Here is a 461,373-nt window from a genome sequence, read left to right on the forward strand (position 1 = left end):
CGCGGAACCATTGGAAGTAGTGCGCGTAGCACAATCCGCGCCGCTCGGCGCCTGCGGAGTGGGGGCCGCCCAGCCAGTACCGCTCGCTGTTGCATGCGTCGACGGCGCAGGGGTCCGCCGCCTGGCGGCGGCGGTCTCCGGCCGGTTCGACCACCTGCCACGTCGGCTGACACCACGGCCCGTCGGGTACCCGTAGCGGCGAACGGCGGCCTCTGCGCGTGGAGTCAGGGTGGGAATCAATGTTTCTCATGGCCTGCCTCGCGCTGCGGTGGCGCCCACACCAGCTGCTCGGTGCGGCGCAATCGGTCTGCCAGATCGTCGCTGGCGAGGTGGATGTAGACGTCGGCGCTGGCGGCGTGCGACTGGCCAAGCCGGGCAGCGATCTCAGCCGACGTCCATCCGGCCTTGGCCAGCGCAGTTGCGTGGGTATGGCGCAGCATGTGTGGGTGCAGCCCGTCAAGGCCCGCTACGGAGCCGATGTGCTCGATGATCTGGTAGGCGTTCGAGTACGACAGCGGCCCGCCGACCGGGGGCCGGGACAGGTTGACGAACACGTAATCGCTGTCCAGGTCGGAGATCTCACTGAGGAGGTAAGCGGCGTACAGGTCGAAGAACCGGCGGGGCGCGGCCACCGCGAATTGCGCTCGCTGCTTTGACAGCGCCCCGTTGGCGTTGTCCTCCCGGCGGCACACCTGCACTCGCTTGCGCATCGGGTCCAGGTCGGCGTGCCGTAGGCCTAACGCCTGCCCGACCCGCAGGCCCAGGTCATAGAGCGCGGAGAGCAGCAGCCGGTCGCGGTGGGTCGACGCCGCCGCCAGCAACGTCGCGAAGTCGGCCTCGAAGTCGATCAGCTGCACGGTCTCTGCCGGCTGCTTGCCCGGCCGGGTCAACCGGGAGACCGCGCTGGGGTGGCGTTGCTCGATGTGGGCCAGGAAGCTGTGTGCCCGGCGCGGGAGCCGCGACGGGTTGCGGGTCAACACCAGATCCTGCGGTCCGCGGCCTTCGACGCGGTGGAACTCGTAGAACTCGCGCACGGCCGCGCTCACCGCTTTGACCGTTCCCGGCGCCCGGCTACCGGACCGGGTCGGCAGCGGGGGCAAACCGGCCGACAGCGCCCCCACGAAATCACACAGTGCGTCGAATACTACGGCGTCCCAGTCGATTCCGCGTGCGCCCAGCCACCGGTAGAACAAGCTCAGGTGGCGCGCATACGAGCGGACGGTGTTCTGCGACCGGCCGATCGCACGCAGCCAGTGCAGGAACTGCTCGACCTCCCCGACCGGTAGGCCTGAAGCGTCTACGACCGTCCACGACGCCCGTCCGTGGATGGTCACCGGTGCCGCCTTCACTCGGCATCCCGGGTTTCCTCGGGGCGCCGGGGCCGCACCTGGATGTCGGGCCGCAGGTCTTCCTGCGGTTGGCGGGCCGGCATCGGCGCGGCTGCGGCGGTGTCGGCAGGAAGTGCCCCGGGCAGCCACTTCATGTCGCGCTTGCGCCACGTCGCGTATTGGGCCTGCACCTTGGCCATCGGAACCTCGAAGCGGTCCCAGTCGACGCCCGGCGCGCTGACCCAGATCCGGCGGATATGGGTGTCGGTGACGATGTCGTAGTCCCAGGTCAGCTCGCAATGGGTGGGATCGCCGATCAGGCCCAGGGTCGCCGAATCCTGGGTGAAGAACGCGGTCCGCCGCGGGGTGGTCGGTTCCATCTCGTTGTGGTGGATCATCATGTGCGTCTTGCCGCGGCTGTTGATCTCGGGCCAGCGGTAGGGCTTGACGACCGTGTGTCCGGGTGGATGCATGCCGCGGGTGCTCAGCCACACATCGGTGCCCGCCGCGACGGCGGCCGCAACATATGTGCCGCGCCCGAGCCCTTGCATCACGGTTCGCAGATGTGCGGAGTGCCGGGCCGACAAGGCGTTCCAGTCATCGACGGCGGCCAGCAGCATCGCCCCCACCCCGACCGCCACCTGGTTGAGCAGCCGTCGGGCCTCCTTGCGGGAGACCGGACGGTCGGGTGTGTTGGGTTGATCCATCGGAGCTGTCACGACCCCGCCTTTCAGCCGAAAACCTTGCATAGAATCGTGCGGACCGGGGTAAAGTTTGAGGCCGGAAGACACGCCGATCGCATACGGAGCAGCCGGTCTGCAGGCGTCACGGGCTGGAGTTGCGCTATCGTCACACCAGCCACACACGCCCCACGTCCGTTAGTGGGCGTGAACTGGGAAAACGCAGATCAAACGGTGTTTCTGCGCGAATTCGCGGCGGCGGCGGGCTAGTGTCGAAAGACAGCACCGAGACGGTTGGGGAGGCGATCTGTGACGGCACCGGACCCGTACGACGACGCGGCGAACAGCGTGATGGTGCAGTTGACCCGGTTGTCGCGTGGGTGGTCGAAAAAGCGCCTGGCCGACGAGGCCGGGGTGTCGGCCTCGCACGTCAGCAGGGTCGAGGCGGGGCTGCTGCCCCTGGCAGGGAAGGCCTTGCTCGACTACGCGCAGGCCATGGAATGCCGCCCGGAAGCGCTGTGCGTGCCCTTCACCCGGTCCCCGGCCCAGGGCAGCCACTTCCGGGCCAACCTGAGTGCGGCCGAGTGGAAGCGTGACCGCGTGTGGGCGCGCGCGAATCTTGTCGCGATGCGGATCGGCCGCCTGGTGTCCCGCGCCGACATCAACCCCAAGCTTGCGCTTCCCGATCTCGACCCGGCCGACTACGCCTCCGAGCTCGGAGAGATCACCGTCGCCCAGGTTCTGCGCCGCCTGTGGCGCGTCGCCGGCCCGATCCGCTCGATGACCGAATTGCTCGAAGCCGCAGGGGTGTTCGTTGTGGTCGATGGTTTCCTCGACGACGAGATCGACGCGGTGACCCTGCGAGCAAGCGAGTATCACCCGCACCTGGTGTACGTCAACGCGGCCCGGCCGCCCGACCGCATGCGGATGACGCTGGCCCACGAACTCGGCCACCTGGTCATGGATGCGATGACGCTGGTCAGCCCCGCCGAGGCCGAGCGGCGGGCCAACAGTTTCGCCGCCGAGTTCCTCGCCCCCATCGCCGACATCGGCTTTGACTTGGACCGCGTGTCAGTGCGGGCCGTGCATGAACTCGATGAGCTGCGCCTCACCTGGGGTGTGAGCGCGTCGTCGCTGGTCGTGCGGGCCCGCGAGCGAGGTGTGCTCTCCGACTACCAGTACCGCTCGATGTTCCGGCTGCTCAACGAGACCGGCCGCATGTATGGCCCCCGCCCCGGCGTGGCCGAGGAGATGCCCCGTCTCGTCGGCGACGTACTCGGCCAACTCGCGGCCGGCGGCTACACCGCCAGTGAACTCGACGACATTACGCTGCTCACCGGCGCGCAACGCGGCGCGCTCTTCGGCGTAAGCGACAGGCCCGGCGCCCGGCACCTCACGATGGTCTAAACACCGGGCGCGATCGTGGGCTGGAATCGCACCCCGGTCCGCGACGAGCAGTGGAAAGCGCCGGTCCACTGGACCAAGCAGGGGCAAGCCCTTGAGCAGGACCACGCCGCAGGCGGCCGCCGATGCCGTGTGGTGAACGACAGTGGTGGTGCGCTCGGACGGGTCGTCCTGCGGCGCAGATACCTGCGTATCTACGCCGAACTGCGGTGGCAGACCAACAACAAAGAATGCAGCACGTACCTCTGCCAGGTATCAGGCAAGAGCCGAAGCGCAAACCTGGCGGCCGCCTGGCGGCGAGCGCACAGTCTCGGCCTGACCGCTGCCGGCCGTGACGCAAAGGCGTGATAAGTCATCGGCAAACACCACACCTTGCTGACCTCCTCGCCTGGCTGGTTACGCGATGGATGATGCCGGTGGTCAACGCGATATCGCGGAGGCGGCTACTTCGGCCACCGGATCATGGTCCCGGCCTGGCTGTGCCAGTGGTTTGGTGCGCCCGGCCCGGACACCGTTGGCGATGACGACGATTTCGGCGAGTTCGTGCACCGCGACGACCGCGGCCAGGCCGAGCACACCGGTGAGGGCGAGCGGGATGAGCACTGCGATCAATCCCAGTGAGAGGCCGACGTTTTGGAGCATGATGCGCCGGGCTCGCCGCGCGTGGGCCAGGGCCTGGGTGAGGTGGCGCAGGTCTTCACCCATGAGGGCGACGTCGGCGGTTTCGATGGCCACGTCGGTGCCCATCGCACCCATCGCGATCCCCAAATCGGCGGTGGCCAGAGCGGGGGCGTCATTGACGCCATCACCGACCATGGCCGTCGAGGAGCGTTGGCGCAGTTGACCGATCAGCGCCGCCTTGTCTTCGGGCCGCAGATCGGCATGCACCGTATCGATCCCCACCTGGCGGGCCAGGGCTTGGGCGGTCGCTTGGTTGTCGCCGGTGAGCATGGCGACCTGATAGCCGCCGCGGCGCAGGTGTTCGACGACCTGGGCGGCTTCGGGCCGCAGTTCGTCGCGCACCGCGACCGCCCCAATGACCTGACCGTTGTCTTCGACCAGCACGGCGGTGGCGCCGGCGGCCTGCATGGCCGCGACGTGTTCGGACAAGGGTCCGGGGTCGAGCCAGCCGGGGCGCCCGAGCCGTAGCCGGTGGCCGTCACGGTGGCCGAGCAGTCCGGCCCCGGTCACCGCCTCCACATCCTCAGCTGGTTGGACCGGCCCCTCGGTGGCGGCGAGAATCGCTGCAGCCAGCGGGTGTTCGCTGCGGGCCTCCAACGCCGCCGCCACATCTAACACGTGGTCGCGGCTGTTGCCGTTGGTGGTGGCGACGTCGATGACGGTGGGCTGGTTGGCGGTCAGGGTGCCGGTCTTGTCTAGCGCGACGGTGCGCACCGCGCCGAGGGCTTCCAGCGCGGCGCCGCCTTTGACGAGGACGCCGAGCTTGGAGGCGGCGCCGATCGCGGCGACGACGGTGACCGGCACCGAGATGGCCAGCGCGCACGGGGAGGCGGCCACCAGCACGACCAGGGCACGTTCAATCCACACCAGCGGATCACCCAACACGGAACCGATGGCGGCGATCAGCGCGGCCGCGACCATGATCGCCGGAACAAGCGGTTTGGCGATGCGGTCGGCCAGGCGCTGGCTGGCGCCCTTGCGGGACTGCTCAGCCTCCACGATCGCCACGATGCGGGCCAACGAGTTATCAGCAGCGCTGGAGGTGACCTCGACTTCGAGCACCCCGGTGCCGTTGATCGATCCGGCGAACACATCACTGCCGGGTCCGGCCTCCACCGGAACGGATTCGCCGGTGATGGCCGAGACATCCAGTGCGGTGCGCCCCGAGGTGATGGTGCCGTCGGTCGCGACCCGTTCGCCGGGCTTGACCAGCATCCGGTCACCGACCCGCAACTCCGCTGGCGGGATGGTGATTTCGGCGCCGTCGCGCAGGACGGTGGCCTCGTCGGGCACCAGCGCCAACAACGCGCGCAGTCCCCGGCGGGTCCGGGCCAGTGAGTATTCTTCGAGGCCCTCGCTGATGGAGAACAGGAACGCCAGCATGGCGGCTTCGCCGACCTCGCCGAGGATCACCGCGCCGATGGCAGCGATCGTCATCAGCGTGCCGACCCCGATCTTGCCTTGCGCTAACCGGCGCAGCGTCGAGGGTACGAACGTGTAGGCCCCGATCGCCAACGCCAGCGCATACAGGCCGATTTCGACCACATGGGGGCCGCCGGACCAGCCGACCGCATAGCCGGCCAGCAGCACCACCCCCGCGGCTGCGGCCGCGCGTAGTTCGGTGATCTCCCAGAGCCGTTCGGGTTCCTGCTCGCCTTCGTTGCGGTCGTCGCTGCCGCAGCCGCACGCCTCGCTCATCGCGCTACCTTCCGTTCAGTCGGGTGGCCGTAGTTGGGGCACAAGGCGACGGCGTTGCCGGTCGCCTCCAACACCGCCTCGGCCTCGCGAAACATGTCCAGCAGTTCCGGCCGGGCCAGCCGATACACCGAGGCGCGGCCCTGGGGCCGGAAATCCACCAGCCCACAGTCGCGCAGGCACGCCAGATGCGACGACACCGTCGATTGCGCCAATCCCAACTCACCGGTCAGATCCACCACCCGAGCCTCACCACCAGCTAGGCGGCGGGCGATCGCCAACCGGGTGGGATCGGACAGACTGTGAAACAACGCCACCGCCCCCGCCAACTCGTCGCGCGATGCACTCGGCGGCGCAGCACCCATACTTTTCATCGACATATCGCGATGATAGCCTACAACCTAGATTGATCGGAATTAGTCGATGACAGCGCTTGCGATTGATGAAGGCTGAGGTGGCGCGGTGAAGCTCAACACCATCGAACGGGCAGCGATGAACAACCCGATTCGGGCTGCCCATCAACACCATCGGGAAGCCGCATGGTTTCGCCGCCTCGCCGGTGGCGACCTCACCGGCCAGGACGTACTCGAGACCGGCTGCGGACGAGGTGTCGGCTCCGAAGTCATCCTCGACCGGCTCCAGGCCCGCCACGTCACCGCATTCGACCTCGACGACACCATGGTCGAGCTCGCCCGCAAACGCCTCCATCACAGGCCCGTATCCCTGTCAGTCGGCGATGTCTGCGACATCCATCAGCCGACCGCCAGCCACGACACCGTCGTTGACTTCGGCATCATCCACCACGTCCCGCACTGGCAGCTGGCCGTCGCCGAGATCGCCCGAGTGTTGCGCCCCGGTGGGCTGCTGTTGTTCGAGGAAGTTCCACGCCGCATGCTCGACACCTGGGCGTTCCGCACATTCACCGTGCACCCACGCGAAAACCGCTTCGAGTCAGACGAATTCGCCGCTGAACTGGCCCGCCACGGCCTGCACGGCACCGCCCGCATCGAACACCACCTTCGCGGGCTCCTCTTCATCGGGGCCGCCCGAAAGATCTGACCTGCCACCCCCGCGACCACGAAAGCCGACCACGATGTCCGCGATGTACGCCATCATCGCCTTGCTCCTCGTCGCGGCTTTCTGGCTGCTCGACGGCTACGTGCGAGCCCGTATTCAACGCCATCGCACCGGCGACAGCGGCATCCGCATCCCTCGCACACCCAAACAGTGGTGGGCCCGAGGAACCCTGGCCTCCGGCATGCTGCTGCCCGGCATCGCCGCCCCCATCGCCGAACTGCTGGGCCTGCAGCCAGTGCCACTGTTGGACCACGGGCCCAGCCGCGTCGCCGGCATCATGCTCGCCGCACTGGGCGTGTTCGCCGCGTTCGGCGCCCAACGCGCAATGGGATCTTCGTGGCGCACCACTGTCGACCCCACCGAACGCCCGCCACTGGTCACCACCGGCATTTTCGCGATCGTGCGCAACCCCATCTACACGTCGATCAACGTCATGGTTATCGGACTAACCTTTGCGGTTCCCAACGGTATTGCACTCGCCGGCGTCGTGATGATCATCATCGGTAGTCAACTGCAGGTCCGCCTGATCGAAGAGCCCTACCTCACCGCCACCCACGGCCAGGCCTACCGCGACTACTGTGAGGCTGTCGACCGGTTCCTGCCCGGCATCGGGCGGATCAGACGGGCGTAGTGTCACCGCCGGCCGTACCGACCAAAGGTGGAGCCACGGGGAATCGAACCCCGATTTGAGCCTTGCAAAGGCCCCGTTCTACCGTTGAACTATGGCCCCGTCATGGATATGACCGTGGCGGTATCACCGCTGGTCACACCCACTTTCATCTACCTCTCCTAGAGATAAGAATCGATCCCACCAAGGCCGCCTTCTATGCGAACCCGGCCTTGTACGCCAGTGCCGTCGGCGGAATCGCCGGATTCTTGCTGCTCACCTCCGCGCTGCATCGTGGATCGGTGACCACAGCGGTGGCGGGAATGGTGGTCGGTGAAACCGTCTTGCCGGCCATCATCGGCGTGGTTTGGCTCGGCGACCAAACTCGAGAAGGTCTCGGATGGATGGTGGCCGCGGGTTTGGGGATTGCGGTGGCGGCAACGCTGGTGTTGGCCCGGTTCGGCGAAACACCCAGTCCGGAAACGGTTTAGGTCTCGGATGAGTCGCATTCTGGATGTGGCCGTCGCGGGTGGCCCGTATGCGCTGGCCGCGGGGCCGGACGGCGCAATGTGGGTGACGCTGGTGCACAGCGGCGAGATCGCCCGTGTGACCGGCGACGGGGGCCTCGACGTGTATCCCGTTGCGCCGGAGAGCAAGCCGTCGATCATCACTGCGGGACCCGACGGCGCACTGTGGTTCACCCGTAACGGTGACGATCGGATCGGGCGGATTACCACCGGTGGTGATCTCTCTGAATTCGAATTGCGCGGTGGCAGTGCACCATTCGGCCTCGTTGCGGGACCCGATGGGGCGCTGTGGTTCACCGCGATGACGTCCGGAGTGGTGGGCCGGATCGGTGTCGACGGGGTGGTCACCGACGTGGCGTTCCCGGGCGGCACACCGTCGATGATCACCGCCGGCCCGGACGGCGCGCTGTGGTTAACGCTCAACGGGGCCAATGCGATCGGCAGGCTGGAGCCGTCGGGCGGTGTGACGCTGCGCGACGTGCCGACACCGCGCGCCGGTCCCGTCGGCATCGCTGCCACCCACGACGACGCCGTGTGGTTCACCGAGATCCGGGCCGGCAAGCTCGGCCGTATCCCGATCGACGACGCCATCCAGGAACTGGAGTTGCCGGGCAAACCGCATGCGGTGATCGCCAATCCAACCGGTGGCGTGTGGGTGAGCCTGTGGGGTTCCGACCAGATCGCGGGGGTGACCGCTGATGGTGACATGTCGTTGATCGACCTGCCTGCCGGCAGCGAGCCGCACGGCCTGGCGATCGGACCGGACGGTGCGTTGTGGGCGGCGCTGGAGGCGGGGTATGTGATGCGGTTGCCGACGGTCTGAGGGCCCTCACGACTAATCTCGTAGCGGTGACCATGGGCCAGGGTTTTGACACCATTCCCGCCGCGGAGATCCGGCGCGACGACAACATCGAATTCCCGGTGGGCAACTCGGATGTGAAATGGCACTTCGACGAGAACAGGGCATCGAGGCCGCCGTGCGACCAGCCCGGAGTCCAGTGGTTTGTCGAGACGCTGGGGGAGCCCATGCTCGGTAGCCCGTTGGGTGATCTGTACACGTTCACCGTGAAGGAAGTCGGGGGAGCCGGCGCCGACGTCGAAGTCAAGGTCAGGGGCCATGTGCCCGTTCGGCGCTACCGGCGACAGTAGAGCTAGGTTGGCGTGCACGGCCGCGGCTCGCGCCGCATCGTCAACGCGTCGACGCCGTTGTAGTACCCCGGACGGACGCCCACCTGGTCGAATCCCACGTCGCGGTACAGCGCGATAGCCGCTTCGTTGTCCCAGCGAACTTCCAGATACACCGCGCCGCCCCCGGCGAACGTCAGCAGCTCGTCCAATAGGCGGCGGCCGACGCCGCGCCCTTGGAATGCGGGGTCCACGCCGATATTGCGCACCTCGTAGAACGACACACCGGTAAAACCCGTGGAACCCAAACACGCGATTCCGCCGTAGCCGATCAGCGTCCCGCCCGTGCGCGCGCTGACGAAAAGACTGTCCGCACTGGCCAGTTCGCGGGCGAAGACGGCCGCCGACCACGGCTGTTCACCGGCGAATAAAACGGCGTCCAACTCGGCGCATCTGTCGACGTCGGCCGGTACCAGTGCACCGATCACCACCGGCTCCATGGGCTCGGTCATCGGCTCGCGACGGCCGGACGTCGAGAGCTTGGGATCGAGATCAACGACTTCAACACGCCTTCTTGTCGTCGGCAGCTTGCTTCTCGAAGTAGAGCACACGGTCATGGAGGCGGTCATGCGCCTTTGTTCTGACGTGGATGCGCTTCGTCCAGATCGCGATGAGCGGGGTGGAGATTGCGGACGGAAACGGCGCGAACGGGTTCGCGATCAACGTCGTCGGTTCGTTGGTCGACGGTGGGTGCCCCCGGCAGGATTCGAACCTGCGGCCTTCTGCTCCGGAGGCAGACGCTCTATCCCCTGAGCTACGGGGGCGCACTAGCGGAACGCTGCGCCATTGGGCCCCGCCAGAGTAGCGCATCCCGGTGACCACCCGAGCACCGGTAATGGATTCGGGGCGCGGGCACCCCAGCCAATAGGATGGACGCTCGTGACCCCCGCCGACCTCGCTGAGCTGCTCAAAACCACCGCGACCGCGGTGCTTGCAGAGCACGACCTCGACGTGTCCGCACTGCCGCCGACGGTCACCGTGGAGCGTCCGCGTAATCCTGATCACGGCGATTATGCGTCCAACTTGGCCCTGCAACTGGCCAAGAAGGTCGGCGCCAACCCTCGTGAGCTGGCCGGATGGCTCGCCGAAGCGCTGGCGCAGGCCGATGGCATCGCCTCGGCCGAGGTGGCCGGCCCTGGCTTCATCAACCTGCGCCTCGAGGCCTCGGCGCAGGCCAAGATCGTCAACGACGTCATCGACGCAGGCGACCAATTCGGCCACTCCCACGTCCTCGACAACCAAAAAGTCAACCTGGAATTCGTCTCGGCGAACCCGACCGGACCCATCCACATCGGCGGCACCCGCTGGGCCGCCGTCGGCGACGCGCTGGGCCGGCTGCTCACCACCCAGGGCGCTGAGGTGGTCCGTGAGTACTACTTCAACGACCACGGCGCGCAGATCGACCGGTTCGCGAACTCGCTGGTTGCCGCGGCCAAGGGTGAGCCCGCACCGGCGGACGGCTACGCGGGCACCTACATCAACGACATCGCCGCTCAGGTCCTGCAGAAGGCACCCGAGGCGCTGAGCCTGCCCGACGCCGAGATGCACGAGACGTTCCGTCAGATCGGCGTCGACCTGATGTTCGCCCACATCAAGGAATCGCTGCACGAGTTCGGCACCGACTTCGACGTCTACACCCACGAAGACTCGATGCACACCAGCGGCCGGGTGGAGCAGGCCATCGCGAAACTCCGCGATACCGGCAACATCTACGAGAAGGACGGCGCAACCTGGTTGCGCACCAGCGCTTTCGGTGACGACAAAGATCGCGTCGTGATCAAGAGCGACGGCATCCCGGCCTACATCGCCGGTGATCTCGCCTATTACCTGGACAAGCGGCAACGCGGGTTCGACCTGTGCATCTACATGCTCGGCGCCGACCACCACGGCTACATCGCGCGCCTGAAGGCCGCCGCGGCCGCCTTCGGCGAGGACCCGGCCACCGTCGAGGTGCTGATCGGGCAGATGGTCAACCTGGTCCGCGATGGCCAACCGGTGAAAATGAGCAAGCGGGCGGGCACCGTCATCACCCTCGACGACCTGGTCGAGGCCATCGGCGTCGACGCCGCCCGGTACAGCCTCATCCGCTCCTCGGTGGACACCCCGATCGACATCGATCTGGCCCTGTGGTCCTCGGCGTCCAACGAAAACCCGGTCTATTACGTGCAATACGCGCACGCCCGGCTTTCCGCGCTGGCGCGCAACGCTGCCGAACTGGGCCTCATCCCGGACACGGCGCACTTGGAACTGCTGAGCCACGACAAAGAGGGCACGCTGCTGCGCACCATCGGCGAATTCCCGCGGGTCCTCAAGACCGCGGCCGCATTGCGCGAACCGCACCGCATCTGCCGCTACCTGGAAGATCTCGCCGGCGACTACCACCGGTTCTACGACGCCTGCCGGATCCTGCCGCAGGGCGACGAAGAACCCACCGACCTGAACACCGCGCGGCTGGCGCTGTGCCAGGCCACCCGCCAGGTCGTCGCCAACGGACTGGCCATCCTCGGAGTCAGCGCCCCGGAGAGAATGTGAACGTCCACCCCGCCGGACCCCGGCACGCCGAGGAGACCCGGCCGGCCAACAGCCCGCCGCGCCCGCAGTCGCCCGAAGAGCTGTTGCGCCTGGCACCGAATGTGTGGCCGCGCAACACCGTTCGCGGCGACGACGGGATTGTCCAGATCGCCGGTGTCAAGCTGACCGACCTTGCTCGGGAGTACGGCACTCCACTGTTCGTCATCGACGAAGCCGACTTCCGGTCCCGCTGCCGGGAGACGGCCGCGGCCTTCGGCGGCGGCGCCAACGTCCACTACGCCGCAAAAGCGTTCCTGTGCACCGAGATCGCCCGGTGGATCGAGCAGGAAGGCCTGTCGCTTGACGTGTGCTCGGGCGGCGAGCTGGCCGTCGCGCTGAACGCGGATTTCCCGCCGGAACGAATCACCCTGCACGGCAACAACAAATCCGTGGCCGAGCTGACCGCGGCGGTGAAAGCCGGCGTCGGCCATGTCGTTCTGGACTCGTTGATCGAGATCGAGCGGCTCGACGCGATCGCCGGCGAGGCCGGAATCGTCCAGGATGTGCTGGTCCGGCTCACCGTCGGCGTGGAGGCGCACACCCACGAATTCATCTCCACCGCACACGAAGACCAGAAGTTCGGGCTCTCGGTGGCCAGCGGCGCGGCCATGGCCGCGGTGCGGCAGGTGTTCGCCGCCGACAACCTGCGGCTGGTCGGGCTGCACAGCCACATCGGGTCGCAGATCTTCGATGTCGCCGGCTTCGAAATCGCCGCACACCGGGTCATCGGGTTGCTGCGCGACATCGTCGCCGAATTTGGCGTCGACAAGACCGCGCAGGTGTCGACAGTGGATCTCGGTGGCGGCCTGGGGATCTCGTACCTTGCACCGGACGACCCGCCACCGATCGCCGAGCTGGCGGAGAAGCTGAGCGCCATTGTCCGCAACGAATCGGCGGCCGTGGGCCTGCCCACGCCGAGGCTGGTGGTCGAACCCGGACGTGCCATCGCCGGGCCGGGCACCATCACGCTCTACGAAGTCGGCACCATCAAGGACGTCGACGTGAGTGCGACCGCCAACCGGCGTTACGTCAGCGTCGACGGCGGCATGAGCGACAACATCCGCACCGCCCTGTATGACGCCCAGTACGACGTCCGCCTGGTTTCGCGGCTCAGCGATGCACCTGCCACCCAGGCCCGGCTGGTCGGAAAGCACTGCGAAACCGGCGACATCCTGGTGCGCGACGCGTGGGTGCCCGACGACGTCGGGCCCGGTGACCTGGTCGCCACGGCCGCGACCGGCGCCTACTGCTATTCCCTGTCGAGTCGTTACAACATGATCTGCCGCCCGGCGGTGGTCGCGGTGAAAGCGGGGGAGTCCCGCTTGATCCTGCGCCGCGAGACGGTCGACGATCTGCTGAGTCTGGAAGTGAGGTGAACCGTGCCCGGTAACGACAAGGACGTAAAGGCCGTCGGCGTGGCGGTACTTGGGTTGGGCGTGGTCGGCAGCGAAGTCGTACGCATCATCAACGAAAGTGCCGACGATCTGGCAGGCCGCATCGGCGCCCCGTTGGTATTGCGTGGCGTCGGAGTGCGCCGCCTGGGCGGCGACCGGGGCGTGCCGCTCGAACTGCTCACCGACGACATCGAGGAACTCGCCTGCCGCGACGACGTCGACATCGTCGTGGAAGTGATGGGTCCCGTCGAACCCGCCCGCAAGGCGATCCTGACCGCTCTCGCACACGGCAAGTCCGTCGTGACGGCGAACAAGGCGCTGATGTCCGTCGCCAGTGGCGAACTCGCCGCGGTCGCCGAAAGAGAGGCCGTCGACCTGTATTTCGAGGCGGCGGTCGCCGGAGCGATCCCCGTCATCCGGCCGCTGACCCAGTCGCTGGCCGGCGACACGGTGTTGCGGGTGGCCGGCATCGTCAACGGCACCACCAACTACATCCTGTCCGAAATGGGCAGCACCGGAGCCGATTACCAGCAGGCACTGGCCGACGCGAGTGCCCTCGGATACGCCGAGGCCGACCCCACCGCCGACGTCGAGGGATACGACGCCGCGGCCAAGGCGGCGATCCTGGCGTCCATTGCCTTCCACACCCGCGTCACCGCCGACGACGTCTACCGCGAGGGCATCACCAAGATCACCCCGGAAGACTTCGAGTCGGCCAAGTCGCTGGGCTGCACCATCAAATTGCTCTCCATCTGCGAGCGCATCACCACTGACGAAGGGCAGCAGCGGGTTTCAGCCCGCGTCTATCCCGCGTTGGTGCCTCTGACGCATCCGCTCGCGTCGGTCAACGGTGCCTTCAACGCCGTCGTCGTCGAGGCCGAGGCAGCCGGGCGGCTGATGTTTTACGGCCAGGGCGCCGGCGGTGCGCCCACCGCGTCGGCCGTCACCGGCGACCTGGTGATGGCCGCGCGCAACCGGGTGCTCGGCAGCCGGGGCCCGCGTGAGTCCCGCTACGCTCGCCTTCCCGTGGCCCCCATGGGATTCATCGAAACCCGGTACTACGTCAGCATGAACGTCGCGGACAAGCCCGGCGTGTTGTCCGCGGTGGCAGCCGAATTCGGCAAGCGCGAGGTGAGCATCGCCGAGGTGCGCCAGGAAGGCGTCGTCGACGAGGGCGGTCAACGGGTGGGTGCCCGGATCGTGGTGGTCACCCACCGGGCCACCGACGCCGCGCTGTCGGAGACCGTTGACGCACTGGCTGACCTGGACGTGGTGCAGAGCGTCGAAAGCGTGCTGCGACTGGAAGGGACCGACGAATGAGCGCCCCACGAACGGCGATTCACCAGCCCTGGCCGGGCCTGATCGCGGCCTACCGGGACCGGCTGCCGGTGGGCGACGACTGGACCCCGGTCACCCTGCTCGAAGGCGGTACCCCGCTGATCCCGGCACCGCGGCTGTCCGAGAAGACCGGCTGCACAGTCCATCTCAAGGTCGAGGGCCTCAACCCCACCGGCTCCTTCAAGGACCGGGGCATGACGATGGCCGTCACCGACGCACTAGCCCGCGGCCAGAAAGCGGTGTTGTGCGCGTCGACCGGAAACACCTCGGCATCGGCCGCCGCGTACGCCGCGCGTGCCGGCATCACCTGCGCGGTGTTGATCCCGACCGGCAAGATCGCCATGGGCAAGCTGGCGCAGGCTGTCATGCACGGCGCCAAGATCATCCAGATCGACGGCAACTTCGACGACTGCCTGGAACTGGCCCGCAAGATGACCAACGACTTCCCGACGATCTCTCTGGTCAACTCGGTGAACCCGGTCCGCATCGAGGGGCAGAAGACGGCCGCCTTCGAGATCGTCGACGCGCTGGGGACGGCGCCCGACATTCACGCGCTGCCGGTGGGCAATGCCGGCAACATCACCGCGTACTGGCGCGGCTACACCGAGTACCACCGCGACGGCATCATCGACAAGCTGCCCCGGATGCTGGGCACCCAGGCGGCCGGCGCCGCGCCGCTGGTGCACGGTGAACCGGTGGCCAACCCGGAGACCATCGCCACCGCCATCCGCATCGGCGCCCCGGCGTCGTGGACCTCGGCGGTCGAGGCGCAGCAGCAGTCCAACGGACGTTTCCTGGCCGCCACCGACGAGGAGATCCTGGCCGCGTACCACCTGGTGGCCAGCACCGAAGGCGTCTTCGTCGAGCCGGCGTCGGCGGCGAGCATCGCCGGCCTGCTCAAGTCCGTCGAGGACGGCTGGGTGGAGCGCGGCTCGACGGTGGTGTGCACCGTCACCGGTAACGGCCTCAAGGATCCCGACACCGCGCTCAAGGACATGCCGCACGTGTCTCCGCTGCCGGTGGACCCGGTCCTCGTCGTAGAGCAGCTGGGGTTGGGCTAGTGGAAACCGGTTCGGCGGGCTCGGTTCTGCCCGCGGGGCTGGTGGCCAGCGCGACGGTGTCGGCTTCCAGCGCCAATCTGGGCCCGGGTTTCGACAGCCTGGGTCTGGCGTTGCAGCTGTGCGACGAGATCGTGGTCGAGACAACGGATTCCGGGCTGGTGGTCACGGTCGAAGGCGAAGGGGCCGGCCAGGTTCCGTTGGGGCCCGAGCATCTCGTGGTCCGCGCCATCCAGCGTGGCCTGCAGGCCGCCGGCGTGTGCGCGGCCGGGTTGACGGTGCGCTGCCGCAACGACATCCCGCATTCCCGTGGCCTGGGGTCCTCAGCCGCGGCCGTGGTGAGTGGCCTGGCCGTGGTGAACGGCCTTGTGGCTCAAACGGATTCGGCTCCGCTCAGTGAAACCCAGCTGATCCAGCTGGCATCTGAGTTCGAAGGGCACCCCGACAACGCGTCGGCTGCCGTGTTGGGTGGCGCCGTGGTTTCCTGGGCCGACCGCACCAGCGGCCGGCCGGACTACTCCGCAGTGCCGCTGCGTCTTCATCCCGACATCCACCTGTTCGCTGCGATTCCCGAGGAACGCTCATCGACGGCGGAGACCCGGGTGTTGTTGCCCGCCCAGGTCAGCCACGAGGATGCGCGGTTCAACATCAGCCGCGTCGCGTTGCTGGTGGTGGCGCTGACCCAGCGGCCGGATCTGCTCATGGCCGCCACCGAAGATGTGCTCCACCAACCACAACGTGCATCGGCTATGCCGTCGTCCGCGGAATATTTGCGGCTGCTGCGGCGTCATAAGATTGCGGCAACGCTATCCGGGGCTGGTCCTTCGCTGATCGCGCTGGGCACCGAGCCGGAGTTGCCTGCTGAAGTGGTCGAGTACGGAACCGCGAATGGATTCATGATCAGGAAGATGGCGGTGGGCGACGGAGTTCGCTGGAAACCAGGCGTAACCGTCGCAGGTTGATCCACAGCGTGGCGGGCGGGTTTGCTTGCTTCCGGCCAGGAAGCGGGCTATCCTCGGACCCGTCCAGCAATTGCAGCATCTGCTCTGCACAAACTGCCTTGACGCTGAGACAACCACCAATTCTTCTCGTGAACGCGGTTCGCTGTTCGATCACCGTTTCAGAGTCGATTATTGGGCGCACTCAGCAATTTGCCTGAATGCTTGACCTGATGCAGGAATCCCCGCTTGACCTGATCAGCGGGGCAAGAAAGGAAATCCGTGACTGATACGGACCTCATCACGGCTGGCGAAAGCACCGACGCCGACAAGGTGTCGCACTCCGTGAACTCAGACGCTTCCGATGTCTCGGACGTCAAATCCAATGCGCCGTCCACTTCGCTGGCGACCATGGTGCTGCCCGAACTGCGCGCACTGGCCAATCGGGCTGGCGTGAAGGGGACGTCGGGCATGCGTAAGAGCGAGCTGATCGCCGCCATCCAGCAGAGCACGGGACAGGCGAACGGCAAGTCCTCCGGTGCCGGCGAGTCGGTGCAGGAATCGGCCAAAGCCGATGCGCCGGCCCAGAATGACACCGCTGCCCAGACCCCGACCGCGCAGGTGACCGCCCCCGAGGCGCCGCCCGCGGAGGTGCCGGACGCTGCCGAGCCGCCCCGCCGGGAACGCCGCGGCGCGTCCCGCCAGGCCGGATCGGCCGGCGGCAACAAGAGTGAGAACTCCGAGGACGCCGGCAAAGAACCGGCCCGCGACAAAGGCGACGCCGACAAAGAGCCCGCCCGCGACAAAGGCGAGCGCGGTCAGAACGAGCGTGGTCAGAACGAGCGCGGCCAGGGCGAGCGTGGTCAGAACGAGCGCGGCCAGGGCGAGCGCGGCCAGAACGAGCGCGGCCAGGGCGAGCGGGGCCAGAAAGACGCCAAGAACGACGAGCGCTCCGCCGACTCGGGCAACGATCAGAGCGGTGACCAGCAGCGCGGCGGAGGCGGCGCCGACGACGACGGCGATGGACGGCAGGGCCGGCGGGGACGCCGCTTCCGTGACCGCCGCCGGCGCGGCGAGCGCACCGGCGAGGCCGGGGAATCCGAACTGCGTGAGGACGACGTCGTTCAACCGGTCGCCGGAATTCTCGACGTCCTGGACAACTACGCGTTCGTTCGCACCTCCGGTTACCTGGCCGGACCGCACGACGTCTACGTGTCGATGAACATGGTGCGCAAGAACGGCCTGCGCCGCGGTGACGCGGTGACCGGCGCGGTACGCGTGCCCAAGGACGGCGAACAGCCCAACCAGCGGCAGAAGTTCAACCCGCTGGTGCGCCTGGACAGCATCAACGGCGGATCGATCGAGGACGCCAAGAAGCGGCCCGAGTTCAGCAAGCTGACGCCGTTGTACCCGAACCAGCGATTGCGTCTGGAGACCACGCCCGATCGCCTTACCACGCGGGTCATCGACCTGATCATGCCGATCGGCAAGGGGCAGCGTGCGCTGATCGTGTCGCCGCCCAAGGCCGGTAAGACGACCATCCTGCAGGACATCGCCAACGCGATCACCCGCAACAACCCCGAGTGCCACCTCATGGTCGTGCTCGTCGACGAACGGCCCGAGGAAGTCACCGACATGACCCGCTCGGTGAAGGGCGAGGTCATCGCCTCGACGTTCGACCGGCCGCCGTCAGACCACACCTCGGTCGCCGAACTGGCCATCGAGCGCGCCAAGCGCCTGGTGGAGCAGGGCAAGGACGTTGTGGTGCTGCTGGACTCGATCACCCGCCTGGGCCGCGCGTACAACAACGCGTCGCCCGCCTCGGGCCGGATCCTGTCCGGTGGTGTCGACTCCACCGCGCTGTACCCGCCGAAGCGATTCCTGGGCGCGGCCCGCAACATCGAAGAGGGCGGCTCGCTGACCATCATCGCGACCGCGATGGTCGAGACCGGATCCACCGGTGACACCGTGATCTTCGAGGAGTTCAAGGGCACCGGTAACGCCGAGCTCAAGCTGGACCGCAAGATCTCCGAACGCCGGGTTTTCCCCGCGGTCGACGTCAACCCGTCGGGCACCCGCAAGGACGAACTGCTGCTCTCCCCGGACGAGTTCGGCATCGTGCACAAGCTGCGCCGGGTGCTGTCGGGTCTGGACTCCCACCAGGCCATCGACCTGCTGATGTCGCAGCTGCGCAAGACGAAGACCAACTACGAGTTCCTGGTGCAGGTGTCCAAGACGACACCTGGCAACATGGACAACGACTAGGTCGGTTCGGCAGCTATCTCGGCGAGCAGCGCCGCCACCACGCCGAAGGCGAAGTACAGCGGTACCAACCACGGCGCGACGCCGAGCAGGCCGTCGTTGCCGTGGGTGTAGCGGAACACGTCGACGGCCACCAGGGCGGCTTCGGCCGCGGGACCGACGACTGCGGCCGCTACCCCGCATACGATCGCGGCGCGATCGCCGAGCACCGACCAGGTGATCGCTGCCATCGTGCTGATCAGCACCGTTGTCACGAACACCGGCGCCGTGTGCGCCAACGCGGTGAAGGCGTAGGCGCCGACGACAGCAGCGACCCCGCCGAATCCCTGGCGTGCGGTCACGGAGGTGCGCGCCGTCCCGAGGTGTAACCGCAGCTCGGCCGACAGGATGGTGGCCATGCCGACGAGGACGGGAAACCAGATCGGGCTCGTCCAGACGAACGGCACCCGATGCGCCGCGGGCAGGTACTCGAGAGTCGCGGTGACGACATGACCGTGGTCGCCGATGAGGCCGGCGACGGCCCCGATGGCGAACAGGCCGGCGATGGTGGGCAGCCGCAGTTTCATCAGCTTCTCTTACGTCACGCCGGCGGCTGTTGGCAACGGTTGACGGTGGATCGGATGGCACAGGCCCGGGCGAGTGCGGCGGGCGTCCCGTGCGGAGCAGCGGGAATATGGACACCCACCCCGGCGTTTAGGCTGGCAGCGGTTGACCTGGCATAATCGACGGTCGATCACTCGGAACCACTTCAGGTTCACGAAGCTCGTGTTGGGCCGCCGGACCGATCAGGGTTCCGAGTGGCAGACGATGAAGAGGACAGCATGAAAACTGACATCCATCCCGCGTACGAAGAGACCACCGTGGTCTGCGGTTGCGGGAACTCCTTCACCACCCGCAGCACCAAGCCCGGTGGCCGGATCGTGGCCGAGGTCTGCTCGCAGTGCCACCCCTTCTACACCGGCAAGCAGAAGATCCTCGACAGCGGCGGCCGGGTCGCGCGCTTCGAGAAGCGCTACGGCAAGCGCAACGCGGACAAAGCCGCGGCCGACAAATAGCTGCCTTTCCGACGCCCGAACTGTGCGATCTGCACAGGCCGGGCGTCGGTTCGCGTTCGGGGCAGAGCAGTCAGTAGGGAGGTGACCATGAGCCAGCCGGTGCAGACGATTGACGTCCTGCTCGCCGAGCACGCGGCACTCGAGCAGGCGCTGGCCGATCCCGACCTGCACAGCAAGCCCGACGAAGCGCGCAAAGCGGGGCGCCGCTTCGCGCGGCTGGCACCGATCGTCGCGACCCACCGCAAACTGGTGTCGGCGCGCGAAGACCTGGAGACTGCACGCGAACTGGCCGCCGACGACTCCTCGTTCGCCGACGAGGTCATTGAATTGGAGGCACGCGTCGCCGAGCTGGACACCCAGCTCACCGACATGCTGGCGCCTCGTGACCCGCATGACGCCGACGACATCGTGCTCGAGGTGAAATCCGGTGAAGGGGGCGAGGAGTCGGCCCTGTTCGCCGCCGACCTGGCCAGGATGTACATCCGCTACGCCGAGCGGCACGGCTGGACAGTGACGGTGCTGGGCGAGACCACCTCGGATCTGGGCGGCTACAAGGACGCGACACTGGCCATCGCGAGCAAGGGCGACAGCGCCGACGGGGTGTGGTCGCGGATGAAGTTCGAGGGCGGCGTGCACCGCGTGCAGCGGGTACCGGTGACCGAGTCGCAGGGACGCGTGCACACGTCGGCTGCCGGCGTGCTGGTCTACCCCGAGCCTGAAGAAGTCGGCGAGGTGCAGATCGACGAGTCTGACCTGCGGATCGACGTCTACCGATCCTCGGGTAAAGGCGGGCAGGGCGTGAACACCACCGACTCGGCGGTCCGGATCACCCACCTGCCCACCGGGATCGTCGTCACCTGCCAGAACGAACGCTCGCAGCTACAGAACAAGACCCGTGCGCTGCAGGTGCTCGCCGCGCGCCTGCAGGTGCTGGCCGAGGAGCAGGCACTCGCCGACGCCTCGGCGGACCGCGCCAGCCAGATCCGCACCGTCGACCGCAGCGAACGCATCCGGACGTACAACTTCCCCGAGAACCGCATCACCGACCACCGGATCGGTTTCAAGTCGCACAACCTCGACCAGGTTCTCGACGGGGACCTGGACGCGTTGTTCGATGCGTTGAGCGAAGCCGACAAGCAGGCTCGGCTACAACAGGCGACGTGAGCCCCCTCCTGCAGGCGATCGACTCCGCTGCGGCGCAACTGGCCGACGCGGGAATCGACTCCGCGCGCTGGGACGCCGAAGAGTTGGCCGCCCATCTGGCCGGCACCGACCGCGGCCGGCTGCGCTTCCTGGAGACACCGGACGACGACTTCTTCGGACGCTTCCGCCACGCCGTGCGCGAGCGCTCCCGGCGAGTCCCGCTGCAGCACCTCATCGGGACGGTCGGCTTCGGGCCCGTGCTGCTGCACGTCGGTCCGGGCGTTTTCATCCCGCGTCCCGAGACCGAATCGATGTTGGAATGGGCTGCGGCGCAATCACTTCCGGCGCAGCCGATGATCGTCGACGCGTGCACCGGCTCCGGCGCCCTGGCCGTTGCGCTGTCGCGGCGGTGGCCTGACGCCCGGGTCATCGGGATCGACGACTCCCAGACGGCCCTGGACTACGCCCGCCGTAACGCCGAGGGCACCGGCGTGGAACTGGTGTGCGCCGACATCGCGACGGACGGTCTGTTGTCCGAACTCGACGGCCGGGTGGACCTGCTGGTCTCGAACCCGCCCTACGTTCCCGACGATGCCGTACTGGAACCCGAAGTGTCCCAACATGATCCGTCACACGCTGTGTTCGGCGGCCCGGATGGCATGGCGGTGATACCGGCCGTCGCCGCGCGCGCCGCGAGGTGGCTGCGCCCCGGCGGCCTGTTCGCCGTCGAGCATGACGACACCACATCGGCGCTGACCGTGGCGTGCCTTGCCGAGACTGGACTTTTCCACCACGTCGAAGCCCGCAACGATCTGGCCGGACGCCCGAGGTTCGTGACGGCACAGAGGCTCGAAGGGGGAGTGGCGCTGGATGGCTGAGGTTTTCGACTGCGCTGACCCCGACCGGCGGGCACGCGGAATCACCGCCGCGGTGGGGGCGCTCAAGGCCGGCCGGCTGGTCGTGATGCCCACCGACACCGTCTACGGGCTCGGGGCCGACGCCTTCGACCGCAGCGCGGTTGATGCGCTGCTGGCGGCCAAGGGCCGCGGTCGCGACATGCCGGTGGGCGTGCTCGTCGGCTCGTGGCACACCATCGAGGGCCTGGTCTACGGCATGCCGGACGGGGCGCGCGACCTGGTCCGGGCGTTCTGGCCGGGCGCACTGAGCCTGGTTGTGTTGCAGGCGCCGTCGCTGCAATGGGATCTCGGCGACGCGCACGGCACCGTGATGCTGCGGATGCCGTTGCATCCGGTTGCCATCGAATTGCTGCGTGAGGTGGGCCCGATGGCGGTCTCCAGCGCCAACGTCTCCGGCCAGCCCGCCGCTGTCGACGCCGCGGAGGCGCGGCGCCAACTCGGCGACCGCGTCGACGTCTATCTCGATGGCGGACCTGCCGCGCAACAAGCCGCCTCCACGATCGTGGACCTGAGCGGAAGCACCCCGCGCATCCTGCGGGAGGGGCCCGTCAGCACCGCTCGCGTGGCCGAGGTGCTGGGCGTCGACGCAGCCACCCTGCTTGAACCGGCCCCTCCGTCGTCGAACGTGAACTGACAGCGAAAATCCGGCACGAATCTCACCGTGAGTTCACGCTCGGCGACCGAAGGCGGCTCAACGCGGCTCAAGGCGGCCGGTTACGACCAAACGGGGCGACCACGGGGACGACCAAACGGGACGACCGAAGGCGAGCGCTCTCAGGTTGGTGAAGTACGGTCTCGACGTGTCCAGCGATGTGGCCAGCCTTGCCGGTGGTTTGCTCGCTCTGTCCGACCGCAGCGCCGGAGTTCCGCTGCGTGAGCTCGCTCTGGTCGGCCTGACTGCCGCCATCATCACCTATTTCGCGACCGGTCCGGTGCGCGTGCTCGCCACCCGCCTCGGTGCCGTCGCCTACCCCCGCGAGCGCGACGTGCACGTGACGCCGACGCCCCGGATGGGCGGCCTGGCGATGTTCCTCGGCGTGGGCTCGGCTGTCTTCCTGGCCTCGCAACTGCCGGCACTCACCCGGGGCTTCGTCTATTCCACCGGCATGCCGGCCGTGCTGGTCGCCGGCGCGGTGATCATGGGCATCGGTCTGATCGACGACCGGTGGGGTCTGGACGCGCTGACCAAGTTCGCCGGCCAGATCACCGCCGCCAGCGTGCTCGTCACCATGGGAGTGGCCTGGAGCGTGCTGTACATCCCGGTGGGCGGCGTGGGGACCATCGTGCTGGACCAGGCCTCGTCGATCCTGCTGACGCTGGCCCTGACCGTTTCGATCGTCAACGCGATGAACTTCGTCGACGGCCTGGACGGGCTGGCGGCCGGGCTCGGGCTCATCACTGCCCTGGCCATCTGCATGTTCTCGGTGGGTCTGCTGCGCGACCACGGCGGCGACGTGCTCTACTACCCGCCCGCGGTCATCTCGGTGGTTCTTGCGGGTGCCTGCCTGGGCTTCCTGCCGCACAACTTCCACCGGGCCCGCATTTTCATGGGCGACTCCGGATCCATGCTGATCGGCCTGATGCTGGCCGCGGCCTCGACCACCGCCGCCGGCCCGATCTCGCAGAACGCCTACGGCGCTCGCGACGTGTTTGCTCTGCTGTCACCGTTCCTGTTGGTGGTGGCCGTCATGTTCGTGCCGATGCTGGACCTTTTGCTGGCGATCGTGCGGCGCACGCGCGCCGGACGCAGTGCCTTCACGCCCGACAAAATGCACCTGCATCACCGGCTGCTGCAGATCGGCCACTCCCATCGCCGGGTGGTGCTGCTCATCTATTTGTGGGTCGGGATCGTCGCCTTCGGCGCCGCGAGCACGATCTTTTTCGACCCCCGCCACACCGCGGCGGTGATGCTCGGAGCAATCGCCGTCGCGGGCGTCGCGACGGTGATTCCGCTGCTGCGCCGCCGCGACGACTACTACGACGATCAGTAGTAGATCGGGCTTCCGTGTGGTACGGTGCTGGTAGAACCCCGAAATAAACCTCGCGGGTTGCCGGTTCCCCGGCCCGTCGGATGGGTTTCCGGTGCCGCCGGCGCTAGACCGACACAGGGAGCTACCCCTTGGGTAAATCCAGCGTGACCCTTGCGATACGCTCGGCGGGCCACGGATCAGTCGATCGCGTGGTTTCCGCTCCACCAACCTTGGATTGAGGTGCTGCAGTGACGACACCAGCGCAGGACGCGCCGTTGGTGTTTCCCGCTGTTGCGTTCCGTCCCGTACGGCTGTTCCTCATCAGCTTGGGAGTGACGGCGGTGGCGACCCTGGTCGCCGGCTACGCCGGTCATCCGGTGGTCGGGGCGTTCTTTGGTATCGGTTTGCTGCTGGGTTTGCTCAACGCGCTTATGGTGCGGCGCTCGGTGGAGTCGATCACCGCGCGCGATCACCCGCTGAAGCGGTCGATGGCCATCAATTCGGCCTCCCGCGTCGCGATCATCACCATCCTGGCGCTGATCATCGCCTTCGTATTCCGGCCCGAAGGTTTGGGCGTGGTGTTCGGCCTGGCACTCTTCCAGGTGCTACTGGTGGCATCGACCGCGCTGCCGGTCTGGAAGAAGCTGCGGACCGGCGAGGCCGACGGCCCGCTCGAGGGCCAAGCGGGTGCACAAGAGGGTGCAGTAGTGACTGGATCAGAAGGCACGGAAGGGAGGAGCGCCGGCGATGACTGAGTCGATCCTGGCCGCTCAGATCGAGGTCGGCGAGCACCACACCGCCACCTGGTTTGGTCTGACAGTCAACACCGACACCATACTGTCGACGGCGATTGCCGCGCTGATCGTGATCGCGCTGGCGTTCTACCTGAAGTCCAAGGTCACGTCGACCGACGTGCCCGGCGGTGTGCAGCTGTTCTTCGAGGCGATCACCATCCAGATGCGCAGCCAGGTCGAGTCCGCCATCGGCATGCGGATCGCGCCGTTCGTGCTGCCGCTCGCAGTGACCATCTTCGTATTCATCCTGATCTCCAACTGGCTGTCGGTGCTGCCGCTGCAGTACACCGACAAAGAAGGCAAGACCACCGAGTTGCTCTCGTCGGCTGCGGCTGACATCAACTACGTGCTGGCGCTGGCCCTGTTCGTCTTCGTCTGCTACCACGCGGCCGGCATCTGGCGCCGCGGCATCGTCGGGCACCCGATCAAGGTGCTCAAGGGCCACGTGGCGATCCTGGCCCCGATCAACGTCGTCGAGGAACTGGCCAAGCCGATTTCGTTGTCGCTGCGACTCTTTGGCAACATCTTCGCCGGCGGCATCCTGGTCGCGCTGATCGCGCTCTTCCCGCCGTACGTGATGTGGCTGCCGAACGCGATCTGGAAGTCGTTCGACCTTTTCGTCGGCGCCATCCAGGCCTTCATCTTCGCGCTGTTGACGATCCTTTACTTCAGCCAGGCGATGGAACTAGAAGAGGACCACCACTAAAAAAATCCTGGTAAACCGCTACCAGAGTTATCAAGGAGGATAAAAATGGACCCCACTATCGCAGCCGGCGCCCTCATCGGCGGTGGACTGATCATGGCCGGTGGCGCCATCGGTGCCGGTATCGGTGACGGTGTTGCCGGTAACGCGCTGATCTCCGGTGTCGCCCGTCAGCCTGAGGCACAGGGACGTCTGTTCACCCCGTTCTTCATCACGGTCGGTCTGGTCGAAGCCGCGTACTTCATCAACCTGGCGTTCATGGCGCTATTCGTCTTCGCCACGCCCGTCAAGTAATTCGCTGTGATGGGTGACCCGACCTCTCTTGCTTCGGCTGTGAGTTTCGCAGCAGAGGAAGGCGGCCAAAGCAACTTCCTCATCCCGAACGGCACCTTCTTCTTCGTGCTGGCCATCTTCTTGGTGGTGCTCGGAGTGATCGGCACTTTCGTGGTGCCGCCGATCCTGAAGGTGCTCAAGGAACGCGACGCCATGGTCGCCAAGACCCAGGCCGACAGCAAGAAGGCGGCCGAGCAGTTCGCCGCCGCCGAAGCCGACTACGAGAAGGCCTTGAAAGAAGCCCGTGTCGAAGCGGGCGCCTTCCGCGACAACGCGCGGACAGAGGGTCGCAAGGTCATCGACGACGCGCGGGCGGACGCCGAGCAGCAGGTCGCAGAAATGCTGGCCCAGGCCAACGAGCAATTGAAGCGGGAGCGCGACGCCGTGGAACTTGATCTGCGTGCCAACGTCGGCACCATCTCGGCGACCCTGGCCTCTCGGGTGCTCGGCGTCGAAGTCAGCCCATCGACCTCAGAAGCGACTTCGAAAGCGACGAGGTAGCCACTACATGTCGACATTTATCGGACAGCTGATCGGGTTCGCGGCCATCGTGCTGCTGGTCTGGCGGTATGTCGTTCCGCCGGTCCGGCGGCTGATGACCGCCCGCCAGGAGACTGTGCGCCAGCAGTTGGAAGACTCGGCGAAGGCCGCCAAGCGCCTCACCGAGTCGACCACGGCGCACAGCAAGGCCGTGCAGGCTGCGAAGGAAGAGGCTGCGCAGCTTGTCGAAGAGGCCAAGTCCGACTCGGAGCGCATCGAGGAACAGATGCGGGCCCAGGCCGAGAGCGAGGCGGAACGCATCAAGGCCCAGGGAGCCCGTCAGACCGAACTGCTGCGGGCGCAGCTGACCCGCCAGCTCCGGCTGGAGCTCGGTCACGAATCGGTGCGCCAGGCAAGCGATTTGGTGCGCAGCTACGTGGCCGACGCCCAGCAGCAGGCATCGACGGTCGATCGTTTCCTCGATGAACTCGACGACATGGCGCCCGAACCGGTCGAGGTCGAGTACCCGGTGCTGGCCAGGATGCGTTCGGCCAGCCGGCGCGCGGTGAGCAATCTGGTGGACCGATTCAACTCGCTCGCCGAAGATCTCGACAACAAGGGCTTGACCACTCTGTCCGACGAACTGGTGTCGGTGGCCAAGATCTTGAACCAGGAGGTCGTGGTCACCCGGTACCTCACCGTTCCGGCTGAAGACGCGTCACCCCGGGTCAAACTGATCGAGCGGCTGCTCGAGGGCAAAGTCGGTGACCCTACCCTCGACGTGCTGCGGACCGCGGTGTCCGAGCGCTGGTCGGCGAACGGAGACCTGGTCGACGCCATCGAGCACGTCTCGCGCCAGGCGCTGCTCGCGGTCGCCGAGAAGGACGGCAGCGTCGACGAAGTCGAAGACCAGTTGTTCCGGTTCTCCCGCATCCTCGACGCACAGCCGCGGCTCGGGATTCTGCTCGGTGACTACACGACCGACGCGGACCGGCGAGTCGGGTTGCTGCGCAAGGTACTCGAGAGCTCGGGCAGCGACGTGAACCCGGTTTCGCTCGCGCTGCTGTCCCAGACGGTCGAGCTGCTGCGGGGTGTGCCGGCCGAAGAAGCCGTACTGCTGCTCGCCCAGGTGGCGGTAGCCCGCCGCGGCGAAGTGGTGGCGCAGGTCAGTGCTGCCGCAGAACTCAGCGACACCCAGCGCACCCGGCTGAGTGAGGTGCTCAGCCGCATTTACGGCCACCCGGTGGCGGTCCAGCTCCAGGTCGATTCCGACCTGCTTGGCGGTCTGCTCATCTCGGTGGGCGACGAGGTGATCGACGGCACGCTCAAGTCCCGGTTGGCCGCTGCCGAAGCCCAGTTGCCTGACTGATTCAAAGCCCGACGGAAACCCGACCTAGTCAACACAACGAAGTAGGAAGACGAAAAGCCATGGCCGAGTTGACAATCTCCGCTGATGCCATCCAGAGCGCCATCGAAGAATACGTAGAGTCCTTCACCGCCGACACCTCGCGCGAGGAAGTCGGCACCGTGGTGGATGCCGGAGACGGTATCGCGCACGTCGAAGGGTTGCCGTCCGTGATGACCCAGGAACTGTTGGAGTTCCCCGGTGGAGTCCTCGGCGTCGCCCTGAACCTCGACGAGCACAGCGTCGGCGCCGTTATCCTCGGTGACTTCGAGAAGATCGAAGAGGGCCAGCAGGTCAAGCGGACCGGTGACGTGCTGTCGGTGCCGGTCGGCGATGCCTTCCTGGGTCGTGTGGTCAACCCCCTCGGTCAGCCGATCGACGGTGGCGGCGACATCGAGACCGACACCCGCCGTGCGCTGGAACTGCAGGCTCCGTCGGTGGTCGAGCGGCAGAGTGTGAAAGAGCCGCTGCAGACCGGCATCAAGGCCATCGACGCCATGACCCCGATCGGGCGTGGCCAGCGGCAGCTGATCATCGGTGACCGCAAGACGGGCAAGACCGCCGTCTGTGTCGACACCATCCTGAACCAGCGGCAGAACTGGGAGACCGGCGACGAGAAGAAGCAGGTCCGCTGCGTCTACGTCGCAATCGGCCAGAAGGGCACCACCATCGCTTCGGTCCGGCGCGCGCTGGACGAAGGCGGCGCGATGGACTACACCACTATCGTCGCGGCACCCGCTTCCGATTCGGCTGGCTTCAAATGGCTTGCGCCCTACACGGGTTCGGCCATCGCCCAGCACTGGATGTACGAGGGCAAGCACGTTCTGATCGTCTTCGACGACTTGACCAAGCAGGCCGAGGCCTACCGCGCGATCTCGCTGCTGCTGCGCCGTCCGCCGGGCCGCGAGGCCTACCCGGGCGACGTGTTCTACCTGCACTCGCGGCTCCTCGAGCGTTGCGCCAAGCTGTCCGACGAGCTCGGGGGCGGTTCGCTGACCGGTCTGCCGATCATCGAGACCAAGGCCAATGACATCTCGGCCTACATCCCCACCAACGTCATCTCGATCACCGACGGACAGTGCTTCCTGGAGAGCGACCTGTTCAACCAGGGTGTCCGGCCGGCCATCAACGTCGGTGTGTCGGTGTCCCGAGTCGGTGGTGCCGCCCAGATCAAGGCGATGAAAGAGGTGGCGGGCTCGCTGCGTCTGGACCTGTCGCAGTACCGCGAGCTGGAATCCTTCGCCGCGTTCGCGTCCGACCTGGACGAGACGTCGAAGAAGCAGCTGGCGCGTGGTGAGCGGTTGGTCGAGTTGCTCAAGCAGCCGCAGTTCGCCCCGTTGCCCGTTGAGGAGCAGGTGGTTTCGATCTTCCTGGGCACCGGCGGTCACCTCGACTCGGTGCCGGTGGAGGACGTCAAGCGCTTCGAAGCCGAGCTGCTCGACCACATGCGAGCCTCCGAGGAGAAGTTCCTCGAAGGCATCCGCAGCAGCGGCAAGCTCGGTGAGGAAGACGAGGAAAAGCTCACCGAGATCATCAACAAGTTCAAGAAGGGCTTCGCGGCCAGCTCTGGCGAGTCGGTGGTTCCTGACGAGCACGTCGAGGCGATGGACGAAGAGGAACTCGGCAAGGAGTCGGTGAAGGTCAAGAAGGAGAAGCCCAAAAAGGACTCCAAGAAGGACAAGAAGTAGCTAACAATGGCTGCCACACTTCGCGAACTACGCGGACGAATTAAGTCGGCGGGGTCGATCAAGAAGATCACCAAGGCCCAGGAGCTCATCGCCACATCGCGCATCGGAAAGGCGCAGGCGCGGCTGGAATCGGCCCGCCCCTACGCCTTTCAGATCACGTCGATGCTCACCACGCTGTCCGCCGAGGCCGCACTGGACCACCCGCTGCTCGTCGAGCGGGAGAACCCCAGGCGGGCCGGTGTGTTGGTGGTGTCGTCCGACCGCGGTCTGTGCGGCGCCTACAACTCGAGCATCTTCCGTCGCTCCGAGGAACTCTTTTCGCTGCTGCGGGAAGAGGGCAAGGACCCGGTGTTGTACACGGTGGGTCGAAAAGCCTTGAACTACTTCTCGTTCCGCAACTGGGACATCAAGGAGTCGTGGACCGGCTTCTCCGAGCAGCCCCAGGTGGAGAACGCCTCGGAGATCGCCGAGACCCTGGTTGAGGCGTTCATGGCCGGCACCGGCGACGACGAGGACGAGGAGGGGCAGGGCGTCGACGAACTGCACATCGTCTTCTCCGAGTTCAAGTCGATGATGTCGCAGACCGCTGTCGCCCACCGCATTGCGCCGTTGGTGGTGGAGTACGTCGAAGAAGACACCGGCCCGCACACGCTGTACTCGTTCGAGCCGGACGCGACGACGCTGTTCGAGGCGCTGCTGCCGCGGTACCTGACCACCCGGGTCTATGCGGCCCTGCTCGAATCGGCGGCTTCGGAACTCGCGTCGCGCCAGCGCGCCATGAAATCGGCGACGGACAACGCCGACGACCTCATCAAGGACCTGACGTTGCAAGCCAACCGCGAGCGGCAGGCCCAGATCACCCAAGAGATCAGCGAAATCGTCGGTGGCGCAAACGCGCTCGCCGACGCCTCCAAGTAAGCCCACGAGGAAGCGAAAGAATATGACTGCTGTAGACGAGAAGACTGACAAGAAGTCGGGCTCCGACACCAACGGGCGCGTGGTTCGGATCACCGGCCCCGTCGTCGACGTCGAGTTTCCGCGGGGCTCCATTCCAGAATTGTTCAACGCGCTGCACGCCGACATCCCGTTCGAATCGCTGAAGAAGACGCTGACGCTGGAGGTGGCGCAGCACCTCGGTGACAACCTGGTGCGCACCATTTCGCTGCAGCCCACCGACGGCCTGGTGCGCGGGACCGAGGTCACCGACACGGGAGCCTCGATCTCGGTGCCGGTGGGCGAGCAGGTCAAGGGCCACGTCTTCAACGCACTGGGCTACTGCCTGGACGACCCAGGCTACGGAGAAGACTTCGACCACTGGTCGATTCACCGGAAGCCGCCGAAATTCGAAGACCTCGAGCCTCGCACCGAGATGCTCGAAACCGGCCTCAAGGTCGTCGACCTGCTGACTCCCTACGTGCGTGGCGGCAAGATCGCCCTGTTCGGTGGTGCCGGCGTGGGCAAGACCGTGCTCATCCAGGAGATGATCAACCGTATCGCCCGGAACTTCGGTGGTACCTCGGTGTTCGCCGGCGTGGGGGAGCGCACCCGTGAGGGCAACGACCTGTGGGTCGAGCTCAAGGAAGCAGACGTGCTCAAGGACACCGCTCTGGTGTTCGGTCAGATGGACGAGCCGCCCGGCACCCGTATGCGGGTCGCACTGTCCGCGCTGACCATGGCCGAGTGGTTCCGCGACGAAGCCGGCCAGGACGTGCTGCTGTTCATCGACAACATCTTCCGGTTCACCCAGGCCGGCTCGGAGGTGTCGACCCTGCTCGGTCGTATGCCGTCCGCCGTGGGTTACCAGCCGACGCTGGCCGACGAGATGGGTGAACTGCAGGAGCGCATCACCTCGACCCGTGGCCGGTCCATCACCTCGATGCAGGCCGTCTACGTGCCCGCCGACGACTACACCGACCCGGCGCCGGCCACCACGTTCGCCCACCTGGACGCCACCACCGAGCTTTCCCGGTCGGTGTTCTCCAAGGGCATCTTCCCCGCGGTGGACCCGCTGGCATCGAGCTCGACCATCCTCGACCCCAGCGTCGTGGGCGACGAGCACTACCGGGTGGCGCAGGAAGTCATCCGAATCCTGCAGCGCTACAAGGACCTTCAGGACATCATCGCGATTCTCGGTATCGACGAGCTGTCCGAGGAGGACAAGCAGCTGGTCAACCGGGCGCGCCGCATCGAGCGGTTCCTGTCGCAGAACATGATGGCGGCCGAGCAGTTCACCGGCCAGCCGGGTTCGACGGTTCCGGTCAAGGAGACCATCGAGGCGTTCGACCGGCTCGCCAAGGGCGACTTCGACCACGTGCCTGAGCAGGCGTTCTTCCTCATCGGTGGCCTCGACGACTTGGCCAAGAAGGCCGAGACCTTCGACGTCAAGCTATGACTTCAGCTATGAGAAAGACTCCGGGTCTGACCGGGAAAGATACGAAGGTGGTGTGGCATGGCTGAATTGAACGTTCAGATCGTGGCCGTCGACCGGGAGATCTGGTCGGGCGAGGCGACGTTCCTCTTCACCCGCACCACCGCGGGAGAGATTGGCATCCTGCCCCACCACATCCCGCTGGTCGCCCAGCTGGTCGACGACGCGATGGTTCGTGTCGAACGCGAAGGCAAGGACGATTTGCGGATCGCGGTCGACGGTGGCTTCCTCACCGTGACCGAAGAGGGCGTCAGCGTTCTCGCCGAGTCTGCGGAGTTTGAGAAGGACATCGACGAGAGCGCTGCCCGGCAGGATTCCGAATCGGACGACCCCCAGGTCGCGGCCCGAGGGCGTGCCAGGTTGCGCGCCGTCGGCGCGCTCGACTGATTCCGACGATGAGCGCGCCCATGGTCGGCATGGTCGCGCTCGTCGTCCTGCTGGGAGCGGCCGTTCTCGCTCTGAGTTTCCGGCTGTGGAAGCTGCGCCGGGGCGGTACTGCTGCGATCATGCGGGATATCCCCGCAGTCGGCGGGCACGGCTGGCGCCACGGTGTGATTCGTTACCGCGGCGGTGAAGCGGCGTATTACCGGCTGTCGAGCTTGCGGTTGTGGCCGGACCGCCGGCTGAGCCGGCGCGGGGTGGAGGTTGTGGCCAGGCGTGCGCCGCGCGGCGACGAATTCGACATCATGACCGAGGAAATCGTGGTGCTGGAGCTGCGCGACACCACCCAGGAACGGCGCCTGGGATACGAGATCGCTCTGGACAGAGGCGCTTTGACGGCGTTCATGTCGTGGCTGGAGTCACGGCCCTCGCCGCGCGCTCGCCGCCGCAGCGTGTGACGGGGATTGCGGCGCACCTCTCACTCGCGAGAAGACGTAAAGTCCTCCATTCCGGGCCGGAATGAAGGGACTTTACGTCTGCTCGCCCTCCCTGGCGCCGCCGCCCGGTCGCCACAGCACGTCGCCGTCGGGATTGGCCACCCGCGACAGGATGAACAAGAGGTCCGAGAGCCGGTTGAGGTACTTCGCGGGCAGGGCACTGACGTCGGCGTGCGTATCGACCGCGGCCCAAGCCGCCCGCTCGGCCCGGCGCACCACCGTGCGGGCCACGTGCAGCAGCGCCGACAGCGGCGAACCACCAGGTAGCACAAAGGAATTCAGCGCCGGCAGGCCTTCGTTGTAGGTATCACACCAACCCTCGAGCCGATCGATGTAGGCCTGTGTGATGCGCAGCGGAGGATGCTCGGGGTTCTCCACCACCGGTGTCGAGAGGTCCGCACCGGCGTCGAACAGGTCGTTCTGAATCTGCCGCAACACGTCCGCGATCTGCTCCGTCGGAGCACCTAGCGCGACCGCCACCCCGATCGCCGAGTTGGCCTCGTCACAATCCGCATAGGCCACCAATCGCGGGTCGGTCTTGGCCACTCGTGAGAAATCGCTCAATCCCGTCGTGCCGTCGTCGCCGGTCCGGGTATAAATGCGGGTCAGATGGACTGCCATGGGCGAAACGGTACCTGGGTCGGGTCACTCCAATGCGGGTCGGCTGACTGACAATGCGATAGCGCTTCACTAGACTGACCCGGGTGGCGGAGCGATTCATGGTGACTGGTGGCAACCGGTTGTCAGGCGAAGTCGCAGTTGGGGGCGCCAAAAACAGCGTGCTGAAGCTCATGGCCGCGACGTTGCTGGCCGAAGGCACCAGCACCATCACGAACTGCCCGGACATTCTCGACGTGCCGTTGATGGCAGAAGTGCTGCGCGGCCTGGGCGCGACCGTCGAGCTGGACGGCGACGTGGCCCGCATCACCTCGCCGGATGAACCCAAGTACGACGCGGACTTCGCGGCAGTGCGACAGTTCCGGGCTTCTGTGTGTGTACTCGGCCCGCTGGTCGGCCGGTGCAAGAAGGCCAGAGTCGCGCTTCCGGGCGGCGATGCGATCGGATCCCGCCCCCTGGACATGCACCAAGCGGGCCTGCGGCAGCTGGGTGCACAGTGCAATATCGAGCACGGCTGCGTCGTCGCCGAGGCAGAAACCTTGCGCGGGGCCGAGATTCAGCTCGAGTTCCCGTCCGTAGGTGCCACCGAGAACATCTTGATGGCCGCGGTGGTCGCCGAAGGCGTCACGATCATTCACAACGCCGCACGCGAACCTGACGTCGTCGACCTGTGCACGATGCTCAACCAGATGGGCGCCCAGATCGAAGGCGCCGGCTCGCCGACGATGACCATTACCGGCGTGCCGCGACTGCATCCGACCGAGCACCGCGTCATCGGGGATCGAATTGTCGCCGCGACCTGGGGGATCGCCGCGGCGATGACCCGCGGGGACATCACGGTGACGGGAATAGATCCGTCCCACCTGCAGTTGGTGCTGCACAAGCTCCACGACGCGGGTGCCACCGTCACCCAGACCGACGACAGCTTCCGGGTGGTTCAGTACGAACGCCCGAAGGCGGTCAACGTCGCGACGCTGCCGTTCCCGGGTTTCCCAACGGACTTGCAGCCCATGGCAATTGCGCTGGCTTCGATCGCCGACGGCACCTCGATGATCACCGAGAACGTGTTCGAAGCGCGTTTCCGGTTCGTCGAGGAGATGATCCGGTTGGGTGCGGACGCCCGCACCGACGGACACCACGCCGTGGTGCGCGGGCTGCCGCAGTTGTCGAGCGCTCCGGTGTGGTGTTCGGACATTCGGGCCGGAGCCGGCTTGGTGCTCGCGGGTCTGGTCGCAGACGGAGAAACCGAGGTCCACGACGTTTTTCACATCGATCGGGGCTACCCGTTGTTCGTCGAGAACCTGGCGATTTTGGGAGCGGAGATCGAGCGGGTACAGTAACCCGAGTCAACGCCCCGAGGCGTGATCATCTCCCAAAGAAGATCAAAACCAGGGGTTGACAACCAAGCCAGATCAGTACTAAGCTGGCAGGGTTGCCCGAAAGCGAGCCTCTCCCGAGAAGTTCACGATCGAGTTGACACCCCGGCCGGAGAAATATTAAGCTGGCAGGGTTGCCCCAAAACAGGGCAAAACAGTGCAAGAAGTGTTGTTTGAGAACTCAATAGTGTGTTTGGTGAATTGTTTGTTGTTGTTTTTTTGACTGCACCTAGCACTCCCCGTGTGTGGGTGTAGTCGCAAATCATTGATGCCAGTTTTGGTGTCTTTTTGTTAGATCAGATTTTCTCTGATTGTAAATTCACCTCGTTATCGAGGGGTTTTTGTTTGGAGAGTTTGATTCTGGCTCAGGACGAACGCTGGCGGCGTGCTTAACACATGCAAGTCGAACGGTAAGGCCCTTCGGGGTACACGAGTGGCGAACGGGTGAGTAACACGTGGGTAATCTGCCCTGCACATCGGGATAAGCCTGGGAAACTGGGTCTAATACCGGATAGGACCACAGAACACATGTCCTGTGGTGGAAAGCTTTTGCGGTGTGGGATGGGCCCGCGGCCTATCAGCTTGTTGGTGGGGTGATGGCCTACCAAGGCGACGACGGGTAGCCGGCCTGAGAGGGTGTCCGGCCACACTGGGACTGAGATACGGCCCAGACTCCTACGGGAGGCAGCAGTGGGGAATATTGCACAATGGGCGAAAGCCTGATGCAGCGACGCCGCGTGGGGGATGACGGCCTTCGGGTTGTAAACCTCTTTCACCATCGACGAAGGTCCGGGTTTTCTCGGATTGACGGTAGGTGGAGAAGAAGCACCGGCCAACTACGTGCCAGCAGCCGCGGTAATACGTAGGGTGCGAGCGTTGTCCGGAATTACTGGGCGTAAAGAGCTCGTAGGTGGTTTGTCGCGTTGTTCGTGAAATCTCACGGCTTAACTGTGAGCGTGCGGGCGATACGGGCAGACTTGAGTACTGCAGGGGAGACTGGAATTCCTGGTGTAGCGGTGGAATGCGCAGATATCAGGAGGAACACCGGTGGCGAAGGCGGGTCTCTGGGCAGTAACTGACGCTGAGGAGCGAAAGCGTGGGGAGCGAACAGGATTAGATACCCTGGTAGTCCACGCCGTAAACGGTGGGTACTAGGTGTGGGTTTCCTTCCTTGGGATCCGTGCCGTAGCTAACGCATTAAGTACCCCGCCTGGGGAGTACGGCCGCAAGGCTAAAACTCAAAGAAATTGACGGGGGCCCGCACAAGCGGCGGAGCATGTGGATTAATTCGATGCAACGCGAAGAACCTTACCTGGGTTTGACATGCACAGGACGCCGGCAGAGATGTCGGTTCCCTTGTGGCCTGTGTGCAGGTGGTGCATGGCTGTCGTCAGCTCGTGTCGTGAGATGTTGGGTTAAGTCCCGCAACGAGCGCAACCCTTGTCTCATGTTGCCAGCGGGTAATGCCGGGGACTCGTGAGAGACTGCCGGGGTCAACTCGGAGGAAGGTGGGGATGACGTCAAGTCATCATGCCCCTTATGTCCAGGGCTTCACACATGCTACAATGGCCGGTACAAAGGGCTGCGATGCCGCGAGGTTAAGCGAATCCTTTTAAAGCCGGTCTCAGTTCGGATCGGGGTCTGCAACTCGACCCCGTGAAGTCGGAGTCGCTAGTAATCGCAGATCAGCAACGCTGCGGTGAATACGTTCCCGGGCCTTGTACACACCGCCCGTCACGTCATGAAAGTCGGTAACACCCGAAGCCAGTGGCCTAACCCTTTGGGAGGGAGCTGTCGAAGGTGGGATCGGCGATTGGGACGAAGTCGTAACAAGGTAGCCGTACCGGAAGGTGCGGCTGGATCACCTCCTTTCTAAGGAGCACCACGAAGAGCACTCCAATTGGTGGAGTGCGAGCCGTGAGGGGTCATCGTCTGTAGTGGACGAAGACCGGGTGCACGACAACAAGCTAAGCCAGACACACTATTGGGTCCTGAGGCAACACCCTCGGGTGCTGTCCCTCCATCTTGGTGGTGGGGTGTGGTGTTTGAGAACTGGATAGTGGTTGCGAGCATCAAAATGTATGCGTTGCCGTTCGCGGCAACGTGTTCTTTTTGTGCAATTTTATTCTTTGGTTTTTGTAGTGTTTGTAAGTGTCTAAGGGCGCATGGTGGATGCCTTGGCATCGAGAGCCGATGAAGGACGTGGGAGGCTGCGATATGCCTCGGGGAGCTGTCAACCGAGCGTTGATCCGAGGATTTCCGAATGGGGAAACCCAGCACGAGTGATGTCGTGTTACCCGTATCTGAATATATAGGGTGCGGGAGGTAACGCGGGGAAGTGAAACATCTCAGTACCCGTAGGAAGAGAAAACAATTGTGATTCCGCTAGTAGTGGCGAGCGAACGCGGAAAAGGCTAAACCGCATGCATGTGATACCGGGTAGGGGTTGTGTGTGCGGGGTTGTGGGAATGATCTTCTCAGCTCTACCTGGCTGGGAGGCAGTAAAAAAGTGTCGTAGTTAGCGGAAGTGGTCTGGGACGGCCTGCCGCAGACGGTGAGAGCCCGGTACGCGAAAACTCGACACCTGCCTTGATCAACCTCCCGAGTAGCAGCGAGCCCGTGGAATTTGCTGTGAATCTGCCGGGACCACCCGGTAAGCCTAAATACTTCTCGATGACCGATAGCGGATTAGTACCGTGAGGGAATGGTGAAAAGTACCCCGGGAGGGGAGTGAAAGAGTACCTGAAACCGTGCGCCTACAATCCGTCAGAGCCTCCTCGTGGGGTGATGGCGTGCCTTTTGAAGAATGAGCCTGCGAGTCAGGGACATGTCGCGAGGTTAACCCGTGTGGGGTAGCCGCAGCGAAAGCGAGTCTGAATAGGGCGTATCCCCGTAAGGGGTGTAGTGGCATGTTCTGGACCCGAAGCGGAGTGATCTACCCATGGCCAGGGTGAAGCGCGGGTAAGACCGCGTGGAGGCCCGAACCCACTTAGGTTGAAGACTGAGGGGATGAGCTGTGGGTAGGGGTGAAAGGCCAATCAAACTCCGTGATAGCTGGTTCTCCCCGAAATGCATTTAGGTGCAGCGTTGCGTGGTTCACCACGGAGGTAGAGCTACTGGATGGCCGATGGGCCCTACTAGGTTACTGACGTCAGCCAAACTCCGAATGCCGTGGTGTAAAGCGTGGCAGTGAGACGGCGGGGGATAAGCTCCGTACGTCGAAAGGGAAACAGCCCAGATCGCCGGCTAAGGCCCCAAAGCGTGTGCTAAGTGGAAAAGGATGTGCAGTCGCAGAGACAACCAGGAGGTTGGCTTAGAAGCAGCCACCCTTGAAAGAGTGCGTAATAGCTCACTGGTCAAGTGATTGTGCGCCGATAATGTAGCGGGGCTCAAGCACACCGCCGAAGCCGCGGCACATCTACGTAAGTAGGTGTGGGTAGGGGAGCGTCCCTCATTCAGCGAAGCCGTCGGGTAACCGTAGGTGGAGGATGGGGGAGTGAGAATGCAGGCATGAGTAGCGAATAGGCAAGTGAGAACCTTGCCCGCCGAAAGACCAAGGGTTCCTGGGCCAGGCCAGTCCGCCCAGGGTGAGTCGGGACCTAAGGCGAGGCCGACAGGCGTAGTCGATGGACAACGGGTTGATATTCCCGTACCCGTGTGTGCGCGCCCGTGATGAATCAATTGTGCTAACCACCCAAATGGTCGCTGATCAATCCCTTCGGGGTGCGACGGTGACCGGCTGCGTGGGACCCCGGTTGGTAGTAGTCAAGCGATGGGGTGACGCAGGAAGGTAGCCGTACCAGTCAGTGGTAATACTGGGGCAAGCCCGTAGGGAGAGCGATAGGCAAATCCGTCGCTCATTAAATCCTGAGAGGTGACGCATAGCCGATTGAGGCGAATTCGGTGATCCTCTGCTGCCAAGAAAAGCCTCTAGCGAGTTCACACACGGCCCGTACCCCAAACCAACACAGGTGGTCAGGTAGAGAATACCAAGGCGTACGAGATAACTATGGTTAAGGAACTCGGCAAAATACCCCCGTAACTTCGGGAGAAGGGGGGCCGGCACATCGTGAACACCTTTTCGGTGGGAGCGGAAGCCGGTCGCAGAAACCAGTGAGAAGCGACTGTTTACTAAAAACACAGGTCCGTGCGAAGTCGCAAGACGATGTATACGGACTGACGCCTGCCCGGTGCTGGAAGGTTAAGAGGACCCGTTAACTCGCAAGGGTGAAGCGGAGAATTTAAGCCCCAGTAAACGGCGGTGGTAACTATAACCATCCTAAGGTAGCGAAATTCCTTGTCGGGTAAGTTCCGACCTGCACGAATGGCGTAACGACTTCTCAACTGTCTCAACCATAGACTCGGCGAAATTGCACTACGAGTAAAGATGCTCGTTACGCGCGGCAGGACGAGAAGACCCCGGGACCTTCACTATAGCTTGGTATTGTTGTTCGGTACGGTTTGTGTAGGATAGGTGGGAGACTGTGAAACCTCGACGCCAGTTGAGGTGGAGTCGTTGTTGAAATACCACTCTGATCGTATTGGACACCTAACGTCGAACCGTATATCCGGTTCACGGACAGTGCCTGGTGGGTAGTTTAACTGGGGCGGTTGCCTCCTAAAATGTAACGGAGGCGCCCAAAGGTTCCCTCAACCTGGACGGCAATCAGGTGTTGAGTGTAAATGCACAAGGGAGCTTGACTGCGAGACCTACAAGTCAAGCAGGGACGAAAGTCGGGATTAGTGATCCGGCACCTCTGAGTGGAAGGGGTGTCGCTCAACGGATAAAAGGTACCCCGGGGATAACAGGCTGATCTTCCCCAAGAGTCCATATCGACGGGATGGTTTGGCACCTCGATGTCGGCTCGTCGCATCCTGGGGCTGGAGCAGGTCCCAAGGGTTGGGCTGTTCGCCCATTAAAGCGGCACGCGAGCTGGGTTTAGAACGTCGTGAGACAGTTCGGTCTCTATCCGCCGCGCGCGTCAGAAACTTGAGGAAACCTGTCCCTAGTACGAGAGGACCGGGACGGACGAACCTCTAGTGCACCAGTTGTTCCACCAGGAGCACCGCTGGATAGCTACGTTCGGACAGGATAACCGCTGAAAGCATCTAAGCGGGAAACCTTCTCCAAGATCAGGTTTCTCACCCTCTAGGAGGGATAAGGCCCCCAGCAGAACACTGGATTGATAGGCCAGACCTGGAAGCTCAGTAATGAGTGCAGGGAACTGGCACTAACCGGCCGAAAACTTACCAACACAACCAATCGCAACCACTATCTCGTCAGGACGAATCTGGTAAAACAGACTTGTCGCGACACCACACCCCCCACCAACACAAATTTAAATAGAGTTACGGCGGCCACAGCGACAGGGAAACGCCCGGTCCCATCCCGAACCCGGAAGCTAAGCCTGTCAGCGCCGATGATACTGCCCTTTTCGGGTGGAAAAGTAGGACACCGCCGAACATACACAAAAACACCCCCATTCATTTGGGGGTGTTTTTGCATTCTAAGAGACGCGCTATCATGCGCGAGTAGCCGCAAAAGCCCCCGATTCGACATCGAAAAGGGGGCTTTTGCGTCGGCTCGCGCGGGGATTAGTCGAACAGCGTGAGGTCGGCCGGCGCCCGCCGCTTCTCCAAAGTGAGCAGCGTTTGTTTGCGATCCAGTCCGCCGCCGTAACCCGTCAATTTTCCGGCTGCCCCGATGACGCGGTGACACGGCACGATAATGGCGATGGGGTTGTGCCCGTTGGCCAATCCGACAGCACGCGCAGCGCCGGGCGCACCGATCTGTTCGGCGATCTGTCCATAAGACCGGGTTTCGCCATAAGGAATGGTGAGCAGCGCCTCCCATACCCGCCGCTGAAACTCCGTACCACGCAGGTCCAGCGGCACATCGAAATCGCACAACTCGCCGGCGAAATATGCGTCGAGTTGGTGCACCGCCTCGGAGAATCCGCTGTCGTCCGGAGTCCAGTCCGCGCGGCTGGGTTCATAGGTCTGGTCGACCATCCGTAGATTGGTCAACACTCCGTCGCGGCCGGCCAGGGTGAGCGGACCGATCGGGCTGTCGATCGTGCGAAAGCGAATCATGCGACCTCCTTGGGTGGCCAATGGTTAACCGGATGCTCGAGGGTGGACCACAAATGTTGGGTGGCATAGGAACGCCATGGCCGCCAGCGGGCGCTGTGCTCCAGCAACGTGCGTTCGTGCTTCGGCAAGCCCAGCTGCTCGGCAGCCAGCTTCAGCCCCAGGTCACTGGCCGGGAACGCATCGGGATCACCCAACCCGCGCATGGCGATCACCTCCGCCGTCCAGGGCCCGATTCCCGGCAATTCCAGCAGCTGGCTGCGTGCCCGCGTCCAATCGCATCCGGGATCCAAGGTGACGCTGCCGGTCGCGAGAGCGTCCACAAGCCCGCTCACCGTGCGCTGACGTGACTTGGGGACGGCCAGGTGGACCGGATCGATGTCGGCCAGTTGCTCGACGGAGGGGAACGTGTGGGTCAAGGTACCCGCGGCGTCCTCCACCGGCTGCCCGTAGGCGGCGACGAGCCGGCCGGCGTGGGTGCGGGCGGCCTTGGTCGATACCTGCTGACCCAATACCGCCCGCACGGCCAATTCGGCTTCGTCGACGGTCCGGGGTATCCGCTGACCCGGCGACTTGCGGACGACAGGACCCAGTTCCGGATCGGCGCCGAGCGCCTCCACGACGGCTTCGGGATCTGCGTCGAGATCGAGCAGCCGTCGACACCGGGCGGTCGCGGCGGCGAGGTCCCGGAAATCGTCGAGTACCAGCAGACACCGCACGTGGTCCGGCGCCGGCGTCAGCGACACCACACCGTTGCCGCAGGCGAGCCGCAGAGTGCGCCGATAAGTGCTGTCGCGCACCTCTTCACATCCGGGCACCGCAGTGGCAGCCAGGTGTCCGAAGACACCTTCGTAGGCGAACGGCGTCCGGACCGGCAACCGCAGCGACAGCACGCCGGCTGACGTGGCGGTACCGAAGCGCGCCGCGGCACGCTTGCGCAACTCCGACGGCGTGTTGTCACACACCAGCCGAACGGTGTCGTTGAACTGCCGAATGCTGGAGAACCCGGCGGCGAACGCCACGTCGCCGAACGGCAGATCGGTGGTCTCGATCAACACCCGGGCGGCCTGCATCCGCTGCGCGCGGGCCAGCGCGAGCGGACCCGCTCCGACCTCGGCTTGCAGCAACCGCTCCAGCTGGCGGGTGGTGTAGCCCAGGTGGGCGGCCAGTCCTGTCACACCTTCGCGGTCCACCGTGCCGTCGGCGATGAGTCGCATGGCCCGCGCAACGACGTCACCGCGCATGTTCCATTCCGGAGAACCCGGAGACGCGTCCGGACGGCACCGCTTGCAAGCCCGGAAACCCGCACGCTGGGCGGCCGCGGCCGTCGGCAGGAATCGCACGTTGCGTGCGAACGGCGGCCGTACCGGACAACTGGGCCGGCAATAAATTCGGGTGGTCAGGACTGCGATGACGAACCAGCCGTCGAACCGGGCGTCCTTGGCCTGGACCGCCCGGTAGCAGCGTTCGAAATCCTCATGCACGCTTCCACAGTTACACCCCTGGGGCGACAAGACTGGCGGAAAACCGACATCAATGTCTGGCTGGGCGTCGGCGGCCGGAATCAGCGGCGTGGCGTCGCCGGTTCCACCGGAGACGCCAACTTGGTGCGCTGATCGTGTCCACGGAGCTTCACGCTCTTACCCAGCGTCCACCGCTGGGCCTCTTCCTCGCCGGCGCCCTCCAGGGTCTGCTCGGTGGTCAGCAGCTTTCCGGGACGAGACTTCGCCAGTTCGCACAGTCGGGCCGCCTCGTTGACGGGCTCACCGATGACCGTGTACTCGAAGCGCTCTTTGGCACCCACGTTGCCGGCGACCACCGTTCCGGCCGCCACCCCGATACCGGCCTGTAGTTCGGTCATCTCGTCGGCCAGCCGGTCGGCGATGGCCCGCGCACACGCCAGGGCCTCGTCCTCGGGAGAGTCCAGATGGTTGGGTGCGCCGAAGATGGCCAGCGACGCGTCACCCTCGAACTTGTTGACCAGCCCGTGGTGACGGTCGACCTCCTCGACGACGATCGTGAAGAACTGGTTGAGCAGATGAACGACTTCCACGGGTGGACGACTGGTCACCAGCTTGGTCGAGCCGATGACGTCGATGAAGACAACGGCGACGTGGCGTTCCTCCCCGCCGAGCTTGGGTCGCTCGCGTTCGGCCGCGAGTGCCACGTCGCGTCCGACGTGTCGGCCGAACAGGTCCCGGACGCGCTCGCGTTCGCGCAGCCCGTCGACCATGGCGTTGAAACCCCGCTGCAATTCCCCGAGTTCGGTGCCGTCGAACACCACCAGGTCGCCGCGGAGGTCGCCTTGCTCCACGCGCTTGAGCGCGGCGCGCACCACCCGCACCGGTGTCGCCGTCAGCCAGGCGAAAATCCACAACAGGATGAACCCGAAGATCAGGGTGGCCGCCGAGATGATCAACACCCCGACCGCGAACTGGGTCTGCGTGAGGTTCTGCAGCGTCATCTCGAAGAACGCCATCAGCCCGATGCCCACGACCGGCACCCCGGAACCGAGCAGCCACACCATCATGGTCCGGCCCATGATTCCCGGGGCCAGTCGCCGCGGCGGCGGCCCGGCCTCCAGCGCCTGGGCGGCGACGGGTCGCAGGGCGAACTCGGTGAGCAGGTAGCTGCCGGTGGAGACGAGCAGGCCGCAGAAGCTCACCGCGACCAGAAAGCGGGGGATGAACATGGTGTTCGCGACGCCGTAGAGGATGGTCGTCAGCACCGTGCCGATGCCCCACAGAATGAGGTGGCCGACCGCGACGCGCCACGGCGCCATGAAGGTGTTGCGCTCGTCCCGGTCGGTCGGCTTGCGTTCCTCGATCGCCCAGCGCAGCGCTTCGACCGTTCCGCGGGTGATTGTGTAGGCGCCGACGACGAGCGCGGCAACGATGTACGCCGGAACCGCGATGAACGACATCCAGAGCGGGGCGTCGTCGAACACGCTGGGCACCGGCACCGCCACCGTCACCAGCAGAACCGCGACGGCGATACCGATCAGGTTCGCGGCGACGATGAGGACCGTCATGATGACCTGGATGCGGACCCGACGACGGTGCTGGTCTTCAGAGACCCGCCCGAGCAGCCAGGAACCGTATGCGGGAGTGTCCGGCAGTCGACCGCTCTGTCGGGTCACCTTCTCGAGGACCCGGCCCAGACGCTGCGCGACGCTTTTCCTGGGGGCCGTGTTGGGCGACATGGTGAGGTCAGCCTAATTCTTGCGTGGCGATCCCGATGACGCCGGGCCCGCTCCGGCACCGTCGGTGCCGATTGAGCAGGACGGGCCGGGATTAACGAATCAGCAGCCGGTTCTTTGCGCCGGCTGTACTGGCGAGGCCAGCCGGGTGGGCTGGTCGTATCCGCGAAGCACCACCGACTCGCCCAAACGCCAACGGGCAGACTCGTTTTCGTCAGCTCCACGCACGGCGTCCGAAGATGCCAGTAGATATCCGGGGTACTTCTTGGCCAGGGTGCACAACCGCGCGGCCTCGTTCACCGGCCCGCCGATCACGGTGTACTCGAAACGCTCGTTGGCGCCCACATTGCCCGCAACGACCTGGCCTGCGGCCACCCCGATTCCGGCTTTGAGTTCTGGAATTTCGTTCACCAGTCGGTCGGCGATAGAACGCGCGGCGGCGAGCGCTGAATTTTCGGCGCAAGCGAGGTGGTTGGGGGCTCCGAAGATGGCCAGTGACGCGTCGCCCGCGAACTTGTTCACCAGTCCCTGGAAAGCATTGATCTGCTCCACGATGATGGCGAAGAACCTGTTGAGCAGCGCGACGGTCTCGGCGGGAGGCTGGCTGGTGACCAGCTTGGTGGAGTCGATGATGTCGATGAACACCACCGCGACGTGACGCTCCTCGCCGCCGAGCTTCGGCAGTTCCCGTTCGGCCGCGGCCGCCACCTCCCGGCCGACGTACCGGCCGAACAGGTCGCGCACACTTTCACGTTGACGCAGACCGTCGACCATGTTGTTGAATCCGCGCTGCAGTTCACCCAATTCGGTCCCGTCGAAGACCACCATGTCACTGTGCAGATCACCCTGCTCGACGCGTTTGAGAGCCGCACGCACCACCCGCACCGGCGTGGCCGTCAGCCAGGCCAACACCCACATGAGGACGAATCCGAAGAGGAGCGTCGGTGCCGTCACGAGGATCACCCACCTGACAAACTGGGCGCCGGTGATATCGCGCAAGGTCAGATCGAGGATCGCCAACAGCGACACGCTGACCGTGGGAACCGCGGCCGTGATGAGCCAGCCGGTCATCGTCCTGCTCATGATTCCCGAGGCCAGCCGGCGCGGCGGCGGTCCCGCCTCCAGTGCGCGGGCGGCCACCGGGCGCAGCGCGAACTCAGCGAACAGGTAGCAGCCGGTGGCGACACCGAGGCCGGATATGCCTGTCGCGAAAAGCATTCGGGGGATCAGCAACGAGTTGTAAATCCCGTAGACGTAGGTCAGCAGGGCTGTCCAGATTCCCCAGAAGACGAGGTGGAAAACGGCGAGTCGCCACGGAATCAGTAGCGTGTTCCGCTGATCGCGAAGGGTGGGTGTGTCTCCTTGAATCGCCCACCGCAGTGATCGCACAATCCGTGAGGTAAGCCAGATACCGCCCACAGCGAGGCTGGCCGCTAGGTAGAACGGTCCTACGAGAAACTCGATCCAGGGCTGGATCTTGGTTCTGGCGGGCGGCACCGGCACCGACACAATCAGTGTCAGCATTACGCCGACTCCGATGAGGTTCGCAACCGCGACGACAAGAGTCAGCATTGCCTGCAAGCGGATGCGTGTCGTGTGCTCACTGTCCGACCGCTTACCCAACAGCCAGGAGCCATACGATGTCGTTTCGGGTGGGGGGATGCCGTAACGCGTCACGGTCCCGAGCGCGTTGGTCAGGCGCTGGGCAGCGTTATCCCTCGCTGTCATGGTGGCGGAGCCTAGCCGGGTTGACACGTTTTTGGGTAGAGCGAGCGGGAAATGATTCAGCAGGGATGCACCAGCTGAATGGGCTCATCATGGCTGCGCCGCGTCACCGTCTCGCCTAAATCCCCAAGGCGACTTTCGGTTTCGTTTGCGCTCTGTACTGTCGCCGAGTTCGTCAACTGTATCTGGGTAGTGCGACGTCGCCAGTGAGCAGAACCGGGCTGCTTGGTGGACCGGCCGCAGATCACCGTGTATTCGGATCGCTCATGGGCGCCGACGTTGCCTGCCACGATCTCCCGCGAGGGATCACCTTCGAACTTGTTGTCCAGCCCGCAGTTTCGGTCGACCTCGTCGACCACGATCGCGAACATGCGAACCTGCCGGCAGGCCTGATCTTCCGAGACGTGCCCGAGCACCCATGAACGTAGGCGGGAATGTTCGGCCGGGCACCTTGACGGGTCAGCTTTTCCAGGAAGTGGCCAGGCGCTTCGGGGTACGCGTTGCTGGGACCTCTTCGTTCGACATGGCGGCGTCAGCCTAATTCGCGAGACAGCGATTGCGGCCGGGTCGGGTGAAGGAGATGAGCCAGCTGCGTTGGCTGGTCGTGGCCACGAAGGGTCACCGTTCCGCCGGGCGACCATAAAGCGCGCTCGTCTTCGCCTGCGCTGTGCAGCATTTCGAAGCTCGCCAGCAACCTGTCGTCGTGGGACTTCGCCAGCTCGCACAGTCGGGCCGCCTCGTTGACGGGCTCCCCGATAACCGTGTACTCGAAGCGCTCTTTGGCACCCACGTTGCCGGCCACGACGGTTCCGGCCGCCACGCCGATGCCGGCCTGGCACTCCGACATCTCGGTGGCCATCCGATGGGCGATCGCTCGTGCGGTGGCCAGTGCGGCGTCCTCGGGGCAATCCAGATGATTCGGGGCGCCGAAAATCGCCAGCGATGCGTCACCCTCGAACTTGTTGACCAGCCCCTGGCGGCAGTCCACCTCCTCGACGACGATCGTGAAGAATTTGTTGAGCACATCGACGACGTCCACCGGTGGCCGGCTGCGGACCAGCTTGGTGGACCCGACGATGTCGATGAACACCACGGCGACGTGGCGTTCCTCGCCGCCGAGCTTGGGCCGCTCCCGCTCCGCGGCGGCGGCGACTTCGCGGCCGACATGTCTGCCGAACAGGTCGCGGATCCGCTCGCGCTCGCGCAGCCCGTCGACCATGGCGTTGAAACCCCGTTGCAATTCCCCGATTTCGGTTCCGTCGAAGACGACCAGTTCGCCGTCCAGGTCGCCCTCCTCGACACGTTTGAGCGCCGCGCGCACCACTCGGACGGGCGTCACGGTCAGCCACGACATGATCCACATGACGATGTATCCGAAGACCAGCGTGGCCAGCGAGATGATCAGTACCGCGATTTCCAACTGGGTCTCGGTCAGGTCCCCGACCACCAGCGATATCACCGATATCAGGGCGTTGCCGGCCAGCGGCACACCGGAGCCGACCAGCCAGACGTTCATTGTCCGGGTCATCATGCCGGGGTTGAACCGTCTCAGCGTGCGGCCTGCCTCCAGTGCCTGCGCCGCCAGCGGCCGCAACGCGAACTCCGTTGCCAGGTAGCTGTTGGTTGCGACCAGAGCGCCGCAGATCGCGACCGTCAGAAAGACGATCGAGAAGAACACGCGGTCGATGGTCCCGTAGAGCGCACCCAGCGACGCGGCCGCGATATTCCAGAGAATGAAGTGGACGACTGCTACCCGGAACGGGGCCACCAGCGTCTTTCGCCCGTCGGCCGTGGTGGGCTCACGTTCCTCGACCGCCCACCGGCTGGATTCGGTGAGAATCCGTGCGGTGAGCCACACGGTAGCGCCGAGCATCGCGCACATCGGCGCCAATCCGAAAGTGAGCCAACGGGATCCGTCGATATAGATGTTGGGTGCCGGAAACGCGAGGCACAGGATCAGCACGACGAATCCGACGCCGGTCAGATTCGCCAGCAAGCTGTAGAGGCAGGCGATCAGCTTGATGCGCCGGCGCCGGCGGGACTGAGATTCGGTGACCTGGCCCAGCAACCAGGTGCCATACGCCTCCTTGGCCGACCGCCGCTCACCCCGCGGGGCTACCCGCTCGACGAACCGGCCCCAGAGCGACGGGCCCTTATCGGGAGTGCGCGTGGTCGACATGGTGGCGACAGCCTAGTTCTTCGTTTGCGGGATAGGTCACATTTCGTCGGGGTGGCCGGGCACTCTCGCGGCTGACCGCGCGGGCACGCTCGCGACCCACCTCCCGGGCACGTTTTAAGGTGGTCGGGTGCGTCTCGTCATCGCCCAGTGCACCGTCGACTACGTTGGCCGTCTCACCGCGCATCTCCCGTCCGCGCGCCGGCTGCTGTTGTTCAAGGCGGACGGTTCGGTCAGCGTGCATGCAGACGACCGCGCGTACAAGCCACTGAACTGGATGAGCCCGCCGTGCTGGCTGACCGAAGAGCCGGGCCCGGTGTGGGTGGTCGAGAACAAGACCGGTGAACAGTTGCGCATCACCGTCGAGGCCGTCGAGCACGACTCCAGCCACGATCTGGGCGTCGACCCTGGGCTGGTCAAGGACGGCGTCGAAGCGCACTTGCAGGCGCTGCTCGCCGAACACGTCGGCCTGCTGGGCGAGGGCTACACGTTGGTCCGCCGGGAGTACATGACCGCCATCGGACCGGTCGACCTGCTGTGCCGGGACGAGAAGGGCGGCTCGGTGGCTGTGGAGATCAAGCGGCGTGGCGAGATCGACGGTGTCGAGCAGCTCACCCGTTATCTGGAACTGCTGAACCGCGACACCGTTCTTGCGCCCGTCAAGGGCGTGTTCGCCGCCCAGCAGATCAAGCCGCAAGCCCGCACGCTGGCTACTGACCGTGGAATCCGTTGTCTGACACTGGATTACGACAAGATGCGCGGAATGGACAGCGACGAGTACCGGTTGTTCTGAGATGGCTCGGCGTCGCAGACCGCCACCCCGGCAGCCCTTGCGGCTACCGGCGCGGGTCGAGACCGGAGCCGACGGCTACGAGTACGAGGTTCGCCCGATTCCCGCGGCGCGCGCCGTCAAGACCTACCGGTGCCCCGGCTGCGACCACGAAATCCGCTCCGGCACTTCCCATGTGGTGGTATGGCCGGTAGGGGCGGCAGCGGCCGTGGACGACCGCAGGCACTGGCACACGCCGTGTTGGACCAATCGGGCCACTCGCGGTCCTACCCGCAAATGGTCCTGAAGAAAAGCTAGTGCGCCGCGGGCTCGACCAGCTCGATCAGGACTCCGCCGGCGTCCTTGGGGTGGATGAAGTTGATGCGCGAGTTCGCGGTGCCGCGGCGGGGCTTCTCGTACACCAGCCGCACACCCTGGGAGCGCAGCTGCTCGCACATGGCATCCAGGTCCCTGATCCGGCAGGCCAGCTGCTGAATGCCCGGTCCGCGCTTGTCGATGAACTTCGCGATCACCGAAGTCTCGTCGAGCGGCGCCATCAGCTGGATCTGGGCGCTGGTACCCGGGACGGCTAGCATTGCTTCGCGAATGCCCTGGTCATCGTTGATTTCTTCGTGCACCAGGATCATGCCGAGGTGGTCGTTGTACCACTCGATCGCGGCGTCAAGATCGGCGACTGCGATGCCGACGTGATCGAGTCCTGTCACCAGTGACGTAGCCAGAGTAGGACGGGCGTCAACTTGATCGGTCGTCATTACATAACGGTAACCTCATCAGAAAGAATCCGCTTCTCCGGGTTGGCCCGATCAGCCGTTCCCGTGCCGTTTAGGAGGTTTCATGACGACGTCGGTGATCGTTGCTGGGGCTCGGACGCCCATCGGCAAACTGATGGGTTCACTCAAGGACTTCAGTGCCAGCGACCTCGGTGCCATCGCGATCAAGGCCGCGCTGGAAAAGGCCAACGTGCCGGCATCGCTGGTCGAGTACGTGATCATGGGGCAGGTGCTCACCGCTGGTGCCGGGCAGATGCCGGCGCGTCAGTCGGCCGTGGGCGCCGGCATCGGCTGGGACGTCCCGGCCCTGACCATCAACAAGATGTGCCTGTCCGGAATCGACTCCATCGCCCTGGCTGACCAGCTGATTCGCGCCGGTGAGTTCGACGTGGTGGTCGCCGGCGGCCAGGAGTCGATGACCAAGGCGCCGCACCTGCTGATGGACAGCAGGGCCGGCTACAAGTACGGCGACGTCACGGTGCTCGACCACATGGCCTACGACGGCCTGCACGACGTGTTCACCGACCAGCCCATGGGCGCGCTGACCGAACAGCGCAACGACGTCGACAAGTTCACCCGCCAGCAACAGGACGAGTACGCGGCGCAGTCGCACCAAAAGGCCGCTGCCGCATGGAAAGACGGCGTGTTCGCCGACGAGGTGGTCCCAGTGCAGATCCCGCAGCGCAAGGGCGATCCGCTGCAGTTCAGCGAGGATGAAGGCATCCGGGCCAACACCACCGCCGACTCGCTGGCCGGGCTCAAACCCGCGTTCCGCAAGGACGGCACCATTACGGCTGGTTCGGCATCGCAGATCTCCGACGGTGCGGCCGCGGTCGTGGTCATGAACAAGGAGAAGGCTCAGGAGCTCGGATTGACCTGGCTGGTCGAGATCGGCGCACACGGCGTGGTGGCCGGGCCGGATTCCACGCTGCAGTCCCAGCCCGCCAACGCCATCAAGAAGGCCATCGCCCGCGAGGGCATCTCGGTCGACCAGCTTGACGTGGTGGAGATCAACGAGGCCTTTGCGGCAGTGGCTCTGGCCTCGACCAAGGAACTCGGCGTCAACCCGGACATCGTCAACGTCAACGGCGGTGCGATTGCCGTCGGGCACCCCATTGGAATGTCGGGAGCACGCATCACGCTGCACGTTGCGCTGGAATTGGCGCGTCGTGGATCGGGCTACGGTGTCGCGGCGCTGTGTGGCGCCGGCGGGCAGGGTGACGCACTGATTCTGCGGGCCGGGTAACCGGCCCGCCCGGCTGGCGAGTTTGCTGGCATGGCGCCGTGGCGGATACTGTCGGCATTACTGTGAGATTGGTCATAGCTCCGGCCCGAGGGCGTGCGAAGCCGAATTCCGGCTACTTTTCTTCCGCGCAGGAGGTCGCCGCGAGCAGGTCCTGACGGCGTGACAGACTTGAGACCGTGACACGTCCCCGACCCTCGATCGGGCCTGCGTTGGCCGGTGCGGTCGACCTGTCCGGTCTCAAGCAACGCGCACAGCAGAAGGCCAGTGCGCCTCCGGGCGGCTCCGGTGGCCCGGGTGGTACTGGTGGCTACGGCGGTCCCGGCGGCTCCGGTGGTCCCGGCATCATTCAGGTCACCGAGGCCAATTTCGAGGACGAGGTCATCAACCGGTCCGACGAGATCCCGGTCGTGGTGCTGCTGTGGTCGCCCCGCAGCGAGGTGTGCGTCGACCTGCTCGAGACGCTCGCCGGCCTGGCCGCCGACGACAACGGCACGTGGGCGCTGGCCGCGGCCAACGTCGACGCCGCGCCCGGCATAGCCCGGATCTTCGGCGTGCAGGCGGTCCCGACCGTAGTGGCTCTGGCGGCGGCGCAACCGGTTTCCAGCTTCCAGGGGCCGCAGCCGGCTGATCAGTTGCGGCGCTGGATCGACTCGCTGCTCGACGCCACGGCCGGGAAGCTCCGGGGCGGCTCCGGCTCCGGGCAGCCCGAAGAAGTCGATCCGGTGGTCGCGCAGGCGCGTCAGGAACTCGAGGCCGGCGACTTCGACGCGGCCAAACGGTCCTATGAGGCGGTCCTGGAGTCCGACCCCGGCAGCGTGGAAGCCAAGGGGGCCATCCGCCAGATCGGATTCCTCAGCCGCGCGACCGCGCATCCGCCCGAGTCGGTTGCGACGGCCGATGCGGCCCCCGACGACATCGATGCGGCCTTCGCCGCCGCCGACGTCCAGATCCTCAGCCAGGATGTCACCGGCGCCTTCGACCGTCTGATCGGATTGATCCGCCGGACGTCGGGCGATGACCGCAGCAGGGTGCGCACCCGGCTCATCGAGCTGTTCGAACTCTTCGACCCGGCCGACCCCGAAGTGGTCGCCGGCCGCCGCAACCTGGCCAACGCGCTGTACTGACAGGTTTTCCGCGAGCAGGCACAAAATCGCCCTGGAACGCGCGTTCCAGGGCGATTTTGTGTCTGCTCGCCAAGGGGGAGCCGGGCCTAGGCGGGTTCGAGCCAGATCGCGGACAGCGGTGGCAACACCAGCACCGCTGACGCGGGGCGACCGTGCCACGGGTCGTCGGTGGCGTCGACGCCTCCGAGGTTGCCGATTCCCGAACCGTTGTAGACCGTCGCGTCGGTGTTGAGCACCTCGCGCCAGCGGCCGGCCTGGGGCAGGCCCAGGCGGTAGTTGCCGTGTTCAGCTCCGGCGAAGTTGAACACACACGCCAGCACCGAGCCGTCGCTGCCGTAGCGCAGGAAGCTCAGCACGTTGTTGCCCGAGTCGTTGGCGTCGATCCACGAATAGCCCTCGGGTGTCGTGTCCCTGCTCCACAGTGCGGGGTGACTCGAGTAGATCCCGTTGATGTCCCGGACCAGGCGCAGCACGCCGTTAGAGAAACCCTGCTCATCGAGCTGCCACCAGTCCAGGCCGCGTTCCTCTGACCACTCGGCGCGCTGGCCGAACTCCTGGCCCATGAACAGCAACTGCTTACCGGGGTGAGCCCACTGGTAGGCGAGCAGGCTGCGCAGCCCGGCCGCTTTGGCGTGGTTGTCGCCGGGCATCCGCCCCCACAACGTGCCCTTGCCGTGCACCACCTCGTCGTGGCTGAGCGGCAGCACGTAGTTCTCGCTGAACGCATACAGCATCGAGAAGGTCATCTCGTGGTGGTGGTAGGTGCGATAGATCGGGTCGCGGCTGAAGTAGTCGAGCGTGTCGTGCATCCAGCCCATGTTCCACTTCATCGAAAAGCCCAGCCCGCCAAGGCTGGTCGGCCGGGTGACGCCCGGCCACGACGTCGACTCCTCGGCGATGGTGACGATACCGGGCGCGGCCTTGTGCGCGGTGGCGTTCATCTCCTGCAGGAACTGCACCGCCTCCAGGTTCTCCCGACCGCCATAGATGTTCGGCGTCCAACCCCCCTCGGGGCGCGAGTAATCCAGATACAACATCGACGCGACCGCATCGACCCGCAGGCCGTCCATGTGGAACTCCTGTAGCCAGTACAGGGCATTGGCCACCAGGAAGTTCCGTACTTCCGGACGTCCGAAGTCGAAAACGTAGGTACCCCAGTCCAATTGCTCGCCGCGCTTGGGGTCGGAGTGTTCGTAGAGCGGGGTTCCGTCGAAGCGCCCCAGTGCCCATGCGTCTTTCGGGAAGTGCGCCGGCACCCAGTCAACGATGACGCCGATGCCGGCCTGGTGCAGAGCGTCGACCAGCGTCCGGAATTCATCCGGAGTGCCGAAGCGGGACGAGGGTGCGTAGTACGACGTCACCTGGTATCCCCAGGACCCGCCGAAAGGATGCTCGGCGACGGGCAACAGTTCGACGTGGGTGAACCCTTGTTCGACAACGTATTCGGTTAGCTGCTCGGCGAGCTCTCGATACCCGAGTCCGGGACGCCACGAGCCGAGGTGCACTTCGTAGGTGCTCATCGGCTCGAAAACCGGGTTGCGCTGGGCGCGCTGCTGCAGCCATTCCTGGTCGTTCCAGGTGTACTCGCTCACCGTCACGCGCGACGCGGTCTGCGGCGGCACCTCGGTGCCGAACGCGAACGGGTCGGCACGATCGGTGACGGCGCCGTCGGCGCCGTGCACCCGGAACTTGTACAGGCCGTCGATCGGAAAGTCGGGCCAGAACAGCTCCCAGACGCCGGAGGAACCCAGCGTCCGCATCGGGGCGTCGGTACCGGTCCAGCCGTTGAACTCGCCGATCAGGCTGACGCCCTTGGCATTCGGTGCCCACACCGCGAACGACACGCCGCTGACCGTGCCGTCGGGCGTGGTGAACGAACGGGGATGGGCGCCCAGCACCTCCCAGAGGCGTTCGTGGCGTCCCTCGGCGAACAGGTGCAGGTCGACCTCGCCCAGGGTGGGCAGGAACCGGTAGGCGTCGGCCACCGTGTGCGGTTCGGACCCGTCATAGGTCACCTCGAGCCGGTAGTCGACGAGGTCGGCGAACGGCAGGGCGACGGCGAACACCCCAGAATCGATGTGCTCCAAGGGCGCTCTGTCTTCGCCGACGAGGGCGACGACGCTGGCCGCGTGCGGACGGAACGCCCGGATGACGGTGTGGTCGCCGTATTCGTGCGCGCCCAGAATGCCGTGTGGGTTGTGATTAGTACCTGCTATCAGGCTGGCCAGTTCGGCGGGATCGGGCGCCAGATGCGTTGTGGCGAGTTCATCGGTGTGATTCACTTGCCCTCACCTCCTGCGTAGCAGCGTGATTCGGGATTCTTCGGGTACGAGCGGCATGTTGATGACGTGGGCGACGGCGCGCCCCGGGTCGATGCGGATGTAATTGGATTGCCCCCATTGGTATTCCTCGCCGGTGATCTCGTCGCGCACCCAGAAGCGCTCGTAGGGCTCCATGCCCAGTGCTGCCATGTCCAGGTGCAGAATCGCTTCTTCGGGCCCGAATGCGTTCAGCGTCACCACCACCAGCACGCAGTCGCCGGTTTCCGCGTCGAACTTGCTGTAAGCCAGCAGCGCGTCGTTGTCCACCGTGTGGAAGTGGATGGTGCGCAGCTGCTGCAGAGCCGGGTGCAGCCGCCGAATCTCGTTGAGCCGGGCGATGAACGGCTCCAACGACCGGCCTTCGGCCAGCGCGCCGGCGAAGTCGCGGGGCCGCAATTCGTACTTTTCCGAGTCGAGGTATTCCTCGCTGCCTTCGCGCACCGCGCGGTGCTCGAAGAGCTCGTAGCCGGAGTACACCCCCCACGCCGGGCTCATCGTTGCCGCCAGCACCGCGCGGATGGCGAACATGCCCGGACCGTTGTGCTGCAGCACCTCGTGCAGGATGTCCGGGGTGTTGACGAACAGATTCGGCGTCCGGAAGTCGGCGAGCTTGGCGATGTCGTTGCCGAACTCGGTGAGCTCCCACTTCGCCGTGCGCCAGGTGAAGTAGCTGTAGGACTGCGTGAAGCCCAGCTTGGCCAGCCCGTACTGGCGGGCCGGCGGGGTGAACGCTTCGGACAGGAACAGCACATCAGGGTCGACGGCCTTCACCTGGCCGATCAGCCAGGCCCAGAAGTCCGGTGGCTTGGTGTGCGGGTTGTCCACCCGAAACACCTTGACCCCGTGCTGAATCCAGTGACGCACCACCCGCAGCACCTCGTTGTAGAGCCCGGCGGGATCGTTGTCGAAGTTGAGCGGATAGATGTCCTGGTATTTCTTCGGCGGGTTCTCCGCGTAGGCGATGGTGCCGTCGGGCAGTTCGGTGAACCACTGGCGGTGGTCCCGGGCCCACGGGTGGTCCGGGGCGCACTGCAGCGCCAGGTCCAGCGCCACCTCCATGCCTAATTCTCTTGTAGCCGAGACGAAGTCGTCGAAGTCGTCGATCGTGCCCAGCGCCGGGTGGACGGCGTCGTGGCCGCCCTCGTCGCTGCCGATGGCCCAGGGCGATCCCACGTCGCCCGCGGCGGCGGTCGGATTGTTGTTGCGCCCCTTGCGGTGCACCTTGCCGATCGGGTGGATCGGCGGCAGGTAAACCACATCGAATCCCATATCGGCGATCCGGGGCAGCGCCGCCGCGGCAGTGGCGAACGTACCGTGCACCGGGCGGCCTTCGGCGTCCCAGCCGCCGGTGGAGCGGGGGAACATCTCATACCACGACCCGAAACGAGCCAGGGTCCGGTCCACCCAGATGCCGTACTGCTGGCCACGGGTGACCAACTCGCGCAACGGGAACTGGTCGAGCAGGTCCTCGACGTCGGGTGCCAGTGCCAACGCGGTGCGGGTCAACGGATCACCGGGCTTGCGCAGAGCCGCGGCGGCATCGAGCAGCGGGTTCCGCTGTTGGCGCGGGACGCCGGTGGCGGCGCGTTCGAACAGTGCGGCGCCCACCAGCAGATCGTTGGAGAGTTCCTTTTCGCCCTGGCCCGCATCGAGTTTGGCGACCAGTCCGTGGCGCCAGGAATGAATCGGGTCACCCCATCCGTCTACCCGGAAAGTCCACAATCCCACCCTGTCCGGCGCGAATTGTCCGTGGAACACGTAGGGCTCCAGGCCCATCGTCATCGGAAACTGCCGCGGTTTGACCTTCTCGGCGACTTCGACGCCCCCAGTCTCCTGCTCGGCGGCGGCTTGCACGGCTTTCATCCCGCGCGCGTCGGCGACGTGGGGGTAGCGGCTGCCGAGGTAGCGCACGACCAGGGTCGCCGCCACCGCCTCGTGCCCCTCGCGCCACACCGCCGCGCTGACCGGAATCACCTCACCGACCACCGCCTTGGCAGGATACGTACCACACGAGACCACGGGCTGAACGTCGTCGATCTCGATACGACCGGGCACCCAATCACTCCATTCGATTTCCCGGCTCTTCGGCGGCCCGTCGTTGCGCCGCGTCGTCGCCGGGGCGTTCCGGATTCGTCACCCCAGGCGGCCGCACGGTCGTCGTTGAGGTGTTATTCGTCAGCTCGATGTCTGTCGCCTCTTTGCGCCCCATACCCACCCTAGTGTCCTGCTACACCGGCGGGTGCTGAAGCACACTCGGCACGTGCAGGCCACGGAACGCTGCACGCAGCGAAAACCGCACTAAGGTTGAGATGCGTGAAAGCCCTCCGCCGCTTTACCGTCCGCGCCCACCTTCCTGACCGCCTGGCTGCGCTCGACCAGCTGTCGACCAACCTGCGCTGGTCGTGGGAGAAACCCACGCAGGACCTGTTCGCGAGCATCGACCCGGACCTGTGGTTCAAATGCGGCAAGGACCCGGTTGCGGTGCTGGGCGCCGTCAAGCCTGCGCGGCTCGACGAGTTGGCGTCCGACGAGGATTTCCTGCGTAGGCTCGACGAACTCGCAGCCGACTTGAACGACTATCTGACCCGTCCGCTCTGGTATCAGCAACAGGAAGCGGCCGGGGTCGTGATGCCCACCGGGATCGCCTATTTCTCGATGGAATTCGGCGTCGCGGAAGTGCTGCCGAATTATTCCGGTGGCCTCGGGATCCTGGCCGGTGATCATCTGAAGTCGGCCTCGGATCTGGGGTTGCCGCTGATCGCGGTCGGCCTGTATTACCGCTCCGGCTACTTCCGGCAGTCCCTGACCGCCGACGGTTGGCAGCAGGAGACCTACCCGTCGCTGGACCCGCAGGGATTGCCATTGCGGTTGCTGACCGACGCCACCGGTGACCCGGTGCTGGTCGAATTGGCGTTGCCGGATTCCGCGCGGCTGCGGGCGCGGGTGTGGGTGGCGCAGGTCGGCCGGGTGCCGCTGCTGCTGCTGGATTCCGATGTGCCGGAGAACGAGCATGATCTGCGCAGCGTCACCGACCGTCTGTACGGCGGCGATCAGGAACACCGCATCAAGCAGGAGATTCTGGCCGGCATCGGCGGGGTGCGGGCGATCCGTGCGTTCACTGCGATCGAGGGTCGCCCGGCCCCCGAGGTGTTCCACATGAATGAGGGCCACGCCGGCTTCCTCGGTGCCGAACGCATCCGCGAGCTGGTCACCGAGGCGGGACTCGACTACGACACCGCTGTGACGGTGGTGCGGTCCAGCACGGTATTCACCACACACACCCCGGTCCCGGCCGGCATCGACCGGTTCCCGGTGGAGATGGTGCAGCGGTACTTCGACGACGAAGGCGACAGCGTGACCACGCTCCTGCCGGGCGTACCGACACAGCGGATCCTCGCCCTGGGCGCCGAGGAGGATCCTGCGAAGTTCAACATGGCCCACATGGGGCTGCGCTTGGCGCAGCGGGCCAACGGGGTGTCGTTGTTGCACGGCGAGGTGAGCCGGGAGATGTTCAATGAACTCTGGCCTGGCTTCGACCCCGCCGAGGTGCCGATCGGGTCGATCACCAACGGCGTGCACGCGCGTACCTGGGCTGCGCCCCAGTGGCTGCAACTGGGCCGCGAGCTGGCGGGGTCCGACTCGTTCAGCGAGCCCGCCGTGTGGTTGCGGCTGCAGCAGGTCGACCCGGGGCATCTGTGGTGGATCCGGTCCCAGCTGCGCGAGCTGCTGGTCGAGGACGTTCGGGCGCGGCTGCGGCAGTCGTGGCTTGAGCGGGGCGCATCTGAAGCCGAGTTAGGTTGGATCGCAAAGGCATTCGATCCCAATGTGCTGACGGTCGGGTTCGCCCGGCGAGTCCCGACGTACAAGCGGCTTACCCTGATGCTGCGCGACCCGAGCCGGCTGGAGCGCCTGCTGCTGGACGAGGAACGCCCGATTCAGCTGATAGTCGCCGGCAAGTCGCACCCCGCCGACGACGGCGGCAAGGCGCTGATCCAGCAGGTGGTGCGGTTCGCCGACCGGCCGGAGGTGCGGCACCGGATCGCGTTTCTGCCGAACTACGACATGTCGATGGCGCGGTTGCTGTACTGGGGCTGCGACGTGTGGCTGAACAACCCACTGCGGCCGCTGGAGGCCTGCGGCACGTCGGGCATGAAAAGCGCCCTCAACGGCGGCCTGAACCTGTCGATCCGCGACGGCTGGTGGGATGAGTGGTACGACGGCGAAAACGGTTGGGAGATACCGTCCGCCGACGGTGTCGCCGATGAGGACCGGCGTGACGACCTGGAGGCCACCGCGCTCTACAACCTGCTGGAGCAGGCGGTGGCCCCGAAGTTTTACGAACGCGACGAGCATGGGGTGCCGCCGCGCTGGATCGAGATGGTGCGACACACCCTGCAGACATTGGGCCCCAAGGTGCTGGCCTCCCGGATGGTCACCGACTACGTCGAGCGTTACTACACCCCGGCGGCCCAGTCGCGACGCAGCACCATCGCGGACGCGTTCGAGCCGGCTCGTGAGTTGACGGCATACCGGCGGCGGGCCGAGGAGGCGTGGCCCCGGATCGTCGTCACCGATGTCGACAGCACCGGACTGCCCGACACACCGCTGCTCGGGTCGAAACTGACGTTGACCGCGACCGTCCAGTTAGCGGGGCTGGCGCCTGATGAGGTGACGGTGCAGGCGGTGCTGGGCCGGGTCGACAGCGGCGACGAGCTGCTCGACCCGCTGACCGTGGAGATGACGTACACCGGCAGCGCCGAGGGTGGCAACCAGGTCTTCTCCACGACGACGCCGCTGCCTCTGGCCGGGGCGCTGGGTTACACGGTGCGGGTGCTGCCGCGTCACCCGATGCTGGCCGCCAGCAGCGAGCTGGGCCTGGTCACATTGGCCTGAGTCTCCACCGCGAGCAGACGCGAAATCGCACTCTAATCACGGGCGGGTTCACGCGGTCGTCGCAACACTCTCGATTTGAGAGGTTGCGGCGACCGTGTCGTTTTCCAAGGACTGTGTTCGGCTTGGTGATTTGTTAGCAAAGTTGGTGGATGCCGGTGTGCCCGTGAAGGAGGCCGCCGCCCAGTTGGGTGTCTCGCGGGGTCGTGGGTATGCGATTTTGGCGGCCTTGGGCCGGCCCGTGGGTTCCCCGCGCCCGGATGTTAGTGGTGTGGATATCAGCCGGGTCGTGGCGGTCTTCGAGGCTACGGGTTCAGTCAATGCGGCGGCGAAGGCGGTCGGTGTGTCGCACAGTACTGCCCGGCGGATGCTGGTGGAGCTTGGCTTGGTCAGCCAGCAGCGGCGGCCGTTCGGTAAGCCGGTGGCCCGGGCCCGGTTCTTTGAGTTGCTTGAGCAGGGCTGGTCGGTCGGCCGGGCGGCGCGCGAGGTCGGGGTCCACGTAGGCACGGCCCGGAATTGGCGCGACGGTATCGTGCGGGTCGCCGACACGCGGGTGCGCCGAGACGGCACGGTCATCCAGTACCGCGCCGCCGGGCGCTACACACAGGTGGTGAACACCGACAAAGTGGCCGTGGCGGCGATCAGTGAGCGCTACCTGTCGTTATCGGATCGGTTGGCCATCGCCGACGGGTTGGTCAACGGATGGACCTTGACCGCGATCGGCGCCCGGATCGGCAAGCACAAGTCAACGGTCTCGCGTGAGGTCGCCGCGCGCAGTGTGCAGGGGGTGTATCTGCCCTATCACGCTGATCGGGCCGCCCACGCCGCTCGGAGCCGGCCTAAAGCAGCCAAACTGGTGATCAACCAGAAGCTGCGCCAGGCGGTGGAGCAGGGGCTGTCCCAACGGTGGTCTCCCGAAGAGATCTCTTACCGCCTGGTCAAGGACTTCCCCGACGATGAAAGCATGCGGGTGAGCACGGAAACGATCTACCAGGCCCTGTACTTTCAAGCCCGAGGTGGCCTCAAACGTGAACTCACACAGGCACTTCGCAGTGGACGCACAATACGCAAACCCCGTCGCCGCCCTGATCAGCGCACCCAACGGTTTATCGATCCGATGATCATGATCAGTGATCGCCCCGCCGAAATCGCCGACCGCGCGGTACCTGGGCACTGGGAAGGCGACTTGATCATGGGACAAGCCAACAAGACCGCGATCGCCACCCTGGTCGAACGCGCCACCCGTTACACACTTCTGGTGCCTCTACCCAACGGCCACCACGCCGAAGCCGTCCGTGATGGCCTGATCGCCACGATCGCATCGCTGCCAGCTCATCTGCGCGGCTCACTGACCTGGGATCAGGGATCGAAAATGGCAGGACATAAACAGTTCTCCATGGCCACCGACATGGCCGTCTACTTCTGCGATCCCGCCAGCCCCTGGCAGCGCGGCACCAACGAGAACACCAACGGCCTTTTGCGCCAATACTTCCCCAAGGGAACCGACCTAAGTGTCTATGGCCCCGAAGACCTCGAACACGTCGCCCAGCAACTCAACGGACGCCCACGCAAAACACTCGACTGGGATACCCCAGCCGAGCGCCTGCGTGATCTACTACTGGCCAACTAACCAGCAGTGTTGCAACGACTCCTAGAAACCGCCACGGAGAGTCGTGCGATTTCGCGTCTGTTCGCGCCAAGCGAGTCAGCGCGGCGGCGGGGATTCGCGCAAACGCGTCAGCGCGGCGCGGACCTGCTGGGCGTTGGTGGTCTGCCAGAACGGCGGCAGCGACGCGCGCAGGTAGTCGCCGTAGCGTGCCGTCACCATGCGCGAGTCCAGCACCGCGACCACACCGCGGTCAGAGACCCGGCGCAGCAGCCGGCCCGAACCCTGCGCCAGCAACAGCGCCGCATGACTGGCCGCCACCGCCATGAATCCGTTGCCGCCGCGGGCGGCCACCGCGCGCTGGCGCGCGCTCAGCAGTGGGTCGTCGGGGCGGGGGAACGGGATGCGATCGATCAGCACCAGGGACAGCGACGGACCCGGGACGTCGACGCCCTGCCACAGTGACAACGTCCCGAACAGCGATGTCTCGGGGTCCTCGGCGAATTGCTCGACCAGTGCCGAGGTGCTGTCGTCGCCCTGACACAAAACGGGGGTGGCCAGCCGCTCACGCATGGCCTCGGCGGCGGCCCGCGCCGCGCGCATCGACGAGAAGAGCCCCAGTGTGCGACCGCCCGCGGCGGTGATCAACTCCGCGATCTCGTTGAGTTGTTCGGCCGAGCCGGTGCCGTCCCGACCGGGCGGCGGCAGATGCGCGGCGACGTAAAGGATCCCCGACTTGGCGTGACTGAACGGCGATCCCACATCGATACCCCGCCACGTCGTGTCTGCCTCGGTGAGGCCCCAGGCCTGCGCCATCGCGTCGAAAGCGCCGCCGACCGTGAGGGTCGCCGATGTCAGCACGGTCGTGGCACGCGAGAACACTTTCTCGGCCAGCAGGCCGGACACCGACAGGGGCGCCACGCGCAGCACCGCGCGTGGCGAACCGCGGATCTCCTCGTGATCCAGCCAGACGATGTCCGTGCGATCGGGGATGGCCGGACCGAACGAATCGAGCATCCGCGCCGCCGTATCGGAGATCTCGATCAATGCCGACGCCGCTTCCGCGCGTGCCGCCGCCGCCCGCGCGTCGCTGGTGCTCTCGATCGCCGACCGGGCCGCATTGGCGGCGTCGCGCAACGCGGCCAGGTACGTCGCCAGCTCGTCGTCGAGGTGGTCGATACGGCCCGGCGCGGCGTCGTGGATCGCCGAGGAGAAGGTGGTCGAGGCTGCCTCCAGGCGATCGACCAGTTCCGGGCCGACCAGTCGGGCGACGCGGCGTGCGGCCACCCCCAGGGTCGCCGACGTCAGCTCGGCCGTGGCCACCGAGGTCACCCGGTCGGTCAGCTCGTGCGCTTCGTCGACCACCAGCAAGGAGTGTTCCGGCAGCACCGCGGAGTCCGATACGGCATCGATCGCCAGTAGCGCATGGTTGGTGACGACGACATCGGCGGTTCCGGCCCGCGCCCGTGCGCGCTCGGAGAAACACTCCGCGCCGAACGAGCAGCGCGCCACCCCGATGCATTCCCGCGCCGAAACGCTGACCTGCGACCAGGACCGGTCCGGTACACCGGGCTTCAGGTCGTCACGGTCACCGGAGTCCGTTTCGGCCGACCACTCGGTCAGCCGTTGCACGTCGCGGCCCAGCGCCGTGACTGCCATCGGGTTGAACAGTTCCTCCTGTGGCCGGTCGTCGGTGTCCTCCCCGGCGCTGCCGTTATGAATCTTGTTCAGGCACAGATAGTTTCGCCGGCCCTTCAACAGCGCGAAGGTCGGTGGCCGGGGCAGCGCGCCGGCCAGTGAATCGGCCAGCCGGGGCAGGTCGCGGTCGACGAGCTGGCGCTGCAACGCGATCGTGGCGGTCGACACGACCACGGGTGCGTCGTCCTCGATTGCCCGGACGATGGAAGGCACCAGGTACGCCAACGACTTTCCGGTGCCGGTGCCGGCCTGCACAACCAGGTGCTCGCCGGTGTCGAAGGCGCGCGCCACCTCGGTGGCCATCTCCACCTGACCGCTGCGCTCGCTGCCGCCGAGCGCCGATACCGCGATCGCCAGCAACGCCGGGACGGACTCGGTCATCGGTTCAGGCCGGAATGGTTCGCGTCGGGATCGCCGGATCGCCGGGCGACAGGGCCAGTCCCTCCCACGGCAGGCTGCGCTGCCCGGCGGCGACCAAGTTCCGCGCCACTGTCAAATCACTGTCCATCAGGACCTCGCCGCCGTGAACCAGCGCCGTGGTCAGGACACGGTGCGGCTCGCTGACCGACGGCGCGCGCCCGAACGGATGCACGACCTCCTCGGTGATCGTGCCCGTCGGCCGCGACAACCGCAGCGCCGCTTTGCGGCCGCCGTGCGACTCCTTCTGGCTGCTGCGCTTCTGCACCGCGATGCCGTCCACCTCCACCAGCTTGTAGACCATGCTCGCCGTCGGCGCACCCGAGCCGGTGACCAGGGAGGTGCCCACCCCGTAACTGTCCACCGGAGCGGCGAGCAAGCCCGCGATGGCGAACTCGTCGAGATCGCTGGACAGCACGATGCGGGTCTTCGAGGCACCCAGCTCATCGAGTTGGGCACGCACCTGGTGGGCCAGCACCGCCAGGTCGCCGGAGTCGATCCGGACGGCACCCAGCTCCGTACCGCCAGCGGCCACGGCGTTGGCCACCCCGGTGGTGACGTCGTACGTGTCGACCAGCAGGGTGGTATCCGGCCCCAGTGCCGCGACCTGCGCGCGGAATGCCGCCAACTCGTCGGGGCCCTGATCGGTGGTGTGCAGCATGGTGAACGCGTGCGCGGCGGTTCCCACCGACGGCACACCGTATCGACGCTGCGCCTCAAGGTTGGATGATCCGGCGAATCCTGCGATGTAGGCGGCCCGCGCGGATGCGACCGCCGCCTGCTCATGGGTGCGCCGCGAACCCATTTCGATCACGGGGCGGTCGCCGGCCGCGCTGACCATGCGCGCGGCCGCCGACGCGATCGCGGTGTCGTGGTTGAAGATCGACAGGATCAGGGTTTCCAGCAGCACGCATTCGGCGAAGCTGCCGTGCACCGTCAACACCGGGGAGTACGGGAAGTACAGCTCGCCCTCGGCGTACCCGTCGATGTCCCCGCGGAAGCGGAAGTCCCGCAGATACTCCACCGTGTCGGCGTCGAGGAACTCCGACAGCAACGCACAGGCGTCGCCGTCGAACCTGAACTGCGGCAAGGTCTCCAGCAGCCGGCCGGTTCCGGCGACCACCCCGTAGCGCCGGCCCGCCGGAAGCCGCCGCGCGAACACTTCCCAGCTGGTGCGCCGGTGCGCGGTACCGTCGCGCAGGGCCGCGGCCAGCATGGTCAACTCGTATTTGTCGGTCAGCAGCCCAGCAAGTACCGAGTCGTTCACATCGCAAAGGTATCGGCTGGCTGCAATACCGGCCTGGCTCGGTATCCTTACGCCATGGTTGTAGCGATCGCGCCGGCCAAGCCGGGCAGCACCGGGCAACGAGAATCCGCTCCGGTCGAAGCTACGACGAGTCCATGGGTGACCATCGTCTGGGACGACCCGGTCAACTTGATGACCTACGTGACGTATGTCTTCCAGAAGTTGTTCGGGTACAGCGAACCGCACGCCACCAAGCTGATGCTGCAGGTGCACAACGAAGGAAAGGCCGTGGTGTCGTCAGGCAGTCGGGAGTCCATGGAGGTCGACGTGTCCAAGCTCCATGCCGCCGGGTTGTGGGCGACCATGCAGCAGGACCGCTGAGTTCTGATAGTGCGCAAATGGAAGCGCGTCGAAACCCGCAACGGACCTCGTTTCCGGTCGTCGCTGGCCCCGCACGAGGCGGCTCTGCTGCAGAACCTGGTGAGTGCGATGGCCGGCCTGCTCGACGAGCGGCAGGCCACGTCGCCGGCTGACGAACTCGAAGAGATCACCGGTATCAAGACCGGACATTCCGAGCGTCCGGCGGACGCGACACTCGGGCGCCTGCTACCGGACTTCTATCGCAACGACGACGGCGATCCACTGACTCTGGAGGCCTCCGAAGCCCTGAACTCGGCGCTGCGCAGTCTGCACGAGCCGGAGATCATCGAGGCCAAACGGGTTGCGGCGCAACAGTTGCTGGATACGTTGCCGGTCAACGGCGGCAGGTTCGAGCTGACCGAGGAGAGCGCCAACGCCTGGATTTCGGCCGTCAACGATCTGCGGCTGACGTTGGGCGTCATGCTCGAGATCGGGCCGCAAGGCCCGGAGCGGTTGCCCGCCGACCACCCGCTGGCCGCCCACTTCGACGTCTATCAGTGGCTGACGGTGTTGCAGGAGTATCTGGTGCTGGTGCTGATGGGGCCACGATGACCCCTGTAATAGGCAAGACGGTCAGATGAACTCCATCACCGACGTCGGTGGAATCCGCGTCGGCCATCACCATCGGCTGGACCCCGACGCGTCCCTCGGGGGCGGGTGGGCCTGCGGCGTCACCGTGGTGCTGCCGCCCCCGGGCACGGTGGGCGCCGTGGACTGCCGCGGCGGTGCGCCGGGAACGCGAGAGACCGACCTGCTCGACCCCGTCAACAGCGTGCGCTACGTCGACGCGGTGCTGCTGGCCGGCGGCAGTGCGTTCGGGCTCGCCGCCGCCGACGGCGTCATGCGCTGGCTGGAGGAACGTCAGCGCGGCGTGGCCATGGGTGACGGCGTGGTGCCGATCGTCCCGGGGGCGGTGATCTTCGATCTTCCGGTCGGAGCCTGGGATTGCCGGCCGACGGCCGAGTTCGGCTACGCCGCATGCGTGGCGGCCGACGGCTCCGGCGACGCGGCGCCAGTCGCCGTCGGGACGGTCGGCGCCGGCGTCGGGGCGCGCGTCGGAGTGCTGAAAGGGGGCGTCGGGACCGCGTCGGTCACGCTTCCCTCCGGCATCACCGTCGGGGCGCTGGCCGTGGTGAACGCGGCCGGCGAAGCCGTCGACCCAGCGACCGGCCTGCCGTGGATGGCGGAGTTGACCGACCAGTTCGCGCTGACGCCACCGCCGTCCGAGCAGATCGCGGCGCTGGCGCAGTTACCGTCCCCGTTGAGCGAGCTGAATACCACGATCGCCGTGGTCGCCACGGATGCGGCGCTCAGCCCCGCGGGGTGCCGTCGCGTCGCGATCGCCGCCCACGACGGTCTGGCCCGGACGCTGCGGCCCGCTCACACCCCCCTGGACGGCGACACCGTCTTCGCCCTGGCGACCGGCGCCGTCGAGGTGCCACCGTCCGCCAAGACCCCGGCCGCGCTGTCGCCGGAGACCGGTCTGCTCACCACGGTGGGCGCGGCCGCCTCTGACTGCCTGGCCCGGGCGGTGCTCGACGGAGTCATCGCCGCGGAATCGGTGGCCGCGATACCGGCGTACCGCGACGTGCTGCCGGGTGCGTTCCGGCAATGAAGGCATCGCGGTGCTGGTGATCCGTGCCGATCTCGTCGACGCGATGGTCGCCCATGCCCGCCGGGACCACCCCGACGAAGCCTGCGGTGTACTGGCCGGTCCGGACGGCTCGGACCGTCCGGAGCGACACATTCCCATGGTCAACGCGGAACGGTCGCCGACGTTCTACCGATTCGATTCCGGCCAGCAACTCGAGGTGTGGCAGGCCATGGAGCGCGCGAATGAGGGCCCCGTCGTCATCTACCACTCCCACCCCGGCAGCGACGCGTATCCGAGTCGCACGGATATCGACCTGGCGGCCGAACCCGGCGCGCACTATGTGGTGGTGTCCACCCGAGACCCGCACCGGCACGAACTGCGCAGCTACCGCATTGTCAACGGTGTCGTCAGCGAGGAACCTGTTGACATCGTCGAGCAGTACTGAGCCCACGCGACAGAAAGGCCAGCATGACCGTCACCGTCTCCATTCCGACCATCCTGCGACCCCACACCGGTGGCGAGAAGCGCGTCTCGGCCAGTGGCGACACGCTGGGTGCCGTCATCACAGACCTGGAAGCCAACTACGCGGGCATCTCGGATCGGCTCATCGATAACGGCCGCCTGCACCGCTTCGTGAACATCTACGTCAACGACGAGGATGTGCGCTTCTCCGGCGGTCTGGACACCGCCGTCGCGGACGGCGACTCGGTCACCATCCTGCCTGCGGTCGCGGGCGGTCAAGGCGAGGTCTACCGGTAGCCTGGACCTTTGGCCCCGGGCGATGAGGAGGATCGGCGCATGAACAAACCGGCGCCGGCGAACCAGTCGAACAAGAAGCCGGGCTGGGTGATCGGCGCGACGACGATCATCACCTTCGTCGCCCTGCTCTATGTCGTTGAGCTGATCGATCAACTCAGCGGTGGGCGGCTGGACCGCAACGGCATCCGGCCGCTGACCACCGACGGCCTGTGGGGGATCGTCTTCGCCCCGGTCTTGCACGCGAACTGGCAGCATCTGATCGCCAACACGGTGCCGATGCTGGTGCTGGGCTTCCTGATGACACTGGCCGGACTGTCCCGGTTCGTGTGGGCCACCGCGATCATCTGGATCCTGGGTGGCTTCGGGACCTGGCTGATCGGCAACGTCGGCAGCAGCTGCGGCCCGACCGACCACATCGGCGCATCGGGGCTGATCTTCGGCTGGCTTGCCTTCTTGCTGGTATTCGGCATCTTCGTGCGCAAAGTGTGGGACATCATCATCGGCCTGGTCGTGCTGTTCGTCTACGGCGGTGTGCTGCTCGGCGCCCTGCCCGTCCTGGGCGTGTGCGGTGGCGTGTCCTGGCAGGGCCACTTGTGCGGCGCGATCGCCGGCGTGGTGGCGGCCTATCTGTTGTCGGCTCCCGAACGCAAGGCCCGCGAGCGGAAGAGGGCCCCGGGCGCACCGCACCTGAAGACATGAGTGCGCCCCTGGCTCCCATCGGAGTCTTCGATTCCGGTGTCGGAGGACTCACGGTCGCGCGGGCGATCATCGACCAGTTGCCCGACGAGGACATCATCTACGTCGGCGACACCGGCAACGGGCCGTACGGACCGCTGCCCATCCCGGAGATCCGTGCCCACGCGCTGGCCATCGGAGACGATCTGGTCAGCCGCGGCGTCAAGGCATTGGTGATTGCGTGCAACTCCGCCTCCGCCGCCTGCCTGCGGGATGCGCGGGAACGGTACGACGTGCCCGTCGTCGAAGTGATCCTGCCGGCGGTGCGCCGCGCGGTGGCCGCCACCCGCAACGGCCGCATCGGGGTGATCGGCACGCGGGCGACGATCAACTCCCACGCCTACCAGGATGCGTTCGCCGCCGCGCGCGACACCGAGATCACCGCGGTGGCCTGCCCCCGGTTCGTCGACTTCGTCGAGCGCGGCGTCACCAGTGGTCGGCAGGTGCTGGGTCTGGCCGAGGGTTATCTGGAACCGCTGCAGCGCGCCGAGGTCGACACGCTGGTGTTGGGGTGCACGCACTACCCGCTGCTGTCCGGACTGATCCAACTCGTGATGGGGGAGGACGTCACTCTGGTCTCCAGCGCCGAGGAGACCGCCAAGCAAGTGCTGCGCGTACTCACCGAACGCGACTTGTTGCGTCCGCACGAGGGACCGCCGGCCACGCGGGTCTTCGAGGCGACCGGTGACCTCGAGGCGTTCACCAAACTCGCCTCCCGATTCCTCGGGCCCGCGGTGGTGGGGGTCGAACCCGCCCGACAGGCTCCCGTCTCGTGAAAAAGCCGACGATTCTGATGGCCCAATGCGGCGATGTTTTCCCCATCGTGCTAACTGGCATGGCACAGTGGTGTCCGTGCGACTAACCGTGCTCGGATGCTCCGGCAGCGTCGTGGGTCCGGACTCGCCCGCGTCGGGTTATCTACTCCGGGCACCGGACACTCCGCCGCTTGTCATCGACTTCGGCGGGGGGGTGTTGGGCGCACTGCAAAGACATGCCGACCCGGGTTCGGTCCACGTGTTGCTGTCGCATCTGCACGCCGACCACTGCCTGGATGTGCCCGGTCTTTTCGTGTGGCGGCGGTATCACCCGACCGCCAAACCCAACGGCAAGGCGTTGCTGTACGGGCCGAGCGACACGTGGTCGCGGCTGGGGGCGGCGTCGTCCCCTTACGGTGGCGAAATCGACGATTGCTCGGACATCTTCGACGTTCGCCACTGGGTGGACGGCGAGGCGGTCGACATCGGCGCCCTGAGCGTGCTGCCGCGGGTCGTCGCGCACCCCACCGAATCGTTCGGCCTGCGTTTCACCGACCCGAGCGGGGCCTCACTGGTGTACAGCGGGGACACCGGGGAATGCGACCAACTCGTCGAACTGGCCCGCGGCGCCGATGTGTTCCTGTGCGAGGCCTCCTGGACGCACTCGCCGAAAAATCCGCCCGCCCTTCATCTGTCGGGCACCGAAGCCGGTCGGGCCGCGGCTGCGGCCGGCGTGCGGGAGTTGCTGCTGACGCACATCCCGCCTTGGACCTCTCGCGAGGATGTCATCAGCGAGGCCAAGGCCGAGTTCGACGGGCCCGTGCACGCGGTGGTGCCCGGCGAGACGATCGAAGTCCGGCGCGCCGGCTGAGAGTGCCACCGAGTGTGCCGTGACCGCGCGATTTTCGACCTATCGCCGCGGTGAGCGCGCACCGAAAGCAGTGCCCGCACACTCAGTGCCGTCCGAGCGCACCAGAGGCCCGGCGATAGGGTGGACCTTGTGTCCAAACGAGAAGACGGCCGCCTCGACGACGAGCTTCGCCCGGTAACCATCACCCGCGGATTCACCGACCACCCGGCGGGTTCGGTGCTGATCGAATTCGGCGGCACGAAGGTCATGTGCACCGCCAGCGTCACCGAGGGGGTGCCGCGCTGGCGCAAGGGATCGGGCTTGGGCTGGCTCACCGCGGAGTACGCGATGTTGCCGTCCGCCACCCACACCCGCTCGGACCGGGAATCCGTCAAGGGCCGCGTTGGCGGACGTACGCAGGAGATCAGCCGATTGGTCGGCCGGTCACTGCGGGCGTGCATCGACCTGGGCGCACTGGGCGAGAACACCATCGCTGTCGACTGCGACGTGCTGCAGGCCGACGGCGGGACCCGGACGGCGGCGATCACCGGTGCCTATGTGGCGCTGGCCGACGCCGTCACCTACCTGTCGGCGGCCGGCAAGCTCTCCGACCCGCGCCCGCTGTCCTGCGCGATCGCCGCGGTGAGCGTCGGTGTGGTCGACGGCCGGGTCCGCGTCGATCTGCCCTACGAGGAGGACTCGCGCGCCGAGGTCGACATGAACGTTGTCGCGACCGACACTGGCACGCTGGTCGAAGTGCAGGGCACCGGCGAGGGCGCGACCTTCCCGCGCTCGACCCTGGACAAACTGCTCGACATGGCGCTGGGCGCATGCGACAAGCTATTCGCCGCCCAGCGCGAGGCGTTGGCGCTGCCGTACTCCGGCGTGCTGCCCGAGGGGCCGAAGGCATCGAAAGCGTTCGGAAGCTGAGCATGCCGGACGGTGCTGACCCGTCCTCCGCAAGCGGGCGGTGCCCCCAGCGCCCGGCTCCGCCGGGCTTGCGGCTGCTGGTGGCCAGCCGCAACCGCAAGAAGCTGGCCGAGTTGCAGCGGGTGCTCGACGGCGCCGGATTGTCCGGGGTGACGCTGGTTTCGCTGGATGATGTGCCGCCCTTCGACGAGGCACCGGAAACCGGTGCGACGTTTGAAGACAACGCGCTGGCCAAGGCGCGCGACGCGTTCGCCGCGACCGGCCTGCCGAGTGTCGCCGACGACTCCGGATTGGAAGTCGCCGCGCTGAACGGGATGCCCGGCGTGCTGTCCGCACGCTGGTCGGGCAGTCACGGCGACGACGGCGCCAACACCGCGCTGCTGCTGGCACAGATGCGCGACGTTCCCGACGAGCGGCGCGGCGCTGCATTCGTCTCGGCCTGCGCGCTGGTCGCTGATGGACAGGCGGCCGTCGTCCGCGGCGAGTGGCCCGGCACCATCGCGCACGAGCCGTGCGGTGACGGGGGCTTCGGCTACGACCCGGTGTTTCTGCCCGCTGACGGAGATGGCCGCACTGCTGCGCAACTCAGCGCGGCAGAGAAAGACGCGGTGTCACACCGTGGTCGCGCGCTGGCCCTGCTGCTGCCGGCGCTGCGGACCCTGTAGCTCAGACCCCTCAGACCGCGAAGTTGGCCTTGACCTCTTTGGTCTGCCGGTGCTCGACGATGATCCCGAGCAGCGGAATGGTGCCGGCGAGCAGCACGCCGATGGTCTTACCGATCGGCCACCGAACTTTGATCGCAAGGTTGAACGCAGCCAGCACATAGACGAAATACACCCAGCCGTGTACGACTTCGATCCACCGGACCTCGCGGTGGTACACCAGGTGCGAAACGACCTCGCCGCACAAGACGATCAGCCAGATACCGGTCGTCCACGCCATCACCCGGTAAGCCAACAACGCGGAGCGGATCTTGTCGGCGGGGAACGCCGAAGCGCTGCGTTCGGGCGTCTCAGGTGTGCTCATGCGGTCGTCCTTTTCTGCTGTTCAGCATCGTCTTTGGCCAGTTCGGCCAGGTAGGCGTTGTATTCGCGTAGGGCGGGATCGTCAGGCTGTTGGGGTGCGGGCTTCGGTCGCTCGGGAAGCAGCCCGGGAGGAATCTCGGTGACGGTGTCCCGAGGGGCCGGCGGCGCCTCTTCGTAGCGGACGAATTTGCGGTACGCATAGATGCAGAACGCGGCGAACATCGGCCATTGCAGGGCGTAGCCGAGGTTCTGGTAGGTCCCCGACACCGACTGAAACCGGGTCCACTGCCACCAGCCCAGCGCCAGGCAGCCGCAGGCAGCGAAGATAACGAGCGCGATGGCTGCGGGCCGTCTGCGCCTCGTGCGGACCGGGGTGGACACCCTACGACGGTACCGCGTGAGAGTTTTCGGCCACGAATTCGTCGAGCGGGCCGCGTTGACGCCGAGCGTGAACCGGGGGCGAAATTCTTGCAGAATTTTCGCACTGGGTTCACGCTCGGCGTGCGCGTGGCGGCCTGGTCGAAATCCGGAGCGGTACGATCGACCGACGCAGCGGGCGTGATGAAATTGGCAGACATGCCGGCTTTAGGTGCCGGTGCTCTTAGAGCGTGTGGGTTCGAGTCCCTCCGCCCGCACTCGTAACTGCTAAGCGGTTCGCTCATTTCAGCGAACGAGTGTTTATTGAAAGCCCAGATCGGGAAGTTGGCTACTTGCCGTGCTTCAACCGTTTCACGGAACCTTCCGACACCCCCGGGACGAACTATGGCTTCGACACTTCGCAGTGTCCTGCAATGGAGTAAAGCGCCTGCAGAAGGCGTGTCAACAGCGTCAACGCCGTGGGCGAACGTGGCACGCGGGCTCGCTGCCCGGGCGACCACGCCCCTGCTCCCCGACGACTACCTGAAGTTCCTCAACCCGCTCTGGTCGGCGCGCGAGCTGCGGGGCCTGATTGTCGGTGTACAACCGGAAACCGAAGACTCGGCGACCGTGACGATCAAGCCAGGGTGGGGGTTCTCCGGTGATTACCAGGCCGGTCAATACGTGGGCATCGGTCTGCGCATCGACGGTCGCTGGCACTGGCGGTCGTACTCGCTGACCTCGGTTCCCCGCCGGGACAACAAGCACATCACCATCACGGTGAAGGCCACGCCCGAAGGTTTCCTGTCCACGCACCTGGTGGACGGCGTCAAACCCGGCACCATCGTGCGACTGGCGGCTCCCAAGGGGGATTTCGCGCTGCCCGAGCCGCCGCCGGAGAAGATCCTCTTCATCACCGCCGGTAGCGGCATCACGCCGGTGATGGCCATGTTGCGAACCTTTCAGTCGCGCCGACAGCAGGCGGACATCGTCCACATTCATTCAGCGCCGAGTGAATCGGACGTGATATTCCACGACGAGTTGCGCGAACTCGAGAGATCCCAGCCTGGTTACCGGCTGCATCTGCAACTCACCGGAACTCAGGGTCATCTGAATTTGGACGAGCTGGCCGACATCGCAGCCGACTGGAAAGAACGCCCCGCCTGGGTCTGCGGTCCCTCCGCGCTGCTGGATGACGCCGAGAAGCTCTACGAGAAAGCCGATCTCGGAGATCAGCTGCACATGGAGCGCTTCACGATCGCCGCTACCGACAAAGGTGGCGAAGGTGGGACGGTCACCTTCTCGGTCTCGGACAAGACGGTCGAAATCGACGGCGCCACATCGCTTTTGGACGCAGGAGAACAGGTAGGCATTCAGATGCCCTTCGGTTGCCGTATGGGGATCTGCCAAACCTGTGTACTGCCGCTGGAATCGGGGCATGTCCGCGACTTCCGGTCAGGAACCGAACACCGGGAAGGCGACCGCATCCAGACCTGCATCTCCACCGCCTCCGGCGACTGCACGCTCAAGATCTGACTCAATCTTCCGAGGAATAGAGGAACAATGGCCATCACCGATATCAAGGAATACGCCCACCTGACCGCCGAGGACGTCGAGCAGCTTGCGCAGGAGCTGGACGCGATCCGTGCCGAAGTGGAAGAGTCCCGCGGCGAACGCGACGCGCGGTACATCCGACGCTCTATTCAACTGCAGCGCGCGCTGGCCGCCGGCGGCCGAATCGCGTTGTTCGCCAGCCGAAACAAGTTCGCGTGGCTGGCCGGAACCGGAATGCTCGGAATGGCAAAGATTATCGAGAACATGGAGCTCGGCCACAACATCATCCATGGGCAATGGGACTGGATGAATGACCCCGAAATCCATTCCACCGAATGGGAGTGGGACACCACCTGCCCGAGCGTGCAATGGAAGCACTCCCACAACTTCGTCCACCACAAGTACACCAACGTCGTCGACCTGGACGCCGACGTCGGCTACGGAATCATGCGGGTCACTCGTGACGAGCCTTGGGAGCCTTACTATCTGGGCAACCCGATCTACAACATCCTGCTCGGCACACTGTTCGAGTGGGGCGTCGCGCTGCACCACATCGAGTCGAAGAAGCTCCGCAAGAAGGAGAAGACCTGGGCCGAGGCGCGCAAGGACCTCCGAGTGATCGGCACGAAGGTCGCCAAGCAGGCCGGCAAAGATTATCTGGTGTTCCCGGCGCTGGCCGGGCGCAACTGGAAGCAGACCATGAAGGCCAATGTCGTGGCCAACCTGATCCGCAACTACTGGTCGTACATGGTCATCTTCTGCGGCCACTTCCCGGACGGCGCAGAGAAGTTCACCAAGGAGGAGTTCGAGAACGAGACGCAGGGAGAGTGGTACCTGCGCCAGATGCTGGGATCGGCGAACTTCAATGCCGGACCGGTGATGGCGTTCGTCAGCGGCAACCTGTGCTATCAGATCGAGCACCACTTGTTCCCGGACCTGCCCAGCAACCGGTATGCGGAGATTTCGGTACGCGTGCGCGAGCTGTGCGAGAAATACGATCTGCCCTACACGACGGGATCCCTTGGCCGCCAATACTTTCAGTCGTTCTGGACGATTCTGAAGCTCGCGTTGCCGGATAGCATGCTCAAGGCGACTTCCGATGACGCGCCGGAGACGCGTTCGGAGTTGAAATTTCGCGTACGCGCCGGCCTGAAGGAGAGCTTCGTTGATCCCGAGACAGGCCGGCGCCGCGGTTTGCGCACCGCTTTGCGCGAGTTGCGTTCCGCGGCGGCCTAACTTGTGCCGCGACCGGTCCGCTGCTGCAATTCCTCGATCACCTGGGATGCCTGCGCTTTGGTCAGGTCGTCGGGAACATCCGCGCCGGCCTCCTGGGCCAAGGTCTGCACATAACTGCGCTGGGGACCGGTCATCGGTTCATCGCCGGTCACCCAGTCCGCAGGGTCCTTCTCCGGGTTCTCCTGGGGGGCCTGCACTGCTTCGTTGTTGCTCATGTCTGTCACCTCCGCACCCCGGATAGCCATCGCACAAACTTTCGAAACCTGCCGCCGGCGGTCAGTCGATACGATCACAGGAACGTGTGCGCAATCCGCCCTGAACCCGACGGGAGATCCTGTGTCCATTGCACAACGCGAACGAGCCGCGCTGGTGGAGACCATCCGTGCTGTGGGGCCCGAGGCGCCCACCCTGTGTGAGGGGTGGACAACCCGCGACCTGGCGGCACACCTGGTGATCAGGGAATACCGGTTGGACGCCGCCCCGGGCATCCTCATACCGTTCTTCGCCGGGCACACCGAAAAGGTGCAGACCGAGGTCGCCGAGCACACGGGCTGGGACGAACTGGTGGGCAAGGTCGCGTCCGGCCCGCCGGCTTATTCTCCCTTCAAGGCGCTGGACCCGGTGATCAACGTTGCCGAGATGTTCATTCACCACGAGGACGTTCGTCGTGCCGGCGCGAGTTGGGAGCCCCGCAATCTCGAACCCGGCCTGAAAAACCGGCTCGCCCGGACTGTTCCCTTGATGGGGCGCCTCACGCTGGCGAAGGTTCCCGGGCGGGTCGCGTTACGGACCACCGAGGGCAAGACATTGCTGACCGCGGGCAACGGACCGGCCGTCACGGTCACGGGTGAACCCGAGGAACTGCTGCTGTTTGCGGTCGGCCGGGCCGCCCGGGTCGACTTCGAGGGCGACGAATCAGCGGTGCGGGCCGTCCGGGAGGCTCCCAAGGGGTTCTAGCGCGGAGTACGGAAGCCGATGCCGTATGCCTTACAGTCTCCTAGGTAGTTCGTAACCTGGCTGGAGGCGTGTGGTGAGTGCCCTGTTGTCAATCCCGCGGTACCCCACAGATGTGACGCCGGAGTGGCTGTCGACGGTGCTCAGCGCGCGGGGAACCTCCGTCGAGGTCGCCGACGCCGAGGTGGTGGCGATCGGCACCGGACAAACCGGGGCCACCTACCGGGTAACGGCCACGTACCGGTCGGACCCCGCAGGGTTGCCGCAGACGTTCGTCATCAAGTTGCCGGCTCAGGATGACGCCGTGCGGGATCGGGTGGTGTTCGGCTACCGCAGCGAGTGCTCGTTCTACAACTCCGTGGCCGACCGGGTGCGGGTCCCCGTGCCCGAGTGTTTCTACTGTGAGATCACCGACGACGCAATGGAATACGCGCTGTTGCTGGCTGATCAGGCACCCGCGGTGCAGGGCGACCAGATCGTGGGTTGCGGTGAGCGGGAGGCACGCCTGTCGGTGACCGCGCTGGCCGGCCTGCACGGACCCACCTGGTGTGACCCGAGATGGCTGGATCTGCCCGGCATCGCTTTCGGGCGCCCCGACGAGGAGTCGGCCAAGGGGCTCGGTGACGTGGCGCAGATGAGCGCGGACATCACGCTGGACAAGCTCGGTGACCGGATGACCGAGCAGGACCGTGAGACTTTCCGCGACACAATGCGTCTGGTGACACCATGGTTACTTGCCGAGCACGACCGGTATGCGCTGCTGCACGGTGACTACCGTCTGGACAACCTGTTGTTTGACCCCGGCCGCACCCGGGTTTGCGTGGTCGACTGGCAGACGCTCGGGATCGGACTTCCGGCGCGAGATCTCGCGTACTTCACGGCCACCAGCCTCGACTCGCAATTGCGGCCGGTCATCGAGCAAAGCCTGGTCGATGACTATCACCTGGCGCTGCTCGGCCACGGCGTCTCCGGCTACGACCGCGACGCCTGCTGGCGTGACTATCGGCTGGGAGTCGTTCAAGCACCGTTGATTTCAGCTCTGGGATTCGCATTCGCCTCGTCGACCGACCGCGGCGACGACATGGTGCTGACCATGCTCACCCGGGGGTGTCAGGCGATTCGCGACCTGGGGACGCTGGACCTGATCGGTTGATCAGGACGGGCGCTTCGCGAGGGGCGCGACCATCTGCACTACCTGCTTGCGGTCAAGCACCACCGTCGACCCATCGGGCAGCCCCAGGATCCGGTCCGTCGCAACGCCATACAGTTTCAGCCGCTTGACCGCGTCATCGATGGCCCGGCGGCGAGTCCTCGTGTCCGGTGCGTCCATGATGCGAATGACGTGCGTGTCCATGCTGGCAGCGAACCCCTGAATCATGTCACCGACACCCTCGGGATCAAAGGTGTCGAACACGCCCTGCTGCACCCCGTCGGTGATGAGTTCGGTCAGAACCGGACGGAACAGGTCCTCCCAGATTGCGACGATTCTCTGGAACAGCGGCCGGTTCTGCGGTGTCAGCAGTGATCTCATCGCCGCGATCTGTTCCGGGGCTCCCATGGCCATCTTGACCTGGTAGCTCGCCGCGAGTCCGGCATTGAGCCGTTCCAGCGCATTGGTGCCCGGCTGGGTGAACACCGGACGCAACGCCTCGAACGCTTCCTCGGCACTGCGCCGGGCGAGCGCTTCGACCAGTGCCTCCTTCGACGGAAAGTAGTGATAGAAGGCGCCTTTGGACGTGCCTGCGGTGGCGAGTAGATCGTTCAGGCTGACGTTCTCGTAGCCGCGTTCGAGAAACAGGGCCAGTGCCTGGTCGAGCACTTCGGCCTGTCGGACGCTTCGCTGCTTGACGACGCGTGGCATCGTGGTGGCGGATCAGTCGGACTTCTTCGCCCAGCCGACGTAGGCGAGATACAGACCGCACACTGCGAGCAGCCCGAATCCGATCCGCACCAGGGTGATGGCGGAACCCGAGGGTCGGGTGGAGGCTTCGGCGGCGTCGATGATCAACTGCGGCATGGCGAGCAACGCGAAACCCCGCAACAGCAGAAACCAGCCGAACAGGGAGATGATCACCGCGGCGAGGCTGCGCCAATACTGATGGAACGCAACGATGAACAGCCCGCAGAAGAACAGCAGGGCGCCCGTCGCCCATGGCCACATGGGGTCTTTGGCGAAAGTCGACAAGAGGCCGTCGAGTTCGGCGGCCCTGATGGCCACGATGGCTGGGACCACGGCGATGAACGGTCCGAGCACGCGCGCAAAGGAGCGGGTGCGCTGGCTACTGTCGGTCAGGTTCGCGAGGCTGTTCATTGTGATCACTGCTGTCCCCATGCTGATAACCGCGGCCGGTCTAAAAGTGGAAACGATTCTCCGGTGAGGACAAGCGGCCGTTACCGCTGTGCCGCCTTGACCAGGTTGGACCCGATGATCAGTTGCTGAATCTCGCTGGTGCCCTCATAGAGTCGCAGCAGCCGTACGTCCCGATAGATGCGCTCCACCGGGACGCCGCGCATGTAGCCACTGCCGCCGTGCACCTGCACCGCGAGATCGGCCACCTTGCCGGCCATTTCGGTGCAGAACAGCTTGGCCGCCGACGGCGCGATGCGCCGATCCGAGTTGTCCACCCACTGACGGGCGGTGTCGCGGACCAGGGCGCGTCCGGCCAGCACCCCGGTCTGCTGCTCGGCCAGCATCGCCTGCACCAGCTGGAAGCTGCCGATCGGCGTGCCGCCCTGGGTGGCGGTCGCGGCGTAGGCCACGGATTCGTCGAGGGCGCGTTGGGCCGCACCCACCGCAATGGCGGCGATGTGGACCCGTCCCCGTGCCAGCGAGATCATGGCCGCGCGGTAGCCGATGTCTTCATTGCCGCCGATCAGCGCGGTGTCGTCGACGCGGACGTCGGTGAAGCTGACGTCAGAGGTCCAGGCGCCCTCCTGGCCCATCTTGGCGTCCTTCACGCCCACCTCCACGCCGGGCGCGTCGGCCGGAACCAGGAAGACGGCGATTCCGGGGCCCTGGTCGTCGGCGGGCCTGGTCCGGGCGAAGACGATGAACAGGTCGGCGACGGGCGCGTTGGTGATGAAGCGTTTCTGCCCGTTGATCACCCAGTCTTGGCCGTCGCGAACCGCTTTCGTTTTCAACCCGGCCGGGTTGGATCCGGCTCCGGGTTCGGTCAGCGCGAAGGAGGCCACCGTGTCGCCGGATGCGATCGACTCCAGCCAGCGGCCCTTCTGCTCGTCGGTACCGAAGCCGACCAGGACCTGCCCGGCGATGCCGTTGTTGGTGCCGAACATCGAGCGCAGCGCCAGCGACGTATACCCCAGCTCCATCGCCATCTCGACGTCCTGGACCAGGTTCAGGCCGAGGCCGCCAAATTCCTGCGGGATCGCATAGCCGAACAGGCCCATCTTCTTGGCCTGGTCACGCAGATCATCGGGCACCCGGTCGTCATCGAGGATCTCCTGTTCGCGCGGGACGACGGCGGTCCGGATGAAGTGGCGGGTCTGCGCCAGGATCTCCTGAAAATCCTCGTCGGGGACCTCGGCGACCTCTGAAGTCATGGTGAGGAGCTCCTTCCGGGCCGGTTGGCAACGCTGGCTATATCATATATGAAATACGATATAGCGAGATTCGGGCCCGGCTGCGGGCATGACGAAGGGGTGCGTGATTCAGGTGTCGTTGCTGGACGGTCAAACCGCGGTGGTCACGGGGGCAGCGCAAGGACTCGGGTTCGCGATTGCCGAGCGATTCGTCGCCGAGGGTGCCCGCGTGGTCCTCGGTGACGTGAATCTGGAAGCCACCGAGGCGGCGGCCCAGAAGCTCGGCGGCGACGACGTCGCGGTGGCCGTGCGCTGTGATGTCACCAAAGCCGATGAGGTGCAAGCACTTCTGGACACCGCCGTCGAGCGGTTCGGCGGCTTGGACATCATGGTCAACAATGCCGGGATCACCCGTGATGCGACCATGCGCAAGATGACCGAAGAGCAGTTCGACCAGGTCATCAACGTGCACCTGAAGGGCACCTGGAACGGCACCCGGCTGGCTGCCGCGATCATGCGGGAAAACAAGCGCGGGGCCATCATCAACATGTCGTCGGTGTCGGGCAAGGTCGGGATGATCGGCCAGACCAACTACTCGGCTGCCAAGGCCGGCATCGTCGGGATGACCAAAGCCGCCGCCAAAGAGCTTGCCTACCTGGGTGTCCGGGTGAACGCAATTGCCCCCGGGTTGATCCGCTCGGCGATGACCGAGGCCATGCCGCAGCGCATCTGGGACTCCAAGGTCGCCGAGGTTCCGATGGGCCGCGCGGGTGAACCCAGCGAGGTGGCCAGTGTCGCTCTGTTCCTGGCCTCGGACCTGTCGTCGTACATGACCGGCACCGTCATGGAGATCACCGGGGGCCGACACCTGTGACCAGTGGCGCGAGGCAGGGGACCTCTCGGCGGGAGGCGGTGATCTGCGAGCCCGTCCGGACACCGATCGGACGCTACGGCGGAATGTTGAAGTCGCTGAGCGCGGTTGACCTCGGGGTCGCGGTGCTCGAAGGTCTGCTGCAGCGCACCGGCGTTGCCCCCGACGCCGTCGAGGATGTCATCCTCGGCCACTGCTATCCCAGTAGCGAGGCACCCGCCATCGGACGGGTGGTGGCCTTGGACGCAGGCCTGCCCGTGACGGTACCGGGAATGCAGGTCGACAGGCGGTGCGGCTCGGGCCTGCAGGCGGTGATCCAGGCGTGCCTGCAGGTCGGCTCCGGCGACAACGACCTGGTGATCGCCGGTGGCTGCGAAAGCATGAGCAACGTAGCTTTCTACTCAACCGATATGCGCTGGGGCGCAGCGCGTTCCGGCGTCCGCGTGCATGACGGGCTGGCCCGCGGACGCACCACCGCCGGTGGCCGTCATTATCCGGTGCCCGGTGGCATGTTGGAGACGGCCGAGAATCTGCGCCGCCAGTACGGCATCTCGCGCCGCGAACAGGACGAGCTCGCGGTGCGGTCACACCAGCGCGCCGTCGCGGCACAGCAGAACGGCATCCTTACCGACGAGATCATTCCGGTCACGGTGAGCACCCGTCAGGGCGAAGAGGTCATCGACACCGACGAGCACCCGCGCGCCGACACCACCGTTGAGTCACTCAGCACACTGAAACCAGTTCTCGTCAAACAGGATCCCGAGTCCACCGTCACGGCGGGCAACGCCAGCGGGCAGAACGACGCCGCATCGATGTGCGTGGTCACCACCCCCGAGAAGGCGGCCGAGCTTGGCCTGAGCCCATTGGTGCGGCTGGTGTCATGGGGCCAGGCCGGGGTGGCGCCCCAGATCATGGGCATCGGCCCGGTGCCGGCCACCGAGGTCGCGCTGGCCAAGGCCGGCCTGCGGCTGAACGACATCGACCTCATCGAACTGAACGAAGCCTTTGCCGCCCAGGCTCTCGCGGTGATGCGGGAATGGAAGTTCGGCGCCGGCGACCAGGACCGGACCAATGTGCACGGCTCCGGAATCTCGCTGGGACATCCGGTCGGGGCCACCGGCGGACGGATGCTGGCCACCCTGGCGCGCGAACTGCACCGCCGCCAGGCGCGCTATGGGCTGGAGACCATGTGCATCGGCGGCGGCCAAGGGCTGGCAGCCGTTTTCGAGAGGGTGACATGAGCCGTCCCGCGCCGCCGCTGGTCGGCATCACCGTCGTCGAGGTGTCCAGCTTCGTCGCCGCGCCGCTGTGCGGCATGACACTGAACCAATTGGGCGCGAACGTCATTCGCATCGACCCGATCGGCGGCGCCGCGGACGTGCAGCGCTGGCCGCTGGCCGACGACGGCACCTCGATCTACTGGACCGGGCTGAACAAAGGAAAGCGCTCGGTCACCGTCGATCTGCGCTCGGACCAGGGCCGGGAGCTGGTCCAGCGCCTGGTCGTGGAGTCCGACGGAATTGTCGTCACCAACGCCGCGGGAATGACGTGGCTGGGGTATGACGCCCTGGCGGCCCAGCGTCCCGACGTGATACATGTGCAGCTGCTCGGCCGAAGGGACGGGTCCACCGGGGTGGACTACACCGTGAACGCTGCTGTGGGTTTCCCCCTCGTCACCGGTCCGGCCGAGCACGCCGGCCCGATCAACCATGTATTGCCAGCCTGGGACGTCAGCTGCGGTCTGTACGCCGCGCTCGCCGTGGTGTCGGCGGTACACCGCCGGAACCAATCCGGCGAGGGCGCCCGCGTCAGCATCGCGCTCGAGGATGTCGCGCTGGCCACCGCAGGCAACCTCGGCCTGCTGACCGAACCCCAGGTGCTCGGGACCCAGCGGCCTCGGGTGGGCAACTCCATCTTCGGCCAGTACGGTCAGGACTTCGTCAGCCGGGACGGAGCCAGGTTCATGGTTGTCCTGTTGACTCGACGCCATTTTCGTGACCTGGTGGAGGTGACCGGCACCGGTGCGGCCGTAGCCGCATTGGCCGAGGCGCTGCACGTGGACTTCGGGTCCGAGGGAGACCGCTACCGGTACCGCGACGTGCTCTCGGGCCTGTTCGCCACCTGGTTCGCCGACCACGATGCCGAGCAGATCAGCGCGGCGCTGGCCGCCACCACGGTGCTGCACGAAAGGTACCGCACCTTCGCCGAGGTCGCCGCCGATTCGAAAGTGACTGCCAATCCGCTCTTCTCCCGAATGCACCAGCCGGGGGTCGGTGACTATCTGGTCCCGGCGATGCCGGCCGCGTTCGACGGCGTGCACCCCGCCAGTGCACCCGCGCCGGCGCTCGGCGCGGACACCACCGGCGTGCTGGCGGAGTACCTGGGTTTGACCGCCGACGACATCGCTCGGCTCGCCGACGCCAAAACCATTGCAGGCTGAGAGGAATTCGCCGCATGACCAAGCTCGCCCAGACCCTCGGTCTCACCGACATCCAGACCGAAATCGTGGCAACGGTGCGCCAATTCGTGGACAAGGAAGTCATTCCCAACGCCCAGGAACTCGAGCACGGCGACACCTATCCCCAGACGATCGTCGACGGCTTGCGCGACATGGGACTGTTCGGCCTGATGATCCCCGAGGAGTACGGCGGCCTGGGGGAGTCTCTGTTGACCTACGCGCTGTGCGTCGAAGAGCTGGCCCGCGGCTGGATGAGCGTATCGGGTGTGCTGAACACCCATTTCATCGTTGCCTACATGCTGCGCCAGCACGGCACCGACGAGCAGAAGCAACGATTTCTGCCGCGGATGGCCACCGGCGAAACCCGCGGCGCCTTCTCGATGTCAGAGCCGGAACTGGGTTCGGACGTGGCCGCGATCCGCACCCGCGCCACCCGCAACTCCGACGGCACGTACACCATCGACGGCCAGAAGATGTGGCTGACCAACGGGGGTAGCTCGACGCTGGTCGCCGTCCTGGTGCGCACCGACGAAGGAGCGGACAAGCCGCACCGCAACCTGACGGCGTTCCTCGTCGAGAAGCCAACGGGCTTCGGCGAAGTGGTGCCCGGCCTGATCATCCCGGGCAAGATCGACAAGCTCGGATACAAGGGCATCGACACCACCGAGCTCATCTTCGACGGCTACGGCGCGAGCGCTGACGACATCCTGGGCGGGAAGCCGGGGCAGGGCTTCTTCCAGATGATGGACGGCATCGAAGTCGGCCGGGTCAATGTGTCGGCCCGCGCCTGTGGGATCGCGCTGCGCGCCTTCGAACTGGCCGTCCGCTACGCCCAGCAACGGCAGACGTTCGGCAAGCCGATCGCCGACCACCAGGCCATCGCGTTCCAACTGGCCGAGATGGCCACGAAAGTCGAAGCGGCTCATCTGATGATGGTCAATGCCGCCCGGCTGAAGGACTCCGGGGAACGTAACGACGTGGCCGCGGGAATGGCGAAATATCTGGCCAGCGAGTTCTGCTCGGAGGTCACCCAGCAGAGCTTCCGTATCCACGGGGGGTACGGCTACTCAAAGGAATACGAGATCGAACGGCTGATGCGGGATGCGCCGTTCCTGCTCATCGGAGAAGGCACCAGCGAGATCCAGAAGTCCATCATCAGCAAGCGCCTGCTCGACGAGTACCGGGTGTGACGCCATGACGGTTCCCGACTTCGGCGCGCGTCCGCAGCTGTCCGAGGATGTCGCGAGCTTCGTCCGCAAGCGGATCTTCGAGGGCACCTACGCCGCCGGCCAGTACGTGCGGCTGGACCAGCTGGCCATGGAATTGGGCATCAGTGTCACGCCGGTGCGCGAGGCGCTGTTCGCGTTGCGGGCGGAAGGCCTTGTCGCCCAACAGCCCCGCCGCGGTTTCGTGGTGCTGCCGCTGACCCAGCGTGACCTTGCCGATGTTGCCAACGTTCAGGCCCACGTCGGCGGGGAACTCGCGGCGCGCGCCGCGCTGAACATCACCGACGATCAGTTGCGTGAACTCGAAGATATCCAGAACCAGCTCGAAGCCGCCTACGCTGCCGACGACGACGAGCGCACGGTGCGGCTGAACCACGAGTTCCACCGCGCCATCAACATCGCCGCGGACTCGGCGAAACTGGCCCAGCTGATGTCGCAGATCACCCGCTACGCACCCGAGTCGGTGTTCCCGATGATCGAGCACTGGCCCGACCAGGCCGTAAAGGACCATCGGCGGGTGCTCGACGCGCTGGGCAGGCACGACGAGCAGCAGGCCCGTGCTGCCATGTCAGAACACCTGGCCGCCAGCGCGATTCCGCTGATCGACCACCTCATCGAACGGGGCGTGGTGGTGCGGGGCGAACACTGACAGCCTTGTCCTCGCGTGGCGGCAGGACATACGCTGCCGGTACGGGTCGCAGGACAGGGGACGTCAATGCGCGTATTGCACACCACCGCGGTGCTCATGACCTGCGTGTCAGCGGTCGCGCTGGCGCCGCCGGCCGGTGCCGAACCATTGGATCCCATCCCGGGCAACGGTGTGTTCGTGGTCGGAACCGACATCGCGCCCGGTCTCTACCGCACGGCAGGCTCGGCATCGACGTTCGGGGTGTGGATCAACAACGTGCCGACCCAGGACTCGATGTGCGCGTGGTTCACCTACAGCACGCCCGACGCCAACAAGGAGCATGTGCTGCAGACGAACATCTCCGTGGGCCCGATGTTCGCCAACATCAACACCTCGGTCAAGGCGTTCGAGTCGCAGAATTGTCAACCTTGGACGCGGGTGCCCTGAGCTTTCAACAGCTCACGTAGCCGGGGGATATCGACCTTACCGGTACCGCCCCGGGGCACGTCGTCATCGGAGTCCACCAGCAGCCACACCGTCGGTATCTTGAACGCGCTCAGCACTTCTCGCGCAGCATCGCGCAACTGGCGGGCGTCGAGACCAGCGCCGAGCACTGCGGCCCCCACCTGGCCGTCCACGTCGGTGACGAAGGCATTCTGGACGCCCTCGACGCTGCGCAGCGCCCGTTCGACTTCGGCTGGATAGACGGTGGCGCCGCTGACCTTGAACATGTCGTCGGATCTGCCGTGGTAGTAGAGGAATCCGTCTGTGTCGAGCCGGCCCAGGTCACCGGTGGGGTAGTAGCCGTCGGCGGTGAACACGTCTTCCCGGCTGCGCCGGCAGATCCCGCGCAGCATGTGCGGTCCCCGGAGCTCGATCATGCCAACGGTCCCGGCTGCGACCGGCTGACCTGAGTCCACATCGACGATGCGAATCTCGACGCCGGGAAATGGTTTTCCGCAACTACCCCACGCCGGTACGGGCAGGTCAGTGTCGGCGGGGTAGCCGCAGTACGGTCCGAATGCCTCGGTCATGCCGAACAACGTCGCCCGCGCGCCGGCCGGCGCACGTTGCTCGACGGGCAACAGTGCCTCCAGGCTGCCCGGCCTGAGCGCGGAGAGGTCGACATCGGCCCGGTCCGGGTGCCGCGCCAGCGCTTCGGCCTGGTCGGGCCAGCCCCTAAACAATGTCACACGCTCGCGCTCCAATAGCCGCAGCGTGGTCGCCGGCTCCGGCCGTTGCTCGGTCACCAGGGTGGCGCCGGCCAGCAGAGCGGACAGGATTCCGCTGCCGAAGCCGCCTACCCAGAAGAACGGCATCGGCAGATACAGGCGGCTGTCCGGGGTGATGCAGCGGGCCGCTAAGCCGGAGCGCACCGCGCCCAAAGCACTGCCATGCGAATGGATGACGCCCTTGGGCGCGCCGCTGCTGCCCGAGGTGAAGATGATGACGAGCGGGTCAGCCGGGGTTACCGTCCCGGCCATGGCGTCGACGATCCGGCGGGCCGGTCCGTTCGCGGTGACATGCTGCAGCCCCTGCATCGGCCAGACGCGTTGTAGCGCGGGAAGTTCGGTATGCGGCACCGAACTGATGGCGTCGAGGTATCGATGCCCGCGGAACTCCTCGACGCTTACCAGGACCTGCACGGCGGCCGCCCGGAGCTGGGTGATGAGTTCGGCGGGCTGCAAGAGCGTGCTCAGCGGCACCAGCACCGCGCCGATGCGGGTCACCGCGACGGCGACCTGCACCCAGCGGGTGCAGTTGGGCATGATCAATCCGACGCGGGTGCCTTTGCGCACCCCGGCCGCGATCAGTACCGCCGCCAGCTCGCCGGTGGTGACGTCGATGTCGCGATAACTAAGGGCACCGGCGGGATCGACGACCATGGTTTTGGTGTCGTGCGCGGCGGCCTGCAACCGCACCAGCTGATCGATGGTGTCAGCCATCGAAGAGCTTCTTCAGTTGCCGCACATCGACTTTGCCGCTGGACAGCAGCGGTACCTCGGCGCGGGACACGGCAAGGTAGCGCCGCGGAATCTTGTAGGCGGACAGTTCCGTTCTCAGGCGCTGACGCAGCGCCGCCTCGTCGAAGTCGTGCACTCCGTCGGGTAGGACGACGACCGCGGCGACCACCTGCCCGCGCGCCGGATCCGGTAGCCCCGCCACGTGCGCCGTGACGCCGACGCGGGCCATCGCCTTCTCCACCTCGGCGGCAGAGACATTGGCGCCGGCCGTCTTGATCATCCCGCCCAATCGGCCGGCGAAGTACATGTACCCGTCATCGTCGGCGCGGACCAGATCGCCCGTGTGAAACCAGCCGTCGACGTCGAAGCACTCTTCGCGGCTGCGTTTGTAATAGCCCTGCATGACATACGGCCCCCGGATGCACAATTCGCCCACGTCGCCACGTCGCACCACAGTGCCGTCGTCCGGATCGACGATAAGCGTCTGGAACCCCGGCGCGGGCTTTCCATACGAGCCGCGGCGGCGTTCGGGTTGATCCGATTCGTCGCCGCTGATCAACACGACGCTTCCGGCCTCGGTCATGCCCAGCATGTTGTGCCGCAGCTCCGGATCGGCCGGGCGGGCCTGCGGTGCCATGATCGGATACAGGTTCCCGCGGCGCAGCGACGACAGGTCGCGCTGCGGGTAACTCGGATGGTCAGTCAGGTATGCCACCCCTGCGACGAAACCATTTGTCATAGTCGGTTTTTCGCGTTCTATCAGGTCCAGCACGGCACCGGCGTCGGTCGAGGTCGAGCACACCAACGTCGAGCCGGCCACCAGCGTCGCCAGCAGGGCGAACGCGAACCCGCCGATCCAGAAAAACGGCGAATTGCAGAACAGCGTGTCTTGCGCGGTCAGCCCACGAATGGCATTGAGGTTTCGCTGGTGTCCGATCATCGCGGCCTGGGTGTGCACCACCCCCTTGGGGGCGCTGGTCGAGCCGGACGTGTAGACGACGGCCAGCACGTCAGCGCCCACGACGTCGTCCTCCATTGCGCGCAAACGGGTTTCGTCGACGAGGCCGCCGAGCTGGCCGGCCCGCTCGACGCCGGTGACGTAGCGCAACAGGGGGAGTTCGGCGACGAACAGTTCGCCCTCGCACGGCGCCTCGCCGAGGGCTTCGGTCAGGCGCTGCTGGTAGTCGTGGGTGCGGAACGAGCTGATGCTCAACAAGATTGACACATCCGCGTGCAACAGTTGTGCCCGCAATTCGCGCCCGGTGACGAAGGTGGAGAACGGCACCACCACCGCGCCGATGCGGGCGGCCGCCAGCATCCCGACTGCGAAGTTGGCGCTGTTGGGGTAGAGCAGGCCCACATGGGTGCCCTTGCCCGCTCCCAGCGCGATCAGGGCGCGGGCCAGGCGTGCCGAGCGCTGCTCGGCGTCGGTGTAGCTGATGCGGTCGGCGTCGCAGACCAGCATCGGGTGGCCGCCGCGCGACTGAGCCTGCTGTCGCAGCAGCTCCGCGATAGTGGTGGGCTCAGCGTGCATGGGCTCGCTGGAAGAACTCGCGGACCGCACCGAGGTCCGTCTTGCCGGACGGTGTGCGGGGGATGGCGTCGACGACGGCGATGTCGGCCGGAATTTCGTATCGGGCCAGGCGCTTCCGCAGGAAGTCCACCAATTCGCCGGCGGTGGCGGGTGCCCGCAATTCGACCATCGCCACTGGCGTTTCACCGAGCCGGTCATCGGCGCGGGCGACGACGGCCGCCCCGGCCACCGCCGGGTGGCTTTCCAGCGCGTTGCGCACGTCATCGGGCATCACCTTGAACCCGCCGCGGATGATGGCTTGGTCGGCCCGGCCCATGATCCAGAGAAATCCGTCCGCATCGATACGCGCCACGTCCGTGGTCTGCAACCACTGCGCCGAACCGTGTTGCGCGGGTTTGACTTCCAGGCAGCCCACCTGATCTGGTCCCAGCACAGTGCCGGCCTCGTCCACCACCCGCAATTGGGTTCCGGGGTTGGCCCGGCCCACGCTGCCGCGCTTGGCCGCCCAGTGCCGCTCATGGTCGGCCAGCGTCCAGCCCGCGACGCCGCCACCGAATTCCGTTGCCGCATAGGACGTGAGAACGGGGATGCCGTACCTGGTGGTGAAGGCATCGGCGTCCTCGGGTGACAGTGGGGCCGTGCCGCAGGTCACGGTGCGGATACCGGCCAGGTCCTCTCGGGTCAGGTCCGAGTGCAACACCGTGCGCAGGGCAGCAGGCACCAGCGACACAGTCCGGGGCCGGTGCCTTCGGACCGCCGCGGCCCAGTCGTTCAGCTCGAAGCGCTCCAGCAGGACGAACGGGCGCGCGTCGGCAACACACTGCAGCACCCGGAACACACCACCGATGTGAACCAGCGGTGAGTTGACGATTGCGACGCCGCGGCGTACCCCGGCAGGCGGGGGCGCGGTGCGGTAGTCCGGGCCCATCACGGTATGTGCGAGCGTGTCGTAGCTCAGGTCGATGCGTTTGGGTGGGCCGGTGGTGCCGCTGGTCAGCATCCGCACCGCGACGCCCGAGCACGCATCCATCGGTTCCGGTGCTTCGCCGGTCCCGTCGTACAGGCCGGCCAGGGAAACGGTTGCCGTGCCGGAATTCTCGGGGACCAGGGCGTCCAGATCGTCGGGCTCGCCCAGTACGACGGGCAGCCCCAGCGCGGCGATGTCTGCGCGGGTGCGCTCGTCTCCGCGGGACGGGTTGATCGTCACCACGGTGGCGCCGCGCATCAGGACACCCAGGAGGGCTGCCACCTGTTCGGGCCGGTTGCGCAACAGTATCCCGGCGTCGCCGCCCTTCACCGATGCACCAACCCGCCGGGCCGCGCTGCCGATCTGCGCCCAGGAGATCCACCGACGGTCGTACTCGATGGCCCCCGCATCGGGTCGCAGGTCCAGCACCTCGGCGATTCGCTTGCTGAGCGGATGCACGGCCACTAGCGGATCTGTGGCTTTCGCTGCTCACTGTCCCGGGCCGCGACTTCGGCCATGCCGATCGGGTTGCCCAGCCGGGTGTAGATCAGGCCCTGCTCCATCGCGGCGCGATACGGCTTGTCGAGTGACTCCCAGATCGCTTTCACGGTGCCCTGGGTGGCCGACGGCGGCTTGGCGGCGATGGCCGCCGCGATCTCGTGCGCCCGCGGCCACAACCGTTCGGAGTCAACCACTTCCGATACCAGCCCGATACGCAGGGCGGTGTCGGCGCTGATGCGTTCGTCGTTGCCGAGCAACGCCATCCGCAGCGTCTCCCCGAGTCCGATCCGGCGCATCAGTCCGATCGGCTCGAGCGCGCACACCAGGCCCGCCGAGACGTGGGAGTCGAAAAACGTTGCGTCCGAGGAACAGATGACAACGTCGGACTCGTTCACGAAGTAGAAGGCGCCGGCGGTGCACATCCCCTGGACGGCGCACACCACGGGTTTCCACATCTTCTGCCACTTGGGGCTCAGGTACTCACCGGGATCTTCGTGATTCCAGATGTTGTCGGGCTGACCGTAGGGTGTCTTGACATCCAGCCCGGCGCTGAAGGCCCGGGTGCCCGCCGCGCGCAACACCACCGCGTGCACCGAATCGTCGAGTTTGACGATGCGCCAGGCTTCGGCCATCTCCAGGCACATGGTGCGGTTGAACGCGTTCAGGTGCGCGGGCCGATTGAGCGTGATGGTCGCGACATGGCCGCCCGCATCGACCTCGAGCAGGATCGTCTCGAAACTCATCAGCGGCACTGCCAATCCGGTGTGCGCTTCTCGACAAAGGCCCGGGGGCCCTCCTGCGCGTCGGCGGTGCGCAGTACCCGCTCGCGGAACGTCTCGGCCAGTATCTCGGCCTCGTGCAGCGGCACGTTGAGGCCCTTGAGGATGGCGAGGCGGGTTCCGCGGACGGCCAGCGGAGCGTTGGAGTTGACGATGTCGGCGATTTCGCGCGCGCGGTCCAGCAGACGGTCGTGCTCGACGATCTCGCTGATCAGCCCGAGCTGATAGGCCCGTTGCGCGTCCATCCGTTCGTGCTTGCCCATCAACGCCATTCGCAGCGCGATCGAGCGGGGCAGCACCCGGGACACCCGCACCATCTCGCGTCCGGCCACCAGTCCGATGCTGACGTGCGGATCGAAGAAGGTCGCCCGCTCGGAGGCGATGACGATGTCCGAGGTGGTCACCCAGTCCATGCCCGCGCCGCAGCACAAGCCGTTGACCGCGGTCACCACGGGCTTGGCCGTACTGCGAAACGGCGGTGTCCCTTCCTGCGGCGCCTCCCACTGGTCGTAGGTGGACAGGTAGGGGCGTTCGTAGATCACCTTGCCGTCTTCGGGAATGGCTGTGACATCGGCTCCGGTGCAGAACGCGCGACCGGTACCGGTCACGATGGTCAGCCAGACCCGATCATCGTTCTCGGCCTCATCGTAGGCCGCCCGCAGCTCGGTGATCATGTGCGGGCTCAGGGCGTTCAGCGCCTCCGGACGGTTCAGCGTGATGGTGGCCGTGTGTCCGTCGACTTCGTAGGTGATGTTGTCGAACGCAGGCATGGCCGCTTCCCTTCTCAGCATTTCGGGCGCCACTCAACGGCCCCGGTATTCCGGCCTGCGCCGGTGTCGGAAGGCTTCCAGGCCCTCTTTGAAATCGGCAGTGCGACAGGATAATTCCAGATTGAACAGCTCCTGCGTCATCGACTGGCTCAGCGTCGCCTGCGCGGCGTGGTTCAAGGCCTGTTTGGCCAGTCCGATGGCGACAGTCGGGCCGCCGGCGAGGCGGTCCAGCAGCGCTTCGACGATGTCGTCGAGTTCTGCCGGGGCGACCGCTTCGTGAATCAAGCCCCAGTCGGCCGCGTCCGGTGCGCAGATTTTATCACCCAGCAGCAGCATTCGGCGGGCGCGCGCGAGTCCGATCAACCGGGGGACCAGCCAGGAGGAGCCCGAGTCTGGGCTGAATCCACGGTCCACGAACGGTTCCCAGAACGTGGCGTCGGAGGCGGCGATGGTGAAGTCGGCGGCCAGTGCAAGATTGCAGCCCATGCCGACGGCCCAGCCGCGCACGCTGCAGACCACCGGTAACTGGATCGTGTGGACAAGTTCTATGACGCGGTGGGCGGCATGGGGCACTCTGCGGACCAGCGCGCCGGTGCGCGGACGTTCGGCGCCGGGGTCGTTGGTGGCCACCCAGTCGGCGCCCGAACAGAAGTCGTGCCCGGCTGCGCGGATGTGGATCGCTCGCAACGAGTCGTCGGTGGAGGCGTCGGTGAGCAACTCGACGAACTGCCCGATCATGAACGGCGTCAGCGAATTACGCGATGCCGGGCGGTCGATGACGATTCGCAGCACGGGCCCGTCCCGCGAGGCGAGGACCGTGCCTTCGGCGGCGGCGCCGCCGGCGTCGTGGCTCACCGTTGCATCCGGCCCTTCCGCCCAGCGCCCGGTCTATACGGTTACCCATACAGTAGGCGATACGATTGCTACGGTGTATAAGTTAGCAAGGAAACCCTACCGGCGAAAACATTGCCGTGGGAACGGCCGGAAAACCGGACGACCCGGGAAGCGTTGAGGCAGCATGACCGAGGGCACAGGCGGGACAGTTCCCGGTGGCGCCGCGTTTGGTGAAGCGCCGCTTGCCCAGACCGTTGCCGTCGCCGGAGCCATCCGGCGGCTCACCTCAGTGCTGCTGTCCCTGGAACAGCCGCACCCCACGGTGGAGGCGATGGTCGGCCAATTCGCCGACTGGGAACGCGAACTGGCCGCAGCGGCGCCGCGCGATCCGGCGCCCCGCATCGGATCCGACAGCGACGACGAGCGCCGGGTGTATCTCGATCACGCAACCGACATCGGTGCCTACAACCCGTGCTTTCCGGAGTATTCGTTTGACCGGCTCGATGACGGCAACGGTGCTGGAACCGTCAGATTTCCGTTGGTCTACGAAGGGCCGCCCGGTTTGGTGCACGGCGGATTTCTCGGTGTCTTCTTCGACTGCGTCGTGCAGCACCACAACTGCGTCACCGGATTGTCAGGCAAGACACGATCCTTGACGGTCACCTTCCGCCGGCCGACGCCGGTCTTGACCGACCTGCGTTTCGACATCACGCGATCACCGGTCGAGCGAGCCGTCGTCTCCACGGCCCGGCTGCTGCGCGACGACGAGGTGCTGTGCACCGGCGAGGTGAACACCGCGGCATCGCGACCCGATCAGCTTTCCACCACCCAATTCGGCAGACGCCGAAAGGAGTCCGGCTCATGACCGCCGCGGACACTGCTGACGCACGGATCCTCTTCGACGTCGACCATGGCCGGCGCATCGCCACGATCACGCTGAACAACCCCGAGCGACGCAACACCTACGACCCCGCCATGCGGGACGCCATGGCACGGTGTCTGGATCAGGTTGCCGAGGACGACGACCTCACCGTCGTCCTGTTGCGTGGTGCAGGTGGCACATTCAGCACCGGTGCGGACATGAACAACGCTTACGGCTGGTACGGCGAGTCGGCGGGTGCGGAGGGACAGGCGGCCAGGCGGCCGAGCCAGCGCCGCCGACTCACAGTGGACCGCAAGTCATTTGGCTTCTACCACAATCTGATGGGCTTCCCGAAGGTCACGGTGGGAGAGATTGCCGGTTACGCTCTCGGCGGCGGGTTCGAGCTGGCGCTGATGACCGATATCTCGGTGATCGCCCGCGATACGAAGATCGGCATGCCGGCGACCCGCTTCCTCGGACCGGCGCTGGGCAGTCTGCACATGTTCTTTCACCGGCTGGGCCCGGTGTTGGCCCGCCGTCTTCTGCTCACCGGCGACATCATTGCCGCCGCCGAGGTTGCGCATCTCGGAATCTTTACCGAGACATGCGATTCGGAGTCAGTGACGGCCCGTGCCCGGTATTGGGCTGAGAAGGCGGCAAAGATGCCGGCCGACGGTGTCGTCATCGCCAAGGAAGCCTTCCGGCTGGTGGAACAGAGTCAGGCTTACCAGGGCGAGGAAGTCGCCAGTTATCTGTTCCACGCGTTCGGCACCAACCTGCAGTTCGCGCCGGGTGAGTTCAACTTCGTCAAAACCCGTGCGGAGCACGGCACCAAAGAGGCGTTCCGGTTGCGCGATCAACACTTTCACGTTCCGGAACCCGAGGAATGAGAGCCTTTCAGCGCGCGGCCGGAGACTTGGCGCGGGTGCGACGTGGCGCAGATTTGGCGGCTTTCGACGAGGACTTGCCCGCCTCGATCAATTGACCCGCGTGATCGAGGATGCATTCGAGCCCATACTCGAAGTTGTTTTCGTCCGGAGCGGCGATGCGGTGTCCCTTGCCGGTGACCTGAGCGATCAGCGGCGTGGTCTGCGGGTCCACGGCCACCGCTTCCTCGATGGAGCGCGTGCCGTCCTCTGATGACTGGTTTTTCTCGTGCAGCCGGTGCAGCACTACGGATCCGCGGACGTGCAGCGATATCGCGGAGTAGGTGTCGAAGGCGTCCTCGGGCGACAGCCCCGCCTCGACCAGATTGGCGATGGCCTTCTCCATTTCCTGGGCGCCGACCCGGGCTGCCTTCGGGCTCAGCGCCGCCCGGATCAGAATCAGGTCGCACAGGATCGGGTTGCCCATGAACGTCTTCCGCATCAGACGCGCATGGTTGCGCAGCGTCTCGCGCCAGTCCTTGGCTTCGACGTAGGGAGTCGCGAACACGTATTTGCTCAAGGCGCGGTCCGTCATGGCGTTGAGCAGATCGTCCTTCTTCCGGAAGTACCAGTAGATGCTGGTGACACCGACGCCGAGGTGCTTACCGAGCAGCGGCATGCTCAGATTGTCGATCGAAACCTGTTCTGCCAGTTCAAAAGCGCCACTGATGATGTCATCGGGATTGATGGACCCGCGTTCGCGCCGCTGCCGCTTCTCCGCAGTCGCCTGCTTTGCCACTCCCGGATACCTCCACTAAAATCCACCCCGCGTGCGGGTTCTCTGTCTGCTACTGTAATACCTATCGTAGGCTTTTTGATATAGATCGCCGGGCGGGCGGACGTGACGGTGATGGAGCCATCGAATGAGCCACAGGCTAGGCCATCGAGCCGGGCCGGGCGAATGCCGGCGCTTTCCGCCGCTATCGGGAGGGCAGGCGATGGCGACGGCGAGTGAAGCACGGTCCTGGGCGCGTGGCGCCCTGCGCGGCATCGGCGACTCGTTGTACACGCCATTCTGCGGCACTGACGGCGACGACATCGACTGGGATGCGTACCGGACGCTGGTGCGCTACTGCGTCGGCGATCTCGGGCACCCGATGCTGTGGTGTACCAGTGGCCTCGCCGAGTTCTGGGCCTTGACTCTGGATGAACGAAAACGCCTGCTGGAAGTGGCGATCGAAGAGGGGCGACGGGCGAATCCCGGTGTCGTCGTCCAGGCCTGTACCGCGGCCACGAGTGCCAAGGATTGCCTGGATCTGACGCTGCACGCTCAGCAGGTGGGGGCCGACATCGCCTATATCCAGACGCCGATGATGGAAGCACACGGTGGCGAGGGCGTGCTGCGCTTCTTTTCCTACATCGCGGCGCGCACGGATATCGCTCTGGGCATGTTCAATTCGCCGTCATCGGGTTACGTGCTGACGGCGTCCGAAAGTGCCCGGATCTATCACGAAATCCCGGCGGTATGCGCCACCAAGGAGGGCGCCTTCCGCCCGGATAGCAGCCGCCGGCTGCACGACCTTGCGCCCGGTCTGGTGCTCTGGGAGTGCGACCGCACGGTCTACCGGGCCGGATGGCTGCGTGCCGGCATCGTCTGTCCTGCGCAGTTGGGCACCGCCGGCTATCTCTTCGAAACGCCGCAGCGCCGGTTGTTCTCCGAGTACTGGGACCTGGTGATGGCGGACAAGTTGCTCGAGGCGATGGACTACGGCCGGGAGTCGGGTCTGGACCAGTTCGATCTGGACCTCGGCTCGTGGTGGACCTGCTATCCCGGACGTCCGGACTACTTCACCCACTGGGGCGGTGCGTTCAAATATGCGGCATCACTACTGGGGCTGCCGATCGGGTCGTATCCGCATTCGCGCCCGCCCCAGGCGCATCTGCCTGCTGAGGCCAAGTCACAGATCGAGGCCGCCTACCGCCGGCTGGGACTCATCAGCTGACGCGAAAAACATTGCACCCCATTGCATGCCAAAGGCCCGGTCATGTGACCGGGCCTTCCGCATGTTTGACGGCTGCTTACTGGTGAGCCTCTTGGCGGGCCTCCTGGACCTTGGCCTCGCCACGGGCGGCTTCGGCCTGAGCCTCGTACTTGGCGGCGTCACGCTGAGCCTCGGCCTTGTCCTGCTGAGCCTTGCCCTCGTTCACCAGGTCGTCGCGGCCGGCGACCGTGCCGATGACCTCTTTGGCCTTGCCCTTGACGTCCTCGACGACACCCTTGATGGCCTCGGCCGGACCGCTGTTCTCGTTCGCCATGTCGCTCTCCTTTTCGTTTGTTGTCGCTGCAAAGGCTTTTCCCAAATCGAGGGTCAGCGCAAACGAGATGGAGATGTGTCGCTCGTCACGGCGGCAGCCGGCGGCGCCGACGGGGTCGTGGCGGCGGCAGCGGTCCGGGCACCCGCGGTGAGCCGACGGCGGGCCCAGAGCGCGACCGTGACGACCCCGCCGATCACCGACAGCCAGAACAACAGCTGAGTCAGCATCCACGCCAGCTGGGCGCGCAACGCCAATCCGCGCGCCTGCCCTACGCGATGAGCAACTGCTTTTGTGGTGTTCATGGAGTCCTCCCATAGGCCGTGTGTTCTGGCGTAAGCCAGCTATCGATAACCCGGACGCCGGCCTGTCCAAACCCGTCGGATTACCGCCCGGGCATGGTGGGCATACCCGTGCGGATGACTGCGACGCCAATCGTCGCTGTCGAAAGGACTGAAAATGCTCACTCTGGGTGTCATCGGCTGGATCGTGATCGGCGGCCTGGCCGGGTGGATCGGCAGCAAGATCATGAAGACCGACGGGCAGATGGGCCTGGTACTGAACATCGTGGTCGGCATCGTCGGAGGACTGCTGGGCGGTTTCCTGCTGCGCGGCTTCGGTGTCGATGTCGCCGGGGGCGGACTGATGTTCTCGTTCCTCACCTGTCTGCTCGGGGCGGTGATCCTGCTCGGGATCGTCAAGCTCGTCACGGGCCGCCGCGTGTCCCGGTAGTTCGCCGAACATCCTGCTCACAACGACTCGAGGCGCCTGTCGCCCCGCGCGGAATGAAGTACCGATAGGTATACGGTATGGGTGAACATTTCACCGCCATCCCGCGAGGAGTGACTCATGAGCGCAGACGACGCGGAACACGCGGTGCTGTACGAGGCCACGTCAGACGGCGTCGCGATTGTCACGCTCAATCGTCCGGATCGGCTCAACGCGTGGGGCCCCGATATGGCCGGCCCGTTCTACGACGCGGTGGATCGCGCCGAGCGGGACCCGGCGGTCAGGGTGATCGTGGTAACCGGGCGTGGGCGCGCCTTCTGTGCCGGCGCACACCTCGGTGCGCCTGGATCAGCCGGCCGCGTCGGTGAATCGCTGGAAAGCGCGGGCGGCAAGTCCGTCGCGGAGCTGGTAGGTGAGCGGCCCCCGCATTTCGTGACCGAGCTGCGTAAGCCCGTCATCGCGGCCATCAACGGACCCTGCGTCGGCATCGGGCTGACCCAGGCGCTGATGTGCGATGTCCGATTCGCCGCGGCCGGCGCCAAATTCGGCGCCGTGTTCGCGCGCCGCGGCCTGGTTGCCGAGTTCGGTATCTCCTGGATCCTGCCGCGACTAACCGGTTGGGGTGTCGCGCTGGATCTGCTGTTGAGCGGCCGCACGTTCCTGGCCGACGAGGCGCTTCGGCTGGGTCTGGTGAAGGAAGTCGTACCGCCTGAGGACCTCATGACGCGGGTGATGCAGTACGCCGGGGACATCGCCTAATACTGTTCTCCGACAGCGATGGCGGTGATCAAGCGGCAGGCCTATGGCGACGCCTCGCGCGACATCGTCACCGCGACAGCGGATGCCGAGGCGTTGATGTGGGAGGCCCTGCCTCGGCCCGATGTCCGCGAAGGGATCGTCAGTTTCCTGCAAAAGCGGCCGCCGCAATTTCCTTCGCTCACCGACGGGTAGTCGACGCCGAGCGCACCTTAGCTGCGCGGCCGATAGCTGCGTAACGCATTTCACCCGCAGTCGCTGTGGCCTCACCTTGCCCGATGCCATACCCGGTAGGGTATATTCACCAGGGAGCGACGCCGGACGAAGGAGGCAGATATGAGGGCACGGGCGTTTGTGTGTGCGACGGAAGGCCATCGAAACGAAGGCCAAACGACCCTTTCGGCCACTCGGGCCCGGCGCGAGACTCAGTAAAGGCAAGGCCGAAAGACCAGGGGAACCATCATGCTCACCTTTCTCAAGCGAGCCTGGATACCGCTTGTCGTCGTGGTCGCCGTTGCCCTCGGCGGCATCGCGGTGCAGCGACTGCGTGGCGTCTTCGGCTCCGACAAGCTGTTCTCGACCACCGGCAGTGCCGCGGAGACGATCGTGCCCTTCAACCCAAAGACCGTGACCTACGAAGTATTTGGGCCCAGTGACACCACAGGAAGCCTGAGCTATCTGAACAAGGACGCCCAGGCTGAGGAGGCCAGGTTCAGCAGCCTGCCCTGGACGTACACGATCTCGACGACCAATCCGGCCGTCATCGCCAACGTCGTGGCGCAGGGGGACAGCGACCGAATCGGTTGCCGCATCACCGTCAACGGCGATGTCCGGGATGAGCAGTCAGCGACCGGTCATCACGCCCAAACCTTCTGTCTGGTGAAAGCCGCATGAAAACTGACACTGACACCCGCCCGCGCTTCATGCGATTCGTCCGGGCTTTCGCCATTCCGATCATCCTGTTGTGGTTCCTTTTGACCCTTGCCGTCAATCTCCTTGTGCCACCGATTGAATCGGTGGCCCGTACCCATGCGGTGACGATGTCCCCGCAGGACGCACCGGCCATGATCGCCGCCAAGCGCATCGGCGCGACGTTCCACGAATCTGACTCCGACAGCATCGTCATGGTCGTCCTGGAGAGCAAGAAAGACCTCGGTGACCAGGCGCACGCCTACTACGACGGTCTGGTCAAGAAGCTGGCCGCGGACACCAAACACGTTCAGCACGTGCAGAATCTGTGGGGCGACCGCATCACCGCGGCCGGGTCGCAGAGCGGGGACGGCAAGGCCGCCTACGTCCAGATCAATGTGGCCGGCAACCAGGGCAGCACGCTGGGCAACGAGTCCGTTGACGCCGTCCGCAAGATCGTCGATGAGTCGAAGCCGCCCCCGGACATCAAGACATACGTCACCGGTCCGGCGGCGCTGACCACGGACATGAATGAAGCCGCCGACAAGAGCATGTTCAAGATGATGGGCGTGACCGGTGTGGTCATCATGATCATGCTTTTCATCGTCTACCGTTCCGTCGTCACCGTGCTACTGGTTCTGGTGATGGTCGGCTTCGAAATGGGCACGGCCCGAGGCGTCGTCGCGATTCTGGGCAACTACGACCTGCTGGGCTTCTCCACGTTCGTGGTGGCTATGCTCTCGTCATTGGCGATCGCGGCCGGGACGGACTACGCAATCTTCCTGATCGGGCGCTACCAGGAGGCGCGGCAAGCCGGGCAAGACCGGGAAACCGCCTACTACACGATGTTTCGCGGTACCTATCACGTCATTCTGGGCTCCGGGCTGACGATCGCCGGCGCATCCTTCTGTCTGCACTTTGCGCGGTTGTCCTACTTCAAGGCTCTCGGCATCCCGTCGGCAGTGGGATTGCTCGTGGTGATCGCCGGTGCATTGACCGCGGCGCCGGCCGTCGTCGCGGTCGCGACCCGATTCGGACTGCTCGATCCCAAGCGGATGATCAAGACGCGGGGATGGCGCCGGATGGGGACGGCAACCGTTCGCTGGCCCGGGCCGATTTTCGTCGCATCACTGCTCATCGCCCTCGTCGGCCTGCTCGTGGTGCCGACCATGTCGATCAGCTACAACGACCGCTACTACATCCCGTCCGGTCTGCCGTCGAACGTCGGATACAACGCCGCGGAAAAGCATTTCAGCGCGGCCCGGCTCAACCCCGACATCCTGATGATCGAGGGTGATCACGATATGCGGAACTCGAGCGACATGATCATCCTGGACCGGATCGCCAAGGACATCTTCCGGACCCCCGGAATCGCCCGGGTGCAGAGCATCACCAGGCCGCTGGGCGGACCGATCGAGCACAGTTCGATTCCCTTCCAGGTCAGCATGCAGTCGCTGCCGATCCAGCAGAACCTGCAGTTCATGAAGGACCGGATGGCCGACATGCTCACGATGAGCGACGATCTCGGCGTCATGATCGCCTCGATGCAGCGCATGCAGGGGCTGGTGAACCAGATGAGCGGCACGACGCACCACATGGTCGGCGACATGGGCACGATGAAGGCCACCCTGGACGAGATGAGGGACCATCTCGCCGACTTCGACGATTTCGCCAGGCCGTTCCGCAGTTATTTGTATTGGGAACAGCACTGTTTCAACATTCCAGCCTGCTGGGCGGCGAAATCGGTGTTCGAGGCGATCGACGGTGTGGACAAGTTCAGCGAGGACATGACCACCCTGCTGGGCGACATGCACAACATCGACGCCCTGCTGCCCAGGATGGCCGCCGAATTTCCTCCGATCATCGCGGTGGCACAGTCGATGCAGGGCACGCTGCTCACGCTGCACAGCAGCTTCTCCGGGCTGGTCACTCAGATGTCACGGATGACCGACACCGCAAGCGCGATGGGCCAGGCCTTCGACTCGTCCAAGGCCGACGACTACTTCTATCTGCCGCCCGAGGCATTCGACAACCCGGACTTCCAGCGGGGCCTGAAGCTGTTCTTGTCGCCCGACGGGAAAGCGGCGCGGTTCATCATCACCCACGACACCGACCCGGCGACGCCCAAAGGCATCGCGGCCGTCAAACCCGAGCTCAACGCCGCGCACGAAGCGGTGAAGGGCACGCCGCTGGCCAATGCCAAGTTCTACCTCACCGGCACCGCCGCGGTGTACAACGATATCCAGACCGGCTCCCAGTTCGACCTGCTGATCGTCGGAATAGCCGCTCTGACATTGATATTCGTCGTGATGGTGGTGATCACACGGGCCCTGGTCGCCTCGCTGGTGATCGTCGGCACGGTGCTGCTGTCGCTGGGCGCCGCGTTCGGGCTGTCCGTCCTGGTGTGGCAGCACATCCTCGGTCTGGAGCTCAACTGGATCGCACCGGTGTTCGGCCTGATCATCCTGCTGGCAGTCGGCTCCGACTACAACCTGTTGCTGGTCTCCCGATTCCAGGAGGAGATCGGCGCGGGTCTGCGGACCGGGATCATCCGCTCGATGGGTGAAACGGGCGGCGTCGTCACCGCCGCGGGCCTGGTGTTCGCGTTCACCATGATGTCCATGGCTGCCAGCGACCTGAGTTCCATCGGCCAGGCCGGCACCACAATCGGGCTCGGCCTGTTGTTCGACACGTTGATCGTGCGCTCCCTGATGACACCGTCGATCGCCGCTCTGCTCGGCAGGTGGTTCTGGTGGCCGCTCAAGGTGCGGCCCCGCCCCGCCAGCTACATGCTGCGGCCCTTCGGTCCGCGCCGGCTGGTGCGCTCGCTGCTGTTGGGCGAAGAAGCCGATGCGCCCCGGCCGGCAGAACGCCGCGAGGAGAAGGTGGGGGCCGGCGTCTGACGGGGCGAAACCCTCAGACGCCGCGAAAGACGCCGCTACCGGAGTCAGGCAAGCGACTCCAAAGTCAGTGGGCGCGAATGATCCTCATCATTCTCAGATTGATGCGGGCGAAACGCCACAATTGCACGAAGGGGTTTCGGCGCCTGCGCAGTGTCGAATCGGTAGGAAGCGGGGCATCGGCAATGCGTTCGGCGGTCAGCACATTGACCTCCGAGTCCATGTCTTTCACGGGAGCACCTTTCACTCGGGGATCAGCCACCAGAACGGCCGTGCCTTCGCCTTGTAAATGAACAGGTAGTGCAACAATGCCTTGATCCAATGTCCTGCCAGGCCGAGTTCGCCTGAGGTGCCGGCGATGTCGCGCCCCGTCTGCGGATACTTGGCCGGATCGGGCACGACGGGGAACATGGTCATCGCAGCCGCTGATCCCTCGCGTAATCCGGTGCCTGCCGATGCGACGCATGCGGCGCCCATACTCGCCATCGAGGCGCGGTGCGCGGGAGCCGCGGCCCCGTTGTCGATACGATCCCGAATCGTTGCGGCCACCGTCTTGGCCATCACACCCGATGGCATGCCGGTGCGCGGCGGGCTGGGAGTGATGACGGTACCGTTGCGGCTCTTCCGCGGCTTCGAGATCGGGTGTGGCGGCGCGAAAGCGATCCCCGGCGCAAATATGTTGGGATAGGCCGTTGACTCGTAGGTGTGCGGCCAGTCCTCGGCGCTCCACTCGTCAAAAGGCTTGCCGGAGTAGTCGGCGTCCACTTTCAGGAAGCCGGACGGAGCGAACAGCAACGACGTGATGTCGTTGCCCTCTCTGTCATAGGCGGCCAGGCTGGCGCCCCTGAAAGGGGGCAGCAGCATGGCGAAGTCGAAGTCCAGGTCATGCTCTGTGCCGTCGAGCTGCTCATATCGCAGCTTGCCGTCCATCACCTCGTGCACGGCTGCCTGGGTGATCGCCTTGACACCGCGCTCACGGAACAACGACTCGGTCCATAGGCGGCTGGACTGCACAAAGCCCTTCTCGACGAAGCTCATGCCGCCCACGCCGAAGTCGCCAAGCTCGTATTCGTTTGTCAAATAGACGATTTCGGCCAGGTCGCGAACCCCGGCGGTACGCAGGGTGTGTTCTACATTGAAGGCGTATTCGAACGCTGCGCCCTCGCACGTGCAGGTGCCGTGCCCGACTCCGATGACCAGGCGTTGCTGATGGCCGGCCTTCAGTTTGGCGATGACCTCATCGAGGGCCTTCGCCGCCTCAGTGGCGTGGGCCGCGGTACAGACTGAATAAGAATGTCCCTGCGGTCCAAGACCAGGGGTTGCCGCGAAATTAAGCTGGGGCCCGGTGGCGTTGACGAGATAGTCGTAGGTGAGATTGCCGATCTCGCCCTGGCGCGCCCGGTCGGTATAGGTGAAGTCCACCGATGGCATCGACTGCTCGCCCTTGCCCTCTGGATAGATCGCCGTCGCGAGACCTTGATGAAAGACGATTCCCTTGCGCCGATAGATCGGCTGCAGGGGGATGAGCACCTTTGAGGCATCCATCCTGCCGACCCCAACCCAGATGTTCGACGGGATCCAGTTCCAATCGGCATTCGGGGAGATTACGACGACTTCGTGCTTGCGGTTCAGCCATCGGCGGAGATGCAGCGCGGCAGTGTGTCCCGCGATGCCGGCGCCGAGGATGAGGACTCGTGCCATATTTCGCTCCCTCTCTGCAAAGACCCCCAACGCTCAGCGGGCGTGGACGCTCGTTGAGAGTATACCCCGTAGGGTAGACGAACGGCGACCCCCGGCGAGCGGCCTATTGCCAGAGTGGCCCGTGTTGGTGCGGCGTTCCTAGGGTCGAATGACCTTTATCGGCGGAACTCGGGCGCGCCCCGCACGACGTCGCTGTGCGGGAATACCCCTCGGGGTATAACGGTTTCAGTAGGTACGAGCGGCCTGGCTGTTCCAGGATCCCCTGGACCGGCTCGCTGCCAGAGATAAGGAAGAGCAATGACCGTCAAATCCCTCACCGCCACCGACTTCGAGGCAACGATCGTCGACAATTCGATTGTGCTGGTTGACTTCTGGGCCCCGTGGTGCGGACCGTGTCGTGCGTTCGCGCCGGTGTTCGAGCGGTCCGCGCAGAAGCACGCCGACGTCGTGCACGCCAAGGTCGACACTGACGCCGAGCGTGAGCTGGCCGGCACGGTCGGTATCCGGTCGGTGCCCACCATCATGGCGTTCCGGGATGGGATCCTCGTTTACAGCCAGGCCGGGGCGATGCCGCCCGCCGTCCTGGAGGACTTGATCACCAAGGTCCGGGGCCTGGATATGGACGCGGTGCGCGCCAAGATCGCACAGCGTAAGGCCGGGGCGAACGCATAATCGGCCGGGTCAGGCAATGGCGCCGGCGTCTTTGAGGGCGGCGATGCGGTCCCAGTCCATCCCGATCTCCATAAGGACGATTTCGGTGTGCTCGGAGGCTTGTGGTGCCCGGGTGGTTTGCAGCGGCTCGTGGTTGAACTGAACCGGTCCGCGTACCACTTTGAATGGCGCTCCGCCGCTGGCCACTTCGACCTCTGAGATCATGTCGTTGGCGAGCGCCTGCTCGTCCTGGGCCAGGTCGAGCAGGCTCTGGAACGGCGCCCACTGACCCTTCATGGTCTTCAGGTGCTGTCGCCAGTACGCGAACGGTTTGGCGGCGAACGCGTCGGCGATGAGCTTGCCGGCCGCATCGGCATTCTGTATCAGGGGCAGCACTTCGGAGAAGCGAGGATCGTTGGCCGCCTCCGGAATTCCGAGATGCTCGAAGGTATCCCGGATCAGCCCGGTCGGGCTGATGATGCAGAGGTTGATGGTGCCGCCGTCGGAGGTCAGGTAGTTGCCCATGAACGGGTTGACCGAGGGGGCGAGAGATCCGGGCATGGGTGTGCGCATCACCTCTCCGGCCTCCATGCCCTGGGTGACGCTCGCACCTGCCGCCCACCACGCGGTGCTCAGCAATGACACGTCGAGCTCGACAGCTTCGCCGGTGCGTTCCCGGTGCAGCAGTGCCGCCGAGATGCCCCCGGCGATGAACATCCCCCCGATGGAGTCGCCGAACGCCGGAATGCCTTGCCCCAGCGCGCCACCCAGTTCCGCGGGGGTCAGGGCGTAGCCCACGCCGCTGCGGGTCCAGAAGGCCGTGCCGTCATACCCGCCGGTGTGCCGTTCGGGCCCCTTGTCGCCATACGCCGACCCGCGCGCGTAGATGATGCCGGGATTCGCCGCGCGGATGTGCTCCACGTCGAACTTGTTCTTCTGGCGCTGCGCGGGAAGGTAGTTGGTGAGAAAGACGTCGGAAACCTTGGCTAATTCGTAGAGCACTTCCTGACCGCCCGGTGTGGCCACGTCGATACCGACGCTGCGTTTGCCGCGGTTGGGGTGCTCCATCAGGGGATGGCGGTCCGGGTTGATCTGGATGCCGCCCATATTGAGGAAGCCACGCTGGGTGTCTCCGCGCAGGGGGTGTTCGACCTTGATGACGTCGGCTCCCCAGTCGGCGAGGATCGCTCCCGCCGCCGGGACGAAGGTGAACTGCGCGACCTCGAGGACCCGAATGCCCTCCATCACCCTGATCATCGGCGGACCTCTTTCCCTGGGCGGCGTCGAACGTGAGACCTACTGTAGTCAGTACGGTATAGGGCTACGCATTCCCGGGCTGTCGCTGCGCCGCGCAGGCGTCCGTGAAGTGATCTCCGAGAGGCGTCTGATCAGGCATTCTTCTGACTTCCGACGGTCTCGGCGGTCATTGCAGAAAGCAGTACCGATAGGTATACAGTATGTACTGGGCGGCCGCGCGTCGGCGGGTCACGCAGCTTACTGGGGAAGGACGTCCACGATGGCAACGCTGGGCTACCAGGCGATCGACGTCGACAATCACTACTACGAACCGATCGACTCGTTCACCCGCCACCTGCCGAAGGAGTTCAAGCGACGCGGCGTGCAGATGCTGCGGGACGGCAAACGAACCTGGGCGGTGATCGGCGAACGCATCAACCAGTTCATCCCCAACCCGACCTTCGACCCGATCATCGAACCGGGCTGCCTGGACTTGCTGTTCCGCGGCGAGATTCCCGACGGCGTCGACCCGGCCTCGCTGATGAAGGTCGACCGGCTGGAAAACCATCCGGAGTATCAGAATCGCGAGGCCCGGGTGCGCGTGATGGACACCCAGAATCTCGAGACGGTCTTCATGTTGCCGACCTTCGCCTGTGGCGTCGAGGAAGCCCTCAAAGGCGACATCGACGCCACCATGGCCTCGGTGCACGCATTCAACCAATGGCTGGACGAGGACTGGGGATTCGATCGTCCCGATCACCGCATCATCTCCGCGCCGATCATCTCCCTGGCCGACCCCGAGATGGCCATCCAGGAGGTCGAATTCGTGCTCGGCCGAGGTGCCAAGATGGTGCTGGTCCGGCCGGCTCCGGTGCCTGGCCGAGTCAAGCCCCGCTCGCTCGGGGACCCGGTGCATGACCCGGTCTGGGCCCGGCTGGCCGAGGCCGGCGTTCCCGTCGGGTTCCACCTCAGCGACAGCGGCTATCTGGCCATCAACGCGCTGTGGGGCGGCAAGGCCACCTTCGAGGGATTCGGTAAGAAGGACCCGCTCGACCAGGTGCTGCTGGACGACCGCGCGATCCACGACACGATGGCCTCGATGATCGTGCACCAGGTCTTCACCCGGCACCCCACGCTGAAGGTCGCGAGCATCGAGAATGGCTCGTACTTCGTCTACCGGCTGATCAAGCGGCTGAAGAAGGCGGCCAACACCGCGCCGTACCACTTCAAGGCCGACCCGGTTGAGCAGCTGAGGAACAATGTCTGGATCGCGCCGTACTACGAGGACGACGTGAAGCTGCTCGCCGAGACGATCGGCGTGGACAAGATTCTGTTCGGCTCGGACTGGCCACACGGAGAGGGCCTGGCCGATCCCATGTCGTTCACCGCCGACATCCCGCAGTTTCCCGAGTTCAGTACCGAGGACACCCGGAAAGTGATGCGCGACAACGCCCTTGATCTGCTGGGCGCGAGCGTCACGGTGTAACACGCACGATGAGCGAATGGACCATCGGAGCGGTACTGGATGCGGTCGCCGACGCCGTGCCTGATCGGCTGATGACCGTCTGCGGCACCCGGCGAAGCACATTCGCCGAATCCGCCGACCGAACCCGCCGAGTAGCCAACTACCTGGCCGGCAACGGTTTCGGCGCGCACGCCGAACGTGCTGCGCTGGGCAACTGGGAATGCGGGCAAGACCGGGTCGCGCTGGTCATGCACAACGACCTCTACCCCGACATGGTCATCGCCTGCCTGAAAGCGCGGGTGGTACCGGTCAACGTCAACCACTACTACACCCCACGCGAAGTGGCCGACCTGCTGGCCTACGTCAGGCCGCGCGGCGTCATCTACCACCGATCTCTCGGTGCGAAGTTCGCCGATGTGCTGCCCGGCGCAGACCTGCTGCTGTCGATCGACGACGGCCGCAATGCCCCCCAGCTCGCCGGCGCGGTATCACTCGAAGACGCGCTGGCACAGGGCGATTCCGACCACACCAGCACACCGTCACCGGACGACCTGCTGATGATCTGCACCGGCGGTACCACCGGCCGGCCCAAAGGGGTGTTGTGGCGGCAGGCGGACATGTACGTCGCGTCGATGAATGGAGACGACCACGAGGGCGTGGCCGAGATTCACCAGCGGGCGCGACGGGCCGGCGCGCCCTGGTTTGCGGTGTCCCCGCTGATGCACGCCGCGGGTATGTGGACCGCCTTCTCGGCCATCCTGTCCGGGCAGACGGCCGTCCTGTACGACACCCGCCAGAAGTTCGATCCCGCCGCGGTGCTCGAGATCGCCGAACGCGAGAAGGTCGGCCTGATGACCATGGTGGGCGATGCCTACGCGGCGCCGCTGGTGGAGGAGCTCGGCCGGCGCAGCTACGACCTGTCGGCCCTGTTCGCGATCGGCACCGGCGGGGCGGCCACCAACGTCAAACATCAACAAGCGCTGTTGAAGTATCTCCCGCACATCACGCTGATCAACGGATACGGCTCGTCCGAAACGGGAAACATGGGTTTCGGGCACAGCCGCCAGGGTGCTCAAACCGACACCTTCACGATCCGGACCGGTGGCCTGGTGCTGTCGGAGGATTACCGGCGCTTCCTCGAGCCGGGCGAACCGCAGATCGGCTGGGTGGCCCGCACCGGCCGTATCCCGTTGGGCTACTTCGCCGACGAGGCCGCGACCGCAAAGACATTCCCGGTCGTCGACGGGCAGCGGGTGGTGATTTCAGGCGACCGTGCTTCGCTGGAGGCCGACGGCACGTTGCGGTTGTTCGGCCGGGATTCGCTGGTGATCAACACTGGCGGCGAGAAGGTGTTCGTCGAGGAGGTCGAGGAGGTGCTGCGAGCACACCCGGCCGTCGCCGATGCCTTGGTAGTGGGCCGCGCCAGCCAGCGGTGGGGACAGGAAGTGGTCGCGCTGGTCGAGCCCCGGGATGTGGGCGAGCTGGACACGGCCGCGCTGCAAACGCACTGCGCCGCCGAGTTGGCGGGGTTCAAAGTTCCCAAGATGTTTCTCGTGGTAGATCGCATCCGTCGGCTCGGTAACGGCAAGGCCGATTACCGATGGGCCACCTGCCACGCCGAAAACTCAAGCACCGCAAGGACATCCCGCCAATGACGCCACCTGACCCACGGCCGGTGATCGACTGTCTCGTCAATGTGCACTTCGGTGAAACCGAAGCCCAGCCCGAGTTCATGAACAGGGTGCGCGACGACTACTTCAAAGGTCCGCAGTCGATGTTCGACCCCGTCGACCTCGGCGCGTTGCTCGATGAGATGGACGAACACGGGGTGCGCAAGGCCATTCTGATGGACAACCTTGCCAAACCCTCGGTCACCGCACGCAAGTTCACCGAAGAGCGGCCGGATCGATTCGCTCTCGCGATGGGCGGGATGAACCTGCTGCGTCCGGTCAAGTCGTTGCGGGAGTTGACCGCCGTGGCAGCCGACCTACCGGTGGCCTACGCGGTGGTGGGCCCCAGCTTCTGGGCCGACGGCCAGTATCCGCCCAGTGATGCGGTGTACTACCCGCTGTACGCCAAGTGCGCCGAGATCGAACTGCCGTTGTGCGTCAACACGGGTCTGCCCGGACCGCCCATCCCCGGCGAAGTGCAGAACCCGATTCACCTGGACCGGGTGTGTGTGCGTTTTCCGGAGCTGAAGCTGTGCATGATCCACGGCGCCGACCCGTGGTGGGACATTGCGATACGGATGCTGATCAAATACCGCAACCTGCGGCTGATGACCTCGGCGTGGTCACCGAAGCGGTTGCCGGACAGCCTAATTCACTACATGCGCACCCGCGGTCCCGACAAGGTCATCTTCGCCTCCGACTGGCCGGTACTGCGCCAGCACCGCGTCGTGCCCGAGGCCAAAGCGCTGGACCTGCCGGTCGAGGTCCTCGACAACTACCTTCACAACAACGCCAACGAGTTCTTCTTCGGCGCCGGAAAGGATCAGGAGCGGTAACGAATGGATCGCTACGAATTACGCCGGATCGACTACAGCCTGACCGAGGATCACAAGGCCCTGCAATCGGCCTACCGAGAGCTGCTGGACACCCATTGCCCCATCGAGACCGTCTGGGCCGCACAGGAGACGGGATTCGACAAGAGCCTCTGGGAGCGGTTGTGCGCGATGGGCGCCAGCTCGATGGCGGTAGGGGAGCACGCGGGCGGTGACGGGGCGACCCTGGTGGATCTGGCATTGGTCGCCGAGGAACTGGGGCGGGCACTGGCACCCGTGCCGTGGATCGATCACGTCTGCGCGGCGCGCCTCGCCGAACGGCTCGGTGCGGTGACATCGGACGCGGTCGACGGCAACCGCATTCTCGGCCTGGATATCGCCCCGGAACCCGCGACCGGCCGGCGTCTTGTCCCGTCCGCCGCGGTTGCCGATGGTGTGATCGTGCGTGCCGGTGACGACATCCTGCTGCTGAGTTTCGCCACCCGCCCCGAGCGGGTGCCCAATCTCGGCCAACTGCCGATGGCCTGGGTGGATCCCGATACTGCCGATTCGCGCACGGTTCTGGGTACAGGCCCGCAGGCCGTCGCCGCGTACCGTCGTGCCGTCGAGGAATGGCGGGTGCTGACCGCCGCAGCACTGACCGGTCTGGTCGAGCAGACGATGACGATCGCGGCCGAGTTCGCCAAGACGCGTTACACCCTGGGAGTGCCCATCTCGACGCTGCAGGCGATTTCGCATCCGCTGGCCAACATGGCGATCGCCGTCCAGGGCGGCCGCAACCTGGCGCGGCGCGCCGCATGGTTTCTCGACAACGAGCCCGACGAGCGGCCCGAATTGCCCGGGTGCGCATTCGTGTTCATGGCCGAAGAAGCGCCCAAAGCGGCGACCATGGCGGTGCACATCCAGGGCGGTCTCGGGGTATCGGTGGAAGCCGCCGCGACGGCGTATCTGGTCCGGGCCCGGGGGTGGGCGCTGGCCGGAGGCGACCCCGGTCTGACGGCAAAACAGGTGGGGCGCATGGTTGCCGAGCGGGAAAGCGTGTAATCGCAATGGATTTCAGCCTTGTTGCACTCAACGACGATGACCGGGCCTTTCTCGCCGAGACCCGTGCGTTCCTCGCCGAACACGTCACCGACGAGGTTCGCCGGCGTGACCGGGAAACCGGCGACAACTTCGACGAGGGCGTGCATTTGGCCTTCGGCGGGGCCGGATATCTGGAGAAAGAGTGGACGCCGTTGTCCGCAGGCGGCTTCACCCGGGTGCGCCGTCGCATCTGGGAGTTGGAGAAGCGGCGCGTGCATACCCCGTGGGTGACCTGGGGCACCACGGCGATGGTGGCGCGCGCCGTCGCCGCCTTCGGCAAACCCGAACTCGTCGAGGAGGTGATGCCGAAGGTGTTCACCGGCGAGGTGCGCATGTGCCTGGGCTACACCGAACCTGAGGGCGGCTCGGACATTGCAACGTGCAAGACCCGCGCCGTGCGCGACGGCGATCAATGGGTGATAAACGGCTCCAAGATGTTCACCACCGGCGCCCACAACTGTCAGTATGTCTTCCTCATCACCAACACCGACCCCGGTGCGCGAAAGCACAAGAGTCTGACCATGTTTCTGGTCCCCCTCGACCTGCCCGGCATCGAGATCCAGGGCATCCGCACCGTCGACGGCGACCGGACCAACATCGTGTACTACAGCGATGTCCGGGTCGACGAGAAGTATCTGCTCGGCGAGGTCAACGGGGGGTGGACGGTATTGCGGGGACCTCTGGACGCCGAGCACGGTGCCGTCGCCGCGGCGCCGGACGGGTTGCAGGACGTGGCGATCATGCAGCATCAGACCGGGTTCATGTCCGCGGCCCTCGATGCCGTGGCAGCCCGGGTGGGACAGCCGGATGCGAGCGGGGTACCACCGATCGACGACGGGTCGGTCGCATATCGGCTGGGGCGCAGCGCGGCTCGGTTGGAGGCGGCGCTGTCGACGCCGAGCATTTTCGGCCGGGTCGCTCAGGCGCAGACCATGCGCGACATCGGGCCGGACCTGATGGATGTCGCCGGCCCGGCGTCGGTGCTGCCCATCGAGACCGACGGTGCCGCCGACAATGGGACCTCGGAATACCTGTACCGCTTTGCTCCACTGGCCGGGATCTACGGCGGCACGCTGGAGGTGTTCCGCAACATGATCGCCCAGCACGTGCTGGGCCTCGGCAAGCCGGCCTACTCAGCACCCGTGGGTTAGGTATGCCAAGTGGGGCTCTGCCCGGACTCCCACTTCGCTTCCAGCGACTTCGTGATGGTGGTGCCGCTTGCCAGGTTGACCCGGAACCGGGTGCGATACGCGTTCTGAGGCAGAATCATTCGCCTCCGCCCCGGGTGCGGCGCAGCCGGCGCCCGCGCCTGATGTCTTTGCGCGCGGCGGCTTCTTTCTTCGCCAGGGCACGAGTGTCTTTGGGCGGCAACTGCAATTCGTGTTCGGCCTCGATCCCGGCCTGCAGCTGCCGTCCCCGTTCGAGTTCGGCGTCGAGTTCAGCACCGAACAACAGCGCGAGATTGGTGATCCACAGCCACAGCAGGAATACGATCACGCCGCTCAGCGCGCCGTACGTCTTGTCGTAACTTCCGAAATGGCTGACGTAGAAACCGAATCCGACTGACGCGGCGGCCCAGACCACAATCGCCACCCCGGCCCCGACGCTGATCCAGCGAAACCTGGGCTGTCGGACGTTGGGTGTTGCGTAGTAGAGGATCGCCACCACGAGCGTGACGATCGCCAGTATGGCCGGCCACTTCGCGATCGACCAGGCTGTCTGGGCGGCGCTGCCCAAGCCGAACGCGCTGCCGACCGCCCCGGTGACCGGGCCGCTGATCACCAGCATGAAGGCCACCGCCGCAGCCAGCACCAGGCCGGCGAACGTCAGTCCCAACTGCAGCGGACGCAGCTTCCATATCGGGCGGCCCTCGCCGATCTCGTACACGCGGTTCATCGCGCGCCCGAAGGCGCCGACATATCCCGACGCCGACCACAGCGCCGCCAGCGCGCTGAACACCAGTGCCAGACCGGCCGAGGGGTTGTCGACCACCTGCGCAATGGGCTGGCGCAGCATGTCCACCGCCGACGCGGGCGCCACACCGGCGACCATTTCGAGCAAGGCGTCGGTGGTACGGCGCCCTTGACCGACCACGCCGAGCAACGAAACCAGCACCAGGAGCGCCGGAAACAGCGAGAGCACCGCGTAGTAGGTGAGTCCGGCGGCGAGGTCGAGACATTGATCCTTGCTGAACTCGTACGCGGTCTTGCGCAGCACGAACAACCACGACGCCCTGGTGAGGTCGTCCGGGGAATCGGGTTTACGCGGGTCGTCGGGATCGGGCGCGCAATTGCGCTCGTCATCGGCGTCGTGTCGGGCCATACTCTCCGGTTCCCGCCGACGCGCCGGTCCACACCCGGCGCGGGCAATTGACGCGCGCCGTCCCAAGAATCGCCCAAGAATCCTCCAAGGCCACCTTCGCAAGATTGAGGTCAGGCCACCGCTGACGCGGCGGCGAAGGGGAGGGATATCGATGTCCACCGACGTCACGCGAGTAAGCCGAGCCGGCGATCCCGTGAAGGGCCGGTTGCTCGGCTATTGCGCGGCATTGGCGTTCAATGCGGGTCTGGTGAACGCTGTGGCGCTCATGATCTTGGCGGTGCCGGTCGGCAACCTCACCGGGGTGACCACTCAGCTCGGCATGGACACCGCCAACCCGTGGCGTTACGAGAGCCACGTGTTGCTCGCGATCCTGTCGGGGTTCCTGGTGGGCTCGGCAGTTGCTGGCGCGTTGCTGTCCTCCGACCGGGCCACGCTGGGCGCGCGTCATGCCACGGTGCTGACGATGCAGGCGACACTGCTGTTACTGGCCGCCGCCGGAGTGGAAGCAACCGCGATGGACACGGGAATACAGGCCATGTTGGCGGCAACGGCCCTCGGTCTGCAAAACGGCCTCACCTCGAGCTTCCGCGGAATGGCCGTGCGCACCACGCATTTCACCGGCACCATCACCGACCTCGGGCTGATGATCGGGCGCAGCCGCACGCACGGCATCGACAGGTGGAAGGCCGCGATTCTGGGCGTCACGCTGTTGCTGTTCCTGGGTGGCGGCGTGGCAGGGATTCTGGCCGGCGCGCGATTCGGCGGGTACGCGCTGCTGATACCCGCCGCGATCTGCCTGACGCTGGGTACCGCGTACCTAGTGCAGAACCGCTACAGCGGCGCTGCGATCACGGAGGGCGCACCGCAGCCCGCAGGAGGAAACTAGGCAACATGGCTCGCTCACAGGGGTAAATTTCCCACCCTTTCGGCAGGTAACCCGCCGGATTCCCGGCGAGCAGCCGCAAACTCGCACGCGAGTGCGGGTTTCGGTGCGAGTTTGTGTCTGCTCGGCTTCCGGCGGGCACTTGTTTTCTATACTGTAAGAGTTACCGGACGCACCTCAGGTTGCCGGAGCAGGCGGAAGACGAGGAGTTCATGACCGCTGCCACGGTGGTTTTCGACCCGTTCTCCGAAGACTTCTTCACCAGTCCCTACCAGACGTACCGCCGGATGCGCGACGAAGCGCCCGTCTACTACAGCCGGCAGTACGACTTCTACGCGCTGACCCGCCACGAAGACGTCGCCGCGGCATTCAAGGACTACCAGACCTATTCGTCGGCATACGGCGTGGACCTCGCTCAGGTGCGCACGGGGCACGTGACCGAGCACGGCTCGATCATTGCGATGGACCCACCCGCGCACCGCCGCATGCGCGGTCTGCTCAACAAGGTGTTCACGCCGCGGGCCATCCAGGCGTTGCGGCCGCTGGTGACTCGGGTGGTCGACACGTATCTGGCCGCGGTGGATCCGGCTCACTTCGACTTCGTCCAGGATTTCTCGGCGCTCTTTCCGGTCGACGTGATGACCACGTTGCAGGGAGTGCCGGAGCGGGACCGGCAGCAGATCCGACTGTGGATCGACGATCTCTTGCACCGCGGTCCGGGTGAGGTCGAGATGGGCGAGAGCGGGCAGAAGTCCGCCGTCGACATGGCCGTCTACTACTACCGGCTCACCAAAGAGCGTCGCGAAAAACTGGGCGACGATCTGTTGAGCAGGCTGATCGTGGCAGAGATCGAACGCGACAACGGCGAGACGGGCCACCTGACGAACATCGAGATCACAGAATTCGCAACGTTATTGGGAGGTGCCGGGGCCGAGACCGTCACCAAGCTGATCGGCAACGCCGCCGTGGTGTTCGCGAAGTTTCCGGACCAGTGGCAGAAGTTGCTCGACGATCGCTCCAAGATCCCACTCGCGGTGGAGGAACTGCTGCGTTACGAGGCACCAGCACAGTACAACGTCCGGCGTTCAACCCGCGACGTCATGCTGCACGGCGTGACCATCCCGGCCGGCAAACCGGTCTTCCTGGTGGGTGCCTCGGCCAACCGGGATCCGTTGGCGTGGAAGGATCCCGACACATTCGAGATCGATCGCGACCGCACCCAGGCGCAGAACCTCGGGCTCGGCTACGGCATCCACAGCTGCCTCGGCGCTGCCCTGGCGCGGCTGGAGAGCACGATCGCCCTGGACCGGATGCTCGACTTCATGCCGCGCTACGAGGTGGACTGGTCAGGGTGCCGGCGCGTCAACATGCAGAACGTGGCCGGCTGGAGCCACGTACCGGTCCGGGTCCTGGATTAGCCGTCGCGGCGCCAGACCAGGGTGCTGTGTATGGCGCCCTGGTCCGTGGTCTGGCGGGCCGACAGTGTCAACCGGTCATCCTCGACCCGCGCGTGCCGAATCTGCGGCTCTAGCAACAGTTCCGGCATCGTCGCGATGATGACGTGGTGGGTGACGGTTGCTGCCGCTTCGTCGACCTCGAATCGCCCTCCGTAGGAGACGAATTCGCCGGTGCCCGGCGTCAGCTGCGCGGACATGTGGCCATCGGTGGTGTACAGGATGAGGCCGGAGGGATGCTCGCCGAACGGGTACCGGACGGGACCGGTGCCGTCACGGCGCGAGACGAAGGACTCCAGCAGCCAGCCGCCCGGCAGCGCCTGTCGCAGAGTCATGGATTCAGTGCCTGCTCGCGCGCCCACCGGTAGTCGGCCTTGCCCGAGGGGCTGCGCTCGATCACGCTGCGGAACACGACCGCTTTGGGCAACTTGTACCGAGCCAGTGACTGGCCGGCGTGGGCCACCAGTTCCTGAGCCTCGACGCTGGCTCCTTCGGCCAGGGCGACGACCGCGACCACCTCCTGGCCCCACCGCTCGCTCGGGCGGCCGGCGACCACCACGTCGGCGACCGCCGGGTGCGAGGCGATCGCGGTCTCGACCTCCTCGGCGAAGATCTTCTCGCCGCCGGAGTTGATGGTGACCGAGTCCCGTCCCAGTAACTCGATGTGGCCGCCCTCGTGATGGCGGGCGCGATCGCCGGGGACGGCGTAGCGCACACCGTCGATCACCGGGAAGGTCGCAGCCGTCTTCGCGGCATCGCCCTTGTAACCCAACGGCACATAACCTCGCTGGGCCAGCCAGCCGATGCCGTCGTGGCCTGGTGCGAGGAGCGTCGAAAAGTCCTCGGCCGCAACGAAAGTGTCCGGTCCGGCGGTAAATGTGCCGGTCGACACCGCGCCCGAGGTGGACATGTGGTGCATCTGGGCACCGGTCTCAGAGGACCCGACGCCGTCGACGATCATGGCGTTGGGCAGCGCGTCGATCAGGCGCTGCTTGACGTAGGGCGTCAGCAGGGCGCCGCCGTTGGCGACGACGAACAGCGACGACACGTCGGCGATCCCCTTCTCGATCGCGGCGACCAACGGGCGGGCGATTGCGTCACCGACCACCGACACCACGGCCACGCGCTCGCGCTCGATGGTGCGCACCACGTCGTCGGCATCCAGATGGTCGACCACCGTGGGGAACACGATCGTCTGCCCGGTCGTCACGGCCATCATCACGGTCCACTGCGCGGCGCCGTGGATCAGCGGCGGCAACACCATGACCTTGGTGCCGGGACCGGCGCTCACCCGCGTCACGATCTCCTCGACAGAAGTCACGAACTGTCCGGTCATCAGGTCGCGGCCGCCGAAGGAGGTCATGAAGATGTCGTGCTGGCGCCACAGCACGCCCTTCGGCATTCCGGTGGTGCCGCCCGTGTAGAGCACGTACAGGTCATCGGGCGAGTGCTGCACCGGCGGTGGGTCGGCGGGCTCCGCCACGATGCTCTCGTAATCGACTGCCCCGTCCAGCAGTTCGTTGCCCGAGTCATCGGCGATCTGGATCAGCACCCGCAGATTCGGCAGATCGGGCAGCACCTCGGCCACCTGCGGAGCGAAGGCCGCGTGGTAGAGCAACGCGGTCGCCCCGGAGTCCGCCAGCAGGTACTGCAGCTCCTTCTTGACGTAGCGGTAGTTGACGTTGAACGGAGCGACCCGCGCCGCGAAGCTGCCGAATAGCGCCTCGACGAACTCGTTGCCGTTGTAGGCGTACAGGCCCAGCAGGTCCTGGCCGGCCTCGTGGCCGGGGAGCTCGGAGCGTTCGGTGTGGCAGCCCAGGCCGCGCGAGTGCAGGTAGGCGGCCAGCCGGTTGGACCGTTCGACGATCTGGGCGTAGGTGAAGCGCTTGTCGCCCTGGACCACCAGTTCGCGGTCGGGAATAGCGGCGGCAATGGCCGCCGCGACAGCGGGCACAGTGAATTCAGGCACGTGAGTCCTTCCTGCCGAGCAGTCGCAGAATCGCACACGCGGGCCCCGACGGGTGCGATTTTGTGTCTGCTCGCGCCGTTACGGTTGGTGGGGGAGCAGGCGGACCATCAGGCCGGTGGCCTCGGTGAGTACCGCACCATCGGAGCTTGTCATGCTGGCGGTGATGAACACCTTCCGGCCCTCGATTCGGTCGATGTGCCCATGCGCGGTCAGCGGTTCGTCGATCGGGGTGACCTTGCGGTAGTCGACGTGCAGGTAGGCCGTCCGGGTCGGACGGATGTCGGCACCGGTGACCACCATGCCGAACAGCCAGTCGTAGAACAGCGGGATCATGCCGCCGTGCACCGCGTGGTTCCCGCCCACATGGGACTGGGTGAAGTGTCCCTGCATGACGACTTCGTCGGAGCCCATCGTGGTCAGCGTCCACGGTGGCATCAGCGGATGGCCCAGGCCCGGGATTTCCAGGACGCGGCCGGCCGGCACCTCGATCTCGGGCACGCGATGGGATTCCAGTACGGCACAGGCGCTTTCGAGATGATCGCTGGCGGCGTCCCACGCCGCGGCGTCGGGTTTGGTCGACACCGTCAGGTCCTGCAGCCGGCGCAGGGCGGTGATGTAGCGCTCCAGCCCCGGCGGCGCCTCGAGGGGCCGGACATCGGGGAAACCACCCCGGATCTCGCTGGTCGTGTCTGTCATGGTGTCCCTTCAGCCCAGGCCTCGAGCAACGTGTCGGTGGTGGTGATGGTGGCGAGCAGCGACAGCGAATTGGCGATGACCGCGTCGGCGTAGTCGGCAGGGATGCCGGCGACGGCGTCGCGCGGTACCACGACCCGGTAGGCCGCGTTCACCGCGTCCATCACCAGGTTGGGGATCGCGATATTGAGCGAGACGCCTACTGCCACAATGGTGGTCACACCCAGGTTGCGCAGCACCGCGTCCAGATCGGTACCGCCCATCGGCCCGACACCGTGCCACCGGCTCAGCGTCAGATCGGTTGGCTCAGGACCTAATTCGGGCAGCAGAGCGGCACCAGGTGTGCCGGGCGCGAGGTCGACGGTACCGCCGCTCATCGCGAAGATCCTGGCGTTGTGATTGGAGCCGAGTCCGTCCGGTCGCCGCCGCACCAGACAGTGCACGACGTGCGCTCCGGCGGCGCGGGCGGCGGGCAGCAGTCGCACGATGTTGGGCAAAGCGACGCGGCGGGCCTCGGCCGCCAGCAAGGGCAGTCCGGCATCGGGGCCGATCACCGCGCCCTGGCACTCCTGGGTGACGACGGCGGTGTGCCCGGGTGCCACCAGCTGGGCGAGCGCGGGCTTCATGCGGACGCGTTCATCGTGCCGCGAGGTGGCACGTCGTAGAACTGCTGAGCCCACTTGCGCAGTGCCATATACCCTTTCGCATCGGTCTTGGAGAGCGCCGGATGCTCGACGTACTTCTGGTAGCGCCAGATCTCCAGATCGTCGAACACGGTGGACAGGAACTGCTTCTCGATCAGCTCGCGCAGCTTGCCCTGCGGCACCTCGCCGGTGTCGCCCGGGGTCCGCGGCCACCAGATGGAATAGAACAGGTCCGAGCATTCGTCGTCCACCGGCGTGCAGGTGAAGATCAGGCGATGATTCTGGGCACCCTCGAACACGCTGATCGCTCCGCCGAGGCCGAACAGGTGGCTGTGGAAACGTAGCGCGAGATCGTCGGGGTTGTCGCTGCGGGCGTCGGGCCAGCCGGCGACGAACCGCCATTCGTGTTCGGCGATCGTCCAGTCCAGCACCCGCGGTGTCACCGAGGCGTGGTGCACGTACTCGAAATGAGCGCTGTCTGGTGCGTTCTCCGCCACGATCTGGGGGTGCACCGGTTCGCGCTCGGCGCGCCGGGAGAACTCCGGGTACGCCCGGTAGTAGGCGGCCGGGTCCGTCTCGAACTGCGGGAACTTGCCGAAGATGTCCGGCATCGTCCATTGCGGGTCGCCGCCGAGCGGGTGGTGCCACAGGAAGACGCAGTCGTACTGCTCGGTGACCGGATAGGTCCGCAGCGTCAGCGCCTTGTTGGGGCGGTCCGGTTGGTAGGGGATGTAGCGGTTGGTGCCGTCGGGTCCCCAGCGCCAGCCGTGGAAGGGGCATTGCACGCAGTCGCCGACCACCGTGCCGCCGTGGCCGAGGTGTGCGCCGAGGTGCTTGCAGTGCGCTTCGAGCACGTGCAGTTCGCCGGACTCGTCGCGGTAGGCAACCAGGTCTTCGCCGAAGTAGTGCAGCGGCCGGACTTCGCCGGCCGGAAACTCCGGCGACCAGCCGATCATGAACCAACCGGTGACCTTCCAGGTGAACGGAACCTGCAAGCCGGACACCTCCCGCCGTCTGATACTAAATTCGTTACAGTATAGATTTCAGCACGTTGGCTCTACTCATCCGGTGTCGCGAGGAGCGAGATGACTGAAGCGGTTGCCGGTACCGAGGCGTCGACCGGCGCCGACGTCCTGGTGATCGGCGCGGGCTTCTCCGGGCTGTACATGCTGTACCGCCTGCGTCAGCTAGGCCTGCGCGCGCGTGGGCTGGAAGCGGCCGAAAACGTTGGTGGCACTTGGTTGTTCAACCGCTACCCGGGCGCGCGCTGCGACATCGAAAGCATCGAATACTCCTACAGTTTCTCCGAGGAGATCCAGCAGGACTGGGTGTGGACGGAATCGATGCCCGCCCAGCCCGAGATCGAGGCGTACCTGAACTTCGTCGCCGACCGCCTCGACTTGCGTCGCGATATCACGTTCAACACCAGGGTCGTCGCCATGACCTTCGACGAGCACATGGCGATGTGGCAGGTGTGCACCGAGGCGGGCGAGACGATCACGGCGCCGTTTGTCGTCGCCGCGACCGGCATCCTGTCCGTCCCGCTGGAGCCCGACATTGCCGGCATGGCGTCATTCGTCGGAACGTCGCTGTACACCAGCCGCTGGCCGCGTGACGGCGTCGATCTGGCCGGCCGGCGCGTCGGCGTCATCGGCACCGGCTCAACCGGAGTGCAACTCATCCCGGTGGTGGCCCGGGAGGCGCAGCAGCTGTTGGTGTTTCAACGGTCGGCGCCCTACACCCTGCCCTGGCAGGTGCACCGGTTCGAACCGGGTGAACTGGACGCGATGAAGGCCCGCTACGGCGAGATCCGGGCGGCGCAACGGGCTCACCCGATCGGCGCGGCCCGCCTCAGTGCCTTCTCGGTGCTGCTGGAGATGCTGGGCAGTCCGCCCCTGAAAGCGGCCACCCGGGAGGAGCAACTGCGCGCTATCGACGACAAAGGCGTGCTCGGCGCGCTGAACTGGGGCGACGTCTTCTTCGACATTGAGGCCAACCGGATGGCCGCACGGCTTTACGGCGAGGCGGTGGCCCGCATCGTGCGGGACCCGCAGACGGCCGCGGCGCTGGTGCCCGCACATCCCTTCGCCTGCAAGCGCCCCATCATCGACCAGGGCTACTACGAAACGTTCAACCGGGACAACGTCACCCTCGTCGACCTGCGCGCAGACCCGATCGATACGGTGACTCCGGCCGGGATCCGCGCCGGCGGACGCGAGTACGAACTTGACGTGCTGATCTACGCCACCGGCTTCGATGCCATGACCGGAGCGCTGAGCCGCATCGACATTCAGGGTCGCGACGGCGTGCAGCTGAGCCGATTCTGGGCGGACGCCGGCCCGTTGTCCTACCTCGGCCTGGCGATTGCCGGATTTCCGAACCTGTTCATGATCCAGGGACCGGGCAGCCCCAGCGCGGCGACGAACTTCGTTGCGGCGCTTGAACAGCACGTCGAGTGGATCGGCGACTGCATCGCCTACCTGCGCGCCAACGGTGTGCGCTGCATCGAGGCGCAAGAGAGTGCGCAACAGGACTGGATCGAGCACACCACGGCGCTGGTGGCGCCGACCGTGCTTGTTCACCCGTCCTGCAACTCCTGGTACAACGGGGGCAATGTGCCCGGCAAGAGGCGGATGTACATGGGCTATACCGGCGGAATTCCCGAATACCGGCGGCGCTGCGACGAAATCGCGGCGAGCGGCTATACCGGTTTCAAGCTGAGGTAGGTGATTGGTATGTCGTGGGCACAGCGTGGGCTGGGTATCACCCGAGAACTGGGGATGGTGCTGCCGCGGACGGTGGCCGGCTTCAACGAGTCGACCCGGTCGGAGCCCTCGGCCCCGCGGGGTGTCCGCCAGTTCGGCGAAGTATTCCTCGATGAGCTTGTGCTGACCGGGTTTTCGGTGCTGGGGGGCAGCGCGCCGCGCAGCATCCGATCGCTGGACGCCTGCGCGGCCGCAGCTGAGGAGTTGTCGGCGCTGGGCATCGACGGCGCGCACGCCGAACCGGCTGCGCTGCGGGTGCGGGCGATCAAGCGGCGCAAGATCGCCGGACTGGCCTATGAGCGCTTGTCTTTCGAGCATGATCCGGCGCTGCCGCAGACTTTGACCGACGAGGGATTCGGCGGCCCGTCGCGGGCCGCGGTGCATCTGTGCCGGCACCGCGATGGTCCGCGGCCGTGGCTGATCTGGATTCACGGGGCCGGCCAGGGCGGGGCCGAAGACATGCTGATGTCGCGCATCGACCGGATTCACCACGGCCTGGGGTTCAATGTCGCGATGCCTATCCAGCCCGGCCACGGCAGCCGGAAGGGCTACTGGCCGAGTTATCCGGACATGGACCCGCTGGGCAACGTCGCCGGCATGATGCGGTCGGTGTCGGAGATCCGGGCGGTGGTGCGCTGGGCCCGGCGGCAAGCCACCGCGGTTGTGGTTGCCGGGGTTTCGATGGGCAGTCCGGTTGCCGCGCTGGTGTCGCACCTCGAGCGGGAGGTGGACGCCGTGGCGCTGTATACGCCCATCCTGGGGCTCAACGCGATGATCGCGCGACACCTCGGGCGCTCGGGGTCGTCACACCGCGAGTACCGGAGGTTGCTGCAGTCCGAGGTGGTCTCCCGGCTCACCACCGTCATCGATCCGCTGATGGCCGACCCGGCACCCCCGCCGCAGCGCCGGCTGATTGTCGCCGCGCGCCACGACCGGATGGCGATGCTGGAGCCGGCGCTGGTGTTGCAGGACAAGTGGGGCGGTCAACTGCACTGGTACGGCGGCGGCCACGTCAGCCATGTCTTCTCCCGCCGCGTGCAGGCCATCTCCGAGCGGTTCCTGCGCGAGGTTAGAGACGACATGTCGCTGCGGACGGCCGATTGATGGGGGCAGTGCGCACCGCGCGCGAGGTGGTGGAGCTTTACAACCTGGTGGTGTGGAACGAGCAGGACCTGCAACTCGCCGACGAGTTGTTCGCCGACAACGTCATTCGGCACGGGGTGGGTGCGGCTCAGACCCTGACCCACGCCCAGGCGGTGCAACGCGTCGCCGACATGTGGCAGGTGTGCGAGTCGCTGCACTTCGACCTGAATATCGTGGTTGCGGGCGACGACGGCGAGCACGTCGCCATCGTCTATGACTCGACGGTCATGGCCGACGGCGGCGTCACCAACGTGGCCAGCATCGAGGTGTTCCGCGTGGTCGACGGCCGGATCACCGAGGTCTGGAATTGCGGCTATCAGCAAGGGGTTTGGAAGTGAGTGAACGGGTGCTCGACGAACTGGGCTACTACCTGCTGGCGGGGGCGGGCGGTGAGGGACCCGCAACGCTGATGGACGAGGCACGTCGTGGTGAGGAGCTCGGCTTCGGCACCGCCTTCATCTCCGAACGCTGGAACGTCAAGGAGGCCTCCTCGCTGGTAGGAGCGGCGTGCGCGGTGACCAGCCGCATGCAAATTGCCACTGCCGCAACGAATCACAACACGCGTCATCCGCTGATCACCGGTTCCTGGGCCACCACCATGCACCGGCTGTCCGGTGGACGATTCACCCTGGGCATCGGTCGCGGTATCGCCGCGATCTACGGGGCGTTCGGCATTCCGGCGGTGACCACGGCGCAGATGGAGGACTGGGCGCAGGTCATGCGCCGGCTGTGGCACGGCGAGGTGATCTTCAATCACGATGGGCCGATGGGTAAGTACCCCATCCTGTTTCTGGACCGCGACTTCGACGAGGACATCAGGTTGGCGCTGGTGGCGTTCGGTCCCAAGACGCTGGCGCTAGGCGGGCGGGCGTTCGACGACGTCATTCTGCACACCTACTTCACGCCGGAGACGCTGCAGCGCTGTGTTGCCACGGTGAAGTCCGCGGCGGAGAAAGCGGGCCGGGACCCGGACAGCGTGCGGGTGTGGTCGTGCTTCGCCACCGTCGGGGATCACCTGCCCGAGCCGCTGCGGCTGAAGAAGACCGTTGCCCGGCTGGCCACCTATCTGCAGGGGTACGGCGATCTGATGGTCAAGACCAACAACTGGGATCCTGCTGTGCTGCAACGGTTCCGGGAAGATTCGGTGGTCACCTCGATCGCGGGTGGGATCGACCACAAGGCGACGCCGGAGCAGATCGAGCACATCGCCACGCTAATCCCCGAAGAATGGCTGGAACCGTCGGCGACGGGGTCGGCTGAGCAGTGCGCCGACCGGATTCGGCGCGAGTTCGACTACGGCGCCGACGCGGTGATTCTGCACGGCGCCACACCCGACGAGCTCGAACCCGTGGTCGCGGCCTACCGCACCTAGCCTCGCGAGCAGACGCAAACTCGCGCTGCAGCGCGCTGCAGCGTGCGAGTTTGCGTCTGCTCGCGCAATGGAACGTCAGGGGCGATCACGGCGCAGGGGCATGGCCTGACCTCCGGGTGTGATGGCAGAGGTTCGGGTATGACACCGGTCACACGAGGAATACCCCTACGGGTATGGGTATTACTCTGGGTGTTAGCAGCAATTGACCCATTGCCTGACGGCCTCAATTCACAGCGATTCGCAGGATGAGGCCGCGGCGCTGGGTCGTCGAGTGAAGGAACGAACTCATGACCACACATATTCAGGAGGTTGTCCTCAGCACGTCGGCAGCAGTGCCGTTACCGCGCAAAAAGACCACGTCGTCACCTCGTTGGTTAGTCGACAAATCCCGGGTCATCGGCGCGTCGATGCGCCGCATCTTCCTGGCGCCCAAAGAGGCAGCACTCCCGGCGCGCAAGAAGAGCAAGCCGGAGCGCTACGCGTACCTTGAGCGCTCGTTGTTGGCCCGTGAGATTCACCGGCTGTGAGTTCGAGTCGCTGAGAATTGATCCCGTTGCGGCGGAGTTGATGTGAATAAGCCCGCCGGTTTTACCAGGAGCGTAGTCAGGGCAAGATCACGGTGCGGGTCACCGGCTCCGCGACCGCCTGCCGGGCGGACAGCGCGCGTTGCAGCGAGGCCAGCAGCGCATCGCGGGTCTCCCGCGGATCGATCAGTTCGTCGAAACCGAACCCTTCAGCCGAGCGGAAGGATGCCTGCAGCTCGGCGTCGCGCAGTTTGGCGGTCAGGTCCTCACCGGCGTGGGAGGCGCGGCTGAGCGCCGCCGCACTCATGGCGCCCATCGTCGCTCCCGGATAGGCGAACGTGGCGGACTGGTGGTCGAAGCCGAGCAGCGACATCACCATGGAGCCGAAGCCGTAAGCCTTGCGCAAGGTCAGGTGCAACTTGATCGTCGTCGCGGCGGTCTGCGCGGCGAACATCCGCCCGCCGCTGCGCAGGACACCGCTGCGCTCGGAGCGGCTGCCGGGCAGCATCCCCGGATTGTCGGCCAGGAACACGATGGGCAGATGGAATGAATCGGCGACCAAAATGAAATGCGCGGCTTTGTCCGCGGCACTGGCGTCGATCGAACCGGCCAGCACCTGCGGCTGATTGGCGACGACGGCGACGGGATGCCCGCCCAGGTGCGCCAGCGCGCAGATGATCGCCCTGCCGAACGACGGTTGCACCTCGAACCAGTCGGGGCGGTCGAAGACCACGTCGAGCACCGCGCGCATGTCATAGACGCGACGATTGTCCCGGGAGACGATGTTCAACAACTCCGGGGTGGGCCGCGGTGCCGTCGTTTCGTCGGCGGGCAGGCCGGGCGGATAGGACCAGGCGCTTGCCGGAAAATAGGACAAATAACGGCGGATTTCGTCGAGCACCGTCTCGTCGTCCTCGGCGACGTTGTGGATCACCCCGCTGGGCAGTGCGACGTCCGGGCCGCCCAGGTCCTCCTTCGAAATGTCCTCTCCTGTGGACTCTTTCACCACCGGCGGGCCGGCGGTGAAGATGGTGCCGTGCCGGCTCATGATCCGGAAATCACACACCGGAGCCACCAGGGCGCCGTGCCCGGCCGAGGGACCCAGCACCGCGGCCACCGTCGGCACCCGCCCCGAACACTGCGTCTGGGCGAGCAGGTCGGTGGGGGTGCGGCCGTAATGCCCACCGGTGGGCCGAAATCCCGCGCCGTCGAGCAGCATCACCAGTGGGACGCGGTCGCGCACCGCAAGCTCGGCGATCCGGTACCGCTTGGAATTGCCGCCGGGCCCGATGCTTCCGGCCAGCGTGGTGAAGTCCTCGGCGCCGACCATGACAGGTTTGCCATGAACCAGGCCCGAACCCGTGACGATCGCGTCGGCGGCGACGTCACCGCCGACCAGGGTGCCGATTTCCCGGAACGTGCCGGCGTCCAGGAGCCGCTCGATGCGGGCCCGCGCGTCCAGTTTGCCTTTGCCGCGGTGCTTGTCGAGGCGCTCCTGCCCACCCATGCCGCGCGAGTGCCGGCGGCGGCGGTCGAGGTCGTCGAGCGTCTCCTGCCAGTCCTGGGAGTTGGCCATGCCTTGGTCCTCACTCGCTACCGGGCGGTCGGTTCCTGATGACGTGCTCACTGTAGCGCCGCGCTGACGTTGACCCTACCGAATTGCTTACTGTAGCTTTCCCACTATGGTGCGTGGGGGCCTCAAGATCGACGGTGGCATACCCAACAGGCTGGACCGAGTGGTCGAGGCGGCCGGCGCTCTGGAACAGCAGGGCTTCGACGGCGGCTGGACCGCCGAAACCAGCCACGACCCGTTCCTGCCGCTTTTGCTGGCAGCCGAACACACCTGTCGCATCGATCTCGGCACCAACATCGCGGTGGCCTTCGCCCGCAACCCCATGACCGTCGCCAACCTCGGGTGGGACCTGCAGGAGTACTCGCAGGGCCGGTTCATCATCGGGCTGGGCACCCAGATTCAGGCTCACATCGAGAAGCGCTTCAGCATGACGTGGAGCCACCCTGCCCGCCGGATGCGCGAGTTCGTCGAAGCGCTGCACGCGATCTGGTCGGCCTGGAAGGACGGCACCAAGCTCCGGTTCGAGGGTGACTTCTACACGCACAAGATCATGACGCCGATGTTCACGCCGGAGCCGAACCCGTACCCGCCGCCGAAGATTTTTCTCGCGGCGGTCGGTGAGGCGATGACCGAGATGTGCGGTGAGGTGGCCGACGGCCATCTCGGTCACCCGATGGTGTCCAAGCGCTATCTCACCGACGTGACCTTGCCCATCCTGCAACGCGGTCTCGAACGGGCGGGCCGGGACCGCAGCGCCTTCGAGGTGTCGGCGGAGGTGATGGTCGCCACCGGCACCAACGAGGACGAGCTGAAAGCCGCCATGGCGGCCACCCGAAAACAGATCGCGTTCTACGGGTCCACCCCGGCGTACCGCAAGGTGCTCGAACTGCACGGCTGGGGCGACCTGCACGAGGAACTGCACCGCCTCTCCAAAGAAGGCGAGTGGGATGCTATGGGGTCACTGATCGACGACGAGATCCTCGGCACCTTCGCCGTGGTCGGCCCGGCCGACGACGTCAGCGCTGCGCTGCGCTCCAGGTGCGACGGAGTGGCCGACCGGGTGCTGCCCATCTTCTATGCCGCTTCGCCGGACTGTGTTCAGCGGGCGCTCAAGGACTTTCGCCGATGAGTGCGCCGACCATGGACGAGGCCGCCAGGTTGCTGGCGGATCCGCAGGCCTACACCGATGAAGGGCGGCTGCACGCGGCGCTCACCCATCTGCGTGCCAGCGCGCCGGTGTGCCGCGTCGACGTACCCGGTTACCGGCCGTTCTGGGCGATCACCAAGTACGCCGACGTGATGGATATCGAGCGCAACAACGGGCTGTTCACCAACTGGCCGCGGCCGGTACTGGCGACCATCGAAGGCGACGAGTTGCAGGCGGCCTCGGGGGTGCGCACGCTGATCCATCTGGACGATCCGCAGCACCGGGTGGTGCGTGCCATCGGCTCGGACTGGTTCCGGCCCAAAGCGATGCGTGCGCTGAAGATTCGCGTCGACGAACTGGCCAGGATCTACGTCGACAAGATGAGAGCAGTCGGTCCGCAGTGCGACTTCGTGCAAGAGGTGGCGGTGAACTTCCCGCTCTACGTGATCATGTCGCTGCTCGGTATCCCCGAGGCCGACTTCCCCCGCATGCTCAAGCTGACCCAGGAACTGTTCGGCAGCGACGACAGCGAATACAAGCGCGGCACCACGGCCGAGGACCAGTTGCCCGCGCTGCTGGACATGTTCGGTTATTTCAACGGAGTGACCGCTGCCCGCCGCGAGCACCCGACCGAAGATCTCGCATCCGCGATCGCCAACGCCCGCATCGACGGGGAGCCGCTGTCGGATATCGAAACGGTGTCCTACTACCTGATTGTCGCCACCGCCGGACATGATACGACCAGCGCCACCATCTCCGGTGGGCTGCACGCGCTGCTGGAAAACCCGGACCAGCTCCGGCGGCTGCAGGACGACCCCGCCCTGATGCCGCGCGCCACCGAGGAGATGATCCGCTGGGTCACTCCGGTCCGGCATTTCATGCGTACCGCTGCCGCCGACACTGAGGTGCGCGGAGTCCCGATCGCGGCCGGCGAATCGGTGCTGCTGTCCTACGTGTCGGCCAACCGCGACGAGGACGTATTCGACGATCCGTTCCGCTTCGATGTCGGGCGCGAGCCCAACAAGCACGTGGCTTTCGGCTACGGAGTGCATTTCTGCATGGGAGCGGCGCTCGCCCGAATGGAGGTCGGCAGTTTCTTCGCCGAGCTGCTGCCCCGGCTGACATCCATCGAGCTGGCCGGTGATCCGGAACTGGTCGCCGCGACGTTCGTCGGGGGTCTCAAGCACCTGCCCGTGCGGTATTCGCTGTCCTAGGATGCGATCGATATGACGCCCAAGACGATTGTCATCACCGGTGCCAGTGACGGCATCGGTGCCGCGGCCGCTCGGCAACTCACCCGCGGCGGTGCGAAGGTGGTCGTGGTGGGCCGCTCGCAGCGCAAGACGACTGCGGTGGCAGAAGAGCTGGGCGCGGACTACTACGTGGCCGATTTCGCCGACCTGTCCCAGGTGCGGGCGCTGGCGGACAAGATCCGCTCGGAGTATCCGCGCATCGACGTGCTGGCCAACAACGCAGGCGGTATGTGCCGGGAACCCGAGATGACCGCCGACGGGCTGGAGAAGACGTATCAGGTCAACTATCTGGCGCCCTTCCTGCTCACCACAGAGCTGCTGGACACGCTCGTCGACTCGCGTGCGACCGTCGTCAACACCACCAGCTCGTCGCAGCGGTTGCTACCCAAGGTCACGATCACCGATTTCGAGCACACCGCGCGGCGCCGGCCCGGCATCGCCTATGCACTGACCAAACTGGCAATCGTGTTGTTCACCAAGGAATTACACCGCCGCTATCGGGAAATATCGGCGGCGACTTTTCATCCGGGCTACGTCAACTCCAACTTCGGTGAAGCCTCGGGCTCGCGGTTGCTGCACTTCATGAAGAACTACGTCCCGGTGACGGCCCGGTTCACCGCCACCGCGGACGAGGGGGCCGAACAACTGGTCTGGCTGGCCTCTGCTACCCCCGGGGTCGACTGGCAACCGGGCGAGTACTACTCGCGGCACAAAGTCTCGAAGGCCAACCGCGCGGCCTACGATCCCGTGCTGGCCGGCGAACTCTGGGATCGCACGGTTGCCGCACTGGCGCGGACCTAGCCGGGGTCGCTGTCCGGCCTGCTGCCGGCGCGGTAATACTGGATGCGCTACCGGAAGGGGACTTCGTGCTGGGTGTTCATCACGCCGCCATCTGTACCGCCGATGTCGGACGCTCGCTGCGGTTCTGGCGGGACGGACTCGGATTGACGGAACTGTTCGACCACACCTTCACCGGTGACTGGCCGGAACTGTTCGGCGCCGAGACCGATCAGTTGAGATCGATCTTTCTCGGGGACCCGCAGGCACCGGACGGCGGGATCGTCGAGTTGGTGGAGTTGTCCGGGGCCGACGAGACGCCGCGCGAATACTCCGGCCCCAGGCACGGGTTCTTTCTCCTCTCGCTGCAGCGCGAGGTGGATGCGACGCTGGCCACGCTGGCGGACCTGGGCTTCACCGACGGCGTCCGTCAGATCACCATGCCCGCCCCGGCGGGCAAGACGGTTCCGATGGCGGTGATCACCGCCCCGGACGGCGTGCTGGTCGAACTGATCGGACCCGCGGCATGAGCGCCTCGACTGCGCTGGTGACCGGTGGTGGCTCCGGGATCGGCCGCCAGGCCGCCGAGATGCTGCGCGATGCCGGCCACGACGTCGTCGTCTGGGATGTGGCAAATGGCGACATCGCCTGCGACATCAGCGATCTGGACTCCGTGACGGCGGCCATGGAGCAGACCGTCCGCGAGCACGGAGTGCCCACCCGGGTGGTGGCCTCGGCGGGTATCGGCTCGTCCGGTCTGTTGCTGGCCATCGATCCCGCCGAGTGGCAGCGGGTATTGGCCGTCAATCTGACCGGCACCTTCTACACGATCCGGGCGGCCGCCCAGGCCATGGTCGACGCCGAACAGGAAGGCTCGATCGTCGTCGTCTCGAGCATCAGCGGCACGGTCGCGGACCGGGACATGGGTGCCTACTGCGTGTCCAAGGCGGGCCTGGACATGCTGGTGAAGGTCGCGGCGGTCGAGTGGGGTGTGCACGGTATCCGGGTGAACGCCGTCGGTCCCGGTGTCACCCGGACCCCGATGCTGCCCGACGCCGAGAAGTGGCCCGCCTGGGTCGAGGGCATGTCCAAGCGGACCGCGCTGCGCCGGCTGGGCGAGCCCGGCGACGTGGCGCAGGCCATTGTGGGTGTGCTCGAAATGTCCTGGGTGACAGGCCAAGTGCTGCACGCCGACGGCGGATTGTCGCTACACAGCCCGATCGACGCCTACGGCCAGGTCGAGAAGCTGATGCGGCTCAAGAAGCTGCAGGAGCTCCACAAAGCCAAGCAGAAAGCCAGCGAGGCCTAGCGTCGAGAGTGAACCTCACGACGCAGTACCGGCGTGTCGCGTCGCCCAATTCACAGTCGGCGGGAACCGAGTTTACGACAGCCCGTAATCGATTACGCCCCTGACGATTTCACCGTTCAGCAGGTCGGCGTAGGCCTGGTTGATGTCGTCCAGGCGGTAGCGCCTGGTGATCATCTCGTCGAGTTGGAGCTGCCCGGTCTGGTAGAGCCGGGCCAGCCGGGAGATGTCGGCCTTGCCGTTGCACGAGCCGAAGATGGTGCCCGCCAACGTCTTGTTCATCAGGATGAAGTCCTGCAGGTTGATGTTGACCGAATGTGTCAGTTGCGACGTCATACCGGTCAGGACGCAGGTGCCGCCCTTGCGGGTCAGCGCCACCGCGTCGCGAACGTCGTCGGCGGTGATCAGGGACGGTGAGACCACCACCGAGTCGGCCATCACCCCGTGGGTGAGGCCGCGCACCAGATCGGTGGCCTCGGCCACCGATGCGACGCTGTGGGTGGCGCCGAACTGCAGGGCCGACTTCTGTTTGAACTCCACCGGGTCGACAGCGATGATCTGCGCCGCCCCGTTGATCCGGGCGCCCTGGATGGCGCCGGTGCCGATGCCGCCGGCCCCGATGACCACGACGGTGTCACCGCCGCGCACCCCGGCCCGGTTGGCGGCCGAACCGTACCCGGTCGGAATCGCGCAGGACAGCAGGGCACTGGGCACCAGCGGCAGCTCGCGTTCGATCTTGATCAGCGAATTCACCGATACCACAGTGTGTTTCGCGAAAGCGCCGACCTTCGCCAAATGGCCCAGCGGCTTGCCGTCGGCGGTGTGGTGCCGGAAGGTGCCGTCGGTCGGCATGCCCGGGATCATGGTGCCCATGCCGGTGTCGCAGAGGTACTCCATGCCGGTGGCGCACCAACGGCACTGGCCGCAGACGGCGACGAACGACATCACCACGTGATCGCCCACCGCGAAATCGGTGACGTCGGGCCCGACTTCGCGCACGATGCCCGATCCCTCATGGCCGCCGATCATCGGGAACATGGTCGGCAATCCCATGGCTTTCATCACCTCGTTGGGCGCCGACATGTCGCCCTTGAGGATGTGGTCGTCGGAATGGCACAGCCCCGCTGCGGCCATCTCGACCAGGGCCTCGCCGGCCCGCGGCGCGTCGAGTTCGAAGTCTTCCACCGACCACGGTCCGCCGATGCCGTGCAGGATCGCCGCGCGGCTCTTCATGAGGCGGGGCTGAAGGTGACGGGCAGTTTGTTGGGGGAGCGGAAGACGAGCCCGACGATCTTGGACTCCTCGCCGGTGCCGTCGTCTGCCACGAACTTCAGATCTTTCACCCTGTCGAACAAGCTGTTGAGCATCACCCGCGTCTCCAGCCGGGCCAGGTGCATGCCCAGACACATGTGAATGCCGCCGGCGAAGGCGATGTGGGCCTGACGCGGGCGGCGGATGTCGAAAGTATTCGGGTCGGTCCACCGGGTTTCGTCGCGGTTGGCCGAGCCCATGCACATGTCGATCTGCGCGCCGGCCGGAATCGTCTTGCCGCCCAGTTCGATTTCCCGGGTGGTGGTGCGCATGACCATGGTGAGCGGGGTTTCGTAACGCAGGCCCTCTTCCATCGCCACCGGGATCAGCGAGCGGTCCCGGTAGACCATCTCCAGCTGTTCGGGGTTGGTCAGCAGGGCGTACAACAGGTTCCCCGACGACCGATAGGTGGTTTCCAGTCCGGCTGGCAACAACAGGCGCAGGAACGCGATGATGGCCTCGTCGGTCAGCTTCTCCCCGTCGATCTCGGCGGCCACCAGATCGCCGATGATGTCGTTGGTGAGCTTGCGGCGACGCTGTTCGACCTGGTTGAGGAAGTAACCGTGCAACTCGCCCGCCGCGGTCAGGCCGGCCATGATGTCGGACGAGATCGAAATCAGATCCAGCGACAGACGACGGAACATATCGAGGTCTTCGCGCGGCAGACCGAGCAGTTCGGAGATGATCCGGGTGGGGAACTCGAACGTCAGCGCCTTCACCAGATCGGCGTGGCCGTCGGCCTTGATCTCGTCGATCAGTTGGTCACAGACCGGCCCGATCACCGAGGGTTCCCAGCGTTCCAGCGCCGTGGCCCGAAACGCCTTGGCCACCAGGCTGCGATGGTCATGGTGCTCTTTGCCGCCCATCGCCAGGATGGTGTGTCCCATCACCAGGCCGATGGTCTCGTCGTACTTCGCCGAGGTGAAGGTGGCGTCGTCACGGAAGCCCTGGAACACATCGTCGTATCCGAACAGCACCCATTCATCGCTGGGGCGCAATTCCTCCGGAACCTGCTCGGTGTCCATCAGGCCGCCATGCCACACCGGGTCGGTACGGCGCATGTACTCGAAGAAGGGGTACGGACTGTTCTCGCCGGTGAAATCGAGCGCGACCGGCGCGCCCTCTTGATTGGTGCTGAGCGTCACCAGCGCTCCTCCCTGAGCAACCGAGTTTGCCCGTGGACACGCGGGCCGGAAAGCGGAATGTCGCTATCATAATATAAATAGCAACCTAGACGACAACGGCTGGCCCCCACGAGCGAAGGCGGTGACACCCCGATGCCACAACGCCGATTCGTGTGCACGCTCGAGGACCTGCCGCCCGGGGCGATGAAGTTGGTCGACATAGGGAAATTCGGGGTCGGTGTGTACAACGTGCGCGGCGCGCTGTACGCGATCGTGAATTACTGCTCGCACGAGGGCGCTCCGCTGTGCCTCGGCCTGCTGGGCGGCACCAACGAGCCGGCACCCGAGGAGCCGGGCGGGGTGCGTCGGGTGCGGGACGGCCAGATCGTCCGATGCCCTTGGCACAACTGGGAATTCGACATCACCACCGGGCGCAATGTAGCCGATCCGGCTCGGCGCGTCCGGACGTATCCGGTGGATGTCGCCGATGGGGAAGTGTTCGTGACCGCATGATCGGCCCAGTCGTCGACGCCAACGTCCAGCCGCATTTCCGCTACAACGCCGAAATCCGGCGTTATCTCCCTGCCGCCCACCAGCTGCGCTCCATCCCCGACGTCGAACAGCAGTGGTACCAAGCGCCCGGCGGCGACCACCGCGCCGACCTCTACGGCGACGGATACCCGGGTTCGGATCCCGAGATCGTCAGCCGGCATCTGTTCGACGAGGGCCCCCCGGAATCGCGGGCAAGCTACGCCATCCTGAACCCGCTGACCCGCGGCAACATCGCCGACTACCTGCTGAACAGCCGTATCTGCGCCGCGGTCAACGACTGGCTGCTGGACCGGTGGCTCGAACCCGACACCACCGACCGTTTCAGGGGCACCATCCGGGTCAATCCCGAAGACCCCAAGGGTGCGGTCGCCGAGATCGAGCGCCTCGCCGGCCATCCCAAGCTGGTGCAGGTCGGCGTGCCGATGCAGTCGCGCGAGCCGTTCGGCAAGCCGATGTTCGAACCCATCTGGGAGGCCGCGGCCGCCCATGGTCTGCCGGTGGCGGTGCACATCAACGGCGGCAACGGCGTCGACCATCCGCCGACGTTCGCCGGGCATGCCCACACCTATCCGGGTTACGCGTCGTTCATGCCCCTGAACTACTTCGTGCACCTGGCCACCCTGATTGTCGAGGGGATGTTCGGCCGGCACCCCGGACTGAAGTTCGTGTTCGCCGACGGCGGCTACGACATCCTCACACCGCTGATGTGGCGACTGGACACCTTCTGGCTGTCGATGCGCGATCAGACGCCGTGGGTGGACCGGTATCCGAGCGAATACCTGCCCGGCCATGTCCGGTTCTGTTCCTCGGCGCTGGACGGATCTCCGACGGCCGGGCACGCGGCCCGCTGGATGGACTTCTCCGGCAAGGCGGATCTGGTGATGTACGGGTCGGGTTATCCGCACTGGTCGACGACGCAGGCCGCCGACGCGGCCGCCGGTCTCAGTGCCGAGCAACGCCGAAAAGTGTTGTGGCAAAACGCCAGCGATCTGTATGGCTTGACGGTGAGTGAAGGAAGCGCGTTATGACGATCGTGGAACGGTCCGAGCAGGACACAACGCAGGATGTCGCGGTCACCGTCGTCGACACCGATGTGCACCCGTTGCCCGTCTCCGCCGAGGTGCTCAAGTCCTACGCGCCCGCCGAGTGGGTGGACAAGATCTGGCCGACCGGCAACGCGGTGACGCCCGTGCCGCACTTTTATGACACCCCCGATTCGTACAAGACGATGTCGATGCGACTGGACGCCGCCCCGCCGGGCGGTGGATTCGCCGGCAGCGACCCTGACTACGCCGCCAAGCAACTGCTTCTCGACGCGGGCGTCAGCATCGCGTCGCTGGAGCCGATGTGCGACGCGCAGTTACCCCAGGCCGAGCACGTGCTGAAGTCGACCTACAACGACTGGCTGGCCGACGTCTGGCTGGACAAACACAACTGGCACGGCCGGTGGCGCGGCTCGATCAGTGTCAGCGCGCAGACGCCCGAGCAGGCGGCACGTGAGGTCGAGCGGTGGGCGGGACATCCCTACATGCATCAGGTGCTGATGACGCCGCAGACTCGCGGAATACCCTTCGGCAACCAGCATTTCGACCCGCTCTATGCCGCGGCGGCGCGCAACGGGCTGCCGGTGGCCACCCACCTGATGGGGCAGACGCCGTTCGAGCTGATTCCGATCTACCCGGTCGGCAACCCCGCGCACTGGCATGACTTCTTCGCGTCCTGGCCGCTGCTCTATGTCTCACATCTGATGAGCCTGGTGTTCGACGGCGCATTCGACCGCCATCCCGATCTGCGGGTGGTGTTCATCGAGGGCGGCTTCACCTGGGCGATGCCGGTGATGACGCGCATGGACCGGATCTGGGAGGCGCGCCGCGGCGATCTGCCGCACGTGCGCCGACGTCCCTCGGAGTACGTGCGCGAGCACGTGCGGTTCACCACCCAACCGCTGGAAGACGCCGACACCGTGCAGTTCCGCGAGTATCTGGAAATGATGGATCTCGGTGACAACCTGATGTTCTCCACCGACTACCCGCACTGGAGCTACGACTCCCCGATGTATGCGATCAACCGGTTCCCCCGCGACCAGCGGGAGCGGATCATGCGCGGCAACGCGACGGCGCTCTACGGTCTGCCCGGCACCGTCAAGGCCCTGCCCGGCGAGCGCGTCGACGGCGGTACGGTTCTCGATTAGCCGTTGACCGTCGAGCCGGAAGGCCAGAGGGCATGACACAAACGAATCTCACGCGGCCGCAGGGACTGGGCCGTATCGACCCTGAACTCCGAGACGCCGCCGCCGCACTGGGCACGGTCGAGTTCAGCGCCGACACGTTGCCGGCCGAGCGGGAACGTGCCGACCGGGCCGCCGCCGAACGCGCGTCCGCGGTCGACACCACCGGCGTCACCGTCGAATCGCGGACGATTCCCGGCCCGGACGGCGGCGAACTGAACGTGCGGCTCTACCGTGGCGCCACCGCCACGGGCGTGCCGCTGCTGATCTACGCCCACGGTGGCGCGTTCGTCACCGGCAACCTGGACACCGACCATGCGCACTGTGTGGAGCTGGCCCGGGACGCCGATTGTCTGCTGGTGTCGGTCGACTACCGGCTCGCTCCGGAGCACCCCTGCCCGGCCGCCCTCGACGATGTCGAGGCGGCGCTGTGGTGGGCGATTGGGCATGCGTCCGAACTCGACATCGACGCCGGGCGCCTGGCCGTGATGGGCCGCGACGCCGGCGGCGCGCTGGTCGCCGGAGTCGCCCAGCGCGTGTTCGATGCGGAGGGGCCCAGGATCGCCGTGCAGATCCTGCATCAGCCGATGCTCGACTCCGACGCGACGCCCTCGCGGCGGGAATTCCAGCGCACACCCGGGCTCAACGGTCCGGCGGTCAGCCGGGCGTGGGGGCACTACCTCGGGCACGCCACCGCCACCGGACAGCTGGTGCCCGCACACCGCGCCAACCTGGAGGGGCTCCCGCCGGCGTTCGTCAGCTGCTCCGACGTCGACCCGTGCCGCGACGAAGCCATCGACTACGCCAACCGGCTGTTGCATGCCTACGTCCCCGCCAGCCTGCACGTCATCGCCGCAACGTTCCATGGGTTCGACTCTGTGGTGCCCGATTGGGTTGTCTCGCAGGAGAACCGGGCGCTGCACGCCCAGACGCTGCGCCGCGCGTTCGCGGTCTGATCACGCGCGCCGAGCGTGAACACAGGGCGGAATTCGGGCGCCGTATCTCGCCCTCGGTTCACGCTCGGCGGAAGGGGTCGGGCTAAACCGGCGTGAACTTGGTGATCAGCCACTTCCCGTCGACCAGAGCCAGATTCACCAGTGCGCTGCTCGCCGCCATCGACGGTTCCGGATTGTCCTTGCTGGTCGTGCTCTGGTCCACGAAGACCAGCACCACCGCGGAGTCCGGGTGCAACTCCTGCACCGCGGCGCGCATGACGTGGGCCGAGGTCTTCAGCGACTTCTGTTTGGCCGCCGGCGCGACGATCTGCTGCGTGAACTGGTCGTAGTACGACAGGAAGTCGCCGGTCAAATGCGAGCGGGCCGAGGCGAAGTCTTTGTCGAGGGTGTCCGGCGCATAGGACAGCAATGCGACCGTTCCGTCCGAGGCCGCGCTGACCGCCGCACGCCCCACGCTGGGGCTGGTCCGCTGGTCGGGCCGGTGATAGTGGGCGTACAGCCATGCCGTCACGCCACCGGAGATCAGCACCAGCACGATCAGCAGCACCGGAATGGGCCTGACGGTGATCTTGCGGCTCCAGATGTCGCGCCGCCAGTTCGGCTTGCGCTGCGCGGGCTCGGCGTCCTCGGCGGCGTGAACCTCGGGTTCGTCTTCGACGTCGGCGTCCTCGTCGACGGCTTCGGCGACGTCTGCGTCGGAATAGTGGTCTGAGTAGTTGTCGGGATGGTCGTCGGAGTAGGTGTCCAACTCGTCGTCGCGATCCTCGCCGAGGGTGTCGATCACCGTGGTTTCGGTGTCGTCGGCGGGGTGCTTGGTGGCGTTCGATTCGCGTTCGTCATCGCTCACGGCACGAACTCAACTTTCGACATCTTGTACTGTCCGTCCTCTTCGGTCACGGTCACGCGCAAGCGCCACGCGCGGGGCTCGTCCTTGGCCCCTGCGGAATTGGTGACGCGGGAGGTCGCCGACACCAGCACCTGCGCCGTGCGCCCGTCCATGGATTCGATCGCTGCCGCGTTGACCGTGCCCTCGGTGACCACCTTGGACTGCTCGACCACCTTGGTGAAGTCGGCCGCGCGCTGCTGGAAGTCGTCGCGGAACTCGCCGGTGGAACTGTCGATGACGCGCTGGACGTCGTCTTTGGCCTTTTTGAAGTCCAGCGAGGTCATGTTGACGACGCCCTTCTTGGCGCCGGCGATGAAAGCCGCCGCCTTCTGCTCGCGATCGGTGGCCTGGTGGTGTTCCCACACGAAGTAGCCACTGAGGCCGCTGAATCCCAGGATCAGCAATACCGCGACCACCTTGGCGATCGTCGAAAGTCCCGGGAACCGCACCGCGCCGCGCATGCGTTCCCGCCGGGACGGCTTCGCCGCTGCCTCGGGTTCGGCCTCGCTGTAGTTCTCCGACTCGTCATAGCCTTCCGGCTCTTCGTATTCGTCGGCGTCTTCGTACTCGTCGGACTCGTCGTACTCGTCGTCGTCGTAGTCCTCGTACTCGTAGTCCTCTTCGTCTTCGTCGTCATCATCGGCAGCGGCAAGCGCTTCCCGGCGTAACCGGGCGGCGCGAGCCTTGGCGCGTGCCGCCGCGGCCAGCGCCTCGGCCTCGGCGGCCTCAGCCTCGGCCTCCGCGGCCAGCGCCAGCACGTCGGCCTTCGACGGCACCGCGTCGTCGTCTCTGTCAGCCATTACGGCCACCGCTCGTCATTATCGACTGAACTCCGGTATCTCTTACGGTATCGCCCATTGGTAACATCGGAGTCGCCAGCGAACTCCGACGAGGACCGATCAGGCGGATGATTAATCACCCAATCTTTTCCCCCAGCTTCCTTCGCGACGGCGAAGGAATGCCAAGGAATGTCCGGTCGGCATCATGACCGCTGTCGACTCTCCCGAAAAGATACTCTTCACCACCACCAGCCAAGCCTTTCTGTCGAAAGAAGCGTCGCTGCGTCACGTCCGCGAACTGCATGCCGCGGGCGCATCGTGGGATCCGGCGTGGTGGCGGCGCGCCGCCGAGCTCGGCTGGACCGGGCTGCTGGTTCCCGAGGAATTGGGCGGCGGCAGTGTCTCCGGTGACGGGGTGGCGGACCTGGCCGGGGTCGCCGAGTTGCTGGGCAAGACGGTGGCCCCCGGACCGCTGTATCCGGTCAGCACCGTGCTCGCCGGACTGGTGGACTGCGCCGACCGGGACACCCACGCGGAATTGATCGATGCGCTCATCTCGGGGGAGACGGTGGCGTCGTGGGCGGTGTCGGAGCCGCGGCGGAGCTGGGCCCCGCAGCAGCCCACGGTGACCGCGACCGCGGTCGAATCCGGGTACCGCATTGACGGCACCAAAGACCGGGTGGAGGCCGGCGCGCAGAGCGCGGTGCTGTTGGTGGTGGCACGCTGCGCCGACGGGGTGCGCCAATTCCTGGTCCCGACGGACGCGCCGGGGGTACGGATCACCCCTGTGCAGTCGGTCGACCTGGTCAAGCAGTACGCACGGGTGGAGTTCGACGGTGCGGTGGCGTCAGCGGTGGTCGGCACCGCCGCCGAGACGGCCGGGCTGATCGACCGGCAGAGTCAGATCGCGCAGGTGTTGCAGTGTGCCGAGTCAGTCGGCATCTTGCAGACCGTTTTCGATTTCACCGTCCAGTGGGCCCTGGACCGGCACAGCTTCGGCCGGCCCCTGGCGTCGTATCAGGCGCTCAAACACGGTTTCGCCGATATGAAGCTGTGGCTGGAGGCGTGCCGCGCGACCACGGCGGCCGCGGTCGCCGATGTCGCGGCCCGGGCGCCGGACGCCGGCTTGTCGGCCAGCGTCGCCAAGTCCTATGTCGGCGAGGTCGGCGGGGAGATCGTGCAGCGGTGCGTGCAGATGCACGGCGGCATCGGGGTCACCTGGGAACACGACCTGCATCTGTATCTGCGGCGAATCACGTTGTACCGCTCCATGTTCGGCACGCCCGAGGAGCATAATCTCCGGGTCTACCAGGCGGGTGTGAAATGAGTTCCACCGAGACCGTCGCCGAGTTCGCCGCCCGTGCGCGGTCCTGGCTGGCCAAGAACATGCCCCGCATCGACCCCGAGTCCCCACCGGCCGTGCCGCGGGATGCCGAACAGTCCTGGCAGCGGGCGCGCGAACTGCAAAAGCGGCTCTACGAAGGCGGATTCGCGGGCATCTGCTTTCCGCGGGAGTACGGCGGCCTCGGGCTGGACTACGAGTACCAGCGGGCTTTCGACGTCGAGTCGCTCAATTACGAGATGCCGCTGATCCTCAACGTGCCGACGTTCACCATCTGCTGCGCCACCCTGCTGGACACCGGTAGTGAGGAGCAGAAGAAGCAGCACATCGCCGCGGCGCTGCGCGGTGACGAGGTGCTGGTGCAGCTGCTTTCCGAACCCAGCGGCGGCTCGGATCTGGCCGGGGTGATCACGCGTGCCGAACGCCACGGCGACCGCTGGGTGATCAACGGCGCCAAGACCTGGAGCACCAGCGCCTTCGCCGCCGACTACGGTCTGTGCCTGGCCCGCACCGATTGGGACGTGCCCAAGCACGACGGGCTGACCATGTTCCTGGTGCCGATCAACCACCCCGGCATCACGTTGCGGCGCATCACGCAGGTCAGTGGCGGCGCCGAGTTCTGCGAGGAATTCCTCGACGGGGTGGACGTCGGCGACGACGCCGTGGTCGGTGAGGTGAATAAGGGCTGGGCGGTCGCGTCACGGCAGCTCTATCACGAACGGCGCGCCGTCGGGCAGGGCTCGGAGTTCGCCAGCGGCTCGGGCAGCGAGGGCGGGCACACGACACCGGTGGACTATGCCGATCTGTTGGCACGCACCGGTCAGTCCGACAGCGAGCGTGCGCAGGAGATGGCCGGGCGCGCGCTGGTGCATCGGGCGGTCGCCGAGCAACTGATCAGCCACGTCTACCGCAGTGTCCGCGACGGCTCACTGCCGCCGGCCGGCGGAACATTGATCAGGCTTTTCCACGCCGAGACGGTGATGCTGGAGATGGACACCGCTCTGGCGCTCGCCGGTGCCGCCGGTGTGGTGGGGGAGGTGGGCGAAGGGCTGCAATCGGGGCTTCGGTACCTCTCGCGCCAGTCGGTGGCCATCGGTGGTGGCACCACGGAGATGGCGCGCAACGTCATCGGCGAGCGGGTGCTGAACTTCCCGCGGGAATTCGCCGCGGATCGCGGGGTGCCGTTCAATCAGGTGCGGCACGGCAGGACGCGGTAGCCGCCGGCTCAGTCCTCGACCAGGATGTCTTCGGATTCCCCGCTGCTGACCGGGATTTGAACCAGCGACAAGACGTGGTGGGCAGGGCTCCCCGGGGGCGCCACCAGTACGCAGTCGCCGCCCTGCTTGCGCGCCCGCTCCCGCGCCGCGGCCAAGGCGCTGACGCCCGCTGACCCGAGGTGCGTGACTGCGCTCAGGTCGATCGTCAAAGACGCTATGCCCGAACGACTTTCGACTGCAAGCTGACGATCCAGGGTGGACGCGGTGTTGGAGTCCACCTCGCCGCGCACGATGATCCGGCCACCGTCGGCGACCAGTGAGACGAACTCGCTGTCGATCTCGCGCGGATGGGTGACCCGGCTGGGCACCGGGTCGCTGACGAAGTTCACCGGCCGGGTGAGCCGGTGGGTCAGCGTTGCGGTCGTGCCGTCGAGGCTGTGCGTGACATGCGATTCGGTCACCAGCGCCTCGGCCATCGCCAGGCCGCGGCCGCGCCCTTTCTCGCCTTCGCGATGGTCCTTCCATTCGCCGCGGTCGATCACCGAGGCTCGCAACCGGCCGTCGCCGCCCAGCGACGCCTCAACGATCAGGCCGTCGGGAACATCGGCGCCGTAACCGTGTTCGACCGCGTTCTCGACGAATTCCGAGATCGCGTGCACCACATCGGAGATGTCCGCGGAATCGGCCCCGATCTCGGAGAGCCATTCCCGCAGCTTGCCGCGGATGCCCCGGGCGGCGTGGATCGTGGCATCCGACATGATGTACAACGGCGGTGTCGGCGTCCGGCGCTGCACCGCGAGCAATGTGACGTCGTCGCTGTAACCCGTTGAACGCAAAAGCAATTCAAGCGTTTCCGAGCAGAGCCGGTCGATGGGGCGAGCGGGCGAGTCGAGGATGAAGCCCCGGGTGCCGGCGGCGACACTGCCGGCCAGGTCGGCGAATTCGGCGGTGCTGGCCACCAGCGGGCGGCCCGGGCGCTCGATCAGGCCGTCGCTGTACAGCAGCACAGCGTCGCCGACGTCGAGGGTCTCGGTGCGCACCGGAAAGCCTGTGCCACTGCCCAGCGGCCCACCGCCCGACGGTTGCACGTACCGCGCGCTGGCATCGCCCGCGACGATCAGCGGGGGCGGGTGCCCGGCCGTGCAGTATTGGAATTCACCCGTCGCCAGGTCCAGCGAGCCGACGCAGACGGTGGCCGACTTGGCCCCCGGCACGTGCTCGTGGAAGGCGTCGAGCGCCTCGAGCGCTTCGCCGATCGGACGGCCCGCGGTGAGCTGCATCCGCAGTGCGGTGCGCAGCTGCGACATCACCGCCGCGGCCTCGACGCCATGGCCTACAACGTCACCGACGACGACCACCAGCCGGTCACCGAGGGCCAGCGCGTCGAACCAGTCTCCGCCCGCTGCAGTGTCTTCGGCTGCGACGAGGTACTCGGCCGCGATGTCGGCCCCGGGAACCACCGGAACGGAGGGGGCCAGCAGTGTCTGCTGCATGAGGATCGCCGAATCGCGGACGTTGCGGTAGCGCTGCGAGAGCTCCTCCACCCGGGCCTCGGCTGCCAGCCGTGCCTGCACGCGTGCGGTGACATCGTCGAAGACCAGTTGCACGCCCTCGATGGATCCGTCGGGCCCGCGCCGGGGCGTGACGAGGAAGTCGAAAAAACGCTCCTCGAGTCCGGAACCCTGCAGGTCGACCTGGAGGCGCCACTCGGATCCCGATTGAGACTCACCGGTGCGATAAACCCGGTCGAACATGTCGTAGATCTGCTGGTTCTCCAGCTCGGGATAGACCTCTTTGGCCGTCTTCCCCACCGTGTTCAGCTCTGGATTGAAGGCGCGGAAAGCCGCATTGACCGCGATGAAGCGGTGGTCAGGCCCGTGCAGGCCAACCACCATGGCCGGGATGTTCTCGAAGATGCGCCGCACGTCTTCAGCGGCGCCCACGGTGTTATCCCAGTCCTTTTCGGCCGACATATGGCCGTACCTCCCGCGGACCGATGTAGCAAACTAGTCGGGTGCGCTGACGACAGCGTCAAGCAACAACAACCAGACTAGCAATGCGCAGGACATCCACCACGCACCAAAATTTTTGAGCAGCGGGCGTGCCGCTCAAGCTAAGCCGCGGCGAGCGCCGATTCGGTCGTGGGGTGAACGGGCAACACGTGGCCGAAGGCGCAGGCTTCCACGATGCGGGCAATGCCGGGGTTGCTACTGACCAGCCGCAATGTGACACCGCGTCGGCGGCACCGCTCGGCTTCGTCGGCGAGCACGGCGAACGCGCAGGCGCCCATGAAGTCCAGGCCCGCGACATCCACGATCAGCGGTCCGGGCCGGACGGCAACCGCGGACGCTTCCGACAGCAGTCCCCGCCAGGTGTGCTCGTTGGCGGCGTCGACTTCGCCGCCGGCGCGGATGACCACGGCCGAGCCGCTGCGCACCGTGGTGGCCCGCAGCGTGCTGTCCGGTTCACCCAGCTCCAGCGACAACCGGTCGCTCAACGGCACCGGAATGGAGAAAGAGTCGGATGGACCCAGGTTCATCGTGCACCCCCATTGAGGGCCGCGCGGAAAAATCCCCCCGATGGAATGTCCACTGCGCGCCCGTAAGACGAACTGATGCCTTGTGTATAGCAGAAACTGTTGCCCGATTAGGGCGAATGGCGAGATCGGTAGCAGCCCGATAGACCCGGCTGTCTACCGACCCGCGGGCAGTCAGGCGGAGACCGGTTTTTTGGCCGGGGCCGACACCTTCATCAGCTTCATCAGGTTGCCGCCCATGATCTTGGCGACGTCGGCCTCGTCGAAATCGGTGAGCTCGTCGACGAAGGAGATGGGGTCCTTGAGGCCTTCGGGGTGCGGCCAGTCCGAGCCGAACAACACCCGGTCGGTACCCACCATCTTTACGATCTCGGTGAACCTGTCCTCCCAGAACGGAGTGATGTACACGCAGCGCTTGAAGGCTTCGACCGGGTCTTCGCTGAACGACTGCGGCATCTTCTTGTAGACGCCCTTGAGGCCTTTGAACAGGTCCGGCACCCAGTCGGCGCCGTTCTCGATGGACAGGATCCGCAGCTCCGGGTTGCGGGACAACGCACCGTGGCACACCAGAGCGCCCATCGCATCCAGGATGGGCCGGTGGCCCATGGCGAAACTGCGGAAGGCGGTGGGCTTGAACGGCAGGAACTCGTCGCCGGGCTCCCACACGTTCGCGAACTCGGAGTAACCGCTGTCCGAGGCGTGCATCGAGACCGGGATCTCGGCCTTGATGCAGGCCTGCCAGAACGGGTCGAATTCCTCGAGGCCGAACGACCGGCTGCCTTTGTAGCCGGGCACCGGGGCCGGCCGGACCAGCACGGTGCGGGCGCCGCGATCCAGGCACCACTGCAGTTCTTCCAGAGCGCGGTCGACGATGGGCAGGGTGATCACCGGGGTGGCGAAGATGCGGTCCTGGTAGTTGAACGACCACTGCTCATACATCCACTGGTTGAGCGCGTGGATGACATCGTGGGTCATCTCCGGGTCGTCCTTCATCCGCTCCTCGACCAGGCTGGCCAGGGTCGGGAACATCAGCGCGTAGTCGATGCCGAGCTCGTCCATGACCTCCAGTCGCGCACCCGGTTCCCGGAAGGCGGGAATCGCCTTCATCGGCTCGCCGAGTATCTCGCGGTAGCTCTTACCCTGCGCGCCGTTGCGGAAGTAGTCCTCCTGCGCGCCCGGGCGGGCCACTACCTCGAACGTCGGATTGGGGATGTACTCACTGATGTGGCCACGCACCACGATCTTGGTGCGGCCGCGTACCTGCACGTAGTCGATGACGCGCTTGCGGTTCTCCGGCAGGAACTTGGTCAGCGCCTCCTGCGGCTCGTACATGTGGTTGTCAGCGTCGAAGACGGGGAAGGGAAGTTCGCGGGACGGCATGGCGATCTCCTGTAGAAGTCTTGATCTCTCTGGGTGGTAATGACGTTACCACTTTTCGCGAGGGATGATGCTGGGGGTCAGCTTTGGGTGGAGCCGCCGGCCGGGTCCGGACTGCCCACGATGGCGAAATTCACTGTCGCCGTAGCCGCCAGCTCGCTGTCGCTGTCGCCGTAGATGTCGATCTGCATGACCAGCGACCGGCGGCCGGCCCGCAGCACTTTCGGGACTGCCAGGGCCGAGCCCTGCCTGATCGGCCGCAGATAGCGGATGACGAGATCGGAGGTCGTCATCGCGGTGCCCGGTTGCAGGTACTGCAGACCGAGCTGACCGCCCGCCACGTCGGCCAGGGTGGCGATCAGGCCGCCCTGTAACGCACCCGAAGTGTTCACCACCTGAGGGCTGACCGGCATGGTCATCGCGAAGCCGTCGTCATGAAAACTGGCCGGGCGCAGGCCAATCTGGGCGAACAGTTCGGCCAGGGTGGGATCTGGCGTCTCGTCACCCGTCTCGCGGATGCCGAGCGCGCGGCTGCAGAAGTCGTACAGTTGGCCGGAATCGATCGGCGTCCCGTTCAATTCGGTTCCGAGCCAATGCAATCGAAGCGCGCCGACCATGGTCTGCATGACGATCGCGGCGGCGGCGCCGACGTCCAGGCCCGGGTTGAAGACGCCCTCGGTGATGCCCTGGCCGATGATGTCGCGCATCAGGCGGTGCAGGGGCGAGAGGACCCTGGCGTATTCGCGGGGCCGGGTCTCGGCCAGGTTCTGGTTGTACAGGCTCAGCGCCCGGTTCAAGCTGTCCTGCGTCGTCGACTCCGGTTGGGCGCCGACGCGGTCGATGATCAGCTTCAGCGCCGCGGTGCTGTCCAGGCCCGCGGTCTCGGCACGCCAGGTCTGCGCCGCCTGGGCCATCGTCCGCTCGAAGAGCGCCAGCAGCAGTTCGTCCTTGCTGGAGAAGTGTTGGTAGAAGGCGCGCAGCGACGTCTTGGAGCGGGCGACGACTTCCTGCACGGTGAAATCGGTGCGCCCGGTCTCGCCGAGGATTTCGACCGCGGTCTTGATGAAGCGGTCGGCGCGGGTGACTTCGGCTTCGTCGACGGGTCCGGTCATCGGTGGTCTCCTCTTCGGGCAACGTGGCGCACGCTGTGAGAATGAGGTTACCGTGCGGCGGTTCGATTAGGGTCGAGCCGTGAACGTCGGCACCGCTGGTGGGGGAGCGGTCGATCATCGTCGCCTGGTGGAGCAGGCGGTTGCCTTGGTGCTCGGCGAAGCACCGCCGGGCTGGACGCGCCTGAATATCGCGTTCGACGCGGCGTCATCGGAGGTGACGGCAGTTGCGGATGGAGGGGCGGACGGGGGGGCGGTGCCGCTGGCGGTGCCATCCCAGGCGGTCGAAGCGCTAAGTGAATACCACCGCGAGGCTGTTTCCAGTGGGTCGTTGTGGCGGCGCCTGTCGATCGACTGCGGGTCAGACGGAACGCTGTCGATGCGCAAAGATGCGGCCACGCCGGGTGTTTCGCGCAGGTGGCCGCAGCGCGTGCTGGCGGCGATCACGCTGGCGTGCCTGGTGGCTGCCGCCGTGGTGTTCGCCGTTGGTTGGCGGCGGTCAGAGCCACCGCGCATCGGCGTGCTCGCCGTGCCGCCCCCGCCGCGTGCCAAGGCGGCGTTCGCGGTGCTCGAGCAGTGGTATGCCGCCGAAGACCAGGGCGACGCCGCACTGATGCGTCAATTGGCATGCGCTCATCCCACGCAGTCGCTCGTCGACTGGATCAACACGATCGCGTATTACGGGCAGGACCAGGGCCTGATCTTTCCCGATGCGTTGACCCAATTCCGAGACAACGGTTCGACTGTCTGGGTGAAAGTGGCGGTGCGGATCAGGCCGATCGACGACCGGATGAAGCGCGAAGTCGAGGAGGCGCAGACCCGCGGCGGCTTCTTCTTCGAGACCGTGACCCTCGCCGACGAAGGCGGCGCGCTCAAGGTGTGCGATGGACAGCGCTGAATCGGATAGGTCCCGGCACCGGGCGCGAATCATGTTGTGGCTCTGCTCTTTCGCGGCCGCATCCTCGATCGCGCTGTTGGTGGTCGCGGTCGTCGGTCGAGACCCTGGCGACGGGCCGACGTTGCGGCCTAGAGAGGTCGGCGACTCGATGAGTCAAGCGCAGGCTTACGAGGCTGCCGATTCCACGGTGCGGGCGTGGGTACGCGAACGCAATGCACGAAACCTGGCGAACCTCGAGGCGCTGACCTGTCTGGACAACGAGGGCACCGTGACTGCCGAGGTCGATGCGGTCCGGAAGAAGAAGCCGGTCGGCAAGCCGATGCATGTGGTCTCCACTGGGGCGCTCGGCCGCCACGATTCGCTGTGGACCTTGAGCACGCACTTCGACAACGACGTCAGCGTTCAGTTCGTGTTGGGGGTGCGCGGCGGCCAGTTGCAGGTCTGCCCGATCGCTTCGGCCCCGGTGCCGTGACTAGCGTGATTGGCGTGATGCTTTCGAAGGAAGGGTGGTGACGGTGCCGGGTTCGTCGTTGCCGCCGGACGGTTTTCGGTGGGTTGAGCAGCCGCCGTCACCGCAGCGTCGCGCGCGGCGATTCTGGTGGATCGGCGCGGCGGTTTTCCTCGTGATTGCGGTTGTCGCCGCAGGAGTTGTCGTGGTGCTGCGCCGTCACGCGCCAAGTCAGGGCGCCGACGCACCCGCCGGACGCCCACCCATCGGGACACCGCAGGACCTGCTCGTGTCGTTTCCGTTGAATCGTCAACCGGTGCCGGGTTGGCAGGTCAGCGGCGCGGATATCGGATTGCCGCCCGGCGTCAAGGTTGGCGACCTGTTCTCCCGCAACGGCACCAAGGCCTACTTCATCACCCTGGAGGGCTGCGAGAAGTCCTGCCACAATCCGACCGGTTGGCTGTACGGTCTTGAAACAACCACTGGTGCAAGGCTTTTTCCGCCGCTGGCGCTGCCGGGTTTCTTCGGAACCAACTCGGACTGTCATAGCAATGGTCCAGCGGTGGCCCTCTGCACGAGCCGCACCGAAGGGCAGGAAGCTCATCTCCCACCACCGGGAGCATGGGTGATCGACCTCGATCGCGGCGCCCTGACGTATCACGGATCAAACACTCTCAATCCCAAGATCATTGGCAGCGGAATTGAACTCGAGTCGGTGGGCTACCACGACGGCCCGGCCTACCTGGTAGCCGCTCACCGCGGAGAGGGCCTGCACGGTGTCGGCGCACACGCCGAGTTGACCTGGTTCCTGCCCGGCAGCGGGGAGATCCAGGATCCGGGAGCCTGGAATCCCGACATTCCGCCACTGACCCTCGCCGTGCAACCGTTGAAGTCTCCCGGCGATAACCGGGGAGATCGGGTCTTCTCGGTAGTCGACGGCAAAGACCTGACCCCCTCACCGACTTCGGGCACGCGACTGGAGGAGGCCGTCGTATACAACGGCGGGTTTGCCTATCAGGTGGACGCGGGCACGCGGATGTATGACACCGCCGGCCGTGAAGTCGGCCGGCAGGAGCCCGAGCGCAGTTACCCACAGCAGAACGCCGCGATGCTCACACTCGCGGTCGGAAGCAACTTCCAGATTTACGATGCGACAGGCAAACTTGTCGCAACGATCCCGTCGCGCGGTCTCGCTGCCGATTTCGAAATTATCGGCACCAAGGTGTACATCAGGACCGCGGGCAGTGGTGACGGCATGGAATCTGCCTGGCAGCAATGGGACCTGCGCACCGCAGCGCCCGGTGCCACCTGCACCATGGCCCTGTGGCCCGACTACGCCGGCTCCGACGGCACCGTCGTGGTCACCCGAAGCCGTGCCGACGATGTGTCCCACTACGTGGCCATCGACACCACCAATTGCCAAGCGCTATGGGATATTCCCGGCAAGGTCTGGATCCACAAGATAGGCACGGGCCTGATAGAAGTGGACCATGACCGGGACACGGTCTCCTCGCTGCGGGAACCCCCGAAGTAGCCCACTTCACCGACGTGACTCGCGCAGCTCGGCTATGTCCTCGGCGACGTGCTGAAGTTAGAGAAACCCCCACTTCGCGACCCGCCGCCACAATCGACCAGTCCCGCGCTCGCAATTCCATGAAACGTTCACGCCTGGCCGACTGCGGCCGACGGCGCGCTCTCTACACGACGCGACGACGACAACACAACCTCCAGAACCTGGTGAAATGTTGCGGCAGGCCTCCAAAAACCACCATTGTTAAATTTGTGCAGCACGAGCAGGTCAAGATCTTTCTCGGGATCGACGTTTCCGCAATCTTTGCCAATGATCGGTTTCGCATCGTGGCCTTGCGCAGGAGCTGATCGCCCAGCGCAAATTCGGCTCGGGACGCTGCGGTATTGGTGGCCAACGTAATCGTGGTCAGCGTCGACGCTGCTGCGCTTGGCGCTGTGCGCTCAATCTAGCCCCCTACACCGGCCGAGTCGTGAAGCTCAGAATCCCGGTAGTGGCACCTTCGGGCCGGTCAATCCCTTGCTGCCAATAGCACCGCCGCTGCCAGCTCCGCCACTGCTTCCTGCGGGACTGCCTGGTCCGCCGAGCCCACCAGCCGCGCCGGCACCGCCGGTCCCGCCGGTGCCACCGGCGCCCGGGGTGGCCCCATAGAGCGACGTGCCGCCGGTACCGCCTCTGCCGCCGACCCCGCCGGCTCCGCCGCGTCCGCCGGCACCGCCGGGTGCCGCCGCACCCATGGGTCCGGCCGGACCGTTGGGGCCGCCCGAGCCCCCGGCTCCGGGGAGCCCGGCAGCACCGCCCATTCCGCCGGCACCACCGGCGCCACTGTTTCCGCCGGCTCCGCCGGTACCGCCAATGCCGGTCAGCGTAGCGCCGCCGCCGGTGCCGCCCGTGCCACCGATCCCTCCAGTGCCACCGACACCCCCGACACCGCCGGCGCCCGCGGCGCCGCCATGGCCGTACATGCCACCGGCCCCGCCGTTGCCGCCCGCGCCACCAACGCCGCCGACACCGCCCGATGCGCCATCTCCACCGTCACCTCCGTCGCCCCCAAAGGTGCCAACCGAACCACTGGGTCCGCCCATACCGCCACTGGCTCCGTTGGCGCCCACACCGCCGGCACCGCCCGCACCGCCGATGCCGCCTGCGCCGCCATTGCCCCCCATCGACCCGCCGTGTCCCCCATTTCCGCCCACCCCGCCGGCGCTCCCTGAGCCACCGATGCTTCGGGCACCAGCGGCGTCACCACCGGCACCGCCGTCACCGCCAGCCGCACCTGCCCCGCCGGCACCACCCCGGCCGCCAGCGGCGCCGATACCGCCATCACCGCCGTCGCCGCCGTTGCCACCGCCGATAGCGCCGATTCCGGCGCCACCGCTCCCGCCCGCACCGCCAGGCGCACCGGTACCCCCGTCACCACCATTGCCGCCGGCACCGCCGGGCTGCCCGGCGAGGGCGTTGCCGCCTCGGCCGCCGGCACCGCCCGCCTGCCCGGTAATGCCGTCAGCTCCGATGCCCCCCGGCAGGCTGGGTCCACCGGAACTGCCCGCCGCGGCGGGCTGTGTGACGGACTGCGTCGGATTAACGCCTGCGGTGCCAGGCGCACCGGCGCCACCGGCGCCTCCTGCCCCACCGTTGCCGAGCGTCGCAACGTTGCCGCCGTGGCCCCCGGCGCCGCCTCCGATGCCGCCGCGTCCGCCCGCGCCGCCGTTTCCGAAGGTGGCGTCGCCACCGCGCCCGCCGGCTTGACCGGGCAGCCCGTCACCGCCGCGACCGCCGTTGCCGCTCAGCCACCCACCCGGCTTGCCGGGTCGGCCGGGAGCGCCGTCTACGCCGTTGCCCACCAGCGGGCGTCCGGTCAGTGCCAGTGATTGCGCGTTCGCCGCGGCGCTCACCGCTTGGGCGGGGGCAAGCAAGTTCTGCGCCGCGGCGTTCACCGCGCCGAGCGGGTTCGCCGCTGCGGCGGTGTTCGCGGACTCGGCGAGCTGATACAGCCCGGCGTTGGCGAGCAGGGTGCGTGCAAACTGTTCGTGAAAAGCGTTGGCCTGCGCGCTGAGCCGTTGATAAGCCCGCGCATGACCCTGCAGAATCGCCGAGGCCATCGTCGAAACTTTATCGGCTGCCGGAGCCAACATTCGAGTTGTGTTGGCCGCCGCGGCGGCATTGGCCTCCGCTATTGTCGAGCCGACTCGGGCTAGGTCAGTGGCAGCCGCCGCGAGTGCTTCCGGGCCAGTGAGTACGTACGACATGGCACTTTCCTTCCATAGAGTGAAAACTCGAATGCGAGTTCTATGCGGGGCAGCCAAGCAGTGAGCGAGGCGGCCGGCATCGTCTGATGACGGCATTCACGAGCCCGCCGACGTGGCCGTTCTGTTAGAAATCGCCGGTGCGGGCGACACCGGACAGCAGATTGCCCAGATTGAGTAAGCCGGAGATGGCGGTGCCGACGTTTTGGTAGCCCGAGCCGCCGAAGAAGCCAGTTGGGTTGACGTTGAAGATCCCGGAGAGGCTTGACCCGCGGTTGCCGAAGCCGGAGTTGCCGCCGGTGCCGGTGTTGAAGAATCCTGACGAGGGTGTGGTGCTGGTGGTTCCGAAGCCCGGTGCGGGCGGCAGGTCGAAGCTGGCGATGGTGGTGCCCGGCAAGGTGATGCTTGGGATGCTCAGGCTCGGCAGGGTGAAGCCGGACAGCGCGAACGGCGGGATTTTCAGGCCCGGAAAAATGAAGGTGTCGAGGCGAATTGGGTCGAGATTGAGTCCGGGGAGGGTGAAAGTGCTTAGCCCGATGGAGGGAATCGTGGTGCTAGGCAGAGTGATGCGCGGCAGGCCGAAGCTGTCTACACCGATTGGGTCGATGGTGAACGCCGCGGTGGTCACTCCGGGGATGGTGAAGGCACCCACGCGGATCGGGGGAATGCTGATGTCGGGCAGCGTGATTGGTGGCAGGCCGAAGCGGTCCACGCCGATTGGGTCGATGGTGAACGCCGCGGTGGTCACTCCGGGGATGGTGAAGGCACCCACGCGGATCGGGGGAATGCTGATGTCGGGCAGCGTGATTGGTGGCAGGCCGAAGCGGTCCACGACGATTGGGTCGATGGTGAACGGCGCGGTGCTGATGCCGGGGATGGTGAAGCCGTCCAGCTGGATGGGGTTGATGTTGAGTCCTGGAATGGTGAAGCTGTTTAGCCCGATGGCCGGGATCTGGATCTCTGGCGTGGTGATTGGTGGCAGGGCGAAGCGGTCTACGCCGATTGGGTCGATGGTGAACGGCGCGGTGCTGATGCCGGGGATGGTGAAGCCGTCCAGCTGGATGGGGTTGATGTTGAGTCCTGGAATGGTGAAGCTGTTTAGCCCGATGGCCGGGATCTGGATCTCTGGCGTGGTGATTGGTGGCAGGGCGAAGCGGTCTACGCCGATTGGGTCGATGGTGAACGGCGCGGTGCTGATGCCGGGGATGGTGAAGCCGTCCAGCTGGATGGGGTTGATGTTGAGTCCTGGAATGGTGAAGCTGTTTAGCCCGATGGCCGGGATCTGGATCTCTGGCGTGGTGATTGGTGGCAGGGCAAAGCGGTCCACGCCGATTGGGTCGATGGTGAACGCCGCGGTGCTGATGCCGGGGATGGTGAAGCCGTCCAGCTGGATGGGGTTGATGTTGAGTCCTGGAATGGTGAAGCTATTTAGCCCGATGGCCGGGATCTGGATCTCTGGCGTGGTGATTGGTGGCAGGGCGAAGCGGTCCACGCCGATTGGGTCGATGGTGAACGCCGCGGTGCTGATGCCCGGGATGGTGAAGGCGCCGAGCGTAATGGGAGGAATTTTCGTGTCCGGCAGGGTGATTGGTGGAAGACCGAAAGTGTCAATCCCAATCGGGTTGATCGAAAATGACCCTATTTTGACACTCGGTACTTCAAATCCAGGAGTATCGATCCTCGTGAGGTGGAAGAAAGCTTCTCCGTTAAACGGATCTACAATAGCGGTACCAGGAATGAAGTTCACGCCCTTCAAGGCAAAAACGTTGCTGTTCCATGTCACATAAAAGTCTGGTCTGAGATCAAAACCGCCGATGTAAATGCGCGGCGTATTGATTTCCGGCACCACGATCTTGGGCATCGAAAATCCGCCCAAGGCTGCGGAATCAATTTTGAAGCCGGGGATTGTGATCTCGGGCATGGCGATTCCAGGGACACTAATCGTGGGCAGGTTCACGGCGGGGATGCCGAGTTTGGGCAGCGGGAAGCCGCCCACCCCGATGCTGTTGAGGGTGAAGCTGGGCACGGTCAGCGCGGGCAGGTTGAGGGCCGGCACCGTGATGTCCGGGGTGACGATCCTGGGCAGCTCTAGATCGGGCAGGGTAATGGTGGGCAGGTTTAGTGCGGGGATGCCGAGTTTGGGCAGCGGGAAGCCGCCCACCCCGATGCTGTTGAGGGTGAAGCTGGGCACGGTCAGCGCGGGCAGGTTGAGGGCCGGCACCGTGATGTCCGGGGTGACGATCCTGGGCAGCTCTAGATCGGGCAGGGTGATGGTGGGCAGGTTTAGTGCGGGGATGCCGAGTTTGGGCAGCGGGAAGCCGCCCACCCCGATGCTGTTGAGGGTGAAGCTGGGCACGGTCAGCGCGGGCAGGTTGAGGGCCGGCACCGTGATGTCCGGGGTGACGATCCTGGGCAGCTCTAGATCGGGCAGGGTGATGGTGGGCAGGTTTAGTGCGGGGATGCCGAGTTTGGGCAGCGGGAAGCCGCCCACCCCGATGCTGTTGAGGGTGAAGCTGGGCACGGTCAGCGCGGGCAGGTTGAGGGCCGGCACCGTGATGTCCGGGGTGACGATCCTGGGCAGCTCTAGATCGGGCAGGGTGATGGTGGGCAGGTTTAGTGCGGGGATGCCGAGTTTGGGCAGCGGGAAGCCGCCCACCCCGACGCTGTTGACGGTGAAACCGGGCACCGAGAGGGCCGGCAGCTCCAGACCCGGCACCGTGATCGGCGGGGTGGTTATCGCCGGAACACCCAGCCTCGGCAGGATAAAACCACCCACCCCGGCACTGTCGAGGGTGAAACCCGGCACCGATAAGGCCGGCAGCTGTAGACCCGGCACCGTGATCGAGGGGGCCGTTATCGGCGGAATGCTCAGCCTCGGCAGGGTAAAGCCACTCACCCCGGCACTGTCGAGGGTGAAAACTGGCACTGATAAGGCCGGCAGATCCAGACCGGGCACGGTGATCGCCGGCGTCACGGCCCTGGGCAGATCAAAGCCCGGGATGGTCAGGTCCCCGGTGGTGATAGCGGGCAAGGTCAGCGCTGGAATCTCGATGCTGGGGGTGTTGATTGGAGGCAACGTCAGATCGGGCGTGGTTATAGCAAAGCGCAGCCCACCTTGTCCGGTGCCTCGGAACGCAACGCCGTTGTTCATGTCACCGGTGTTGAACAGGCCGGTGTTGATGTCGCCAGAGTTGAAATACCCGGTGTTGATGTTGCCACTGTTGAAGCTGCCGGTGTTGACGTCGCCGGAATTGAAGTTGCCGGTATTGAAGCTGCCGGCATTGAAGTTTCCGGTGTTGGCATCTCCGAGGTTCAAGAAGCCGGAGTTGAAAGATCCGGGGTTAAGCACGCCGGTGTTAAAGTCTCCGGCGTTACCGATACCGAAGTTACCCAAGCCAGAGTTGAAGAATCCTAAGTTGCCCGAGCCGGTGTTTCCGATTCCCACATTCCCGGTACCCGAATTGAACAAACCCACATTACCAGTGCCCGAGTTGAACAAGTCAAGACGGCCGAAACCCAAAGTCATCGAGCCGAAACCGATCTGACCGTTGCCGGTCAGACCGAAACCGAAGTTGTTACTGCCAGTGTTGCCGAAGCCGAAATTGCTAACGCCGGTGTTTGCCAATCCGATGTTGAGGCTGCCCAGGTTCGCCAAACCCGTATTGCCGCTGCCGACATTTCCGAGGCCAAGATTGCTGGTTCCTAAATTAGCGCCACCTACATTGCCGGCACCCAAACTCAGCGGCGTTGCCTGCACCAAAGCGCCCGGCGCACCAGCCATGGCCTGCAGCGACTGAGCAAAGGGCGTCAATGCCGCCGCAACCGCGGAAGCACCCGCGTGATAGGCGGCCATAGCAGACACGTCCTGGGCCCACATCGCCTCGTATGCCGCTTCAACCGATGCGATCACCGGTGCGTTCTGCCCAAACACGTTGGACATGACTAGGGATAGCAAGTCGCTACGATTGGCCGCTACCGCAAGTGGTTGCACCACCGCTGCCCGGACAGATTCGAACTGAGCCGCCAGCGCGCCAGCCTGAGTAGCCGCTTGCTGCGCCCCGCTCGCCGAGGCCGACAGCCAGGCCGAATAAGGGGCCGCGGTCGCCGCCATCGCGGCCGACGATGGTCCCTGCCACGCCGCGCCGATCAGGTCTGTCGTGATCGCCCGAAACGACTCACCAGCGGAGTCCAATTCTTCCGCGAGTCCGGCCCAAGCGGCCGCTGCCGCCCGCAACGGCTCGGAACCGGCTCCGCCGAGTACGAGCGCTGACGTGATCTCCGGGGGCAACACCGTAAAACTCATCGCGACCTTCTCTCGTTTAGGCGCTCCCACGGGCGGCAGCACACACGGCGGTTGGGGAACCGCGGTTACCCCGGTCGGCTTGTACCGAATGGATCCCCGCGGTGAAACAGTTCACAACAACCGGGGTCCAGTCCCACAAGCGCTTGCCGAATCACCTTGACTGTCATAAACGTGCTGGTCAACGACGTTGGAGTAAGTTGAAACGGCATGCTGAGGCGGATGAGGTGAGTTTGTCTCAGCGCGGAAATGTGACCTGCGACGATATTGCGAAAAGGTGTTAGCTTCGTCTCAACCTAAGAAATCGACCCGCTACAGGACGGAAGCAAGCAGTGCCTGCTGACGATTGGCTCGTGGGCGGCGAACGCCGCGCAGCGGCAGTCCAGCGCATCTACGACACCGCCGCCGAACTAATCGCCCACGACGGGCTAGACGGACTCGACATTGACAAGCTGTCGATCAAAGTTCACTGCTCCCGCGCCACCATCTACCGCTACGTCGGCGGCAAAGCCGAAATCCGCAACGCAGTCGTGCAGCGGACGGCCGAACGCATTGTCGCCTCCGTACGCTCGGCAGTCGCGCCGCTGAGCGGATCAGAGCGACTCGTCGAGTCGATCCTGTTGACCCTGCAACAGATCCGGTCCGACCCGTTGTGCGCGCTGATGGTGAGCTCCATCCGGGGCGGCACCCATCAAGTGGTCTGGCTTGCCGAGTCGGCGCTCACGGCACAATTCGCAACCGAACTGGCCGGGATTGCAGACGGCGATCCGCTGGCGCCCAGATGGGTCATACGTGTCGTGCTGTCGCTGATGTATTGGCCTGCCGAGAACGACGCGGCCGAACGACGGATCGTGCAGAATTTTGTGGCCCCAGCGTTCGAACAACGCCATTAGACGAGTAATCTACGTTTGTTCGGCGAGTGTGCACTTACTGCGCCATGTGTGCACTGGCTGTGACGACGCGGCGAATGGATTTTCGGTTTGTTTGCAATAGTAATTTCTGGTGGGCTTGACAGTAACCGGTCGAGGACTTACGCGAGGCTGTCACACTCGTAGTCGGAAGCAAACTTCCAGATTTGCGATGCGATAGGCAAACTTGTCGCAACGATCCCATCGCGCGGTCTCGCTGCCGATTTCGAAACAATCGGCGCCAAGGTGTACATCAGGACCGCGGGCAGTGGTGACGGCATGGAATCTGCCTGGCAGCAATGGGACCTGCGCACCGCAGCGCCCGGTGCCACCTGCACCATGGCCCTGGGTCCTGACTATGCCGGCTCCGATGGGACGGTCGTAGTCACCCGAAGCCGTGCCGGCGATGTGTCCCACTACGTGGCCATCGACACCACCAATTGCCAGGCGCTATGGGAGGTTCCCGGCAAGGTCTGGATCCACAAGATAGGCACGGGCCTGATAGAAGTGGACCATGACCGGGACACGGTCACTTCGCTGCTTGAACCCTGAGTGATATCAGGGGACGAGCGCAACGTACTTCTTGAGACTTATCGGACCGGGGGCGAATTGGTGCCGATGTCGTCCGTGCTTCACGGCCCGGTGCTTGCGCAGGCACCGCCGAGGCCGAACAGGCGCGGTGCCCGCTCCGATAGAGTCAGATCGTGAACGTCGGCGCCGCTGGTGGGGGAGCGGCTGATGACCGTCATCTGGTCGAGGATGCTGTCACGGTGATTCTGGGCGAGGCGCCGCCCGGATGGAAGCACCTGCGTGTCGAATTTGACGCGGGGTCGTCCACGGTCACGGCTACGGTGACGGCGGACGCTGGACCGACGCACTTGGCCGCGTCCCCCGAAGCCGTTGCGGCGCTGCACGAATACCACCGTCAGTCCTCGGCAAGCGGGTCTACGTGGCGGTGGCTGTGGATCGATTGCGCATCCGACGGCACGCTCTCGACTCGCACAGATGCGTCCACGCCGACAGGTTCGCGCCCTTGGCCGCAGCGCGTGCTGGCGGCACTCACGCTGGGGTGTCTGTCCGCCGCCGCGGTGGTGTTCGCTGTGGGATGGCGGTGGTCTCCGCCGCCGCGGGCGTCGATGATCGCGGTGCCCGCCCCTTCGCCCCATGAGGCGACGGTGTTTGAGGTGCTCAAGCGCTGGTATGAGGCGGAGGATCGCGGTGACGGCGCGGCCATGCGCGCGCTGGCGTGCGTCCACCCCGGCAAGAATGTCGAGGCCGAGATCAGAGGCGTTGAGCAGAACGGGAACACCGACAGCCTCACCTACCCGGAAGCGATCACCAGCTTCCGCGACGAGGGCGCGCATGTCTGGGCCACGGTCGCCATGCGTGTGCACCCACTGAGCGACCGGGAGCGGCACGCGGTCGAAGAGAACCTGAAGCTAGGTGGTTTTTTCATAGATTCGTACACGTTCGTGCAGGAAAGCGGTGGCTGGAAACTGTGCGACGCGGACACGCCGCCTCTGACATGGTGACGGGCTGCTCGGGGTGGCGATGAGGAGCGCGAACGGGACGCGGGACCGCCGGCGCGATCGGGTCTGGATCGTTATCTGGGCGGTTGCAGCGGTGGCGTCGTCAGCACTGTTAGTAGTCGCCGTCCTGGGTCGTGCGCACGGCGGGCCGACCCTACGACCGATGGCCGCGAGTGAATCGATGTCCGATGATGAGGCCCGCGCGGTCGCCGCCAACACCGCGCGGGTGTGGATGCGAGAGCGCAACGAACGTCACCTGGCTAACCTGGAAGCGCTGTCGTGCAGCGAAACTCACGATGGGGCGCTGGCGCGCGAGATTGGCTTCGTCCGAAATGGCGAACCGTTTGAGAAGTTCGAACTGTCCGCCGTCGCGAGATTCACCCGCGACGGACCGGTCTGGACACTCGACGTCTTCCACGCCGAAGGCGGCGGCGAGATGTTCACCTTTCAGGTTCGACACGGCGAACTCCTGGTGTGCCAAGCAGATTCGGCTCCGATTCCGTAGTGCCCGCGTCTCATCAATCCCGCGATTGCCGCAGCACGGCGACGTCGTCGGCGATCAGCTGATCGATCCGTTGCCTGAGATCCTGACGGGTCACCGGCTTGGCGCAGCTGTAGTCGGGGACGTAGGCGTAGTCTCCGTCGTCAACCAGGCGTACGAAGACCACCGCATTTCGCTCTTGGTCGACGCCCCATTCCCGGGCCGGAAGCCGATGACTTTGCACCGTCGCGTAGGCCCTCACCTCGGCACTGGACACCGTGACTGGTGACGCGGCGGCCCAGGGCTGATCGGCGCGGCTTCCGCCGGCCACTTCAAGGAATGTCTGCGGCACATATTCGGAAATTACGACAGCCGGTCGGGCACCTGGTCGGGTCATGTACACCGATCCCGCGATCGCCGGGCCCAGGTCGTACGGCGACAGGGTGAAGATATCGACGACATCGTCTGTCCCTTGCAGCGCCAGAAACCCGAGTTGGCCTGTCCGGTGGGCGAGCATCCGCTGCGCGGGGGTATCGGCGGCGTAGTACTGCACGCGACATTCCACCCTGAGGTCAGCTTCGGCCAGGCTCGCGAACCACTTTTTGAAGACCACCAGATCCCCGTGGTTGAACCGGTCCGGAATGGACCTGGCGTGGGCTGCGTACTCGTCGAAGTAGGTGAAGCGGTTCGGCAGCGTTGGAATCAACGGGAAGGGCAGGAATTCACGCCCCAGGTACTCGTTGATGATAGCGAGATCTTGAATATCGATGCGGCCGAGCCGCTTCAAATCGACTGTGTCCGTCTGCATTACGTCGCGTATGCCCTTTCGGCGCGGATTTCCTGACGCTACGTCTCGGGATCGGGTGAGACCTTTCGCGGTTCGTCGCCGATCACTGAGTTGACGGCGTCGGCTTCACCGATCACCTCCTCGCCGTTCTTGGTCAGCCGTAGCGCCTTGCCCGCTTTGTGTGTTTTGTCACCGGCGGCGCCACGATGACCTGCCGCCGGGGCACCGGCCGCTCCGGGTGCCCCGCTGCCACTCACTCCGGCGCGAGAGGCCGGAGTCGGGGTGCCCGCAACATTCGGCGACGACGCCAACTTCGCCGGAGTCTTGGCGACCACCGGTTCCCGCCCGACACCACCGCGCCCACCCCCTCCGCCGCCCGTCTTCGCGGCACCCTGCAAGCCTTTCGGACCGAGTCCCAGCACACCCTCGGGAAGCCCGGCCCCGTTGGGGGCGCCGCTGAGCGCACCCAGCGCCTTCTGGGCCGCGTCGGCGCCCTGCCCCGCGGCCTTCTGCGCCTGTTCGCCGGCCTGTTTGGCGGCGTCGGCGGCACCGTTGGCGGCGTCTGTCGGAATCTGAGGCGGCGACGCCGCCTTCGCTTGATCGGGCTGCGCCCGGTCCGGCGTCGCGAGGTTTGCCATGCTCCCGGTGTTGAGTCCGCCCCGGGGTAGTCCGACCGGTCCGCCGCCCGGACTACCCGGCGATCCACCGCCTCCACCACTTCCCACCGACCCCGGTAAGCCCACGCTGGGTAGGGCGCTCGTGATGCTGGGATGACTCTGCGCGATCGTGTCGATCGGCGGACGGTACTGAGCCATGATCGGGCCTACCAACGCATTCAGCTGATTGAGGGTCTCTTTGTTGGTCGGGTCTTGCGGGTCCTGGATGGCCTGTCTGTACAGCTCCCAGTTCCTCGCGAAGTTGTCCTTGGTGGTCTGCAGATCGTTGAAGAATGCGTCGATGAGCGTCTCCATGGTGCGCGCATGATTGCTCAGATCATCGAGCACGCCGAATGATCGCTCCAGGTTTGCCCGGAGTGCGTTTCCGAATTGACCCTCGATTCCACTGTTGATGGTGGAGAGCGCCTTTTTCAGGCGCCCGCGCAGACCGTCGATGGTCGCATTCCAGCCGGTGTTTCCGGGTCCGTGTTCGGTTACGTCCTGGACGGCCTTGTAACCGTCGACATACGTCGGGATGGGATCGAAGGGAACCGCTTCGGCGGTTTTGTTCTTGTGGCCCAGCATTCCCCGGAATTGGTCCAGTTGATTCTGCGGCGCATTGATGGTCCGGTCGACAGGTGTTCCGGGCGCCGGGCCGGGAATGATTGGAGGCGCCCCCGGGGGTGCGCCCGGCGGAGGCAGATTGGGCGCGCCTTTCGGTGCGCCGGCGAGTTGCCCGCTTGGGCTGAACGCGCCACTCGGGGCCAATTGTCGAAGCGTGGCGAACAGCTCGTTTGGCGCCTCCTGCTGCAGCCCGTGAGGCTGGCTCAGTGCGTCGTTGAAATTGTCAACGATTGCATTCGTACCCGGGAGCGGGACGTGTCGTGGGTCCCAGTCCGGGTAGGCCTTGCGGATCGCGTCGACGGCGGCCAGCAGGTCTTCGTAGGTAGCCATGAATCGGCGGCTCGGGTCGCGTGCCTGCTAGCCCGCGGGTGTGTCTAGAGCCAGAAAGTTCTTGCGGGCAGCATCGGTGGTGGCCTCGACCGCGTTGAGATATCTGTTGAACTCGTGCAGCGCGGTGATGAACTCGCGGACATCGTCCTGAAGATGTCCGCGCGTCGCCACAGCCGACTCGAACGTTCCGACGCTTGCAGCTGAAAGCCAGTCGTGCAGGCCGCTGGCTCCGGCAAGCTGACTCTTCAGGTCATCCTTGGCCCTGCCGACCTCACCCAGAAATGCGTTCACCAGCGCGTCGTTCAGGTAGAGCTGATCGGCGTTGGCCGATCCGAATCTGGTCATCTCCCTGGTCAGGTCTCCAAGACCGCGATCGTCCTGCCCCATACGTCCTCCCTCGTCCAACCGCCTGATTCAGACCTGTTGGGCGCCTCCGACCAACTGGCCGCCGCTGGTTTGCGGCCACGTGTACGCGGATCCCGGCACTCGGTCTTCTCAGCCTAAGGGATCGCCAACGGCAATTAACCGGCAAATCCGAGCCGTTGCCGGGTGGCGGCGTGGTGTGGTTAGCCTGACCGTGGTGTCGTTGACGGGGCGGGAGGTGTCGGGTGTCGGGTGCGGGTGCACCGCCGGGAGGGTATCGCTGGGTCGACTCATCCGGATCGAGCGGTCCGGTGGCACAGCGCCGTCGCCGTCGGTGGTGGGTTGGCGCCGCCGTCGTTGTGGCCTTGCTGATTGTCGTGGTCGCGTGGTGGATGTGGCGCCCCGGGACTGGAGAGGGCCACGGCGGGCAGGCAATGGCCGGGCCGTCTGCGCCGCCACTCGGCACCCCGAAAGAGCTGCTGATCGGGTTCCCGTTGAACCGTCCGCTGACAACGGTCTGGCAGTCCAAAGCCGCCGAACTGGGGTTGCCGGCCGATGCGCCGCTGGGCGATCTGTTCGCCAGCACAGGGGACAAGGCGTACTTCCTGTCCCAGTTCGTGGATCTGCACTGTTCGGGTCGGTGCCGGCCGCAGGCAGCCTGGGTGTACGGCGTCGACACCCGAACGGGCGCCCGGTTGTTCAATCCCGTGCAGTTACCGAACTACCAGTTCGCGGTGACGTGTTTCGGCAACGGGCCGACGACGGCCGTGTGTCTGAAGGCTGACCCGCCGCTGACGGCGTGGGTGATCGATCTGGACCACGGCAAGCTGACCTTCACCGGACCCACCGATGTTGCTTACAGCGCATACGCGGGACAACCCGAGGCTCATCCGGTCGGCACCAGCGTCGGGCAGAGTCGCCTGGTCTCGACCGTCCGGGGCAAAGGTGTCTACGGCATGGGTTCGCACACCGAACGCACGTGGTTCGTCCCCGGAAACGGCTTCCTGTCGCCGGGCGACAATGAGGTGGCCGACGATATACCGGCGACCCCGATCGCCGTCTCGACGGGCGGCGGCAATGATTCCGACCGGGTGTTCTCGGTCATCGACGGCACCGACCTGACTCCCGCGCCTCCGGCGGGAGCCGCCTTGAGCCGGGCCGTCGTGTACAACGGCGGTTTCGCCTACGCGTACCAGAACCCTGGCACCCGGGCCACCGGCGTGCGGTTCTACGACACCAAGGGCACGTTCATCAGTGATCGCCCATTCGGTACGTCGTTCGTGAAGTTGCTGAACAACCCGGCCATGCCGATCGTCGCAGCCGATGGCACCTTTCAGGTCTACACCGCCGACGGCAGACAACTCAGCCAGTTCGCCGCCCCGGAGGTCGCCCCGGATCTGCGCACCATCGGCACCAAGCTCTACGTGAACATCGGCGAGCCGAGTCAAAAGCGTTGGCAACAATTCGATTTGATGACCGGGCAACCCGGGCCAACCTGCACAGGCTGGCAACTCAAGGGCACGGGTCCTTCCGGTGGTGGCACGTACGTCGCCTCCGACGGCGCGAACATCCTGACCGAGACCGAGGAACTCTCCGGACAATTCGAGGTCACCGACGCCGCCACGTGTCAGGTCCTGTGGCAAACCCCCGCCGACGCCAAACTGCAGATCTGGAAAGTCGGAACCGGGCTCCTGCAGATCGAAAAAGGCAGCAATGTCATGACGTGGCTGCGCCCACCGGCCTGACCGCGCGTCGCCCGGCTAGAGATTTTTGATCCACTGCCCGACGCCACCGATGATGCCGAACCAGGCCGCGGCGCCGAGCGCAAGTGCAACGAGCGGGTAGTAGAACGTCAATCCAGAAGCCTGACAAGCCAATACGATCGCAGCGAAGTACAGGCCGATGACCACGACCGGTGGTAGGGCAATCGCCGCGAGGATCAGGTTATGGTGGGTGCGCGGCGATCGCCGATCTGCTGAATCGCCGAACATGAACCACGTCGGTGCGGTGCCGACGACGAAGATCACGCCAGGCAGCAGCAGGACGAACCCGACGACCGTCAAGGTGGTGTCCAGCCCGGGGCTCATGAAGTGGTGAGTCCGGCGAGGCTGAGCTGGTTGAATGCTGCATCGAGATCGGCGTCGGCGACATTGGAGAACACCGCGGCGAGGTGCCGCCGGGTGGCGCTGTGCCCGGCCGCCGCATGCAACAGTTCGTGACAGGCGTTCTGGGTATCGGGGCCGGTGAAATCGAGCATCGCCATGACGGTTTCTTGCGGGGTCCATATCGGGGGCAGCGGGGCGTCGAGTTCGTCGAAGGTGTCGGCGGCGCCGCGGTACCACTGCCGGTCGAAGTGCCAGTAGCAGAAGCTGAGTAGTCCGTTCTGGTTGCGGGTGTTCAACACCGAGTCGTTGACCCAGGCCGGGGCCCCGGCATAAAGATCGGGCAGTGGTCGACGGTTCTCGTACGCATCGGCCAGCAGTCGGGAATCCCACCGTCCACCGGAAAGCACCGCACGGTCTCCGGGCAGTACGTACAACGTCGACCCGCTGCGCGCATCGGACTCATACCAGGCCAGGCCGGGGAAGATGCGTGGTCCCCAGGCAGAGCGCGCCCCGACATGGACAGCGGCCAAAACCGCCCACCGTGTCCAGGTGTCCTGCAACGGTTCGATGTCGTCGGTCTTGGTGGCGATTCGCCCGGCGGTCTCATCGGCGGCAGCGGCCTCGGCCGCTTGTTGCGGTGTACGTCCCTGCGCGGTCGGCCCGGCGAGATAGCCCGCGAGCCATACGGGCAACCTGGGCCGTGGGAAGGCGGCGATGTCGTCGCGGTAGTTCTGCGCGGGCTGCAACTGGTCCGCGGGGAACGGTTCGTCACCGTAGTCGTAGCTCACCGACATTCGGCCCTGACTGGTGACGGTCATGATCAACCGCCACCATGGCCCCGCCGACATCCGGGCAGTGAATTCCCTTTGGCGACGCACCATTTCGACGATCGGCTCTGGTATCCGGCTGGGCTGGACGCCATCGGGGGTGGTGAACTCCAATTGGGCGACACCGGCACGCACGGTCAGCGCGAATGCCGCACGGTATTGCTGCCAGCCCGGCGGGCCCAGGTAGGCCAGTTCCTGCGCGACCGGATCCAGCATCGTCGAGGCTTGAGCGCGAATCTGTTCGTCACGGCGGGCCACGTCCGGGTCACCCGGCGCGTCGTCGACGATGGTGAATCCGCTTGCCAAAGAGGATCCTCCGGCGTCTTCGAATGCCTGGGCAACCCCTGCCAGGAACCCCCGCTCGCCGTCTTCGGCGAACAGGGGCCGTCCGGCCGGATCTTCGAAGGACCGCATTATCTCGTCGGCAGAGGCCTTCAGATACAGCCACAGCGGCGCCAGTTCCCATGTCCCCGAAAAGGCATCGCCAGAACTGATGGCGACCACACCGCCCGCGGGATCGACCAACCCGCGACACTGTCGACCGTCGAATTCGACGTCGGCGAGCGTGAACCCGTCACCGATGTCGTCGGCGGACGCCGGTAACCGCACATCGGGTAAACCCCGGATACCTCTCCATGTCGATCCGAACACGCCGAAGAAGTACTTCTCGATGACGTCCAATGTCCGTGCGGCGAGGACAAAGTACTCCGCGCTCATGCGATCGGACTCCGTGACGGTGAACCACCCGTCCGAACGTAATCCGACGAAGTAGCGCACCTCGCCGCCGCTGTTGTAGAAGATCGCGCGACCGTCGTCGGTGACCGGTCCCGGCGTCAGCGTGTAACCGGCCAACCGCGCCCATCGTTGCAACGTGGAGGAGATCTCGATGTCGTGTCCCATCACAGCCAGCCTCTCTTCAGTAGTCCGGCGGCGGGGTTGGTCAGGGTCTGAACCTTCTGGACGCGGCCGTTGCTGTCGAAAATGAGGACCTGCAGTCCGCCGCCCGGTTGTCCGAGTCCTGGGGCGATCTCCGATATCTCGATCTCCCAACCGGGAGGCAGGTACTCCAAGGTGTAATCAAACAACGGATCGCGCAAGGATTTGACGTGCAACGCCCGCTCTTCCCAACTTGCCCGCTCACCGTTCGGCGCCAGCCCCAGGTACTTGCCGTCTTCTCCGCCGATCCGATCGAAGTGGCGGCCGTAGTCCGCGAAGAACTGGTCGATGTCGGTGTACCGGATTCTGGTCCCCGGCACGGCGCCGTCGTTGCCGGGGAAGTTGTTCCACTCCTGCCCGTTCGGGCCTAGCGTGTTGAAGCGTTCCGCGTATTCGGCTTGCGTATAGGCATTTCCGTCTTGGTCGCGGCCAAACGGTGCGGTGGGATCGGCGATCAGGCTCGCGACGGCCGGGGTCGTTTGGCCCGGGTCGACGGGGTTGCCCGGATAATCCCAGTGCCGCGGCAGCGGTTCACCGTAGTGCGGATCGATGTTGTCGGTGTCCGCGACGCGGTGCCACCCGGGACCCGACGGTTCGGCCGAGTGCACGGGATCCGGGGTACCGGACAGCCAATGAGGGTCCCAGAATTGGCGTCGCAACGAGTCGAGGTCGCCGGTGTCATGCTCCAATGGACGGCTCATGGCCGGTTCGTGGGTGCGCCATCCCGGTATCACCCGGGGTCGATCGTCGACGAAGCGGTGCGCCTCGGTGTGTACCTGGTCGGACTCGCCCGCGGCGATACGGCCGAAATTGGCGAGCGACTCGCTGCGCGCACCGGATCGCGGGTCGAATGCGTAGTACGCGCTGTGGGTGGCGGCGGTGCCAACCAGATCGTCCATATGGCGCGGGAACTCGGCGTTGATGCGGTGCGCCCCGAATCCGCGCATCGCCGGGTCCATCCCGAGCCCAATACCGAAGAATCGTCCGGCGGAGCCGGCTGTGCGTCCGCCGAGCATTGTCACCGGGTCACGCGAGGACGACGCGACGAACACATTGTCGCCGATCCCGAACGCGCTTGCGTGGCGCAGCGGTCCGGCGCCCGGTGAACCGAGCAGTGTGACAGTGCGGACGTCGTCGGCCATCCGGCCGCCGTGCCCTGCGTGACTCGTGGTGGTCGACCCGTAGGAATGACCGAACACGTGGTTGTCGGCGAAGTGGCTGCCACCACCGCCATCACGCGCGGCGTTGAAAGCCGAGATGTCGTTGTGCAGGATGGCGCCGCCTTCTCGCGCCAGGCCCGGGAACATGACACGGAAAGATGCCCGGCCGCTGGGTGCGTCGTAACCGATCCACGCGATGGAGGAAGCCTTGCTGCCTGGTTTCGCCGCCTGGATCGAATCCAGATGATTCAGTGCGTTTCTCAGGTTCCCTGCAAGCTTGCCGATGTCGTTCCCGAGCCCCGGCACATGCCAGGACACCGATTCCGCACGATAGGGATCGTGGCCGACGCTGACCACCATCCGGCCGTCACCGTGGAAAGCGTGCGGGTCGAAGGCCAGAATGTGCACCTCGCCGCCAAGGCGCGCGGCCTGCTCCCGCGCCTCGTCAAGTGCTCTGCGAATCTCGTTGTAGCGCTTGAGCTCTGCTTTCTCACCGCGGCTGAGGTGCTCGCCCGATTCTATGCGCGCCTGCAATCGGTGTTGCAGACGAGTGAGTTCGTGCTCGCTGGCGGCCGTCCTGGCCCACGCCGGAATCCCTTCGGCGTTGCCGATTTCGCGAGGGTAGGCGTCGACCAGTGCGCGCTGTTCCTCGCCACTGAGTTCGCGCCACCACGTCGCGTTGTCCCTGGCTCGCTGATCGCCGAACACATTGTCGGTCGGGTGATGCTGGATCTCGCTGGGGTGGACCGGCGGAATGCGGTTCCACAGAGCCTGATTCGCGATCTCCGCCGCGTGCGCGGTATCCGCGTGCGAGGCAACGTAACGCCCGCGATCGGCGGCTTCGATGTCGTCGGCCGCATCAGCGGGTTCAGGCGGCACCGACCCGTCGGTCAGAACTCCGTCGTGGTCTCCGCGGGCCAGACCCCGTGATTCTGCCGGCTCATCCACTCCGCGTGCGACGTCGCCACGTTCGACAGGGTGTCCGGGGGCTCGCTCAGGAGCGTGTGTTTGTTGATGGTCAGCGGGTGTTCCCGGGTGGGTTCGGGCGGGTCGTTCAGAGACACCGCGGTCATCTGATACGTGATGGTCTCGGGGTCCTCCCGCAGGCGCCGGATGGCGATCCTCCACTGGTACGGATAGATCTGGCCCCCCGTCGGTGGGCGGCCGGTGCGCCTGGCTTCCAGGTAGTCCTCGGCCACCATGTTGGTCGACCAACTCGGATATTCCGTGACGACTCCGGTCTGCGAATCGATCACGAGTTTCGTCGAACCCACTGCCGGTCCGGTGGGGTTCTCCTGCGGCAGGATCGGCGAACCCACCCAGCCCATCTCGAACGGGACCACCCGGAAAGTGCTCCCGGGGAAGATCCGCGCCAGGTAGGCCAGTGCTTGCTGCTGGGTGTCCAGTTCCACCATGGTGGGCTCCTTGCTGGGGTGGTATCGGCCCGAAGTGATCCGGCGTGACGGGCGTGAACCACAGTGAAGCCGAATCGTCGACCAACCATGACGGCGGATGGTCTGATGTGAGGCTTCGTTGCGGATCCCACCACACGGGTCCGGCGGCGTCGCGCGGGTAGACGATGACCGTCGCATGAGCGCCGTCGGTTATCGGTGCACCGTATCTGTTGAACATCGGCCTGCCGTTGGCGTCCATGGCGTGCCACTCGTTGATCACCAGCGCCGAAGCGCCCGGACCCATCTGCTTGATCTGCTGGTGTAATGCGTCGAACCGCTCGGGCACTGAGAGTTTCAGGTCTGCCGGGCGCAGGCCCTCGCCGAGCCAGGCCTTCGCTCGTGAGAATCCGCTGGCCTCGCCGCTCGCGGAGTCGATCCTGCCGCCGGGCAACCTGTCGAGGAATCGTGGAGCGGAGACGGTCGGGTGCCCGTAGAACGATGCCAATGCGGCCAGCGCGCAGTCGGTGCAGTTGTTTCTCCGCCCGGGGACACTCGGTCCACCGTCGTTGACGAGGCTCCCGTACGGATTTGTGCGGGGGTCGGCCCAAGTGGTGTATCCCCCGGCGGGGTCTTCGCAAGCCTGGCGAACCGCTGCCTGATGGGCAGGGTCCTCGACCGGGCGGAGTTCGTGCGGTCCGTAGATCCGGTGGTTCGCTGGGTTGTCGAAGCCGGTGGCGTCGGTTGGTCCGTGGTCCTGCGCGTGCACGGCACCGGATGGATCGTCGGGGTCGCGCCGGGAGCCCGCGGGTTCACGAAGCGAAGCGTGCTGGCCGCCGGTCTTTTCCGCGCCGTGTGCCGGTTCGGGTGACACGGGGGAAATGACGCCGAGCGGTGCGGCGTCGGTGTCGTGCGCTGTGTCCGGATTCGACGGCTGTTGCGAATCATCATGTCCGGCAGTATCTTTGCGATGCGTCGACGACGCTTCCGGGTGGCCGGCGCGTTCGGCGTGTGGGTGCCTGCCGGGCCGGCCGTCGTGGCCGGTCGGCCGTGCGCGGTCGGTCGCTTCGGTAGCGCCCGCCCGTTCGGTTTCGGGATGGCGGTCGATGCGTCCGGTGCCGTCGCGGGACGGTTGAGCGTCTCGCGGTGACTGAGCGTCGCGGGCGGGTGCGGCGTCTCGTGACGGCTGCCCGTCGCGGGCGGGCTGGTCCTCGCGCTGCGGTATCCCGTCGCGGCGGGTGTCGCGGGCGGGTTGAACCTCGCGTGGCGGCGGGGCGTCATGCGGCGGCGGCGCGGGATCGCGTGGCGATGTCAGCAGGTCGCGGGACGGCGGGACATCTCGGGGCGGCGGGACATCTCGGGGCGGCGGGACATCTCGGGGTGGCGGGTCACGCGGTGGGACGCCTTCTCGCGGAACAGATTCGGCGTCGCGCATCGGATGTGTCGACGGTTCGGTGCCAGGGGACGCCCGCATCGCGTCGGCGCCCGCTGCAGACGCGGCGGCGTCCGCCACGCCGGCTCGCGCAGACGGGACGTGCGGAGTGCCTGACGACGGCGACGCATGACTCGCCGGGGGTGCGCCGGTGTGGGCGGCTGCCGGGGCGTTCGCGACAGGTGACGCGGCAGACGGCGGCGAACCCGCCGCGTCGGTGACGCTGGGGTGGCTACCGGTCGGTGGCGCGGAGGTATGGGGTGTGGTGGCGGTGTCGGGCCCGGCAATGCCGACGGGTGCCATAGTGGCGACATCGTGCCCGCGGCTCTCGAGGTTCAGCGGCACATCGACATTGCCGGCCGGGGTGGCGACGTCCCCGGGGGAGCGGCCGGCGACGGTCGGGCCGGCGTCAACCGGTGGCGTTTGTGAATGTTGTTCGGCAGGAAGAGGTTCCACTGTCAACGAACCGGTCCGATCGCCTGCCAGGGCGGTGGTCTCCGGACCGCCGCCGGCGTGCCCACCCGGACTGCGCACGCCGTCGACCGCGCCGAAAACGGCACCGGCGCCGAGGGCATCGCCGAGGTTGAGATGCCCCGTCATGGCCTGTTGAGCCGCCAGGGCGCCACCGGCGTTGCCGACGAACGAAGCACCGAAATTCTTGGCACGGTTGCCCAGTGCCGAACCTGCGTCGAAATCGTGCGCGCCCTTGAGGATCGGGCCCATCACCGCCCCGGAGATCGCGCCGGATTCCACGTCGTCCCAGAACGAGCGGGAATCGAACTCGTGCCGGTTGCCTTGCAGCGCCTGCTGGCCCTGAATGCCGGCGTTGAGCGCTCCGGACATGAGCGCGTTTGCGGCCGCGCCCTCGAGCGCGCGCAGCGCAACCTGGGCGATCACCCGTGCCACGGCTTCGGAAGCCACTTTCGAGACGGCGGCGCGAATGACCTGAGATATCGCAGCTTCGGCCAGTGCCACCGCCCCGGCGATCTCTGCCGGCGCCGTCCAGTTGATCCACGCGGTCGCGATCAACGCCGTGACTGCGGCTGCCAGTGCCACGAGGTTCGCGATGAACATTTCCTTCGCGAACTCGATCTCGGTCGCCACGCCGTCGACCGCATCCGCCAATTGGCGCAACTGCCCGGCGATCTGGTCGACTGACGACGCGAACGGTCTGAGTCGTTCGTCCAGCTTGTTGTGAATCTCGCCGGAAGTGAATCCGGACAGCGTGGTTTGGGTCGCGGAATCCAGCTCGTCTTTGAGACCTTCCAACTGCTCGGCGAAATGGCGCCACCGATCACGCTGCCGCCGGCACGCGGTCTCGTCTCCCTCGGGAAAAGGCTCGCCGATCATGTCGCCGACCCATCGCAGCCAGCCGGGAAGTTCAATACCCACGAATCACGCGTCCACCTGCAGTCGCGTCAGCCTTACTCGAGGCGGCGGCTGCCAGCGTGTCACGGCAATACGTCCCGGCGAATCGCGGCGCGGCTAGCCGGCGACGCCGCCGTCCTGCGCGAGGATGGCATTGGCGGTCTCGGTGAGTACGGGTGCGACGCTTCCGACCGCCTTCTTGAGATCGTCGGCGTGCCCGATCACCGTCGACCGATCCGGGTCGAACTTTGCAGCGAAACTCGAACCGATTTTGTCTTGCGACCAGGGCGAGTCCCCGGCGAGTTCTGCGCGCAAACCGTCCACCAGGGAGCCGACTTCGTTCGCCAGTGCGTCGAACTTCTTGATTCCCGCTCGCGCTGTGCCCTCGTCGTATTCGAATTGTTCTGCCATCGTTCTCGCCTCTCCTGGCCTCTCCTCACCCGCTCGGCGCCCGGCTCTGCCGAATCAGTCCGTGTCGCGAATGGCCGGCCACCGGTCCTGCGCTTCGGGCTCGCGCTCGCCGGGTGGGCGACGGAGTTCGTCGGCGACCGCGCGTCGTTCCCGCGAGCCCGGCGCCGACAGCGGCACCTGCGGTTGCAGCGCCTTGAACTCGTCGATCTGATTGATCGGCTGGACCCCGAACTGAGCCACCTGCTGCCAGAGTGCAGCCTGGTATTCGTCGGTTCTGGCCCGCATCGCGGCCGCAGCCGCTTGCGTGGCCTGCACGACGGCGGCACCTGCCTCGGCGCTGGTTGCCCCGCCGAACAGTCGCTCGTCGAACTCGACCTGAACGACGACACCCTGCGCATTCACCCAGACGTGCGCCAGGTCGTCCTTCGACCAGCCGTCGGCGGTTTCGATCGCCATCCGCTGGGCGGATTGTGCGGCCGCGCCGGTGAACTGTTGCAGATTGGACAGCAGGCTTTCGACGTCGAGTCCGTCGGGCTTGACCCCCCGGAACAGGTCGTCGAGACCGCTCACGAATTCCCCCATAACAATCAGCGTGGGCTGTGCGGTTAGTTTACGGTGCCGCCGCCGGACAAAAGCGCACGAATTCTGCCGGTGTCAATTGCGCGAACCGCGGGGGCGCCCGCGCCGGCGCGGGCGGACGTGATAGCCGCCGCGTTCCGCCAGGGCCCGCAACCGGCGCAGCGCAAAGTCGCGCGCCCGCCCCGATTCGGGGATCACGACTCCCGCCCACAAACCCTCGACGCCGGTGACTTGATACGCCTCGCTGGCGCACAGCCACCGTCGCGGGCACGCCAGGCAGAGCGCCTTGGCATCCTCGTCGGGTTCAGTGGTCGTCCACCGCTCGGGCTCACTGGTGCACGCCGGGACGTACTCGTTGAGCGGTGTGGACAACGGAATTGCCGCAGCAGTCATCGCTTTCCTCCCAGTTCGGGCGCGCAAGCGCCGTCGATGCCACGACATAACCACAAATCTAGCATCAGCGCAACATCTAAAACGTAGCAGCTACGACTTAAAGTCAATCTTGCCTCTGTTAGACATATGTACTACAACAGAGCTGTGGCACTTGTCTTGTCCGGATTATGACCTGGCGGGCACGCTTCGCGGACGAAAACGACATAGAAGCCGGTCAACGGATTTTCGAGCGGGTCGTGTCGGCTGTAAGCCCGTAGCGGGAAAGATGTAGCATCTACAAACGTAGTGCCGGAGGAAGGCTGTACGAGACGTGCCCGAGACGTCGGGGTCCGAGCCGGGGGAGAAGTGCAGTGACATCTGACCAGGCGGTGTACAAGTGGCCACCCGCGCTGGTGGTGCGGCTCGGCGACGAGGTCCATACGCTGGACCCGCGGTCGGGTATCGCCATCATCGGCCGGGACAACTCCGCCACCGTCCGGCTTTCCGACGACCGGATATCCCGCTGGCACGTGCGTCTGGAACCGCACCGCGAGGGTTGGCAGGCGATCGACACCAGCACCAACGGCATGTTCGTGGACGGCGTGCGGCGCAGTTCGGTGCTGGTCTCCGGCGCGACGACCCTGCACCTGGCCAATCCGGAGGGCTTCCCGGTCACGTTGACCCCGGAGGCCGACGACGTCACCGGCGTGATCGACCTGCCCGAGCCGGACGAGGACGAGTGGTGGGATGCCGACCTCGACCCCGGCGTGGCGCGTGCCGGACAGGCCGTGGCCGCGCGCCGAAACGAGCTCGAGATCACCCAGCGCGGCCTGGCCAAGGACAAGATCATCAATGCCGGCACGCTGATCGCCTTCGAAAAGGGACGCAGTTGGCCGCGGCGCGGCACGCTGGCCAAGCTCGAGAAAGCGCTGCAGTGGTCCCCGGGCACCATCGCCCGCATCCGCAGCGGATCTGCCGTCATCCCCCTGCCGGGACCCGCCACGGCACCGGCCGAAATGCCAGGCGCCACCGAGGAGGCGACCGAGGCGCTTACCGACACCGTTCGGGCGCCGCTGATGGCCGAGGCCGTCGAACTGGCGATGCACACCATCAGCACGGCCACCTCGGAGCTGCCCGAGCCGGCAGACCCGGCGTTCACCCCGAAGGTCACCAAGATCCTCGCTGACCTGCGCAAACTTGAGAATGTGGCGGCCAGTGCGGCCCGCAACGCGAAAGGCACTCCCTCGGTGGTGCTGGCGTTGAGCACCGTGCGCCGCACCTACAACGACGTGATGGCCAAGGCGGCGCAGTCGCCGAACGCAACCCTGGGGCAGCGGTTGTACGAGGCTCGCCACCGTGCCGAACTCAGCGTCGACGAGGCCGCCGCCGCGGCGGGTCTGCCGACTGATGTTCTGGCCGACGCCGAGGCCGAGCGCCCCATTCCCGGCGACGTCGCCGCCGCGATCACGACGCTGATTGGGCAGCTTTCGGTCAGTTAGACGTTCGGTACTCCGGCTGCTCGCCGGCAATCTGCTGGGCGGGTGCCGCTGAGTGCCCGACGTTGGGCAGGCTCGGCGTCGGGGGGACCGCCTGTCGGGCGGACTCCTGCGTCGGCTGGGAATGCGCGACGAATTCGTCGTAACTCGCACCCTGGGGCGCGCTGGCCCGCCTGGGTTCCGGGCCCGATACCTGGTGCACTTGCTGAGCCTGTGCCGTGCCGCTTTCGTATGCGACGTCGGGCTCGTCGCCGTCCGCATACTCGCCGTAGTACTGCGCCGCGGCTTGCGCATATTGCTCGGCGTACGCCGCGTACCAGGCCTGCTGTTCGTCGGCTGCGTTCGGCTGCGTCAGCAGGGCTCCGACGGCGGCACCGGCCTGTAAACCGTTGAGCACCAACACCACCCACATGGCCCACCCGGGTTGAACCCCCTCCGGGAGCACCGCGACACGCGACAGTGCGTCGAGGAATCCGGCGGCCGCCAGCACGGCGACGACCTTGCCGGTGGGTGTCTGGCGGGGCAGAAGACCGAACCCGGCGAGCAGGCCGGCCAGCACGGCGAACCGCACGTCCCAGTCGATTCCGAAGCCGTTGAGCATCGGCCCGAAACTCACCAGGTAGGAACATAACGCCAACACCACGACGGCCCAGCACAATTGGCGGTGCGAGACCTTGCCGCCGGTCTGCGGCTCGGGCGACCACGTGGGGTAGCCGTGGTGATCGTGGGTCTGCTCGGCCGGGTAATAACCCTGGCTGCCGGGGTAGGCCATGCTTACTCCTTCAAAGAGGGTCAGTCTTCCGCGGCGAACGACGCTTTTAGGTAGCGCATCTCTTCGTCGGTGGCGACCATGGTGACCACTGATGATCCGGTACGGGTGCTCACTTTGACGGTATCGGTGTCGGTGCTGAGCGATTCCAGAGCGACGTCGGCGTTGGCGGTCACCGGGGTGTGGGGTGGGACCACCACGATCGCGGTCACCCCCACCCGCACGGATTGCTCTGCGACTCCGTCGAACATCTCCACCGAGTAGTTGCGATCGGCGCCGGCCTGCATGGACCCGCGGTTGAAGTCCGACACCCACAACAGATCGTGGTCGTCCACCTCGTCAACCATGGTGCGCCACTTCGTCGGACGCCGACTGTGCACCAGCACGTGTGCGCCCAGCGCGAGCGACCGTAGCACCACCTGTTGCGCCAGGTGCAGGGTGCCGGCGATCTCCACCCGCCGGATCTGCGGCCCGAACAGTGACAGCGCCACGGCGCGGCCGTGATCGTCAGCGCCGATTACCTGCCCGCAGCCTGAAGCCGGTACGTGCAGGTGCGCGAAGTCGCGGTCCGGGGCACCCGCGCTGGTCGCCGAAAGGCTGGAATACGACCACTTTTCGATCGGCCGGGGCGGCGGAGGGACCGGCAGGCTGGCGGCCAGGGCGGAGTACTGCTGGCCGCGTAGGTGGGTCAGGCCGCGCAGGTGAATGCGGGCGCGGCCGTGCGTGTCAAACCGGGCCAGGCCCCGGACCTGGATCGGCCCGCGCGGATCATCGCGGCGCAGTGACAGCGACATGGTGGTCGAGTAGCTGGGGATGGTCCACAGCAGGCCGAGGCCGGCCGTGGTGAGCATGCGCGGCTTGATCGCGAAGCTGCGTAACCGGAACCGGCCTTCGCGGCAGGTGCGCCAGGTCTCCTCGACGGTGGTCAGATCCACGCCGTCGGTCAGTTGGTTGGTGGCCTGACCGATTTCGCCGGCGGTCAGCACGCGGGTCCGCAGGCCGCCCTCGGTGAGCCTGTTGGCGACCCGGCGGGTGGCGGTGGTGGCGGCACGGATGATGCCGTCGCGGCCGCCGCCGCGCCGCCGCACCGCGGCCGCGCACCGGGAGGGGTCGAGCCGGACGGCGATCCACACGTTGCGCTGCGCGATGGCCGGCAGCGGACCCAGGACCGCGTCGTACACCGCGGCCACCTGGCTGTGCCCCTGCGACCGCGCGCCCTGGCTGATCACGTCGATCGAATCCAGGGTGATGTCGAACTGCCGGAGGCAGTCCACCAGAGCCTGCACCGGCACCGTCTCCCCGGATACCGTCATGCCCGGCTCCATGATCGTCATCGCCTGCGGATTCTCTTCGATCTGCAGCAGCGACATCAATGTGCTTCCGTCCCAACGGAACCCGATCAGGGCACCATCGGCCATCGGCACGTCGAAGGGCTCGGCCGGCGCCGTCTTCGTGGACCGCTTGCGGCGCTGCCACCAGAACCCGGTTCGCAGCGCGATCAGGCGCGGCAGCGTCGTGCCCCGCAACCGGACCACCAGGATCAGGGCCAGTACGAATCCGGCGAGGCTGCCCTGCCAACCGGGGAAGCCGAGCAGCGGTGCCGTCACCGTCCCGGCGGCGACAATCAGCTGCAGGACCAGCAGGTCAGGCAGGGGCAGCAGCCGCGCGGCGCCAATGTCGGTCGTCGACCGCAGTTCGTTGTGTTCCGGGGGCGCGCCCCGACTCGGGGGCGACGCCGCTCCGGGAGCGGGACGACGCGGCACAGTCGGATCTTATCCAGAGCGGCAGGGGAAAATTCGCGCGCATTTGCCGGTTGACGCTGTTATACGCTACCGAGGCTCGGTGCTTGCCCGACGCTGATGGGGGTGTGTGTATGCCCGCGCAAGTGACTACGCGCGCGCAGGTCAACGGCTATCGGTTCTTGATCCGCCGGCTGGAACATGCGCTGATTCGCGCGGATTCCCGGATGATCCACGACCCGATGCGCGGCCAGATCCGGTCGCTGTTGGTCGGCCTGGTGATCGCCGTCCTGATCACGGGCGCGGCCGGGGTGCTGGCCTTCTTCAAGCCCTCGCCCAACATCGGCAACGCGCAGATCCTGCTCAGTACGTCCAACGGCGGCCTCTATGTCCGCATCGGTGACCGTTTGCATCCGGTACTCAACCTCGCGTCCGCGCGCCTGATCACCGGGAAGCCCGACGCCCCGAAGTCGGTCAGCGACAAATGGCTCAACCAGCTGGCGCGCGGGCCCATGGTGGGAATCATCGGCGCTCCCAACAGCATTCACGGTGGCGCGGACATGGGCACGTCGGCGTGGACGGCGTGTGACTCGGTGCAGACTCCGGACGTCGCCAAGAGCGTCGGCGTCGCCAGCGTGCAGACGACGGTGATCGCCGGGGATCTCACGCTGGGCGAGGACATCCGCAGGGCGTCACCGGCACAGATGCTGCTGGTCCGCTCCGGGGACACCGCTTATCTGATCTTCGACGGTGTGCGGGCGATGATTGACACCAATGACCCGGTCGTGGTGAACGCCTTGCACCTGCAGAACGCCCAGATCCGCCCCATCTCCGGCGCACTGCTCAACGCCTTCGCGCTGGTGCCGCCCATCCGGCCGGTGACGATTCCGGGCGCCGGCAGTGCGATTCCCGGGCTGCCCGCCGGATATCCGGTGGGCTCGATCGTCAAGACAGTGGATTCCCGCGGTGAGCAGCTCTACGTCGTGCTGTCCGACGGACTGCAGCCGGTGTCATCGGCCGCCGCCGACATCATCCGGTACAGCAACCCCAGCGAGGCCGCCTCGCAGGGCGCGCGCGAAGTTCCGCCTTCTCTGCTCAGTCGTGTCCCCGTCGTGCATTCGTTGGCAATCGACCACTACCCGAGCGTGTCGCCGCAGATCGTCAACGTCGAGCCCGACCGGGTGGTGTGCATGGCATGGGAGCGGGCGAACTCCGCCGCGCGAGCGACCGTCGGCTTGCTGGTCGGTCATCGGTTGCCCATTCCGGACGACGCCCAGCCCGTCGGATTGGCCACCGGTGACGGCAACGGACCCGGCGTCGACGCGGCATATGTCAAGCCCGGCACCGGCGAATACGTACAGGCGACCGGTGCCGAGGCGGACAGCCGCGCCCTGGGGCAACTGTTCTACGTCTCCGACGCCGGGGTGCGCTATCACATCAAGGACCTGCCGACGGCGGCCGCGCTCGGTGTCACCGGGGTCCACGACCCCCGGGTCGACGCCGACGTTCCCCAGTTGGCGCCCTGGCCGGTGGTGTCCCTGTTGCCGGCCGGTCCCGATCTGTCCCAGGAGGCGGCGTTGGTCGCCCACGACGGGATGGGCGCCGACCCGCGCGGCTCGAAGGTGGAACCGCCGAAGTCCTGAGGGGCTCTACAACCGCAGCTCGCGGAACACCGCGTAGAGCCGCACGATCCAGAAACACAGCGGGAATACCAGCACGATCGCGAGGTATTCCAGGATCTCCACCTGGCGGCGCATCACCGGTGAGAACTCCAGCCGCGGCGCGATGACACCGCAGCCGACCATCAACACCATCAGCGCCACCAGCGCGAGGGTGGCGTAGAACTCCCAGCCGTCGAGGACCGCCGCCGTCTTGAGGATGCACAGCAGCGCAATGGTCATCCCGGCGGCGATCAGCGTCGCGGACTGCACCAGATCGTGGTGGCTGCGTCCGCGCAGGCACAGCACCGTTGCCACTGCGGTCGCGAATACCGTTCCTTGCCAATAGAATCCGTCGCTCAGGTCGAGAGCCAGGTAGCAGCCTGCGGTCGCTGTGACCGCGGCCGCGGCCAGGATGCCGGTCAGGTACTGGCTGGCCCGCCGGACCCGCACGATCATGCCTTCCTCAGTCGGGATCACCTGCTTGCCGACGGCGTTGACGCCTTCGACGGTGGTGCCGCCCTGCGTCTCGATGTCGTCCAGCGGCTCACCGGCCGTCGGCACCCGCGGTACCGGAAGCTTGGCCAGCAGGATGGTCACCCGGGGCGACAGGTAGACGACGATCACCGACACCGTCGCCAGCACCGCGCCGACGGCCCGCGGCGACGGGTCCCACAGCAGGTCGGCCACACCCGCTGCGCCGCCGATGACGGCCAGTGAGATCACCGCGGTGTGCAGCGCGCGTCCGCGGCCCGTGATCAGCAACACCAGCAGCGACGCGAGCCCCGTCAGGCCGAACGCCATGGGTAGTGACTTGGTGCCGAAGCCGTCAGGAACCACGTACAGCGCGCCGCCGAACAACAGCGGTGTGGCCACCGCGGCCGTCCACTCCGAGCGCCGGGCGCCTGCCGAACGGTGGGCGATCACGCACGCCACGATCACCGCCAGGACGCCGACACCGAGCGCGGTCGCCGGCACGTAGAACCGGGCGGCGTGGCGTGGCAGCAGGAAAGCCGCGGTGAGAGTTGCTGCCAGTCCGACACCGAAGCAGGTGATCAGGCGAGCGTCGCGGTTCAGCCAGCTCAGGGTGGGATTCTGCGGCGGGCCGGCCTCGTCTTCGACATCGTCGAACAGCATCGGGCGGGCCGGCTGATCCAGCTCCCGGATGACCAGCAGCTCGCCGTCGTAGACGTTGGCCTCGCTCAATGAGCGGCCGGGGTCGATCGGGTCGTCACCGAGACGGGCCAGCGTCCATTTGCCCTCGGTGGTGTCGAACATGAGGTCCTCACCGCGGGGGTGCGCAGCCAGTTGCTCGTTGGCGATGTCGATGACGTCGTCGATGAAGCCCGCGATGCTGGTGTTGGACGGTAAGCCGACGTCAAGCCGCAAATCGCCGACCACGAGGGTGGCGCGACTGAGCGTGGGCTCGGCCTCGGATTCTGCGTCTAATTCCGACAGCGACGGCGGTAGAGTCATCGCTGTCGGCCTCCCGCGGGTTGTGTCATTTGCTGGTGACATTACCTAGGCGCCGAGGGCCAAATCTGAGCCAATTTTGGAGTTTCGGGGAATTTGGGGTGATTTCAGGGTGAGGCGGCGTTGAGTACGCAGGGTTTCGTGCGCCGCCTGCGGGTTTCGCCGCCGCGGATGCCGGGCGGCGAGGTGAACCTGCAACCGCCCCCGGAGGTGCCGCGGGTCATTCCCGGGAACCTCTTGATGAGGCTGTTGCCCTTCGTGATGATCGTCGCCGTCATCGGGATGATCGCGCTGATGGTGACCGTCGGGGGCCGGGACCTGATGAAGAACCCGATGTTCCTGATCTTCCCGATGATGATGGTCATGTCGATGGCCGGCATGTTCATCGGTGGTGGTGGCCGCTCGGGGAAGGCCGCCGCCGAACTCAACGAGGAGCGCAAGGACTACTTCAGCTACCTGGCCAATCTGCGTGACGACGCCGATATGACCGGCGCGGGTCAGCGGGCGGCGCTGGAGTGGAGCCACCCCGATCCGCGCGCACTGTCCGACGTGGTGGGCACCCGCCGGATGTGGGAACGCCGCACCACCGACAACGACTTCTGCCATGTCCGGGTAGGCATCGGCACCCACCGGCTGGCCACCCGGCTGCTGGCGCCGGAGACGGGTCCGCCCGAGGATCTCGAGCCGGTGTCCACGGTCGCGTTGCGCCGCTTCGTCAAGACGCACTCAGTGGTGCACGCGCTGCCGACCGCGGTGTCCCTGCGCGCGTTTCCGGCCATCACCTTCGAGGGCGACCGCAAGCTGGCGCGCCAGTTGGTGCGGTCGATGATCTTGGAGCTGTGCGCATTTCACGGGCCCGACCACGTGCAGGTCGCGGTGGTGACGGCGAACCCGGACGGCGAGAACTGGAGCTGGGTCAAGTGGTTGCCGCATGCCCAGCACGCCACCGCCCGTGACGGCATGGGTTCGATGCGATTGCTTTTCCCCGGTCTGGAGCTGCTGGAGCGCTCGCTGGCAACGGATTTGGGGGAGCGGGGGCGCTTCAGCCGCAACGCCGAGCCAACCAAGGGCCTCAAGCACCTCGTGGTGGTGATCGACGACGGCTACATCACCGGAACGGAGCGGCTGGTCACCGACGCCGGCCTGGACAGTGTCACGCTGCTGGACCTCAATGGCGCCGACGCCCCCGCCAACCGGCGCGGGTTGCAACTCGTGGTCGAAGGAGATGACGTCGGTGCGCGCACCGCGGTCGGAGTCGAACGGTTCGCCACGCCCGACACGATCACTGTCGCCGAAGCCGAGGCGACGGCCCGCCGCATCGGCCGCTACCGGCTGGCCAGTGCCGCGCACATCGTGAACCTGGAGGCCGACGCACGGGCCACCGACCCGGGGCTGATGGCCCTGCTGAAGATCCCCGATGCCGCCGAGATCGTTCCCGAGCAAGTCTGGCGCAAGCGGTCTCCCCGTGAGCGGTTACGCGTGCCGATCGGCTACACGCCCAACGGCCAGCCGCTGGAACTGGATATCAAGGAGTCCGCGGAATCCGGCATGGGCCCGCACGGCCTGTGCATCGGCGCCACCGGTTCGGGGAAGTCGGAATTTCTGCGCACGCTGGTCCTGTCCATGGTCACCTCGCACTCGCCTGAGGTGCTGAACATGGTGCTGGTCGACTTCAAGGGTGGCGCAACGTTTCTCGGATTGGAGGGGGTGCCGCATATCGCGGCGATCATTACCAACCTGGAGGACGAGCTGATCCTGGTCGACCGCATGCGCGACGCACTGGCCGGTGAGTTGAACCGCCGCCAGGAGCTGTTGCGGGCGGCCGGCAACTTTCCCAACGTCAACGAATACGAGCGCGCCCGGGCCAACGGCGCCGAGCTCGATCCGCTGCCGGCGCTGTTCGTAATCGTCGACGAGTTCTCCGAACTGCTCTCGCAGAAACCGGATTTCGCCGAGCTTTTCGTGATGATCGGCCGACTGGGCCGGTCCCTGCACGTCCACCTGCTGCTCGCATCGCAGCGCCTCGAGGAAGGCAAGCTGCGCGGGCTGGATTCCCACCTGTCCTACCGGATCGGGCTCAAGACCTTCTCGGCCGGGGAGTCGCGCAGCGTCCTCGGCGTGCCGGACGCCTACCACCTGCCCAGCGTCCCCGGGTCGGCGTTCCTGAAATGCGATGCCTCCGAACCGGTTCGGTTCAACACCTGCTACGTCTCCGGTGAGTACGTCCGGCCACGCCGGGCGCAGTCCGGCCGCGGCAGGCAATTGGGCGCGCTGGCACCCAAGCTGTTCACCGCGACGCCGGTCAAGAAGGATGCGGTGCCGGCGGCCCCGGTGGTCGAGCCTGATGCACCCAGCATCTCGTCGTCCCCGGTGCGGACGACTCTGCTCGACGTCGTGGTATCGCGGCTGCGAGGCCACGGCCGCCCGGCCCACGAGGTGTGGCTGCCGCCGCTGGACGAAAGCCCCGCGGTGAATCAGCTCCTCCCCGATGCGAACTGGTCCGCCCCGGAGAACCTCGACGGACGGCTGTGGCTACCGATGGGGGTCGTGGACCGGCCCTACGATCAGCGTCGCGACGTGTTGATGGTCGACCTGTCCGGCGCCCAAGGCAACGTGGCGGTGGTCGGTGGGCCGCAGTCGGGTAAGTCGACGGCGTTGCGCACCTTGATCATGTCGGCCGCGGCCACCCACACGCCCGAGCAGGTGCAGTTCTTCTGCCTGGATTTCGGTGGCGGCACGCTGACGAGCCTGGTCAACTTGCCGCACGTGGGCGGGGTCGCCGGCCGGATGGACGCCGACGGGATCCGGCGGACCGTGGCCGAAGTGGCTGGGGTGTTGCGTGCCCGCGAGGTGCGGTTCCGCGATTTGGGCATCGAGTCGATGCGCGACTTCCGCCAGCGCAAAGCGCACCTGGCGACGCTGCCGCCCGAGGTGGCGGCACGGGATCCGTTGAGCCAGGACAAGTTCGGTGACCTCTTCCTGGTGATCGACGGCTGGGCATCGATCCGCAGCGACTTCGAGATGCTGGAGCCGACGCTCAACTCGCTTGCTGTCCAGGGTCTTTCGTACGGCATCCACCTGGTGATCTCGGCGACGCGCTGGATGGAGATGCGTGCTGCCGTCAAGGACATGCTCGGCACCCGCATCGAGCTGAAGCTGGGTGATGCACTCGACAGCGACGTGGGCCGCAGGTTCAACGAGCTGATCCCGGTCGGCCGGCCGGGCCGGGGGATGAGTCACGAACGGCTGCACATCCTGATCGCACTGCCACGCCTGGACTCCAGTTCGGGGGTCGAGGATCTGCCCGACGGAGTGTCGGCCGCGGTCAAGGCGATGCGGGCGCACTACGGCAAACGGCAGGCGCCGCGCGTGCGGATGCTGCCGCACAAGGTGGACCGTGCGGCGGTGGTCCGGGTGGCAGGATCGGCCCGAATGCTCGGCAAGGCCCGCTTCGCCATCGGCATCAACGAGGCCGAATTGATGCCCGTCGTACTCGACTTCGACGCGCAACCGCATCTGGTCGTGTTCGGGGAAGCGGAATGCGGCAAGACCGGACTGCTGCGCAACATCGCCACCGGCGTGATGGAGAACGCGAGCCCGGAGCAGTGCAAGATCGTGCTCGTCGACTACCGCCGCTCGATGCTCGGCGTCGTCGCGAACGACTATCTGGGCGGCTACGCCACCGCGTCCCAGTCCTGCACGGAACTGATGGGCGCCCTGGCCGAGACGTTGCGGGAGCGGATCCCGCCCAGCGACATCACCCAGCAGCAACTCAAGGAGCGATCGTGGTGGTCGGGTCCGGACATCTTCGTGATGGTCGACGACTACGACCTCGTGGCGACGGGATCCATCAGCAGCCCGTTGAGCCCGCTGGTCGAATTCCTGCCGCAGGCGCGTGACATCGGTCTGCGCATCGTCGTCGCCAGGCGGATCGGCGGAGCCGGACGCGCGATGATGGACCCCTTCGTCGGCCGGCTCAAGGATCTGTCCTGTAACGCTCTGGTGATGAGCGGAACCAAGGACGAAGGGGCGCTGTTCGGCTACAAAGCCAGCGAAATGCCGCCCGGTCGCGGAATGTTGATCTCTCGCACCGCCAAGAGCGGAGTGATCCAGCTCTCCAGAATGGTCGACCTGTGACCGGCGTCAGCGAACTGAGGCGAATCCGGGTGGTCTCGGCCGCACCCGATCACATCCGCGTGTCGGTTTTCGGAGGTCGGACGCAGCTGGATATCGCACTGCCACTTGATGTTCCGGTGTCCGGTTTCGTCCCCGAAGTGGCGCGCCTGATCAGTTCCCGCGACGCAGAAGAGGACTCGAAGGATGAGTGCCGGACGTTCTGGGTGCTCAGCCGTTTCCACAGCGCTGCCGAGCTGCGACCCGAGCAGACGCTGCGTGATGCCGGGGTGGTCAGCGGGGAGCTGCTGCGGCTTACGCCGCGACGGGCGCTGACGCCGCCCAGCCTCTACGACGATGTGGTGGACGCGGTCGGCCGCTTGAACAAATCCGCCTATGCCGCTTGGGATTCGGTGTCGGCGCGCTGGATGGCGTTTGCCGGGGTGCATCTCGCCGCGTTGGCGATCGTGTACTGCCTGATCGGTGGGGTCGGCGCGCCGAATCATTACGTGATCGTCGCCCTGGCCGCAGCGGCCGTCTTGGCGTTGGTCGGCGGGGCGACGATGGCGCACCGTTTCTACGGCCTGGACAGTGTCGCCGCGGCGCTGGGGTGGGCGGCGATCCCGATCACGGCCGGAATTGCCTTCGCGTTGCTGGGCCACTACGGCAGTTTCGGGGGCTACGTCGGGCTGGCCGGCGCCTGCGGGTCGGTGCTGGCGTTGTGCGTGCTGTACGACCGGGTGATCGGAACCGGGCACTGGGCGTATCTGGCCAGCGCGCTGACGTTCGGGATGGTGGGCATCGCGCTGGTGGCTCGGGCCCTGCACGCACGAGCCGACATCGTGTCGGTGACCGCCGCAGTGGCGGCGACACTCGGATGTCTGGTGGTGCGGCGGTTGACGTCGCGGCTGGGGCGATTCAAGACCCCTACGGTCACTGTCGAAACCAACCGCGAGGACTGGGATTTCGAGAACCCATTCGATCAGTCGGCCTTGACGGCCAAGCGCGACGACGACTCGGGTGCGGCGATGCCGACCGCGGAAACCGTATGGAACCGTGCGAAATCGGCCGCCGTCATTCGCGCCGGGCTGCTGACCGGGTTGGCTGCCGCCGCAGTGGTTCACGTGACTCTGCTGCTCCGTAGCGGCAGTGTCGCGGACTGGTCGGTGTTTACCCTGGCGCTGTCGGTTGCCGCGGTGCTGGCGTTGCGGAGCCGGACATTCGACAGCTGGTTCGAACGTGCGTCGGTGGCGACGCCTGCCGTGGTGATTCTGGTGGTCACCTGTGTCGCGGCGCAGAACGGGCCCATGCCCATGCCGTTGGTGTCGCTGGGCGTGCTGCTCGCCGTGGCGGTGGGTGCCGCGTGCGCCGGCCTGATGATGCCGAGTGGAGGCGTGCCGCACCGAGTGGCCACGCTGCTGTCCTATGCGGAGTACCTGGCGGTCGGTTCGCTGATCCCGTTGGCGCTCTGGGTGGTGGGTGTCTACCAGCGCCTAGGCCTCTGATGAGGCGGGTCGGCGCAGTGCTGGCCGCGGTCATGCTGACGGCGCTGCTGGATCCCGCGCCGGCGTCGGCGATCCAACCACCGGTCGTCGAACCCGGACCGCCGCCCAACGGGCCGCTGGGTCCCCCCGAGCCGACCGACCTCAAAGCGATCTGTGGAGTCCCGACCGGGGTACTGCCGCAAACCGACTTCAGTCTGCAGACCAGCGCCGAAGCCATGCTCAACTACACCGCTGCCTGGCGCTTCTCCCGCGGCGCGGGGCAGAAGGTGGCGGTGATCGACACCGGCGTCAATCGGCACCCGCGGCTGCCGCTGCTGGAGGGCGGCGGCGACTATGTGTCCAACACCGACGGTCTGCAGGACTGTGACGCCCACGGAACCTTGGTGGCGGGGCTGATCGCCGCTGCACCCAGCCCGGCCGACGGCTTCGCCGGGGTGGCACCCGAGGCGACGATCCTCTCGATCCGGCAGAACAGCACCGTGTACGGCGTCAAAGAAGGCGGGTCCGGCCAGGCCAATGACCCGAACGCCACGTCGCCCGGTTATGGGAACACCGTGACGCTGGCGTATGCCATCACCCGCGCGGTCAGCCTGGGCGCCACCGTCATCAACCTGTCCGAGGTGGCCTGCAGCCCGGTCGGCGGCGGTCTGGACGACGCCCAACTCGGGCGCGCGGTGCGCTACGCCTACGAACGCAACGTGGTGGTGGTGGCCGCGGCGGGCAACTTCAACAATCAGGGCCTGTGCAAGGTCCAGAATGCGATGCCCGATCCGAACATGCCGCTCAAGAGTGGATGGGATTCGGTGCGCACCATCGCCAGCCCGGCGTGGTTCAGCGACTACGTGTTGACCGTCGGTGCGCTGACGACGTCGGGTGAACCCGCCGATTTCAGTCTGCACGGGCCCTGGGTGGGCGTGGCGGCTCCGGGCGAACGGATCATCTCGCTGGACTCCGGCGGTCCCGGACTGATCAATGCCGTGATGAGCCAGCAGGGATTGGCGCCGATCAACGGCACCAGTTTCGCGGCTCCGTTCGTGTCCGGCGTGGTGGCCTTGATCCGATCCCGATTCCCGGAATTGAACGCCGGTCAGGTCATCGACTTGGTCAAGCGCACCGCCCACACGCCAGGTGCCGGCCCCAACGAGGCCACCGGCTACGGCGTCGTCGACCCGATCGCCGCGCTCACGTACCGCCTGCCGGCCGCGAACCAGATGCCTAACCCGGAGGCCGCGAAGCCGATCGCCGGCCGGCCCCACCGCGACCCCAGCAGTCAACGGGCCCGCATCATCGTGCTGTCGGTCACCGCGGGTGCCGTGGCTCTGGCGGGAGTGGCGTGGGCGTTCGCGGTGGCCCGGCGACGACGGGATTCGGACCCGGCGAGCTAATAATTATGCGTTTTGCGCTACGTAGAATTGAATACGGCGAATAACGAGGAATTGCGAAAGGGGGGACGACATTGTCGAAACAAACGCCCGAGTCGAAGCAATCGCCCGAGTCGAAGCAATCGCCCGAGTCGAAGCAAACGCCGGACGAAGACGAGCGCGGAGCATTGGCGCGTCCTCCCTGGCTGCCCGGTGAGAAGAAGCGCCGACGGGTCCACCTCGGCCGGGGAAAACGGCACGACGAGGCCGACGAGCGTCGCGATCGGCCGGCCAAGCCGGAGGAGAAGACCGATCAAGCCGGGCCGCAGCGTGCCGAGTTCGAGGATGTGCCGCCCAAGCGGGACCGCGTCGCGGTGTCGCGGCGCACACCGGACGCCGATCCTGAGTCCCAGGCGGCGCCGGGGGACGATCTCCCGGAGGCTCGGCCCAAGCGGGTCGCCGTGCCATTCGACCGAGTCCGGCGTCTTCAGCAGGTGCACCCCGAGCCGCCCCCGCCCACCGCGGAACTGCCGCCGAAGCCAGAACCGCCGCCCCGCGAGCCGCCGTCACCGCCGGAGCCAGAGCCGCCGGCGTCCATAGAGGTTTCCGCCCCGATTCCGGAAAAGCCGGCCGCCAGCGCCGACGTACCGCATGTCGAGGAACCGGAGCCGCCGCTGGCGCCGGACGAGGTGGCGCCCCCGCCGGAGCCCGCGCCGCCATCCGAGGCGTCGCCGGAATCGGTGGAGTGGGTGTCCGAGGCGCTGGCGCGTTTGGAATGGCAATATGACTCGCTGCTTGCCGAGTCGTTGGTAAAACCGGAGCCGCCGTCCGAGCCGGCGGGCGACTCCGAATTCGAGGAGGCTGAAGATTTTTCGGCGGAACCAGATCACCAGCCCGTAATCGAAGCGCCGAGTGAATTCGCCGGGGCCGCTGATGTGGATCTCGAGCCCGCGAAGGCCGAGGTGCTGTCTCAAACCGAACCTTCGACGGAGCTTTCGGAGGAGGCGGAGCATTCGGCGGAACACGAATCGGACATCGAGTATCGAGTCGAACTCGCTGCACCACCGGATTCCGTTTCCGCGGATGCTTTTGAGGCTGAGCCGGACTTTAAACTTCGGGACGAGCCCGAATTACCCGCGACGCTGACGGAACCCGAGGCGATGGTTTCGGTGGAACAGATGGCGGAACCGGACGTCGAGTATGCGGTCGAACCCGTTGCGCCAGTACTTGTTCCGGAGGATGATCTCGATACCGAGCCGGACTTTGAACTCCGGGAGGAGCCCGAGCTGACGGTGACCGAACCGGTGGTGGAATCTGAGCCCCTGTCGGTCGCGTCGGAACCGCAGTGGGAGCCACCGCCGCTGATGGAACCCGAGTCGGTAGTTGAGGTTTCGACGGAGCAGGAATGGACGCCTGAGTCTGAGGTCGAGATTGCGCCGACGGAACCCGAGCCTGTCGAGGAATCGACGCAGGAGTCCGAATCCGGGGAGCTCGACGAGATCGAGTTGAGAGCAGCGGCTTTGCTTGAACGGATGGCTGCCAAGAGGGCTCAAGCCGCGGCCACCCCGCAGGAACCGGAGGTTGACCTCATCGCTGACGACACACCGGACATGGAAGAACCCGACCAGTTGCCTGCCGAGCCCACGGAAGAATTCCAGGCGCCGGCAGAAGAGGAAGACGCCGACGAGGCGGTGCCGACGCAATGGCTGCCGGCCGATCTGGTGAGTGACGTCCAGCAGCCTGTGCCCGAGCCGGAGCCCGACGCCGAGCCGGAACCTGGCAAAGAATCACTTGAGGACGCGGTCGTCGCGCCCACCGAATCTTTCGAGTCTGCGCCTGCGATGCAGGACGTCCAGGAGGCCGCTCCCGCCGCCGAGGAGCGAACGAAAGCGCTTCGCCGGCCGGCACCACCGCCATGGCAGACGCCGAGCTCCGCCATGGCAGCGGAGATCGAAGAAGTGGTGATGGACGCTGCTGTGGCGCAACCTGAGCCGGCGCCCGAGTCGCCTGAGCCTCCAACGCAACAGGGGCCGTTGATTCCCGGCCCGCAACCGCCGCTGCCACCGGCGCAGACCAGAAGACGGCCCCGCGCGGGCTCCCGGCCTCCCTGGCCGCCACCGCCACCGCCGGGACCGTTCCCCCCGCCGCCCTGGTGGCCGGGACCGCCGCCGGGGCAGCGTGTTTCGCCCGCACCCAGGCCGGCGGCATCAGCCCAACCGCCGCGGGCCGCGCAGCCGAAGCCGCCGCGGGCACCCCAGCCGACTCCGCCGCCGGGCCGGCCCCAGCCGCCTGTCGGCGGTCCGCCGCCGGGATACCAGCCTTTCCGGATGCCGCCGTCGATCGACGAGGCGGAGATCGCCAACCCGGATCGCTTTGCTCCGCCGTCGGGTTGGCGCCGTGCGGTGCACAAAGCCACCGGCGGCCATGTCAATCCGGGAGCGTCCCGGAAGGAACGCCAGCAGGATCATCTGCTGGCCGAGATCCGGCAGCCTATCGTCGGTGACTTCCGTATCGCGGTGCTTTCGATCAAGGGTGGGGTCGGAAAAACCACCACCACGTTCGGGTTGGGCTCGGCACTGGCGACGGTGCGACATGACCGGGTGATCGCAGTCGACGCGAATCCCGACCGCGGCACGCTGGGGGAGCGGGTCGGCGACCTGTCGACCCGATCGACCGTGCGTGACCTGTTATCGGATCCCAACATCAACCGCTATGCCGACGTTCGCAATCACACCCTGATGGCGACCAGCCGACTGGAAGTGCTTGCCAGCGAACAGGACCCGGCGGTGTCCGAGGTCTTCGGCGCGGACGATTACCGCCGCACGGTCGATATCTTGCGGCACTACTACAACATCATCCTGACCGACTGCGGTACCGGCATCATGCATTCGGCGATGTCAGCCGTTTTGGACCTGGCTCACACCATTGTGCTGGTCAGCTCGCCCGCGATCGACGCGGCGCGCAGCGCGTCGGCCACGCTGGATTGGCTGATGCAGCATGGGCATTCGGGTCTGGTGCGGGAGGCGCACGTGGTGCTGAGTGCCTCGCGTCCGGGCTCGGCGGCACTCAAGCTGGACAAGGTGTACGAGCACTTCCAATCACGTTGCCGCTCAATCCATCTCATCCCATTCGATCCGCATCTGGCCGAGGGCGCCGACGTCGATTTCGGCCGGTTGAACCCTGCGACGAGGCAGGCCTATCTCGAATTGGCGGGCGCGGTGGCGGAGAACTTCGGGCGGTTGCGGGCGCCGCGCGAACAGGCATGACGTGGGCCGTGAACGGGTGGGTTGTCTAGCGGGATATTTCGTGACAGTCTCGGTCACTTTCGCCGAGCACATGGCCCGGCTTGTCCGGCCACGGCGCTCTCTTCGGAATGACCGCCAGTGACGTCGCGGCTCCGAGGCCTGCAAGGGTTTCTGACGAGCGTTGGCGTGGGTGCTGTGTGGGCGGCGGTCAGCATTGCTGTCGTCTCACCATTGTTCGTTCTGTTGGGCGACAACATTTCACCCCAATCTTCCGCAGCCGGTGTTGCGGGATTCGTCGCTATATGCGTCGTCGCTGTTGCTAGCTGCGGCGACACGTCGTTCGGGCAGGGGCGCGCTCGCCAACTTCTTTGGTCTAGCCGCCGTGGGCGCGGGTGCATGGGGCCTCTGGGAAGTCAGGGGATGTTTCACATCCCGTGCTGTGCTTCCCCTGGTGGCTGACTCATCTGGCGCCAACGTCATTGCTGCGGCTGCAATGATCGCCGCCGCAGCAGCCGCGGTCTTAAGCTTGATCACTACCTTTGGCCGCCGGCAGGCGGACGCCCGAACGGCGCTTGCCACCGGCGAGATACGTTGGCGCAAAACCTTTTCGTGCGTCGATCCGGCCGGCACTCAGGGAGTGTTCGGACAGTTCGGCACACCCCATTCTAACTTCTGAACGCGAATTAACGACTCACGACACTAGTCGGCCTGGTGCAGAAGGCCACTTAGTCGCCAATCGGAAATCTCAGACGAACGTCAAGCTACACGAATGTCGCTAATCACCGTCGTCGTCAAGCCCATCGCGTTCCCGGACGAACATGCGCCACTGGTGTTGGATTTGGCGCTCGCAATATTCCTCGATCCGCGCGCGTTCCTGCTCGGGGATGCTTTTGCCGTAGCCGGGGTTCTCATCGAGCCAGTCCGCGATGCGTTCGTCGACCATGGCGTGATATCGACGACGAAACCGCTCGGCGTCCTGCTCGGAAGATTCATCGGGTTCGGCAGCGACCTCAGGATTGGAATCGTGCAGGTGCGGAGGAAGTTTTCCGGTCCGCAGTGCGTAGAGGACCTCCGGTGGCAGATGAGATGTATCGGCCACCGCTAAACCCCCGGCGTATTGGGCCACCCCGGTGTGGACACCGGGCCCTTGTCAATCGGCGGCGGGTTGGTCGCACAATCAGGATCCATCACGGGGTATAACGTATCGAATTTGCTTGTGTACCAATCGCCGAACACCGAGACCAAAGGTGCCCGCCCCGGTCCTTTCTGGTTGGCTGGTGGTGCCACCCCGACCCGTTGGAACGTGATCGTGCGCTTGAAGATGGTGTAATTGTCCGGGAACGAACCGTCCAGCGATACTTCACCTGCGTAGCAGACGACAGCGGTCGCCGAGCCGTCGGGAGACAGCGTGAGGTCGTGCACCCAATTTGTCTGAAAGCCCGTGGCTGGAAGCCCGGTGTGTAACCAGTGATAGCCGCTATCGCGGGCGGCTTTGGCGAAGCCGGGGTAGGAGCCGTCGGCGCCGTCGACATTGAAGTCAGCGATGTGGTCGGCTTCGGTGTAGGCGCGTAGGTAGGTGCCTTCAGGGCTCATCAAGTCCACTGCCGGGGTCGACACCCAGTGCTCGGAGAACTTCACATTGCGCGGCACCTGATAGCCCGCCGGAGCCCGCGTCGTGGTGGCCGAAACCGGCGGTGTCGCAGGAGGTTTCGACGTCGAGCATCCGCTAATGACCGCCACGACGCAGCTGACCACACACCAAGCCACAATTGCGCCGGCGCCGCGGTTCATCGGTTGCTCATGCCTATCTCCGCCCGGTCGGCGGTTGAGAAACGTTTCCAGGGTCTGGCAATCGTTCGTACTTGATTTGAGTGTCCCGTAAGCCTTCCGCGTAATCTTCGTCCCACATTCCCACGTGTAATCGACCGCTGCCTTCCAGGTCGCGGTAAGCCTGAAGAAATCGTTGACCGTATTTCGAGACTGTGTTCCAGTCGAGCTTCCATCCGTTGTTGCCATCGGGAACAAAGAAATCTTTAGGTCCGTCCGCAGTCGGCACATTCTGGAATGCGCCGACAATCGACGGATCCCGAATTTCATACCCTGAAACTATGCTGTAGTCATGGTAGATGCTGTCGTTGAGGATCTTGAAATTCTTATCAAGGTTATTCAGTGCAGTCGTTGCCAGCTGGTCTATGTCGTTTGACGGTGTCGGCGGATGAAGTTCATCGAGTTTGAGGTAGGGATTGTATCCGTCGATTACCATTTTACCCAGTAATGATAACGCATCGCCGCCAGGTAACTTGCTGAGCGGCAGCGCCCCAAAGACGTCACTGATCATGCCTTTCTTGCTATCCCAGTCCGCCGAACGCTGGTTATATTCCAGGATGCGCGCGGTGTCGTGGTTCGCCTTTATTGCGTCAAGTTCCGCGTTGTAGCCCCCGTGCAGTGCGGTATCGAGTTGGCCGCCCGCGTGCGCATACTTAACTAGTCCGGTCTCTCCATACTGATGGGCATAGTAGTTCTCCCACGACGCCACTGCCGCTTGGAGCCCTTCGGCTGAGGACGGATCGGAAGACAGCACTTTGAACAGGTTCTGCATTTCTTCAGAGTTCCCGTAGCCCGGGATTCCGGCGGAATCGATACCCGGCACCTCGATGCCCCCGAGGTTCCCGAAATACGGAGTGAGGTTGCGGGTCATCGCTTTGACCAGTTCCGGATCGCGTTGTCCCAGACTTTCGAACTGACCGGACGGATCCCCGGCGTCATTGAGGATCGGAATCTTTCCGCCCAGCAGCTCGTGGTGAGTCGAAGCCAGATGCGCCAGCGAGTCGGCGGCTACCGCTGCCTGATGGCCCTCAAACCCGGGCGTGTGGGCGTTGGGGCCGATCCAGTCCAGCATGTCTTTCCAGCCATGGTCATTCGGGCCGAAGTGCACGGTCGCCAGTGCCTCGAATGCGTGACCGTTGTCGAAATGACCGCCGGCGACTCGGTCCATCGCCGGGCCCGCGTGCAGGAAATCGGCGACAGCCTGATGGTCGACGGAAGCGTTCGACATGATCGCGCTGACCGTCTCGTTCACCTTGCTCAACGAGATGTACTCACGCTGAATGTCGCCCTTCGGCTGATCGGGATCGGCGATGACGGCGATCCGCGACCGTTCGGTGTCGGCAATCCGCGATGCCTGGTTGAGCAGCGCCCGGTCGACGTCGGAACCCAGCGCCAGGCCCTTATTGCCCTTGCTCAGCATGTCGTTGAGCGCATTGAACTGTGTTACCGGAATGGACCGAGAGCCAAAATAGGCGTCGCCCATCAAAGCCGCCGGATCCTTCGTCAGCAACTCATTGACCTTGGCGGGCAACGTTTGCAGTCCACCATGGGCCCCCAGTGCGGTGTGGATGTTGGGGTTGCCCATCATCCGCATGCCGTCGCCCATCGCCCCTTGCAGACCGTACTTGCCCATCGCCGCGTCAATGTCCGCCACCGATTTGCCGTCCATCGCGTGCATTAGCGACGTCAAGTAGTCGTACTGCCCCTGCGGCATGTCCGCAGGTTTGCCATTGGCCAAGGCCGCCAACTCCTCTGGCGTCCAGCGTGTCAACGACGCGCGCACCCGAGCCACCTGCTGGGGGGTGGCATTGCCACCCAGGATGGCGCCGGCGTCATCACGGGCCTGCTGGCCCCCCACCAGCCCGCTCGCAATGGGAGCGGCCGCACCGAGCTCGGCCTTGGCCGCCTCAATCGCATTCTTGGTATTGGCGTCCGCTACGCCCAGTTCGTCGGCCAGCCGCTGCAACGTCGCGGTTCCGGTCGCCGCTTCGTTCGCACGCTGGGCCTTGAGGCTATCCATCTGGTCCTGAGCGGCCTGCTCATCCGAGCCCAGCAGAATCAACGCCATCTTGCCCATTTTGTAGTTGTATCTGTCGGTGACCTGCCAGTCTTCGGACACGTCGAAGTCGTCGCCTTCGAAACCTTTGCCCTGCGAACGCAGACTGTCGATCATCGGCTGCATTGCCTTCGCGCCGGTCTCGTAGGCGCCGGCCAGCGCGTCATAGCCCGCGGCGACTTTTCGGTCTTGGGCCAGCTCCCGATCGGCCCTTCCGTCGCACGCGTTCTCGGTGTCGCCTTTCCAATCGAGTCCATGAACGGTTTGGCGGACGGATTCGGCGGCTTCCAGCATTTTGCGGCCCACCTCGCGGGTCGGGGCAGCCAGATCAGCCAACGCGTTGGCGTTCGCGTTGTACACCATCGTCTTGTGCGGACGTGTCACTACATCAGTTCTGGTCGTCGATTAACGGGTAGCTGTGGCTCTAGGTTGCCGGGTTCATGTCGCCCAGCGCCGTCATCGATTTACCGACCGCCGTCGTCAACGCCTGCTGTCGCGTTTGTGGTGGCAGCACCTGGTCAGCCAACTGGAAAATGGTTGCGGCGCCGCGGATCATCTCCGACATTTTCTCGTAGCGGCCACCGACGACCCGCAACGAATCAGCCACCGCTTCCTGCACCCCCGCCAACGCCCCGGCGGTTTCGAATCCGGCCAGCCCGCCGGCCGCGGCACCGGCGTCCGGCGACTGGATGGCGGCAACAGTGCTCTTTGCTGCGCCGATCGCGTTGGCTCCCGCCAGCACATTGTCGAAATTTACCTCCAACAGTGGCGCCACTCATCTCCTCCTTCACGAATTCGCTGATGCCACCCGATTCACGGGCGCATATCGAGAGACCCGTCGGCCCGGACTCACCGCATCCAGTGAGCCCGGGCCAAGGTCAGATCGCCGGAACGATCAGCAGCTGATGTTGGCAGCCTGGCTGTTGTCGAGGTCCTGAACCTGCTGGTTCTGGTCGACGGCACGCGCCCGAGTGGTGTGCAGATCGTTGATGATCTCGTCCATCTCGTTGGAGAACTGCGTGCGCAGCGCATGGATCTCTTCCGGGGCATGGCCGGTGTAGGCCCCCGAGGTGAGTGCGTTGAACAGTTGGTCGACTTCGTTTCGCATCTGCTCGGCGTCGGAGGTGATGCTGCCGATCAGATCCAGCGATTCGTAGTTCGCCGCGAAGTTGTACTTGATGCTGTGCGTCATGATCTTCTCCTGAATTCCTAGCCGTCGAGGTTCTGGTGGGCCTGGATGTATTGCATCGAGCTTTCCGCGAGATTCTTTGTGCGCAGCTGGATTTGCGTCAGGTGGTCGAGGTGCTCGGCCATGCGTCCGTGGAACAGTTGGGCTTGGTTGCCCGCCCAGTTCGCACCGACCATGAGGTTGACTTCGTCTTCCATCTTGCGCAGCAGGCGGTCGGTCTCGACCAGGTGTTCGTGAATTTGCTTGACCTGTGGCGGTGCGTCTTCGGTGACTTCAAATTGCCCGGGAACTGCCATGATTACTCCTTTGTCGGGTGCCCTGGATCGTCGGACACGACGGGTCTGGTCTCATCGAGATACCGTGCTAAACCAATGACGCCTCCCACTGGTCCGTCGATAACTCGACAAGCTGATTGATCGCCTGGCCGATCGTGTGATCAGAGCCCGGCTTCAACGTGGTCCACAGTTGGCCGCTCGGCGAGGCACTCGGCGCGGCGACGATGCGGCCCTTCTTGGTGTAGAACACCCCGACCGCCGCGGGGCGGCGGGTGATGCGGTCCTGCTCGTGGCACAGCGCGTAGAACACGATCTCGGCGAACGCCATTCGTGACGCCAACGCAGACCCGAGAGTCATTGCCGCACGAGGTTCGGCTCCCAGCGCGCGCACCCGATCGGCCAGTAACCGTGCGTCGTGAGTGCCGATGAGGTTGCGGGCGACGATATCCGTCGGCGCTCCCACCGGCGTGATCTGCGCGGCCTCCGCTCGCGGCAGCGCACCGATCAGCGCGTGCGTGGCCCGGGGGAGACTCGCGGCATCGTCTGCCGCCTGCAGGCTGATGTTGTTGCCCACCCGTCGTGCCACCACACCTGATGCACCGCAACGAATTACGCTCACCCGGGCAATGCCGTCGGGAGTGACCAGGCGCATCGCGAACTCACGCTCCGGCCGGCGCAGCGCCCGCAACAGCGGCACCAGTTCCGCGTCGATCTCACCGTCGGCAATCAGGCCACGCGCGATGAGGCTCCGGGTTGCGGTGTCGAAGGCCGCCTCGAGGGCGTCGACGTGCTCGTACCGGGGCCGCACACCCAGCACGGTAGGGAACTCCTGTACGCCGACCCGCTCGCCGGCGACCTGTAGTTCGTCGTCGGTCAGCGTGAAACCGGAACGCAGGGCGGTGGTCACAGGCTCACCTCCTGCTCGGCGCCGATCACCGGCGGGGAGACCCACCGGTCCGACACCTGTTGCAGCGTGCGCTCGGGTTCCTCGGCGAAGCCCTCCGGTTGCTGCGGATCGGGCGCGGCCAGATCGTCGAAGATCGCGGTGTTGGGGCCCCAGCTGACGTGCGAGACCTCAAAGGGTGCGTCGCTCTGCTGCGCGGCGGGCAACCAGTTCTGGCCACCGTCGGACAGGCTGGCGCCGGCCTCACCGGCTCCTTCCAGAGTCCCGGCCTCGCGGAATGACTCGTAGGACTGGCCGCTGCCGTCGCGCCGGTGCCCGCCCATCGGGGCGTAACCGGCACCGCCGCGGCCCATCCCGTTAGCCCCCCCGGAACCATCGGAGGTGAAGTTGGTCTTCTTCAGTTCCTTGGCCTCGGCGCTGGCGGCTACCGGTGTGGCCAGCATCGGCGAAAGCTGCCGCGCCGCACCGCCACCGCCGCCACCGCCCCGCGATCCACCGCCCGACTTGCCCTCCTTCTCGCCTTTCAGCGCAGCGGAATTGGTGACCTGCGGCGGAACCGGCTGTTCCCACGGCTCGGCGAGTTCGGCGACGGCGTCCTCGTAGCGGTGCATCACCGCGGCGGCATCCGCCTGCTGCGCGGACGCGGCCTCCTCGAACTCGGCGAAGCTGCCCTGCACGATCGCGCCGTTGTACGCCGACAAGGACGCCATCATGTCCTGTGCCGCTTTGGCTTCAACAGCTTCGGACACGCTGGGCATGGAGAGGATGGCGACGGTATTGGCGACGGCAGCCTCCTCGGCCCGCCGGCCGTTGGCGGCCGCACTCAGGCTGGCCGCTTGCAGCCACTTCCCGAACGTCTCCAGTTTGCGGACGACCGCTTCGGAGGCGTTGCTGTCCCATGAGCCCCGGACACTTTCGACCAGCCGGTCGTAGTCGGCCGAGATCTTGGCGAACTCGTTGGCCACCCGGATCCATGCCGCACCCGCTTCACCGACCGAGGAGGGGCCCGGGCCCTCGGTCAGGTCGCGCGCCAGCTGCTCGGTGCTGCGCGATTCCCACACCACGTTGGTGAATCCCATTGCCGTACCCCCCTTTCGGTGTCAGTCGTGATAGGTCAGTCAGCCGGATCAGTCAGCGAGATCGGTCTCGGAGATGCGTCCCGCGTGTGAGCGCATCGTCGCCGAGACCTCGCGAATCTCGTTGGCGCCCTGCTCGGATGACTTGGTGAACGAGCCGTGCACCTCGTTGAGGGTGTGGGCGACGCGCTGCGACACCTCGTCCTGACCGGAGGCGATGGTGGTCAGGTTGGGCCGCTCGGTGTCCAGCACATGCTGCATCCGGTTTGCCAGTTCGTCGAGCTGCCGGGTGACCTCGGTGACCTCGTCGGGCCGGATCGAGAGGTGGTTGTAGTCGGTCATGTGAGGGCTCCTAGATTCGCAGTTTGATGTCGGGGCTGTCGTCGGGATCGATTGTGGTGTCGCCGATTACGGCGGGGCTGGCATGGCCGAGGTCGCCTACGATCTCGCCGCCCTGATCCGTCGTGTGCAGGAACGAGGCGGCGGTGTGATTGCCGCCGGCACCCGCCTTCCCGCCGTGCGCGCCGGCCGCGCCGCCCATCATGCCCGCGCCGCCCATGCCCATTCCGGTGCCGCCAGAACCGACCGAGGCACGTGCGGCGCCGATCGATCGTGCCGCGGCGGCTCCGCTGTTCTCGTTCTGCAGCATCGGCGAGGAGGCCGGGTTGCGGGCCGGTGTCGTCGCCCCGATCCCACCGCCGCCACCACCGTGACCGCCACCGCTCGGATGGGTTGCGCTGACCATCCGGCCGGTGTGGCCCAGAGCGGATGCGGGCGCCGCGGCGCCCTGTCCGGCCTGGCCCAAACTCGAAATCAGGCCGGTGCCCGCTTGCATCCCCGCTTGGAGCGCCTGGGTGCCTGCCTGCACCCCCATCGTCAGCGGCATCATGCCCATCTGCATCGCGGGGCCGATCATGCTCATCCCCACCGACATCATCGGGCCGAGCATGCCCATGGCCATCTGGGGGCCCTGTGCGACTGCAACCGGAGCGCCGGTGGCCGTGGTGGTGGCAGCCTGGCTGGTCAGGGTGCTTTCCAGCTCGGTGATGCACTCTGTGGCCAGCGCGCTGGCTCGCGACGCGGACTCGACCATGTTGGCCGCGGTCCACGGCAGCCCGGCGGCGAGGCCCTCGAGCTCGTGCTGGCACTGCTGCAGGATCTCCAGCAGTCGTGCCTGGCCCTGCGCCACGTTGGCCGCGGCCGCGCTGTATTCGCCACCCAGCGCGGTGCCTTGTGCGGCGACGGCGGCGCCGTTCGCCAGCGTCTCGCCGGTTTTGGCGGCGGCCGCGCCGGCGCCGGCGCCGGACCAGCCCTGGCCGCCCATGCCGCCCATCATCTGGCTCATGGCCTGCTGCACACCGCCGGCTGCCTGCTGGAACGCCTGACTGATCCCGCTGAACATCTGCGTGGGATTCAGACCCTGGAACAGGCCCGGTCCCAGCGTGCCGAGCATGTCGGTGACGGGTTTGAGCAGCCCGCTGGCAAAGCTGTTACCCATCCCCCCAGGCGCCGCAGCGCCGGTGAGTTCGGCCGGAATGTCTTCGCCGGGTAAGCCCGGAAACTCCGGGCCACCGGCGGGCAGCTGCCCCATATTGAACTGGTTGAGGATGTCCTGAACAGGCCGGTTTAGCCACGCTTGCAGGTCGTTTTCCATCTGGTTGACGACCGGCGTGTGATCGAAGTCGGGAATCGGCTGCGGCGCCGCGTCGGTGTTGACCACGACGGGGTGCTTAGACGTCGGTGGCGTCGACGGCGGTGTGGGTCGCGCCCACGATGTGGGTAGCGACACCGAGCATGCCGTGCTTGGCGGCCGTCATCATCCCGCTGGCGACATTGTTCGCCGTGGATTCGAACATCGCCGGGATCATGTTCGCCGCGGCGATCGGGCCGAGCGCCATCGAGAACGAGCTCAGCTGCGCAGGCGTGACGGCGCTGAACGCGGTGGTGATCGCGGTGCCGGCGGCCTCCTGAGCGTCGGTCAGCGCCTCCATGAACTCGGGCTGCAATTCAAATGTCATCGTCGGCTTCTTTCCCCCAGGATTCCCGCTGAGCTGCCGCTAGCGCTGGTCTCTCAACCTTAAGCGCCGTCTCCACCAATAAATTGCACGAAATTTAAGCAGACTTTCCGAAAGACCGCAGTTCACATGTGTGCAATAACGCAGAACGCCATGCTCTACATATGTGTAATAAGGACGAAAGTTGTCTATCTCGGTTCGATAACGGTGCCGTCCGAGCGGGTCAACGGCGCTTGCTGCAGCTCCTGCATGCGGGTCATGAACTCTCTCAGCAGGAAGTTGTAGCGCTCCGCCGCCACCTTGGCCGCGGCCTGCGCGGTGTCCACGATCAGAGCGGCGAGCGCGTCGGGATCCAGGCGGCCGGCCGGCGGACCCAGCCACAATCCGGTCAGGCTTCCGAGCCCGTCCACCTCGGCACTCACCGCGCGGTCACGGCTGGTCACCCGTGCCGTGATGGTCTTGGATTGCTCGGTCATCGCCTGCATCAGGTCGCGTTGTTTGATCGCCCGCGCGATCACAGACTGCGCCAGGCTGGTCATACCGACCTAATCCAGGTGGCCGGAAGTTCGTCGTCGTCTTCTCCGAACAGTTCTTGCTCGGCGCGGGCGAGATCTTCCTCAGTGGGCAGGCCGATCTCGCGGAGCGTCGAGGCCGTGTACCCCTTGCCCGCGAGTTCCCGGCGGAAGGCGACCTGGGCCCGCAGCGCCGACAACTTGCACAACGCAAGGATCTCGTTGGCCAACTCCTGAGGGGGCCGGGCGAGTTCGGAGCGGTCGAGCTTGAGGGCCGTGGGCAGTCCCCGTTCGGTGGTGACGACGGCGATGGTGCCGGTGCGCGACCGTACCGGTGGCCGCTGTTGCGGCTGTTGCTGTTGTGGCATGCGGCCTCGATTTGGCTGGCAGGATTTGACGACGAATTCAAAGTCGCCAGATCGGTACAATAACTTTCTACCGCTATGTCATGCACAGGACGTTTTACGTGCATGATTACGCGGGACACCTCGAGGGGCAGCGGGTTTGTTTGAGCGGCAGGACCGCCGCGTGCCGCTAGTAGTAAGGACACCGAGTAGATGCCTGGCACCAGGGACGCGCAGCGGGTCTTCGATGCCGGCGTGTTGTCGCTCGGAATCCCCATCGACGGGCTGGAGACCGACCGTGACGTCGCCTACGCGGCTCTGGCGTTCAAGCGGGCCACCGAGCACGACCCCCAGATGAGCGACGCCTGGCTGGGACGCGCCGCTGCCGGTGACGTCAGCAGCGAGGTGCTCTACAACCTGTGGCGGACCAGCAAGGAAAATCTCAACCGCGAGCAGCGCCGGCTCGGGCTGCCCCGGCATGCGCTCAGCGGCCGGTTCCAAACCGGTCTTTATCTCGATTACACCCTCAGCACCCTCACCGAGGTGTGGCTCGCGTATGCCGCCAGCATGATCGCGGGAAAGGACTTCGACGAGGCGCAGCGGGTGCTCGACGAACTGGAGACCTTGCGGCGCTCGATGCCCGACGGCGACGCCGCCAACAACGAAATCTGTGCCTACCTCCGCGCGGTGCTGCACTTCACCACTCAGCGCTGGCCAGATGTCCTTACTGCACTTGCCAATTCGTCTTCGTTCAGCGACGAGTACATCGCCGCCGGGGCGCACCTGATGGTGGGATCGGCCTGTGCGCAGATGGGCTTGTTCGGCGAAGCCATCCGCCGGCTCGATCAGGCGATCGACGGGCCGATTCCGGCCGCGAGCCGGGCCGCCGAGTTCTGCAAGGGGCTGACCCTGCGCGAGATGGGCAAGGAGCAGGAAGCCCGAACCATTTTCGAGCGCATCTACAGCGAGGAGCCCGGTTTCGAGGCCAACGCCGCCGCGCTGCACGACCCGAAGTACCGCCTCATCGTCAGCACCAGGGAAGACATCGATTCCCGCACCGACAAATGGGATCCGTCGACGGCGCGCAGTGCCCGGGAGGTCAGCGCCGAGAGCCTGTCCGAGCGCGGCAACGAGTACCTGCGCGCCGCTCAGATCGAATTGGACCGTCAGATCGGCCTGACCGACGTCAAGCTGCAGGTGGCCAAGCTGCGCTCGGCAGCCAAGTTGGCCAAGGTGCGGGAAGGCAAGGGTCTGAGTGCGGCCGCGCGCAGCCTGCACCTTGCGTTCACCGGACCGCCGGGCACCGGCAAGACCACCATCGCCCGGGTCGTCGCGCAGGTCTACTGCGGGCTCGGTCTGCTGAAGACGCCCGCGGTGATCGAGGCCAAGCGAAGCGATTTCGTCGGCGAGCACCTCGGCAGCACGGCGATCAAGACGTCGGCCCTGATCGACTCCGCGATGGACGGCGTGCTGTTCATCGACGAGGCGTACACCCTGATTCAGACCGGGTTGTCGGGTGGGGACGCTTTCGGCAGGGAGGCCGTGGACACACTGCTGGCCCGGATGGAGAACGACCGGGACCGGTTGGTGGTGATCATCGCCGGCTACGACGCCGAGATCGACCGGTTCCTGGCATCCAACGAGGGTATGGCGTCGCGGTTCACCAAACGGATCCGGTTCGCGTCCTACAACCCGACCGAACTCGGTGACATCGGCAGGCTTATCGCCAAGACCAGGGACTCCGAGCTGACCGAAGGGGCGTACGACGAACTTGTCGCCGCCTGCGAGGTGCTTTACCGCAATCAGTCGGTGGACGACACCGGAGCGCTGCGCCGTGAGATCGACCTGGTGGGTAACGGTCGCTTTGTTCGCAACGTCATCGAATCGGCCGAGGAGGAGCGGGAGTATCGCTTGAGCGAGCGCGACGACGTCGACGTGGAGGATCTCGACGAAACCGAACTGATGCGCATCGAGCCCGGTGATATGCGCGCCGCGTTGGAGAATGTGCTCGGTATGACTACCGGCCAGCTGATGTCGAGAACCCGATAGTGAGCGGATCCGACGCCCCCAAGTTCAAGCGGAGCAGCGACGCGGACACGAATCCCATTCCGGTGCGCGAGATTCGGGCCAAGCTGGCCCAGGAGGCTGCCGACTCCGAAGCCGCGACGGTCGCCGAGGAGGTGCCGAAGAATACGGCTCCGTCAAAGGCGGGAACCCGGGTGATCGATGTGCCTCCGGCACCGGAGCCAGAGCCCGCGCCGGAGGCGGAGGTCGAGCCCGCGCCGGAGGCGGAGGTTGAGCCCGCGCCGGAGGCGGAGGTCGAGCCCGAGCCGGCACCGGAACCCGAGCCGGAACCCGTGCGTCCGGCCCCTACCACCGAGGGCACCCGGGTGATGGACCTGCCGCCGCTACCGCGGCGGCCGGTGTCCGAACCGCCGGCGGACACGCCGCCGCCCAGTCCGGCTCCGGTGTTCAGCAGGCCGCCGGTATTCAGTGAGCCACCTGTTTTCATCGAGCCGCCGGAGCCCCCGGCACCGGAGCCGACCGCGGTCATCGAGATTCCGGAGCAGCCGCCGGTACGCCCCGCGCCGATTCCCGGCCGGCCCGCTCCCGAGCCGTCGCCGGCGCCACCACCAGCACCACCGCCTCCGGTCCCGCAGCAGCCACCGCCTCCCGTCGCGCAGCAGCCGCCGGATCCAAGACTGAACCCGCCCGCCCCGCCGCCGGTGGCAACACCGTTCACCCGGACCGCGCCCGGCGCGCCGCCGCAGCATCCCCAAGACCCGCGGATGCCTTCGCACACCGAGTTGGGGCTGGTACGTCGGGTCCGGCCGCTCCCACAGAGCGGATGGCGCAAGGTGGTGCACCGGGTCACCGGCCTGAATCCCAAAGAGTCCGAACAGGAGAACACGCGGCAGAAGCTGGTCGCGCGGGTGAGCCAGCCGGTGCGAGGCGACTACAGCATCGCCGTGCTGTCGATGAAGGGCGGCGTCGGCAAGACTACGACCACGGTCGGGCTGGGTTCCACCTTCGCGGCGATCCGGGGGGACCGGGTCATCGCGGTCGACGCCAACCCCGACTTCGGCACCCTGGCCCAGCGTGGTCCCGACCAGAGCCGCTCGACGGTGCGCGATCTGTTGTTGGACGACAACATCTTTCGCTACTCCGACATCCGCCGGCACACGTCACAGAGCACAAGTCGGCTGGAAATCCTTGCGTCCGAACGTGATCCGGCGACCTCAGAAGCGTTCTCCGACGCCGACTACCGCGTGGTGATCCGCCTGCTGCAGCGGTTCTACAACCTGATCCTCACCGACTGCGGCACCGGGCTGGTGCATTCGGCGATGTCGGCGGTGCTGGACGAGGCCGATGCCATCGTGTTGGTCGCCTCGCCCGCGATCGATGCCGCCCGCAGCGCGTTCGCCACTCTGGACTGGCTCGAACACCACGGCCGCGGGCATCTGGTTCCCAACGCCACGGTGGTCATCAGCGCGTCACGGCCTGGGAAATCATCGGTGGAACTGGACAAGCTGGCCGCGCAGTTCCTCACCCGGATCCGCGCGGTGCACGTGATTCCCTTCGACGACCATCTGGCCCAAGGGTCGGAGATCGTCCTGGATTTGATGGCCGGCCGAACCCGGCAGGCGTTTCTGGAACTGGCCGCGTCCATCGCCGACGGGTTCGCCCACACCAAGCGCGCCGACCGGAGTTCCCGCGGCTGAGGGAGTGTCCTGGCTACCCGCCGCGCGCCGCGACCATCGCGGAACGGTTCACCTTGGTGGCCGCGGTGCGCGGGATGGCGTCGACGAATTCCACCGTCTTCGGAACCTTGTAGGGAGCGAGCCGACTCTTGGCGTAGTCGATCACCTGTTGCTCGGTCAGCGGGTCGGCCGCGTGTATGACGGCGTGGACCCGTCGTCCCCATCGCGTATCGGACAATCCGATGACGACGACGTCGACGATGCCGGGATGCCCGATGAGCGCCGATTCCACCTCGGCGGGAAAGACATTGGCGCCGCCACTGATGATCATGTCGGCGCGCCGGTCGGTGATGTGCAGGTAGCCGTCGGCGTCCAGGTGGCCGATGTCGCCGGCCGAGCGGAACCCGTCCTCGGTGGACGGCAGCGGCGGCGCCCCGCCCAGATAGCGATAGCCGGCGCTCATCGGAGCCCGCAGATAAATGTCACCGTGCTCGCCCGGCCCGAGGGGCCGTTTGTCGGCGTCCAGAATCCGGATCTCGGTGTCCCGGAAGCCGCGACCGACGCTGCCCGGGTGGCTCAGCCACTCGTCGCCGCGCAACGCGGTGAGGCCGAGATTTTCGGTCATGCCGTACGCCATCACGATCTGTTCGGGGCTGAGCAACTCGAACCAGGTGTGCAGCAGGGACGGCGGCATGACGGCCGCGCCCTGCAGGATGAACACGATGCTGGACAGGTCGCGCCGCCCGATATCAGGCAGTGCGGCCACGCGGGACAACATGGTCGGCGTGGCCGTGAAGTTGGTGATCCGGTAGCGCTCGATGGCGTCGACAAACGTTGGTGCGTGGAACTTTTCGAGAATCACCAGGTGGTCGCCGCCCAGTAGCATCAGCAGTGGGGCGAAGCCGTTGGTGTGATACATCGGGGCGGGCACCATGATCCGCTGTGGCTTGGGCACCGGTGTCCAATTCTCCAGAAAGGGCTCGCCCTGCTGGGGTATCCACAGCGACGGGGCCAGGTTGAGAATCACCTTGGGCACCCCGGTCGAGCCGCTGGAGCAGATGCCGTTGGCGGTGGGAGAGACGGCGGTAGGCAACGGACCCGCGGGTGCCGCTGCCGCGAATGCGTCCAGTTCCCAGCGCGTGGTCTCATCGACCACCACGGCGGGGTTGATCACCGCGCGCACCCGGTCGCGTTCCCACTCGGGCAGGTCCCAGTGCATGGGAATCGGTACGGCGCCGATCTTCCAGCAGCCCAGCGTCGCCAGCACCAGATGCATCGAGTTGGGAATCGCCAGGGCCACCAGCGAACCCGTCTCGGCGCCGCGGGCGGCCAGGGCCCGGCCCCATTGATTGGCGCGGGCGTCGAGTTCGCCGAAGGTCACCGCATGTGCGCTGCCGTCCAGCGAGACGATCGTCACCGCGGTGTCGTCTCGCTTCTGCTCCGCGAGCTCGGCCAGCTTCGTGGCGAACGGGACGCCGTCCTCGAACGGGTTGGGCGGCACGTTACCGGTGACGGCGGCGCTGGCGGGCTGGTTCATGCCGGGACGCGTCCGTTGAACAACGTTTCGAAGGATCCGTCGCGCACGTCCGGAATCAGCCGCAGGGCCAGCGCCTCCGGGCTCAACGGCAGCCGGATCAACGGCTGGGTGTGGCGATCGAGGACGCTGATGTCGGACTCGTCGCAGAAGCCCAGTGCGCCGAGCAACTGATGCGCGGTGCGCAGCACTTGACGCGCCGTCTCGGCCGCCTTCAACCGCAGTATCAGTGCGTCTGACGAAAGATTCTGTGCCGGTGACGATTCCGGCCTGCACAGGGTGTACTTGGCAAGTTCGTGCAGGCCGCGCACCGCGACCGCGGCATCGGCGACCGCGAAGCGGACAGACTGGAAATCGGCCAGGGGTTTACCGAACTGGACCCGCGCCTGCACGTGCCCGGTGGCGATGTCCAGCGCCTGCTGCACCGCACCCAGAATCCGCCATGATCCCAGCACGAGATGAAGGTTAACGTCGGCGGCCGGCACCGTGCCGTCGGGTGCCGACAACGTGGCCGGCACCAGGAACGGCCCCAGTTTGGCGGTCGTCCGCAGTGCCGGGCGGACCTGGTAGCGAGTGCCGTCGAGATCGGCAGCGAGCCAGGGTCCTTGCAGATCGCCGTGGTCGATTCGCGGCGCTTCGGGGTTGACCAGGCTCAGCCGGACACCGTCGACGCTCAAGAGCTCCTCGACGAGCGGGTACGGCAGGGCCGTCGCTCCGGCCGCCTGACAGAGCACCGCAGCGGCCAGCAGGTCGTCGGATCCGGACCGGACGTCGAGGTCGAAGGCGCCGACCTCGGTCAGCGCGTCGCGTGCGGCGAGCCGGACGCCGTCGTCGGTCTCGGCGTGCAGCGCCGCCGGTGGCCCGCCGAGGCGGGCCAGCCGCTTGACCGCAACGGCGGCGAAGTCGGTGATGTCCTGTGGCAGTTCGGTATTCACCGGTGCTCTCCCAACACGTCACGGGCCACCATCATCCGCTGCACTTCGATGGTGCCCGAGGCCACGGTGGCCGCCTGCGCGTAGCGCCAATGATCGTCGACCGCACCGTACAGCGCCGCTGAGCTGCCGCTGTCGAGTGCCGTCGGGCCGAGTACGTCGAAGAGCAGTTCGGCGACCAGTTGATCGCAGGTGGTGGTGGCGATGCGTGCTGCGCTGGCCGCCGCGCCCGCCGCGGGGTCGTCCTGTAGCGACACGGCGCGGTAGGCCATCAACCGGGCGACCCGCAGATCGACCAGCGCCCGAACCCAGCGCACCCGAATCGATTCGGGCAACCGGTCCCAGTCGGCTCCCAGTTCGGCCTGCATCCGGTGCAGTAGCGACTCGCAGCGGGCGTAGCGGGCGATACCGACCCGCTCGAACGCCAGCGCCTCCCGCATCACCCGCCAGCCGTCCCCGGGCTCGCCGAGCACATCATCGGGATACGCCGGCAGGTCGTCGAGGAACACCTCGTTGAGATGATGAGGGCCCAGCATGGACGGGATGCCGCGGACGGTGAAGCCGGGCCGGTCCATCGGGATCAGGAACAGGCTGAGCCGCTTGGGTTTCGGCGCATCCGGGTGGGTGCAGGCGGCCAGCACGCACCAGGACGCCATCCGGGCATACGACGTCCACACCTTCTGGCCGGTGATCCGCCACCCGTCACCATCGGGAACGGCGCGGGTGCGCAACGACGCGAGGTCGGTTCCGGCTTCGGGTTCGGAGAAGCCCTGGCACCAGATCACCTCCCCGGACGCGATCCCGGACAGGTGTTTGGCCTTCTGCTCGGCGGTTCCGTAGCGCATGATCGCCGGGCCGACCCAGTTGATCCCCATGTACTGCGGTCCGCGGGGCTCGTAGTTGGCCCACATCTCTTCGCGCAGCACCGTCTGTTGCCAGATTGAACCACCGCCGCCCCCGTGCTCTTTCGGCCATGCCAGGGCCAGCAGCCCCTCGGCGGCCAGCAACTTGCAGAAGGATTCGGTGGTGGCGAGGTCGTCGGGGTCGTCGGTGCAGGCACCCAGGAAGTCAGCTGGGATGTGTTCGGCGATCAGCTGCCGCAACCGGTTTCGCAGTTCGCCCGCGTCGTCACCGAGGTCGTAATCCATCGTGGTCATCCCTTCGGCAGCCCGAGCAGCCGCTCGGCGATGATGTTGCGCTGAACCTCGGAGGTCCCGCCGTAGATGGTCGCGGCCAGGGCGTCCTGCCGTTCGAACAACAGGTCCGGGTCGGCCGTCGAAGCCGGGCCCGCCGCGGCCGCGCTGAGTTCCCAAACACGCTGCAAGGTGACCGATCCGAGCAATTTCATGATGTCGGCCTCTGGGCTGGGCCGGCCGGCGAGCTCGTTGTCCAGGGCGCGGTATCCGGTGGCTCGCAACGCTTCGGCGTCGGCGATCAGCGTGCCCAGTTCGGTGTACAGGTCATCGGTCGCGTGCGCCCGGGCCGAGTCCAGGCCGCGCTTGATCTCGACCCAGTTCATGATCCAGATCATTTGGCGCTCATGATGCAACGACGACATCGCGACTGCCCAACCGCCGTGCAGGGGACCCAGCAGGTTCGCCACCGGCACCTCGACGTCGTCGAGGAAGACCTCGCAGAACGTCTCATCGGAGATCGACGACATTCGGATGGGCTCGATCCGCACACCGGGTGACGCCAGGTCGAGAATCAGACACGAGATGCCGCGGTGCTTGGGCGCCTCCGGGTCGGTACGGACATACAGGGTGCACCAGCGTGATTCGTGGGCCTGGGTGGTCCAGATCTTGTGACCGTTGACCCGGAACATGTCACCGTCACGCTCGGCGCGGGTGCGCAGGCCGGCGAAGTCCGAACCGGCTTCCGGCTCGGACATGCCCAGAGCCCACCATTCGTCACCCCGCAGCAACGGCACCAGCAGGCGGTCGATCTGCTCGGGTGTGCCGAACTGGCGAATCCCGGGCGCGGCGACACCGGGGCCCTGGATATTGGGTAGCTTCGGCGCCGACCGTACCGCGGCTTCGATGCGTATCTCCATCGCGTCGCGCAAACCCAGGGACCGGCCGCCGTGTTCGCGGGGCCAGGTGGGTTGCAGCCAGCCGGCTTCGAACGCCGCCCGCTGATAGTCGCGCCGCAATGGGATGTCCCAGCGGTACTCGCGATAGCGCCGGTAATAGTCCTCCGGCAGGAAGTCGCTCAACCAGGCGCCGAATTCTGCCGTGATGGAGGTCATTTCGTGCCTTCCGCGAACCGGCGGCCTACCTCGTGGTAGAGCGAGCGGCTGTCGCCCAGCATTGCCGCCCCCTGCCAGGCGCGCCGAACGTAGAGGTGCGAATCGTGCTCCCAGGTCTGTCCCAGCGCGCCGTGCACCTGGACCATGGTGCGCGCGCAGGCGCTCGCGGCATCCGCGGCCGCGGCCTTGGCCAGCGCGGCCGTGGTCCAGTCAAGGTCAGCGGTGCCGAGTTGGGCCGCGGCCGCGTAGGTGAGACTGCGGGCGCGTTCGACGCCGACGTAGTTGTCCGCCAATGCGTGTTTGACGCCCTGGAAAGCGCCGATGGGGCTGCCGAACTGACGCCGCGTCTTGGCGTGTTCCACGGAGCGTCGCAGGGCTGCCGCGGCCACGCCGACCAGGTCCGCAGCAATCGCCAGCAGCGGTGCCGCCAGAGCGGCTTCGATGGATTCCACCGGTACGACGGCCAGGGGAGCGGCGTCGATCTCGACGTCGACGACGGGCAGCGCGGGGTCGGTGGACTCGCCGGTCGTCACCGTGACGCCGTCACCGGCGCGCACGACCGCGGCCACCGGGCCGGCGTCGGCGTCGGCGAGGGTGACGATCAGCTCAGCGCGGGCTGCGTTGGGGACGGCGACCGCCCGTCCGCGCAGCCGGCCGTCGCGCAACGCCATGGGGGCGCCCGGCAGCCGGACGCCGGGAGAGTGCACCGCCAGAGTTGCGACCACGCCCGAGGAGATCTCGGCAAGCACCTCGCCGATCTGCGGGCCGGCCGCGTGGAGAACGCCGGCGGCCAGGCCCACACTGCTCAGCAACGGAACCGGCGCGAGCGCAGCGCCGCATTCTTCAAGCACCACCGTCAGTTCCACCGGTCCGAACTCGCTGTCGGCCTCATACGCAGCCAGTTCAGTCCAGCCCAGGTCGACGAACGTCTTCCACAGGGCGCGCCAGCGTTCCGGATCCTCGCTCGCCTGGCGGGCGGCGTCGGGGGGACACTCGGCGCGCAGGATGGCGCGCACGGTGTCGCGCAGCTCCAGCTGCTCCGAAGTCAGACCAACATCCATAAGACCCCTAACATAATAAAAATAGTAAACTAGCGAGCGGCACGCAATCGCAGCCGGCGGCGAACATGCTTAGGTGGTCGGATGGTCGAGTGGTATCTGTTCCTGCCGCAGGTCCGATTGCCGGTGGCCGACATCGTGGAGCGGGCTCAGCGCGCAGAGGCGGCCGGTTTCGACGGCATCGCGTTCATCGACCATCTCGAGGCGCCAGGTCAGCCCGACGAAAACATCTGGGAGGCAATGGGCGTTGCCAGTTGGGTCGCAGCCAAGACTCAACGGCTGCGCATCGGACACCTGGTGCTGTGTGACGCGTTCCGGCATCCGGCGGTGCTGGCCAAGCAGGCCGTCACGCTGTCCGCCGCCTCCGACGGTCGCTTCGACCTCGGCCTCGGGTCCGGCTCCTGGCCCGCAGAGTTCGCCAAATTCAATGTCGGTCAGCAGGATCCGGTCGCTCGCGTCGAGCAACTCGGCCGCCATCTGGAGTTGATCAGCCGGTACTGGGCCGGGGACCAACATCCGGGGCCGGCACACCCGATACCGCTGGTGCTCGGCGGCAGCGGTCCTCGGATGATGAAACTCGTTGCCGAGTATGCGGATTGGTGGAACCTACAGGCCAATCACCTGGACCGGCTGCCGCGGCTGGCGGGATCCACCGGATCGGCCCGCATATCGGTGCAGCAGATGGTCGGCTTTGCGCGTGCGGGATCTGATCCCGCGACCGTGCGCGAGGTGAGTGTCCGGCGCTTCGGCCATTTGGGGTCAGGTCTGGTCTGTGGCGACGCCGGCGAGCTGATCGCCCATTTCGCGGGCCTGGCCGCCCAGCGGGTGGAACGGTGCTACGTCTGGTTTGCCGACTTTGCGGCACCGGGGACCCTCGAAGAGTTCGGCGAATCGGTGATCAGGAACTTCCCGAACGGCGCCGGTGCACTTCGGTAGGCACCACCGGCGGCCGGGCATAGGGCCCGCGCTGCACCGCACTGAGCCTGATCTCCGGGAGGTCGACCGAGGGATCGACGGTGTCCAGCCATGCCACCGCGTTGGCGATGTCGGACACCTGAATCGCGAACATCTCGAACGGAACGTCCTGCAGCATCTCGGTTTCCACCGGACCCGGCGTCACCAGATGCACGGCGATGCCGTCCCGGTCGACTTCCATCGCCAAGGCACGGGCGAAGGCGTTCATGCCGGCCTTGGACGCCGAGTACGCGGTCCGCGCCATCATCGGCTCATGCGATGCCGACGAGGAGATGAAGATCAGGCGTGACCCCGGGCGCATCCGCGGCAGCACCGCGGAGGTCACCACGAAGCAGGAGTCCAGGTTGGCCGCGATGATGGTGCGCCACTGCTCGAATGTCTGCTTGCGCGCATAGGTTCCGCCCAGCGCACCGGCGGCGTGAACGACGAGGTCGATGTGCTCCAGTGGGCTTATCGCAGCAGCGAATTCGTCCGGGTCGGATGCGTCGGCGACGATGGCGCGAGCGCCGATCTCGTGCGCCGCGGCATGCAGCGGGCCGGCCCGGCGCGCGACCACGACCACGTCGTAGCCGAGCTCACTCAGCTTGGCGGCGCAGCCTTTTCCGATGCCACCGCTGCCGCCGGTGACCAACGCGGTGCGCGGCGTCGTCAAGGGCGCCGGACATCCCGCGGACGCGACAACGCTTGCGGGGACAGTGCGTAGATGCGTTGTTCGGGACGGCCGGACAGCACATAGGTCTGGGTGTCGGCGAGGTGGCGCCCGGCGATGCGACGGGCTCGGTCGACGTCGCCCTCGGCGATCGTCTCGGTGAGCTTGATGTGGGTGTTGAGCGCCGCGCGCCGCTTGGTGAGCGAAGGATAGGTGCCGCGCGCGGAACTCTCGTCGGCCCACTGTTGTTCGTGGCTGCTCCACAACGTTTCCAGGCTGCCGACGACCGCGATGATGGTGTGGTTGCCGCAGCCGCGGACGATCAGATTGTGGAACTCGCGACCGATCTCGGTGAACAACCGCCCGTCTTCCAGGTTTTCGGCCATAGCGTCGTTGACCCGTTTGAGTTCGGGCACCAATGTGTCGGCGCGGTCGGGCCGCTGGGCGGCCAGCGCGGCGCAGGCCGGCTCGAGTTCCTGCAACGCCGCGCCCAGGTCGCTGACCGCGACCGACTCGCTCTGCAGGACCAGACCCAGCATGTAGGCGGCGCTGGTCTTGGCGGGCGCATGGACGACGGCGCCACCGCGGTTTCCCCTGCGTACCGAGACCAGTCCCTCGGTCTCCAGGATCCGCAGGGCCTCGCGCAACGACACCAGACTGACCTTGAACTGGTCGACGAGCACTTCCTGCCGCGGTAGCAGGTCGCCGTCGGCCAGTTCACCATCGATGATCTGACGACGCAGTTCGTCGGCTACGATTTCGGCAATCCTGGGCGCCGAGAGTCGGCGACGGGCGTCGGGTCCAATGCCCAAGGCGGTCATCCGGTTCCTCGCAACCTGCAGCAGGAGAGAGCGCACGGTGACTGACCCGCGAACTCGGTTGGCTTAGCTATTTTAGCAGTAATGGTATAAATAGCCGCGTGAGTCACCAGGCCGATAACCGGCCGACGCCCCTGGCGGAATTGCGGGTCGTCGAGATCAGTGACCGACTGGCCGGCAGCTACTGCGGGAAGCTGTTAGTGGACGCCGGTGCGGAGGTCCGCAAAGTGGAACCGCCGCAAGGGGATCCGCTGCGGAGCTATTCGGCGACCTGCTCGCCGGTGCCGCCCGGTCAAGCCTCGCCGCTGTTCTGCTATCTCAATGCCGGCAAACGCAGCCTGTCGCCGGAATCACAGCGATTGCAAGCTCTGACCGGGGCCGACGTGGTCATCGTGGCTTTGGCGCCCGCCCGGGCCGCCGAACTGGGCATCGATCCCCAGCGACTGCTGGCGGATATGCCGAGGGCGGTTATCGTCACCATCTCCGACTTCGGCTGGACCGGACCGTTCGCCGACCGCGCCGCCACCGAATTCACCCTGCAAGCCTGGTCGGGTTGCACCGGATTCCGGGGGGATCCGGCCGGGCCGCCGATCTCGATCGGCGGCGACCTCGGGGAGTACATGGGCGGCGTGTACGCGGCGTTCGGCGCGCTTGCCGTCCGCCGGCGCGTGGAGCGGGGTGGCCCGGGTGAACACCTCGACCTGTCCATGCTCGAGGCCATCACCGCGATGCAGAGCAGCGAATGGCTGCACTCCCAGCTGCTGCGCGTCCCGCCTGTCCGCCGGACGCTGGAAGTGCCGTCGATCGTGCCGGCCAAAGACGGTTATGTCGGCATCACGATGGTCACCGGCCAGCAGTGGCTGGACTTCGCGGCGATGGTCGAATGCCCGCAATTCGAGGAGATTCCGCAACTCCGCTTCCAGATCGGCCGCTGGGAGTACCGCGACTTCATCTACGAATCGATCGGCCCATGGATGGCCGAGCGCACCGTCGCGGAGATCGTCGAACTGGGCCAGCTCTTTCGGCTGCCGATCGCGGCCCTGGGCAACGGCGCCACGATCCGCGACATGGAGTACATGACCGAACGGGGGGTATTCGTCAGCAACCCCGCGGGATTCCATCAGCCGCGTCCGCCGTGGTTGATGGCGGAGTGCGGGCCCGCACCGCTACGGGCCGCCCCGGGCCTGGGCGCGGACAACGACGAATCACCCTGGCAGCAGCGGGAATCCGGGGGCTCGGCTGGGGCTGACGGGCTGCCGCTGCGGGGTGTGCGCATCGTGGACCTGACCGCTTTCTGGGCCGGGCCGGCGGCCACCCACCTGCTTGCGGCGTTCGGCGCCGACGTGGTGAAGGTGGAGTCCATTCAGCGTCCGGACGGTATCCGGTATTCCGGCGGCATGCGCACCGACGTGGACGACTGGTGGGAATACGGCTGGGTGTTTCATGCGATGAACACCAACAAACGTTCTGTCACAATGGATTTAGGGAGCGAAGAAGGCCGCGGCCTGTTCCGCACCCTGGTCGCCCAGGCCGATGTGGTGATCGAGAACTTCTCGCCACGCGTGATGGATCACTTCGGCCTCACCGCCGATGTGCTGCTGAAGATCAACCCGCGCCTGGTCGTCACCCGGATGCCGGCCTTCGGCCTGGCCGGACCGTGGCGCGAGCGGGTGGGATTCGCCCCCACCATGGAACAGATCGGCGGACTCACCTGGGTCACCGGCTTGCCTGAAACGCCTCCGGTGACACCGCGCGGTGCCTGCGACCCACTGGCCGGTGTTCACGCGGCGTTCGCGGTACTGGCCGCGCTGCATTTCGCCGAGCGCACCGGCACTGGCCAGCAGGTGGAGTTGCCGATGCTGGAAACCGTGCTGAATACCACCGCAATACAGCCGATCGAGGCCGAGGTCTTCGGGAAGACATTGAGCCGAAGAGGAAATCGGGGTCAGGGTGGGGCCCTGCAGAACATTTACCGGTGCGCGGGCGAGGACGACTGGATCGCCGTCAGCGTCTCTGATGACCGGCAGTGGGCCGCGCTGGTTGATGTGACCGGCACGTTGCGGGATGAGGGATTGACCAGCGAGGCCGGGCGCCGCGAACGGGCCGACGAGATCGACCGCGTGCTGCAGGACTGGTTCGCCGCGCAACCGCTCGAGTTGACGGTGGAAGCGTTGGCGGCGGCCGGTGTTCCGGCCGCGCCCGTCGGTTCGCCGTCGTTGGTCACCGATAATCCCCAGCTGCGCGCCCGCGGTTTTTTCGAGTCGCTGCATCATCCGCGGACAGGTCCCGGTCTCTATCCCACGCCACCGTTCGCCCTGCTGGACGGCCAACAGCAGTGGTTGTTGCGTCCGCCGCCGACGCTCGGCGAGCACAATGAAGACGTTCTGCGCGATCAGTGTGGGCTGACAGGGCAGGACCTCGCGCATCTCGCGTCCAGTGGGGTGATCGGGACCCGGCCGGTGGGGCTTTGAGTAGGAAGGACATCTTCTGATGCGGGTGATCGTTGACGCAGATATGTGCGAGGCCAACGGGTTCTGTGAATCCATCGCCCCGGACATCTTCGAGCTGGGGGATGAGGACGTGGTGCAGATTGCCGACGGCCCGGTGCTGCCGGATCGCGAGATCGACGTGCGGGCCGCGGTCGAACAGTGTCCGAGGGCAGCGCTGCGCATCGTCGAGTAAAGCGACGCTGAAGCCGGCTACGGTTCGTCCGCCTCTGGCTTCAGGGGCCGTTCCGGGTGGTGCATGCAGTTGGTGCGGGGGCGCCCAAAGTCTAGGTGTTTGGGTGGGATCCATTCGGCGATGCCGTGGATGTTGCGGCGGGTGGTGTATTTGTGGAGTTCGACGAGGCGGTTGTCTGGTGGGCAGGCGAGTGCTAGTTCGTCGATGTGGGTGCGGCGGGTGTTGATCCAGCCTTCGAGGTGGTGGACCTGGGTCCAGTAGCCGGGCACGGTGCAGCCGGGGCGGGTGCAGCCGCGGTCTCTGGCCAGCAGGGTCAGGCGTTGTTCGGGGGAGGCCAGGCGTTTGCCGTGGTAGAGGGCCAGGGTCTTGTCTTTGTCGAAGATGGCCAAGTAGTGGTGTGCTGGCGAGGCCAGCCGGATGACGTCGGACATGGGTAGCAGGGTGCCTCCGGCGGTCAGGGCTCGTCCGGCGCCGGCTTCGAGTTCGGCCAGGGTGGTGGTGACGACGATGGTGGTGGGTAGCCCGTGGTGTCGGCCCAAGGTTGTGGATTCCAGCAGCGTGCGCAGTCCGGTGTGCAGGGCGTCGTGGGTGCGTTGGGCGTGGGTGCGGGTGTCGCGGTCGACCGCGTCGGCGGGCGCTTTGCCGTCGGTGACGGGGTGTTCGTCGTCGGGGTTGCACATGCCGGGGGCGCCGAGTTTGGCGACGACGGGTTCTAGGGTGGCGCGCAGTTCGGGGGTGATCAGCCCGCGGATCTGCGACATGCCGTCGGGTTGTTGGCGGCCGATGGTGATGCCGCGGTTGCGGGTTCGCTCGGGTTGCTCGGGCAGGAAGTCGCCGTCGGGTTTGAGGCAGTCTTTGAGCACGCGGGCGTACTCGGCCAGTTCGTCGGGGCGAAAGCCGCTGGCGGCCAGGGCCAATTGGCGTTCGGCGTAGTCGCGGGTGGCGGCGTCCACGGCATCGGGCAGCGTGGCGAAGAATTTGCGGATAGCGGCGATGTTGGCGTCGCTGAGGTGGCCGCGGCGTTGCGCGGCGGCGGTTGCGGGCAGCACCGGGGCTAACGGCTCGCCGGTCAGGGCGCGGCGCGGGCCCAGGTCGGCGGCCTCGGCGATCAGCCGGTTCGCGTCGGCTTTGGAGATCCGCAGCCGGTCGGCCAATGCCTGCCCCAGGTTGCCGCCCAACTCCTCGTTGGTGGCCTCTGTCGTGAGTTGGTTGATGACCCGGTGGCCCGGGACGCGCAGCTTACGGATCACCCGGTGCACGCCCTCGATGATGCCCAACAGCCCCGCGGTATCGGGGGCCTCAAAAGTCAGCTCGCACAAGCGCTCCGCCCATGCCTCGAGCCCGCCGAGGACCTCGGCGATCTCCGCTGGCGAACTCGATGGCATGCCCCAATTCTACGAAGAGACACCGACAAGTCGTTGCCCGCTGCAAGCTGAAAGAGCCTCGGCCCAAGCGATTTCGCGGTGGGTGAAAGCAGCAGAAAGCGGCCGCTGCTGGAATCGGCTTACGGCGTTCCTAGACCAGGGGAGTTCGTGTCCTACTTGGTCGTGCACCCCCGCGTTGACGTTCAATGTCTAAAATAGTAAAAATAGACTTACGCGCCGAACCGCGGTGAAGTGTGGGCGGCCTCATCGCCGCGCCGCCGCGTGGGAAACGGAGAACTCGTGACGGAAATATCCTCAGACCTGGCAGCGGCCGAAGACCCTTCGGAACAGGAATTCGGACCGTCAGGGATCGCGCTGTCCACCTACCGCTTCCCGACGGGCTGGTTCATCGTCGGCTTCGCCTCCGATCTCGCTGCCGGCGAGGTGAAGCGGGTGCACTACTTCGGCGAGGAGTTGGTGCTGTTCCGCACCAAGTCCGGGAAGGTGCACGTACTGGACGCCTACTGCCAGCACCTGGGTGCCAACATGGGCGTCGGCGGCACGGTGGAGGGCGAAAACATCGTCTGCCCGTGGCACGGCTGGCAGTGGCGCGGTGACGGCACCAACGCGCTGATCCCGTACAGCAAGATCGGCTGCAAGAACAACGTCCGCATCCGGACCTATCCGGCCACCGAGTGGTACGGCTTCATCCTGGTCTGGCACGAGCGGCACGGCCGCGCGCCCTACTGGCAGCCGCCGGTGCTGCCGGAGCTGGAGACCGACGAGTACTACCCGCTGCATCCGCACACCCGGATGGTCAACCGGGTCAAGGTGCACGCGCAGATGATCATCGAGAACGCGGCCGACCCGTATCACGTGCAATACGTGCACAAGGCGGCCAATCCCGCCAACACCGCATCCTTCGAGGTATCCGGCTATCACCTGCACGCCACGGTCAACGCCCACTTCGGCGGCGGCCGGGCCAAGACCTGGTTGACCCCGAACGGTCCGGTGGACGCCAAGATCATCTACGACAACTACTCACTGGGACTGGGCGTCGTGCGTTTCCCGAGCGACCTGGTGGCCACCTGCCAGGTCACCGGCCAGACCCCGGTCGACGAGGACTACACCGACTACTTCTACACCCAGGCCTCGATCCGTGAGCCGGGCGACACCGGTGACGCGCCAACCGGCCGCGCGGCCAAATTCCTTGCCCTGCAGCAGGAAGTGATCAAGCAGGACTTCTTCACCTGGGAGAACATGAAATACCTGGAGAAGCCCAACCTGGCACCGGAAGAGGCGCACGACTATGCGGCACTCCGGCGCTGGGCACACCGTTTCTACCCGGGTAAACAACCGTCGCCCAACGACTTCGGCTACACCGCAGACGGCGAGCCGGACCCGGCGGCCTCCGAGGCCTGATGGCAGCCTGATGAAACCCCCGGAGCCCGCCGACTTCGGTGTAGACAGCTTCACCGTCGCGGCAGTGCTCGATCGCCGCGCTGAGCAGTATCCGGACCGGGTGATGCTGTCGGTAGCCGGGACCGATATCACCTTCGGGCAGCTACGGCAACGATCGTGTGCGGCGGCGAATCTCCTGCTGGAGATGGGAATTGGTGCGGGTGACTGCGTTGCATTGTTCACCGCAACCTGCCCGGAATGGGTCTACTTCTGGCTCGGGGCAGCCCGGATCGGCGTGGTGACTGCCGCGGTGAACGCGGCCAACAAGGGTGACTTTCTCCTGCACAATCTCAGGCTGTCGCAGGCCAAGGTGATTCTCACCGATGCCGATCGGCGGCATCGCGTCGATGAGATCACCGCTCAGCTAGACGGCATAAGAACATTGGTGGCGCAGGATGATTGGGTGGTCGAAGCACTGGACCGCGACGTCGCGGTGCCGACCGCTGCCATGACCGGGCCGAGCGCGCTGTTCTTCACCTCGGGCACCACCGGCCCGTCCAAAGCCGTTGCCACGTCGTGGCACTACCTGTTCACGGTGGCAGCCACCGCCGTGGCAGCCTGGGAACTGGCGGCGGAAGAGGTGCTGTGGACGGCGATGCCACTGTTCCATCTCAGCGCCGCACCGAGCGTGCTCGCACCGATGCTGGTCGGCGCAACCACGGTGATCGCCGGCGCGTTCCACCCCGACACGGTGTGGGACGACGTCCGGGCACGCGGTGCCGCCGGCTTCGTCGGCGCCGGCGCGATGGTGTCGATGCTGCAGAATCTGCCGCCCGATCCGCGCGACGCGCAGCTGCCGTTGCGATTCATCTCGGCCGCACCTATCGACGCGGCGTCCTACCGGACAATCGAAAAGCGTTACCGCTGCACCATTGTCACCATGTACGGCATGACGGAGGCATTTCCCCTCGCGGTAAACGGTGTCTCTTACGACGGTGTGCCAGGCTCCTCGGGCCGGACGAATCCGAACTTCGAGGTGCGGATCGTGGACTCCGGGGGCGTGGAGTTGCCGGCCGGATCGGTCGGTGAGATCACCTGCCGACCCAGGTTCCCGAAGGTGATGAGTGACGGGTACGTCGGTGCGGGAGGACCGGGCCTGCAGGTGGAGCCCCATCCGGACTGGTTCCACACCGGGGATCTGGGCAGGCTCGACGTCGATGGAAACCTGTTGTACGTGGACCGGGTCAAGGACTCGCTGCGCCGGCGCGGTGAGAATGTCTCGTCCGTGGAAGTGGAGACGGTGGTGATGACCCATCCGGCAGTGGCCGAAGCCGCCGCCGTCGCCGTACCGAGTGAACTCGGCGAAGACGACATCCTCGTGGTGGTGACGCTACGGCCCGGCGCGGCACTGGATTGCGCAGAGTTGCTTGATCACTGTGCCACCCGGATGCCGTACTTCTGCGTGCCCCGATACGTCGATACCGTCGACGAACTTCCGCGGAACGTCATCGGGCGAATACGCAAAGACCTGTTGCGGGCCCGGGGATTGTCGGCAGGGGCATGGGATCGTGAACGCCACGGATACGTACTGAGTCGGTGAAAGACAGGTTGGAGAGCAACGATGACAATGACCTATCAGGAGCAGCAGATGCTGCAGGCCGCGACGGGGCGTGCGGGCATCCTGGACTTGACCGCTCGGCACAACCGGGCCTACTCGGAGGGGAACCGCGAGGCGTGGATCGGCACCTTCCGCCATTCCGGTGCCAGCTACATCCGTGGGGGTGAGACGTTCACCGATCTGTGGTCGGCCTTCGACGGCGGCGACGGGCAGCGCCTGGTCGCCGTGGACCATGAGATCCACATCGACGGCGTGCACGCGACACAGCATTGTGTGGCAATACTTTTCGCCGCCGTGCACAACGACACCACCTTGCAGGCCACCGGCACCTACCGCGATCAGCTGATCTATGAGCGCGGGGGCTGGTACTTCACGTCCCGCGAGCTCGTGTGGGATTCCGTGCCGAGCCGCCACCTCGTCATGTGAGCGGCGCCGTGGAGCTGAGTTACCAGCTGGCCTTCGGCACCTACGAAGACGCGTTGCTGATGGTCGGCACGGCGGGTGAACCCCGCACGGCGGCCACACCCATCAGTGCTGCGCGTATCCAGTTGTTCGCCGCTATGGTCCGCGACGGCAACCGTTCTTATTGGGATCACGAATTCGCCGTTGCGCGGTGGGGAGGGTTGCCGGCGCCGCCGGCATTGTTGATGGGCTGGCTGATTCCGCCACCGTGGCAGCCGGGGGGTCGCGCGCCGACCGCGTCGCTGGCGCTGCGGGTTCCATTGCCCGGCACCACATTCATCAACGCCGCCAACGACGTGGAGTTTCTGCATCCGATCCTGGAGGGCGATCGGCTCACTGCCGTGGAGGAGTTGGTGTCGGTGTCGCCGGAGAAGCGGACCCGGCTGGGCGTAGGACATTTCGTGGAGACGCTGGAGACCTATCGCCGCCAGGACGGCGCTGTCGTCGCCACCTCCCGCAACACGCTGTTCCGATTCACGCCCGAGCAGGCTCCGTGAGCGAACTGGACTGGAACGCGATCAGCATTCCCACCGAGCTCCCGGATGTGCGCGACGACATCAGTTACCAACGGGTGGTCGAAAACGCCGGTGCTACCTGGGACTACTTCCCCGGCCACTTCGACCCGGCCTACGCGCAAAGTCAAGGCAACCCAACGATTTTCGTCAATACGATGCACCTGGCGGGATTCGCCGACCGGATCGCCACCGACTGGGCCGGACCGGCCAGTCGCGTGGTGCGACGCTCCATGCGGCTGGTGGGCTCCATCTATGCGGGCGACACGATGGTCGGCCGCGGGCGGGCGGTGGCCAAGCGCCGCGACGACACCGTAGACCCGCCCCGCTACCTCGTCGACCTGAACATCGAGGTGCGCAACCAGCACGATGTGCTGTGCTGCCCGGTGCAGATCACTCTGCAGCTTCCCCAACCGCTTTGAGCGGCGGTAACTTTCCGTTGCAGGCCACCGACTGCAACTCAACGTATTCGTCGAGACCCTCCGGCCCGAACTCGCGCCCGATCCCCGAGTGCTTGAATCCGCCGAACGGCGTGCTGATGTCGAGCATGTACATGTTGATGCCGTAGGTGCCGGTGCGTACGCGGGCCGCGATATCCAGTCCGTGGGCGGTGTCGGCCGTCCACACCGAGCCGGCCAGGCCGTACTCGCTGTCGTTGGCGATCCGGACCGCGTCGTCCTCGTCGGCGTAGGTGAGCACCGTCAGAACCGGACCGAAGATCTCCTCGCGCGCGATCCGCATCCCGTTGTCGGCATCGGTGAACAGCGTGGGGCGCACGTACCAGCCGCGCGGCCCGGGGGAGTCGGCGCCGCCGACCACCACGCGGGCGCCCTGCTGTTGTCCCGACCGGATGTAGTCCTGCACGCGCTGCTGTTGACGTTGCGCGACTAGGGGTCCGATATCGGTGTTGTCGTCGGTCGGGTCGCCGACGGTGAGGCTCGACATCATGTCGGCCAAGGCGTCGACGAGTTCGTCATGACGGTGTCGGCTGACCAGGATGCGGGTTTGGGCGACACAGGCCTGGCCGTTGTTCATCAGGCCGGCGGTCTTCAGCCCGGCCACCGTCTTTGCGATGTCGGCGTCGTCGAGCACGATGGCCGCGGACTTTCCGCCCAGCTCCAGGCTCACCCGCTTCAACTGCTCGCCACACAGCGCCGCGATGCGCCGTCCAGTGGCGCTGGATCCGGTGAAAGCGATTTTGTCCACCCCCGGATGCCGAACCAGCGCCTCGCCGATGTCCGGGCCGCCGGTCACGACCGACACGACGCCGCCGGGCAGCTCGAGCTGCTCGATCATCTCGGCCAACCACAAAGCGTCCAAAGGGGTTTCGGGGGCAGGCTTGATGACCACACTGCATCCGGCGATCAGCGCCGGAATGAGTTTGGGCATGATCAGGCATTGCGGCACATTCCACGGCACGATCGCGCCCACCACACCGACCGGGGCGCGGCGTAGATGTGCTTCGCCCAGCACGCCCCTGCGGCGCTCGACCCAGGGGAACTCGCGGGCGGCTGCGAGTGTCAGATGAATCATCGAAGCCGCCCCGGCAGCCTGACCGAGCCGGCTGAAACTCCGCGGCGACCCCATCTGCGCCGTGATCAGGTCGGCCATCTCCTCGATGTGGCGCCCATAGATAGCGGCCAGCTGTTCGACCTTGCGCATCCGTTCATGCGGCTCGAGCCGCGGCCACGGGCCGTGGTCGAACGCTTGCCGGGCGGCGGCGACCGCGGCGTCCACGTCACCGGCCGAGCCGGCAGGTACCTCCGCGATGGGCTCCTCGGTGTGCGGCGAGACGACCGTGATGCGTCGCGAGGTGGACGGTTTGCGCCACCGTCCGCCGATGAACAATTTGTCGTAGGAACGGAGACTCGCCGTCATGGGGGCAACCACCTCAGGGCAGGCGACGGTAATTTCGCTATTGATGCTAACATAGCCAAAAAAGCGGGGTTTCCTTCGACGCGAGGCGTGACGTGACCGGCGATTGGCGTAACTACCCGTTCGAATTGGTGCCCGGGGACAGCCAAATGGATTTTCCCGCGGCAGAAGGTCAGCACCCTGATCAGGAGTCCGACACCTGGTTCATCGCCGGCGAACTCGCCGCAGCCGACCGATCGTTTGCGTTTCTGACCATCTTCAACAGGAACCGGCCCGGTGGCAGCATCGTCGCCGACTTCTACACGCTGGCGCTGTTCGATCTCGACACCGGTGAGTACGGCACCTACACCGACTACGACATGCCGCCCGCGAGCATGGAACCGGGTGCGACACCGAAAATGTCAAGTGCCGTCGGATATCTCGACGTGGCCTACGACACCGGCACGGGAACCGCTCGCTGGGCGACGTTGCGCGACGCCGACGGTGCGCTGCGGCCCTACAGCTACGAGATCAGCCTGGTGGGCACCGACCAGGTGGGCCAACCCATGCGTTTGGACCTCACCGTCACCCCCACCCGGGCGCCGACCCCACTGGGGGCGTCGACGTATAACGGCAAGATCGCCTGCTTCGGCCAGGACGACACGTATTCGTACTTCCAGACTGGTATGACGATGTCCGGGACCCTGCGTTGGGGCGCGACGGAAGAACAGGTCAGTGGCACGGCCGGGCACGTTGACCGGCAGTGGTTTCCCAAGTACGCGGGTGGGGGAACCGGTGAACCGCCCCGCACCCGGTCGCACGAATGGCGCACCATCAACTTCGACAATGGCGTCGACATGAGCATCTGGCGACAGTTCCTGCGCACCGAAGGCAATGCGCTGCAACCATTTAGCGGAATCACGACGAGCTATCCCGACGACCGGCCGCCGCAGTGTGCCGAGGATTTCGAGGTTACGATCGACAGCTACGTCCGGTGGCCAGATGCGGTCCGCACCCTCATCCGGCCGCCGACCAAGGCGAGGTACATGCCCGACCGTCACCGGATTACCTGTGCTGCACTGGATTTAGACATCGTGGGTGAGCCGCTGGTAGCGGCGCCGGCGCATGGCCTGCCGATCGAATACATGGAAGGTCCGTACCGCTACCGCGGGACCCTGGCGGGCCAGGCGGTGACAGGGTTCGCGTTCAACGAGCGGTCGCTGGCGATGTACCGGGATTGGGAGTTGGTAGACGTGCTGGCAGCACGCGTCACCGAACTCGGATCCGCGGAACCGGGTCTGGATGAATTGGTCGAACGGGTTCGTTCGCTGGTGGTCTCGGGGCGTCACAGCGAGGCTCGGGAGTTGTTGAAGACGTTGGATCCCGGTCGGGACGAGTTGCTCGCGACCGTCGTGCAGGATTTGATCACCGAACTGTCAAGGGGCTGAAGGCACAAAGGTGCCGATGGCCGAATCAGTGTTGTACGTTGACGCGGTGGCCGCGGACCGGGATGACCTAGACGTCGAGGAATCGGGGCTGCTGGACGATCTGGAAGGGCGCGCCCGTCAGGAGCGCGCCGATCTTGTTCGATGGCTGCTTGCGCGCGGCTTCGATGTTGAGCAGATCCGCCGCGAGTTCAGCCCCATGCTGCTGCCTGCCATTCGCATGATCGGCGATGACGGCACGGTGGCCTCTGCGCGAGAAGTCGCGGAGTCCAGCGGGGTGAGCCTCGATCTGGTGCAGCGCTTGCACAGCGCCATTGGGCTGGTTCGCGCAGAAGACCCCGATGCGCCGTTGCTCTCGCGTGCTGACGCCGAATCCGTCTTAGGCGCAGCACGATTGGTCGATATTGGGTTCGACCCCACTCAGCTGGCCTTGATTGTGCGCCTGCTGATGGACGGCCTTACGGGGGTGGCTGTGATGTTGAGGCAGGCGGCGTTGCAGGCGTTGCTGCGTCCGGGGGCGACGGAGCTGGAGCTTGCTCAGGCCCTCGAGATGCTAGCCCACGACGCCGAGCCGCTACTGGGCCCGATGGTCGACGAATTGTTGCGGGTGGCCTTGCGGCACTCCATGGAGACCGAGGCGATCAATGCGATGGAGCGCGCCGCCGGCACTCTGCCGGGTGCGCGGGATGTCGCGGTCGGTTTCGCCGACCTGGTCGGTTTCACCCGGCTGGGCGAACAGCTGCCGCCGGAAGAACTCGTAGGTGTGGCCCTTCGATTGGCAGACCTGGCCAGGACTGTGGTTGCAAGCCCGGTCCAGTTCGTCAAGACCATCGGCGATGCGGTGATGCTGGTGTGCTCAGACCCGCTCAAATTGCTGGTGACTCTGCTGGACCTGATTGATGCCGCGGCCGCGGACGATTTCCCGCGGCTGAGAATCGGACTCGCGTTCGGCCCCGCCGTCAACCGAGGAGGTGACTGGTACGGCAGCCCGGTCAATCTGGCGAGCCGGGTCACCAGCGCCGCACCGGCCGGCACTGTGCGGGTGACCGAAGCCGCACGCAACGCCATCGGCGACACGACTGACATAGCGTGGTCGGCCGCTGAGTCCCGTCGCCTCAAAGGGGTGCGCGGTGAGGTCCTGCTCTACGGTGCAGGGCGGCACGCCATCGGGGATTTGCCCCCGGAAAGTGAGCCCGTCACCTGATTGGCGCCGCGTCCTTCGTGATGCTCCGCGCCCACGGACCTTGCTAGCTCCGTGCTGTGCTGGGTTGTCGCGGACTGAGCGCGTCACTTCGGGTGGTGGGAGCCAGACCGGGGCGAATCGCCGCTCGTCCGGCCTCCTTGGCCAGCATCACCCCGACGATGCGGCGGGCACGCAGGGCGGCCGCGTCCGCCAGGAATTCGACTCCGCCCCGCCATCGGTCATATCCGGAGTGGTCGGACGCCATCTCCAGGACCGCGGTGTCGCGTTCGGCAACCCCCGACAGAAACGACCTCAGTCGGGCGGTCACCTCATCGCGATCAGTGCGATAGTCGCGTGACCCTTGCATGAACACGTGGGTCGACGTTTCGTCCTCAGGCGTGATGGCGTGAGTTCGGGTGGTGGTGTACAAATCGCCGTTCGCGGTCGCAATCTCCCAATATTGGCGGTGCATCGCGGGGGAGACGAAGGTGCCGCTCTCGCGGTGCTTGTAGATGCCGGCAGAGTCCAGCCCGGTGGCGTCGGCCTGCCAGTCGGTGAGGGAGGCCTCTGGGAGGAGCCGTGTGTAAGACACGGTGGTTTCGGTCACTTCAACGTCGCTGAAAGCCGGCATGCTTCGGATCTCCGCGGGAATGTCGCGCCTGTGCAGAATGGGTGCGTAGCTGAAGTCCAGGTAGTGTTCGTGAACCATCATATAGTTGGCGCTCACCCGCCAGGAGCTGGCGAAGGTCGACCACGCCGGGTCGTTGATCCATGGTGTGCGTGGTGGTTCACTGCCGGCGGCAGCGGCATTCTGCCCCAGCCAGATCCAGACGAACGGCGGTTGCTCGAGGAGCGGAAAAACACGCACCTTCATCCCGGTCGGCACCTGCGGCTGAGATGGGATGTGAACGCACTTGCCCTCGGTGTCGTAGGTACATCCGTGATACCCGCATACCAGTCGATCTCCGTCGACGCGACTGTGCGACAGCGGAAACGCCCGGTGCGCGCAGCGGTTCACGAAAGCGGTGATGCGCCCGCCGGTCCCGCGCCACAACACGACATCCTCGCCCAGCAAGCGTCGCTCCAACGGCGCTTCACCGATCTCCTCGCTGGTGGCTGCGACATACCAGCACTTTTTCGGGTAGTTGGTCTTCGCGGTCTTCACAGGTCCAGCACCAGCCTCTCGGTGCGTGAGCGCGACACGCAGACCAGCATCACTTCACCGGTGCCGCGCTCAGCTTCGCTGAGCACCGAGTCGCGGTGGTCAGGGGTACCCTGCAGCACGCGAGCTTCACACGTGCCGCACACGCCTTCGTAGCAGCTGCCCAGAATCGGGATGCCCTCTTCCTCAAGGACTTCGAGGATCGACTGGTCCGATGTGATCTCGAAACTGACTCCGGAACGTTGGCACACCACCTCAAAGTGATCGAGTGCTCCGGCGGCCTCCTCCGCGGTCGGCGCCTTGGCGGCGAACCGCTCGATGTGCAGGATCCCCGCCGGCCAGTGTGCGCTGTGTTGCTCGACCGCCGACAGCAACGCTTCCGGTCCACAGCAGTACACCAAGGTGTGGTCTTCGGGTTCCTTGAAAAGCGATTCAAGGTCGAGTAGACCCCGTTCGTCCTGCGGCCACACGGTGACTCGTTCGGGGTATCGCTTGGCGAGCTCTTCTGCGAATGCCATGGACGCCCTGGTCCGTCCGCCGTAAAGCAGTGTCCAGTCATTGCCCGAGCGTTCGGTTGCCTCGATCATCGCCATGATCGGGGTAATGCCGATTCCGCCCGCGATGAACCGGTAGCGCTGCGCGTCCACCAGCGGAAAATGGTTGCGGGGGCCGCGCACTCGAACAGTTGCTCCCTCGACGAGGTTCTCATGAACGTATCGTGAGCCCCCGCGACTGTTGGGGTCGAGCAAGACCCCGACGCGCCAGACGCTCGAATCGCGCGGATCACCGCACAACGAATATTGGCGAGTCACTCCGTCGCCGAGCATCAGGTCGATGTGAGCTCCCGGCTCCCAGCGGGGCAGGTCTTCATTCTCGGGATGGGCTAGGTCGAGCACCACCACACCTTCGGCGGGTGCGCTCCGGCGCAGAACAATCAGATCGGTCGTGAATTCATGGACGTTTGCGCTGGGCGTCGTAACGGAGGGCGCAGACATTGATTACTTCCTCCGATCCGTGGTTTGGCACGAAATCAGTTCGACCCCAGAGATATTGGATTTCGTGCGACCACCACGCTACTGTGCTGCGGCCGCTTGCTCGCCGGTATCCGGCGAAGGTGGCAGATAAATGGTCTTGTACACCTGAAACGGTTGCAACCCTTCGGGACCGAGTTCGCGTCCCATGCCACTCTGCTTGATCCCACCGAATGGGGCGACGGGATCGTTGACGTAGTGGTTGACTCCGACAGTGCCCGAGCGGACGCGGCGGGCGACGTTGACCGCTCGTTCCGGATCGGATGACCAGACGCTGCCGCCGAGCCCGTAGACGCTGTCGTTGGCGATCGCGACCGCTTCCTGCTCGTCGGAGTATGGGATCAAGGACAACACCGGACCGAAGATCTCTTCGCGCGAAACCGTTGCGTTGTTGTCCAAGTCGGCGAAGATCGTGGGCTCGAGAAACCAGCCCCGATCCAATCCCGCCGGCCGCGAGCCGCCGGTGGTCATTCGCGCGCCTTCGCTCTTGCCCTTCGCGATGTAACCTTCCACGCGCTCACGCTGCCGCTCCGACACCAGTGGTCCCACTTTGGTTTGCGGATCAAGAGGATCGCCGATGGTCAAGGAGCGCGCCAAATCGGTTATGGTGTCGACGATTTCGCTGTACCGGCCACGGGGGACCAGCACCCGCGTGTTGAGCCAGCAGATTTGACCGTTGTTGAGCAAGGTGACCCCGAAGAACTGCTCCATGGCGGCGGCAAGGTCGGCGTCGTCCAGGACGATCGCCGCCGACTTGCCACCGAGCTCGAGCGTTACCGGCCGCAGCAGCCGGCCGCAGGCCTCGGCGATCCAGCGGCCTGCCGCAGTCGAGCCGGTGAACGAGACCTTGTCGACTCCGGGGTGCTCGACCAGGTAAGCGCCCACTTCGCGGCCACCGGGAACAACGTTGAGCACGCCGTCGGGCAGGCCCGCCGCGGCAGCGGCCTCGGCCATCAGGAATGCGTCGAGCACGGTTTCTTCGGCGGGTTTGAGCACCACCGAGCAGCCCGCGGCCAGCGCGGGTGCGATCTTCAGGAATGAAATCCCCTGCGGCACATTCCAGGGCACGATCGCGCCGACGACGCCAATGGGTTGCTTGGATACCAGCGAGGTACCGCCTAACATGCCGGATCGAGATTCTTCGGCAGGTGCACTGGTCATCAGGTCGCTGTAGTAGCGCAACAGCAACGGCGGAAAGCCGGCCTCGAATTGCTGTGCGAGCCAGATCGGCATCCCGTTCTGCATCGAGACCCGCCGGGCCGTCTCGCCACCTCGCGTTTCCAGTTCCACCGCGAATCGCTCGAGGACGTCCGCGCGGTCCTTGGGTTCCCAGGTCGCCCAGCCGTCTGGGGCGTCTTGGGCCGTCCTTGCCGCCGCAACGGCGGCGTCGATATCGGCGCTGCTGCCGCGGGGCACCGACCCGATCTGGTCCTCGGTCGCCGCGGAGTGGACCTCGATGGTGTCGTGGCCCGCGGGGGCGGTCCAGGTGCCGCCGATGAACAATTGGGGGTAATCGATTGTGCTCATGGATGTGTCGGCCGTTCAGGAGATGGTGAGCTTTGCGGGCAGGTGCTTGAGGCCGCCGACGAAGTTCGTCTGAGTGACGCTGCCGGGTCCCGCTACTTCGATGGACTCCAGGCGCGGCAGTAGTTGTTCGAACATCACCTTCAGTTCGAGCTTGGCCAGATGCTGGCCGACGCAGGTGTGCGCGCCGAAGCCGAATGCGAGGTGGTTGTTGGGCTTGCGGCCGATGTCGAAGTTGTCGGGGTTGTCAAAGATCTCCTCGTCGCGGCAGCCCGACTGGAACAGGGGCATCACCCGGTCTCCGGCCTTGATGGTCTGGCCGCGGATGGTGTGGTCCTTGAGGGCCCGGCGCATGAAGTGTTTCACCGGAGCAACGTAGCGCAGGCCCTCCTGGATCAAGTCGGGAATCAGACCCGGGTCTGCTTTGACGCGGGCCAGCACCTCCGGATGCAGTGCCAATTGCTGGAGCGTGCCGGCCAGGGTTGCCGATGTGGTGTCATGGCCGGCCGTGAAAATCGCTGTGTACCAACCGTAGACGAATGACTTGGGCCAGTACTCGCCGTCGGCGCCCTTGGCGCAGGCGACCACCGAGGCCAGGTCGTCGCGAGGATTGGCGCGGCGGTCTTCGACCAATTTGTCGAAGTAGCCGAAGAAGTCCTGGATGGTGGCGGAGAACTGCTGTGCCATCGCCTCCGGAGAGAGCGCCGCGACGTCTTCGCGCTGATGCTCCGGGTCGGCGGCTCCGAAGAATTCCTGGGTGAGTGCCATCATCCGCGGCTCGTCCTCCCGCGGCACTCCCACCAGGGTCATCATCACGTGCAGCGGGAAACCGAGCGCCCAGTCGTCGACCAAGTCGATTTCGCCCCTCGCCGAAAGCGCCTTGAGATGCTCGATGGACTCATCGGCGAGGTCGCGGATCGAGGCTTCCAATTTCTTGACCGATGGGGGCTTGAAATAACCGAAAGCCATGTTCTTGGCGTGCGTGTGCTCGGGCGGGTCGATGTAAGGGAGGGCATCGAGGATGCGCAGACTCCCGCCGAGGAGTTGCTTGGTGAACTCGTCACCGGCGATGTTCTGCAGGATCGGATTGTGCGAGCCCGGATTCTCAGTGCCCCCGCCGGCGGCAAAGACTTCCGACAGGCTCTCGACCTCTTGGATGTCGGCGTGCTTGCTGACCAGCCATATGGGGTCGTAACCGTCTACAACGGCCTTCGCCACCGGCATGTTGTTGCGCAGCCATGCATAGGCGTCGTACAGCGCGGTGAGGTCGGAATGGCCGGCGGGGAGCACGATCTGTTGCGCGATTTCGGCGGGCAGGATGGCTGAGTCGGTGTGCTGGGTGGTCGTCACTGGTGTCCTCTTTCTACGGCCGTAGGTGCCCTGAGCACCGTGTCCCCGAGACATCGGTGGGCTCGCCGATGCCGGTGAGGTAAGTCTCTTCGCGTAGGGCCTGTTCCTGCGTCACCATGACGGGGGGTCATACCTGCCACGTTGGGGGTAATCGGGAGTGACCGGGCATTCAATTGGACTGTTCGCGGTGGTCAATCAGCCGGGCAGCCGGCATCGATCCATTCCTCGATCTTTTTGATCGATTCCCCCGGCACGGGGTCGAGGTACGCGGGCATCTGTGGTGTCACTGCGCCCGCGGGGGGGTCGTCGAGATCTGAACCGAACGGTGCTCTGCCTTTCAAAGACAGCACCAGGCTTGAATTCGCACCGTCACCAAGGATGACGAGCTTCCTTCCACCGACTTTCATCTCGACGAATGTGTCTCGTGTGACATCACGCCAGAAGGGGCCGTGCGAAGCCACATCAGCGTCCGGGCCGCCGACCGATTCGTCCAGGATCTCTATGACGTCCCTGAAATTCATGGTGCTTCCTTCGATGTCCGGCGCTTGTCGCTCTCCGGCAGGTCAGCGTGCGCGCTCATCCGTCATACTCGGTGCGACGCTGTTCACGAAGATCCTTCGCCGGCAATTGCGGAGATGATGGCGTCAAGTCTCGGCGTCAGGTCGTCATTCGCGCGTCACCATGACGGGGGGACATAGATCCCACGTTGGGGGTATCAGTTCGCCGTGATCCGGGCGAAGCGCAACGCCGAGGTTCCGCGAAAGGCCACCAGGACAGTCGAATTCAGCGTTGTTCGGGTGTCCACCTCGCCGGCAGACGCTTCACGCCGTTCATGAAGTTCGAGAGCAACAGCTCTGGCTCTTCGGACTGCAGATTTTTCATCCGGGTGTACACCTGTCGCATCTGGGCCTTCAGCACCGCCTTACCCAGCGCGTGGCCGATGCAATAGTGGGGACCGCCGCCGCCGAACGCCTGGTGTGGATTGTGCTTCTGAGTGCGGCTGATGTCGAACGTATCTGGCCGTTCGAAGACCTCTTCGTCCCGGTTGCCGGAGATATACCACATCACCACTTTGTCGCCTTCTTTTACGGTGACGTCGCCCAGTTCGTAGTCGCGCAGTGCGGTGCGGCGAAAGTGCATCAGCGGCGGCTCCATGCGCAAGGCCTCGTTGATGGCATCGTCGGCCCGGCCCTCGAAATCCTGCATCAAGTAATCGAGTTGGTCAGGATTGCGCTGGAATAGAGTGACCACGTGCGCCATTGCGTGCCGGGTGGTGTCGTTGGCGCCGGCGGCAAGTAATGCGAAGAAGACCCCTACCTCTTCGGTGGTCAGTTTGTGGCCCTCGTACTCGGCCTGGGCCACCCACGTGAGAAGGTCGTCGCCGGGCTTCTCCTTGCGTGGCTTGGCCAGTTCCAGCGCGAGCGTCGACAACTTGCTGGAGGCGTCGGCGAACACCATCAACGGTGAACCGATGTGAGCCCACTCGGGGTCGAGCCACCCGGCGAACTGTTCGGCTGCGTCCATCATGTACTGAATGTGGTCGGGGTCATGGATGCCCATGAAGTTGGCGAAGACCCGGCCGGCCACTTCTTTGGTGATCAATTGACACAGGTCCCCCTCGCCCAGTGGGGCTACCTTGTCGATGATCTTCGCGACCAGGCCGTTGATCTGGTCGACCATCCGGTTGATATTGCGTGGTGCGAAGGCAACATTGACGATGTTGCGCATCTCGGTATGCCGGGGCGGGTCGGTCACGATGAACGACAGCATCGTCTCCAATTGCGGGAAGTCGTCGATGAACACTCCCTCGGCAGAGCTGAAGACCTGCGGGTTGCGGGACACCTCTTGTATGTGGCGATGTTTGACAACCGACCAGAATCCCTTGGCATTATCCAGGTTCGGGTCGAGTGCCTCAGGCGCATGGTTCCAGCTGATCGGCCGGTTCGCCCGAAGCCACTTGAAGGTCCGGTGATGTTCGGCGCGGGGGCGCTCCCAGAACGCCATCGTGTTCAGATCGGTTCTGACGCCTTCATCGGTTACAGCCATGATCGGTCCCATCGTCGTGATTGCCGGTCCGCACGATCGGCGGTGGATGAGCCGACGGTAGGTGGCTGTGACCCGTGGCACATCTCCCACCCGGGCTAAATTTCCTACCCCGGGATCGGTATTTCTATCGGGCGATGAGAGGCGACGTGGGGTGGGTCCTGCCAGCCGTCCCGATGAGGGGAGAAAAAACACCCCGTCGGGGAGACGCATGGGAACCCTGCGGCGTGACAACAATCGATGACCCGGTCGCGAACGGGGCGGATGAGTTGGCCGCGTGGGCATTCCGACGACATGGAAGGTTGGTCATATGAGGACGAAAGCCGCGGTGTTATGGGGCGTGGGTGAGAAGTGGCAAGTGGAAGACGTCAGCCTGGATCCACCGGGACCCGACGAGGTGATGGTCAAATTGACCGCCTCGGGGTTATGCCACTCGGACTACCATCTGGTCACCGGCGACATACCCGTGCCGTTTCCGGTCATCGGCGGACATGAGGGTGCCGGCATCGTAGCCGCCGTCGGACCCGGGGTAACCGACGTGGCCGAGGGCGACTCGGTCGTCCTGAGCTTCCTGCCCGCGTACGGGAAATGCTCGTACTGTGCGCGCGGCATTACGAATCTGTGTGACCTCGGCGCCGCGATAGTTCAGGGCCCGCAACTCGACGGGACACACCGATTTCACGCTCGCGGCACCGGCGTGGGCCAGATGTGTTTATTGGGAACATTTTCTGAGTACACGGTGGTTCCGACCGCGTCGGTGGTGAAGGTCGACGCCGGTAGTCGCCTGGATCGTGCTGTGTTGATCGGGTGCTGCGTGCCAACGGGTTTCGGCAGCGTGATCAACACCGCGAAGGTGCGACCGGGCGACACGGTCGTCGTGTTGGGTGTGGGCGGCATCGGCAGCAACGCCATCCAGGGCGCGAAGGCCGTAGGCGCGCGGCACATCGTGGCGGTGGATCCGATTGATTACAAGCGACGCCGCGCCGTTGACTTCGGCGCTACCCACACGTCGGCCACCGTTGACGAGGCGCGGTCTGTGATAGCGGAACTGACCCGCGGACAGCTCGCGGATGCGTGCATCATCACGACCGATGTGGCTGAGGGTGCTTATGTCGGCCAAGCGCTCAGCCTGGTAGGTAAGCGTGGCAAGGTCGTCGTCACCGCTATCGGGCATCCGACCGAATTAGCTATCAGTGGTTCGCTGTTCGAGTTGACCCTCTACGAGAAGTCGATTCACGGTTCGCTGTTCGGGTCGTCGAATCCGCGCCACGACATCCCCCGCTATCTGGAGATGTACAACCTCGGCCAGCTCAAGCTCGACGAACTGGTGACCCGCGAATACTCGCTGGACGAGATCAACACGGGCTATGAGGACATGCTGGAGGGCCGCAATATTCGCGGTGTGATCAGATTCTGAGTTAATTGAGCAGGCGGTGATACCTGGCGACGGCATCGGTCCGGTTTGCCGCTCCGAGCTTCCTCAGCACGTGCTTGACGTGCGTCTTGACCGTCCCCTCAGCCACGAACAAGCTGATCGCGATCTGCGCGTTGGTCTTTCCCGCAGCGAGACCACGCAATACATCCCACTCGCGGCGGGTGAGCTTCTCAGAGGCGCGACCGCCACAGTCTTTTTGCGGTTGGGTGACGGCAGACACCGCGGGCGTGGAAGGCTCGGCGTTCGCGCTGATGGAGGCATTTTCCGCCACCGCAACAGTGACGTCATCGACGAGAGCATCGACACCGCGCGAGTATTCGCTACAGGTGAGCTGCACCTGTTTGAGTTTGCCCAGCAACAAGTTTCGTTCGAATGCGACGCCGAGCGCTTCGGCGAACACGCCCAAGACATCGCGGTCCGATTCGTCGACCAGTACCGAGCGTTCGTGCCGGTCTGCGTGGAGCAGACCGATCGGCTGGTCCCAGGCAAGCACCGGAGCCGCGACGTAGGCATTCGTCTGGGTAAGGGCGACCAGCTCGGTGTAGACGCGGGGGTTTGCCTGCGGATCGCGAACAACCATCGGTGCACCGCGGCGCACCATCTCGGCCTCGAGCAGCGGGCCGGTCAGTTTGCGCGGGTGCGCGAGACCTACTTCCACCAAGGTATGGGCGAACCCTTCATCGGCTCCGGCATATGCCGAAGACGCCAGCCACAATCCCTTGTTGATGCGCGAGAACAAAATTCGGTCAAATCCCATGTAGTGAGCTTCCGCGGCCGCTCGCTCGACGAGGTCTGCTGTGGATCCGGCCTGGCGGAGCCGCTCCAGCGCGTCGCGCAGGGCGAGAACCTTGGCGGCCCGCCGGGCCAGGACCGCGTCGAGGACCGTTGCCTGAGCATGTTCTGATCGCACCAGCAGGGCGGCAATCTGCTGGGCCTGTGCTGTGTCCCACTCGTCGGGGGCTGCGCCGTAGGTGCTCAGACGTTCATTGAGCGCGCGCCGAACCGCTGATAATGCCACCGCGGCCGAATCGAGGTCGTCATCGCAGTACCCGGGACGCGGCGTCGCGCTGCCGAGTAATTTCTCGGCGGCGCTGACGACTTCGCGGGCCAACTCGATGCATTCCATTCGATCGACCGTCAATCCGGCCTCGCCAGCGCGATGACCTCATCGAAACCTTCCCGCAGGCACGTCAAGAACGCGGCGGAGTCGGAGATTGCTTCGGGGTCGAAGTTTACTGCGATGCAACATGTTCCCTCGTAGGTCAGCATCGCAAACATCGCCGGGACGCCTGGACGCGGACCCATCGGGTAGATGCGGGTTACCCGCGCGCCCGCCAGATACAGCGGACGCGCGATCGCCCCGAGGTTGGAGGCCTGCAGGTCGGACAGGCCCGTCATCCCGCCCGCGATACGGGTGAGCACGATGCCCGGCAGGCGGCTCAGCACCGGCGCCAGCAGATCCAGGAATCCGAGTGCGGGCTCCATGCGCGCATCGGCGACGAACTTGTGAATGGCAGCGATGCGTTCACCGGGGTCCGATTCCCCGACCGGCGCTACGAACCGCGCACCAGCGAACTTGTTGGCGCCCATCGGGTCGGCGTCGGTGCGAAGACTGACAGGCACCGCCACCGGTATGAAATCGACTTCGAGAGAGAGCTTTTCATGATAGCGGCGCACTCCGCCGAGCAGTCCGGCCAGGAATGCGTCGTTGACCGACCCTCCGGCGGCGCGGCCAGCGGCTTTGAGATCATCGAGTCCGACGTCAAAGGTGTCCAGTCGATAGCCGGATCCGCCACCCGTCAACGCGGGGGAGTGTGGCGCCTCCGGAGGAGTCAGGACCCGCCGCAGCGACATCGCGAACTTCACCACATCGCTGGTCGCTCCGACAGGGTCGCCGGCAAACCGGCCGGCCGCGTTCAGGGCTTCGCGTAGTGCAGTCCCGGGCGCGTCTATCGCTTTGCCGGCCAACCGGTTAATCAACAGCCCTTCCGGTGTTTCCGTCGGTCGCGGCTCCGGAAACCGTCGATCGCCGGAGGGCCCCGGCTCCCGGCTGTGGCCATGGGCGAGGTCGAGCAGTTGCAGCAGACCGATCCCGTCGCTGAGGCTGTGATGCGGTTTGAAAAGGTAAGCGGCCTGACCGCCGGCGAGGCCGAGCACCAGGAGGGCCTCCCATGGCGGACGTTCGGAATCCAGTGGGCGAGCAGCGAATTGGGCGGCCAGCAGGTGCAATTCGGCCATCGACCCGTCGCCGGGCAGCCGCACTCTTTGCAGGTGGTATTCCAGGTCGAAATGAGGGTCCGGAGACCAGGCCGGTGCAACCAGGGGCAGCACCGGTTCGACGACGCGTTCGCGAAGCCGGGGGACCCGCTGGGTGAAGCGATGGTGGGCGGCCACCAGCCGATCCCAGTCCGGTTCGGTGTCGAGCAACTCGATCATCACACCGGTGGAGCGGGTGCGGAAGTCGCCGTCGGTGCGCCACATCAGGGCTTCCCACGCGCTGAGGTCTTGACCGCCGCCCCAAGACGCCAACACCTCGGCATCGTCAGACATTGTCGACAACTCTCTGCGCCGGTGCTGCTGTGGCGTCAACGCCACGGGTGACATCCAGGATCAGCTCGGCGACGCCGGCCGGATCATCCGACATCGGGACATGGCCCACGCCGCTGAGGCGGATCAGCTCGGCTCCCGGCAGACGCTCGAGCATCGGAGAGCCGAAGTGCTTGAACGGCAGCACAAGATCCCGCTCCGCCCACACCAGCCTGACCGGGTAGGCGCGGTCCTCGGGTAGTGGCTCCACCGGGTTCAGGTGCAGCACCCGCAGCAGCGGGTCGACGACCGTCGAATGCCCCATTGCCTGGATATAGGTCACCAACGTCTCGTGCGGCACCTTTCGAGGATGCGCGACCTGACCTGCCAGCAGCGCCCAGCGAAGCACCCGCCGGGTGGCGATCGCGTCGGCTCGCGACGAGTATCGAGCCAGCCCATTCAGGGAGAAGCGGACACCGTGCGCGGTCACCCGCAGGCGACGAGGCGAGCGCCAGGCCCCGGCAGGACTGAGCAGAACCAGCGACAGCGCCCGTCCGCGGCGGGCAAGCTCGATCCCTATCCACCCCCCGAGGGAGTTGCCGGCGATATGCACCTTGTCCAGGCCCAGACGATCGAGTTCCTCCTCGAGTGCATCGACCAGAGCTTGAACCGACGGCGCGACTTGCGAATTGAGCGATGGCCCACCTGCGTGACCGTGCAACGTCGGCACTATTACATCGTGATGCGGTTCCAGATGCGGCAGCACCGGCGACCAGGCCCGCCAGATCGCTCCGATGCCGTGCAGCAACAGCAGGGGTGACCCGGCCCCGGCGCGGTGGCTGGGGGTCAGCTCCAGCCCGTCGACGACGGCCCGCGGTCCGCCGGAATTGTGCCGGGCGAGTGCGGCTCCCGCGGCCACGGTGCTCCCGGCCAGCAGGGCGGTGGCCACTGTGGCCGATCTTCGGCGCGGGTGGTTTTCCATTGGGGTCGTCGAAACTCGCGTCACGGCTTGAGGACGACTTTGAGGACCTCGCCGCGGAGCTGGGCGTCGACTGCCTCGTTGATCTGAGCGAAGGGCATCGTGGTGATCAGCTTGTCGAAGGGGAACCTGCCTTGGCGATAGAGATCGAGCAGGTAGGGAATGAAGGTCTGTGGATCTGAGTCACCTTCGACGATGCCCCGAATCGTCAGGCCCAGTAGCGGCGGCTGGAACAGCCCGACCGAGAAGGTGGCTTGCGGGTTGGCCGGCACGCCGATCAATCCGAGCGTGCCTCGCACCCCGAGGGAGGCGAGCAGCTGTTCCACGACCGGAGTCACCGCAGTGGTGTCGATCGCGTAATCGGCTCCCGCCGGGACGATCTCCCGAATCTGCTCGTCCAGCGGCCCGACCTGTGGGTCGACGGTGTGGGTGGCACCGAGTTCGGCTGCCAGCGCGCGCCGACTCTCGTGGAGATCGACGGCGATGATCGTTTTCGCTTCGCGTACGGCAGCGGCCATCACGGCGGACAGTCCTACCGCGCCCGCGCCGGCGACGACCACCGTCGATCCGGGCTGGACGTCGAGCGAGTTGAACACGGCGCCTGCCCCGGTCTGGATGCCGCATCCCAGCGGCCCCACCAGCTCGACCGGTACATCCGGCGGCACCTTGACGACGTTACGTTCGTGAGCCAGCGCATGTGTGGCCAGAGACGACTGACCGAAGAAGTTGGCCGCAAGTTTCGTTCCGGCGGAGTCCAGCCCGGACGTCCCATCGGCGCGCAGCCCGCCGAAGTTGTATTCGAGGAAGTTGTGGCAGTACGCGGGTTCCCCTTTTGCGCAGTGAGGGCACTTCTCGCAGCTGTGGAAGCTGAGCGCGACGTGGTCGCCGGCGGTGACAGTCGTGACATCGCTGCCGACCGATACCACGGTGCCACTGCCTTCGTGCCCCAGGACTCCGGGCAGCGGGAAGGGCAGGTGCCCTTCTTTGACCGCGATGTCGGTGTGGCAGATGCCGACTCCGGCGATCTTCACCAGTACTTCGTCGGGTGCCGGCTCTTGGAGTTCGACATCGGCGATGGTGAATGGCGCGCCGACCTCCTGCACCACTGCCGCTGAGATCTGCATCGGCTGCCCCTTTTTCTGTTTCGCCGTGATTGCCTCGGTGGGAGGACGCGGGAAGCTGATCTCCCTCGCTGACCGCACCTTCCGGCGCTTCCCGGGCGGACTCGGCGAGATGTACGGATCGACTCACCGAACCCGATGCTGCGAGTGTGGTCGAACGACCCGCGCCCCGCGTCACCACATCGGGCAGTTCTCTACCCCGCAGAAGGGGTATATCGCCCAGGCGCCCTTGGCCCGAACCATCTCGGCTCTTCATAGTGGGATGGTCACAGCGTTGGTGACAACCGCCAGCCACCCACCGTTGCGCTCTTCCTGCCGGGCCAGGGTTGTGGCCACCACGACCGCGCCGTCGAGTGCGGGGGATCGAGAGAATGAGATGACCGGTACGGCACCGCCGGTGATCGCGGTCGATGAGCTTATCGAGCGCATCAAGTCGGCTCCGGCTGGCCCGAAGGTGGCTGCCTTCTTCGACTTCGACGGAACCCTGATCCAGGGTTACTCGGCCAGTGCCCTCATCGCGCACCGCGCCCGCAATTTCGAACTCGGACCCGACGAGTTCGTCCGCACGATGCTCGCCGCGCTCGGCGGTCCCCTGGACGAAGGCGCATTCAAAGAGCTTCTATTACAGGGGATTCGGAGCTGGGCCGGACGCACCGAGGACGACCTCATGGAGCTGGGTGAGCAGTTGTTCACACAGGAGGTCGCCGGCGCACTCTTCCATGGCACCTGGCGGCTGGTGCGCGCCCACCAAAACAGGGGCCACACGGTTGTTATCGCCACCTCTGCGACGCGGATGCAGGTGCAGCCCATGGCCCAGGAATTAGGCATCGACCACATCTTGTGCACCGAACTCGCGTCCGAAAACGGTGTGCTCACCGGGGAAATCGCCGGGCGCCCGCCCTGGGGCGACGGCAAATTGGCTGCGGTCCGAGAATTCGCCGGCCGCAAACGCATTCCGCTGCAGAACTGCTACGCCTATGCCAACGGGGGCGAAGACGTGCCGTTCCTCAGTGGCGTCGGCCATCCGCACGCCGTCAACCCGGGGGCTGAATTGGCGCGCCGCGCCAGTGAGCGTGGCTGGCCGGTCATCCGGTTCCGGACCAGGCGGAGCACGTTGCATCCGATGGCGCTGGCCCGGACTACCGGCTTGTTCGGCGGGTTCGCAGCGGCGGTGGGCGCGGGCGCAGTCGCGGGGGTGCTGACTTTCGATCGGCGCGGCGGGATGGACATGGCAACGTCGGTGTTCGGCCGTCTTGCTGGACAATTGGGCAACGTTCGCATCGAGGTCACCGGCGAGCAGCACACCAGGGGCCGGCCGGCAGTGTTCTTCATCAATCACCAGAGCACCCTGATCGACGCGCTGGTCGTTTCGCGAGTCGTCCAGCGGGGCTTCACGGTGGTGGCCAAGGATGAGGTGAAGCGGATACCCGTGTTGGGGCAGTTGCTCACAATGGCCGATGTCGCCTTCATCGACCGCTCCAACACCGCCAAAGCCATTTCGGCGATGCAGCCGGCAGTGGACAGGCTGCGTGCGGGCGTCTCGATCGCCCTCTCGCCAGAGGGCACCCGGTCGCTGAGTCCGCGCGTCGGCGTGTTCAAGAAGGGCGGCTTTCATCTGGCCCGGGACGCCGGCGTGCCGATCGTTCCGATTGTGATACGCAACGCCGGAGAAATCATGTGGCGCAACGCCAAAGTGGCGCAGGAGGGCACCATCGAGGTGGTGGTCCATGAGCCGGTGCCGACGGCTGACTGGACTCGCCGGGATCTCGATGAGTGGGTGCCGAGGATGCGCCAGCTGTATGTGGACACCCTCGACAATTGGCCGGGCACCGAGGCTGGATGCACATGGTCCGCGGCAATCGCCGCATCGCGACCGGTGGCGACTCCGACGTGACGGCGACGCCGAATGGCCTGGCCAGGCTGCTGAGACCGAACTGGTCGGCCGCCACCACGTTGCGGGCGGGGGACCGCCCGGAGATCGCTGTGCTGGAAAGCGGTGAACTCCGAACTGCTACAGCACAATTGGCCTCGCAACTGGACCGTGACGTGGCCGATGTGAGGGCGGAGGCCGCCGTCTACATCCGGGAGATGGCGGCCTCGCACGTGCCCCCGGTGGTGCGCGCCTGGCAGGCGCTTTCCAGGTGGATGGTGCGCGGGTTCCAGGTCGTGATCGACGACGACGATCTGGCCAGGTTGCGCGAACTGGATCGCGACCATGCCCTGATCTTCTTGATCTCGCATCGCTCCTACCTGGATCAATTCTCCTTTCCGCCGCGGCTTACCCAGGGTGGGATCTCCCCGACGTTCGGGCTCGCCGGCGCCAACCTCAACTTCTTTCCGCTGGGCACATTGGCCCGGCGGAACGGGTTCATACCGGTGCGGCGTGCCACCGGTGATGTGCCGGTGTACCGGCTGGCCCTGCGCGCCCTGGTCGGCCAGATGGTGGCCAGCGGCCGTAATCTGGTGTGGTCGATCGAAGGAGGCCGGACCCGCACCGGCAAGTTGCGGCCTCCGCGATACGGATTGCTGCGCTATGTGACCGACGCGGTGGAATCCGTGCGCTCGGAGCAGACGCTGGCGGTCCCGGTCTCCATTCTTTTCGACCAATTGCCTTTGCATGAAGTCAAATTGATGGCCGCGGAGGCACGCGGCCTGCCCAAGAAGCCAGAGAACGCGCGCTGGCTGCTGAGTTACGCTCGCGGCCTTCGGCATCGCCTGGGGCGCATCTACATCGACTTCGGTTCGCCGGTGCCCCTCTACGAGCGCACCGTCGCGTTGCGCAACGAAGGGCTGGGCGACCGGCAAGTTGTCGAACGCATCGCCCTGGATATCTGTCACCGTCTCAACCAGGCCACCCCCGTTACCGCGACGGCCGCGGTATGTGTGGCGATGCTGGGCGCGGACCGGGCACTGACCCTGGACGAAGTGTGCGCCACCGTGGCGCCGCTGGCCCGCTACCTGCGTGCACGCGGGTGGCCCGTGGCGGGCGGCGCCGATCTTACTGACCGTGCGACGGTGTCGCAGACCCTGCACGACCTGGTTGGCTCCGGTGTATTGACGTGCTATTCCGCTGGGCCGACCACGGTTTGGGGGATCGGCGACGACCAGCATCTTATCGTTGCGGTGTACCGCAACAGCGCGATTCATGTTCTGGTGATGAGAGCGATCGCCGAGTTGGCGCTGCTGGCCATCACGCGGACGCCGGGGGCAACCAAGCGGACGGGGTGGGAGAAGGCGCTGGCCGTTCGCGAACTTCTCAAGTTCGACTTTTTCTTTGCCGCGCGCGCCGAGTTCGCCGATGAACTGTGGAATGAGTTCGCGATCATGACGCAACGCAGCCACGACCGCAACGCGCCGCTGGATACCGAGGAAGCGGCACGCAGTCTCGACGAAAGTGAGCTACTCGTAGCGCATCTCGTGCTCAGGCCGTTCGTTGATGCATATCGGGTGATGGCCGAAGAGTTACTCAAACTCGGTCCCGGTTCCGCCGTGGACGAACAGGTCCTGCTGGAACGGTGCCTTCGCCTTGCCCGGCAATGGTCACTACAGCACCGCATCACCGAGGAGTCGGTGTCGGGAGAGATGTTCGCCACCGCGCTGAAGTTGGCGCGGCACCGCGGCTTGCTGGACTCAGATGCTTCCGACAGCGGGGCCGGCCGGGTGGCTCTCGTCACCGAACTCGAGGAACTGCAGTGCTCGATCGGTGAACTTGCTGGCATGTACCGGGGTTTCGCGCCGGCGCAAGAGGGTGGCTCAGCATCCCGGTGTAGCGCCACCTGATTGAGTTTTGGTAATATGGTCTGACCATAAACCTGGCTGTGACTTTCAACGTGGAGAGGCAACTTGATGACCGAGTTCACTGATATTTCCTACGAGGTCGACAGGGGCCTTGCCTGGATCACCATCAATAGGCCCGAGCGCTACAACGCATTTCGGGCTCGCACCCTCGACGAGCTCATCCGGGCCTTCAAATTGGCCTGGGGGAGTTCAGAAGTCGGGGTGATCTGCCTCACCGGGGCCGGCGAGAAGGCCTTTTGCACGGGCGGCGACCAGAAGCAGCGCGCCGAGACCGGCGACTACGGGCCCTCCGAAACCGGTTTGTTCGAGGTGGATACGCTGCATCGGGTAATCCGGGACGTCCCCAAGCCGGTCATCGCGGCGGTCAACGGGTTCGCCATCGGCGGTGGCCATGTCCTACATGTGTTGTGCGACTTGACCATCGCCGCCGAGACGGCGGTGTTCGGTCAGAATGGCCCGCGGGTCGGCTCCTTCGACGCGGGCTTCGGCACCGGTTTTCTGGCGCGGGTGGTCGGCGAAAAGCGTGCACGTGAGATCTGGTTCTTGTGCCGCAGGTATTCGGCGCAGCAGGCTGCCGACTGGGGGCTGGTCAACAAGGTGGTACCGGCCGATCAGCTCAGGTCCGAGGTGCGAGCATGGGCCGATGAGATTTTGATGCTCTCGCCGACGGCGTTGAAGGTCCTCAAGCAGTCGTTCAACACCGACACCGAGCAGTTCGCTTCGGTCGGTCAGATGGCGTACTCGACGCTGAAGATGTTCGGTGACACGCCGGAAGCGCAGGAGGGTGTCGCGGCGTTCAACGAGAAGCGGGCCCCCGAATTCGCCGCGTACCGGGGCAACTGAGTTATGCCGTCCGCCGCGATGTTCACCGACGAGCAGCGCGGGTTCGCCCGCGCCATCGAGGGTTTCTGCGCCGATACCTGCGGCACCGCCGAGCAGCGAGCACAGTTGACCGATGGCGGACAGCTATCCAATAGCTCCGAATTGCTGCTCAAGCTCGCCGACCTTGGCTGGCTGGGTGTTTCGATACCCTCGCAGTACGGCGGCGGCGGTGCGGGAATGGTCGAAGAGTGCATCTTCCTCGAAGAGACCGCGCGGGGCCAGGCGCCGATCCACGCCTACGGAACCGGATTGACGGCGGCGCAGACCTATCTGCGCCACGGCACTGAGGCGCAGAAGAGTGAGGTAGTGGGCAACCTGTGCGCCGGGCGGTTCGAAGCGATCGCATTGTCTGAGCCGGGCGCGGGATCTGATCTGGGCGCCGTGCGAACCCGCGCGGTCCGCGACGGTGACCGCTTCGTCGTCAACGGCCAGAAGACGTGGATTACGGCCGCACACCTGGCCGATCATCTGCTGGTGCTCACCCGCACCGACCCCAACGCCGGAAAGCACCACGGCCTGACGCTGCTGTACCTGCCGACCTCGACACCCGGACTGGACATCAAGGCCATCCAGACCATGGACGGTCATACCGTCAACGACGTCTTCTTCACCGACGTCGCCGTTCCCGCCGCCAATGTCGTCGGCGGGATCGGCGACGCCTGGCACCGGCTGATGCGCGGATTGAACGTCGAGCGGCTCATCATCGCGGCGATGTCGCTGGGTGCGGCGCGCCGGTCGCTGCAGGACACCATCGCCTACGTCCACACCCGCGAGCAGTTCGGCAGGGCGATCGGCAGCTTCCAGGCGGTTCGCCATCGGCTGGCGGACCTGGTTGCCGAGATCGAATGTTGTCGTGCATACGTGTATCAGGTGGCCGCACAGATCGATGCCGGTCACGAAGATCAGCTCGCGCGGGAGGGCTCCATCGCCAAACTCAAGTGCACCGAGGTTGCCAAACGGGCGGCGCTGGAGGGGGTGCAGCTGATGGGCGGGAACGGCTACAGCATCGAGTTCGGGATGGAAGCGCAGGTCCGCAAGGCCTTGGCGCCGCCGATTTACGGCGGCGCCAACGAGATTCAGCGCGAGATCATCGGGAAGAGCCTGGGATTATGACCCGCATATTCGATCCGATGGTGCTGGACGGCAAGCGCATTTTGATCACCGGAGGCGGCACCGGGTTGGGCCGCGGGGTTGCCGCCAAGCTTGTCGCCCATGGGGCCCAGGTACATCTGTGGGGCCGACGGGAATCTGTTCTGGCCGAGGCAGCCGCCGAGATTTCGGCCGAGCGGGCTGGCGCCGTCCACTGGCAGCCGGTGAACGTGCGGGACTTCGACCTCGTCGACGCCGCGGTCGCGGAGATCTGGGATCAACACGGTCCCTTGACCGGCGTGCTCAATAACGCCGCCGCGAATTTCATTGCGCCCACGGCCAGTTTGAGCCCCCGCGCCTTTGATGCGGTCACGTCGACGGTGATGACCGGTTCGTTCAATACGACGCTGGCTGTCGGCAGGCGCTGGATCTCTGAGGGCCTGCGCGGATCGGTGTTGTCGAACCTGACCACCTGGGTCTGGAGCGGCTCGGCCTACGTCGTGCCTTCTGCCATGGCAAAGGCGGCCGTGCACGCGATGACGATGTCGTTGGCGGTCGAGTGGGGCCGCTACGGCATTCGCCTCAATGCCCTTGCGCCCGGCCCGATTCCAACCGATTATGCCTGGGAGATGCTGAACCCGACCGACAGCAGCTCAGTCGGTGCGACCCAGTCCGACCAAATTCCGCTGGGCCGGCCGGGAACCATCGAGGAACTGGCCAACTTGACCATCTTCGCGTTCAGCGACGCGTGTGATTACCTCACTGGCGAGACGATAGCGATGGACGGGGGCCAGCGGCTCGCCGGCCCCAACACGTTCGCCGGGCTGTCGGCGATGAGTGACGACGACTGGGCGCACGCGCGCGAGCGCAGCAAAGCGGCATCGGCGGCGACGAAGGCATCCCGGTCGGTGTAGCCGGCTGCGGCAAGCAGAGAGGTGCAAATGCGGATCATTTCCTCCATCCAGGACGCCATCGATGCCGTCGGTAGTGAACTCGGCGTCTCGGACTGGTTCGCAGTCGATCAGGACCGCATCAACGCCTTCGCCGACGCCACCGGCGATCATCAGTGGATTCACGTCGATGTCGAGCGGGCCCGTGCCGAAAGCCCGTATCTGTCGACGATCGCTCACGGCTTCTTGACGCTGTCGTTGATCCCGGGTATGAGCAAGGCAAACTACCGCGTCGACAATGCGAAAATGGGTATCAACTACGGACTCAATAGAGTGCGGTTCCTGACCCCGGTTCCCGCCGGTGGGCGCGTGCGCGTCCGATCTGAACTCGTCGACGCAGCCAAGGTGAACGACACCACGGTTGACCTGACCGTAAGTCAGACGGTCGAACTCGAGGGCTCGGTCAAGCCGGCCGCGGTCGCGGAGTCGATCGCTCGAATGGTGTTCTAGGGTGACGCAACCCCCGCGCCCCCGGCGTGAGATCTCGCCGCAATAGGCTAACCTTAATATTGGCCTTACCTTTAACAAAGGCTGGCCAAGACGCAGGGTGAATGGACCCGGACGGAGGACTGATGGACGCAGTCGAGGCTGATTCGGCCACAGCACGTTCGGATGTTCTGCTCAAGCCTGTCGATGTGCCCAAGGCGTCTGATGTCTTGGCGCGAGAGCTGCGCGAGCGCATACTCAGCGGCGAGCTGGCGGAAGGGTTTGCGCTTCCAGCCGAGCGCGAGCTTGTCAAGCAGACGCAGATGAGCCGGGCCACGGTTCGCGAGGCGTTGCGGATCCTCGAGGTGCAGAATCTGGTTCGGGTACGGACTGGCCGGTCGGGTGGGGCAGTCGTTCAGCGACCGACGACCAAATCAATGGCGAGTTCGGTGAGCCTGCTGATCAGGGGCCAACGCATCAAGTTGGCTGATTTGATGGAAACCCGTGAGGCGCTGGAGCCTTTCTGTGCCGAGTCGGCTGCCCGCAAACGCACCGACGAAGATCTCGCGATACTCGACAAGGCCAACGCCGACATCGCCGACCCAGACGCGGACCTGTCGGCATTCCTGCAGGCCAATCTCGACTGGCACGTAGGCGTCGCGAAGGCCAGCCACAACGAATTGTTGATCGGGTTCATGACCGCGTTGTCGCAGGCGATCTATGCCGGAACCGAGAATGCGGCATTCGTCGACGACAACGTGCGCGGCATCACCTTGCGGGCACACAAGTCGGTGACGACAGCCATCCGCAACCGCGACGCCGAGGCGGCAAGCAGGCGAATGCGTCGCCACGTGCACAGCTATGCCAAGGCTGCACTGGCCGTGGACGACCGAAATGCGATCACCGTCGGAGACTGAGCGGTAGTTCCCCGATTGCCGTCGGTGGTTTTCACCGCACGGCAGGAAGCGCAAGGGGCGGTTCGGTTTTGGCGACTACCTCGTCAACGCTGACACCGGGTGCGGTCTCGATCAGGTGTAGACCGTCGGCGGCAACGTCGATGACGGCGAGATCGGTGAAGATTCGGTTCACGCAGCGTCTGCCGGTCAGGGGCAACGTGCAACGCTCGACGATCTTCGCGCTGCCGTCCTTGGCGACGTGCTCCATCATCACGAAAACCTGGTCAACGCCGTGCACCAGGTCCATTGCTCCGCCCATGCCCTTGATCATCTTGCCGGGAATCGTCCAATTGGCCAGGTCACCGGTCGCTGACACCTGCATGGCGCCGAGCACGGCGATGTCGAGGTGCCCGCCGCGGATGATCCCGAAGGACGACGACGAGGAGAAGAACGCGGCTCCTGGCAACGTGGTGACGGTCTCCTTGCCGGCGTTGATCAGGTCGGCGTCGAGGTCCTCGCGCCGTGGATACGGCCCCACGCCGAGAATCCCGTTTTCGGAGTGCAGGACGACGGTGATGTCGGCGGGGATGTGGCCCGGGATCAGTGTGGGAAACCCGATACCAAGGTTGACGTATTGCCCGTCGCGCAGTTCGGTGGCGACTCGAGCAGCCAATTCGTCTCTGCTCCAACTCATCTACGCCGCTCTCCCCCGCACGCGGGCGGTACCCCCACCTCATCGCTTCGCGCTGCATCGTCGCCGGCGGTACTCATTTACGTACCGTCTCTTTTTCGATCTGCTTCACCGGATTGGGCACATGCACCACCCGCTGCACGAAGATGCCCGGGGTGTGCACCTGGGCGGGGTCGATCTCGCCCGGTTCCACGAGGTGCTCGACCTGCGCGATAGTGACGCGTCCCGCTACGGCGCAATCAGGGTTGAAGTTCGCGGCCGCGGCGTGGTACACGAGATTGCCGTGTCGGTCACCTTTGACGGCGTGCACCAGCGCGAAGTCGGTTCGGATGGCTCGCTCCAAAACGTAAGTAAGACCGTCGAATTCGCGGGTCTCCTTCGGAGGTGAGGCAACCGCCACCGTACCGTCCGGGTGGTATCGCCAGGCCAGACCGCCCTCGGCCACCTGGGTCCCCACCCCGGCCGGGGTGTAGAAGGCGGGGATGCCGGCTCCGCCGGCGCGCAACCGCTCGGCCAGCGTGCCCTGCGGAGTCAGCTCCAACTCGAGCTCGCCGCCCAGGTATTGCCGGGCGAATTCCTTATTCTCCCCGACATAGGAGTTGATGGTGCGGCGAATCCGCTTGTGCTGCAGCAGCACCCCCAGGCCGATCCCGTCAACGCCCAGGTTGTTCGAGACCGTTTCCAGATCGCCGACTCCCCGCTCCAGCAGCGCCACGATGAGCGCCTGGGGGATACCGCACAATCCGAACCCGCCGACGGCGATGGACGACCCGTCCCGCACGTCGGCAACGGCGTCCGCTGTCGTGGCCACGACCTTGTCCATCGTCACCCGCCTCAGTTTTTGGGCATGCCGAGGATGCGCTCGGCGACGATGTTGCGCTGAATGAACGTTGACCCGCCGGCGATGGCGGTGCCCCGGGCCTGGTACGCGAGCCGTAGCCACCGCTGTTGGGACGTCGATGACGAATTAGCGGAACCCTTCTCGGCCGGCGCGAACTGTCCCCCCATCTCATCGAGCTCCAGACCGAAGTCGGCGATGTCTTCAACCAGCGGGCAAAAGTAGAGCTTGCCTATCGAGGTGACGGGCCCTGGCGGCCCGGCACCGGCGGCACCGGCGATGACCCGTTGTCCGATCAGGTAGTGCACGAAAGCCCGTCCGTACAGATCTGCGATCCGTTGCCGTACCAGGGGATCGGCGCCCAGCGGACTGCCGTCGTCGGCGCTGCGGTCCGCGATCTCACGAACGAGATCGTTGACCGCACCTGTGGTGTTGACCCGGCCGGTGGCGATGGCGACCCGCTCGTAAGCCAGAGTGCCCATCGCCACCCGCCAGCCGCCGTCGACATCACCGAGAACGCAGTCATCGGGGATGAACACCGCATCGAGGAACACCTCGTTGAACTCGGCCTCGCCCAGCATGTGGGCCAGTGGGCGGACTTTCACGCCCGGAGTATCCATCTTCAGCAGGAAATACGTGATGCCGCGATGCCGCGGGCCTCCGCCAGTGCGGGCGAGCAGGATCGCGTGGGCGGCCAATTGGGCGCGGCTGGTCCAGATCTTCTGGCCCTGAATCTGCCACCCCCCGGGCACTTTCGTCGCGGTGGTGCGCAACGAGGCCAGGTCGGAACCCGCTTCGGGCTCCGAGAACAGTTGGCACCAGATCTCGTCGCCGGTGAGGATCGGCGGGAGGTAGCGCTGTTGTTGGGCGGGTGTGCCGAACTCGATGATCGTGGGCCCGGCGAAGTCCTCACCAATGATGTTGAGCCGCTCCGGCGCGCCGGAACGGTCCAGCTCTTCGTTGAACACCGCACGCAGCTTGGCATCGGCCCCACCTCCGCCGTACTCCCGCGGCCAGGACAACCCCGCGTATCCGCCGGCGTGGAGCAGTCGCTGCCAGGTGCGCCAGTAGTCGAGCTTGTCCTCGAGGAGTGCGGGCTCGGGTCCACCGAGACGCGGCAACGTGTCCTGCAGCCATGCGCGCGCCTCAGCGCGGAATTGTGCCTCTGCTGCACTGTCTTTGAGTTCCATCAGCGGGTGCCCGCTACCTCTTGCGCGGCTGCTTCGTCGCGGAGGCGCTGTTCTATGTCTTTGCGTAGCTCGTGTTTGAGGACCTTGCCGGTCGCCGTCATGGGCAGTGAGTCCACCACGACCACTCGTTCCGGTGTTTTCTGGATCGGCATGCCGCGTGCCAGCAAGAACTCGCGGACATCGTCGACCGTCGGGGCGTCGTGTCCCGGGGCGGCGACCAGATAGCAACACACCTTCTCGCCGAGTCGCTCGTCGGTCATGCCCACGACAGACGAAGCGTGCAGCGACGGGTGGTGCGCCAGATGGTCCTCGATCTCGCGGACGCTGATGTTCATGCCGCCGCGGATGACGATGTCTTTCGTCCGGCCCGTGACCCGCACGTATCCGTCGTCGGTCATCGTTCCCAGGTCGCCGGACCGGGAGAAGCCGCTGTTGGTGAACAGCGCGGCAGTCTCCTCGGGGTTGGCCAGATATTCGATCATGTGGGCAGGGCCGCGATAGGCGATATCGCCCTCGGTGCCGCGGGGAACTTCGTTGCCGTCCGCGCTGACGATCCTGACCTCGGATCCAGGAAGTGCCCTGCCATCGGAAGTGAGGGCGCGCGAGACGTCGTCGGTGACTGAACACGTTGTCGTGACCAGATTTTCGCTGCGTCCGTAGAGGCTCAGCACTTTGACGTCGGGCAGCTTTTCACAGGCTCGCTCGACGACCGCGGCGGGGATGGGCGCGCCGGCGCACGTCCACATACGCAACGTCGACAGGTCATGGCGTTCGGGGTCGTATTCGGCCAACAGGCCGTGCAGGAAGGTCGGAGCGGTGACCGCCGCGGTGCAGCCGAAGCGGTGGATCTCGTCGATGCCACGAGTCGGGTCCCACTTTGCCATGAGGTGTGTCGACGCCCCGGTCAGCATCGGCAGCAACACGCTGGTGACCAGCCCGGTGGTGTGGGCGATGGGTGAGGGGCCGAACTGGACATCGTCGGAGGTGTAGCCGAACGGTTCGATCAGCGCGCGCGAGCCCGCACAATACGTGTTGAAGGTGTGCACGCACCCCTTGGATCGTGAGGTGGTTCCCGAGGTGTACACGATGACGAACGGGTCGTCCGGGCTGGGCGGGCTGCCGAGTTCCTTCTGGGCACTGTCGTCGTCGGTGCCGGCTTCCAGCTGGTCCAGGGTGAACACGCCGGCGTTGGCGCTGACGGCCTGTTCGGCGCCGCCGTCGGGCCGCGCGACGACGACCATCAGATCTGGATGTTCCTGCCGCAGGCCAAGATACATATCCAGATAGTCGAACTTGCCGAAGGATGCCGCAGTGAACACGGCTCGTATCCCGGCATTGGACAAGACGTAGCTGACGTCTTCATGCCGGTAGATGGGCATGATCGGAACCATGATGACGCCCAATCGCGATAGCGCGGTCAGCACCTGGACGAACTCCACCCAGTTGGGCAACTGCACGGCGGCGGTGTCACCGCTTCGCAGGCCGCGGCGGTGTAGCCCGACAGCCAGTCGCTGGCCTGATTCGAAGAGCTCGCGGTACGTCAGCGATCGCGTTCCATCGGTTGCGAAGACCTTGTCGGGGCTTTCGTCGACGCGGCGAGTCAGCAGGTCGTGGAAGGACTCGGTGGACCACAACCCCGAGCGGTAGTAGTGCTCGATCTCGTGAGGGTTGTAGCGGGTGGTGTACGGACTCGGTTTCATCGCGCATGTCCTTGGTTCTCGGGATCCGCCCGCCGGACGGGCGAGGAGCCACAATCGATCAAACTATATAATGGTCAGACCGAAACGGCAACGATATATTGTGATAGTCGACGGTCAGGCGTTGCGCCACTGCGGGGATCGCTTTTCTTTGAAGGCCAGTACTCCTTCGGCCAGATCCTGAGTGGTGAAAGCCAGGGCGAGTTGGGCCTGCAGGTAGTCCAGCGCCGATTCCAGCGGCAGATCCCGGGTGGCGGCCAGTGCGCGCTTGCCCATGCCGAGCAGCAATGGTGACTTGACGGCGATGTCGGAAACCCATTGGCGCACGGCGTCGTCGAAGTCTGCATCGGGTACCACCTTGTTGACCAACCCGGCGCCGGCCGCCTCGCCGGCGCTGATGAGTCGGCCAGTCATCATCAGCTCGTTGGCGATCAGTCGGCCCGTGGCTCGGAAGATCAATGCCGAGATCATGAATGGAAAGGCGCCCACGTTGATCTCGGGGCAGCCGAGCCGGATCGACGATTTAGCTATGACCAGGTCGCAGGCTAATGCGATGCCCAGCGCGCCGGCCAGCACGTCACCGTTGGCGGCACACACCACCGGTTTTTCTATGCCGGTCAGTGTGCGGAATAGAGCCGGAAAGCGTTGTAGTCCAGCATATTTGGCCATCGTCGGGCGATCGTCAGCGAATGCGTCGAGGTTTCCTCCCGAAGAGAAGATCCGCGGGTGCGACGAAGTCAGCACGATGACCCTGACCCGGGGGTCGGACGCGGCGCGCTGCAGCATTATTCCGAGTTGATCGAGCAGCGTGTCCGACAACGCGTTGCGGCGGTCGGGGTCGTTGAGCGTCAGGTAGGCAACCATGGCCGCGCCGTCTTCGGCGGCGCCCTGGACCGCCGTTTCCAGACGGTAGTTGACCAGCTCGGGGGATTGGTTCACGGTCGGCCTCCTAGTCGTGTGTCAGTACGCATTTGCCGAACGCGCGCCCGTGCTCGAGGTACTCGTGGGCCTCGGCGGCCTGGTCGAGGCTGAACGCGCGGTCGATCGTCGGTGCGCGCACCGAGCACCGATCGATCATGTCGAGCAGCCCGGCGAAATCCCTGCCGCTGCCCATGGTGGTGCCGAGTAGATCGAATTGGCCGAAATAGAAGCCGCGGATGTCCATCTGGGCGGTCTGTTCGGCGTTGGCTCCCAAGACCACCAGCCGGCCCCCCGGCCGCAGCGCGCGCACGGATTCACTCCAGCGGCCGACCGGATCGAGGATGAGATCGAATCCCCCGTTCTCGGGTGACATGGAAAGGGCGTGCTCGGGCCACTCCGGCTCGCTGTGCAGCACGCCGCCACGCGCTCCGGCGGAAACGGCCCGCTCGATGGTGATGTCGGACGACGAGGTCACCGTGATGCTCGCGCCGGCGGCGGTTGCCAGCGCGATCGCCATCGTGGCGATCCCGCCGCCGGCACCGATCACCAACATCGATTCACCGGCCCTTAGCCGTCCGCGGACAAACAGAGCACGGTAAGTGGTGAGGCCGACGAGCGGCAGCGCCGCCGCCTCGGCCCAGTTCAGTCCCGCTGGCTTGGGGGCCAGGCACTCAGCGGGCACGCTGACCAGTTCGGCATAGGTGCCGGGGGTGCGGTCGCCCAGAATCTCCCACCCCCTGGCGGGCGCCTCGTTGCGGGCGCCCCAGTTCAGCGAGGGCAGGACCACCACGGGCTCTCCGGTGTCGGTGCGCACTCCGGCTCCGTCGGCGCCGATGACGTGGGGCAGCGGCGAGTGGTAGCGGCCCTGGCGAACCAATACGTCGTGCCAGTTCAGCGCGCTGGCGCGGAGCGCCACCGTCACCCAGCCGGGGCGCGGGACGGGGTTGGGAAATTCACCCGGTTGCAGCACCTCCGCGGTGCCGAACTCATGCATGACGACAGCGTGCACAAAGCCTCCTTCGGTCTGACCATTAGACCATTGCAGTTACGGTGGATACAAGCGATCGGGAGGGCAACGGTGCACAGACAAAATTCCGGGCGCCCATTGTGGCCTCGGTTACACCTGCGTTATGCTTTGGTTCAATGGTATGACCGTTTATCGTACGAAGCCGTTCCAGTCAGAGGAGTGACGATGGACTCGCGAACGCTTATATCCGCAATCGCCGAGGACCCGCGGGTGGTTGCGCGCGCCGAGGCTACTGTCGCGGCCGCCGCTGAACACCTCAAAGTATCTGCTCCCGATCTGACGCCGGCTGCGTTCGGACACCAGTTGGACAACCTCCGGCAGGCGCTCGAGCAACGGATCGCGCTGCCCTCCGATCCGACAGAAGACTGGGCGAAAACTGCCGAGATCCTGATCTCGATCCTGAAGTTGCAGTGCGAACTTCTCGACAACGATCTGGCTCGCCGAGTCAGATCCATGGCTGAGATTCGTCATGCGCTGGGGTACCTGCGGGGGCTACCGCCACGCCAGATGATCCAAGCCGCGCCGGAGGTGCTGAGTCGGGAGTTGGCGTTTGCGCGGGCAATGATCTCGAGCGTGCGCGGTTCGTTGTGGCTGCCCCAGCATGTGCATATCGAAGACCAAGGGTCCGATCGTCATTCACGATCGCTGCGTGAGTACATAAAAGGACGTCACATTCAGTTGGCGGACGCTCCTTTGGAGACCGAACTCGTGCGAAAGCGGTGCGGCGTCTTCGCGCCCTCGCCGGTCAACGACAAACGGGTATTCAGAGAGATCATGGAGGTCTCCGGCTGCTTCGGCTATATCGGCGCTCCGATCACGGTTCAGGGCAGGGCGATCGGGATTCTTCACGTCGACCGTCCAGAGCCCCACGGCATAGTGACGATGGATCACCTCGAGCAATTGGAGGCCTTCGCCGAGTGTCTGTCGGTGGCGTTTGAAAGTGCAGCGCTGGAAGAGAAGTCCGAACAACAGCGCATCGAAGTCGAAAACCTGTGCGGCGACGTAGATGGATTACTCAGCCGCTCGGCGCGATCGGTGTTGTGGTCGCTGCCTGCCGAGGCCGCCGGACGGCGTCACGAGACGAAAACTGTTGTCAGTCAACCCGCAGTGCACGCCCTGACTCAACGCGAGCGGGAGATCATGTCTCATGTGGCGACCGGGGCGACCAACAGCCAGATCGCCCGGTACCTGGTGATCTCCGAAGGGACGGTGAAGTCCCACTTGAAACACATTGCCAAGAAGCTCAATACGTCAAGTCGGGCTGCCGCCGTCGCGACCTATGCGGGTATCGCCGGTGAGGTAGGAGTGGCGCGATGAACGCTCGCGCCATGGTGGCCCGGCTCAACGAACTCGATCAAGAGGTGTGTGACAAATTCGGTGTCGCCCGCTCCGCTGGTGCGACGACTCTCGACGAAGCCATCTCGATGTCGGCCGCCACGACAGAACGATTGGTAGGCAGTGAGCGTGATGCCGTCTCAGCGAGCGCACACCGATCTGTGATGGATTTCCTGCAGGCGCAGGTCGAAGCGCGCCAGATGCGGGACAGTGACCGCGTCGATGTGGTGCGATGGCTGACCGCGGGCGTGCGCCGCATGCGCAAAGCCGGTTCATTGCAGGGGCTGGGCCGCCAAGCCTGTACCGAACTGTGTGACGTGCTCGGCTTCGATACGGCGTTGTTGTCGTTTGTCGAAGACGACGGTTTTGTCGTCGAGGAATCCGATCACTGCGTAGGCGGGCCCACCGTGATCGCACGTCGCGACTGCCCAGCCGAACGGTCCTGCATTCGCCTGTGCGACACGGTGCGCACCAACGAAGCTGAGATGCCCGGGGCGCCCGGCTATCGGGAGTTGCTCGGCTCGGCGCGGTATCTCGTCGCTCCCGTAATCGCGAAATCGCGGGTGGTAGCGCTGCTCCACGTCGGTCGTCGCAGCGAAGAAGGCGTATCTGCCGAGGACGTCGATCTGCTCGATGCATTTGCCTCCGCCTACTCGTTGCTCCACGAGAGGATGCTGAATACCGAACGGGTGCAGCAGCAGCGGACCACGATCGCCCGTGCAGCGGCACGGCTGACCGAGGAGGCAGACCGTATCGCCGCGGCAGCGATCAGCTTCGACGACGAATACGACACCCGGGTCGAGTCCGCGAACAACGCGGCGGATTCCGCGCTGGCCGCCACCCTGTCGCACCGTGAGCGTGAAGTCTTTGAGCTCTTGGTCCTGGGAGCGTCCAACGCGGAGATCGGCCAGGAACTCGTCATCACCGTCGAAACGGTCAAGACTCATGTCAAACGGATCCTGCGCAAGATCGGCGCTATCAATCGGTCGGAGGCGATCGCACTCTACATGGACGAGGTCAAACCACGGCGGCCACGCGGGTGACTTTGAACGACAACCCTTTTCAACCGTCAGCGTGGGTCCCGGTGGACGGATTCGCCGATCTGACCGATATCACCTATCACCGCCACGTAACGCAGCCGACGGTGCGCGTCGCCTTCAATCGGCCCGAGGTGCGCAACGCCTTTCGGCCGCACACCGTCGACGAGCTCTATCGCGCGTTGGATCACGCCCGGATGTCCCCCGAAATCGGAGTCGTGTTGTTGACCGGCAATGGGCCGTCGCCCAAAGACGGTGTGTGGGCCTTCTGCTCAGGTGGCGACCAGCGCATCCGCGGCCGCAGTGGCTACCAGTACGCCGCCGGTGAGACCGCCGAGACCATTGACGTCGCGCGCGCCGGCAGGTTGCACATCCTGGAGGTGCAGCGGCTGATCCGGTTCATGCCGAAGGTGGTGATCTGCCTGGTCAACGGGTGGGCAGCGGGTGGCGGGCACAGCCTGCACTCGGTCTGCGACCTAACCCTGGCCAGCCGTGAGCATGCCCGCTTCAAGCAGACGGATGCAGATGTCGGAAGTTTCGACGGCAGTTACGGGAGCGCGTACCTGGCCCGTCAGGTGGGTCAGAAGTTCGCCCGCGAGATCTTTTTCTTGGGCCGGCCATACACGGCTGAGCAGATGAATCGCATGGGTGCGGTCAACGAGGTGGTCGACCACATCGATCTGGAGACGGTGGCACTGCAGTGGGCGGCCGAGATCAACGCGAAATCGCCTCAGGCGCAGAGGATGCTGAAATACGCGTTCAACCTGCTCGATGACGGGCTGGTGGGTCAGCAACTGTTCGCCGGGGAGGCGACTCGCTTGGCGTACATGACCGATGAGGCGGTAGAGGGCCGAGACGCGTTCCTGGACAAGCGCGCGCCGGACTGGACGCCGTTCCCGCGGTATTTCTAGGTGCCTCAGGCGGCGACTATGCCGCAGAGATGCCTCCGTTGACGCTGATGGCTTGCCCGGTCAGCCGGCCGGCCGCCGGGCTGCACAGAAACACCGTCAGAGCGGCAATGTCGTCGGCGGTCGGCACACCGAGATGTGCCTGCTGAGCTGCTCGGGCGAACAGCTTGCCGCTGAACCCGTCGGAGGTGATGCGTTCGGTCGAGGCGGTGCCGTGCACCAGCGACGGGGTCAACGCATTGGCGCGGATGCCATAACGCTTCTCTTCGATCGCGATTGTTCGGGTGAACATCACGATGGCCGCCTTCGCGGCCCCGATGACCGCTTCGCCCGGCGTGGCGGTCTTGGCCGCATCCGACGCCACGTTGACAATGACGCCGCCGCGGCGATCACGCATGCCCGGTAGCACCGCACTGGCCATATGCATCGATGGCAGCGCCAATTCATTGAGTATGCGCCCGATTTCGGCTGACGGGATGTTGATGAAAAGCTCCGGCCGGACGTCGGCGGCGGTGGTGCACATCAGGATGTCGATACCCGAAAGGATATCGTCGGCCTGTGCCGCCACAGCGGCCGCGCCCGCTGGGGAGGTCGCGTCGCCGGCGACGAAGTGAGCTACCGCACCCAGTTCGGCAATCGATTTGGCGGCGAGTTCGCCACGCTCGGCGTTGCGACCCACGACCACGATCCGGGGCACGCCGGCCGCGGCCAGTGCCTGTGCAGAAGCCAGCCCGATCCCGGCGGTGCCCCCGACGATCAGCGCGGTCGATGCGTCAAGGTGCTTGGGTGCCGGCAGTTCGGTGCGGTTATCAGTCATCGATCCGTCCTCACGGTTGTTGAGTCTGCTGTGACGCAGGCGCAGTGGCACTGATGGCGCCGGGCGCGGATATTCGCCGCAGCCACTGCACCAGGTCGTCGATCACCTCTGCCCGGTTGATCTCGTTGAGGATCTCGTGGCGGCCCTCGTCGTAGACGCGAACGGTGACGTCGTCGAGGCCGGCTGCTCGGTAGCGATCCACCAGGGCCCACAACAAGGCGAGTTCGCCGTTGACCGGGTCTTTGGATCCGACTGCCACGTACACCGGCAGATCGCGGCGCATGCGTGCCACCTGGTCGGGATCCGCGAGCCGCCGGGCACCGGCAAACATGTCCTTGAGCGACGCGGTGTCGATGCCGAACCCGCACAACGGATCCGCGACATAGGCGTCGACGATCGCCTCGTCACGGGAGAGCCAGTCGAATTCCGTCCGGGCCGGGCGGAAGCCCGCATTGAAGGCCGACAGGTCCAGATCACTCGAAAGGTCCCCCGAAAGATCCAACGCCGGTTCCAGCAGGTCGACGGCCGCCGTTCCGGTGAGAGCGACCCCGTCCACCTGGTGATCGAGCAGAAACTGTTGAGCGGCAAACGAACCCATGCTGTGCGCGAGCATCACGACGGGCAGGTCCGGATGGTCCGACCGTGCCCGGGCGATCACCAGGTTCAAGTCGTCGACCAGCGCGCGCCAACCGTTGGGACCCAGGTGTCCAGGTTCCTGGTCAGGGCCCAGGGAAGTGCCGTGTCCGCGGTGGTCATGCCCGTACACCTCGAAGCCGTGCGAGTTGAGGATCTCGGCGAGATGGTCGTATCGGCGGACGTGTTCACCCATACCGTGGACCAGTGCGACAACGCCTACGCGCGGCCGTTCATCCGGGGCTGCCCAGTGGTAGCCGACGAGTCGGCTACCGTCCGCGGAACGGAAGGGCAGCGCGATGGGATCCATCACCGGAGCGCGTCCGGCAGTCGGCGCCAGGGCTCGAAAGGCACAGTGCAACATTAAAATGGTCAGACCGAATTAGTCAAGACACGCGCTTGAGTAAATGGTCTGACCATTATAGCGTGATGGACAGGGGTCGGTGGGTGCTCCCGGCGCGGTCACTGATTGCGCGCAGCCGATCCGGAGGAGTCGCGAAATGGTTGACACCACAACGGCGCTCCGTGCGCTCGACGATCTGCGGCACCGCCCGGATCCCGGCAAGCGGATGCGCGACAGTCTGTTCTGGGAAGTGGTCGTGCCGGAAGAAGAGCTGGGTGTGCAGGTGTACCTCTACATGACCGATCGCGGCCGCGTGGGGTACAACGTCGTCGTGTGGGGTGCCGGGCCTGATCCTTTAGCGCTGCACCTGAACTCGGGACGCATCGCTGACGACGTCGACCTGGACCGATTCGAATTCGACGGTTTGTCGTTGCGGCAGCCGAAGCCGCTGCAGTCGTGCGGCCTGAGTTATCACCGTGACGATGTCGCGATCGAGTATGAATTCGACGGGCTGCACGACGCGTTCAGCTATCGCGTGAATCCAGACGGCCTGCCGGCATGGTTTGCCGAGAACCGGATGGAGCAGACCGGATTGGTGCAGGGTTATGTGCGCGTCGGTGATCGCCGCATCGAACTGAACGGACCGGGGCACCGGGACCACTCGTGGGGGGTCCGGGATTGGGGGGCTCCACAGCACTGGAAGTGGTTTGTCGCGTACACCCCGAACGGAGTGGCTGTCAACGGATGGATCTGGATAGCCAAGGGGGAATGGGGCTTCGGTGGGTATGTTGCGCGCGATGGGGTGACGGTTGCCGTCCGCAGCATCGATCATCGCGCCGAGTATGACAGCCAGATGCGCCAACAGCGTCTTTCGGCCACCTTGATCGATGTCGCCGGTGGCAGCACCAACGTCGAACTCGAGGCGTTCGGGGTCGTGGAGTTACCAAGCCATGACCCGATGGCCACGGTCATCCGGGAGGCCGCGTGCCGGGCGACGATCGACGGCGAACAGGGCGCGGGCCAGTTCGAAACACATTGGGTGGGTTCATACCTGGAGCATCTGGTGCAGTCCGGGAGTTTCCGGTGACATGGGAATGGTCGCCGGATGAACTTTCACGGCTGGGCAAGTTCCTGGCCGAACGGGCCGGGTGCGGTCCCCGGGTGAACGCCCGGGCGGTCGGGGACGGTCATTCCAACCTGACCTATGTGGTGTCGGACGGCGACCGAACGGTGGTGGTCCGTCGCCCGCCGCCCCCTCCGGTGCCTGTCGGCGCCCATGACGTCGTGCGAGAGGTTCGGCTGCTGACGGCGCTGGCCGCCACTCCGGTGCCGGTGCCGCGGGTTCTCGCGGTAGCCGAGCCGGGACAGATCGTGGACGTGCCACTCGTCGTCACCGAGTTCATCGATGCCGTGGTGATCACCGAGTCGACGCCAGAACCGCTGAACTACCCGGCCGCCAGGTGCCAGATCGCTGAATCGGTGATCGACGCACTGGCAGATTTGCACGCCGTCGACTGGGCCGGGATCGGCCTGGGCGACTTCGGTAAACCCCAAGGCTTCAATTCCCGGCACTTGCGCCGGGTCCGCGCACTCATCGAGCGCGATGGCCGACTTCCCGATGGTTTTGCGCGGTTGGCCGACTGGCTGGTGCACCACACGCCGGCGGAATCAGGGGCGGCTATCGTCCACAACGATTTTCGGTTGGGCAACATGATGATCCGCCCGACACCGCCGGGGCGGGTGGCGGCGGTGCTGGATTGGGAGTTGGCGACGATCGGGGACCCGCTGTTCGACCTGGGCTACTTCCTGTCGTCCTATCCGGCCCCCGGTGAGGCGCTCACGCCTACGGCCGGCATGGGTGTCGCAGTTCTGGAAGAGGGTTATCCCAGCCGCGTCGAGTTGCTCGCCCGCTACAGCGAGCGGACCGGAACTGTGCCGAGAAACATCGAATGGTATTCGGCCATGGCGCAATTCAAATTGGCGGCGCTCTACGAGTACGGGCGCCGTCGCGCCGAAACGCCTTCCGGAGATCCATACTTCGCCGACCCTGCGCTGGTGGCTGCATTTCTGCGGGCGGGGGAGACCTGCGCCGGGCTCAGCGCACATCCCCAGCGGACGTGAGGTTACCCGGTGAAAGGGGGCTGGTGGTGGCGCCGTCTCGGCCGCGATAGGTCCTGTCGAAGAACTGCTGTGACCGTTCCTGAACCGGGCATCGCCGCCGCACAGCGTGTAGCCCCACCTGGCTCGACGCGCAGTATCTCCGGCTGAACGAACCAGATGCTCAGGCCAGGCCGAGTTGGGTCAGCAGCGTGCCGAGATTCCAGTAAGCGTGCACAGATGCGGCCCGCCCGTCGTTGTCGACCTGCCAGACGTCGGTTCCCGGGATGTCGAACTGACGGCCGGTCGGCGCGACACCGGGTGGAAACCCTTCGCCGCTGTGGGTTCCGACCATCCGCCACTCCTGTGACACCCTACGATTGAGAACATCCACCAGCGGCTCACCGACAGCGTGAAAGGTCAGATCGGGAAAACCGGACCACGCTGCGGTGAAGAATCCGCCGGCCTGCTCGTGGTCGGTGATCGGTGCGGGCAACGACGGATCTTCCCAGTGCACCGTTTCCGCGATCGCGGCCAGTGCGGTGGCGAGATCGCGCTGGTTCCACGCGGCGAAATAGCGTGCGGGGTAGGCGCAGATGTCGGTGATTTCCGCGGTCATGAAAATGGTCCTTTCGCTACCGGCCGGTCTGAAGCGCGGACCCACCTTAACGCCGTCACCGTAGGTGACTCGTCCCCCTAACGGGAGGTATTTTGGGGACGGCCCGACGACCGGAGTATGCCAAGCGCGATGACGCTGATCAGGTCGTCGACGGGACGACGAGTTCGGCGAAAGATATTTCGACCGAGCCGAGTTCGTCGATGTGGGCCGCAGATGTGCGGCCAGGATAGACCGGCACCATCGGGCCCGGCGCGTCGAAGAGCACGATGTCAGTGGTGGTCGAGATCACCATCAGCCCATGCTGCTGCCGCCGTTGACATAGATCGTCTGCCCGGTGATGAACCGGCTGTCTTCGCCGGCCAGAAACGCGACCGCCGCCGCCACCTCGGTCGGATCGCCTGGGCGTCCGAGCGGCACCATGGCCGTACCCTGTTCGATGACCTGCGCCAGTCGAATTGGTGTTCGGCCGGATTCGAGCAGTGTTGCCAATTCCGGTGTGCGCACGTAGCACGGCGCCACGGTGTTCGCGGTGATGCCTGCTGCGGCGAACTCGCGTGCCAGCCCGGCAACCATCGCGTGCGCACCGCCCTTGGCGGCGTTGTACATGGCGTGGTCCATCAACCCGGTGCGCACCGAGTCGGCGCCGATGTTGATGATGCGACCATGACGACGAGACACCATGTGCGGCAGCGCTGCCCGCACACAGTAGATGGTGGTCCACAGGTTGTTGTCGACGGTCGCCCGCAGTGTCTCCTCGGTGTGCTCGAGGGTGGGGCGGATCACGCCGCCGCCGGCGTTGTTGACCAGGATGTCGACGTGGCCGAGCGCCCGGATCGCCGCGGTCACGAGATCGTCGGCCGTGCCGGGACGGTGGAGATCGCCGATGAATCCGCCGGCAACGGGTGCATGTTCGCAGGCGCGCTCCAAGTCTTCCTGGCAGCGTGTGGCCGCGAAAACCGCAGCGCCATCGGCGATCAGTCGCGCCGTGATTCCCATGCCGATGCCGGATCCGGCGCCGGTGACGACGGCCGTTCGCCCGCGGAGTGCGCCGCTCACAGGATGATCGCCACGTCGGCCACCGAACGTAAGTCGGTCATGTCCAATTCGGCCCGCTTTCTGACGATCCGAAAGCAGCCGTCGCGGTGGCGTAGCCGGTAGTGGTATCGGCCCACATAACAACTGGTCCGTCCGGCGCGGAACCGCCACACCGTGAACGACGCGGTCACCGCGATGCCGTCGTCTGATGGATTCACCCGGACATTGAAAACCTGATGGTTGGTTCGGGAATGCGGGTATTCGCGGTGGGCGCGTCGGCTGTTGAGTCGGGCAACCCTGGCCGTCAGTCGCACGTGGTTGTCGTCGATGAGCATCAGGTCGTGGGCGGGGTCGCCGTCGGGTGCGTCGTTGCAGGGCACCTCGTACTTGGCGTCCCCGTCGAACAGCAGGAGCCATTCGTCGAGGGCCCAGGTGTCCAGTAATGCCGCCTCCGCATACAGGAATTCCTCGACCTGCTCTCTTGAGAACGCCTGCTGCGGCACGGGCGCGGCGGTCATTGGGCACCCGTCAGGTCAGCGGCGGTGCCCATCTGCTGCTGCCAGCGGCGCCAGAATGCGCGCATCTGTTCTTCGTCGTTGGCCATCGGAACGCGGCCCATGCCGCGGGAGATGTCGTTCCATTCGACTCCGCCGCTGCTGAAGCCCTGCTGACAGGACTCCAGCGCCTCTACGTCGTCGGGCGTCGCAAAGCCGCCCGGGCCCAGGAATGTCAGGAAGCTGTCGAGTCGGCGATGACGCAGGGAAGGGGCCTCCTTGCTGGGGGCCAATGCCCATGCGGTGACGTCAACCGTATCGGGTGCGGGCGGGTAGAAGGTGCGCACGGTCACGGCCATGATGTCGTTGATGATCAGGTTGGGGTAGATGAGCAGGTTGCGGTTGACCTCGGCCATCGCGTGGGCCTGTTGCTCACCGTAGCGGGCAACCAGATCCGCGCGCAGCCTGTCGATTTCGGCGCGGGCATCATCGCCGAACAACGGCTCCCACTTTGCGACCGGTCGCCCCCAGGGGGAGCTGTATTCGATTACGGCGTGACCGTTGCCCAGGTTGACGGCTCGGCCGCTGACACCCCCGTGCAGATCGGTGCCGATGGACACCAGATACTTGAAGTAGGTGTCGTGCGTGGACTCCGCATGGTATCCGTCGAAGCTATTCTCCACCAACAGCTTCCAGTTGGCCGCGAAACTGTACTGATTGGTGCCACGCGCCATCTCGACCGATCCACCGCAGCCGTCGACGACGAGATCGAGGTAATGTCTGGCACCGGCCAAATAGGTCGGCAGATCCTCGATGTCGGGGTCGAAGCAGGCGAACACGAAGCCCCGGTAGGACTCCACGCGCGCCACCCGCTTGAGTCCCAGCTCGTCGAAGTTCAGCCCGCCGGCGTAGCCGTCGCGGTCTGGCACCCCCTTGAGCCGGCCTTCGGAGTCAAAGGTCCACGCGTGGTAGAAGCACTGGAACACCTTGGAATTGCCGGATTCCTGCCGGCACACTACCGCGCCGCGATGCGTGCAGGTGTTGTGGAATACGTTGACGTTACCGGTTTTCACCCCGCGGACCATGAAGATCGGCCGCCCGGCGACCGGCCGCCGGACGAAGTCCCCCGGCTCGGGAATCTCGGATTCGTGTCCGACGTAGAGCCACGATCGGGAAAAGATCCGCTCCACCTCGGCCCGGTGCACCTGGGGCGAGGTGAGAGCCGAGCGGTGCACCCGAAAGCGCTGGGACACAGGGTCATCCACGACCAGAGGCAGCTGCGCCGCTACCTCGTTCCTCGGCCGCGGTTGGATGCCGGTGCTCATCGGCGGGACAGATAGTCGGTGACCAGCGCGGAGAATTCGTCTGCGCGCTCGATCTGAGTCCAATGCCCGCACGCGCTGAACACGTGCAGGTCGGCATTCGGTAGCAACCCCAGCATCGTGACCGAGACCTGCACCGGCACCACCTTGTCTTCGCGCCCGTGCACCAGCAGGGTGGGCGTGGTGATGGCGCGCACCTCGTCTTCGGTGATACCAAGCTGGGACCCGGCGTGCCGTGGATCAAAGAACATGGCACGGTACGCCTGGTAGGCGCCATCGGCGATGCTTGCCTGGTAACGGATTTCGACAAGCTCGTCGGTGATCGTCGCCGGATCGACGGCGAAGTAGTCGCGCAGCAGATCACTCATTGCACCACGCGAAGGTGTGTAGGCGCGCAGCGCGGCAAGGCCGTCGGTCAGTGTCATGCCGACACCGGGTGCGCCCATGAGCACCATCCTGGTGATCCGGTCCGGGTCGTCCGTGGCCATCTGCAGCGCGATGCGCCCACCCAGCGAGTTGCCGACGATAGCGGCCTTTTCGATGCCGAGTGCATCGAAGAAGGCCCAGATGTGATCGGTCCAGCTGCGCAGGGAATAGACGACGTCACGCGGTCGGGCGGTATCGCCGAATCCGACGATGTCGGGCGCGAGTACCCGGAATCGCCGGGACAGCATGCCAATGTTGCGTTCCCAGTTGGCGATCGCTGATACGCCGGGGCCCGAGCCGTGCAGCATCACAACCGGTTCGCCGGCGCCGGCCTCGAGGTAACTGGTTTCGATGCCTCCGGCAGTTATGGTGCGTGGTTGCAGCACGTTGGCTGCGACGGTTGCCGTCATCGTGATCCTCCTTCGGTGAACACCGCAAAACACTTGTTGGAGTTGAAGACATCCGTGGTGACGAGCTCTGACCACGCGAGGTCCAGACCCAGTTCATCAACCGCACCGGTCAGGCAGAACCAGTTGAGCATTTCGTGCTGGCCCGAGTCGACGATGTCGCGGCTGGGTGTGGCTTGCCATGTGGCGTAGTCACGGTCGACGAATTGCTGGTACAGCCGCCGGTCGGCGGCGGTGTCGGGGGTTATGTGCCAGGTCTTGTCGGTGAGAAACGCGTGCGACCAACTCGAGGAAGCCACCAATGCCACACGCAGATCGGTGTCGCGGAACGCTTCGGCGACCGCCCGGCCCAGCGCGAAGCAGCGTGCGGGTGTGGGCCCACAGGGGTCGAGCCGTTCGTCGACGATGTCGGCGAATCGCGCCAGGCCCCCTCGGCGGGCGATCGCGTGCTGGCCGTAGCAGTTGACGGTGATCGGGATGAGCCGGTAGTTGAAGCGCGCTCCGGCATCGGGGTAGTCCAGAAATAGTTGGGTATTGACGATCGCGTGGGGAAACGGTGCGTCGCGCCGCTTTCGGTAGGAGTAGGCGACGTCGAATCCCCGGCCGATCAGGTCGTTCGCCAGCCGGCGAGCACTCTCGGCGTCGCCGTGCAACGTGATGGTGGTGTCGTCGGGCAGGCCCCACGCGTTCGGGCTACCGCGACGGGTCATCAACTCGAATGGGTGGACGGTCTCGTCGCCGTAGGCGAGCACACAGAACGGCGGCACGACCTCCTCGCGGAAGTTCTCGTACTGATCGTCACCCCAGACCACCACGACGTCGGGGCTGAAGTCGTCGAGGGCATCGCGGCAGCGGGAAAGGTTCTCTACCAGTAACTTACGGTGTCTGGCCGCTGCGGCGACGCCGCTGTCCCACTCGGCCCGCATCGCCGCCGGCCAGTTGGCGGGATCCTTTGCCGCGGTGGGGATATCGGGATCAGCCAGCGTCCAGCGCAACAGGTCCGCCATGTGCTCGTCGGTGCCGGCCAGCAGCGGGTAGTGAGTCAGGCCCAGACCCAGGAACTCGGCCATTGTGCTCCTCCATATTCGTCCGGCAGATTTTGCGACGCAGACCGTCGGGCAGGGTGGCGACGATGTCGTCGAGCGGTTCGGGCATCGCGACGAAGGGGTAGTCGGAGCCGAAGACGACGTGGTCGGTGCCGAATACGTCGATTGCGGTCTGTAATGCCCCGCGGTCGTAGGTCAAGCTGTCACACCACAGTTGGCGGGCCAGTCGGCTTGGTAACTCGGGTGAGTCGGCTGCCATGCCGGCGACGACCGCCCCTTTGTCGAGTCGCCCGAGTAGCGCCGGCAGCGCACCTGCTCCGTGCGCCAGGCAGATTCGCACTTCGGGGCGGCGCTGGAGTGCGCCGCCGATCAATAGCGCCGCCGCCGCCAAGGCTGTCTCAATCGGCATACCCGCGCCGAAGCCCAGTCCCAGATTCCTTATCCGCGGTGGAAGGTCCTGGTCGCTGGGGTGGACGAGAACCAGGGCGTCGAGTTCGTGGGCAGCAGCAAAGAAACGATCGAGGCTTGGGTCGCTGAGTTCGGTGTCGCCGACGCGCGAACCGATCTCCACGCCGAGGAAGCCACGGTGGCGCATGCACCGGCGCATCTCGTCGACGGCCCAGTCGGGATCCTGCAGCGCAACAGCGCCAAGCGCGGCGAATCGGGTCGGGTGCTGGTGAATGATTCGAGCGAAGAACTCGTTCTGAACCGACGCCAGTTCGGCCGCGCCGCCCGCCGATGCCCGGTAACAGAACGTGACAGGAACTGGCGAAAGCACCTGCACGGCAATGCCTTCGCGATCCATGTCGGCAATGCGGGGGGTGGGGGACCAGCACCGGTGATCGATGCGACGGTAGTGCTGTCCGCCGAACAGCAGAATCGCCTCGGTGTCGCCGATCCGCTCGATGCCGGGCCACAGGTCGTCCGGATAGGACGCGTGCAGATCCGGTAGGACCTCATCGATCGCGTGGGTGTGGACATCGATGATGCCGATGGCGGCGGGCGGTTGAGTGTTGATGGCGGTCGCTCCACGCAACAAGTGGGAAAGGCAGTTGTACCGACGATAGCTATTGTGCATACATAATTCAAGATATGCATGCACAATGTTGGGACCACATTGCCCCGGCGGCGGAGGTCGTGGCATGCCTGCGCAGTGGTCGGCCGAACCGACCGTTCAGTCAGGGGTGCTGCGGGGTGTTGGGGGTCCGGTCCGGGTCGTCAGCGCGGATCAGGTCTTTGTCGTGGCGGTTGAGCGCGGCGACGAAAGACGCCTGATCGTGCAGCGCGATGGCCGCCACAATGTCGTCGTGGACGTCAAGGCTGGCGGCGAGCAACGGTTCGTATTGGTCGACGAACCTCACCCGCGTCAGGACCGCCTTGATGCTGGTCACGATCGTCTGATGCATCCCCTCCAGGACCGGGATGTGCGCCGCGGCGGCGACGACGCCGTGGAACGCGAGTACGGCATCGAAGAACCGCGCGGCATCTGTGCTGGCCCGCAGCGTAACCATCGCTGCGCGCATCGCGGTGACGTCATCGGCGTCGGCGCGTTCGAACGCCGCCTTGGTAAGGCCAAACTCGAGGTACAGGCGAGCTTCGAACAGATCCAAGGGATGCGGGTTGGACGGCTGAAACCAGAGGTCCAGTGCGCCTACGCGAACTTGCGGGGGTGCACTGGCCACGGTGATTCCGCCGCCCGGACCGGGTCGAACCGCCACCAGGTCGCGATCGCGCAGTATCCGCAACGTCTCGTTCATCACCGTCGGGCTGATGCCGAATCTGTCCATGATCTCCGAGCGGCGTCCCAGGTGAGCCCCGACGGGCAGGCGGGCGGTCAGAATCTCGTGTTCCAGATCGGCAGCCACACGTTCAGCCCGGGACGAGCGGAGCGCCTGCTCGCGACGTTGCACGCGCAGCCTCCTTTCCGGTCGCATCCGGTGCCGTCACGACACCGCAGCACAAGCTTCTCAGAATGAACCGCAGAATGCGGCCTACGACGCGATTCTGCCTGTTCTGAAGGCAAACGTGCTTGCCGCCAACGCGTTCGGCGCGTCCAAGTCCGCTCGCAAGTACCAGGAAACGCCGACGGCAGGATGCGGGGCATCGCGCGGCGATGCCTCAAAACGGCTACGGCATAGACGATTTGACGGGTGTAGTAGCGACCGTGTGACGATGGGAGCGTGTCGTGGTCGGGTCTCTGCGCTGACCTCGATGTGCGCGGCAGCGCCAGAATCTGCGAGGGATGCAGGGCGGAGAAGTGACCCCATTGGGGTACTCATTATCCCTCTTGATGGAGCAGTCACCCGACTGCTGCCTCGATAGCGTTCATCCATGCCATCGGCTGGACGCGACTGTATGCGACCCTGCGGGAATCGGGATGTCCCCAGGGTGGCGGCTCGCACGCGGTGGTGGCGGGGGCAGCTGTGCTGATGACGGCTGCCTTCACCAAACCAGTCCGCGCGGTCGGGGGCTTCTTCGCGATGTCGCTGGACACCTTTGTGTTGATGTTCAGGCCGCCGGTCGCGTGGCGCGAATACCTGATTCAGACCTGGTTCGTGGCGCGGGTCTCCATGGTGCCCGCCCTGATGATGACGCTCCCGTACTCGGTGATCCTGACCTTCATCTTCAACATTCTGCTCACTGAAATCGGCGCCGGAGACTTCTCCGGAACCGGCGCGGCAATCGGCACGGTGAACCAGATCGCCCCCATCGTCACGGTTTTGGTGGTATCCGGCGCCGGCTCAACCGCGATGTGCGCCGATCTGGGTGCGCGGACCATTCGCGAGGAACTCGACGCGATGCGGGTGCTTGGCATCAATCCCATCCACCGACTGGTGGTCCCGCGCGTACTGGCGGCCACCACGGTGGCGTTGGCGCTGGAATCGGCGGTGACCGTGGTCGGGCTGAGCGGCGCGTTCTTTTTCACCGTGTACGTCCAGCACGTCTCGGCGGGGGCTTTCGTGACGGGGCTGACGACGCTGACCGGCCTCGGCGATGTCATCGTATCGCTGGTCAAGGCAATGCTTTTCGGGATGGCGGCCGGCTTGATCGCCTGCTATATGGGCATCTCGGTCGGTGGTGGTCCGGCCGGTGTCGGCAATGCGGTCAACGAAACCGTGGTGTTCACGTTCATGGTCCTGTTCGCGATCAACGTCATCGTGACGGCCGTTGGTATTCAGTTCACGGTTACCTGAGGTGAACCGATGACAGAGATCACCGCGGCGAGACCTTCGGCGATGCTCCATCCGCGGCTCCGGCGCACGTTCGACAGCACCCGGAGTGAATGGAATCGCGTCGGGACCCAGATGCGCTTCTATGCAAGCACATTGGGTTCAATCCCCGATGCCGTGGTCAACTACCGCGGCGAGTTGCTGCGGCTGATCGCCCAAATGGGCCTGGGTGCGGCGGCTCTGGCGATGATCGGCGGGACTGTGGTGATCGTCGGATTCCTGACGATGACCACCGGCGCGCTGGTTGCGGTACAGGGTTACAACCAACTGGCGTCCGTCGGCATCGAAGCCCTCACCGGGTTCGCCTCGGCCTACTTCAACGTGCGGCTGATCGTGCCGGGAACCGCGTCAGTCGCGCTGTCGGCGACCATCGGCGCCGGAGCCACCGCTCAGATGGGAGCCATGCGGATCAACGAAGAGATCGATGCGCTCGAGGTGATCGGCATTCGCAGCATCAGCTATCTGGCATCCACCCGGGTCGTTGCCGGCATCGTTGTGGTCATTCCGCTGTACTGCGTGGCAATCATGATGGCGTTCTTGGCATCCCGGAGTGGCACCACCGCAATCTACGGTCAGGGCTCCGGTGTCTACGACCACTACTTCAACACCTTCCTCAGCCCGCGCGACATCATCTGGTCGTTCTTCCAGGTGGTGGCGATCACGATCGTGGTGATGCTGGTGCACACCTTCTACGGCTATACCGCGCACGGCGGTCCTGCGGGGGTTGGTGAAGCCGTCGGCCGTGCGGTACGGACCTCCATGGTGGTTGCGGCCGTAGAGATCGTGATGATCACGCTGGCCGTCTACGGTCAGTCCGGCAACTTCCACCTGGCCGGTTAGTGCGATGGCCCGCAACTCAGGAGTGCATCGCATCTCGCCGGCCTGGTGGACGGTGATCCTGTTGCTCGCGGTCGTCTTGTTCATGGTCGTGACGACGACGGCCTTCGCCGGGACCTTCCGGTCGTATGTACCGGTGACCCTGACCTCGGAGCGTGCGGGTCTGGTGATGGAGAGCGGGGCCAAGGTCGAGTTGCGCGGCGTGCAGGTCGGCCGGGTTGGCCAGATCGGCGACACTAGGAACAGGGCGAGCTTGGCCCTCGAACTCGACCCTGACCAGATCCGCTACATCCCGGCCAATGTCAAGGCAAAGATCAGCGCCACCACCGCTTTTGGCGCGAAGTTCGTCGAACTGGTGTACCCGGAGAACCCGAGTCCGGCCCGGCTGAAGGCGGGTGCGGTGCTGCAGTCAGAAAATGTCAGCACCGAGATCAACACCGTCTTCGAGAACGTCGTCGACCTGCTCGGCATGATCGATCCGGTCAAGTTGAACGCGGTGCTGACCGCGGTGGCCGACGGTGTGCGCGGACAGGGTGCGCGGATGGGGGAGGCGACCACCGACCTCAACGAGGTGTTGCAGGCGCTTAATGCGCGCAGCGAAACCATGCGCCAGGACTGGCGTTCCTTCCGGAACTTCAACGACACCTACGGCGCGGCCGCTCAAGACATCGTGAAGATCCTGAACGCGACCAGCACCACCAGCACCACCGTGGTCAATCATTCTAGATCGTTGGATTCGTTGCTGCTCAACGTCATTGGCTTGTCAAATGCCGGCACCAACCTGCTCGGTCCCAACCGGGACAATCTCGTCTCCGCGGTCAACGTTCTCGAGCCCACGACGAACCTGTTGAACAAGTACAGCCCGGAGTACACCTGCTTTTTGCAGGGCGCCAAGTGGTATCTGGACAACGGCGGCTATTCCGCGTGGGGCGGCGATGGTCGCACGCTCCAACTCGATGTCGCTTTGTTGTTCGGTAACGACCCCTACGAGTATCCCGAGAACCTGCCGATCGTGGCCGCCAAGGGTGGGCCGGGCGGAAAGCCGGGCTGCGGATCGTTGCCGGATGCCACCAAGAATTTCCCGGTACGCCAACTCATTACGAACACCGGGTGGGGAACCGGACTCGACATCCGTCCGAATCCCGGTCTTGGACATCCCTGCTGGGCCGACTACCTGCCGGTGACCCGCGCCGTGCCGGAACCGCCGTCCATCCGCCAATGCATTCCTGGCCCTGCGGTCGGGCCCATCCCGTATCCCGGCGCTCCGCCGTACGGGGCGCCGCTGTACGGGCCGGGTGGCGTGCCGCTGTGGCCCGGGATACCGCCGGCTGCACCCGAATCCGGCCAGCTACCGGCCGTGCCGTCACCGACGGCCGAAATGGCGCCGCCACCATGACCGCCGACTTTCCACCCAAGCAGGAGAAGGAGCCATGCGGGAAAACCTGAGAGGCGTCGTCGTGCGCCTGGGCATCTTCCTGTCGGTATGCCTGCTGGCCGCGTTTTCGCTGGTCGCCATTTTCGGTCAGCTCCGGTTCAGCGAAGGCAAGACCTACTTCGCCGAGTTCAGCAATGTGTCCAATCTCCGGGAGGGCAAGCTGGTCCGCATCGCCGGCGTGGAGGTCGGCAAGGTCACCACCATTTCCATCAACCCCGATGCGTCGGTGCGGGTCGCATTCACCGCCGACGATTCGGTCGTCCTGACCGAGGGAACCCGGGCGGTGATCCAGTACGACAACCTGTTCGGTGACCGATATCTGGCGCTGCAGGAGGGCACCGGGGGACTCAAGGTATTGAGTCCGGGGCAGACGATTCCGGTGGCGCGCACGCAACCGGCGCTGGATCTCGACGCGCTCATCGGTGGATTCCGCCCGTTGTTCCGTGCGCTGAACCCGGATCAGGTCAACGCCCTGAGCGGGCAGTTGGTGCAGGCATTTCAAGGGCAAGGCCCCACGATCGCCTCATTCCTGGACCAGGCGGCGGCGGTGACCAACACGTTGGCGGACCGAGATCAGTTGATCGGGCAGGTCGTCACCAACCTCAACGTGGTGCTGGGTTCGCTGGGCGGCCAGACCGAGCGGTTGGACAAAGCGGTGACATCGCTGTCGCAGCTGATTCACGGCCTGGCACAACGAAAAACGGACATCTCCAACGCGGTCGCTTACACCAATGCCGCCGCCGGGTCGGTAGCCGACCTCCTGTCGCAGGCCCGTGAACCGGTGAAGAAGGTGGTTGCCGAGACCGACCGGACCGCGACGATCGCCCTGGCGGACCATGACTATCTCGACAATCTGCTCAACACGCTTCCGGACAGGTACCGCGCCCTGGTCCGTCAGGGCGTCTACGGCGACTACTTCGCCTTCTACTTCTGCGATGTCGTACTCAAGGTCAACGGCAAAGGGGGGCAACCGGTTTACATCAAAGTGGCCGGTCAGGCCACGGGACGGTGCGCACCGAAATGAAGTCCTTCTCTGAACGCAGCCCGCTGGTCGTCGGCGCCGTCGGCATAGTGACAGTCGCGGGAATCGCGGTGGGCGCTCTCCAGTACCAGAAGCTGCCGTTCTTCAACGAAGGCAGAGACGTGTCCGCCTATTTCGCCGACGCCGGCGGGCTCCGGACGGGAAACAGTGTCGAGGTTTCGGGTTATCCGGTGGGGAAGGTATCCAGCATCGAACTCGATGGAACCGGGGTGCTGGTCAGTTTCAAGGTCGGCAAGAACATCCGGCTCGGCGATCGCACCGAGGCGGCCATCAAAACCAAAGGCCTCCTGGGCAGCAAGATCCTTGATGTGCTGCCCCGCGGTGACGGTCAGCTCAAAGGTCCGATACCTATGGAGCGGACCATCTCGCCCTACCAGCTGCCCGAGGCCCTCGGTGACCTGGCCACCACGATCAGCGGGCTGAACACCCAGCAGCTGTCTGGATCGCTGAGCACCCTGGCGCAGACCTTTGCCAATACGCCGCCCGACCTCAAGAACGCGCTGCAGGGCGTCGCGCGATTCGCACAAACACTCGACGAGCGCGACGCCCAACTCCGCAATCTGCTCAGCAACGCGGCCAAGGCAACCGGCGTGCTGGCCAAGCGCACCGACCAGATCGTCGACTTGGTGCGCGACACCAACGCGTTGCTGGCCCAACTGCGGACACAGAGCGCCGCGCTGGGCCAGATCTGGCGGAACATCTCGGCGGTGTCGCGGCAGCTGGAAGGGTTCATCGCCGAGAACCGGCAGCAGTTGCGGCCCGCGTTGGACAAGCTCAACGGGGTGCTGGCGATCGTCGAACAGCGTAAAGAGAGGTTGCAACAGGCCATCCCACTGATCAACACCTACGTGATGTCGCTGGGCGAATCCGTCTCGTCCGGGCCATTTTTCAAGGCGTACGTGGTGAATCTGCTTCCGGGGCAGTTCGTGCAGCCGTTCATCGGTGCCGCATTCTCTGATCTGGGACTCGACCCGGCCACCCTGCTGCCGTCGCAGCTGACCGACCCGCCGACCGGCCAGCCCGGGACCCCGCCGTTGCCGATGCCGTACCCCCGGACCGGCCAGGGTGGCGAGCCGCGCCTGACACTGCCCGACGCGATCACCGGCAACCCCGGCGATCCGCGCTATCCCTATCGGGAACCGTTGCCCGCACCGCCGCCGGGAGGGCCGCCGCCGGGACCGCCGGCGCCACCGCCGGCGAGCCTGCAGTCCACGCCCGAACCGACACCCAAGCCGGTCTACGTGCCGGCACCGGGTGAGCTGCCGTCCTCTCAGCATCCGGGAGGCCAACCGTGATCAAGGACCTGCGGCGGGCCCGTGCCGTGTTGATGACGACCCTCGTCCTGATGCTTGTGGCCGGCGTCGTGGTCGCAATGCGAGCCAACGACAAGGCGGACCGGACACTCGTGGTCGCCTATTTCGACAACACCAACGGGTTGTTTGCCGGCGACGACGTCCGCATCCGGGGCGTGCCGGTAGGCAAGATCGTCAAGATCGAACCGCAGCCGCTGCGGGCGAAGGTTTCGTTCTGGTTCGATCGCAAATACAAGGTGCCCGCTGACGCCAAAGCCGCGATCCTGTCGCCACAATTGGTGACGGGCCGCGCTATTCAGCTCACGCCGCCGTACAGCGGCGGGCCCACGATGCAGGACGGCGCGGTGATTCCTTCGGATCGCACCGCGGTGCCGGTCGAGTGGGATGACTTACGGACCCAACTGCAGCGGCTGACCGATCTACTCAAACCCGATCAGCCGGGCGGCGTCAGCACATTGGGCTCCCTCATCAACACCGCCGCCGACAACCTGCGCGGACAGGGCTCCACCATCCGCGACACGATCATCAAGCTGTCCCAGGCGGTGTCGGCGCTCGGCGACCACAGCAAGGACATCTTCGCCACCTTCCGGGATCTGTCGACGCTCGTGTCGGCGCTGCACGACAGCGCAGATCTGCTCGAGCAGCTGAATCAGAACCTCGCCGCCGTGTCCTCGGTGCTGGCCGACGACCCGAACAAGGTTGGTCAGGCAGTCGAGGACCTCAATGCCGTCCTGGGGGACGTAGGGAGCTTCGCCGCCGACAACCGAGAGGCAGTCGGCACCGCGTCGGACAAACTGGCGTCGATCACCCAGGCGCTGGTCGGCAGCCTTGACGACATCAAGCAGACGCTGCACATCGGCCCAACGGTCTTGCAGAACTTCAACAACATCTTCGAACCGGCCAACGGTGCGCTGACCGGCGCGCTGGCCGGCAATAACATGGCCAATCCCTTGGCCTTCCTCTGCGGAGCGGTGCAGGCCGCCTCCCGGCTGGGAGGCGAGCAAGCGGCGAAGCTCTGCGCCCAGTACATGGCGCCCATCCTGAAGAACCGCCAGTACAACTTTCCGCCCATTGGGGAGAACCTGTTCGTCGGCGCGCAGGCCAGACCCAACGAGGTCACCTACAGCGAAGACTGGATGCGACCCGACTTCGTACCGCCGGCCGCGCCAGTGCCCCCGACAGCGCCCGGCACCGAGGCGACGTCTGCCGGTCCGGCCGAGGCGGTGGCTACCGACCCCGCCGCCGGCCTGCGCGGTCTGATGCTCCCGCCAGGAGGTGGCTCATGAGGATCAGCCGCTGGCGCCACCTGGTCGCAACTCTGGCCCTGCTCGCGGCCGTGGCGGGGACATCCGGCTGCGGCTGGCACGGGCTGAACTCGCTGTCGCTGCCGGGCACCCAGGGTGACGGCCCGGACTCCTTCGAGATTCAGGCACAGATGCCCGATGTCAACAACATTCAACCGAACTCCCGGGTGCGCGTCGCCGACGTGACGATCGGTCATGTGACCAAAATCGCGCGCGAGGGCTGGCACGCGCTGGTCACGATGCGGCTCAACGGCGATGTGAACCTGCCGGCCAACGCAACAGCCAAGATCGGCACCACCAGCCTGTTGGGCTCCTATCACATTGAGCTCAGCCCACCCAAAGGTGAAGCGCCGCAAGGCAAGTTGCGTTCTGGTGCGCTGATTCCGCTGTCCCGCGGGGCCGCCTACCCGAGTACTGAGCAAACACTGGCTGCACTGTCGCTGGTGCTCAACGGGGGCGGCCTGGGCCAGATCCAGGACATCACCGAGGCGTTCAGCACCGCGTTTCGCGGCCGCGAACAGGATCTGCGCAGCCTGATCGGGCAGCTCGACAAATTCACCGCCAACCTCAACAACCAGTCCGGTGACATCATCGCGGCCACCGACAGCCTCAACCGCCTGGCCGGCACATTCGCCGCCCAGCAACCCGTGCTGGACCGGGCGCTGGCCACCATTCCCGACGCGCTCGCGGTACTCAACGACGAGCGGCACACCCTGGTCGAGGCGGCCGATCAATTGAGCAAATTCAGCGCACTGACCGTCGACTCGGTGAACAAAACCAAAGCGAACCTGGTCAAAGAATTGAAAGACCTTGGGCCCGTGCTGGAGTCGCTCGCCAACGCCGGTCCGAGCCTGACCCGGGCGCTCAGCCTGATCGCCACCTTCCCCTTTCCGAACGAAACCTTCCAGAACTTTCAACGCGGTGACTACGCAAACCTCACAGCGATCATCGACCTCACGCTCAGCCGAATCGACCAGGGCATATTCACCGGAACCCGATGGGAGTGCCATCTGACCGAGCTGGAGCTGCAGTGGGGACGCACCATCGGCCAGTACCCCAGCCCCTGCACAGCGGGCTATCGGGGTACTCCCGGCAACCCGCTGGCCATCCCGTACCACTTTGACCAGGGGTCCTAGATGCTGCATCTGCACCGACGAGTCAAGATCCAGCTGGCAGTCTTCACCGTGATCGCGCTGGCCGCCCTCGCCGTGATGTCGCTGCATTTCGTGAAACTGCCGGCCATGCTGTTCGGGGTCGGCCGTTACACAGTGAAGGTGGAACTGCCTGAGAGCGGCGGGATCTACAGCACGGGAAACGTCACCTACCGCGGCACCGAAGTCGGCCAGGTGCAGTCCGTGAGTCTGACCGACAACGGTGTCGAAGCGGTGCTGTCCCTGAAATCCGGCATCGACATTCCGTCCGACCTCAAGGCCGAGGTGCACAGTCAATCGGCGATCGGTGAGTCCTACATCGAGTTGTTGCCGCGCAACGCCACTTCGCCACCGCTCAAGGACGGCGACGTGATCCGGCGCCCCGACACCTCCGTGCCACCGAACATCAACCAATTGCTGAGCGCTGCCAACACCGCATTGGCGGCGATACCTCGCGACAACCTGAAGACCGTCGTCGATGAGTCGTACATGGCGGTGGGTGGGCTGGGTCCCGAGCTTTCCCGCTTGATCTCGGGTTCGTCGAACCTGGCGATCGACGCCCGCAAGAACCTCGACCCGCTCGTCACGCTGATTGACCAGGCGCAACCGGTGCTGGATTCACAGACCCACACATCCGGTGCGATTGCGGGGTGGGCATCACACCTGGCCGCCGTGACCACGGAATTGCAGACGCACGACAGCGCGGTCGCGGGCTCCATCGACCAGGGGGGCCCCGCGCTCGGGGAAATGCGGCAACTCATCGATCGGGTTCAACCCACCTTGCCGATCCTGCTCGCCAACCTCGTCAGCGTCGGACAGGTGGCGCTCACCTATCAGAACGACATCGAGCAACTGCTGGTCGTCTTCCCTGAATCCATTGCCGCTGAACAGGCGGGCATCCTCGCCAACGTCAATACCAAACAGGCCTACCGGGGCCAGTACCTGAGCTTCAACCTCAATCTCAACCTGCCGCCGCCGTGCACCACCGGCTTCCTGCCGGCACAGCAGCAGCGGAACCCCACCTTCGAGGACTATCCGCAGCGAGCACCCGGCGACCTGTACTGCAGGGTTCCGCAGGACTCGCCGCTCAACGTGCGCGGTGCCCGCAACACTCCCTGTGAAACCGTGCCCGGCAAGCGCGCACCCACCGTCAAGCTTTGCGAAAGCAACGAACAGTACGTGCCACTCAACGACGGCAACAACTGGAAGGGCGACCCCAACGCGACGTTGTCCGGTCAGGGCATCCCGCAGCTGCCGCCCGGATCCCCGCCGCCGGTGCCCGGGGCCGCGCCCGGACCCGATCCGCCACTGCCGCCGATCGCCGCCGCCCAGTACGACCCGGCGACGGGCAGCTACGTCGGACCCGACGGACATCAGTACACCCGGTCCGATCTGGCCCAGACCGCGCCGAAGGACAGGACGTGGCAGTCGATGCTGCTGCCACCCCCGTGACGGCAACGACACCTAGACCCACGAAAAACGGAGGGCGGTATGACCGTATTGAGTGACCCCGAACTGTCGGTGGACATCGGCGACGAAAGCACCGACGACGTCGAGGCCGTCGAGCACAGTTCTGCCGAGTCCGCAGCGGACGACACCGACAGCCCGCCGGCGACCCGGATCAGAAAGCGCGTGCCCGTGCACCGCCGCGCGATGTTGTTCGGCCTCAGCGCTGTTATCGCTATGGCGGCACTGGCCGGGTGGTGGGGTTTCCGACTGCAACAGTCCCACCAGCTGCAAGCCCAGCGGAGCCAGTACCTGCAGGTGGCCAGGCAGGGCGCGCTGAACTTGACGACAATCAACTGGCAGCACGCCGACGCCGACGTGCGCCGCATCCTGGACGGGGCGACAGGAGAGTTCTACAACGACTTCGCCAAACGGTCGCAGCCGTTCATCGAGGTACTCCAGCAAGCCAAGGCGACGACGGTGGGCTCGATCACGGAGGCTGGGATCGAGTCGCAAACCGCCGACGGCGCACAGGTACTGGTGGTGGTGGCCGTTCAGACATCGAATGCCGGCGAACCCGACCCGGCGCCCAGGTCGTGGCGAATGCGGATCTCCGTGCAGCGGGCCGGCGATCAGATCAAGGTCTCCAACGTCGGATTCGTGTCATGAGCCGGCTCAGATTGCGCCGGAACCGCAACTCGAAGTGCGGTGAGTCGGTGGCTGAAATCTCCACTGGGACAATGGACCTGCCTGTCGACGAAGAGTCCGTCGCCGAGGAGACGCTCGATGCGCCGCCACCGCGCGTCCGGCGGCGCCCCAGCTGGTCACGGGCAATTGCCTACGGTGTGCTGCCCGGGCTGGCGCTGGCGCTGTCGCTGGCTGTGGGTTACCTCAAATGGCAGGACACGTCGGCTCGCGACGCGGCGGCGGCCCGTGCGGAATCCGTGCGTGCCGCCACCGAGGGGACCATTGCGCTGCTGTCCTACCGGCCCGACACCGTGCAGGCCGACCTCGAGCGCGCGCGGGACCGACTGACCGGCGCGTTCCTGCAGGCGTATACCTCTCTGACCCACGACGTTGTGATCCCCGGGGCGAAGCAGAAGCAGATTTCGGCGGTGGCCACCGTTCCTGCCGCCGCGTCGACGTCGGCGACGGCCGAGCACGCCGTCGTCCTGCTGCTGGTGAATCAGACCGTCATCGTCGGGCAGGATGCGCCCGCCAGCACCGCGTCCAGTGTTCGGGTCACCCTCGACAAGATCGGCGGCCGTTGGCTGATCTCGCAATTCGACCCGGTCTGAGCCCACGACGAAGCCAACGGCGGACGCAAAGGAACTGACATGCACTATCGACCGCTGATCCTGTGCGCGATGGCGTGCGGCCCCCTCGTGTGTGCGCCCGCGGCGCACGCCGACAACAAGCGGCTCAACGACGGCGTGGTCGCGAACGTCTACACCGTTCAGCATCAGGCAGGTTGCACCAATGACGTCAAGATCAACCTGCAACTGCAACTGGCCGCGCAATGGCACGCAGTCGATATGTTGAACAACCGAAATATCGACGGCGACATCGGATCTGACGGTTCGACGCCACAAAGTCGGGCGAACGCCGCCGGCTTCCGAGGCGGCGTGGCCGAGACCGTGGCGATCAATCCCGCGGTGGCCATCAGCGGCGTCGAATTGATGAACCAGTGGTATTACAACCCCGCGTATTTCGCGATCATGTCCAACTGCGCCAACAGCCAGGTGGGGGTGTGGTCGGAGAACAGTCCGGATCGCACCGTCGTGGTGGCGGTTTATGGGCAGTCGGAGCGGCCGGCCCAGAGCACGACGGTCGGGCAGCAATCGGGGCCCGCACCGATTGTGGTGCTGCCCCAGAATGTTCCACTGGACCCTAGCCCGGACTACGACGCCACCGACGAGGTCGAATTCGGCATCAGTTGGCTCCCGTGGATTCTGCGCGGCGTGTACCCGCCGCCCGGAATGCCGGCGCAGTAGGCCGGCTTACTGAGTCGGCGGCTGGTAGTTTGCCGCGGAGTTCCGCAACGCCCAGATCTGTTCTGGGCAAAGAAGATTCACTGCATACGAGACCAGGTAGTTGGCCGCGAATTCGTCGTTCGGGGTGATGTCGCTTTTCACGTCGCTCATCACCTGGGCGTAGCGTTCGCCCGCGGTGACCTTGCCGCAGATTCCGTATCCGTAGTTGAGCGCGTCGCCGTCGGGAAAGGTGTAGTGCCGCCGGGCGGTCACGTTGTAGAGATATTCCACCTCGGGGGCCGGAGCCGCGTAGGCCGGTACGGGCGCTGCCGCAACGGGGATCGCGCATACGACGGCGGCGGCGAATATCAGGGCGGTCCGCGACATTGGGTGCTTCATGGACCGAATGTCTTCGCGGGCGCGCTGACGACGGCATGCCCGGGTTCGGGGTGGGGCTTTCCTGAGGTCGGTGGCAGGAACGACGAGGCAGCGCGCACGAGCGCGACCGCGAAGCAGATGCTGAGCACTGTCGCGGCGGCGGTCACCGCAGTCGACGTGTGCTCGAGGTGAATTGCGATGATAGTGGGCCAGCCCGCACCGAAATTGGCCATGAAGAACGTGCAGGGGAACAACACGAACAGGCCCAGCAGCTGCCACTGATTGGTGCAGCCGGCCCGCAGCCGCGATGCCGCCATCGCGAAGCAGATCACCTGAGCGGCTTCCAGTACACCGATCACCAACGGGTACTGGACGATCCGGAATACGTGTGGCCCCCAATAACTGTACAGACCGCCGTTGATGCCGATCATCTCGAAAGCAGCCGATTCGAGCAGTGCGACGCCGGCCCAGCCGAACAGTGCGCGGCGGGTGATCAGGTTGCGCGCGATCTGGCGCGAGATGTAGATCGCGGGCGCGGCGTACAGCACCGCGTAGCCGCTGTGAGTCCAAATCGGTTGCGGGATATCGAATGCCGTGAAATGCGTCCACATGCCTGGGGTGGAGTAGAAGTAAAGCATCATCGCCACGTCATAGAGCGGCTCGGCGAACGCGCCGACCAGCGCGGCCAACACCATCAGAACGTAGGCGGGGGTGCGCTCGCGCACGCCCATCCGGATGGCGATCAGCAGGAGCACCCCCGTCAGACCCCAACTGAGATCCGTCAGGATCGCCTGCGTGGTGAGATTCAATGCATGATCGACTGGTGGCACACAGTCACGTTACGAGACGAGGCCATCGACCCGCGTCCCCCGATGAGAGGAGCTTTCTCCCTGACGAGAGTGACCCCGCGCCAACGGAAATTGACGGATGTCGCGAAAAGAAGTAATGCCGGTCGGTGTCGCTAAGGCGCAAGCGCGCGGCGGGTGCCCGGAACCTGCATGGCAAGCGCCTGCCCGCGGTTCTCCATCTCCAGGGCGGATTGCAAGGAGCTGTTCTCCATGCTGCGGGTCAACGCGTTCTTGGTGGAGCGGATGCTGTCGTCTGAATTGTCGGCAATGGCCTCGGCCAACCCCAGCGCCGCCTCGAGAGCGGTCGTGTCTTCGGTGAGCCGGTCGGCAAGCCCGATGCGCAACGCCTCGGGGGCTCGGACGGTGCGACCTGTGAACGCCATCTCGGCAGCTCGGCCGGGTCCGATGATCCGAACCAGATTCCACGACGTACCCAATTCCCCGATCGACAACCCGACTCGCACGAAGCCGGCGCTGAAACTGGCTGTCCGGTCGGCGATCCTGATGTCGGCCGCCAGCGCCAGGGACAGACCACCGCCAGCGGCTGGGCCGCTCACCGCGGCGATCACCGGATAAGGCAAAGCCCGCAATGCGGTGGATCCTGAGGCGGCCGTCTCCACGAGATCGGTGAAGTCCGACACCGACATCCGGGTGAGTACATCGACCTCGTCGAGATCGAAGCCGGTGCAGAACGCCTTGCCGCCCGCACCGGTAATGATCAGCGCCCGTGCCGAAGCGCTCCGCAATATGTGGGTGGCCCAGGCGATTTCGCCGAACATGTCGATGGTTTGCGAGTTTGCCCGATGCGGGCGGTTGACCGACATCACCACGACGTCGGGACCGTGTTGGTCGAAGGACAGCGTCTCGGCGCCGCGTAGCTCGTCCAGGACGTCGGCTACCGGGCGCCGCGACACCCGATTCCAGCGCGCCGTGGTCATCGTCACCGCCCGGAAAAGTTCGGTACGCGCTTGGTTTTGAAGGCGTCCAGCGCCTCACTCATATCCGCACAGCGCGTCAGAAGTGCCTGGCCGCGATTCTCCAGTTCCAGCGCTGCGGCGAAGGAGGTGACCTCCATATTCGCCTGCAGCGCCCGCTTGGACATGCGGATGCCGCCGGGGGAGTTGGCGCAGATCTGCCGGGCCAGGGTCAGGGTCTGGTCGAGCAGGTCGTCGGCATCGGTCACCCGGTTGAGCAGGCCGAGTCGTTCGGCCTCGACGGCCTCCACAATGCGTCCGGTGAAGCCCATCTCCGCTGCCGCGGACGGCCCGATCAACCGTGGCAACAACCACGAGGCACCCAGGTCGCCCGCGGAGAGCCCAATACGCACGAACGCGGCGTTGAACTTCGCGGCTGGCGATCCCAGCCGGATATCGGCCATCAGGGCCAGCGACATGCCGCCGCCCGCGGCGGGACCGTTGATCGCGGCGACCACCGGAACCGGGACGGCACGCACCGCGCTGAGGGCCCGGGCGGCGCGCTCCTGGCGTTCCAACATGTTCAGGGCCGACAACGACGCCAACTCCTCGGCTTCGTCGAGGTCGTAGCCGGCACAGAACGCCGTGCCGGCGCCGGTCAGGATGACGACTCGGACATCGCGATCGGCTGCGACGGCGTGCGCCACCGACTCGATTTCGCCGAACATCGCCATCGTCATGGCGTTGAGCCGGTCGGGCCGGTCGAGAGTTATCTGGACCACGCCGTCAGCCGGAGACTCCAGACGCAGGGTCTGATAACGCCGTTCGATATCGATCATGCTTATCCATTCCAATCCTTCAACGTCCGAACCTCGAAGGGCCCGGATCGCGTCGAATCTGACGGTTGCTCAGCCGAATTGCGGCTTGCGTTTGTCGATGAACGCGCGGAGTCCCTCGGCCGCCTCGCCCTGCTCGAAGAGATTCTGGATCTGGTCGACTTCGAAGCGAAGGCCATCGGGCAGTGGTCGGTCGTAGGCTGCGTCGACGGTCCGCACCACGGCCAGTTGGGCAGGCGTCGAGGCTGCGGCCAACTCGGTGGCCAATTGCCGCGCTGCCGCCTGCGCGGTGGTGGCGGGGTCGGCCAGACGGTCGATCAGCCCCATCCGGAACGCCTCTTCTGCCGTGACCTGGCGGCCGGTCAGCATCAGATCCAGTGCCCGGCCGCGTCCGACGAGGCGGGGGAGTCGCTGGGTGCCTCCGCCGCCGGGGATCAACCCGAGCTTGACTTCCGGCAGACCCAGTCGGGCCCGTGTCGAGGCGACTCGCAGCGTGCACGCCATCGACAGTTCGAGACCGCCCCCCAGGGCGAGGCCGTCGATCGCCGCGACGGAGATCATCGGCAGCGCGGCCAGGCGTTCCAGCGCGCCGCGCAGGGAGTCGCCGTACGCCCGGAATGAGGCCGCGTCAACCGTTGTCATGTGTTTGATGTCGGCGCCGGCAGCGAAAAAGCCGTCTACGGCCGACGTCACCACGATGACTTTGGCTTTGACGCTCTGGGCGTAGTCCATGGCGTTGTGCAGGCCGGCGATGACCGCCGGGCCGAGCGCGTTGGCCGGAGGACTGTCGATGACGAATTCAACGAACGCCCCATCGCGGTTCCAGGCCACGGCCTCGCGGGTTTGGGGTTGTGCCACAGGATCTCCTTTGATCGCGTGAGGATTGGGTCAGGACATCGTCAGGCCACCGCTGACGGAGAGCGTCTGGCCGGTGACGTACTCCGCCGCATCTGACGCGAAGTACGCGACGGCGGCGGCGATGTCGGAGGGCTGGGCCAAGCGCTTCATCGGTACGGAGCGGGTCATGCCGCCGATCACCTTGTCGGCATCCTGACCTGAGCTGTCGGCGAACTTGCGCAGCGCGGGTGTGTCGGTCGGACCCGGGCAGACGGTGTTGGCAGTGACGCCCTTGGTGGCCACCTCCCTGGCCAGTGTCTTCGTGAATGCGATGATGCCGCCTTTGGCTCCGGAGTACACCGCCTCCAGCGATGACCCGACGCGGCCGGCGTCCGAACCGATGTTGATGACCCGGCCGAAGCCCCGCTCGACCATGCCGGGAACAACGGTGTGGATGACGCGCAGCGCACCCTTGAAGTTGATGTCGATGATCTTGTCCCAGAACTCTTCTGAGGTGTTCAGGAAGGGCATGAAGTCGTCCCAGCCGGCGTTGTTGACGACGATCTCGATGTCCCCGAGTTCGGCGGTGACGGTTTTGACTGCGCTGCGAACCGATTCGGTGTTCGTGACGTCGACGTGGACGGCGATGGCTTCACCGCCGGAGTCGGCGATGCGCTTGGCTGTGGCCTCTGCCACCTCGAGGTTCAGGTCGGCGACCGCGACCCGAAAACCGTTGGATGCCAGCGTCTCTGATATGCCCTGGCCGATTCCTTGGGCTCCGCCGGTGACGAACGCGACGCGGTGGTTCATGGGTGTCCTTACCTTTCTTGCAGGGTGTTCGTTGCCGTCGGCCGTAGGCTTCGAATCGCCCAGGGGCAGCGGGTATGGCTTTCATGTGGTCGCCATCGTTGATGGCCGAAGGAGATTGGCCGCCTGTTGTCCCGCGACGACTCGACCGCTAATTGAGAGATGCGATTTGATCGCTGTGTAAGGACGTGACGGCGTGGTCGTCTGCTGGGTTGGTCGGACCGATAGCGAGCAGGGAGGTGGTTGTGGCACAACCGTTGTGGGCTGGGGTTGATGGTGGGAAATCGGACCACTATTGCGTGGTCATCGATGCCGACGGGAAGCGGCTGCTGTCGCGGCGGGTGGCCAATGACGAATCCGCGCTGCTGGATCTGATCGGCGCGGTCCAGACGCTGGCTGATGGTGGTGAGCTGACCTGGGCGATCGATTTGAATGCCGGTGGGGCGGCATTGCTGATCACCTTGCTGATCGCCGCCGAGCAACGGCTGCTCTATATTCCGGGGCGCACCGTGCACCATGCCTCGGGCGGTTACCGCGGGGAAGGGAAAACCGACGCTAAAGACGCCGCCGTGATCGCCGATCAGGCGCGGATGCGCCGCGACCTGCAACCGCTGCGAGCCGGGGACGACATCGCTGTGGACTTGCGGATCCTCACGGCCAGGCGCACCGATTTGGTGGCCGATCGCACCCGGGCGCTCAACCGGTTGCGCGCCCAGCTGCTCGAATATTTCCCTGCCCTCGAGCGTGCCTTCGACTACAGCGCCAGCAAGGCCGCGCTGACCCTGCTCACTGGGTATCAAACACCCGACGGGCTGCGTCGCGCCGGTGCCGCCCGGCTCGCGCTCTGGCTGCGTAAGCGCAAGGCCCGCAACGCCGATGCCATTGCCGCTGCCGCTATGGAGGCGGCTAACGCCCAACGCACCGTCGTACCCGGACAGCAAGTGGCCGCGGCCTTGGTGGCCCGGCTGGCCGAGGAGGTGATGGCCCTCGACACCGAAATCGGCGACACCGAAGCGATGATCGAGGAGCGATTTCGCCGCCACCGCCACGCCGAAATCATCCTGAGTTTGCCCGGCTTCGGCGTCACCCTTGGTGCCGAGTTCCTGGCCGCCACCGGCGGGGACATGAGCGCTTTTGCTAACCCCGACCGCCTGGCCGGCGTCGCGGGGCTGGCCCCAGTCCCGCGCGACTCCGGACGCATCAGCGGCAACCTCAAACGCCCCCGCCGCTACAACCGACGTCTGCTGCGGGCCTGCTACCTGGCTGCCCACATCGCCATCCGCACCGACCCGGCATCGCGGACTTACTACAACCGCAAACGCGCCGAGGGAAAACGCCACACCCAAGCCGTGCTTGCCCTTGCCCGACGACGCCTCAACGTCCTGTGGGCAATGCTGCGCGACCACAAGCCATATCAACCCACCGCACCTAGCGCTGCGGCGGCTTGACAACTTCATTGAGAATCTCCTTGTAGTGGTTGGTTGGGCGCGCTAGCGGCAGGACGGAGCGTGGGGGCCGGGGCTCCAGTCGATCGGACCGGCAACGAGGGAGTGACTGGTCAGAGTGCGCCCGAGCACGTCCTGGGCGGCGCGAGCCGTATCGATCAACGCCGGTAGCGATATCCCGGTGGATACGCCCATCTCCTCGAACATGCTGACCAGATCCTCAGAGGCGATGTTGCCGGTGGAACCGGCTGGTACCGGGCAACCGCCGAGTTCGCCGAAGCTGGATTCAAAGCTGGTGCACCCGGCCTGCAGTGCAGCGTAGGCGTTGGCCAGTCCCTGTCCGCGGGTGTTGTGGAAGTGGGCGGTGACCTCAACGCCGGGAAGTCTTTCGATTGCGGCGGAGAAGAATTCACCGACATAGGCGGGGTTGGCCATTCCGGTGGTGTCGCCGAATCCCACTTCGATGGCGCCTGCCGCCGCGAATTCCTCGGCGATGTCGAGCACCCGGTTCATCGGCACCTTTCCTTCGAACGGGCAACCGTAGGACGTGGCGATGACGGCGGCGCAGCGCAGATCCTCGGCGACAATGCGTTTGGCAATGATCGCATTGTCGGCCATCGACTCGGCGATAGTGCGATTCACGTTCTTCTTGTTGTGCGTCTCTGACGCGCTGACGAAGATCGCTACCTCGGAGAAGGTCTGGCGCACCTTGAGTGCGTTGTCCAGCCCTTTGCTGTTCGGTACCAGCACCATGAGCGAGACATGGTCGGGCACCGTGATGCTGCGCAGCACCTCGACGCCGTCTGATAACTGCGGGATGACATCGGGACGTACGAAACTGGCCACCTCTATGCGCCGGAGACCGGTCTGGGCGAGCCGGTTGATGAGCTCGATCTTGTCGCGGGTGGCGATGATGTCCGGTTCGTTCTGAAATCCGTCGCGGGGTCCGACTTCTCGGATGTCGACGTGCCCGGGCAGTCTGGTCACAATGTGCTCCCTTCACGGTCCAACCGGTCGCGGAATCTGGGTTGGGCGATCTCGATGAGTCGGCGTGCGCGTTCTTTGAGGCTGCAGCCACGCAGATGCGCGACACCGTATTCGGTGACGACGGTGTCGACGTCAGAGCGCGTGGTGGTGACCACCCCGCCGTCGAGCATGGCTTTGATCGTGGACTGGCCACCGGATGTGGCCCGCAACGCGATGATCGACCGTTTGCCGGTGAGCGAGGCGGCGCGGGTGAAGTCGACCTGTCCGCCAACGGCGCCGATGTACACGCCGCGGCTGATCTCGGCGCCGACCTGTCCGGTCAGGTCGACCTCCACAGCGAAATTCACCGATACCAGCGATTGCAGCTGCGACAGCACTCGCGGGCTGTGCGTGTAGCTGGTCGGCAGGAACCGGGCAGGCAATTCGGCGACCCGGTTGTACAGCTCGGCAGAACCCAGCGCGGTGCCGGCCACAATCAGTCCCGGGTCGATCTCTTTGCGCCTTCCGGTGGCCACCCCCTTGTCCACCAGCCGGAGCAGCCCGTCGGTGACCATGCCCGTGTGGAATCCCAAGTCCGCGTGGCCGCTGAGCGCGTCAAGCACGGCGTCACCCAGCGAGCCGACCCCGAATTGGACGGTGTCGCCGTCCTCGACGAGTCCGGCGACGTGGGCGGCGATTCGCTGCTCGGTCGCCCCCGGTGGGCGTTTGGGATCTTCGGCCAGCGGCCGGTCGGTGGTGATGGTCGCTGCAAAACGGTCGAGCGGGATTCGAGGCGTCCCAACGGATTCGGGCATTCTGCGGTTGATCTCGGCGATCAGCACCGGTGTGTGCTGGATCGCATCCGCGACGTAGTCGACACCGATCCCCAACGAGCACGTTCCGTGCTGGTCAGGAGCGGACACTTGCAGAAGGCCTACATCACAGGGGAGCCTGCGTTCGGCAAACATCCGGGGCAGCGCGGAATAGTGGCACGGCACCACGTCGAGGCGTCCGGACCGGCTCAGTTCGCGAAGCTCGCCGAGCCCGCCGTAGGACACCATGGACATCCGGCCGGGGATGGTGACCGCGAGTTGGTCGTTCCAGCTGACTCCGGTGAAGGTGCGGATCGGGCCGATCCGGGGATTCTGCAATATCAGGGCGTCGACAAGCGGCCGCGGCTCCGCGGCGGCCTGACCCCACCAGACACCGTCACCTCGGGACAGAAACCTGGTGAAATCGATCACGTCGAAACCCGTTGCAGCAACGTGGCGGTGCCGAGACCCCCGCCGCAGCACATCGTCACCAGACCGAGGTCGCCATCGCGGCGTTCGAGTTCGGAGACGAGTGTGGCCGTCAACCGGGCGCCGGTGGCGCCCACCGCGTGACCCAGCGCGATCGCGCCGCCGTTGACATTCACTCGATCGATGTCGGGGCGCAGCTCGCGCTGCCAGGCCAGCACCACGGACGAGAACGCCTCGTTGACCTCGAACAGATCGATGTCGGAGACGGTTATATTGTTGCGCTGCAGAATCTTCCGCGTGGCAGGGATGGGTCCGGTGAGCATGATGACGGGGTCGACGCCTACGGTGGTCTGGTCGACTATGCGGGCCCGCACCCGCAACCCGAGCCGGCGTGCGGCGTCACCGGAGCACAGCAGTACGGCGGCGGCGCCGTCGCTGATGGGCGACGACGACCCCGCCGTGATCCGTCCGTTCTCCTTGCGGAACACCGGTTTGAGATTGGCCAGCGTCTCGACCGTGGTCTCGGGGCGCACGCACTGGTCGGCGTTGCGGACCTGGCCGTCAAGTGTCATCGGCACCATCTCGGCGTGGAAACGGTTGTCGGCGATGGCCTTGGCGGCGTTTGCGTGCGACCGCGCGGCGAAGGCGTCCATCTCCGGGCGGCCCAGCTCCCAGCGGTCGGCGATCAACTCGGCGCTCTCGCCCTGGTGCACGAAGCTGTAGCGGTCGCGCAACTCGGCGGGCCACGGGTCTCCGTACAGTTCCGAGATTTTGGCGGGAGAGTCGATCGGGACGTGGCCCATGTGCTCGACGCCGCCGGCGATCACCACCTCATGAGTGCCCGAGGCCACCAGGGCCGCGCCCATCGCCAGCGCGGTCTGCGCCGAGCCGCACCGCCGATCGAGAGTCGTGGCCGGTACCTCCGCCGGATAGCCGGCTTGCAGCCACGCGTTGCGGGCGATGTTGCGGGATTGTTCACCGAACGGAGCGGTACAGCCGATCACGAGGTCCTCGACGAGTGCGGGGTCGATTCCCGTGCGACTGATCAGCTCGGTGTAGCAAGAGGCGAGCATGGCGTTGGGGTGAATGTCGCGGTACCACCCGCGATCGGGATGTGACTTGCCGGTCGGGGTGCGCACCGCCTCGGCGACATACACTTCGCGGCCCGTCGAGGCGAACGGCCCCGTGACATGGTGGCCCATCAGATCACCGTTCCGCCGTCGACCGGCAACACCTGGCCGGTGATGTAGGACGCGGCATCTGAAGCAAGGAAGACGAAGGCTGGCGCAATCTCCTCCGGAAACGCCCAGCGCCCCAGCGGGATTCGGGCCAGCGTCTTGGCGGCCAGCTTTTCGTTGCTGCGGATGTTCTCGGTCATCGCGGTGGCGGCCAGTGGCGCGACAGCGTTGACGGTGACCGATTGACGGGCCAACTCGCGGGCCAGTGACTTGGTCAGCCCGATGATGCCGGCTTTGGCGGCGCCGTAGTTGACTTGACCGATGGTGCCGGTCAGGCCGGCGGCGGAGGTGACATTGATGATGCGGCCGGTGCCATCGGTCGGCAGGTGGTGCAGTGCGGCTTGGCTGCACACGAAGCTGCCCACCAGGTGGATGTCGACGATACGGCGGAAATTGTCCTCCGACATATCCCCGAACATGGCCGGTGAGATGGCGCCGGCATTGTTGACGAGCACGTGCAGTGCACCGTCGCCGAGTTCCGCCGCGGTGGCGGCGGCTTCGGTCGCAGCGGCGGAGTCGCGCACGTCGAGTACGAACGGGCGCGCGACGCCTCCTGCCGCGGTGATCGATTCCGCGCTGGCCACGGCGGCATCCTTATCGACATCGGTCACCAGCACCTTGGCCCCGGCGAGGGCGAATGCGCGGGCGACCGCTTCGCCGACGCCGCTGCCAGCACCCGTCACCAGCGCCGATCGGCCGTCGAGCCTGAACACATCCCGCGGTGCGGTCATCAGTAGCTCCTCGGCAGGCCCAACACATGCTCGCCCAGGTAGTTGAGGACCATCTCCTGGCTGAGCGGGGCGATGCGGGTCAAGCGGGCTTCACGGAAATAGCGCGCGACGTGGTACTCCTCGGAATAGCCCATTCCGCCGTGTGTCTGCACCGCGCGGTCGGCTGCGTCGAATGCGGCGTCAGCGCACAGGTACTTGGCCGAATTGGCCTCACGGGCACAGGGTTTGCCGTTGTCGTAGAGCCAGGTGGCCTTGCGCAGCATCAGCTCCGCTGCGTCCAGGCGGGCCAGCGAATCGGCAAGCGGGAATTGCAGCCCTTGATTCATTCCGATCGGCCGTCCGAACACTTCACGCTCGTTGCCGTATCGGACCGCCGCGCGCAACGCGGCGCGCCCAATGCCGAGCGCCTCGGCCGCCACCAGACAACGTTCGGGGTTCAGGCCGTCCAGGATGTACCGGAAACCCTGTCCCTCTTCACCCACGCGGTCCTCGACCGGGATCTCGAGGCCGTCGATGAACAGTTCGTTGGATGAGATGGCGTTGCGGCCCATCTTGGGGATCGGGCGAATATCGATCTTGTTGCGGTCCAGGTCGGTCAGGAACAGGGTGAGGCCATCGGTCTTGCGCGCGGCGTCTTCGAACTTCGTGGTGCGGGTCAGCAGCAGGACCTTCTCGGATTCAAGCGCTTTGGAGATCCAGACTTTGCGGCCGTTGACGACGTAGTGATCTCCCGCGCGACGGGCGAAGGTGGTGATCCTCGTCGTGTCCAGTCCCGCGCCGGGCTCGGTGACACCGAAGCACACGTGCAGATCGCCATTGACGATGCGAGGCAGCGTGCGCGCCTTGAGCTCCTCGGAGCCGTGCAGGATGACCGGGTGCATGCCGAATATCGATAGGTGCATCGAGCTCGCCGCGTTCATCCCGCCGCCTGCGGCGGCGACCTCCTCCAGCAGGAGGCACGCCTCGGTGATACCGAAACCGTGGCCGCCATATTCCTCCGGCGTGGTGATGCCAAGCCAACCGCCCGCGGCGAAGGCGTCGTAGAACTCTGTCGGGAACTCGTGCTGCTGGTCCTTGTGGAGCCAGTAGTGGTCGTCGAACTTGCCCGCCAGTTCAGCAACCGCGGCGCGAATCGTCTGCTGATCCTCAGTCAATTCGAAGTCCATGCCGATCTCCGCTCCACGACGCTGATTAATCTACGTACATGCAAATCATACTAATGGACAGACCAAAAGAAAAGACCGGCTCTGCCTGACCTTCGGTCGGTCAGCCCGCGGCGGGAAGCAGTGGGAGCGAGTCTGCGATGCGCTCGTTCCACGACGCCGGGGCGCCGAAGAGAACACGGTCGAGTTTGGCGCGCTTGTAGAACAGCTGCAGGTCGTGTTCCCAGGTGTAACCCACCGCGCCATGCAAAGTCAGTGCGCTGTCGGCGATTTCGGCCGCGCCGCGGGTTACCTGGGCTTTGGCTATGGCAGCATGCGTCGCATGTTCGGGCAAGTTCTCTTCCGCCGACTGTGCGGCATAGCAGACGATGGACATCGACGATTCCACGGTGACCAGCATCTGCGCGGCGGCGTGTTTCACCGCTTGGAATGAACCGATCGGTTGGCCGAACTGGTGGCGCTGTTTGCTGTACTCGACGGCCAGTTGCAACATCCGTTCGGCGGCGCCCAGCGCGTCCGCGGCCACGAGAACCGCTGCCCTCGACGCGATTTCGCCGAGGGCAACGGCGGCGTCGACATCGAGCCGGCGTCCGGTCGCGTTCTGGAGAACGACATCGGCGACGTCGCGCGAACGATCCAACAGCGCGCGGGGTAGTACCTCGACTCCCTCCTCGGCGGCATCCACCAGCCATAGCGACGCGGCCCCCTCGTCGACAACGGGGACCACCAGATGCTGCGACCGGGTGGCTCCCAGGACGCACGGTATCCGCCCCCGGAGACGGCCGGCACTACTGTGCACCGACGTGACGGCCGTCGGGATGCGGTCCGACCGCACCGCCAACACAGTCACCTCACCGGATTCCGCCGCCGCTCGCGCCAGCCCGGGCTCGCCGGCCAGTGCGGGGACGACGATCGCCGACTGCAGCCAACCCGCCGCCGGCGCCGCCGCGCGTCCGAGTTCACGCGAGGTGAGCGCCAATTCCAGTAGGCCACCGCCCTGGCCCCCGGTCTCCTCGTCGAAACCGACACCGGCCCAGCCGTCTTGGACGAAGAGGTGTTCGAAGGCGGCGGGGTTGTTGGTGTCCAACCAGCCCCGGACTTTCGGTGGGCCGGCACGTTCGCTCAACCAGTCTCGCAGCGAAGCAGTGAACATGTCCTGTTCGTCGGAAAGCTCGAGGTGCATCGGTGTCTCTCCTTGCTTCGCGGCCTTATCTGCGCGTTTATCTGCGCGGCAATGATTCGTGTCGGGGTTCTGGTCAAGCTGAGTTTGCGGCGAACTCGGGGCTGGCGGTTGGTTCGGGTGCACGGCCGAGTTCCTTGAGCATGAACCACGTCGTCACAGTGATGTATGCGCCCCAGATGACCACCGGCAGATAGAAAGCGAGCAATCCGTGGTAGGCAAACGGTCCGCTCTTCAGGAATGCTGGGCCGGCTGCGAAGAACAGGGTCGCCGCACCGGCAAACGTCAGCCAGGTGAACCAGCGTGGGATCATCGGTTCGGGCCGGTGGTCCATCAACTCCACGACCCCGGTCGCCAGCATCTCGATGGCCAGGTATATCCAACCGAGTAGGAAAGCGAACCACGCCCAGTCGGAAAACGCCTGGACCACGTCGGGCCCGGTCTCCTTTCGGTAAGCGGAGACGATCCATGCGCACGCGTTCAGGAAGACGATCAACGAAATGAAGACCCCGCACACTGCGGTGGTCAGTGACCACACCGGCCACCGGCCCTCGATTTTTGCCAGCATGACGCCGAACATGATCGAGCCGGGTGTGAGGATTCCCGCCGCGATGTAGAAGAGGCTGCAACCGACGATCGTTCCCCAGTGATGCGTCTCGCTGAACCACACCTTGGTGGCTTCCAGGCCGAGGTCTGCCCGCGCCGGCTGGTAGAAGTGCGCGATGCCCAGCCAGCCAACTGCCGTCAGTAGAACGAATATCCAGTTGCACCAGAGCCCGAACTTTTGCGACCCGAGCCGTCCGGAGTCCTGCATACTCACGCTCCCTGCTGAAATGGACTGACGAGCTACGGTCTAATCATACGAATGGACTGACCAAAAACAATGCCTCGGACGAGACGACCTTCGAAGCACGTCGGAGATGCCTCCAAGTGGGGAGCAATATGCGCTCTTCGGGGGAAGCCCGCCCGGTTCAGATCGGCAAGGATTGCGATACCTCGGACGGCTGGGGTGCCTGCCCACCAGGGTCCGGGCGTCGAGCAGGCCCGGCGCAGCCGCCCAATACAGAAAGTGCACATGGCCTCGTGAAGACAGTGACAGCAGCGGATGCGCTGATGAGCACGTCTGATCACAGCCTCCGACAGCGGAGCGACAAGGTGCGCTCAGGATGAATGTTGTTCAGCGCCAACCTAATGTCGTTGTCCTGGGGGGCGGTTCCTGGGGCAGCACCATCGCATCCATCTGCGCGCGACGCGGGCCCACGTTGCAATGGGTGCGCTCGCAGACGACGGCCAAGGACATCAACGACAACCACCGCAACAGCCACTACCTGGGCAACGATGTCGCGCTGAGCGAGACGCTGCGCGCCACGACCGATTTCACCGAGGCCGCCAACTGTGCGGACGTGGTCGTCATGGCCGTTCCGTCGCATGGTTTTCGCCAGGTGCTGACGGAGCTAGCGACGGAGTTGCGCCCCTGGGTGCCGGTGGTGTCGCTGGTCAAAGGCCTCGAGCAGGGCACCAACCTGCGGATGAGTCAGATCGTCAATGAGGTGCTGCCCGGGCATCCGGCCGGCATCCTCGCCGGGCCGAACATCGCCATCGAGGTGGCCCAGGGATACGCGGCCGCGGCGGTGCTGGCCATGCCCGACCGGCATATGGCTGCCACCCTTGCACAGCTGTTCCGCACCAGGAGATTTCGGACATACACCACCGATGATGTGATAGGCGTCGAAATGGCCGGGGCCCTGAAGAACGTCTACGCCATTGCCGTCGGTATGGGCTATTCGATCGGTATCGGGGAGAACACCCGTGCCATGGTCATGTCCCGCGCGGTCCGTGAGATGACCAAGCTCGGCGAAGCGCTCGGCGGGCACCGGGACACTTTCGCCGGCCTGGCTGGTATCGGCGATCTCATCGTCACATGTACCAGCGAGCGCAGCCGTAACCGTTATGTCGGTGAGCAACTCGGCTCGGGTAAGTCGATCGACGAGATCATCGCCTCGATGAATCAGGTCGCCGAAGGCGTCAGGGCGGTCAGCGTCATCATGGATTTCGCCAGTGACTGCGGCATTGCGCTACCGATCGCCCGCGAGGTCGACGCCGTCATCAATCACGGCTCCACCCCCGATATGGCGTACCGGGGCCTCGCGGCCGAGAAACCCGGCCATGAGATTGACGGAGCAGGCTTCTAAAGCGAACGCACTCTGCCTGCCGGTTTTTCGGCGCAGGTTAAGGGGGGCGCCCCCGCCATTCGACGCGGACATGCCAGGGATGCCCCGAACAGGTAGCGAAAGTTGACTCATTCGGGGGAAGCCGCCAACCGCCGTAACTGCAGATGATGGTGATGCCCTAGAAGCATTGCGTTCGTTCAGCGCGCGGTGCGTGATACAACCCGCCTAAGGAGTAGGCCCGATGGCAATACAATCCCCACCTACCGTTCGCGCGCCAATGCGAGACTCGGCAGCCCGGACTGACTACACCTCATGGAAGGTCATGGCGTGGATGGGCTTCGGTTTCATCACCGCATTCTTCTGCCTATGGGGGCTGTTGGCCCGCAACATCTCGCCCTTCCCTGCTTGGGCCGAGCCGCAGGCGGTGTGGGACCACTACAAGAACCTCAGGGTGCCCATCATGATCGGGATGAGCGTCTGCCTGACGATGACGGCGCTGTACATGGTGTGGAGCGTAGCCGTCTCCCGGGTGATGGAACGCATCGAGGGCCCCGGGGGTGTGTGGTCCAAGCTCGAGATGATGGGCGGCACAATCACCTGCGCCCCGATCATGACGGCATGCGCCATCTGGCTCACCGCCGCACACGAGATCGACAACCTCAGTCCCGCAATGGCGCACACCTTCTACTGGTTCGGCTGGCTTCTGATCGATCTGGCCTACTTCGTCACCTCGTGGCAAATCGCCGGTGCCAGCATCGTTTTCATGCGTGACAAGCGGGAGAAGAAGCTGGTCCCCAACTTCGTCAGCTGGTGGGGCTGGATCACGATCCTGTCGTTCTTCGTCGTCAGCGCCATCCCATTCGTCAACACTGGACCGTTAGCCTTCAACGGCGTGATCAGTTTCTGGATCGCGTTCTTCACCTGGTTCTTCTGGATCCCGGGGCTGTCCTACTACATCCTCAAGGCGATCCCGCGGCTGCAGGCCGAGGACGAGGCAGCGGAACGGCTGAATGCCTAGCTGCCGAGCATGAGTGTTTTCACCGCAGAGCAGGTGAAACCCAGACGCCTTCCCGGTATGGAAGGCGTTTGGGTTTTCATCGGAGCCGACTCGGTCATCTTCGGGATCCTGTTCCTGACATTCATGCAGGATCGGCTGAAGGATCCGGCTCTCTTCGAGGCCTCCCGCCACACGCTCAACGTGAATCTGGGTGGCATCGACACGCTGATCCTTTTGACCAGCTCGTGGTCAGTCGCCTTGGCGATGCAAGCCCTCAGGCGAGATCTCATCGAACGCGTGCCCCGCTATCTGCTCGGGGGCGTGCTTACCGGCTTGATGTTCGTCGTGTCGAAATCGACTGAATACGTTCAGAAATTCGCTCACGGCATCACGCCGGGCACGGACCCCTTCTACATGTGGTACTTCACTCTGACCGGGATCCACCTCGCACACGTGCTGCTCGGCACCAGCCTGCTCACCTTCCTGTGGGTCAAATCTCGGCGCGGGGCCTTCAGCAGCGCGCACCGGGCCATTCCGGAATCGGTGGCTTCGTTCTGGCACTTGGTCGACCTGTTGTGGATCGTGCTGTTCCCGTTGCTTTACCTGATGAAGGCGGCCTGATGTCGGTATTGCAGGAGCGGATCACCCGAGTGTGGCTGGCCTTGATCGCGTTGACCTGCCTGACGACCTGGGGGCTGTCGAAGAATCTGTTCAGCCCGGCGGTGACGGTTGTGGGGACCTTCCTGATCGCCGCCGTGAAGGTCAGGTACGTGATCCTGGACTTCATGGAACTGCGTCAAGCGCCGTTGCCGGTACGTGCCTTTTTCGAGGCATGGCCCGCGGTGGTCACGGCTGTGATCCTGGGCTGCTGGTTCGCCGCTGGGTGAACACGTGGTCAGGATGCGGAGGATGCCTTAACCGATCCGTTGTCCATTTTGTCCACCGCACGCTCCCACGCGATGTGTCGATGCTGCAGGCCAGGCTCATTGCGGCCGAACCGCAGCCGTTGCCGGGCACCGGATTCCAGATTCGCCTGCAGACCCTCGACCAGGCGGTAGTCCTCGTCGCGAACGGTAGCGTGCGCGTACTCGAACACAGCTTGTGCGCCGGCGGCGACCGATTCGTCGGACATGTCCAGCGGTGTGGAGTTCTGGTGAACGGTGGTCGACCGGCCCGGCAGGTCGCCCGGGTAGACGCGGAACAGTTCGCCGTTGGCGATCGTCACCGAAATCACGATGTTGGGGAACAGCGCGTAGATGACCACCAGGTTGTTCAGCGGAATCCACTGGTCCTCAGGAGTGCCGTCCAGATCATGGATTGTGTTGAGCGGGAAGATCAATCGGTGGTGCGGCCCGAACGCGTCGAACACGGTGCAGTTACTGCGGGCGATGGTCGCGAAGGTCTTCTCGTGCACCGTGGCGAAGTGATAGTTCTCGGCGAAGGTGTCGATCGCGAGCTTCCAGTTGATGGGGGAGTCGAGCACCTTCTCACCCAGTGGCGACCACCGGCCGACGCCCCACGAATCAAGCTCCTCGGCCAGCGGACCCAGGTGCGCCGCCACGTCCAGATGTGACCCGGGAGTCATTGCCACCCAGAGGAATCCGGCGAATTCGGTGGCGGGCAGCTCGGTCAGCCCGTCGGCCTTCACCGGCACATCGGGAAAGCCTTCGCGCCCCGGGACGGCGACCAGGCGGCCAGTGTTGTCGTATGTCCAGGCGTGGTAAGGGCACGTGAAGCGCTTTGCCACGCCACAGCCCGATGCCACCTGTGCCTGTCGGTGCAGACAGACATTGTCGAAAGCCCGGACCGAACCGTCGGTGCTTCTGGTCAGCAGGATGGATCGGCCCATCACCGTCTTCGTGCAGTACGCGCCCGGGCGGCCGAGTTCGGAGGCGTAGCCGACCAACTGGGGGCTGGCCATCACCATGGCGCGGTCGCGCTCGTGCCGCTCTGCCGAGGTGTATTCGCGCGCGTCGATCAGATGCTCGGCGGGCGCCAGGTCAGTTGTCTTGTCGCGCGCCAGCTTCAGGGCGCGGCGGGTGAGGTCGATGAGCTGGTCATGTTGCATCCCGATACCCCCGGGTTTAGCGATTGCCTGTGGCTAACTTTACTAACTTTATAGTGACAACAAAATGCGGCCGTACCTACCCCGTCGGGTCGGAGCTTGCCTGGCGGCGTTGCGACAAAGTGACACACCTGTGACTTGTGAGGTCCCTGAGCCTGTTGAGGTTGTTGCGTACCCTGTGCGATGTGCCGGTATCGCGACGTGACGTGCTGAAGCTCGCCGCCGCGACGCCGGGCCTGCTCGGGCTCGGGGTCGCAGCGGCATCGGTGTGCGCTGCACCGGCGTCGGCCTCGCTGGGCACATTGCTGGACTATGCGGCAGGTGTCATCCCAGCCAGTCAGATCAGGGCAGCGGGTGCGGTCGGGGCTATCCGATACGTGTCGGATCGCCGGCCCGGTGGCAACTGGATGCTCGGAAAGCCGATTCAGCTCGCTGAAGCCCAGGACCTGCACGGCAGCGGTCTCAAAATCGTCTCGTGTTACCAATTCGGCAAGGGCAGCTCCTCCGACTGGCTGGGTGGGGCGGCGGCCGGCATCCAGCACGCCAAGCGGGGCGCAGAGCTGCACGCCGCGGCCGGGGGTCCCGCCGCGGCCCCGATCTACGCGTCGATCGACGACAACCCGTCGTTGGAGCAGTACAAGAACCAGATCGTGCCGTATCTGCGCTCCTGGGAATCGGTCATCGGGCACCAGCGCACGGGCGTATACGCGAACTCCAAGACCATCGACTGGGCCGTGCAGGACGGATTGGGCAGCTACTTCTGGCAGCACAACTGGGGCTCGCCCCAGGGCTACACCCACCCCGCGGCGCATCTGCATCAGGTGGAGATCGACAAACGGTCGGTAGGCGGCGTCGGCGTCGACGTCAACGAGATTCTCAAGCCGCAGTTCGGCCAGTGGGCGTGAGTCGGCCGGTTTCTAAGACTTCGACAAACATTCCAGCAAACACTCGTTCGCTCAGTGCACACCGTCGCCTACACCGATGAATCGGGTCGGCCGCGACCCGCGACATCGACGGCTGCCGACACAGCTGAAATTTTTGACATAACGATTTGGTAACAATGCTGCTTTGAACAGCGCCGTTATAGCTACTCGACCGTAACCACCTGCATGCAGGACGTTTGTTCGGGACGCTCGTGCCGCCCGTTTGGGCCGGTGTTACCCGCGACACGGTTACCCGCGCGTAGAACTCGTCAGTAACCTTCCGACGTCAAGAAAACGTACAGGCCCTTATGACACTCTTATGGGGTCCGATGCAGGTCGATGCCGCCTCTTCACGGAGGGTCCAGGCGCCGACAAAGCACCGGTCAGACGACTATCGGCTGCGATTCGGTGTGGAATCGCCCGGATTGTGACGGGGCCTTTTGGCAGGGGCCGGCCCGAACGAACGACACGTGGCACACGCAGACGCGCGACACAGACGCATACAGGAGATTAAAAGGTGACGATCCACGAGCAAGATAGCCTCTCGGCCGACCGCGACGGCAGTGGACCGCACAGCGCCCACGCTCTGGTCGATCGGCTGACAGCGGGCGAGCCCTACGCGGTCGCGTTCGGCGGCCAGGGCAGCGCCTGGCTGGAGACGCTCGAGGAGCTGGTCTCGGGGGCCGGCATCGAATCGGAACTGGCTGAGCTGGTCGGCGAGGTGCAGCTGCTGCTCGAGCCCGTCGCCAAAGAACTGGTCGTGGTCCGTCCGATCGGCTTCGAGCCGCTGCAATGGGTCCGTGCCCTGGCGGCCGAGGACACCGTTCCCTCGGAAAAGCACCTGACGTCGGCGGCGGTGTCGATACCGGGCGTCCTGCTCACCCAGGTGGCCGCGGTTCGCGCGCTGGCACGCCAGGGCATGGACCTGATCGAAACCCCGCCGGTAGCGCTGGCAGGGCACTCGCAGGGCGTGCTGGCGGTGGAGGCGCTCAAAGCCGGCGGCACCCGTGACGTGGAGTTGCTGGCCATGGCTCAGCTCGTCGGCGCGGCCGGCACGCTGGTGGCGCGCCGTCGTGGTATCTCGGTGCTCGGCGACCGGCCACCGATGGTGTCGGTCACCAACGCCGACCCCGAGCGCATCAGCCAGCTACTCGACGAGTTCGCGCAGGACGTACGCACGGTCCTCCCGCCGGTGCTGTCGATTCGCAACGGCCGCCGGTCCGTCGTCATCACCGGAACCCCCGAGCAGCTGTCGCGGTTCGAGCTCTACTGCCAGCAGATCTCCGAGAAAGAGGAAGCCGACCGCAAGAACAAGCTGCGGGGCGGCGACGTTTTCGCGCCGGTCTTCGATCCGGTCAAGGTCGAGGTCGGCTTCCACACGCCGCGGTTGTCCGACGGCATCGACATCGTCGGCGGCTGGGCCGAGAAGGTCGGCCTGGACGTCGCGCTCGCCCGAGAGATGGCCGAGGCCATCCTGGTCCGCAAGGTCGACTGGGTCGACGAGATCACCAAGGTGAATGACGCCGGCGCCCGTTGGATTCTTGACCTGGGCCCCGGTGACATCCTCACCCGGCTGACCGCGCCGGTGATCCGCGGCCTGGGCATCGGCATCGTGCCTGCGGCCACCCGCGGCGGCCAGCGCAACCTGTTCACCGTCGGCGCCACCCCGGAGGTGGCCCGTGCCTGGTCCAGCTACGCTCCGACGGTTGTCCGCCTGCCCGACGGCAGGGTCAAGCTGTCGACCAAGTTCACCCGGCTGACCGGCCGGTCGCCCATCCTGCTCGCCGGCATGACCCCGACCACCGTCGACGCCAAGATTGTGGCCGCCGCGGCCAACGCCGGGCACTGGGCCGAGCTGGCCGGCGGCGGGCAGGTGACCGAAGAGATCTTCGCCGCCCGCGTCGCGGAGCTGTCCCAGCTGCTCGAGCCCGGCCGCACCTATCAGTTCAACGCGCTGTTCCTGGACCCGTACCTGTGGAAGTTGCAGCTGGGCGGAAAGCGCCTGGTGCAGAAGGCGCGCCAGTCCGGCGCCGCCATCGACGGCGTCGTGGTCAGCGCCGGAATCCCGGACCTGGAAGAAGCCGTCGAGCTGATCGAGGAACTCAACGACATCGGCATCAGCCACGTCGTCTTCAAGCCCGGGACCATCGAGCAGATCCGCTCCGTCATCCGCATCGCCACCGAGGTGCCCACCCGCCCGGTGATCATGCACATCGAGGGCGGCCGCGCCGGTGGGCACCACTCCTGGGAAGACCTGGACGACCTGCTGCTGGCGACGTACTCGGAGCTGCGCTCGCGCTCCAACATCACCGTCTGCGTCGGCGGCGGGATCGGCACGCCGGAGCGTGCCGCCGACTACCTGTCGGGGCGCTGGGCGCAGGACTACGGCTTCCCGCTGATGCCGATCGACGGGATCCTGGTCGGTACCGCCGCGATGGCGACGCTGGAATCCACCACGTCACCCTCGGTGAAGAAGATGCTGGTGGAAACCGGCGGCACCGATCAATGGATCGGCGCCGGAAAAGCCCAGGGCGGCATGGCTTCCAGCCGCAGCCAGTTGGGCGCCGACATTCACGAGATCGATAACAGCGCCTCGCGCTGCGGTCAGCTGCTCGACGAGGTGGCCGGTGACGCGGATGCCGTCGCGGAGCGTCGCGACGAGATCATCGCCGCGATGGCCAAGACCGCCAAGCCGTACTTCGGTGACGTCGGCGACATGACCTACCTGCAGTGGCTCCGGCGCTACGTCGAACTGGCCATTGGAGAAGGCAATTCGACCGCAGACACCGCGGCGCCGGGCAGCCCGTGGCTGGCCGACACCTGGCGCGAGCGGTTCGCGGAGATGCTCAAGCGGGCCGAAGCACGTTTGCACGCAAAGGATTTCGGTCCTATCGAGACTCAGTTCGGCGACGCGGCGCTGCTGGAAGACCCGGAGCGCGCCATCACCACGCTGGTGACGCACTACCCCGACGCCGAGACGGTGCAGCTGCACCCGGCCGACGTGCCGTTCTTCATCTCCCTGTGCAAGACCCTCGGCAAGCCGGTGAACTTCGTGCCGGTCATCGACAAGGACGTCCGCCGTTGGTGGCGCAGCGACTCGCTGTGGCAGGCCCACGACGCGCGCTATGACGCCGACCAGGTGTGCATCATCCCCGGCCCCGCGGCGGTCGCCGGCATCACTCGGCTGGACGAACCGGTCGGCGAGCTGCTGGACCGCTTCGAGCAGGCCGCCATCGACGAGGTGTTGGGCAGCGGGGCCGAGCCGCAAGACGTGACCGCACGCAGGCTCGGTCGCGCCGACATCCGCGGACCGCTGGCCGTGGTGCTCGACGCGCCCGACGTGCTGTGGGCGGGTCGCACCACCATCAACCCGGTGCACCGCATCGCCGAGCCGGGCGACTGGCAGGTACACGAAAACCGCACCGCGACACACACATCCACCGGATCACGCTTGCAGGTGACATCCGACAGCGTCACCCTGAGCGTGCCGGTCTCGGGCACCTGGATCGACATCCAGTTCACCCTGCCCGCCAACACCATCGACGGCGGCATCCCCGTCGTCTCCACCGAAGACGCCACCGCCGCAATGCGTTCCGTGCTGGCCATCGCGGCCGGCGTGGACGGGCCGGACTCGCTGCCCGAGGTGGTCAACGGCACCGCCACCCTGACGGTGGACTGGGACCCCGAACGGGTCGCCGACCACACCGGGGTCACCGCCACTTTCAGCGAGCTCCTGGCCCCGAGCCTGACCACCGTGCCCGACGCGCTCGTCGGACATTGCTGGCCGGCCGTTTTCGCCGCCATCGGCGCGGCTGCCACGGATGCCGGTGTCCCGGTGGTGGAAGGCCTGCTCAGCCTTGTGCACCTGGACCACGCCGTCCAGTTGGCCGGTCAGTTGCCCAAGGAACCGGCTCGATTGACCATCGCCGCAACCGCTTCCGAGGCCGTCGACACCGACATGGGACGAGTCGTCCCGGTCACCGTCGCCGTCACCGCGAGTAACGGCGCCGCCGTCGCCACCATGGAGGAGCGGTTCGCGATCCTGGGTCGCACCGGCGCCGCCGAACTCTCCGACCCCGCCCGGGCCGGTGGCGCGGTCTCCGAGAACGCCACCGACACCCCACGTCGCCGTCGCCGCGACGTCACGATCGGCGCACCGGTCGACATGCGCCCGTTCGCCGAGGTGTCCGGGGACCACAACCCCATCCACACCGACAAGGCTGCCGCCCTGCTGGCCGGGCTGGAATCGCCGATCGTGCATGGCATGTGGCTGTCCGCCGCAGCGCAGCACGCGGTGACCGCCACCGACGGACAGGCGCGGCCGCCCGCCCGCCTGATCGGCTGGACCGCCCGCTTCCTCGGCATGGTGCGCCCCGGTGACGAGGTTGACTTCCGGGTCGACCGGGTCGGAATCGACCAGGGCGCAGAGGTTTTGGAGGTTGCCGCCCGGATCGGATCAGATCTGGTGATGTCAGCGACCGCACGGCTGGCCTCGCCGAAGACGGTCTACGCGTTCCCCGGCCAGGGCATCCAGCACAAGGGCATGGGCATGGACGTTCGGGCCCGGTCCAAGGCGGCCCGCAAGGTCTGGGACGAGGCCGACCGCTTCACCCGCGACACGCTGGGCTTCTCGGTGCTGCACGTGGTCCGGGACAACCCGACCAGCATCATCGCCAGCGGCGTGCACTACCACCACCCGGACGGCGTGCTGTTCCTGACGCAGTTCACCCAGGTCGCGATGGCGACGGTAGCGGCCGCGCAGGTGGCCGAGATGCGCGAGCAGGGCGCCTTCGTCGAAACCGCGATCACCTGCGGCCACTCGGTCGGTGAATACACCGCGCTGGCCTGCGTCAGCGGCGTGTTCGAACTGGATGCGTTGCTGGAGGCCGTGTTCCACCGCGGCTCCAAGATGCACGACATCGTGCCGCGCGACGAGTTGGGCCGCTCCAACTACCGCCTGGCCGCCATCCGGCCCTCCCAGATCGACCTGCCCGACGACGAGGTCACCGAATTCGTGGCCGGAATCGCCGAGCGCACCGGGGAATTTCTGGAGATTGTCAACTTCAACCTGCGCGGTTCGCAGTATGCGATCGCCGGCACGGTCCGCGGACTGGAAGCCTTGGAGGAAGAGGTCGAGCGGCGCCGCGAAATCACCGGCGGCAAGCGCTCGTTCATCCTGGTGCCCGGTATTGACGTGCCGTTCCACTCGCGGGTGCTGCGGGTGGGTGTGGCCGAGTTCCGTCGGTCGCTCGAGCGCCTGATGCCGCGCGACAAGGATCCCGACGTGATCATCGGGCGCTACATCCCCAACCTGGTCCCGCGGCCGTTCACCCTGGACCGCGACTTCATCCAGGAGATCCGGGATCTGGTGCCCGCCGAGCCGCTCGACGAGATCCTCGCCGACTACGACACGTGGCGTAATGAGCGCCCGCGCGACCTGGCGCGCAAGGTCCTGATCGAGCTGCTGGCATGGCAGTTCGCCAGCCCGGTGCGCTGGATCGAGACGCAGGACCTGCTGTTCATCGAGGAGGCCGCCGGCGGCCTGGGCGTGGAGCGGTTCGTCGAGATCGGGGTGAAGACCGCGCCGACCGTCGCGGGCCTGGCCACCAATACCCTCAAGTTGCCCGAATATGCGCACAGCACAATCGAAGTGCTCAACGCCGAGCGCGACGCGGCGGTGCTGTTCGCCACCGACACCGACCCGGAGCCGGAAGACGAACCGGTTGAGGATTCCGACTCGGCCGCGTCTGAGGCCGCACCGTCTGAGGCCGCGCCGGCCGCGCCGGCGCCAGCGGCTCCGTCCGGAGCTCCGCGCCCCGACGACATCGGATTCGACGCCGCCGACGCCACTTTGGCCCTGATCGCCATCTCGGCCAAGATGCGCCTGGACCAGATCGAGCCGCTGGACTCGATCGAGTCGATCACCGATGGCGCCTCGTCGCGGCGTAACCAGCTGCTGGTCGACCTCGGCTCCGAGCTGAACCTCGGCGCCATCGACGGCGCCGCCGAGGCCGACCTGGCCGGGCTGCGCGCGCAGGTCACCAAGCTGGCCCGCACCTACAAGCCATTCGGCCCAGTGCTTTCCGACGCGATCAACGACCAGCTGCGCACGGTGCTCGGACCCTCGGGCAAGCGGCCGGCGGCGATCGCCGAACGCGTGACGAAGACGTGGGAGCTGGGCGAGGGCTGGGCCAAGCACGTCACCGTCGAGGTGGCGCTGGGCACCCGCGAAGGCACCAGCGTGCGGGGCGGCGCAATGGGCCACCTGCACGAGGGCGCGCTGGCCGACGCCGCGTCGGTGGACAAGGTCATCGACGCCGCGGTGACCTCCGTCGGCGCCCGGCTGGGGATCCCCGTCTCGATGCCGTCCGCGGGCGGAGGGGGCGGTGCGACCGTCGACGCCGCGGCGCTGAGCGAGTTCACCGACCAGATCACCGGCCGTGACGGCGTGCTGGCCTCGGCGGCCCGTCTGGTGCTGGGTCAGCTGGGCCTGGACGACCCGGTCACCGCTCCGACCGGGGCTAGCGATGCCGAGCTGATCGACCTCGTCACCGCCGAATTGGGTGCGGACTGGCCACGTTTGGTGGCGCCGACGTTCGACGGCAAGAAGGCCGTCGTCTTCGACGACCGCTGGGCCAGCGCCCGTGAGGACCTGGTCAAACTGTGGCTCACCGACGAGGGTGACATCGACGCCGACTGGCTGCGGCTGTCCGAGCGTTTCGAGGGAGCCGGACACGTCGTCGCCACCCAGGCCACCTGGTGGCAGGGTAAGTCGCTGGCCGCCGGCAAGCAGATCCACGCCTCGCTGTACGGCCGGATCGCCGCCGGCGCGGAGAATCCCGACCCCGGTCCCCACAGCAGCGAAATCGCCGTGGTGACAGGCGCTTCCAAGGGCTCGATCGCCGCCTCGGTGGCAGCCCGGCTGCTCGACGGCGGTGCCACGGTCATCGCCACCACGTCCAAGCTCAACGACGAGCGGCTGGCGTTCTACCGCACCCTCTACCGCGACCACGCCCGCTACGGCGCGGCGCTGTGGGTGGTGCCGGCCAACATGGCCTCCTACTCCGACATCGACGCACTGGTCGAGTGGATCGGCAATGAGCAGAGCGAAAGCCTTGGGCCGCAGTCGATTCACATCAAGGACGCACAGACCCCGACGCTGCTGTTCCCGTTCGCGGCCCCACGCGTGGTCGGTGACCTGTCCGAGGTCGGTGCCCGCGCCGAGATGGAGATGAAGGTGCTGCTGTGGGCCGTGCAGCGGCTGATCAGCGGGCTGTCGAAGATCGGCGCCGAACGTGACATCGCCTCGCGACTGCACGTGGTGCTTCCCGGCTCGCCCAACCGCGGAATGTTCGGCGGCGACGGCGCCTACGGCGAGGCCAAGTCGGCGCTGGACGCCGTGGTGACCCGTTGGCACGCTGAAACGTCGTGGGCGGAACGGGTCAGCCTGGCGCACGCGCTGATCGGCTGGACCCGCGGCACCGGGCTGATGGGTCACAACGACGCCATCGTCACCGCCGTCGAAGAGGCCGGCGTCACGACCTACTCGACTGATGAGATGGCCGGGTTCCTGCTCGACTTGTGCGATGTGGAATCCAAAGTGGCTGCAGCCAGTTCGCCGATCAGGGCGGACCTGACCGGCGGCCTGGCCGAGGTCAACCTCGACATGGCCGAACTGGCGGCCAAGGCCCGCGAGGAGATGACCGCCGAGTCGCACGCCGATGACGACGCGCCGACCGAAGGCACCATTTCTGCGCTGCCGTCACCGCCCCGCGGATACACCCCGGCACCGCCACCGGAATGGGCCGACCTCGACGTCGACCCGGCCGACCTGGTGGTGATCGTCGGTGGTGCCGAACTGGGTCCGTACGGATCGTCGCGCACCCGCTTCGAGATGGAGGTCGAGAACGAACTGTCGGCCGCCGGCGTTCTCGAACTCGCCTGGACCACCGGACTGATCCGCTGGGAGGACGACCCCCAACCGGGTTGGTACGACACACAATCCGGCGATCTGGTGGACGAGTCCGAACTGGTCGAGCGGTACCACGACGCCGTCGTGGAACGTTGCGGCATCCGCGAGTTCGTCGACGACGGCGCGATCGACCCCGACCACGCCTCGCCGCTGCTGGTGTCGGTGTTCCTGGACAAGGACTTCACCTTCGTCGTGTCGTCGGAAGCCGAGGCCCGGTCCTTCGCCGAGTTCGACCCCGAGCACACCGTGATCCGTCCGGCGCCCGATTCGGGGGACTGGCAGGTCACCCGCAAGGCCGGCACCGAAGTCCGGGTTCCGCGCAAGACCAAGCTGTCGCGAGTCGTCGGCGCGCAGATCCCGACCGGGTTCGACCCGACGGTGTGGGGGATCAGCCCCGACATGGCCACCTCGATCGACCGGGTGGCGCTGTGGAACATCGTGACAACGGTGGATGCGTTCCTGTCCGCCGGGTTCAGCCCGGCCGAGGTGATGCGTTACGTGCACCCGAGCCTGGTGGCCAGCACCCAGGGCACCGGCATGGGCGGCATGACATCGATGCAGACCATGTACCACGGAAACCTGCTCGGCCGTAACAAGCCGAACGACATCCTGCAGGAAGTTCTGCCGAATGTCGTTGCGGCGCATGTGGTGCAGTCGTACGTGGGTAGCTACGGGTCGATGATCCACCCGGTCGCGGCCTGTGCGACGGCGGCGGTGTCGGTCGAGGAGGGCGTCGACAAGATCCGGCTCGGAAAGGCCGAGCTGGTGGTGGCCGGCGGCCTGGACGACCTGACGCTGGAGGCCATCATCGGCTTCGGTGACATGGCCGCCACCGCCGACACGTCGATGATGCGTGGGCGCGGCATCGAGGACTCGAAGTTCTCCCGGCCCAACGACCGGCGCCGGCTGGGCTTCGTCGAAGCCCAGGGCGGTGGCACCATCCTGCTCGCGCGCGGCGATCTGGCACTGCGGATGGGACTGCCGGTGCTGGCCGTGGTGGCCTTCGCGCAGTCCTTCGGCGACGGAGTGCACACCTCGATCCCGGCGCCGGGACTCGGCGCGCTGGGCGCCGGCCGCGGCGGAAGGGATTCGGCGCTGGCGCGCTCGCTGGCCAAGCTGGGTGTGACCGCCGACGACATCGCGGTGGTGTCCAAGCACGACACTTCGACGCTGGCCAACGACCCCAACGAGACGGAGCTGCACGAGCGGCTCGCCGACTCGCTGGGACGTTCCGAGGGCGCGCCGCTGTTCGTGGTGTCGCAGAAGAGCCTGACCGGTCACGCCAAGGGTGGTGCGGCGGTTTTCCAGACGATGGGGCTGTGCCAGATGCTGCGCGACGGGGTCATCCCGCCCAACCGCAGCCTGGACTGCGTCGACGACGAGCTCGCCGGTTCGTCGCACTTCGTCTGGCTGCGCGACACGCTGCGGCTCGGCGACAAGTTCCCGCTCAAGGCCGGACTGCTCACCAGCCTCGGGTTCGGCCATGTGTCGGGTCTGGTCGCGCTGGTGCACCCGCAGGCGTTCATCGCCTCACTGGACGCCGGCCAGCGGGCTGACTATCAGCGGCGTGCGGACGCGCGGCTGCTGGCCGGTCAGCGCCGTCTCGCGTCGGCGATCGCCGGCGGCGAGCCGATGTACCAGCGACCGCCGGACCGCCGGTTCGACCACGACGCGCCGGAGAAGCGACAGGAGGCTTCCATGCTGCTGAACCCGGCCGCCCGGTTGGGCGACGACCAGATCTATGGGGCCTACCAGGTCTCTGCCGAGTGACTCACCGGATCCGTTAACCTGGCCACCCATGGGAATCGTCGGAATCGGGATTGACCTTGTCTCCATACCTGATTTCGCTGAGCAGGTCGACCAGCCGGGAACGGTGTTCGCGGAGACCTTCACTCCGGGTGAGCGCCGCGACGCCTCTGACAAGAGTTCGTCGGCGGCGCGTCACCTGGCCGCCCGGTGGGCGGCCAAGGAGGCGGTGATCAAGGCGTGGTCCGGTTCCCGGTTCGCTCAGCGGCCGGTGTTGCCGGAGGACATCCACCGCGACATCGAGGTGGTCACCGACATGTGGGGCCGGCCGCGGGTCCGGTTGAGCGGTGAGATCGCCAAGCATCTGGCCGACGTGACCATTCACGTGTCGCTGACGCACGAAGCCGACACCGCGGCCGCGGTCGCGATCCTGGAGACCTCTTAGGGCGAGCAGACACAAAATCGCCGTGGAGCTTGGGGGCGCTCCAACGCGATTTTGTGTCTGCTCGCGCGGGTGGGTGGGGGACCTTGGTGGCGGTCGGGGTGTCTCCGCCGACGCGGTAAATGTGCAGGTTTTCACTCGCACTTTCGCTGCAGATTTGCAGTCTCGGTGGTTGTACTAAGCTGCCGCGCAACATGTTTGGCTAAGCCGCACTATGCGGCTGAATGAATTCATTTACACGAGGCGGCTGAAGTACTACTCTATGTGGTACTACCGAACGTAGTAATACGCGCGACAGCCGGCTCGCAACGGCGCGGGTCCGGTGGTGAGGGGATGACCGCTGTGACGGCCCATGCAATCGACTCCCGCTACCATCCGTCGGCAACGCTGCGCCGGCAGCTGAACAAGGTCTTCCCGACGCACTGGTCGTTTCTGCTGGGTGAGATCGCGCTGTACAGCTTCATCGTGCTGCTGATCACCGGCGTGTATCTGACGTTGTTCTTCGACCCGTCGATGGCCGAGGTGACGTATCACGGCGTGTATCAGCCGCTGCGCGGCGTCGAGATGTCGCGGGCCTACGAGACGGCGCTGAACATCTCGTTCGAAGTCCGTGGCGGTCTGTTCGTCCGCCAAATCCACCACTGGGCGGCGCTGATGTTTGCCGCGTCGATCATGGTGCACCTGGCGCGGGTGTTCTTCACCGGTGCGTTCCGGCGGCCTCGCGAGGCCAACTGGGTGATCGGGTCGCTGCTGCTGATCCTGACGATGTTCGAGGGTTACTTCGGCTACTCGCTGCCCGACGACCTGCTGTCCGGCATCGGGTTACGTGCGGCGCTGTCGTCAATCACGCTCGGATTACCGGTGATTGGAACATGGTTGCACTGGGCATTGGTCGGCGGCGACTTTCCCGGCACGGTATTGATACCGCGGCTGTACGCGCTGCACGTCCTGCTGATTCCGGGGATTCTATTGGCGCTGATCGGATTGCATGTGGCGTTGGTGTGGTTCCAGAAGCACACCCAGTTCCCCGGACCGGGCCGCACCGAGCACAACGTGATCGGCGTGCGCGTGATGCCGACCTTCGCGGTCAAGTCCGGCGCCTTCTTCGCATCCATCGTCGGTGTGCTGGGGTTCATGGGCGGACTGCTGCAGATCAACCCGATCTGGAACCTGGGACCTTACAAACCTTCTCAGGTGGCGGCCGGTTCGCAACCGGACTTCTACATGATGTGGCCGGACGGTCTGCAACGCCTATGGCCGGGCTGGGAACTGTACATCGGCCAGCACACGGTGCCGGCGACTGTCGCGATCGCGTTAATCATGGGTCTGGTCTTCATTCTGCTGACCGCGTATCCGTTCCTGGAGAGACGGTTCACCGGGGATCACGCGCATCACAACGTGTTGCAGCGACCGCGGGATGTGCCGGTGCGCACCGCAATCGGCGCCATGGCGATCAGTTTCTACCTGGTGCTCACCCTGGCGGCGATGAACGACATCATCGCGGTCACGTTCCATGTTTCGCTGAATGCCACCACCTGGATCGGGCGTATCGGCATGGTGCTGCTGCCGCCACTGGTCTACTTCATCACCTACCGGTGGGCCGTCGGATTGCAGCGCAGCGATCGCGACATTCTCGAACACGGCGTCGAGACCGGCATCGTCAAGCGCCTCCCGCATGGCGCGTATATCGAAGTGCACCAGCCGTTGGCGCGTTCAATTCCGTTGAGCTATCAGGGCGCACCGCTGCCCAAGCGGATGAACAAGTTGGGCTCCGGCGGCTCACCGGGCAGCGGCGGCCTCCTGCTCGCAGACCCGGTCACCGAGGACGCGGCGCTGCGCGAGGCGGGTCACCAGGCCCGCCAGCGCGCGCTCACCGCCCTGCGCGACGCGAACAGGTAGGCCGAGCAGACGCAGAATCGCGCTGGAACATCTGTTCCAGCGCGATTCTGCGTCTGCTCGCGAGGGAAAGCTCGCGGGGGAAAGCTCGCGGGAAACCAGCGGGAGTTAGCGAGCCAGGCTGCGGGCGTAACCGGCGCCCATGCTCAGCAGCACCAGGCCCACGATGACGAACGCCGCCACCCGGAAGATGCCGTCGAGGGTGGCCAGGTCGAACAGGAAGAGCTTGCCGGTGGCCGCACCAGTCAACGCCAGACCGGCGGTGATCGACTCGGTACGACGCTCCCCGCCGGCCAGCCGCAGCGCGTAGACGAAAAGTGCTGCGGCCATACCGATCCAGCAGATTGTCGCAGCCATGTGACCGGCCAGGAATCCGCCGCCGGTGCCACCGATGAAGACACCGGCCGTCACCGTGAAAGCCGTCACGGCGTAGACGATCAGCGCTGCCGCGGTGGCCATCAGCAAGCCAGCGGCTTCGGAGTCCAGCCATACCCGGGTCATCACCACCGCGAAGGCAATGACGAGCAGGCTGGCCGCCAGAGTGGACGCCGCGACCGCACCCGGCATCGCGGTGGCCCGCACCAACGCGTGCAGCGGCGCATAGCTGTAGAACAGTCCGCAGCCGATGATGCCGAATCCCAAAGCAATCCAGCGGGCCACGGTCTCCTGGCGGCCCACCATGGCGATGACGATGGCCAGTGCCAACAGCACCGGGCCTTCGACGTAACCGGAGCAGGCGACGGTGAGGGCGATCAGCCCTGAGATCGCCGACCACACCAACCAGATCTGCGTGACGATCCGCGGGTGCCGGTCAATGAGCGCGGCCGTCAACATGCCCACCGCCAACGCGGCCGCAAGAACGGCGGCCAACACACGATCTGCCGAGATCGCAGCGGCCAGCACCGGGGCAGTGCCGACCGAGGTCAAAATAGCCAGCGCGCTGGGGTTTTTGGTGGACGGCAGCAGAATGAGACCGCTGGCGATCGCCAAGATTGCGGCCACCGCGCACGCACCGCCGAGCAGCCACGCGTTGTCGCGGGCCGCCGGCAACGCGACCAGCAACGGCAGCGTCGTCGCCGCGATCCGGGCGGCGTGCATCCAGGTCCAATCCTTGCCCAGCTGCACCGGCAGCGCGGCGGCGGAGAGTGCCAGCATGAAGCTGATCAGCAACAGGTGCACGCCGTGGGTGATCTCAGGTGCCAGCACGATCAGCGGCACCAGTACCAGCAGAGCCAGGTGTTCGGAGTCCCAGCGCCGGGCCAAGGCGAGTCCTGCACCGCCCACGACGGCGGCCAGGACCAGCCCGGCCGGTGCGGCCACCCACTTATAGATGGTGACGACCGCGACGACGTCCAGATACGCGGTGGCAATACCTGTGGCCGCCAACGCAATTGCTCCGATTCGGCCGCCGGGCCGTCCGCGCAACCGGACTGCGATCCCCAGCAACGCACCCGCCAAAGCGATGCCACCGGTTACCCGGATCTCCGGTCGAAGCAGCCCGGCCTGCGCGGCCAGCACCAGCAGCAGCACGACGCCGATCAGTGTCACCGCCACTCCGGCGACCGCGAGCAGCTTGCCGATCCAGCCGGATTCGGCGGGGTCGGACCCGGTGTCCGGGCGCTGGGCGGGAGGGGACACAACCGGCCTTGGCGGGTATTGGCGCGGAGGTCGGGGTGCGGGCGGCGCAACCGATGCGGGCTGCCAATACTGCCAGTAGTTCTGCCAGTACGACGCTGCCTCCTGCTGAGGCGATGCCTGCTGGGGCGCGACTGGCGGCGGTGGTACGAACACGGGCGCCGGGCGCGGAGCGGGCGCCTGCGGCGAAGCGGGCGCTGACTGCGGAGCGGGCGCTGGCGCGGGGGTGGCCTCAGTGTTGGCGAACAGCCTGTCCAACTGCGTGAGTTCGCCCGACACCCGGGACATTTGCCGGGCCAGGGCGTCGAACTCGTGCGAAAGCCGGCTGATCACAGCCTGATGCGACTCGGTCATGGTGTCCCACCCTGCCGGGGCGGCGGCGCCATCGGATGAGTAGGACTACCTGAATGCCGCTATTCGTCGAGTCCGTGCTCGATGGCGTAGCGCGTCAGCTCCACCCGGTTGGCTACCTGCAACTTGCGGAACGTCGCCTGCACATGGTTTTCCACCGTTCGATGGCTCAACGAGAGCCGCTCCGCAATTTGCTTGGAAGACAATCCTTTTGCCACGAATCGCAGTATCTCCGTCTCGCGCTCGGTGAGGCGGGGGGTGGCCGGGTCGGAGGTCGGGTTCGTTGCGATACGCCGGTATTCGCCCAGCACCAGCCCGGCCAGGCTCGGCGTGAACACGGCGCGCCCGGCCGCGGTGGCCCGCACCGCGTCTGCGAGTTCGGCCTTGGAGGCGCTCTTGACCAGGTATCCCGTCGCACCGGCCTTGACCGCTTCCAGCACGTCGTCGCGTTCGTCGGAGGCCGAGAGCACCAGGACTCTGGTGTCCGGCGACACCTCCAGGACCTCGGTCGTCGCCGCCACGCCGTCACCGTCGGCCAGTCGCATGTCCATCACCACCACGTCCGGCTTGACCACTGCCGCGCGCCGGCGTGCGGACGCGACACCGTCGGCGGTGGCGACCACTTTGAAACCGTCGTCGGCGAGGTCACGGGCCACCGCGTCCCGCCAGATCGGGTGGTCGTCGACGACCATCACCGTGGGCTCGGCCGCCTCAGTCATGACGGGGCACGCTCAATTCCCATTCCGTTCCCTCTCCCACACCGGTGTGCAGTTCGGCGCTGCCGCCCAACGATTTCAACCGTCCCACAATCGACTTCGAAATGCCCACGTGCCCTTGGTCAACCGCCTCCTGCAAGCGTCCGGGCGCAATGCCCACGCCGTCATCGCGGATGCTGACCGTGACGGCATCGCCCAGGTCCTCGAGCAGGACGAAGGTGCGGGCCTCCGGCCCGGCGTGCGCCCGCACGTTGTCCAGGGCGTTACCCACCGCCGCGTCCAGTTCGGTGGCGACATTTCCGTCCAGCACCACGGCGGTGCCGGGCAGGCTCATCGAGACGCGCTCGCCTTCCCGGCGGCGCAGCAGCGCCCGCACGTCGACCGTCCGGTCGCTCTCGCGTTCCATCTCGGTGGAGGTCACCCAACTGCGCAGCGCCCGTTCCTGTTCGCCGGCGAGCGTGGCGAGTTCGGATGCCGCGCCACCGATTTCGCGGCCTCTCTTGGCGACCAGCGCCAGCACCTGAATGACACCGTCGTGCACCTGGCGGGATAGCCGCTCCCGTTCTTCCAGAGCTGCCGACAGACGGGCCGCGCGTTGCAGTTCGTCGTGGGCACGCCGGGCCGTGCTGGCCGCGAGTCCCACCGCGAGACCGGCCGCCAACTCGACGATGATCGTCGCGTTGCGTCCCAGGTTGACGTTGATGTAGCCCTTGACGAACTCACTGGCTGCGGTGACCGCCAGCCCGGTCAACATGCCGCCGGTAGGGCCGAACTGCAGGGCCGCCGAGATGGTGGCGTTGCTGGCCCACAGGGTCGTCGGCCAGGTCTGATTGTTGTGGGCCCACTGCCCGGACGCGACCAACTCGGTCGACAGCATGAGCGCCACCACCACCACGAGTTCGGCGACCACCCACGCCGGCCGCCGGCCGAACCCGCGCAGGTATGCGAATGCGCACACTGCGCTCCAGCCGAGCAGCACGCCGAACAGCAACCAGCCCACCGCGGGATGACGCAGGTCCGAACTGATAGCGACGTGAAAGCCCAATGCGTAGAGGCAGCTCAGCAGCCGAAACAGCTGCGCCGCGCGCCACAGCGGTGTCGTCGGGTCGGGGCCGGTGCTCGCCATTACGGGCTCAGCATAGCCAGCTTCGCAGGCCCGACCGATCTGCTTCCTTCGGCTGTCGGTCAGTCTGTTGCTACGACCAACCCTATTGCGCACGTATGGAACAGCAGTTAGCCTTCGGAATATTACTCTGCGGTAAGTTACTGGGGGGTCGCCTGAGAAGTAGGTCCACGACTCGTCACGAGCACGACGTCGATCAACCGCGCGTTGCGCCGGTGATCGGCTGGACGGGAATGGTCTCCAGCTAACTTCGTTCGATCGCAGAGCGCGCGGAATGGCTGCTCTATTCATGCATATTAGGCACTCCCCAAGTGATGTTCTTGGGGGGCAATAGGCGCTGCTCAAGATTCAATCTTGGTACTTGAGTAAAAGTTCCTGCCAGTTGGCTGAGAATAGCGATTACCGTGCCGTCGCGCATTAAATTCATCTTCGTTCAGCGACCACTGGTCATTGCCCGCAGCTAATCAAAGGAGACGTAGATGTCTTTCGTGATCGCCGTACCCGAGTTGGTAGAGGTGGCAGCCGAAGACCTGGAGGGCATTAGATCAGCCGTGGGGGAGGCGACGGCATCCGCGGCGGCTGCGACGACATCTGTGTTGCCGGCCGGAGCCGACGAGGTGTCCACGGCGATCGCCGCACTGTTCGGTGCTCATGGCCAAGCCTTTCAGGCTTTCAGTACCCGGGCCACGTTGTTTCACAACGAGTTTGTCAGCCTATTGACTTCAGGTGCGGCGCAGTATGCCAGTGCCGAAGCGACTGCGGCAGCGCTGCTCGCCGGCTCCGGTGCCAGTGCGGGGACGTCGCCCATGGAGCCGCTGTCGTCATTCGCGGGTGCTGTCGCGGCCCCCTACCAGACGCTTTTCGCAAACACCGTCGCGAACCTACAGAGCCTGGGTAGTGCCATCGCGGCGAATCCGATGCCGTTCCTGCGTCAGTTAATCGCAAATCAAGGCAGTTACCTGCAGACAGCCGCAGTCGCGTTCGTCGATGCTGTTCGAAACGCGCCTGCTGCGATAGCCAACTTACCGCTCTCGATTCAGGGCAACATACAGGTCCTCGCGAATTTCCAACCCAGCGCTCTTGCGCAGTCGGTGATCAACAATCAGATCGGCTACTTCAACACGATCTCGACGTCACTTCAAGCTGCTGGCAAAGATTTCATGGCGGGCTTGCAGGCGTTGCCCGCCAGTTTCCAGGCAGCTGGCCAAGCCCTGCAGGCAGGAGATTTGCAGGGCGCGGTCGACGACGTGTCGGCCGGCTTCGTCAATCTGTTCCTGACCGGGTTCAGTGGTGAGCTCGACTTCGGCACCGGCTTCGTCAACGTAACGCCGGAGGGCGCCTTCGGAGATCTGACCCCGATCTTCGCCATCCCTGGACAGATGGCACAGAACTTCACCAACCTATTGCCCGCCGGTTCGATTCCGGCGATGATCTCCCAGAACCTCACCAACGTCATCGACACCGCGACCGACACGTCACAGTGGATCAACCTCGGTGTGAGCAGCCTTCCTATCCCTTTGCACGTCGGGTTGCCCGTCGTTCTGGCTCTCGACGCTGTAGGTCCCGTGCTCACCACCGGCGATGCGATGCAATCGAGCCTGGCGTCATTGTCGGCAGCGGTACAAACCGGCGATGTGGCCGGGGCCGCAGCCGCAATCCTGGCGGCCCCAGCGAACGTTGCCAACGGCTTCCTCAACGGGCAGACGGCGCTGCCACTGAATGCTGGGGTCTCTTTCCCAGGAGGCAGTGGGGTTCTAAATTCGACGACGTATCTGCCGCTGGGCGGGATACTCACTCCGCTGCAAGGTGGCCAACTCATCACAGACATCACGCCCGGAGTGCCCTTCCCTCTCGGCGGCGCGGAGTTCGGTGGCATCCTTCCCGGCCTATTGACCTACCTGCCCGAACAATTCGCGCAAGCCATTGGGGCAGTACCGCCTGCGCTCTAACTGCGATGCGGGACGCCAAGCCGGTAATGAAGTCGGTTTGGCTAGCCTCGGAGTCATGACTGATCTGGTTGAGCGGGTGCGCGAGGTACTGCCTTCGGTGCGGCGCGATCTCGAGGATCTGGTGCGGATCGAATCGGTGTGGGCCGACCCAGGCCGGCGCGACGAGGTGCAGCGCAGCGCCCGCATGGTCTCGGATTTGTTGTCCCAGGCGGGTTTTGACGATGTCCGTATCGTCACCGAAGGTGGTGCTCCGGCGGTCATCGCGCACCATCCCGCGCCGCCGGGTGCGCCCACCGTGCTGCTGTATGCCCACCATGACGTGCAGCCCGAGGGCGACCGGAGCCAGTGGCACTCGCCGCCCTTCGAGCCGACCGAACGCGACGGGCGGCTGTACGGCAGGGGCACGGCGGACGACAAAGCCGGCATCGCAACACATTTGGCGGCTTTCCGGGCACACGGTGGCCGGCCGCCGGTGGGAGTGACGGTGTTCGTCGAGGGGGAGGAGGAATCGGGCTCACCGACGTTGGGCCAGTTCCTGGCCGCCCACCGCGACGAGCTGGCCGCCGACGTGATCGTGATCGCCGACTCGGACAATTGGAGCACCGAGATTCCCGCGCTGACGGTGTCGCTGCGTGGAATGGCCGACTGCGTGGTGGAGGTCGCCACCCTGGATCACGGCCTGCACTCAGGACTCTGGGGTGGGGTGGTGCCCGACGCGCTTAGCGTGCTGGTGCGGCTGCTGGCCAGCCTGCACGACGATAACGGGAACGTCGCGGTCGAAGGGCTGCACGAAATGCGCAGCGCTGATCTGAAGTATCCCGAGTACCCGCCGGAACGGGTACGCAAGGAGTCGGGTCTGCTGGACGGCGTTACCGAGATCGGGTGCGGTTCGGTGCCGCAGCGGCTGTGGGCCAAGCCGGCGATCACGGTGATCGGAATCGATACGACGCCGGTCGCCGCCGCGTCGAACACGCTGATACCGCGGGCGCGGGCCAAGATCAGCATCCGGGTGGCGCCCGGTGGTGACGCAGCGAAGCACTTGGACGCGGTGGAGGACCATCTCAAGCGGCATGCCCCGTGGGGCGCGCACGTCAACGTCCTGCGCGGCGAGGTTGGTCAGCCGTACGCGATAGACGCCAGCGGGCCGGTCTATGACGCCGCCCGAGCGGCGTTCCGGCAGGCATGGGGTGTGGACGCCATCGACATGGGCATGGGTGGGTCGATCCCGTTCATCGCCGAATTCGCCAAGGCGTTCCCGCACGCCAAGATTCTGGTCACTGGGGTGGAAGATCCGGGTACACAGGCGCACAGCATCAACGAGAGCCTCGACCTGGGTGTGCTGGAGCGTGCTGCGATCAGCGAGGCACTGCTGCTGGCGAACCTGGCCACGGGTCCGGCGGATTCGTCTCTGGTCTAGTCGGCACTACGTGCCTCGATCCTGCCAGCGGCGATTGTGCACGGTGTGACGGATGTGACCGGCAACGGCCTCCGCGTACTAGACCGACAGGTCGCGCCGCAGTTTCGCCACGTGCCCGGTGGCCTTGACGTTGTACTGCGCCACGGCGATCTTGCCCTTCTCGTCGACCACGAACGTCGAGCGGATCACGCCGGTGACCGTCTTGCCGTACATCTGCTTCTCGCCGAAGGCGCCGTACGCGGTCAGCACCTTGCGTTCCGGGTCGGACAGCAGCGGGAAGGTCAGGCCCTCCGCGTCGCGGAACTTGGCCAGCTTCTCCGGCTTGTCGGGGGAGATGCCCACGACGTCGATGCCGGCTTCGTTGAGTTCGGCCAGGCTGTCCCGGAAGTCGCAGGCTTGTTTGGTGCAGCCGGGCGTGGAGGCTGCCGGGTAGAAGTACACAACGACCCGCCGTCCTTTGTAGTCCGACAGCGAAACCTTGTTGCCGTCGGCGTCGGGCAGGTTGAAGGCGGGCGCTTTGTCGCCTGGCGCTAGGCGCGTGGTCTCGGTCAAGGTGCATCCCTTTCTTGTCGCCGAAGCGTCGGCACTAGGGTAGTTCCTCAGTGCACCAGCCTGACTTGGAGGACAGACACGTGGCGGACCGCGACCCCGACACCATCAAGCAGGAGATCGATCAGGCCCGCGAGCAACTGGCGGCAACCGTCGACTCGCTTGCTGAGCGGGCCAATCCTCGCCGCCTGGCTGACGACGTCAAGGCCAAGGTCATCGAGTTCCTGAACAAGCCCATTGTGACGGTGTCGTTGACGGGGCTCGGTGCGGCCGCCGTCGTGGTGGTCATCTACCGGATCAGGAAGCACTGACACAGGCGTGCCGCGAGCGTGAAGCCAGCTTTCCGCTCGTCGCGCGAACGTGAAACCAGCGTCCCGCTCGGCACCGGCGCGCACCTCAGTGACGGGCCACGAAGTAGCCGGACACCAGCGCCGTCAGCCTGCGCGAAGGCGACAGCGTCGAAGCCACTCTCATCACTTTGGTCCCGAATCCGGGCATCACTGCGGCCTGTCCTGCCCGCATCGCGGCATATCCAGCCGCCGCCACCGGTGCGGCATCCATCATGTAGCGGTCCAGCCGTGACCAGTCCCCGACGCCGGCGGTACGCCCGAACTCCGTGCGGGTCGGGCCCGGCGCGAGATGCGTGCACGTCACACCCGTGCCGCGCAGGTCATCGGCCACCGCCTCCGAGAAGCTCCTGACGTAGGCCTTGCTGGCGGCATAACCGGCCTCCAGCCCGTGCGGGATGACGTAGGCGGCGACCGAGCTGACGTTCAGGATCGCCCCGCGGCCGGCCTGCACCATGCGCGCGGCGTACATCGTCGTCAGATCCGTCAGCGTCACCACGTTCAGCTGGACCATCTTCGATACCGCGACGGGGTCGGAATCCTGGATCTTCAGACCGAGAATTCCGACTCCGGCGTTGTTGACCAGGTACTCGACGTCGACGCCGAGTTCGTCGACCCGGCCGACCAGTTCGGGCCCCGCGCCGGGTGCGGCCAGATCCATCGTGAGCGGGTCGACGCGTACGCCGTGGCGTGCGCGAAGTTCGCCGGCGAACTCGGCGAGCTGCGCGGTGCTGCGTTCGCTTGCCACCAACACCACGTCGATTCCGTCGCGCGCGAAGAGGACGGCCAGCTCGCGTCCCAGGCCGGTCGAGGCGCCGGTGATCAACGCGGTCGTCATGCGGGCAGACCCTTCATGCCCTTCATGCCCGGCGCCTGCCTGGTGACGTGGACGGGAATGTCGTCGTCCCAAGGCTGGGCGTTCGCCATGTCGGTGACCTCGACGTAGCCGCGCTCGAACTCGCCCGTCGCGGCGTCCACGAGCCGGTACTCCTGTCGCTGCGTCTGGATGGGTTGGGAGTCCAAAATCACCACCCGCACCTCGCCCGGCTCGAAATTGCATCGCTCCTGCAGCGCCTCGATGAGGCACTCGTTGTGCAGGTGCCCGTCGCCGAAGTTCCAGCCGAGCACCATCGCGCACAGCACTTCGCCTTCGCACAGGTTGTAGTCGTCTTCGTCGTATCCGGCCAGGGCCCGGTGCGCGAGGGTGAACAGCGCGCGCCCGTGCGTGTTCATTCCGCGGAATGCGTAGGCGAGATGGATGGGAACCAACGTCGCCTCTTTGCTCTTGTACAACCGCTCGAGCTGCAGGTGCTGCATCGGCCCGAGGGCGCGCGAGCCGATGCGGATCTTCTCGTCGGCCGACGGCTTGACGCACCACACCGTGGTGTCCCAGTTCCCGGCGTAATACCGCATGCCGGGGAGGAAGGAAACTTTGCGCGGGAACAGGTTTCCGACGACGACGGTGCCGGCGACCACCGCGAACAGCATTGCCACCAGCACCGGCTGATGCGCATCCGACAGGCCGATGTGCGCGTGCGTGACGAACAGCCACAGCACCCCGAACATCATGAAGACGTTCCACTCCAGCGGAACCCCCATCGGAAAAGCCAGCAGGATGTTCAGGTGGAACACGATCATCACGAATGCTGCGATCGCCGTGGGCCATCCACCATGGGAAAAGAGCAGCACCAACGGAACCAGACCCTCGATCGCGGTGGAGAAGTGCGCGATGAAGCCCGATAAGGCGCTGGGCCGCAGGTCATCCGGGTAGCGCTTGAACAACGACCGCTTGAGGAAGCCCGACGGGATGAACGGGTTGTTCGCCAGCATGGTCGAGATGACGAAGGGAAAATGCCTGTTGAGCTTCGACGTTGCCGCGCCGAGCCAGATGACCATGAAGACGACCTTGGCCCCGACCACGATATCGGCCCCGGAGAACAGAAAGACCACGGTCAGAGGCGCATACACCTCGCCGCGGGCGGCCAGGAAGATGATCTTGTCACGCAGCGCAAGCACCGCCAGCACCGAGAGAATCGCCACCGGAAGCCAGCGGGGGAGTACGCCGATCGCCGTACCGAGGGCGGGAATCGGCCCGGTGCCGTCGGACACCAACGCGGTGACCAGCAGGGCAAGCAGGGCGGCATAGAGCACGGCCTCGAACGGGGTTCTGTTGGTGCCCTTGGTCCAATGCACCCGATCGGGCCACGGGGGCAGCCGGATGGTCCCGGGGCGCAGCCAGTACAGGGCCGAACCGATGGGCGGGAAGTACCGTCCGGCCAGCGGCCCGAAGCAGCAACCCAGTCCGACGACTTCGAACAGCATCGTGTAGAGCACGGCCTTCTGAAAGACGATCGGCTCGGTCCACCACGAGGCGATGTCGGTGAAGCCGCCGATGCCCGTTGTGGTCCAGGCGAATACCCAGGCCCCCAGGATGTAGAGCCCGATCTTCACGCCGTACATCACGTGCATCACCAGCGGCGTTCCGAAGCCGTTCGCGGCGATGTGCTGCATCATCGGTATCACCCGTTGGGAGCGCGGAAGTTTGCTCCATTCGGCCACTTCGACGACCGGCAGGTTCGGCTGGATGAACCCCATTGCTGCTCCTTCGAACTGGCGAGCGCCCACGGGTGCCAACGACGCGCCGCCGTGACCAGCAGTGTGCCAGGACGCCCGCGAGCGAAGGTCGGGCTGTCAGAAGAAATTACCCGCGCCGCGGTTGGGGCGACAGGCCTGCGTCGACTGAGCGGGAGGGGAATCTGCCGATCCGGTCGCGCGGTTGCGATCAGCGGGATCCCATCTCCACCGGGCCGGCGGCCGCCGGCATCGCGCCGCGCGCGCCGAGCCACGGGAAGGCAGTGAAACATGCTCATTAACAAGGCTATTCGTGGGTAAGCGGTTCCCGCTCGCTCGACGGTACCGCCACAGCGGCGCGCGGCGCGCGCTCACCTTTGCGGCATCGACGGACGTGACACGGCGCGGCACGCCAGGGAAATGTTGGTCGCATCGGTCTCTGGAAAGGAATGTGAAGGTGGGAGCAGCCACCGTACGAATACTCGGTGGCCACAAGCGCTTCGATGCCCACAGCAACGTCCTCAACGACATCGACCTGACCATCGACGACGGCGACTTCCTGGCGATTCTCGGGCGCAGCGGGAGCGGCAAGTCCACACTGCTGCGGGTCATCGCCGGCCTGGAGACGCTGACCACGGGCACCGTCGAATGGTCCAGCGCCAACGGCGTGGCACGTCCGCACACCGGCGTGGTGTTCCAGCAGGCCCTGCTGATGCCGTGGCTGACCGTTCGTGAGAACGTGGCCATCGCTGGGCGATTCGCCGCGAACAAAGCGACGTTCCAGCGTGAATATGCCGAGGAACTGCTGCGCCGCTTCGACCTGGAACGGGTGGCCGACCGCTATCCCGATCAGCTGTCCGGCGGCCAGGCGCAGCGGGTGGCGATCATCCGGGCCGTCGCGACCAGGCCGAGGTTGCTGCTCCTCGACGAGCCGTTCAGCGCGCTGGATCCGGCGATCAGGGGGGACCTGCGATCCTGGCTCGCCAATCTGGCGGCCGAGTTGGGGATCACCGTGGTGCTGGTCACCCACGATGTGGACGAGGCTCTGCTGCTCGCGGGCCGCGTGGTGCTGCTCGGGCCCGACGGCAGGATCCGCCGGGAGTGGCAGCCGGCCCTCACCGCCGCAGTCCGCACTGGCGACGAGCAACTGCGGCAGGAGATCCTGGACCATTACCGCCTGGTCGAGCAGTGACGGGACTCATCACGCGGCGGCGCCTGTTGATCGGCGCGGCCGCGGCGGGCGGGCTGGCCGGCATCGCAGACCTCGCCCATGCGGCCAGCGTGGACCGCACCAACACCAGCGGACAACTGCGAATCGGCTATCTGCCGATCACTGATGCGGCGCCGCTGTTAATCGCGCACGCGGCAGGCCTTTATCAACCGGGCGTGGTGAGCTCGGCCAAACCGGTGCTGTTCCGCAGCTGGGCGTCGCTCGCCGAAGCGTTCGTCACCCGCCAGGTCGACGCCGTGCACATGCTGATGCCCACCGCAATCCAGTTGCGCTTCCTGCTGCGCAGCCCGGTGCGGGTGCTGAGTTGGAATCACACCAATGGCTCGGCTTTCACCGTGGCGCCCGGGATCACCGATTTCGGGCAACTCGCCGGAACTCAGGTGGCCATCCCGTTCTGGTGGTCGATTCACAACATCATCCTCCAGCAACTGCTGCGGGCTCACGACCTGGTGCCGGTAGTCCGCCGCAGAGCCTCGCGCAGCGCCCGCACCGTCGAGCTGATCGTCATGAGCCCCTCGGATATGGTGCCCGCCCTGGCAAACCGTTCCATCAGTGGCTACGTGGTGGCCGATCCGTTCAACGCCATGGCGCAGGTGCGCAAGATCGGCCGCATCCACACGTTTCTCGGTGACGTGTGGCGGGACCACGCCTGCTGCGTGGTGCTGGCCCATGACGACCTGATCGAGCACCGACCGGATGCGGCTGCGTCACTGGTCAATTCGATCGTGGCGGCACAGCAGCGCATCAACTCCGACCGGCCCGCGGCGGCGACTGCCTTGTCGGCGGGGACCTACCTACCGCAACCTCAACCCGCCATCAAGACCGCGCTGACCTACCGCTCCGGGGACTACCGCTTCCTGCACCCGGACTGGCAGCCGCAACGGCTCGGGTATCAGCCGTTTCCCTTTCCGAGCTTCACCCGCCGACTCGTCGAGGCCATGCACGACACCGTCGTCGACGGCGACCGCTCCTTCCTGGACCGGATCGACCCCGCGTCGGTGCATTCCGAGCTGGTCGACGACACCTTCGTCCGCCAGGCACTGGCCGCGCACGGCGGACCAGCAGCCTTCGGAATCTCTGACGATCTGACCCGAACCGAACAGGTGCAGCCGCGATGACTCTGTCCACCTCGACCACCTCGCTACCCCAACCGCCGTCGTCGGCGCGGCCCATCCGGCGCTGGTGGCCGCCGGCACTGGCGATCGCTGTCGCGGTGGCGGGGTGGTGGCTGGCGACCGCGGTTCTGGCTCCCTCGCAGTCCCTGCTTCGCGAGACGACGCCGGTGAAAGTGGTGAAGTCGCTGGTCGAGCTGTACAACCGGGGCGTGCTGCTACCCGACACCGGGGTGAGTCTGTGGCGGCTGCTGGTCGGGTTGCTGGTCGGCGCCGTGATGGGCGTGCCCGCCGGATTGCTGATCGGCCTCAACGACACCGCCGATCGCGCCACGCGTCCCGTCGTCCAATTCCTGCGGATGATCTCGCCCCTGTCCTGGGCACCGATCTCGGTGGCATTGTTCGGAATCGGCGACGAACCGGTCATCTTCCTGATCGCGGCGGCAGCGGTGTGGCCGATCCTGATCAACACCGCCGCCGGGGTGCACGCCATCGATCCGGGCTACCTACAGGTCGCCCGGTCGTTCGGCGCCACCCGGCTCGAGCAGCTGACCGTCGTGGTGCTGCCCGCGATCCGCGGTCACCTGCAAACCGGCCTGCGGGTGGCACTGGGTATCGCGTGGGTCGTGCTGGTGCCGGCCGAGATGCTCGGTGTGCGTTCAGGACTGGGCTACCAGATCCTCAACGCCCGCGATCAGTTGGCGTACGGGCAGGTGGTCGCGGTAATCGTGGTGATCGGCGTTATCGGTTATGCGCTGGATCTCGTTGCGCGGCGGGCACTCTCAGGGTCGCGCCCGGCCTGACTCAGGCGACCGCGTGTGCCCACGCCAGCGGATTGAGTTCCCGGAACGGGTCGTCGGCCCGCAACACCTGCAGATCGCGAAGGATCGCTTCGAGTTCGTGCTGAGTGTTGTCACGTACCGTCGTCACCCACGAATCTGCTTTCACCCGTTGTGGTTTGACGGTATCGATCGGGTCGCCGAACCGTAGGTACATCCGCTGTGGACGGGGGATGAGGGTCGGGCCGATGCCTCTGAGCAAGGGCATTGCCATATCGGCCGTGCCGCTCAGTCTCTTGCTGACCGCCTGGCTGAGCCGGCCCACCCTGCTGTCGCGGGTCACCAGGCTCTTGTAGACGTCGTCGCCGCCGACCAATCCGACCGGCACGATCGGATAGCCGCATTCCACGGCAAGGCGCGCGAATCCGGACCGGCCCTGCCAATTCAGCCGGTATTCCTCGCCCTTGAACTTCGCGATCTCGCGGCCGCCGCCAGGGAAAACCAGGATGGTCTGGTCGTGGCGCATCAATTCGCGCGCCGTCTCCGGGGAGCCGACGACGCCGCCGTAGGCGGCGATGATGTCACCCCCGAGTCCTTTCCTCTCACCGAACCTGCGGTCGGCCAGTGGCCGCACCCGCGTCCCGATCGCCCGCCGTACGTAGTGCGGAATGAGCAGAATCTCGGCGAATGCCTGTTGAGTGTGGTTGCCCACCAACAGAAATCGGCCATCTGCGGGCAGATTTTCCAGCCCGTCGACATAAGGGCGGTACAGGTCGACGACGGGTTCGATGCCGGCCTGGATCTTCTGCAGCGCCTCGCTCAACTTCTGCACCCGGCGGGGGTGGTTCATCACAGTCAGGTGTGTCTCGGTCATGGTGTCCTCCGTTTCTCCGGTCACTATACCGAACGAACTAGTTCGTATGGTAGCTTTCGGAGGTGCGTAGTACAGATGAACTCCGGGACACGATCCTGACCGCAGCGCGATCGGAGTTCGCTCAGTTCGGTCTGGCCGGCGCCCGGATCGACCGCATCGCCCGCGCGGCAAATGCCAGCAAAGAGCGGTTATACGCGCACTTCCGGGACAAAGAAACGCTGTTTCGCAGCGTCGTCGCGGCCGACAGCGCCGAGTTCTTCGCCGCCGTAGTGGTCCGGCCCGAGGCCGTCGCAGAGTTCGTCGGTGACATCTACGACCTGGCCTGCCGGCGTCCGGAACACCTGCGCATGATCACCTGGGCCAACCTGGAGGGGCTGACGCTCGACCCGCCGCCTTCGCAGGAGTGGGATTCCGTGCCGGCCCGCGACATCCGTGCCATCCAGGAAGCGCAGGCGGCCGGGCAGGTCGATCCGGCGTGGGACCCGTTGGAGTTGCTGGTGGTGTTGTTCGGCGTCGGGCTGTCGTGGGCGCAGTCGCCGCACCCGGACGCGCGGACGTCCGATCCCGAGGCCATCGCGGCGCGGCGGGCGGCCCTCGTCGAGGCCGCCCGGCGAATCATCGCGCCGCGAGAATAGCCTCCGCGGTACGGCGCCCACTGACCAGCGCACCCTGGATGGAGGCGGTGTCGCGATGGTCACCGCACAGCCAGACACCGGCCTGCGTGCGGATCGGGCGGCGAACCGAGAGTGGCGGGGTCTGCGCCGGGAGCGCATTGGGTATGACGTGGCGAACCAACGGCCTCCACTGACGTTGATCGCTGTTGAGGATGTCGGCGGCGTGTTCGCGCATCACATTTTCCGGGGGCACCGTCCCGTCCCGCTCCAGCACCGCTGACGCCGCGATGAGGTGTTGGCCAGGCGGGGCGTAGGTGCGGGCGGCAGCACTGATCACCGCCGTATTCAGCACCGGACCCGGCGGGTGCCGGCGGCCGTCCACCCGGAGCATCGGTGGTCCCGCGACCGGAACCCCGGTGGCCCACCAATCGGTCACCACCCCGTGCATGGGCGGTGCCGTCTCCGACGTCAGCCACGCGGCCGCTACGGCTTCGGTGGCCACCACCACGTGTCGCGCCCGGACGCGCGCCCCATCCGCGTGGACCTGGTACTCCTTGACATCCGGGTCGATTCGGAACGCCCTGTGGTTGAACGCTATTCGCTCACCGACGCGGGCGGCAAGCTGTTGGGGGAGGGCCTCCATGCCGCCGGCCGGCAGCGCAGGCACCCCGAGCAGGAACATGCGCGCCAGAAGTAGCGCGAACGCGTTCGAGCTCTCCCCGCTGGTGTCCAGGAGGACCCCCGCCAGAAAGCGGTCGATCACCCTGCGCACCTCGCCACGGACGCCCGCCCGATCCAGCGCCTCGCTGAGGCTGACGTCGCGATCGGTGTGGGTCTTCAGCGTTTTGGGCCGTAGCGCCGGGGCGGCCCAGCGCGCCACTGCCAGCGCGTCGCGCGGCGAGATGCCGCCGGAGGCCAGCATGGCCGGCACCCGCCCGGGGGCGCGCAGCGGATGCACCCACACCGCCGAACCCTCTTCGCGGCGGACCACGACACCCGCGCCGAACGGTTGCAGTTTCAGCTTTGCCAGATCGACCGCGCGACGCAGCTCCGGGTAGGCGGGATTGAGCACCTGAAAGCCGCGGTCGCACCGGAACCCGTCGACGTTGTCGGTACGGATGCGGCCGCCCACGGCGCTCTTGGCTTCCCAGATCAGCACGTCGCGACCGGCGGCCGCCAGCACGTCGGCGCAGCGAAGGCCGGCCAGCCCCGCGCCGATGACCAGAACTTCCGTTTCGTCCATATCAGCTCACTCTTTCGGTGGAACTGGAAAACCTGACCGGTGATCGGCGACCATACCGCGGTGCATGATGCGGTCGCCGACCACCCCGCTGTGGTCGGCGCAGTGCAGCACGCAGCGGTTGTCCCACATCACGACGTCGCCGTCCGACCATTCGTGGCGGTAGGTGTTGTCCGCTCGCGTGGAATGCCGGAACAGGTACGCGACGGTCTCGGCCGCCACGTCCGGCGTCATCCCGCTGACCGCGGCGCAGCGCTGCGGCGCCGACAGGTACAGCGCCGTCCGCCCGGACAGCGGATGCGGCCGGAAGATTGGATGCTCCGCCGACGTCTCCTGGTCTTCGTCCAACTCCAGCCCCGTCATGATGTGGGTTACGGTGCGCCCGTGGAGGCACTCGCGGACCCGCTCGGGCAGCGTCTCGTACGCCGCGTACTGGTCGGTGAACAGCGTGTGCCCGCCGCGGCTGGGCACCCTGACCGCTCGTAAAGCGGTATAGGCGGGGGGATTTCGCACGTAACTGGTATCGGTGTGAAACGTGGAGCGGGGCGGGCGGTCGCGGCCGACGTTGCTCACCACGTTGAGGTCCGGAAAGTCCGGTACGGGAGTCTCGCCCACCGTGAACACCGGATCGCCGAAGCTGCGCAGGAATTGCAGAAACGCAGTGTCGTCGACGGCCTGACCCGGCAGAACGATGACACCGCGCCGGGCAAGCACGGTCCGCAACTGGTGCACTTCGCTCTCACTGAGCGCGCCGACCGTTAGGTCGGTCACCAAGGCGCCCAGCGGTTTCAGCGTTGCGCACTCAAGCATGGCGTTCCTTCGAGACCGAGTTCGCGGAGTTGGTCGGCGAACAACTCCGCCACGTCCATGCCCGCCGCTGCCGCCATCACGGCGATGACGCTGGTCGGGGCGAACGAGCAGTACGGGCCGGCCTCGAGGAACCACACCCGTCCGTCGGGGTCGATGCGGAAGTCGAACAGGCTGTAGTGGCGGCATCCCAGGGCCAGATGACAGCGCCGCGCGGCTTCCCAGACCACGTCGGTGATCGGGTCGTCGACGGGAACGATCCACGCATGGCACGCGTCCTTCGCGACGAGGTACAGCTCACCACCCTGCGAGCGGCGCAATTTGTCCTCGTGGTCGCGGATGGGCTTGGCGGTGGTGTCCACCGCGTACTCTTCCAGCGGCAGGCACACCAGCTCTCCGTCACGAACGACGATGCCGCACCGTACTTCTCGGCCCAGCTCGACGTAAGTCTCGACCAAAGCCGAGGTTCCGTGGGCGAGCGCCCGATCGATCGCTGACGGGAGTTCGGCCGGTGTGCGCACCAGCGACACGCCCACCGAGTTGTCCGCGCAGACCGGTTTGACGACCACTGGCAGCGGCAGGGTCGAGCGGTCACCGGCCCGCACCACCTCACCGGCGGGCACCGCGACGCCTGCCTGGGAGACGATCGCCCGGCTTGCCGCCTTGTCCGCCGCGATCTCCATCACCTCGGGCGGGTTGCCGATAAAGGGGAGTCGCAGTGCGCTCAGCAGGCGCCGGTAGGAGGTCATCCCGGGCAGGCAGAACATCTGCGGCACCACGACATCCACCCGCAGCGAACGCAGATGCGCGATAGCCTTCGAAACCGGTAAGGGCCTGGCCGAACTCAGCGCTTCGGCGCTGAGGTCCGCGGGAAACCGCCAGGACCCGTCGGGCGACACGTATGCCAGCAGCACGTCATAGTCCTCGCCCGCCAGCGCGGCCAGGCAGGCGCGCGCGTAGAGCCGTGACAATTCGGCATGGAACTCGTCGACCGCGGACCCCACGAGATGCAGGACCGATACGCGGGGCGGCGCGGTCATTCAGTCCCCGCCGTTCTCGACGAGCTTTCCGATGTTGAAGTCGATACGGCTCCAACCTTTTCCGGCTCGGAGATTGGCCCACAGCAGCGCCGGGATCTGCAGATGATGCACCATCAGGTAGGGCATCGGATCCCATCCGGCGAAGATCGCGTCCTTACCCCGCAGCATGGTCACGAGCCTGCTGATCCGCCCGCGGTGCCGGAGCAGGCGCCAAAGTTCGTGGTAAATCCAATAAGTGGGCCGAGCGCCGTCGTTCGGGGTGATAAGCGGATGGTTGTCATCGAGATAGGCGGCCGCGAGGTCCGGATGGTCGTGGAACATGGTGATTGCCGAGTGAGTCCGCGGATTGCACTCGATGGCGTACACCTGCCCGTCCCGGGCCTCGATGAAATCGAAGGACACCTGCCCGCTCAGGTTGAGGTTCTTGACGAACGTCTCGACCCACCGCCGGATTTCCGGCTTGTCGACATTGCGGTAGTTGACCTGGGCGGAGGAGGATTCGCAGCAGCCGTAGACCTGCAGGCGCCCACTGCGGGCGGTGCCGTGGGTGCAGTACTCGCGCCCTTCGATGAATTCCTGCAGGATCCAGGGGTCGTCCTCGGAGATCGGCAGCGATCGCGCGTAGGCGGCATTGCGGTCGGGCGTCGCTCCGGACAACCGGGTGAGGTTCATCCGTCCGACGGGGTCGTACGCGATGCGTTTGAGGATGTAGCTGCGCCCCGCCGGGAACGCGAAGTCGACCACCTGCCGGGCGTCGGTGATGCGGTGGGAGTCCGGCACGCGAAGGCTCAATGATGCTGCGGTCGAGGCGAACTCGGCCTTGTCGTCGAGCAACTGCACCGTCTTGGCGTCCGAATGGACGACGTCACAGGCGCCGTCGAGCAACTCGCGCGCCACCGCATCGGGCACACTTCCGGCAGGGCTGGACACCGGCACGTAGACGTCGACGTTCTCGTACCGGACGATGTCGAGCAGCGCCAGCGCGTAACCCGGTTCGGTCGGCTCCGGCACGCAGTAGAACGCGTCCACCGCGCGGGAGAACCGATGCCCGGTCCACCGGTATTTCTCGGATTCGACGAGGATCACCCGGTGCCCGGCCAGGTGAAACGACCGCGCCAGCTGCAGCGCCTTCGTCATCTTCCCGCCGTTGAGCAGGATGGTTCGGCGAGCCTGGGCGGGCAGGCGCCCGCGCGACGGCCGCCGTCCGGCGAGTAACGCGACCAGCACCAGCGCGAGGTCGAACGGCAGCGTGCCGAACAGGACGACAAGGGTGGCCAGCGTGCGGCCCACGTCGGCATCCGAGATCCGGTGTACCCGAACACCGGTGGCTTCGTCCAGCGTGGCCGTCACGTGCGCATCGCTCCCGGCGCAGGTGCCGCAAAGACGTCGACGCCGTCTCCTGCGCGGGGAAACTCGAGGCAGATCTTCTTGTGCAGCAACAACGTATCGGCCAGCTCGCTGGTGGTGACGTCGTTGAGGAAGCGGCACCGGCCGATCGGGTCGGGTACGGCCGCCCGCAGTCGGCCGTCGCGTGTCTTGAGAATCGCCACTGTGGCCCGCTCGAGCAGCTCCGAGGTCAGATGCTCGCTGTCCAGGGCCAGGCCCAGCGCACTCATCACGTTGAGTATGCGGTCACGATCGCTGACCGAGAGGTGTCCGCGCTGCTCGGCAAGCGTCGTCGACAACGCCATGTCGATGTTGATCGCGTGGCCGTGGAAGAACGGGGTGGGTGGCGTGAGTTCCAAAGTCGGACTCCACGTGTGCCCGAAGGCAATAACCCGGTCCAAGTCGATCTCGTGCAGATTGGGCGCTTCCAGGTCGAGCATCGTTGCGATCGCCAGGTAGGTGAGCCGGTCTCCCACGGCACGCAGCTCCGCGGTGCCGTCGAGGTGGCCGAACCGGGTTCGCAGCAGATCGGCGCCGTGCACTTCCAACAGCTCGAAGATCTCGGCGTTGCCAACCACCGCGATCTTGATCAGTTCGGCCATGCCGTTGCGCACCTGATCTTCGGGCAGCGTCTTCAGGAACGAGAAGTCCAGCAGCACTTTCTCGGATGCGTGGTAGGCGCCCAGCCGGTTCTTGTGCTTGCCGTGATTGACCGCCACCTTGATGGAGACACTCGCATCGATCAGGCCGATCAGCGTGGTCGGAATCCGAATGTAGGGCGTGTTGCGCCGGTAACTGGCGCAAGCGAATCCGGCGACGTCGGTGGTCAGCCCGCCGCCGACGACCAGCACCGGTTCGGTGCGCACCAAACCGAAGGCGTCGAACCTGGTGACGATCTGCTCGTAGGTCTCCAGCGACTTGGCCGTTTCGCGGATCTGCACCGGGATCACGGTGAGCTCGATGTCGTGATGGCTGAAGTAGGACCGCATCGCATCGCCGTAGATCTGGTAGACCGTGTCGTCGACCACCGCCAGCGCGCGTCCGTACTCCCGGTAACTGTCCGCGAGTTCGGTGTTGTCCGGCGCGAACACGTGGTCGACGTAAAGCAGGTCGTACTCGATTCGTTCGTAGCCTTCGACGTGAAAGGCTCTGTCGCCGGCCGTCACTCGGGCTTGAAGGTTGCTCAAGGCGTTACTCCTCGGGGCGGGGGGTCTTGATGGGGGATGGGGTCAGGACGTGGCGAGGCCGAGAACCGTTTCGGGGTCCAGGGAGTCGACGATCTGGATCGCAGCCGTGTATTCGGCCTGCTCGGCTCGGCTCGTGTTCTCGTTCAGAAACGCGATGCACGGGATACCTGCCTGCACCGCTGCCGCGACACCGCCCAGGTTGTCCTCGATCGCGACGACGCTGTCGGCGCGCTCACCGAGCTTGTCCAAAGCGAATTCGTACGCCGCCGCATCGGGTTTGGCGGCCGCCACGGATTCCTTATTGACGATGAGGTCGAAGGTCTCGGCGCTGATCTCCGGCTCGAGTGCCGACAGCAGCGCGTCGATGTTGGCCGGCGAGGTGGTGGTGACGAAGCCGACCTTGTGGTTGTTCTTCTTGGCCTCGGCGATCGTGGCGGTGACGCCATCGCGCGGGGTCACCTCAGAGTCGCCGAGCAGGCGCTGGAAAATTTCCGACTTCAGTGCATGCACCGCCGCGGCGTCGACGTCCTGCCCGCGCGACTGCGCATAGTCCCGGATCCGTTGAGCGCCGCCGTTGGATCCCAACATCCCGACGTACTCGTCACGCGACCACTCCCAGTCGAGCCCGGAAGAGGCAAACGCTTCGTTGAATGCCCTGCGCTGAAGTTCCGATGTGTCGGCAAGAGTGCTGATGGATCCGAAAAGGACGGCTGTCATGAGTTTCCTTTGATCGAGTGGACTGATGGTGGTTGCCCCGTCCACTACTGATCTAAACGTACAGTAATGATTAGAGCTGCGGATAGTGGATACTCTGTCCAGCAAATGTCGTTCCCCGCGTAGCGCGCGGACTCGCCGTCGCGTTACGCAGGGCCGACGTGTTGTTCAGTAGACTTCTGGCCCGAACGAGCCAGCGGACGGCGAAGGCGAAGAGGGGGCCGTTGCGAAAGCAGAGGCGCGGCAGAGATGACTCCGGTACCGGCTAACCGGCCGTCCGACGGCGGCGAAGACGCACGGGTGGCACGGACTCGTGGCGACGTTGCGCGGGCCACCCTCAAGATCCTCAATGACGAAGGATCCGAAGCGATTACGCATGCGCGGGTGGCTGAGCTGGCCGGCTACTCCAAAACCACGGTCTACACGCATTGGCCGGCACGCGTGGACCTGATCACCCTGGCGATCGAATCACTCGGGGAGATGCCGCACCACAAACGGACCGGCGACCTGCGCACGGACCTCATCGGGGAACTCAAGGTCTTCCGTTCCGGAATCATCGACATGCGACTCGACCGGGTGCTCGCCAGCATGGCGCAGTGGGCGTCCCAGGAGCAGATCAGGGCACTCAGAGACAAGGTCAATACCGACGGCCAGCATCAGATGTACGCGATGCTGGGCGAGGTGTTCACCGGTGCGGCACTGGACGCGGCCGTCTCCATGCTGACCGGTGTCGTCGCATGTCCGTCGCCGATGTACGGCACCCTCCCGGACGACGAGATTATCGAGGCCGCTGTCGACATGGTCTTGAGAAGCGCGGACGCGCAGCGTGTCTCGACTCGTACGGTGGACACGTGACTATCTTGTCGGCGGTCGGCGCTGTTCGGCGTGACCTGGGAAGCAAGCTGTTCGGCATGGTGGCCGGGCCGGACGGGCCGGCCAATCGGGAGCGCATCCACGGCACACCGGGTGACCGGTGGTTCGCCGCGGACCGCCCCATCCGTCGGGTCAACGCCGACGCGTCGATGTTCGTCGGCGGATTGCGGGCCCTGCTGTTGCAGTCCCTGCACCCGCTGGCCATGGCGGGGGTGGCCGAGCACTCGGACTATCGCGGCGATCCCTGGGGACGGCTGCAACGCACCAGCACCTTTCTGGCCACGACCACTTTCGGCTGTGCCGCCGATGCCCAGGCCGCGGTCGACCACGTCCGGCGCATCCACAAATACGTGCACGGCGTCGCACCGGACGGGCGGCCGTATCAGGCCTCCGACCCGCATCTGCTCGAGTGGGTTCACATCGCCGAGGTGGACAGCTTCCTGCTCGCCCATCAGCTCTACGGTGCCGCCCCGCTCGACCAGGCCGGCCGAGACGGTTACGTCGCCGACATGGCCGTCGTGGCACGCGCGCTCGGCGTGCCGACACCGCCGGTGACCGAGCGAGAACTGCACGATCGCATCGAAGAATTCCGTCCCGAACTGCGCGGAACGGCTGCTGCCCGGGATGCCGCCCGGTTCCTGCTGTTGACGCCTCCGTTGCCATTGCCGGCGAGGCCCGCGTACGGCGTGCTGGCCGCGACCGCGGTGGCGATGCTGCCGGGGTGGGCACGCCGGCCGTTGTTGCTTCCCTATGTCCCGCTGCTGGAGACGACGGTGACACGCATGGCCGGTCGTGTGGCCGTCGGGAGCATCCGCTGGATCATGACTCCGGGCAGCGCCGCGGCAGAGGCTGCCGAAGTTTCAGTCGCCGGCTGACGGCTTTCGGCGGAACAGACCCCGCCGGGCTTGCGGCGGGGTGCTCTGAGAGCGTTCGAGTGCCTTCGGAGCCCACACCGGGTGGCCAGATTCGATCGCGCGCCGGAAGGCTGCCTGGGCGGCCGGAAGGTCGCCGTTCTCGGCCCACAATGTGCCGAGTCCGAATTCGGCCGCCGGCCCAGACTCGGTGTTCCCGGAGTCGGCCGCCTCCTGGAAGGCGGCCGCCGCGCGCTTCACCTCGCCCCGTCCCGCCCACAGGATCCCGAATCTGAGTGCGGCTCCGGGCGCGTGGTCGGGGTGGCCCGAGTCGTGTGCGAACTGGTACGCGGTCGTGGCGCCATCGATGTCTCCGAGCCCGGCCCGCAGCATCCCCAGCGAATTCGCGGCCTCCGGTGCGTGCTCGGGATGCCCGGAATCGATCGCCGACTGATAGAACGCGGTGGCGTCGGCGAAATCACCGTCCTTCTCCTGCAGCCTCGCCATGTTGATCGCCGCCCGCGGCGCCGCCTCGGCGTCCCCGCTGTCCATCGCCAGGCGATAGGACGCCCGCGCGCGGTCGAAGTCACCGGATCTCTCGCGCAGCTGTCCCAGATTGACCAGAGCCCTGGGCACCAGCTCAGGGTGACCGGAGTCGACCGCGGCCTGAGAGGCCGTTGCCGCTCCGGCGAGATCACCCTGCTTTTCCAGCAGGGTGGCCAGATTGAAGACGGCCAAGGGTGCCAGTTCGGGGTGATCGGTGGCGATGACGATCTGGTAGGCCTCGGCGGAGCCCTCGGTGTCACCTAGTGCTTCTCTGGTCAGTGCCAGATTGAAGGCAGCAGTAGGAATGACCTCGGGGTTTCCGGATGCAGCGGCGATTCGGTAGGCCACCTCGGCCCCGGCGGCATTGCCGCGACCGGCCCGCAATCCGCCCAGTTGCAGCAGCGCGATCAGAATCGACTGCTCATGCTCGGACTCGATCGCCACTCGATAGGCCGCTTCTGCCTCATCCGCCTCACCGCGTTCTGCCAGCAGGTTTCCCAGGTTCAGTGCCGCCATCGGCGCGTGTTCGGCGTGGCCGGACTTGATGGCCTGTTGGTACGCCGCCGTCGCGCCCGCCTCGTCGCCCTGTCCGGCCAGCAGAAAGCCGAGTGCGAACGCGGCGGCGGAGCCCCAGTGCGGGTGCTGGGAGTCGATGGCCCATTGATAGGCCGCCCGAGCGCCGTCGGCGTCACCCTCGGCGGCCCGCCGGCGTCCCAGGGCGAACGCCGCGGGCGCCGCCTGTTCAAGGTCGCCGGAATGCAGAGCCCGCTGAAACGCTGCCTCGAGGTCGTCGGTTTCGTCCGACGGGTCCTGCGGCCGCGTTTGCTCGGAAGGGTGTCGAGACGTTGGCATGTGGTGCGCCGTCAGGGTTTCGAACCCCGGACCCGCTGATTAAGAGTCAGCTGCTCTACCAACTGAGCTAACGGCGCGTGCTCGGCCTGAGACCGGCTCTCGACAATAACAGGCATCCCGTCGGAGAGTGAAATCCCGAGGTCGGCCAGGGGCTGAATCGGCCGAACCGCCGGGCACCAATCGCCCCGCATGGCCACGGCGAGTGCCGTTGAGGCACTACAATGCTGGAAACAATCCAGGGTCAGCGGTGACCGTGATAGGCAAACAAAATGTGGAAGGTCACTTGATGACGCCTTTGCGCAGACGTCGATCGTGGCTGGCTGCCGCCATGGTCTTAGTTGCTGTGTTCGGTGTTGCCTGCAGCAGCGGGCCCAGTGCGCCCGTCGCCGCCAAGGTCATCGAAAACAAGGGCACGCCGTTTGCCGACCTGCTGGTGCCCAAGCTCACCTCCTCGGTGACCGACGGTGCTGTGGGGGTCACCGTGGACGCGCCGGTGACGGTCACCGTCGCCGACGGCGTGCTCGCGTCGGTTTCGATGGTCAACGACAACGGCCGCGCCATCGCCGGGCAACTCAGCCCAGACGGGTTGCACTGGCAGACCACCGAGCAACTCGGCTACAACCGGCGCTACACGCTGAACGCCAAGGCGACCGGCCTCGGCGGTGCGGTGACTCGCCAGATGAGCTTCCAGACCAGCTCGCCGGCGCACTTGACGATGCCGTACGTGGTACCGAGCGACGGCGAGGTGGTGGGCGTCGGGCAACCGGTCGCGATTCGCTTCGACGAGAACATCGCCGACCGCGCCGCGGCCGAGAAGGCCATCAAGATCACCACCAACCCTCCGGTGGAGGGCGCGTTCTACTGGCTGAACCGGCGCGAAGTGCGTTGGCGCCCAGAGCATTACTGGAAGCCGGGTACCAACGTCGACGTCGCGGTCAACACGTACGGCGTCGACCTCGGTGAGGGGATGTTCGGCGAGGACAACGTGAAGATGCACTTCACCATCGGCGACGAGATGATCGCCACCGTCGACGACAACACCAAGATCATCACGGTGCGGATCAACGGCGAAGTCGTCAAGACGATGCCGACGTCGATGGGCAAAGACAGCACCCCGACCAACAACGGGGTCTACATCGTCGGCGCGCGGTTCAAGCACATCATCATGGACTCCTCGACCTACGGCGTACCGGTCAACTCGCCCAACGGTTATCGCACCGACGTCGACTGGGCCACCCAGATCTCCTACAGCGGCATCTTCGTGCACTCGGCGCCGTGGTCGGTGGGCGCCCAGGGCCACTCCAACACCAGTCACGGATGTCTGAATGTGAGCCCCAGCAATGCCGTGTGGTTCTACGACCACAGCAAGCGCGGGGACGTCGTGGAGGTCGTCAACACGGTGGGCAGCATCCTGCCCGGGACGGACGGCCTCGGCGACTGGAACATCCCGTGGGATGTGTGGCGCGCCGGCAACGCCAACACCGGGGATCGCTAGCCGCGGCGATCGCTAGCGCGGCGGAGCCGGGCGCGGCGGGTCGCCGCTATGGGTGGGGTCGATCGCTAGACCCGCAGCACCGAACCCAGCGCGGACAGCGGGATGTGCGCTTCGACGGTTCCGCCGTCCATGTACCACTGCTGGGCGCCGGGGCTGAAGTCGATCGGCTCGTCGTGCCCCACCGGATAGTCGGGCATGTAGATGATCAACTCGTCCGGGGTCAGTGCCCACGCCCGGTACGCGCCGGAGTACACCTTGTCCGGGGTCCAGCGGTCGGTCAGAAAAGGATAGGTTCCCGGGTCATGAGGCGGCGCAGCCTGATTGAGCGCGGTCTCGATGTAGGGCTGGGCCACCGGGGGTATGGCCGCCAGTGGGCTGCCGTTGGTCAGATCCGCCAGTTGCACCCGCCGGCCGCCCGCCATGTCGAAGGTGAAGGTGCGGTAGGCGTTGTTGGGCCGGGGCCCGTCGGCGTGGTAGTCCTCGTGGAAGACGGCGCTGAGCAGGTTCCCGTGCTGAAAGACCTGATAGTTCTCCTCGCCGTAGCTGTCGGCGACCATGTGTGCGTTGGCATTTCGCCAATTGCCTACCAGGGTTCGCAGGTAGTCCCGGACCGCCGGACCGGTTGTGGGGTTGTCCACCAGGTCGGCGGGCACCGCAACCTTGATGTCGCGCACGGCGTTGCGTTCGGAGGTCACCGTCGCGTGACAGTACTGACCGTCCCAGCCGCCACCCAGCTCGCCGCAGAACGACTCCGCCGACGCGTGCGCGATCGGCGCACCGGCAACGGTTGTCGCGGCGGTCAGCAACGACGCCGCGAGGATTCTCCGGATCATCGTGGACTCCACATCGCTTAGAGCAGTTGGACTTTGCTGGCCCGCCAGCGGCCGTCGACCTTCTCCATGGTCATCTTGATCCGGCTTCGGTCGATGCGCGGATCGGGTACGGCCATGTTGGCGACGGTCTGGTCGATGAACACCAGCACCACGACCTTGCTGGCGGTTTCCGAGGCGATCGCCGAGTCCACCACCACCCCGTGCGCGGTGGCCTTGTTGTCGATCAGCAGTTGGCGCAGTTGCACGCTCGACTGGGTGTACATGTCCTTGAATTCGCCGGTGGCTCCGTCGAGCACCTGGCGGAAGTTCTCGTCGACGTTGTTGGAGTCGATGCTGGTGAGCACCCCGGCGTACTTGATCGCCGCTTGCTGAGCCTCCTGGCCGGCCACCTTCACCTGGTGCGCTTGCCACTGCAGCCAACCCAGGTAGCCCGAAACCGCAAGAGAGGCAGCAAATAACAGGGGGAGGGCACTACGGCGCAGGTAGTGGCGCCAGGGCCGGTTGAACCGCTTGGTCTTCTCGCCCTTGCGTTTTCCGCGCAGCAGCGGCCCCTCGTCGTTCTCGTCGTCGTCCTCGCTGTTCCCGGTGTCGTCGCTGTCGTCAGAGACGTCGGTGCTCTCGCTGTCTCCGGTGTCGTCAGAGGCGGCGGTGTCGTCGGCAGCCTCGAGTTCCTCGGCGTCGACGTCGTTCTCAGTCGTAGCGGTCACTGTCATCTCCTCGTGCTGGATGGGCTCAGTGCGGCGGTTCGATCGGCAGCTGCGGACCGCCGTAGGGCGTTGGAATGGTGAAGCGGCCCCGCGGCGTCGGATCGGTGCGGCGTCCCAGGTCCGCTCCCGGCGGTGGGCCCGCGGTGTCGTCGCCGGCCGGTCGCGGCGCGTTCTTGGCGCCCCGGATCCCGACTCCCGGGTCGTCGTCGCGGCAGTAGGTGTACATGAACGGTTCGTAGTAGTCCGCAGCCGACGGCGGATGCGACGGGGTGCCGTAGTCGCACGCGTAGCGGGGGTAGAGCTCGGCTGTCGCCCACACGCCGTGGTCGTGGAAGGAGCTGGCCACCGCGTCGAGCACCGATCCGCGGTAGTCGGGGAACAGCGCGTTGAGCGCCGGCACCCGCAGGTAGAGCAGCTGCGACGCGGTGGCCAGACTGCCCAGCAGCGCCACCATGGTCTCGGAGTTGTCGGCGAACAGACCGTCGATCGCACTGAGCGCCTGCGGCGTCTGCGCGGTGAGGCGGCGGTAGCCGCTCTGCATTCTCGCGATGCCGGCCAGGGTGCGCTGCAGGTCGACGGTGGTGGCCGCCAGCCCCGCGTTCTTGTCGGCCGCCAGGGTCAGCACCACCCGGCTGGTCCGCAGAATGCTGGTGGTCTCCGGCAGCACCGAATCCAGTGTCGACAGCAGCATGGTGCCGCCGTCGACGATGGCGGCGAGCTTGCCGGGTCCCTCCTTGCTCAGGCTCAGTTCCTTCTTGATCAACTCCAGCTTGCGCGGATCGACCTGGGCCAGCATGCCGTCGGCGTCGCCGAGCAGTTGCGCCAGGCTGACCGGGACACTGGTTCGGTCGAGCCCGATGATGCTGCCGTCGTGCAGGTAGGGGCCGGCGTCGGATTCGGCTTCGAAGTTGATGTACTGCTCGCCGGCGGGCGACAGTGCCGACACGTGCACCGCCGCGTTCGCGGGGATCCGCACCTGTGACGTGATGCTGGCGACGGCATTGACGCCCCGGTCGGTGATCTGTAGCGAATCGACGCTGCCGATCCGCACACCGCGCAGTGCAACATCCTGATTCGGCAGCAGCCCACCGGATTCCGGCAACTGCACGGTAACTCGGTACGTCGAGGCGAACGGCGTCACCCGCAGCGCACCGATGAGCAGGTAGGTGGTGGCTATGACGAGGGTGAGCACCAGTCCGGCGACCGACAGCCAGACCTGGCGGCGGTGGGCGGCCCGTACGCCACGGACGACGGCGCGTGCCAGCGAGTCGATCACGGCGGTGGCCCCGGCAGTTGGGGCGGCGCGGGCGCGACGATCACGCCGCCCGGGACGTTCGGATCCGGCATTACCGGCACCTGCGGCGAGTTCGGTCCGCGCCCGACGACACGCTCCTGTAGCCGCCACAGCGTGTACTTCAGGGAGCCGATGAACTCGTTCCAGGTGAACCTGGTGGGCCCGTGCAGGCCCCGGTCGCCGGGGAAGCCGATATCGGGGATCGATCCCAGAATGAGCTGGTCGACGGTCGTATGTACCGAAATCGCATTGCCCGCAGTGGATTTGACCAGAGCGGGGATCATCCGGTTCAGTGGCAACCAGCTGGTATCCGGGCTCACCGCCACGTCGTTGGCGGCACCGGCGATGGTGTTCAGATCACGGATCACGCTGCGGCCACTGGTGTCGGTGCCGCCCAGAGAGGGGAACCTGGACAGCAGCCTGCTGGTGTCACCCACCTGCACCACCAGGTTGGACAACTCGGTGGTGTTGGCGGCCAGCGCGGTGGTGGCCGGGTCGGCGGCGGCCATCACCTCGGTGAGCGTCTGGTTCTTGGCGTCGAGTTCCTGGCTCAGGCGCGACAATTCGGTCAGGGCATTCGAGATCTGCCCGGACCGCGCGTCCATGGTGCCGAGCAGCTGGTTGGACTTGCGAACCAGGTCGCCGAACGCGTGGCCCTGGTCGCCGGTGGCTTTGCCGAATCCGTTGATGACGTTCGTGAAATTGCGCACCGCGCCGCCGTTCACCAGGATCGCGGCCGAGCTCAGCACCGATTCGACGGTGGCCGCTGCCGCCGTCGAGTCCAGCCCGATGGTGTCGCCGTTCTTCAGCAGCGGAGTCTCCGGCGTGGCGTCGGTGGGTGGGCGCACCGAGACGAACACATCGCCCAGCGGTGTGGCGGTGCGCAATTCGGCGGTACTGCCTCGCGGCAACAGCACGCCGTCGCGGATGCGCAGCGTGGTGACCGCGGTGTAGTTGCGGGCCACCATCGACTCGACCTGCCCGACGTCGGCGCCGGCGAGTTTGACCTTGGCGTTCATCGGCAGGTTGAGTGCGTTGGAGAAGACCGCGGTCAGTTCATACCCGCCGGAGCCCAGGCCGGGAGCCGGGAGAGGAAGGCTGGCAAGGCCGTTGGTGGCGCACCCCGAAAGGAGAAGCACCGCCGCACCGAGTGCGGCAACGGCTTTCGCTGCGGGGCCGGTCATTTCTGACCCATCGCGGCGAGGCCGTCCAGCACGTAGGTCAGGCCGAAATCGGGCCCGAAGTCCTGCACCGTCCCGGTGCTGCAACCGAGCTGGCGCAGACCCATGAGGTTGCAGACTTCCTTGGTCAGCTGGCTGTCGAAGAGCATCCGGTCGGTGAGGAAGTGGGCCCGCACCGCCCCGTTCTCCCGGTCGATCATGTTGTAGGCGTTGTCGGCCAGCATCGGTGCGATGTCCAGGGTTTCGGCGAGTTCGCGGCGCCGATCGACCAGCGTTGTGGCCAGCTGGTTGCCGTTGAGCGCGGCCTGCCTGATGGTGTCGCGGTTGGCGTCGAGCAGGTCGCCCGTCCGCTTTACCAGTTGGTCGAGTTTGCGGCCGGTGCTGCCGGTGCCGATGTCCTCGTCGGCAAGAATCTGGCTGACCTGGTGGATGGTGGAGGCGAAGTCCCGGAGTTTGCCGTCGTTGTCGGCGGCGGCCTGGAACAGCGAGCTGATGTTCTTGACGATCGCGGTGATCTGGGCGCGGGTCTGCGCGCCTCCGTCACTGCTCAGCCGCAGCGCCCTGGACAGTTCGTCAAGCGCGCCTTTGATTTTCCCGCCATTGCCGTTCAGTACTTCGCTGCCGCCGTTGAGGACGTCAGCCAGCGGGCCGCCGCCGTGTCCGTCGCCCTCCAGCGACTTGGTGACCCTGTCCAGAACGGCCAGCACGCGGCTGAATTCGACGGGCGTGCGGGTCCGGGTCAACCCGATGGTGTCGTGGTTCTCCAGCACCGGACCGCCGCGGTAGGGCGGTGTCAGCTCGATCTGCCGGTCGGTGAGGATCGACGTCGACACGGTGACGGCTTGCGCGTTCGCCGGCACTTTGACCTCGCGATCGACGGTGAACTGGACTTCGACGTATCCGCCCCGCGGGGTGATCCTGGTGACCTTGCCGACGGGCATGCCCAGGACCGCCACCACGTTGCCTTCGTACAGTCCTGAGGCGCTGTCGAATTGGGCGGTCACCGTGATCGGGTCTTTGCTACCCGCCAGATACCACCAACCGCCCCCGATCACCGCGACCGCCACCGCCAGCAGCGCGGTGACGGTGATGACGCGGGACTTCACTTGCAGTCCTTGTAGTAGGGGATCAGGCCGAACTGCTGGGCGCGCCCGCTGATCGCACACATCCAGGAATCGACGAGCAACGCGCTGGGGGCGTTGAAGCTCACCGCGTTCGCGTCACCGGTCAGGTTAGCCGCCTCCCGCATGAAGATGGGGGTGATCTGCAGCAGATCGCGCAGCAGATCGTCGTGTTTGGCCATCATGTCGGTGAACTCGCGCATGTCTTTGAGCAGGCCCTCGACCCCCGACCGGTCGTTGACCACGATCTGGTGCAGGGTGTCCACCAAGCTGGTCATGGACCGCATCATCGCGTGGATGACGGCGCGGCGGGCCACGAATTGGCCCAGGAGGTCCTGGGCCTGGTTGACCACGTTGCCGATGCTTGATTGTTGCCGCCGCAAGGTGTTGGTGACCTGTTCGGTGCTGCGCAGAAGCTGGCCGAGTTGGTCGCGGCGCTGGGCGATGATCGAGGACAGCGAGTCGATATTGGCCATCGCTTGGGGCACCACCGCGGGCAGGCCCTCGAGTTGCTTGCCCAGCACGGCCAGCGATTGCGCGAACCGGTCGGAGTCCACCTGCTCGAAAGTCGTTGTGGCATCCTGCAAAGCGGCCTGCAGGTCGTAGGGCACCTCGGTGTGCGTCACGTCGAAGGTGCCGCGGGGGAGTGAGCCGGGACCGTCCGGCTGCACGGCGAGGTAGCGCGATCCCAGAATCGTGGTGACCTTGATCGATGCTCGGGAATCCCGGCCCAGTGCGACGTTGTCGCGAATCTTCAAGCCCGCCTCGACGTGGTCGCCGTTCAGCTTCATGCTGGTGATCTCGCCAACCGGTATGCCCGCCACGGTGATCGGGTTGCCGGGCCGCAGCGAGGCCGCCTGCAGGAATTCGGCCGTGTAGTGCTTGTACCCGGCGCCCAGCGCATGCACGACGAGCATCGAGCCGATCACGATGGCGACGACGATGACGGCCGACAGACCCAACCACAGCGGGTTGTAGTTCTCCAGCGGACGCTTCGTCAGTCGCGAAAACGGCTTAGCCACCGGGCCTCCCGTCTGTGTTCCGGCAGCGGGGGGTGTGCCACGCCTTATTACCCGGCGTGGCGGCGTTGACGATGATCGGCACGACGTCGTTGAGTCCCGGGAAGAACCCGAACATGTTCAGGTCGCAGAGGTAGGCGTTGCCGTAGGCGCCCTGATTGCCCACTCTCACCAGCCCTTTCAACAGCAGCGGGATGTTGTCGCCGAAGAACGCAACCTGAGGTTCGACATCCATCAGGTGCCGGGCCACGCCCGGCCGGCGGTCGATGAACTCCCGCAATGCCGGATAGTCCTGCTCGGCGGCCACCGACAGGTTGCTCATCATTCGTGACAGCGAACCCATCGAGGACACCAACTCCGGCCGGCGTTGGTCCAGCGCGGCGACCACCTCGCGGGTCTGTGTGATCACCCCGTCCAGATTGGCGTTCTGCGCGGCAAGGCTGGCGACCACCTTGTTGAGGTTGGTGATGACGTCGCCCAGGGCCTGGTCTTTTCCGGCGAAAGTTTCGGTTAGCGTTGATGTTTGGCTGATCAACGTGGCAAGCGAGGAGGTGTCGCCCTGCAGTGACTCGATGACGCCTTTGGTGAGGTTGTCGGCGTCGCGCGGATTGAGCAGGCTGAACAGCGGCTCATAACCGTTGAGCAGCGCCGTGACGTCGAACGACGGTTCGGTGCGGTCCAGGGGAATGGTGGCGCCCGGGCTCAGCTGGGCCTGACTTCCTTGCTTGCCCAGGGAAAGCCCGAGATAGCGCTGTCCGACGATGTTCTGGTAGGTCACCGAGGCGACGGTGTTGCCGAACAGGTGCTGGTCGGTTTGCACCACGAAGGAGACCTTCGCGAGTTTGCCGTCCAGCTCCACCTTTTCGACGCGGCCGACGCGCACCCCGGCCATCCGGACGTCGTCGCCCTCGCGAAGCCCGTAGACGTCGGTGAACATCGCGGAGTACGACGCGGTGTTGCCGGCGACGTCGCGGCGCAAGCTCACATACACCAGCCAGGTGAGCGTCAAAGCGATGACCATGAACAGCGTCAGGCCGATCAGCGGACCGCGGAACTTCACCTGGGCCCCCCGTCCGGGTGAACCACCGACACCGTGGTGCCGCGCGCCACGGGGCCGAGCAGTATCTCGGTGGCGGCCGTGGCGGGGCGCCCGGTGATGACGCCCAGCATGGTCCGCTCGTAATCACTGCCCACCGGACCGACGGTCCCGCCGAAGGACGACGGCACCGAGCCGGCGGCCGGCGGTCCCAGCAGTGGCGCCGGCGGCAACGGGCCGTGCGCCGGAGGTGACGGGTCCGGGTCGTCCGGGTTGGCGCCGGTCCGTATCGGTGGCGACGGCGAAATGAAGGGGGGCAGAGGGGGATTGGGATCGGTGAGGTTTGGCGGCGGGTTCACCAGCGGCGGGCCGACCGCCACCAGATTGCCGTCCGGTCCCACCACCGTCCCCGGCGGCGGTGCCAGATCCTTGGGTGGCTGGTAATTCTGCGGAAGCAGCACGTCCGGCAGATCGGGCTTGTTCGGAACCAGCGGCGCGGTGTAGCAGCTGGGGCCTTTCAGCTCGCCGTAGTGCGGGCAGTCGGCGCGGGTGTAGGCGAAAGTCTGGGTGAACGAGATCCTGGTCCGCATGTTCCCGACGCCGAGTTCGGGCACCCAGACTTCTTCCATGAATTTGCGGGCCAGGTTGTCCAGCTTGCTGACCGCGGGGACGAAGTTGTTGGACCGCATGGCCAGCACGCCCAGCACCGGCGTCATCTCGGTCGAGATCCGGATGAGTTGATCCATGTGGTTGCCGAACGATTGATGTGTTGTCCCGATGGTGTTCTGCGCACCGGAGAGCAGCGCGGTCAGCTGCCCGCGGGTCTCGGCGAAGGTCTGCATCGGCTCCACGGCTTCGTGCAGCGCGTCGAGCAGGTCGGGGGCGGTGGACTGCAGCCCCCTCGTCGCGTCCAGCAACGCCGACACCGTCGAGGGGCCCGCGTCGGTGCTGACGATCGAATTCAGTTGTTCGATAAGACGATTCAGTTGTTTGCCGCTGGTCAACAGGGTCGCGCGCCGGTGGTCGGTGGCCGCGGCTAGGGCCGCCAGGATTCCCACGGACCGGTCTTCGCGGCCGCGGCCCACCGCGGCGAGCAGGTCACGCAGCTTGCTCACCGTGGTCTGGAACAGCACGGTCGGCAGGTTTTTGTCTTCCTGAATGTGCGCACCCGGCCGGATGATCGATCCGGGTCCGTTTCCGACGAGTTGCACCGACGACACCGCGAACACGTTGCTGGGCACCACCCGCGCGGTCACTGCGGCCGGAATCGACTGGGCGTATTCGGGTTTGAGGTCGATGTGGACGAAGTTGGGCTTACCGTGCTCGGCCGGAACAACGCTGTTGACCATGCCGACGAGCACGCCGTGATACTTCACGTCCGATTTCTGCGGCAGCCCGTCGCCCACGTTGACCAGATCGGCGACCACCCGCACATAGTCGTTGAGTCGTCCCGTCGACTTGTACAGCAGGCCTACCGTCAGCAGCGTCGCGACCAGCGCGACGGCCATGCCGTAACCGAGTAGCTGACGATCCGACGGGCCGCGCCCGTCGACGTCGAAGGAGTTGCCTTTCACCTCAGCCAACGTCAGCCACCGAACCTTGCGCCGGCGTCGACTCCCCACAGCGCCATGGTGAGCAGCATGTTGACCATGATCATCACGGTGATGCTGGCCCGCATGCCGTGTCCCGCGGCGACGCCCACGCCCTCGGGACCGCCGCTGGCGTAAAAGCCGTAGTAGCACTGGATCGTCGAGGCGATCCAGACGAAGATGACGGCCTTGACCAGCGAATAGAGGATGTCCTTGCCGGCCAGCATCAGTGAGAAGTAGTGCAGGTAGGACCCGGCCGATCCACCGCTGCTGATCTGCACCACCACCTGCGTGCTCAGGTAACCGATGGCCAGGCATGCCGCGTACAGCGGAATCATCGCCATCACCGAGGCGATGAGCCGCGTGGTCACCAGGTACGGAATCGGCCTGATGGCAATCGATTCCATCGCGTCGATCTCCTCGGCGATGCGCATCGATCCCAGCTGGGCGGTGAACCGGCAACCGCCCTGCATCGCGAAGGCCATGGCCGCCATCAGCGGAGCGAGCTCGCGGGTATTCACCAATGACGACACGAAGCCGGTCGCCGGGCCCAGTCCGAGCAGGTCGAGGAAGTTGTAGCCCTCGATACCGACCAGCGCCCCGACCGTCATACCCAGCACGACGGCCACGCCGGCGGTTCCACCACCGACCACGATCGACCCGTTGCCCCAGGTGATGTTCGATAGCAGCCGCAGGAACTCACCGTTGTACTGGCGCAACGTGAGTGGGATGGCGGCCAGGGCCCGCACGAAGAACACGAGCATGTGACCGAGCCGGCTGATCGGCTTGGTTCCCCTGCGGTACAACCGGATCAGGCGCCCGGTGACGGGTGCCAGCGGTAGGTAGGGGGAGGCGGTCACGTCACAGCCCCGTCCGCGGCGAGAGCATGATGTAAAGCTGGCTGATCGCGACGTTGACGATCATCAGCAGCAGAATCGATTCCACCACAGCGGCATTCACCGAATTGGCCACCCCTGTCGGCCCACCCTTGGTGGACAATCCCTTCTGTGCCGACACGATGGCGACGATCGCGCCGAAGATGACGGCTTTTAGCAGCGCCAGGATCATGTCGCCGGTGGTGGCGAAGGAGGCGAAAGTGGACACGAAACTGCCGGGGGCGCCGTTCTGGAAGTACACGTTGAACATGTAGCTGGCGAAGAAGCCGACGAAACACACCACCCCGGTCAGCGCCACGCCGATCATGATCGCGGCGGCGAAACGGGGAACCACCAGGCGGCGGATCACCGATACGCCCATCACTTCCATCGCGTCGGTCTCTTCGCGCATGGTGCGGGAACCGAGGTCGGCGGTGATGGCGGACCCGACGGCCGCCGCCATCAGCACTGCGGCCACCAGTGAGGCGCCCTGCCGGATGACCGCCAGCCCGCTGGCCGCCCCGGCCAGCGAGGTTGCGCCGACCTGGCCGGCCAGCAACGCGAACTGGATGGACAGCGTGACGCTGATCGGCAGCGACACCAGGATGGTCGGCAACACGGCGGTGCCGGCCATGAACGCGCCCTGGCGAACGAATTCCTGCCACTGGAATCGCCCGGTGAACAGGTCGATGAAGAAGTACTGGATGGTGCGGATGCCGAGCACGAATTGTTCGCCGACGGTCCGCAGTGAGGCGAGCGGGTGGCGGTCGACGTAGCCGACGCCCCACTCGTGAATGGCGGCGACGCCGTCATCACGGAGCGCGGGTTCGGGCCGAGCCGTCATCCCAGCATGACCAGGGAATGTTGCAGCAAACTTACGGCACGGATCATCGCGTACCCGGAACCGTCGTCATCGGCGCACTCCCCACCAGTCGCTCCCTGAGCGCCGAGCGGAAGGGGTTGGGCACCGACGGGTAGCCCCTGCCCTGCAGGGAGTCCGTGGTCCTGCAACTCTGCAGCTCAATCAGGTTTGCGGTATCACGCTAGCCTAGTTGATAGGCACTTTCAATAGTGTAGAGTCACTCACCTGCGAACGGCGCTTCCACGTTGCGGGACTGCACGATCGTGGCGGAATGTCAGGCTCACGAAGGTGATGGCATGTCCTCAGCAAACACTGAGTCGCTGCGCGACCGACGCCGGGCCGAGCTGCTCTCGCAGATCCAGCACACCGCGCACGAGCTGTTCGCCGAGCGCGGATTCGATGCCGTGACCACCGAGGACATCGCGGCGGCCGCCGGGATTTCGATCAGCACCTACTTCCGGCACGCCCCCACGAAGGAGGGTCTGCTGGTCGACCCCGTCCGCGAGGCGATCAGCGAGATGCTCGACTCCTTCAGCACCAGGCCGGCGGACGAATCGGCCGTCGAGGTGCTGATCCAGCTGTTCGTGACCCACGCCAGGGATGCCAGCGAATCCGACCACCTGGTCACCTGGCAACGCGCGATCGCCACCGCGCCGCACCTGTTGAGCAAGTCGACGCTGGTGCGCGAATCCGATCAGCGCAAGTTCGTCGAACTCGTCGCGTCGCGGATGGGCGTCGACCCGGCGGCGGATATGCGCCCTTCGCTGCTGGTCTACATGAGTCTGGCCACGGTCAAATTCGTCATCGACCGCCGGCTGACGGCGGACATCGTCCCGAGCGAACCTTTCCACTTGCAGATGGAGGAGGCGCTGCGGATCTCGTTGGCCGGTTTCGCCTGATGCTCGGCGTCCTGTCGGCGTTCACTCTGCCCTGAGGGCGGAAAATCGGCCGAAAAGGCGCCCTGGGCGCAGAGTCAACGCCCGAAAACCCGCCGCAAAAGCACGAATCCCCGGCGCGTGGCCGGGGATTTGTGTGTGGGGTGAGTGACGGGACTCGAACCCGCGACATTCAGGATCACAACCTGACGCTCTACCAACTGAACTACACCCACCATGGCCGCCGACAGGCCCTCATAGAACCTAACGCGCGGCGACGTCGATACTAACCGCTCGAGCGCTCCTCGGCCGAATCGATTTCCTCCGGAGTGTCCGTTTCGCCCTGAAGATCGGCCACCACCGCCGCAATTTCGCTGGTCGCAGGGCCGGGCTGGGGTACGAACGCGGTTCGGCGGTAGTACTGCAACTCGCGGATGGACTCGTGGATGTCGGCCAGGGCGCGGTGCGCCAGCCCCTTGGGCGGCTGCCCGAAGTAGATGCGGGGGTACCAGCGCCGGCAGAGTTCCTTGATCGAGCTGACGTCGATCATCCGGTAGTGCAGAAACGCGTCCAGGGCCGGCATGTCACGGGCGATAAAGGACCGGTCGGTGGCGATCGAATTACCGGCCAGCGGCGCCGTCTTGGGTTGTTTGACGTGTTCGTGGATGTAATCGAGGACCATGGCCTCGGCGGTGGCCAGGTCAACGGTGGATGCCCTGACCTCGTTGGTCAGCCCGGATCGCGCGTGCATGTCTCTGACCACGTCGATCATGGAGGACAGCGCTTCGTCATCGGCGTGGATCACCACGTCGATGCCCTCGCCCAGCACGTTCAGGTCGGCGTCGGTGACCAGGGCGGCGATCTCGATCAACTTGTCCGACCCGATATCGAGCCCGGTCATCTCGCAGTCGATCCACACCAGTTCGTCACGCACAGCGCTCACACTAAGCCCACGCGCAGCTCAGGTAAGCCCTGCCCCTGCCCGCCACGGGGAAGTAGTGTGTTGCTTTGCCCAAGGGCAACTACTCGGGAAGAGGGCCGCGGTGAGCACTGAATCGGACGCCGGGGGACCCGCGCAGCGGATCGCGGCGGGCTATGCCGTGCAAGGCCAGGCGCTGGAACTGGGCACCGTCGTCGTCGACGGCCAATCCGACCCGACCGCGCAGATCCGCATCCCGCTGGCCACCATCAACCGGCACGGCCTGGTGGCGGGGGCCACCGGAACCGGCAAGACCAAGACGCTGCAGCTGATCGCCGAACAGCTCAGTGCCGCGGGGGTGCCGGTGTTCATGGCCGACGTGAAGGGCGACCTGTCCGGGTTGTCCCGTCCCGGTGAGGCCAACGACAAGACCGCCGCGCGCGCCAGGGACACCGGGGACAACTGGGAGCCGTCGGGTTTCCCGGTCGAGTTCCTGTCGCTGGGCACCGGCGGCATCGGGGTGCCGGTGCGCGCGACGGTGGACAGCTTCGGCCCGGTACTGCTGTCGAAGGTGTTGGGCCTCAACGCGACTCAAGAGTCGACGCTTGGGTTGATCTTCCACTGGGCCAAGGAGAACAACCACCCGCTGGTGACCCTGGGCAATCTGCGGACCGTCATCAGTCACCTGGCCGGCGACGAGGGCAAGGCCGACCTGAAATCCCTCGGCGGGGTGTCGGCCACCACGGCGGGCGTCATCCTGCGGGCGCTGGTGAACCTCGCCGGCGAGGGCGGTGACACCTTCTTCGGCGAGCCCAAGCTCGACCCGAACGATCTGCTCCGCACCGACCCCCAGGGCCGCGGCACCATCAGCCTGCTCGAGTTCAGCGGCCAGTCGTTGCGCCCGGTGATCTTCTCGACGTTCCTGATGTGGCTGCTGGCAGACCTTTTCGCGCAATTGCCGGAAGTCGGCGACATCGACAAACCCAAGCTGGTGTTCTTCTTCGACGAGGCACACCTGCTGTTCGCCGACGCCTCCAAGGCGTTCCTCGAGCAGGTCGAGCAGACCGTCAAACTCATCCGGTCCAAGGGTGTCGGGGTGTTCTTCTGCACCCAGTTGCCCACCGACCTGCCCAACGACGTGCTGTCCCAGCTGGGTGCCCGCGTCCAGCACGCACTGCGGGCGTTCACCCCCGACGATCAGAAGGCGCTCAGCAAAACGGTTCGCACCTACCCGAAAACCGATGTCTACGACCTGGAATCGGCGTTGACGTCACTCGGCATCGGCGAGGCCGTCGTCACCGTCCTGTCCGAGAAGGGCGCACCCACGCCAGTGGCCTGGACACGGATGCGGGTGCCGCGGTCGCTGATGGGGGCCATCGGCACCGACGAGGTCATCAAGGCGGCCAAGGCGAGTCCGTTGCAGGCCAAGTACGGGCAGACCGTCGAGCAGCCCGAGCCGGCCCTGAGTTCGCAGAGTCCGTCGTCTCCGGCGCCGCCGGCCCGGCAGGGTGACTACGAGCTACCGCCCATGCCGCCGCCGTTCGAGCCGAAGGGCCCCGCCATGTGGGAGGAAGTGCTGAAGAACCCCACCGTGAAAAGCGGCATCAACACGGCCATACGCGAGGCGGTGCGCAGCATTCTGGGCAGCGGGCGCCGCCGTCGGTAGCGGCGGCTACCCGCCGCCGAGCTTCTTGTAGAAGGCACCCACGATCGGCGCCACGATGGCCCGCGGCGCATACCCGCTGGCCACCGACATCGCCTTGGACGTCAGGCCTGGGACGATGCGCATCTTGTTGCGCTCCAACGCATCCAACGAGACCTGCGCGGTGTGTTCGGTGGAGATCCACAGGAAGTCGGGCACCAGCTTCTCCACCAGGGACCGTTCGTCGCCCTCGGGCAGGTCCGTGCGCACCGGGCCGGGCGCCAGCAGCGTGACGTGCACGCCGTGCTTGCGGACTTCTCCGCGCAGCGATTCGCTGAAGGTGTTCGCGAAGGCCTTGGTGGCCGCGTAGGTCGCGTTGTAGGGAATCGGCGAATTGCCGGCCGCCGAGCCGGAGATCAGGATGCCGCCGGCGCCGCGCGCGATCATGCCCGGCAACACCGCAAGCGTAAGGTCGTGCACCGCAACGGCATTCAGCTGCACCTGAGCCTTTTCGCCGGCCGGGTCCAGGTCGGCGACCGCGCCGAAGGTCGCGGTGCCGGCGTTGGCGCACAGGATCGAAATGGGCCGGGTCGCCAGTTCGTCGCAGAGCTTGGTGCGCTCGGACGGGTCGGCGAGGTCGGCCGGGCGCACCTCGACCGTGACGCGGTACTTGTCCGTGAGCCGGGCGGCGAGCTGGTTGAGCAGGTCCTCGCGGCGCGCGGTGATGATCAGGCTGTGGCCCCGCGCGGCCAGCTCGGTGGCCAGCGCTTCGCCGATGTTCTGCGAAGCTCCGGTGACAACCGCGCGCGCGTCTGGGCTGGGAGCGGGTATCGGCATGCAGACGATCGTAGACACGGCATCGGGCAGACCGGCTCCCCGCCACAACTAATAGAGTTTCGTGCATGACTGAGCCGCAGCCGGGCGCCACCGACCGCCAGGGCGCCGTGGCCGCGAATGCGCAGCCGGCCCGGCAACGCTCCTCACGAACCCGGATTGTGGCCTGGGCGTTGTGGGACTGCGGTTCGACCGGCCTGAACGCGATCACCGCGACCTTCGTCTTCTCGGTCTACCTGACCAGCAGCGTGGGGGAGGGCACCCCCGGTGGTGCCACTCCGGAGAGCTGGTTGGGGCGATTCGCCGCCGTCGCCGGAATCGTGGTCGCGTTGCTGGCACCCGTCGTGGGCGTGTGGGTGGTCTCTCAGCATCGGCGGCATGTCGCTCTGGGAGTGCTGACCGCGTGCGCGGTCGCGACGACGTGCGCAATGTCACAGATTCACGATCGGCCCGGTTATTTCTTCGCGGGCCTGGCGCTGCTGGCCGCGACCGCCGCGTGCGGCGACCTGGCCAGCGTTCCGTACAACGCGATGCTGCGGGAGTTTTCGACGCCGGCGACGGCCGGGCGCATCTCCGGATTCGGCTGGGCAGCGGGATACGTCGGCAGTGTGCTGCTACTGATCCTGGTCTACCTGGGCTTCATGACCGGCGACGGCGACGAGCGCGGCCTGCTGCACGTGTCGACCAACGACGGGCTCAATGTGCGGGAGGCGATGCTGCTGGCCGCGGCGTGGCTGGCGATACTGGGGCTGCCGCTGCTGTTCGTCGCCCATCGCGTGCCCGACGGCCAGACGGCGGAGGCCGTTCCCCAGACCAGCCTGCTGGGCGGCTACCGCAGGCTCTGGATCGACATCTCCTCCGAGTGGCGGCGGGACCGCAATCTCGTCTATTTCCTGCTGGCCAGCGCGATCTTCCGGGACGGCCTGGCGGCGATATTCGCGTTCGGCGCGGTCCTCGGGGTCAACGTCTACACGCTGTCGAAGGCCGATGTGCTCATCTTCGGGGTCGCCGGAAGCGTGGTCGCCGCGATCGGTGCGGTGCTGGGCGGGTTGGTCGACCACCGGGTGGGATCCAAGCCCGTCATCGTCGTGTCGCTGACGGCGATCCTCGCCGCGGGGCTGAGCCTGCTGGCTCTTTCCGGGGCGTTGGCTTTCTGGGTGTGCGGGCTGCTGCTGTGTCTGTTCATCGGGCCGTCGCAGTCGTCGGCGCGGGCGCTGCTGTTGCGCATGGCGCAGCACGGCAAGGAGGGCGTGGCGTTCGGCCTCTACACGATGACGGGCCGCGCCGTGGCGTTCCTGGCGCCGTGGCTGTTCTCCGTCTTCGTCGACATCTTCGGCGTCGCCCGGGCCGGTCTGGGCGGCATCTGCCTGGTGCTGTTCGTGGGACTGTTGGCGATGCTCAAAGTGCGGGTTCCGCGGTACGCGGTGACGGAAAGCCGCTAGCGCGGAGCGTCGCAGATGGTCAGGCCCTGGCCGGTGCGCTGCCGCACCTGAACCCCGGCCACCGTGACCGAGCAGGTGATCTCGTGGCCGATATTGACCACCGTGACGCTCGCCGGGGCTTTCGCCGAGGTGGACAGGCTGACCTGTTTGGTCCAGGGCAGGGCCACGTTGAACTCGGTCTGGATCATGTCACCGGCATCCATGTACATGACGCTGATGGCGCGGCCCTCACCGGAGACGCTGTAGACGACCGTCTGCATGGCCCCTGGGGTGTTGGGAACGCCGGGAGGCGTGGTCGTACCCGGCGGGGCGGTCGTCGTGGTGCGCGGCGCCCTGCGGGTGGTGGTGGGCGGCGTTGTCAGGGTTGTCGGAGGAGCCACGGTGGTGCTGGTCACCGGCGGCAGCGGCTCGATCGCGGTCTGCTGTTTCAGCGACCCGTTGGCGATGACGAGCGCCACGACCAACCCGATGACGAGCAACACCGCCGCGCCGGCCACGAACCACAACCACCGGGGTGAACGGGGTGGCCCTTCGGGCGGCTCCTCGTTTTTCGGCGGTCCCTCCGGCTGCCAGTACTGGGGCGGCAACTGTTGGGTGGGATTGGGCGCGTATCCGCCCGGCGACCACGCCGAACCACCCCCGCCGTAGCTGGCGTACGGCATCTCGTCGGCGTAGGCGGGGTAGTCGATCGGCTCCGAATTCCCAGGGTGCTGCGCCCATGACGAACCAGACCCCGGTTGAGGGGGACCGAATTGCTGGGTGCGACGTGGATCGTTCATATCCACTTCGAAGGGTACCGGGCATTGCGGCGGAGGGGTTTCGCGACCGGCACCCCAACGGCTATCGACCACCGGCGGTCAGCGCCGCGAGGGTCATTGCCCGCATGACCGCGCGCGAGCGCGCCGCCCGCGCCGATTTGGTGTCGGCCGACTTCATGCTGTGCGGCGTGGAGTTCAGCAACCCGAACGCGGCGTGCGCCATCAGCCGCGCGTCGGCTTCGGCGAGATCGGGATTCAACTCGCGCAGCACGCCCACCCAGATCTCGACGTACTGCCGCTGCGCGCGGCGTACCTGCCGTTCGGCGGCCGCGGGCAGGTGCGCGAGGTCACGGTCCTGAATCCTGATGAGATCGGGTTCGCCGAGGGCGAAATCGAGGTGGAAATCGATCAACCCGTCCAGGGTCGCTGCCGCGTCGACACCGCGGTCCTGTACGGCGCGCGCACCGGCGAGCAGGCCGGCGCTGATGCCCACCAGCAACTCGACCAACAGCGACTCCTTGTTGGGGAAGTGCCGGTAGATGGCGGGACCGCTGACGCCGGCGGCAGCGCCGATGTCTTCCAGCCGCACCGCGAGGAATCCGCGCTCGGCGAACAACCGTTCGGCGGCCGACAAAAGTTGTTGGCGCCGATCGGACTTCAACTGGCTGCGTCGATTTGGCGGCTCCGGCTGCCCGGGTTCGCTGTCCGGGGCGGACGCTGGCATGACGGCCTCCTGGACATGTCGGTTAATCGTCACTAACGTAGCACCCGATCACCGGCCGGAGGAACCGTGGCAACCACCGAAGCCGCAGAACCCGAACCGCTTTCCTACGAACGCGGTCCGGATACTCCCGCGTTGCTGGAGACGACCATCGGCGCGAATCTTGCGGACACCGCAGCGGTGTTCGGAACCCGCGAGGCACTCGTCGATGTCGCGGCGGGCCGGCGGTGGAGCTACACCGAGTTCGTCGCCGACGTGCGCCGGTTGGCGACCGGGCTGTTGCGGGCCGGCATCGGCCCGGGCGACCGGGTCGGTGTCTGGGCGCCCAACCGGTGGGAATGGGTCCTTGTCCAATACGCCACCGCCGAGATCGGGGCGATCCTGGTGACCATCAACCCCGCCTACCGTGCGCGCGAATTGCTATACGCGCTGCAGCAATCCGGCGTTGCGATGGTGATCGCCGCCGCCGGGTTCAAGGATGCCGACTACCTGTCGATGCTGAACGAGGTCAGGCCGGACTGTGGTGCGCTGCGCGACGTGGTCATCATGAGCACCGGTCGCTGGGACGAGTTGGCCACCACGCCTGCCGATCTGACCGCACCAGCGGCCGCGACACCGCGGCCCGCCGATCCGATCAACATCCAATACACCTCCGGCACAACGGGTTACCCGAAAGGTGTCACGCTCAGTCATCGCAACATCCTCAACAACGGCTTCCTGGTGGGGGAGTTGCTCGAGTACACCGAACATGACCGGATCTGCATCCCGGTGCCGTTCTACCACTGCTTCGGCATGGTCATGGGCAACCTCGCGGCGACCAGCCACGGTGCCTGCATGGTGATCCCGGCGCCGGGCTTCGATCCCGCGGCGACCCTGCGCGCGGTGCAGGCCGAACGCTGCACGAGCCTGTACGGGGTGCCGACGATGTTCATCGCCGAACTCGGCCTGCCCGACTTCGCCGACTACCGGCTGGACAGCCTTCGCACCGGGATCATGGCGGGCGCCCCCTGCCCCGTTGAAGTGATGCGTCAGGTGATCGAGCGCATGCACATGCCCGGTGTCTTGATCTGCTACGGGATGACCGAGACGAGTCCCGTATCGACTCAGACCCGCACCGACGACACGCTGGAGCGACGCGTCGGCACCGTCGGGCGCGTCGGTCCGCATCTGGAAGTCAAAGTGGTGGAACCCGATACCGGCCGGACGCTGCCCCGTGGCGTGTCCGGTGAGTTCTGTACCCGCGGCTATTCGGTGATGTCGGGGTACTGGAACGACGAGGCGAAGACGGCGGAGGTGATCGACGCCGACGGCTGGATGCACACCGGAGACCTGGCCGCGATGGACGACTGCGGCTACGTGCAGATCACCGGTCGCATCAAGGACATCATCATGCGCGGCGGCGAGAACATCTCGCCGCGCGAGATCGAGGAATTCCTGCATACCCATCCCGACATCGCCGACGTCCACGTCATCGGGGTGCCGGACGAACGCTACGGCGAGGAGATCATGGCGGTCGTCAGGCTCCGCGACGAGGCGGCGGAGTTGACCATGGATGCGCTGCGGGAGTTTTGTGCCGGCCGCATCGCCCGGTTCAAGATCCCGCGGTACCTGCGACTCGTCGCGGAGTTCCCGATGACGGTGACCGGCAAGGTTCGCAAAGTCGAGATGCGTCAGGCGGCGATCGAGTGGCTCGCCGGCGGTCCATAGCCGCTGCTGAGCGGCCCACCCACCCTGGACGCGCCCGGTCAGGAATGGTATTCTCACTGCCTGAGTTAATGATTATTAACTGAAATCGGAGGCTCTGCGACACATGGACAAGGTGGTGGCGACCGCTGCGGAGGCGGTCGCGGACATAACCGACGGCTCCTCCCTGGCCGTCGGGGGATTCGGGCTGTGTGGCATCCCGGAAGCCTTGATATCGGCGCTGGCCGACCTCGGAGTCACCGATCTGGAGACGGTGTCCAACAACTGCGGAGTCGACGGGATCGGACTGGGAGTGCTCTTGCAGCACAAGAGAATCCGCCGCACCGTCTCGTCCTACGTGGGCGAAAACAAGGAATTCGCACGCCAATTCCTGTCCGGTGAACTGGAAGTGGAGCTGACCCCGCAGGGCACCCTGGCCGAGCGGCTGCGGGCCGGCGGGATGGGCATTCCCGCCTTCTACACCCCGGCAGGGGTGGGCACCCAGATCGCCGACGGCGGGCTGCCGTGGCGCTACGACGCCTCGGGGGAGGTGGCGATCGTGTCGCCGCCCAAGGAGACCCGCGAGTTCGACGGCGTCACCTACGTTCTCGAGCGGGGAATCCGCACCGATTTCGCTCTGGTGCACGCCTGGAAGGGCGACCGGCACGGCAACCTGGTGTACCGCTACGCCGCCGGCAACTTCAACCCTGAATGCGCACCCGCCGGCCGGATCACCATCGCCGAGGTCGAACACCTCGTCGAGCCCGGTGAGATCGATCCGGCCACCGTGCACACGCCGGGTGTTTTCGTGCAGCGTGTGGTGCACGTGCCTGATCCGGAGAAGCGAATCGAGAAGGAGACGGTGCGGTGAGGGCTGCCGGTTTGGCCGAGCGTGAGGCTGGCCGCACGCTCGGCGACGAATGTGAAGCTGGCCGCACACTCGCGGGGGAAAGGGGCAAGCTGTGACCTGGACGAGGGACGACATGGCGGCTCGCATCGCCTCCGAGTTCACCGAGGGTCAGTACGTCAACCTGGGCATCGGTATGCCCACGCTGATCCCCAACCACATCCCAGACGGAGTGCATGTCGTCCTGCACTCGGAGAACGGGATCCTCGGCGTCGGGCCCTACCCGAAACGGGAGGACGTCGACGCCGATTTGATCAACGCCGGCAAGGAGACGGTGACCGTCCTGCCCGGCGCGTCGTTCTTCGGGTCCTCCACCTCATTCGGGATCATCCGCGGCGGCCACCTCGACGTGGCTGTCCTTGGCGCCATGCAGGTTTCGGTCACCGGCGACCTCGCCAACTGGATGATCCCGGGCAAGATGGTCAAGGGGATGGGCGGCGCGATGGACCTGGTGCACGGCGCCCGCAAGGTGATCGTGATGATGGAGCACGCCGCCAAGGACGGTAGCCCGAAGATCCTGGAGCGCTGCACCCTGCCGTTGACCGGCGTGGGCTGTGTCAACCGGATCGTCACCGAGTTGGCCGTCATCGACGTCCGCGACAACGGCCTGCATCTCATCGAGACCGCCCCGGACGTCTCGGTTGACGAAGTAACTGCTAAAACCCAGCCGCCGCTTATTCTTTCGGACCTGGTGGCGCGGTGACGACGATCGCACCGACTTTCGCCGACGAACATCGCCGATTGGTCGCCGACCTCAACGAGAAGCTGGCCGCGGCCGCCCTCGGCGGTAACGAGCGCGCCCGCGAGCGCCATGTCAGCCGCGGCAAACTGTTGCCGCGCGAACGGGTGGACCGCCTGCTCGACCCGGGCAGCCCGTTCCTCGAACTCGGCGCGCTGGCCGCCAACGGCATGTATGGCGACGAGTCTCCGGGCGCGGGAATCATCACCGGGATCGGGCGGGTGTCGGGGCGCGAGTGCGTCATCGTCGCCAACGACGCCACCGTCAAGGGCGGCACCTACTACCCGATGACGGTCAAGAAGCACCTGCGCGCGCAGGAGGTCGCCCTGCAGAACCTGCTGCCGTGCATCTACCTCGTCGACTCCGGCGGCGCCTTCCTGCCCCGCCAGGACGAGGTCTTTCCCGACCGCGAGCACTTCGGCCGGATCTTCTACAACCAGGCGACCATGAGCGGCAAGGGAATTCCGCAAGTCGCTGCGGTTCTCGGGTCGTGCACGGCGGGTGGCGCGTATGTGCCGGCGATGAGCGACGAGGCCGTCATCGTCCGCGAGCAGGGCACGATCTTCCTCGGTGGCCCACCCCTGGTGAAGGCGGCCACCGGCGAGATCGTCACGGCTGAAGAACTCGGCGGCGGGGATCTGCACTCGCGGGTGTCCGGCGTCACCGACCATCTTGCCGAGGATGACGAGGACGCGCTGCGGATCGTCCGTTCGATCGCGGCAACGTTCGGACCGCGGGAGCCGGCGCAGTGGGACATCGCGTCGACGGTGGACGCCACATTCGACCAGACCGACCTCTACAGCGTGGTGCCCCCGGATCCGCGGGTGCCCTACGACGTTCACGAGGTGATCGTGCGCCTGGTCGACGGCGGCGAGTTCAGCGAGTTCAAGGCCAATTACGGCAAGACACTGGTGACCGCCTTCGCGCACGTCCACGGCCACCCGGTGGGCATCATCGCCAACAATGGCGTGCTCTTCAGCGAATCCGCGGTCAAGGGAGCGCATTTCATCGAGCTGTGCGACAAGCGCCGGATCCCGCTGCTGTTCCTGCAGAACATCGCCGGGTTCATGGTGGGCCGCGACTACGAGGCCGGCGGCATCGCCAAGCACGGCGCGAAGATGGTGACGGCGGTGGCGTGTGCGCGAGTCCCGAAGCTGACCGTGGTGATCGGCGGATCCTATGGCGCGGGCAACTATTCGATGTGCGGACGGGCGTACTCGCCGCGATTCCTGTGGATGTGGCCGAACGCGCGCATCTCGGTGATGGGCGGCGAACAGGCCGCCTCGGTGCTGGCCACCGTGCGCGGTGAACAGCTTTCCGCCTCCGGCAAGCCCTGGTCGACCGAGGAGGAAGAGGCGTTCAAAGCGCCGATCCGCGAGCAGTATGAGGACCAGGGCAATCCCTACTATTCGACCGCCCGTCTGTGGGACGACGGCATCATCGACCCTGCCGATACCAGAACGGTTGTCGGGCTCGCGCTTTCGGTGTGCGCCCATGCCCCGCTGGAATCGGTCTCCTACGGCGTCTTCCGGATGTGACATGTTTGACACTGTCTTAGTGGCCAACCGCGGCGAGATCGCGGTGCGGGTGATCCGCACGCTGCGCCGGCTGGGTATCCGCTCGGTCGCCGTCTACAGCGACCCCGACGCCGATGCGCGGCACGTGCAGGAGGCCGACACCGCGGTGCGGCTGGGACCTGCGGCGGCCCGCGAAAGTTACCTCGACATCGCCAAGGTGATCGACGCCGCGACGCGCACCGGGGCGCAGGCGATTCATCCCGGCTACGGATTCCTCTCGGAGAACGCGGAATTCGCTGCGGCGTGTGACCGTGCCGGGGTGGTGTTCCTGGGGCCTCCCGCGCACGCGATCGAAGTGATGGGCGACAAGATCGCCGCCAAGAACGCCGTCGCCGCGTTCGAGGTGCCGGTGGTGCCCGGGATCGCGCGACCGGGACTGACCGACGACGAGCTCATCGCGGCGGCCGGCGACGTGGGATACCCGGTGCTGGTGAAGCCCTCGGCCGGAGGCGGCGGCAAAGGCATGCGGATGGTCGAGGAACCCGCCCGGTTGCGAGATGCACTGGTGAGCGCGCGGCGCGAGGCCGCCTCGGCTTTCGGTGACGACACGCTGTTCCTCGAACGTTTTGTGTTGCGGCCCAGGCACATCGAGGTGCAGGTGCTCGCCGACACGCACGGTAACGTGGTGCATCTCGGCGAGCGCGAATGCAGCCTGCAACGGCGCCACCAGAAGGTGATCGAGGAGGCGCCCTCGCCGTTGCTGGATGCGGCGACGCGCGAGCGGATCGGCGCCGCCGCGTGCAACACCGCCCGCAGCGTCGACTACGTCGGCGCCGGCACCGTCGAGTTCATCGTGTCCGCCGCACGCCCCGACGAGTTCTTCTTCATGGAGATGAACACCCGGTTGCAGGTGGAACACCCGGTCACCGAGGCGGTCACCGGGCTCGATCTCGTCGAGTGGCAGCTACGAGTGGCCGCCGGCGAGAAGCTCGCGTTCGCCCAGGACGACATCGAACTGCGCGGGCATGCGATCGAAGCCCGGGTGTACGCCGAGGATCCGGCGCGCGGGTTCCTGCCCACCGGGGGCCGGGTACTACAGGTCGTCGAGCCGTCCGGACCCGGTGTGCGCGTGGACTCTTCGCTGTTGGCCGACACCGTGGTCGGCAGCGACTACGACCCGATGCTGAGCAAGGTGATCGCGCACGGCAGTGACCGGACGCAGGCGCTGGCACGGCTCGATCAGGCACTGTCGCGAACCGCGGTGCTCGGTGTGCAGACCAACGTCGAGTTTCTGCGGTTCCTGCTGGCCGACGAACGGGTGCAGGCCGGCGACCTCGACACCGCCCTGCTCGACGAGCGACTGGAGGACTTCGAACCGCTGGCGGCGCCTGACGATGTGTTTGCCGCGGGTGGTCTGTATGTCCAGTGGGCTCTACAGCGGCGCGCACGCGGCAACCTGTGGGCCGCCCCGACCGGATGGCGGATCGGAGCCGCCGCCGCGCCGGTGCGCACCGCGATGCGCACTCCGCAGCGCACCGAGACCGTCTCTGTGTGGGGCCTGCCGGATGCGGCCGAGGTGCAGGTCGGCGAGGGTGAAACCGTAACTGCCAGTGCACAGATCGCGCCGGGGCGCATGAGCGTTGCGCTGAACGGCGTGCGCCGGGACTACCGTTGGGCCGAAGCCGGCCGGCACCTGTGGATCGCCGACGAGCGTGGCACCTGGCATATCCGGGAGGCTGAGGAACACCGGATCCACCGTGCGGCAGGCGAGCGCCCCGCAGAGGTCGTCAGCCCCATGCCCGGCAGTGTCATTGCGGTACAGGCGGATTCGGGCACCGAGGTTTCGGAGGGCGACGTGGTGGTGGTCGTCGAGGCGATGAAGATGGAGCACTCGCTGGCGGCACCGGTCTCCGGGCAGGTGGAGGTACTGGTGTCGGTCGGCGACCAGGTGACCGTCGATCAGGTCTTGGCCCGGCTGGTCCCGGGCACAGCAACAGAAGGCAAGGAATAGCGAATCATGACGACAACGATTCCCGCAGGGACCATCCCCAAGGAATACGAGGACCTCCGCGACACGGTGGCCGACTTCGCGCGCACCGTCGTGGCGCCGGTCTCGGCCAAACACGATGAGGAGCACAGCTTCCCGTACGAGGTCGTCGCCAAGATGGGGGAGATGGGCCTGTTCGGCCTGCCCTTCCCGGAAGAGTACGGCGGCATGGGCGGCGACTACTTCGCGCTGTCGCTGGCGCTCGAGGAACTCGGCAAGGTCGACCAGTCGGTGGCCATCACCCTGGAGGCGGGCGTCGGTCTGGGTGCCATGCCGATCTTCCGCTTCGGTACCGAGGAACAGAAGCAGCAGTGGCTGCCCGATCTGCTTGCCGGACGGGCGCTGGCCGGGTTCGGGCTCACCGAACCGGGCGCCGGCTCCGACGCCGGCAGCACGCGCACCACAGCGCGCCTCGAGGGTGGCGAATGGATCGTCAACGGCAGCAAGCAGTTCATCACCAACTCCGGCACCGATATCACCTCACTGGTCACCGTCACCGCCGTCACCGGAACCATCGCGGACGGCAAGAAGGAGATCTCGACCATCATCGTGCCCAACGGCACACCGGGATTCATCGTCGAGCCGACCTACAACAAGGTTGGCTGGAACGCCTCGGACACCCATCCGCTGACCTTCGACGACGCGCGGGTGCCCGAGGAGAATCTGCTGGGCACCCGCGGCAAGGGCTACGCCAACTTCCTGTCGATCCTCGACGAGGGCCGCATCGCGATCGCCGCACTGGCCACCGGGGTGGCACAAGGCTGCGTGGACGAGAGCGTCAAATACGCCAACGAGCGGCAGTCCTTCGGCCAGCCGATCAGCTCCTACCAGGCGATCAGCTTCAAGATCGCGCGCATGGAAGCGCGCGCACACGTCGCGCGCACCGCGTACTACGACGCGGCGGCAAAGATGCTGGCCGGCAAGCCTTTCAAGAAGGAGGCGGCCATCGCCAAGATGATCTCCTCGGAGGCGGCGATGGACAACGCCCGCGACGCCACCCAGATTCACGGCGGCTACGGATTCATGAATGAGTACCCGGTCGCCCGTCACTACCGGGACAGCAAGATTCTGGAGATCGGCGAGGGCACCACGGAGGTGCAGTTGATGCTGATCGCCCGCTCGCTGGGGCTGTCGTGACGGCGGAGACACCCGCCGAGCGTGAATCCGGCGACGCTGCACCGGCGAGTCGCGTCGCAGATTCCACAGTCGGCGCGCAGGGCCCCAAGCGAGTCGTCCAGCGCGGCCTGTGGTTCGAAGAGTTCGAGGTGGGGACGATCTATCTGCACCGGCCCGGGCGCACCGTGACCGAGGCCGACAACGTGCTCTTCACCACGCTCACCATGAACACCCAATCGCTGCATCTCGATGCGGCGTGGGCCGCCGACCAACCGGGCTTTCGCGGTGAGCGGCTGGTCAATTCGATGTTCACGCTCTCCACGCTGGTCGGGCTGTCCGTCGCGCAGCTGACGCTGGGCACCATCGTCGCGAATCTCGGCTTCTCGGAAGTGTCGTTCCCCAAGCCGATGTTTCACGGCGACACGCTGTACGCCGAGACCGTGTGCACCAACAAGCGGGAGTCGAAAAGCCGCCCGGGCGAAGGCATCGTGACGCTGGAGCACACCGGGCGCAACCAGCACGGCGATGTCGTGGCAAAAGCGGTGCGCACGACGCTCGTGCAGAAGCGCCCCGCCGGGGAGGCCTGATGAGTCTGCGTGCCGCCGGGCCGGGATGGTTGTTCTGCCCGGCCGATCGTCCCGAACGTTTCGCGAAGGCGGCCGCGGCCGCCGACGTGGTGATCCTGGACCTGGAAGACGGTGTCTCGGCGGCGGAGAAAGCGGCCGCACGCCAGGCATTGCGGGACACCCCGCTGGACCCGGAGCGCACGGTCGTGCGGATCAACGCCGCCGGCACCGATGACCAGGCCCGCGATCTGGAAGCCTTGGCGCACACCGCGTACACGACGGTGATGCTGCCCAAGACCGAGTCGGCGGCTCAGGTAGCGGCGCTTGCGCCGCGCGACGTGATCGCTCTGGTGGAGACCGCGCGGGGTGCCTTGTTCGCTGCCGAGATCGCGGCGGCCGAGCGCACCGTCGGGATGATGTGGGGTGCGGAGGATCTGATCGCCACCCTGGGCGGCAGCTCCAGCCGGCGCGCGGACGGCACCTATCGCGATGTGGCGCGCCATGTCCGCTCCACAATTCTGTTGGCGGCCAGTGCGTTTGACCGCTTGGCGCTCGATGCCGTGCATCTGGACATCCGGGATGTGGAAGGCCTGCAGACGGAGGCGGTCGATGCCGTGGCGGTCGGATTCGACGTAACCGTGTGCATCCACCCCAGCCAGGTGGACGTGGTGCGCAGGGCGTACCGGCCTAGCGACGAAACCCTGGACTGGGCACGCCGGGTACTGCTGGCGGCCAAGACGGAGCGCGGGGTGTTCGCGTTCGAGGGGCAGATGGTGGACTCACCGGTGCTGCGGCATGCGGAGGCGATGCTGCGGCGGGCGGGGGAGCCCCTTTCAGACGCCGGCTGATCGGGACCCCCGCAGAGCGAAACACCGAAACCTCAAATATTTCTCGTTCCGAAGGCACGCACATTCGGCATACGATGCTGGCTGTCTGTGTTCTCGGCGGTTGCCGTTGCACGCCGGGTGTCCTGTTCGGGTGAGGAGATCGGGCATGTCTTTTGTGACGGTCGTATCGGAGTCGGTGGCGGCGGTGGCGACCGACCTGGCAAATGTCGGTTCGGCTGTCAACGCGGCCAGTGCGGCGGCGGCAGCCTCGACCACGGGAGTGGTGGCTGCGGGCGCGGACGAGGTATCCGGCGCCATTGCGGCGGTCTTCGGCGCACACGCCCAGGGGTACCAGACCCTCAGTCGACAGGCCGCCGCCTTTCACGCGCAGTTCGTGCGGGCACTGAGTACCGGTGCGGACCTGTATGCGGCGGCCGAAGCAGCCAACGTGTCACCTCTGCAGGCGCTGGAGCAGGGTGTGGCCGGCATCGTCAACGCGCCGACTCAGCTGCTGCTCGGACGTCCGCTGATCGGAAACGGTGCCGACGGGACGGCGCCGGGGCAGGCCGGCGGGCCGGGCGGGCTGTTGTTCGGCAACGGCGGGAACGGCGCGCCCGGCGCCTTCGGCCAGCCGGGAGGTGCCGGCGGCGCCGCCGGGTTGTTGGGCAACGGCGGTGCGGGCGGGGCCGGCGGTGCCGGCGCGGCCGGCGGTGCGGGCGGATCCGGCGGATGGTTGTACGGCAATGGCGGTCCGGGCGGGACCGGCGGCGTCGGGGTGGCCGGCGTCAATGGCGGGATGGGAGCGGCCGGGGGCACCGGCGGAAATGCCGGCTTGATCGGCGCCGGAGGCAACGGTGGCACCGGCGGCGTCGGCGCCGCCGGAACCGCAGGCAACCCAACTCCCGGCCCCGCGGCCGGTGCCGGCATCAGCCCCCCGGATGTCAGCGGCCCGGGCAGCCGGACCGGTTCTGTTGGCGGCACCGGCGACGCCGGGGCTGGCCTGACTCCTACCGGCGGTGCGGGTGGCGACGGCGCGAGCGCGACATCCACGTCTGGAACAGCCTGGTCACCACGGGCGGCGCCGGGGGCAATGGCGGTGTCTCGATCGCGGGCGGAGCCGGCGCTGACGGCGGTGCCGGGGGTGACGCGACGATAACCAGTGTGAACGGCACCGCTATCGGCGGTAACGGAGGCAACGGGTCCGCGGGGGTGGCCCCGGGCAGCAGCGGCGGCGACGGTGGCGCCGGGGGCAACGCACTCACCGCCTCCGGCGTCGGTGCCACCAGGGGAGGAAGCGGCGGCTCCGGGGCCGGCGGCGTGACCGGCGTTTCCGGCGGAAACGGCGGTGCCGGCGGCGCGGGCGGCGCCGGAGGGAGCGGAGGCACCCTGTTCGGTAATGGCGGCAACGGCGGCGTAGGTGGTGCGGGCGGTGCCGGTGGCAACGGCGCCGCCGGGGGCGGCGGTGGCCTCGGCGGCAACGCCGGAAACGCGACCGTCAACAGCACCAGCAGTTCCTCGGGTATCACGGCAACCGGCGGAGCCGGTGGCGCCGGCGGCGACGGAGGCAACGGCGGGAACGGTGGCAACGGCGGGGCAGGCGGTGTGGGTGGCAATGGCGGTGCGGCCGTAGGGCTGTTCGGCAGCGGTGGCAACGGCGGGAGTGCCGGTGCCGGGGGGATCGGCGGGTTGGGCGCTGCCGGAGGGGCGGGTGGTGACGCCGGCACCGGCGGCAAAGCAGTCGGCGTGCCAGGGGTAACCACCTTCGGTGGTGCCGGTGGCGCAGGTGGTGATGCCGGCAACGGCGGCGACGGCGGGAACGGTGGTGCCGGCGGTATTCCCGGTGGAGTGGGCGGACGTGGCGGGCTCCTGGGCGGTGCTGCCGGCACCGGCGGGGCGGCTGGATCGGGTGGTGCCGGCGGCACAGGCGGTGGCGCCGGCACGGTCGGCGCCGGCGGTGCGAGTGGCAGCGGGGGAGTCACACCTCCGTCTGGCCCTAACGGCAACCCGGGCAACCAGGGCGCGAACGGAACAGCCGGGTAGTGGGGCTTCGCGCGCCACTGGGGTGCCATCAAGCCGCCCGGGGCGCTCCGGGGCAGGCCGGCTGCCTACAGATTCCGGGGGCTCAGCAGCGGACTTGGCGGACCCGATCGCCGACGTCGATCGCCGCTTCGGGCCGGACCGGCTGCGCGTCGGACTTGGCGGTCGCGATCTTCTCGCGAACGAAAGTCGTTTCGGCGAACTCGTTTTCGAGCATTCTGCTGAGTGACTCGTCGCTGAAGTCGAAGGTCCCGACCTCCCCTGCGGCGCTCAGCGAGTACATGCTCATCGCCGGGTAGGCAACCAGTGCGGGAGTCGACGTGCGGAAGGTCACCGCACGCGAGAATTTCGGTTGCACGTCAACGACTTTGACGCGCAGCTTTTCGGCGGGCAGTTCGCCGATCACCTCACCCGTCTCGGGGTCGAGAATCGGATCACCCCCGTCTGCCAGTACCGCGAAGACCATATCCGGCCGTATACCGTGCACCGCGCCGCGATTGAGGATCACGGTGTACTGGTCTTCCACCCGCGCGACGCTGCCGCTGATGAACTCGCCGTCAGTCGCGGCCCGGGTCACCGAAGAGCCGCGGGTTTCCCCGGCGGCCTGGACCGCGCGTGCCGAATCCCACTGCCGTGGCCGGACTTCCGAAACACCGAGGGACAATTCGGTCGCGGTCCTGGCGCGCACTATCTCGATCAGCGCACCCTCGTCACCGCCGCTCTCGAGGTGAGTCTGCGCCGCGGAAAGACGTTCGTCGACGTAGTGGACCGTTTTCCGCAATTGCAAGGTGGTATGGACCGCCGTCTGAGTGGCTCGGATCAGGTGCTGATCGAGTCCTTGCCCGACGTGCCAGCGCGTGCCGTAGACGCCGATGGCGATACAGAGTCCGGGAACGAAAGCGATGACACACGCCTGTCCGATCGGATTGGCCGGAAACGCCAGCGCTCCAAAGATACTCGCCGCGGCAAGTCCGCTGAGCAGGGCGAGCTTCTGTAGCGGAGTGGGTTTGATCTCACCGAGGCGCGCGAGGCGCCTGCCCAATCGGGCCAGCCACCGGCCCAGCTGGGTCAGCCACCGACCGAGGTGAGTCAGCCCGGTGGCCAGGTGTCCCGGCAGGGCAGCGAACAACATTTTCCATGTTGTCTTTACCGGCCTGTTCGCCGTGGGTGCGGGCGCCGGCGCTGCCGCGGGAGGTGGTCCGGCGGGCGCCGATTGTTCGGATGCGCCGGAGACTTCTGAGGGTGTTTCGCCGTCAGCCACCTCGTCATCATCCCACTGAGAGGGCCGAACCGGGGTACTGGACGCGGCGCAGTTCGGCGGCCACGGCGTGACGATAGAGAGAATGCGCGCCCGCAATGCCCGGCCGCGAAGCGAAGTCGCCAGGGCCTGGATCCCGCGTGCGCGATCGATGGTCTGCGCATGCGGACCACAACGACGCACGCGGCATCCCGGCCTCTCGCGAGCGCAACCCGAACGCGCATGTTCCAGCGCTGTAATGGTTTTGAATTTTAGGGTCCCCCGACCCCTGAGTTTGGGTCCCCCGACCCTGAAATGAACACTAACGGCTCTTGTCTGCGGCCGCAGGGGATTCGCGAAATTCAATAAAGATCGCGCCGAGACGAACTCGCTACCGGCCACTCCAGCGCAGCACATCCAGTGCCACGGCTACGTTGACACTGCTCTGGGCAAGGGGCCGCGGCAGCAGTTCGTCGGCGCGCGCCAAGCGGCGCAACAGGGTGTTGCGATGGGTGTAGAGCCGCGCCGCCGCACGCGATGCGTTGCACTGCTCGTGGACGAAAATACGCACGTATTCCTGTAGTTCGCTTCCTGCCGTCTCCAGGTCGCCGAGCGCGTGGTGGATGAACTTGGTAGTGCGGTCGGTATCGGCGGTGATCAACGCCACCAGTTCCACGTCGGCGAAAAGCGCGACGCGCTGCGGCGATTGCAGTCGCGCCATCATCTGTTGCGTCGTGATGGCGTCGAAGTGGCTGCGGCGGAACCCGTCTATTCCCTCGGCGCACGGGCCGATGGCGACGCGGATGTCGGAATCGATCGAATGGCTCAGCGCGGCAGTGTCAATCGACCTGGCCGGCACCCACACCCAACGAGTTGCGGCGCTGGCGAGGATGGTCAGCGGCCGAACTCCCGCGGCGTGGCCGAGCGCCTCTGCGGCCGCATCGAGCCGGGCCATATCGCCGGCAGGGTCGTCACTCCAGATGACCGCCGCGGTGTGCGGCCCGGTCAGCGCATAGCCCAGCCGGGCCTCGGCACGCTTGCGGGTGATCGGGGCCCCCTCGAGGATCAGGGCGACGGTCTCGCGTCGCTCGGCGTGGGTCCCGCGGGTGAGGTCGTCGAGCTCCTGGTCGATCTGCTCGGCGATGCCCGCGAGCGTGCCCTCGATGAAGGCGCTGATCGACCGGGAACACACGTCCAGAAGTTCGTGCAGTTCGGCCGGATCCGAGGTCAGTTCGAAGGCGATCTCCATCAGGCGCCGCCACGCCACGCCTTCGCCCACCCGGTAGGCATCCAGCGTGAAAGCCGTCAGGCCGCGGCGCGCCACCTCGCGCGCGATGTTGATCGGCTCGGGACCGGTGTTCGGCGGCACCGGCGCCCCGGGGTCGCGCACATTGGCCGCTCCCCAGAAGTACAGGTTGGCCCGATTGCTCCGGCTCACCGCCGCGGCCAGTTCCGGATCGGCGGCGATCGCGGGACTGGCGGCAAGCACCTCGGCGTCGAGTTCGTCGAGCCATTCGGCCCGGGGATTGACGCTGATCTGCGCGCACTGCCGAATCAGTTCCCTGACCGGCTCCGACGGGAGTTTCCAAACCATTTAGCCACAGTAAATTGGTGGTGCACTTTGCACCACAGAACCGGTCAGATTGGGCAGATCTTATCTTGGGCCGTTCGGTGCAAGCGGTCACGATGGAACACAACAGTTCACTCTTGTCAGGAGTCGAGACCATGTCCTACACAGCCGTAGACACCACCATCGAGCATGTCGATGTGCTCATCATCGGGGCCGGCATCTCCGGTATCGGCGCCGCCTACTACCTGCAGCGCGAGCACCCCGGGCGCAGCTACGCGATCCTGGAGGCACGCGAGGCCACCGGCGGTACCTGGGACCTGTTCCGCTACCCCGGAATTCGCTCCGACTCCGACCTGCACACCTTCGGCTACGAGTTCAAGCCATGGCGCGATGAGGACGCGATCGCGACCGCCGACAAGATCCTCGCCTACCTGCGGGAGACGGCCGCCGAGAACGGCATCGACCGCAAGATCCGGTTCCACCACAAGGTGCACGGGGCGTCCTGGTCGAGCGCCGACGCCCGCTGGGTCGTCGACATCGAGCAGACCGACACCGGGACGCGGACCCAGATCAGCGCCAACTGGCTGTTCTGCGCCGGCGGCTACTACCGCTACGACGAGGGCTACACGCCACACTTCGAGGGTCGCGAGCGTTTCACCGGCCAGATCGTGCACCCGCAGCACTGGCCCGAGGACCTGGACTACACCGGCAAGAAGGTGGTCATCATCGGCAGCGGCGCCACCGCTGTCACCCTGTTGCCGGCGATGGCCGGGCGCGCCGGACACGTCACCATGCTGCAACGCTCGCCGACGTACATCATGCCGGTGCCGTCGAAGGACGTCATTGCCAACACGGCGCAGAAGGTGTTCGGCGGCAAGCGCGGTTATGCCCTGGCCCGCCGCAAGAACATCCTCCAGCAGCGCGCGGTATACGAGTTCTGCCAGAAGTATCCGACCGTGGCCAGGAAGGTCATCCGGTACCTCAACGCCAAGCAGCTGCCGGAGAACTACCCGGTCGACGAACACTTCAGCCCGACCTACAACCCGTGGGACCAGCGGCTGTGCGCGGTGCCGGACTCCGACCTGTTCAAGGCGATCAAGAACGGCAGCGCGTCGGTGGTCACCGATCGCATCGCAACGTTCACCGAAAAGGGCATTCTGCTGGAGTCCGGACGCGAACTCGACGCCGACATCATCGTCACCGCAACGGGTTTGAACCTGCAGGCGTTCGGGGGCATTTCCCTCACCGTCGACGGCGAGCCGGTCAACATGCCCGATCACGTCGCCTACAAGGGCATGATGCTCTCCGACGTGCCGAACTTCGCGTACGCCATCGGCTACACCAATTCCTCGTGGACGCTGAAGGTCGGCTTGTTGTGCGAGCACCTGTGCCGACTGCTGACGTACATGGACGCCCACGGCTACGACACCGCACGCCCGGTCCTCGACGACCCGGGCATGCCGACCCGTCCGTTGCTGGACTTCGGGGCCGGGTACGTCCAGCGCGCGGTTGATCAACTGCCCCGCCAGGGCGCCGGGCAGCCATGGCTGACGTCGATGAGCTACTACACCGACGTCAAGTCGCTGCGCGACGGCGACGTCGTCGACCCGGCCCTGAAGCTGACCAGTTCGGCCGACCTGCCCAGCCGCGTGGTCGTTCCGGCCTGAGCGGGGTGTCGCCGTTGCCGCTGCGGGCGGTGCCGCCCCAGACCGGGTTTCTGGGATTGCTGGACGCGGTCGGCGACCCCCTTCGTCGCCGCGGATAGATCTACTACGGCGCCAGCAAGGTTCCGCCCAGCGCCTGTCCGAGGATGCTGATCAGGCCCGCTGTTGCGCCGATGGGACCCACCGGTATCGCGGGAATGCTCAGACTGCCGCCGGCGAAGTCGTCCGGTGGGTAGAAGCTCAGCTCCAATCCCACTGCGTTGAGCAGAGAACCGCCCGTGCCGTAATACATCGGACCGCTGGCGCCACTGACGACCTGGCCCGGGCTGAACAGGCCACCGAAGGCCAGGCTGACGCCGTCGAGTTGTTCGCCGCCCGCGGAGCCGGACGTGACGAACGGGTTGACGGCCGGCGCCAAGGCATCCAGGTTCAGGGTCGCGCCGTTGAAGAACGCGTCGACGACGTTCGCGGGTGTGTCGAGGAGATGGCCGAGCGCCGCGGTCGGAGATCCTCCGGTGAGGTCGGCGAACACACTGCCGGCGCTATTCCACAGCGCGACAGCGGGACTGACGAAGGGTCCCACGGCGCCGAGCAGTACGCCGCTCGCCGGAGACGCCGCGAAGTTGGTGAGACCGGCTACCAATGCGGTCTCCAGACTCGACGTTCCCGTCTGGAAATCACCGAGTCCGGCCAGCCCCGTGTACAACTCGACGTGGACGTCATTGAGTGGGACCACCGTCGGTGCGGGAGGAACTGCCCCGGGATTGGTTGCCTGAGTGATACCGCCGAGCGTGTGCTGAACGACGGCCGATGCGACATCCTGGGGTGCGCCGACCAGGAATACCGACTGTGCGGCGGTCTGGATGTTGCCGAAAAACGCGGCGGGATTGGTGGCCAGCTGGCGGAGCCCCGTCGAGACACCGCCGAAGAGCGTGCTGACGCCAGCCTGGAATGCGCCCAGTGCCGACTGGGCATTGCGGGTTGTGGTGCCAAGGACCTGAGTCCAGCGAGACAGGGGGTCAATGTCGGAAGCCGCCGCCAGCGCGCCGCCCGGCGTGTGCAGGCTGACCGGGCCGGATAGCAGCTGCGCGGCATTGGCGATCTCGGCGTCGGCGTAGTCCACAGCGCTGGCGCTCACCAGCTGAACGAATCGGGCATGAAAAGCCTCGGCCTGCGCGTCGATGGCCCGGAAGTCCCTGCCGAAGTCGCTGAACATCGTAGCCAGCGCCGTCGAGATCTCGTCCTGCGCTGCAGCGGCAATCCCGATCGTCGGGCCCGAGATAACGTCGGCGACGCCGTCGAGGGAGGAGCGAATCGCCGCCAGGTTCTCAGCGGCCCCCAATACCAGCTCAGGCGTTGCAATCACTGATGACATACCCAGCCTCCCCGGCCGCCAGACTCCGGTGGCATTCCGCTCAGAGCAACTGAGCAGTCCCGCGAACGTCAAAGTCTGTTGACGCTCAATGCCAGCTCCACGCAGGTGAACGGTACTGCATGTCATTTGCAAGTATCAAGCAAATGATTTGCAAGTAGCCGCGGCGACGATGAAAGTATCGCCTGCCGCGCGATCCGGGTGACCCTAGTGATCGTGTTGTACGGCGCTCGAGTCAGACGGCGCGTTCTCTGACGGTGCGCGCCAGGTCGATACCGTTGATCCTTGGTAGCACTGGTATCTGGGCCAACGCGGCCCCAAGCAGGATGGCGCCCGCTACCACCAGTGGTGTGGTCGCCTGCATCTCGAGTCGTAGGTGGTACCCACCGCTGTGATAGGTGGAAAGCAGTCGGTCAGCCAGCAGCGGGCCGCCCACGATTCCGAAGGGGAGCGCGATCACGGCCACGCCGAAATTTTCCGCCGCGATCACCCGGGAGAGCATGCCCGCCCCCATGCCCTGGGCGTGCAGCGCGCCGATTTCGGTGAGGCGCTCGGAGATGTTGGCGGACATCGCGTTGTAGAGCATGGCGGCGGCCATTACCGCCGCGAAGACGAGCATCAGAGTGACCAGGGTGTCGTAGAGACTGAAGGTTTTCCGCATCGTCGACGCCAGCGCCGTCGTCGATCGGTACGCCACCACTCCCGGTGTCGCCGCTATCCGGTCACCCGCCACGCGCTCCTGGGTTCCGGGTTTGAACTGGACCAGAATCCCGTTGAGGGGCAATGAATCCGCCTGCGCGCGAAGCTGATCGAGGGACATGTAAACGACCGGGGAAAAAGGCTCGTCGACGAATCCGGCCACGCGTTCGGTGAGTCGAACCCCCGACTGCGCGACAACCACTTCGATGCGGTCACCCAGCTGCACTGAGAGTAAGTCGCGCAAGCCGACACCCAGCAACACGCCGTCGCCGGTGAGTCGATCGGCCCCCGACTCGGCGGGGAAATCGTGCATGCGACTGTGCGGCATCAGCCCGATCAGCATCGTTTGGTAACGGCGATCGCCCGCCGAAGCGGTGATGCCGTAGCTGGCGTAGAGCTCGGCCGCCGCCACGTCGGGGTCGACTCGCACCTCGTCGAACACCGCATCGGCTGAGCCGGACACCACGACCTGACCGTCTTCACGTTCGATCTGGCCGAACTGCCGGTCGACCATGCCGGGGACGGTGTCACGCATTCCCGCGAACACCATGACCAGAATGGCCGAGACTGCCACCCCGGTCGCGGTGAATGCGGTTCGGCGGCGATTACGGGAGAGGGCCCGCAGCATCATCCGCCAGCGCGCCGGGATGCGTCGCGCCGCGGGCGCCACGCGTTCGGCGATGCTGCGACGCCCACGGCTCACGGGGGGTGCTACCCGCATGGCCTCGGCCGGCTGCATCCTGGCAGCGGCATTTGCCGGAGCGGCCGCGGCCAGCAAGGCAACGGCTGCGGCGGTGACGGCGGCGAGTAGATAGGTCGTCGCATGCACCGACGTCAGGTGCATGGGGAGCGCGATGGCCTCGGTGTATTTGGCCGTGATCCACTGCCCCAGCAGGTAGCCACCGAACAGTCCTGGCGGCAATCCCATTGCGGCACAGGCGAGGCCGTAACCGAGGTAATGGCGCCGCACGACGTTTGGGGCGACTCCATTGGCGATCAGGGTGCCGATGACGGCGCGCTGGGCCGAGACGATCCGTGCGAGCAGGACGTAGGTGCCGAGTGCGACAGCGGAAAGGAAAAGCCACGGCAGGATTCCGGCAAGGCTCCCGAATTGTTTGACATCGTCGCGCAGCGTGTGGAACGACGGTTGCTCGTCGCGAGGAAGAAATCGCAGCCCGGTCCTATCTACGAGCTCGCCGACGGCGGTGGTCAGTGCTCCGGCTGCGCCGCGGTCACGTGCGTAGACCACGACTTGTTCGACGGGCTGCGGCAGATCGCGCGTGAGGTCTTCGTCTGGGAGGAACACCACGCCGAAATCCTCCGGCGTGGTCAAGATCTCCTGGGGCGAGCGCGCCGGCCAGAGATACTCGCTGGACAGCGCCGAGCCCGCTACGGGAACAGATTTCCAACCCTGCCGGTCCAAAACGTCGACAGAGTCGCCTGGGCGCAGGTGGTAGTGGTCGGCCACATGCTGCTCAAGCACCAACTGTCCGGCCTTCGGCAGGCTGCCGGCTTGCAGATCGAGCAGTGACACGGCCGGTTGCCGGGAGTCAGGGACGCCCACGGCACGGCCATAAAGCGTATGCCCGTTGATCCGGATGCCGATGTCGGCTTGATGCCGCAGCTCCACCATCGGATCTCCCGGCATCGCTGTCAGGGTGTCGCGCAGGTTCGCGGCGCCAGGACCGGAGAGGATCGCATCAGGCAACTTCTGCGCCGAATAGGACCGCTCGAAGGATTGGTCGAGATTTCGGTACCCGTCGGTGGCGGCGACGAAAATGGCCACGCCAATCGCCATGACTACGGCGATCGCGGCAAAACGCCAACGGTCGCGCCATACGTCGCGACGCAGCTTTCTGCGCAGCGTACGGCTCACCAGTCCAATTCCGATGCGCTGACTGCGTTCGCGTTGGTCTGCGACTTGCTGATGGCTCCCGAATGGAGCCACAGCACCCGGTCTGCCATCCGGGCGATCTCCGAATTGTGGGTCACCACGATGACCGTTTGCCGCCCGTTGCGAGCCAAGCCGGCCAACACGTCCAACACCTGACGTCCGGTGGCCACGTCGAGGCTTCCGGTCGGTTCATCACACAACAACAGAGGCGGCTGCTTGACGATGGCTCGGGCAATCGCCACCCGCTGCTGCTGCCCGCCGGAAAGCTGCGCGGGGAAACGATCCGCGGCGGCACCGAGTCCGACACGTTCCAACGCCGACCGACTGCGTGATCTCGCGTCCGGTCCGGTCAACTCGGCCAGGAGTTCCACGTTCTCGAGCGCTGTCAGCGTGGGCACCAAGTTGAAGAATTGGAAGACGAATCCCACCAGATCGCGGCGATACTGGGCACGTAGCTTGCGGGTGAGCCCTCCGACGTCTCGGCCGTCGACCTCCAGCCGCCCCTGCGAGGGCTGGTCAATGCCGCCAATGATGTTGAGCAGCGTGGTCTTTCCCGATCCTGACGGGCCTAGGAGTACCACGAGCTCGCCCGGCCGGATTTCCAGGTTCAGGTCACGAAGCGCCACGACCTCGTTGGGTTCAGATCCGTAGGTCTTGCTGATGGCGGTCAAACGCAGTGCAGGTGGTTCGCCTGATTTCCGGTCCGAGGCTGTGCTGCCGACGTCTGACTCCGCGCTCATGTCCTCACTAACTCGTTGCGAACCGTGTGCGACGGGCACATCTTTTCAGGTGCCTGATGACAAGTCCACCTGCGGTGTGTGCCGTTCGGCCTTCTCAGTCAGCGATGCCGGCCATGAGAAGCGCTCACCGCGGGCGCATCACGCCGATGAGAGGGTGCACTTGTTCGAAGGTCATATCGTGCGCTTCAGCCTCGTTCGCGAGTGCGGTCAGACCGACGGTGTGCCACGTGTAGTTCGACGTGAACTCTCGCACGACGGCATCGTCCTCCCGAACCACGTAACGCATGGTCCACAGTTCTGCGTCCGCGCCGGCCGCTTCCCCGGAAATGAGAATCTCGTTGCGCCGGTTGCCCACTCGCTGCTGGGCGATCATCAGCTCCGGAACCTGCATGGGCTGCTCTAGGGCCATGACCTCGACGAGAACCGGCGCGCGCGGCGTTAGGCGTGGTCGCAGGTTCTCCCAGAAGTACTGGCGCGCTTGCGGATCCAGGAATCCGATCACCCCAAACAGTACTGCGGCACCGATGCGGTCCGGGAGATCGAACTGCTCGGCGGTCTCGGCGTAGACCGTTACGCGGGCTGCCACGTCGGCCCGGCTCAGAATGCGTGACATCAGCACGGCGCGCATCGCCGGCGAGGGCTCGACGGCGTGGATGGAAACCCCGGGCACCGCGTCGGCGATCGCCATCGTCGAAAGGCCAGTGCCGGAACCGATGTCGACAATCGGATCAGTGATATCGCCGGAGTCGGACAGGGCGGAGACCAGCACGGCGCGCTTCGGCTCCCAGTGCGGCAGTGCCATGACCTCATAGAACTCCGCCGACTGTGCGTAGGAGTCAACGCTGCCCTTGGCGATCGTGGATGAGTCGGTGCCATGCGTCATTGTCAGCCCCGTTCGATAATGACAATCATCTTCATTAAGGCTACCGTAACATGACCGGTTTCCATCCACGCGAGAAGGATCCACCCACGGCCCCGACAGATTCATTTGCTTGCCGAAGTGATCGGACTGGCGGGGTGGCGAACCGATTGCGCGGCCGATCCGTTCCCTGCCAGTTGCCCGAAAAAGGAGCGCCCCGATGTCCGCGCCACTGAGACAGCGACGTCGAAGCACGGTTAAGCGCCAAGTGGTGCTGGATGCGCTGAGTGCCTGCGACAAGTTCCGCAGCGCTCGCGAGCTCTACCTCGAAATCTGCCGGCACCAGCCGGACCTGGTTGCCTTGACCACGGTCTATCGGATTCTGCACGCACTGGCAGAGGAACGGATCGCCGCCACCGAGCGTGCTGAGGACGGCGAGGTTCTCTACCGTCTGCACGACGGCACGGAGCACCAGCATTACCTGCTCTGTCGGCGGTGCGGGCATGCGGTGGCGTTCCGCTTCAACGTTCTGGAAGAACACACGGCCGAATTTGCCACCCGGTATCACTTCGCCGATATTGCCCACCAGATCAACTTCTATGGGACCTGTCCCGGATGCCGCGAGGATTGAGCAGTTCGGTTCGCACGAGTCAACTGGGCGACGTCAGGTGCCTAGGCCGGCCGATGCCGCTGCGCCACAGGCTATTTGATGTCAGGTCGTGGGATTGCAGCATGTGTTGCCGCTTGTGGCCCCCCGTCCGGCTTGGCCAGCACCGCCGCAATGGCTGTCGTCAGGGGAACCGACAGGGCCAGGGCAATGCCCCCCACTGCCGAGCGGGCCAGTTCGATGGCGATGCCCTCGCTCATCAACACGTCACCCAGTGATCTGTTGGCGACGCTGAACAGCAGCAGCAGCGGCAGCGAGCTGCCGGCATAGGCGAGCACCAGCGTGTACACGGTGCTGGCGATGTGATCGCGACCCACCCGGAGGGCGCCCAGGAAGATGGTGCGCCGGGATGAGTCGACTCCGAGGTGGGCAAGCTCGAATACCGTCGACGCCTGGGTAACAGTGACATCGTTCAGCACGCCCAGTGACCCGATGATGAACCCGGCCAGCAGCAGGCCGCGGATGGAGACGTTGCCCAGGTACGCGGCGACCGCAGAGTTCTGCTCGTCGGACAGGCCCGTGAGATGTGTCAGATCAATTGCCGCCCAGGATAAGACAGCGGCAGCAGCTAAGGACGACAGGGTTCCGAGCAGGGCGGCACTGGTTCGCAAGCTCACCCCGTGCGCGAGGTAGATCACCGCGAAGAGAATGACCGCCGATGCCACGACCGCTGCCGGCACCGCGGGCGCGCCCTCCCGGAGCGCCGGAAGCAGGAACACCACCAGCACGGCAAAAGCAACGACGATACCGGCCAGCGCCAGTAGCCCACGCCAACGAGCGACCAAGACGATGACCACCGCGAACGCAATTGCCAACGCCGCCAACGGCCATCCCCGTTCGTAATCGTAGAACGCGTAGGTCGTCGCACCGCCGGCATCGACTTGGCGGGAGATCCGGATGCGTTCGCCCGCGCTGAGCTGGGGCTGGCCGGGTCCCGGGGTGAACTCAAATGCCGTGACGGCGCCGGCGTTCGGTCCGGAGTCGATGGCGATCATTGTCAGTACGCAATGTCCGGAACCGGGAATGCCCGGCTGCGCGGAGGAGGTCAGCACCTGACTTGCAGACGGGCTGCCGCAGTCGGCTATCTGGCTGGATTGCACATGTCCGGCTTCGGTAGTCACGGCGCCGCCCGATGAGTTCTGAAAGGGCATGGGAATGTCGACGTGCTGCTCATGGGGCCACAGCCACACCATGCCTGTCAGCACCGATACAGCGACCGCCACGAGCGACCCGACGACGACCTTCGCGGATAACCGACTGAGAGTGGCTCGGCTCGAACCGTGAGAGGTTGAATGCACGTGCGAGTGTGAGTGCGTCACGTGCCACACCGTAAAGCCGTTTCGGCGCAGCCGAAACATGGGTAACCCGAAAAGCTCTGGGCCGAAATGGTTTTGCCGACAGTAGGCAGGTCAGGTACCGGGCACGTGGTGGAGTTCCGCAGGCTCTCGTCGCCGATGACTCGGTGTCGCCGGTCCTCGCTCAAAGCGGCGATGTCCCGTCGTGCCGGCGCTGGGCGGGGCGAAAAGGAAACGTCGCCTCCGCGGCCCTGGAGAACTATCTTCATAGTGTCAGCCCGTGAGCCGAAACGAGAGACGGTGATAACCCATGTCTGACACCATTCACCACGAACACCTGCCCCATGACCACGCGCACGGAGAGGGATGCGGACACGTCGCGATTCCCCATCGCGACCACGTCGACTATCTGCACGACGGCCATGTCCATCGACAGCATGGGTCGCACTACGACGAGTGTGAGCCCGATGGTCATGCGGTCCACGAACCGCACGATCACGTGCACGGTGACGGCTGCGGACATGTGGCCATCCCGCACGGAGATCACGTCGATTACGTCCATGACGGATGTCGGCATGCGTCGCACGGTGAGCATTACGACGAGCACTGATGAACGAGCGGCCATACGCCGTAACCGAGTTCGAGATCTGCATCGCTGTTGGGCGCCTCGGTGCTCGGCCCCGATCAACCCGCACCGAAGGGTGGGATATTGAGGGCACGGAGCAGCGTGCCGAGACCAGTGGTTGTCGCTGACACCGATGTCACACTCGGCTGCCCGAGGTTGATGGTGAGACCCGGATCAGGCGAGGCTACGAAGGGGTAGGTGTCAGGCATCGCGTCGGGAGGAAGCAGGCCCGCCCAGACCAGGTTCGCCTGGACACCCTGGACTGCGCCCTTAACCAGGTAGGTGCCGACGTTCACCGGATTCACGAGTGGGAACAGGCTGGCCGGAGTGGGAAGGTTCGCGTACTCGGTGTAGGGCCCCCCGATGTCGCCGTAGCCCAGGTCGACCAGCACCCGCAGCGGCGGCTGAATGATGTTCAGCAGTGGTTGCGGCAAATTCAGCGGTCTCAGCAGCGGGAGGTCCTGCGTCGGGATGAAGTAGTAGGTGGTCGCACCGTTGGTGCCTGGCGATACCGGTGCCACGATCGCCGACGCCAGTTGCTCGGGCGTGATGTTCGAATACGTCGGAGTCGGGCTCAAGTGGTCGTAGTACAGTCCCGCAACGGCATTGGCCACGGACAGCACGTTGAGTGGATAGCGCGGGAAGTGCGCGAAGCCGTCGTACTGAATGGTGTAGATATCGGTGGGATAGGCCAAGTTCGGCGTCGCACCACCGAACGTCTCGTTGAAACCCGGAATGTACAAACCGACGAAACGCTGAAAGAGGCCGCCGTTGGGATTGTTGGGATTGCCAGTGAGGACAAATCGCAGATCTGCCGGGTTCGGGGGGTTCGTAATGGAACCGTTGGCGATGCCCTGCAGGTAATTGGTGATGATGGTGGAGCTTTGGGAGAAGCCGAAGACCGTCGTATTGGTGCCCGGCGGCTGGGCCGCGATTGCCTGCTTCAGGATCTCGACCCCCTGGGCGATTGACGTATCGAACGTCAAACTGCGCAGTCCGGTGAGCGGCCAGCCTTGCTCGGGCGTGGTCAGACCGGTCGGGACGGCGGTGTTGGGAGCGATGCGGGGCGCGATGTAGGCGTTGTAGACGTTGTTGAGGTAGGTGCTGTCCGGCACCGGGTTGCCGGTGCCACCCATGATCAGCGTGGCGTAGTCGACGGCGAGCTGTGTTGGCACCGTGCCGGCGGTGCCGACCATCGGGCGCCCCAGCAACGCCGCTGCCGGCGAACCGAACAGTGCGGTCAGTTCGCGCCCGATCGGCTGCAGCAGTGACGCATTGAGCAGCTCGGTGTTCAGATAGGACCTGGCCCCCGCGTTCAGCGCCCGGACAAACCCTTGATGGAACTCCCCGGCCACCGCGCTGAGGACCTGAAAGTCCTGGCCGAACGTGGTGAAGAGTGTTGCCACCGCGTCGGACACCTCGTCGGCGGCGGCGGCCAGCACCGTCGTGGTCGGGCTGGCGGCGGCCGCCTGCGCCTCGTCGAGCGCCGAACGGATGCTCTGGAGATCCGTCGCCGCGGAAGCCAGGGCTTCGGGCGTCAGGGCAAGAACCGACATATCGCCCCCTTCGCCCTCGTAGACTCCGCGGTCACCAGCGCGACGCGCGGGTCAGCGGCCACGATCAACCTAACCCACCCTTTCGGTCCACGACCGCTGATCCGAGATCCTCTCCCGGCCACATCAAGCATTGTCTTTCTCGGTTTGGCCGGGGCCCGGCGGATCCTCGGTGCCCCACGTGTTGGGCAGCATTGGCTGGGTTGGGCCGCTGCCGAACGGGGCCGACAACGTGACCAAACCTTCAGGGAGAATTTTGTCGGCATGGGTTGCCGTTCCGGTGAATCCGAGTCGGCCCGCGCCGTGGGGTGAGGGTTGCGTCGTCGAGTCCGGCGGTTCCTCCGGGATGGCCTCCGGTCCGGAATTCAGGTCCATGAATTCATCGGCGTTGTCTCGCATCACGGTGCGTCGCCGACGCCGAGTCCGCTGCTGGTTCGACGCTTGTGACGATGCCGCCGCTGAGGCCGCAACGTCGGCAGGAACCGTCTGGCCCTTGCCGCGATCGATCAGCGTCGGGCCTTCGCCACCGCCGGAGGGGCCGCCGAACACCAGGTAGCTCAGGGGAGCGGTCCCCACCGACGGTGCCGAGGCCGGCGTCGACGCCGCCGTCGACGCCGACGTCGATCCGGTGCTGGTGGCCGACGGGGCAGCAGACGGCGCCGCTGTGGCTACCGGCGCGGGGACGAGGTTCGGAGTGACCCGCGCGAACTCCGTTGGCGCATTCGTGGTGGCGAGATTCGGCTCCGGGCGCGGCAGAGCCGCGAGTCCGGCCAGGCCGCTGAGACCGGCGAGGCCGATCAGCGGCAGGAATGGAGTGGCCAAAAGTGCTGCGGGCGCGAAGAATACGGTGTTGAAGATGACTTCGTAGGGCAGCGCCACAAACAGCAGGGTGGCAAGGAGTTCTGGCGAGGGATTCTGCAGGAGTGCTTCGAGCAGTGGGAGGATATACGGCGGGCTGTCGACGCCGAACAGTGCATCGACGAGGGATTCGACGAACTTCTCCCAATCCGTGAGGACGTTGAGCGGGGAGAAGTCAGTGGCGGCAGCGGCGCTTTCGGATCGCAGAACGGGGGGTGCCGCAGGGGTGTCCGGTAACGCCGCGACTACTGCGCTGGAAACCGCTTGATAAACGCTCATGACGGTAGCGGCCTGAATCCACATCCGCACGTAGTCGGCCTCGTTGAGGGCAATCGGAATCGTATTGATCCCAAAGAAGTTCGTCGCAACCAGCGCGGCGTGCATGGCGTGGTTCGCGGCCAGTTGGCCCAGGGTGGGCATTGCGGCCAGGGCCGTCGCGTAGGCGCCGGCCTCGCCCTCGTACTGCACGGCCGTGGCAGCGGCATCGGTCGCCGCTTGCATCAGCCAGACCACATAGGGCGTATTGGCCGCGACGTACGAATCTGCGCCCACGCCCTCCCAGTTCGCCGCTTGCACCGCCGCGACCACAGCTGACAGTTCCTCGGCAACTTCGGCGTATGTCACGCTCAACGAGTTCCATGCCCCCGCGGCCGCCAGCAGCGGTCCCTCTCCCGGGCCGCTGCTCAACGACGCCGAATGAACTTCAGGCGGTATCGCCATCCAGACCGGCACGGTCACCGCCAACAGCAGACCGTTGGATGGGTCGGGCCCACGATCGACTCAGGTATTCCAAGCGCAGACAGCCCACGCGAGTTCTTGGCGCCCGGAGCCGTTCGTCCGTTGCGTGGTTCGACGCCGGGAGCCGGCACTGCGGTGCCGTGCATATCCATCCGAGGCTTCCCTTCGCATCGTCACCCCGGAGAACCGGTATTGGAAATGATTTTCATATAGTAATTTGCACTCAGGGACTCCGCCTGTCAACTCATCGACACCTGGTCGACGTGGCCCCAGGCGATTTCCGTCCCGCAGCCGGTCGGGTGGTTACCCTGCCTGTGCGGGCTTCGGCGCTACCGGGCCGGCACGGCTTCGAACCCGCAACACGACAGGTGCGATGGAGGATGAGCGTGCGACGACGAACGGCACCGACAGCCGGGCAGGCGCCGTCGATACTCAGGTCGGCTCGGGTGACATTGACGGCGTGCGCCGTGCTGTCCGCGGTCAGCTCGCTGGCCGGCTTGGCGCCTTTGATTGCGGTCGTGGAGGTGACCAGACGTCTGCTGGCGGGCGACCCGAATGTCTGGCCGATCATCGGCGTGGCCGTCGTCGCACTCGCGATCAGGCAATTGGGAGTTTTGTCGGCCGGGGTGATGACGCATCTGGCCGATATCCAGGTGTCATTCCGCGTCCGTCGGGAACTGCTGGTCAAGCTGAGTAGGCTGCCGCTGAGTTGGTTCAGCGATCGCAATTCCGGCATCGTCAAGAAGGCCGTCGAGGACGACGTCGCGGCGCTGCACCGGCTGGTCGCGCATTCCATCATCGAACTGAGCGCAGCGGCGGTGCCGCCGGTGGCGGCGATTGTCTATCTGTGCGTCCTGGATTGGCGGATGGCGCTGGCGACGCTGCTTCCGGTGTTCGCGGGGATCATTGCCTACCAGCGGGCGATGGCCAGTGCGGGAACGAAATATCCCGAGTTCATGGACTGGCTGGTGCGGCTGAACAGTGCAGCGGTGGAATTTGTGAACGGCATCGGCGTGGTGAAGGCGTTCGGCACGCCTGGGTCCGCGAGTCGCCGGTTTCAAGAGGTGTCGCGGGCTTTCGCACAATTTTTCTACGACTGGGCCAAGTCCACGAGCGTCGCCGGCGTCATCGCCGAGATCTTGCTGTCACCTCCGAGCATCCTGTTGGTCGTTGCGACGATGGGTGGGATCCTGACCATCAATGGGGACCTGCCGCGGGAGAATTTCGTCGCCTTCCTGGTTTTCGGCACAGTCATCACGGCCGGGTGGATGACCCTGCTCATGTCCGTGCACCCGTTGGTAACGGCGCTGCAGGTGTATCGCGGGATCAGTGATTTGCTGGCCACCCCCGAGCTTCCGACGCCGGATGATCCCGTGGAACTGAACCCGCTCGCCGCTGGGCCGGTTGTGCGGATGCGTGGCGTACGGGTCACCTACGGTGACACGGTCGCGCTCGACGGGATCGACCTGTGCCTGGAACGGGGCACCATCACCGCGTTGGTCGGCCCGTCGGGCGCCGGCAAGTCCACCCTGGCCAAATTGCTGCCCCGGTTCAACGACCCGTGCGATGGTGCGGTCGAGCTGTACGGAGTCGACTTGCGCAGCATCGACCCCGCGCAGCTGTACGAGCACGTCGCCTTCGTCTTCCAGGACTCGCATCTGTTGTCGGCGATGAGCATTCGTGACAACATCCGCCTCGGTCGCCCGGATGCGGGTGACGCGGCGGTACGCGACGCCGCCGCAGAAGCCCAGATTCTGGCCAGGCTCGACATGTTGCCGCGGGGGCTGGACTCGGTGGTGGGAGAAGACGCGGCGCTGTCGGCCGGCGAACGACAGCGCGTGTGCATCGCTCGGGCGATTCTGGCCGACCGGCCGATCCTGGTTCTCGACGAGGCCACCGCCAGCGCTGACCCGGAGAACGAGGCCCGGATTCAGGAGGCGCTCAGCGAAGTTGCGCGAGGGCGAACCGTGCTGGTGATCGCGCACCGGCTCAACACGATCCGGGGAGCCGATGCCATCGTCGTGCTCGACGGCGGGCGGGTGGCCGAATCCGGCACACATGCAGAACTGTTGGCGCACAACGGGATTTATGCGCAGCTGTGGCATCGGGAACGTAGCGCCGAACGCGGCGTCGCCGAGCGACTGGAACTGGGCCGATGACGATCATCATCCGTTACCTGCTCGATCTGCTCGACACCCGCGGGCGACGTCAGCTGCGCACGATGCTGGCGTTGCAGGCCGCCCAGGGAGTTTTGCAGGGGCTCGGCTTCCTGTTCGTCGTCGCTCTCATCGAGGTTGTCTTCGACTTGCCTGCCCACCAGGACCAGTTGTGGCGATGCATCGCGGCGATCACCCTGACGGTCGCTGTCCATCACGGACTGCTGGCATGGAGCACGTCGCTAGGTTACGTGGTCGGCACCGGAGTGCTGACCGGCTTCCACACCCGAATCGGAAACCATCTGGCTACCCTGCCGATCGGCTGGTTCGGCGCCGATCGCACCGGGCCGGTAGGACGGCTCGTCGCCAAAGACGCGGTGGACGTTGCGGACTTTCCCGCGCATCTGCTCCGCCACGTGATCGTCGGAGTCACCGCGCCGCTCACCCTGATCGTCGGCAGCTATGTCTTCGACTGGCGGATCGGTGCCGCCTTGACCCTCGGTGCCGTGCTCTGTGCGCTCTCCCTGCGGATGTACATGGGCATCGTGGCGCGTAATGACGGCCAGTACGAGCACGACATCGGTGCCACCGCTTCGCGGATCGTGGAATACGCGCGTTTGCAGCCGACGCTGCGCGCCTATGGTGTGCTGAACCGCCGGGAACTCGGAACATTGGAGGAATCCCTTACCCGCCAACAGCATTCGCAGTCCCGCCTGACCGTCCGCGGTGCGTGGGGTCTGATTGCATGCTTCGGCACCATGCAGTTGGTCGTGACGATGATCATCGCGCTCGCGGTCGCCTTGACGCTGCGCGGCGAGTTGGCTCTGCCGACGATGATCGGATTGCTGATCATCACGCTGCGGATGATCGACCCCCTGGCGCAGCTCGGCGACCTGTCCGGTCATGTCCAGGTCACCGCCGACGCGATCGTGCGGGTGCGTGAGCTGTTGGCCGTGCCGGCGCTCCCGGAACCCGATGGTGACGCCGCACCCGCGGGCGCTGACATCGATTTGCGCGGAGTGCGTTTCGGCTACCGGAGCGACGAAGTGGTGATCAAGGGGATCGATGCCACCATCCCCAGTGGCAGCCTCACCGCGATCGTGGGGCCTTCGGGTTCTGGGAAGACGACGATGCTGCGGCTGATGAGCCGATTCTTCGACGTCGACGACGGCAGTATTCTGCTCGGCGGCCACGACATTCGCGAACTCGGCACCAGTAAGGTCGCGCATCTGACCGCCCAGGTCTTCGACGACGCCTACCTCTTCGAAGGCAGCATCGCCGACAACCTGCGGATGGCCGACCCGGAAGCGGCGGACGCTGAACTGCGTCGTGTCGCCCGTGTCGCACGCCTCGACGAAGTGATCGAGCGGCTGCCCGACGGCTGGAACACCCGGGTCGGCGAAGGGGGATCGGCCCTGTCCGGCGGCGAAAGGCAGCGGGTGGCCATAGCCCGTGCGCTGCTCAAGGACGCTCCGGTCGTGCTGCTGGACGAGGCAACCGCCGCGCTTGACGCCGTCAACGAGGCCGCGGTGGCCGATGCGATCTACGAGCTGGCCCGTAATCGCACGGTTGTTGTTGTCGCACATCGACTTTCGACCGTCATGGACGCCGACCAGATCCTGGTTGTGGAGAATGGGCGGATCACGGCGCGGGGGCGACACGACGAATTGCTCGGTGCCGGTGGAACATACGCCCGTTTCTGGGGGGAACGCCTGCGCGCGCAAGGTTGGCAACTCCGGCCTGAACCGCTCGCCGCGTCAGACACGACGTAACCGTCGGCGACGGGCTTTACCAGAGGTAGTGGTGGTGCCGGAGTGCGTCGACGACGAGGACGGCCCCTGCCGCCGCGCACATCGCCCGCACCACGCGTGGCCCGTATCGGGTGACGATGCGCGTCACCCTGCGTTGAACGCCTTGCGCTCGTGGAGTGCGTCTGGTCGCCAGCACGAGTACCAGCGCGGGCGGAAAAAGCTCGATAGCGCAGTAGGCGACCACAAGCAGCGGCCAGAACCACGGTCTCGGGTGGTGCGTACTGAGCATCGCCATCGCGCCCAGATAGACCACATCGGTTGCCGCCTGGCCGAATCCCAATGCCGAACCGGCGCACGCGAGCAGCCACGGGCGTCGCCGCGCCGCAGTAAAGGTCGATTGCGGCGACGATCTACGGGCCGCTGCGGGATAGCACGCCACGCAGATCAGGAGGGCGCCGACAATCAACTCACTCCAATAACGCAGCGCAGGAGTCAGTTCGAATGGCGAGACCGTGATCATCACGTCGACCCCGAGCACCACGGCAACGCCGAGAGCGGCGGTCGCCGCGAACAGGCCGGCGATGAAACTCAGCCCGCCAGGCAGCGGAGAACGACGATGCAGTCGGCTGTCGTAGACGATGGCCGAGGTGGCGCCGAGATTGAGGACGTTGAGCGATTCCACAAGCGCCAACCCCGACAGCGTCATCACGAGGGCAAACATCAGCTGACCCGGAGGGACAAGCCCGGAGGCGCGGAAATCAAGACTTTGTCGGGAGTCTGAACAAGTTGAACTTGTAGGTGTTGACCATCGACGGCGCCAGTCGCGCCAGCAGCGGCATACCGTAGCGGCGTTGGGGCGGCCAGGTTTTGGCGATCTCGGGTTGCGGCTTGGCCAGAGTCCGGGTGTCGATCAAATGCGGGCCCCAGCCCTCGATCTCCCGAGGATCGTCGCACACCCACTGAAGCCGAGCGCTCACCTGCGCCAGTGAGCGATTGCGATCCTGCTTGTCCACCATCCGCCGGCCTGCGGTGTCGAAGGCTATCAACGAGCCCGGGAATCGTTGACCGAGTTGAGTGAGGACGCGGCGTACTTCCTCGGCGCTGAGATAGATCAGCACGGCTTCGCACAGGAACAAATAGGGACCCGGAGACGCTGCCACCGTGTCGAACCAATCGGCGTCGAGCACGGAACCGGCGAGCATCGTGCAGCGCTCGCCGTCACTGAAGAAGTGGCGGCGTAAGGCAATGACATCGGGCAGGTCCAGGTCGAACCAGTGGACCTGCCCGTTGTCCAGGCGGTCGAACCGGGTGTTGAGTCCGGTGCCGAGTTCGACGACCGTCCCGGCGGGATGCTCGCGCAAAAACTGCGCTCCCCAGCCGTCGAAGATCGATGATCGAGACACCGATCCAGACAACGACGGGCCGCCGAACTTGGCGAAGTCGTAGTCGATGGCATCGACTAGTTCGCGGGCGCGGCGATCGGCAAGGACCGATCGCCGCGCGGCCGCGTCACAGGCTCGCGCGTAGAGCGGAATCAGCAACGTCTCCTGAACATCGCCCAGTCGGGGCGCCGTCCCGCTCATCAAGCCACCTTCCGTGAATGCGCTGGGTCTCACTACGTCCGGGTCGACCTATCCTCGGCCGCCCGCCACGGCCGGTCGGCCGTGGCGGCCCAAACCAGTTAAGCACCAGCCACACCCACGATCGGCCCGGCCGGACAACGTTCGGCGGTATACGACCAGCGAGGTCCACCCAACAGCGTCGAACTATTCTTCCACTGGTGGCGGCAGCAGGTTGCCGCCCAATGCGTTCCCGAAGATGTCGATCAGACCCGCTACGGCGCCGATCGGACCCACCGGTGCGGGGGCGATATCGAAAGTGCCGGTCAATTGAGTGGGGCCGACGAATTCATCACTCGAATAGACGAAGTTCACACCCAAAGAATTCAGGAAGGAGCCGCCGACGCCGTAATACGTCTCCCCGCCGGGACCGTACACCACCTGCCCGGGACTGAACAGCCCGCCGAAGCCGAGGCTGCCGCCGGTGAGTGTCTGTACACCGTCTGAGCCGGCACTGACGAAATCGTTCAAGAATGGTGCCAGGGGGGATATGTCGAGGCTGGCGCCGTTGAAGAAGGCGTTGACCACTGTGGCAGGCGTGCCGATCAACCGACCGAGGGCGCCCATCGGATTACCACCGGTGAGATCGCCGAAGATAGCTCCAGCCTCGTTGAATAGCGCAACGCCGGGACTGACGAATGGCCCCGCGAAGCCCATCAGCACACCGGACAATGGCGACGAGGCCAAATCAACAACCGCCTTTAACACCGCGGTATCCGGACCTGGATTGAAATCGCTGCCGATGCCGACGAGGTTTTCATAAATCTGGTTGTGGGCGTTATTGACCGGAATCGGCGGCTGGCTGGTGTCCGCCGGGTTGAACTGGGTGACACCGCCGAGGGTGTGTTGCACCATGCTCCACCCGAGATCAGTGGGCGAGCCGATCACTGCCACGGACTGCACCGCGGTCTGTAGGTTGCCCAGAGCCGCTGCGGGATCAGTAGCCAGCAAGCTGAAAAAAGTCGAGGTGCCGCGGGCCAGCGTGTTCAGGGACTGCCCGGTGGCGGCGAAGACCGTCTGGGCATTGGTGGCTGCGGTGGAGGTGAGCGCTTGGTAGGGGGCAGCGACCATGGCACCGAGGCCATTCAAGTCCAGGGCCGCCGCAGCGGGTGCACCGGTTGTAGCCCCTGTGAGAGCGCCGAAGCTCTGGCCGACAGCGCCGAGGATGCCACCACCAAGTGCACCGGGGGCGCTCAGTTCGCCCAGCAGAGTCTGCTGGGCGTTGGCGACCTCGGCGCTCGCGTATGCCCCGGCGCTCGCATTCACCAGGTTGACGAACTGACCGTGAAGCGCCTGTGCTTGGGCGCTGACAGCCTGAAATTGCTGGCCGAAGTCACCGAACAACGAAGCGATCGCCGCCGATACTTCGTCCTCGGCCGCAGCGAGGATCCCCGTGGTAGGGCCTGACACGGTCGCAGAGGCCTCGGCCAGCGATGAACCGAGACCTGCCAAATCCTGGGCCGCGCTCTGCACCATTTCGGGCACCGCGATGACGAACGACATTCCGCACTCTCCTCGACTCTTCGGGACGATGACCCGTCGCCCGCCGCAATTTCCAGGTTTCCAAGGTCGTCACGCATCGATGTCGAGACGGTGCAGCGTCGTTGCTGTTGTCCCTCTGAGCCTGCCGCGGAGCTGCTCGGCAGCGCTAGGCTGAAGCGCCCGTGTTGCACATCGTTTGCAGGAACGGCCTTAATGAACATGATTTTCATGTTATAAATTGCCTCTAGCGCTGAGGTTTGTCAAACCTTGCTTGGTCGTGTCGGAGGATTCGTCAGTGGGAAGGGTTTCAATGCCATGACGACCGAACCTCCTGCGATAACCAGCGCTGGGGCAAACAACGGAGTCCACCGGGACCGGAGCAATATTGAGGTTGCATCCTCGGTGACTGGGATGGCGACGCCCGAAACCGAAAGGGCTCAGTTCGTGCAGAACCGGCTACGGGGACCGATCGGCGGTCTCCGCATCAACGAGGTGATCGCGGATTGGGTTCGTCGACGCCCCGAGGCGGTCGCGCTGCGCATGGTCCAGACGGACGGCACGGACGTGTGGTCCTACCGGCGGTTGTGGGAACGGGTGAGTCAGATCCGCGACGGTGCCTTCGCCGACCTGCTACCCGGTTCGCGATTGGTGATGGCGCAAGCCGGCGATGGCGACTATGTCGCCGGATTTCTCGCGGCACTTGAGGCCGGACTCATTCCGGTGCCGTTGTATCTGCCCGCTGCCGACGCCCCGGAACGGTTCCTGCGCCGAGCTCACCATATTTTGCAGGACTGCGAACCCGCTGCCGTGTACACCAGCGCCGAACTCGTCGATGTGATCGGACGTGATCCCGCCTTGGGTGGTCTTGCCCTGCGCACGCCGGACTCCGAGGCCCAGGACGCGCAACGGCCGGCGGCCGGTCCTGCGTCGCCCGTCGGGCACATCGCGTTCCTGCAGTACACATCGGGCTCCACCGGAGAACCGAAAGGCATTGTCAACACCCATGAGTCGGTCATGTACCAACGCGTGTGCGGTGATGCGATGTGGAACCGCAATGAGGACATCCACACCGTCAGTTGGCTGCCGCTCTATCACGACATGGGCATCTTCTGGGGCGTGATGCTGGCGCTGACAACCGGCGGCAGTGCCACGCTCATCCCGCCATTCGATTTCGTGCGCAACCCGCGAATCTGGCTGGAAACGGTCGATCGCGTACGCGGGAACTGGATCGCCGGGCCGGACTTCGCTTACCGACTCTGCATCGATGCGTTCGACGACGCGGCGGTGGCCGCTCTGGATCTCTCCTGCCTGCACCTGGCCACCAATGGAGCAGAGCCGGTGCGCCCGACCACGTTGAGCGGTTTCGTGGAGAAATTTCGATCGGCCGGTCTGCGAGACGACGTTCTGGTGCCACAATACGGTCTGGCCGAGGCCGGCCTCGGCGTCGCGGGAACCCTCAAGCCGCGCCGGTGGGTGCAGGCAAGCTTCGATTCCGAGCAGCTCAATCGTGGACGCGCGGTAGAGGTTTCGTCGTCGGCTGAGGCACGGCGCACCCGGACGCTGGTCAGTTGTGGCGACAGCACGCTGGGATGGGACGTGCGGATCGTCGATCCCGAGCGCCGTACGGTCGTCCCCGACGGCGAGGTGGGCGAGATCTGGGTAGGAGGCAGCGGACTTCCGGACGGTTACTGGCGTAGGCCCGAGGCGACGGCCGAGATTTTCGGAGCCACCACCTCCGACGGCGCGGGACCTTATCTGCGAACCGGGGACGCGGGTTTCTTCAGCAGCGGCGAGCTCTACATCTGCGGTCGCTATCGCGATCTGATCATTGTGGGCGGCGGCAACTACTTCCCCAACGACATCGAGTCGACCGTCGAAGAATCGCGCTGCGGAGTGGACAGCGGCGGCGCCTGCGCCGTCCAGCCCGAGGCATCCGACAGCTGGTGGCTGATCGCGGAAACCGCGGATCCCGCCGAAGATCTGGGCGACATCAGTCGGGTGCTGCGACGGCGGATTCTGTCGGCGCATCAGACCGCGCCGGAACGCATCATCTGGGTCCGTCCGCGCGTGCTGCCCAGAACGACGTCCGGGAAAATCAGGCGGCGCAAGGCTCTGGGGATGCTCGAGTCCGGACGATTCGAGGTCGTCTATGAGGCATCGATCGCTTCTGGTCCGTCGCACGCGCGCCCGCCGGCGACCGAGCTGGCCGAGTGCGTTGCGGCCCTGCTCGGCATTCATGTGCATGACCTCGACAGCGACTCCGATCTGATCGCACTGGGCCTGACATCGGTGATGACCGCGCAGGTTGTCGAATGGGCCCTCACGCGGTCACGGCATCTGGACTTCGGTCAGTTGTACGCCGAACCGGCGCTGCGCCACTGGCAGCAGCTCTTCGATGCCGCTCCAATCAGCCAACCGCCCGTCCGGGCCGACGAGGCGTCCGACACCTTCGCAACCACAGCGCTGCAGCGCGCCTATTGGATCGGCCGCAGCACCGAGCAGCCGCTGGGCGGCGTGGGCTGTCAAACCTACTTCGAACTGAGCGGAGCCGCGATCGACCCGGAGCGTCTCAACGCGGCGCTCGACGCGCTGGTGCGTCGACATCCGATGTTGCGCAGCACGTTTCCCGACCCTGAGCGCGCTCACATCGCCCCGGAGAATCTGCATTCTCCGGTGCCGGTGCACGATCTGACCCGCGGTGCCGGCACCGAGCACAGACTTCACCTCGACGAGGTACGCACCAGGCTGCGCACGCACCACTTTGACATCGAAACGGGTGACACGTGGCGAGTCGAACTCACCCGGTTACCTGAGAGTTGCGTCCTGCACTTCGCGATCAACTTGATCATTGCCGACCTGACCAGTATCGGGATCATTCTGAGCGACCTGGCCGCGCTGTACCGGGGCGACGAATTGCCGCCATTGCCAACATACTTGGGCGACCGGGGGAGCGCAGTCCGGTCCGCTTCGGCGCTGCTGACGAGCTCGGTGGAACCGCTCCCCGAATGCCCGCAGCTGCCATGGACCGAAGAGCGCGAGATCGCGTTCCGGCGCCGGCAACACACGCTGAGTACCACCGCGATGGTGAGACTGGACGAAAGCTGCCGGGCGCACGGCGTCACCCGCGCAGCGGCGTTTCTGGCCGCCTACTCTCTGGTGCTGCGGCACTGGAGCAACGCCGAGGATTTTCTGGTCAACGTCACCACGTTCGGGCGCCCGCCCGGCATACCGGATGTGGTCGGCGATTTCACCCGAACCCATCTCTACCGATGCGCGCTGCCGGAGCCGACCACCGTTCTCGATTTGGTCCACGGTGCTCAGCAGGGGCTGCGGTTGGCCCTGGCCGCACCCGAGTCCGCCGAACTGCTCGCGGCTCAGTTGAGAGCCGGTACCGGACACAGCGGTATGGCGCCGGTGGTGTTCACCTATGCGGGGGAGACCACGGTCCTGCCCACGCGGGATGTCGACACTCTCGGTGCCGTCAGTCACGTGTCGTCGATGACTCCGCAGGTGCTGATCGACAACCAGGTGGGGGTCGTGGGCGACAACCTCGTCGTGTCGTGGGATTACCGAGCGGGTTGCTTTCCCGCCGGCGTTGTCACGGACATGTTCGACGCCTACGTCGGTCTGTTGGAAGCTCTCGGCAGCCATGACTGGTCGACTCCGGCGGCCATCGAACTCCCGCACCATTCTCAGCTGGTACGGCAGCGGCGCAATGCCACGACGGCGGCGCGGCCGGCGGGTTTGCTCTTCGATGCGTTTCGCGAACAGGCGCGCAGCGATCCGGCCAAAGTTGCGTTGCGTTGGACGGCAGGCGAATTCGACGATGGAACCTACCGTGACCCTATCGCCAACCTGCAGCCGCAGTTGGCTTACGGTGCGCTCGATGAGCACGCTCGTCGTGTCGCGGGAGTGCTGATTCAACGACACGCCCCTGGTTCGATTGTCGGCATACAGCTGCCCAAGGGGCCCGCCCAGGTGGTGGCCGCACTCGGAGTGTTGATGGCGGGCTGCAGCTACCTCCCGGTCGGAGTCGACCAGCCCGCAGACCGGTTCGCCAGAATCTGCAGCATCTCCGGGATGTCGGGGCTGATTCGCTCGAAAGAGACCCACTGCGGCAGTGTCTCCGCGGCTCTGTTGATCCACGACATCGAGTCGATGATCGAGTGCGTGGCGGCGGAGCCGGTTCGCGTCGATCCGGACGACACGGCCTACGTGATCTACACATCAGGGTCCACCGGTGAACCCAAGGGTGTCCTGATGTCGCATGCGGCGGCATTGAACACCATTGTGGACGTCAACCGCCGCAACGGGATTGGCGCGACTGATGTGGTGCTCGCAGTATCGGCACTGGATTTCGACCTCAGCGTCTACGATATTTTCGGTCCGCTCAGCTGCGGTGCAAGTATGGTGACCATCTCCGAGCAGTCCCGCCGCGACGCGTTCCACTGGGCCACGCTGGTCAACGAATTTGTGGTTACGGTGTGGAATTCGGTTCCCGCACTGCTGGACATGCTGTTGATCGCCGCGGGTCGAGGCCGCGATGTGCTGCCGAGCCTGAGGTCGGTGTTCCTCTCCGGTGACTGGATTCCGTTAGATATGCCGAAGCGGCTGCATCATGCCGCGCCCCGGGCGCGCCTGGTCGCCATGGGCGGTGCTACCGAGGCCGCGATCTGGTCGAACGAGTTCGTGCTACCGCCGGATGCCGATCTCGATCCTGAATGGGTGTCGGTGCCGTACGGATACCCGCTGTGCAACCAGATGTTCCGGGTCGTCGACAACGACGGACGCGACCGACCCGACTATGTGGCGGGTGAGTTGTGGATCGGTGGAGCAGGCGTCGCGCAGGGGTATCACCACGACCCGGAATTGACCGCCGAGCGATTTGTGTTGGACGAGAACGGAATCCGCTGGTATCGAACCGGTGATCTGGGCTGTTACTGGCACGACGGGACCTTGCAGTTCCTGGGCCGGATCGATTCACAGGTCAAGATCGGCGGCCACCGGGTGGAGTGCGGTGAGATCGAGCACGTGCTGCGCGAGCATCCGGTGGTCGAGAACGCGGCAGTGGTGCCGATTCAGGGCAATACGGCGCTGGGAGCCATCCTCGTTGGTGATCTCGGTGTCGCGGAGTTCACCGATGCCGAGGCTGTCGAGTTGCGGGAGTACCTGGCAGAACGTCTGCCGCAGTACATGATTCCGCGAGTGATCATGCCCTGCTCGGAGCTGCCGCTCACGGGGAACGGCAAGATCGATCGCCGCTGGGTGACAACGGAACTGGAGGAGTTTGCCCGCTCGGGTAGGGATCGACAGCCGGCCGCCGACCTCAACGCGGTCGAAAGGTTGGTCGCCCAAGTCTGGTCGGAGGTGCTGGGCACCGCTATCACGAGCCGGACCGACAATTTCTTCGCCCATGGCGGTGACAGTCTGCGTGCGACGCAGGTAGCCGCCCTGCTGAAACGCAAGGGAGTGAAGGGCGCCACCGTAGGGCAGCTGCTCGGTCGTCAGACGCTCGGCGAATTCAGTTCGGTCTGCCTGGTCGGCGCGCAACCGCATGACGGCGAGCCTGCCGGCCCCATGCTGCTCGGGGATGAGGCATTCCCGCTCACCCGGCTGCAGCAAGCGTACGTGCTCGGCAGTGCTGGTCTGCACGGAACCTCTGTTGCGCCAACATCTTTTGCGATCGTTCTGGCCGCCGAGGGGCTCGGCGGCCGTGTCGACCTCGACCGCTTCGGCGACGTAGTCAGTGCCTGTGTGGCGGAGTTCGCGGTATTGCGCTGCGCGCTGGATGACGACACCCATCAGCGTGTGCATAGCGACGCCCCGCCGGTGGCGGTCAACGTCGTCGCCGGCGTCGGCCCCGAGGCCCTGATGGAACACATGGCCGGCGCGGTGTTCGATCCGCGGACGGTGCCGGTTGTGCAGTGTTTCGCGCTGACGGGTTCGTCGCGGTACGTCGGTTTGCTGATCAACTACCTGAGCCTGGACGCCCGCAGCCTGGCGACGGTGCTCGCGACCATCATCGCCGACTACCAGCAGACGCCGCGGCTTCTCGACGTCGATGTCACGGCTGACGTGTTCGCGCGCTTCGCCGCCGAAAGGCAGGGCGGCGACCGGGGGGAGAGCCAGGATTACAGCGTGCCGGCCCCGACGCTGCCGGTGGCGGCCCCGACGCTGCCGGTGGCGGCCCACCCGGCCGGTCCCCCGGCCCGGGTGATCTTCGAGCGGTCGAGTTTCTCTCTGGGGCCCGATGAGGCGAGAGCACTGCGCGATCGCGCAGCGGAACTACGGGCGACACCAACCGCCTTGGTTTTCGAGGCCTTCACCGATGCGCTTGCCTCGATAGGTGCCGGGGAGCGATTCGCGGTCGTAGTCCCCAAGACCCACCGCCCGGCCTACGCACCCGTTGAGCGTGAAGTGCTGGGCAACTTCACCCGACTGGCGCTGTGCGAGGTTGACTACGGCGAGGTTCAGCCGGGCTCGCCGGACGCGGTCACCGCCGCTCAGGCCGAACTGTGGCGCGCGGTCTCCGACGACAGTGACGCGACCGGACTGTTGGCCACGCTGCGGGCCGCCGGGTCGCCGGGCTACCCGGTAGTGTTCACCAGCACGGTTGGTCTCGCCCCGTATTGGACGGCGCAACTGTCGAAGGTCAGCACTTTGACCCAGACTCCCGGAGTGTGGTTGGACTGCCAGGTCGAGGACGACAACGGCGGCATTCGGGTCAGCTGGGACACGGCCCAAGGCATCATCGACGACGAACCACTGACCGCCGCCTTCACGCGGTTCGAACAGGCGGTGTGCCGCTACGCCGGGCGCACGGGCGCGGTGGTGCCCACATCCCGCGGGCGGGACCTGCCCGAGCAGCCTTCTGACGCGGGCTGGGCGAGCGCAGTGATCGCCGCGGCGGCGAACCTGTGCGACCCCGGCCGCGTCCGTCCCGAGTACGTGCCCCTGTTCCGTCGGTGGCAGCAGCGAGGGAACGGTGCGGCGGGCGGTCCGGATACCCAACGCGCGGCGCGCAGACTGGCCGACATCGTCACCGGGGCGGCATCGGCACGCACGCTGGTCGGGGATCCGCAATTAGCGCCGGAAGCGATGCTGCTCGCCGAGGACCGCATGCGGGAAGCGTTCGACGATCTTGCCGAACGGATCTTCACCCACGCCCGCCGGCTGGGACGGCGGCTGCGCATCGCCGAAGTGGGTTCCCGTACCGGCTTGATTTCCCAGCGCATTGCCGAGACGGTCGGCGCGGTGGTCGACGAGTACGTCTGCTTCGAACCCAATGCGGTGCTCGCGGAGATCGCCGCCGGCAGGCACATCGGTGCGCCCACACGACACCTCGCGGCCGCCGAGCAGCTGGCGGCTACGGAAGCCGACGTGGTGATCTGTTGTGGTTCCTTGCATCAGCTGGAAGACGCGGGGCCTGTGCTCGAGGCCCTCACGGTCTCAGATGGCGGGTGGCTCTGGATCGCCGAGAACTGTGAGATCACCGCGGCGACCCTGGCCAGCGCGGCAGTCCTCAACCCCGATCTGCTTGCGCCTGAATCGGACTCACTGTTAGCGGCCGACCAGTGGTGGCGCTTCGTGGCCCAGCACGGTTGGCAACCGGCGCAGATGACGCAGGACGGTCCGGGTCTGATCATCATCGCCCGCCGAGCGGGTGGCACGCCGGTGCGGCGGGCCCCACGCGCCCGCTCCGCACCATCGGCGCCGGTGCCAAATCGTCCGCTCGACGAGGCGGCGCTGGCCATGATTGGCGGTATCTGGCAGCGGCACCTGAACATTCCCATGCCCACCGCTGACGACGACTTCTTCCTGCTTGGCGCCGACAGTCTGGTAGCCACCCGCGTCTATGCCGATCTGCGGGCCGCCGGCTTCACCGGGCTGGCTCTTGTCGACCTGTTCAACTATCCGGTTCTCGGTGAGTTGGCCGCACAAGCCGGCGCCCCGGGTGTACCGCAGCCGGTAGTGAGCGCGGCGCAGGCCCTCGACGACAACGAGTACCCCCTCACTGTCGTCCAGCAGGCGTATCTGGCTGGGCGGGAGGGTGGTTTCCTGCTCAGCGGCGTTGCGGCACACTGCTATTTCGAGTTCGAAGCGACTAGCCTCGACCGACCGAGGTTCGAATCGGCTGTGCGTCAACTTATCTCGTATCACCCCGGATTGCGCACCACCGTGACCGGGGGGCCCTCGGCCCGCCGCGCCGTGGTCCACTCGGCGCCCATCGAACCCGTGATCTCTGACTGTGCCGACGTGCGCGCGCGGATGCGCGACCAGGTCATCGACCTCCTCACGCGACCCGGTATCGATGTCGGGATCGAGACGGCCGAAGACGGCAGGACCACGGTCGGCATCAGCATGGACAACATCATGCTGGACGGCACCAGCATGATGATCGCCCTCGGGCAACTCGACTACCTCTACCGCAACGGAAGTCCTGACGAACTGCCCACGTTGCGCACCTCTTTCGCGCGGTATGTCGGTAGCCACCCCGAATTGTGGCCGGACGCGGACGAGTCGGAGCTGCCCGCGCTGGCGGCCAGCCGCGACTACTGGCGCTCGCGCCTGCCGTCGCTGCCGCGCGCGCCGGAACTGGCCGACATGGGGCTGCTCCTCGACATCGACAAGCCGACGTTCGAGCGGGCAACCGCCGTTGTTCCGCAGGATGATTGGCAGAGGATCACCCGGCGGTGCCGCTCGGAGCGTGTCACGGCGGCGTCGTTCCTGCTGGCCCACTACGCGCGAGTGCTGGCGCAGTGGGCCGGCGCCACGCATTTCTGCGTCAACGTCACCCTCTTCGACCGCGATCCCGACGTTCCCGGAATCGCAGACGTGATAGGCGATTTCACCTCCCTGCTGTTGCTGGAGTGCCGTATCGATCCGGGCGTGTCGATATGGGAACAGGCCCGCCGCCTGCAGCGGCAACTGCTGACCGACCTTCCGCATCGTTCCGCAGACGCGGTCTGGCTGCAGCGCGAGTTGCTGCGTCACCACGGCATACCGGGACAAGCGGTGTATCCCGTGGTATTCACCAGCGGACTCGGCTTGGTGGATACGTCGAGCCGGTCATCATTCGAGTTCGGTGAGTTGGTCTATGGCCTCTCGCAAACCCCGCAGACGGTGCTGGACTTCCAGATGTGGGAGCGCTCCGGCGCGCTGGCTCTCTCGTGGGACTTTGTTACGCAAGCGATTTCGACGACCGACGCTCGGCGTTACCTCGATCTGATGGTCGAAGGCCTGGTGAGCGCCCTGGCTGTGCCTGCCTCCGCAGCTCAATCGCCCGGAACCGGGGATGAGTTCGTCGATCGGGTCTTGCGAGTGTGTGCCGGCGCGCTGGGTCTGCCCAGGGTCGAACCGGGCGACAACTTCTTTCTGCTGGGTGGCGATTCGGCTACTGCTACCAGAGTGGTGGAGCAACTCAGCCGGGAGGTATCGGCCACTGCGACACTGCGACTGTTGTTCGAGCGCCCGGTACTCGGCGAGTTCGCCGCCGCACTCGCGACCGCGGCCACCGTGAGCGAGGGTGATCAGGCGCCCGGCGACGACGTCGACTTCGAAGAGGGTGTGTTATGAGTGCGGCGGACCTGATCGCCCACATGCGACGCATCGGGGTGCGCCTCTGGGTGGACGGCGAGAACCTGCGCTTCCGGGCGCCGCAGGGCGTACTCGATGCGGCACTCAAAGCCCAGTTATCCGCCGCCAAAACAGATCTCATCGCGGAGCTGACCCGCGAGGCGCAGCTGGTGCGGGCGCCGCAGGACCGCTTCGAGCCTTTCCCTCTGACCGACGTGCAGGCGGCGTATTCGCTGGGACGCACCTCGGCATTTCGCTGGGGCGGCGTCGGCTGCCACGGCTATGCGGAGTTCGCCGTCGATCACGGCATCGCGAGGCCGGGCGCACAAGCGTATCGGTCGGCCTGGCGGAAGGTCGTGGACACCCACGACATGTTGCGCTGCGTGGTGCATCCAGACGGATACCAGGTCATCTGCCCCGATCTTCCGGATGGCCTGGCGGTCCACGAGAGCCCCGACGAGCAGCAGATAGCCGTTGTGCGCGCCCGGACCTCCGAGGAACTTCGCAATCGCACCTACCCACTCGGTGAGGGCCCGATGTATGACATCGTGGTCACCATCGGTCCGCACGACAGCGTGGTGCACGTGTCGGTGGATCTGCTGATCGCCGATTTCGTCAGCATCTTCATCCTCATGACGGACTTTGGGCAGTGCCTGCTGGACCCCGAATACGCGCCCCCGCCAGTTGATTTCAGCTTTCGTGACTACCTGCTGAACGTCACTCGGCACCGTGACTCGGTCGCGGGATCGACGCGCCGGCAACGAGACCTGGACTATTGGCAGGCCCGACTCGAGCAGCTTCCGCCGCCGATTTCGCTGCCGATCCCGCCGGCGGACGCCGGCTCCGCGGAAACGCTCGCGCCCACCTTCACACGGCGCGCGATTCGGCTGTCGGCTGAGCAGTTCGCCGCTTTCACTCGCCACGCAACCGCCCGTGGCGCCACGGCGAGCGTGGCGATGACGACGGCGTTCAGCACCGTGCTGGGCCGTTACGGCGACCGTGACCACTTCCTGCTGACGCTGACCACGATGGCCCGGTACCCGTTCGCTGCATCGGTGGGTCGGCTGGTCGGTGACTTCACCGGTACCAGTGCTCTGGAAGTCGACGTGCGTGGGCAGCGCACCTTCGGTGAGTTGCTGCGGAGGATCGGGGCGCGACTGTTCGAGGACATGGACCACGCCGGCGTCAGCGGCGTGGAGGTGGCCCGCATGCTTGCCCGCAGCGATGAGAACCGGGGTGAGCACTCACCGGTGGTGCTGACGTCGACCCTGGGTGCTGCGGCCCAGCAGGACCTCGGAGCCAACGCATCCTTCCTGCGACCGATACCGGGCCGCGGGCTGAGCCAGACACCTCAGGTGTTGCTGGACTGCCAGATTTTCGAGATCGACGGCGGCTGTGAGATCAACTGGGACAGCCGCGACGGGGGAATAAGCGACGAGGTGCTCGACCGAGCCTTCGCCGATTTTCGGGATGTGCTGCAGACGTTGAGCGCGGACGCCGGTGCCTGGGATCGCCCCGTACTGCCGGCCGTGGCACCCGAATCAGCGTCGATGCCTGAGCCTGACGACGCGGCGTTGCTCCATGCCGGCTTTCTGCGCCACGCGGCGCAGACGCCGGACGCGGTGGCTATCCGGCACGGCGACGAGGCTACCACGTACGGCCAGTTGCTGGCCGCCGCCCGTGCGGTCGCAGCGCAGCTGTCCGATGTCGGCGTCGGGGATTACGTCGGGATCCGCCTGCCGGAAGGGCGGCGTCAGGTGGCGGCCATCCTCGGCACCGTGCTGGCCGGCGCGGCCTACGTGCCGCTCGACGTGATGTGGCCGGATCACCGGATCGCGCAGATCGCCGAGCAATGTTCGCTGGCCGCATTGTGTCAGCCGGGCGGGCCCATCGACGAGATGCTTGCAGATCCGGCGACGTGGTCGCCCCGGGCCGCCGATGAGCCGCAGCCCACGGCCCCGTCGTCGGATGACACGGCCTATGTGATCTTCACATCGGGCTCGACCGGAACTCCCAAGGGAGTCATGGTGAGTCACCGTGCCGCGGTGAACACGGTCGACGATGTGAACGATCGCCTCGGTATCGGTGCGAGTGACTCGGTGATGGCCGTGTCGCAGCACACTTTCGATCTGTCGGTGTACAACATCTTCGGCTTACTGGCCGTCGGCGGTGCCGTCGTGTTTGCCGCAGGCAGCGAGCGCAACAATCCGCTGTCCTGGCTGGACGCAATGGTCACCCACGGCGTCACTGTCTGGAATTCGGTCCCAGCGCAGATGCAACTGCTGCTGGACCAGGCTGAGGGAAGGCAGACGCTGCCCGCGCTGCGGCGGATCATGTTGTCCGGTGACTGGATTCCGGTGACCCAACCCAGGCAGATCGCCGCCTTCGCGCCGGGAGCTTCGATGTTGAGCCTCGGTGGTGCCACCGAGGCAGCCATCTGGTCGATCTGCCACCAATTGGACAGCCGCCGGTATGCGCGCAGCGTCCCGTACGGCACGGCCATGCGCAATCAGAGCGTGCATGTCCTGACCCACCGTGGCGAACCGGCGGCCACGTGGCAGGTCGGTGAGATCCACATCGGGGGAGTGGGCCTTGCCCAGGGGTATCTCGGCGACCCCGCCCGTACCGCGGCGGCGTTCATCACCCATCCCGTATCCGGTGCCCGCCTGTACCGGACCGGCGATTACGGCCGAGTCACCGACGAGGGTGTGATCGAACTGCTCGGCCGCCGGGACAACCAGGTCAAGATCCGGGGCCACCGCATCGAATTGGCGGAAGTGGACGCGGCACTGTCGGACCTGCCCGGTGTACACGCCGCGGTGAGTGCTGCTGTCGGCGGCGCACCCCATGACCGGATCCTGGCCGCCGCGGTGGTCCCCGATGCCGCAGGTCCCGACGAGCTCACCGAGCGGCGTTGCGCCGCAGATGAAGTGCTCCGCGATCTGAACAAGGTCCACCGGCACCAGACCGAGGGTCTGGAAATCGAGAAGCTGCTCGCCTTCGGTACCGCAGCGCGCGAGGCCGCGCTGTCGAGCATGTGCGCGGCGCTGGGCTCGGCGGTACCTCCTGGTGAGCGCGTCACGGTGAGTGAACTGGCCCAGCGTTTGTCGCTGCCCGAACGTCTGCAGCGCCTGCTCCGGCGCTGGCTCGACGCGCTGGTTGATGACGGCCGAGTGACAATGCACACCGGATCGCACCTGGAAATTGTTGAGAAATCCGAACTTTCCGATTGTGAAGCGCAGTGGCAGCGGGTACGCGAGTTAGGAGCGGAGGTCGACTACGGCGACGACCTGCTGGCCTATGTGGGCGAATGCATCCACCATCTGCCCGGATTGTTGTCAGGCACCGTCGATCCCCTGCAGTTGCTCTTTCCCGAGGGCACCGTCGACACCGCGACGGCTGCCTACCGGGACAACCTGGTCAGCAGATACACCAATCAACTCGTGGTGTCCGGCCTTACCGCGCGTGCCGCCCGCAACAGTCAGGCGACTCCGCGGCGGCCCCTGCGCGTCCTGGAGGTGGGCGCCGGGGTGGGCGGCACCAGCGCGGGGCTCATCACCGCGCTTGCGCCCTATCCCGTGCACTACGTCTTCACCGACGTGTCGAACTTCTTCCTGGCCCGGGCCCGAAACCTGTTCGCGGAGCACGATTTTATCGACTATCGACTCTTCGACATCAATCGGCAGGCTGCGGTGCAGGGTTTCGCCCCCGCCTCGTTCGACGTCATCGTCTGCGCCAACGTGTTGCACAATGCGGTGAACATCGACGATGCGCTCGGCGCGTTGCACCGACTGCTGGCACCCGGCGGGTCATTGGTCTTTATCGACGCCACAGCGGTCAATCACCCGCTGATGATTTCGATGGAGTTCAAGGAAGGGCTGCACGGCTTTTCCGATGCCCGGGCGGGAACGAACTCGGCATTTCTCAGCTACGCACAGTGGGAGGATGCGCTGCAGCGGTCACCGTTCGGTGCGGTCCACAGTTTCCCGCCGTCCGATCATCCTTTGGCGTTGCTCGGCCAGCACGTGTTCTGGTGTGATTCAGCGTCCGGGGCCCGCGTCTTAGTGCCCACGGAGTTGATCGAGGGTGCCCGACGGCTGCTGCCGAGCTATATGGTTCCGCAGCAACTGATCTCGCTGCCCACGCTGCCGATCACGGCCAACGGCAAGATCGACCGGGCTGCGGTGACCGCAGAACTGCAGGCGCTCCGCTTCGCTGCCCGCGCGGGCGGCAGCGCCGTGGGTGGGCAGCAGCTGAACCTGGACGAGATGCAAGCCCGCATTGCCCAGATCTGGTCGTCGGTACTGGGAGTGGACGTCAGTCAGATGTCGCCCCGCTCGGACTTCTTCGCCCTGGGGGGAGATTCGCTGCTGATGGCTCAAGCGATCGGCAGAATCCGTCGCGAGATCACCGAAGCCGCCGGCCTGGCCTGGGACGATCTGCTGCGCGCGATGGTGTCCAATCCCACCCTGGGTGCGGCGGCCGACGCGGTGCAGCGGCCCGGCACGTCTTCGGCGCCGGACGGGGCGGACCCGGCGGCCGGCGGTGCCGGCTCACCGCTGGTGTACCTCGGTGCGGGACAAGGCTTTACCCCGGAGACCGAGATCGCGGTCTGTGTGCACGACGGAAGCGGCGGATTGACCCCCTACGACCACCTGACACCGCACCTGCTGGCCGCGGGTGACCGGGTGCCGGATCTGTACGGACTGCGCAGGGTCCCGGGCGACGGCTACTCGACCATTGAGCCCGTGGCATTGTTCACCACCCTGGCGGCCCGTTATAGCGAACCGATCATCGCGCTGGCGCCCAGGAAAGTTCACCTGCTCGGCTACTGCATGGGTGGATTACTGGCCGCCGAGATGGCCAAGCGCCTGGAGGAGGCAGGCGTCGCCGTCGGCACCGTGACGGTCGTCAGTTCCTACCGGGTGCCCATTGATGTGCAGGACGACGACGTTCTCGACTACTGCTTCGCGCAGATTCTGGGTGTGGCGCCGGCGAGCCTCGGCATGGAGGTCGACAACGAAGCCGTGCGCGGCGCTTTCAGTCGGGCGCGGGCGCGGTATGTCGATGTCATTCCGCCCGGTGCCCTGCGCAGCGTCGCCGAACCCGTGCTGTCCGCGTGCCTGCAGCGGAGCGTGGAACCGGGGGAGCCGCGGCTGAAGCGCCTTGCGGACTCCGGGGCGCTGGGGCAGGCGTGGGACGTCGAATCACTGGCTGAGCTGCGAAGCATCTTCGTCCACAGCCTGCGGGCGGTGGTGCATGGCGCCGCGGACCCGTTTCTGGGCGACATCCACTTTCTGCGTCAACGGGGAGATATCCACTTCCTGCCGACGCTGCAGGAAGACATGACCGCATTCTGGGCCGATTACTGCCTGGGAGAGTTGACGATAACCGATATCGACGGCACGCATTTCGATTGTCTGGTCGGCGAGAATGCGCAATCTGTCGCGAAGCTGCTGGTCGATTCCTGGGCCGGCGGCACGTGAAGGCGTTGTTGTTCGGTGCCACCGGCGCTGTCGGGACGAGCTGCCTCGACATTCTGACGCGACAGGACGATGTGGCGGTGACGCTCGGCGGGCGCGACGAGGTGCGGCTGCGCGATCTCGCCGCGTCCATCCCGTCGGCGCACCGGGTTGACGTCATTCGACTGGATGTCACCGACACCGCGGCCGTTGCCGCCGCGGCACGGACCCGCGACGTGGTGATCAACTGCGCGGGACCCTCACAGCGATTCAGCGCGGCGGTCGCGGGTGCGGTCATTGGCGCCGGAGTGCCCTACGTCGACCCGGGCGGTGACCACGCGTTAATTGTCCGTATCGCGGAGTCCGAGCCCGCTGTGCCGGTATTGCTGCAGGCCGGTGTTCAGCCTGGTCTTTCCGGCCTGGTGCTACGGCTGCTTGACACGCACCGGCCGGACGAGTGCGCCGGCATCACCGTGTGGTGTGGCGGGTTGCAGCCACTGACGCCGGCATCGGTGCTGGAATACCTTGCCAGTCTCGGCGATTCGTTCAGTCACCCGAATTGCGCACTGCGCGGCGGGGTAGTAGAGCGGGTTGGCCGGGCTGAACTGATCGCTGCCCCGGCGCCGCATTTCTCCGCCTCGGCGACGGTGCGCCCACACCTTGATGCCGAGACTGTGGCTGTTGCCGAACAGCTCGGCATCGGTGATGTGTTGTGGCTGAATGTGTTCGACGGCACGCACACCACCCGGGCAATGCAGCTGCTGGCGCTCGACGACCAGCGCGGCGCGGATCTCGACGGTGTGCTGGCGGCCGCCAAACTGGATCTGTTCGGTCGGCAGCCCTATTTCGCCGTAGTCGGCAACACGGGAAAGACCACCGTCGCCGTCACATGCCCGGACAGCTATCGCGTCACCGGGGCGTTGACGGCCTTCGCCGCCCGGGACGTCACCGGCATGACGGCCGGTGTCCGGCCGTTCTGCAGCATCGAGCAACCGCAGCGGGTGCTCGACTTCTTGACCGAAGCTGTACCCGGGGTCGAGATAGCCTGTGTCGACGATTCGGTGCCACCCCTGATCGAGGAAGGCTTGCTGTGACCGAAAGACGGCGACCTCGGGCCGTCGTGGTGGGAGCGACGTTCGGTGCGATCTACGCCGAGGCTCTAGCCACCGCCGATTCGCCTGTTGAGTTGATCGCGGTGGTCTCCACCGGATCGCCGGCCTCGGCGGCACTGGCCGGGAACCTCGGCGTAGCGCTCTGCACCGACGTGGCGGATCTGCCGGATGCGGACATCGCCTTCGTGGTGGTGCGCTCGGGCGTGGTGGGCGGAGACGGCGTGCAGATCAGCGAACAACTTCTGGCCCGTGGCGTACACGTGATGCAGGAACAGCCCGTGCATGCCGACGAAATCCTCTCCCTGTTGCGGGTTGCGAAATCGAATTCTGTGCACTACGCGGTCAACGACTTTTATGGCCACCTGGCGCCGGTACGCCAATTTGTCAATGCCGCAAAGGCTCTCGATAGGCTCTCGCCGATCCGTTACGTACACGCGCGATCGTCGATCCACGTCGCCTATCCCTTGTTCACCATCCTCAGCATGGTCATCGGCCCGCTGACGCCGGCCAGAATGGCCTTCCCGGGCGAGCGCAGTGCCGGTCCTTTTGTGTCCGGACGCCTCATCCTCGGCGACGTTAGCGTGGACCTGCTGATACAGAACGAACTGTGTCCCACTGACCCCGACAACCACGCCCGGCTGATGCACGCCATCACCGTCGGATCTGACGCCGGCGAACTGGTTCTGACTCACACCCACGGCTCGACCCGGTGGCACCCGCGTCCCCGTGCCGAAGCTGCAACCGCGGACTCACCCGTCAGCGAGTTGGTCGGCGTCGATTTCGAGCCCACCGCGGCGCAAATTCGAAACGACATGTGGCCGGCTGCAATTCGGTTGGCGGCAGCTGATTTCCTCGAACTGATCGACCGTTCAACCGTCCCGGTCACGCAAAGGTTCGTGAGAGCGGTCCGGTTGTGGTCGGATTTCACTTCGGCGATGGGGCCGGCGACCCGGATCGATCCACAAGAGCCGAAGTATGTCTCCGCTCACGAATTGACCTAGCCCGACCTCGCACGCTCGCGGAGGGTTCGCCCGGGGTGAGCGCAGCGGCTGCCGCCGCGCCACTGCAGCCCCGTTCACTCCCCCGGCCGGGACGTCGCCACTATCGTGGCCGTCATGAATGTGACAACCGGTGCGCAAGCGCCCGACCCGCGTCGCCCGCTCAACGGTCTCTCGGACGTCCGCGCGTTTTTTCACAACAACACCGTGCCGCTGTACTTCATCTCGCCCACGCCGTTCAACCTGCTGGGCGTCGACCGCTGGATCCGAAACTTCTTCTATCTCACCTACTACGACGCTTTCGAGGGCACCCATTCGCGCGTGTTCGTGCCCCGGCGACGAGACCGCCGTGATTTCGACTCCATGGACGAGGTGTGCAGCCACCTGCTGTCCGATCCCGAGACGCTCGACTTCATCGAAGGTAAAGGCCCGGGCGGCAAGTGCTGCTTTGTGATGATGAATGAGGAGATCCAGGCGAAGGCGCGGGCGGCGGGGCTGGAGGTCATGCATCCGCCGATCGAGCTGCGCGAGCGGCTCGGCTCCAAGATCGTTATGACGCGGCTGGCCAACGACGCGGGTATCCCGAGCGTGCCCAACACGATCGGACGGGCCGGCTCCTATGACGAATTGCTGACGCTCGCGCAGAACGCGGGGCTGGGTGATGATCTCGTCATCTCGATCGCGTACGGCAACGCCGGCAGTGGGACGTTCTTCGTGCACGGTCAGCGCGATTGGGACCAGCACGCCGGCGATCTGGTCGGGCAGGAACTGAAAGTCATGAAGCGCATCCGCAATGTCGAGGTGTGCCTCGAGGGTGCGGTAACCCGCCACGGCACCGTGGTCGGGCCTGCGATGACGAGTCTCGTGGGTTATTCGGAGCTGACGCCGAGCCGGGGCAGCTGGTGCGGCAATGACATCTGGCACGAGGTGTTGCCGCCGGCCCAGACCCGCGCCGCGCGTCAGATGGTGACGAAGCTGGGCGACGTCATGCGCCGCGAGGGTTACGTCGGCTATTTCGAAGTGGACCTGCTCCATGACCTCGACTCCGACGAGCTCTACCTCGGCGAGGTGAACCCCCGCCTCAGCGGCGCCAGCCCGATGACAAACCTCACGACTGAGGCTTACGCCGACATGCCGCTGTTCCTCTTTCATCTGCTCGAGTACATGGATGTGGAGTACGAACTCGACATCGACGAGATCAACGCGCGCTGGGAGCGGGGCTATGGCGAAGACGAAGTCTGGGGCCAGGTGATCATCACGGAGACCTCGCCGGAAATCGAGATCTTCACCGCGACGCCGCGGACCGGCGTATGGCGTATTGACGACGACGGTCGCGTCTCCTTCGCGCGAACCGCCAACGACTGGGCCACCCTGCTCGACGGCTCCGAGGCGTTCTACATGCGGGTCGCGGCGCCCGGCGATTTGCGTTCCGAGGGTGCCCAACTCGGCGTGCTCGTCACCCGCGGCCACCTGCAGACCGATGACTATCAGCTGAGCGAGCGCTGCCAGCGCTGGGTCAAAGGAATGAAGGCGAAGTTCACCTCAACGCCCCTGACGCCCGCTGCGCCGATCGTCTCTCGGCTCGTCGCACGAGCGTGAGCGCCCCGCCGGGCATTGCACTGGACAACTGGCTGGCGCCGCCGTACGCGAAGTGGTCGTTCCAGCACGTCGAAGACTTCGTGCCGACCGCGGTCATCTCGCGCGGGACCGGACCGGTGGCTGAGTTGCCCATGGCCGGTGCTCCCTTGTCCGACATCCCGGTGCCCGGCACGGCCGGGGCGGCCACCACCGTCGGCGCGGTGATGGCCGCCACCGCCACCGACGGGTGGGCGGTGGCCTACCGCGGATCCCTGGTAACCGAGGTGTACTTCGACGGCATGCAGGCCCGGACGCGGCACCTGCTGTTCTCGGTGAGTAAATCGCTGGTGGCCGCCGTCCTCGGCGTGCTGCACCAGGCCGGTGCGATCCGGCTCGACGCTCCCGTCACGGAATTCGTTCCCGCTCTGGGGCATTCCGGCTACGCCGGAGCCACCGTGCGCGATCTGCTGGACATGAGGTCCGGTATCGCATTCTCGGAGAACTACGACGACCCGGCCGCCGAGATCCACCTTCTCGACCAGGCGATGGGGTGGGCCCCCAGGAGCCGTCCGGACGCACCCGCCACGCTGCGGGACTTCTTGTTGACCTTGCGCCGGAAAGCGCCCCATGGTGGGCCGTTCGAATACCGTTCGTGCGAAACCGATGTGCTCGGCTGGATCTGCGAGGTCGCCGGCGCTGCGCGGATGCCGGAGCTGATGTCGGAGTTGCTGTGGAGTCACCTGGGTGCTCAACGTGACGCCACCATCGGCGTCGACGCGGCGGGAACGGGGTTTTTCGACGGGGGCGTCAACGCCTGCCTGACCGACATGATCCGGTTCGGGTCGCTGTTTCTGCACGAGGGCGTCTCGTTGACCGGGCGGCAGGTGTTGCCGGCGGCGTGGATCGCCGACACGTTCGAGGGCGGTCCCGATTCCCGGCAGGCGTTCGCCGCGAACCCCGACAACGACGAGATGCCCGGTGGCATGTACCGAAACCAGATGTGGTTTCCCGGTCCGGGCAGCAATGTCGTGCTGTGCCTGGGCATGTGCGGTCAGATGATCTACGTCGACCGCTCGGCGCAGCTGGTGGCCGCCAAATTGTCCACGCAGGCGCATTCGCACGAGCCGCACATGCTGGCCACCCTGCGCGCCTTCGAAGCGGTGGCTCAGCAGCTGAGGTCCATGTAATCAGCTGCCCGGCAACATAATCAGCGCCCAAGAGTGCTGCGCCGGGCCGTCGTCAGAGACAACCGCCGGTCGCCGGTGAAACGCCCTACAATCCGAGGTGACCCGGACCCTATGGTCACGACAATCGCAGTGGCCTAATCACCCGCAGACGAGGCCATGAAAAGCGCTATAACTCAATCTTCGATCGCACGGCACTCCCTTTCGGCAATTCCTCGGAACCGCGGGCTGTGACTGCGTCATGAGATCCGGTTCGCGCGGCCGGAAAGTCCGCGCAGAGTTTTACGTCCGGTTATTTTTAAAGTTCTCGGGCTGGCAAGAAGGGTCCTACCAGGGGATCCACTGACGGGCAACTTGGGCCCAACCTGCGGGACAGGGTTGAATTCCGGGTAAACCATCTCAAGCACCGGAAATTCAACTGCCTCGCAGTCAACAGATTGGAGAATAATGACCACCGCCGCTTGCGATTCCTTTGTCCCGCCGACATTGCCGTTTCAGGAAAGCCTGAGTTTGCGGTTGCCGGACGCAAATTGCAAACTCGTCGTATCGAATCCAGTACTGGACCCTACTTTATGGACTGAGTATCTCGAAGGCGCTATTCGTAGCTATACCAAGCACGGTGTAGAACGTACTTTGAATATCGACGCGATCGCCGATGGCGCTGACACACGGCTGTTTTTCGCGGCGGTCGACAGTGTGGGCGATGTGGTGGGTGGGGCCCGTGTGGTGGGGCCACTCTGGTCGGCTGATGATTCGCATGCTGTGATCGAATGGGAAGGTAGTCCGGGGGCGGTCGCGGTTCGCAAGATGATCGATGACCGGGTCCCGTTCGGCGTCGTCGAGGTGAAGACGGCATGGGCTGACAGTGCGTCTCGTCATCGCGACGCGATTGCGACAGCCCTGGCGCGCACGGCATTGCCGATCATGGCCCTGTTGGGGGTCCAGTTCGTGATGGCGACGGCGGCGGCCCACGTGTTGGACCGCTGGCGTGCCTCGGGGGGAGTGGTGGCAGCGACGATCCCCGCGGTGGCGTACCCGGACGAGCGCTACCGCACCAAGATGATGTGGTGGGACCGCAGCACGATGGCCAACCACGCTGACCCCAAACAACTTTCGAGAATGTACAAGGAGACGGGCGAGCTTATGCGGGACGCGGAGGCGTTGGGCGGCATCGGCATGGCGAGCGCGGGCAGGGGCCGGTGAACAACGCGCTCGACGGTGACACCTGCCAGGCGGTCGTGCTCTGTGAAGGCGATCCCGACGATCGCCCTGTGCTCGATCGGCTCCGGTCCGATCCGGACATCCAGTGGATCGACAGGTTCGACGGACAGCTCGACACCGCGCGACGCTCGCTGCCGCGGACCGAGCCTGACCTGCCGGACCGGTGGTGGGCGTACTACCCGTGGCGGCGCTCGGCGGTCGCCATCCTGGGTCCCGAGGCGTTTCGTGCTGTGCGCCTCGACCGCAACCGGCATCTCATCACCGATGCGGAGCAGCGCACACTGAACGGGCTGCGGGTGGGTGTCGTCGGCGTGAGCGCCGGCCACGCGATCGCCTACACTCTGGCTGCCGAAGGTGCTTGCGGCACACTGCGACTAGCCGATTTCGACGAATTGGAGCTGTCGAATCTGAACCGGGTGCCGGCAACCGTCCTCGACATCGGCCTCAACAAAGCGATCGTCGCCGCCCGGCGGATCGCGGAGTTGGATCCCTATCTGGCAGTGGAGGTCGTTGCGACCGGGCTTTCGGCACAGTCGGTCCAGGATTTCCTCGACGGGCTTGATGTCGTTGTCGAGGAATGTGACTCGCTGGATATGAAAGTGCTGCTGCGGCAGACGGCGCGCGCTCGCGGTATCCCGGTGCTGATGGCGACCACCGACAGGGGCCTGATAGACGTCGAACGCTACGACACCGATCCCCGCAGACCGATTCTGCACGGCCTGCTGGGCGATATCGACGCGGACCGCCTCAGCGGCCTGACGACCCGGGAAAAGGTGCCGTACGTTCTCAACATTCTTGACAGCCAACAGCTTTCCGCGCGCGGTGCGGCCTCGCTGGTCGAGGTCGGCCAGACGCTGTCGGGCTGGCCTCAGCTGGCCGGCGACATCTGGGTGGGAGCGGCCACGGTGACGAGCGCGGTACGGCGAATCGGTCTGGGAGAACCACTCGGTTCCGGCCGGGTGCGGGTGGATGTCAATGCCGCGCTGGATCGCCTCGAGGAACCCGTTGTGGCGGATGCTGTTCCGGCAGTGACACCCGGGTCGGCCACCGCCCCGCAGGCCCGGCAGCCGGTCAGCGAGGTCATAGCCCAGGCGGCCATCTGCGCGCCGTCCGGCGGTAATGCCCAGCCCTGGCATGTTGTGGCTGAACAGGATTCGCTGACCATCCGATTGGCGCCGGAACGCACCTCGATGATGGACATCGCCTTCCGCGGTAGCGCGGTCGCGCTCGGAGCGGCGATGCTCAATGCCCGGATCGCGGCAGCGGCCCACGAAATGCTGGGCCCCGTCGCATTCGACACGACACAGCCCGGCTCACCGTTACAGGCCACGCTGCGGTTCGGCAGCGGCGCCGACCCGGGTCTGGCCGCTCTCTACGAGCCCATGCGGCATCGGGCTACCAACCGGTACCACGGCACCCCCACTCCGATCGATCCGGCCACGGTGAAGCTGCTCGAAGACGCAGCGGAGACTGAAGGCGCCCGACTGCGCCTGTTGTTAACACGCGACGAGATCGACCGGTCCGCAGCCATTCTGGCCGCCGCTGATCGGGTCCGCTATCTCACCCCCAGGCTCCACGAGGAGATGATCTCCGAGCTGCGCTGGCCCGGAGATCCGGCGGCCGAAACCGGCATCGACGTGGCCAGCCTGGAACTCGGCCCCAGCGAGCTGCCGGTTCTGGGGTTGTTGAGCCGCCCGGATGTCGTTGCACGCCTGGCGCAATGGGATGCCGGCACCGCGCTGGGGAACAACATGGCCGAACGGGTCGCCGCGAGTTCGGCGCTCGCCATCGTCTACGTCGAGGGTGCCGAGCTCATCGACTTCGCCCGCGGCGGCTCGGCCATGCAGGCCGTGTGGATCGTCGCCCACCAATGCGGGCTCGCCGTGCAACCGGTATCCCCGGTCTTTCTCTACGGCTGCACAAAAGAGGATCTGCAGAAGGCGTCGCCGCACTTCGGGGCGGAGTTGCACCGGCTGCAGCAGGAGCTGCGCGCCCTGGCCGAACCCGCGCAGGATGAGCACGAAGTGCTGATATTCAGGCTCTTTCACGCCCCGCCGCCGTCAGTGCGCAGCCGCCGGCTCCCGCTCACAACCAACTGAAAGTCGCGAATCTCGAGAAATGCAGGACTACGCCACGCCGCACCGGCTCGACCAGATAGTCACCGCCGTTGCCAACCAACTCATAGCTGCCGACGCCAGCACGTCGGTGGCGGTCAGTCAGCAGGTACTGGCCTACCTGGTCGATCAGCTCGGCGTGGACGTCAGCTTCCTCCGTCACAACGACCACGAGATCGATGCGACGAAACTCGTGGCCGAATGGCCGCCCCGCCACGACATCCCGGATCCCGATCCGCTTGCGGTGATCTACTTCGCCGATGCCGATCCGGTGTTCGCGTTGTGCAAGAACGCCAAGGAGCCACTGGTTGTGCGGCCCGAGCCGGCCTCGGACGACTACCAGCAACGTATCCGGGAAGGCCGCCAGATCATGGCAACGTCGCTGGCTGCCGTGCCACTCATTTCCGCCGACGTCACCACCGGGGTGCTGGGTTTCGTCAAGTACGGCGACCGGGAATGGCAGCAGGCCGAACTCAACGCCCTGATGGCCATTGCCAGTTTGTTTGCCCAGGTGCAGGCCCGGGTGGCCGCCGAGAGGCAGCTCCGTCACCTCGCCGACCACGACGACCTGACCGGCCTGCACAATCGCCGGGCCCTGCTGCGGCATCTCGAGCAGCGGCTGGCGCCGGGTCAGAGTGGCCCGGTGGCCGCGCTGTTCCTGGACCTCGATCGCCTCAAGACCATCAACGATTACCTGGGCCATGCCGCTGGTGATCAGTTCATCGAGGTGTTCGCCCGGCGGCTGCGTTCGGCGTGCCTCAGCGACAGCCTGATCGCCCGACTCGGCGGCGACGAATTCGTCATCGTGCCGCCATCGCCGATGAGCGCCGAGGCCGCCGTGCACTTTGCCGAGCGGCTCAGCGACCAATTCAAGGAACACGTGTCCATCGGGGGCGAGGTGCTCACCCGCACTGTCAGCATCGGCACCGCCTGCGCGACGCCCGGCATCGACACCCCATCGAACCTCATCCGCCGGGCCGATCAGGCCGTCCTGGCGGCCAAGCATGCCGGCGGGGACGGCGTGGCCACCTTCACCGCCGACATGTCGCAACGCAGCGAGCTGCGCAACGACATCGAGCTGCACCTGCGCAGTGGCATCGAATCCGACGCCCTGCGCCTGGTCTACCTGCCCGAAGTGGACCTGCGCACCCGCTCGATCATCGGAGTCGAGGCCCTGGTCCGGTGGCAGCACCCGACCCGTGGACTGCTGCCGCCCGACTTGTTCATTCCCGTCGCCGAATCGGTCAATCTCGCAGGCGAATTGGACCGATGGGTGTTCCGTTCGGCCTGCCGGGAATTCGCGGAGTGGCGAGCCGCCGGGCTGGGTCGTGATCTGGTGCTGCGTATCAACGTCTCGCCCGGCCAGTTGGTGACCGGCGGATTCGTGGAGTTCGTCGCGGACACGATCAGCCGCCACGGCATCGGCGCCTCCTCGGTGTGTCTGGAGATCACCGAGAACGTCATCGTCCAGGACCTTCAGACCGCCCGGGCCACGCTGGCCGGGCTCAAAGACATCGGGGTCCAGATCGCGATTGACGACTTCGGCACCGGCTACAGCGCCATGTCGCTGCTGCAGTCACTTCCGATCGACACGCTCAAGATCGACAGAGGATTCGTGCGCCGGCTGGGAACCGACACCAGCGACCTGGTCATCGTGCGCGGGATCATGGTCCTGGCCCGCGGCTTCAACCTCAACGTGGTGGCCGAAGGCATCGAGACCGAGAATGCCGCGCAGGTGCTGATCGATCACCAGTGCTACCGGGGCCAGGGGTTCCTCTATTCGCCGCCGGTGGCCGGCGGCGTGATGCGGCGCATGCTCTCCGGATAGTCCATTGCGGGACCGGCACGAGGGTTCCTCACCACCCGGCGCCCGGCGTGTTTGACACACGTGCAACGGGGTATTCGCGGTGCCACGGCTGAGGAGGAAGATGGTCACTCGCACTGGCCCGCGACGAGCCGCCCTCGGCTCGCGCACACCGCACACGTCACTGCAGTCACTCTCGTCACTGCAGGTCACAGACGCCCCAGTCGGCGCCCCCGGCACGACTCGAACGTGCGACCTAGGGATTAGAAGGCCCTTGCTCTATCCACCTGAGCTACGGAGGCAATGCGCAGGTCAGTCTATCGAAAGCCGAAAAATCAAGGGGCGCAGGCGACACAACGCGGCCGAAAAGAGTTTCAGTGCGCCGAAAATGGGCTATGGTGTGAGCCTCGACACACGTACAACACCGGCCGGTAATCGGCCGTTAACCGCAGCGTGGCGTGTGCCTGACGTCGAGGGGTGTGCTTAGCAATGTGTATTGCAAGTGTGACCGCGCGGTGCTCGCAAGCGGGTGCCGAGGCGATGCGCCAGGGCGCGCAGCTCGCGGCCGATGCCCGGGGCATCTCCCGGGCCGGAGCCGTGCTGCTCCGTGGTTCGCCTTTCGCCGTCGGCTGGATTGCCGGATGGCTGGCAACCGAGTTCCCGCCGCACGTACTGACCGGGCATGCACTGTCCCGGGTCGCCCCGCCGGCGATCAACCGGGTCGGCACCACCTGGGCCGCGCAGCGCGCGGACCGTGCGCTCACCGCCGCCCTGGAGGATTCGTTCGGGTCGGATTTCCGTGAGCAGGTATTTCACCCGACCACCAACCCGGCGCTGAGCGTGCGCCGCGGCATTCTGCCCAAGCCCAAGCCCGGCCCGCACCGCCGCTACGCGGCCAAGACGTCGGACATCTCGTACGGGCCGGGCGGCACCGAGCATCTGCTCGACATCTGGCGTCGTCCCGACCTTGCCCCGGGTCACCGCGCCCCGGTGTTGATCCAGGTCCCCGGCGGCGCGTGGAGCGTCAACGGCAAGCGCCCGCAGGCGTACACGCTGATGAGCAAAATGGTCGAGCTGGGCTGGATCTGCGTCTCGATCAACTACAGCAAGAGCCCGCGCGCCAAGTTCCCCGCGCACATCATCGACGTGAAGCGCGCGATCGCCTGGGTCCGGGAGAACATCGGCGACTACGGCGGCGACTCCGACTTCATCGCCATCACCGGCGGGTCAGCGGGTGGGCACCTGGCTTCGCTGGCGGCCCTCACCCCGAACGACCCGAGATTCCAGCCCGGGTTCGAACGGGCCGACACCACGGTGCAGGCGGCGGCCCCGTACTACGGCGTCTACGACTTCACCGACTTCGACAACATGCACGAAATGATGATGCCGTTCCTCGAGCACTTCGTCATGAAGACGAGGTTCGCCGACGAGCCCGAACGCTTCACCGCTGCCTCGCCGATCTCCTACGTGCACCGCCAGGCGCCGCCGTTCTTCCTGCTGCACGGCGACCGGGACCAGCTGGCTCCGATCGGCCAGGCCCGCGCCTTCTGCGCGGCGTTGCGGGGAGCCGGCGCCCCCACGGTCGCCTACGCCGAACTCGCCAACGCCCACCACGCCTTCGACATCACGCCGACGGTGCGGTCCCGGCTGGCGGCCGACGCGGTCGCCGACTTCCTCGGTGTCGTGTACGGCCGGCGGGAAAGCGCGCTGATGGGCTCGCTGGCGCTGTCGGCCTCACCCGCCAGCTGAGCATCCCGGCCTGTTTCCACGTTCGGTGAACCCGCGCGTCGGACCTTCTGCGGCTGAGAGCATCCTCACTTTCACCACCGCCTCAACCGGACTAGCGTTGGGTTGGCATTCCGGTGGCGGGGCCTGATAGCAGGAGGTTTGATCAGCGGTGAGAGGGATGACGTGTCGGGTTGCCCGGCTCGCAGGGGGTTGTAGCCGTGGCTGACGCCGTGGGGTTGTCCGACGAACTCGGGCCCGTCGACTACCTGCTGCACCGGGGCGAGGCTAATCCGCGGACGCGCTCGGGGATCATGGCGCTGGAACTGCTCGACACCACGCCGGACTGGAGCCGTTTCCGTTCCCGGTTCGAGAACGCCTCCCGCAAGGTGTTGCGGCTGCGGCAGAAGGTCGTGGTGCCGACACTGCCCACGGCGGCGCCCCGCTGGGTCGTCGATCCCGACTTCAATCTCGACTTCCACGTCCGGCGGGTGCGGGTCGCCGAACCCGGCACGTTGCGTGAGGTGTTCGATCTTGCCGAGGTGATGCTGCAGTCCCCGCTGGACATCTCGCGGCCGCTGTGGACGGCCACCCTGGTCGAAGGATTGGCCGACGGGAAAGCGGCCACGCTGCTGCACCTGAGCCACGCGGTGACCGACGGGGTCGGAAGCGTCGAGATGTTCGCCGAAATCTATGACCTGGAACGGGATCCCGAGCCCAGGCCGCTGCCACCACAACCGATCCCGCAGGATCTTACCCCCAACGACCTGATGCGTCAGGGCATCAACCATCTGCCCATGGCGGTCATCGGCGGTGCGCTGGGTGCGTTGACGGGTGCGGTGTCGGCGGCCGGGAAAGCGGTGCTGGATCCGCTATCCACGGTGTCCGGGATCCTCGGCTACGCCACCTCGGGCGCACGGGTGCTGAACCGGGCCGCCGAACCGTCCCCGCTGCTGCGCCGGCGCAGCCTCACCAGTCGCACCGAAGCGATCGACATCCGGCTTGCCGACCTGCACAAGGCCGCCAAGGCCGGTGGTGGGTCGATCAACGACGCCTACCTGGCCGGCCTGTGCGGGGCGTTGCGGCGCTACCACGTCGCCCTCGGTGTCCCGATCAGCACGCTGCCGATGGCGGTTCCGGTGAACCTGCGCGCCGAAGGCGATGCGGCCGGCGGCAACCAATTCACCGGGGTCAACCTCGCCGCACCGGTCGGCACGGTCGACCCGGTCGCCCGGATCAAGAAGATCCGTGCGCAGATGACCCAACGCCGGGAAGAGCCGGCGATGAACATCATCGGGTCCATGGCGCCGGTGCTCAGTGTGCTGCCGACCGCGGTGCTGGAGGGCATCAGCAGTTCGGTGATCGGAAACGACGTGCAGGCCAGCAACGTCCCGGTCTACCCCGGCGACACCTACATCGCCGGCGCAAAGATCATGCGGCAGTACGGTATTGGCCCGTTGCCGGGTGTCGCCATGATGGTCGTGCTGATTTCCCGGGGAGGGTGGTGCACCATCACCGTGCGCTACGACAGAGCAGCGGTTCAGAAGGACGATCTGTGGGCCCAGTGCCTGCTGGAGGCGTTCGACGAGATCCTCGCGCTGGCCGGCGATCCGCCGCCACACGCGGTGGCGGCCTCGTTCGAACCCAAGCAGGTCACCTCGGCGCGATCGGTGTCGGGCTCGTGAGCGCCGCCGACGACAAAGATGCCGTGACGCCGGCCAAGGATCTGCGGCTGCCCGGTTCGGTCGCCGAGATCATGGCCAGCCCGCCAGGCCCGAAGGTCGGTGCGTTCTTCGACCTGGACGGAACACTGGTGGCCGGCTTCACGGCGGTCATCCTCACCCAGGAGCGGTTGCGTCGCCGCGACATGGGCGTGGGGGAGTTGCTCAGCATGATCCAGGGTGCGCTCAACCACACCCTGGGACGCATCGAGTTCGAGGATCTGATCACCAAGGCGTCCATGGCGCTGGCCGGACGGCTGCTGGACGACCTCGACGAGATCGGGGAGCGGCTGTTCAATCAGCGGATCGAGTCCCGCATCTACCCGGAGATGCGGGAGCTGGTGCGTGCGCACGTGGCGCGCGGCCACACCGTGGTGCTCAGCTCGTCGGCGCTGACCATCCAGGTCAACCCGGTGGCCCGATTTCTCGGCATCTCCAACACGCTGACCAACAAGTTCGAGACGAACGAGGACGGACTGCTCACCGGCGGCGTGATCAAGCCGATCCTGTGGGGGCCCGGCAAAGCCGCTGCGGTGCAACGCTTTGCGGCCGAGCACGACATCGACTTGAAGGACAGTTATTTCTACGCCGACGGCGACGAGGACGTCGCGCTGATGTATCTGGTCGGCAATCCCCGCCCGACCAACCCTGAGGGCAAGATGGCCGCCGTGGCCAAGCGCCGCGGCTGGCCCATCCTGAAATTCGACAGCCGCGGCGGGGTGGGGTTGCGCCGTCAGATCCGCACGCTGGCCGGATTCGGGTCGATGGTTCCGGTGGCGGCCGGTGCGGTGGGGCTGGGTCTGCTGACCCGCAACCGGCGGCGCGGCGTGAACTTCTTCACGTCGAACTTCTCGTCGTTGTTGCTGGCGACCTGCGGGGTGCACCTCAACGTCATCGGCGAGGAGAACCTGACCGCCCAGCGCCCTGCGGTCTTTATCTTCAATCACCGCAACCAGGTTGACCCGATCATCTCCGGTGCGCTGGTGAAGGACAACTGGGTCGGCGTGGGCAAGAAGGAACTGCAGCGCGACCCGATCATGGGCACGATGGGCAAGTTGCTCGACGGGGTGTTCATCGACCGCGACGACCCGGACTCCGCGGTGGAGATGCTGCGCACCGTCGAAGACCGCGCCCGCAACGGCCTGTCCATCGTCATCGCGCCCGAAGGCACCCGGCTGGACACCACCGAGGTCGGCCCGTTCAAGAAAGGGCCGTTCCGGATCGCGATGTCGGTGGGAATTCCCATCGTCCCCATCGTGATCCGCAATGCCGAGATCATCGCGTCGCGCAACTCCACCACGCTGAACCCCGGCACCGTCGATGTCGCGGTGTTCCCGCCGATTTCGGTCGAGGACTGGACCTTGGACACCTTGTCCGACCGGATCGCCGAGGTCCGTCAGCTCTACCTCGACACCTTGGCGGACTGGCCGTACGACGGGCTGCCCGAGGTGGATCTGTCCGCGAAGAAGCGCGCGGCCGCCGCCGTCGAAAAGGCGCCCGCGAAGAAGGCTGCCGCGAAGAAGGCTGCCGCCAAGAAGGCGCCGGCCAAGAAGGGCGCCGCGAAAAAGGCTGCGGCGAAAGAGGTTCCGGCCAAGAAGGCCGCCGCGAAGAAGGCCGCCGCGAAGAAGGCTGCGCCGAAGAAGGCTGCGCCGAAGAAGGCTGCCGCGCAGCTGCCGCCCGAGCCGACGCCGGATGCCACGCCGCACGAATCGAGCGTCGACCCGATATCCGTGTCCGAGAAGCGTCAGGGGGTTTCGGAACAGCCCGACTCCTCGGCTCCTGCGCCCTGAGGCCAGCCGTGACCAAACCGGCCGCCGACACCAGTGCAGTCCTGACTGCCGATGATTCGCTGGTGCTCGCGTCCATGGACACTCCCGTGGAGATGGAGCTGATCATGGACTGGCTGGGCGAGCAGCGGGCCCGCCTGCCGCAGAACAGATTCGACGTGCTGAAGCTGCCGCCGCGCAACGCGCCACCGGGCGCGTTGACCGCGCTGGTCGAGAAGCTCGAATCCGCCGACGACCGGTCGGTCGTGCCGGTGCGTGTCTTCTGGTTGCCCGCTGCCGACCGTGGCAAGGTGGCCAAGGTCACCGCGCTGCTTCCGGGCCGGGATCCTTACCACCCCAACCAGCGTCAGCAACGTCGCATTCTGCGCACCGAGCCGTGGCGAGCCCGGGTGGTGGCCGGCGAGTCGGCCAGCGTCTCCGAACTCCGCCGGCAATGGCGCGACACCACCGTCGGCGAGAACATCCAGGACTTCGCCCAGTTCGTCACCCGGCGGGCGCTGCTGGCGCTGGCGCGCGCGGAGTACCGGATTCTGGGGCCTCAGTACAAATCACCGCGCCTGGTCAAACCGGAGATGTTGGCCTCGGCGCGATTCCGTGCCGGCCTGGAGAAAATTCCCGGTGCCACGGTCGACGAAGCCGGACGCATGCTCGACGAACTGGCGACCGGGTGGAGCCAGGCGTCGGTCGACGTGATCTCGGTGCTGGGCAAGATGCTCAGCCGCGGGTTCGATCCGGACTTCGACTACGACGAATATCAGGTCGCCGCCATGCGCGCCGCGCTGGAAGCCCACCCGGCGGTGTTGCTGTTCTCGCACCGGTCCTACATCGACGGCGCCGTGGTCCCGGTTGCCATGCAGGACAACCGGTTACCACCGGTGCACATGTTCGGCGGCATCAACCTGTCGTTCGGCGTGATGGGGCCGCTCATGCGCCGCTCCGGGACGATATTCATCCGCCGCAACATCGGCGACAACCCGCTGTACAAGTACGTGCTCAAGGAGTACGTCGGCTACATCGTCGAGAAGCGCTTCAATCTGAGCTGGTCCATCGAAGGCACCCGCTCGCGGACCGGAAAGATGTTGCCGCCCAAGCTCGGTCTGATGAGCTACGTCGCCGACGCCTACCTGGACGGTCGCAGCGAAGACATTCTGCTGCAGGGGGTGTCGATCTGTTTCGACCAGCTGCACGAGATCGCCGAGTACGCGGCCTACGCGCAGGGCGCCGAGAAGACGCCGGAGGGCTTCAGCTGGCTCTACAACTTCATCAAGGCCCAGGGTGAGCGCAACTACGGCAAGATCTATGTCCGCTTCCCCGAAGCGGTGTCGATGCGGCAGTACCTGGGTCCGCCCAATGGGGCGCTGGCGCGCGACCCGGCAGCCAAACGTCTTGCGCTGCAGAAGATGTCGTTCGAGGTGGCCTGGCGGATCCTGCAGTCCACGCCGGTAACCGCGACCGGGCTGGTGTCCGCGTTGCTGCTCACCACCCGCGGGATGGCGTTGACGCTCGATCAGTTGCACCACACGCTGCAGGACTCGCTGGACTACCTCGACCGCAAACACACCCCGGTGTCGACCAGTGCGCTGCGGTTGCGGTCGCGTGAGGGCGTCCGCGCGGCGGTGGACGCCCTGTCCAACGGGCACCCGGTGACGCGGGTGGACAGCGGCCGGCAACCGGTGTGGTACATCGCGCCGGCGGATGAGCACGCCGCGGCCTTCTACCGCAACTCGGTGATCCACGCGTTCCTGGAGACCTCGATCGTGGAACTGGCTCTGGCGCATGCCCGTAACGCCACCGGAGACCGGGTCGGCGCCTTCTGGGCTCACGCGATGCGGCTGCGCGATCTGCTGAAGTTCGATTTCTACTTCGCCGACTCGGCGGCCTTCCGCGACAACATCGCCGAAGAGATGGCCTGGCACGACGATTGGGAAGCCCAACTCGCCGCCGGGGGAGACGCCGTCGAGAAGATGCTCTACGCGAAGCGACCGTTGATGTCGGACGCGATGCTGCGGGTGTTCTTCGAGGCCTACGAGATCGTCGCCGACGTATTGCGCGATGCCCCACCGGACATCAATCAGAAAGAGCTCACGGATCTGGCACTGGGGGTGGGGCGGCAGTACGTCGCCCAGGGCCGCGTGCGCAGCAGTGAATCGGTGTCGACGCTGCTGTTCGCGACCGCCCGCCAGGTCGTCGCGGACCAGGATCTGATCGCGCCGGGGCCCGATCTGGGCGAGCGCCGGGTGGCTTTCCGCCAAGAGCTGCGCAACATTCTGCGGGACTTCGCCTATGTGGAGCAGATCGCCCGCAACCAATTCGTCGAGCGAGAGTTCAAGATGCGGCAGCGCCGCTCGGAAGAACAGCGCGACGGCTAGCCCCGGGGGTTGTGCACAGTCGCGGGTTTGTCCACACCTGCCCCGATCAGCCCGGCCGGCCGGCCGGATCCGTCGGTGCCGGCGGGCTCAATGGGTTCAACACCAGCACCACGAGAAAGTTGAGCCCAATGTTCGAAACATGGATGACCGTTGTCGGCCACATCGTCACCGACCCCCAGCGCCGCCGCGTGGGCAACGAGGAGCTGATCAAGTTCCGGGTAGCCAGCAACTCGCGCCGACGGACCGGTGACGGCGACTGGGAGCCGGGCAACTCGCTGTTCATCACCGTCAACTGCTGGGGCCGGCTGGTGACCGGGGTGGGTGCCGCGTTGAGCAAGGGCGCGCCCGTGATCGCGGTGGGTCACGTCTACACCAGCGAGTACGAGGACCGCGACGGCAACCGGCGGTCGTCGACGGAGATGCGGGCGACCGCGGTCGGGCCGGACCTGGCACGCGCGATCGTGCGCATCGAGCGGCCGCGCTACACCGGTCCTGATCCGGTGGAAGCGCCCGCCTCCGAGGGTGCCGGCGTGGTTGCCGAAGCGGCCGACGGGGCAGTCCCGGCCAGCGCCGACGAGACCGGGCCGCTGCCACTGTCGGCTTAGCGGTTCGGCGCGGTGCATAGGATGGTCCGCGGATATCCAAAGACCAGAAAGGCAATACCGCGGCATGGCTGAGTTCATCTACACGATGAAGAAGGTCCGCAAGGCGCACGGCGACAAGGTGATTCTCGACGATGTGACGTTGAGCTTCTACCCGGGCGCCAAGATCGGCGTCGTCGGCCCCAACGGGGCGGGCAAGTCGAGCGTCTTGCGGATCATGGCCGGACTGGACAAGCCGAACAACGGCGACGCTTTTCTGGCTACCGGTGCGACGGTCGGCATCCTGCAGCAGGAGCCACCGCTCAACGAGGAGAAGACGGTCCGCGGCAACGTGGAGGAGGGCCTGGGCGAGATCAAGGTGAAGCTCGATCGCTTCAACGAGGTCGCCGAGCTGATGGCCACCGACTACTCCGACGAGCTGATGGAGGAGATGGGCAGGCTGCAGGAGGACCTGGATCACGCCGACGCGTGGGACCTGGACTCGCAGCTGGAGCAGGCCATGGACGCGCTGCGCTGCCCGCCGCCGGACGAGCCGGTCACCAACCTCTCCGGTGGCGAGCGTCGCCGGGTGGCGTTGTGCAAGCTGCTGCTGTCCAAGCCCGACCTGCTGCTGCTCGACGAGCCGACCAACCACCTGGACGCGGAGAGCGTGCAGTGGCTCGAGCAGCACCTGGCCAGCTACGCGGGAGCGATCCTGGCGGTCACCCACGACCGGTACTTCCTGGACAACGTGGCCGAATGGATCCTCGAACTCGACCGCGGCCGCGCCTACCCGTACGAGGGCAACTACTCAACCTACCTGGAGAAGAAGGCCGACCGCATCGCGGTGCAGGGCCGCAAGGACGCCAAGCTGCAGAAGCGCTTGCAGGAAGAGTTGGCCTGGGTACGATCCGGCGCCAAGGCCCGCCAGGCCAAGAGCAAGGCGCGCCTGCAGCGCTACGAGGAGATGGCAGCCGAGGCCGAGAAGTCACGCAAGCTCGACTTCGAAGAGATTCAGATCCCCGTCGGGCCCCGGCTGGGCTCGGTGGTGGTCGAAGTCGAGCATCTCGACAAGGGCTTCGAGGGCCGGACTCTGATCAAGGACCTGTCCTTCACCCTGCCCCGCAACGGCATCGTCGGCGTCATCGGCCCCAACGGCGTCGGTAAGACCACGCTGTTCAAGACCATCGTCGGCCTTGAGCAACCCGACAGCGGCACCGTCAAGGTCGGCGACACCGTCAAGCTGAGCTACGTCGACCAGACCCGTGCCGGTATCGATCCCAAGAAGACGGTGTGGCAGGTCGTCTCGGACGGACTGGACTACATCCAGGTCGGCCAGACCGAAGTGCCGTCGCGCGCCTACGTGTCGGCCTTCGGATTCAAGGGACCCGACCAGCAGAAGCCGGCGGGCGTGCTGTCCGGTGGCGAGCGCAACCGGCTGAACCTGGCACTCACGCTCAAGCAGGGCGGCAACCTGATCCTGCTCGACGAACCGACCAACGACCTGGACGTCGAGACGCTGAGCTCGCTGGAGAACGCGCTGGTCAACTTCCCCGGATGTGCGGTGGTGATCTCCCACGACCGGTGGTTCCTGGACCGGACCTGCACCCACATCCTGGCGTGGGAAGGCGACACGGACAACGAAGCCAAATGGTTCTGGTTCGAGGGCAACTTCGGCGCCTACGAGGAGAACAAGGTGGAACGTCTCGGTGCCGAAGCCGCGCGTCCGCACAGGGTGACGCACCGCAGGCTGACACGGGACTAATGTCAGTCTCGCCACGGCCGTGCGGGCGTGGGCAGGTGAGCATCACCCGCGACGATGCGGACGGTAGAAACCGCTGAGGAGTGGGGCATCGACCGAGCGGTATCCGTCGCGAGTGGGGAGCAATCGGAATGACGATCGATCCCGGGGCCAAAGAAGACGTCGCGGCGTGGACCACGTTCACGCAGAGCGCCGAGATCCCTGACTGGGTGTCGAAGGCCTACCGAGAGAGCTATCGGGGACCTCGCGACGACGCACCCCATACCGCGAGCGGATCGGATCCGGTCGTCACCGCGAGCGTGGTGGATGCGCACTGCCGCCTCGCTCAGCATCGCCCGGCCGGTGAGAGCGCGGTGGCCGTCTACCTGGCCGACGACGACGCCGGCTTCGGCCCGGCGCTGCAGGTCGTCACCGACCAGGGCAGCATGCTGATGGACTCGGTCACCGTGCTGCTGCACCGCCTCGGCCTGGGCTACACGGCGATCATGACGCCGGTGTTCGAGGTGCGCCGCGATGCGTCGGGGGAGCTGCAGCGGGTAGAACCGAAAGCCGACGACTCATCGCCCTACGTCGGCGAAGCCTGGATTCACGTTCAACTGTCCGCATCGGTCGACCGCAAGGTTCTCGCCGAGGTGGAAAGGCTGCTGCCCAAGGTCCTGGCTGACGTGCAGCGCGTCGCCAGCGATGCGACCGCCATGATCTCGACCCTGGGCGAGGTGGCCGCGGCCGTCGACGACGACCCCGAAGGCCGCTACGAAGCGCCCGACCGTCAAGAGGTCGCGGCGCTGCTGCGCTGGCTGAACAAGGGCAATTTCCTGCTGCTGGGCTACCAGCGCACCAGGGTGCAGGACGGTCTGGTGGTCGGTGACGGGTCCAGTGGCCTCGGCGTGCTGCGGGCCCGATCGGGCACCCGGCCCCGGCTCACCGACGAGTCCAAGCTGCTGGTGTTGGCGCAGGCCGCCGTGGGCAGCTATCTGCGCTACGGCGCCTACCCCTATGCCATCGCGATCCGCGAGTACGCCGGGGGCGGTGAGGTCTACGAGCACCGCTTCGTCGGCCTGTTCACCGTCGCGGCCATGAACGCCGACGTGCTGGAGATTCCCACCATCTCCCACCGGGTGCGCGACGCGCTCACCCTGGCCGGCAGCGACCCGAGCCACCCGGGCCAGTTGCTGCTCGACGTCATCCAGACCGTGCCACGCCCGGAGTTGTTCACCCTTACTGCTGAGCAGCTGCTGTCCATGGCAAAGGCCGTCGTGGACATGGGCTCGCAGCGGCGCGCGTTGCTGTTCCTGCGCGCCGACCGGCTGCAGTTCTTCGTGTCCTGCCTGGTCTATCTGCCCCGCGACCGCTACACCACCCCGGTGCGCCTGCAGATCGAGGACATCCTGGTCCGCGAGTTCGGGGGCACCCGGCTGGAGTTCACCGCGCGGGTCAGTGAATCCCCGTGGGCATTGATGCATTTCATGGTCCGGCTGCCGGAGGACTCGCAGCCGGGCTCGGTGGACGTTTCCGAAGCGAACCGCAACCGCATCCAGGCGCTGCTCAGCGAAGCCGCCCGGACGTGGGCCGACCGATTGACCGCCGCCGCCCCGACCGCCGCGGTCACCTACGCCGACGCCGAGCACTACGCCACCGCCTTCTCCGAGGCGTACAAGCAGGCCGTCACCCCCGCCGAGGCGATCAAGGACATCGCCGTCATCAAGGAACTCAGCGACGATTCGGTCAAGCTGGTGTTCTCCGAAGGTGACGAGCATGGACTCGCTCAGCTCACCTGGTTCCTCGGGGGGCGCACCGCGTCCCTGAGCCAGCTGCTGCCCATGTTGCAGAGCATGGGCGTCGTCGTGCTCGAAGAGCGACCGTTCACCGTCACCCGGCCCGACGGATTGCCGGTGTGGATCTACCAGTTCAAGATCCAGCCGCACCCGACCATCCCGCAGGCGTCGACCGACGAGGAACGCCAGGCGGGCGCACACCGCTTCGCCGATGCCGTCACCGCGATCTGGCAGGGCCGCGTCGAGATCGACAGCTTCAACGAACTCGTCATGCGCGCCGGACTGACCTGGCAGCAGGTGGTACTGCTGCGTGCCTACGCGAAGTATCTGCGGCAGGCGAACTTCCCGTACAGCCAGTCCTACATCGAGTCGGTGCTCAACGAGCATCCTTCGACGGCCCGGTCACTGGTCGCGCTGTTCGAAGCGCTGTTCCACCCGAAACCGGCCAACAGCGGCCGGGACGCGCAAGCGGCCGCAGCCGCCGTGGCCGCCGACATCGACGCCCTGGTCAGCCTGGACACCGACCGCATCCTGCGCGCCTTCGCCTCGCTCGTGCAGGCCACCCTGCGCACGAACTACTTCGTGACCCGCGAAGGTTCGGCCCGCAGCCGCGACGTGCTGTCGGTCAAGCTCAATGCCCAGCTGATCGACGAGTTGCCGCTGCCGCGCCCGAAGTTCGAGATTTGGATCTACTCGCCCCGCGTCGAAGGCGTGCACCTGCGCTTCGGCCCGGTCGCCCGCGGCGGCCTGCGCTGGTCGGACCGCCGCGACGACTTCCGCACCGAGATCCTGGGACTGGTCAAGGCGCAGGCGGTGAAGAATGCGGTCATCGTCCCGGTCGGGGCCAAGGGCGGCTTCGTCGTCAAGCGACCGCCGCTGCCCACCGGTGACGCCGCCGCCGACCGCGACGCCGCCCGCTCCGAAGGCGTCGCCTGCTACCAGCTGTTCATCTCGGGACTGCTCGACGTGACCGACAACGTCGACCACGCCACCAAAGCCGTCTACCCGCCACCGCAGGTGGTGCGCCGCGACGGCGACGACGCCTACCTCGTGGTGGCGGCCGACAAGGGCACCGCCACGTTCTCCGACATCGCCAACGAGGTCGCCAAGTCCTACGGCTTCTGGCTCGGCGACGCGTTCGCTTCCGGGGGGTCGGTCGGTTACGACCACAAGGCCATGGGCATCACCGCGAAGGGGGCGTGGGAGGCGGTCAAGCGGCACTTCCGGGAGATCGGCGTCGACACCCAGACCGAGGACTTCACCGTCGTCGGCGTCGGCGACATGAGTGGCGACGTCTTCGGCAACGGCATGCTGCTGAGCAAGCACATCAGGCTCGTCGCCGCCTTCGACCATCGGCACATCTTCCTGGACCCCAACCCCGACTCGGCGACGTCCTGGGTTGAACGGGAGCGCATGTTCAACCTGCCCCGTTCCAGCTGGGAGGACTACGACAAGTCGCTGATCAGCGAGGGCGGCGGCGTCTACAGCCGCGACCAGAAGGCGATCCCGATCAGCACGCAGGTGCGCGACGCGCTCGGTATCGACGGTGACGTCACCGAGATGGCGCCGCCCAACCTGATGCGGGCGATCCTGCAGGCCCCGGTGGACCTGCTGTTCAACGGCGGAATCGGCACCTACATCAAAGCCGAATCCGAGTCCGACGCCGACGTGGGCGACCGCGCCAACGACCCGGTGCGGGTGAACGGGCACCAGGTGCGCGCCAAGGTGATCGGCGAGGGCGGCAACCTGGGCGTGACGGCCCGGGGCCGGGTGGAGTTCGACCTCGCCGGCGGCCGGATCAACACCGACGCGATGGACAACTCCGCCGGGGTGGACTGCTCCGACCACGAGGTCAACATCAAGATCCTGATCGACTCGCTGGTCACCTCCGGCAAGGTCCAGCCCGAGGAGCGCACCGCGCTGCTCGAGTCCATGACCGACGAGGTCGGCAGGCTGGTGCTCAAAGACAATGAGGACCAGAACGACCTGATGGGCACCAGCCGGGCCAACGCGGCCAGCCTGCTCCCGGTGCACGCCGACCAGATCAAGTACCTGGTGGCCGAGCGCGGCGTCAACCGCGAGCTGGAGGCGCTGCCCTCGGAGAAGGAGATCGCCCGGCGCACCGAGGCGGGCCTGGGACTCACCTCACCCGAGCTGGCGACGCTGATGGCGCACGTCAAGCTGGCGCTCAAAGAGGACCTGCTCAACACCGAGCTGCCCGACCAGGACGTGTTCGCGTCCAGGCTGCCGGCGTACTTTCCCAAGCCGTTGCGGGAGCGGTTCACCCCGGAGATCCGGTCGCACCAGCTGCGCCGCGAGATCGTCACCACCATGCTGATCAACGACATGGTCGACACGGCCGGCATCAGTTACGCCTTCCGGCTGGCCGAAGACGTCGGCGTCCCGCAGATCCATGCCGTGCGTACGTTCGCCGCCACCGACGCCATCTTCGGCATCGACCACATCTGGCACCGCATTCGTGCCGCCAATCTGCCGGTCGCCCTCTCGGACCGGCTGACCCTGGACACCCGCCGGCTCATCGACCGGGCCGGGCGCTGGCTGCTCAACTACCGCCCGCAGCCGCTGGCCGTCGGCGCCGAGATCAACCGGTTCGCGGCCAAGGTGAAAGCTCTGACGCCGCGGATGTCGGAGTGGCTGCGCGGAGACGACAAGGCCATCGTCGAGAAGGAGGCCGCGGAGTTCACCGCGCAGGGCGCGCCGCCGGATCTGGCCTACCGCGTGGCGGCTGGGCTGTACCGGTACAGCCTGCTCGACATCATCGATATCGCCGACATCACCGAGATCGAGACCGCCGAGGTGGCCGACACCTACTTCGCGTTGATGGACCGACTGGGCACCGACTCGCTGCTGACGGCGGTGTCGGAGCTGCCGCGCACCGACCGGTGGCATTCGCTGGCGCGGTTGGCGATTCGCGACGACATCTATGCGTCCGTGCGGTCGTTGTGCTTCGACGTGCTCGCGGCGGGAGAACCTGACGAAAGTGGTGAGCAGAAGATTGCCGAGTGGGAACACATCAGCGCGTCCCGGGTGGAGCGCGCGCGCCGGACGCTCAACGAGATCCGGGAAAGCGGCGCAACAGATCTCGCGACGCTGTCGGTGGCGGCCCGGCAGATCCGCCGCATGACACGCACCAGCGGACGGGCGTCCTCGGGATGAGCGTCGGATACGTCGCGGCCGTCCCGGTGCGGTGGTCGGACATCGACATGTATCAGCACGTCAACCACGCGACCATGGTCACCATCCTGGAGGAGTCGCGCGTCCCGTTCCTCAGGGAACCGTTCGGTGCCGACATCACCACCATCGGCCTGTTGATCGCCGACGTCCGGGTGACTTACAAAGATCAACTGCGCCTGGTGGATTCGCCGCTGCAGGTGACGATCTGGACCAAACGGTTGCGGGCGGTCGACTTCACCCTGGGCTACGAGGTGCGTTCGGTCAGCGCCGACCCGGAGTCCAAGCCGGCCGTCATCGCCGAGTCGCAGCTGGCCGCGGTACACATCGAGGAACAGCGGCTGGTGCGCTTGTCGCCTCATCATCGGGAGTATCTACAACGGTGGATTCGGTAGCTGAGCGCGGACTGTTGCTGGCCGACCCGCGCCACCGCGCGGACCTGGCGGCCTTTGTCGACCACGCGGTGCGGCTCGACGAAGCCGCGGTCATCCGCATCCGTGCCAGGTCTTCGGGATTGCTGACGGCCTGGGTGGCAACGGGTTTCGACGTATTAGCCAGTCGCGTGGTGGTCGGCAGGGTCAAACCCGGCGACATGTCGGTGGCGGCGGACGCGTTGGCGCGGGGGCTCGCAGCCGCTTCCGGCGACGGGTACGTCGACCCGGGATTCCCGATGGATTCGGCGTGGCGGGGCGGCCTGCCGCCGGAATCCGGCTTCACCCACCTCGACGACATCCCCGCGAAGCTGATCCTGGACCTGTCCCAGCAGGGCGCGGATCTGGCCCGGGAACACGGTGGGGCCCACGGGCCACCGGTGTCGTTGCTGGACCAGGAGGTCGTCGAGGTCAGCTCCGGCGACAAGGTGGTAGGCGTGCCGATGCGTTGCGTATTCGCCTTGACGGCAATGGGTTTCCTGCCCCCATCGGCTGACGCCATGACTGACGACGAGATCATCCGGGTCCGGATCTCACCGTCCTGGCTGCGCATCGACGCCCGGTTCGGATCGGTGTACCGTCAGCGCACTCATGCGGCACTGCTGGTGCACTGACCTGTTGAAATCAGCGCGAGTTTTACGTGCCGTAGACCATCCACAACGGCAGTACTGAGTTCAGATAATCCATGAACTTCTTCAGCCCGACGCGGTGCTGACCGTAGCCGTAGGGGTCTTCGGCGTATTCCGGGAACGCGATGCCCAGCCCGAACAGGCCGGGGGCGATGATTCCGTTCTGCGGGTTGTACCGCAGCGGCCCCCATTGCGGCGTGGCGGGCAGCGTGCGGGGCTCGAAGCCCACGGTGTAGATCGCGTGGTCGCACTCCCGAAGTTTCTCCTCGAATTCGGGACCGGACACCCGGTACCGCTCCAGGCGGTCTGGATATACGCCGTCGATGTTCTCCCGGGCCCACTGCGCCGCTCGCCCCTTGAGTCCGGTGTCGTCGAACAGAATCCAATCATCCAGATAGACAGCGTATTTGAGAGGGCTGCGGTAGAAATTGAGCACCTTCGCCACGGGTAGCCGCAGCAGGTGCGGCAGGACGATCATCGTGGAGTGCGAGGAGCCGAAGACCGCGACGGTGGCGCCGTCCAACTGCAGATCGGCGAGCCGTTCGGGATCCAGGGCTACGTCGACCGGTATCTCCTCGAGATGCGGGTAGGAAAGGCTCTTCGGCACCGCGCCGACCGCAAGGACGACGTTCTGCGATTCCACGTCGCCGACTTCGGTCTCGATCCGCCACCGTCGTCGGGTCAACGTCAGCGCGGTCGCGGTGGACTCGACGATGTGGACCCGATCCCGCAGCTGTGCGGTGACCCACTGCAGGGGATCGGCGACCAGGCCCAGGGCACACGTCTCGTCGGGATCGACCTCTGCGAGCGGCATCGGCGGCGCCTCGGCGAAACGGAAAGCCTTGGAGCCGTTGAGGTATTCCAGAAAGGTGCCGACGATGGTGTTGCTCGACACCGCCCGCCATTTCCCACCCAGGTCTCCCGCGGTGAACGACGGATCGATCCAGGCGATCTTGTCGTCGGGAATCCCGTGATCGAGCAGTCGCCCGACGGCGGCGATGCCTGCGGGTCCCGCTCCGATCACTGTCCATGCGTAGGGCGGTGTCATGCATTACGTATAGCGGAGCGGAGGCGGCGGGCCAAACCGCCGGCACAGATTCGGCTGCGGAATGCGCACGTCAGCGGGGTCCGCTCGGCAGGCGCAGCGCCGCGACTGATGGCCGAGGTCGAGCCGGGAGACCGACACGCATCACCATGTTCTATTGCTCTGCAATCGAGCATATTTCGGCGCAGGAGAGACGTTTGCGTGTCAACAGCGACAGCGCCGTGGGGTTCAGGGAATCTGCTCGAATATTTCGTCGGGCGACCGCTACCCCGGATCGTAGGATCAGCCTGTGTTCGCAGCGGGTGTGGTTTTGCGTCGTGACTTTGCCGTGGCTGTGCGGCCCCCGGGCACGGCCGACGCGTCGAGTGCGGCACGGCCGCTGAGCCGGCGAGGCAACGATCGGGAAAAGGAACGGCGATGACGAGTGTGCTGGCGAGCCCCCACGTGATGACCGCCGCGGCCGTAGACATCGCCGAGATACGCGCGGCGCTCAATCAGGCCGAACTGGCTGCGCTGGGTCCGACGGCCGGTGTGGCGGTGGCTGCCGCAGACGAAGTGTCGGCGGCAATCGCCGAATTCTTCAGCACGTACGCCAGCGGCTACCGGGCCCTGAGTCAGAACGCGGCGGCATTCCACGACGCCTTCGCGCAGGCGCTGAAAGCGGCCTCCGACTCGTACAGCCGGGCCGAGGCGGCTGCCGCGGCGTCGTTGGCGGCACTTACCCAGTCAGCAGAGACACTGCTGGCGCCACTTCCCGGGAACGCGACGGCAACGACCCAGGCACTGCTGGCTGCGCCGCCGCCGGTACCCGTGGACGCGGCGTTGATCCTCAGCGAGAGCGGTGTGCCGACGCCGTCAGCGCAGTACATACAGGACGTCTACTCCAAATACGTTGCGCCGCATTTCCCGTCGGCAACCGTGCCGCAAGGTGTCTCGACCCCGAACGGGTTGTATCCGTTTACCGGTATCAAGGATCTGACCCTGGACATCTCGATCGCCCGGGGCTCGACCATCCTCACCGACGCGATCGTGCAGCAGCTCGCGGCACTTCCCCCGGATAGCTCGATCGCCGTGCTGGGGTACTCGCAGAGCGCCGTGCTCTCGTCGGTCGTGATGCCGCGCCTGCTCGCCGAAGGGGTTACCAACGCGCAGGTCAATTTCGTGTTGCTGGGTAACCCGATGAATCCCAACGGCGGTGTCGCCGCCCGCTTCGCCGGGCTTACCTTGCCCAGCCTGGGTTTCACGTTCTACGGCGCCACACCGGACAACGCCTTCCCGACCGTGAACTACACGCTTGAGTACGACGGTTTCGCCGACTTCCCGCGGTATCCGATCAACTTGCTGGCCAGTCTCAACGCAGTGATGGGCATCCCGTTTGTCCACGGCGACTACCAACACCTGACGCAGGCGCAGATCGACTCGGCGATTCAACTGCCGACCGAAGGTCCCACCCAGAGCACCTACTACATGATTCCGACTAAGCATCTGCCGCTGCTGGAACCGGTGCGCTTCATCCCCTATGTGGGTAACCCGCTTGCCGAACTGCTCGAGCCCAACCTTCGGGTGTTGGTAAACCTCGGCTATGGCGACCCGGCGTACGGATATGACACCGGCCCGGCCAATGTGCCGACGCCGTTCGGATTGTTCCCCCCGGTGAGCCCGCTGACGGTGCTGGACCACCTGGCCGTGGGCACCCAACAGGGAATTGTCAATGCCGCCAACGCTCTTCAGGCCCAAGGGCCTCCTCCGATGCCGAACTTTGCGGACATCGCGAACACCCTCCACTCCAACTCGTCTTTATTGAGCAACCCACCATCTCTGACCGCGGTGTCGCCGGTCTCGGTGGCCAGGGACACGATCTTGGCGCTCCAGTCGGCGAACACCTCGGTGAGCGGCGGGTTCGTCAAGGCTTATTCGACGGCGTACGCCACATTGCTGCCTACGGCAGATCTCGCCAGCGAGATCGCGTTCACCCTGCCGAGCTACAACGCGAGTCTGTTCCTGGACGGGATGATGCAGGTTATCGACGGGCAACCGATCGAGGGCCTGCTCAATGCGATCGGCAAGCCGATCGCTGCCGACGTAGGACTCGTCACACTCGCCGCCGGCTTCCAAGCCATCGTCGTCGTTTATGCCCTCGATACGATTCTGTTCGGGACGCCGCACCCCCTGCCGTGACTGCGCACCGCAGGCGGCCACCGGCAGCTCAGCGCAGCCAGACTGCCGTGTCCGGGGGTAGCAGGCCATCGTCCGGCCGCGCACTGGACAGGATCAGCTCACCGGCCGGCATCGTCACCGGACGATCGGTGGCGTTCAGAAAGCACACCAAGCTGCCACGCCGGAACTGCACCGTGCCCTGCGGACTGGGCAACCAGTCGAGCTCGTCGCCATCGAATTCCACACGGCTCCTGCGTAATTCGAGTGCAGTTCGGAAGAAGGACAACGTCGAGGCGGGGTCGGCGGCTTGCTTCTCCACCGTCAGCGCCGCCCAGTCCGCCGGCATCGGCAACCAGGTGTCGGGGTTGCTGGAGAAGCCGAACGGGGGAGCCTCGCCCGACCAGGGCAGTGGAACCCGGCACCGGTCGCGGCCGCGCTCGGTGTGGCCGGAGCGCTCCCACGTCGGGTCCTGCAGCACCTCGTCGGGCAGATCCACGTCGGGCAGGCCCAGCTCTTCACCGTTGTAGAGGAACACCGCACCGGGCAGCGCGAGCATCAGCATCAGCATCGCCTTCGCCCGGCGCAGCCCGGTCTCACCGCCGCCGTAGCGGGTGACCTCGCGGCCCACGTCGTGATTGGACAGGGTCCAGGTCGGGGTCGCGTTCTCCAATGCCGCGGCCTCCAGCGAGTTCTGGATGGCCACGCGGATCTCCTCGGCATCGAATTCGGTGCGGGTGAGCCGGAAGTTGAAGCCCAGGTGCAGTTCGTCGGCGCGCACGTACTGAGCCCACTGCGCGTTGTCGTGCACCCACACCTCGCCGACGGTGACCGCTGCGGGGTAGTCGTCCATGACGGCGCGGATGTCGCGGTGGATCGCGTGCACATGCGGCCGGTTGAATCGCGGATCGTCATCGGTGTGGCGCAGGATCTCGACGTTCGCGTCGGGCGCATCCGGCAGGCCCGGCGGCTTGGCCATGCCGTGCGCGACGTCGATGCGGAATCCGTCCACGCCGCGCTCCAGCCAGAACCGCAGCGTCTTCTCGAAGTCGTCGAAGATCTCCGGGTTGTCCCAGTTGAGATCGGGCTGTTCGGTGTCGAACAGGTGCAGGTACCACTGGCCGGGGGTGCCGTCCGGCTCGGTCACCCGGGTCCACGCCGGGCCGCCGAACACCGATTCCCAGTTGTTGGGTGGCAGCGTGCCGCCCGGCCCGCGCCCGTCGCGAAAGTAATAGCGGTCGCGCTCAGCGCTGCCCGGGCCCGCGGCCAGGGCGTCCTGAAACCACGGATGTTGGGAGCTGGAGTGGTTGGGCACCACGTCCATGGTGACCTTGATGCCCCGCGCATGCGCCGCGGTGATCAGCCGCTCGAAAGCCGCGGTTCCCCCGAACAAGGGGTCGATGTCGCGCGGGTCGGCGACGTCATAGCCATGGTCGGCCATTGGTGAGACGGTGACCGGGTTGAGCCAGATCCCGTCCACGCCGAGCTTCTCGAGATGGTCCAGCCGGTCGGCCAGACCGTCGAGGTCGCCGACGCCGTCGCCGTCGCTGTCGGCGAAGGAGCGCGGATAGACCTGATAGAACACCGCGGACTGCCACCAGAGGTCCTCGCCCATCAGAAGGCCGCGTTGACGAGGGAGTGGGCGGCCATTTCCAGGTACTGCAGCAACTGACGGCGGTGTTCGTCGTCCAGGGTCTGGGAATCGACGGAGGCAACCGCGGTGTGCATGCAGCGCAGCCACGCATCCCGCTCGATGGGCGTGATCCGGAAAGGCATGTGCCGCATCCGCAGCCGGGGATGGCCGCGGCGGTCCGAATACGTCCGCGGGCCGCCCCAGTACTGCTCGAGGAACATCCGCAGCCGCTCCTCGGCGCCGGTGAGGTCCTCCTCGGGGTACAGGGGCCGCAGTATCTCGTCCTCGGCGACCTGCTCGTAGAAGCGGGCAACGATCGCCTCGAAGGTCTCGGCGCCGCCGACGGCGTCGTAGAACGATTCAGGTGTTTCATCCATCGCGCTCCATTGTGGTCCACCGCCGGGCGGGCCCGCGATCGCTCCTGGTGTTCACCGGATTGACACGCCGCGGCTGTGACAATTGGCGTGCGATCGGCAGCAAATCGTGGTGGACTGTCGGCGGAGGATTTATGGCGCAGCGCAAACAACGCCGCAGCCACCGAGGTTCCGGTGCCGCGGCAAACGGGACCGGGCCTGCGACCACGTCGTGTCTGCACAGCATCGAAACCCATCCCCCCAATCGCTCGGAAACCGCGTCAATCTGGAGCCGCCGTCGGGTGCTGCTGCTGAACTCCACCTACGAGCCGCTGACCGCATTGCCGATGCGGCGCGCCATCGTGATGGTCATCTGCGGTAAAGCCGACGTGGTGCACGACGACCCGAGCGCGGCCGTCATCCACTCCGCGACCCGCTCGATCGCGGTGCCGTCGGTGATCCAGCTGCGTTCCTTCGTCCGGGTGCCCTACCGCGCCCGCGTGCCGATGACCCGGGCCGCGCTGATGCACCGCGACCGCTTCTGCTGCGCCTATTGCGGGGCCAAGGCCGACACCGTCGACCACGTCGTCCCGCGCAGCCGCGGCGGCGACCACTCCTGGGAGAACTGCGTCGCGTGCTGTTCGACGTGCAACCACCGCAAGGGGGACAAGCTGCTGGCCGAGCTGGGCTGGTCGCTGCGCCGCACCCCGCTGCCGCCCACCGGGCAGCACTGGCGGCTGCTGTCCACCGTCAAGGAGCTCGACCCGTCGTGGGCCCGGTACCTGGGCGAGGGCGCGGCCTGAATTAGTGGGGTCTAACCTCGCCGGTCGAACCCGTCGTGGGATACGGTTTGCGCGTGAGCGCAATGGAGATTCACCTCATCTTTATCGGCATCCCTTTCGGGCTGGCGATCGTCCTCGGGCTGATCTTCCTGACCCGCAAGAGCCCGCACCCCGCGACCTACGACCTGTCCCAGAAGTGGACCCACGACCCCATCCTGTGGGCCGCCACCGATGAGGCCGTCGGCGGTCACGGGCACGGATCAGAGTTCACAGTTGGAGGTGGCGCAAGTGGCACATGGTGAAGTCGCGACGATTGACCCGGCGGACCTGCCCCGCGGGTCGGTTCTCACCACCAGCGGACGGGTTTCCGGTGTCACCGAGCCCGGTGAGCTCTCGGTGCACTACCCGTTCCCGATCAACGACCTGGTCGCCGTCGACGATGCGCTGAAGTACGCATCCCGGGCGTCCAAGGCGCGGTTCGCCGTGTATCTCGGCGACCTGGGCGCGGACACGGCGGCACGGGCGCGCGAGATCCTGGCCAGGGTGCCGACGCCCAACAACGCGGTGCTGCTCGCGGTATCGCCCGACCAGAGCGCCATCGAGGTGGTCTACGGCTCGGAGGTACGGGGCCGTGGCGCCGAGTCGGCGGCTCCGCTCGGTGTCGCCGCCGCCTCGTCCGCTTTCGAGCAGGGCAACCTGATCGACGGCCTGGTCAGCGCGATCCGGGTGCTCAGCGCGGGGATCTCGCCGGCTTAGTGGCAGCCGAGGCGCCGCGCGCCGGCCATCATGCGCGCGCCGGCCGTGCATGCGCCGGCCGTGCATGCGCCGGCCGTGAAACCACGGCGAAATTTCGCGCCGATTTTCGCCCTGAGTCCGCGCTCGGCGCGCCTAGGGGTTTGCGCACGACGTGACCCCGTATGAGCGCGCGCTGCGGCGGGCGGATCTGCTGACCGGCCCGCCGCCGACGGGATATCTGAGCAGATGGCTCGACAATGCCGCGCGCCGGTCGGTCGAGCCGGACGTCGTGGTCGGCGTCGCGGGCACCGGTCTTGTTGGCTCCCTGCATCTCCTGCAGGGATGCGAGGAGATCACCGACCGGCACGGCAAGTCGTATTTTCTCCTGCCGCGGGATGCCACCGGATCGGATGCGCGGATGGCGGTGCTGCTGGCCTACGTCGTCAACGCGGGTACTGACTACGCAGCGGGCGACTTCGCGGAAACGCCGTACTCCGCCGCCGAGGTGTTGCGGATCATGGACCGCCAGCGTGCCAACGGCTGGAGCTATGACCGCGACGTCCGGTTCGTCCACCGCAACGGCGGCCGGCTGGCCGCTACTCCGCACGGCATCCTGATGGGGTTGGGCGGCAACTGGATTCAGCGGCTGTTCAGTCAACGGGGTGGCACCACCTGGGGTGACATCTTCCTGGTGAACACCCCCCGCGTCGACGATCCCGCCCAGGTGCTGCGCGACATCGTCAGCTCGCGCGGCGCCCTCGACCTGGACCGGCTGCTGCACCACGAGGAGGTGCACAGCGCACAGTGGGCGGCGCTGGGCTACGCCGGCATGCTCCGGGCCTACGGCTGGGAGTTGCTGCGCGAGTTGGTCTTTCGCAAGACGAACCGGTTGGAGCTGGCGGCCGGCCTGCGCGACGGTGGCTACCTGTGATCGCCGGCGTCGAACGTGCGGGCGCGCAGCGACCGCTTGACCGCGGCCTGGCCTTCCAGGACGAGCCGACGCAGCGACGGCGGCACGTCGGGATCGGCCAGGAACGAGTCGGCGGCCGCGATGGCCTCTTCGCTGATGTCCCAGTAGGGGTACAGGCCGATCACCACCGACTGCGCAACCTCGCTGGAGCGTCGTTCCCACACACCCGGGATCGCCTCGAAGTAGCGCGCGGTGAACGGCTTGAGCAGCTCGCCCTGCCCCGGCGCGCCAATTCCCCCGATGATGGCGCGTGCTGTCGCATTGGCCAGGGTGTCGTCCTCGACGACCGTGGTGAAGGCGTTCTCCTTGACCTCGAGTTGCGGCCGCGCCGCCTTCGCCTGAGCGGCCTGCCGCCGGCCGGCCGCGGTGCGGTCCTGCTCCGCTTCGGCGTCGATGCGCGGCGACTCCGGCCCGTCGGCATCGATCGCGCCGGCGGTCGCCAGCGCGATCACAATGCGCCAGCGCAGGTCGGTGTCGACGTCCAGGCCCGGCAGTCCCTGCCCGGCCGGATCGCCGTCGAGCAGCGCCGCCAGCACCTCGACGTGGCGCGGTGACAACACCGACGTGCACAACGCGTTGACGAAGGCGAGTTGGTGGTCGGAGCCGGACTCCGCGTCGCGCGCCAACTCCAGCAGCCGGTCGGCGAACTGCGGCCAGCCGTGTTCACGGGCCCAGCCCGGCTCGGCGTAGGACCCGACCGCCGTCTGCGCCTGCATCAGCAGCCGCTGCAGCACCGTGACCGCGGTTTCGGCGTGAATGCCGCCTTCCACCAGCGACACGAAGTCGCGGGCGCGCAGTTCGGCCTCACGCGTCATCTCCCAGGCCGCCGACCATGCCAGCGAACGGGGCAGTGGCTCGGCGATATCAGCGATGCGCTCCAGCACGGTCCGCAGCGAGTCCGGGTCCAGGCGCAGTGAGCAGTACGTCAGGTCGTCGTCGTTGACCAGGATCAGCTTGCCGCGCGAAACACCAACCAGCGCAGGCACATCGGTGTTCGGGCCGTCGACGTCCAGCTCTTCGCGATGGACCCGGACCAGCTTGCCGGAACCATCGTCGTCGTAGATCCCGACGGCAACCCGGTGCACCCTCGTCTCGCCCGCACCCGGCGCCGCACCACTCTGCGTCACCGCGAAGCGGGTGAACTTCCCGTCGCCGTCGACATCGAAATCCGCACGCAAGGTGTTGAGCCCGGTGGTTTTCAGCCACTGCCGGCCCCAGTCCGACAGGTCGCGCCCCGACGCCTTCTCCAGCGCGGAGATCAGGTCGCTGAAGGTGGCATTGCCGAATGCGTGGCTGCGGAAGTAGTCCCGCAGGCCGGCCAGGAAATGATCCAGGCCCACGTAGGCGACCAGTTGCTTGAGCACCGAAGCGCCCTTGGCATAGGTGATTCCGTCGAAGTTGACCTCGACCGCGTGCAGGTCCGGAATGTCTGCGGCGATCGGGTGCGTCGACGGCATCTGGTCCTGCCGGTAGGCCCACGACTTCTCCACCGTCGCAAAGGTCGTCCACGCTTCGGTGTATTCGGTGGATTCGGCCTGGCACAGCACCGAGGCGAAGGTGGCGAAAGATTCGTTGAGCCACAGGTCATCCCACCATGTCATGGTGACCAGGTCGCCGAACCACATGTGCGCCATCTCGTGCAGCACCGTCTCGGCGCGCCGCTCGTACGAGGCGCGGGTGACCTTGCTGCGGAAGACGTAGTCCTCCAGGAACGTCACAGCGCCGGCGTTTTCCATTGCGCCCGCGTTGAATTCGGGGACGAACAGCTGGTCGTACTTGCCGAACGCATACGGCATGCCGAAGTTGTTGTGGTAGAAGCCGAATCCCTGTTTGGTTTCGGTGAACAACCGCTCGGCGTCCATGTACGGCGCCAGCGAACTGCGGCAGTAGATGCCCAGCGGGATCTCGCCGTGCTCGTCGCTGTAGGAGTCGTTCCACACGGCGTACGGGCCGGCGATCAGCGCCACCAGGTAGGTGCTCATCCGCGGCGTGGTGGCGAAGGTGTGGACGCCGTTTTCGGCGCTGATCGGCGCGCCGTTGGACACCACCTTCCAGTGCGCCGGGGCCGTCACCGTGAGGTCGAAGGTGGCCTTGAGGTCCGGCTGGTCGAAGCACGCGAACATCCGCTTGGCGTCGGCGGTTTCGAACTGCGAGTACAGGTAGGTCTCGTCGTCGACCGGGTCGACGAAGCGGTGCAGGCCTTCGCCGGTGTTGGAGTAGCGGCAGTCGGCGTCGACCACGACGACGTTGCGGTCGGCCAGTCCCTGCAGCGCGATACCCGTGGACTCGTCGTAGCCCGAGACGTCGAGCTCCTGCCCGTTCAGGCTGGCGCTGTGGATGCGGTCCGCGGCGATGTCGATGACCGTGTCAGCGCCCGCGAGCGCGTCGAACACCACGGTGGTGGTGGATCGGAAGGTGCGTTCGCCCGGCGCGCCCGACCCGTCGGTGACGTCGAGGTTGATCTGGTAACTGTGCACGGTGATCAGTGCGGCGCGTTCGACCGCCTGATCCCGGGTGAGGTTGGGAAGGGCCACGCGCTCCAACATATCGGCCGCCGCGGCGAGCAGCGCGGCGGGAACAGTCCCGGCGGAGCTACGGTTGTGTCTGAGCGGTTACCCGATTGTCGACGAGAGGACCGCAGCAATGTCCGAGAACGCCCCCTCGAAAAACCGAGCAGACTTCTGGTTCGACCCGCTGTGTCCGTGGTGCTGGATCACCTCCCGCTGGATTCTGGAAGTGGAGAAGGTCCGCGACATCGAGGTGAATTTCCACGTGATGAGCCTTGCGGTGCTCAACGAGAACCGTGACGACCTGCCGGAGCAGTACAAGGAGATGATGGCCAAGGCGTGGGGGCCGGTCCGGGTCGCGATCGCCGCCGAGCAGGCCCACGGCGCCAAGGTGCTCGACCCGCTGTACACCGCGATGGGCACCCGGATTCACAACGAGGGCAACAAAGACCTCGAGGACGTTGTCAAGCTTGCGCTGGCCGACGCCGGCCTGCCCGCCGAGCTCGCCGAGGCGGCCACCAGCACGGAGTACGACGACGCGCTGCGCAAGAGCCACCACGCCGGGATGGATGCCGTGGGGCCCGACGTCGGCACCCCGACCATCCACGTCAACGGGGTGGCGTTCTTCGGGCCGGTGATCTCGAAGATTCCGCGCGGTGAGGAAGCAGGCAAGCTGTGGGACGCCTCGGTGACGTTCGCGTCCTACCCGCACTTCTTCGAACTCAAGCGGACGCGCACCGAGCCGCCCCGGTTCGACTAGCCCGGCGATCGCAAGCGCGGTGTAGCCGTGTGCAGCGGGTCGCCGTGGTCGGGCCGCTCGACTGTGAACCGTGCGACACGACACGCCGCGGTTGCGTCGCACGGTTCACTTTCGGCACGAGCCAGTGCGGGGACCGGGTCCCCGCTGATGCAGAATGTCCTCCCATGCGCGTCTACCTGGGTGCTGACCATGCCGGCTTCGAGCTCAAGCAACAGATCATCGAGCATCTGCAGAAGACCGGGCACGAGCCGATCGACTGCGGCGCCTTCAACTACGACGCCGAGGACGACTACCCGGCGTTCTGCATCGCCGCGGCCGAGCGCACCGTCGCCGACCCGGACAGCCTGGGCATCGTGCTGGGCGGTTCGGGCAACGGCGAACAGATCGCGGCCAATAAGGTGCCGGGCGCGCGGTGCGCTTTGGCCTGGAGTGTCCAGACCGCGTCGCTGGCCCGCGAACACAACAACGCGCAGCTGATCGGCATCGGCGGCCGGATGCACAGCCTCGATGAGGCGCTGGCCATCGTCGATGCGTTCCTGGCCACGCCGTGGTCGAAAGCCGAACGCCACCAACGTCGTATCGACATCCTCGCCGAGTACGAACGCACCCACCAGGCGCCGCCGGTGCCCGGCGCGCAGAACTGAGAGCCCGTGCCCGAAGGCCACACGCTGCACCGGCTGGCCCGGTTACATCAGAAGCGGTTCGCCGGCGCACCGGTGTCGGTGTCCAGTCCGCAGGGCCGCTTCACCGATGCCGCGGCGGTGGACGGCGCGGTGCTCCGCCGTTCCAGCGCCTGGGGTAAGCACCTGTTCCATCACTACGACGGCGGCCGGGTGGTGCATGTCCATCTGGGGCTCTACGGCGCCTTCACCGAGTGGAAACGGCCCGTCGGCGAGCCGGTTCCGGAACCCGTGGGCCAGGTGCGGATGCGCATGGTGGGCGCCGAGTACGGCACCGATCTTCGTGGCGCCACGGTGTGCGAGCTCATCGACGTCGGCCAGGTCGACGAGGTGATCGCCCGCCTCGGGCCCGACCCGTTGCGGCCCGACGCCGACCCGGCCTGGCCGTGGACGCGAATCTCGAAGTCGCGCAGGCCGATTGGCGCCCTGCTGATGGACCAGAGCGTGATGGCCGGAGTCGGCAACGTCTACCGCAGCGAGCTGCTGTTCCGCCATCACATCGACCCGTACCGGCCCGGTCAGAAGATCTCCGAAACGGAGTTCGCGGACGCCTGGACCGATCTGGTGGCGTTGATGAAGGTCGGGCTGCGCCGCGGCAAGATCGTCGTCGTCCGTCCCGAACACGACCACGGCGCACCGTCGTACGCGCCCGGACGTCCGCGCACGTACGTGTACCGGCGTGCGGGCGACCCGTGCCGGGTGTGCGGCGAAACCGTCCGCACTGCGGTACTCGAAGGCCGCAATGTGTTCTGGTGCCCGAGCTGTCAGACGTGACGCCCTGACGCTGACGGTGAATTCCGCGACGCGGCCCGATAGGACCCCGTCGGGGCATTCACTTTCGACGCGGGGGAGATCTTCAGCTTCGCTACAGGTTCGGCGGGTAACCGTGGTGCCATGAAAACTTCATTACGGTTAGCTGCAACAACTTTGGCGATGACAGCGGGTCTGGGCATGTTCGGGCTAGGGGTCGCGGCCGGCGCGCAGGCGCAGCCCGGCCCGCAGCCGCAGTGGTGCCCCGGCGACTTCTGGGACCCGGGCTGGGGAGACAACTGGGACAACTTCGCCTGCCACGACAACTGGCGTGGCGCCGGCCCCAATCCGCATCCCGGTGGTCCGGGTCTGGGCGCTCCGGGCAACCCCGGCGGACCGGGTGGACCCGGCGGACCGGGTGGACCCGGCGGACCGGGTGGGCCCGGCGGACCGGGTGGGCCCGGCCAGGGTGGACCTGGGGGACCGGGTGGTCCCGGGCAAGGCGGACCGGGCGGGCCCGGCGGCCCGCGATAACCCGTCAGAACGAGGACACACCCTGCCGTTCGGCAGGGTGTGTTTTCGTCTCAGTCGACCGTGACTCCGAGCGCGCGGTACACCTCATTGCTCAGGGCGACACTGCGCGGGTCGGCGTTGGCCTTGCTGGCATCGAACCGGTTGGACACGTAGCCGTAGCCGATCCGGTGCTCCAGGTCGACGAAGGCAAACGATCCGCCCAGCCCGCCGTGGCCGAACATTCTCGGGTTGGGACCGTTGATGCACCGCTGATTGAGCATGTAGCCCAGGCCCCAGCCGTGGTCGGCCACCCGCGGACCCAGCACCAGGTCGGGCTCGAACCCGCCCTGGCACACGCGGACCCGGTCCATGTGTTCGCGGCTGAGCAACTTCTCCTGAGCCAGCGCGTTGTAGAACGTCGCCATCCCCAGGGCCGACACCTGGGCATTGGTGCCGGGGAACTCCAGCTGGCGCCACAGGTAGAGGTTTTCGGTGTCCAGGTCGTCGTCGGCCAGGAATCCCATCGAGATCGACATCCCGGCCTTCGGGTGGTCGGCCAGGCTGGTCGGGTCGCTGGGGGCCTGCAGTTCGGCCAGCAGCTGACGGCCGGTCGGCTTGTTCACCCGCTCGGCACAGCGCAGCTGTTCGGCCGGGGTCAGGCCGATGTGGATCTCGGCGCCGATCGGTCCCGCGATCTCGGTCCGCAGATACTGGCCGATGGTGCGTCCGGTGACCCGCCGGAAGACCTCGCCGAGAATGAACCCGAACGTGGTCATGTGATAACCCTGCGCCGTACCCGGCTCCCACCAGGGCTCGGCAACCTCCAGTTGCCGGCAAACGTAGTCCCAGTCGCAGAGTTGCTCGGTGGTCACCCGGGTGCGGGGGCCGATCACGCCGGAGCGGTGGCTCATCACCATCGCCAGCGTGATGTCTTCCTTGCCGGCCTGGCCGAACTCAGGCCAGTACCGCGAGATTGGAGCGTCCAGGTCCAGCTGGCCCCGGTCGGCGAGCTGGTGGATGCAGGTGGATGTCAGGCCCTTGGTGCCGGACAGCACCGTGGTCAGGGTGTCTTCCTGCCACGGGCGGGTCGCGGCGGCGTCGGCGTGACCACCCCACAGATTGACGACGAGATTGCCGTCGACCCAGACGGCGACCGCCGCGCCGACTTCTTCGCGCAGCACGAAATTCCGCTCGAACGCGTCGCGCACTCCGGCGAAGTCCGACGCGCACGAGCCGTGAACGCTGACGCTTGTGACGTCGCTCATGGCGCCTTTCTGGTCGAGCAGAGCCTGAGCTCAGAGCGGGCGACGGGAATCGAACCCGCGTAGCTAGTTTGGAAGACTAGGGCTCTACCATTGAGCTACGCCCGCAAGTATTAGTCGAGCGAGACTGTACGTGGTGGTGGAGATCAAATCTAATCGACGCGGTCATGTGACCGTTCCGTGAGCTGTCACGTCCCCGGAGGTCTCTGCGGGCCCGGCGCTGCCGGGCCGTAGGATCGCGTGGTCAGCGCGGGGTGTAGCGCAGCTTGGTAGCGCATCCGCTTTGGGAGCGGAAGGCCGCAGGTTCAAATCCTGTCACCCCGACCAGACCACCCGGCGCACCCGCCGCACGCACACACGACACACCGAGGAGCACGCCGTGAAGAGCACCGTGACGCAGTTGAGCCCGACCAGGGTTCGCATCAACGTGGAGGTGCCGTTCCCCGAGCTTGAACCCGATTTTCAGCGGGCCTACAAGGAGCTGGCCAAGCAGGTTCGGCTGCCCGGATTCCGGCCCGGCAAGGCGCCGGCCCGCCTGCTCGAGGCGCGATTCGGCCGCGAGGCCCTGCTGGACCAGGTCATCGAGGACGCCGTCCCCAGCCGGTACGGCCAGGCGCTCACCGAATCCGACGTGCAGCCGATCGGTCGGCCGAACATCCAGGTGACCCACAAGGAGTACGGCGAGGAACTGCAGTTCTTCGCCGAGGTCGACGTCCGCCCCAAGCTGGAGATCCCCGACCTGGACGCGCTGAGCGTCTCGGTCGACCCGGTGGAGGTCAGCGATGACGAGGTGGATGCCGAGCTGCAGTCGTTGCGGGCCCGGTTCGGCACCCTGACCGGAGTGGACCGGCCGGTGCAGACCGGTGACTTCGTCTCGATCGACCTCTCCGCGACCGTCGACGGTGAAGACGTGCCCGGTGCCGCCGCCGAGGGGCTGTCGCACGAGGTGGGGTCCGGCCGGCTGATCGCGGGTCTGGACGACGCGCTGGTGGGCCTCGCCGTCGATGAGTCGAAGGTGTTCACCGCCAAGCTCGCGACCGGCGAGCACGCCGGGCAGGAGGCCGAGGTCACCGTCACGGTCAAGTCGATCAAGGAACGGGAACTGCCCGAACCCGACGACGAGTTCGCCCAGCTCGCCAGTGAGTTCGACACCATCGACGAGTTGCGCGAGAGCCTCGGCGAGCAGGTGCGCCGCACCAAGCGCGCTCAGCAGGCCGACCAGATCCGCAACGCCGCGCTGGACACCCTGCTGGAGCAGGTCGACGTCCCGGTGCCGGACGCGATCGTGCGCTCCCAGATCGAGGAGACCCTGCAGGCCGCGATGAGCGGTCTGAACCAGGACCAGTCCAAGTTCAACGAGGTGCTCGAACAGCAGGGATCCTCGCGCGCGGAGTTCGACGCCGAAGCGCGGTCGGCCGCCGAGAACAACGTCAAGCGTCAGCTGCTGCTCGACGCGATCGCCGACGAGCTGGACGTCCAGGTCGGACAGGAAGACCTGACGGAGCGCCTGGTGCTGACGTCGCGGCAGTACGGCATCGAGCCGCAGCAGCTGTTCGCCTATCTGCAGGAGAACAACCAGCTCGCCGCCATGTTTGCCGATGTCCGGCGCGGCCTGGCCGTGGCAGCGGTGATCGAGAAGGCCACCGTCACCGACACCGACGGCAACGCCATCGACACCAGCGAGTTCTTCGGCAAGCGGCACGCGGACCACGACCACGACCACGGCCACGATCATGACCACGACCACGATCATGACCACGATGAGGTCGACGAGGCCGAGGTCGAACCGGCCACCGAAGCTCCCGTAGCAGCGGAAGCGGTAGCCGAGGCTCCGGCCGAAGCTGCCGCCGCCTCGGAAGCCGCCGCAGCAGCCGCCGCAGCAGCCCCCGCCGAAGCCGAGGACAAGCCGAAGAAGAAGGCCAAGAAAGCCAAGAAAGCCGACGCCGACGAGGCCGATGAACCCACCGCATGACGCTGTGAGCGAACGCGCCCGTTTCAGGGGGTCAAAGGGCGGGTCCGGTTGGTTAGTGTCGGTGCAACAAGCTATTCGAGAAAGCAGGTACTTCAGTCGTGACTGACATGCGTGGGAACTCGGTGGGTCTCAACCTCACGGACTCCGTCTATGAGCGCTTGCTCTCCGAGCGCATCATCTTCCTGGGGTCGGAGGTGAACGACGAGGTCGCCAACCGGCTGTGTGCGCAGATTCTGCTGCTCGCCGCCGAGGACAGCGACAAAGACATCAACCTCTACATCAACTCCCCGGGTGGATCGATCAGCGCCGGGATGGCCATCTACGACACCATGGTCCTGGCGCCCTGCGACATCGCCACCTACGCGATGGGCATGGCCGCGTCGATGGGGGAGTTCCTGTTGGCGGCCGGTACCAAGGGCAAGCGCTACGCTCTGCCGCACGCCCGCATCCTGATGCACCAGCCGTTGGGCGGAGTGACGGGCAGCGCGGCCGACATCGCCATCCAGGCCGAGCAGTTCGCCGTCATCAAAAAGGAGATGTTCCGGCTCAACGCCGAGTTCACCGGCCAGTCGATCGAGCGCATCGAGGCCGACTCCGACCGTGACCGCTGGTTCACCGCACCCGAAGCGCTGGAATACGGCTTCGTCGACCACATCATCACTCGCGCCGCCCACATCAGTAACGGAGAAGCCCAGTGAACCCTTTGAACCCGCTCACCCAGCCGCAGGCGCGCTACATCCTGCCGTCGTTCATCGAACACTCCAGCTTCGGCGTCAAAGAGTCGAACCCGTACAACAAGCTGTTCGAGGAGCGCATCATCTTCCTCGGCGTCCAGGTTGACGACGCGTCGGCGAACGACATCATGGCCCAGTTGCTGGTGCTGGAGTCGCTGGATCCCGACCGCGACATCACCATGTACATCAACTCCCCCGGTGGTGGCTTCACCTCGCTGATGGCCATCTACGACACCATGCAGTACGTGCGGGCCGACATTCAGACGGTGTGTCTGGGTCAGGCCGCCTCGGCCGCCGCGGTCCTGCTGGCCGCCGGCACCCCGGGCAAGCGCATGGCGCTGCCGAACGCGCGGGTGCTGATCCACCAGCCGTCGCTGTCGGGCGTCATCCAGGGACAGTTCTCCGACCTGGAGATCCAGGCCGCCGAGATCGAGCGGATGCGCACCCTGATGGAGACGACGCTGGCTCGTCACACCGGCAAGGACGCCGCGACGGTGCGCAAGGACACCGACCGGGACAAGATCCTCACCGCCGAGGACGCTAAGGAGTACGGGATCATCGACACTGTCCTCGAGTACCGGAAGCTGTCCGCGCAGAACGCCTGACGGCTCCCGCCCGCCGGGCTGGGGGCCACTCCCGCTGGCGAGCAGACGCGAAATCGCCCTGGAACGCGCGTTCCGGGGCGATTTCGCGTCTGCTCGCGGGTCAGCGTCGCGGTAGGGTAAGTGCCTGGGGGGCCGCTGCCCAGCTGACCCGCCAGCGTCGGTGGCGTAACGACCGCGACACGCCAGAGACACGTAAAGCGCGTCTCGGCGAGTAGCGGACGTCGTCGGAGGATATGTTGCATTCACACGAGAAGTACGCATCGCAGTGAGTACCAGCAAATACCAAGGGAGCTATTCGGCGTTATCGGTCGCGACGGGCCGGAACAAACGGGTAGCGTCGTGGGATACACGCAGCAGGCAAGACGAACGGCGACACAGGAAGTAGGCCCTGAGGCATCATGGCGCGCATTGGAGACGGCGGTGACTTGCTGAAGTGCTCGTTCTGCGGAAAGAGTCAAAAGCAGGTCAAGAAACTCATTGCGGGTCCCGGGGTGTACATCTGCGATGAGTGCATCGACCTGTGCAACGAGATCATCGAAGAGGAGCTCGCCGACGCCGACGACGTGAAGCTCGATGAGCTGCCCAAGCCCATCGAGATCCGGGACTTCCTCGAGGGTTACGTCATCGGACAGGACACCGCCAAGCGGACCCTGGCCGTCGCCGTCTACAACCACTACAAGCGCATCCAGGCCGGCGAGAAGGGCCGCGACTCCCGGCACGAGCCGGTCGAGCTGACCAAATCCAACATCCTGATGCTCGGCCCGACGGGCTGCGGCAAGACCTATCTGGCCCAGACGCTGGCCAAGATGCTCAACGTGCCGTTCGCCATCGCCGACGCCACCGCGCTGACCGAGGCCGGTTATGTCGGCGAGGACGTCGAGAACATTCTGCTCAAGCTCATCCAAGCCGCCGACTACGACGTCAAGCGCGCCGAGACCGGCATCATCTACATCGACGAGGTCGACAAGATCGCGCGCAAGAGCGAGAACCCGTCGATTACCCGCGACGTCTCCGGTGAGGGCGTTCAGCAGGCGCTGCTGAAGATCCTGGAAGGCACCCAGGCCTCGGTCCCCCCGCAGGGCGGTCGCAAGCACCCGCACCAGGAGTTCATCCAGATCGACACCACCAACGTGCTGTTCATCGTGGCGGGCGCGTTCGCTGGCCTGGAGAAGATCATCTACGAGCGGGTCGGCAAGCGGGGCCTGGGCTTCGGCGCCGAGGTCCGCTCGAAGGCCGAGATCGACACCACCGACCACTTCGCCGAAGTGATGCCCGAGGACCTGATCAAGTTCGGCTTGATCCCCGAGTTCATCGGACGCCTCCCGGTCGTCGCCTCGGTCACCAACCTCGACAAGGAATCACTGGTCAAGATCCTGTCGGAGCCGAAGAACGCTCTGGTCAAGCAGTACACCCGGCTGTTCGAGATGGACGGCGTGGAGCTGGAGTTCGCCGAGGACGCGCTGGAAGCGATCGCCGACCAGGCGATCCACCGCGGCACCGGTGCGCGTGGCCTGCGCGCCATCATGGAGGAAGTTCTGTTGCCGGTGATGTACGACATCCCCAGCCGCGACGACGTCGCCAAGGTGGTCGTCACCAAGGAAACGGTGCAGGACAACGTGCTGCCGACGATCGTTCCGCGCAAGCCGTCTCGATCTGAGCGCCGCGACAAGAGCGCCTGAGAACTACCGCTCTGCGAAGCCGGCATGACGCCCGGCGAAATCGGGTAACTAGCATGCGTGCCCGGTGACGCTGTTTCGCGGCGCTTGGTGCGCTCGCTGGATCTGCTGAATCTTCTGCTCGCCGATGTTCGTGACGGACTGGGTCCCTACCTGTCGATTTATCTGCTGATCACCCACCACTGGGATCAGGAATCGATCGGCTTTGTGATGGCCGTCGGCGGCGTCGGCGCCATCGTTGCGCAGGCGCCGGTCGGGGCTCTGGTCGACCGGACGACAGCCAAGCGGGGCCTGATCATCGTCGGCGCGCTCGTCGTCACCGCCGGCTCGCTGGCCATGCCGCTGTTTCCGCGCCTCTACCCGATCGCGTTCCTGCAAGTCGTCACCGGCATGGCCGGCTCGATCTTCGCGCCGGCCCTGGCCGCCATCACGCTCGGTGTGGTGGGGCCGCGGTTCTTCGCCCGCCGCGTCGGGCGCAACGAGTCGTTCAACCACGCCGGCAACGCCGCGGCCGCGGCGGTCACCGGCGGGCTGGCCTATTTCTTCGGCCCGGCGGTTGTGTTCTGGGTGCTGGCCGCCATGGCGGCCGGAAGCGTGGCGGCGACCCTGTGGATCCCCAGAGATGCGATCGACCACGAGGTAGCCCGGGGCATGGACCACCCGCCGGGCAGTCAGCCCCACCACGTGCAGCCGGTGACCGCGTTGCTGCGCAACCGGAGGCTGGTGACGTTCGCGGTCGCGGTGGTGGCCTTCCACTTCGCCAACGCGGCGATGCTGCCGCTGGTCGGGCAGCTGCTGGCACTGCACAACAAAGACGTGGGAACCGCGCTGATGGCGGTGTGCATCGTCGCCGCGCAACTGGTGATGGTGCCCGTCGCCTATCTGACCGGTGCCAAGGCCGACACCTGGGGCCGCAAACCCCTCTTCCTCGCCGGGTTCGCCGTGCTCACCGCGCGCGGTTTCCTGTACACGTTGTCGGACAACTCGTACTGGCTGGTGGGCGTGCAACTGCTGGACGGGGTGGGGGCCGGGGTCTTCGGGGCGCTTTTCCCCCTCGTCGTCCAGGACGTGACGCACGGGACCGGCCGGTTCAACGTCAGCCTCGGCGGCGTCACCGCGGCGATGGGAATCGGTGCTGCGGTGTCGAACTATGTGGCCGGCGCTATCGTCGTCGCCACCGGCTACCACGCCGCGTTCCTGTCGCTGGGGGCCATCGCGGGTGCGGGCTTTGTTCTCTATCTGATCGCGATGCCCGAAACCGGCCTCCAAACGGTGCCCGAGACCCGGCCCGACGCCGCCACGCCGATAACGTGACCAACACCACAGTTTTGTTACAGCTGGTCGCCGCCGTCACCCTGACATCGGCTTTTACCTGCATACTCGCCGGTAACAAGCTTAAGAGTACGGTCATACACCCTTAGAGAAGTGTCATAATTGGTACCGCCAGTGACATCAAACGTGACAGCGGAGAAGGCACTTCGGCGCGCGTAATCTGGAGCTGCAGCGGAGTGCCTGTCCGGATACCAAGTTGGAAGGCGGAGACGTGAATCCGAACGGCAACGGCGCCGGGGAAGAGTCTCAGAATGGGTCCAGTCGGACGCGACTCGAAAACGTCGTCATCCGATTTGCGGGGGACTCCGGCGACGGCATGCAGTTGACCGGTGACCGATTCACTTCGGAGGCGGCACTTTTCGGCAACGACCTGGCCACGCAACCCAACTATCCGGCCGAGATCCGCGCTCCCGCAGGCACTCTGCCCGGCGTCTCGTCATTCCAGATCCAGATCGCCGACTACGACATCCTGACCGCCGGTGACCGGCCCGACGTCCTGGTGGCCATGAACCCCGCCGCGTTGAAAGCCAACATCGGTGACTTGCCGCGCGGCGGAATGGTGATCGCCAATTCCGACGAGTTCACCAAACGCAATCTCACCAAAGTGGGCTATGTAACCAATCCCCTGGAGTCCGACGAACTCGAAGAATACGTCGTGCACGCGGTGCCGATGACGACGCTGACCCTTGGGGCCGTCGAATCGATCGGCGCTACGAAGAAGGACGGCCAGCGGGCCAAGAACATGTTCGCCCTGGGCCTGTTGTCGTGGATGTACGGTCGCCCGGTCCAGACGAGCGAGACGTTCATCAGGGAGAAGTTCGCCCGCAAGCCCGACATCGCCGAGGCCAACGTGCTGGCGCTGAAGGCGGGCTGGAACTACGGCGAAACCACCGAAGCCTTCGGTACCACCTACGAGGTCTCCAAGGCGTCGTTGCCGGCCGGCGAATACCGGCAGATCTCCGGCAATACCGCACTGGCCTACGGCATCGTCGCGGCCGGCCATCTCGCCAACAAGCAGGTGGTGCTCGGCAGCTACCCGATCACCCCGGCGTCGGACATCCTGCACGAGCTGTCCAAGCACAAGAACTTCAACATCATCACTTTCCAGGCCGAGGACGAGATCGGCGGCATCTGCGCCGCCATCGGCGCCTCCTACGGGGGCGCGCTCGGTGTGACGAGCACCTCGGGTCCGGGCATCTCGCTGAAGTCTGAAGCGATGGGTCTGGCGGTGATGACCGAGCTTCCGCTGATCGTCATCGATGTTCAGCGCGGCGGACCGTCCACCGGTCTGCCCACCAAGACCGAGCAGGCCGACCTGCTGCAGGCGCTGTTCGGCCGCAACGGCGAATCGCCGGTGGCGGTGCTGGCGCCGCGGTCGCCCTCCGACTGCTTCGACACGGCGCTGGAGGCGGTTCGGATCGCGGTGTCGTATCACACCCCGGTGATCGTGCTTTCCGACGGCGCCATCGCCAACGGCTCCGAGCCGTGGGCGATTCCGGACGTGAGCTCGCTCAAGCCGATCAAGCACATCTTCGCCAAACCGGGCGAGCCTTTCGAGCCGTACGCCCGGCACCGCGACACCCTCGCCCGCCAGTTCGCGGTGCCCGGCACCCCCGGCCTCGAGCACCGCATCGGTGGACTGGAAGCGGCCAACGGCTCCGGGGACATCTCGTACGACCCCACCAACCACGACCTGATGGTCCGCATCCGTAAGGCCAAGATCGACGGAATCAGCGTCCCGGACCTCGAAGTCGACGACCCCACCGGTGACGCCGAACTGCTGCTGCTCGGCTGGGGGAGTTCCTACGGCCCCATCGGCGAAGCTTGTCGTCGCGCCCGCCGCAGGGGCACCAAGGTGGCGCACGCCCACTTGCGGTACCTGAACCCGTTCCCGGCGAACCTGGGTGATGTGTTGCACCGCTATCCCAAAGTGGTGTGCCCGGAGATGAACATGGGCCAGCTCGCAATGTTGTTGCGCGCCAAGTACCTGGTCGACGTGAAGTCGGTGACCAAGGTCAAGGGTGTCTCGTTCCTGGCCGACGAGATAGGACGATTCATTCGGGCGGCGCTGGCCGGCAGGTTGAACGAGCTCGAGCAGGACAAGACCATCATCGCCAGATTGTCGGCGGCCCATGTCGAAGAAGGGGTCAGCGCATGACGGGTCGATGCGAAGCGATGAGGAGGACGCGGCGCTCATGACTAGCCTGATCGGCTCTGACCTTGGGGTAACCCCCAAAGTGACGAAGAACGACGGCGTGCCCAGGCTGTCTGACGAAGACCAGCCGCAGAAGGGCAAGGACTTCACCAGCGACCAGGAGGTGCGCTGGTGCCCGGGTTGCGGTGACTACGTCATCCTCAACACCATCCGCAACTTCCTGCCCGAACTCGGTTTGCGCCGCGAGAACATCGTTTTCATCAGTGGTATCGGTTGCTCGAGCCGGTTTCCGTACTACTTGGAGACCTACGGATTCCACTCGATCCACGGCCGCGCGCCGGCCATCGCCACCGGCCTGGCGCTGGCGCGCGAGGACCTCTCCGTCTGGGTGGTCACCGGCGACGGCGACGCGTTGTCGATCGGCGGCAACCACCTCATTCACACGCTGCGCCGCAACGTGAACATCACCATCCTGTTGTTCAACAACCGGATCTACGGCTTGACCAAGGGCCAGTACTCGCCGACCTCCGAGGTCGGCAAGGTCACCAAGTCGACGCCGATGGGTTCGCTGGACCACCCGTTCAACCCGGTGTCGCTGGCGCTTGGTGCGGAGGCGACATTCGTTGGCCGCGCGCTGGATTCCGACCGTGCCGGACTGACGGAGGTGCTGCGGGCCGCGGCCCAGCATCGTGGTGCCGCGCTCGTCGAGATCATGCAGGACTGCCCGATCTTCAACGACGGCTCGTTCGACGCGCTGCGTAAAGAGGGCTCCGAAGAGCGGGTGATCAAGGTGCGCCACGGGGAGCCGATCGTGTTCGGCGCCAACGGCGAGTACTGCGTGGTGAAGTCCGGCTTCGGTCTTGATGTGGCCAAGACGGCCGATGTGGCCGAAGGCGAGATCGTCGTGCACGACGCCCACGCCGACGATTCGGCGTACGCGTTCGCGTTGTCGCGCTTGTCCGATCAGAACCTCGACCACATGGTGATGGGCATCTTCCGCGACATCAGCCGACCCACCTACGACGACGCTGCCCGCTCGCAGGTAGAGTCCGCCCAGAATTCGATCCCATCGGATGAAGCCGCGCTGCAGTCGCTGCTGCGCGGACGTGATACCTGGACCGTGGACTGAGGTGGCGAGTGGCTGAAGACGTCTCACTGGCCGGCGTCGTGGTCGCCGGCGGCGAATCGCGCCGGATGGGCCGTGACAAGGCCACCCTGCCATTGCCCGACGGGTCGGGCACGATGGTGGAGCGCGTGGTTGACGTTGTGTCGCAACGCTGTTCGCCGGTATATGTGATGGCCGCGCCGGGACAACCGCTACCCGCGCTGCCGGTTCAGATCCTGCGCGACGAGGTGCGCGGACTGGGTCCGTTGCCGGCAACCGGACGCGGCCTGCGGGCCGCCGCGGCGGCCGGAGCGCGTTACGCGTTCGTCGCAGCGGTCGACATGCCTTCGCTGACAGTCGATTTGATCGAAGAGCTGTTCCGCCTCGCGGTCGAGACCAACGCCGAGGTGGTGATGCCGTGGGATGGACGCAGTCACTACCTGGCCGCGGTCTATCGCACGCATCTCGCCGACCGCATTGATGCCCTGGTGGCGGCCGGCGCGCGCAAGATGAGTGACCTGATCGACGCATCGGACGCCCAGCAGATCGTGCTGAGCGACTCCGATGCGCTCACCAACGTCAACACGGTGGACGATCTGCGGACCCCGGTACGTCCGGGACGTTGACGCTGCCCCTTCGCCGGTGACGGCGTTGCGCCGCAACCTCTTTGAGATGCGGCTCTGGACGTGCTCTCGAAATTGGTTATCTCAAAGACCATTCACATGAATTGAGGTTTTCGCGGGCGACCGTGTCCGTCAAAACTATTGTGACACGCGCTAATTGACTGGTTTTTTGTGTGCTACGTCACCCCGTCTTCGTCATGTCGGACGTTGTTGGCCGCGCGTCATATATCGAAATCCGGTGGCCCAGCTCACAATATCCGCGTGATTCGGCTCACGAATATCAGGAAGTCCGGATCGGCCGATCGCCGCCGGCATCAGTCTTCTGACCTGCACAGACCATTACTGTGCCGATCCGTGATGGACTCGTTATCGGTGTGGGATACCCACTTTGTCGAGATGACGAATCCAAATCGTTATCGTACGGTCTCTTTAGCCCAAAAATGGGCACCAAAAATAACCGGAAAATTGAATCCACGGACCCGCGTGTGAGCGGATGTGGGAGACGGCAGCCGAAACGGCCGCCGCCCCGCGGGCGCCGGCCAGTGGCCGCGCCGGGCAGATCAAGCCCTCTGCTGTCGTGCCGAAACGAGACGGCACGCCATGAAGCATCCCAGCGTCGTTGACGCACAAGCAACACCCAACCCACAGCTGTGGGCTGGCTTCATCGCGCGCGCAGCGAAAGGAAGATTGTTGAAGAACGTCCGCAAGACGCTCATTGTCGCCGCGATTACTGGGACCCTCGTGACCGTGCCGACCACCGGCATCGCTCATGCGGATGTCCAGGGCGTGGACCCCAATGTCGCTCCCGGCTTCGACCCGGGCCTGCCGGCGCCTGACGCGCCGCCGACCCCGGAGCTCGCGGGCTTCGACCCCAACCTGCCGGCCCCTGACGCCGCGCCGGCTCCCGACGCGCCGCCGGCGCCGGAGCCCGCCGGCTTCGACCCGGCCCCTGCCGCGCCGCCGGTTGACGAGGTCCCGGCTCCTGCCCCGGTCCGGGCCTACAGCGTGAACTGGGACGCGATCGCGCAGTGCGAGTCCGGTGGCAACTGGGCGATCAGCACCGGCAACGGCTACTCCGGTGGCCTGCAGTTCACCGCCAGCACCTGGCACGCCAACGGTGGCTCGGGTAGCGCGGCCAGCGCCAGCCGTGAGGAGCAGATCCGCGTGGCGGAGAACGTGCTGCACTCGCAGGGCATCGGCGCGTGGCCGGTCTGCGGCCGCCGCGGCTGATCAGCTGAAAATCAAATAGGCGCTAACGCGCGCGACAGTGCCGGGCCCTCGGGCCCGGCACTTGTCGTTCCCCGGCCGATACCGCGACGGACGGGCATCGAAACTTAGGTTAGGTTTACTTAAAGAAAGACGTTGAAACCTGCGCATCCTGTGTAATACTGACTCCCGCAAATAAGGGTAGGTTTACCAAACTTGAAGGAGGCGCGGGAGGCACTCGCGGCTTCCTGTGCAGGTGCCAATGACAACTGGTAGTCCGTATTCGAACCGCTCCGCTCCTGTTCCACACGCGGGGGAGCCGAGGTGATCATCAACCCGGCGTGGATTGCCACACCCCCTGAAGTGCACTCGACTCTGCTCTCGACCGGCCCCGGTCCTGGCTCGCTCCTGGCCGCGGCTTCGGCATGGCATGCGCTCAGTGTCGATTGCTGGTCGGCCGCCGCAGAGCTATCCGCGTTACTGGGCGTGGTGCAGGCGGGTGTGTGGGAAGGGCCCACCGCAGCGCAGTACGCGGCGGCGCACGGGCCGTTCTTGGCCTGGCTGTCCGACACCGGCGTCCGCAGCTCCGGCATTGCCGCACAGCACGGCACCGTTGGGGCTGCCTACTCCTCTGCGCTCGCCGCGATGCCGACACTCGCGGAGTTGGCGGCCAACCATGGCACCCATGCCGCGTTGCTCGCGACCAACTTCTTCGGCATCAACACGATCCCGATTGCCATAAACGAAGCGGACTACGTCCGCATGTGGATCCAGGCCGCCACGACAATGACCGTCTACCAGAGTGTTTCGACGGCCGCTTTGGTGGCGATCACACCCGCGCCGCCTGCGCCGACGATAGGCTCCGCGGAGGCTGCGCACTCCCCGCCCACCGATCCCGTCGAAGAGTTATTGGCGTGGTCAGAGCACTTCAGCAGCATGTATCGCGCTCTAAAAGGGCTGCTATCCGATCCTTTCGGCACGGTAGTGCAGTTAATCACGGACTTCGCGACCAGTCCCTCGACTGCCGTGGTCACCTGGCTTCCACTGATATACGTGTTCGCCTACGCGGCGACCTTCGCACTGATGGGGACGCCCCTCTATACCGCCTTTGCCGCCGCCACCGGCGCGATACCGCTGGCGTTGGGACTGTCTGCCCTGTACCAGGTCGCCGAGGTCCCGGTTGAGGTTCTGGCCGAGCTACCTGTCACCGCTGCGGAACAAGCGATCGTGCCGATCGCTGCTATCGCGCCGACTGCAGTAACGGCGGGTGCGCCTCCCGGACCGACTTCCCCGGGAGCATCGACTGCCCCCTCTGCACCGACTCCGACCTCGACGCCCGGTGCCACGGGAACTTTCGCCTACCTGATCGCTGGGCCGGGCCCCGGTTCCGACTTCGACCCCGTGCTGCGCGACAAGGCAGTGGCGAGTGCGCCGGCTGCTGCGGTCCCCGCAGCGTCATCGGCCGCGGCGCTCAGTCGCAGCGCAACCAAAGCGCGTCGCCGTCGCCGAAGCGATCTGAAAGAACGCGGTTATCGCGACGAGTACCTCACCCTGGATGACATCCCTGACGTGCCAACTGAGCACGAGAGGAGCGTCACCGCATCGAACACGGCCGCCGGAACGGTCGGATTCGCCGACGCTGCAATTAAAGTCAACGCCAGGGATGCCACCGGTCTGGCCGTCGTCGCCGGTGACTCCTACGGAAGTGGCCCCAGTGTCCCTATGACGCCTGGTACGTGGGGCGCCGAGAGCTCCGACAGTGCGAGCGGCACGTGAAAACTGTTGTCTCCGGTCATGTCTCCGGCCACCGCAGTGCCGCGTTTGCGCCGGCAACCGGGAGCGACACCGCGCGGGCGAACGTGAAGAAGACCGCGGCAATATGCCCCGATCAGAGCAGGCCGAGTGTTCCCGTGCGACGGAAGGATGCAACCGCCTCAGCTGATCAGTTCTCCATCCGGGACCACCTGCCCGCGGACGAGAGTCGCGGCGTGAAGCCATCGGTTCGCCTCAGAAACAGGAGCTGCGCATGTTGATCGAGATCTCCGGAGTGAGCAGGACGTATCGACGAGGGCAGGAATCGGTGAGAGCGGTAGACGATGTGACGCTGACGTTGGGGAACGAGAACCTCGTAGCCGTCACTGGCGCTTCGGGTTCGGGCAAGAGCACACTGCTGCATCTGATCGGCGGTATCGACAGGCCAGACGAGGGCTCCATCAGAGTCGATGGTGAAGAGCTATCGGCGAAGACCGACGATGAGCAGTCGAAATATCGTCGACGCAGGGTCGGCTTCATCTTTCAGTTCTTCAACTTGCTCTCAACGCTGACCGCCTGGGAAAACGTCGCGATGCCCCGCGTTCTGGACGGATCTTCGATCAAGCTCGCCCGACAGGACGCTTGTGAGCTGTTGGAGATGGTCGGGCTGGGCAATCGCATCGACCACAAGCCCTCTGAGCTGTCCGGGGGTCAGATGCAGCGAGTGGCGATTGCCCGCTCCTTGATCATGGAGCCGGGCGTCGTTCTGGCCGACGAGCCAACGGGGAACTTGGATTCAGAGTCGGGCAGCAGCATCCTTACGCTGCTTCGCCAAATCGCCGATGCGGGGGATCGTTCGGTGATCCTGGTTACGCACGATGCCGCAATCGCTGCTGCCGCCGACCGCGAGATCGTCATGCGGGATGGCAAAGTCGTCGACAGCCGGATCCGGCCCAGAGAACAAGCAGAATCCCGATGATCATCCCACCGTTGGTCCGCTTCAAGTTTCTCAATTGGCGCTACGCGTCCGCGCACTGGAAGCGAACCGTCAGCTGCGTGGTCGCCGTGACGATAGCGACTGGCCTCTTGGTGGCGATCGCCGGCATTTACAGCTCGTTGACGAAATCGGTTGCGACCATGTCAGAAGACCTCTACGGCAAGGCCGCGTTCGAAGTGACCGGGGCGGCAGACAGTGGTCTGCCCGAGGCGCTGGTGAGTGACCTGCGAGCGGTCGAGGGCGTGGCAGCCGCCGAACCGATCGTGAGGGCAACGATCAACGAGCCACGCTCCGGCACAACACTATTGGGTGTAGGTCCCAACCTACGAGTGTTGGACAACCGGGTGGGTGCCGAGCTTGTTCAGCAGGCAGAACGTGACAGGTCGCACGGGTCGCTCGCGGACGGGGCGATTGCCGGCCCCGGTTTGGGAATCGCCGCAGGCGGCTCAGTTCACATCGATACCGTCGGCGTGAAGGTGGTGTTCGTTCCGAAGGGGACGCTTGCCGAGAAATACAACGCGGGGGACTACCTGATCGTCGGTTTACCGATGGCTCAACAACTGGTGCACCAGGCCGGTCGAGTGAGTTCGGTGTTCATCGTGGCGAGACCCGGCGCGGATCTTCGGCGCATGAATGCGGATCTGGTGCGGGTGGTCGACCATCGGGCGGTTGTCGCCGAGCCGCAGTTCAGGGTGGCGCAATCCGACAACTCGGTCGCGCTCACGCGCGACACGTTGCTCCTGGTGGGTTCCATGGCACTCGTGGTCGCGGTTTTCATCGTGTTCAACACCATGAATATGGCTGTGGTGCAGCGCAAGCCGATGATCGCCACCCTCAGGGCTCTCGGAGCTCAGCGTGGGCAGCTGGCAAGGGATTTGCTGCTCGAGGTCGCGATTATCGGACTGCTCGGCGGTTGCCTGGGGGCGCCGTTGGGAGTGGGGTTGAGCTACCTTGCCATCAATCGACTTCCGCCACTCATGCTGCAGTCGGTTGACGTGAAGCCAACCTTTTTCGTTCCCGAAACCGCGATTGTCATCGTGATCTTGGCGGGCATGGCCGCCTGTGTTTTGGGCGCCGTGTGGCCGGCAATGGCCGTGTTCAAGGCATCGCCGGTCGCGGCGATGCGTCCCGCGGAGCTCGAAAGTTTAGGCTCCGACCAGTCGAAGCCAAGTTGGTCCGGCGTTGCCGTCGGAGCCGTCCTGCTGGTCGCGGCGTTTCTCTGCGCGATTCGGCTGCACGACGAAAAAGCTTTTGCCGGTGGGATCCTGGCGTTGGCGGGCGTACTCGTCCTGAGCTGGGCTCTTGGTCCCGTCGTCGTACAAGGCACCAGTCGCTTGGCGGCAAAGATGGGGCCGAGTGGTCAGGTCAGCAGATCGACGATGACCCAGTCCGCCAAGCGCACGTGGGCGAACGTGATGATCGTGACCATCGCGGTGGCTTTGGGCAGTGTGACCAACGGGGTGCTATCAGACGTCGTCGACTCCACCGGAAACTTCTTCAACTCGTTGGCCGACGCGGACATGTATTTGTCTTCCGCGTCGAAAGACGTTATCCCCGTTGGTCCGTTGATGTCGAAGGGCCTAGATCAGGAAGTTTCCCGAATTCCAGGAGTCGAATCCGTCATCTCGGTGCAGGAAGCTTACGTCAACGTCGGCGGCGACCGGGTGTTGGTCATTGGCGCTGACCCCGGCACCGTCGCACCCGCCTTCACCGCGATGGATCCCGCCGTGCGGGCGAAGGTTCTTGACGGCGCCGGAGTAGTTGTGTCCAGGCAGCTTGCTCGCCGACTCCATCGCGGTGTCGGTGACAGGCTGGCCCTGAGCACCCCCTCCGGGGAGCGTCCAGTGGCCATCCTCGGCGTAGTCGACTACTTGACCACCGAGCGCGGGATGATCGCGCTGTCACTGTCGAACATGCGAAGTTGGTTTCAACGGGACGGCGCCACCTACTTAGAAGTGCACGCAAAAGATCCGAACACCGCGCCGGCGCTGCAAGAGCAGGTTCGCCAAATCGCCACTGCCAGAAATTTGTTCGCCTACAGCGGTCGGGAGGCCGTCGACTCAGGCAGGAGCGCGGTCAACCAGATGGGCTCGCTCGCGGTGTTCGTTCAATGGATCGTGGCGGCATTGGCGGCGATGGCCCTGTTCAACGCGTTCATGATTTCGGTGATCGAACGCAAAAGGGAAATCGGCGTGCTCCGGGCGATGGGCGCATCTCGCGGTTACATCGCCAGATCGATCCTGGTCGAGTCGACCAGCATTGCGCTGGTGGGCGGCACTCTCGGCCTGGTGACGAGCGTGCTTGTCCATCGGCTGGGCACGATGATCATGAGCGCGGTCACGGCTATTTCGGTGCGGTTTGCGCTTTCCCCCGTCGACCTGGTCGGTGTCGTCGTAGCGATGATCTTGTGCTGGTGTGGCGCCTTGATACCCGCTTCGAGGGCTGCGAAGTCAAACATCGTGGATGCATTGGAGGTGGAGTAACGGTGGAGGAGCAGGAGTTGGCAGACCGGCCCCACCTGCGTCCGACCGGGGAGACGGGGCTGTCCAGATTTCTGCGCTCGCCGGGCGAGCAACGGCTGGCGTGGGTGCAATCGTGCCCCGGCATCGACGCGCCGGCGTCGTGGCGGCTCTCTCAATTCTTGGCTTTCTCCAGGCCGAGAACATGCGTTGCAGGCATGTTGGCTTTCTACTTCGCCAGCGTCATCGGCGGCGGGGTCTCGTGGAGTGACCTCATCATGGGCATGGTGGTGTCCTACCACATCGCGGCAATAGCCAACCTGTACAACATCTATACCGACATCGTCGAGGACAACGAGAACATCCCCTTGCGGGTATTCCAACTAGGCAGCTACGGCCGAAATCGGCTGCTCCGTCATACCCATGTGCTGGCCACCGCAGTCTTAGTCCTTTCGCTGCTCGTCAATTGGTACTTCGCCGCCCTGACGTTGCTGGCCTTGGTCGGCTGCCAGCAGTACTCCTTTCGTCCGCTGCGTATGAAGGCGCGGCCTCGCATTGGAATCCTGTACTTCGCCAACGCTGTTGCGTACCCGTATGCGAGTGCGGCTCTGGCCTCGAGTGAGAAACTGCATGTCTTGGTCAAGCCTGAGTACTGCGCGCTCGCCCTCTATTTGTTCTTCTGGTTTTGCGCCAAGGGTCTGATCAAGAATGTTCCCGACTATGACGGGGACAAGCGAGTTAACGTGACGACGTCTGCGACGTTGTCCGCCAGCAGGTTTCGTGCGGCAATGATCGCGGCCGTGGCGAACGTGTCGGTCTACGCCGCCGTCGTCATTCCAGTGATTTCCGGCATCGTCGAACCAAAGTATCTGCTGGCTCTCGTCTGGCTGCCGGTGGCGTGTCATCAGGCATGGCGGTTGGTTCAGGCATCGGACCAGCAGTCGTGGAACGACATGCTGCGCGACGACATGTTCGTCTCGGTGGGATTCCTTTCAACGCTCATCATGATCGACCGCGTATCCATCATGTCGGTCGCGGTCATCTGCACAGGTTTCGCGATCATGCTGCTGTCTGACCAACTCGGACTGGACACCAGAAGAGCAGAGGATTTCGACTTGACATGACGATGCTGGATTTGTCGCGAAACGAACTGGATTTCGACGTACTCGCACAAGTGCGGGATACCTTCGAGGCGAGCGCGGCAGGCCTCAGCCGGTACCCGTTCGCGCATCATGTCGCGCAACTCACCGAGCGGATCGCCGCGCTGCACGGAGTGTTCGCCGACCGAGTCGTTATTGGTGCCGGTAGTCTTGGCGTTCTAGACGCCATTCTTCATGAGGGTTGTCCGACAACAGGATCCACCGTATTCAGCTCGCCGACCTTTGCCGAGTACGCGGTGTTGGTAGCAAGGTCCGGTGGCGTCCCGGTCGCCGCGCCGGCGGAACCCGCGGGTGCCCAGTCGCTCGACGGCATTCTCTGCCGTGTCGACGATTCGACACGGCAGGTCATCATCGCTGCGCCACACAATCCCACGGGTGCGGCGGTGAGCCCAGACGACCTCGTCAGGTTTCGCCGGGTCCTGCCGAAAAATGTACTGCTGGTGATTGATCAGGCGTATGCGGAGTTCGACGAGACCATGCCCGCCGATGCCGTCCGCCGCCTGACATGCGGACCTGACGCGGTCGCGGTCCTGCGCAGCTTCTCAAAGGCTTACGGGCTCGCCGGCTTGAGGATCGGTTACGGCGTCTTCAGCAGCGCTGCCCTCGCGGCACGAGTCCGGTCCGCCGTGCCGACCTACTCGGTGAATTCGGTCGCCCTTGCCGCTGCGACTGAGTCGCTCAGGCATGAAAAGCAGTTACGGGACCGGGTATCGGTTGTCGTGGAGAACCGAAAGCGGTTAGAAGCCTTCCTCTCTCAGCACGGCTTGTGGTCTGGAATCGAGTCGCAGGGGAATTTTGTCTGGCTGCCTACCCAGAAGTCGCACTCGTTGTTCCGGCATTCGTTCCGCGACGGCATCCTGCTGAGGGAATATCCCGGTTTGGGGGTCAGAGTCACTGTGCAATCGAGGACCACTGTCGATGCCGTGGTGAAGTCGCTGACCGCATTCCTGGTCAGTGATCGGTCCAGCACGGTCTGCAATGCATAATCGATACCCCGTATCAAACGTCCTCGGACGGTGGAGATTTGCCGACGCGCTGGTGGACTGCCTGATACGGCTGGGGGTGGAGTATCTCTTCGGCATGCCCGCAGAGTCGGTGAATTCCATAGTCCATGCGGCGAGCCGCCGCAGCGAGATCAAGGTGATCACCACCAGGCACGAATCCGCAGCCGCTCTGATGGCCGTGGGGTATGCCAGGTCGTCCGGCCGACTGGGCGTGTGCTTTGGCAGCGCAGGCCCGGGCGCCACCAACCTGGTGGCCGGGGCATACGAGGCCTACCTCGCACGAGTGCCGTTGCTGGCGATCAGTGGTCAGGTCCCGCTGGCCAGCCTGGGCCGGGAGTCGTTCCAGGAGATTGACTCTGCGGCCCTCTTTCAGCACTGCACCTCCTCGTCTGTGCTGATCCATTCCGCGAGCCAATTCGAGCGTTTCGTTCGTTGCTGCGTGTTGTCACTACACGAGTCCACCGCGTGCCATGTGGCTATCCCGGGCGATGTACTTTATGCGCCGCTGGCTAGTAACCGCGCGGCGTCCTTCATCCCCAGATTGCCGACGCCTACGCTTCCGGGCAAAGAAGAGCTGCGCTTGGTGGTCGCATTCCTGGACTCCGATGACCTGGCGATAGTCCTTTCGAGTCAGGACAACTCGTATGTTGATTTGGCATACAGCCTTTCGGCCAAGGTCGGTTGTCCGGTCTACACCCTCGATCGTCGGGAAACCGGCATCATCCGAGCTCGAGACGTCCTGGTGGTGGGACGATCGACGCCGTTGATCAAGCCGCGCCTGTCTGAGTTTGCGAACCTCCTCGAGATCACTGACCGTCGCTGCACGTCGAAGTCCATGCCTTACACCACGCAAGTCGTATGTGACGTGGCAGCCACCCTGCGGGCGGTATTGAACCGCGGTGAACGTGACGACATCGACGAATCCTCGACTCCGATCGAGGTTTTCACCGATCTCGACGGAGCCGAAGACCTACTGCCAGGAGATCTGCGGGACGCATACGTCGTGTCCAGTGCGGCAGGTATACCTGGTGCTGCGCTGCCACTCGGCATCGGCGCGACCCTGTCCGGAAATCTCCGCCGCTTGGTCATGACCGAATATTCACAACTGAGCCAATTCATTTCGGAACTCTCAACTCTGGTCAGCGTCAACGGCGATCTTGTTGTCGCGTGCCTGGCCGACAGCGACGAAGTGGTCTCTCGAATCGCGCATCTGGGCGCGGCGATGTCGCTGCGGACCGACACCGATTCGATCGCGATCGCGGGCCCAGCGATCATATCCTTACGCCGTTGTAGAACTGCGGGCCCGTCTTTGGAGGTGTCCCGGCCCGGTGAGCGCTCGCTGGCTGAATGCCTCGACGCGAATCTTGCTGTACCGGTTCAGATCAGCGACTTTTGTCTGCCGCGGCTGCCATGCCTGCGAAACGCGCAGCGAAGTGTCAACGGTCAGGCGCCGTCGATGAGCGCGTCGGCTTTGCGAAAGGCAGGAAGTGCTCCGGCGGGCTCGATAGTCGCGAGCGGCCCGGCGCTGCTCCTGCAACTGAACGGGATTTACGACGCGGCGATGGATAACGCGAGGATCCTGGTAGTGACCGTGGAGTCGGCGGACTGGTTGCTCGATACGCGCCGGATGCTTGAGGAGGTCACCGTCGCACGTTATGTCGTAGCTGAACCGGCGACGGCTGCCGCCACGGTGCGACAAGCGTGCGTCGCCGCGGCAGCCACGGGCGGTGGTGTAGTGCATCTGCAGGTGCAAGGAAAAGCGCTCGAGGAGCAGTGGGCCGAGTGCCCAGCGGGCGGACCGGACATGGGGACGCGGACACCCGGCGCAGAGAGTCCAGTTCTTGCGGATGCGATCTCGGCCTTGAGATCCGCCCGGCGGGTTGCCATCGTCGCGGGTCGTGGTGCGGCCGGCTGCGCGGAATTACTCAATGAGCTGGCCGAATTGCTCTGTTGTCCGGTGCATCTGACGATGGGCGGAGATTCGGTACTGCACAGCCAGAGCCTGCGCGCGCAGGGCAGAGTCGGGGGCTCCGGTGATCTGCGGGCATTCGGGGCTATAGCGCGCGCAGATGCTCTGCTCCTGGTCGGCGTGTCGAACAGAGGCTCCGCATTCGATCTGGGTGCGGCCGGGCGGACCATCGCGGTCAATATCGATCCGAGCGCAATGTTGCGGCTCACCGGGCAGGACATCGGCCTGCTGGGCGACGCAATGTCGACGCTGGAGGCGATGATCGGTGGGCTGCGTGCCGATTCGCCGCACCGCGACAGGCGATTACGGCCCGCGTACCGCCGCCGTCGCCGGCGGGTGCGGAGGGGCGATGAGATTCCGCTGCGCGCATCGAGCCTCGTCCAAGTAATCGATGAGGAGCTCGCCCGGTTCGAGGGCACCTCCACGGTGTGTGCCGACGTCGGCGTGAACACGCTGTGGGTCTACCGGTACATCACCTCGATGACCCGAAGTATCTGGTCTGCGTCATTCGGCACCATGGGTTTCGCGGTGCCTGCAGCGATCAGCGTCGCGAAAAACTCCGTCGAGTGCGGGATAACGATCGCGGTGGCGGGTGACGGCGGAGCCTCGGTGACATTGAGCCAAATTCAGTCGGCGGCCGGCGTTAACCAACGGTTGGTTTTCGTCGTTGTCAACAACTCGGCGCTTGCCGCG

387 protein-coding genes, 8 tRNA genes, 3 rRNA genes and 3 pseudogenes (1 of these 401 only partly in view) are annotated in these 461,373 nt (G+C 65.9%); 220 read left to right on the forward strand and 181 right to left on the reverse strand.

Annotated elements, in window-relative coordinates:
* Nucleotides 1-236 precede the first annotated feature (236 nt).
* Together QXH22_RS13850 and QXH22_RS13855 are read right to left on the reverse strand one after the other, a co-directional pair.
* Entirely contained in the window at nucleotides 237-1,334 is a 1,098-nt protein-coding gene (locus QXH22_RS13850; RefSeq protein ID WP_231752584.1) for a tyrosine-type recombinase/integrase, read from the reverse strand.
* Nucleotides 1,335-1,345: 11 nt separating this feature from the next.
* Complete coding sequence (locus QXH22_RS13855; RefSeq protein WP_231752585.1) at nucleotides 1,346-2,047, reverse strand: hypothetical protein; 702 nt, start codon at nucleotides 2,045-2,047, stop codon at nucleotides 1,346-1,348.
* A 270-nt stretch (nucleotides 2,048-2,317) separates the two neighbouring features.
* On the opposite strand from QXH22_RS13855, the gene QXH22_RS13860 reads away from it, so the two are divergent.
* Entirely contained in the window at nucleotides 2,318-3,415 is a 1,098-nt protein-coding gene (locus QXH22_RS13860) for an XRE family transcriptional regulator (protein WP_016895225.1), read from the forward strand.
* A gap of 15 nt (nucleotides 3,416-3,430) precedes the next feature.
* Nucleotides 3,431-3,760, forward strand: coding sequence for a hypothetical protein (locus QXH22_RS13865; RefSeq protein ID WP_016895224.1), 330 nt, complete (start codon nucleotides 3,431-3,433; stop codon nucleotides 3,758-3,760).
* Between the two features lie 72 nt (nucleotides 3,761-3,832).
* On the opposite strand, the gene QXH22_RS13870 is transcribed toward QXH22_RS13865, so the two are convergent.
* The gene (locus QXH22_RS13870) at nucleotides 3,833-5,791 is read right to left on the reverse strand and encodes a cation-translocating P-type ATPase (protein WP_016895223.1); all 1,959 of its coding nucleotides are present in this window, start codon (nucleotides 5,789-5,791) and stop codon (nucleotides 3,833-3,835) included.
* Nucleotides 5,788-6,168: a metalloregulator ArsR/SmtB family transcription factor gene (locus tag QXH22_RS13875; RefSeq protein ID WP_082658790.1), complete on the reverse strand. Its 381-nt coding sequence runs from the start codon at nucleotides 6,166-6,168 to the stop codon at nucleotides 5,788-5,790. Before QXH22_RS13875 ends, QXH22_RS13870 begins: the two co-directional genes overlap by 4 nt.
* Nucleotides 6,169-6,250: 82 nt before the next feature.
* On the opposite strand from QXH22_RS13875, the gene QXH22_RS13880 reads away from it, so the two are divergent.
* Nucleotides 6,251-6,847, forward strand: a complete 597-nt coding sequence (locus QXH22_RS13880; protein ID WP_016895220.1) for a bifunctional 2-polyprenyl-6-hydroxyphenol methylase/3-demethylubiquinol 3-O-methyltransferase UbiG — start codon at nucleotides 6,251-6,253, stop codon at nucleotides 6,845-6,847.
* Between the two features lie 34 nt (nucleotides 6,848-6,881).
* Nucleotides 6,882-7,496 (forward strand): isoprenylcysteine carboxylmethyltransferase family protein, encoded by a 615-nt coding sequence (locus QXH22_RS13885; protein WP_016895219.1) that lies wholly within the window; start codon nucleotides 6,882-6,884, stop codon nucleotides 7,494-7,496.
* Nucleotides 7,497-7,524: 28 nt separating this feature from the next.
* Here the strand turns inward: QXH22_RS13885 and QXH22_RS13890 are convergent.
* Nucleotides 7,525-7,595 (reverse strand) — tRNA-Ala (locus QXH22_RS13890).
* 179 nt (nucleotides 7,596-7,774) lie between these two features.
* Here QXH22_RS13890 and QXH22_RS13895 point away from each other — a divergent pair.
* The 3 genes from QXH22_RS13895 to QXH22_RS13905 are packed head-to-tail and all read left to right on the forward strand — an operon-like array spanning nucleotide 7,775 to nucleotide 9,148.
* Nucleotides 7,775-7,963 carry a hypothetical protein gene (locus QXH22_RS13895; protein WP_306276046.1) on the forward strand — a complete coding sequence of 63 codons (189 nt, stop codon included), beginning with the start codon at nucleotides 7,775-7,777 and terminating at the stop codon, nucleotides 7,961-7,963.
* 7 nt (nucleotides 7,964-7,970) lie between these two features.
* Nucleotides 7,971-8,822 carry a virginiamycin B lyase gene (locus tag QXH22_RS13900; RefSeq protein ID WP_306276047.1) on the forward strand — a complete coding sequence of 284 codons (852 nt, stop codon included), beginning with the start codon at nucleotides 7,971-7,973 and terminating at the stop codon, nucleotides 8,820-8,822.
* Between the two features lie 26 nt (nucleotides 8,823-8,848).
* On the forward strand, nucleotides 8,849-9,148 hold the full coding sequence (locus tag QXH22_RS13905; RefSeq protein ID WP_306276048.1) for a hypothetical protein: 300 nt from the start codon (nucleotides 8,849-8,851) through the stop codon (nucleotides 9,146-9,148).
* 2 nt (nucleotides 9,149-9,150) lie between these two features.
* Here the strand turns inward: QXH22_RS13905 and rimI are convergent, their stop codons facing one another.
* Together rimI and QXH22_RS13915 are read right to left on the reverse strand one after the other, a co-directional pair.
* Nucleotides 9,151-9,636, reverse strand: coding sequence for a ribosomal protein S18-alanine N-acetyltransferase (gene rimI, locus QXH22_RS13910; RefSeq protein WP_306276049.1), 486 nt, complete (start codon nucleotides 9,634-9,636; stop codon nucleotides 9,151-9,153).
* A 239-nt stretch (nucleotides 9,637-9,875) separates the two neighbouring features.
* Nucleotides 9,876-9,948 (reverse strand) — tRNA-Arg (locus tag QXH22_RS13915).
* Between the two features lie 115 nt (nucleotides 9,949-10,063).
* On the opposite strand from QXH22_RS13915, the gene argS reads away from it, so the two are divergent.
* From argS to rho, 6 genes are all read left to right on the forward strand, one after another.
* Nucleotides 10,064-11,716, forward strand: a complete 1,653-nt coding sequence (argS, locus tag QXH22_RS13920) for an arginine--tRNA ligase (RefSeq protein ID WP_306276050.1) — start codon at nucleotides 10,064-10,066, stop codon at nucleotides 11,714-11,716.
* The gene (gene lysA / locus QXH22_RS13925; protein WP_306245222.1) at nucleotides 11,713-13,131 is read left to right on the forward strand and encodes a diaminopimelate decarboxylase; all 1,419 of its coding nucleotides are present in this window, start codon (nucleotides 11,713-11,715) and stop codon (nucleotides 13,129-13,131) included. Before argS ends, lysA begins: the two co-directional genes overlap by 4 nt.
* A gap of 3 nt (nucleotides 13,132-13,134) precedes the next feature.
* Nucleotides 13,135-14,469: a homoserine dehydrogenase gene (locus QXH22_RS13930; protein WP_306245220.1), complete on the forward strand. Its 1,335-nt coding sequence runs from the start codon at nucleotides 13,135-13,137 to the stop codon at nucleotides 14,467-14,469.
* Entirely contained in the window at nucleotides 14,466-15,548 is a 1,083-nt protein-coding gene (thrC, locus tag QXH22_RS13935; protein WP_306276051.1) for a threonine synthase, read from the forward strand. The genes QXH22_RS13930 and thrC overlap by 4 nt, the downstream gene beginning before the upstream one ends.
* Nucleotides 15,548-16,507: a homoserine kinase gene (gene thrB, locus QXH22_RS13940; RefSeq protein WP_306245216.1), complete on the forward strand. Its 960-nt coding sequence runs from the start codon at nucleotides 15,548-15,550 to the stop codon at nucleotides 16,505-16,507. The genes thrC and thrB overlap by 1 nt, the downstream gene beginning before the upstream one ends.
* Nucleotides 16,508-16,765: 258 nt before the next feature.
* The gene (rho, locus tag QXH22_RS13945) at nucleotides 16,766-18,748 is read left to right on the forward strand and encodes a transcription termination factor Rho (protein WP_371934224.1); all 1,983 of its coding nucleotides are present in this window, start codon (nucleotides 16,766-16,768) and stop codon (nucleotides 18,746-18,748) included.
* On the opposite strand, the gene QXH22_RS13950 is transcribed toward rho, so the two are convergent.
* Entirely contained in the window at nucleotides 18,745-19,311 is a 567-nt protein-coding gene (locus tag QXH22_RS13950; RefSeq protein ID WP_306245214.1) for a hypothetical protein, read from the reverse strand. The two genes, rho and QXH22_RS13950, sit on opposite strands and share 4 nt — an antisense overlap.
* Nucleotides 19,312-19,566: 255 nt before the next feature.
* On the opposite strand from QXH22_RS13950, the gene rpmE reads away from it, so the two are divergent.
* The 15 genes from rpmE to QXH22_RS14025 all read left to right on the forward strand — a co-directional run bounded on the left by rpmE (nucleotide 19,567) and on the right by QXH22_RS14025 (nucleotide 32,500).
* Nucleotides 19,567-19,800: a 50S ribosomal protein L31 gene (rpmE, locus tag QXH22_RS13955; protein ID WP_055580753.1), complete on the forward strand. Its 234-nt coding sequence runs from the start codon at nucleotides 19,567-19,569 to the stop codon at nucleotides 19,798-19,800.
* A gap of 87 nt (nucleotides 19,801-19,887) precedes the next feature.
* Nucleotides 19,888-20,964, forward strand: a complete 1,077-nt coding sequence (prfA, locus tag QXH22_RS13960) for a peptide chain release factor 1 (RefSeq protein ID WP_306245211.1) — start codon at nucleotides 19,888-19,890, stop codon at nucleotides 20,962-20,964.
* Nucleotides 20,961-21,821 carry a peptide chain release factor N(5)-glutamine methyltransferase gene (gene prmC, locus QXH22_RS13965; RefSeq protein ID WP_306245209.1) on the forward strand — a complete coding sequence of 287 codons (861 nt, stop codon included), beginning with the start codon at nucleotides 20,961-20,963 and terminating at the stop codon, nucleotides 21,819-21,821. Before prfA ends, prmC begins: the two co-directional genes overlap by 4 nt.
* Nucleotides 21,814-22,494: an L-threonylcarbamoyladenylate synthase gene (locus tag QXH22_RS13970; RefSeq protein ID WP_306276052.1), complete on the forward strand. Its 681-nt coding sequence runs from the start codon at nucleotides 21,814-21,816 to the stop codon at nucleotides 22,492-22,494. The genes prmC and QXH22_RS13970 overlap by 8 nt, the downstream gene beginning before the upstream one ends.
* 148 nt (nucleotides 22,495-22,642) lie before the next feature.
* Nucleotides 22,643-23,851, forward strand: a complete 1,209-nt coding sequence (gene rfe / locus QXH22_RS13975) for a UDP-N-acetylglucosamine--decaprenyl-phosphate N-acetylglucosaminephosphotransferase (protein WP_306245207.1) — start codon at nucleotides 22,643-22,645, stop codon at nucleotides 23,849-23,851.
* 227 nt (nucleotides 23,852-24,078) lie between these two features.
* Nucleotides 24,079-24,585 carry an ATP synthase subunit I gene (locus QXH22_RS13980; RefSeq protein ID WP_306276053.1) on the forward strand — a complete coding sequence of 169 codons (507 nt, stop codon included), beginning with the start codon at nucleotides 24,079-24,081 and terminating at the stop codon, nucleotides 24,583-24,585.
* Entirely contained in the window at nucleotides 24,578-25,330 is a 753-nt protein-coding gene (gene atpB / locus QXH22_RS13985; protein WP_306245203.1) for a F0F1 ATP synthase subunit A, read from the forward strand. Before QXH22_RS13980 ends, atpB begins: the two co-directional genes overlap by 8 nt.
* A gap of 45 nt (nucleotides 25,331-25,375) precedes the next feature.
* Complete coding sequence (locus QXH22_RS13990) at nucleotides 25,376-25,621, forward strand: F0F1 ATP synthase subunit C (RefSeq protein ID WP_003406686.1); 246 nt, start codon at nucleotides 25,376-25,378, stop codon at nucleotides 25,619-25,621.
* Between the two features lie 9 nt (nucleotides 25,622-25,630).
* On the forward strand, nucleotides 25,631-26,161 hold the full coding sequence (locus QXH22_RS13995) for a F0F1 ATP synthase subunit B (protein ID WP_306245202.1): 531 nt from the start codon (nucleotides 25,631-25,633) through the stop codon (nucleotides 26,159-26,161).
* Between the two features lie 7 nt (nucleotides 26,162-26,168).
* A complete protein-coding gene (locus tag QXH22_RS14000; RefSeq protein ID WP_306276054.1) occupies nucleotides 26,169-27,509 on the forward strand; it encodes a F0F1 ATP synthase subunit B/delta in 1,341 nt (446 codons plus the stop codon).
* A 59-nt stretch (nucleotides 27,510-27,568) separates the two neighbouring features.
* A complete protein-coding gene (atpA, locus tag QXH22_RS14005; RefSeq protein WP_306245199.1) occupies nucleotides 27,569-29,233 on the forward strand; it encodes a F0F1 ATP synthase subunit alpha in 1,665 nt (554 codons plus the stop codon).
* A 6-nt stretch (nucleotides 29,234-29,239) separates the two neighbouring features.
* On the forward strand, nucleotides 29,240-30,151 hold the full coding sequence (locus QXH22_RS14010) for a F0F1 ATP synthase subunit gamma (RefSeq protein WP_306245197.1): 912 nt from the start codon (nucleotides 29,240-29,242) through the stop codon (nucleotides 30,149-30,151).
* Nucleotides 30,152-30,173: 22 nt separating this feature from the next.
* The gene (gene atpD, locus QXH22_RS14015) at nucleotides 30,174-31,625 is read left to right on the forward strand and encodes a F0F1 ATP synthase subunit beta (RefSeq protein ID WP_306245195.1); all 1,452 of its coding nucleotides are present in this window, start codon (nucleotides 30,174-30,176) and stop codon (nucleotides 31,623-31,625) included.
* 57 nt (nucleotides 31,626-31,682) lie between these two features.
* On the forward strand, nucleotides 31,683-32,048 hold the full coding sequence (locus tag QXH22_RS14020; protein ID WP_306245193.1) for a F0F1 ATP synthase subunit epsilon: 366 nt from the start codon (nucleotides 31,683-31,685) through the stop codon (nucleotides 32,046-32,048).
* 8 nt (nucleotides 32,049-32,056) lie between these two features.
* Nucleotides 32,057-32,500, forward strand: a complete 444-nt coding sequence (locus tag QXH22_RS14025; RefSeq protein WP_306245191.1) for a DUF2550 domain-containing protein — start codon at nucleotides 32,057-32,059, stop codon at nucleotides 32,498-32,500.
* A gap of 72 nt (nucleotides 32,501-32,572) precedes the next feature.
* Here QXH22_RS14025 and QXH22_RS14030 read toward each other — a convergent pair whose 3' ends face one another.
* Entirely contained in the window at nucleotides 32,573-33,160 is a 588-nt protein-coding gene (locus QXH22_RS14030) for a cob(I)yrinic acid a,c-diamide adenosyltransferase (RefSeq protein ID WP_306245190.1), read from the reverse strand.
* Nucleotides 33,161-33,243: 83 nt separating this feature from the next.
* Here QXH22_RS14030 and murA point away from each other — a divergent pair, with 83 nt between their 5' ends.
* The 4 genes from murA to rrf all read left to right on the forward strand — a co-directional run bounded on the left by murA (nucleotide 33,244) and on the right by rrf (nucleotide 39,997).
* Complete coding sequence (gene murA, locus QXH22_RS14035) at nucleotides 33,244-34,497, forward strand: UDP-N-acetylglucosamine 1-carboxyvinyltransferase (protein WP_306245188.1); 1,254 nt, start codon at nucleotides 33,244-33,246, stop codon at nucleotides 34,495-34,497.
* A gap of 378 nt (nucleotides 34,498-34,875) precedes the next feature.
* Nucleotides 34,876-36,405, forward strand: a 16S ribosomal RNA gene (locus QXH22_RS14040).
* Between the two features lie 273 nt (nucleotides 36,406-36,678).
* Nucleotides 36,679-39,788, forward strand: a 23S ribosomal RNA gene (locus QXH22_RS14045).
* 95 nt (nucleotides 39,789-39,883) lie between these two features.
* Nucleotides 39,884-39,997 (forward strand): 5S ribosomal RNA (gene rrf, locus QXH22_RS14050).
* The 16S, 23S and 5S rRNA genes sit together here, the layout of an rRNA operon.
* 131 nt (nucleotides 39,998-40,128) lie before the next feature.
* On the opposite strand, the gene QXH22_RS14055 is transcribed toward rrf, so the two are convergent.
* The 6 genes from QXH22_RS14055 to QXH22_RS14080 form a co-directional block, all read right to left on the reverse strand.
* Nucleotides 40,129-40,626, reverse strand: a complete 498-nt coding sequence (locus tag QXH22_RS14055) for a methylated-DNA--[protein]-cysteine S-methyltransferase (protein WP_306276055.1) — start codon at nucleotides 40,624-40,626, stop codon at nucleotides 40,129-40,131.
* The gene (locus tag QXH22_RS14060; protein WP_306276056.1) at nucleotides 40,623-42,107 is read right to left on the reverse strand and encodes a DNA-3-methyladenine glycosylase 2 family protein; all 1,485 of its coding nucleotides are present in this window, start codon (nucleotides 42,105-42,107) and stop codon (nucleotides 40,623-40,625) included. Before QXH22_RS14060 ends, QXH22_RS14055 begins: the two co-directional genes overlap by 4 nt.
* 80 nt (nucleotides 42,108-42,187) lie before the next feature.
* On the reverse strand, nucleotides 42,188-43,825 hold the full coding sequence (locus tag QXH22_RS14065) for an adenylate/guanylate cyclase domain-containing protein (RefSeq protein ID WP_306276057.1): 1,638 nt from the start codon (nucleotides 43,823-43,825) through the stop codon (nucleotides 42,188-42,190).
* Between the two features lie 99 nt (nucleotides 43,826-43,924).
* Nucleotides 43,925-45,550 carry an adenylate/guanylate cyclase domain-containing protein gene (locus tag QXH22_RS14070; protein WP_306245180.1) on the reverse strand — a complete coding sequence of 542 codons (1,626 nt, stop codon included), beginning with the start codon at nucleotides 45,548-45,550 and terminating at the stop codon, nucleotides 43,925-43,927.
* A 56-nt stretch (nucleotides 45,551-45,606) separates the two neighbouring features.
* Nucleotides 45,607-45,918, reverse strand: coding sequence for a hypothetical protein (locus tag QXH22_RS14075; RefSeq protein WP_306276058.1), 312 nt, complete (start codon nucleotides 45,916-45,918; stop codon nucleotides 45,607-45,609).
* Nucleotides 45,919-46,079: 161 nt separating this feature from the next.
* Nucleotides 46,080-47,726 (reverse strand): adenylate/guanylate cyclase domain-containing protein, encoded by a 1,647-nt coding sequence (locus QXH22_RS14080; RefSeq protein ID WP_306276059.1) that lies wholly within the window; start codon nucleotides 47,724-47,726, stop codon nucleotides 46,080-46,082.
* 127 nt (nucleotides 47,727-47,853) lie between these two features.
* Between QXH22_RS14080 and nucS the strand changes: the two genes are divergently transcribed.
* Together nucS and QXH22_RS14090 are read left to right on the forward strand one after the other, a co-directional pair.
* On the forward strand, nucleotides 47,854-48,516 hold the full coding sequence (gene nucS, locus QXH22_RS14085) for an endonuclease NucS (protein ID WP_306276060.1): 663 nt from the start codon (nucleotides 47,854-47,856) through the stop codon (nucleotides 48,514-48,516).
* Between the two features lies 1 nt (nucleotide 48,517).
* Nucleotides 48,518-48,799 carry a hypothetical protein gene (locus QXH22_RS14090; RefSeq protein WP_306245173.1) on the forward strand — a complete coding sequence of 94 codons (282 nt, stop codon included), beginning with the start codon at nucleotides 48,518-48,520 and terminating at the stop codon, nucleotides 48,797-48,799.
* A 7-nt stretch (nucleotides 48,800-48,806) separates the two neighbouring features.
* Here the strand turns inward: QXH22_RS14090 and mce are convergent, their stop codons facing one another.
* Nucleotides 48,807-49,265 carry a methylmalonyl-CoA epimerase gene (gene mce / locus QXH22_RS14095; protein ID WP_306245172.1) on the reverse strand — a complete coding sequence of 153 codons (459 nt, stop codon included), beginning with the start codon at nucleotides 49,263-49,265 and terminating at the stop codon, nucleotides 48,807-48,809.
* 82 nt (nucleotides 49,266-49,347) lie between these two features.
* On the opposite strand from mce, the gene QXH22_RS14100 reads away from it, so the two are divergent.
* Nucleotides 49,348-50,529 (forward strand): acetyl-CoA C-acetyltransferase, encoded by a 1,182-nt coding sequence (locus tag QXH22_RS14100; RefSeq protein WP_306276062.1) that lies wholly within the window; start codon nucleotides 49,348-49,350, stop codon nucleotides 50,527-50,529.
* A gap of 176 nt (nucleotides 50,530-50,705) precedes the next feature.
* Nucleotides 50,706-51,653 (forward strand): tetratricopeptide repeat protein, encoded by a 948-nt coding sequence (locus QXH22_RS14105; RefSeq protein ID WP_306276064.1) that lies wholly within the window; start codon nucleotides 50,706-50,708, stop codon nucleotides 51,651-51,653.
* Nucleotides 51,654-51,739: 86 nt separating this feature from the next.
* On the opposite strand, the gene glgB is transcribed toward QXH22_RS14105, so the two are convergent.
* Both glgB and QXH22_RS14115 read right to left on the reverse strand, forming a co-directional pair.
* Entirely contained in the window at nucleotides 51,740-53,935 is a 2,196-nt protein-coding gene (gene glgB / locus QXH22_RS14110) for a 1,4-alpha-glucan branching protein GlgB (protein WP_306276065.1), read from the reverse strand.
* A gap of 6 nt (nucleotides 53,936-53,941) precedes the next feature.
* Nucleotides 53,942-56,029 (reverse strand): alpha-1,4-glucan--maltose-1-phosphate maltosyltransferase, encoded by a 2,088-nt coding sequence (locus QXH22_RS14115; RefSeq protein WP_306276067.1) that lies wholly within the window; start codon nucleotides 56,027-56,029, stop codon nucleotides 53,942-53,944.
* A gap of 258 nt (nucleotides 56,030-56,287) precedes the next feature.
* On the opposite strand from QXH22_RS14115, the gene QXH22_RS14120 reads away from it, so the two are divergent.
* Both QXH22_RS14120 and QXH22_RS14125 read left to right on the forward strand, forming a co-directional pair.
* Nucleotides 56,288-58,867 (forward strand): glycosyltransferase family 1 protein, encoded by a 2,580-nt coding sequence (locus tag QXH22_RS14120; RefSeq protein WP_306245164.1) that lies wholly within the window; start codon nucleotides 56,288-56,290, stop codon nucleotides 58,865-58,867.
* A 364-nt stretch (nucleotides 58,868-59,231) separates the two neighbouring features.
* Nucleotides 59,232-60,494, forward strand: a complete 1,263-nt coding sequence (locus QXH22_RS14125; RefSeq protein WP_371934273.1) for an IS30 family transposase — start codon at nucleotides 59,232-59,234, stop codon at nucleotides 60,492-60,494.
* A gap of 75 nt (nucleotides 60,495-60,569) precedes the next feature.
* On the opposite strand, the gene QXH22_RS14130 is transcribed toward QXH22_RS14125, so the two are convergent.
* Nucleotides 60,570-62,549, reverse strand: coding sequence for an ATP-dependent DNA helicase (locus tag QXH22_RS14130; RefSeq protein WP_371934225.1), 1,980 nt, complete (start codon nucleotides 62,547-62,549; stop codon nucleotides 60,570-60,572).
* 4 nt (nucleotides 62,550-62,553) lie between these two features.
* Nucleotides 62,554-63,852 carry a nicotinate phosphoribosyltransferase gene (locus tag QXH22_RS14135; protein WP_306276070.1) on the reverse strand — a complete coding sequence of 433 codons (1,299 nt, stop codon included), beginning with the start codon at nucleotides 63,850-63,852 and terminating at the stop codon, nucleotides 62,554-62,556.
* A gap of 54 nt (nucleotides 63,853-63,906) precedes the next feature.
* On the opposite strand from QXH22_RS14135, the gene clpS reads away from it, so the two are divergent.
* From clpS to rdgB, 10 genes are all read left to right on the forward strand, one after another.
* Nucleotides 63,907-64,212, forward strand: coding sequence for an ATP-dependent Clp protease adapter ClpS (gene clpS, locus QXH22_RS14140; RefSeq protein WP_055579620.1), 306 nt, complete (start codon nucleotides 63,907-63,909; stop codon nucleotides 64,210-64,212).
* Between the two features lie 9 nt (nucleotides 64,213-64,221).
* On the forward strand, nucleotides 64,222-64,803 hold the full coding sequence (locus QXH22_RS14145; RefSeq protein WP_306245158.1) for a DUF2017 domain-containing protein: 582 nt from the start codon (nucleotides 64,222-64,224) through the stop codon (nucleotides 64,801-64,803).
* A gap of 25 nt (nucleotides 64,804-64,828) precedes the next feature.
* Nucleotides 64,829-65,866: a P1 family peptidase gene (locus QXH22_RS14150; RefSeq protein WP_306276071.1), complete on the forward strand. Its 1,038-nt coding sequence runs from the start codon at nucleotides 64,829-64,831 to the stop codon at nucleotides 65,864-65,866.
* Nucleotides 65,850-66,290: a Mov34/MPN/PAD-1 family protein gene (locus tag QXH22_RS14155; protein WP_371934226.1), complete on the forward strand. Its 441-nt coding sequence runs from the start codon at nucleotides 65,850-65,852 to the stop codon at nucleotides 66,288-66,290. The genes QXH22_RS14150 and QXH22_RS14155 overlap by 17 nt, the downstream gene beginning before the upstream one ends.
* A gap of 23 nt (nucleotides 66,291-66,313) precedes the next feature.
* Nucleotides 66,314-66,604, forward strand: coding sequence for a MoaD/ThiS family protein (locus tag QXH22_RS14160; RefSeq protein ID WP_306245155.1), 291 nt, complete (start codon nucleotides 66,314-66,316; stop codon nucleotides 66,602-66,604).
* Between the two features lie 39 nt (nucleotides 66,605-66,643).
* Entirely contained in the window at nucleotides 66,644-67,303 is a 660-nt protein-coding gene (locus QXH22_RS14165) for a rhomboid family intramembrane serine protease (RefSeq protein WP_306276072.1), read from the forward strand.
* Entirely contained in the window at nucleotides 67,300-68,115 is an 816-nt protein-coding gene (gene murI, locus QXH22_RS14170) for a glutamate racemase (protein WP_306276073.1), read from the forward strand. Before QXH22_RS14165 ends, murI begins: the two co-directional genes overlap by 4 nt.
* 70 nt (nucleotides 68,116-68,185) lie before the next feature.
* The gene (locus tag QXH22_RS14175) at nucleotides 68,186-68,965 is read left to right on the forward strand and encodes a cyclic nucleotide-degrading phosphodiesterase (protein WP_306245150.1); all 780 of its coding nucleotides are present in this window, start codon (nucleotides 68,186-68,188) and stop codon (nucleotides 68,963-68,965) included.
* 129 nt (nucleotides 68,966-69,094) lie between these two features.
* Nucleotides 69,095-69,874, forward strand: coding sequence for a ribonuclease PH (gene rph / locus QXH22_RS14180; RefSeq protein WP_306276074.1), 780 nt, complete (start codon nucleotides 69,095-69,097; stop codon nucleotides 69,872-69,874).
* Nucleotides 69,875-69,948: 74 nt separating this feature from the next.
* Nucleotides 69,949-70,539: an RdgB/HAM1 family non-canonical purine NTP pyrophosphatase gene (gene rdgB, locus QXH22_RS14185; protein ID WP_306276879.1), complete on the forward strand. Its 591-nt coding sequence runs from the start codon at nucleotides 69,949-69,951 to the stop codon at nucleotides 70,537-70,539.
* A 10-nt stretch (nucleotides 70,540-70,549) separates the two neighbouring features.
* On the opposite strand, the gene QXH22_RS14190 is transcribed toward rdgB, so the two are convergent.
* Both QXH22_RS14190 and QXH22_RS14195 read right to left on the reverse strand, forming a co-directional pair.
* Entirely contained in the window at nucleotides 70,550-70,900 is a 351-nt protein-coding gene (locus QXH22_RS14190) for a DUF3817 domain-containing protein (RefSeq protein ID WP_306245144.1), read from the reverse strand.
* Nucleotides 70,897-71,280: a hypothetical protein gene (locus tag QXH22_RS14195; protein ID WP_306245141.1), complete on the reverse strand. Its 384-nt coding sequence runs from the start codon at nucleotides 71,278-71,280 to the stop codon at nucleotides 70,897-70,899. The genes QXH22_RS14190 and QXH22_RS14195 overlap by 4 nt, the downstream gene beginning before the upstream one ends.
* A 171-nt stretch (nucleotides 71,281-71,451) precedes the next feature.
* Between QXH22_RS14195 and QXH22_RS14200 the strand changes: the two genes are divergently transcribed.
* From QXH22_RS14200 to QXH22_RS14210, 3 genes are all read left to right on the forward strand, one after another.
* Nucleotides 71,452-71,534: transfer RNA gene (locus QXH22_RS14200), tRNA-Leu, on the forward strand.
* Between the two features lie 127 nt (nucleotides 71,535-71,661).
* A complete protein-coding gene (locus QXH22_RS14205; protein ID WP_306245140.1) occupies nucleotides 71,662-72,792 on the forward strand; it encodes a ferredoxin reductase in 1,131 nt (376 codons plus the stop codon).
* A gap of 27 nt (nucleotides 72,793-72,819) precedes the next feature.
* A complete protein-coding gene (locus QXH22_RS14210) occupies nucleotides 72,820-74,046 on the forward strand; it encodes a fatty acid desaturase (RefSeq protein ID WP_306245138.1) in 1,227 nt (408 codons plus the stop codon).
* Here the strand turns inward: QXH22_RS14210 and QXH22_RS14215 are convergent.
* Complete coding sequence (locus tag QXH22_RS14215; protein ID WP_306245136.1) at nucleotides 74,043-74,261, reverse strand: DUF3072 domain-containing protein; 219 nt, start codon at nucleotides 74,259-74,261, stop codon at nucleotides 74,043-74,045. The two genes, QXH22_RS14210 and QXH22_RS14215, sit on opposite strands and share 4 nt — an antisense overlap.
* Nucleotides 74,262-74,382: 121 nt before the next feature.
* Between QXH22_RS14215 and QXH22_RS14220 the strand changes: the two genes are divergently transcribed.
* Together QXH22_RS14220 and QXH22_RS14225 are read left to right on the forward strand one after the other, a co-directional pair.
* Nucleotides 74,383-75,003, forward strand: a complete 621-nt coding sequence (locus QXH22_RS14220) for a TIGR03085 family metal-binding protein (protein ID WP_306276075.1) — start codon at nucleotides 74,383-74,385, stop codon at nucleotides 75,001-75,003.
* An 82-nt stretch (nucleotides 75,004-75,085) separates the two neighbouring features.
* Nucleotides 75,086-76,153: a phosphotransferase family protein gene (locus QXH22_RS14225; RefSeq protein ID WP_306276880.1), complete on the forward strand. Its 1,068-nt coding sequence runs from the start codon at nucleotides 75,086-75,088 to the stop codon at nucleotides 76,151-76,153.
* On the opposite strand, the gene QXH22_RS14230 is transcribed toward QXH22_RS14225, so the two are convergent.
* The 3 genes from QXH22_RS14230 to QXH22_RS14240 form a co-directional block, all read right to left on the reverse strand.
* On the reverse strand, nucleotides 76,154-76,861 hold the full coding sequence (locus QXH22_RS14230; protein ID WP_306276076.1) for a TetR/AcrR family transcriptional regulator: 708 nt from the start codon (nucleotides 76,859-76,861) through the stop codon (nucleotides 76,154-76,156). It lies immediately after the preceding gene.
* A gap of 12 nt (nucleotides 76,862-76,873) precedes the next feature.
* Entirely contained in the window at nucleotides 76,874-77,311 is a 438-nt protein-coding gene (locus QXH22_RS14235; RefSeq protein WP_306276077.1) for a hypothetical protein, read from the reverse strand.
* 80 nt (nucleotides 77,312-77,391) lie between these two features.
* Nucleotides 77,392-78,561, reverse strand: coding sequence for an acyl-CoA dehydrogenase family protein (locus QXH22_RS14240; protein ID WP_306276078.1), 1,170 nt, complete (start codon nucleotides 78,559-78,561; stop codon nucleotides 77,392-77,394).
* 88 nt (nucleotides 78,562-78,649) lie between these two features.
* Between QXH22_RS14240 and fabG the strand changes: the two genes are divergently transcribed.
* The 6 genes from fabG to QXH22_RS14270 all read left to right on the forward strand — a co-directional run bounded on the left by fabG (nucleotide 78,650) and on the right by QXH22_RS14270 (nucleotide 84,170).
* Complete coding sequence (gene fabG, locus QXH22_RS14245; RefSeq protein ID WP_306245126.1) at nucleotides 78,650-79,414, forward strand: 3-oxoacyl-ACP reductase FabG; 765 nt, start codon at nucleotides 78,650-78,652, stop codon at nucleotides 79,412-79,414.
* Nucleotides 79,411-80,652, forward strand: a complete 1,242-nt coding sequence (locus tag QXH22_RS14250) for an acetyl-CoA C-acetyltransferase (protein WP_306276079.1) — start codon at nucleotides 79,411-79,413, stop codon at nucleotides 80,650-80,652. The genes fabG and QXH22_RS14250 overlap by 4 nt, the downstream gene beginning before the upstream one ends.
* Entirely contained in the window at nucleotides 80,649-81,851 is a 1,203-nt protein-coding gene (locus QXH22_RS14255; RefSeq protein ID WP_306276080.1) for a CoA transferase, read from the forward strand. Before QXH22_RS14250 ends, QXH22_RS14255 begins: the two co-directional genes overlap by 4 nt.
* A gap of 14 nt (nucleotides 81,852-81,865) precedes the next feature.
* On the forward strand, nucleotides 81,866-83,059 hold the full coding sequence (locus tag QXH22_RS14260; protein ID WP_306245121.1) for an acyl-CoA dehydrogenase family protein: 1,194 nt from the start codon (nucleotides 81,866-81,868) through the stop codon (nucleotides 83,057-83,059).
* A gap of 4 nt (nucleotides 83,060-83,063) precedes the next feature.
* Nucleotides 83,064-83,744 carry a GntR family transcriptional regulator gene (locus QXH22_RS14265; protein ID WP_306276081.1) on the forward strand — a complete coding sequence of 227 codons (681 nt, stop codon included), beginning with the start codon at nucleotides 83,064-83,066 and terminating at the stop codon, nucleotides 83,742-83,744.
* 66 nt (nucleotides 83,745-83,810) lie between these two features.
* A complete protein-coding gene (locus QXH22_RS14270; RefSeq protein ID WP_306245117.1) occupies nucleotides 83,811-84,170 on the forward strand; it encodes a hypothetical protein in 360 nt (119 codons plus the stop codon).
* Here QXH22_RS14270 and QXH22_RS14275 read toward each other — a convergent pair.
* The 6 genes from QXH22_RS14275 to QXH22_RS14300 are packed head-to-tail and all read right to left on the reverse strand — an operon-like array spanning nucleotide 84,146 to nucleotide 91,093.
* Nucleotides 84,146-85,669 carry a class I adenylate-forming enzyme family protein gene (locus tag QXH22_RS14275; protein WP_306276082.1) on the reverse strand — a complete coding sequence of 508 codons (1,524 nt, stop codon included), beginning with the start codon at nucleotides 85,667-85,669 and terminating at the stop codon, nucleotides 84,146-84,148. The genes QXH22_RS14270 and QXH22_RS14275 overlap by 25 nt on opposite strands.
* Nucleotides 85,662-87,221 carry a class I adenylate-forming enzyme family protein gene (locus QXH22_RS14280; protein WP_306276083.1) on the reverse strand — a complete coding sequence of 520 codons (1,560 nt, stop codon included), beginning with the start codon at nucleotides 87,219-87,221 and terminating at the stop codon, nucleotides 85,662-85,664. The genes QXH22_RS14275 and QXH22_RS14280 overlap by 8 nt, the downstream gene beginning before the upstream one ends.
* A complete protein-coding gene (locus QXH22_RS14285; RefSeq protein ID WP_306276084.1) occupies nucleotides 87,211-88,653 on the reverse strand; it encodes a class I adenylate-forming enzyme family protein in 1,443 nt (480 codons plus the stop codon). The genes QXH22_RS14280 and QXH22_RS14285 overlap by 11 nt, the downstream gene beginning before the upstream one ends.
* Entirely contained in the window at nucleotides 88,653-89,432 is a 780-nt protein-coding gene (locus QXH22_RS14290; protein ID WP_306245110.1) for an enoyl-CoA hydratase/isomerase family protein, read from the reverse strand. Before QXH22_RS14290 ends, QXH22_RS14285 begins: the two co-directional genes overlap by 1 nt.
* On the reverse strand, nucleotides 89,432-90,238 hold the full coding sequence (locus QXH22_RS14295) for an enoyl-CoA hydratase/isomerase family protein (protein WP_306276085.1): 807 nt from the start codon (nucleotides 90,236-90,238) through the stop codon (nucleotides 89,432-89,434). Before QXH22_RS14295 ends, QXH22_RS14290 begins: the two co-directional genes overlap by 1 nt.
* Before the next feature lie 33 nt (nucleotides 90,239-90,271).
* Nucleotides 90,272-91,093: an enoyl-CoA hydratase/isomerase family protein gene (locus QXH22_RS14300; RefSeq protein WP_306245105.1), complete on the reverse strand. Its 822-nt coding sequence runs from the start codon at nucleotides 91,091-91,093 to the stop codon at nucleotides 90,272-90,274.
* Nucleotides 91,094-91,256: 163 nt separating this feature from the next.
* Between QXH22_RS14300 and QXH22_RS14305 the strand changes: the two genes are divergently transcribed.
* Together QXH22_RS14305 and QXH22_RS14310 are read left to right on the forward strand one after the other, a co-directional pair.
* Complete coding sequence (locus tag QXH22_RS14305; RefSeq protein ID WP_306276086.1) at nucleotides 91,257-91,937, forward strand: hypothetical protein; 681 nt, start codon at nucleotides 91,257-91,259, stop codon at nucleotides 91,935-91,937.
* A complete protein-coding gene (locus tag QXH22_RS14310) occupies nucleotides 91,934-92,824 on the forward strand; it encodes an enoyl-CoA hydratase/isomerase family protein (RefSeq protein ID WP_306245103.1) in 891 nt (296 codons plus the stop codon). Before QXH22_RS14305 ends, QXH22_RS14310 begins: the two co-directional genes overlap by 4 nt.
* Before the next feature lie 7 nt (nucleotides 92,825-92,831).
* Here the strand turns inward: QXH22_RS14310 and QXH22_RS14315 are convergent, their stop codons facing one another.
* The gene (locus QXH22_RS14315; RefSeq protein ID WP_306245100.1) at nucleotides 92,832-93,599 is read right to left on the reverse strand and encodes a TetR/AcrR family transcriptional regulator; all 768 of its coding nucleotides are present in this window, start codon (nucleotides 93,597-93,599) and stop codon (nucleotides 92,832-92,834) included.
* A gap of 199 nt (nucleotides 93,600-93,798) precedes the next feature.
* Here QXH22_RS14315 and QXH22_RS14320 point away from each other — a divergent pair, with 199 nt between their 5' ends.
* Nucleotides 93,799-94,803, forward strand: a complete 1,005-nt coding sequence (locus QXH22_RS14320) for a dihydrodipicolinate synthase family protein (protein ID WP_306276087.1) — start codon at nucleotides 93,799-93,801, stop codon at nucleotides 94,801-94,803.
* A gap of 76 nt (nucleotides 94,804-94,879) precedes the next feature.
* On the opposite strand, the gene QXH22_RS14325 is transcribed toward QXH22_RS14320, so the two are convergent.
* On the reverse strand, nucleotides 94,880-95,116 hold the full coding sequence (locus QXH22_RS14325; RefSeq protein WP_306245095.1) for a CsbD family protein: 237 nt from the start codon (nucleotides 95,114-95,116) through the stop codon (nucleotides 94,880-94,882).
* Between the two features lie 53 nt (nucleotides 95,117-95,169).
* Nucleotides 95,170-95,418 (reverse strand): hypothetical protein, encoded by a 249-nt coding sequence (locus QXH22_RS14330; RefSeq protein ID WP_306276088.1) that lies wholly within the window; start codon nucleotides 95,416-95,418, stop codon nucleotides 95,170-95,172.
* Nucleotides 95,419-95,572: 154 nt separating this feature from the next.
* Here QXH22_RS14330 and QXH22_RS14335 point away from each other — a divergent pair, with 154 nt between their 5' ends.
* The 4 genes and pseudogenes from QXH22_RS14335 to QXH22_RS14350 all read left to right on the forward strand — a co-directional run bounded on the left by QXH22_RS14335 (nucleotide 95,573) and on the right by QXH22_RS14350 (nucleotide 100,410).
* A complete protein-coding gene (locus QXH22_RS14335) occupies nucleotides 95,573-95,845 on the forward strand; it encodes a GlsB/YeaQ/YmgE family stress response membrane protein (protein ID WP_306245090.1) in 273 nt (90 codons plus the stop codon).
* 117 nt (nucleotides 95,846-95,962) lie between these two features.
* Nucleotides 95,963-96,793: pseudogene (locus QXH22_RS14340) on the forward strand (enoyl-CoA hydratase).
* 267 nt (nucleotides 96,794-97,060) lie between these two features.
* Nucleotides 97,061-97,492: an MmpS family transport accessory protein gene (locus tag QXH22_RS14345; RefSeq protein ID WP_306245086.1), complete on the forward strand. Its 432-nt coding sequence runs from the start codon at nucleotides 97,061-97,063 to the stop codon at nucleotides 97,490-97,492.
* Nucleotides 97,489-100,410: an RND family transporter gene (locus QXH22_RS14350; protein ID WP_306245084.1), complete on the forward strand. Its 2,922-nt coding sequence runs from the start codon at nucleotides 97,489-97,491 to the stop codon at nucleotides 100,408-100,410. Before QXH22_RS14345 ends, QXH22_RS14350 begins: the two co-directional genes overlap by 4 nt.
* A 64-nt stretch (nucleotides 100,411-100,474) precedes the next feature.
* On the opposite strand, the gene QXH22_RS14355 is transcribed toward QXH22_RS14350, so the two are convergent.
* Together QXH22_RS14355 and QXH22_RS14360 are read right to left on the reverse strand one after the other, a co-directional pair.
* On the reverse strand, nucleotides 100,475-100,639 hold the full coding sequence (locus QXH22_RS14355) for a hypothetical protein (RefSeq protein ID WP_306276947.1): 165 nt from the start codon (nucleotides 100,637-100,639) through the stop codon (nucleotides 100,475-100,477).
* An 11-nt stretch (nucleotides 100,640-100,650) separates the two neighbouring features.
* Complete coding sequence (locus tag QXH22_RS14360) at nucleotides 100,651-102,108, reverse strand: NAD(P)/FAD-dependent oxidoreductase (protein ID WP_306245080.1); 1,458 nt, start codon at nucleotides 102,106-102,108, stop codon at nucleotides 100,651-100,653.
* A gap of 297 nt (nucleotides 102,109-102,405) precedes the next feature.
* On the opposite strand from QXH22_RS14360, the gene trxA reads away from it, so the two are divergent.
* Complete coding sequence (gene trxA, locus QXH22_RS14365; protein WP_306245078.1) at nucleotides 102,406-102,780, forward strand: thioredoxin; 375 nt, start codon at nucleotides 102,406-102,408, stop codon at nucleotides 102,778-102,780.
* A gap of 9 nt (nucleotides 102,781-102,789) precedes the next feature.
* On the opposite strand, the gene QXH22_RS14370 is transcribed toward trxA, so the two are convergent.
* Nucleotides 102,790-104,004, reverse strand: a complete 1,215-nt coding sequence (locus QXH22_RS14370; RefSeq protein ID WP_306246394.1) for a CaiB/BaiF CoA-transferase family protein — start codon at nucleotides 104,002-104,004, stop codon at nucleotides 102,790-102,792.
* Nucleotides 104,005-104,275: 271 nt separating this feature from the next.
* Here QXH22_RS14370 and QXH22_RS14375 point away from each other — a divergent pair, with 271 nt between their 5' ends.
* Genes QXH22_RS14375 through QXH22_RS14395 form a run of 5 tightly spaced genes read left to right on the forward strand, consistent with a single transcriptional unit; the run spans nucleotide 104,276 to nucleotide 110,197 of the window.
* Nucleotides 104,276-105,481, forward strand: coding sequence for an amidohydrolase family protein (locus tag QXH22_RS14375; protein ID WP_306245076.1), 1,206 nt, complete (start codon nucleotides 104,276-104,278; stop codon nucleotides 105,479-105,481).
* A gap of 8 nt (nucleotides 105,482-105,489) precedes the next feature.
* Nucleotides 105,490-107,115 (forward strand): acyl-CoA synthetase, encoded by a 1,626-nt coding sequence (locus tag QXH22_RS14380; RefSeq protein ID WP_306276089.1) that lies wholly within the window; start codon nucleotides 105,490-105,492, stop codon nucleotides 107,113-107,115.
* Complete coding sequence (locus QXH22_RS14385; protein ID WP_306276090.1) at nucleotides 107,112-107,966, forward strand: amidohydrolase family protein; 855 nt, start codon at nucleotides 107,112-107,114, stop codon at nucleotides 107,964-107,966. Before QXH22_RS14380 ends, QXH22_RS14385 begins: the two co-directional genes overlap by 4 nt.
* A gap of 3 nt (nucleotides 107,967-107,969) precedes the next feature.
* Nucleotides 107,970-109,007 carry an acyl-CoA dehydrogenase family protein gene (locus tag QXH22_RS14390; RefSeq protein ID WP_306276091.1) on the forward strand — a complete coding sequence of 346 codons (1,038 nt, stop codon included), beginning with the start codon at nucleotides 107,970-107,972 and terminating at the stop codon, nucleotides 109,005-109,007.
* Between the two features lie 5 nt (nucleotides 109,008-109,012).
* The gene (locus tag QXH22_RS14395; protein WP_306276092.1) at nucleotides 109,013-110,197 is read left to right on the forward strand and encodes an acyl-CoA dehydrogenase family protein; all 1,185 of its coding nucleotides are present in this window, start codon (nucleotides 109,013-109,015) and stop codon (nucleotides 110,195-110,197) included.
* Here QXH22_RS14395 and QXH22_RS14400 read toward each other — a convergent pair.
* Entirely contained in the window at nucleotides 110,194-110,316 is a 123-nt protein-coding gene (locus QXH22_RS14400; RefSeq protein ID WP_306276094.1) for a hypothetical protein, read from the reverse strand. The two genes, QXH22_RS14395 and QXH22_RS14400, sit on opposite strands and share 4 nt — an antisense overlap.
* Complete coding sequence (locus tag QXH22_RS14405) at nucleotides 110,313-111,368, reverse strand: YihY/virulence factor BrkB family protein (protein WP_306276095.1); 1,056 nt, start codon at nucleotides 111,366-111,368, stop codon at nucleotides 110,313-110,315. Before QXH22_RS14405 ends, QXH22_RS14400 begins: the two co-directional genes overlap by 4 nt.
* A 151-nt stretch (nucleotides 111,369-111,519) precedes the next feature.
* Here QXH22_RS14405 and QXH22_RS14410 point away from each other — a divergent pair, with 151 nt between their 5' ends.
* Nucleotides 111,520-112,254 (forward strand): YoaK family protein, encoded by a 735-nt coding sequence (locus QXH22_RS14410; RefSeq protein ID WP_306276096.1) that lies wholly within the window; start codon nucleotides 111,520-111,522, stop codon nucleotides 112,252-112,254.
* Between the two features lie 209 nt (nucleotides 112,255-112,463).
* A complete protein-coding gene (locus QXH22_RS14415) occupies nucleotides 112,464-113,669 on the forward strand; it encodes a cytochrome P450 (RefSeq protein ID WP_306276097.1) in 1,206 nt (401 codons plus the stop codon).
* Here the strand turns inward: QXH22_RS14415 and QXH22_RS14420 are convergent.
* From QXH22_RS14420 to QXH22_RS14440, 5 genes are all read right to left on the reverse strand, one after another.
* Nucleotides 113,666-114,040 (reverse strand): lipocalin-like domain-containing protein, encoded by a 375-nt coding sequence (locus tag QXH22_RS14420; protein ID WP_306245057.1) that lies wholly within the window; start codon nucleotides 114,038-114,040, stop codon nucleotides 113,666-113,668. The genes QXH22_RS14415 and QXH22_RS14420 overlap by 4 nt on opposite strands.
* On the reverse strand, nucleotides 114,037-115,674 hold the full coding sequence (locus QXH22_RS14425) for an acyl-CoA synthetase (RefSeq protein ID WP_306245055.1): 1,638 nt from the start codon (nucleotides 115,672-115,674) through the stop codon (nucleotides 114,037-114,039). The genes QXH22_RS14420 and QXH22_RS14425 overlap by 4 nt, the downstream gene beginning before the upstream one ends.
* A gap of 78 nt (nucleotides 115,675-115,752) precedes the next feature.
* The gene (locus tag QXH22_RS14430) at nucleotides 115,753-116,370 is read right to left on the reverse strand and encodes a PaaI family thioesterase (protein WP_306245052.1); all 618 of its coding nucleotides are present in this window, start codon (nucleotides 116,368-116,370) and stop codon (nucleotides 115,753-115,755) included.
* Nucleotides 116,367-116,993: a cysteine hydrolase gene (locus QXH22_RS14435; RefSeq protein WP_306276098.1), complete on the reverse strand. Its 627-nt coding sequence runs from the start codon at nucleotides 116,991-116,993 to the stop codon at nucleotides 116,367-116,369. Before QXH22_RS14435 ends, QXH22_RS14430 begins: the two co-directional genes overlap by 4 nt.
* Entirely contained in the window at nucleotides 116,990-118,006 is a 1,017-nt protein-coding gene (locus tag QXH22_RS14440; RefSeq protein WP_306276099.1) for a Rieske 2Fe-2S domain-containing protein, read from the reverse strand. Before QXH22_RS14440 ends, QXH22_RS14435 begins: the two co-directional genes overlap by 4 nt.
* A gap of 90 nt (nucleotides 118,007-118,096) precedes the next feature.
* On the opposite strand from QXH22_RS14440, the gene QXH22_RS14445 reads away from it, so the two are divergent.
* From QXH22_RS14445 to QXH22_RS14465, 5 genes are all read left to right on the forward strand, one after another.
* Nucleotides 118,097-119,737 (forward strand): NAD(P)/FAD-dependent oxidoreductase, encoded by a 1,641-nt coding sequence (locus QXH22_RS14445; protein ID WP_306276100.1) that lies wholly within the window; start codon nucleotides 118,097-118,099, stop codon nucleotides 119,735-119,737.
* 9 nt (nucleotides 119,738-119,746) lie between these two features.
* Complete coding sequence (locus QXH22_RS14450; RefSeq protein ID WP_306276101.1) at nucleotides 119,747-120,880, forward strand: PHB depolymerase family esterase; 1,134 nt, start codon at nucleotides 119,747-119,749, stop codon at nucleotides 120,878-120,880.
* Complete coding sequence (locus QXH22_RS14455; protein ID WP_306245043.1) at nucleotides 120,880-121,257, forward strand: nuclear transport factor 2 family protein; 378 nt, start codon at nucleotides 120,880-120,882, stop codon at nucleotides 121,255-121,257. The genes QXH22_RS14450 and QXH22_RS14455 overlap by 1 nt, the downstream gene beginning before the upstream one ends.
* Nucleotides 121,254-122,291 (forward strand): TIGR03857 family LLM class F420-dependent oxidoreductase, encoded by a 1,038-nt coding sequence (locus QXH22_RS14460; protein ID WP_306245042.1) that lies wholly within the window; start codon nucleotides 121,254-121,256, stop codon nucleotides 122,289-122,291. Before QXH22_RS14455 ends, QXH22_RS14460 begins: the two co-directional genes overlap by 4 nt.
* 287 nt (nucleotides 122,292-122,578) lie before the next feature.
* Nucleotides 122,579-122,818 carry a hypothetical protein gene (locus QXH22_RS14465; RefSeq protein WP_306245040.1) on the forward strand — a complete coding sequence of 80 codons (240 nt, stop codon included), beginning with the start codon at nucleotides 122,579-122,581 and terminating at the stop codon, nucleotides 122,816-122,818.
* A gap of 76 nt (nucleotides 122,819-122,894) precedes the next feature.
* Here the strand turns inward: QXH22_RS14465 and QXH22_RS14470 are convergent, their stop codons facing one another.
* On the reverse strand, nucleotides 122,895-124,391 hold the full coding sequence (locus QXH22_RS14470) for an acyl-CoA carboxylase subunit beta (RefSeq protein WP_306276102.1): 1,497 nt from the start codon (nucleotides 124,389-124,391) through the stop codon (nucleotides 122,895-122,897).
* A 106-nt stretch (nucleotides 124,392-124,497) separates the two neighbouring features.
* Here QXH22_RS14470 and QXH22_RS14475 point away from each other — a divergent pair, with 106 nt between their 5' ends.
* From QXH22_RS14475 to QXH22_RS14495, 5 genes are all read left to right on the forward strand, one after another.
* A complete protein-coding gene (locus tag QXH22_RS14475; protein ID WP_306245035.1) occupies nucleotides 124,498-125,517 on the forward strand; it encodes an LLM class F420-dependent oxidoreductase in 1,020 nt (339 codons plus the stop codon).
* An 11-nt stretch (nucleotides 125,518-125,528) separates the two neighbouring features.
* Nucleotides 125,529-126,749 (forward strand): cytochrome P450, encoded by a 1,221-nt coding sequence (locus QXH22_RS14480; RefSeq protein ID WP_306276881.1) that lies wholly within the window; start codon nucleotides 125,529-125,531, stop codon nucleotides 126,747-126,749.
* Between the two features lie 12 nt (nucleotides 126,750-126,761).
* Nucleotides 126,762-127,589: an SDR family NAD(P)-dependent oxidoreductase gene (locus QXH22_RS14485; protein WP_306245033.1), complete on the forward strand. Its 828-nt coding sequence runs from the start codon at nucleotides 126,762-126,764 to the stop codon at nucleotides 127,587-127,589.
* Nucleotides 127,590-127,654: 65 nt separating this feature from the next.
* Nucleotides 127,655-128,095: a VOC family protein gene (locus QXH22_RS14490; RefSeq protein ID WP_306245031.1), complete on the forward strand. Its 441-nt coding sequence runs from the start codon at nucleotides 127,655-127,657 to the stop codon at nucleotides 128,093-128,095.
* Complete coding sequence (locus QXH22_RS14495) at nucleotides 128,092-128,874, forward strand: SDR family NAD(P)-dependent oxidoreductase (RefSeq protein WP_306245029.1); 783 nt, start codon at nucleotides 128,092-128,094, stop codon at nucleotides 128,872-128,874. Before QXH22_RS14490 ends, QXH22_RS14495 begins: the two co-directional genes overlap by 4 nt.
* Before the next feature lie 72 nt (nucleotides 128,875-128,946).
* Here the strand turns inward: QXH22_RS14495 and QXH22_RS14500 are convergent, their stop codons facing one another.
* Together QXH22_RS14500 and QXH22_RS14505 are read right to left on the reverse strand one after the other, a co-directional pair.
* Entirely contained in the window at nucleotides 128,947-130,104 is a 1,158-nt protein-coding gene (locus QXH22_RS14500) for a Zn-dependent alcohol dehydrogenase (protein ID WP_306245027.1), read from the reverse strand.
* Nucleotides 130,101-131,327: a cytochrome P450 gene (locus QXH22_RS14505; protein WP_306245026.1), complete on the reverse strand. Its 1,227-nt coding sequence runs from the start codon at nucleotides 131,325-131,327 to the stop codon at nucleotides 130,101-130,103. Before QXH22_RS14505 ends, QXH22_RS14500 begins: the two co-directional genes overlap by 4 nt.
* Nucleotides 131,328-131,459: 132 nt before the next feature.
* On the opposite strand from QXH22_RS14505, the gene QXH22_RS14510 reads away from it, so the two are divergent.
* From QXH22_RS14510 to QXH22_RS14525, 4 genes are read left to right on the forward strand one after another with little or no spacing between them, the layout of a single operon-like run.
* On the forward strand, nucleotides 131,460-131,819 hold the full coding sequence (locus QXH22_RS14510) for a Rieske (2Fe-2S) protein (protein ID WP_306245024.1): 360 nt from the start codon (nucleotides 131,460-131,462) through the stop codon (nucleotides 131,817-131,819).
* The gene (locus QXH22_RS14515) at nucleotides 131,816-132,886 is read left to right on the forward strand and encodes an amidohydrolase family protein (protein WP_306245023.1); all 1,071 of its coding nucleotides are present in this window, start codon (nucleotides 131,816-131,818) and stop codon (nucleotides 132,884-132,886) included. The genes QXH22_RS14510 and QXH22_RS14515 overlap by 4 nt, the downstream gene beginning before the upstream one ends.
* A complete protein-coding gene (locus QXH22_RS14520) occupies nucleotides 132,883-134,049 on the forward strand; it encodes an amidohydrolase family protein (protein WP_306245021.1) in 1,167 nt (388 codons plus the stop codon). Before QXH22_RS14515 ends, QXH22_RS14520 begins: the two co-directional genes overlap by 4 nt.
* A 32-nt stretch (nucleotides 134,050-134,081) precedes the next feature.
* Nucleotides 134,082-135,041: an alpha/beta hydrolase gene (locus QXH22_RS14525; RefSeq protein WP_306245019.1), complete on the forward strand. Its 960-nt coding sequence runs from the start codon at nucleotides 134,082-134,084 to the stop codon at nucleotides 135,039-135,041.
* A gap of 82 nt (nucleotides 135,042-135,123) precedes the next feature.
* Here the strand turns inward: QXH22_RS14525 and QXH22_RS14530 are convergent, their stop codons facing one another.
* Both QXH22_RS14530 and QXH22_RS14535 read right to left on the reverse strand, forming a co-directional pair.
* Nucleotides 135,124-135,789, reverse strand: a complete 666-nt coding sequence (locus tag QXH22_RS14530) for a hypothetical protein (RefSeq protein ID WP_306246393.1) — start codon at nucleotides 135,787-135,789, stop codon at nucleotides 135,124-135,126.
* A gap of 95 nt (nucleotides 135,790-135,884) precedes the next feature.
* Nucleotides 135,885-136,736 (reverse strand): hypothetical protein, encoded by an 852-nt coding sequence (locus tag QXH22_RS14535; RefSeq protein ID WP_371934227.1) that lies wholly within the window; start codon nucleotides 136,734-136,736, stop codon nucleotides 135,885-135,887.
* Nucleotides 136,737-136,911: 175 nt separating this feature from the next.
* On the opposite strand from QXH22_RS14535, the gene QXH22_RS14540 reads away from it, so the two are divergent.
* Both QXH22_RS14540 and QXH22_RS14545 read left to right on the forward strand, forming a co-directional pair.
* Nucleotides 136,912-138,033, forward strand: coding sequence for an acyl-CoA dehydrogenase family protein (locus tag QXH22_RS14540; RefSeq protein WP_306276104.1), 1,122 nt, complete (start codon nucleotides 136,912-136,914; stop codon nucleotides 138,031-138,033).
* A complete protein-coding gene (locus QXH22_RS14545) occupies nucleotides 138,030-139,265 on the forward strand; it encodes an acyl-CoA dehydrogenase family protein (protein WP_306245014.1) in 1,236 nt (411 codons plus the stop codon). Before QXH22_RS14540 ends, QXH22_RS14545 begins: the two co-directional genes overlap by 4 nt.
* Nucleotides 139,266-139,273: 8 nt before the next feature.
* Here the strand turns inward: QXH22_RS14545 and QXH22_RS14550 are convergent, their stop codons facing one another.
* The 4 genes from QXH22_RS14550 to QXH22_RS14565 form a co-directional block, all read right to left on the reverse strand.
* On the reverse strand, nucleotides 139,274-141,238 hold the full coding sequence (locus QXH22_RS14550; protein ID WP_306245012.1) for a SpoIIE family protein phosphatase: 1,965 nt from the start codon (nucleotides 141,236-141,238) through the stop codon (nucleotides 139,274-139,276).
* A 140-nt stretch (nucleotides 141,239-141,378) separates the two neighbouring features.
* Nucleotides 141,379-141,804, reverse strand: a complete 426-nt coding sequence (locus QXH22_RS14555) for an anti-sigma factor antagonist (protein ID WP_306245010.1) — start codon at nucleotides 141,802-141,804, stop codon at nucleotides 141,379-141,381.
* 171 nt (nucleotides 141,805-141,975) lie between these two features.
* Nucleotides 141,976-143,181, reverse strand: coding sequence for an amidohydrolase family protein (locus QXH22_RS14560; protein WP_306245008.1), 1,206 nt, complete (start codon nucleotides 143,179-143,181; stop codon nucleotides 141,976-141,978).
* Between the two features lie 77 nt (nucleotides 143,182-143,258).
* Nucleotides 143,259-144,290 (reverse strand): hotdog fold thioesterase, encoded by a 1,032-nt coding sequence (locus QXH22_RS14565; RefSeq protein ID WP_306245006.1) that lies wholly within the window; start codon nucleotides 144,288-144,290, stop codon nucleotides 143,259-143,261.
* A 79-nt stretch (nucleotides 144,291-144,369) separates the two neighbouring features.
* Here QXH22_RS14565 and QXH22_RS14570 point away from each other — a divergent pair, with 79 nt between their 5' ends.
* The 3 genes from QXH22_RS14570 to QXH22_RS14580 are packed head-to-tail and all read left to right on the forward strand — an operon-like array spanning nucleotide 144,370 to nucleotide 147,167.
* Nucleotides 144,370-145,185 carry a hypothetical protein gene (locus QXH22_RS14570; RefSeq protein WP_306245004.1) on the forward strand — a complete coding sequence of 272 codons (816 nt, stop codon included), beginning with the start codon at nucleotides 144,370-144,372 and terminating at the stop codon, nucleotides 145,183-145,185.
* Nucleotides 145,172-145,657 carry a hypothetical protein gene (locus QXH22_RS14575; protein WP_306276105.1) on the forward strand — a complete coding sequence of 162 codons (486 nt, stop codon included), beginning with the start codon at nucleotides 145,172-145,174 and terminating at the stop codon, nucleotides 145,655-145,657. Before QXH22_RS14570 ends, QXH22_RS14575 begins: the two co-directional genes overlap by 14 nt.
* Before the next feature lie 37 nt (nucleotides 145,658-145,694).
* On the forward strand, nucleotides 145,695-147,167 hold the full coding sequence (locus tag QXH22_RS14580; RefSeq protein ID WP_306245002.1) for a hypothetical protein: 1,473 nt from the start codon (nucleotides 145,695-145,697) through the stop codon (nucleotides 147,165-147,167).
* Nucleotides 147,168-147,640: 473 nt separating this feature from the next.
* On the opposite strand, the gene QXH22_RS14585 is transcribed toward QXH22_RS14580, so the two are convergent.
* Nucleotides 147,641-149,410: a PE family protein gene (locus QXH22_RS14585; protein ID WP_306245000.1), complete on the reverse strand. Its 1,770-nt coding sequence runs from the start codon at nucleotides 149,408-149,410 to the stop codon at nucleotides 147,641-147,643.
* Between the two features lie 124 nt (nucleotides 149,411-149,534).
* Nucleotides 149,535-153,710 (reverse strand): PPE family protein, encoded by a 4,176-nt coding sequence (locus tag QXH22_RS14590; RefSeq protein ID WP_306244998.1) that lies wholly within the window; start codon nucleotides 153,708-153,710, stop codon nucleotides 149,535-149,537.
* Nucleotides 153,711-154,039: 329 nt separating this feature from the next.
* On the opposite strand from QXH22_RS14590, the gene QXH22_RS14595 reads away from it, so the two are divergent.
* The 4 genes from QXH22_RS14595 to QXH22_RS14610 all read left to right on the forward strand — a co-directional run bounded on the left by QXH22_RS14595 (nucleotide 154,040) and on the right by QXH22_RS14610 (nucleotide 156,649).
* Nucleotides 154,040-154,600: a TetR/AcrR family transcriptional regulator gene (locus QXH22_RS14595; RefSeq protein ID WP_306244996.1), complete on the forward strand. Its 561-nt coding sequence runs from the start codon at nucleotides 154,040-154,042 to the stop codon at nucleotides 154,598-154,600.
* A gap of 261 nt (nucleotides 154,601-154,861) precedes the next feature.
* Complete coding sequence (locus QXH22_RS14600) at nucleotides 154,862-155,167, forward strand: hypothetical protein (protein WP_306276106.1); 306 nt, start codon at nucleotides 154,862-154,864, stop codon at nucleotides 155,165-155,167.
* Between the two features lie 152 nt (nucleotides 155,168-155,319).
* Nucleotides 155,320-156,147, forward strand: a complete 828-nt coding sequence (locus QXH22_RS14605; protein ID WP_306244994.1) for a hypothetical protein — start codon at nucleotides 155,320-155,322, stop codon at nucleotides 156,145-156,147.
* 160 nt (nucleotides 156,148-156,307) lie between these two features.
* Nucleotides 156,308-156,649 (forward strand): hypothetical protein, encoded by a 342-nt coding sequence (locus QXH22_RS14610; RefSeq protein ID WP_306244993.1) that lies wholly within the window; start codon nucleotides 156,308-156,310, stop codon nucleotides 156,647-156,649.
* 13 nt (nucleotides 156,650-156,662) lie between these two features.
* Here QXH22_RS14610 and QXH22_RS14615 read toward each other — a convergent pair whose 3' ends face one another.
* Genes QXH22_RS14615 through QXH22_RS14625 form a run of 3 tightly spaced genes read right to left on the reverse strand, consistent with a single transcriptional unit; the run spans nucleotide 156,663 to nucleotide 159,409 of the window.
* Nucleotides 156,663-157,412, reverse strand: a complete 750-nt coding sequence (locus QXH22_RS14615; RefSeq protein ID WP_306276107.1) for an ESX secretion-associated protein EspG — start codon at nucleotides 157,410-157,412, stop codon at nucleotides 156,663-156,665.
* A gap of 59 nt (nucleotides 157,413-157,471) precedes the next feature.
* Entirely contained in the window at nucleotides 157,472-159,022 is a 1,551-nt protein-coding gene (locus QXH22_RS14620; protein ID WP_306244989.1) for a hypothetical protein, read from the reverse strand.
* A gap of 27 nt (nucleotides 159,023-159,049) precedes the next feature.
* Nucleotides 159,050-159,409, reverse strand: a complete 360-nt coding sequence (locus QXH22_RS14625) for a hypothetical protein (RefSeq protein WP_306244987.1) — start codon at nucleotides 159,407-159,409, stop codon at nucleotides 159,050-159,052.
* 410 nt (nucleotides 159,410-159,819) lie between these two features.
* Between QXH22_RS14625 and QXH22_RS14630 the strand changes: the two genes are divergently transcribed.
* Nucleotides 159,820-161,130 carry a hypothetical protein gene (locus QXH22_RS14630; RefSeq protein ID WP_306276108.1) on the forward strand — a complete coding sequence of 437 codons (1,311 nt, stop codon included), beginning with the start codon at nucleotides 159,820-159,822 and terminating at the stop codon, nucleotides 161,128-161,130.
* A gap of 15 nt (nucleotides 161,131-161,145) precedes the next feature.
* Here QXH22_RS14630 and QXH22_RS14635 read toward each other — a convergent pair whose 3' ends face one another.
* From QXH22_RS14635 to QXH22_RS14660, 6 genes are all read right to left on the reverse strand, one after another.
* Nucleotides 161,146-161,472, reverse strand: a complete 327-nt coding sequence (locus QXH22_RS14635; protein ID WP_306244982.1) for a hypothetical protein — start codon at nucleotides 161,470-161,472, stop codon at nucleotides 161,146-161,148.
* On the reverse strand, nucleotides 161,469-163,217 hold the full coding sequence (locus tag QXH22_RS14640) for an Imm61 family immunity protein (protein ID WP_306244980.1): 1,749 nt from the start codon (nucleotides 163,215-163,217) through the stop codon (nucleotides 161,469-161,471). Before QXH22_RS14640 ends, QXH22_RS14635 begins: the two co-directional genes overlap by 4 nt.
* Complete coding sequence (locus tag QXH22_RS14645; protein ID WP_306276110.1) at nucleotides 163,217-168,628, reverse strand: toxin glutamine deamidase domain-containing protein; 5,412 nt, start codon at nucleotides 168,626-168,628, stop codon at nucleotides 163,217-163,219. Before QXH22_RS14645 ends, QXH22_RS14640 begins: the two co-directional genes overlap by 1 nt.
* 93 nt (nucleotides 168,629-168,721) lie before the next feature.
* Complete coding sequence (locus tag QXH22_RS14650) at nucleotides 168,722-169,015, reverse strand: hypothetical protein (RefSeq protein WP_306244975.1); 294 nt, start codon at nucleotides 169,013-169,015, stop codon at nucleotides 168,722-168,724.
* A 54-nt stretch (nucleotides 169,016-169,069) separates the two neighbouring features.
* The gene (locus QXH22_RS14655) at nucleotides 169,070-169,597 is read right to left on the reverse strand and encodes a YbaB/EbfC family nucleoid-associated protein (RefSeq protein WP_306244973.1); all 528 of its coding nucleotides are present in this window, start codon (nucleotides 169,595-169,597) and stop codon (nucleotides 169,070-169,072) included.
* Nucleotides 169,598-169,669: 72 nt separating this feature from the next.
* Nucleotides 169,670-169,987: a WhiB family transcriptional regulator gene (locus QXH22_RS14660; RefSeq protein WP_055577762.1), complete on the reverse strand. Its 318-nt coding sequence runs from the start codon at nucleotides 169,985-169,987 to the stop codon at nucleotides 169,670-169,672.
* 350 nt (nucleotides 169,988-170,337) lie between these two features.
* Between QXH22_RS14660 and QXH22_RS14665 the strand changes: the two genes are divergently transcribed.
* Entirely contained in the window at nucleotides 170,338-171,465 is a 1,128-nt protein-coding gene (locus tag QXH22_RS14665; RefSeq protein ID WP_306244972.1) for an FHA domain-containing protein, read from the forward strand.
* On the opposite strand, the gene QXH22_RS14670 is transcribed toward QXH22_RS14665, so the two are convergent.
* Entirely contained in the window at nucleotides 171,458-172,234 is a 777-nt protein-coding gene (locus QXH22_RS14670) for a DUF5336 domain-containing protein (protein WP_306276112.1), read from the reverse strand. The two genes, QXH22_RS14665 and QXH22_RS14670, sit on opposite strands and share 8 nt — an antisense overlap.
* Nucleotides 172,235-172,254: 20 nt before the next feature.
* Nucleotides 172,255-173,994 carry a type VII secretion protein EccE gene (gene eccE, locus QXH22_RS14675; protein ID WP_306276113.1) on the reverse strand — a complete coding sequence of 580 codons (1,740 nt, stop codon included), beginning with the start codon at nucleotides 173,992-173,994 and terminating at the stop codon, nucleotides 172,255-172,257.
* A gap of 110 nt (nucleotides 173,995-174,104) precedes the next feature.
* Here eccE and eccB point away from each other — a divergent pair, with 110 nt between their 5' ends.
* Entirely contained in the window at nucleotides 174,105-175,613 is a 1,509-nt protein-coding gene (gene eccB, locus QXH22_RS14680; RefSeq protein ID WP_306244966.1) for a type VII secretion protein EccB, read from the forward strand.
* Between the two features lie 6 nt (nucleotides 175,614-175,619).
* Here eccB and eccD (QXH22_RS14685) read toward each other — a convergent pair whose 3' ends face one another.
* On the reverse strand, nucleotides 175,620-177,104 hold the full coding sequence (eccD, locus tag QXH22_RS14685) for a type VII secretion integral membrane protein EccD (RefSeq protein WP_306244965.1): 1,485 nt from the start codon (nucleotides 177,102-177,104) through the stop codon (nucleotides 175,620-175,622).
* Between the two features lie 120 nt (nucleotides 177,105-177,224).
* Here eccD (QXH22_RS14685) and eccCa point away from each other — a divergent pair, with 120 nt between their 5' ends.
* The 5 genes from eccCa (at nucleotide 177,225) to QXH22_RS14710 (ending at nucleotide 188,001) form a co-directional block, all read left to right on the forward strand.
* The gene (gene eccCa, locus QXH22_RS14690; RefSeq protein ID WP_306244964.1) at nucleotides 177,225-181,238 is read left to right on the forward strand and encodes a type VII secretion protein EccCa; all 4,014 of its coding nucleotides are present in this window, start codon (nucleotides 177,225-177,227) and stop codon (nucleotides 181,236-181,238) included.
* Nucleotides 181,235-182,719 carry a type VII secretion integral membrane protein EccD gene (gene eccD / locus QXH22_RS14695; protein WP_306244962.1) on the forward strand — a complete coding sequence of 495 codons (1,485 nt, stop codon included), beginning with the start codon at nucleotides 181,235-181,237 and terminating at the stop codon, nucleotides 182,717-182,719. The genes eccCa and eccD (QXH22_RS14695) overlap by 4 nt, the downstream gene beginning before the upstream one ends.
* Entirely contained in the window at nucleotides 182,719-184,104 is a 1,386-nt protein-coding gene (mycP, locus tag QXH22_RS14700) for a type VII secretion-associated serine protease mycosin (RefSeq protein ID WP_306244961.1), read from the forward strand. The genes eccD (QXH22_RS14695) and mycP overlap by 1 nt, the downstream gene beginning before the upstream one ends.
* 164 nt (nucleotides 184,105-184,268) lie before the next feature.
* Nucleotides 184,269-187,346 carry a MinD/ParA family protein gene (locus QXH22_RS14705; RefSeq protein WP_306276114.1) on the forward strand — a complete coding sequence of 1,026 codons (3,078 nt, stop codon included), beginning with the start codon at nucleotides 184,269-184,271 and terminating at the stop codon, nucleotides 187,344-187,346.
* Between the two features lie 430 nt (nucleotides 187,347-187,776).
* Nucleotides 187,777-188,001, forward strand: coding sequence for a hypothetical protein (locus QXH22_RS14710; protein WP_306244957.1), 225 nt, complete (start codon nucleotides 187,777-187,779; stop codon nucleotides 187,999-188,001).
* A gap of 99 nt (nucleotides 188,002-188,100) precedes the next feature.
* On the opposite strand, the gene QXH22_RS14715 is transcribed toward QXH22_RS14710, so the two are convergent.
* The 13 genes from QXH22_RS14715 to QXH22_RS14775 all read right to left on the reverse strand — a co-directional run bounded on the left by QXH22_RS14715 (nucleotide 188,101) and on the right by QXH22_RS14775 (nucleotide 197,547).
* Nucleotides 188,101-188,451 (reverse strand): hypothetical protein, encoded by a 351-nt coding sequence (locus QXH22_RS14715; RefSeq protein ID WP_306276115.1) that lies wholly within the window; start codon nucleotides 188,449-188,451, stop codon nucleotides 188,101-188,103.
* Entirely contained in the window at nucleotides 188,427-189,116 is a 690-nt protein-coding gene (locus tag QXH22_RS14720) for a hypothetical protein (protein WP_306276116.1), read from the reverse strand. The genes QXH22_RS14715 and QXH22_RS14720 overlap by 25 nt, the downstream gene beginning before the upstream one ends.
* 13 nt (nucleotides 189,117-189,129) lie before the next feature.
* Nucleotides 189,130-191,592, reverse strand: a complete 2,463-nt coding sequence (locus QXH22_RS14725) for a hypothetical protein (protein WP_306244952.1) — start codon at nucleotides 191,590-191,592, stop codon at nucleotides 189,130-189,132.
* Nucleotides 191,593-191,632: 40 nt separating this feature from the next.
* Nucleotides 191,633-191,983: a hypothetical protein gene (locus QXH22_RS14730; protein WP_306244950.1), complete on the reverse strand. Its 351-nt coding sequence runs from the start codon at nucleotides 191,981-191,983 to the stop codon at nucleotides 191,633-191,635.
* A 120-nt stretch (nucleotides 191,984-192,103) separates the two neighbouring features.
* Nucleotides 192,104-192,400: a hypothetical protein gene (locus tag QXH22_RS14735; RefSeq protein WP_065043942.1), complete on the reverse strand. Its 297-nt coding sequence runs from the start codon at nucleotides 192,398-192,400 to the stop codon at nucleotides 192,104-192,106.
* Between the two features lie 17 nt (nucleotides 192,401-192,417).
* Complete coding sequence (locus QXH22_RS14740) at nucleotides 192,418-192,693, reverse strand: hypothetical protein (RefSeq protein ID WP_306244948.1); 276 nt, start codon at nucleotides 192,691-192,693, stop codon at nucleotides 192,418-192,420.
* Nucleotides 192,694-192,760: 67 nt separating this feature from the next.
* Nucleotides 192,761-193,579, reverse strand: a complete 819-nt coding sequence (locus tag QXH22_RS14745) for an ESX secretion-associated protein EspG (RefSeq protein WP_306276117.1) — start codon at nucleotides 193,577-193,579, stop codon at nucleotides 192,761-192,763.
* Complete coding sequence (locus QXH22_RS14750; RefSeq protein WP_306244944.1) at nucleotides 193,576-194,655, reverse strand: PPE domain-containing protein; 1,080 nt, start codon at nucleotides 194,653-194,655, stop codon at nucleotides 193,576-193,578. The genes QXH22_RS14745 and QXH22_RS14750 overlap by 4 nt, the downstream gene beginning before the upstream one ends.
* 48 nt (nucleotides 194,656-194,703) lie before the next feature.
* Nucleotides 194,704-194,994, reverse strand: a complete 291-nt coding sequence (locus tag QXH22_RS14755; RefSeq protein WP_306244942.1) for a PE family protein — start codon at nucleotides 194,992-194,994, stop codon at nucleotides 194,704-194,706.
* A gap of 10 nt (nucleotides 194,995-195,004) precedes the next feature.
* Nucleotides 195,005-196,372, reverse strand: a complete 1,368-nt coding sequence (locus QXH22_RS14760; protein ID WP_306244940.1) for a hypothetical protein — start codon at nucleotides 196,370-196,372, stop codon at nucleotides 195,005-195,007.
* Between the two features lie 10 nt (nucleotides 196,373-196,382).
* Nucleotides 196,383-196,670 (reverse strand): hypothetical protein, encoded by a 288-nt coding sequence (locus QXH22_RS14765; RefSeq protein WP_306244939.1) that lies wholly within the window; start codon nucleotides 196,668-196,670, stop codon nucleotides 196,383-196,385.
* Between the two features lie 185 nt (nucleotides 196,671-196,855).
* The gene (locus QXH22_RS14770; protein WP_306276118.1) at nucleotides 196,856-197,206 is read right to left on the reverse strand and encodes a YbaB/EbfC family nucleoid-associated protein; all 351 of its coding nucleotides are present in this window, start codon (nucleotides 197,204-197,206) and stop codon (nucleotides 196,856-196,858) included.
* On the reverse strand, nucleotides 197,203-197,547 hold the full coding sequence (locus tag QXH22_RS14775) for a hypothetical protein (RefSeq protein WP_306276119.1): 345 nt from the start codon (nucleotides 197,545-197,547) through the stop codon (nucleotides 197,203-197,205). The genes QXH22_RS14770 and QXH22_RS14775 overlap by 4 nt, the downstream gene beginning before the upstream one ends.
* 189 nt (nucleotides 197,548-197,736) lie before the next feature.
* On the opposite strand from QXH22_RS14775, the gene eccA reads away from it, so the two are divergent.
* Nucleotides 197,737-199,572 (forward strand): type VII secretion AAA-ATPase EccA, encoded by a 1,836-nt coding sequence (eccA, locus tag QXH22_RS14780; protein WP_306244933.1) that lies wholly within the window; start codon nucleotides 197,737-197,739, stop codon nucleotides 199,570-199,572.
* Here the strand turns inward: eccA and QXH22_RS14785 are convergent.
* Nucleotides 199,541-200,266, reverse strand: coding sequence for a hypothetical protein (locus QXH22_RS14785; RefSeq protein WP_306276120.1), 726 nt, complete (start codon nucleotides 200,264-200,266; stop codon nucleotides 199,541-199,543). The genes eccA and QXH22_RS14785 overlap by 32 nt on opposite strands.
* A gap of 46 nt (nucleotides 200,267-200,312) precedes the next feature.
* On the opposite strand from QXH22_RS14785, the gene QXH22_RS14790 reads away from it, so the two are divergent.
* Nucleotides 200,313-201,245 carry a MinD/ParA family protein gene (locus tag QXH22_RS14790; protein WP_306244930.1) on the forward strand — a complete coding sequence of 311 codons (933 nt, stop codon included), beginning with the start codon at nucleotides 200,313-200,315 and terminating at the stop codon, nucleotides 201,243-201,245.
* Nucleotides 201,246-201,258: 13 nt separating this feature from the next.
* On the opposite strand, the gene QXH22_RS14795 is transcribed toward QXH22_RS14790, so the two are convergent.
* From QXH22_RS14795 to QXH22_RS14815, 5 genes are read right to left on the reverse strand one after another with little or no spacing between them, the layout of a single operon-like run.
* A complete protein-coding gene (locus QXH22_RS14795; protein WP_306244928.1) occupies nucleotides 201,259-202,761 on the reverse strand; it encodes a class I adenylate-forming enzyme family protein in 1,503 nt (500 codons plus the stop codon).
* Nucleotides 202,758-203,693 carry an acyl-CoA dehydrogenase family protein gene (locus QXH22_RS14800; protein WP_306244926.1) on the reverse strand — a complete coding sequence of 312 codons (936 nt, stop codon included), beginning with the start codon at nucleotides 203,691-203,693 and terminating at the stop codon, nucleotides 202,758-202,760. Before QXH22_RS14800 ends, QXH22_RS14795 begins: the two co-directional genes overlap by 4 nt.
* The gene (locus QXH22_RS14805; protein ID WP_306244925.1) at nucleotides 203,690-204,847 is read right to left on the reverse strand and encodes an acyl-CoA dehydrogenase family protein; all 1,158 of its coding nucleotides are present in this window, start codon (nucleotides 204,845-204,847) and stop codon (nucleotides 203,690-203,692) included. Before QXH22_RS14805 ends, QXH22_RS14800 begins: the two co-directional genes overlap by 4 nt.
* The gene (locus QXH22_RS14810; RefSeq protein WP_306244923.1) at nucleotides 204,844-205,938 is read right to left on the reverse strand and encodes an acyl-CoA dehydrogenase family protein; all 1,095 of its coding nucleotides are present in this window, start codon (nucleotides 205,936-205,938) and stop codon (nucleotides 204,844-204,846) included. Before QXH22_RS14810 ends, QXH22_RS14805 begins: the two co-directional genes overlap by 4 nt.
* A complete protein-coding gene (locus QXH22_RS14815; protein WP_306244921.1) occupies nucleotides 205,935-206,999 on the reverse strand; it encodes an acyl-CoA dehydrogenase family protein in 1,065 nt (354 codons plus the stop codon). Before QXH22_RS14815 ends, QXH22_RS14810 begins: the two co-directional genes overlap by 4 nt.
* An 81-nt stretch (nucleotides 207,000-207,080) precedes the next feature.
* On the opposite strand from QXH22_RS14815, the gene QXH22_RS14820 reads away from it, so the two are divergent.
* Complete coding sequence (locus QXH22_RS14820; protein ID WP_306244919.1) at nucleotides 207,081-207,932, forward strand: LLM class flavin-dependent oxidoreductase; 852 nt, start codon at nucleotides 207,081-207,083, stop codon at nucleotides 207,930-207,932.
* On the opposite strand, the gene QXH22_RS14825 is transcribed toward QXH22_RS14820, so the two are convergent.
* Complete coding sequence (locus QXH22_RS14825) at nucleotides 207,895-208,623, reverse strand: SDR family oxidoreductase (protein ID WP_306276121.1); 729 nt, start codon at nucleotides 208,621-208,623, stop codon at nucleotides 207,895-207,897. The two genes, QXH22_RS14820 and QXH22_RS14825, sit on opposite strands and share 38 nt — an antisense overlap.
* A complete protein-coding gene (locus QXH22_RS14830; RefSeq protein ID WP_306244916.1) occupies nucleotides 208,620-209,441 on the reverse strand; it encodes a FadR/GntR family transcriptional regulator in 822 nt (273 codons plus the stop codon). The genes QXH22_RS14825 and QXH22_RS14830 overlap by 4 nt, the downstream gene beginning before the upstream one ends.
* Nucleotides 209,442-209,527: 86 nt before the next feature.
* On the opposite strand from QXH22_RS14830, the gene QXH22_RS14835 reads away from it, so the two are divergent.
* A complete protein-coding gene (locus tag QXH22_RS14835; RefSeq protein ID WP_306276882.1) occupies nucleotides 209,528-211,909 on the forward strand; it encodes a CaiB/BaiF CoA-transferase family protein in 2,382 nt (793 codons plus the stop codon).
* Between the two features lie 19 nt (nucleotides 211,910-211,928).
* The gene (locus tag QXH22_RS14840) at nucleotides 211,929-212,120 is read left to right on the forward strand and encodes a ferredoxin (RefSeq protein WP_306276122.1); all 192 of its coding nucleotides are present in this window, start codon (nucleotides 211,929-211,931) and stop codon (nucleotides 212,118-212,120) included.
* A gap of 17 nt (nucleotides 212,121-212,137) precedes the next feature.
* Here QXH22_RS14840 and QXH22_RS14845 read toward each other — a convergent pair whose 3' ends face one another.
* Nucleotides 212,138-213,505: an HNH endonuclease signature motif containing protein gene (locus QXH22_RS14845; protein WP_306276123.1), complete on the reverse strand. Its 1,368-nt coding sequence runs from the start codon at nucleotides 213,503-213,505 to the stop codon at nucleotides 212,138-212,140.
* Nucleotides 213,506-213,784: 279 nt separating this feature from the next.
* On the opposite strand from QXH22_RS14845, the gene QXH22_RS14850 reads away from it, so the two are divergent.
* The 5 genes from QXH22_RS14850 to QXH22_RS14870 are packed head-to-tail and all read left to right on the forward strand — an operon-like array spanning nucleotide 213,785 to nucleotide 217,899.
* Complete coding sequence (locus QXH22_RS14850; protein ID WP_306244910.1) at nucleotides 213,785-214,906, forward strand: Rieske 2Fe-2S domain-containing protein; 1,122 nt, start codon at nucleotides 213,785-213,787, stop codon at nucleotides 214,904-214,906.
* A gap of 10 nt (nucleotides 214,907-214,916) precedes the next feature.
* Nucleotides 214,917-216,485 carry an AMP-binding protein gene (locus QXH22_RS14855; protein ID WP_306276124.1) on the forward strand — a complete coding sequence of 523 codons (1,569 nt, stop codon included), beginning with the start codon at nucleotides 214,917-214,919 and terminating at the stop codon, nucleotides 216,483-216,485.
* A gap of 21 nt (nucleotides 216,486-216,506) precedes the next feature.
* On the forward strand, nucleotides 216,507-216,929 hold the full coding sequence (locus tag QXH22_RS14860; protein ID WP_306276125.1) for a nuclear transport factor 2 family protein: 423 nt from the start codon (nucleotides 216,507-216,509) through the stop codon (nucleotides 216,927-216,929).
* Nucleotides 216,930-216,988: 59 nt separating this feature from the next.
* Entirely contained in the window at nucleotides 216,989-217,462 is a 474-nt protein-coding gene (locus QXH22_RS14865; RefSeq protein WP_306246389.1) for a MaoC family dehydratase N-terminal domain-containing protein, read from the forward strand.
* Nucleotides 217,459-217,899: a MaoC family dehydratase gene (locus tag QXH22_RS14870; RefSeq protein ID WP_306244904.1), complete on the forward strand. Its 441-nt coding sequence runs from the start codon at nucleotides 217,459-217,461 to the stop codon at nucleotides 217,897-217,899. The genes QXH22_RS14865 and QXH22_RS14870 overlap by 4 nt, the downstream gene beginning before the upstream one ends.
* On the opposite strand, the gene QXH22_RS14875 is transcribed toward QXH22_RS14870, so the two are convergent.
* Nucleotides 217,871-219,355 (reverse strand): aldehyde dehydrogenase, encoded by a 1,485-nt coding sequence (locus QXH22_RS14875; RefSeq protein WP_306244902.1) that lies wholly within the window; start codon nucleotides 219,353-219,355, stop codon nucleotides 217,871-217,873. The two genes, QXH22_RS14870 and QXH22_RS14875, sit on opposite strands and share 29 nt — an antisense overlap.
* A 92-nt stretch (nucleotides 219,356-219,447) precedes the next feature.
* On the opposite strand from QXH22_RS14875, the gene QXH22_RS14880 reads away from it, so the two are divergent.
* Nucleotides 219,448-220,779: a lipocalin-like domain-containing protein gene (locus tag QXH22_RS14880; protein WP_306276126.1), complete on the forward strand. Its 1,332-nt coding sequence runs from the start codon at nucleotides 219,448-219,450 to the stop codon at nucleotides 220,777-220,779.
* A 16-nt stretch (nucleotides 220,780-220,795) separates the two neighbouring features.
* Nucleotides 220,796-221,980: an adenylate/guanylate cyclase domain-containing protein gene (locus QXH22_RS14885; protein WP_306276883.1), complete on the forward strand. Its 1,185-nt coding sequence runs from the start codon at nucleotides 220,796-220,798 to the stop codon at nucleotides 221,978-221,980.
* Nucleotides 221,981-222,023: 43 nt separating this feature from the next.
* On the opposite strand, the gene QXH22_RS14890 is transcribed toward QXH22_RS14885, so the two are convergent.
* The 6 genes from QXH22_RS14890 to QXH22_RS14915 form a co-directional block, all read right to left on the reverse strand.
* A complete protein-coding gene (locus QXH22_RS14890) occupies nucleotides 222,024-223,124 on the reverse strand; it encodes an aromatic ring-hydroxylating dioxygenase subunit alpha (RefSeq protein WP_306276127.1) in 1,101 nt (366 codons plus the stop codon).
* Nucleotides 223,121-224,116 carry a PDR/VanB family oxidoreductase gene (locus tag QXH22_RS14895; protein ID WP_306276128.1) on the reverse strand — a complete coding sequence of 332 codons (996 nt, stop codon included), beginning with the start codon at nucleotides 224,114-224,116 and terminating at the stop codon, nucleotides 223,121-223,123. Before QXH22_RS14895 ends, QXH22_RS14890 begins: the two co-directional genes overlap by 4 nt.
* Before the next feature lie 78 nt (nucleotides 224,117-224,194).
* On the reverse strand, nucleotides 224,195-225,679 hold the full coding sequence (locus tag QXH22_RS14900) for an aldehyde dehydrogenase (RefSeq protein WP_306276130.1): 1,485 nt from the start codon (nucleotides 225,677-225,679) through the stop codon (nucleotides 224,195-224,197).
* 15 nt (nucleotides 225,680-225,694) lie between these two features.
* Complete coding sequence (locus tag QXH22_RS14905; protein ID WP_306276131.1) at nucleotides 225,695-227,026, reverse strand: cytochrome P450; 1,332 nt, start codon at nucleotides 227,024-227,026, stop codon at nucleotides 225,695-225,697.
* A gap of 191 nt (nucleotides 227,027-227,217) precedes the next feature.
* A complete protein-coding gene (locus QXH22_RS14910) occupies nucleotides 227,218-227,547 on the reverse strand; it encodes a hypothetical protein (protein ID WP_306244891.1) in 330 nt (109 codons plus the stop codon).
* Nucleotides 227,548-227,809: 262 nt separating this feature from the next.
* Nucleotides 227,810-229,282, reverse strand: coding sequence for a cytochrome P450 (locus QXH22_RS14915; RefSeq protein ID WP_306276132.1), 1,473 nt, complete (start codon nucleotides 229,280-229,282; stop codon nucleotides 227,810-227,812).
* 97 nt (nucleotides 229,283-229,379) lie between these two features.
* Between QXH22_RS14915 and QXH22_RS14920 the strand changes: the two genes are divergently transcribed.
* On the forward strand, nucleotides 229,380-230,486 hold the full coding sequence (locus QXH22_RS14920; protein WP_306276134.1) for an NDMA-dependent alcohol dehydrogenase: 1,107 nt from the start codon (nucleotides 229,380-229,382) through the stop codon (nucleotides 230,484-230,486).
* A 1-nt stretch (nucleotide 230,487) separates the two neighbouring features.
* Here the strand turns inward: QXH22_RS14920 and QXH22_RS14925 are convergent, their stop codons facing one another.
* The 4 genes from QXH22_RS14925 to QXH22_RS14940 are packed head-to-tail and all read right to left on the reverse strand — an operon-like array spanning nucleotide 230,488 to nucleotide 235,133.
* Nucleotides 230,488-231,630 carry a LuxR C-terminal-related transcriptional regulator gene (locus QXH22_RS14925; protein WP_306276135.1) on the reverse strand — a complete coding sequence of 381 codons (1,143 nt, stop codon included), beginning with the start codon at nucleotides 231,628-231,630 and terminating at the stop codon, nucleotides 230,488-230,490.
* 11 nt (nucleotides 231,631-231,641) lie between these two features.
* Nucleotides 231,642-233,054 carry a wax ester/triacylglycerol synthase domain-containing protein gene (locus QXH22_RS14930; protein WP_306276136.1) on the reverse strand — a complete coding sequence of 471 codons (1,413 nt, stop codon included), beginning with the start codon at nucleotides 233,052-233,054 and terminating at the stop codon, nucleotides 231,642-231,644.
* Entirely contained in the window at nucleotides 233,047-233,979 is a 933-nt protein-coding gene (locus QXH22_RS14935; RefSeq protein ID WP_306276137.1) for an alpha/beta fold hydrolase, read from the reverse strand. The genes QXH22_RS14930 and QXH22_RS14935 overlap by 8 nt, the downstream gene beginning before the upstream one ends.
* Nucleotides 233,980-234,032: 53 nt before the next feature.
* Complete coding sequence (locus QXH22_RS14940) at nucleotides 234,033-235,133, reverse strand: NAD(P)-dependent alcohol dehydrogenase (RefSeq protein WP_306276138.1); 1,101 nt, start codon at nucleotides 235,131-235,133, stop codon at nucleotides 234,033-234,035.
* A 373-nt stretch (nucleotides 235,134-235,506) separates the two neighbouring features.
* Between QXH22_RS14940 and QXH22_RS14945 the strand changes: the two genes are divergently transcribed.
* The 7 genes from QXH22_RS14945 (at nucleotide 235,507) to QXH22_RS14975 (ending at nucleotide 243,192) form a co-directional block, all read left to right on the forward strand.
* On the forward strand, nucleotides 235,507-237,024 hold the full coding sequence (locus QXH22_RS14945) for an HAD-IB family hydrolase (RefSeq protein ID WP_306276139.1): 1,518 nt from the start codon (nucleotides 235,507-235,509) through the stop codon (nucleotides 237,022-237,024).
* A complete protein-coding gene (locus QXH22_RS14950) occupies nucleotides 236,949-238,910 on the forward strand; it encodes a 1-acyl-sn-glycerol-3-phosphate acyltransferase (protein ID WP_306276140.1) in 1,962 nt (653 codons plus the stop codon). The genes QXH22_RS14945 and QXH22_RS14950 overlap by 76 nt, the downstream gene beginning before the upstream one ends.
* Nucleotides 238,911-238,976: 66 nt before the next feature.
* Nucleotides 238,977-239,771 carry an enoyl-CoA hydratase-related protein gene (locus QXH22_RS14955; protein WP_306244874.1) on the forward strand — a complete coding sequence of 265 codons (795 nt, stop codon included), beginning with the start codon at nucleotides 238,977-238,979 and terminating at the stop codon, nucleotides 239,769-239,771.
* A gap of 18 nt (nucleotides 239,772-239,789) precedes the next feature.
* Nucleotides 239,790-240,923 carry an acyl-CoA dehydrogenase family protein gene (locus QXH22_RS14960; RefSeq protein ID WP_306246385.1) on the forward strand — a complete coding sequence of 378 codons (1,134 nt, stop codon included), beginning with the start codon at nucleotides 239,790-239,792 and terminating at the stop codon, nucleotides 240,921-240,923.
* A complete protein-coding gene (locus QXH22_RS14965; RefSeq protein WP_306276141.1) occupies nucleotides 240,920-241,813 on the forward strand; it encodes an SDR family oxidoreductase in 894 nt (297 codons plus the stop codon). The genes QXH22_RS14960 and QXH22_RS14965 overlap by 4 nt, the downstream gene beginning before the upstream one ends.
* Before the next feature lie 27 nt (nucleotides 241,814-241,840).
* Nucleotides 241,841-242,299 carry a MaoC family dehydratase gene (locus tag QXH22_RS14970; RefSeq protein WP_306276142.1) on the forward strand — a complete coding sequence of 153 codons (459 nt, stop codon included), beginning with the start codon at nucleotides 241,841-241,843 and terminating at the stop codon, nucleotides 242,297-242,299.
* A 122-nt stretch (nucleotides 242,300-242,421) separates the two neighbouring features.
* Nucleotides 242,422-243,192: a FadR/GntR family transcriptional regulator gene (locus tag QXH22_RS14975; protein WP_306244869.1), complete on the forward strand. Its 771-nt coding sequence runs from the start codon at nucleotides 242,422-242,424 to the stop codon at nucleotides 243,190-243,192.
* 31 nt (nucleotides 243,193-243,223) lie between these two features.
* Here the strand turns inward: QXH22_RS14975 and QXH22_RS14980 are convergent, their stop codons facing one another.
* From QXH22_RS14980 to QXH22_RS15005, 6 genes are all read right to left on the reverse strand, one after another.
* Entirely contained in the window at nucleotides 243,224-243,865 is a 642-nt protein-coding gene (locus QXH22_RS14980) for a 3-oxoacid CoA-transferase subunit B (protein ID WP_306276143.1), read from the reverse strand.
* Between the two features lie 73 nt (nucleotides 243,866-243,938).
* Nucleotides 243,939-244,685: a CoA transferase subunit A gene (locus QXH22_RS14985; RefSeq protein ID WP_306276884.1), complete on the reverse strand. Its 747-nt coding sequence runs from the start codon at nucleotides 244,683-244,685 to the stop codon at nucleotides 243,939-243,941.
* Nucleotides 244,686-244,696: 11 nt separating this feature from the next.
* On the reverse strand, nucleotides 244,697-245,890 hold the full coding sequence (locus QXH22_RS14990) for an acyl-CoA dehydrogenase family protein (RefSeq protein WP_306276144.1): 1,194 nt from the start codon (nucleotides 245,888-245,890) through the stop codon (nucleotides 244,697-244,699).
* Nucleotides 245,890-247,590, reverse strand: a complete 1,701-nt coding sequence (locus QXH22_RS14995; protein WP_306276145.1) for an AMP-binding protein — start codon at nucleotides 247,588-247,590, stop codon at nucleotides 245,890-245,892. The genes QXH22_RS14990 and QXH22_RS14995 overlap by 1 nt, the downstream gene beginning before the upstream one ends.
* A 114-nt stretch (nucleotides 247,591-247,704) precedes the next feature.
* Nucleotides 247,705-248,451 (reverse strand): enoyl-CoA hydratase/isomerase family protein, encoded by a 747-nt coding sequence (locus QXH22_RS15000; RefSeq protein WP_306276885.1) that lies wholly within the window; start codon nucleotides 248,449-248,451, stop codon nucleotides 247,705-247,707.
* A gap of 85 nt (nucleotides 248,452-248,536) precedes the next feature.
* Entirely contained in the window at nucleotides 248,537-249,517 is a 981-nt protein-coding gene (locus QXH22_RS15005; protein WP_306276146.1) for a zinc-binding dehydrogenase, read from the reverse strand.
* Between the two features lie 183 nt (nucleotides 249,518-249,700).
* Between QXH22_RS15005 and QXH22_RS15010 the strand changes: the two genes are divergently transcribed.
* From QXH22_RS15010 to QXH22_RS15020, 3 genes are read left to right on the forward strand one after another with little or no spacing between them, the layout of a single operon-like run.
* A complete protein-coding gene (locus tag QXH22_RS15010) occupies nucleotides 249,701-250,852 on the forward strand; it encodes a LuxR C-terminal-related transcriptional regulator (protein ID WP_306276147.1) in 1,152 nt (383 codons plus the stop codon).
* Nucleotides 250,849-251,913, forward strand: coding sequence for a LuxR C-terminal-related transcriptional regulator (locus tag QXH22_RS15015; RefSeq protein ID WP_306276149.1), 1,065 nt, complete (start codon nucleotides 250,849-250,851; stop codon nucleotides 251,911-251,913). The genes QXH22_RS15010 and QXH22_RS15015 overlap by 4 nt, the downstream gene beginning before the upstream one ends.
* Nucleotides 251,914-251,915: 2 nt before the next feature.
* Complete coding sequence (locus tag QXH22_RS15020) at nucleotides 251,916-252,818, forward strand: 1,4-dihydroxy-2-naphthoyl-CoA synthase (protein WP_306276886.1); 903 nt, start codon at nucleotides 251,916-251,918, stop codon at nucleotides 252,816-252,818.
* Between the two features lie 16 nt (nucleotides 252,819-252,834).
* On the opposite strand, the gene QXH22_RS15025 is transcribed toward QXH22_RS15020, so the two are convergent.
* Both QXH22_RS15025 and QXH22_RS15030 read right to left on the reverse strand, forming a co-directional pair.
* On the reverse strand, nucleotides 252,835-253,632 hold the full coding sequence (locus QXH22_RS15025) for an SDR family NAD(P)-dependent oxidoreductase (protein ID WP_306244856.1): 798 nt from the start codon (nucleotides 253,630-253,632) through the stop codon (nucleotides 252,835-252,837).
* Nucleotides 253,633-253,642: 10 nt separating this feature from the next.
* Nucleotides 253,643-254,575 (reverse strand): alpha/beta fold hydrolase, encoded by a 933-nt coding sequence (locus tag QXH22_RS15030; protein WP_306276152.1) that lies wholly within the window; start codon nucleotides 254,573-254,575, stop codon nucleotides 253,643-253,645.
* A 190-nt stretch (nucleotides 254,576-254,765) separates the two neighbouring features.
* Here QXH22_RS15030 and QXH22_RS15035 point away from each other — a divergent pair, with 190 nt between their 5' ends.
* Nucleotides 254,766-255,695 carry a hypothetical protein gene (locus QXH22_RS15035; protein WP_306244854.1) on the forward strand — a complete coding sequence of 310 codons (930 nt, stop codon included), beginning with the start codon at nucleotides 254,766-254,768 and terminating at the stop codon, nucleotides 255,693-255,695.
* Nucleotides 255,692-256,729, forward strand: a complete 1,038-nt coding sequence (locus tag QXH22_RS15040) for a phosphotransferase family protein (protein ID WP_306276153.1) — start codon at nucleotides 255,692-255,694, stop codon at nucleotides 256,727-256,729. Before QXH22_RS15035 ends, QXH22_RS15040 begins: the two co-directional genes overlap by 4 nt.
* 160 nt (nucleotides 256,730-256,889) lie before the next feature.
* Here the strand turns inward: QXH22_RS15040 and QXH22_RS15045 are convergent, their stop codons facing one another.
* The 9 genes from QXH22_RS15045 to QXH22_RS15085 form a co-directional block, all read right to left on the reverse strand.
* Entirely contained in the window at nucleotides 256,890-257,324 is a 435-nt protein-coding gene (locus QXH22_RS15045) for an ester cyclase (protein WP_306276154.1), read from the reverse strand.
* A 139-nt stretch (nucleotides 257,325-257,463) separates the two neighbouring features.
* Nucleotides 257,464-257,616 carry a hypothetical protein gene (locus tag QXH22_RS15050; RefSeq protein ID WP_306276155.1) on the reverse strand — a complete coding sequence of 51 codons (153 nt, stop codon included), beginning with the start codon at nucleotides 257,614-257,616 and terminating at the stop codon, nucleotides 257,464-257,466.
* Nucleotides 257,616-258,380: an SDR family NAD(P)-dependent oxidoreductase gene (locus tag QXH22_RS15055; protein WP_306276156.1), complete on the reverse strand. Its 765-nt coding sequence runs from the start codon at nucleotides 258,378-258,380 to the stop codon at nucleotides 257,616-257,618. Before QXH22_RS15055 ends, QXH22_RS15050 begins: the two co-directional genes overlap by 1 nt.
* Complete coding sequence (locus QXH22_RS15060; protein WP_306244848.1) at nucleotides 258,377-258,877, reverse strand: aromatic-ring-hydroxylating dioxygenase subunit beta; 501 nt, start codon at nucleotides 258,875-258,877, stop codon at nucleotides 258,377-258,379. Before QXH22_RS15060 ends, QXH22_RS15055 begins: the two co-directional genes overlap by 4 nt.
* Entirely contained in the window at nucleotides 258,874-260,106 is a 1,233-nt protein-coding gene (locus QXH22_RS15065) for an aromatic ring-hydroxylating dioxygenase subunit alpha (protein WP_306276157.1), read from the reverse strand. The genes QXH22_RS15060 and QXH22_RS15065 overlap by 4 nt, the downstream gene beginning before the upstream one ends.
* 68 nt (nucleotides 260,107-260,174) lie before the next feature.
* Nucleotides 260,175-261,011, reverse strand: a complete 837-nt coding sequence (locus QXH22_RS15070; RefSeq protein WP_306276158.1) for an alpha/beta fold hydrolase — start codon at nucleotides 261,009-261,011, stop codon at nucleotides 260,175-260,177.
* Nucleotides 261,008-262,078, reverse strand: a complete 1,071-nt coding sequence (locus QXH22_RS15075; RefSeq protein WP_306276159.1) for an extradiol ring-cleavage dioxygenase — start codon at nucleotides 262,076-262,078, stop codon at nucleotides 261,008-261,010. The genes QXH22_RS15070 and QXH22_RS15075 overlap by 4 nt, the downstream gene beginning before the upstream one ends.
* Nucleotides 261,984-263,093 (reverse strand): amidohydrolase family protein, encoded by a 1,110-nt coding sequence (locus tag QXH22_RS15080; protein ID WP_306276160.1) that lies wholly within the window; start codon nucleotides 263,091-263,093, stop codon nucleotides 261,984-261,986. Before QXH22_RS15080 ends, QXH22_RS15075 begins: the two co-directional genes overlap by 95 nt.
* A 139-nt stretch (nucleotides 263,094-263,232) precedes the next feature.
* Nucleotides 263,233-263,964 (reverse strand): FadR/GntR family transcriptional regulator, encoded by a 732-nt coding sequence (locus tag QXH22_RS15085; protein WP_306276161.1) that lies wholly within the window; start codon nucleotides 263,962-263,964, stop codon nucleotides 263,233-263,235.
* A gap of 519 nt (nucleotides 263,965-264,483) precedes the next feature.
* Between QXH22_RS15085 and QXH22_RS15090 the strand changes: the two genes are divergently transcribed.
* From QXH22_RS15090 to QXH22_RS15140, 11 genes are all read left to right on the forward strand, one after another.
* Nucleotides 264,484-265,248 (forward strand): ABC transporter permease, encoded by a 765-nt coding sequence (locus QXH22_RS15090; RefSeq protein WP_306244837.1) that lies wholly within the window; start codon nucleotides 264,484-264,486, stop codon nucleotides 265,246-265,248.
* Between the two features lie 9 nt (nucleotides 265,249-265,257).
* On the forward strand, nucleotides 265,258-266,124 hold the full coding sequence (locus tag QXH22_RS15095; RefSeq protein WP_371934228.1) for an ABC transporter permease: 867 nt from the start codon (nucleotides 265,258-265,260) through the stop codon (nucleotides 266,122-266,124).
* A 4-nt stretch (nucleotides 266,125-266,128) separates the two neighbouring features.
* Nucleotides 266,129-267,517 carry an MCE family protein gene (locus tag QXH22_RS15100; protein WP_306276162.1) on the forward strand — a complete coding sequence of 463 codons (1,389 nt, stop codon included), beginning with the start codon at nucleotides 266,129-266,131 and terminating at the stop codon, nucleotides 267,515-267,517.
* 34 nt (nucleotides 267,518-267,551) lie between these two features.
* Complete coding sequence (locus QXH22_RS15105; RefSeq protein WP_306276163.1) at nucleotides 267,552-268,580, forward strand: virulence factor Mce family protein; 1,029 nt, start codon at nucleotides 267,552-267,554, stop codon at nucleotides 268,578-268,580.
* Entirely contained in the window at nucleotides 268,577-269,893 is a 1,317-nt protein-coding gene (locus QXH22_RS15110; protein ID WP_306276164.1) for a virulence factor Mce family protein, read from the forward strand. Before QXH22_RS15105 ends, QXH22_RS15110 begins: the two co-directional genes overlap by 4 nt.
* On the forward strand, nucleotides 269,890-271,197 hold the full coding sequence (locus QXH22_RS15115) for a virulence factor Mce family protein (protein WP_306276166.1): 1,308 nt from the start codon (nucleotides 269,890-269,892) through the stop codon (nucleotides 271,195-271,197). Before QXH22_RS15110 ends, QXH22_RS15115 begins: the two co-directional genes overlap by 4 nt.
* Entirely contained in the window at nucleotides 271,194-272,351 is a 1,158-nt protein-coding gene (locus tag QXH22_RS15120) for a virulence factor Mce family protein (RefSeq protein WP_306244828.1), read from the forward strand. Before QXH22_RS15115 ends, QXH22_RS15120 begins: the two co-directional genes overlap by 4 nt.
* Entirely contained in the window at nucleotides 272,352-273,818 is a 1,467-nt protein-coding gene (locus QXH22_RS15125; protein ID WP_306276167.1) for an MCE family protein, read from the forward strand.
* A 39-nt stretch (nucleotides 273,819-273,857) separates the two neighbouring features.
* On the forward strand, nucleotides 273,858-274,481 hold the full coding sequence (locus QXH22_RS15130) for a mammalian cell entry protein (RefSeq protein WP_371934229.1): 624 nt from the start codon (nucleotides 273,858-273,860) through the stop codon (nucleotides 274,479-274,481).
* 71 nt (nucleotides 274,482-274,552) lie between these two features.
* On the forward strand, nucleotides 274,553-275,110 hold the full coding sequence (locus tag QXH22_RS15135; RefSeq protein ID WP_306244824.1) for a hypothetical protein: 558 nt from the start codon (nucleotides 274,553-274,555) through the stop codon (nucleotides 275,108-275,110).
* A 39-nt stretch (nucleotides 275,111-275,149) separates the two neighbouring features.
* Nucleotides 275,150-275,806, forward strand: a complete 657-nt coding sequence (locus QXH22_RS15140) for a CAP domain-containing protein (protein WP_306244822.1) — start codon at nucleotides 275,150-275,152, stop codon at nucleotides 275,804-275,806.
* Between the two features lie 6 nt (nucleotides 275,807-275,812).
* Here QXH22_RS15140 and QXH22_RS15145 read toward each other — a convergent pair whose 3' ends face one another.
* From QXH22_RS15145 to QXH22_RS15170, 6 genes are all read right to left on the reverse strand, one after another.
* Complete coding sequence (locus tag QXH22_RS15145; protein ID WP_306244820.1) at nucleotides 275,813-276,184, reverse strand: DUF732 domain-containing protein; 372 nt, start codon at nucleotides 276,182-276,184, stop codon at nucleotides 275,813-275,815.
* Entirely contained in the window at nucleotides 276,181-276,993 is an 813-nt protein-coding gene (locus QXH22_RS15150; RefSeq protein WP_306276169.1) for a hypothetical protein, read from the reverse strand. Before QXH22_RS15150 ends, QXH22_RS15145 begins: the two co-directional genes overlap by 4 nt.
* 131 nt (nucleotides 276,994-277,124) lie before the next feature.
* Entirely contained in the window at nucleotides 277,125-277,949 is an 825-nt protein-coding gene (locus QXH22_RS15155; RefSeq protein WP_306276888.1) for an enoyl-CoA hydratase/isomerase family protein, read from the reverse strand.
* A 2-nt stretch (nucleotides 277,950-277,951) separates the two neighbouring features.
* The gene (locus QXH22_RS15160; RefSeq protein ID WP_306276170.1) at nucleotides 277,952-278,764 is read right to left on the reverse strand and encodes an enoyl-CoA hydratase/isomerase family protein; all 813 of its coding nucleotides are present in this window, start codon (nucleotides 278,762-278,764) and stop codon (nucleotides 277,952-277,954) included.
* A gap of 69 nt (nucleotides 278,765-278,833) precedes the next feature.
* The gene (locus tag QXH22_RS15165; protein ID WP_371934230.1) at nucleotides 278,834-279,619 is read right to left on the reverse strand and encodes an enoyl-CoA hydratase/isomerase family protein; all 786 of its coding nucleotides are present in this window, start codon (nucleotides 279,617-279,619) and stop codon (nucleotides 278,834-278,836) included.
* A gap of 30 nt (nucleotides 279,620-279,649) precedes the next feature.
* Nucleotides 279,650-280,408 (reverse strand): SDR family NAD(P)-dependent oxidoreductase, encoded by a 759-nt coding sequence (locus QXH22_RS15170; RefSeq protein ID WP_306276171.1) that lies wholly within the window; start codon nucleotides 280,406-280,408, stop codon nucleotides 279,650-279,652.
* Between the two features lie 236 nt (nucleotides 280,409-280,644).
* On the opposite strand from QXH22_RS15170, the gene QXH22_RS15175 reads away from it, so the two are divergent.
* The gene (locus QXH22_RS15175; protein ID WP_371934179.1) at nucleotides 280,645-281,853 is read left to right on the forward strand and encodes an IS110 family transposase; all 1,209 of its coding nucleotides are present in this window, start codon (nucleotides 280,645-280,647) and stop codon (nucleotides 281,851-281,853) included.
* A 42-nt stretch (nucleotides 281,854-281,895) separates the two neighbouring features.
* Here QXH22_RS15175 and QXH22_RS15180 read toward each other — a convergent pair whose 3' ends face one another.
* The 7 genes from QXH22_RS15180 to QXH22_RS15210 form a co-directional block, all read right to left on the reverse strand.
* Nucleotides 281,896-282,837, reverse strand: coding sequence for a hydroxymethylglutaryl-CoA lyase (locus QXH22_RS15180; RefSeq protein WP_306276172.1), 942 nt, complete (start codon nucleotides 282,835-282,837; stop codon nucleotides 281,896-281,898).
* The gene (locus tag QXH22_RS15185) at nucleotides 282,834-284,060 is read right to left on the reverse strand and encodes an acetyl-CoA hydrolase/transferase family protein (RefSeq protein WP_306276173.1); all 1,227 of its coding nucleotides are present in this window, start codon (nucleotides 284,058-284,060) and stop codon (nucleotides 282,834-282,836) included. Before QXH22_RS15185 ends, QXH22_RS15180 begins: the two co-directional genes overlap by 4 nt.
* Nucleotides 284,057-285,259, reverse strand: a complete 1,203-nt coding sequence (locus QXH22_RS15190; protein WP_306276174.1) for a thiolase family protein — start codon at nucleotides 285,257-285,259, stop codon at nucleotides 284,057-284,059. Before QXH22_RS15190 ends, QXH22_RS15185 begins: the two co-directional genes overlap by 4 nt.
* Nucleotides 285,259-286,026, reverse strand: coding sequence for an SDR family NAD(P)-dependent oxidoreductase (locus QXH22_RS15195; protein WP_306276175.1), 768 nt, complete (start codon nucleotides 286,024-286,026; stop codon nucleotides 285,259-285,261). Before QXH22_RS15195 ends, QXH22_RS15190 begins: the two co-directional genes overlap by 1 nt.
* On the reverse strand, nucleotides 286,026-287,192 hold the full coding sequence (locus tag QXH22_RS15200; RefSeq protein WP_306276176.1) for an acyl-CoA dehydrogenase family protein: 1,167 nt from the start codon (nucleotides 287,190-287,192) through the stop codon (nucleotides 286,026-286,028). Before QXH22_RS15200 ends, QXH22_RS15195 begins: the two co-directional genes overlap by 1 nt.
* A 100-nt stretch (nucleotides 287,193-287,292) precedes the next feature.
* The gene (locus QXH22_RS15205; protein ID WP_306276177.1) at nucleotides 287,293-288,372 is read right to left on the reverse strand and encodes an acyl-CoA dehydrogenase family protein; all 1,080 of its coding nucleotides are present in this window, start codon (nucleotides 288,370-288,372) and stop codon (nucleotides 287,293-287,295) included.
* A 73-nt stretch (nucleotides 288,373-288,445) separates the two neighbouring features.
* Entirely contained in the window at nucleotides 288,446-289,183 is a 738-nt protein-coding gene (locus tag QXH22_RS15210; RefSeq protein WP_306276889.1) for a hypothetical protein, read from the reverse strand.
* Between the two features lie 352 nt (nucleotides 289,184-289,535).
* On the opposite strand from QXH22_RS15210, the gene QXH22_RS15215 reads away from it, so the two are divergent.
* The 4 genes from QXH22_RS15215 to QXH22_RS15230 all read left to right on the forward strand — a co-directional run bounded on the left by QXH22_RS15215 (nucleotide 289,536) and on the right by QXH22_RS15230 (nucleotide 292,424).
* Nucleotides 289,536-290,561, forward strand: a complete 1,026-nt coding sequence (locus tag QXH22_RS15215) for an NAD(P)H-dependent glycerol-3-phosphate dehydrogenase (RefSeq protein WP_306244801.1) — start codon at nucleotides 289,536-289,538, stop codon at nucleotides 290,559-290,561.
* 256 nt (nucleotides 290,562-290,817) lie between these two features.
* Nucleotides 290,818-291,558: a hypothetical protein gene (locus tag QXH22_RS15220; RefSeq protein WP_306244799.1), complete on the forward strand. Its 741-nt coding sequence runs from the start codon at nucleotides 290,818-290,820 to the stop codon at nucleotides 291,556-291,558.
* A gap of 9 nt (nucleotides 291,559-291,567) precedes the next feature.
* Entirely contained in the window at nucleotides 291,568-292,158 is a 591-nt protein-coding gene (locus QXH22_RS15225) for a cytochrome c oxidase subunit 3 (RefSeq protein WP_306244798.1), read from the forward strand.
* Nucleotides 292,158-292,424: a cytochrome C oxidase subunit IV family protein gene (locus QXH22_RS15230; protein WP_306276178.1), complete on the forward strand. Its 267-nt coding sequence runs from the start codon at nucleotides 292,158-292,160 to the stop codon at nucleotides 292,422-292,424. The genes QXH22_RS15225 and QXH22_RS15230 overlap by 1 nt, the downstream gene beginning before the upstream one ends.
* A gap of 8 nt (nucleotides 292,425-292,432) precedes the next feature.
* Here the strand turns inward: QXH22_RS15230 and QXH22_RS15235 are convergent, their stop codons facing one another.
* Nucleotides 292,433-293,605, reverse strand: coding sequence for an aromatic ring-hydroxylating dioxygenase subunit alpha (locus QXH22_RS15235; RefSeq protein WP_306244794.1), 1,173 nt, complete (start codon nucleotides 293,603-293,605; stop codon nucleotides 292,433-292,435).
* Nucleotides 293,606-293,787: 182 nt separating this feature from the next.
* On the opposite strand from QXH22_RS15235, the gene QXH22_RS15240 reads away from it, so the two are divergent.
* The 4 genes from QXH22_RS15240 to QXH22_RS15255 all read left to right on the forward strand — a co-directional run bounded on the left by QXH22_RS15240 (nucleotide 293,788) and on the right by QXH22_RS15255 (nucleotide 306,584).
* Nucleotides 293,788-294,507, forward strand: a complete 720-nt coding sequence (locus QXH22_RS15240) for a DUF1906 domain-containing protein (RefSeq protein ID WP_306276179.1) — start codon at nucleotides 293,788-293,790, stop codon at nucleotides 294,505-294,507.
* Nucleotides 294,508-295,042: 535 nt separating this feature from the next.
* Nucleotides 295,043-304,267, forward strand: coding sequence for a polyketide synthase (locus tag QXH22_RS15245; protein WP_306276180.1), 9,225 nt, complete (start codon nucleotides 295,043-295,045; stop codon nucleotides 304,265-304,267).
* 28 nt (nucleotides 304,268-304,295) lie between these two features.
* Nucleotides 304,296-304,688: a holo-ACP synthase gene (locus tag QXH22_RS15250; RefSeq protein WP_055577800.1), complete on the forward strand. Its 393-nt coding sequence runs from the start codon at nucleotides 304,296-304,298 to the stop codon at nucleotides 304,686-304,688.
* A gap of 330 nt (nucleotides 304,689-305,018) precedes the next feature.
* Nucleotides 305,019-306,584 carry a cytochrome b N-terminal domain-containing protein gene (locus tag QXH22_RS15255; RefSeq protein WP_306276181.1) on the forward strand — a complete coding sequence of 522 codons (1,566 nt, stop codon included), beginning with the start codon at nucleotides 305,019-305,021 and terminating at the stop codon, nucleotides 306,582-306,584.
* Nucleotides 306,585-306,689: 105 nt separating this feature from the next.
* Here the strand turns inward: QXH22_RS15255 and QXH22_RS15260 are convergent, their stop codons facing one another.
* Genes QXH22_RS15260 through macS form a run of 3 tightly spaced genes read right to left on the reverse strand, consistent with a single transcriptional unit; the run spans nucleotide 306,690 to nucleotide 310,409 of the window.
* Nucleotides 306,690-308,570, reverse strand: a complete 1,881-nt coding sequence (locus tag QXH22_RS15260) for a DUF2339 domain-containing protein (protein ID WP_306276182.1) — start codon at nucleotides 308,568-308,570, stop codon at nucleotides 306,690-306,692.
* A 59-nt stretch (nucleotides 308,571-308,629) separates the two neighbouring features.
* Nucleotides 308,630-309,286: a response regulator transcription factor gene (locus QXH22_RS15265; RefSeq protein ID WP_306244787.1), complete on the reverse strand. Its 657-nt coding sequence runs from the start codon at nucleotides 309,284-309,286 to the stop codon at nucleotides 308,630-308,632.
* Nucleotides 309,279-310,409 (reverse strand): MacS family sensor histidine kinase, encoded by a 1,131-nt coding sequence (gene macS, locus QXH22_RS15270; RefSeq protein WP_306244784.1) that lies wholly within the window; start codon nucleotides 310,407-310,409, stop codon nucleotides 309,279-309,281. The genes QXH22_RS15265 and macS overlap by 8 nt, the downstream gene beginning before the upstream one ends.
* A 476-nt stretch (nucleotides 310,410-310,885) precedes the next feature.
* On the opposite strand from macS, the gene QXH22_RS15275 reads away from it, so the two are divergent.
* Both QXH22_RS15275 and QXH22_RS15280 read left to right on the forward strand, forming a co-directional pair.
* Complete coding sequence (locus tag QXH22_RS15275; RefSeq protein WP_306276184.1) at nucleotides 310,886-312,355, forward strand: PE family protein; 1,470 nt, start codon at nucleotides 310,886-310,888, stop codon at nucleotides 312,353-312,355.
* Nucleotides 312,356-312,410: 55 nt separating this feature from the next.
* A complete protein-coding gene (locus QXH22_RS15280; RefSeq protein ID WP_306276185.1) occupies nucleotides 312,411-313,772 on the forward strand; it encodes a dipeptidase in 1,362 nt (453 codons plus the stop codon).
* A 78-nt stretch (nucleotides 313,773-313,850) separates the two neighbouring features.
* Here QXH22_RS15280 and bcp read toward each other — a convergent pair whose 3' ends face one another.
* Complete coding sequence (bcp, locus tag QXH22_RS15285; protein WP_306244778.1) at nucleotides 313,851-314,324, reverse strand: thioredoxin-dependent thiol peroxidase; 474 nt, start codon at nucleotides 314,322-314,324, stop codon at nucleotides 313,851-313,853.
* An 80-nt stretch (nucleotides 314,325-314,404) separates the two neighbouring features.
* Here bcp and QXH22_RS15290 point away from each other — a divergent pair, with 80 nt between their 5' ends.
* On the forward strand, nucleotides 314,405-314,632 hold the full coding sequence (locus QXH22_RS15290) for a DUF3618 domain-containing protein (RefSeq protein ID WP_065044463.1): 228 nt from the start codon (nucleotides 314,405-314,407) through the stop codon (nucleotides 314,630-314,632).
* Between the two features lie 85 nt (nucleotides 314,633-314,717).
* Here QXH22_RS15290 and QXH22_RS15295 read toward each other — a convergent pair whose 3' ends face one another.
* Together QXH22_RS15295 and QXH22_RS15300 are read right to left on the reverse strand one after the other, a co-directional pair.
* Nucleotides 314,718-315,506, reverse strand: coding sequence for an SDR family oxidoreductase (locus tag QXH22_RS15295; protein ID WP_306244776.1), 789 nt, complete (start codon nucleotides 315,504-315,506; stop codon nucleotides 314,718-314,720).
* Nucleotides 315,503-317,263 (reverse strand): DUF3556 domain-containing protein, encoded by a 1,761-nt coding sequence (locus QXH22_RS15300; RefSeq protein WP_306276186.1) that lies wholly within the window; start codon nucleotides 317,261-317,263, stop codon nucleotides 315,503-315,505. Before QXH22_RS15300 ends, QXH22_RS15295 begins: the two co-directional genes overlap by 4 nt.
* 433 nt (nucleotides 317,264-317,696) lie before the next feature.
* Here QXH22_RS15300 and QXH22_RS15305 point away from each other — a divergent pair, with 433 nt between their 5' ends.
* Genes QXH22_RS15305 through QXH22_RS15315 form a run of 3 tightly spaced genes read left to right on the forward strand, consistent with a single transcriptional unit; the run spans nucleotide 317,697 to nucleotide 320,385 of the window.
* On the forward strand, nucleotides 317,697-318,431 hold the full coding sequence (locus QXH22_RS15305; RefSeq protein WP_371934231.1) for an ABC transporter ATP-binding protein: 735 nt from the start codon (nucleotides 317,697-317,699) through the stop codon (nucleotides 318,429-318,431).
* Complete coding sequence (locus QXH22_RS15310) at nucleotides 318,428-319,588, forward strand: ABC transporter substrate-binding protein (RefSeq protein WP_306276187.1); 1,161 nt, start codon at nucleotides 318,428-318,430, stop codon at nucleotides 319,586-319,588. Before QXH22_RS15305 ends, QXH22_RS15310 begins: the two co-directional genes overlap by 4 nt.
* Nucleotides 319,585-320,385, forward strand: coding sequence for an ABC transporter permease (locus QXH22_RS15315; RefSeq protein WP_306276188.1), 801 nt, complete (start codon nucleotides 319,585-319,587; stop codon nucleotides 320,383-320,385). The genes QXH22_RS15310 and QXH22_RS15315 overlap by 4 nt, the downstream gene beginning before the upstream one ends.
* A 1-nt stretch (nucleotide 320,386) precedes the next feature.
* On the opposite strand, the gene QXH22_RS15320 is transcribed toward QXH22_RS15315, so the two are convergent.
* Nucleotides 320,387-321,235 (reverse strand): lysophospholipid acyltransferase family protein, encoded by an 849-nt coding sequence (locus QXH22_RS15320; RefSeq protein ID WP_306276189.1) that lies wholly within the window; start codon nucleotides 321,233-321,235, stop codon nucleotides 320,387-320,389.
* Between the two features lie 62 nt (nucleotides 321,236-321,297).
* Here QXH22_RS15320 and QXH22_RS15325 point away from each other — a divergent pair, with 62 nt between their 5' ends.
* Nucleotides 321,298-321,870: a TetR family transcriptional regulator gene (locus tag QXH22_RS15325; RefSeq protein WP_306276190.1), complete on the forward strand. Its 573-nt coding sequence runs from the start codon at nucleotides 321,298-321,300 to the stop codon at nucleotides 321,868-321,870.
* Here QXH22_RS15325 and QXH22_RS15330 read toward each other — a convergent pair.
* From QXH22_RS15330 to QXH22_RS15355, 6 genes are read right to left on the reverse strand one after another with little or no spacing between them, the layout of a single operon-like run.
* Nucleotides 321,851-323,092 carry an FAD-dependent oxidoreductase gene (locus QXH22_RS15330; protein ID WP_306244763.1) on the reverse strand — a complete coding sequence of 414 codons (1,242 nt, stop codon included), beginning with the start codon at nucleotides 323,090-323,092 and terminating at the stop codon, nucleotides 321,851-321,853. The genes QXH22_RS15325 and QXH22_RS15330 overlap by 20 nt on opposite strands.
* 6 nt (nucleotides 323,093-323,098) lie before the next feature.
* Entirely contained in the window at nucleotides 323,099-323,860 is a 762-nt protein-coding gene (locus QXH22_RS15335; protein WP_306276192.1) for a TauD/TfdA family dioxygenase, read from the reverse strand.
* 17 nt (nucleotides 323,861-323,877) lie between these two features.
* Nucleotides 323,878-324,936 (reverse strand): D-alanine--D-alanine ligase, encoded by a 1,059-nt coding sequence (locus QXH22_RS15340; RefSeq protein WP_306244759.1) that lies wholly within the window; start codon nucleotides 324,934-324,936, stop codon nucleotides 323,878-323,880.
* Nucleotides 324,937-326,286 carry an ATP-grasp domain-containing protein gene (locus QXH22_RS15345; RefSeq protein ID WP_306276195.1) on the reverse strand — a complete coding sequence of 450 codons (1,350 nt, stop codon included), beginning with the start codon at nucleotides 326,284-326,286 and terminating at the stop codon, nucleotides 324,937-324,939. It abuts the gene before it with no gap.
* Nucleotides 326,283-327,509, reverse strand: a complete 1,227-nt coding sequence (locus QXH22_RS15350; protein WP_306276196.1) for a sedoheptulose 7-phosphate cyclase — start codon at nucleotides 327,507-327,509, stop codon at nucleotides 326,283-326,285. The genes QXH22_RS15345 and QXH22_RS15350 overlap by 4 nt, the downstream gene beginning before the upstream one ends.
* A gap of 42 nt (nucleotides 327,510-327,551) precedes the next feature.
* Nucleotides 327,552-328,226 (reverse strand): HAD-IA family hydrolase, encoded by a 675-nt coding sequence (locus QXH22_RS15355; RefSeq protein ID WP_306276198.1) that lies wholly within the window; start codon nucleotides 328,224-328,226, stop codon nucleotides 327,552-327,554.
* Nucleotides 328,227-328,472: 246 nt separating this feature from the next.
* Here QXH22_RS15355 and QXH22_RS15360 point away from each other — a divergent pair, with 246 nt between their 5' ends.
* Both QXH22_RS15360 and QXH22_RS15365 read left to right on the forward strand, forming a co-directional pair.
* The gene (locus QXH22_RS15360) at nucleotides 328,473-329,078 is read left to right on the forward strand and encodes a TetR/AcrR family transcriptional regulator (RefSeq protein WP_306276200.1); all 606 of its coding nucleotides are present in this window, start codon (nucleotides 328,473-328,475) and stop codon (nucleotides 329,076-329,078) included.
* A gap of 56 nt (nucleotides 329,079-329,134) precedes the next feature.
* Nucleotides 329,135-329,971, forward strand: a complete 837-nt coding sequence (locus QXH22_RS15365; protein ID WP_306276891.1) for an oxygenase MpaB family protein — start codon at nucleotides 329,135-329,137, stop codon at nucleotides 329,969-329,971.
* Here QXH22_RS15365 and QXH22_RS15370 read toward each other — a convergent pair.
* Nucleotides 329,957-331,345, reverse strand: coding sequence for a tetratricopeptide repeat protein (locus QXH22_RS15370; RefSeq protein WP_306276201.1), 1,389 nt, complete (start codon nucleotides 331,343-331,345; stop codon nucleotides 329,957-329,959). The genes QXH22_RS15365 and QXH22_RS15370 overlap by 15 nt on opposite strands.
* 1 nt (nucleotide 331,346) lies before the next feature.
* Nucleotides 331,347-331,422 (reverse strand) — tRNA-Lys (locus QXH22_RS15375).
* Nucleotides 331,423-331,631: 209 nt separating this feature from the next.
* On the opposite strand from QXH22_RS15375, the gene QXH22_RS15380 reads away from it, so the two are divergent.
* On the forward strand, nucleotides 331,632-332,840 hold the full coding sequence (locus tag QXH22_RS15380; protein ID WP_306244746.1) for an Ig-like domain-containing protein: 1,209 nt from the start codon (nucleotides 331,632-331,634) through the stop codon (nucleotides 332,838-332,840).
* 65 nt (nucleotides 332,841-332,905) lie between these two features.
* On the opposite strand, the gene QXH22_RS15385 is transcribed toward QXH22_RS15380, so the two are convergent.
* The 10 genes from QXH22_RS15385 to QXH22_RS15430 all read right to left on the reverse strand — a co-directional run bounded on the left by QXH22_RS15385 (nucleotide 332,906) and on the right by QXH22_RS15430 (nucleotide 343,339).
* Entirely contained in the window at nucleotides 332,906-333,673 is a 768-nt protein-coding gene (locus tag QXH22_RS15385; RefSeq protein ID WP_306276202.1) for a mannan-binding family protein, read from the reverse strand.
* Between the two features lie 17 nt (nucleotides 333,674-333,690).
* Nucleotides 333,691-334,386, reverse strand: a complete 696-nt coding sequence (locus QXH22_RS15390) for a DUF3329 domain-containing protein (RefSeq protein WP_306276203.1) — start codon at nucleotides 334,384-334,386, stop codon at nucleotides 333,691-333,693.
* 19 nt (nucleotides 334,387-334,405) lie between these two features.
* A complete protein-coding gene (locus tag QXH22_RS15395) occupies nucleotides 334,406-335,656 on the reverse strand; it encodes an MlaD family protein (RefSeq protein ID WP_306276204.1) in 1,251 nt (416 codons plus the stop codon).
* Nucleotides 335,653-336,858, reverse strand: a complete 1,206-nt coding sequence (locus tag QXH22_RS15400; RefSeq protein ID WP_306244740.1) for an MlaD family protein — start codon at nucleotides 336,856-336,858, stop codon at nucleotides 335,653-335,655. The genes QXH22_RS15395 and QXH22_RS15400 overlap by 4 nt, the downstream gene beginning before the upstream one ends.
* On the reverse strand, nucleotides 336,855-337,961 hold the full coding sequence (locus tag QXH22_RS15405) for an MCE family protein (protein ID WP_371934232.1): 1,107 nt from the start codon (nucleotides 337,959-337,961) through the stop codon (nucleotides 336,855-336,857). The genes QXH22_RS15400 and QXH22_RS15405 overlap by 4 nt, the downstream gene beginning before the upstream one ends.
* Complete coding sequence (locus tag QXH22_RS15410) at nucleotides 337,958-338,998, reverse strand: MlaD family protein (protein ID WP_306276205.1); 1,041 nt, start codon at nucleotides 338,996-338,998, stop codon at nucleotides 337,958-337,960. Before QXH22_RS15410 ends, QXH22_RS15405 begins: the two co-directional genes overlap by 4 nt.
* Entirely contained in the window at nucleotides 338,991-340,055 is a 1,065-nt protein-coding gene (locus QXH22_RS15415; RefSeq protein WP_306276206.1) for an MCE family protein, read from the reverse strand. Before QXH22_RS15415 ends, QXH22_RS15410 begins: the two co-directional genes overlap by 8 nt.
* The gene (locus QXH22_RS15420) at nucleotides 340,052-341,539 is read right to left on the reverse strand and encodes an MlaD family protein (RefSeq protein WP_306276893.1); all 1,488 of its coding nucleotides are present in this window, start codon (nucleotides 341,537-341,539) and stop codon (nucleotides 340,052-340,054) included. Before QXH22_RS15420 ends, QXH22_RS15415 begins: the two co-directional genes overlap by 4 nt.
* Nucleotides 341,540-341,616: 77 nt before the next feature.
* Nucleotides 341,617-342,480 carry an ABC transporter permease gene (locus tag QXH22_RS15425; protein WP_306244733.1) on the reverse strand — a complete coding sequence of 288 codons (864 nt, stop codon included), beginning with the start codon at nucleotides 342,478-342,480 and terminating at the stop codon, nucleotides 341,617-341,619.
* A gap of 1 nt (nucleotide 342,481) precedes the next feature.
* Nucleotides 342,482-343,339, reverse strand: coding sequence for an ABC transporter permease (locus tag QXH22_RS15430; protein WP_306244732.1), 858 nt, complete (start codon nucleotides 343,337-343,339; stop codon nucleotides 342,482-342,484).
* A 314-nt stretch (nucleotides 343,340-343,653) separates the two neighbouring features.
* Here QXH22_RS15430 and QXH22_RS15435 point away from each other — a divergent pair, with 314 nt between their 5' ends.
* On the forward strand, nucleotides 343,654-344,256 hold the full coding sequence (locus QXH22_RS15435) for a TetR/AcrR family transcriptional regulator (RefSeq protein WP_306276207.1): 603 nt from the start codon (nucleotides 343,654-343,656) through the stop codon (nucleotides 344,254-344,256).
* A 136-nt stretch (nucleotides 344,257-344,392) separates the two neighbouring features.
* Here the strand turns inward: QXH22_RS15435 and QXH22_RS15440 are convergent.
* Both QXH22_RS15440 and orn read right to left on the reverse strand, forming a co-directional pair.
* Nucleotides 344,393-344,468: transfer RNA gene (locus QXH22_RS15440), tRNA-His, on the reverse strand.
* Nucleotides 344,469-344,518: 50 nt separating this feature from the next.
* A complete protein-coding gene (orn, locus tag QXH22_RS15445) occupies nucleotides 344,519-345,166 on the reverse strand; it encodes an oligoribonuclease (RefSeq protein WP_306244728.1) in 648 nt (215 codons plus the stop codon).
* 109 nt (nucleotides 345,167-345,275) lie between these two features.
* On the opposite strand from orn, the gene QXH22_RS15450 reads away from it, so the two are divergent.
* A complete protein-coding gene (locus tag QXH22_RS15450) occupies nucleotides 345,276-346,817 on the forward strand; it encodes a helicase HerA-like domain-containing protein (RefSeq protein WP_306276208.1) in 1,542 nt (513 codons plus the stop codon).
* Nucleotides 346,818-346,823: 6 nt separating this feature from the next.
* Here the strand turns inward: QXH22_RS15450 and cmrA are convergent, their stop codons facing one another.
* Nucleotides 346,824-347,630, reverse strand: a complete 807-nt coding sequence (gene cmrA / locus QXH22_RS15455; RefSeq protein ID WP_306244724.1) for a mycolate reductase — start codon at nucleotides 347,628-347,630, stop codon at nucleotides 346,824-346,826.
* 65 nt (nucleotides 347,631-347,695) lie between these two features.
* Here cmrA and QXH22_RS15460 point away from each other — a divergent pair, with 65 nt between their 5' ends.
* Complete coding sequence (locus QXH22_RS15460) at nucleotides 347,696-349,069, forward strand: MFS transporter (protein ID WP_306276209.1); 1,374 nt, start codon at nucleotides 347,696-347,698, stop codon at nucleotides 349,067-349,069.
* Here the strand turns inward: QXH22_RS15460 and QXH22_RS15465 are convergent.
* Together QXH22_RS15465 and QXH22_RS15470 are read right to left on the reverse strand one after the other, a co-directional pair.
* On the reverse strand, nucleotides 349,066-349,848 hold the full coding sequence (locus tag QXH22_RS15465; protein ID WP_306276210.1) for an MmpS family transport accessory protein: 783 nt from the start codon (nucleotides 349,846-349,848) through the stop codon (nucleotides 349,066-349,068). The genes QXH22_RS15460 and QXH22_RS15465 overlap by 4 nt on opposite strands.
* 61 nt (nucleotides 349,849-349,909) lie before the next feature.
* Nucleotides 349,910-350,551 (reverse strand): TetR/AcrR family transcriptional regulator, encoded by a 642-nt coding sequence (locus tag QXH22_RS15470; RefSeq protein ID WP_306244718.1) that lies wholly within the window; start codon nucleotides 350,549-350,551, stop codon nucleotides 349,910-349,912.
* Between the two features lie 66 nt (nucleotides 350,552-350,617).
* Between QXH22_RS15470 and QXH22_RS15475 the strand changes: the two genes are divergently transcribed.
* The 9 genes and pseudogenes from QXH22_RS15475 to QXH22_RS30480 all read left to right on the forward strand — a co-directional run bounded on the left by QXH22_RS15475 (nucleotide 350,618) and on the right by QXH22_RS30480 (nucleotide 361,990).
* Entirely contained in the window at nucleotides 350,618-352,255 is a 1,638-nt protein-coding gene (locus QXH22_RS15475) for an AMP-binding protein (protein ID WP_306276211.1), read from the forward strand.
* A gap of 103 nt (nucleotides 352,256-352,358) precedes the next feature.
* The gene (locus QXH22_RS15480) at nucleotides 352,359-353,102 is read left to right on the forward strand and encodes a CoA transferase subunit A (protein ID WP_306244716.1); all 744 of its coding nucleotides are present in this window, start codon (nucleotides 352,359-352,361) and stop codon (nucleotides 353,100-353,102) included.
* A 91-nt stretch (nucleotides 353,103-353,193) separates the two neighbouring features.
* The gene (locus tag QXH22_RS15485) at nucleotides 353,194-353,841 is read left to right on the forward strand and encodes a CoA transferase subunit B (RefSeq protein ID WP_306276212.1); all 648 of its coding nucleotides are present in this window, start codon (nucleotides 353,194-353,196) and stop codon (nucleotides 353,839-353,841) included.
* Nucleotides 353,838-355,415: a carboxyl transferase domain-containing protein gene (locus tag QXH22_RS15490; RefSeq protein ID WP_306276213.1), complete on the forward strand. Its 1,578-nt coding sequence runs from the start codon at nucleotides 353,838-353,840 to the stop codon at nucleotides 355,413-355,415. Before QXH22_RS15485 ends, QXH22_RS15490 begins: the two co-directional genes overlap by 4 nt.
* A 1-nt stretch (nucleotide 355,416) precedes the next feature.
* Entirely contained in the window at nucleotides 355,417-357,405 is a 1,989-nt protein-coding gene (locus QXH22_RS15495) for an acetyl/propionyl/methylcrotonyl-CoA carboxylase subunit alpha (RefSeq protein WP_306276214.1), read from the forward strand.
* 6 nt (nucleotides 357,406-357,411) lie between these two features.
* Nucleotides 357,412-358,578 carry an acyl-CoA dehydrogenase family protein gene (locus QXH22_RS15500; RefSeq protein ID WP_306244709.1) on the forward strand — a complete coding sequence of 389 codons (1,167 nt, stop codon included), beginning with the start codon at nucleotides 357,412-357,414 and terminating at the stop codon, nucleotides 358,576-358,578.
* Entirely contained in the window at nucleotides 358,575-359,144 is a 570-nt protein-coding gene (locus QXH22_RS15505; protein WP_306276215.1) for a MaoC family dehydratase, read from the forward strand. The genes QXH22_RS15500 and QXH22_RS15505 overlap by 4 nt, the downstream gene beginning before the upstream one ends.
* Entirely contained in the window at nucleotides 359,144-359,971 is an 828-nt protein-coding gene (locus QXH22_RS15510) for a CoA ester lyase (RefSeq protein ID WP_306276216.1), read from the forward strand. Before QXH22_RS15505 ends, QXH22_RS15510 begins: the two co-directional genes overlap by 1 nt.
* Before the next feature lie 145 nt (nucleotides 359,972-360,116).
* A pseudogene (locus tag QXH22_RS30480) lies at nucleotides 360,117-361,990 on the forward strand (PE family protein).
* Between the two features lie 82 nt (nucleotides 361,991-362,072).
* On the opposite strand, the gene QXH22_RS15525 reads toward QXH22_RS30480, so the two are convergent.
* Both QXH22_RS15525 and QXH22_RS15530 read right to left on the reverse strand, forming a co-directional pair.
* On the reverse strand, nucleotides 362,073-363,119 hold the full coding sequence (locus tag QXH22_RS15525) for a hypothetical protein (protein ID WP_306276217.1): 1,047 nt from the start codon (nucleotides 363,117-363,119) through the stop codon (nucleotides 362,073-362,075).
* Nucleotides 363,120-363,615: 496 nt separating this feature from the next.
* Entirely contained in the window at nucleotides 363,616-364,818 is a 1,203-nt protein-coding gene (locus tag QXH22_RS15530) for a CdaR family transcriptional regulator (RefSeq protein ID WP_306276218.1), read from the reverse strand.
* Between the two features lie 131 nt (nucleotides 364,819-364,949).
* Here QXH22_RS15530 and QXH22_RS15535 point away from each other — a divergent pair, with 131 nt between their 5' ends.
* Nucleotides 364,950-366,461: an NAD(P)/FAD-dependent oxidoreductase gene (locus QXH22_RS15535; protein WP_306276220.1), complete on the forward strand. Its 1,512-nt coding sequence runs from the start codon at nucleotides 364,950-364,952 to the stop codon at nucleotides 366,459-366,461.
* A gap of 103 nt (nucleotides 366,462-366,564) precedes the next feature.
* Here QXH22_RS15535 and gjpA (QXH22_RS15540) read toward each other — a convergent pair whose 3' ends face one another.
* The 4 genes from gjpA (QXH22_RS15540) to QXH22_RS15555 form a co-directional block, all read right to left on the reverse strand.
* Nucleotides 366,565-367,833, reverse strand: coding sequence for an outer membrane porin GjpA (gjpA, locus tag QXH22_RS15540; RefSeq protein WP_306276221.1), 1,269 nt, complete (start codon nucleotides 367,831-367,833; stop codon nucleotides 366,565-366,567).
* A gap of 232 nt (nucleotides 367,834-368,065) precedes the next feature.
* Entirely contained in the window at nucleotides 368,066-370,405 is a 2,340-nt protein-coding gene (locus tag QXH22_RS15545; protein ID WP_306276222.1) for an FtsX-like permease family protein, read from the reverse strand.
* Nucleotides 370,402-371,163, reverse strand: coding sequence for an ABC transporter ATP-binding protein (locus QXH22_RS15550; protein ID WP_306276223.1), 762 nt, complete (start codon nucleotides 371,161-371,163; stop codon nucleotides 370,402-370,404). The genes QXH22_RS15545 and QXH22_RS15550 overlap by 4 nt, the downstream gene beginning before the upstream one ends.
* 124 nt (nucleotides 371,164-371,287) lie before the next feature.
* The gene (locus tag QXH22_RS15555) at nucleotides 371,288-371,965 is read right to left on the reverse strand and encodes a trans-aconitate 2-methyltransferase (protein WP_306276224.1); all 678 of its coding nucleotides are present in this window, start codon (nucleotides 371,963-371,965) and stop codon (nucleotides 371,288-371,290) included.
* Between the two features lie 277 nt (nucleotides 371,966-372,242).
* On the opposite strand from QXH22_RS15555, the gene QXH22_RS15560 reads away from it, so the two are divergent.
* Nucleotides 372,243-372,653, forward strand: coding sequence for a Fur family transcriptional regulator (locus QXH22_RS15560; protein ID WP_306244690.1), 411 nt, complete (start codon nucleotides 372,243-372,245; stop codon nucleotides 372,651-372,653).
* A gap of 71 nt (nucleotides 372,654-372,724) precedes the next feature.
* Here the strand turns inward: QXH22_RS15560 and QXH22_RS15565 are convergent, their stop codons facing one another.
* Nucleotides 372,725-374,047 carry a YibE/F family protein gene (locus QXH22_RS15565; RefSeq protein WP_371934233.1) on the reverse strand — a complete coding sequence of 441 codons (1,323 nt, stop codon included), beginning with the start codon at nucleotides 374,045-374,047 and terminating at the stop codon, nucleotides 372,725-372,727.
* 247 nt (nucleotides 374,048-374,294) lie between these two features.
* On the opposite strand from QXH22_RS15565, the gene QXH22_RS15570 reads away from it, so the two are divergent.
* Entirely contained in the window at nucleotides 374,295-374,594 is a 300-nt protein-coding gene (locus QXH22_RS15570; RefSeq protein ID WP_306244686.1) for a hypothetical protein, read from the forward strand.
* 74 nt (nucleotides 374,595-374,668) lie between these two features.
* On the opposite strand, the gene QXH22_RS15575 is transcribed toward QXH22_RS15570, so the two are convergent.
* Both QXH22_RS15575 and QXH22_RS15580 read right to left on the reverse strand, forming a co-directional pair.
* Nucleotides 374,669-376,165: a PE-PPE domain-containing protein gene (locus QXH22_RS15575; RefSeq protein ID WP_306276226.1), complete on the reverse strand. Its 1,497-nt coding sequence runs from the start codon at nucleotides 376,163-376,165 to the stop codon at nucleotides 374,669-374,671.
* 123 nt (nucleotides 376,166-376,288) lie between these two features.
* Entirely contained in the window at nucleotides 376,289-377,758 is a 1,470-nt protein-coding gene (locus QXH22_RS15580) for a PPE family protein (RefSeq protein ID WP_306244683.1), read from the reverse strand.
* 446 nt (nucleotides 377,759-378,204) lie between these two features.
* Between QXH22_RS15580 and QXH22_RS15585 the strand changes: the two genes are divergently transcribed.
* Both QXH22_RS15585 and QXH22_RS15590 read left to right on the forward strand, forming a co-directional pair.
* Nucleotides 378,205-379,917 carry an ABC transporter ATP-binding protein gene (locus QXH22_RS15585; protein ID WP_306276227.1) on the forward strand — a complete coding sequence of 571 codons (1,713 nt, stop codon included), beginning with the start codon at nucleotides 378,205-378,207 and terminating at the stop codon, nucleotides 379,915-379,917.
* Entirely contained in the window at nucleotides 379,914-381,686 is a 1,773-nt protein-coding gene (locus tag QXH22_RS15590; RefSeq protein WP_306276228.1) for an ABC transporter ATP-binding protein, read from the forward strand. The genes QXH22_RS15585 and QXH22_RS15590 overlap by 4 nt, the downstream gene beginning before the upstream one ends.
* Before the next feature lie 16 nt (nucleotides 381,687-381,702).
* Here the strand turns inward: QXH22_RS15590 and QXH22_RS15595 are convergent, their stop codons facing one another.
* The 3 genes from QXH22_RS15595 to gjpA (QXH22_RS15605) form a co-directional block, all read right to left on the reverse strand.
* Nucleotides 381,703-382,386, reverse strand: a complete 684-nt coding sequence (locus QXH22_RS15595) for a GAP family protein (RefSeq protein ID WP_306276229.1) — start codon at nucleotides 382,384-382,386, stop codon at nucleotides 381,703-381,705.
* A gap of 37 nt (nucleotides 382,387-382,423) precedes the next feature.
* Nucleotides 382,424-383,248, reverse strand: a complete 825-nt coding sequence (locus tag QXH22_RS15600; protein ID WP_306276230.1) for a class I SAM-dependent methyltransferase — start codon at nucleotides 383,246-383,248, stop codon at nucleotides 382,424-382,426.
* Nucleotides 383,249-383,431: 183 nt separating this feature from the next.
* On the reverse strand, nucleotides 383,432-384,787 hold the full coding sequence (gene gjpA, locus QXH22_RS15605; RefSeq protein WP_306276231.1) for an outer membrane porin GjpA: 1,356 nt from the start codon (nucleotides 384,785-384,787) through the stop codon (nucleotides 383,432-383,434).
* A 390-nt stretch (nucleotides 384,788-385,177) separates the two neighbouring features.
* Here gjpA (QXH22_RS15605) and QXH22_RS15610 point away from each other — a divergent pair, with 390 nt between their 5' ends.
* The 9 genes from QXH22_RS15610 (at nucleotide 385,178) to QXH22_RS15650 (ending at nucleotide 409,839) form a co-directional block, all read left to right on the forward strand.
* The gene (locus QXH22_RS15610; RefSeq protein WP_306276232.1) at nucleotides 385,178-394,342 is read left to right on the forward strand and encodes a non-ribosomal peptide synthetase; all 9,165 of its coding nucleotides are present in this window, start codon (nucleotides 385,178-385,180) and stop codon (nucleotides 394,340-394,342) included.
* The gene (locus QXH22_RS15615) at nucleotides 394,339-399,828 is read left to right on the forward strand and encodes a non-ribosomal peptide synthetase (protein WP_306276233.1); all 5,490 of its coding nucleotides are present in this window, start codon (nucleotides 394,339-394,341) and stop codon (nucleotides 399,826-399,828) included. The genes QXH22_RS15610 and QXH22_RS15615 overlap by 4 nt, the downstream gene beginning before the upstream one ends.
* Nucleotides 399,825-400,898 carry a saccharopine dehydrogenase NADP-binding domain-containing protein gene (locus QXH22_RS15620; RefSeq protein WP_306276234.1) on the forward strand — a complete coding sequence of 358 codons (1,074 nt, stop codon included), beginning with the start codon at nucleotides 399,825-399,827 and terminating at the stop codon, nucleotides 400,896-400,898. Before QXH22_RS15615 ends, QXH22_RS15620 begins: the two co-directional genes overlap by 4 nt.
* The gene (locus QXH22_RS15625) at nucleotides 400,895-401,917 is read left to right on the forward strand and encodes a Gfo/Idh/MocA family oxidoreductase (protein WP_306276235.1); all 1,023 of its coding nucleotides are present in this window, start codon (nucleotides 400,895-400,897) and stop codon (nucleotides 401,915-401,917) included. The genes QXH22_RS15620 and QXH22_RS15625 overlap by 4 nt, the downstream gene beginning before the upstream one ends.
* 114 nt (nucleotides 401,918-402,031) lie before the next feature.
* Entirely contained in the window at nucleotides 402,032-403,513 is a 1,482-nt protein-coding gene (locus tag QXH22_RS15630; protein ID WP_306244671.1) for a biotin carboxylase, read from the forward strand.
* A complete protein-coding gene (locus QXH22_RS15635) occupies nucleotides 403,510-404,679 on the forward strand; it encodes a serine hydrolase (RefSeq protein WP_306276236.1) in 1,170 nt (389 codons plus the stop codon). Before QXH22_RS15630 ends, QXH22_RS15635 begins: the two co-directional genes overlap by 4 nt.
* Nucleotides 404,680-405,123: 444 nt before the next feature.
* A complete protein-coding gene (locus QXH22_RS15640; protein ID WP_306276237.1) occupies nucleotides 405,124-405,879 on the forward strand; it encodes a hypothetical protein in 756 nt (251 codons plus the stop codon).
* On the forward strand, nucleotides 405,876-407,996 hold the full coding sequence (locus QXH22_RS15645; RefSeq protein ID WP_306244668.1) for an Rv1355c family protein: 2,121 nt from the start codon (nucleotides 405,876-405,878) through the stop codon (nucleotides 407,994-407,996). The genes QXH22_RS15640 and QXH22_RS15645 overlap by 4 nt, the downstream gene beginning before the upstream one ends.
* Before the next feature lie 19 nt (nucleotides 407,997-408,015).
* On the forward strand, nucleotides 408,016-409,839 hold the full coding sequence (locus tag QXH22_RS15650; RefSeq protein WP_306276238.1) for a bifunctional diguanylate cyclase/phosphodiesterase: 1,824 nt from the start codon (nucleotides 408,016-408,018) through the stop codon (nucleotides 409,837-409,839).
* Between the two features lie 204 nt (nucleotides 409,840-410,043).
* On the opposite strand, the gene QXH22_RS15655 is transcribed toward QXH22_RS15650, so the two are convergent.
* Nucleotides 410,044-410,117: transfer RNA gene (locus QXH22_RS15655), tRNA-Arg, on the reverse strand.
* Nucleotides 410,118-410,304: 187 nt separating this feature from the next.
* On the opposite strand from QXH22_RS15655, the gene QXH22_RS15660 reads away from it, so the two are divergent.
* The 9 genes from QXH22_RS15660 to QXH22_RS15700 all read left to right on the forward strand — a co-directional run bounded on the left by QXH22_RS15660 (nucleotide 410,305) and on the right by QXH22_RS15700 (nucleotide 425,772).
* Nucleotides 410,305-411,564, forward strand: a complete 1,260-nt coding sequence (locus QXH22_RS15660) for an alpha/beta hydrolase (protein ID WP_306244666.1) — start codon at nucleotides 410,305-410,307, stop codon at nucleotides 411,562-411,564.
* A 197-nt stretch (nucleotides 411,565-411,761) separates the two neighbouring features.
* Nucleotides 411,762-413,225: a wax ester/triacylglycerol synthase family O-acyltransferase gene (locus QXH22_RS15665; protein ID WP_306276239.1), complete on the forward strand. Its 1,464-nt coding sequence runs from the start codon at nucleotides 411,762-411,764 to the stop codon at nucleotides 413,223-413,225.
* Entirely contained in the window at nucleotides 413,222-415,051 is a 1,830-nt protein-coding gene (locus QXH22_RS15670) for an HAD-IB family hydrolase/lysophospholipid acyltransferase family protein (RefSeq protein ID WP_306276240.1), read from the forward strand. Before QXH22_RS15665 ends, QXH22_RS15670 begins: the two co-directional genes overlap by 4 nt.
* Nucleotides 415,052-415,059: 8 nt before the next feature.
* Nucleotides 415,060-417,417 carry a glycerol-3-phosphate 1-O-acyltransferase gene (locus QXH22_RS15675; protein ID WP_306276241.1) on the forward strand — a complete coding sequence of 786 codons (2,358 nt, stop codon included), beginning with the start codon at nucleotides 415,060-415,062 and terminating at the stop codon, nucleotides 417,415-417,417.
* A 128-nt stretch (nucleotides 417,418-417,545) separates the two neighbouring features.
* Nucleotides 417,546-418,022, forward strand: a complete 477-nt coding sequence (locus QXH22_RS15680) for a single-stranded DNA-binding protein (protein WP_306276242.1) — start codon at nucleotides 417,546-417,548, stop codon at nucleotides 418,020-418,022.
* A 64-nt stretch (nucleotides 418,023-418,086) separates the two neighbouring features.
* On the forward strand, nucleotides 418,087-419,763 hold the full coding sequence (gene ettA / locus QXH22_RS15685) for an energy-dependent translational throttle protein EttA (protein ID WP_306244661.1): 1,677 nt from the start codon (nucleotides 418,087-418,089) through the stop codon (nucleotides 419,761-419,763).
* 128 nt (nucleotides 419,764-419,891) lie between these two features.
* Entirely contained in the window at nucleotides 419,892-424,712 is a 4,821-nt protein-coding gene (locus QXH22_RS15690) for an NAD-glutamate dehydrogenase (protein ID WP_306276244.1), read from the forward strand.
* On the forward strand, nucleotides 424,709-425,122 hold the full coding sequence (locus QXH22_RS15695) for a thioesterase family protein (protein ID WP_306244659.1): 414 nt from the start codon (nucleotides 424,709-424,711) through the stop codon (nucleotides 425,120-425,122). The genes QXH22_RS15690 and QXH22_RS15695 overlap by 4 nt, the downstream gene beginning before the upstream one ends.
* Nucleotides 425,110-425,772, forward strand: a complete 663-nt coding sequence (locus tag QXH22_RS15700) for a hypothetical protein (RefSeq protein WP_306276246.1) — start codon at nucleotides 425,110-425,112, stop codon at nucleotides 425,770-425,772. The genes QXH22_RS15695 and QXH22_RS15700 overlap by 13 nt, the downstream gene beginning before the upstream one ends.
* A gap of 22 nt (nucleotides 425,773-425,794) precedes the next feature.
* Here QXH22_RS15700 and QXH22_RS15705 read toward each other — a convergent pair whose 3' ends face one another.
* On the reverse strand, nucleotides 425,795-426,811 hold the full coding sequence (locus QXH22_RS15705) for a pyridine nucleotide-disulfide oxidoreductase (RefSeq protein ID WP_306276894.1): 1,017 nt from the start codon (nucleotides 426,809-426,811) through the stop codon (nucleotides 425,795-425,797).
* A gap of 438 nt (nucleotides 426,812-427,249) precedes the next feature.
* On the opposite strand from QXH22_RS15705, the gene QXH22_RS15710 reads away from it, so the two are divergent.
* A complete protein-coding gene (locus tag QXH22_RS15710; RefSeq protein ID WP_306276247.1) occupies nucleotides 427,250-429,010 on the forward strand; it encodes a PE-PPE domain-containing protein in 1,761 nt (586 codons plus the stop codon).
* A gap of 28 nt (nucleotides 429,011-429,038) precedes the next feature.
* Here the strand turns inward: QXH22_RS15710 and QXH22_RS15715 are convergent, their stop codons facing one another.
* Both QXH22_RS15715 and QXH22_RS15720 read right to left on the reverse strand, forming a co-directional pair.
* Complete coding sequence (locus QXH22_RS15715) at nucleotides 429,039-430,601, reverse strand: glycoside hydrolase family 13 protein (RefSeq protein WP_306276248.1); 1,563 nt, start codon at nucleotides 430,599-430,601, stop codon at nucleotides 429,039-429,041.
* Nucleotides 430,601-430,996 (reverse strand): globin, encoded by a 396-nt coding sequence (locus QXH22_RS15720; RefSeq protein ID WP_306244654.1) that lies wholly within the window; start codon nucleotides 430,994-430,996, stop codon nucleotides 430,601-430,603. The genes QXH22_RS15715 and QXH22_RS15720 overlap by 1 nt, the downstream gene beginning before the upstream one ends.
* A 131-nt stretch (nucleotides 430,997-431,127) precedes the next feature.
* On the opposite strand from QXH22_RS15720, the gene QXH22_RS15725 reads away from it, so the two are divergent.
* From QXH22_RS15725 to QXH22_RS15740, 4 genes are all read left to right on the forward strand, one after another.
* Nucleotides 431,128-431,775 carry an HNH endonuclease gene (locus QXH22_RS15725; protein ID WP_306244652.1) on the forward strand — a complete coding sequence of 216 codons (648 nt, stop codon included), beginning with the start codon at nucleotides 431,128-431,130 and terminating at the stop codon, nucleotides 431,773-431,775.
* 62 nt (nucleotides 431,776-431,837) lie between these two features.
* Complete coding sequence (locus tag QXH22_RS15730; RefSeq protein WP_306246354.1) at nucleotides 431,838-432,056, forward strand: hypothetical protein; 219 nt, start codon at nucleotides 431,838-431,840, stop codon at nucleotides 432,054-432,056.
* Complete coding sequence (locus QXH22_RS15735) at nucleotides 432,043-432,510, forward strand: DUF5130 domain-containing protein (protein ID WP_306244651.1); 468 nt, start codon at nucleotides 432,043-432,045, stop codon at nucleotides 432,508-432,510. The genes QXH22_RS15730 and QXH22_RS15735 overlap by 14 nt, the downstream gene beginning before the upstream one ends.
* A 151-nt stretch (nucleotides 432,511-432,661) precedes the next feature.
* A complete protein-coding gene (locus QXH22_RS15740; RefSeq protein WP_306276250.1) occupies nucleotides 432,662-433,420 on the forward strand; it encodes a hypothetical protein in 759 nt (252 codons plus the stop codon).
* On the opposite strand, the gene pepN is transcribed toward QXH22_RS15740, so the two are convergent.
* Nucleotides 433,411-435,993, reverse strand: coding sequence for an aminopeptidase N (gene pepN / locus QXH22_RS15745; protein ID WP_306276251.1), 2,583 nt, complete (start codon nucleotides 435,991-435,993; stop codon nucleotides 433,411-433,413). The genes QXH22_RS15740 and pepN overlap by 10 nt on opposite strands.
* Before the next feature lie 109 nt (nucleotides 435,994-436,102).
* On the opposite strand from pepN, the gene QXH22_RS15750 reads away from it, so the two are divergent.
* The 4 genes from QXH22_RS15750 to QXH22_RS15765 all read left to right on the forward strand — a co-directional run bounded on the left by QXH22_RS15750 (nucleotide 436,103) and on the right by QXH22_RS15765 (nucleotide 438,690).
* A complete protein-coding gene (locus QXH22_RS15750; protein ID WP_306276252.1) occupies nucleotides 436,103-436,726 on the forward strand; it encodes an Rv2466c family mycothiol-dependent reductase in 624 nt (207 codons plus the stop codon).
* Nucleotides 436,727-436,890: 164 nt separating this feature from the next.
* A complete protein-coding gene (locus tag QXH22_RS15755) occupies nucleotides 436,891-437,370 on the forward strand; it encodes a ribose-5-phosphate isomerase (protein WP_306276253.1) in 480 nt (159 codons plus the stop codon).
* Nucleotides 437,371-437,376: 6 nt separating this feature from the next.
* Nucleotides 437,377-438,180 carry an Fpg/Nei family DNA glycosylase gene (locus QXH22_RS15760; protein ID WP_306244643.1) on the forward strand — a complete coding sequence of 268 codons (804 nt, stop codon included), beginning with the start codon at nucleotides 437,377-437,379 and terminating at the stop codon, nucleotides 438,178-438,180.
* 159 nt (nucleotides 438,181-438,339) lie between these two features.
* Nucleotides 438,340-438,690 (forward strand): hypothetical protein, encoded by a 351-nt coding sequence (locus tag QXH22_RS15765; RefSeq protein WP_306276254.1) that lies wholly within the window; start codon nucleotides 438,340-438,342, stop codon nucleotides 438,688-438,690.
* Between the two features lie 50 nt (nucleotides 438,691-438,740).
* Here QXH22_RS15765 and QXH22_RS15770 read toward each other — a convergent pair whose 3' ends face one another.
* Both QXH22_RS15770 and QXH22_RS15775 read right to left on the reverse strand, forming a co-directional pair.
* Nucleotides 438,741-439,934, reverse strand: a complete 1,194-nt coding sequence (locus QXH22_RS15770; protein ID WP_306276255.1) for a serine hydrolase domain-containing protein — start codon at nucleotides 439,932-439,934, stop codon at nucleotides 438,741-438,743.
* Nucleotides 439,935-439,968: 34 nt separating this feature from the next.
* Nucleotides 439,969-440,039, reverse strand: a tRNA-Gly gene (locus tag QXH22_RS15775).
* Between the two features lie 142 nt (nucleotides 440,040-440,181).
* On the opposite strand from QXH22_RS15775, the gene QXH22_RS15780 reads away from it, so the two are divergent.
* The 16 genes and pseudogenes from QXH22_RS15780 to QXH22_RS15855 all read left to right on the forward strand — a co-directional run.
* Nucleotides 440,182-440,258, forward strand: a tRNA-Pro gene (locus QXH22_RS15780).
* A gap of 52 nt (nucleotides 440,259-440,310) precedes the next feature.
* Nucleotides 440,311-441,630, forward strand: a pseudogene (tig, locus tag QXH22_RS15785) (trigger factor); the annotation flags it as partial.
* A 380-nt stretch (nucleotides 441,631-442,010) separates the two neighbouring features.
* Nucleotides 442,011-442,601, forward strand: coding sequence for an ATP-dependent Clp protease proteolytic subunit (locus QXH22_RS15790; RefSeq protein ID WP_065137444.1), 591 nt, complete (start codon nucleotides 442,011-442,013; stop codon nucleotides 442,599-442,601).
* Nucleotides 442,602-442,606: 5 nt separating this feature from the next.
* The gene (clpP2, locus tag QXH22_RS15795; protein WP_306246350.1) at nucleotides 442,607-443,242 is read left to right on the forward strand and encodes an ATP-dependent CLP protease proteolytic subunit ClpP2; all 636 of its coding nucleotides are present in this window, start codon (nucleotides 442,607-442,609) and stop codon (nucleotides 443,240-443,242) included.
* Between the two features lie 398 nt (nucleotides 443,243-443,640).
* Complete coding sequence (clpX, locus tag QXH22_RS15800) at nucleotides 443,641-444,921, forward strand: ATP-dependent Clp protease ATP-binding subunit ClpX (RefSeq protein WP_306244639.1); 1,281 nt, start codon at nucleotides 443,641-443,643, stop codon at nucleotides 444,919-444,921.
* Between the two features lie 57 nt (nucleotides 444,922-444,978).
* Nucleotides 444,979-446,232: an MFS transporter gene (locus tag QXH22_RS15805; RefSeq protein WP_306276256.1), complete on the forward strand. Its 1,254-nt coding sequence runs from the start codon at nucleotides 444,979-444,981 to the stop codon at nucleotides 446,230-446,232.
* Between the two features lie 229 nt (nucleotides 446,233-446,461).
* On the forward strand, nucleotides 446,462-448,408 hold the full coding sequence (locus tag QXH22_RS15810; RefSeq protein ID WP_306244636.1) for a 2-oxoacid:acceptor oxidoreductase subunit alpha: 1,947 nt from the start codon (nucleotides 446,462-446,464) through the stop codon (nucleotides 448,406-448,408).
* Nucleotides 448,409-448,415: 7 nt separating this feature from the next.
* On the forward strand, nucleotides 448,416-449,534 hold the full coding sequence (locus QXH22_RS15815) for a 2-oxoacid:ferredoxin oxidoreductase subunit beta (RefSeq protein ID WP_306244635.1): 1,119 nt from the start codon (nucleotides 448,416-448,418) through the stop codon (nucleotides 449,532-449,534).
* A gap of 8 nt (nucleotides 449,535-449,542) precedes the next feature.
* Nucleotides 449,543-450,136, forward strand: a complete 594-nt coding sequence (gene mobA, locus QXH22_RS15820; protein WP_371934234.1) for a molybdenum cofactor guanylyltransferase — start codon at nucleotides 449,543-449,545, stop codon at nucleotides 450,134-450,136.
* A 687-nt stretch (nucleotides 450,137-450,823) separates the two neighbouring features.
* Nucleotides 450,824-451,363 carry a transglycosylase family protein gene (locus QXH22_RS15825; RefSeq protein WP_306276257.1) on the forward strand — a complete coding sequence of 180 codons (540 nt, stop codon included), beginning with the start codon at nucleotides 450,824-450,826 and terminating at the stop codon, nucleotides 451,361-451,363.
* A 300-nt stretch (nucleotides 451,364-451,663) separates the two neighbouring features.
* Complete coding sequence (locus QXH22_RS15830; protein WP_306276258.1) at nucleotides 451,664-453,115, forward strand: PPE family protein; 1,452 nt, start codon at nucleotides 451,664-451,666, stop codon at nucleotides 453,113-453,115.
* Between the two features lie 250 nt (nucleotides 453,116-453,365).
* Nucleotides 453,366-454,070: an ABC transporter ATP-binding protein gene (locus QXH22_RS15835; protein ID WP_306244630.1), complete on the forward strand. Its 705-nt coding sequence runs from the start codon at nucleotides 453,366-453,368 to the stop codon at nucleotides 454,068-454,070.
* Entirely contained in the window at nucleotides 454,067-456,571 is a 2,505-nt protein-coding gene (locus QXH22_RS15840) for an FtsX-like permease family protein (RefSeq protein WP_306244628.1), read from the forward strand. Before QXH22_RS15835 ends, QXH22_RS15840 begins: the two co-directional genes overlap by 4 nt.
* 2 nt (nucleotides 456,572-456,573) lie before the next feature.
* Complete coding sequence (locus tag QXH22_RS15845; protein ID WP_306244627.1) at nucleotides 456,574-457,671, forward strand: UbiA family prenyltransferase; 1,098 nt, start codon at nucleotides 456,574-456,576, stop codon at nucleotides 457,669-457,671.
* Complete coding sequence (locus QXH22_RS15850) at nucleotides 457,668-458,693, forward strand: histidinol-phosphate transaminase (protein ID WP_306244625.1); 1,026 nt, start codon at nucleotides 457,668-457,670, stop codon at nucleotides 458,691-458,693. The genes QXH22_RS15845 and QXH22_RS15850 overlap by 4 nt, the downstream gene beginning before the upstream one ends.
* Nucleotides 458,686-461,373 carry the 5' portion of a thiamine pyrophosphate-binding protein gene (locus QXH22_RS15855; RefSeq protein ID WP_306244624.1) on the forward strand. It continues 351 nt past the right edge of the window, so only the first 2,688 of its 3,039 coding nucleotides appear in the window; the start codon lies at nucleotides 458,686-458,688; its stop codon lies beyond the right edge, outside the window. The genes QXH22_RS15850 and QXH22_RS15855 overlap by 8 nt, the downstream gene beginning before the upstream one ends.

This window comes from Mycobacterium sp. TY814 (genome assembly GCF_030755175.1).
In the GTDB taxonomy this organism is placed as follows: Bacteria; Actinomycetota; Actinomycetes; order Mycobacteriales; family Mycobacteriaceae; genus Mycobacterium.

What these genes read in the sequence shown, in the direction of transcription:
- QXH22_RS13870 (WP_016895223.1), bottom strand. Translation starts at nt 5,791, where the DNA reads ATGAGCGAGGCGTGCGGCTGCGGCAGCGACGACCGCAACGAAGGCGAG.
- QXH22_RS13875 (WP_082658790.1), bottom strand. Translation starts at nt 6,168, where the DNA reads ATGTCGATGAAAAGTATGGGTGCTGCGCCGCCGAGTGCATCGCGCGAC.
- QXH22_RS13885 (WP_016895219.1), top strand. Translation starts at nt 6,882, where the DNA reads ATGTCCGCGATGTACGCCATCATCGCCTTGCTCCTCGTCGCGGCTTTC.
- QXH22_RS13900 (WP_306276047.1), top strand. Translation starts at nt 7,971, where the DNA reads ATGAGTCGCATTCTGGATGTGGCCGTCGCGGGTGGCCCGTATGCGCTG.
- rimI (WP_306276049.1), bottom strand. Translation starts at nt 9,636, where the DNA reads ATGACCGAGCCCATGGAGCCGGTGGTGATCGGTGCACTGGTACCGGCC.
- thrC (WP_306276051.1), top strand. Translation starts at nt 14,466, where the DNA reads ATGAGCGCCCCACGAACGGCGATTCACCAGCCCTGGCCGGGCCTGATC.
- QXH22_RS13950 (WP_306245214.1), bottom strand. Translation starts at nt 19,311, where the DNA reads ATGAAACTGCGGCTGCCCACCATCGCCGGCCTGTTCGCCATCGGGGCC.
- rpmE (WP_055580753.1), top strand. Translation starts at nt 19,567, where the DNA reads ATGAAAACTGACATCCATCCCGCGTACGAAGAGACCACCGTGGTCTGC.
- prfA (WP_306245211.1), top strand. Translation starts at nt 19,888, where the DNA reads ATGAGCCAGCCGGTGCAGACGATTGACGTCCTGCTCGCCGAGCACGCG.
- QXH22_RS13970 (WP_306276052.1), top strand. Translation starts at nt 21,814, where the DNA reads ATGGCTGAGGTTTTCGACTGCGCTGACCCCGACCGGCGGGCACGCGGA.
- atpB (WP_306245203.1), top strand. Translation starts at nt 24,578, where the DNA reads ATGACTGAGTCGATCCTGGCCGCTCAGATCGAGGTCGGCGAGCACCAC.
- QXH22_RS13990 (WP_003406686.1), top strand. Translation starts at nt 25,376, where the DNA reads ATGGACCCCACTATCGCAGCCGGCGCCCTCATCGGCGGTGGACTGATC.
- QXH22_RS13995 (WP_306245202.1), top strand. Translation starts at nt 25,631, where the DNA reads ATGGGTGACCCGACCTCTCTTGCTTCGGCTGTGAGTTTCGCAGCAGAG.
- QXH22_RS14000 (WP_306276054.1), top strand. Translation starts at nt 26,169, where the DNA reads ATGTCGACATTTATCGGACAGCTGATCGGGTTCGCGGCCATCGTGCTG.
- atpA (WP_306245199.1), top strand. Translation starts at nt 27,569, where the DNA reads ATGGCCGAGTTGACAATCTCCGCTGATGCCATCCAGAGCGCCATCGAA.
- QXH22_RS14010 (WP_306245197.1), top strand. Translation starts at nt 29,240, where the DNA reads ATGGCTGCCACACTTCGCGAACTACGCGGACGAATTAAGTCGGCGGGG.
- atpD (WP_306245195.1), top strand. Translation starts at nt 30,174, where the DNA reads ATGACTGCTGTAGACGAGAAGACTGACAAGAAGTCGGGCTCCGACACC.
- QXH22_RS14020 (WP_306245193.1), top strand. Translation starts at nt 31,683, where the DNA reads ATGGCTGAATTGAACGTTCAGATCGTGGCCGTCGACCGGGAGATCTGG.
- QXH22_RS14025 (WP_306245191.1), top strand. Translation starts at nt 32,057, where the DNA reads ATGAGCGCGCCCATGGTCGGCATGGTCGCGCTCGTCGTCCTGCTGGGA.
- QXH22_RS14030 (WP_306245190.1), bottom strand. Translation starts at nt 33,160, where the DNA reads ATGGCAGTCCATCTGACCCGCATTTATACCCGGACCGGCGACGACGGC.
- QXH22_RS14055 (WP_306276055.1), bottom strand. Translation starts at nt 40,626, where the DNA reads ATGATTCGCTTTCGCACGATCGACAGCCCGATCGGTCCGCTCACCCTG.
- QXH22_RS14065 (WP_306276057.1), bottom strand. Translation starts at nt 43,825, where the DNA reads ATGTCGCCCAACACGGCCCCCAGGAAAAGCGTCGCGCAGCGTCTGGGC.
- QXH22_RS14070 (WP_306245180.1), bottom strand. Translation starts at nt 45,550, where the DNA reads ATGACAGCGAGGGATAACGCTGCCCAGCGCCTGACCAACGCGCTCGGG.
- QXH22_RS14075 (WP_306276058.1), bottom strand. Translation starts at nt 45,918, where the DNA reads ATGTTCGCGATCGTGGTCGACGAGGTCGACCGAAACTGCGGGCTGGAC.
- QXH22_RS14080 (WP_306276059.1), bottom strand. Translation starts at nt 47,726, where the DNA reads ATGTCGACCACGCGCACTCCCGATAAGGGCCCGTCGCTCTGGGGCCGG.
- QXH22_RS14090 (WP_306245173.1), top strand. Translation starts at nt 48,518, where the DNA reads ATGGCTCGGCGTCGCAGACCGCCACCCCGGCAGCCCTTGCGGCTACCG.
- mce (WP_306245172.1), bottom strand. Translation starts at nt 49,265, where the DNA reads ATGACGACCGATCAAGTTGACGCCCGTCCTACTCTGGCTACGTCACTG.
- QXH22_RS14100 (WP_306276062.1), top strand. Translation starts at nt 49,348, where the DNA reads ATGACGACGTCGGTGATCGTTGCTGGGGCTCGGACGCCCATCGGCAAA.
- QXH22_RS14125 (WP_371934273.1), top strand. Translation starts at nt 59,232, where the DNA reads ATGCTGGTGGAGCTTGGCTTGGTCAGCCAGCAGCGGCGGCCGTTCGGT.
- QXH22_RS14130 (WP_371934225.1), bottom strand. Translation starts at nt 62,549, where the DNA reads ATGACCGAGTCCGTCCCGGCGTTGCTGGCGATCGCGGTATCGGCGCTC.
- clpS (WP_055579620.1), top strand. Translation starts at nt 63,907, where the DNA reads ATGGTTGTAGCGATCGCGCCGGCCAAGCCGGGCAGCACCGGGCAACGA.
- QXH22_RS14150 (WP_306276071.1), top strand. Translation starts at nt 64,829, where the DNA reads ATGAACTCCATCACCGACGTCGGTGGAATCCGCGTCGGCCATCACCAT.
- QXH22_RS14160 (WP_306245155.1), top strand. Translation starts at nt 66,314, where the DNA reads ATGACCGTCACCGTCTCCATTCCGACCATCCTGCGACCCCACACCGGT.
- QXH22_RS14165 (WP_306276072.1), top strand. Translation starts at nt 66,644, where the DNA reads ATGAACAAACCGGCGCCGGCGAACCAGTCGAACAAGAAGCCGGGCTGG.
- murI (WP_306276073.1), top strand. Translation starts at nt 67,300, where the DNA reads ATGAGTGCGCCCCTGGCTCCCATCGGAGTCTTCGATTCCGGTGTCGGA.
- QXH22_RS14190 (WP_306245144.1), bottom strand. Translation starts at nt 70,900, where the DNA reads ATGAGCACACCTGAGACGCCCGAACGCAGCGCTTCGGCGTTCCCCGCC.
- QXH22_RS14205 (WP_306245140.1), top strand. Translation starts at nt 71,662, where the DNA reads ATGGCTTCGACACTTCGCAGTGTCCTGCAATGGAGTAAAGCGCCTGCA.
- QXH22_RS14210 (WP_306245138.1), top strand. Translation starts at nt 72,820, where the DNA reads ATGGCCATCACCGATATCAAGGAATACGCCCACCTGACCGCCGAGGAC.
- QXH22_RS14215 (WP_306245136.1), bottom strand. Translation starts at nt 74,261, where the DNA reads ATGAGCAACAACGAAGCAGTGCAGGCCCCCCAGGAGAACCCGGAGAAG.
- QXH22_RS14230 (WP_306276076.1), bottom strand. Translation starts at nt 76,861, where the DNA reads ATGCCACGCGTCGTCAAGCAGCGAAGCGTCCGACAGGCCGAAGTGCTC.
- QXH22_RS14235 (WP_306276077.1), bottom strand. Translation starts at nt 77,311, where the DNA reads ATGAACAGCCTCGCGAACCTGACCGACAGTAGCCAGCGCACCCGCTCC.
- QXH22_RS14240 (WP_306276078.1), bottom strand. Translation starts at nt 78,561, where the DNA reads ATGACTTCAGAGGTCGCCGAGGTCCCCGACGAGGATTTTCAGGAGATC.
- fabG (WP_306245126.1), top strand. Translation starts at nt 78,650, where the DNA reads ATGACGAAGGGGTGCGTGATTCAGGTGTCGTTGCTGGACGGTCAAACC.
- QXH22_RS14255 (WP_306276080.1), top strand. Translation starts at nt 80,649, where the DNA reads ATGAGCCGTCCCGCGCCGCCGCTGGTCGGCATCACCGTCGTCGAGGTG.
- QXH22_RS14260 (WP_306245121.1), top strand. Translation starts at nt 81,866, where the DNA reads ATGACCAAGCTCGCCCAGACCCTCGGTCTCACCGACATCCAGACCGAA.
- QXH22_RS14265 (WP_306276081.1), top strand. Translation starts at nt 83,064, where the DNA reads ATGACGGTTCCCGACTTCGGCGCGCGTCCGCAGCTGTCCGAGGATGTC.
- QXH22_RS14270 (WP_306245117.1), top strand. Translation starts at nt 83,811, where the DNA reads ATGCGCGTATTGCACACCACCGCGGTGCTCATGACCTGCGTGTCAGCG.
- QXH22_RS14275 (WP_306276082.1), bottom strand. Translation starts at nt 85,669, where the DNA reads ATGGCTGACACCATCGATCAGCTGGTGCGGTTGCAGGCCGCCGCGCAC.
- QXH22_RS14280 (WP_306276083.1), bottom strand. Translation starts at nt 87,221, where the DNA reads ATGCACGCTGAGCCCACCACTATCGCGGAGCTGCTGCGACAGCAGGCT.
- QXH22_RS14290 (WP_306245110.1), bottom strand. Translation starts at nt 89,432, where the DNA reads ATGAGTTTCGAGACGATCCTGCTCGAGGTCGATGCGGGCGGCCATGTC.
- QXH22_RS14295 (WP_306276085.1), bottom strand. Translation starts at nt 90,238, where the DNA reads ATGCCTGCGTTCGACAACATCACCTACGAAGTCGACGGACACACGGCC.
- QXH22_RS14305 (WP_306276086.1), top strand. Translation starts at nt 91,257, where the DNA reads ATGACCGAGGGCACAGGCGGGACAGTTCCCGGTGGCGCCGCGTTTGGT.
- QXH22_RS14310 (WP_306245103.1), top strand. Translation starts at nt 91,934, where the DNA reads ATGACCGCCGCGGACACTGCTGACGCACGGATCCTCTTCGACGTCGAC.
- QXH22_RS14320 (WP_306276087.1), top strand. Translation starts at nt 93,799, where the DNA reads ATGGCGACGGCGAGTGAAGCACGGTCCTGGGCGCGTGGCGCCCTGCGC.
- QXH22_RS14325 (WP_306245095.1), bottom strand. Translation starts at nt 95,116, where the DNA reads ATGGCGAACGAGAACAGCGGTCCGGCCGAGGCCATCAAGGGTGTCGTC.
- QXH22_RS14330 (WP_306276088.1), bottom strand. Translation starts at nt 95,418, where the DNA reads ATGAACACCACAAAAGCAGTTGCTCATCGCGTAGGGCAGGCGCGCGGA.
- QXH22_RS14335 (WP_306245090.1), top strand. Translation starts at nt 95,573, where the DNA reads ATGCTCACTCTGGGTGTCATCGGCTGGATCGTGATCGGCGGCCTGGCC.
- QXH22_RS14345 (WP_306245086.1), top strand. Translation starts at nt 97,061, where the DNA reads ATGCTCACCTTTCTCAAGCGAGCCTGGATACCGCTTGTCGTCGTGGTC.
- QXH22_RS14350 (WP_306245084.1), top strand. Translation starts at nt 97,489, where the DNA reads ATGAAAACTGACACTGACACCCGCCCGCGCTTCATGCGATTCGTCCGG.
- QXH22_RS14360 (WP_306245080.1), bottom strand. Translation starts at nt 102,108, where the DNA reads ATGGCACGAGTCCTCATCCTCGGCGCCGGCATCGCGGGACACACTGCC.
- trxA (WP_306245078.1), top strand. Translation starts at nt 102,406, where the DNA reads ATGACCGTCAAATCCCTCACCGCCACCGACTTCGAGGCAACGATCGTC.
- QXH22_RS14370 (WP_306246394.1), bottom strand. Translation starts at nt 104,004, where the DNA reads ATGGAGGGCATTCGGGTCCTCGAGGTCGCGCAGTTCACCTTCGTCCCG.
- QXH22_RS14375 (WP_306245076.1), top strand. Translation starts at nt 104,276, where the DNA reads ATGGCAACGCTGGGCTACCAGGCGATCGACGTCGACAATCACTACTAC.
- QXH22_RS14380 (WP_306276089.1), top strand. Translation starts at nt 105,490, where the DNA reads ATGAGCGAATGGACCATCGGAGCGGTACTGGATGCGGTCGCCGACGCC.
- QXH22_RS14385 (WP_306276090.1), top strand. Translation starts at nt 107,112, where the DNA reads ATGACGCCACCTGACCCACGGCCGGTGATCGACTGTCTCGTCAATGTG.
- QXH22_RS14390 (WP_306276091.1), top strand. Translation starts at nt 107,970, where the DNA reads ATGGATCGCTACGAATTACGCCGGATCGACTACAGCCTGACCGAGGAT.
- QXH22_RS14395 (WP_306276092.1), top strand. Translation starts at nt 109,013, where the DNA reads ATGGATTTCAGCCTTGTTGCACTCAACGACGATGACCGGGCCTTTCTC.
- QXH22_RS14400 (WP_306276094.1), bottom strand. Translation starts at nt 110,316, where the DNA reads ATGATTCTGCCTCAGAACGCGTATCGCACCCGGTTCCGGGTCAACCTG.
- QXH22_RS14405 (WP_306276095.1), bottom strand. Translation starts at nt 111,368, where the DNA reads ATGGCCCGACACGACGCCGATGACGAGCGCAATTGCGCGCCCGATCCC.
- QXH22_RS14410 (WP_306276096.1), top strand. Translation starts at nt 111,520, where the DNA reads ATGTCCACCGACGTCACGCGAGTAAGCCGAGCCGGCGATCCCGTGAAG.
- QXH22_RS14415 (WP_306276097.1), top strand. Translation starts at nt 112,464, where the DNA reads ATGACCGCTGCCACGGTGGTTTTCGACCCGTTCTCCGAAGACTTCTTC.
- QXH22_RS14420 (WP_306245057.1), bottom strand. Translation starts at nt 114,040, where the DNA reads ATGACTCTGCGACAGGCGCTGCCGGGCGGCTGGCTGCTGGAGTCCTTC.
- QXH22_RS14430 (WP_306245052.1), bottom strand. Translation starts at nt 116,370, where the DNA reads ATGACAGACACGACCAGCGAGATCCGGGGTGGTTTCCCCGATGTCCGG.
- QXH22_RS14435 (WP_306276098.1), bottom strand. Translation starts at nt 116,993, where the DNA reads ATGAAGCCCGCGCTCGCCCAGCTGGTGGCACCCGGGCACACCGCCGTC.
- QXH22_RS14445 (WP_306276100.1), top strand. Translation starts at nt 118,097, where the DNA reads ATGACTGAAGCGGTTGCCGGTACCGAGGCGTCGACCGGCGCCGACGTC.
- QXH22_RS14450 (WP_306276101.1), top strand. Translation starts at nt 119,747, where the DNA reads ATGTCGTGGGCACAGCGTGGGCTGGGTATCACCCGAGAACTGGGGATG.
- QXH22_RS14455 (WP_306245043.1), top strand. Translation starts at nt 120,880, where the DNA reads ATGGGGGCAGTGCGCACCGCGCGCGAGGTGGTGGAGCTTTACAACCTG.
- QXH22_RS14465 (WP_306245040.1), top strand. Translation starts at nt 122,579, where the DNA reads ATGACCACACATATTCAGGAGGTTGTCCTCAGCACGTCGGCAGCAGTG.
- QXH22_RS14470 (WP_306276102.1), bottom strand. Translation starts at nt 124,391, where the DNA reads ATGGCCAACTCCCAGGACTGGCAGGAGACGCTCGACGACCTCGACCGC.
- QXH22_RS14475 (WP_306245035.1), top strand. Translation starts at nt 124,498, where the DNA reads ATGGTGCGTGGGGGCCTCAAGATCGACGGTGGCATACCCAACAGGCTG.
- QXH22_RS14480 (WP_306276881.1), top strand. Translation starts at nt 125,529, where the DNA reads ATGGACGAGGCCGCCAGGTTGCTGGCGGATCCGCAGGCCTACACCGAT.
- QXH22_RS14485 (WP_306245033.1), top strand. Translation starts at nt 126,762, where the DNA reads ATGACGCCCAAGACGATTGTCATCACCGGTGCCAGTGACGGCATCGGT.
- QXH22_RS14495 (WP_306245029.1), top strand. Translation starts at nt 128,092, where the DNA reads ATGAGCGCCTCGACTGCGCTGGTGACCGGTGGTGGCTCCGGGATCGGC.
- QXH22_RS14500 (WP_306245027.1), bottom strand. Translation starts at nt 130,104, where the DNA reads ATGAAGAGCCGCGCGGCGATCCTGCACGGCATCGGCGGACCGTGGTCG.
- QXH22_RS14510 (WP_306245024.1), top strand. Translation starts at nt 131,460, where the DNA reads ATGCCACAACGCCGATTCGTGTGCACGCTCGAGGACCTGCCGCCCGGG.
- QXH22_RS14515 (WP_306245023.1), top strand. Translation starts at nt 131,816, where the DNA reads ATGATCGGCCCAGTCGTCGACGCCAACGTCCAGCCGCATTTCCGCTAC.
- QXH22_RS14520 (WP_306245021.1), top strand. Translation starts at nt 132,883, where the DNA reads ATGACGATCGTGGAACGGTCCGAGCAGGACACAACGCAGGATGTCGCG.
- QXH22_RS14525 (WP_306245019.1), top strand. Translation starts at nt 134,082, where the DNA reads ATGACACAAACGAATCTCACGCGGCCGCAGGGACTGGGCCGTATCGAC.
- QXH22_RS14540 (WP_306276104.1), top strand. Translation starts at nt 136,912, where the DNA reads ATGACCGCTGTCGACTCTCCCGAAAAGATACTCTTCACCACCACCAGC.
- QXH22_RS14545 (WP_306245014.1), top strand. Translation starts at nt 138,030, where the DNA reads ATGAGTTCCACCGAGACCGTCGCCGAGTTCGCCGCCCGTGCGCGGTCC.
- QXH22_RS14550 (WP_306245012.1), bottom strand. Translation starts at nt 141,238, where the DNA reads ATGTCGGCCGAAAAGGACTGGGATAACACCGTGGGCGCCGCTGAAGAC.
- QXH22_RS14555 (WP_306245010.1), bottom strand. Translation starts at nt 141,804, where the DNA reads ATGAACCTGGGTCCATCCGACTCTTTCTCCATTCCGGTGCCGTTGAGC.
- QXH22_RS14560 (WP_306245008.1), bottom strand. Translation starts at nt 143,181, where the DNA reads ATGCCGTCCCGCGAACTTCCCTTCCCCGTCTTCGACGCTGACAACCAC.
- QXH22_RS14565 (WP_306245006.1), bottom strand. Translation starts at nt 144,290, where the DNA reads ATGACCGGACCCGTCGACGAAGCCGAAGTCACCCGCGCCGACCGCTTC.
- QXH22_RS14575 (WP_306276105.1), top strand. Translation starts at nt 145,172, where the DNA reads ATGGACAGCGCTGAATCGGATAGGTCCCGGCACCGGGCGCGAATCATG.
- QXH22_RS14585 (WP_306245000.1), bottom strand. Translation starts at nt 149,410, where the DNA reads ATGTCGTACGTACTCACTGGCCCGGAAGCACTCGCGGCGGCTGCCACT.
- QXH22_RS14590 (WP_306244998.1), bottom strand. Translation starts at nt 153,710, where the DNA reads ATGAGTTTTACGGTGTTGCCCCCGGAGATCACGTCAGCGCTCGTACTC.
- QXH22_RS14610 (WP_306244993.1), top strand. Translation starts at nt 156,308, where the DNA reads ATGGCCGCGAGTGAATCGATGTCCGATGATGAGGCCCGCGCGGTCGCC.
- QXH22_RS14620 (WP_306244989.1), bottom strand. Translation starts at nt 159,022, where the DNA reads ATGGCTACCTACGAAGACCTGCTGGCCGCCGTCGACGCGATCCGCAAG.
- QXH22_RS14625 (WP_306244987.1), bottom strand. Translation starts at nt 159,409, where the DNA reads ATGGGGCAGGACGATCGCGGTCTTGGAGACCTGACCAGGGAGATGACC.
- QXH22_RS14630 (WP_306276108.1), top strand. Translation starts at nt 159,820, where the DNA reads ATGGCCGGGCCGTCTGCGCCGCCACTCGGCACCCCGAAAGAGCTGCTG.
- QXH22_RS14635 (WP_306244982.1), bottom strand. Translation starts at nt 161,472, where the DNA reads ATGAGCCCCGGGCTGGACACCACCTTGACGGTCGTCGGGTTCGTCCTG.
- QXH22_RS14640 (WP_306244980.1), bottom strand. Translation starts at nt 163,217, where the DNA reads ATGGGACACGACATCGAGATCTCCTCCACGTTGCAACGATGGGCGCGG.
- QXH22_RS14650 (WP_306244975.1), bottom strand. Translation starts at nt 169,015, where the DNA reads ATGGCAGAACAATTCGAATACGACGAGGGCACAGCGCGAGCGGGAATC.
- QXH22_RS14655 (WP_306244973.1), bottom strand. Translation starts at nt 169,597, where the DNA reads ATGGGGGAATTCGTGAGCGGTCTCGACGACCTGTTCCGGGGGGTCAAG.
- QXH22_RS14660 (WP_055577762.1), bottom strand. Translation starts at nt 169,987, where the DNA reads ATGACTGCTGCGGCAATTCCGTTGTCCACACCGCTCAACGAGTACGTC.
- QXH22_RS14670 (WP_306276112.1), bottom strand. Translation starts at nt 172,234, where the DNA reads ATGGCCTACCCCGGCAGCCAGGGTTATTACCCGGCCGAGCAGACCCAC.
- eccB (WP_306244966.1), top strand. Translation starts at nt 174,105, where the DNA reads ATGCCCGCGCAAGTGACTACGCGCGCGCAGGTCAACGGCTATCGGTTC.
- eccD (WP_306244965.1), bottom strand. Translation starts at nt 177,104, where the DNA reads ATGACTCTACCGCCGTCGCTGTCGGAATTAGACGCAGAATCCGAGGCC.
- mycP (WP_306244961.1), top strand. Translation starts at nt 182,719, where the DNA reads ATGAGGCGGGTCGGCGCAGTGCTGGCCGCGGTCATGCTGACGGCGCTG.
- QXH22_RS14720 (WP_306276116.1), bottom strand. Translation starts at nt 189,116, where the DNA reads ATGAACCGCGGCGCCGGCGCAATTGTGGCTTGGTGTGTGGTCAGCTGC.
- QXH22_RS14735 (WP_065043942.1), bottom strand. Translation starts at nt 192,400, where the DNA reads ATGACGCACAGCATCAAGTACAACTTCGCGGCGAACTACGAATCGCTG.
- QXH22_RS14740 (WP_306244948.1), bottom strand. Translation starts at nt 192,693, where the DNA reads ATGGCAGTTCCCGGGCAATTTGAAGTCACCGAAGACGCACCGCCACAG.
- QXH22_RS14750 (WP_306244944.1), bottom strand. Translation starts at nt 194,655, where the DNA reads ATGGGATTCACCAACGTGGTGTGGGAATCGCGCAGCACCGAGCAGCTG.
- QXH22_RS14755 (WP_306244942.1), bottom strand. Translation starts at nt 194,994, where the DNA reads ATGACCGACTACAACCACCTCTCGATCCGGCCCGACGAGGTCACCGAG.
- QXH22_RS14765 (WP_306244939.1), bottom strand. Translation starts at nt 196,670, where the DNA reads ATGACATTTGAATTGCAGCCCGAGTTCATGGAGGCGCTGACCGACGCT.
- QXH22_RS14770 (WP_306276118.1), bottom strand. Translation starts at nt 197,206, where the DNA reads ATGACCAGCCTGGCGCAGTCTGTGATCGCGCGGGCGATCAAACAACGC.
- QXH22_RS14775 (WP_306276119.1), bottom strand. Translation starts at nt 197,547, where the DNA reads ATGCCACAACAGCAACAGCCGCAACAGCGGCCACCGGTACGGTCGCGC.
- eccA (WP_306244933.1), top strand. Translation starts at nt 197,737, where the DNA reads ATGCCTGGCACCAGGGACGCGCAGCGGGTCTTCGATGCCGGCGTGTTG.
- QXH22_RS14790 (WP_306244930.1), top strand. Translation starts at nt 200,313, where the DNA reads ATGCCTTCGCACACCGAGTTGGGGCTGGTACGTCGGGTCCGGCCGCTC.
- QXH22_RS14795 (WP_306244928.1), bottom strand. Translation starts at nt 202,761, where the DNA reads ATGAACCAGCCCGCCAGCGCCGCCGTCACCGGTAACGTGCCGCCCAAC.
- QXH22_RS14805 (WP_306244925.1), bottom strand. Translation starts at nt 204,847, where the DNA reads ATGACCACGATGGATTACGACCTCGGTGACGACGCGGGCGAACTGCGA.
- QXH22_RS14810 (WP_306244923.1), bottom strand. Translation starts at nt 205,938, where the DNA reads ATGACCTCCATCACGGCAGAATTCGGCGCCTGGTTGAGCGACTTCCTG.
- QXH22_RS14815 (WP_306244921.1), bottom strand. Translation starts at nt 206,999, where the DNA reads ATGGATGTTGGTCTGACTTCGGAGCAGCTGGAGCTGCGCGACACCGTG.
- QXH22_RS14820 (WP_306244919.1), top strand. Translation starts at nt 207,081, where the DNA reads ATGGTCGAGTGGTATCTGTTCCTGCCGCAGGTCCGATTGCCGGTGGCC.
- QXH22_RS14830 (WP_306244916.1), bottom strand. Translation starts at nt 209,441, where the DNA reads ATGACCGCCTTGGGCATTGGACCCGACGCCCGTCGCCGACTCTCGGCG.
- QXH22_RS14840 (WP_306276122.1), top strand. Translation starts at nt 211,929, where the DNA reads ATGCGGGTGATCGTTGACGCAGATATGTGCGAGGCCAACGGGTTCTGT.
- QXH22_RS14845 (WP_306276123.1), bottom strand. Translation starts at nt 213,505, where the DNA reads ATGCCATCGAGTTCGCCAGCGGAGATCGCCGAGGTCCTCGGCGGGCTC.
- QXH22_RS14855 (WP_306276124.1), top strand. Translation starts at nt 214,917, where the DNA reads ATGAAACCCCCGGAGCCCGCCGACTTCGGTGTAGACAGCTTCACCGTC.
- QXH22_RS14860 (WP_306276125.1), top strand. Translation starts at nt 216,507, where the DNA reads ATGACAATGACCTATCAGGAGCAGCAGATGCTGCAGGCCGCGACGGGG.
- QXH22_RS14865 (WP_306246389.1), top strand. Translation starts at nt 216,989, where the DNA reads ATGGTCGGCACGGCGGGTGAACCCCGCACGGCGGCCACACCCATCAGT.
- QXH22_RS14875 (WP_306244902.1), bottom strand. Translation starts at nt 219,355, where the DNA reads ATGACGGCGAGTCTCCGTTCCTACGACAAATTGTTCATCGGCGGACGG.
- QXH22_RS14885 (WP_306276883.1), top strand. Translation starts at nt 220,796, where the DNA reads ATGGCCGAATCAGTGTTGTACGTTGACGCGGTGGCCGCGGACCGGGAT.
- QXH22_RS14895 (WP_306276128.1), bottom strand. Translation starts at nt 224,116, where the DNA reads ATGTCTGCGCCCTCCGTTACGACGCCCAGCGCAAACGTCCATGAATTC.
- QXH22_RS14900 (WP_306276130.1), bottom strand. Translation starts at nt 225,679, where the DNA reads ATGAGCACAATCGATTACCCCCAATTGTTCATCGGCGGCACCTGGACC.
- QXH22_RS14910 (WP_306244891.1), bottom strand. Translation starts at nt 227,547, where the DNA reads ATGAATTTCAGGGACGTCATAGAGATCCTGGACGAATCGGTCGGCGGC.
- QXH22_RS14915 (WP_306276132.1), bottom strand. Translation starts at nt 229,282, where the DNA reads ATGCGTCTCCCCGACGGGGTGTTTTTTCTCCCCTCATCGGGACGGCTG.
- QXH22_RS14920 (WP_306276134.1), top strand. Translation starts at nt 229,380, where the DNA reads ATGAGGACGAAAGCCGCGGTGTTATGGGGCGTGGGTGAGAAGTGGCAA.
- QXH22_RS14925 (WP_306276135.1), bottom strand. Translation starts at nt 231,630, where the DNA reads ATGGAATGCATCGAGTTGGCCCGCGAAGTCGTCAGCGCCGCCGAGAAA.
- QXH22_RS14930 (WP_306276136.1), bottom strand. Translation starts at nt 233,054, where the DNA reads ATGTCTGACGATGCCGAGGTGTTGGCGTCTTGGGGCGGCGGTCAAGAC.
- QXH22_RS14940 (WP_306276138.1), bottom strand. Translation starts at nt 235,133, where the DNA reads ATGCAGATCTCAGCGGCAGTGGTGCAGGAGGTCGGCGCGCCATTCACC.
- QXH22_RS14945 (WP_306276139.1), top strand. Translation starts at nt 235,507, where the DNA reads ATGACCGGTACGGCACCGCCGGTGATCGCGGTCGATGAGCTTATCGAG.
- QXH22_RS14955 (WP_306244874.1), top strand. Translation starts at nt 238,977, where the DNA reads ATGACCGAGTTCACTGATATTTCCTACGAGGTCGACAGGGGCCTTGCC.
- QXH22_RS14960 (WP_306246385.1), top strand. Translation starts at nt 239,790, where the DNA reads ATGTTCACCGACGAGCAGCGCGGGTTCGCCCGCGCCATCGAGGGTTTC.
- QXH22_RS14965 (WP_306276141.1), top strand. Translation starts at nt 240,920, where the DNA reads ATGACCCGCATATTCGATCCGATGGTGCTGGACGGCAAGCGCATTTTG.
- QXH22_RS14970 (WP_306276142.1), top strand. Translation starts at nt 241,841, where the DNA reads ATGCGGATCATTTCCTCCATCCAGGACGCCATCGATGCCGTCGGTAGT.
- QXH22_RS14975 (WP_306244869.1), top strand. Translation starts at nt 242,422, where the DNA reads ATGGACGCAGTCGAGGCTGATTCGGCCACAGCACGTTCGGATGTTCTG.
- QXH22_RS14980 (WP_306276143.1), bottom strand. Translation starts at nt 243,865, where the DNA reads ATGAGTTGGAGCAGAGACGAATTGGCTGCTCGAGTCGCCACCGAACTG.
- QXH22_RS14985 (WP_306276884.1), bottom strand. Translation starts at nt 244,685, where the DNA reads ATGGACAAGGTCGTGGCCACGACAGCGGACGCCGTTGCCGACGTGCGG.
- QXH22_RS14990 (WP_306276144.1), bottom strand. Translation starts at nt 245,890, where the DNA reads ATGGAACTCAAAGACAGTGCAGCAGAGGCACAATTCCGCGCTGAGGCG.
- QXH22_RS14995 (WP_306276145.1), bottom strand. Translation starts at nt 247,590, where the DNA reads ATGAAACCGAGTCCGTACACCACCCGCTACAACCCTCACGAGATCGAG.
- QXH22_RS15000 (WP_306276885.1), bottom strand. Translation starts at nt 248,451, where the DNA reads ATGGTTGCCTACCTGACGCTCAACGACCCCGACCGCCGCAACGCGTTG.
- QXH22_RS15010 (WP_306276147.1), top strand. Translation starts at nt 249,701, where the DNA reads ATGGACTCGCGAACGCTTATATCCGCAATCGCCGAGGACCCGCGGGTG.
- QXH22_RS15015 (WP_306276149.1), top strand. Translation starts at nt 250,849, where the DNA reads ATGAACGCTCGCGCCATGGTGGCCCGGCTCAACGAACTCGATCAAGAG.
- QXH22_RS15025 (WP_306244856.1), bottom strand. Translation starts at nt 253,632, where the DNA reads ATGACTGATAACCGCACCGAACTGCCGGCACCCAAGCACCTTGACGCA.
- QXH22_RS15030 (WP_306276152.1), bottom strand. Translation starts at nt 254,575, where the DNA reads ATGGATCCCATCGCGCTGCCCTTCCGTTCCGCGGACGGTAGCCGACTC.
- QXH22_RS15035 (WP_306244854.1), top strand. Translation starts at nt 254,766, where the DNA reads ATGGTTGACACCACAACGGCGCTCCGTGCGCTCGACGATCTGCGGCAC.
- QXH22_RS15045 (WP_306276154.1), bottom strand. Translation starts at nt 257,324, where the DNA reads ATGACCGCGGAAATCACCGACATCTGCGCCTACCCCGCACGCTATTTC.
- QXH22_RS15050 (WP_306276155.1), bottom strand. Translation starts at nt 257,616, where the DNA reads ATGGTGATCTCGACCACCACTGACATCGTGCTCTTCGACGCGCCGGGC.
- QXH22_RS15060 (WP_306244848.1), bottom strand. Translation starts at nt 258,877, where the DNA reads ATGACCGCCGCGCCCGTGCCGCAGCAGGCGTTCTCAAGAGAGCAGGTC.
- QXH22_RS15070 (WP_306276158.1), bottom strand. Translation starts at nt 261,011, where the DNA reads ATGACGGCAACCGTCGCAGCCAACGTGCTGCAACCACGCACCATAACT.
- QXH22_RS15075 (WP_306276159.1), bottom strand. Translation starts at nt 262,078, where the DNA reads ATGGCCGAGTTCCTGGGTCTGGGCCTGACTCACTACCCGCTGCTGGCC.
- QXH22_RS15090 (WP_306244837.1), top strand. Translation starts at nt 264,484, where the DNA reads ATGACGGCTGCCTTCACCAAACCAGTCCGCGCGGTCGGGGGCTTCTTC.
- QXH22_RS15095 (WP_371934228.1), top strand. Translation starts at nt 265,258, where the DNA reads ATGACAGAGATCACCGCGGCGAGACCTTCGGCGATGCTCCATCCGCGG.
- QXH22_RS15100 (WP_306276162.1), top strand. Translation starts at nt 266,129, where the DNA reads ATGGCCCGCAACTCAGGAGTGCATCGCATCTCGCCGGCCTGGTGGACG.
- QXH22_RS15105 (WP_306276163.1), top strand. Translation starts at nt 267,552, where the DNA reads ATGCGGGAAAACCTGAGAGGCGTCGTCGTGCGCCTGGGCATCTTCCTG.
- QXH22_RS15110 (WP_306276164.1), top strand. Translation starts at nt 268,577, where the DNA reads ATGAAGTCCTTCTCTGAACGCAGCCCGCTGGTCGTCGGCGCCGTCGGC.
- QXH22_RS15120 (WP_306244828.1), top strand. Translation starts at nt 271,194, where the DNA reads ATGAGGATCAGCCGCTGGCGCCACCTGGTCGCAACTCTGGCCCTGCTC.
- QXH22_RS15125 (WP_306276167.1), top strand. Translation starts at nt 272,352, where the DNA reads ATGCTGCATCTGCACCGACGAGTCAAGATCCAGCTGGCAGTCTTCACC.
- QXH22_RS15130 (WP_371934229.1), top strand. Translation starts at nt 273,858, where the DNA reads ATGACCGTATTGAGTGACCCCGAACTGTCGGTGGACATCGGCGACGAA.
- QXH22_RS15135 (WP_306244824.1), top strand. Translation starts at nt 274,553, where the DNA reads ATGGACCTGCCTGTCGACGAAGAGTCCGTCGCCGAGGAGACGCTCGAT.
- QXH22_RS15140 (WP_306244822.1), top strand. Translation starts at nt 275,150, where the DNA reads ATGCACTATCGACCGCTGATCCTGTGCGCGATGGCGTGCGGCCCCCTC.
- QXH22_RS15145 (WP_306244820.1), bottom strand. Translation starts at nt 276,184, where the DNA reads ATGAAGCACCCAATGTCGCGGACCGCCCTGATATTCGCCGCCGCCGTC.
- QXH22_RS15155 (WP_306276888.1), bottom strand. Translation starts at nt 277,949, where the DNA reads ATGACCACGGCGCGCTGGAATCGGGTGTCGCGGCGCCCGGTAGCCGAC.
- QXH22_RS15160 (WP_306276170.1), bottom strand. Translation starts at nt 278,764, where the DNA reads ATGATCGATATCGAACGGCGTTATCAGACCCTGCGTCTGGAGTCTCCG.
- QXH22_RS15170 (WP_306276171.1), bottom strand. Translation starts at nt 280,408, where the DNA reads ATGAACCACCGCGTCGCGTTCGTCACCGGCGGAGCCCAAGGAATCGGC.
- QXH22_RS15190 (WP_306276174.1), bottom strand. Translation starts at nt 285,259, where the DNA reads ATGGGCCACCATGTCACGGGGCCGTTCGCCTCGACGGGCCGCGAAGTG.
- QXH22_RS15195 (WP_306276175.1), bottom strand. Translation starts at nt 286,026, where the DNA reads ATGACCGCACCGCGGGATGTGTTCAGGCTCGACGGCCGATCGGCGCTG.
- QXH22_RS15200 (WP_306276176.1), bottom strand. Translation starts at nt 287,192, where the DNA reads ATGGACTTCGAATTGACTGAGGATCAGCAGACGATTCGCGCCGCGGTT.
- QXH22_RS15205 (WP_306276177.1), bottom strand. Translation starts at nt 288,372, where the DNA reads ATGCACCTCGAGCTTTCCGACGAACAGGACATGTTCACTGCTTCGCTG.
- QXH22_RS15210 (WP_306276889.1), bottom strand. Translation starts at nt 289,183, where the DNA reads ATGCAGGACTCCGGACGGCTCGGGTCGCAAAAGTTCGGGCTCTGGTGC.
- QXH22_RS15215 (WP_306244801.1), top strand. Translation starts at nt 289,536, where the DNA reads ATGAATGTTGTTCAGCGCCAACCTAATGTCGTTGTCCTGGGGGGCGGT.
- QXH22_RS15220 (WP_306244799.1), top strand. Translation starts at nt 290,818, where the DNA reads ATGCGAGACTCGGCAGCCCGGACTGACTACACCTCATGGAAGGTCATG.
- QXH22_RS15225 (WP_306244798.1), top strand. Translation starts at nt 291,568, where the DNA reads ATGAGTGTTTTCACCGCAGAGCAGGTGAAACCCAGACGCCTTCCCGGT.
- QXH22_RS15230 (WP_306276178.1), top strand. Translation starts at nt 292,158, where the DNA reads ATGTCGGTATTGCAGGAGCGGATCACCCGAGTGTGGCTGGCCTTGATC.
- QXH22_RS15235 (WP_306244794.1), bottom strand. Translation starts at nt 293,605, where the DNA reads ATGCAACATGACCAGCTCATCGACCTCACCCGCCGCGCCCTGAAGCTG.
- QXH22_RS15250 (WP_055577800.1), top strand. Translation starts at nt 304,296, where the DNA reads ATGGGAATCGTCGGAATCGGGATTGACCTTGTCTCCATACCTGATTTC.
- QXH22_RS15255 (WP_306276181.1), top strand. Translation starts at nt 305,019, where the DNA reads ATGACCGCTGTGACGGCCCATGCAATCGACTCCCGCTACCATCCGTCG.
- QXH22_RS15260 (WP_306276182.1), bottom strand. Translation starts at nt 308,570, where the DNA reads ATGACCGAGTCGCATCAGGCTGTGATCAGCCGGCTTTCGCACGAGTTC.
- QXH22_RS15265 (WP_306244787.1), bottom strand. Translation starts at nt 309,286, where the DNA reads ATGACTGAGGCGGCCGAGCCCACGGTGATGGTCGTCGACGACCACCCG.
- macS (WP_306244784.1), bottom strand. Translation starts at nt 310,409, where the DNA reads ATGGCGAGCACCGGCCCCGACCCGACGACACCGCTGTGGCGCGCGGCG.
- QXH22_RS15275 (WP_306276184.1), top strand. Translation starts at nt 310,886, where the DNA reads ATGTCTTTCGTGATCGCCGTACCCGAGTTGGTAGAGGTGGCAGCCGAA.
- QXH22_RS15280 (WP_306276185.1), top strand. Translation starts at nt 312,411, where the DNA reads ATGACTGATCTGGTTGAGCGGGTGCGCGAGGTACTGCCTTCGGTGCGG.
- QXH22_RS15295 (WP_306244776.1), bottom strand. Translation starts at nt 315,506, where the DNA reads ATGACGACCGCGTTGATCACCGGCGCCTCGACCGGCCTGGGACGCGAG.
- QXH22_RS15300 (WP_306276186.1), bottom strand. Translation starts at nt 317,263, where the DNA reads ATGGGGTTCATCCAGCCGAACCTGCCGGTCGTCGAAGTGGCCGAATGG.
- QXH22_RS15315 (WP_306276188.1), top strand. Translation starts at nt 319,585, where the DNA reads ATGACTCTGTCCACCTCGACCACCTCGCTACCCCAACCGCCGTCGTCG.
- QXH22_RS15320 (WP_306276189.1), bottom strand. Translation starts at nt 321,235, where the DNA reads ATGACCGAGACACACCTGACTGTGATGAACCACCCCCGCCGGGTGCAG.
- QXH22_RS15330 (WP_306244763.1), bottom strand. Translation starts at nt 323,092, where the DNA reads ATGGACGAAACGGAAGTTCTGGTCATCGGCGCGGGGCTGGCCGGCCTT.
- QXH22_RS15340 (WP_306244759.1), bottom strand. Translation starts at nt 324,936, where the DNA reads ATGACCGCGCCGCCCCGCGTATCGGTCCTGCATCTCGTGGGGTCCGCG.
- QXH22_RS15355 (WP_306276198.1), bottom strand. Translation starts at nt 328,226, where the DNA reads ATGACAGCCGTCCTTTTCGGATCCATCAGCACTCTTGCCGACACATCG.
- QXH22_RS15360 (WP_306276200.1), top strand. Translation starts at nt 328,473, where the DNA reads ATGACTCCGGTACCGGCTAACCGGCCGTCCGACGGCGGCGAAGACGCA.
- QXH22_RS15365 (WP_306276891.1), top strand. Translation starts at nt 329,135, where the DNA reads ATGGTGGCCGGGCCGGACGGGCCGGCCAATCGGGAGCGCATCCACGGC.
- QXH22_RS15370 (WP_306276201.1), bottom strand. Translation starts at nt 331,345, where the DNA reads ATGCCAACGTCTCGACACCCTTCCGAGCAAACGCGGCCGCAGGACCCG.
- QXH22_RS15380 (WP_306244746.1), top strand. Translation starts at nt 331,632, where the DNA reads ATGACGCCTTTGCGCAGACGTCGATCGTGGCTGGCTGCCGCCATGGTC.
- QXH22_RS15385 (WP_306276202.1), bottom strand. Translation starts at nt 333,673, where the DNA reads ATGATCCGGAGAATCCTCGCGGCGTCGTTGCTGACCGCCGCGACAACC.
- QXH22_RS15390 (WP_306276203.1), bottom strand. Translation starts at nt 334,386, where the DNA reads ATGACAGTGACCGCTACGACTGAGAACGACGTCGACGCCGAGGAACTC.
- QXH22_RS15400 (WP_306244740.1), bottom strand. Translation starts at nt 336,858, where the DNA reads ATGACCGGCCCCGCAGCGAAAGCCGTTGCCGCACTCGGTGCGGCGGTG.
- QXH22_RS15420 (WP_306276893.1), bottom strand. Translation starts at nt 341,539, where the DNA reads ATGGCCGTCGCGCTGGTCGCGACGCTGCTGACGGTAGGCCTGCTGTAC.
- QXH22_RS15430 (WP_306244732.1), bottom strand. Translation starts at nt 343,339, where the DNA reads ATGACGGCTCGGCCCGAACCCGCGCTCCGTGATGACGGCGTCGCCGCC.
- QXH22_RS15435 (WP_306276207.1), top strand. Translation starts at nt 343,654, where the DNA reads ATGTCCTCAGCAAACACTGAGTCGCTGCGCGACCGACGCCGGGCCGAG.
- cmrA (WP_306244724.1), bottom strand. Translation starts at nt 347,630, where the DNA reads ATGCCGATACCCGCTCCCAGCCCAGACGCGCGCGCGGTTGTCACCGGA.
- QXH22_RS15460 (WP_306276209.1), top strand. Translation starts at nt 347,696, where the DNA reads ATGACTGAGCCGCAGCCGGGCGCCACCGACCGCCAGGGCGCCGTGGCC.
- QXH22_RS15465 (WP_306276210.1), bottom strand. Translation starts at nt 349,848, where the DNA reads ATGAACGATCCACGTCGCACCCAGCAATTCGGTCCCCCTCAACCGGGG.
- QXH22_RS15470 (WP_306244718.1), bottom strand. Translation starts at nt 350,551, where the DNA reads ATGCCAGCGTCCGCCCCGGACAGCGAACCCGGGCAGCCGGAGCCGCCA.
- QXH22_RS15480 (WP_306244716.1), top strand. Translation starts at nt 352,359, where the DNA reads ATGGACAAGGTGGTGGCGACCGCTGCGGAGGCGGTCGCGGACATAACC.
- QXH22_RS15495 (WP_306276214.1), top strand. Translation starts at nt 355,417, where the DNA reads ATGTTTGACACTGTCTTAGTGGCCAACCGCGGCGAGATCGCGGTGCGG.
- QXH22_RS15500 (WP_306244709.1), top strand. Translation starts at nt 357,412, where the DNA reads ATGACGACAACGATTCCCGCAGGGACCATCCCCAAGGAATACGAGGAC.
- QXH22_RS15510 (WP_306276216.1), top strand. Translation starts at nt 359,144, where the DNA reads ATGAGTCTGCGTGCCGCCGGGCCGGGATGGTTGTTCTGCCCGGCCGAT.
- QXH22_RS15525 (WP_306276217.1), bottom strand. Translation starts at nt 363,119, where the DNA reads ATGTTGTTCGCTGCCCTGCCGGGACACCTGGCCACCGGGCTGACTCAC.
- QXH22_RS15530 (WP_306276218.1), bottom strand. Translation starts at nt 364,818, where the DNA reads ATGGTTTGGAAACTCCCGTCGGAGCCGGTCAGGGAACTGATTCGGCAG.
- QXH22_RS15535 (WP_306276220.1), top strand. Translation starts at nt 364,950, where the DNA reads ATGTCCTACACAGCCGTAGACACCACCATCGAGCATGTCGATGTGCTC.
- gjpA (WP_306276221.1), bottom strand. Translation starts at nt 367,833, where the DNA reads ATGTCATCAGTGATTGCAACGCCTGAGCTGGTATTGGGGGCCGCTGAG.
- QXH22_RS15550 (WP_306276223.1), bottom strand. Translation starts at nt 371,163, where the DNA reads ATGAGCGCGGAGTCAGACGTCGGCAGCACAGCCTCGGACCGGAAATCA.
- QXH22_RS15555 (WP_306276224.1), bottom strand. Translation starts at nt 371,965, where the DNA reads ATGGCACTGCCGCACTGGGAGCCGAAGCGCGCCGTGCTGGTCTCCGCC.
- QXH22_RS15560 (WP_306244690.1), top strand. Translation starts at nt 372,243, where the DNA reads ATGTCCGCGCCACTGAGACAGCGACGTCGAAGCACGGTTAAGCGCCAA.
- QXH22_RS15565 (WP_371934233.1), bottom strand. Translation starts at nt 374,047, where the DNA reads ATGTTTCGGCTGCGCCGAAACGGCTTTACGGTGTGGCACGTGACGCAC.
- QXH22_RS15570 (WP_306244686.1), top strand. Translation starts at nt 374,295, where the DNA reads ATGTCTGACACCATTCACCACGAACACCTGCCCCATGACCACGCGCAC.
- QXH22_RS15575 (WP_306276226.1), bottom strand. Translation starts at nt 376,165, where the DNA reads ATGTCGGTTCTTGCCCTGACGCCCGAAGCCCTGGCTTCCGCGGCGACG.
- QXH22_RS15590 (WP_306276228.1), top strand. Translation starts at nt 379,914, where the DNA reads ATGACGATCATCATCCGTTACCTGCTCGATCTGCTCGACACCCGCGGG.
- QXH22_RS15595 (WP_306276229.1), bottom strand. Translation starts at nt 382,386, where the DNA reads ATGTTTGCCCTCGTGATGACGCTGTCGGGGTTGGCGCTTGTGGAATCG.
- QXH22_RS15600 (WP_306276230.1), bottom strand. Translation starts at nt 383,248, where the DNA reads ATGAGCGGGACGGCGCCCCGACTGGGCGATGTTCAGGAGACGTTGCTG.
- gjpA (WP_306276231.1), bottom strand. Translation starts at nt 384,787, where the DNA reads ATGTCGTTCGTCATCGCGGTGCCCGAAATGGTGCAGAGCGCGGCCCAG.
- QXH22_RS15610 (WP_306276232.1), top strand. Translation starts at nt 385,178, where the DNA reads ATGGCGACGCCCGAAACCGAAAGGGCTCAGTTCGTGCAGAACCGGCTA.
- QXH22_RS15615 (WP_306276233.1), top strand. Translation starts at nt 394,339, where the DNA reads ATGAGTGCGGCGGACCTGATCGCCCACATGCGACGCATCGGGGTGCGC.
- QXH22_RS15630 (WP_306244671.1), top strand. Translation starts at nt 402,032, where the DNA reads ATGAATGTGACAACCGGTGCGCAAGCGCCCGACCCGCGTCGCCCGCTC.
- QXH22_RS15640 (WP_306276237.1), top strand. Translation starts at nt 405,124, where the DNA reads ATGACCACCGCCGCTTGCGATTCCTTTGTCCCGCCGACATTGCCGTTT.
- QXH22_RS15650 (WP_306276238.1), top strand. Translation starts at nt 408,016, where the DNA reads ATGCAGGACTACGCCACGCCGCACCGGCTCGACCAGATAGTCACCGCC.
- QXH22_RS15660 (WP_306244666.1), top strand. Translation starts at nt 410,305, where the DNA reads ATGTGTATTGCAAGTGTGACCGCGCGGTGCTCGCAAGCGGGTGCCGAG.
- QXH22_RS15680 (WP_306276242.1), top strand. Translation starts at nt 417,546, where the DNA reads ATGTTCGAAACATGGATGACCGTTGTCGGCCACATCGTCACCGACCCC.
- ettA (WP_306244661.1), top strand. Translation starts at nt 418,087, where the DNA reads ATGGCTGAGTTCATCTACACGATGAAGAAGGTCCGCAAGGCGCACGGC.
- QXH22_RS15690 (WP_306276244.1), top strand. Translation starts at nt 419,892, where the DNA reads ATGACGATCGATCCCGGGGCCAAAGAAGACGTCGCGGCGTGGACCACG.
- QXH22_RS15695 (WP_306244659.1), top strand. Translation starts at nt 424,709, where the DNA reads ATGAGCGTCGGATACGTCGCGGCCGTCCCGGTGCGGTGGTCGGACATC.
- QXH22_RS15710 (WP_306276247.1), top strand. Translation starts at nt 427,250, where the DNA reads ATGACGAGTGTGCTGGCGAGCCCCCACGTGATGACCGCCGCGGCCGTA.
- QXH22_RS15715 (WP_306276248.1), bottom strand. Translation starts at nt 430,601, where the DNA reads ATGGGCGAGGACCTCTGGTGGCAGTCCGCGGTGTTCTATCAGGTCTAT.
- QXH22_RS15720 (WP_306244654.1), bottom strand. Translation starts at nt 430,996, where the DNA reads ATGGATGAAACACCTGAATCGTTCTACGACGCCGTCGGCGGCGCCGAG.
- QXH22_RS15725 (WP_306244652.1), top strand. Translation starts at nt 431,128, where the DNA reads ATGGCGCAGCGCAAACAACGCCGCAGCCACCGAGGTTCCGGTGCCGCG.
- QXH22_RS15730 (WP_306246354.1), top strand. Translation starts at nt 431,838, where the DNA reads ATGGAGATTCACCTCATCTTTATCGGCATCCCTTTCGGGCTGGCGATC.
- QXH22_RS15750 (WP_306276252.1), top strand. Translation starts at nt 436,103, where the DNA reads ATGTCCGAGAACGCCCCCTCGAAAAACCGAGCAGACTTCTGGTTCGAC.
- QXH22_RS15755 (WP_306276253.1), top strand. Translation starts at nt 436,891, where the DNA reads ATGCGCGTCTACCTGGGTGCTGACCATGCCGGCTTCGAGCTCAAGCAA.
- QXH22_RS15765 (WP_306276254.1), top strand. Translation starts at nt 438,340, where the DNA reads ATGACAGCGGGTCTGGGCATGTTCGGGCTAGGGGTCGCGGCCGGCGCG.
- QXH22_RS15770 (WP_306276255.1), bottom strand. Translation starts at nt 439,934, where the DNA reads ATGAGCGACGTCACAAGCGTCAGCGTTCACGGCTCGTGCGCGTCGGAC.
- QXH22_RS15790 (WP_065137444.1), top strand. Translation starts at nt 442,011, where the DNA reads ATGCGTGGGAACTCGGTGGGTCTCAACCTCACGGACTCCGTCTATGAG.
- clpX (WP_306244639.1), top strand. Translation starts at nt 443,641, where the DNA reads ATGGCGCGCATTGGAGACGGCGGTGACTTGCTGAAGTGCTCGTTCTGC.
- QXH22_RS15815 (WP_306244635.1), top strand. Translation starts at nt 448,416, where the DNA reads ATGCGAAGCGATGAGGAGGACGCGGCGCTCATGACTAGCCTGATCGGC.
- QXH22_RS15835 (WP_306244630.1), top strand. Translation starts at nt 453,366, where the DNA reads ATGTTGATCGAGATCTCCGGAGTGAGCAGGACGTATCGACGAGGGCAG.
- QXH22_RS15840 (WP_306244628.1), top strand. Translation starts at nt 454,067, where the DNA reads ATGATCATCCCACCGTTGGTCCGCTTCAAGTTTCTCAATTGGCGCTAC.
- QXH22_RS15850 (WP_306244625.1), top strand. Translation starts at nt 457,668, where the DNA reads ATGACGATGCTGGATTTGTCGCGAAACGAACTGGATTTCGACGTACTC.